Below are 364,453 nucleotides of genomic sequence, written 5' to 3' on the forward strand. Positions count from 1 at the left end.
ATACTGTGTGAGGCTTTCTGATACTTTTTGCCTTGCAGCAGATCCAGAAGAATCCGCCGCCGCATTCCGCATCAAGCGCCCACACTTATCGGCTGTTAGTTTTTAAAGATCGATCCGCCCAACCCGCTGCGCCTGAACCACCACTACCCGGCACCGCTTCGTTTGCGTCGCTGCGTCTGCAGCAGAGAAACGAGATTATGGAGAACTTCCGCCGGATCGTCAACAGGTTTTTATCACCCGCTTAACCTGCCCACGCCGCTGAAGCCCTCGCCATAAAGGCTTCCCGCTTCCCCGCGCTCCGGTATCCGGAGCACGAAAGAGCGGAATTCTAGTCGCCACGGCCAGAACTTGCAAGTGAAATCTAGGGTTTTCCCTTAAGGGGTCTTTCCCACACGGCCCGGATCGTCTATCGCCGGCGTTTTTACTTCTGGCGCCGCCGTCTGCGCGGCGGATGCCCCGATCGTCCAATCATGCAGCACGGTATGAGCGACCGCCAACAACGTTGGGCCGATGAAAACGCCAAGGAAACCAAACGCAAACGCGCCGCCGAGGATGCCAAGCATGACCAGAATCAGGGGCATATCGCTGTTCTTGCCAATCAGGATCGGCTTGATGACGTTGTCGGCCATGCCGACTACCAGCAGACCCCATATAACCAGAAAAATCGCCCATCCAGTCGACCCCCCCTGATAGAGCCAGATCGCTGCCGGCAACCAGACAACGACTGGACCGCCCGGTATCACCGACAGAAAGAACGTCACGAGCCCGAGCAACGCCGGCGCCGGCACGCCCGCCATCCAGAAACCGAATCCCGCGAGAACCCCCTGCACCAGGGCCGTACCAAGAATTCCGTAGACCACACCCTTCACGGTGCTGCCCGCCAGCGCCAGCAGATACTCGGCACGCTCGCCGGCGACTCGACGCATGCCAGCGTTCAGCCACGCGGCCGCACCCTCGCCCCCGGTATAAAAGAAGAACGCAAGCACGATGCTCAACGCGAGGAGCCCCAGCCCATGCGTCACCGCCAGCGCCGCCGCGAGAATCCACTTGCCAGCCGGCGCGGCGAGCGTGCGCAACTGCGCAATCAGCTCAGAATTGCTACTGGTCAAGCGCTCCCAAAAAGCTTCGATGCTCGAACCAACCAGCGGAATCCGCTGCACCCACGGCGGCAGATCGGGCAACCCCGACTCGAACAGTCTTTGCACCAGCGCGACGATCTCGTGAACATGGGTACCGAACGCGAAACCCGCATAGACGAACGGCCCGAGCACCACGACCAGGATGATCAGCACGATCAAGGTCGCGGCCAGCTTGCGCCGGCCCCCAACCACGCCAGTGAGTCGCCGGTAGAGTCCCCAGGAGCTGTAGCTGAGGATGGCGCCCCACAGCAGCGCGGTCGTAAATGGCGCCAGCACCAGCAACGACCCACCTACGAGCACAATTAACGCGAATACCGCGGCTAGTCGCTCGATTAGTTGGTCCGATTTCACGATGGATCTCCTATTGCACCAGACGTGGCGATGAAATGGCACACGCCCGTCAGGCGCCCGCTAAACGCCGTAAGTATAGAAGCGAGTCGGGTATCCGGGGTGTTGAATCCCATCCGGCCAGAGCGTTATCAGTCGCGTGCGTCGTGCCAGTGGCGAACGCATTTTTTGAGACGAAAGAACTCGAATCTGCCTCAAGATTGCCGACCAAGCCATATAGCTGCCTGGAAAAGACTAGAATATAAGGTTCCGTGCCCCCAATTTTTCTGGATTTATGCGCTCGCGAATCGCCAAACGTCTCCCTCCCGACGCCGACAAGCTCGTCGGTCTCTCGCTCGCGCTTTTCGCGTCGGGCAGCCGTACCGAAGATCGCTTCTGGGAAGCGAAGCTCGACGCGCTGCTGGCCAAAATTGTGCGCAACGCCAACCAGACTACGCTGGACGCCGCGCTCGACCATCTGCAGCAAAACCATCCGGATGCCTACGGCGCGCTCGCCGACATGGCGGAAACGCATAGCGAATCGTTCGTCATCGAACACGAAGGCGTGTCGTACGAAGCGCTGCTGATCGCGGCTCCCGTACTCGCCTGGACCCGCTACGTGATCCCGTCCGGCCCGCTCAAGTCGGACGCCGCCGACGCCCTGCGCGCACATCTGCAAGCGCACGTGCTCGCCGCCAACACGCGCGTGGCAATGGCTCCGTTCCTGTACAGCATCGACCAGTTGCCGCGCCATCACGTCGAAACGTGGCGCATCGCTCAGCAACTTGCGCAAGCCGCGGTCAGCGGCGGCAACGCGAAGCTCAATTTCGGAGAACTGCCGGAGACCTCGCCGATTCTGGCGGACCCGCGCTTTCTGCTTGCCGTAGTCGCCGCGCCCGTCGGCGAAGCGACGTTCCGCTGGCAGGAAGAAGAGCACGGCACGCGGATCGAACGCGGCCAATGTCTCGAGCAATGGGCCACGCAAGGCGGCGCGAACCTGTCGGTCGTGCTGCCGGGCTGCGAATTCGAATGTCTGCTGCCCGATGCTTACTACTCGGCCTGCCGCGACGCCGACGAGAGTGTGCGTCCTCACACCGTGCGTACCGCCGTGCGTTATCTTTTCGACACGATTGGCGCGGCGCCGCAGGATCTGCGCGCGGTGGTCGCCGGCTTCGGTGAACGGCGCATCGACGAGTACCGCGTCGGCTTCACCCGCAAGGGCAGCAACGAGGTGATTTATGGTGTCGTGTGGCCGCTCTACGGCCGCGAAAACGGCGAGGCCGGCATCGACGAGGAGCCGGAAGAAGTCACCGGCTCGGACGAGCCGCTCGAAGAAATCGTCGCGCTGCTGAAGGAAACCGGCATCACGGATGTGCGCCGCCACGCAGGCCGCTTCGAGCCGGAATACTGCGACGACTGCGGCGTGCCGCTGTATGCGGACCCGCTCGGCGAAATCGTCCACGCGGAAATGCCCGAGGATGCCGAGCCCGCGCAACCGCATTTCCACTAACCCCGACGTCGACATCCACGCCTTATCGCAAAAAGCCCCGTATAGACGGGGCTTTTTTCGTTGAATGTCCGCTTTTCTTATGCCTTTTGGACAGCCGTCAAAACGGAGGGAATTTGTCATCATAGGCACGGTGACGCATCGCCGTGATCGAGACAGCTTAACGAGTCCCTCAGATGCGTCGCGCCATTTCGCCCGACACATCTGGAGACATGCATGCGCTTCGCGATTCTCAATTCAAATGCAGAACGACGTGATGGACTCAAAGCCTTGCTGCGGCAGATCGACCGGCTGGCACGCTTCACCGAGGCCGACGAATGGCGTCTGCTCGAACGTCCGTTCAAGCGTTATCGGCCCGATCTCGTCGTGATCGACTGGGAGGACTGGATGTCGGTTGCACAAGTTCGCGCGCTGCTCAGCCACTTTCCCGACTTGCGCATCAGCGTGCTCACCGACGGGACCTTGCCAGCGCTCGTGCGTGCGCTAATGGACGAGGGTGTGCTCGGCGTCGTTCCACGCGACACCGATCCCTGCCTGATCGTGCGCGCATTGGAAATGGTGCTGCTCGGCGGTCACTACGTGCCGCCCGGCGCGCTGGCGATCGATCCGCCGCTGCCGACCGACACCACGATCCGTACGTTCGATGAAGAAAGTCCGCCGCCCCGCCGCAACAAACTCTCGAGCGGGCTGTCGCCGCGGCAAGAGCAGATCATGCGCTGCGTGCACATGGGCAGCACCAACAAGATGATCGCACGCACGCTCGGCATTAGCGAAGGCACGGTCAAGATCCACCTGACGAGCATATTCCAGCAACTCGGGGCGCCCAATCGCGCCGCCGCGGTCGCGCTTTACAACGGCTGGCTCACGAATCATTTGCAAGTGCTGCGCAACAACGGCGAGCACAGCGCGCGGCCGGTCATACGCGGGCAGCCCGGCCCGGTTCCGCTCCGGCGACGCCAACGCGCGCGCTTCCAGTATCCGTTGCCCGGCAGCGACGCCAGCGCCGCGCTGCCGATGGCCGCGGAGCCCGCCACGTCGTACAGTGAAACGCCACACGGCTGGCCCGCGCGCAAGTCGGTCAGGCCGGACTCCGCATGACGCGGGTCGCGCCGCGCAAATGGGTTAGAACATCCGCATGCCCGCAGCGGCATGCGCGCAGCGTCGCGGGTGAGCTGGCATGGAATCCGCTCACACCTTTTGTCGTCCAACGAGTAATATGAGACACATGGGTTTCCTCTACACACCGCTTCCGTTCTGGGTCGCTGTCGGTGGCTGGACTGCCACCGCGATGGTGATCGCGCTCGCGCTGTGGAAAAATCCTTTCAAAAGACTTCAGGACGGCACGCTCCAGCATGTCTGGCTCGCGATAATCGTCGCGGTGTCTGTGCTGTGGGCGAGCAACGCCTGGCTGGACGACGGCACCGTGATGCACCTGCTCGGCGCCACACTCGTCGTCACGCTATTCGACTGGGGGCTCGCCCTGATCGCGATGGCACTGGTCACGGGCCTCGCCGCCGTCGTCTTCGATGCACCGTGGCAAGGCATTGCGCTGACGTTCCTCGTGTACGGCGCCCTGCCCGTCGCCGTCTCCACCTTGCTCCAGCGCCTCTGCACCGCGTGGCTCCCGCGCAACCTTTTCATGTTCATCTTCGGCCAGGGCTTCGTTTCGCCCGCCATCGCCGTGTCCTTCACCGCCGCGGCTGCGCTCGGCATCCATATCGCAGTGTCCGGCGGCTCGATGACCGTGGTGCCAGTCGGCTACGCGCTCAGCGTGCTGCTGCTCGCCACCGGCGAAGCATGGTTCACCGGCATGGCGACCGCGCTGATCGCGGTCTACCGTCCGGCGTGGGTTACCACCTACGACGTCCGGCGCTATCGTCTGGGCGGCCCGCGCACCTGAGAATGCGCGCTTTGGCGTCGCGTGCGGCGGATCTGTGATAATCAGCGCCTCTTCGCTGGAGACTTTCCGGGCGCGCCCATCAGGACAAGACAGAATATTTGCTGCAACATTGAACTCAACCCTTGCGCGGGGCATCTTATTTGCCTCATCTCCCATTTGCGTCTAAAGAACTAGATGGATCGCACCAATGTACCGAGCCGGTTGCTGCGGGTGATCGGCCGGGTGGCAGCCTGCGCAGCGAGTCTCTCGCTCATCTGCGCGGCTCCCGCATTCGCTGATCAGCTCGAACAGCACAACGACCTCGTCAAAAGATTTATCACCGAAATGCACGCGGATCCGCTCGTCGCGGACTGCGCCGCCCACGGCGACTTCGTCGCCAGCACATCGACCGCGTTCGACCACGTCGAATTTCCGTCCAGTTCGTTCGACAGCGCGCACTCCTCCGTCACGCCGTGGAACGACTCGTTCGACGAAGGCAAGCAGCGCGTCAAGGTGGACAGCATCGTCACCGTCGAAGGCGTCGGTGTGCGCCAGAACAACTCGGGCGAGCCCGCCGATCTGAAATTCCGCTGCGGCTACGTGGGATCGCAAATGCTCGCGTTCAGCTGGAACGACCCGGTACCGCCGAACCGCGCGCGCAGCGAGGGATCGGGCAAGCACAAAAGCGGCAAAGGCAAGCACGCGGTCGGCGGCAAGACGCCGAAGAAGTCGTCGAAGTCAGGCTCGGGCCAATCGTCGCGCACGACGTCGAGCAAATCGGCAAACAAGAACTCGAAGAAGAAGAGCTAACTGCATCTGGCGCTGATCGAGTCGCGCCACCGTCCGATCAGTCGCCCCAATAAAAAACGAGGCACGCACTTTTCCCGTGCGTGTCTCGTTTTTTTGTCCAGCCGTCCGCTGCTTCAGGCGAACGTCTCCACATGACGCAGAATCGCCTGCAACATTGCGGCGCCAAGCGACGCGCTGCGCTCTCCGTTCCAGCCCACGCGCTCGTCGGGCAGATTCGCGTTGTCCTTGAACGGCATTTCCAACGTCAACGACAGACAGCCGAATTGATTGCCAATGTACTTCGACGCAAGCTTCAACGCATCCTCTCGATACTTGCTCGCCGCATAGCCATACTTGTCCTGAAAATCCGGACTCGCGTGCTTGAACGCCTCGATGAACGCCTTCTGCTCGCGCCCCTGCCGCTCGGTAAAGCCCGGCAGCATTTCGGAGCCCGCGACGAACACATACGGCAAAGCTTCGTCGCCGTGAATATCGAAGAACAGGTCGCAGCCTGCCGCGTGGATCGCGTCGCGCACCACCAGCACCTCGGGACTGCGCGCGGCGTCCGGCTCCATCCATTCGCGATTCAGGTTCGCGCCGGCCGCGTTGGTGCGCAGATTGCCGCGCACGCTGCCGTCCGGATTCATGTTCGGCACGATGTGGAACACCGCGTGATCGTACAGCTTGCGCGCGACCGGGTCGCCCGCCCAGTCTCCCCAGCCCACGAGCCGCTTCACCAACCCCTCGATGAACCACTCGGCCATCGTCTCGCCCGGATGCTGGCGCGCGATCAGCCAGATGTTCTTTTTGGGCACGGCGTTGGCGGCATCGTCCGCGGGCGGCGTGCCGAGCGTGAGCAGCGAAATCGGCCGCCCTTCGACCGTCTTGCCGAGCTCGGTCAGCGACGCGTGCGGCATCTGCTGCACGGCGCCGAGAAACTCGGCATGACGCTCCTCGCTGTACGGTTCGAAGTACGCGTAGTAGATGCTGTCGAATTCGGGCGTATGGTCGATCGTCAGCACGCGGCCGTCGTACGAGGTCGGCACGCGAAACCAGTTCACGCGGTCATAGCTCGCGACTGCCCGATAGTCGCGCCAGCCCTCCGCGAACGCGCACGCGGCGGCGTTCTCGAAGCTCATCACGCAGCGCTCGCCCGCCGCGCCCGACAGGCGGAAATAGAACCACTGCGCGAACTCGGCGTGGCTGTCGGGCCGCACGCGCAGGCGAATATGGCCGGCGTCCTCGCAGGACAGCACATCGATTGCGCCTGCGTCGAAATTGCTCGTAATCGATAAGGTCATCAGAGTCTTCCCTGCCTGATTGCACGCTGTCTTGTTAGCGCAGCGGCATGCTCATTCCGCAACGCGGCGGCGAAATACGAAAGTGGAGTCGTTCGAAGCTTCAGCGCTGAACGCGTAGCCTTCGGTGTCGAAGTCCTTCAGCTGCTCGGGACGATCGACGCGGTTTTCCACCGCGAAGCGCGCCATCAAGCCACGCGCACGTTTTGCATGGAAGCTGATGATCTTGTAGCGGCCGCCCTTCCAGTCTTCGAACACCGGCGTGACCACCGGCGCGTCGAGCAGCTTCGGCTTGACCGATTTGAAGTATTCGCTCGACGCGCAATTGACCAGCACGCGCGAGGTGGCCGCATTCTTCTTCAACTGCGCGTTCAACGCGTGCGTGATCCGCTCGCCCCAGAACGCGTAGAGATCCTTGCCGCGCGGATTGACGAAGCGCGTGCCCATTTCGAGCCGGTAAGGCTGCAGCAGATCAAGCGGACGCAGCAGGCCATAGAGGCCCGACAGCACGCGCACATGATTCTGCGCATAGTCGAGATCGGTCGACGACAACGACTTCGCATCGAAACCTTCATACACGTCGCCATTGAAAGCGAGCACCGCCTGCTTGGCGTTGTGCGTGCCGAATTGCGGCGACCAGTCCGCGTAACGCTGGAAATTGAGGTGCGCGAGCTGATCGGAAATGCTCATCAGCGAAGCGATCTGTTGCGGCGACAAACGGCGCAGGCCGCTGATCAGTTCGGCGGCGTCATCGACGAAATCGGGGATCGTGTGCTTTTTGACGTGCGGCGGGGTGTCGTAGTCGAGCGATTTCGCCGGCGACAGAACGATTATCATAGAGGCTTGCAGGCACGCCGTGCCTGGCGGTCAAAGACGAAAGCCCGATTGTAACGAATGCCCGGTTCCCTCGCCTCAAGCGGCGCGTTGCGCGTCGTACTCGATTCCAATGTGTGGATCGATATTCTCGTATTCGACGACCCGCACACGCGGCCGATCGCCGCCGCGCTCGAAAGCGGCGCGCTTATTGCGCTAATCGACGCGCGTTGCCTCGCCGAGCTCGCCTACGTGCTCGACTATCCGCAGTTCGCGCATCGCAACGTCGACAAAGCGGCTGCGCTCGCGGTCGTCGCGCGGCTGGCGCAACTGGTCGAACCGCCTGAGCCGACCGGGTCCAGCGATAACGCCCGGCCGCTGCCCCAATGCAAGGATCGCGACGACCAGAAGTTTCTCGAGCTCGCGCATGCGGCAGGGGCCGACTGGCTCGTGTCGAAAGACCGCGCGGTGTTGAAGCTCGCGAAACGCATCGCGCGCGATTTCAGCTTCAGGATCGCACAGCCGGCACCGTTCGCCGCGGAAGCCCGCATCGTGCAGAATGCTGGGGGCGAGGCCGTCAGCGCGTGAATCCGGCCGCCCGTAGGTGACACCCGCAGCGCGCACAGCGTGTCGCCATTCCCTACAATCAGGCTTCGCCCTTCGCAACGACAGTTCGAGAATCCCGGACAGATCAGGCCCACCTTATCGCCCCGCTACCTACGACGCCATGAACGCACCGCACGACACGCCCACGAGCCCCACGTTTCCGTCTCGCCTGCCGAACGTCGGCACGACGATTTTCACCGTGATGAGCGCGCTCGCCGCAGAAAAGGGCGCGGTCAACCTGGGTCAGGGCTTTCCCGACTTCGCCTGCGATCCGCGCATCGTCGACGCGGTCGCGAACGCGATGCGCGACGGCCACAACCAATATCCACCGATGGCCGGCGTACTGCCGCTGCGTCAGGCGATTTCGGACAAGATCGCGAATCTGTACGGCCGCCGCTACGACGCGAACAGCGAAATTACCGTGACCGCGGGCGCCACGCAGGCGTTGCTGACCGCGATTCTTTGCACGGTCCATGCGGGCGACGAAGTGATCGTGATCGAACCGACCTACGACAGCTATCTGCCGTCGATCGAACTGGCTGGCGGCAAGCCGGTCTTCGTCACGCTCGACGCACCCGACTACGCGATCCCGTTCGACAAGCTCGCCGCCGCGATCACGCCGAAGACGCGGCTCATCATGATCAACACGCCGCACAATCCGACCGGCACGGTGTGGCGCGAACAGGATATGCGCAAGCTCGAGGAGATCGTGCGCGGCACCAACGTGCTGATTTTGTCCGACGAGGTGTACGAGCACATGGTCTACGACGGCGCGCCGCATGAAAGCGTCGCCCGTTATCCGGAACTCGCGCAGCGCAGCTTCGTCGTGTCGAGCTTCGGCAAGACCTACCACGTGACCGGCTGGAAAGTCGGCTATGTGGCCGCGCCCGCCGCGCTGACCGCCGAGTTCCGCAAGGTGCACCAGTTCAACGTATTCACCGTCAACACGCCGATGCAGATCGGCCTTGCGGATTACATGAAGGACCCGGCGCCGTATGTCGAGCTACCGGCGTTCTATCAGCGCAAGCGCGACTTCTTCCGCGCTGGCCTCACGAATTCGCGCTTCCGGTTGCTGCCGTGCATGGGCACGTATTTTCAGTGCGTCGACTATTCGGCGATCAGTGACCTGCCTGAAGCCGAATTCGCGCAATGGCTGACCGGCGAGATCGGCGTCGCGGCGATTCCGGTCTCGGCGTTCTATCACGAGGCTCACGAGTCGGGCGTCGTGCGCTTCTGCTTCGCCAAGCAGGAAGGCACGCTCGCTACCGCGCTCGAACGGCTCACGCGGCTCTAGGATGTCTTGCGCGATGCCACGAACGAACCTGCGTTCCTTGCCATCGCGCTCTGCGGCATGGGTGTGTCCTTGGCACCCATGCGCGCTTCACGACATCGCGGTCATACCCTCAGGACGCACGCGACGCCGCGACACAGGCCTTGCGATCCTCGCTCACGCGCTGCGCAGCCGGCCGCGCGTTGATCGTCTTCACGTAGCTCTTCCAGTCGATCCCCGCTTCGAGCAGAAAATCGCGGCCGTAAATCGTCCGCGTCGCCATGCCGACGAGCGGCAGGCTCACGTAACCGGCGGTATCCGCGACGCTGAATTGCTCGCCGCACAGATACGGCGCGAACTTCGCGATCCGCCTGAAGCCCGCGATGTGATGCGTGAGCAGCTTCTCGACGCGCCCTTTCGTCGCGTCGCTGACCGTGCCGCCGAAAAATGCTTCCTTGTACAGATTGCGCACCGTCAGTTCGAGATGCACATCGACGAAGAAGATCATTTCGCGCTCCTTGGCGGCCTGCCACGGATCGGCGGAGAAGATTCGCTTGTCGGGAAAACGCGCGGCCAGGTATTCGACGATGCACTGCGACTCGCACAGATCGCCGTGCTCGGTCTGCAGATATGGCACCTTGCCGAGCGGCGAATGCTCCAACAGCGCTTCGTCCTGGCTCGGCTTCACGAGATGCTCCTCGAACTCGATGCCATGCTCGAGCAACACGAACTTGACCTTGTTGTAGTAGTTGGAAAGTGCGAAACCGCACAGTTTGATCATCGGGTGTCTCCTTATGTCATGGTGTGTGAGACCGCGCGTCGAGGTTGAAGCAGCGGCTTTCCATCGAATCATCCAAGAAACTGCACGATCGTGCTATTCTAAAATTACCGTGGAGTCGGGCATCTCAATGAACTCTCGCAATTTCAGCATCGAGACCATCGGCATCGTCGGCACTGGCGCGATGGGCCGCGGGATCGCGCAGATCGCGGCGCTCGCTGGCCTGCGTGTGCGGCTCTACGACACCAACGCGGCCGCCGTCGGCGCCGCGCGCGACTATCTCGCGGAGACTTTCGCCACATTGACGGCCAAAGGCAAGCTCGAGCAGTCGCGCTCGCTCGCCGCGCTCGCCAACGTCAGCGGCGTGCAGGCGGTGAGCGAACTGGTCGGCTGCGATCTGATCGTCGAGGCAATCGTCGAAAAGCTCGAGATGAAGCAGGACCTGTTTCGCGAGCTCGAAACCGTGGTCAGCGGCCGCTGCATCCTCGCGTCGAATACGTCGTCGCTGTCGATCACCGCGATTGCCGCGGGCTGCACCGATCCGTCGCGCGTGGTCGGCTATCACTTCTTCAATCCGGTGCCGCTGATGAAGGTCGTCGAAGTCATCGACGGCCTGCGCAGCGACCCCGAGGCCGGTGACGCGCTGATGGATCTCGCGCGCCGCATGGGCCATACGCCGGTGCGCGCGAAGGACATGCCCGGCTTCATCGTCAATCACGCGGGCCGTGGCATGAATACCGAGGGTTTGCGCGTGGCGAGCGAAGGTGTCGCGAGCTTTGCGGATATCGACCGCATCATGCGCGAGCAGGCCGGCTTTCGCCTCGGACCGTTCGAGCTGCTGGACCTGACCGCGCTCGACGTGTCGCATCCGGTGATGGAGTCGATCTATCACCAGTTCTACGAAGAACCGCGCTATACGCCGTCGCCGATTACGGGCACGCGGCTGTCGGCCGGACTGCTCGGCCGCAAGAGCGGCGAAGGTTTTTATCGCTACGTGGACGGCCAACAACAGGTTCCCGCCGAAGCACCCGCGCCGGCCACGCTGCCGCAAAGCGTGTGGGTCAGCCAGCGCTATCGCGGCGCGTATCAGGCCGTCGTGCAACTGGTCGGCAAAGCGGGCGTGAAGCTCGACGAAGGCGCGACGCCTGCGGCCGGTTCACTGATCGTCGTCACGCCGTTCGGCCACGACGCGACCACGGCCGCGGTCGACGAAGCGCTCGACGCGAGCCGCGTGGTCGCCGTCGACGCGCTGTTCCCGCTCGTCGGCGCGCAACGCCGCACGCTGATGACCACGCCCGCCACGACACGCGCCGCGCGCGATAGCGCGCATGCGCTGTTCGCCGCCGACGGCATCCCCGTCACAGTGATCCGCGATTCGACCGGCTTCGTCGCGCAGCGGGTGGTCGCGACGATCGTCAACATCGGCTGCGACATCGCGCAAAAACAGATTGCAACGCCAGAGGACATCGACCTCGCCGTGATGCTCGGTCTCGGCTATCCGCGCGGACCGCTCGCGCTCGGCGATGCACTCGGCGCCACCACCATTCTCACGATCCTGCGCAACATGCACAGCGTGCTCGGCGAACCGCGCTATCGGCCGTCGCCGTGGCTCGCAAGACGCGCGCAACTCGGCCTCTCGCTCACCCAGCGAGACGCCGCCGACATTCGAACGGAGACCCCATCATGAGCGCCGCCCTGCTCGCTTCACGCCCCGCCAGCAGCGAATCCACGCTGGTCCTCACGCTCTCGAACCCCGGTGCGCGCAACGCGCTGCATCCGGATATGTACGCAGCCGGCATCGAGGCATTCGATACCGTCGAGCGCGATCCGTCGATTCGCGCCGTCGTGATCACCGGCGCCGACGACTTCTTCTGCGCGGGCGGCAACCTGAACCGGCTGCTCGAAAATCGCGCGAAAGATCCGTCCGTGCAGGCCGATAGCATCGACATGCTCGCGCAATGGATTTCGGCGCTGCGGCTGTCGTCGAAGCCGGTGATTGCCGCGGTGGAAGGCGCGGCGGCCGGCGCGGGGTTTTCGCTCGCGCTCGCCTGTGATCTGATCGTCGCCGCGGACAACGCGAAGTTCGCGATGTCCTACGCGCGCGTCGGCTTGACGCCCGACGGCGGCGGCTCGTGGTTCCTCGCGCAGTCGCTGCCGCGTCAGCTGGCCACCGAGGTACTGATCGAAGCCAAGCCGATCGGCGCCACGCGTCTGCACGAACTCGGCGTCGTCAACCGGCTCACCAAAGCCGGCGCCGCGCTCGATAACGCGCTCGCATGGGCCGATGAGCTCGGCGCGATCTCGCCCAATTCGGTCGCGCGCATCAAAGGGCTGATCGCCGCGGCCGGCACGCAGCCGCTCGCGGATCACCTGGTCGCCGAGCGCGATAACTTCGTCGCGTCGCTGCATCATCGCGACGGTCTCGAAGGCATCAGCGCGTTCCTCGAAAAGCGCGCGCCGATTTACAAATAAGCGACGAGAGAGCCGCCCGACATGCCCGACTATCAATTGCCGAAACGGCGCCGCGTTTTCCTGATGCGTCACGGCGACGTCACCTACTTCGACGACTCCGGCCGCGCGATCGATCCCGAAACCGTGCCGCTGAACGCGAACGGCCGCGAGCAGGCGAGCGCGGCCGGCCGTGTGTTCGCCGAGCAGCAGGTGCGCTTCGACCGCGTGATCGTCAGCGGCTTGCCGCGCACGATCGAAACCGCGCGGCGCGTGCTCGCCGAAACGGGTCAGCAGATCGAACCCGAGATCGACCCCGCATTGCAGGAGATTCGCGGCGGGCGGCTCGGCAGCATTCCGCCGAGCGATATCGAGGCGGCGTTTCTCGGCGTGTTCGACGGCATCGTGCCGGAGAGCATGCGCTTTCTCGACGGCGAAACGATCGGCGAGCTGTTCGATCGCGTGCTGCCGGCCATCGCGGCGCTGCGCGAAGACACCTCGTGGGACACCGTGCTGCTGGTGCTGCACGGCGGCGTCAATCGCGCGATCCTGTCGCACGCGCTGACGGCGGGTGGCCGCACCTTCTTCGGCCATCTGTCGCAGGCGACCGGCTGCATCAATGCGCTCGACGTCGGCGCCGCGCCGCGCGACTGGGTGCTGCGCATGCTCAACTATTCACCGCCGTCGCCGCTGCATCGCGACGTTCGCAACACCACGATGGAAATCCTCTACGCACAATTCATCCGATTCCAGCGTAGCTGACACCGAACTGGAGGAGACACATGGCGCAAGCCACGCAGACCGGCGAACCCGCAGGCAAACAGGACTACTCGGCTTTCGAGGGCACCCGCCCGGTCAACGAGCGGCAACGCTTCGACACCGACGCGCTCGCCGCGTGGCTGGCCGGCCATGTCGACGGCTTCGCGGGACCGCTGACGCTCGAGCAATTCGCGGGCGGACAATCCAATCCCACGTTCAAGCTGATCACGCCGTCGCGCTCGTACGTGATGCGCGCGAAGCCCGGACCCACCGCGAAACTGCTGCCATCCGCGCACGCGATAGAACGCGAATATCGCGTGATGCACGCGCTCGCCGCCACCGACGTGCCGGTCGCACGGATGCTCGCGCTGTGCGAAGACGAAACCGTGATCGGCCGCGCGTTCTACGTGATGGAGTTCGTCGACGGCCGCGTGCTGTGGGATCAATCGCTGCCCGGCATGACGCCCAGCGAGCGCGCGGCGATCTACGACGAAATGAATCGCGTGATCGCGGCGTTGCACAGTGTCGACGTCACCGCCGCCGGCCTCGCCGACTACGGCAAGCCAGGCAATTACTTCGCGCGCCAGATCGGCCGCTGGAGCAAGCAGTATCTGGCGTCCGAGACCGAACCGATCGACGCGATGCATCGCCTGATCGAATGGCTGCCGCAGCATATGCCGGCCGAAACGAACGAGCGCGTGTCGGTCGTGCACGGCGACTACCGGCTCGACAACCTGATCTTCGATCGCAACGAGCCGCGCGTGCTCGCGGTGCTCGACTGGGAACTGTCGACGCTCGGCGATCCGCTCGCCGATTTCGCGTATCACTGCATGGCGTGGCATGTCGACCCGACGCAGTTCCGCGGCATCGCGGGACTCGATTGGGCCGCGCTCGGCATCCCCGATGAAGCACGCTACGTGGAGCGTTATTGCCAACGCACCGGCTTCGAGATTCGTGGCGACTGGAATTTCTATCTGGCCTACAACATGTTCCGCATCGCCGCGATCCTGCAAGGAATCATGAAGCGCGCCGTCGACGGTACCGCGTCGAGCGCGCAGGCGCTCGACGCCGGCCGGCGCGCGAAGCCGATGGCCGAACTGGCCTGGCATTACGCGCAGAAGGTTCGCTAGACTCGAGGGCTCGCCCCGCTCCCCCATCATTCGCAGTCCGTTACCCGCGAGGTCCCAGATGAATTTCGATTACACCCCGAAGGTCCAGGCGTTGCGCGAAAAACTGCTCGCCTTTTTCGACGAGCACATTTACCCGAACGAGCAGGCCTTCTATGCGGAGATCGCGCGCAATCGCCAGAACGGCAACGCATGGGTGCCCACCGAACTGATCGAGCAACTGAAGCAGAAGGCGCGCGATGCCGGTCTGTGGAATCTGTTCCTGCCGCAATCGCAGCGCGGCGCCGGCCTGACGAATCTCGAATACGCGCCGCTGTGCGAGATCATGGGCCGCGTGCCTTGGGCGCCTGAAGTGTTCAACTGCAACGCGCCAGACACCGGCAACATGGAGACGATCGAGCGCTACGGCAGCGAAGACAACAAGCGCGAATGGCTCGAACCGCTGCTGCAAGGTCAGATCCGTTCGGCGTTTCTGATGACGGAGCCGGAGGTCGCGTCGTCGGATGCGACGAACATCCAGACCAGCATCGTGCGCGATGGCGACCATTACGTGATCAATGGCCACAAGTGGTGGTCGTCGGGTGCGGGCGACCCACGCTGCGCGATCTATATCGTGATGGGCAAGACCGATCCCGACGCGCCGCGCCATCAGCAGCAGTCGATGATCCTCGTGCCCGCCGACGCCACCGGCATCACCGTGCATCGTCCGCTCACCGTGTTCGGTTACGACGATGCGCCGCACGGCCACATGGAGATCACACTCGACAATGTGCGCGTGCCCGCCACCAACCTGCTGCTCGGCGAAGGCCGCGGCTTCGAAATCGCGCAAGGCCGTCTCGGCCCGGGGCGCATCCATCACTGCATGCGCCTGATCGGTCTCGCCGAACGCGCGCTCGAACTGATGGCGAAGCGCTCGCTGCAACGTGTCGCGTTCGGCAAGCCGGTTGCGTCGCAAGGCGTCACACAGGAGCGTCTCGCCGAAGCGCGCTGCATGATCGAGCAGGCGCGTCTGCTTACGTTGAAGACCGCGTACATGATGGACACCGTCGGCAACAAGGGCGCGCGCGGCGAGATCGCGATGATCAAGGTGGTCGCGCCGAACATGGCGTGTCAGGTGATCGACTGGGCGATTCAGGCGCACGGCGGCGGCGGCGTCAGCGACGATTTCCCGCTCGCGTATGCGTACGCGTCCGCGCGCACGCTGCGTTTCGCCGACGGCCCCGACGAAGTGCACCGCAACGCGATCGCAAAGCTCGAACTCGCGCGTCATATGGATGCGGGCGCGGCGGCTCGCGTGGAGATGCCGGTCACGCGCGTTTGAGTGCTTCGGCCCAAAGCGAGTGCGCCGTTGAGGTCACTGCAAGCAGCATCGCGCGATCTATGCTCTAATTTTCGACAACGGCGGCGCCCTCTTTGCGGCGCCGCTTTGACGAACAAGGAGCCAGGATGATCGATGTCTATAGCTGGGCGACCCCGAACGGCCACAAGGTTCATATCATGCTCGAGGAGACGGGCCTACCCTACAACGTGCATGCCGTGAATATCGGTGCAGGTGACCAGTTCAAGCCCGAATTTCTTGCCATCAGTCCCAACAACAAGATTCCCGCGCTGGTCGATTCCGAAGGTCCGAAAGGCGCCGACGGACGGCCGTTCGCGCTATTCGAATCGGGTGCGATCCTGATTTATCTGGCCGAGAAAACCGGTAAGTTTCTACCGACCGACCCGGCCGCGCGCTACGCGGCACTGCAATGGCTGATGTTCCAGATGGGCGGCCTGGGTCCGATGCTCGGCCAAACGCATCACTTCCGCGTGTATGCACCCGAGCAGATCGAATACGCGGTCAATCGCTACACCAACGAAGCGCGACGCCTGTACGGCGTGATGGACACGCAACTCGGCAAGACGCGTTACCTCGCGGGCAACGACTATACGATCGCGGACATCGCCGCGTTTCCGTGGACCCGCTCGTGGAAAAATCAGGGCGTCGACCTCGATTCGTTGCCGAACGTGAAGCGCTGGCATGAAGAGATCGCCGCGCGGCCGGCAGTAGTGCGCGGCGTCGACGTGCTCGCATCCGCGCGCGTGCCGCTGATGGACGACAAGGCGAAAGAGATTCTGTTTGGCGCGACACAGTACGCGAAACACTAGTTGCAGGCCGTCTGGCTGACGCGGCTGGACGCAACACAAAGCGCGAGCGGCATGTCTGCCGACTCGCGCTTTTTCATTGCATCTGCGAAGGGCAAACGCTAGAAGTAATGCCGTGTGATGAACTCCGCGACGCACACCGGTCGATCGCCGCCCTGACGCTCCAGCGTCACGTTCCACGCGACCTGCACGCCGTTGTTGTCTACGTCGGTCACCGACTCGACGGCGAACTTCGCGCGCAGCGATGACCCCACGAGTACCGGCGACATGAAACGTACGCGGTTCAAGCCGTAGTTGACGCCCATGCGCTGCTCGATTCTCAGGGTCTTACCGAGCAACGCCGGAATTAGCGACAACGTCAGAAACCCATGCGCAATCGGCCCGCCAAACGGCGACTCGCGTATGGCCCGCTCCGGATCGATGTGAATCCACTGATGATCGCCGGTCGCCTCGGCGAAACGGTTGACTCTGTCCTGATCGACGCTCAGCCATTCACTGACGAGCGACTGCGTGCCGACGAGTGCGCGCAGAGCGTCCGCACTGTCGAAGGCGGAGATCGTCGCCGCGCTCACCGTCATGCCGCCGCTCCCGGATTGCGCAGACCGAACATGCCGTTCGAGCGCACCGTGATCACCGTGTCGCCGTGCTGATTGATGCCCTCCCAGCGCGTCGACACGATGCCGCGATCGGGCTTGCTCTGCGACACGCGCTTGTCGACGATGACGTTCATCATCGTGATCGTGTCGCCGACTCGCACCGGCTTCAACCAGCGAATCTCGTCGATCCCGGGCGAACCCATCGACGTCGAATCCGCCAGCACCTTGCGCACGAGCATGCCCATCATCACCGAGCACGTGTGCCAGCCGCTCGCGACGAGGCCGCGGAACGGCGATTCGGCCGCGGCGGCTTCGTCGAGATGAAACGGCTGCGGATCGAACTTCTGCGCGAACTCGACAATCTCCTCGCGCGTGAACGTGTGCTTGCCGATTTCGTGGCTCGCGCCCACTTCCATGTCTTCGAAACTGATTTTCATCAGTGCATCTCCTTTGTTCGATGGAACGCCCCGATCAGACTTCGGCGACTGCAAATCCGGGCAGCGCGGCAAATCGCGCGAGATGATGATCTACGTCGCCGAGCGTGGTCTCGATGATCGCGAGGCGCTTGAACAGATGCGCGGCCGCCACTTCATTCGTGACGCCCATGCCGCCGTGCAACTGCACCGCCTGTTGACCGACGAAACGCGCGGCCTGGCCGACCCGAACCTTGGCCGCGGAGATCGCGCGACGGCGCTCGTTCGCGTCTTCGCTCGCGTAGCGCATCGCTGCGAGATACGTGATCGAGCGCGCCTGCTCCGCGTGGATCAGCATCTCGACCATGCGGTGCTGCAGCGCCTGGAAACGCGCGATCGGCTGACCGAACTGCTGGCGCGTTTTCGTGTATTCGACGGTGGCGTGATTGAGCGCGTCGAGCGCGCCGATCGCTTCCGCGCACAGCAGCAGGGTGCCGTAGTCGGCGATCTGCTCGAGCGTTGCCGCCCCCGCATGTTCGCCGGCGAGCCGGCGCGCGGGCGTGCCGTTGAATTCGAGCGTTGCGGCGCGTTGACCGTCGATCGTGCGGTACTCGGTGAGCGTAACGCCGGCCGCGTCGCGGGCGACGACGAAGAGTGCGATCTCGCCATCGAGGCGCGCCGGCACGATCCAGTGGTCCGCCTGCGCGCCGTGCAGCACGACAGATTTGCTGCCGCTCAGCATGTGCTGCGCGCCCTGCCGGCTCGCGTTCGTCGCGACGTCGAACAGATCGTAGCGGGCATGCGGCTCATGAAACGCCACGGCCAGTTTGCCTTCGCCCCGGGCCGCCCGTTCGAGCAGCGCGGCATCTTCGCCGTCGCCGGTGCCGGCGAGCCGCAGCGCTTCGATGCCGACCGCGGTCGCCCAATACGGCTCGACGACGAGCGCGCGGCCGAGCTCCTGCATGACCATGAGCATGTCGATCGGGCCGCCGCTGAAACCGCCTTGATCTTCCGGCACCGGCAACGCGGTCAGCCCCAACTCGGTGAACGCGGCCCAATGATCGGCCGATACGCCCGCCTCCGAGCGCACGATCGCCTGGCGTGCTTCGAAGCCGTAGTTCTTCTCGAGATAGCGGCGCAGCGCATCGGCAAATTGCTGCTGTTCGTCGTTGAAAGTGAAGTCCATGCGCCGCTCCTCAAAGTCCGAGAATCATCTGCGCGATGATGTTCTTTTGAATTTCGTTCGAGCCGCCGTAAATCGACGTCTTGCGGAAGTTGAAGTAGTACGCGGCAAGCGGCGCGGCATCGTCGTCGCCGGCAAGACTGTGCCCGCGTTCGCCTTCGAGGAACGGCACGTCGAACGGCGCGGCCAGCGGACCGATCGCTTCGAACATCAGTTCGGTGAGTCCCTGTTGCACTTCCGTGCCCTTGATCTTCAGCATCGACGCTTCCGGGCCCGGGCCGCGTCCGCCCGCCTCGTTCGCCACCACGCGTTGCACGGTGACTTCGAGCGCCATCAACTCGATTTCCAGACTCGCGACCTTTGCCGCAAACACCGGATCGTGCAGCAGCGGCTTGCCATTCTTTTTCTGATTCAGCGCGACACGCTTGAGAAACACCATTTCGCGCTTCGACGCACCGACTCGCGCGATACCGGTACGCTCGTGCCCGAGCAGATATTTCGCATAGGTCCAGCCGCGATTTTCTTCGCCGACCAGATTGTCGAGCGGCACTTTGACGTCCTCGAAGAACACTTCATTGACTTCGTGATCTTCGTCGAGCGTGATGATGGGCCGCACCGTGATGCCCGGCGTTTTCATGTCGATCAGCAGGAACGAGATGCCCTCCTGCTTTTTGGCGGCGCTGTCGGTGCGCACGAGGCAGAACATCATGTCGGCGTGCTGGCCGAGCGTGGTCCAGGTCTTCTGACCGTTGACCACGTAATGATCACGGACGCGCTCGGCGCGGGTGCGCAGCGACGCAAGGTCGGAACCCGATCCCGGCTCCGAATAGCCCTGACACCACCAGTCAGTGCCGTCGAGAATGCGCGGCAGATAATGGCGTTTCTGCGCCTCGGTACCGTATTTCATCAGCACTGGCGCAACCATCGACACGCCGAAAGGCAGCACGGTAGGTGCGCCAACACGCGCGCACTCTTCTTCCCAGATATGTCGTTGCGTCGCGTCCCAGCCGGGGCCGCCATATTCGCGCGGCCACGCGACCGCCGACCAGCCTCGCGTGCCGAGCAGCCTGTGCCAGCTTGCGAAGTCTTCGCGGGAAAGACGTTTGTGATTGAGAACCTTGTCGCTCAGCTCGCGAGGCAGATTCGCTTCGAGCCAGGCGCGGATGTCGGCGCGGAACGCGTCTTCAGCGGGGGAATAGTCCAGATTCATGCGTAGTGTCTCCTGGCCGCCACCGCCCAGCCGCCTGGAGCCACCGCGCTACTGCAGTGGTTCCTTCAGCGCAGCCGGGACCGGCAGCGGCATCACTTCGATGCCTTCCTCGACCAAGGCACGCGCATCCTCGGGTGTCGTGACACCGCGAATACTGCGCGCGGGCGCTTCGTTATAGTGAATGCGCCGCGCTTCCTCGGCGAAGCGGTCGCCCACGTTCTCGGTCTTCTCCAGTACCTCGCGCAGCGCGCGGATCATGTGCGCCTGCATTTGCTGCACACCCGCCGGCGCTTTTGAGTCGGTCGCGCCCGACAGATTCAGACGCGGTGCCGACGGCAAACGGCTCACCTCGTGCGCACCGCAGATCGGACATTCGACGAGTTTGCGGGACTGCTGCGACTCGAAGTCATCAGCCGAAGCAAACCAACCTTCGAACCGATGGCCATGCGGACACTGTAAATCGAGGACCTTCATGTGGAATCAGGGCTTGCGTGCCAGTTTAGCGCAAAATGGAAATTTGTGAACGATCGTTCGTAAAACCTTAGGGCCGACGCACAGCCGCCAGCTGCCGAAAGGGAATATCACGTGGGTGCGCGATTTTAACGCTTTACGGCATGTGCTGCCGAAGGCGGCCCGAGCGGTCACCGGTGCCACAATTGCTCCGTTCTCCAGCCCGCTTGAAGCGCACCGCTACACCACGAGATTGCCGAGTTGGCGACTTACGCGCGGTTCAATCTGACGGGCCTCCTTCGCCAGATTGATCTGCTTCGCCAGTTTTGCGACATCCGCGACACCGATCTCAATCTCGTACCCGCCGCGCGCGGTCAGCCATTCGAGCACGTCCGTCAGATGCCACACCGACGCACTGCCTTCGTGGACCGGCGGAGGGAAGTCGATGGCGTTATTCAGCATCAGCTTGCGCATGTTTTGCCGCGACACGCCCGCCATTTCGGCCACGTCTGTCAGCCCCACGAAGTCAGGTCCCGCCTCGACCAGTTGCGCGGACGGCACAGCGCGTTTCACGTCCTTGAGCGCGCTGATGACAGCCTCGAATGCGCTCGCGCCTTCACGGGTGAAAAGCAGCGCGAGGCGGCCTGCTTGCCCGACGCCAATCGTGGCGTCGTCGCACCCCGCTTCGCCCAGCCTCTCGACGATTGCGTCTGCATCGCAATCTTCCGCGGTGAGGCGGTACTTCAAGGTGAATACATATTCCATACGATACTCCTGTCTTTGTTGAGCCCAGGTTATTGCGATTCCTGTTTGCTGCCTACGAACGCACTAGCGCCGTGCCGCGCAGTTGCCGACGATGCGCCGCAGATGTCTGGCGTGATTGCCGGGATTCTTCGGCGTACTCCAGACGCTCGATATACAGAACTCACCGCACCGACATTCGGCGTCTTTGTACGGGCAATAGATTTTTCCCCACGCATGACCTTTTCCGCCTTCCTGAATGCGCCAGCCGTGCTGCTCCGCGTACGCCAATGCAGCCTCGATCTCTTTCTTCTTGTGCCTTCCTCGAACCATCGACACCTCCAATGTAGCCGCTCAATTTCGAGTTGTCAATTGACAACCCAGAGGTTGAGCTGGAATCAGATCGTTCCGATGAGTAGCGTCGGTTATCCCAAACAAAATCGACGACGCACTCGGTGATCGGAGGGTTCATACTAGCCGGCCGGCGGGGCCGCGACGAGCCAGCCAGATGGCATAGGGAACGGCATTTTGTTGAGCCAGAAAGAAACGGCGGAGCCAATGACAAAGCCCCTGCCGGTCATCGACCGACAGGGGCTTGGTTAAATCAGCTATCGGGCTGACGCGAACTTATACCGTCTCGGGCGCCTGCGTCGGCCACGTGCCCGACAGCACTTTCTCGAGCCAGAAAGTACCGATGATCGTCTTCACATCGGTGATCTTGCCCGTGCGCACCCACGCGGACACTTGTTCCACGGTCGCGGTGAACAGTTCGAGAAACTCACCTTCGTCGAGCTTGCGCTCGCCCGCGGTCAAGCCCCGCGCCAGATAGATATCAATGAATTCGGTCGAGTAAGAAATGATCGGGTGGATCCGTGTCAGGTATACGTATTCGCGCGCGGTATAGCCGGTTTCCTCGCGCAGTTCCCGCACCGCGCATGCCAGCGCGCCCTCGTTCGGGTCGAGCTTGCCGGCCGGATATTCGACCATCACCTTGCCCATCGGATAGCGATACTGACTTTCGAGCAGCACGCGACCGTCATCGAACAAGGGGATCACCATGACGGCGCCCGGGTGCTGAACATATTCGCGCGTCGCGTGTTTGCCGTCCGGGAGTCGGACCGTATCGTACTTGACCGTCATGAACGGCCCCTGATGGACCGTCTTGCTGTCGATACAAGTCTCGGTTAGCGCGGCGTCGTGATTGGGAAGTTCAGCCATGTGCGGACCTCAGAACAGCCAGGCGCGCGCGACGGCGGCACGCCGTCAGCGGCGTTTGACGAGATATTGGAAGGTAAAGCCGGGAAAAGCGAACACGACGAACAGAGCGAACGTGATCGCATAGAACTGCCAGCCCTGCTCGAAGCGATTTCCCGCGCGCGCTTCGAGCAGAAAGCCCAGCGCGCCGACCACGAAATACAGCACGATCAATTCGGCAATCCGGAGCCAGGCGCTTTTCTTCGCCGCTTTCAACGGCACCGCGGCGAAGAGGCGCTGATTCAGGAACGGCAGGTTGGCGCCGACCAGCGCCAACAGCACGATAAACCAGCCCGCAGCGGACATCAGAGCAGCAGCGTGTGCTGGATCGCCTGCAGGCAGGCGCGCAACAGCGGATCCGGCACGATACCGAGCGCCAGCACGGCGACGCCGTTCAACGCGAGCAACGCGCGCGTGCTCGTGTCTGCCGCGATCGTCGACTTGTCTTGCGGCTCGTCGAAGTACATCAGCTTGACGATACGCAGGTAGTAGAACGCGCCGAACAGCGACGTGATCACGGCAAGCACGGTGAGCCAGGTCAGGCCAGCGTTCATCGTCGCTTGCAGCACGGCGAGCTTCGCGTAGAAGCCGACTGCCGGCGGAATACCCGCGAGCGAGAACATCATGATCATCATCACGAACGCGAATACCGCGCTGCGCTGATTGAGGCCTTTGAAGTCCTCCAGCGTGTCCGCTTCGAAGTCGCGGCGCGCGAGCAGCATGATGACGCCGAAGGTACCGAGCGTGGTGATCAGGTAGATGATGCTGTAGAACATCGCCGAGCCGTACGCGCTCGCGGCGCCCGTGGTCTTCTGGTCGACCACGCCGGCGAGCAGGCCGAGCAGCACGAAGCCCATGTTCGAGATCGCCGAATACGCGAGCATCCGCTTGACGTTGCGCTGCACGATACCGGTGATGTTGCCGACGATCAGCGACAGCGCCGCCAGAATCACCAGCATCTGTTGCCATTCGACCGCCAGCGGCAGCAGGCCCATCACGAGGAAACGCAAACCCCACGCGAACGCCGCGACCTTCGGGCCGCCACCGACGATGAGCGTCATCGCCGTCGGTGCGCCCTGATACACGTCGGGCACCCACATATGGAACGGCACCGCGCCCATCTTGAACGCCACGCCCGCCACGATGAAGATCACGCCGAACAGCAGCACGGTCGGATCGTAGTGGCTCGTGTTAATCGCCTTGAACACTTCATTCAGGTCCAGCGAGCCGGTCGCGCCATACAGCATCGAAACACCATACAGCAGAAAACCGGAAGCCAGCGCGCCGAGCACGTAGTACTTCATCGCCGCTTCGTTCGACGACGCCACTTCGCGACGCAGCGCGATCACCGCGTACAGCGACAGCGACATCAGTTCCAGACCGAGATACAGCGTCAGGAAGTTGTTGCCCGAGATCATCACGATCTGGCCGAGCAGCGAGAACATGCCGAGCAGGAAGAAGTCACCGCGGAACAGGCTACGGTCTTCGAGGTAGCGACGCGAATAAACGATCGTCACCGCGTAGCCGAGCGACACCACCGCCTTCATCACGTTGGCGAACGGATCGACCACGTACATGTGATCGAAGAAGTAATGCACTTGCGGGTCGAACGCATTCACCGCGAACCAGATCCCGGCGACGAGCGTCGAGAAGAACGCGATGAAATACGTAGTACGGCGACCCTCCGGGCCGACGAACGTGTCGTTGAGCCACGCGATGACAATGGCGAACATCACCAATGCGTCAGGCAACAGAGCAGTCATAGGGGCGTTTTGCATGGTCTTAAATTCCTCCGCTCGTCGTTACTGAGGCAACGGCAGCTTCGATTGCGCAACGTGGGAGAGGAGGTTTTCCACGGATACGTGCATCACATCGGTAAAGGGCTTCGGATACAGGCCCATGAACAGCGTCAGTGCGGCGAGCACTGCCAGCATGAAAAATTCGCGACGGTCGATGTCGACCAGGCTCTTCACGTGGTCGTTCGCGACCGCGCCGAAGTAGACACGCTTGTACATCCACAGTGTGTAGGCCGCGCCGAGAATCAGCGTGACAGCCGCGCCACTCGCGATCCAGAAGTTGTACTGGACGGAAGCCAGAATCACCATGAATTCGCCGACGAAACCGGACGTGCCCGGCAAGCCGCAATTCGCCATCGCGAACAGCATCACGAACGCCGCGAACTTCGGCATCACGTTGACGACGCCGCCGTAATCGGCGATCTGACGCGAGTGCATGCGGTCGTACAGCACGCCGATGCACAGGAACATTGCGCCCGACACGAAGCCGTGCGAGATCATCTGCACGATCGCGCCTTCCGCGCCGAGCTGATTGAAGATAAAGAAGCCGAGCGTGACAAAGCCCATGTGTGCGATCGATGAATACGCGACCAGCTTCTTCATGTCGGCCTGCACCATCGCGACGAGACCGATGTAGATCACAGCGATCAACGACAGCGTGATGATGACCGGTGCAAGGAAATGGCTCGCATCAGGCGTGATCGGCAGCGAGAAGCGCAGGAAACCATACGCGCCGAGCTTCAGCATGATCGCGGCCAGCACGACCGAACCGCCGGTAGGCGCTTCCACGTGCGCGTCCGGCAACCACGTGTGCACCGGCCACATCGGCACCTTCACCGCGAAGGCCAGGAAGAACGCGATAAACAGTAGCACCTGCGGCGTCATCGCGATCTGCGCGTGCTGCCACGTGGCGATATCGAACGAGCCGGTCTCGTTGTACAGATAAATCAGCGCAACCAGCATCAGCAGCGAGCCCGCCAGCGTGTACAGGAAGAACTTGAACGCCGCGTACACGCGGTTCGCCCCACCCCACACGCCGATGATGATGTACATCGGGATCAGCGTCGCTTCGAAGAACACGTAGAACAGCATGCCGTCGGCCGCGCTGAACACGCCGACCATGATGCCCGACAGGATCAGAAAGGCCGCGAGGTACTGGCCGACGTTCTTCGTGATCACTTCCCACCCTGCGATCACGACGATCACCGTGATCAACGCGGTCAACGAGACGAACCACATCGAAATACCGTCCACACCGAGGTGATACATGATGTGGAAGCGCTGGATCCAGTTCGCCTGCTCGACGAACTGCAGGTCGGCGGTGCTCGAATCGAAGCTGGTGATCAGCGGCAGCGTGACGAGGAAGCTCAGGACCGAGCCGATCAGCGAGATCCAGCGCGCGGGAGCGGGGTTCTCGTCGTTGCCGATCGCGAGGACCAGCAGACCGAAGAAGATCGGCAACCAGATCGCGATGCTGAGAATCGGATAAGCGTGCATGAGTGTCCCTCGCCTTATTTGCCGCCGAGCGTTACAAACAGGGTCAGGAGCCCCAGCATGCCGATGATCATGGCGAACGCGTAGTGGTAGATGTAGCCGGATTGGAGGAAGCGGATCACGCTAGCGAACCAGCCGATAAAGCGTGCGCTGCCGTTGACGATGCCGTCGATCACGACCACGTCGCCTTCCTTCCACAAACCACGGCCAATGGCCACCGCGCCTCGCGCAAACACGACTTCGTTGATCTTGTCCATGTAGTACTTGTTATCGAGCAACGTGTAGATCGGGCCGAATGCGCGCTTGATGACAGCGGGCAGATCCGGACGGACCAGATACAGGAACCATGCGACTACCACGCCAGCCAGCGCGAGCCACACCGGCAGGCCCGACACCGAGTGCAGACCCATCGACGCCCAGCCCTGGAACTCTTCGGCCATCTCATGCAGCGCCGGATGGTTCTCGCTGATGTAGATCACCTTGTCGAACGCGACGCCGTGCTGGAAGAAGTCGCCGAACAGCATCGGACCGACGCCGATCGCGCCGATCACGATCGACGGAATCGCCAGCAGCACGAGCGGCACCCACACGACCCACGGCGTTTCGTGCGGTTCGTGAGCGTGGTCGCCGTGACCATGGCCATGGTCATCGCGGCCGTGCGCGCCATGTGCATGCGACGCGGCTTCTGCGCCCATCGGCGATTCAGGGTGCTTCGGATTGCGGAAGCGCTCCTCGCCGTGGAACACCATGAAATACATACGGAACGAATACAACGCGGTCACGAACACGCTTGCGACCACCGCGAAGTACGCGAAACCCGAGCCCGGCAGATGCGACAGCTTCACCGCGTCGATGATCGAGTCTTTCGAGTAGAAGCCCGAGAAGAACGGCGTACCGATCAGCGCGAGCGAACCGATCAGCGACGTGATCCACGTAATCGGCATGTACTTGCGCAGGCCGCCCATGTTGCGCATGTCCTGATCGTGATGCATGCCGATGATCACCGAACCCGCGCCGAGGAACAGCAGCGCCTTGAAGAACGCGTGCGTCATCAGGTGGAACACGGCGACCGAGTACGCCGACGCGCCGAGCGCGACGGTCATGTAACCGAGCTGCGACAGCGTGGAATAAGCGACCACACGCTTGATGTCGTTCTGGACGATGCCGAGAAAGCCCATGAACAGCGCGGTAATCGCACCAATGACCATGACGAACGACAACGCCGTATCCGACAGTTCGAACAGCGGCGACATGCGCGTAACCATGAAGATACCGGCCGTCACCATGGTCGCCGCGTGAATCAGCGCGGAGATCGGCGTCGGACCTTCCATCGAGTCCGGCAGCCACACGTGCAGCGGGAACTGAGCCGACTTACCCATCGCGCCGATGAACAGGCAAATGCAAGCCACCGTCAGCAGGCCCCAGTCGGTACCCGGGAAGTTCAGCGCGGCGAGTTCGGTACGCTTGGCGAAGACTTCGCCGTAGTTCATCGAACCAGCGAACGCGAACAGCAGACCGATGCCGAGCAGGAAACCGAAGTCGCCGACGCGGTTCACGATGAACGCCTTCATGTTCGCGTAAATCGCGCTCTCACGCTTGAAGTAGAAGCCGATCAGCAGGTACGAAACGAGACCCACCGCTTCCCAGCCGAAGAACAGCTGCAGGAAGTTGTTGCTCATCACGAGCATCAACATCGAGAACGTGAACAGCGAGATGTACGAGAAGAAGCGCTGGTAGCCGTCGTCGTCGGCCATGTAGCCGATCGTGTAGATGTGCACCATCAGCGACACGAAGTTGACCACGACGATCATCATCGCGGTCAGCGAGTCGACCAGGAAGCCGACTTCGAGCTGCGTCTTGCCGATCGACATCCATTGATAAACGGTCGCGTTGAAGCTCGCGCCGTCCATCACCTGGAAGAAGACCATCACCGACAGGATGAACGAAATCGCGACGCCGAGGATCGTGACCGAATGCGCACCCGCCCGCCCTATCGCCTTGCCGAACAGCCCTGCAACCAGGGAACCGGCGAGCGGTGCAAGCGGAATTGCCAACAGCAGGTTTTCATTGAGTATCGTGGACATAACCGCTTTTCCTGAAATTAACCTTTGAGCTGATCGAGATCCTCGACATTGATCGTGTCGAGACTACGGAACAGGGTCACCAGAATTGCGAGACCGATCGCCGCTTCGGCTGCCGCGACCGTCAGCACGAAGAAGACGAAAATCTGGCCGTGCACGTCGCCCAGGTAGTGCGAGAACGCGACAAAATTGGTGTTCACCGCGAGCAGCATCAGTTCGATTGCCATCAGGATGATGATGACGTTGCGGCGGTTCAGGAAAATGCCGACGATGCTGATCGCAAACAGGATCGCGCCGAGGACAAGGTAATGGGCAAGGGTCAACATGATTTCTATCTCCTGTCCGCTCAGCTGTTCTTGGCTGCTGCCGAGTCGGCTGCTGCTGCGGCCGCCGCGGCAGCCGCTTGTTCCGCCGCGATGGTCGCCGCGGTTTTCTCCGACGGCATCTTCACGACGCGCACGCGGTCCTGGGCACGCACCTTGACCTGTGCGCTGACGTTCTGACGCTTGCTGTCCTTCTTGTGGCTCGTGGTCAGCGCGATCGCCGCGATGATGGCGACCAGCAGAATCAGGCCGGCGATTTCGAACGCGAAGATGTAGTTGGTGTAGATGACCTTGCCGATCAGGCGCGTGTTCGACCAGTCGCCCATACCGGCAGCGGCCGAGGCCGTGTCGTGCAGCGCGGTGGCGGTCGCGCCGTAGCCGTGCCACAGAATCAGCGCGGTTTCGATCACGATGATTGCGCCCACCGCCGAGGCCATCGGCACGAAGCGTTTGAAGTCCTTGCGCAGCACGTCGAGATTGATGTCCAGCATCATCACGACGAACAGGAACAGCACCATCACCGCGCCGACGTAGACCAGCACCAGCAGGATCGCGAGGAACTCGGCCTCGAGCAGCATCCAGATCGCGGCTGCGTTGAAGAACGCCAGCACCAGAAACAGTGCGCACGCCACCGGGTTGCGCGAGGTGATCACCTTCAGCCCTGAAACCACGAGGAGCAGCGCGAAGATGTAGAACAGTACGGTCGTGAATTCCATGATTACCGGTTCATCGTTAGGCCATCGTCAGGCATTGTTCTTTGGCACGCGTGGTTGGCAAAAGCGGAGCAATCCGCCAGTACCGCCACACAGGTGCGCCGTGCCGCGGCGTTCAGGCCGCAGCGGTCGGCCCGACAGCAGGCCGTGTTACTGCTTTTGCTGCCGCATTTACTGCACCAGCGGGAAAGCGCTTCAACGATACGGTGCGTCGGCTGCCTTGTTGGCGGCGATTTGTGCTTCGTAGCGATCGCCAACGGCCAGCAGCATTTCCTTCGTGAAGTACAGGTCGCCGCGCTTCTCGCCGTGATACTCGAGAATGTGCGTCTCGACGATCGAGTCGACCGGGCAGCTCTCTTCGCAGAAACCGCAGAAGATGCACTTGGTCAGGTCGATGTCGTAGCGCGTCGTGCGGCGCGTGTTGTCCGCGCGCGTTTCCGATTCGATCGTGATCGCGAGCGCAGGGCACACTGCTTCGCACAGCTTGCATGCGATGCAGCGCTCTTCGCCGTTTTCATACCGGCGCAGCGCATGCAGACCGCGGAAACGCGGCGAGATCGGGGTCTTTTCTTCCGGGAACTGCACGGTGACCTTGCGCTGGAACGTGTAGCGTCCGGTCAGCGCGAGGCCTTTCAGCAGTTCCGTGAGGAAGAAAGTCTTGAAGAAGTTTTGGATTGCGGTCATAGGTTCGTCCGCCCTTTATTTCCAGATGTTCAACGGCGACATGATCCAGAAGCCGACCACCACCAGCCACACCACGCAGACCGGAATGAAGACCTTCCAGCCGAGACGCATGATCTGGTCATAGCGGTAGCGCGGGAACGTGGCACGCGCCCAGATGAACACCGACAACAGGAAGAAAACCTTGGCGACGAGCCAGACGATGCCCGGGATGAACGACAGGAACCCGAACGGTGCGCTCCAGCCGCCGAGGAACAGTGTTGCAGCCAATGCCGAGATCACGATCATGTTGATGTACTCGGCAAGGAAGAACAGCGCGAACGCCATACCCGAGTAATCGATCATGTGGCCCGCGACGATTTCCGATTCGCCTTCCACCACGTCGAACGGGTGACGGTTCGTTTCGGCGATGCCCGAGATGAAGTACACGACAAACATCGGCAGCAACGGCAGCCAGTTCCAAGACAGGAAATTCAGGCCGTGCGAGGCGAAGAAGCCCTGCTCCTGCGAGCCGACGATGCCCGACAGGTTCAGCGTACCGGCTGTCATCAGCACGACCACCAGCGCGAAGCCCATCGAGATTTCGTACGAGACCATCTGCGCGGCCGCGCGCATCGCGCCGAGGAACGCGTATTTCGAGTTCGACGCCCAGCCGGCCAGAATCACGCCATACACGCCGATCGACGAAATCGCCATCGCGTACAGCAGACCCGCGTTGATGTCACCGAGCACCGCGCCCGCCTGGAACGGAATCACCGCCCACACAGCGAACGCCGGCACCACCACCATGATCGGCGCGATGATGTAGATCCAGCGGCTCGCCTGGGCGGGCTGGATCACTTCCTTGAGTAGAAGCTTCAGCACGTCGGCGATCGGCTGCAACAGGCCGCCGGGGCCGACGCGGTTCGGACCGAGACGCACGTGCATCCAGCCGATCAGCTTACGCTCCCACAGGATCAGGTAAGCGACGCACAGCAGGATCACGACGGCCACCACCAGGATGCGCACGAGCGCCCACACCGTGGGCCATGCCACACCGAGAAGCTGGGCGCCGCCCGAGTTGATCGTATCGAACAAGCTCATTTACGCCTTCTCCACCACCAGTTCACCGAACAGGCTGCCCAGCGCTGCACCGGCAGGCGTAGCCGCCGATACGCGGACCACCGTCTCCGCAAGATTCGCGTCGCGCACGGCCGGCAACTGCACCGCTTGCTCGCCCTGACGAACGCGCACCGCGTCGCCCTCTTTCAAACCCAGTTTGTCGAACAGCGCAGCCGGCAGGCCGACCGAATTCGCCGTACGGGCCGCCGCGGTCAGATGCAGCGACTCCGCGCGACGCACCAGCGCGTCGGCATGATAGATCGGCACGTTCGCGAGACGCTCGAACTTGCCTTCCGCCGCCTTCACGGCGTGGCCGCGCGTCACCGCGACGCCGGTACGGTTCGACAGCCTCGAACTCAGGTCACCGTCGCCGAGCGCGGCTGTGCGCACTTCCTCGACCGTGTCGTATTCGAAGCCCGGCGCACCGAGCAGGCTGCCCAGCACGCGCAACACCTTCCACGCCGGACGCGTGTCGCCGAGCGGACGCACGACGCCGTTGAAAGCCTGCACCGTGCCTTCCGCGTTGACGAACGAACCGCCCGTTTCGGTGAACGGTGCAATCGGCAGCAGGACGTCGGCATAGTCCGCGCCGGTCTGGAACGGCGACATCACGACGACCATCTCGGCCTGCTTCAGAGCGGCAAGCGCTTGCGCCGGATTGGCCGTGTCGAATTCCGGCTCGAGATTCAACAGCAGATAACCCTTGCGCGGCTGTTCGAACACTTCGCGGGCATTCAGACCGCCTTCGCCCGGCAGCGCGTTCACGAGGTGCGCGCCGACCGTGTTGGCCGCTTCGGTCAGGAAACCGAGCGTAGCGCCGGTTGCCTCGGCAATCCATTGCGCCGCGGCGTGGATCGCCGCGAAGTCCGGATGGCGGACCGCTTCGTTGCCGAGCAGCACGACGCGCAGGGCGCCGTTGGTCAGCGATTTAGCGATCTGCTTGTGCGCGTCCGTCGGCTGCGTGCCCGCAAATGCTTCCGGCAGTGCGACGCCCTTCGCTTCGCCCACCGCGCCGGCGATCCCTGCCAACGCCTCAAGCCATGCCGACGGTGCGGCGACCACACGGTGCGCCTGCGGGATCATCGCGTCGTCGTTGGTGGCCTGGATCAGCGTGAGCGCCGAACCGCCGCGTGCGACCTGGCGCAGACGCGCGGCGAACAGCGGATGATCACGACGCAGATCCGAGCCGATCACGAGCGCCGCATCGACGTTCGACAGATCGGCGATTGTCGTACCGAGCCACGGCGCGCCCGTAACGGGAGCCGAGAAGTCCGACTGGCGCAGACGGAAGTCGACGTTCGGTGTGCCGACCGCTTGCGCAATCTGCTTGAGCAGGAACAGTTCTTCGACTGTGCTGTGCGCGCTCGCCAGCGCCGCAAGCGCGTTCGCGCCGTGGTCGCCCGCGATGCCCTTCAGACCCTTGACCACATAATCGAGCGCGGTTTGCCAGTCGGTTTCGACCCACTGGCCGCCCTGCTTGAGCATCGGTTTGGTCAGACGCTCGGGGCTGTTCAGACCTTCGTACGAGAAGCGGTCCTTGTCCGAAATCCAGCACTCGTTGATCGCTTCGTTTTCGAACGGCAGAACGCGCATCACGCGATTGTTCTTCACCTGCACGATGAGGTTCGCGCCGACGGAATCGTGCGGGCTCACCGACTTGCGGCGCGACAGCTCCCACGTACGGGCGCTGTAGCGGAACGGCTTGCTGGTCAGCGCGCCGACCGGGCACAGGTCGATCATGTTGCCCGACAGTTCCGAGTCGACCGTCTTGCCGACGAACGACGTGATTTCCGAATGCTCGCCGCGGCCCAGCATGCCGAGTTCCATCACGCCGGCGATTTCCTGGCCGAAGCGGACGCAACGCGTGCAGTGAATGCAGCGCGACATCTCTTCCATCGAGATCAGCGGGCCCACGTTCTTGTGGAACACCACGCGCTTTTCTTCGCTATAGCGCGACGACGACTTGCCGTAACCGACGGCCAGATCCTGCAACTGGCATTCGCCGCCCTGGTCGCAGATCGGGCAGTCGAGCGGATGGTTGATCAGCAGGAATTCCATCACAGCTTGCTGGCCCTTCACCGCCTTGTCCGACTTGGTGCGCACGATCATGCCGGCCGACACCGGCGTCGCGCACGCGGGCACGGCCTTCGGCATCTTCTCGACATCGACCAGACACATCCGGCAGTTGGCCGCAATCGACAGCTTCTTGTGATAGCAGAAGTGAGGAATGTAGGTGTCGACCTTATGCGCAGCCTGGATCACCATGCTGCCTTCAGGCACCTCGACTTTCTTGCCGTCTATTTCCAGTTCAACCATGATGGTCAATCTTCCTTAACCTGTTACCGCTCAATCGTTCGCCTGTTCATCGCCCGCTTCGGGCGATGAATCCTGCGGTTGAGGTGTTCGTCTGGTAGTTATTCGTCAGCCAAATCTGTCGGCGCGACTCAGGCTGCCACTGTTTCGGGCGCCGCCGCCGTGCCGGCATGGCCGCCGACGAGGCAATGCTTGTGGGCGACGTGATATTCGAATTCGTCCCAGTAGTGCTTGAGCATGCCCCGAACCGGCATCGCTGCCGCGTCGCCGAGCGCGCAGATCGTGCGGCCCATGATGTTTTCGGCGACGGAGTTCAGCAGATCCAGATCTTCCTGGCGGCCGAGACCATGCTCGATACGATGTACGACGCGATACAGCCAGCCCGTGCCTTCACGGCAAGGCGTGCATTGACCGCACGACTCTTCGTAGTAGAAGTACGACAGGCGCAGCAACGAGCGCACCATGCAGCGCGTCTCGTCCATCACGATCACCGCGCCCGAGCCGAGCATCGAGCCGGCCTTCGCGATCGAGTCGTAATCCATGTCGGTCTGCATCATCATCTCGCCCGGAATCACCGGCGCGGATGAACCTCCAGGAATCACGGCCTTGATCTTCTTGCCGCCGCGCATGCCGCCGGCGAGTTCCATCAGCGTCGCGAACGGCGTGCCGAGCGGAATCTCGTAGTTGCCCGGACGCTCGACGTCGCCCGACACCGAGAAGATCTTCGTGCCGCCGTTGTTCGGCTTGCCGATTTCAAGGTAATTCTGCGGTCCGATCGCGAGCAGGAACGGCACCGCCGCGAAGGTCTCGGTGTTGTTGATCGTGGTGGGCTTGCCGTACACGCCAAAGCTCGCCGGGAACGGCGGTTTGAAGCGCGGTTGGCCCTTCTTGCCCTCGATCGATTCGAGCAGCGCGGTTTCCTCGCCGCAGATATACGCGCCGTAACCATGGTGCGCATGCAGCTGGAACGAGAAGCCCGAGCCCATGATGTTGTCGCCGAGGAACCCGGCGCGGCGAGCTTCTTCCAACGCTTCTTCGAAGCGCTTATAGACTTCCCAGATTTCGCCGTGGATATAGTTGTAGCCGACCGTGATGCCCATCGCGTACGCGCCGATCACCATACCTTCGATCAACGAATGCGGATTGAAGCGCAGAATGTCGCGGTCCTTGAACGTACCCGGCTCGCCCTCGTCCGAATTACAGACGAGGTACTTCTGGCCCGGGAACTGGCGCGGCATGAAGCTCCACTTGAGACCGGTCGGGAAGCCCGCGCCGCCGCGGCCGCGCAGACCCGACGCCTTGACGTCGGCGATCACCTGCTCGGGCGCGATCTTCTCTTCCAGGATGCGGCGCAGCTGGGCGTAACCGCCGCGCGCCACGTAGTCTTCGAGATGCCAGTTGTCGCCGTTCAGTCCGGCGAGAATCAGCGGTTTGATGTGACGATCGTGTAAAGCCGTCATTTCGAAAGTTCCTCGAGCAGCTGGTCGATCTTCTCGCGGCTCATGAAGCTGCACATGCGTTGGTTGTTCACCAGCATCACCGGCGCGTCGCCGCACGAACCCATGCACTCACCCTCTTTCAGCGTGAATTTGCCATCGGGCGTGGTTTCGCCGAAGTCGATGCCGAGCTTCTGCTTCAGGTATTCAGCGGCGCTTTCGGAACCGCCGTCCGGGCCGAGCTGGCACGGCAGGTTCGTGCAGAGCGTGATCTTGAACTTACCGACCGGCGAGGTCTCATACATCGTGTAGAAGGTCGCTACCTCCTGCACGGCGATTGCCGGCATGCCGAGATAATCCGCGACGAACTGCATGAGTTCGGGCGACAGCCAGCCATGCTCGGTTTGAGCAGTGGCCAACGCCGACATCACGGCGGACTGTTTCTGATCGGCGGGGTACTTTGCGACCGCACGATCGATTTCTTTCAGGCCTTCAGCTGAGATCATTTTCAGACACGACTCTTTCAATTCCTACCGAACGAAAACCTGTCGCTCACGTGATACTGCGACAGACCCGGCGTTCCTTTGCTTGACGCGCGTGGCGGTGCAACGACCGCGGACGCGCGTCGATGAATATGTCCTAGCGATCCACTTCGCCGAACACGATGTCCTGGGTGCCGATGATCGTCACGGCATCGGCGATCATGTGGCCGCGCGCCATTTCGTCGAGCGAGGACAGGTGTGCATAGCCCGGCGCGCGGATCTTCAGACGATATGGCTTGTTGGCGCCGTCCGAGATCAGATAGATGCCGAACTCCCCCTTCGGATGTTCGACTGCGGCGTACGCCTCGCCTTCCGGCACGTGGAAGCCCTCGGTGAACAGCTTGAAGTGATGGATCAGATCTTCCATGTTCGACTTCATGCCGACGCGAGACGGCGGCGCCACCTTGTGATTGTCCGTCATCACAGGGCCCGGATTTTTACGCAGCCACTCAATGCACTGTTTCGCGATCCGGCACGATTGACGCATTTCTTCGACGCGTACCAGATAGCGGTCGTAGCAATCGCCATTCACGCCGACCGGAATGTCGAAGTCGAGCTTGTCATAAACTTCATACGGTTGCTTCTTGCGCAGGTCCCACTCGACGCCCGAGCCACGCAGCATCGCGCCGGTCATGCCGAGTTGCAGCGCGCGCTCCGGACTGACCACACCGATGCCGACCAGACGCTGCTTCCATATCCGGTTGTCGGTGAGCAGCGTTTCGTATTCGTCCACGCACTTCGGGAAACGGGTGAAGAAGTCGTCGATGAAGTCGAGCAGCGAACCCTGACGGTTCTCATTCATCTTCGACAACGCCTTCGCATTGCGAATCTTCGACGCCTTGTATTGCGGCATTGCGTCAGGCAAATCGCGGTAGACGCCACCCGGACGGTAGTAGGCCGCGTGCATCCGTGCGCCGGACACCGCTTCGTACACGTCCATCAGGTCTTCGCGCTCGCGGAACGCATACAGGAACACCGCCATCGCACCGACGTCGAGCGCATGCGCGCCGATCCACATCAGGTGATTCAACACGCGCGTGACTTCGTCGAAGAGTACGCGAATGTATTGCGCGCGCAGCGGCACGTCGATGCCGAGTAACTTCTCGATTGCGAGCACGTAGCCGTGCTCGTTGGCCATCATCGACACGTAGTCGAGACGGTCCATGTACGGCACCGACTGGATAAACGTCTTGCTTTCGGCGAGCTTTTCAGTCGCGCGATGCAGTAGACCGATGTGCGGATCGGCGCGCTGAATCACTTCGCCGTCGAGTTCGAGCACGAGACGCAACACACCGTGCGCTGCCGGGTGCTGCGGACCGAAGTTGAGCGTGTAGTTCTTGATCTCTGCCATGACGTTCTCTTAGTGTTTCAGACCGCCATAGCGATCCTCGCGGATCACGCGCGGCGTGATTTCCCGCGGCTCGATCGTCACCGGTTGATAGACGACGCGCTTCTCTTCCGGGTCGTAACGCATCTCGACGTAGCCGGAGACAGGGAAATCCTTGCGGAACGGATGACCGATAAAACCGTAGTCGGTCAAAATGCGGCGCAAGTCCGGATGACCTTCGAAGACGATGCCGTACAGGTCGAACGCTTCGCGCTCGTACCAGTTGACCGAATTCCAGATATCGACGACGGACGGCAGGATCGGCATGTCGTCGTCCGGCGCGAATACGCGCAGACGCAGACGCCAGTTGTTCTGCACCGACAGCAGATGCAGCACTGCTGCAAAACGCGGGCCGTCGTAAGCGCCCTCAGCATAGGTCTGGTAATCGACGCCGCAAAGGTCGACACACTGCTCGAAACCGAGCGAGCGGTCGTCGCGCAGGCGCTTTGCCACGTTGAGGTAGTCGCCAGCCTTGACGACGATCGTCAATTCACCGACCGACTCGGTCACGCTCGTCAGGAGGCCGCCAAAGGCCACCTCGAGGTTCGCTTTCAGGGTCTCGAGTTTGCTTGCCATATTGTGGGGAGGCTTTGGCCTTATTGACGGGCGATGGTGTTGGTGCGGCGAATCTTGGCTTGCAGCTGGATCACGCCGTACACCAGCGCTTCCGCTGTGGGCGGACAACCCGGCACGTACACGTCGACCGGGACGATCCGGTCGCAGCCGCGCACCACCGAGTACGAGTAATGGTAATAGCCGCCGCCGTTCGCGCACGAGCCCATCGAGATCACCCAGCGCGGTTCCGCCATCTGGTCGTAGACCTTCCGCAGAGCGGGCGCCATCTTGTTGCACAGCGTACCGGCGACGATCATCACGTCCGACTGACGCGGACTCGGACGGAACACCACGCCGAAGCGGTCAAGGTCATAACGGGCGGCGCCCGCATGCATCATCTCGACCGCGCAGCATGCGAGACCGAACGTCATCGGCCACAGCGAGCCGGTGCGCGTCCAGTTGATCAGTTTGTCTGCCGTAGTGGTGACAAACCCTTCTTTCAAGACCCCTTCGATACTCATTTGCTTTCCACTCCAGACGGGGCGGCAAGCCTGGCCACCCACGCAAACCGGCGATTAATCCATCATTCCCAGTCGAGGCCGCCCTTCTTCCAGATGTAGGCAAAACCAAGCAGGAACTCGAGCAGGAAAATCATCATTGCCGTGAACCCGGCCCAGCCGATGTCACGCAATGCCACGCCCCACGGGAACAGGAACGCGGTTTCAAGATCGAAAATGATGAAGAGAATGGCGACGAGGTAGTAGCGCACATCGAACTTCATGCGCGCATCTTCGAATGCTTCGAAGCCGCACTCGTACGGTGCGTTTTTTTCGGTGTCGGGTTTGTTGGGACCAAGGAGCTTGCCGATACTGACCAGCGCTACGCCTAAACCGGTGCCCACAATAAGGAACAACAAAACGGGGAAATAGGCTGCGAGGTTCAAGACAATCCTCAATCGGTTGGTTCTGAGTGCCGTCAGGAGCATAGCACCCCTGACGCGAAATCACTTCCTGAACACGCATGACGTAAGCTCATAGCCATACGCCAGAAGTGAAAATGCCAGCCGAAGCGAAGCAAGCGGCTGGCATTTAGATAACATTTGGTGCCGACGGCGAGACTCGAACTCGCACAGCTTTCGCCACTACCCCCTCAAGATAGCGTGTCTACCAATTTCACCACGTCGGCACTATATGCAATCCGGGAAAACAACTTGTAAAACCCGCGAATCGCTTCAAGACTTGAATTGTAACTTGTTTAAACAGATTGTTCAACGCACAAGAGCACGCCTACCGAAAATTTATTTCGGCACACCCGTTGCTGGAACCGACGCAGGCGAAGCCGGCGCTGCGGGCGATGCCGCCACCGGAGCTGAACCTGCAGCCGGTGCGGAAGCAGGTGAAGCCGCGATCGGTGCAGTAGCTGCCGCGCCCAGCACGCCTGACGACGGCTTCACGTGATACGCACCAAGGTAAGTGAGCGCCAAGGTCGTGGCAAAAAACAGCGCTGCGAGCACCGCCGTGGTACGCGACAGGAAGTTCGCCGAACCCGTCGCACCGAACAGGCTACCCGATGCGCCGCTGCCGAAAGCCGCGCCCATGTCGGCCCCTTTGCCGTGCTGCAGCAACACGAGGCCGATGACCCCGAGCGCCGACAACAACTGAACGACGATAATCAATGTTTTCAAATACAGCATCACACTCACCTGAGTCTTTATTTAACCGCGCCGCACACTGTGTGTTGCGCGAAAAGGAGCCATCCTTGTCGAGACGCTCTACTTAACCAGCCACGCTGGTCGCAGCGGCCGCCTTGCAGATTGCCAGGAAATCCTGATCTTTCAACGACGCGCCGCCGATCAGGCCGCCGTCGATATCGTTCTGACGGAACAGTTCTTCCGCGTTGTCCGGCTTCACGCTGCCGCCGTACAGCAACGGCACGTCCGCCGCACCTTTTGCCGCGAGACGTGCGCGCAGGAACGCATGCACGGCCTGCGCCTGTGCCGCCGATGCGCTCTTGCCGGTGCCAATTGCCCACACCGGCTCATACGCGACGACGAGGCGAGCCGCTTCCTGGGCCGACAGCTTCGCGAGCACCTCGTCGAGCTGACCGCCGACGACCTGCTCGGTCGAGCCAGCCTCGCGTTCTTCGAGCGTTTCGCCGACGCACACGATCGGCGTCAACCCTGCCTCAAGCACACGCTGCGTTTTCACCGCGACCAGCTCGGCGCTTTCGCGATGATACGCGCGGCGCTCCGAGTGCCCGACGATCGCAAACGTGGCACCAAAGTCTGTCACCATCGGCGCAGCCACTTCGCCGGTATAGGCGCCATGCGTGAACGCGGACACGTCCTGCACGCCCCACACGACCGGACTGCCTTCGAGCAGCGACTGCGCCTGCGCGATATAGAGGCTCGGCACGCAGACACCGACGCGCACGTCGGCCGGCAATTCATTGGCCCCCTGCACCACTGCCTGCAACAACGCGGCGTTCGCGGCGAGCCGCCCATGCATCTTCCAATTACCGACTACCAGTTTGGCTCGTTGTTGATTCGACATCGTCTCGTATTGTCCTGTCTTGCCAGTCCGACCTGCTCCGGCGCGCGCAAAACGCGCAATTTTACTGCGTGGGGTGGATCGGGTCAAACCGGTGGTGTCAAGCCTCCTGACCCCACGTCAACACGAGCTTGCCAACGTGGGCGCTGCTTTCCATCAGCGTGTGGGCGTCGGCAGCCTGGGTGGCCGGAAACACGCGATGCACGACCGGCTTGATGCGCCCGGCTTCGAGATGCGGCCATACGCGCTCTTTCAGTTGCGCGGCGATCTGTGCCTTGAACTCGATCGGCCGTGGCCGCAGTGTCGAACCGGTAACGGTCAGGCGGCGACGCAGCACTTCGTTCAGGTTCAGCTCCGCCTTCGCGCCGCCGAGCAGCGCAATCAGCACGATGCGGCCACCGTCGGCGAGCGCCGACAGTTCGCGCGGCACGTAGCTGCCCGCGACCATATCGAGGATCACGTCGACCCCACGATCGTTGGTCAGCGACTTGATGACTTCGACAAAATCTTCCGTCTTGTAGTTGATGGCCCGTTCGGCGCCGAGCGCTTCGCACGCGCGGCACTTTTCGTCCGAGCCAGCGGTGGCGAACACACGGAACCCGAGCGCGTGCGCAATCTGGATCGCAGTCACGCCGATGCCGCTCGATCCGCCCTGTACGAGCAGCGTTTCGTTCGCGCCACCCTCACCCTGGCCGAGCTGCGCGCGATTGAATACGTTGCTCCACACCGTGAAGAAAGTCTCGGGCAGCGAAGCCGCTTCGACATCCGACAATCCCGCCGGCACGGGCAGGCATTGCAGAAGCGGCGCCGCCGCATACTCCGCATAGCCGCCGCCCGCGAGCAGCGCGCACACGCGGTCGCCAATCTTCAGACCGAACGGGTTGTTCTTCGCGTCGATCGTGCCGCCGACGATCTCGCCCGCCACCTCCAGCCCCGGCAGATCCGACGCTCCGGGTGGCGGCGCATAACCGCCCTTGCGCTGAAACACGTCCGGACGATTGATGCCGGATGCCGCCACCTTGATCAGCACCTCGCCAGCCTTGGGCTGCGGCGTCGGACGCTCCGCCAGCTTGAGGACTTCCGGGGCACCGAATTCAGTGATTTCGATCGCTTTCATCTGCGTCAACTCCAAGATTGGATTGCGTTGCCTATCCGTTGCTGCCGTTCGCCCTGGCACCCAGCTGCGATTCGAATGCGCAACGCAATCCATCCTGCATGAAAAACGGCCGGCGTGCATGACACGGCCGGCCGTTTGTCCGTTACCGCCTTACTGCGGCGTCGGTTCGCCTTGCGGCGCGTCGTTCAGCAGTGCCTTCGCCGACAGACGCACACGACCCTTCTCGTCCGTCTGGATGACCTTGACCTTCACCTGCTGGCCATCCTTCAGATAGTCGTTGATGTCCTTGATGCGCTCGTTCGCGATCTCGGAGATATGCAGCAGACCGTCCTTACCCGGCAGGATGTTCACGATCGCGCCGAAGTCGAGCAGCTTGAGCACGGTGCCTTCGTACACCTGGCCCACTTCGACTTCCATCGTGATCGCTTCGATACGACGCTTCGCTTCGGCCATGCCTTCGCTGTTCGTGCTCGCGATCGTGACGACGCCATCGTCCGAAATGTCGATCGTGGTGCCGGTTTCTTCGGTCAGCGCGCGGATTACCGAGCCACCCTTGCCGATCACGTCGCGGATCTTTTCCGGGTTGATCTTGATGGTGATCATGCGCGGGGCGAACTCCGACAGCTGGGTGTTCGCGCCCGACACCGCCGAGGTCATCTTGCCGAGGATGTGCATGCGGCCTTCCTTCGCCTGCGCGAGCGCGACCTGCATGATTTCCTTGGTAATACCCTGGATCTTGATGTCCATCTGCAGCGCGGTCACGCCTTGTTCCGTACCCGCGACCTTGAAGTCCATGTCGCCGAGGTGATCTTCGTCGCCGAGGATGTCGGTCAGCACCGCGAAGCGGTTGCCTTCGAGAATCAGGCCCATCGCGATGCCGGCGACGTGCGCCTTCATCGGCACGCCGGCGTCCATCAGCGCGAGGCAGCCGCCGCACACCGAGGCCATCGACGACGAGCCGTTCGACTCCGTGATTTCCGACACGACGCGGATGGAGTAGCCGAATTCGTCGGCGCTCGGCAGGCACGCGACGAGCGCGCGCTTGGCGAGACGGCCGTGACCGATTTCGCGGCGCTTCGGCGAACCGACGCGGCCCGTTTCGCCGGTCGCGAACGGAGGCATGTTGTAGTGGAGCATGAAGCGCTCACGGTATTCGCCTTCGAGCGCGTCGATGCTCTGCTCGTCACCCTTCGTGCCGAGCGTCGCAACCACCAGCGCCTGCGTCTCGCCGCGCGTGAACAGCGCCGAGCCGTGGGTACGCGGCAGCACGCCGGTGCGGATTTCGATCGGGCGCACGGTGCGCGTGTCGCGGCCGTCGATGCGCGGCTCGCCGTTCAGGATCTGGGTACGGACGATCTTCGCTTCGATGTCGAACAGCACGTTGCCGACCGACGCCTTGTCGGCCGCCACGGTACCGTCTGCCGCCGCTTCTTCCTCGAGCTTCGCCGAGGTCGCCGCGTAGACTTCCTTCAGCTTGGTCGAGCGAGCCTGCTTGTCGCGGATCTGGTAAGCCGCGAGCAGATCGGCTTGCGCGAGTTCCGTGACGCGCGCGATCAGCGCTTCGTTCTTCGCGGCCGGCTGCCAGTCCCACTCGGGCTTGCCGCCTTCGCGGACCAGTTCATGGATCGCGTCGATCGCGGTCTGCATCTGCTCATGACCGAACACGACGGCGCCGAGCATTACCTCTTCGCTCAGCTGCTGCGCTTCCGATTCGACCATCAGCACCGCGCGTTCCGTACCGGCGACGACCAGGTCGAGCGCCGATTCCTTCATCTGCGGACGCGTCGGGTTCAGCACGTATTCATTGTTGATGTAGGCCACGCGTGCCGCGCCGACCGGGCCGTTGAACGGCAGACCGGACACCGCGAGCGCCGCCGATGCGCCGATCAGCGCCGGGATGTCGGCGGGGATTTCCGGATTCAGCGACAGCACGTGAATCACGACCTGCACTTCGTTGTAGAAGCCTTCCGGGAAGAGCGGGCGCAGCGGACGGTCGATCAGGCGCGAGATCAGCGTCTCGCCTTCCGACGGACGGCCTTCGCGACGGAAGAAGCCACCCGGGATCTTGCCGGCGGCGTAGGTCTTTTCGATGTAATCGACGGTGAGGGGGAAGAAGTCCTGACCCGGCTTCGCGGTCTTCGCGCCGACCACGGTGGCGAGCACCACGGTGTCTTCGACGTCGACGATTACCGCGCCGCTCGCCTGGCGAGCGATTTCACCGGTTTCGAGGCGAACGTTGTGCTGCCCCCACTTAAACTCTTTGACGATCTTATTGAACATAGTCATTGCTTTTCCTCATCGTAATGCCGCGCAGACCGGAAGCGGCGCGGCAACGCCGGGGCCGGCGCCGCATGGGAAGAGTCGTGCTATGCCATTCCAGAGAGTCACGTGCTGCGAGCGCGCGCGAACCGCTGGAATGACACAAAACTCTGCCCTGAAGCCCGGCCTTGTTTCCTGTTACTGCTTTTCTACTGCTGCTCTGCTACTGCTACTACGCTTGCCCGTGGACGCCGCGCGAACCGGCATACGCCGCGGATCACAGGCGGTGCGCGTTACACGAAGCGCGCCGTGCAAAAACAAAATGCCTGTATCAGCGAAACTGACACAGGCATCTTGCTGAACGACTGGCCGATTACTTACGCAGACCCAGCTTCTCGATCAGGCTGCGGTAACGATCCGCGTCCTTGCCCTTCAGGTAGTCGAGCAGTTTGCGACGGCGGCTCACCATGCGCAGCAGACCGCGGCGGCTGTGGTGATCCTTCGTGTGCTCCTTGAAGTGGGAGGTCAGTTCGTTGATACGGGTCGTGAGCAGCGCGACCTGAACTTCGGGGGAGCCGGTGTCGTTGGCTGCGCGTGCAAATTGCGCGACGACTTCGGACTTCTTGCTTGCTTCAACTGCGGACATGTCAATTTCCTTGATAACTGGACAGGCGGTCACGGAAGAAAGGCCGTGCCGTGGGATACCCGTTTCACAATTTACTGAGCCCCGTTCGTGGCTGAATTAGCTGAATGAGAACCCAGCCCAACAACGGGACGCGTATTGTAGCACAGCCGACTTCGGCCGCGAAGCCCGCGCTAGCAAGGCGGATCGCGCGTCTCTCAGGGGCGTCGCATCCGACAGACTGTCGGCAATATCGTGCGCTCGGCTGGCAGCGCCAGCACCGTGCGAAAGCCATAGCCGGAACCTTCGTTATCGAAATGCACGCCGGGGGTGCCGGCTTTGTCCATCTGCATCACGTAAAGGGGCTGGATCAGCTGATGGTCGTCGGCGCGCATCCACGATGCGTGAAAACCGTTGTCGAAGCGGATGCCCTCGAGCGCTTTCGCGACCGCCGTCGGATCGGCGCTGCCGGCGCGGTTCATCGCGGCGGCGAGTGTGTCGATCAGCAGTGGCATACGCAGCACCGGATAGTCGTCCTGCGCGGCCGGATAGCGCGCGCGGAACGCCGCGTACCATGCATCGGAAGCCGCGCCGCCGACGTTCGGATGCCACTCGGCCACGGCGATCACGTGACCCACACCCGCGTCGCCGAGGGCGGCCGGCGCGCCGAGGCTGTTGCCGTAGAACGTGTAGAACTTCGTGTCGAGGCCCTGCTCGCGCGCCGCCTTCACGAGCAACGTCAGGTCGTTGCCCCAGTTGCCGGTGATCACGGCGTCCGCGCCGCTCGCGCGGATCTTCGCGATGTACGGCGCGAAGTCCTTCACTCGGCCGATCGGGTGGAATTCGTCGCCGACCACCGCGATGTCAGGCCGCTTCACCGCGAGCGTCGAGCGCGCGAGGCTGCTTACGTCGTGGCCGAAGCTATAGTCCTGATTCAGCAGGTAGACCTTTTTCACCGTCCTGTCGCGCTCGATCACCGCGGCGAGCGCGGCCATCCGCATGCCCGCGTGCGCGTCGAAGCGGAAGTGCCAGAAGCTGCAGTTCGTGTTGGTGAGCGCGGGGTCGTCGGCCGAGTAGTTCAGGAACAGTTCGCGGTTGTCCGGCTCGCGGCTGTTGTGCTTGTCGATCGCGCCGATGAGCGCCGCGGCGACCGCCGAGCTATTGCCCTGCAGGATGTAGCCGATATGGCGATCCGCGGCTGCGCGCAATTGCGTCAGCGCTTCCTCTGTGCTGCCTTTGCTGTCGAGCACGACGAGTTCGAACGGATGCGCGCCGTCTGCGAGCTTCACGCCGCCGTGCGCGTTGACCTGTTCGACACCGAAGCGCAGATTGCGCTCGACTGCCGTGCCCGCGTTCGCGAACGGGCCAGACATGCCTTCGATCAGCGCGAGCCGGATCGGGGCGCCCGTGGGTTTGCCGATCGGATTCACCTCCGAACTCGTCGCCCGCGCCACGCCCACGCCAACCGCCGCCATTGAGATCGCCGTCAGCGCAACCGCCGCCGCCCGTTGCCACATCGCCGTCATGGTCGTCCTGCCTGAATCTTCGAAGCGCGGATCATAGAACCACGCGCACGGAATAGGCAAGCCGGCGCATCCGTTCCCTTTGGAGGCGACGCACGTTCGAGCAGCGCCATTCTTTCGCCGTGGCGCGTGTCAAAATAGTGCGTCTCGATGATAAGAACCGCTATTCAAACGCCATCGGAGGAATACATGTCGAACCGCCATCACCGCACGGCGGCCTCTATCACAACCCCGGCCGGCGCGAGTCTGCGGCGCGCCGCGTTCGTTTGCCTGAGCGTGCTCGCGCTCGCCGGCTGCGCCCAGCCGTGGCAGCAGTATCAACAGGGAGCGGATGCATCGACGGTGATCGCGCGGCTCGGACCGCCGCGCGAAACCTACGACCTGCCCGACGGCGGCAAGCGCCTGATGTGGCCGACCCAACCGATGGGCGAAACCACCACCGCCGCCGACATCGACGCGGCCGGCAAGATCGTCAACATGCGCCAGGTGTTGCAACCCAACGAGTTCTACCGCGCCGAGATCGGCAAATGGACGCGCAGCGACGTGCTGGTGAACTTCGGCCGTCCGGTCGAAACGTCGTACTTCCCGATGATGAGGCGCGAAGTGTGGACCTATCGGTATCTCGAGGACAACGTCTGGTACATGCTGTACAGCTTCTACTTCGACGACCAGGGCATCTTGCGCCTCACGCAGAAGACTCCCGACCCGCTGCACGAGCCCGACCGCCGCAGCCTGTTCTGAGTCCAGAGCGCCGTTTTCGAAAGAAGAAGCCCATCTCAAAAAAGCCGCTAGCCATAGGCGGCTTTTTTATTCCTCGAGCATAAAGAAGAATTTTATCCTGCTCGCGTCAACCATTTCGCAAAAGAAAGGTTATCGTAAACACCGTTAGGCACCGGCTCGCGATCGACCGCACAGCCGCGGTTTCGATCCGGTGCCAGGTCAATTGCCTGTGTTACGGAGTTGCTACGATGAACCGCCCCAAACACCTGCTGGTCGCCAACGTCGCGTGGGCCCATGAAACCGCGACGCGCAATCCGGCATTCTTTCGCGACCTCATGCGCGGACAGAATCCGCACATTCTGTGGATAGGCTGCGCGGACAGCCGAGTGCCCGCCGAAACGATCACACATTGCGAGCCCGGCGATCTGTTCGTTCATCGCAACATCGCCAACCTGTTTGATCCCGGCGACGACAACGTCGCGAGCGTCCTCGAATACGCGGTGCGAGTGCTCAAGGTCGGCCATGTGATCGTCTGCGGGCACTATGGCTGCGGCGGCGTGCGCGCCGCGCTGCTGCCGCCCGACCCCGCGCTGCCCCATGTAAACCGGCGTATCGCGCCGCTCTGCGCGCTCGCGCGAACGCATCGCCCGGAACTGGACGGCGCGGCGAGCGAATCGGATCGCGTGAACCGCCTCGCCGAGCTGAATGTGTTCGAACAGGTGCGGCAGCTACGGGCGAGCCCGATCGTGCACGAGGCTGATGCGCCGCCGCTCGTGCACGGCTGGATCTTTGCGCTCGACGACGGGCGCATCAAGGTTCTCACCTCCGGCTATAGCGCCGACGACGCGATGACCTGCCCGACCGCCGCGCACAGCGCGGCCTAGCGAAGCGCGTCGCGCGCCCCATTCAAACCGCGGACGGAGCCGACAGCGGAATCGTCATCGAGCCACCGCTGTTCGTCGCCCGCCACCCTACTCCCGCTTCTGGACTCCATGGATACTCAAACCTCCTTCTCCGCGCTCCAGCGCGACGTGCTCGCCGGAACGGCCGTTTTTCTGGTCGCGCTGCCGCTTTGCCTCGGCATTGCTCATGCATCGGGCGTCGACCCGTTTGCCGGACTGGTGTCGGGCATCATTGGCGGGCTCGTGGTTGCCGCGCTGAGCGGCTCGCGTCTGAGCGTGAGCGGCCCGGCCGCCGGCCTCGTCGTGATCGTCGTCGACGGCATCGCGCGGCTTGGCGGCTTTTCCGCTTTCCTGCTGGCCGTACTGCTGTCGGGCGTCATCCAGTTCGGCTTCGGCATGCTCAGGGCTGGTCGGTTGGCGGCCTACGTGCCGTCGCCAGTGATCAAGGGGATGCTCGCGGCCATCGGCGTGCTGTTGATCCTGAAGCAGTTTCCCGTAGCGCTGGGGTTGTCCGGCACCGCTCACTCCGTCCTCTCGGCGGCGGAGGTCGCAACGCCGCTCGGCCCAATCTCGCTGACCGCCGTGCTGATCACACTGCTGTCGCTCGCAATCCTCGCCGGCTGGGAAACGCGCGCGCTGCGCCGCTTCGCCGTCGTGCGCATCATGCCGGCGCCGCTCGCGGTGGTGCTGCTCGGCATCGGCGCGACCCTCACGCTCGATCTCGTCGCGCCATCGTTGGCACCGCCCGCCGAACGGCGGGTCGCGTTGCCGTCGCTCGAATCGTTCGCGGCACTGCAGGCCGTGCTCGCGTCGGCCGACTTCGGACCGCGGTTCGCCCAGCTCATCAATCCAGACATATGGCGCGTCGCGATCACGATCGCCATCCTCGCAAGTCTCGAAACGCTACTGAGCCTCGAAGCGGTCGAACAGATCGATCCGGAACGCCGCCGCGCACCGCCCGATCGCGAACTGAAGGCGCAGGGCGTAGGCAATCTGATCGCGGGCGCGATCGGCGGACTGCCGATCACCGCAGTGATCGTGCGTAGCTCCGCGAACGTGCATGCCGGCGCAAAAAGCCGGCTCTCGGCGATCGTTCATGGGGTGTTGCTTCTCGTCAGCGTGTTCGCACTCACGAGCGTGATCAACCTGATCCCGCTCGCCTGCCTTGCCGCGATCCTGATCTTCACCGGCTTCAAACTCGCCAAGCCGTCGTTGTTCGCCGGGCTCGCGCGACAGGGATTCGCGCCGTTCGCACCGTTTATCGTCACGGTCGCCGGTGTGCTCGTCACCGATCTGCTGATCGGTATCGTGCTCGGCATCCTGTGCAGCATGCTGTTCGCGCTGTACGCAAACCTGCGCGGCCCGATCGTGCTCGCGCAGCATGGCGATCACTACCTGCTGTCGTTTCGCAAGGACGTGTCGTTTCTCGGCAAGGTGCCGCTCAAGCACTATCTGGAGCAGATTCCGGATGGCGCCACCGTCATCGTCGACGCGACACGCGCCGATTTCGTCGATCACGACGTGCGCGAACTGCTGGACGCGTTCGTCGCGGATGCGCCCCGCCGCGGGATCACCGTCGACCTCAGATATCAGGTCCGCGAGCAGGCGCGCGCAACGAACGGCTGGTCGCTGCGGCGCACGACGGCGGAGTAGTCCCGGCGTATCGGGTCGCCGCGCTTGCGCGATGACCGCGAAAAAAAGCCCCGCGTCCCAGGCATCGCGGGGCTTCTCATCGATTCACAGTCGACATTGCGCGCCACCGGCGCGCAATGTTCGCGTTACTCCGAGCGCTGCGGATTCAATTTGTCCGCATTCGAATAGAGTTTGTTGAGCGCCGAGAAATATGCCTTCGCGGACGCCGCGACGATATCCGGATCGGTGCCGGTGCCGTTGACGATGCGTCCGCTCTTCGACAACCGAACGGTCACTTCGCCCTGCGCCTGGGTGCCGGTCGTGATCGCGTTGACCGAGTACAGCAGCAGCTCGGAGCCGCTGCCCACTTCCGTTTCGATCGCGTTGAGCGTGGCGTCGACCGGGCCATTGCCGCGCGCTTCGCCGGTGATCTCTTTACCCTCTACCGAGAATACGACCTTCGCGTGCGGCTGCTCACCGGTTTCCGAATGCTGCGACATCGACAGGAATTTGTAGTGCTCCTTCTCGTGCGCTTCGGCCGATTCCTCGTTGACGATCGCGATGATGTCTTCGTCGAAAATCTCCGCCTTGCGATCCGCAAGTTCCTTGAAGCGCGCGAACGCGGTGTTCAGTTCGGCTTCGCTGTCGAGCGCGATGCCGAGCTCCTGCAGACGCTGTTTGAACGCATTGCGGCCCGACAGCTTGCCGAGCACGATCTTGTTCGCGGTCCAACCCACGTCTTCCGCACGCATGATTTCGTAGGTGTCGCGCGCCTTCAGCACGCCGTCCTGATGGATGCCCGACGCATGCGCGAATGCGTTCGCGCCGACCACGGCCTTGTTCGGCTGCACGACGAAGCCGGTGATCTGCGACACGAGCTTCGAGGCCGGCACGATTTGAGTCGTATCGAGACCGACGTCGAGTCCGAAGTAATCCTTGCGGGTCTTCACCGCCATCACGATTTCTTCGAGCGACGTGTTGCCCGCGCGCTCGCCGAGACCGTTGATCGTGCATTCGACCTGGCGTGCACCGCCGATCTGCACGCCGGCGAGCGAATTCGCGACCGCCATGCCGAGGTCGTTGTGGCAATGCACGGAGAACACCGCCTTGTGCGAGTTCGGAATGCGCTCGCGCAGCGTCTTCACGAGTTGGCCATAGAGCTCCGGCACACCGTAGCCGACCGTGTCCGCGATGTTGATCGTGGTCGCGCCTTCGGCGATCACCGCTTCGAGCACGCGGCACAGAAAGTCCATATCCGAGCGGCTGCCGTCTTCCGGCGAGAATTCGACGTCGTCGGTAAACTTGCGCGCGAAACGCACCGCGAGCTTGGCCTGCTCGAACACCTGCTCGGGCGTCATGCGCAGCTTCTTTTCCATGTGCAGCGGCGACGTCGCGATGAACGTGTGGATGCGGAAATGATCGGCCGGCTTCAGTGCGTCGGCGGCCTTCTGAATGTCCTTGTCGTTCGCGCGCGCAAGCGAGCAGATCGTGCTGTCCTTCACCAGGCCGGCGATCGTATGGATCGCGTCGAAGTCGCCGTTCGAGCTGGCCGCGAAGCCCGCTTCGATCACGTCGACTTTCATCCGTTCGAGTTGCTTGGCGATGCGGATCTTCTCTTCCTTCGTCATCGACGCGCCGGGCGATTGCTCGCCGTCACGCAGCGTGGTGTCGAAAATGATCAGTTTGTCGGACATGTCGGGCCTCCTCGGGAGTCGTTCAGATGTGTGACCTGGTTTTGGAATAGGACGATGGGTGCGGCCGCTGGCAAGGTAAGGCGATCGCGATGATCGCGGCCGGCGCGGACGGAACGCAAAGACGCATAAGGGCGAGAACCAAGCATGATGGCGCGGCGCAGCGAACGATCTCGCCGACTCGGCAAAATCGGCCACGTCAACGCACTGATCCGACGACTATAGCGGCATTCCAGCCACCACGCAATGCGCTCCGGCGCGGCCTGCCCCGCGCTCCGAAGCGGGCTCGTAACAGCATCAGCCAATGAAAAACGGCAGCGCGTGGGCTGCCGTTTTTCGTATGTCGCTGCGATGCAGCGAAGCTCAATTCGTCACCGGTCGTGCGACATCGAACGCGCCGGATTGGCCCGGCCGCGTATCGCCTGATAGGCCCAGAACACGTAGCCGGACAGACCGTACAGCACGAACAGACCGAACAGCATCAGCGGCGGATCGGACGACACGAGCACGAACGCGACCACGACCAGCAGGATCACGCCGAACGGCACGCGATGCCGCACGTCGAGCGCCTTGCCGCTGTAGAACGGTGCGTTCGACACCATCGTCACGCCCGCATAGATGGTCAGCACGAAGGCGACCCACGGCAGCCAGACGAGCTTCAGCGGCACGCGGTTGTCGGTGGCGAGCCACACGAAACCGGCGATCAGCGCCGCCGCGGCCGGGCTCGGCATGCCCTGGAAAAAACGCTTGTCGACCACGCCGATGTTCGTATTGAAGCGCGCGAGCCGCAGCGCCGCGCCCGAGCAATAGACGAACGCCGCGAGCCAGCCCCACCGGCCGAGGTCTTTCAGTATCCACTCGTACATCACGAGCGCGGGCGCAACACCGAACGACACCATGTCCGACAGGCTGTCGAACTGCTCGCCGAACGCGCTTTGCGTATGCGTCATGCGCGCGACGCGGCCGTCCATGCCATCGAGCACCATCGCGACGAAGATCGCGATCGCCGCGATCTCGAAGCGCACGTTCATCGCCTGCACGACGGCGAAGAAACCGCAGAACAGCGCGGCCGTGGTGAACGCGTTCGGCAGCAGGTAGATGCCGCGTTTTCTGAGGAACTGCTGACGCTGCGCGCGCCGGCTGTCGGCGGCCGGCGACTCCGTGACCACCGGCTTGTTGCGGCGAAACGGACGCGGCAGCGGTCCGCTGCTGCGAGGTCGACGCGGTTTGAATGCGGCCATTCGAACAACCTCCTGTATGCCGCTTTACAGCTCGGCGAGGATCGTGGACGACGCCGACACCTTCTCGCCGATCGATACGCGCGGACGGCTGCCCACCGGCAGATACACGTCGACGCGCGAACCGAAGCGGATGAATCCGTAACGCTGGCCGCGGGTCAGCGGCTCGCCGGCACGGACGTAGCAAAGAATGCGCCGTGCGATCAACCCGGCGATCTGCACCGAGGTGACCGTCTGGCCGCCGGCCATTTCGATCACGACCGCGTTGCGCTCGTTTTCGAGCGAGGCTTTGTCGACCGCGGCGTTCAGATACGCGCCAGGAAAGTATTCGACCTTCGAGATCGCGCCGTCGACCGGCGAGCGCTGCGAGTGCACGTTGAATACGTTCATGAAGACGCTGATCTTCAGCGCTTCACGATTCGCATAAGGGTCATGTGCGGTTTCTACCGCGACGATGCGACCGTCGGCGGGACACAGCACCGCGTTGGCCTGCGTCGGAATCGGACGCGCCGGGTCGCGGAAGAACTGCACGACGAAGATCAGGATCAGCCAGAAGAGCCACGCAAAGCCGAACCCCGCGAAGGCGTGAACCAGTAGTGCAACGACGGCCGCGATGGCGATGAACGGCCAGCCTTCTCGCGCGATGATCGGATGAGGGTAATTCATGGATGGCTTCTGTGTTTTTGTAAAACCGTAGGATAGCAAAAGCCGCCCAGGGTTCAGCACCCTTGGACGGCTTTTTGCATGGTCCGGCCGCCGCGCCGAGGCGCCGCGCCGGACCCCGTTACGTCGAGACGCTTAGTTCTTCGACTGGTCGACGAGCTTGTTCTTCGCGATCCACGGCATCATCGCGCGCAGCTTCGAGCCAACCTGCTCGATCTGGTGCTCGGCCGTCAGACGGCGACGCGATTGCAGCGTCGGTGCGCCAGCCTTGTTCTCGATGATGAAGCTCTTCGCGTATTCGCCGGTCTGGATGTCGGTCAGCACGGCCTTCATCGCCTTCTTCGTTTCGGCGGTCACGATGCGCGGACCCGTCACGTACTCGCCGTACTCGGCGTTGTTCGAGATCGAGTAGTTCATGTTCGCGATGCCGCCTTCGTAGATCAGGTCGACGATCAGCTTCAGTTCGTGCAGGCACTCGAAGTACGCCATTTCCGGCGCGTAACCCGCTTCGACCAGCGTTTCGAAGCCAGCCTTGATCAGGTCGACGGTACCGCCGCAAAGCACGGCCTGCTCGCCGAACAGGTCGGTTTCGGTTTCTTCGCGGAAGTTCGTTTCGATGATGCCGGCACGGCCGCCGCCGTTAGCCGCTGCGTACGACAAAGCGATGTCGCGCGCGGCGCCCGACTTGTCTTGCGCAACCGCGATCAGGTGCGGCACGCCGCCACCTTGCGAGTAGGTGCCGCGAACCGTGTGGCCCGGGGCCTTCGGCGCGATCATGATCACGTCGAGGTCAGCACGCGGGATCACCTGGCCGTAGTGAACGTTGAAGCCGTGCGCGAACGCGAGCGCTGCGCCCTGCTTGATGTTCGCGTGGACTTCCTTCGCGTACACGTCGGCGATCTGCTCGTCCGGCAGCAGCATCATCACGACGTCCGCGCCCTTCACCGCTTCTGCGACTTCCTTGACTTGCAGGCCGGCGTTTTCAGCCTTGCTCCACGATGCGCCGCCCTTACGCAGACCGACCGTGATGTTCACGCCGCTTTCCTTCAGGTTCAGCGCGTGCGCATGGCCTTGCGAGCCATAGCCGATGATGGTGACCTGCTTGCCCTTGATGAGGGAGAGATCGGCGTCCTTGTCGTAGAAAACTTTCATGTCGGTTCCTTGGCTAGATTCGATGATTCAGAGAAATTCAGGTACTGCGAATGTTGTTATTACAGCCGGGCGATGCCGCGTTGCCCGGCCTTTCGATCGGGACGTCAGACCTTCAGAATGCGCTCGCCGCGACCGATGCCCGAGCTGCCCGTGCGGACCGTCTCGAGAATCGCCGTGGAGTCGAGCCCCTCGATGAAGGCGTCGAGCTTGTCGCTCGCCCCCGTCAGTTCGATCGTGTAGGTCTTTTCGGTGACGTCGATGATGCGGCCGCGGAAAATGTCCGACATCCGCTTCATCTCCTCACGTTCCTTGCCGACCGCCCTCACCTTGATCAGCATCAGCTCGCGTTCGATGTGGGCGCCCTCGGTAAGGTCGACCACTTTCACCACCTCGATCAGGCGGTTCAGATGCTTCGTGATCTGTTCGATCACGTCGTCGGAGCCAACGGAGACGATGGTCATGCGCGACAGCGAACGATCTTCGGTCGGAGCCACCGTCAAGGTTTCAATGTTGTAGCCGCGTGCCGAGAACAGACCCACCACGCGCGACAGCGCGCCCGGTTCGTTTTCCAGCAGGACTGAAATGATGTGTCTCATGTTTCGCTTCTTCCAGATGATGTGTCGATGTCTGCGAGCGGAGCGGCGCCGCCTCGTCTGCTCTCGCCTTTTGTGAAGGCGCGCATCACGAAGCCGGCGCTGGATTCAACCAAACGCCCCGTCGTTAAAGATCTTCCGAACCCATGAGCATCTCGGTGATGCCCTTGCCGGCCTGAACCATCGGCCAGACGTTTTCGGTCGGGTCGGTCTGGAAGTCGAGAAACACCGTGCGATCCTTCAGGCGCAGCGCTTCCTTCAGCGCCGGTTCCACATCGGCCGTCCGCTCGATGCGCATGCCCACGTGACCGTACGCTTCGGCGAGCTTCACGAAGTCCGGCAGCGCATCCATGTACGAATGCGAATAGCGCTTGCTGTATTCGATCTGCTGCCACTGGCGCACCATGCCCAGATAGCGGTTATTCAGCGAAATAATCTTGATCGGCAGGTCGTACTGCTTGCAGGTCGACAGCTCCTGGATGCACATCTGGATCGAGCCTTCGCCCGTGATGCACAGCACGTCGTCGTCCGGATGGGCCATCTTCACGCCCATCGCGGCCGGCAAGCCGAAGCCCATCGTGCCGAGGCCACCGGAGTTGATCCAGCGACGCGGCTTGTTGAACTTGTAGAACTGCGCGGCCCACATCTGATGCTGGCCGACGTCGGAGCACACGAACGCGTTGCCGTCGGTCAGTTCCCACGCCTTTTCGACCACGTACTGCGGCTTGATGATGTCGCTCTTGCGGTCGAACTTCAGGCAGTCTTTCGCGCGCCAGCCTTCGATGTCCTTCCACCACTCGGCGAGCGCCGCGGTGTCTGGGCCATGCTCGGCCGTCTGCAACTGCTCGATCAGTTCCTTCAGCACTTCCTTCACGTCGCCGACGATCGGAATGTCGACCTTGACGCGCTTCGAAATGGAAGAAGGATCGATGTCGATATGAATGATCTTGCGCGGCCGCGACGCGAAGTGGTTCGGGTCACCGATCACGCGGTCGTCGAAGCGCGCGCCGATGGCGATCAGCACGTCGCAGTGCTGCATTGCCATGTTGGCTTCGTACGTACCGTGCATGCCGAGCATGCCGAGGAATTTCTTGTCGCTCGAGCGGTAGCCGCCCAGGCCCATCAGCGTATTGGTGACCGGATAGCCGAGCAGATCGGCAAACTGGTTCAGCTCACGCGACGCGTCCGCGAGCACGATGCCGCCGCCGGTGTAGATATAGGGGCGCTTCGCCGACAGCAGCAGCGACACCGCCTTGCGGATCTGACCGGAGTGGCCCTTCGTGACGGGGTTGTATGAGCGCAGCGACACGCTCTTGATCGGCTCGTACTGGCACGGCGCCTTCGACACGTCCTTCGGAATGTCGATCAGCACCGGGCCGGGACGGCCGGTACGGGCGATGTAGAAGGCTTTCTTGACGGTGGCCGCGAGGTCGCGCACGTCCTTCACGAGGAAGTTGTGCTTCACGCAGGGACGCGTGATGCCGACCGTGTCACATTCCTGGAATGCATCCTGACCGATCGCGGCAGTCGGCACCTGGCCGCTGATCACGACCATTGGGATCGAATCCATATAGGCGGTGGCGATGCCGGTCACCGCATTGGTGACGCCGGGGCCGGAGGTCACGAGACACACGCCGACCTTGCCGGTGGAGCGGGCGTAGGCGTCGGCAGCGTGCACGGCAGCCTGCTCGTGGCGCACCAGCACGTGCTGGAACTTGTCCTGCTTGTACAGCTCGTCGTAAATGTAGAGTACCGAGCCGCCGGGATAGCCCCAGATGAATTCGACGTCTTCGTCGGCCAGTGCCTTCATGAGCACGGTGGCGCCGATAGAGTCTGCTTCGTGAGGGGGGGTCGTATCCGACGTGGAGAATTCCGCGCTGGGCATATTCATTGATTCACCTTTCGAATTTTCGGCAAAAAATTGATCGGGTGCTCTCTGCCGGGCTTGTGGCTCGGGTTCAAGCGGCGCGTCCAGTTGACAGGCGGGCTTCTTGGGCCACACCTCAATTGAGACAACTCACTTATGTTGCGAACCAGCGACGATAGCTGTTGGCGCGCTCGCGGTCAAGAAAATATTGCCATTAGTACACGCGCGGGAGCGCGCGATCGGGCGGAATATCGACTGTCATGCAAATGCAAGGTTCAGCAGGTTTCACCCCAATCTGAGCAAAAGTTTGTTAGCATCCGCGGGTTTTACGACATTTTTCGACCGATTACGCGCACGCTTGCTGCGCCGACCCCACACGGATGGCATCAGACAAGGAACTCGCCGATTTTCTGGCGGGCGTCGAAAGGCGCGCGTTCAAGCAGACGGTCTACGCCGTGCGGGACGACGATGCGTCCCTCGACATCGTGCAGGACGCGATGATCAAGCTCGCCGAGAAATACGGCGACCGCCCGGCGGCAGAGCTGCCACTGCTGTTTCAGCGTATTCTGCAGAATGCGACACACGACTACTTCCGTCGTGCCAAAGTACGCAACACCTGGGTTAGTCTGTTCTCGTCGCTCGGCAACGCCGATGACGACGAATTCGATCCGCTGGAAACCTTCGAGGCGGAGGCGGGTTCGACTGGCGCCGAGAGCAACGAACAGAAGCTCGAGCGCGAGCAGGTCCTGCAGTTGATCGACGACGAGATCCAGAAATTACCGGCACGTCAACGGGAGGCGTTTCTCATGCGTTATTGGGAAGATATGGATGTCGCCGAGACTGCCGCCGCAATGGGCTGCTCCGAAGGCAGTGTGAAAACGCACTGCTCCCGGGCCACCCACACGCTTGCGCAAGCGCTCAAGGCGAAAGGAATCACGCTATGAGCTCCCTCGAAAACACAGAACTCGAGTTCGCGCGTCAACTGCGCCGCGCGCTCGACGAAAACACCGCCAGCCTCCCGCCCGCCACCGTCGACCGGCTCGCCGCCGCACGTCGCGCCGCGTTGGCGCGCAAAAAGCCTGAAGCCGTCAGCGCGCCGGTGTTCGTGCCTGCGTTCGCCGGCATGCCGGCGGGGCTGCCGCAGGGAGGCTTCGAGCCGCGCCGCCGCTGGTCGCTGCGCCGCTTCGCGCTCGCGTGGCCGCTCGCCGCGCTGGTGGTGAGCCTGATCGGCATCGCGTACTGGGAAGACCAGCAGCGCACCGCCGAACTCGCCGATATCGATGCCGCCATGCTTAGCGACGATCTGCCGCTCAATGCCTATCTCGACCACGGCTTCAACGCGTATCTTTCACGCGCACACTGAGCGGGAGATTCCTCGGGTGAGTTACAAGCGCGGCCTGGCCGTTGTTTTCGGATGCGCAATCGCGGCTCTGGTGTCCTTCGTCGCGACCTATCCGCGTTTTCATCCGAGCCCGTCCCCAGCGGGCCATCCGTCGCCTGACGTCAACGTCGCCGCGTCCGCGCCCGCCCCCGCACTTTCCGTCGACTTGCCTGGCCTGCCCGGCAGCAACAGCCCGCTCGCGTGGTCGCGTCTAAGCGCCGCTGAGCATATCGCGCTCGCGCCCTTCGCATCGCAGTGGGATTCGTTCAGCGACGAACGCAAGCGAAAGTGGATCAAGATCGCGTCGCGATACGCAAAGATGTCGCCGGATGCGCAAAAGCGTCTGCATGAGCGCATGAGCGAATGGGTGCGCATGACGCCCGATCAGCGCCGCGTCGCGCGCGAGAACTACCAGGTTTCGAAGGAATTGCCGCGCGAAGCGCGCCAGAATGCATGGAAGGCGTACCAACAACTGCCCGAGGAAACGAAGGAGCGGCTCGCCGCCAGTGAGCGCAAGCGCCGCCCCAGCGTCGTGAGCGCGCCGCCGTCGGCTCGCAATGAGATCAAGGGCATCGACCGGTTCGTGAACGCGCGCGAGCACGGCGCGGCCGCCAGCGCTGCCGCGGCGGCGAGCGCCGCGCCGGCCGCCTCCGCACCGGCCGCGGCCTCGCTGCCGGCTACCCCCGCGATTCCGGCGGCGGGCAGCTTCGTGCCGGCGACGCCCGTGCCGGTGTCGCCGGCCGAAGCGCCGGCGATTTTCCACGGCTCCTGATTCCCGACTCGAGCCCATTACGTGTCCCAGCCGCTCGTCACTCCCACCCTGCCCGCCGCCGCGCCCGGCGGCACGGCGCCCACCGTCCGGCGACGGCTGGCGGCGCTGCTCTACGAAGCGGTCATTCTGTTCGGCGTGGTGTTTCTCGCCGGCTATCTGTTCAGCACGCTGACGCAGCAGCGGAACGGGCTCGCGCATCACAACCTGCTCGCCGGCTGGATTGGCCTCGTGGTTGGCGTGTATTTCGTCTGGTTCTGGACGCATGGCGGCCAGACGCTGCCGATGAAAACCTGGCGGTTACGGGTTGTCGGCGCTGATGGCGAGCCGATTTCCATTGGACGGGCGATTGGGCGGTACTTGCTCGCCTGGTTGTGGTTTTTGCCGCCGTTGGCGGTGCATCCGCTTCTTGGGTTGCGGGTGCCGCAGACGCTTGTCGTTGCGGGGGTCTGGTTCGTGGTGTGGGCCACGAGTGGGCGGTTTGATTCGCAGCGGCAGTTTTTTCATGATCGGCTCGCGGGGACGCGGGTGGTCCAGGTTGTGCGCTAGCGCGCGTGCTGAATGCGTTGCCGCCTTTGGCGGGGTTAGGCTTTTTGTCGTTGTTCTGGCTTTTTTGGCCTTTCCTTGCTGACTTGTCGGTCTATTGGCGTTGCCCCTGTGCGGGGCAACGCTAGTAGACCAATAACAAACAAGGAAAGGCCAAAGAAGCCAGAACAACGAAAAAACAGGCCCCGCCAAGGCTGCTCCGTAATAAGAACTTCTCGTGACTGTCATGGCAGAGTCACTCGCGCCTGGCCCAATACGGGCACCGCCACTCGACGCGTGAGCCATGGACCCCAATACGTCCGCGACTTCCCTGTTTCGTCAAACCGGACCGAGCGTCGACCCCGTCGCGTTCCGGCCCGCCCCGGGTTCTACTCATCACGGCTTGCCGCTGCCGGCGACGCCATCGCTCGACGCCCACGCCGATCATTCCGATGACGGCCACGACGATCCGCATCGCTATCGCACGATCTGGCTCTCGGATATCCATCTCGGCTCGAGCGGCTGCCAGGCGGGTTATCTGCTCGACTTCCTGCGCCACAACGAATCGGAGTACCTGTACCTCGTCGGCGACATCATCGACGGCTGGCAGTTGAAGAAAGGCTGGTACTGGCCGCAGGCCCACAACGACGTCGTGCAGAAAGTGCTGCGCAAGGCGCGCAAAGGCACCCAGGTCATCTACGTGCCCGGCAATCACGACGAAGCCGCGCGCCAGTTTTGCGACCTCGCGTTCGGCGACATCCACGTGCGCGGCGAAGCGTTCCACACGACGCTCGCCGGCAAGCGGCTGTGGATCGTGCACGGCGATCTGTTCGACGGCGTGATCCAGCATGCGAAGTGGCTCGCCTATCTCGGCGACACGCTGTACACGATGATCCTCGTGCTGAACCGCTGGTTCAACCGCATTCGCAGCAAGCTCGGCTTCCCGTACTGGTCACTGTCGCAATACCTGAAGCATCAGGTCAAGAACGCGGTCAACTTCATCTCGTCGTTCGAAACCGTGATGACCGACGAAGCGCGTCGCCGCGGCTGTGACGGTGTGGTCTGCGGGCACATCCACAAGGCCGAGATGCGCGAGATCGACGGCGTGCTCTATTGCAACGATGGCGATTGGGTCGAGAGTCTGTCGGCGCTCGTCGAGACCTATGAAGGCGAACTCAAGGTGATCTTCTGGACCGCGCTGCGCGCGCCCCAGGCGCGTGCGCAAAAAGCCCGCGCCACCGCCTGAGCACTTCCACTGTCCACTTCCACAGGGCCCGCAGCGATGAACAACGCGATGAAGATCATGATCGTCACCGACGCATGGGAGCCGCAGGTCAACGGCGTCGTGCGCACGCTGAAGAACACCCGGCGCGAACTGGCCGCGCTCGGCCACCAGGTCGATCTGCTGACACCGCTCGAATTCCGCACCATCCCGTGCCCGACTTATCCGGAGATACGCCTGTCGCTGCTGCCGCGCCGCCGGCTGCGCGAGCGCATCGACCGTTTCGCGCCCGATGCGTTGCACATCGCCACCGAAGGTCCGCTCGGCATGGCCGCGCGCGCGTATGCGCTGGAGCACAAGCTGCCGTTTACGACCGCGTATCACACGCGCTTTCCCGAGTACGTGCAGGCGCGCTTTCGCATCCCGCTCGCGGCGACCTACAAGTTTCTGCACTGGTTCCACAAGCCGTCGCTCGCGGTGATGGCGCCGACGCCCGTCGTCAAGCAGGACCTCGAAAAGTTCGGCTTCACCAACGTCGTGCTGTGGACGCGCGGCGTCGATCTCGAGATCTTCCGTCCGATGGACTCGAAGGTGCTCAACACCGCGCGGCCGATCTTCCTGTACGTGGGACGCGTGGCGGTCGAGAAGAACGTCGAGGCATTCTTGCAGCTCGATTTGCCCGGCTCGAAGTGGGTCGCGGGCGAAGGTCCGGCGCTCGCCGAGCTGAAGTCGCGCTACCCGCAGGTGAACTATCTGGGCGTGCTGTCGCAGGCCGAACTCGCGAAGGTCTACGCGGCCGCCGACGTCTTCGTGTTTCCGAGCCGCACCGACACGTTCGGGCTCGTGCTGCTCGAAGCGCTCGCATGCGGCACGCCGGTGGCCGCGTATCCGGTCACCGGCCCGATCGACGTGCTAGGCGACGGCGGCGCCGGTGCAATGCACGAGGATCTGCGCGAGGCCTGTCTCGAGGCACTGAAGATCGAGCGATCGCATGCGCGCGCGTGGGCCGAGCGCTTTTCGTGGGCAGCGGCGTCCGCACAATTCGCCGCGCATTTGAAGCCACTGCGCGGCACGGCGTATCGTGAGGAAAGCGCCGCTGCGTGATGCGGCGCGCGGAGCTATCCATGCGAAGCAGTCGATCCAGCGCCGAAGGCGCGTCGAACGGCGCACTGCGCGCCGTCGAGTCCAGCCGCGACACCGCGAGCATCGAACCGTTCGATGATGTCCGCGAGCCGGGTGTGAGCGGGCATGCGGACACCGTGCCTCGGGTGAACGGCGCGAGGTCCATGAACGGCGGCCCCAGCGTCTCGGGCGGCGTGCAGCATGACGCCAGCCACGACACAACTCGCGACTCGAGCCACGACGTCCCCAACGAACCGCTCAGTCCCGACGACCCGCTCGCCCCGCTGCCCTTCAACCCCTACAAGGGCAACCGCGGCCTCACGCGCGCATGGCACGCGATGAAAAACTCGCTGGCCGGTTTTCGGGTCGCGATTCGCGAGGAAAGCGCGTTTCGTCAGGAACTCACGCTGGCCGCGATCCTGATTCCGTGCGGCCTCGTGGTGCCCGTCGATCCCGTGTCGCGTGTGCTGCTGCTCGGCTCGGTGCTGCTCGTGCTGATCGTCGAGTTGCTCAATTCGAGCGTCGAAGCAGCCATCGACCGGATCTCGCTCGAACGTCACGAGCTGTCGCGGCGCGCGAAGGATCTCGGCAGCGCGGCCGTGATGGTCGCGCTCGGCATGTGTGTGATGACGTGGGGGGTGATCGTCGGGCCGCTGGTCGTCGGCTGGGTTCGCGCGTGGCTTTGAATCTCGACGCGGGTTGCAGCGCACGCTTGCCCCTGTCCGACATGGTTGAATATCCCCGCAGGCGGTTGGGTATTAGAACGCTCGGTTTATAATCGTTTAACGGTCTCACAGGAAAGGCGCTCGCGCAAACGTATCCGCGCATCGCCTCATCCTGCCCTTTCGGGGGGCCCGCCGCGTGCCGGCGGGTTCGGGAGAGCTCAATATACCAACCGCATCCGGGTGGAACACGCAGCGGCGGCACGCCGCCATGCGCCCAGCCCGGCATAACGAGGGCCGGACGACATGGAAGCCAAACCTCCCCGCCGCACGCGCGAACGGATTCTCGAACTGTCGTTGAAGCTGTTCAACGAAATCGGCGAGCCGAACGTCACGACGACGACGATCGCCGAGGAAATGGAAATCAGCCCAGGCAACCTGTACTACCACTTCCGCAACAAAGACGACATCATCAACAGCATCTTCAGCCAGTTCGAGCAGGAGATCGAGAAGCGTCTGCGTTTCCCCGACGACCATCGCGCGACCATCGACGAAATGTGGTCGTATCTGCAGTACATGGTCGATTTCACGTGGCGCTACCGCTTCCTGTACCGCGACCTGAACGACCTGCTCGCACGCAATCGCACGCTCGAGACGCACTTCAAGCAGATCATCAGCCACAAGGTGCGCTTCGCGAGCCAGTTCTGCGAGCAGCTCGTCGCCGATGGCGAAATGGTCGCGACGCCGCAGGAAATGCAGGTGATTGCGACCAACGTCGGCGTGATCGGCACGTACTGGCTGTCGTATCAGTTCGTGATGAATCCGCGCAAATACAACGAGCAGGAAGCGATCCGCGAGGAACTGCATCAGGTCAGCGTGCAGATCGTCTCGCTGATGGCGCCCTACCTGCGCGGCCGCTCGCGGCAGCTGTTCGACGACCTCGTATCGGGCATCCTGCCCAAGCGCGAGTTCTACGACTACCTGCCGCCGCGTGAAGGCGCCGCGCCTCGCAACGAATCGAAGGAAAGTTGAGTATGAAGTCGGTGTGTGTCTATTGCGGCTCTTCTATGGGAGCCAAACCGCTGTATGCGCAGGCGGCGCGCGCGTTCGGCCGCGCCCTCGTCGAGGCCGATCTCGCGCTCGTCTTTGGCGGCGGCAAAGTGGGACTGATGGGCGTGATCGCCGACACCGTGATGGCCGAAGGCGGCCGCGCGATCGGCGTGATTCCCGAGCTGCTCGTCAGCAAGGAAGTGGGTCATAACGGCCTGACCGAGCTGCACGTGGTGCCCGACATGCATCATCGCAAGAAGATGATGGCCGAGCTGTCCGATGCGTTCGTCGCGATGCCGGGCGGCGCGGGCACACTCGAGGAGCTGTTCGAGGTCTTCACGTGGGCGCAGCTCGGCTATCACGGCAAGCCGGTCGCGCTGCTGAACACGGGCGGCTTCTACGAACCGCTGATCCGCCTGCTCGAGCACACGGTCGACGAAGGCTTCCTGCGTAAGACCTATCTCGACATGCTGCAGATCGACGCCGATCCGCTCGCGTTGATCGGCAAGCTGCAACGTTACGCGCCGCCCGCTCGCGACAAATGGACCGCGGTCCAAAGCGACGCGATCTGAATCCGCGGCACGCCGCACACGCATCACCCCAACGACGAGGTTGCGATGACGAAAGCTGTTCTGATCACCGGCGGCAGCCGCGGCATTGGCCGAGCCACCGCGCGGCTGCTAGGCGCGCGCGGCTGGTATGTCGGCGTGAACTACGTGCGTGACCTCGCCGCCGCCCAGCAGACGGTCGCCGAGGTCGAACACGCGGGCGGCCGCGCGCTCCCGATCGCCGGCGATGTCGCGAACGAAGCCGACGTGACTCGCATGTTCGATATGCTGCAGCAATCCTTCGGCCGCATCGACGCGCTCGTCAACAACGCCGGCATCGTCGCGCCGTCGAGCCAGCTCGCCGATATGGACTTCGCGCGTCTGAAACGCGTGTTCGACGTCAATGTCCTCGGCGCTTATCTGTGCGCGCGCGAAGCGGCGCGGCGCATGTCGACTCAGCGCGGCGGCGCGGGCGGCGCGATCGTCAACGTTTCGTCGGCGGCGGCGCGGCTCGGTTCGCCGAACGAATACGTCGACTACGCCGGGTCGAAAGGCGCAATCGACACGATGACGATCGGCCTCGCAAAAGAACTCGGCCCGCAGGGCGTGCGCGTGAACGCGGTGCGTCCGGGTCTGATCGACACCGAGATCCATGCGAGCGGCGGCAAGCCCGAACGCGCCGCACAACTGGGCGCGACGACACCGCTCGGCCGCCCCGGCCGGGCCGACGAAGTCGCCGAGGCCATCGTATGGCTGCTCAGCGACGCGTCGTCGTACGTGACGGGCGCGCTGTTCGACGTCGCCGGCGGCCGCTGAGCGAACGTCGCGTTCAACGGGACACACAAGCCTCGAACGCATAGCGCGGTCCGCTACGGCCGCGCCTTTTTCCGCGCTCCCTCTCTCGTTCCACGAATCCCCGTCGATTTGTCGTGAAACCGACATAGCCGCGCATCGAATGCGCGCCTTTCTGCACCTGTAATCTTCCGTAATAATGCGGCGCTACAATCGGTCGGATCGAATGCATTCGCAGGCGACGTAAGCAAAACATAAGTACGAGGCCAACGCCGACGCGTACGCTGACCAGAGACTTCCATGCAAGACAAGCAGTCCACGCGCTGGCGCGCGCACAATGCCAGCGCGACGGCCGTGACCTCGGCCGCTCCAGCAGGCCGTGCGCAAGAGGCCGCGCTTAGCGCCAGCACCGCGCACCCGTTCGCCGGCGCGCAGGCCCAGCCCGCAATTGGAGACACCGCGGCTTCGGCGCTCGCGATCCATAGCGTCGACACAGCGCAGACATCGGGCTCAGCCGTTTCCGCCGACCGCGCCGCGCGCGGCCTGCAGCGTTGGCGCGCGCTCGCGGCGATTCGTCCGCTACTGTGGTTCGTCGCGCTGGCGATCCTGTGCGCGTGGCTCGTCCCCGGCATTCTCGGCCACGAGCCATGGAAGCAGGACGAAACCTACACATTCGGCATCGTGCAGCACATGCTCGATACCGGCGACCTCGTCGTGCCGACCAATGCCGGCCAGCCCTTCGTCGAAAAGCCGCCGATCTACGACTGGGTCGCCACCGGCCTCGCGTGGATGTTCGGCCGCTATTTGCCGCTGCACGATGCGGCACGGCTCGCGAGCGCGCTGTTCGCGGGCCTGACGGTGTACTACACCGCGCGCGTCGCGCGTCGCGCGGTCGCTGCGTCGAGCTGGTTCGACCTGCGCGTGATCGGCACGCTCGCGCTGTTCGGCGGCACGCTCGTCGTCGTCAAGCACGTGCACGACATGATGACCGACGTCGCGCTGATGGCCGGCGCCGCGCTCGGCTTTTGCGGACTATTCGAACTCGTGCTGGTGCATCTGCGTGACGACCCGCGCGCGGCCTCTTATTTCCCGCTGCATGCTCAGGCCGCCCGGCAGATCAAACCGCTCGATGCCCGCGCGCGGCGTCACGCGATCCTCAGCGGCGCGACGATGTTCGGCGCGGGCGTCGGCGTGTCGCTGCTCGCCAAGGGGCTGTTCGTGCCGCTCGTGTTCGGCGCCACCACCTGTGCTGCGCTGTTGCTCTATCCGGCTTGCCGCAGCCGCGGCTTCGCGGGCGCGCTGAGCCTGGCCGCGCTTGTCTGCGCGCCCTTCGCGCTGATCTGGCCAATCTGCTTCTACCTGCGCTCCGAGGCACTCTTCAAGGTGTGGCTGTGGGATAACAACGTCGGGCGCTTCTTCGGTTTTTCAGTCGCCGAGCTCGGCTCCGAAAACGAGAGTCACCTGTTCGTGCTGCGCACCGTGCTGAGCGTCGGCTTTCCGGTCGTGCCGCTCGCGCTGACCGCGCTCGCGGGTGGCGCATGGCGGCGCTGGCGCGATCCGCGCGTGGTGTTGCCGATGCTGTTCGCGGGCATAGGTTTCGCGGTGCTGCAAACTTCGGCGACGGTCCGCGAACTCTACATCCTGCCGTTCATCGCACCGCTCGCGCTGGTCGCGATGCAGGGCGTCGAACGCTTGCCGGCGCGCCTGCATACCGGCTGGGATATGACGAGCCGCGTGCTGTTCGGCAGCGCGGCCGCACTCGTGTGGATCGTCTGGTCCACCATGACGAACCCGGCGAGCAACCATGCGTCGCTGCATCTGCTCGGCCGCTGGCTGCCGCTCGACTGGGTGCTGCCGATTTCGCCCGCGCTGATCATCGGTGCACTCGTGCTGACGATCGGCTGGCTGTGGCTGCTGCCGTCGTTCAAGTACGCGGGCAAATGGCGCGGCGCGCTGAGCTGGTGCGCGGGCGCGATGCTCGTCTGGGGGCTCGTCAGCACGCTGCTGCTGCCTTGGCTCGACTACGCGAAAAGCTACCGCTCGGTGTTCCGCGACCTCGGCGCGAAGATGGATATCGAATGGAACGACGGCGACTGCATGGCGAGCTCCGGCCTCGGCGAATCCGAAGCGCCGATGCTCTTCTACTACACGGGCATCGTGCATCAGCCGAGCGAAGATCCGCGCACGACCGCCTGCACGTGGCTGATCGAGGAAAGCCGCCGCGAAAACGCGCGGCCGCCGGCCGGCGAATGGCGGCTGTTCTGGTCCGGCGCGCGGCCGGGTGATTCGGATGAGCTCTTGCGCGTGTTCGTGCGCACGCCGGTGGCGGGCAAGCTACGCGGCGACGAGTAAAGCCGCGCAACACGTCGCGCCGGCCGAGTGCTTCGCGTGCGCGTCCGCGCTGATTCAGAACCTCGAACCGGGCTCGCGGAGAAACGCGATCTCCTCATCGCTCGATTCACGTCCGAGCAACACGTTGCGATGCGGAAAGCGGCCAAACCGCTCGATCACTTTCGCGTGGCGCAGCGCGTGTTGATAGTAGCCGTCACCGCCCGGCTCCTGCGCCAGCTGTTTGAAGAGGCGCAGCGACTCCTGCTGGCTCGCGAGCGATTCAGCGTGCTCGAACGGCAGATACGCGAACGCCCGATGCTGCACGCCTGGCAGCAGCCGATCTGCGCCGCTCGCGATCATTCGTTGCGCGGTTTGCAGCGCCTTGCTGTCGGTCGCGAACGCGCGCGGCGTCCCACGATGGCAGTTGCGGGAAAACTGGTCCAGCACGATCACGAGCGCCAACGCGCCCAACGGCGTGGCCTGCCATGCGTCGAGCTCGCCCGCGTTGGCCGCATCGATCAGGTTGCCGAAACGCTCGCGCAGCATCGCATCCACGGCGTCATTGCGCTTGAACCAGAGCTTGCGCTCGGTGCCGTGCTCCGGCGTGCCCGGCGCGCCGAACCAGCAGTCGAGTATCTCCCGTGCGCGCGGCTCGAGCGCCGCATAGTCGGCTTCGACCGAGTACGGTGCCGAGGCGGCGTGCGGCGGCGTATCAGCCATTGCGGTTGCGCATCCAGTCGGCGGTTTCGAAGAACGAGCCGAGCAGCCGCTCGCGCAGCGGCTCCGGCAAGCCGATGTCCTCCATCGCCCACGCCATGCACCTCAACCACTGGTCGCGCTCGCTCGACGCGATCGCAAACGGCAGATGCCGCGCGCGCAAACGTGGATGGCCAAAGCGGCTGATGTAATGATCGGGACCGCCGAGCCAGCCGCACAAAAACCAGAACAGCTTGTCGCGCGAACCCTCGAGCGATGCCGGATGCAGCGCGCGAATCCCGGCGAAATCCGCCTCGAGATCCATCAGGTCGTAAAACCGGTCGACCAGTTCGCGCACGCGCGCCTCGCCGCCCACCAGTTCGAAGGCCGTCGGCTTGTCCGAGGACACTTCGTCGTTCAAATCGCTCATACCCTGCTCAACAGCAAATAAACATCACAAAGAAAGCTCACGCGTCGCGCAGCGATTGCAGCGCGGGCCGCGCCAACACATGCCGCAGACTCAGCCACCCGCCGACACCAGCACAAGCGATACCCGCGCAAATGCCCGCCGGCAGCAGCCACGGATCGAAGTCCAGATAGAACTCGAACACGTGCGTGGCCAGCAGCGAGCCGATGACCTGCGCGCCGACCGCCGCCATCAGGCCTGCTAGCGCACCGACCGCGACGAACTCGGCCACCTGCACCGCCCGCACCTGACGATGTGATGCGCCCAGCGCACGCAGCAGCGCGGATTCTCGCATACGCTCGTCGCGCGTACCGGCGAGCGCCGCGTACAGCACCAGCACGCCGGCCGCGAGCGTGAACGCGAACAGGAACTGCACCGCGCCGATCACCTGCTGCAACACGCGCTGCACCTGCGCGAGGATCGGGCCGGTGTCGATCGCGGTCAGATTGGGATACGCGGCGATCAGGCCGTCGATCGTCGACTGCTTATCCGCGGGCAGATGGAAGCTCGTGATGAATGTCGCCGGGAAGTCCTGCAACGAGACGGGCGGCATCAGCACGAAGAAATTGACCTTGAACGACCCCCAGTCGAGCTTGCGCACGCTCGTCACCGGCGCCTCGATGGTCAGTCCCGTCACGTCGAAGCGCAGTACGTCGCCGGGCTTCACGTTGATCAGCTTCGCGAGACCCTGCTCGATCGAAATCTGCGGCTTCGTCGTATCGCCGAACCAGCTGCCCGCGGCGATCCGGTTGTCGTCGGGCAGTTGCGTCGTGTACGACAGGTTGAACTCGCGGTCCACCAGACGCCTGGCGTCCGCGCCCTTGAACGAGTCCGGGTTGACTGCCTTGCCGTTGATCGCGACGAGCCGCCCGCGCACCATGGGCGACAACTCCACGCCAGCGATGCCGTGCGCGTCCAGATACTGCGTGACCGCGTCGCGCTGATCAGGCTGGATGTCGATGATGAACTCGTTGGGCGCATCGGGCGGCGTCGATTTGCGCCAGCCCTGCACGAGGTCGTTGCGCGTCATCGCGATCAGCAACAGGCACATCAGGCCGATGCCGAGCGCGGTGATTTGCAGCGCACTGGTGCTGCTGCGCCGCTCCAGCGACGCGAGCGCATAGCGCCAGCCGATGCCCGCATTGACGCGCTCGCTGCGCACCACGCGCGCCGCGCCCCACAGCGCGAGCCGCGCGATGCCTGCGAACACCAGCAAGCCGCCCGCGAATCCACCCGCGACGATGCCGCCGAGCTTCAATTCGCCGGCGGCGAGAATCAGCAACCCCGCGAACAGCACGATGCCGAACGCATAGGCGGCCCACGCGGTGCGCCCCTCCTCGCCCCATTCACGCCGTAGCACGCGCACCGGTGGTACGCGCGTGAGCGGCAACAGCGGCGGCAGCGCGAAGCCGAGCAGCAGCACGAGGCCGGCGGCAATGCCTTCGAACGCGGGCCACAGCGTCGGCTGCGGCAGCACCACGTCGATCAGGCCGCCGAGCCACGTCAGCAGCGCGAGATGCCCCAGATAACCGAGCGCCACGCCGAGCACCCCGCCGAGCAGGCCGAGCCCGACGAATTCGAGCGTGAACAGCGCCCGTAGCGCGGCCTGGCTCGCGCCGAGACAGCGCATCGCCGCGCAGCCGTCGAGATGCCGGCGCATGAAGCGGTGCGCGGCCATCGCGATCGCGACCGCTGCGAGCAGCGCGGTCAACAGCGACACGAGCGTCAGGAAATGGCCCGCGCGATCGAGCGTCTGACGCACCTGCGGCTGGCCGTCCTGCAGAGACTCGAGCGCGACGCCGCGCATCTTGCCGGCGTCGACGTGCTCGTGCGCAAACTGCGCGAAGCGCGCGACCGCGTCGTCGGAGCCGGCGACCAGCAACCGGTACGTGACCCGGCTGCCGTACGTGATCAGGCCGGTCGACTGCACTTCGTCGGCGCGCAGCATCAGGCGCGGCGAAAAGTTGACGAACGAGAAGCCGCGATCGAGCTCGCGCGTGATCAGCGCGCCGACCGTGAAGCTGCGATTGCCGACCTTCACCGCATCGCCGACCTTCAGCTTCAGCGCGTCGAGCAGTTCCTGGTCGACCCAGACGGTGCCCGGCGCCGGAATCGACGTTGCCGGATGATCGGCCGCACCCGGCGCCGCCGCGATGCGCAGCGCGCCGCGCAACGGATAGCCCGGCGACACCGCCTTGACGGCGGCGAGCCGCGACGCCGGCTGCGCGCCGGTCGAGTTGATCATGCTGGGAAAGATCGCCGTGGTGGCGGTGCGCAGGCCCAGGGCGTGCGCCTCGGCCGCGAATTGCGGATCGACTGGATGATCGGCGCGCACGATGAAGTCGGCGGCGATCATGCGCCGCGCATCGCGCTCGAGCCCCTGATGCAGCCGGTCGCCCAGAAACCCGACGCTCGACAACGCCGCGACCGCCAGTACGAGCGCGAGCAGCAACATCGTCAATTCGCCCGCGCGCCAGTCACGCGCCGTCATCCGCATGGCCTGGCGCAACAGATCGATGCCGCCGAGCCGGCGCGCCGGTCTGATGTCGGCGCGCGTTCTTGAACCCGCCTTAGATCCTGGCAGTGCTTCGCTCAATCGTGCCTGCTCCTCGCCAATCGCGACACCATGTGCGTGGCCATGCCGCGAAAACCGCCCTGCACGCCACGCCACAATCGCGGCAACGCCCACGCCGCGAGTAGCAGAAAGCCTACCATCAAGACCAGAAACGCGAGCGGCACGAACAGCGCAAGGAGTACCCCGCCGACCGCGAGGCCGTCCTCGGCGGTCGACGTGACGACGTTCGACACCGGTTCCGGCGACAGATTGATCAGCGCGCGGGTGCCCGCCTTCGCGAGATGCGCAGTGCCGGCGAGCGTGCCGCCCGCGAGCGCGGCGACGGTCAGCATCGTCGGATCGGCGTGGCCGAGCGCGCCGGCGGCCAGCACGGCGCCGGCGGGAATGCGGATGAAGGTGTGGATCGCGTCCCACAGCGAATCGAACGCGGGGATCTTGTCGGCGAGGAATTCGGTGAGCGTCAGCACGGCCGCCGCGCCGATCACCCATGGCGACGACAGCGCGGACAACGTGTCCGGCAAGTGAATCAGGCCAAGACGTTCCAATACGCCGGCCAAAAGGACCGTTAGATAGAGGCGCAGACCGCTGCCCCATGAAAGGCCCGCTGCAAGCGAAAGTGATTCAAGCATGGCCGCCTCCACGCGCTTTGTGCTTGCCTGACGGCTTCGGCGGGAACCAGCGGGGGTTCCGCGCCCAAGCCGTCAGGCTTGCCAAGCCGGCCGCGCCAGCCAGGCCGCGGGCAATCTCAACGTCGTTGCTGTCTCATTATAGCTACGATGATTCGCGGAACGTAGAGCGGCGAGGCCGCGCTGTGGCTTGCAGGCAATGGCGGCCGCGCGCCGGGCGGACGTGGCCGAGGGGTCAGTGCCCCGACGACAGCTTCAGCCCGACGAGGCCGATCACGATCAGCGACGCACTGGCGACGCGCGCGAGCGTCAACGCCTCGCCCATCATCACGACGCCGAAGATGAACGCGCCGACCGCGCCAATTCCTGTCCACACCGCATAGGCCGTGCCGAGCGGCAGTTGCCGCATCGCCAGCGCGAGCAGCGCGAAGCTGCCGAGCGCGGTCACGACCGTGAAGACGGACGGCCAGAAGCGGGTGAAACTTTCGGAAGTTTTGAGACCGGCCGCCCAGGCGACTTCGAGCAAACCGGCGATCAACAGAAGAAACCAGGACATTGAAACAGCTCCATGAAAAATGGGGCCGTCCCCGATGATCGACAGAAGCGTAAGGTCGTCCTTACGTCGGGAGATTATAACGGAGCGGCTTCGCGGACGAACTCACACCGCGCCCACCAGCCGATACCCGACGCCCGTCTCAGTGACGATATGCTCGGGCTGCGCCGGATCGCGCTCGAGCTTGCCGCGCAGATGCGCCATGTAGATGCGCAAATAGTGGTGACTCTCCACATGCGACGGCCCCCACACGTCGCGCAGCAGCTGCCGGTGCGTGAGCACGCGGCCGGCGTGGCGCACGAGCGTCGCGAGCAGCCGGTATTCGATCGGCGTCAAATGGACCGCGGCGCCGTCGCGCGTGACCTGGCGCAGCGCGAGGTCGACGGTGACCGCGCCGAAGCGCACCTGCGGCGATTCGTTCGCGCCGCCGTGATTGCGCCGCCGCAGATGCGCGCGGATGCGCGCGAGCAACTCGGACACGCCGAACGGCTTGGTCAGGTAGTCGTCGGCGCCGGCGTCGAGCGCGGCGACCTTTTCGCTTTCCTGGGTGCGCGCCGACAGCACGATCACCGGCAGTTCGCTCCAGCCGCGCAACTCGCGGATCACGTCGAGGCCGTCGGTGTCGGGCAGGCCCAGATCGACGATCACCAGATCGGGCTTGCGCGTCGCCGCTTCGACGAGCCCTTGCTTGCCGGTCTCGGCGTCGTACACGGCGATGCCCTCGCCTTCTAGCGCCGTGCGCACGAAGCGGCGAATCTGCTTTTCGTCTTCGATCAGAACGACGGTAATGCTCAGGTCACTCATGGGCGGGTCGGGTGAGCGGGTTGAGGTCGGCGGCGGTGTCGTCGGCGGCGCCTTCGTCTTCGAGCGTATCGAACGTTTCAGGAGCATCGGGCGGCGTCTTGACCGGTAGCGTGAACCAGAAGCGCGCGCCCTCGACGTGGCCATCCGCTGCCGTCCGGTTGAGCGCGCCGATTGTACCGCCGTGCGCCTCGACGATCGCGCGGCAGATCGCGAGCCCAAGGCCGATGCCCGGTTTCGCCGATTCCTTCTCGCCGCGCGTGAACTTCTCGAACACCCGCGCTTCCATGCCGGCGGGCAGACCGGGGCCGTTGTCGTCGATCGTCACGCGCACGAACGGCTCGCCGTCCGCGTCGATCTGCTGCGCGCCGATCATGAGCGGCGTGCCCGACGCCGTGTATTTGGCCGCGTTCTCGAACAGGTTCGAGAACAGCCGCTCCATCAGCACCGCGTCGAGATGCAGCAGCGGCAGATCGGCGGGCAGCGTGACCTGCACCGGATGATCGGCGAGCACGCGCTTGCACGCGCGCAGCGCGGCGCCGACCGTCTCCTCGAGCAGCGTCCATTGCTGGTTCAGTTGCAGGCTGCCGGCCTGCAGGCGCGCCATGTCGAGCAGATTCGTGACGATGTCGGTCATGCGCAGCGCTTCTTCGTGGATTGCATCGACGAGTTCGTCGTTGCGACGCGCGGCGGATTGCGGGTCGGTCGGCCCCTGCCCTCGCTGCCCCTGGGCGAGCATCGATGAAAACCCGACGATCGTCGTCAGCGGCGTGCGCAGATCGTGCGATATCGCCGACAGCAGCGAATTGCGAAGTCGTTCCGACTCCATGTTGACGAGCGCATCGCGCGCGATATCGACGTAATGCACGCGTTCGAGCGCGAGGGCGATCTGCGCGGCGAACGCATCGAGCATGCGCCGCTGTTCCGGCACGGTCAGCTCGCGCTCGTCACGCACGACGACCGCGAGCACGCCGCGTGTGCGCATCGGCGCCTTCAGCGGCAGGTACAGCGCCGCGGCGGCCGGCAGCGTGTCGGTGCCGTGGCCGGCCGGCTTCTGCTGATCGTAGACCCACTGGCCGACGTCGAGGTCGAGCGCGTCGCCTTCCAGCGTGATCGCCGGGTCCGGGTCCTCGATCTTCTGTTTGACCTGATCGGCGCTGTCCGGCAGCAGGATCGCGACTCGCGCGCCGAACACTTCGCTCAAGTGCCGGGTGCCGATGCCGACGATCTGCTCGGCCGCAAGCGCCGCGGCGAGCTCGCGCGCCATCTCATACATCGCGCCGGTGCGCTGCTCGCGGCGTCGCGCGACGCTCGCCTCGCGGCGCAGGCTCGAAGTCAGATGGCTAATCACGAGCGATGTCAGCAGCATGCCGAAGAACGTCAGCAGGTACTGCGTATCGGACACCGACAGCGACATGCGCGGCGGCACGAAAAAGAAATCGAACGCGGCGACGCTCGCGAACGACAGCACGACACCCGGCCCGCGTCCGAGCTTCACCGCGGTGAAGATCACGCCGAGCAGGTACAGCATCACGAGGTTGGTCAGATCGATGCGGTCGATCAACTGGCTCGACAGCAGCGTGATCGCCGCGCCGATCGCAAGCGCGCACGCATACGCGCGCGGCGGCGAGCGACGCTCGCGCGCCGCGCTCAACGCTTCGCGCCATGCGTTCGCGGTCGTGTTCAACAGCCGCCGCTGTTCGCCGGCGTCGCGCTCCGACGACACGCGAATCAGCGTGAGATCGAGATCGCCGCTCTTCTCGGCGATGCGCTCACCAAGCGGCCGGCGCAGCCAGCGGCTAATGCCGGTGCGCGACGATGCGCCCGCCACCAGCTTCGATACGTTGCGCGCCTGCGCGTAACCGATCAACGCGTCGAGCGCATCGGCGGCGGCGAGCGTCGCGGTTTCGGCGCCGAGTTCGGCGGCGAGCTTCAGCGCGTTCAGCGTGCGTGCGCGGCGCGCGTCGGGCAGACGCTGCAACGCGGGCGTTTCGACATAGACCGCGAGCCAGTCGGCCTTCAGGCTCGCGGCGAGGCGCGCAGCAGAACGCACCAGCGCCGGCGCCTCGGGACCAGGACCCACGCACACCAGCAGCCGCTCGCGCGCCTGCCAAATGCGCTGGATCGACCGGTCGGCGCGATACTCGCGCATCTGCGCGTCGACGCGATCGGCGGTGCGGCGCAGCGCGAGTTCGCGCAGCGCGATCAGGTTGCCCTTGCGAAAGAAGTTGCGCACCGCGCGCTCGGCCTGCTGCGCCATGTACACCTTGCCGTCGCGCATGCGGTCGAGCAGTTCCTCGGCCGGCAGATCGACGAGCGTGACTTCGTCGGCATGATCGAACACGCGATCGGGCACGGTCTCCCACACGCGGATGCCCGTGATCTGGCCGACCACGTCGTTCAGGCTCTCCAGGTGCTGCACGTTGACGGTCGTATAGACGTCGATGCCGGCGTCGAGCAGTTCGTAGACGTCCTGCCAGCGCTTCAGATGGCGCGCGCCCTGCACGTTCGAATGCGCGAGTTCGTCGACGAGGATCAATTGCGGCTTGCGCGCGAGCGCGGCGTCGAGATCGAACTCGCCGAGCTTGCGGCCGCGATAGTCGATATGCGCGAGCGGCAGCACGTCGAGTCCCGCGAGCAACGCGGCGGTTTCGCCGCGCCCGTGCGTTTCGGCGATGCCGACCAGCACGTCGACACCCTCTTCCTTGCGGCGGCGCGCGGCCTGCAACATCGCATACGTCTTGCCGACACCTGCCGACGCGCCAAAGAAAATTTTCAGCCTGCCGCGCAGACGCTTTTCTTCGTCGCGCTGCAGCTTGTCGAGCAGTTCGTCAGGATCGGGGCGGTTCATGCTCAGTGATTGTCATAGTCGTGCGAGCGGCGGTGCCTGCATGTTGGCACGGCCCGCGCCGGCCCGCAAATGGCGCAGCGGCGCCACGCGGACGCCGCTGTTTTGCCGATGAACCGCAATCGCGGTTGATGATTCGTCGTTTGCGTTTCGGGTCAACCGCGCTTCATTTCATCGAGCGCGAGATTGAGCTTGAGCACGTTCACGCGCGGCTCGCCGAGCACACCGAACTGGCGCGCCGTCGTATAACGCTCGACGAGCACCTGCACGTCGCTCGGCGCGAGGCGGCGCGCCTGCGCGACCCGCTCCACCTGGTACGCGGCCGCGGCCGGACTGATCTCCGGATCGAGCCCGCTGCCCGACGACGTGACCAGATCGACCGGCACCGGCTTCGACATGTCGGTGCCCGCAGCCTTAAGCGCCGCGAGCCGACCCTTGATCTCGTCGAGCAGCGCCGGGTTGTTCGGCCCGAGGTTCGAGCCGCCCGAGCCCTGCGGGTTGTACGGCATCGGGCTCGTCGCCGATAGCCGGCCCCAGAAATACTGGGGCGCGTCGAACTGCTGGCCGATCAGCTGCGAGCCGACCACCTTGCCGTTCTGCTCGATCAGGCTGCCGTTGGCCTTGTCGTGGAACGCCGCCTGGCCGAACGCGGTCATCACCGCGGGATAAGCGAGTCCGGTGACCGCGGTCAGCACCGCGAAGATCACGATCAGCGGACGGAACAGATTTTTCATGATGGGTCTCTTTCCCTTTTCATCAATGCTGGTTACCGCGTAGCGACGCGCTGCGCGCTCAAACCCAGCCGAACACGGCGAGCACCATATCGATCAGCTTGATGCCGATGAACGGCACGATGATCCCGCCGAGGCCGTAGATCAGCAGATTGCGGCGCAGCAGGATCGCAGCTCCTAGCGCGCGATAGCGCACGCCCTTAAGCGCAAGAGGAATCAGCAGCACGATGATCAGCGCGTTGAAGATCACCGCCGACATGATCGCCGAGGTCGGTGTCGCCAGATGCATCACGTTCAGCGCATTCAGCGCCGGATACGTCGACGCGAACGCGGCCGGGATGATCGCGAAGTACTTGGCGACGTCGTTGGCGATCGAGAACGTGGTTAGCGAACCGCGCGTCATCAGCATCTGTTTGCCGATCTCGACGATCTCGATCAGCTTGGTCGGATTCGAATCGAGGTCGACCATGTTGCCGGCCTCTTTCGCCGCCTGCGTGCCGGTGTTCATCGCGACCGCGACGTCGGCCTGCGCGAGCGCGGGCGCGTCGTTGGTGCCGTCGCCGGTCATCGCGACCAGACGCCCTTCGGCCTGGTGCGCGCGGATCGTCGCGAGCTTCGTCTCCGGTGTCGCTTCGGCGAGGAAGTCGTCGACGCCTGCTTCGGCCGCGATCGCGGCGGCGGTCAGACGGTTGTCGCCCGTCACCATCACGGTCTTGATGCCCATCTTGCGCAGCTCGGCGAAGCGCTCCTTGATGCCGCCCTTCACGACGTCCTTCAGCTCGATCACGCCGAGCACGCGCGCGCCCTGCTCGCCCTTCTCGGCGACCACGAGCGGCGTGCTGCCGCGTCGCGCGACCTCGGCGACCGCGTTGCTGACTTCGTTCGGGAAACGGCCGCCGTTCGCTTCGACGTAGTGCTTGACCGCATCGGCCGCGCCCTTGCGGATTTCTCGGCCATGCGTTCCGGCGGGCGTTCCTTGCGGCGACAGATCGACCCCGCTCATGCGGGTCTGCGCGGTGAACGCGAGAAACACCGCGTGCAGCGAGGCCATGTCGCGCTGGCGGATATTGAAACGCTGCTTTGCGAGCACGACGATGCTGCGGCCTTCCGGCGTTTCGTCGGCGAGCGACGACAACTGCGCGGCATCGGCAAGCGCTTCTTCGCTGAGACCCGGCGCGGGCAGGAACTGCGACGCCTGGCGGTTGCCGAGCGTGATCGTGCCGGTCTTGTCGAGCAGCAGCACGTCGACGTCGCCGGCCGCTTCGACCGCGCGGCCCGAGGTCGCGATCACGTTCGCCTGCATCATGCGGCTCATGCCGGCTACGCCGATCGCCGACAACAAGCCGCCGATCGTCGTCGGGATCAGACACACGAGCAGCGCGACGAGCGCGGTGATCGTCACCACGTGGCCCGCCGAATTGGCCAGGTGAGCGGCTTCGACCGAGAAGATCGAGAACGGCAGCAGCGTCGCGGTGGCGAGCAGCATCACGATCGTCAACGCGACGAGCAGGATGGTCAGCGCGATTTCGTTCGGCGTCTTCTGACGCTTCGCGCCTTCGACCATCGCGATCATGCGATCGAGGAACGCCTCGCCCGGGTTCGCCGTGACGCGCACGACGATCCAGTCCGACAGCACGCGCGTGCCGCCCGTCACCGACGAAAAGTCGCCGCCCGACTCGCGGATCACCGGTGCCGATTCGCCGGTGATCGCCGATTCGTCGACCGATGCGACACCGTCGATCACTTCGCCGTCGGCCGGAATTACGTCGCCGGTCTCGACCAGCACGACGTCGCCTTTACGCAGATCGGTCGCGGTCGTGATGCGGATCGGCGACTTCGGATGCGGCTCGTTGAGCTTCTTGGCCATCACGTCTTTCTTCGCGCTGCGCAGCGACGCGGCCTGCGCTTTCGAGCGGCCTTCGGCGAGCGCCTCCGCGAAGTTCGCGAACAGCACCGTGAACCACAGCCATAGCGTGACCGCGAGAATGAAGCCCGCGGGCGCTTCGGCCTGACCGCCGAGCGCGGCGATCCACAGAATGGTCGTCAGAATGCTGCCGACGTACACGCAGAACATCACCGGGTTGCGAAACTGCGTGCGCGGCGTGAGCTTTTTGAAGGAGTCCACGATCGCCGGACGCAGCAGCGCCGGGTCGAACATGGACCGCGTAGCGTTATGTTCAGTCATTGAATCCTCGAATATCCTTGTGCGCTTGCAGGCTTGCCGCGTGCAAGCGCCGGTTCGGTCGTCGGGAGTCGTTGATCGCGGCCCCCGCGTCAACCGTCACTGCACGCCGATCATCATCAGATGCTCGACGCCGGGACCGAGCGCGAGCGCCGGGACGTAGGTCAGCGCGCCGACCAGCAGCACCGTGCCGAGCAGCAGCACGACGAACAGCGGTCCGTGCGTCGGCAGCGTGCCGCCGGTCACGCCGATGCGCTTCTTCGCGGCGAGCGAGCCGGCGATCGCGAGCACCGGCACGATCGTGCCGAAACGGCCGAACCACATCGCGATCGCGGTGAGCCAGTTGTAGAACGGCGTATTCACCGAGAGACCCGCGAACGCGCTGCCGTTGTTGTTCGCGGCCGAGCTGAACGCGTAGAGGATTTCGGAGAAGCCGTGCGCGCCGGGGTTCGCGATGCCCGCCTTGCCGGCGTCGGTCAGCACCGCGATCGAGGTGCCGACGAGCACCAGCAGCGGCGTGAGCAGCACGACGATCGACACCATCTTCATCTCGTACGCCTCGATCTTCTTGCCGACGTATTCAGGAGTGCGCCCGATCATCAGTCCCGCGACGAACACCGCGAGCAGCGCGAACACGAGCATCCCGTACATGCCGGAACCGACGCCGCCGAAGATCACTTCGCCGAGCTGCATCAGCAGCATCGGGTACAGGCCGCCGATCGGCGTCAACGAATCGTGCGTATTGGCGACCGCTCCGCACGAAGCCGCCGTGGTCGCGACCGTGAAGATGCCCGACTGCGCGATACCGAAGCGCGTTTCCTTGCCCTCCGCATTGCCGCCCGCCTGCAGCACGTTCGCCGACTGGTCGACGTTGAGCGCGGTGAACGTGGGATTGCCGCTTTGCTCGGCGCTGATTTCGCCGAACACGCAGACGCCGAACGCGATCGTCATCGCCGCGAGCACGGCCACGCCCTGCCGGCGGTCGCCGATCACGCGGCCGAACACGAGCGCGAGCGCCGCCGGGATGATCAGGATCGAGAAGATCTGCACGAAGTTCGAGAACGGCGTCGGGTTTTCGTACGGATGCGCGGAGTTGCCGTTGAAGAAGCCGCCGCCGTTGGTGCCGAGCATCTTGATCGCTTCCTGCGACGCGACCGGTCCCATCGCGATGGTCTGCGTCTTCACGGGCGTGTCGACCGTTACCGGATTGCCCTTCGCGTCCTTCACCGGATTGCCTTGCGCGTCGAGCTTCGGCGCGGCGTAGATGGTGGTCTGCAGCGTCGGCACGTCCTGATACGCCTTGAAGTTCTGGATCACACCCTGGCTCATCAGCAGTGCCGCGACGATCGCCGCCATCGGCAGCAGCACGTACATCGTCACGCGGGTGATATCGACCCAGAAGTTGCCGATGGTCTGCGCGGTATGCCGCGCGAAGCCGCGAATCAGCGCCATCACGACGACGATGCCGGTCGCCGCCGACAGGAAGTTCTGCACGGTCAGGCCGAGCATCTGCGTCAGATAGCTGACCGTTTGCTCAGGCGTGTAGTCCTGCCAGTTGGTATTCGACACGAAGCTGACCGCGGTGTTGAACGCGCTGTCGACCGACATCGCGCCGAACTGCTGCGGATTGCCGGGCAGCCACCCTTGCACGCGCAGCAGCACGTACAGGAACGCCACGCCGAGCACGTTGAACGCGACCGCGGCGATCGCGTAGTGCTTCCAGCCCATTTCCGCCGCTGGATCGACGCCCGCGATACGGTAAAGCAGCCGTTCGAGCGGCGCGCAGAAGCGCACCACGCGAGAGCTGCCGTCCATCACGGCGCCCAGATAGCTCGCCACCGGCACCGCGGCGGCCAGTAGCACGACGATAAAAAGACTCGCCTGCAGGACATCATTCGTGTTCATTCAATGTCCTCCGCGCGCAGCAGCGCATACACGAGATAAATGAACAGCAGCGCGGTGGACGCGCCGGCCAGCCACAGCATCCAGGTCATCAGCGTGCTCCCTGTCCGCGACGGAACTGCATCAGCTTCTCGCAGCCGCCAATCAGCGCAAAGGTCAGCACGGCAAACAGCGCAAGGCCACCGACATACAACACATCCATTTGTGTTCCCCATTTACGGATTTTGGATAGGTAGAACGGTATGCCGATCCGCCTAAAGGGCTGGTCAAAGATTGCGCGGTGCCCATAAAAATCGCGTAAACGGACAAGGCCGTTTCATCTCGCGATGAAACGGCCCTGGTGGAGATCGGGTAGCGCGGCCGGAGGCCGCGAAGTTTCTTTACGGCAGCAGGATCGTCGAGCCCGTCGTGCGGCGCCCTTCGAGGTCGGCATGCGCCTGCCCGACGTCCGGCAGCGCATAGCGCTGATTGATACTCGTCTTGACCTTGCCCGAGCTCAGCACGTCGAACAACTCGGCCGACATCGCCTCGTAATCGGCGCGTTTCGCGATATAGGTGAAGAGCGTCGGTCGTGTAAAGAACAGCGAACCGCGTCCCGCGAATTCCGACGAATCGATCGGCGGCAGCGGACCCGACGCGTTGCCGAAGCTCACGAAGAGGCCGAGCGGCGCGAGGCAGTCGAGCGACTTTTCAAAGGTGTCCTTGCCGATCGAATCGTAGACGACCGGCACGCCCGCGCCGTTGGTGATCTCGCGTACGCGCTTCGTGAAATTCTCGCGCGTATATACGATCGCGTGATCGCAGCCGTGCGCTTTGGCGATCTCGGCTTTCTCGTCGGAACCGACCGTGCCGATCACCGTCGCGCCGAGCGCCTTCGCCCACTGGCACACGAGCAGGCCGACGCCGCCCGCCGCGGCCTGAATCAGGATCGTGTCGCCGGCCTTCACCCGATACGTGCGGCGCAGCAGATACTGCGCGGTCAAGCCTTGCAGCATCACGGATGCGGCCTGCTCGTTGCTGATCGCGTCGGGCAGCTTGACGACCTGCGCGGCCGGCAGCACGCGCTCCTGCGCATACGCGCCGGGCGGCCGCGCGACATACGCGACGCGGTCGCCCACCTTCAGACCGCTCACGCCCGAGCCGAGCGCGCTGACCTCGCCGGCCGCCTCCATGCCGAGCCCGCCCGGCAGCGGCAGCGGATACAGGCCGGTGCGGAAATACACGTCGATGTAATTGAGGCCGACCGCCGTCTGGCGAATGCGGATCTCGCCCGCACCGGGCTCGCCCACCTCGACGTCGACCCATTTCATTACTTCGGGGCCGCCGGTTTTGTCGAATCGGATTGCCTTGGCCATCATGTCTCCTTGATCTGTAGAAATGTGGGTGCGGCGACGCGCGCGCTCACGCCTCGCCCGACATGCGCAGCGTCAGCACGTCGAGCACCATGCGCGCGGTCGAAATATTCGTCGCGCACGGAATGTTGTGCACGTCGCACGCGCGCACCAGCGCGTTGATGTCCGGCTCGTGCGGCTGCGGCGTCATCGGGTCGCGCAGGAAAATCACCATGTCGACGCGCCCTTCGGCGAGCTGCGCGGCGATCTGCAGATCGCCGCCGTGCGGGCCCGACAACATGCGCTCGACCGTGAGGCCGTGAGCGTCGCTAATGCGTCCGCCGGTCGTGCCGGTCGCCACGATCTCGCAGCGCGCGAGCGTGTCGACGTATTCGCCGGCCAGTTTGACGATGTCGTCTTTCTTGTGATCGTGCGCGATCAGCGCAATGCGGGTGCTCATGACTTAAGACTCCTCAAACCGTTGTGAATATCGTTGTTGTGATGTCATGCGTGCCGTTCGCGCGCGGCGGCTCGGTACGTGCGTGCTCAGTACGTACCGGCTCAGTACGTCCCTGGATAAGCGCCGCCGTCGATCAGCCAGTTCTGCCCGGTGATGTAGCCAGCATGCGTGCTGCACAGGAACGCGCAGGCCCGGCCGAATTCTTCGCGATTGCCGAAGCGTCCGGCGGGGATCGTCTTCATGCGCTGCTTGCGCGCTTCGTCGATGGAAATGTTGTGCGTCTTCGCCTGCGCCTCGAACGTGACCGCGATGCGGTCGGTATCGAACAGACCCGGCAGCAGGTTGTTGATCGTCACGCCGGTCGGCGCGACCTTGCGCGCGAGACCCGCGACGAAACCGGTCAGCCCCGAGCGCGCGCCGTTCGACAGGCCCAGCACGTCGATCGGCGCCTTCACCGCCGAGCTCGTGATGTTGACGATGCGCCCGAAGCCGCGCGCGCTCATCGTGTCGATGGTCTGACGGATCAGCTCGATCGGCGTCAGCATGTTGGCTTCGAGCGCGCGAATCCAGTCGTCGTGCGTGAAGCTCCTAAAATCGCCCGGCGGCGGTCCGCCCGCGTTGTTGACGAGAATGTCCGGCTGCGGGCAGGCCGCGAGCGCGGCGGCGCGCCCTTCGGGCGTGGTGATGTCGCATGCGACTGTCTTCACCTCGACGCCGCTCTGCTTGCGGATCGCCTCGGCGGTCGCTTCGAGCGTTTCGGCGGTGCGCGCGACGATCGTCAGGTTGACGCCCTCGGCGGCGAGCGCTTCCGCGCAGCCGCGTCCCAGACCTTTGCTCGCCGCGCAAACCAGCGCGGTACGTCCTGCGATTCCCAAGTCCATGTGGATGCCCTCATTGCGAAGTTTCCCCAGATTCTAGAAGAATCGGTGCCGGACTGTGCCGCGTCGCTGCAATCTCAGGTATCGCCGGGCGCTACTCTTTCGGTAAACTTGCGCGGTGGCGCACATTTCCACCGTCCGTCCGGGCTTCGCGCGCGGACGGACGCAACGGATGGCCGCGCCGAACCGATCCACCTTGCCGCCGCGCGCGAGCCCGCCATGACCCAGGACAGCCGTTTCCCCAATCTTTTCATCCTCGATCACCCGCTGATCCAGCACAAGCTGTCGCACATGCGCGACCGGGACACGTCGACGCGCACGTTCCGCGAATTGCTGCGCGAAATCACGCTGCTGATGGGCTACGAAATCACCCGCAACCTGCCGATGACGACGCGCCGCATCACCACGCCGCTGGTCGAGATCGACGCGCCGGTGATCGCCGGCAAAAAGCTCGCGATCGTGCCGGTGCTGCGCGCGGGCGTCGGCATGTCGGACGGCCTGCTCGAGCTGGTGCCGTCGGCGCGCGTCGGCCACATCGGCGTGTATCGCGCGGAGGATCATCGGCCGGTCGAATACCTGGTGCGGCTGCCGGATCTCGAAGATCGCGTGTTCATTCTCTGCGATCCGATGGTCGCGACCGGCTACTCGGCCGTGCACGCAGTCGATGTGCTCAAGCGCCGCAACGTGGCCGCCGAGAACATCCTGTTCCTCGCACTCGTCGCCGCGCCGGAAGGCGTCCAGGTATTCCAGGACGCGCACCCGGACGTCAAGCTGTTCGTCGCGTCGCTCGATTCGCATCTGAACGAGCATGCGTACATCGTGCCGGGTCTGGGCGACGCGGGCGACCGGTTGTTCGGCACGAAGAACTGACGCGCAGGGGCCGGCAGGGTGGCCCGGCAGTGCCGCTGCCCTGAGGGCGGACCGCTTTCGACCCCATCCGGCCGTCCGATGGCACATCCGCGCCGCCTTAATTCATTTTCGCTTCGATTTCATTGCATTTGCGGCCGGTTTCGCGCCGCGGCCCCCTCTGCCGCACCCTCGCGGCGTGATAAAATTCGAATCCGCTCGATGAGCGGCTCGACCCGCACGATCACTCGCACCACCGTCTGCAATTTCGACCGGCGCCCCGCGCCTTCATCAGGTCATGCGGCGCCTGGCCGCGCAAGCTGCCCCGCTTCCATCGCGCCGCCGCACTGCGGCCCCGCTTGGGCCGCGGCTCATGTATGAACCGGCTCGAACGCCTACCGGCGGGCAAGCTGGGAACGACGCGCGGGAACGGCCGGGCTGAGATCGGCGGCAGGAGTGGCCGCCGACGGGCGAACATGAGCAACGAGCACGAGCGGCCGGCAGCCTTTCACCTGACGGTTTGGGATCGGGACACGACACGCGAGGCGCAACCCGCGAGGCGCCCGACATCGCAACGACAATTGCACTATGCGTGCGCCCCGCTGGCGCGCGCAACGGAGAAAAGTATGGCGGGTCATTCGAAATGGGCCAACATCAAGCATAAGAAAGCAGCGGCCGATGCCAAGCGCGGCAAGGTCTGGACGCGGCTCATCAAGGAAATCCAGGTTGCGGCCCGTCTGGGCGGCGGCGAAATCGACTCGAACCCGCGTCTGCGGCTCGCGGTCGACAAGGCGTACGACGCCAACATGCCGAAGGACAACATCAACCGCGCGATCCAGCGCGGTGTCGGCGGGGCGGACGGCGCGAACTACGAGGAAATCCGCTACGAAGGCTACGGCATCGGCGGCGCGGCGGTGATCGTCGACACGATGACCGACAACCGCACCCGCACGGTCGCGGAAGTGCGTCACGCGTTCTCGAAGAACGGCGGCAACATGGGCACGGACGGCTCGGTGTCGTTCATGTTCGATCACGTCGGCCAGTTCCTGTTCGCGCCCGGCACCGCCGAAGACGCGCTGATGGAAGCCGCGCTCGAAGCGGGCGCCGACGACGTCCAGACCAACGAGGACGGCAGTATCGAAGTGCTGTGCCCGCCGCACGATTTTTCGAAGGTGAAGGCTGCTCTCGAAGCCGCGGGCTTCAAGGCCGAACTGGCCGAAGTCACGATGAAGCCGCAGACCGAAGTCGAATTCACCGGCGACGACGCCGTGAAAATGCAGAAGCTGCTCGACGCGCTGGAAAATCTGGACGACGTGCAGGAAGTCTATACAAACGCGTCGATCGCCGGCGAGTGATGGCGCGCCGGGCCTTCGCATCGTTTGCCCTTGCTGTTGATGGTTTATTGCACGGCCGAGCACAGCGCTCGGCCGTTTATGGTTTTTAAGTCTCGGGGATTCACATGAAGTTACTCGTCGTCGGTTCCGGCGGTCGCGAACATGCGCTGGCATGGAAGCTCGCGCAATCGCCGCGGGTCCAGCTCGTCTACGTCGCGCCCGGCAACGGCGGCACCGCTCAGGATGAGCGTCTGCTCAACGTCGACATCACCGATCCGGCCGCACTCGCCGATTTCGTCGAAAAAGAACAGATCGCGTTCACGCTGGTCGGGCCGGAAGCGCCGCTCGCGGCAGGCATCGTCAACCTGTTCCGCTCGCGCGGTCTGAAGATCTTCGGGCCGACCAAAGAAGCCGCTCAGCTCGAAAGCTCGAAAGATTTCGCCAAGGCGTTCATGAAGCGCCACGGCATCCCGACGGCCGAGTACGAAACCTTCGCCGACGTCGCCGCCGCGCACGCGTATCTGGACGCCAAGGGCGCGCCCATCGTGATCAAGGCCGACGGCCTCGCCGCGGGCAAGGGCGTGGTGGTCGCGCAAACGCTGGAAGAAGCGCACGCCGCGGTCGACATGATGCTGTCGGACAACAAGCTCGGCGACGCCGGCGCGCGCGTCGTGATCGAGGAGTTCCTCGCCGGCGAGGAAGCGAGCTTCATCGTGATGGTCGACGGCAAGCACGTGCTCGCGCTCGCGTCGAGCCAGGATCACAAGCGTCTGCTCGACGGCGACCAGGGCCCGAACACGGGCGGCATGGGCGCCTACTCGCCCGCGCCGATCGTCACGCCGCAGCTGCATGCGCGTGTGATGCGCGAAATCATCCTGCCGACGGTGCGCGGCATGGAAAAGGAAGGCATCCGCTACACCGGCTTCCTGTACGCGGGCCTGATGATCGACGCACAAGGCAACCCGAAGACGCTCGAATTCAACTGCCGGATGGGCGACCCCGAAACGCAGCCGATCATGGCGCGTCTGAAGGGCGACTTTTCGAAAGTGGTCGAACACGCGATCGCCGGCACCCTCGACACCGTCGAACTCGAATGGGACCGCCGCACCGCGCTCGGCGTCGTGCTCGCCGCGCACAACTATCCGGACACGCCGAGGAAGGGCGACCGCATCAACGGCATTCCCGCCGAAACCGCGGATTCGGTCACGTTCCACGCCGGCACCACGCTGACGGACGGCAAGCTGACCACCTCGGGCGGGCGCGTGCTGTGCGTCGTCGGTCTGGCGGATTCGGTGCGCACCGCGCAGGCGGCCGCGTATCACACGATCAACCAGATCGCGTTCGACGGCATGCAATACCGCCGTGACATCGGCTATCGCGCGCTCAATCGCAAGCACGACGGCAAATAAGCGCTACCGCCGGGCGCCGTGCGAGCGGCGCCCGCGCGCGACAGCGCGCCGCGGGCGCGCGACGCGACGCGCGCTACACTGCATTTTTCGCGCTCGTCGCAACAGACGGACACGGAGCCCGCGGATCGACCGGAGCGGCAAGCCGCCTCGCCCATCCGCCTCCCGGCTTCCGTGCAAGCCGAATGCGCGATCCGGGCGTCCCGGCAGCCAACCCGGCGCGAACGCAGCCGTCGCCCTCTTTCGAAGAACCCGCGGCACGACGAGCGTGCCGCCCTCAGAACCTGCATTCATGAGCAATTCGAGCTACGACGCACAAGCCGTGCGCAGCTGGCTGCAAGGCCTGCAATCGCACATCGCCGACACGCTGGGCGCCTTCGACGGCACCGCTTTCGCGACCGACGCATGGCAGCGCGGCCCCGGCGAAAAGCTGCGCGGCGGCGGCGTCACGCGGATTCTCGAAGGCGGCCAGTTCTTCGAGCGCGCCGGCATCGGCTTCTCGGACGTCGCCGGCGACGCGCTGCCGGGCTCGGCGAGCGCCGCGCGGCCGCAATTGGCCGGGCGCGGTTTCGAGGCGATGGGCGTGTCGCTCGTGCTGCACCCGCTTAATCCGCACTGCCCGACCGTTCACATGAACGTGCGCCTGCTCATTGCGACCAGGGAAGGCGAAGAGCCGGTGTTCTGGTTCGGCGGCGGCATGGATCTGACGCCCTACTACGGCTACGAAGAGGACGCGCGGCATTTCCATCAGGTGTGCCGCGACGCGCTCGCGCCGTATGGCGCAGACCTGTACCCGAGCTTCAAGCGCTGGTGCGACGAGTATTTCTTCCTGAAGCACCGCAACGAGGCGCGCGGCATCGGCGGGATTTTCTTCGACGATTTCTCGGCGCCGGGCTTCGAGCAATCGTTCGCGATGCTCAAAAGCGTCGGCGAAGGCTTTCTCAAGGCGTACCTGCCGATCATCGAGCGGCGCCGCAATACGCCCTACGGCGAAGCCGAACGCGCGTTCCAGGCCTACCGGCGCGGGCGCTACGTCGAGTTCAATCTGGTCTTCGACCGTGGCACACTATTTGGGCTGCAGAGCGGCGGACGCACCGAATCGATCCTGATGTCGATGCCGCCCGTGGTGAACTGGCGCTACAACTGGCACCCCGAGCCGGGCACGCCGGAAGCTCGCTTGTACAGCGATTTCCTCGTGCCGCGCGAGTGGGTGTGACGCGCCACCCGTGTCGCTTACGGTCACGACAAAGGATCCTCACCTGAAGCCGAACGCTCACCCTGTCGCGCTGCCCCGCCGGATTGGTCTTCTGGGCGGCACTTTCGATCCGATCCACGACGGCCATCTCGCGCTCGCGCGGCGGTTCGCCGACGTGCTGCGGCTGACCGAACTGGTGCTGCTGCCGGCCGGCCAGCCGTGGCAGAAAGCCGACGTATCGCCCGCCGAACATCGACTCGCAATGACGCGCGCGGCGGCCGCGTCGCTCGCGATCCCCGGCGTGACGGTGCGCGTCGCGACCGACGAGATCGAGCATGAAGGCGCGACCTACACGGTCGACACGCTGGAACGCTGGCGCGAGCGCGAAGGCGACGACGCATCGATCACGCTGCTGATCGGCGCGGATCAACTGGTTCATCTCGACACGTGGCGCGACTGGCGGCGCCTGTTCGAGCTTGCGCATATCGGCGCGGCCACGCGGCCCGGCTTCGACCTCGCGTCGGTGGCCCCCGCGGTGGCCACGGAAATCGCCGCGCGCCGTGCGAAAGCCGAGGTGCTGCAGGCCACGCCCTGCGGCCATCTGCTGATCGACACGACGCTCGCGTTCAACGTTTCGGCCACCGACATTCGCGCGCATCTGCGCGAGCAGGTCAACCAGCGGCTCGTCCACGCGGGTGCGAGCGACGCCGCCCAGGATCAGGCCACGAGTCACGTCCCCGCCGCGGTGTGGGACTATATTCTTCAACATCATCTGTACCACCGGTAACTCCATGGATATTCGCAAACTGCAGCGCGTAATCGTCGACGCTCTCGAAGACGTCAAGGCGCAAGACATCAAAGTGTTCAACACCAGCCACCTGACCTCGCTGTTCGATCGCGTGATCGTCGCGAGTGGCACGTCGAACCGGCAAACCAAGGCGCTCGCGTCGAGCGTGCGCGAAGGCGTGAAGGAAGCCGGCGGCGAGATCGTCAGCACCGAGGGCGAGGACATCGGCGAATGGGTGCTGGTCGATTGCGGCGACGCGATCGTCCACATCCTGCAGCCGGCGCTGCGCCAGTACTACAACCTCGAGGAAATCTGGGGTGACAAGCCGGTGCGCATCAAGCTGTCTACGCCGAGTCCGTTCGGCGGCGCGCGCGCAAGCGAGCCCGACGACGAGGAAGAAGAGGAAGCGCCCGCCGCGAAGCCAGCGCGCAAGACCACCGCGCGCCGCAAGTAAGCGAACCGTGTCAGGCGCACCGCCACTTTCCTTGCAATGAAACTGCATATCCTCGCCGTCGGCCACAAGATGCCGGACTGGATCGCGACCGGCTTCGACGAATACGCGAAGCGCATGCCGCCCGAGCTGCGCATCGAGCTGCGCGAGATCAAACCGGAGCAGCGCTCGTCGGGCCGTTCCGCCGAAAGCGTGATGGCCGCCGAGCGGCAGAAGATCGAAGCCGCGTTGCCGAAGAACGCGCGCATCGTCGCGCTCGACGAACGCGGCAAGGACTGGACCACGATGCAGCTTGCGGGCGCGTTGCCGGGCTGGCAACAGGACGGCCGCGACGTGGCCTTTCTGATCGGCGGCGCGGACGGTCTCGATCCCGAGCTGAAGGCGCGCGCCGATATGATGCTGCGCGTGTCGAGCCTCACGCTGCCGCACGCGATGGTGCGCGTGCTGCTGGCCGAGCAGCTTTACCGTGCGTGGAGCATCACGCAAAATCACCCGTATCATCGCGCGTGAGGGCTGGAGCCAGCGCGGCGACGCCTGGCAACCGTTCGTTGTTGATGGCACGTCGCCAGTGCTCTGCTCCTACGTTTAAGCGTATTGCCACCACTTCATGCGATGATGCGCCCGACGCGCTGTGCATCTATGCCATGAATGGATTCAGCGCATCGATTGCGTCGCCGAATCTAGCTCGCCCCGCCCACTCTTCCAAGCCATCCGCTTTCACCTCCCGCACGCCATCCGTTTCCGCTCCATCGAGACCCGTTCATGCCCACGCCCTCCGCTTCGCTGCATCCGTTCGTCTACCTCGCCTCGCAAAGTCCGCGCCGCCAGGAGCTGCTGCAACAGCTCGGCGTGCGTTTCGAATTGCTGCTGCCGCGCCCCGACGAAGACGCCGAAGCGCTCGAAGCCGAACGGCCCGGCGAACACGCGCGCGACTACGTGCAGCGCGTATGCGTCGCGAAAGCGCATGCGGCGCGCGCGCGTCTCGTGGCCGCTGGCCACGCGGTGCGGCCGATCCTCGTCGCCGACACCACCGTGACGATCGACGACGCGATTCTCGGCAAGCCCATCGACGCCGACGATGCGGTCGCGATGCTCACGCGCCTCGCGGGCCGCACGCACGAAGTGCTGACCGCGCTCGCCGTCATCGATGCCGACGGCGTGCTGCTGCCCGCGGCGTTGTCGGTGTCGAAGGTGCGTTTTGCTGCAGTGCACGCGGACGCGTTGCGTCGTTATGCGGCGAGCGGTGAGCCGCTCGGCAAGGCAGGAGCGTATGGCGTGCAGGGACGCGCGGCGGAGTTTATCGAGCATATAGACGGGTCCTATTCGGGTATCATGGGTTTGCCGCTCTTTGAAACCGCTGCCCTCCTGCGTGCAGCGCGCATCGACTTCTAGAACAACACCATGAATGAAGAAATCCTGATCAATGTCACGCCGCAGGAAACGCGCGTCGCGCTCGTTCAACAGGGCGCCGTCCAGGAACTTCATGTCGAACGAACGCTGTCGCGCGGGCGCGTCGGCAATGTCTATCTCGGCAAGGTCGTGCGCGTGCTGCCGGGCATGCAATCGGCGTTCATCGACATCGGCCTCGAACGCGCCGCGTTCCTTCACGTCGCCGACATCTGGCATCCGCGCATCGCCGGCGAAGCACAACACCAGGCACCGCATCAGCCGATCGAAAAGATCGTCTTCGAAGGTCAGACGCTGATGGTGCAGGTCGTCAAGGACCCGATCGGCACGAAGGGCGCGCGGCTGTCCACGCAAGTGAGCATCGCCGGGCGCACGCTCGTTTATCTGCCGCAGGAACCGCACATCGGCATTTCGCAGAAGATCGAAAGCGAAGCCGAGCGCGAGGCCGTGCGCGCGCGCCTGACCGCCGTGCTGCCCGCCGACGAGAAAGGCGGCTACATCGTGCGCACGATCGCCGAGGATGCGACGAGCGAAGAACTCGCCGCCGACGTCGCGTATCTGCGCAAGACGTGGGCGACGATTCTGTCGCAGGCGCAGCGCATGCCGCCCACCAGCCTGCTCTACCAGGATCTGAATCTCGCGCAGCGCGTGCTGCGCGATTTCGTCAACGATGAAACGTCGCGCATTCAGGTCGATTCACGCGAAACGCATCAGATGCTCGCCGATTTCGCGACCGAGTTCACGCCGGCGGTATCGTCGAAGCTGCACCACTACACCGGCGAGCGGCCGCTATTCGATCTGTACAACATCGAGGCCGAGATTCAGCGCGCGCTGTCGCGTCGCGTGGACCTGAAGTCGGGCGGCTACCTCGTGATCGACCAGACCGAGGCGATGACGACGATCGATGTGAACACCGGCGGTTACGTCGGCGCGCGCAACTTCGACGACACGATCTTCAAGACCAACCTCGAGGCCGCGCATACGATCGCGCGGCAACTGCGGCTGCGCAACCTGGGCGGCGTGATCATCATCGATTTCATCGATATGGAAAACGTCGAGCATCGCGATCAGGTGCTAGGAGAATTGAAGAAGGCGTTGTCGCGCGATCGCACGCGGGTGACCGTCAACGGCTTCTCGCAGCTCGGGCTCGTCGAGATGACACGCAAGCGTACGCGTGAGTCGCTCGCGCATGTGCTGTGCGAACCGTGCCCGGTTTGCCAGGGCAAGGGGCAAGTGAAGACCGCGCGCACGGTGTGTTATGACGTGTTGCGCGAGATTTTGCGCGAGTCACGGCAGTTCAATCCGCGCGAGTTTCGCGTGGTCGCTTCGCAGCAGGTGATCGATCTGTTTCTCGAGGAAGAATCGCAGCATCTGGCGATGCTGATCGATTTCATCGGCAAGCCGGTGTCGTTGCAGGTGGAGTCGAATTTGAGTCAGGAGCAGTACGATATTGTGCTGATGTAGGTATTGGCCCCGGATCAGGCCGGATCATTAATACCGCGCAAAGAATCAATCTCGACTGTGCCGCCCATCGCGTCGGGCGGCTCGTCATTGTCACCACCGCCGGATAGAATCGAAAGGTGGTCTGGGCGCAGTGCCTGGATCGCCTTCTTGATTTTGTTGTCATATCGATGGTCATTCGGATCGAGGTGGGCAGTACGGCCGGATTTCCTGTTCGCCAGGAGCGCCGCCTGCACCCGAAGCTTGCCGCTTTGACACGACTGCGATCACATCGCCGCTTTCGACGGCGGACTGTAGCGCACGGATCAACTGCTCCGGCGCAGGACCACTCGCAGACCCGCGGCCGCGTACATTTCGCATGAAGCCGGTGAGCTGCGCTAGCTGGCGTGCGTCGCGGGTATACGTAGCAGAAGGCTGGAGACAGCGCGATAGAACCGAAAACAATCGATGACGTTCTTGTTCGCTGGTCGATCACGCGGAACCAATAAAGCGTCGCCATGCGCGCGTCGAAGCGCCCTGGAGTCCAGACAGATTCGGCATGAGCCGGCCCGCCGCTTTTGGAAGAACACCTTGGCGGTTGAGTGCGGAAATGCCTGTTGCAACGAGTCGAACGTATAAACTCAGCGCAACTTCCAGAGGGAGACATCTGATGCAGCTTCTCGATCACGTATCGATCGGCGTTCCCGACATCGACGCAGCCCGCCCTTTCTACGACGCCATCATGACAGCTCTCGGCGCGCGCAAAGTGTTCGACCGTCCCACCGCGTTAGGCTACGGCGAGCGTTGCACGATCGACGAAACCTCATCGACCTATTTGGCCGTGTATCTCGATCCAAATGAAATAACAGAAAACAAACGTCACTGGTGCTTCAAAGCCCCGTCCCGCGCGCACGTCGATGCATTCTTCAAAGCGGGACTCTCGAGTGGCGGCAAATCCGACGGCCAACCTGGCGCGAGGCCCCACTATCACTCCGGCTACTACGCGGCATTTCTGATCGACCCGGCCGGCAATCGCGTTGAGGCCGTATGCCATGCCGCGAAACCCTAATCCCGAACATCTCCAGGCCTAAGCCGCCACCTCACATCCCGCCTGCTCCAACACGGCCTGCGCCCGGTCATGCAGATCACCGCCAGCCAACGACGCATCCGGCGACCTGACCCACGCAGCGATCCTTAACGTCGCGCCGCCATCGGCCGGATAATCCGCAACCGAAACCACCGGCGCAAGCGTCGAACCGCTCAGCACACGCGGCTCGTCGGCCACGAGTTTCTGCAGTTGCCCGATCGCCGCATCCACGTCCTTGCGCTGCGCGAGTTCCACATCGACCTCGATGCGCTGCGTGCCGCCACAACTGTAGTTGATCACCGGATTGCTCCAGATCTGGCTATTCGGCACGAACACGATGTTGCCGTCGCCGCGCTCGATCCGCGTCGTGAAGAGCCCCACCTCGCGCACGATGCCAGCCGCGGCGCCGCTGCCTTCGATCACGTCGCCGACGCGAAACGGTCGCAGCAACAGCAGCATCATGCCGGCCGCGATGTTCTGCAACGTACCTTGCAGCGCGAGGCCGATCGCGAGGCCAGCCGCGCCTAGCACGGCCAATACGCTCGCGGTCGCGATGCCGACTTCGCCGAGCGCCGCAATGAAGGCGAGCACGCGCACGGCCCACGTGCCCATCGCGGCGAGCATCGGCGCGAGGGTCGGGTCCGCGTGCGTGCGTGCGAGCGCCTTCGCGAACATCGCACCGACGCGGTTCGACAACCACCAGCCGACCACGAGGACCAGCACGGCAATCGCGATATGAACGACGTCGTGTGTCAGCGTGACGAGCAGTGACGGCTGAAGATGAAAGAAACGGTAGAGGGAGTCGTTCATCGTCGGCGTGATTCGCTTGATCGATACCGATGCAGGGCAAGCACGACGCGTTCCTGTCCATCCGTCGCAAGATGCGGTACGCGGCTTGCTAACCGCAGGTCGATCTCGCTTCAGTGCTGCGCGTCGCGCTCGGCGCGATTCGCAAACTACACGCCGCGAGGCAGCGCTGCCTCGATGAACACCGCGCACAACGCTTCCATGCCCTTCGCGTCCTCCTCGTCGAAGCACGCGACGACTGGGCTATCGACATCCCACACGCCGATCAGCGTGCCGTCGGGCGCGACCAGCGGCACGACGATTTCCGATTGAGACGCCGAATCGCACGCGATATGACCGGGAAACTCGTGCACGTCGCGCACGACCTGGGTCTGACGGGTTTGCGCGGCCGTACCGCAGACGCCCTTGCCGAGTGCAATGCGTACGCACGCGGGCTTGCCCTGGAACGGGCCGACCACCAGTTCGCGGCCGTCGTGAAAGTAAAAGCCGGCCCAGTTCAGATCGCTCAACGAATGAAAGACGAACGACGCAAAGTTCGCGGCGTTGGCGATCCAGTCCGTTTCGCCGGCCAGGAGCGCGCGCGCCTGCGCAACCAGTTCTTCATATTGCGCGGCTTTCGGCAGATGCGAGGTGGAGGAAACTTCGAACATGACGGTGTCCGTGATCAGAGCGGGATGGTAAACGGCAAAGTTTAAAGCAAGCGCAATCCCCGCGCGCGGATGCCGACCGCGGTGACGCGCGCCTCTCGTCTACGGTCGCGCCCCTTCAGTTCTCAATTTGCCCTTTTTACGTTCTATCTTAATATTATAAATAACTTATTTCGCATTATTTTAATTCAAACTGATTTTTGCGAGTTATATTTTGTTATATTACCCACTCTAGGCAGCAGTTAAAGCCGTGGTAACGCAGTACGAATTGACTCAGGCACAGTTCGATGCTGCCGTGTCTTTTGCTTTTAACTCGTCACGCCAGAACAGACGCGACGCGCTAGGTCCCGCAAATACCGGAGACATAACAGCCGTTGCAGAAAAAATGATGCTCAATGTGATGATTACCCCGCGCGATGGCAATGGCCCAAAGATCGGTCCTGCGAAGAGAAGCCGGGGACTAACGAGCCGCCGCCAACGAGAATCCGCGCCCTTCCGGCAGTCCGCACAATGCCAGGCCACAAGTTTTTTGCATATGTGGCTCTCACACTGACCGCCTCGGTAAGCGTGTGCGCGACGCAAACACCGCACGCGACGATGAATGATTTCGTCGGCAATTGGGTCGTGACCGATGTAGTTGACTACGCCGATATTTCTGGTGGCATCCCCGAAGCAAAACGGATTCTCGGCATGACGATCGCAATTACGCCGCACTCCATGAGCTTCGACAGTGAAACCTGCAAGCCGAACAAAGGTTTTACCGTCAAACGAATCGACACGCTTTCGGCGTTGAAGAATCAGTTCGGGCTTCGCGCGAATGAAACCGGATTGCCCGCTACAACCGTTGTCGTAGATAGCGACAATTGTTTTGCGGTTTTCCGAATGGACGCTCACAGGATCGTTTTTGGATGGGACGGCATCATCGTTCGCGCGCTGCCGGGATCAGTGAGAACTCGCTGAGTACCCGTCCCAGAGGCCCGGGCCTGCTACTGATCGACCCGATAATCACGCTCGACGCCTTGAAAATCGCCGTCGCCGTCTTGCCGCTCGCGAGACCAAGACGCTCGACACTGTCGTTCGTGATGATCGCCGCGATCTGTGCGCCGCCTGCACCGATCGTCACTTCCGAATTGACCGCGCCCTTCGTCACGGCCGCGACGGTCCCTTCGATACAGTTGCGCGCCGACACCTGGTGCTTCGCGACATCGACCATCACTATCACCGACGATGCCTTCACGAGCGAAAACGCCTGCTTGCCCGCCGCGAGCCCGAGCGACTTCGCGCTGCCGTGCGTGATGATCGCGACGATCTCGAGACCGTCCGACGTGCGCAGCGTGACTTCGTCGTTGACGGCGCCGTGCGTGACGTCGGTGATTTCGCCGCTGAACTGATTGCGTGCGCTGGTTTTCATAGCGTGCTCCCTGTTGATTGAAGCGCGTGGCAACGCGCCAGTGGACGGACAAAGCGAGTGTAGCGGATGCCGCGCGCGCCGCCCCGAACATCCGATGCGCCGCGGATATCGCCGACACCGTATCATCGTGGCCTTGCACCTCATACGCCGAATCTTTATGTCAGTCGCCGTTCTCTCCCGTCGTGCCTGCCGCACCGCCATGGTATGCGCCGCCGTCACGATGCTCGTCGCGTGCGGCACGCTAGCACCGCCGCATCGCACGCAAGCGTTCGTCGACAACGTCACGCTGTTTCCACTCGCCAATTACGACCAGAACGTCGATCACTGGCTCGATCCGAACAGCCCCGACTACGACCGGCCGTTTCTCAGCGCTGCCGAGCAGCGCGCACATTTCGACGCGCTGTTCGCGCGCTACTTCGGCACAGGCGAGAACGCGCCGTCGCCATGGAATCCCGCCTGGGTGACCGCACGCGTGTTTCGCGAGCAGGGCGAGGACATTGCCGCACTGCAACAGCGCCGCATCGACAAGTTCGACAACACCGGCAAGCATGGCAGCGTCATCGGTTACGGCGAAAACTTCCGGCCGCACGACAAGGCGTGGATCGAGGCGATCGCGCGCAACATCAACGTCGCGCAGTTCACGCAAGCGCCGGCGTATCAGCCCGAGCGGCGCGCGATCGCGACCGGCAACCTGATGGTGCGCGAGCTGCCGACCACCGATCCGTCGTTCTATGACCGTCACCTGGCCGGCGAAGGCTATCCGTTCGACAACCTGCAGATCTCGGCGGTCCGGCCCGGTACGCCGCTCTATGTGCTCGGCAGCAGCGTCGACGGTGCATGGCATTACGTGCAGACACCCGACGTGCAGGGCTGGGTGCGCAGCGACGGCGTCGCGTTCGCCGACGATCGTTTCATCGATCAATGGCGCGCGGCGGCGGGCAAGTCGCTGGGAGCGGTGATCGTCGCATCGGCGGCGGTCAACGACAGCCGCGGCGTGTTCCGCTTCAACGCGCCGGCCGGGACGATGCTGCCTCTGCTGACGGGCGCCTCGGCATCGCCGGCGGCGAGCAGCACCAACGCGGGCACGCTTCAGTTCCTCGTTCCCGCGCGCGACGTCGACGGCCGCGCGCTGATCCGCACCGCGTCGCTCGACGCCACGCAGATCACGCCGATGCCGCTCGCCGCGACGCCGCGCCATCTCGCGATGCTGTTAAAGGCGCTGATCGGCCGGCCGTACGGCTGGGGCAATAGCGGCTTGTACAACGACTGTTCGTCGGAACTGCAAAGCATCTTCGCCGCGTTCGGCGTGTGGCTGCCGCGCCATTCGTCGACGCAGATGAGCGCCGGCCGCATGGTCGATCTGTCGGACTCGACGCCCGCCGAGCGGCTCGACTATCTGGCGCGGCATGGCGTGCCGCTGCGCACGCTGATCTACATCGGCGGCCACGTGATGCTGTACCTCGGCAACACGACGCGCAACGACGCCACGGTCCCCGTCGTCTATCAGGACGTATGGGGCCTGCGTCCGGCCGACAACAGCCGGCGCGCGGTGATCGGCGGCTCGGTAATCCTGCCGCTCGACGAGCGCATCGCCGAGGACGCGACGCTGCAGTCGCTCGCCGCGACGCGGACCTTCCAGATCAGCATCCTCGGCGCACCGGCCGGCAGCGCGGCGCCCACGTCCGCGCCACCAGCGGACGAGGAGAATCCGGCGGGGTAAATCGCGAGGGCGGGTCGCCCTCGCCCGGGCCCAAAAATATTTTTCCCGGAGTGTCGATCCAACGGTCACAAACTCGTCGTAACGTTGAAGACCCAGCTCACGCAGCCGGTCTTTCCACTGAGGAACCGTTACTTCAAGGAGTCACCGTCATGTCCAGCGCCGCAGTCAAACCGATCCCGGAAGGGATGCACTCGCTCACGCCGTACCTGATCTGCAAGAACGCCGCCGAAGCGATCGCGTTCTACACGAAAGCCTTCAACGCCGTCGAACAGGTCCGTCTGCCGGGCCCCGACGGCAAGGTGATGCACGCGACCCTGAAAATCGGCGACTCGATGCTGATGCTGACCGACGAATGGCCCGAGCACCAAACCTTCGGCCCGAACACGCTGAAGGGCACGCCGGTCACGATTCATCACTACGTACCGGACGTCGACGCGAGTTTCAAACAGGCGGTCGACGCCGGCGCGACCGTCACGATGCCCGTCACCGATATGTTCTGGGGCGACCGCTACGGCCAGGTCAAAGACCCGTTCGGCCACAGCTGGTCGCTCGCGACGCACAAGCGCGACCTGAGCACCGAGGAAATCCAGAAGGCGATGGCCGAGATGGATTGTTCGTCGCAAGAGAAGAAGTGAGCTGAAGGTGGGCGTCGGGCGAACGCACGCCCGGCCCCACCGACACCCGTCCCGAAGGAGCAACGTCATGCAGAAAATCGCGCCGTGCCTGTGGTTCGACGGCAATGCGGAAGAAGCCGCGGAGTTCTACACGTCGGTGTTTCCGGCCTCGCGCATCGCCACTACGCTGCACTCCACGGACGCCGGCCCTGGACCGGCAGGCGAGGTCGTCGCCATCACATTCGAAATCGAAGGCCAGGAGTTCATGGTGCTGAACGGTGGCCCGCAATATAAATTCACGCCGGCCATCTCGCTGATGGTTCACTGCGACTCGCAGGAAGAAATCGACCACTACTGGTCGAAGCTGCTCGACGGCGGCGAGCCGGTGGCGTGCGGCTGGCTGCGGGACCGCTTCGGCGTGTCGTGGCAGATCACACCCAACGTTCTGCTGCGGATGCTGCGCGATCCGGATCGCGCAAAGGCAAGCCGCGTGATGGCGCAGATGATGAAGATGGTCAAGCTCGATATCGCGCCGCTGGAACAGGCGTATCGCGGCGAGTAGGACGGCGTCAGCAGCGAGCGCGCCGCCTTCCCCCGCTTGCGCGATCTTTTGATAGGATCGGTCTCGACCCCAACACGGCGAGACATCCACGGTGCGCGTCAACCATCAGGCGTTCTTCTGCTCGCTGTTCATCGCGCGTCTCGCCGATCAGATCCTGCTCTTTCTGGTGCCGCTCGTCGTCTATCAAACGACGCGCCAGGTCTCGTGGTCCGGCCTCGCGTTCTTTATCGAAACGCTGCCGCGCTACCTCGTGTTCCCATTCTTTGGCGCGCTGTGCGACCGCTTCCCACCGCTACGTCTGATGCGACTGAGCCAGGCAGTGCGCGCGCTCGCGTGCTTCGGCGGTATCGCCGCGTATGCGCTGTTCGGCGGCATCGGCTGGCTGATCGCGCTGTCGGCCGCGTGCGGTGTGCTGACGAGCCAGGGGCTCGTCGCGCGCGAGGTGATGCTGCCGCAGATCTTCAGCACGCAACAGATCCAGAAGGTGCTCGCGTATTCGCAACTGGCCGATCAGCTCGGCTTCGTGCTCGGGCCGATGCTCGCCGCGCTGCTGCTCGGTGTGTGGCGTTGGGAATGGGTGGTCGCCGCGACCGGCGTGCTGTTTCTGTTTGCCGACGCGGCGCTGTTCGTCTGGCAGCGACTGAGCGGTTTTCGCGCGCCCTCGCCCGGGTCCGCTCAATCGCTCGCGCCTGCCGCTCACTGGAGCACGCCGCTGCGCATCGCGCTCAATCACGTGTGGACGCTTCCGGGTTTGAAAAAGGTCATCATGCTCGCGGCCGCGGAGAACCTCGTGATCGGCGTCACGCTCGCGACATCGGCGGCGATGGTGACGGGCTTGCATGCGCAATCCAATCGCTACTACGCAGCTTTGCAAACGGCCGGCGCGGTCGCCACGGTGCTGGTGCTGCTGACGGTGGCGCGCGCCGGCTGGCCCGCGCGCGTGCTCGGTCTCGTCGCGTTCGTGACGATCTGCGCGGGCGGCGTGATCGCGGGCGCGAGCGCATCGCCGTGGGGCTATGCGTTGGGCTTTCTGCTGATCGTCGGCTTCGACAAGATGTTCAACGTCTACATTCGCAGCGCGCGTTTGCAGATCATTCCGCCCGAGGACTACGGCAAGACGATCGGCGTCGCGATTTTGCTGAACAATCTGACGCAGCCGCTCGCTGGCCTGCTGGTCGGCGTGTTCTCCGCTCGTACGCAAACGGGCCCACTGATCGTCGCGCTGTCGCTGACGATGGGCGGCATCGGCGCCGCGGTATCGATCGGCTCGGCGCTGCTGCGGCGCAAGCGCGCGTGGGCGCTCGAAGACTGACAGCGCTTCGACCCACGACGACACACGCGCCAAGTTACCCACAGATTTTGTTGGCAAATCTGTGCATAACTTCCCGGAAAAAGCCGCAAGCCTTTGATACGGCTGTCGTTTTTTCGTCTGCATCGAAGGTGCGGCAGCGCACGGAGTTTTACCGGGGTTCATGGTCGAACGGAAGCCATGATGCGTGACAGGTCGAAACGCAACCGGGAGCGCGCCCGCGCGCTGGACGGCGACGATCCGCGTGACCCAGCGAATAGTTTCAGCCGGCTTCACACACCAGTCAGCTAAACCCGGCACACTGTAATTCATGACGAAAAGGCTACGTTCGCTTGCGGCGCAATTAGCGGTACTTCACGCGAAACATTCATGAGAAAGTAAAGCCACATGCATAGCGTAGTTTTTTTGTATCGGTGACAATGTGTCTACCAGACCTGAAATTACCGAGTGCGCGCGCAATTCCAATGTGAACTCAGGTTCACATTCAATCGAAAATGGTCAATTCAATAGACATAAATTGTCAAATGTGATTTTCAAAATTGAATTGATAAATCACATCTGTCAATTGCGTTCAGAATGAAGCACATTTAATCAAAATGCTTCGCGAGTCGAATACGGAAAGACGAGCCAATCATGAATTGCGGCGCGAAGCCGGCACCGCGCTACGCGAAGACGCGGGGGTTGCCGGCATTTCGACGGGACGGCGACGCGCGCTGAAGGCGCTGTCGTGGCTCGCAATCGCCACGTCCGCTGGCTGGGTCGCGAGCCGCCCGCCGTGGCGCACTTGGACCGCCGACTTCCGCACCGCGACCGGCGAACTGCACGACCTACTGCTCGCGGACGGCTCCCAGATCACGCTGGCCAGCGCGAGCGCGATCGACGTTGCGTTCAAAGCGAACGTTCGGCGCATTCATCTGCTTGAAGGGGAAATCATGGTGCGGCCCGTGAGCGATGTCCGCGGCGCCGCAGGCACGCGGACGACTCATCCGCCTCTACTCGTGCAGACGGCCGAAGGCGTCGTCGAAGCGCGTGGCGCGCAGTTCAGTGTGCAGCAACGGGATGGTTTCACGCGCGTGGCCGCGTTTCGCGGCGACGCGCTGGTGACGCCGGCAGCAACCGCGGCGCTGATGCTGACGCAGGGCCAATGTTGCAGGTTCACGCGCGACGGCATCGCGGCACCGCTCACGCTCGACCCACGCGAGGCGATGTGGACACGTGGCCTGCTCTACGCGAACGACACGCGTATCGCGGACCTCGTCGATGAACTCGCGCGCTATCGCGCCGGCGTATTGCGCTGTACCGACGACGTCGCCGATCTGCGCGTGTCGGGCATTTATCAGCTCACCGATAGCGACGCGACGCTCGCGCTGCTGCAGCGGATCTACCCGATCCATCTGCGCTCGATCACGCCTTACTGGACTCTCGTCGAAGCGCTCGACAGCGCGAGAGTCTGACGCTCAAGCCGCCACGGCCTGCGGCAACGCGAACCCTTGCTCGCCCTGCTCGCCGCCGAGCGCATCGATCAGATCGCGCAGCATGCGGTCGAGTTCGGCCGTCATCAGCGCGACGTCGGAATCGAAGCGTTCGTCGTCGTTCTGCGCGGTCGGGTCGCTCGCTTCCTTGAGCACGTCGAGCGGCGCGATGCGCTTGATCGTCAGCGACGGCGTCAGCACGAACGACACGCGATCGTTCCACGTCATCGCCAGCCGCATGCATTGCTTGCCCGCCTCGATGTGGCGGCGCATGTCTTCGGCGTCGAGCGCGTGTCCGACATAGCGGACCGTCGCGTTGCCTTCGGCGGGCGAACGCAGCTCGGTGTCCTGATCGAGCGTGAAACCCGCCGGCGCGTCGCCGTCGAGCAGCCAGCCGGTCATCGCCGCGACCGGCGACTGCGCGACGCGCACCGTCATCAGCGGCAACTGGTCGATCGACTTGACGAGCAGACCGCGCACATCGTCGGCGAGCGCCTGCGACGCCGCGTCGATCACGAGCCAGCCATTCGTGCAATCGATCCACACGCGCGTATCGCGGCGGATGCTGAACGCGCGCGGGCGCAACTCGTCGGTGACCTGCTCCTTCAGGTCGCGCATCTGCTTGCGGCCCGGCTTGAAGCCCTGCTGCTCCTCGAGCTCGGCCGCGCGCTCGCGCGTGATCTGGGTGACCACCGACGCGGGCAGCAGCTTCTTCTCGGCCCGGAACGTCAGCAGCATCTGACCGTTCATTGCGTAGACGAGCGAGTCGCCGTCGCGCGGCGGCGCCCAGCCCTGGGCCTGCATCTCGACGCTCTGGCCGGGCGCGAACGCGTACGGCGCGAGCCACTTCTGCATCTGTTCAGGGGTGACGGACCACGGAGCGGGCAGACGGTGTAGCTGAAGGTTTTTGAACCACATGAGCGAAGTCGGATTTAGGCAAAGCGCAGCATTTTATCCGACGGGAACCAGCCGGGGCGTTCTGGCAGACGCGAACATGGAGGTGAGGTATTTTCAATTAAAAAATGAGAATCCTTCCATCGACAGGCCAATTATCAAACGCGACCGATGCCAGCAAACTGCGTTTCATCAACTCACTTCCAAGGAGCGCATCATGAGCAACGCTACGATTTCCCGTCTTGCCCGTCAGGCTCTCGTCGCCGTCAGCGTTGCCGGTGCGCTCGGCGCACAGGCTGCGGATTCCGCGCCAAGCGCCAACGACGCCACGCTGCCCACGCCGCACCATCTGGCCGTCGACAGCACTTCCCCGCAAGGCGCCGCAGTCGTGCTCGCTGCGCGCCGCTACGCCGGGTTCTGGAACACGGGCGACGAAGCGTATGCGCGGCTCGCGCTGTCGCCCGAGTTCATCGACCGGACGCTGCCGGACGGCCGCCCGCAGGGCCCGAACGGTCCGCTGGAAGCGTCGAAGGGATTCCGCGCGGCGGTGCCCGACCTGCACGCGGACATCGACGATCTCGTCGTCGCCGGCGACCGCGCGTCGGTGCATCTGCACTTTCGTGGCCACTTCACGGGCGAGTTTCAGAACCGGAAGGGCAACGGCCAGGCCGTCGACTTCCAGGCGTTCGATCTGTATCGCGTGCAGGATGGCCGGATCGTCGAAAACTGGCACCTCGAGGACAATCTGACGGTGCTGAAGCAGCTCGGCGCGATCAAACCGTAGTCCAAGCCGTCACGGTTTGGCCGTAGCCGCGCGCCCCGCGCGTTTTGGCGGCAAATCACCTAGACTTTTGGACAGGACAGACCCAGACGGAGGCGGTCATGGCCGACCAAACCGCAAGTTGGCAGACGGTGCAATACGAGGGCTTCGAGATACACGTGTCGCCCGTCGAGAAGGACCCGCCCGACCCGGCGCACGCCGCCGATTCGGCCGCGCATAAGAGCCGCTACACGTATCTCGGCTACGTCTGCCATCCGGGCGCCAATCCTCAGCTTCCCGGCCATGCGGTGCCGTTTCACGCGGACGGTGAAGAGAGCTTCGCGAGCCTCGACGACGCGCTATACGAAGCGGTGCACGTGGGGCGCAGCATTATCGACGGCACGCATCCGGACCTGACGGTGCTGCCGCTCGTGACAGGCGGCGTTTGACAGGCGTCGTACGTCGAGCATCCGCTGCTTTGCGGTTCGACGCCCGTCAGCCCAACGCGCGCTTGATGCGCGACTTCAGCAGCGCACGACGCAGCCGGCCGGTGCGCTCCGGCTCGCTGACCGCGAGCGCGCCGTCGATGGCGGTGCCGCGGCGCAGGTAATAGCGGTCGAACGTCGCCTGCGTCATTCCCCACTTGTTGAGAAACTGGCGGCGCCCGTCGTTCTTCACGATCTTGCCGGTGCTCTTCTGCTGGAAGTGATAGACGAGACTGTCGCCGACGCCGACGAACACGCGGCAGCCCGCGTCCCACAGCTTCATCGAGAAATCGTTGTCGCTGCTCATGCCGGGGCTCAGCTCGCTGCTGTAGCCGCCCAGCTTGAACCACCAGTCGCGATGCACGAGCGTCGGCGGCCACGTCGCGCCACGCCAGTCGGCACGCACGAGGCTGGGCGCGGCAGCGACCAGCTCGTCAGCGCGAAACACCTGCGCATCGCGGCCGAAGTCGCGCACGACCACGCATGGATTGCCCGAATCGACCGGCTCGATCATCGTGCCCGACAGCATGAATAGCCTGTCGGCCGGCATCTGCGCGAGACGCTTGACGAGCGCTTCATCCCAGCCGGGACAGCAGTACATGTCGTCGTTCATGTAGACGATGTAGTCCTGCGTCGCGCGCGCCGCCGCGATATTGACCGCGTGGCAGATGCCGATATTGCCTGGGGACGCCGTGTGCTCGATGCCCTCGTCGCGCACCCACGCGAGCGTGCCGTCCGAGCCGTCGTTCACGTGCACGATGATCTGGTGCGGATACGTCGAATGACGGCGCAGGCTTTTGATCACGAGGCGCAGATAAGGCAGGTTGTTCCAGGTCGGGATGATGATTGAGAACATCGAGTCGGTCCGTTGAGCTGGGCGCGGGGCGCGGCACGCGCCGCACGCCGGCCATGAATGTCGCGCGATTGTACCGCCCCCCGCCCGCACGCACGACAGGCGCCGCCCGCCGCCGCGCCGCATACCGCGGGCCGACGGAACCTTAGCGCGTGCGGCGGCAAGCATTCCGCAAGGAAGCGCATGGTTATAATCCGGATCGCTCTGCCGTCTTGAAAAACCTCAAATGGTCCGGCGTCCCCTGCAATTTCACCACCGGAACGGTAGTGTGCTCATCGATAACGTAGACCTATGATTTTTGCTTCCAGTCTCGTCTGGCTCACGTCGGTGCTGCTGTTTCTCGCGCCCGCGGTCAATCTCATGTGGCGCGGCGGCACCGGCTACTGCTTTTTCGCACTCGTCGCGCTCGCGCTCGGCGCGGCCATCGTCAACCGGCGCATGCCGGGCTATTTCTCCGCGTTGCGCACCTATCGCTGGTTCACGATCGGCATGCTCGCGTTCGTCGTCGGGATCGGCGCGCAGCAGCTGGTGCTCGGCTACTGGATGCCACGCGAACTCGACTCGGTCGCGCGCTTCGTGTTCGCGCTGCTGGTGTTCCTGCTGCTGCGCCAGTTGCCGTCGCGCAATCTGCGCATGATCGGCTGGGGCTGTGCGGCCGGCGCGCTCGCGGTCGGCGCATGGGCGATCATCAATCAGCCGCCCGGCGGCTGGACCGATGCGAACCGCCTGAACAACTCGTACACGAACGCGATTCCGTTCGGCGATACCGCGCTGCTGCTCGCGTTCCTGTCGGTATTCACGCTCGGCTGGGATAATCCGCGCGACTGGCGCGTGCTCGTGCCACGCGTGCTCGCGCTCGTGTCGGGCGGCTATGCGTCGTTTCTGTCGGGCTCGCGCGGCGGCTGGCTTGCGGTGCCGGTGTTCGTCATGCTGCTCGGCATGCAGTACCACTGGTTCACGCGGAAAAAGCGCCTGCTGGTCGCGACGCTCGTGATCGCGATCGGCGCGGGCGGCCTGTTGTCGACCGAACGGGTTCAGAAGCGCTTCGCCGAAGTGCCGAACGATGTATCGATGATGCACAAGGGCGAGGACGCCACCGCCACCGGTCTGCGCCTGCAACTGTGGAACGCATCGCGGATGATCTTCGCGCGGCATCCGATGTGGGGCATCGGCAAGGGCCATCTGGTCGACGAGCTCGGCGCGATGGCCAGCCGCGGCGAAGTGAAGGCCGAGATCGTCAACGAGCGCGCGCATAGCGATTTTTTCTCGACGCTCGCCGAGATGGGCGCGGTCGGCGTGGTGTGCCTGCTGCTGTTTTACTACGGCATCACGGTGTATTTTTGGCGACACCGGCATGCGAGCGACCCGGTGATTCGCGCCGCATCGTATTCGGGTCTCGCGGTCGCAACGAGTACGGCAATCTTCGGACTCACGATCGACGTGCTGGTGCCGATCATGGTGACGGCACTAATCGCACTGCTGGTGGCGACGCTGCTGGCGGTAATAGACACGCGCAAACGCGAATGGGCGGCATCACAGTCGGCCACCATACGCTCCCCTAGCAGCGACGGCATCACCGCAGAGAGCGCTGCCAAGTTCCCATCTTCGGATTCGGCTACGGTCCAATGCAGCGGCGGCGAATTGGCCCGTCGACCAAGGTTACAGTGATCTGTCTGGAATTGCTCGCACGATTCCCGCTTGATAAACGCATTGCAGGAGCCGTTTCACCGCCCGTTCGTCGTCTCCATGATCATGGAGACGCAAAGTGTTTGAAGCACACAAGCGGAAATAAATAACCGAGGGAGAAGTGAGAGTGCGTTTAGTGTATTTTTGCACATCGCCGAGGGCAAACGAGCATGCTGGCGGGGTTAAAGTCATCTACGACCATTCCAGCCGCCTGAATAGTAGTGGCTTGATTACCTCAGCGATCATGCACGATAGGCGTGGTTATGAGTATCCTTGGGCCGAACACGGTGCCCAACTGACTTCCGACAGAAAGCTGCGTCCGACAGATCATCTGGTGTTGCCAGAGATCAAAGCGGCGCAGCTCGCGCGCATTCTGGTTCCGCGCAGACTGAAGTACTCGATTTTTGTTCAGAACGGCTACTATCTGCGTGACCGCGATAGCGGTTGTACCGATGCCGACGTAGATTACGCATACCAGAATGCGACTGCCATCCTGTCAATCTCCGAAGACACCTCCTCCCTGATTTCGCTTCACTATCCGCATCTGACAGGCCGGATAAGGCGAGTGTTTTGCTCCGTGAATGACAGCGAATTTAGTGCCGGCGGCAAGAAACGCAACCTCATCACGTTTATGCCGCGCAAGAACGGTGCACATGCGGCTGCGGTCGTCTTCGCATTGAAGAAGCGACTCCCTCCGAGTTGGGAAATTCGCGGCATCGACGGTATGAATGAAAGAGAAGTCGCAACCCTGCTTAAGGAATCGCGGATATTCATGTCGTTTTCAGGGTTGGAAGGATTGGGTCTGCCGCCAGTCGAGGCCGCGCTCTGTGGAAACTATGTGATTGGGTACCACGGCGGTGGCGGTCGGGAATACTGGGCATCACCGAACTTCGAAGAAGTCTCCGTTGGCGATCTTGGAGATTTCGTCCGTAGGATCGAGGCACGAGCGCGTTTACTGTCCAATAGCACGGACGATCTCAGTGAGCTTGAGCCTGGGATGGCCAGATTGCGCACGCTTTTTTCCCGAGAGAATGAGCTGGCCGCTCTTGAGCGGTTTGTTGACCAGATTAAGGTAGACGCAGCCCGCGAAGCGACGCGGCCCCCCGCCGTAGGATCCCCGCGAATTCGGCTGCAAAAGCGTATGCGTCTGGGCTGGCGGCTTGCGCTGCGGCGAGTGCGCGCACGAACACGCGCATTAGCATAGAGCAGCGGCGCCTCGAGAACTAAGCCCCGCCGTCATCCTCGCGTGAACACTTCGTAAAGCGCCGCGACATGCGCGTCGACGCTCGGGTCGTACACGAGGCTGTCGCGCGGCACCGCGATGCGCGCGGCGCCGCTCTTCACACGTTCGACCGCCTGCCCGATCGCGCGCTCGAAACTGCCGTCGGACTGCCGCGAAAACTCGATCTTCGCGGCGCCGGTCACGGTCTCCGCCGAGCCGACGTTCTCGGCGATCACGAGCGGCGTGCCGCACATCACCGACTCGACACCGACGAGCCCGAACGGCTCGTACGCCGACGCGACGACGGTGAAATCGGCGGCCGCGAACAGCTTCTCGATCTCTTTGCTGTAACCCGCGTAACGGATTGTGTCGCCGGTTTTCGGCACCGGGCGGCCCGCGACGACGAGGCAGACCGGCAGCGTCGTGCGCGAGAAAAACGCTTCGAGCAACGGATAGCCCTTGCGCTCATGGCTCGTCGACGAGAACACGAACATCACGCGATCGTCGGGCACGCCGAGCTGGCGGCGCATGGCCGCGCGCGCGGCGGCGTCGAGCGGCTTGAAGCGCGCGGTGTCGACGGGCGGATAGAGCACGTCGATGCGCTGAGCCGGCACGTGATAGAAACGCTGCAACTCGCGGCTCATCAGTTGCGAATGCGCGACGATCGCACGCGCCCGCGTATAGACGCGCCGCTCGAGCTCGATCTGCCATTCGTCGCTGCGGCGCGGGGTGCGGCCCGCGGCTTCGAGCGAGCCCGGATGCGTGCCGCCGCACAACGCGACGTCGGCATGCGTCGAGTGATTGATCGAGAACACGCACGCCGGACGGTGCCGCTTCAAACGCTGCTTAAGACGCCAGTCGAACGCGAGGTTGCGCAGCTTGCGCGGCGCCCAGCGCACGTTGAGCGGCTGCGCATCGATCCACGCGGCCTCGGGAAGCGCGCGGTCGATCTCGCGCGCGAACAGCGTCGGGCGCAGACCGAGCCGATGCAGGCCGGCGATCACGTCGCGCGTGTAGCGCTCCGCGCCGCCGCTGTTCTTCAGCGCCTGCGCGGTCAGCGCGATATCGGTGAGGGGCCGGTGGTTCGGGTCGAGGGTCGGCTCTGACAAGGATCGGTCTCGGTGAGGCGCACGCGCGGACGAGGCCGTGGGTGCGCAGTTGCGGGGCAGCGGCAATTGTAAAGGATGGTTTTCGCCCGGTTCAGCACGTGTCGTTCGGGATTGCCGTGTGCGTCGCGCGGCGCGGCGGTCAGCGGCTAAAATCTAGGCCAATCGCCTTCTCCCCGACTCCATGACAGATAGCCTGCCGCACCTCGCAACTCCTGCAACGGCCGACACCAACCGCCCCCTCGTCTCGATGCTCGTGATCGCCTACAACCAGGCAGAGCAGATCGGTGACGCCGTGCGCAGCGCGCTCGCGCAAACCTACGAGCCGCTCGAAATCATCGTCTCCGACGACGCGTCCAGCGACGCGACCTACGCCGCTATCGAAGCGGCAATCGCCGGCTACAGCGGGCCGCATCGCGTGATCGCGCGGCGCAATACGGTAAACCAGGGCATCAGCGCGCACCTGTCGCAACTCGCGCAGTTGGCGCAAGGCGAGTTGCTGTTCGTCGCGGCCGGCGACGACATGTCCGCGCCCGAGCGCTGCAGGCGCGTCGTCGACTGCTGGCTCGCGCACGGACGCCGCCCCGACCTGATCGCCACCGACCTCGCCGACATGGACGAAACAGGTCACGTGCACGAGCGCGTGAGCCCGACCGAGCTCGACCGCTATCGCAGCTTCGACGACTGGCTCGTCGCGCGTCCATGGCTGATCGGCGCCGCGCATACCTGGTCGCGACGCCTGATCGAGCGCTTCGGGCCGATGCTGCCGGGCGCCGCCGCCGAGGATCAGATCATGGTGCTGCGCGCGATCCTGTCGGGCGGCGCGATCAGCCTGCGCGAGCCGCTGGTGCGCTACCGGCGCGGCGGAGTCTCGCGCAAGCGCCGTTATCAGTCGGTCGATGAGCTGATCGCGCGGATGCGGCAGAGCAATCGCTACGGACTCGCGGAGCTCGCGCAGCTGCAGCGCGACGCTGAGATCGCCGGTGTCGGCGAACGCATGCGCGCGGCGATGGCGCCGAAGCTCGCGCGTGAGCAGTTCATCCACGCGATGTTCGAAGCGGGCAGCCTCGGCGAACGCATTGGCCTCGTGACGCGCAGCACCGGCGTGAAGCTCGGGCTGCGGATTCGGATGTTTCTGTACGCGAGTTGCCCGGTGGTTTATGCGCCGGGCATCTGGATCAAGCGGGTCGTGCGGGGCGGAAAGGCCTGAGGACGACGCCCGGGTCTGGGCGGTGCTTTGCGACGCGACCTGGGTCACGAAGCGCTGCGCGATGCGTCCGCAATGTGCCGGATCAAACCGGGCTTTGCTGGAACTGGATGCGATGCAGATGCGCGTACAAGCCGTCGTGTTCGAGCAGCTCGCGATGGCTGCCACGCTCGACGATCCGCCCCGCTTCCATCACGAGGATGCGGTCGGCGCGCTCGATGGTCGACAGACGGTGCGCGATCACGAGCGTCGTGCGGCCCTTCATCAGCGTTTCGAGCGCCGCCTGCACGTGGCGCTCGGACTCGGAATCGAGCGCCGACGTCGCTTCGTCGAGAATCAGGATCGGCGCGTCCTTGTAGATCGCGCGCGCGATCGCGAGACGCTGGCGCTGGCCACCCGACAGCATCATGCCGTTGTCGCCGACGAGCGTCTCTATACCCTGCGGCATCGCCTGCACGGTGTCCCACAGGTTCGCAGCGCGCAGCGCCGCCTTGACCTTCTCAGCATCGACCTCCTGGCCGTACGCGACGTTGTGCGCGATGGTGTCGTTGAACAGCACGACGTCCTGGCTCACCATCGCGATCTGGCTGCGCAGCGCATGCAGGTCGTACTCGGGCAGCGCGACGCCGTCGACCAGAATCGCACCGCCGGTAGGATCGAAGAAGCGCGGCAGCAGGTTCACGAGCGTGGTTTTGCCGCTGCCCGACGGACCCGCAAGCGCAACCATCTCGCCCGGGGCGACCTTGAACGACACCTGGTCGAGCGTGTGACGGTTGTGCGTGGAGCTGGTGCCATAGGTGAACGACACGTCGCGGAACTCGACCTCACCGCGCGCGCGAGCGAGCGGCTTGCCGCCGCCCTTCGGCTCGGCGGGTTCGTCAATCAGACCGAAGATCAGTTCGGCCGCGGTCATACCGCGCTGCAACGGCTGGTTCACGTCCATCAGATGCTTGAGCGGCGAAATGATCAGCAGCATCGACGTGACGAACGCGACGAAGCCGCCGACCGTCGTCTGATCCGACGACGACTGCACCACCGCGATCGTGATCACGACCGCGAGCGCGATCGACGCGAGGAACTGCGTCAACGGCTGCGCGAGGCCGCCGGACACCGTCATGCGCATCGCGTAGCCGCGCAGGCGCCGGCTCATCGAGTTGAAGCGGTCCATCTCGTACTGCTCGCCGTTATGCACCTTGACGACCTTGTAGCCGCCCACCGTCTCCTCGACGATGTACGACAGCTCGTTGGTGAGCAGCTGATGCTCGCGGTTCAGGCGCCGCAGCCGGCGATTGATCTTGCCGACCAACCAACCGATGCCCGGCAGCAGCACCGCGACTATCAACGTCAGCCGCCAGTTCAGATAGAACAGATAGCCGAGCAGGAAGATCACCGTCAGCGAGTCGCGCACGAGCGTGACCATCACGCTCAGCAGCACGTTCAGGATCTGGTTGACCTCGAAGACGATCGCGTTGATCACCGTGCTCGCGGTTTCACGCTGGAAGAACGCGACGCTCGTGTGGATCATGCGGTCGAACATCTTCAGACGCAGTTCGAGCAGGATCTTGTTCGACACGTACGCGAGCAGATAGCCGGATGCGTACTGCGACACGCCGCGAATCAGCGCGAGGCCGATCACCGCGATCGGTACGAGCCACTTGGTCTTGTCGACCGCGTGCGAGCCGAAGCCCTTGTCTAGCAGTGGCTTGAGCAGTGCGGGAATGGCGGCGTCGGTGCCGGCGCTCACCGCCATCGCGACAATCGCGCCGACCACGACCCACAGCAGCGGCTTGATGAATGGCCACAGGCGCCGCAGGACGACGGCCGGCGACGACGCATCGCCTGAACCCATGGGTTTGCTTAACGTTGGCTTCGCGCTCAAGGAATCCTCTGGAAATGCGGAACGGCGAGCACGCGGCGCAGGGTTGGGCGGCCGCGTGGAATATCAAAAAAGAGCATTGTAATCGGTTGCAGATGACGGCCGGCGCCCGGCGCGCGACGGCATGCGCGCAACACCTTGGCGGAAACGCGCTGTGGTGTAGGGCCGGATGGGATGTGTATACTCGCTGCTCGATTGCCGCATCGCGGGGCCCGCTCCGTCACTTCGTCCTCCACGCAACTCAGGTATGCAAGAAACCACTCTTGGCGTTGCCATCATCACCCGGAACGCTGCGGCGCGGCTCGCCGAATGCCTGCAGGCCGTGGCCTTCGCCGACCAGATCGTCGTGATCGACGGCGGCAGCACCGACGGCACCGCCGACATCGCTCGCGCGCACGGCGCACGCGTCATCGAACAAACGGACTGGCCGGGCTTCGGCCCGCAAAAGAACCGTGCGGTCGATGCACTGACCACCAACTGGATCCTGTCGCTCGACGCCGACGAAATCGTCACGCCGGAACTTGCCGCATCGATTCGCGCGGCGCTCGCCGCACCCACCGCCGACGTCTACGCGGTGGACCGTCTGTCGAGCTTCTGCGGCCAATGGGTCCATCACAGCGGCTGGTATCCGGACTGGATTCCGCGCCTTTTCAAACGCGGCGCCGCGCGCTTCTCCGACGATCTCGTGCACGAGCGCCTCGTGTTCGATACGCCCGCGCAACGCCTGACCGGCAAGCTGATGCACTACTCGTACGAGGACTTCGAGGGCGTGCTGCGCAAGCTCGACGCGTATTCGACGGCCGGCGCGCGGCAGCGTTACGAGGCCGGCCAAAAAGGCAGCATTCGTCTTGCTATCGGGCGCGGCCTGTGGGCGTTCGTACGGACTTATCTGCTGCGGCGCGGTTTTCTGGATGGCCGCGCCGGGCTGATGATCGCGCTGTTCAATGCGGAGACGGTGTACTACCGGTTTCTGAAGCTGGCGCGGCTCGAAAAAACCGGCGGGCGATAAGCCGAGCTCAGATTAGCCGGTACCCGCGGCACCGGCCGATCCACACCGCCGACCTCGCTCAATACACGATCTCGATCGAGCTTCCCGCAAACTCGCCGCGCAGCGCGGCGAGCAGTTCGTCGGTCGGCTTCACGCGCCACGCGTCGCCCAGACGCATTTCGCCTTGCGCATGCTCGCTGCGATAAACCACCTGCACCGCGAGCCCATTCGGAATCTGCACCGCCTGACGCTGACGGCCGCCATCGCCGCCGAAGCCGCCACGCCCACCGCCATTGCCGCCGCCGTTGCCACGTGTGGCGGCCGCCGGTGCGGCTTGCTCGTCCTTGCCGGCGGTGTGAGCTTCGAGCACCCGGCGCAATGCCTGCGCGTTAGCGTTGCCGTTCATCTGCACCTTCAGCGAGTCCGCGTAGCGGCAGCGTGCGCGGCCGAGATCCATCACCGTTTCGACGGTGAAGCGGATGCCGCCCGTAAACGCGTCGTTACGCGCCTGGCCCTGCACGATCAGCAGTTCGTCTTCCTTGAACAGCTGCTTGTGTTCTTCGAAGACCTCGTTGAAGACCGTCACTTCGCACTGACCGGTGCCGTCGTCGAGCAGCGCGATCAGCATCTTGCCGCGCTGGGTCATCTGCGTGCGCAGCGACACGATCACGCCCGCAACCAGCTTGTCGCGCCCTTCCTTCAGCTCGCCGATCTTCTGGCGCACGAAACGGCGCACTTCGTCCTTGTAGGCATCGAACAGATGGCCCGACAGGTAGAAACCGAGCGCGGCCTTTTCTTCCTGCAGCTTGCGCTTTTCCGGCCACTCGGGTTCGTCGACGAGTTCGTGGCCTTGCGACGGCGCGTCGCCCATGTCGAACAGACCCGCCTGCAGCGCATTGGCCGCTGCCTGCTCGGCCGCTTCCATCGCCAGCGACACCGAGGCGATCAGCTGCGCGCGGTTCGGATGCAATGTGTCGAACGCGCCGGCGCGAATCAGCGCTTCGATAGTGCGTCGATTGACGATGCGCCGGTCGACGCGATTGCAGAAATCGAAGATGTCGATGAAGCGGCCGTCCCCGCGCGCGCGCAGGATTTCTTCGATCGCGTTCTGGCCGCTCCCCTTGATCGCGCCCAGACCATAGCGGATCGTGCGCGAGCGCTTGCCGTCGGCTTCGGCGACCGGCTCGAAGCGATACGCGGACAGGTTCACGTCCGGCGGCAGCACGGCCATCTTGTTCGCGAGACAGTCTTCGAACAGGATCTTGACCTTGTCCGTGTCGTCCATCGCGAGCGACATGTTGGCCGCCATGAATTCGGCCGGATGGTGCGCCTTCAGCCACGCGGTGTAGTACGCGAGCAGCGCGTAGGCGGCCGCGTGCGACTTGTTGAAGCCGTAGCCCGCGAACTTCTCCATCAGGTCGAAGATTTCGTCGGACTTCTCCCGCGTGAGGCCGTTCCTGGCCGCGCCTTCCGCGAAAATCTCGCGGTGCTGGGCCATCTCCTCGGGCTTTTTCTTACCCATCGCGCGACGCAGCAGGTCGGCGCCGCCCAGCGAGTAGCCGCCAATGATCTGCGCCATCTGCATCACCTGCTCCTGGTAGACCATGATGCCGTAGGTCTCCTTCAGAACAGGTTCGACGCGCGGGTCCGGATATTCCACCACCTCGCGGCCGTGCTTACGCGCGCAGAAGCTCGGGATCAGGTCCATCGGACCCGGGCGGTACAACGCGACGAGCGCGATGATGTCTTCGAAGCGGTCGGGCTGCGCGTCCTTCAGCATGCCCTGCATGCCGCGGCTTTCCAGCTGGAACACGGCGACCGTGTTCGCTTTCTTCAGGATCGAGAACGACGCGGGGTCGTCGAGCGGCACCTGGCCTAGCGACCAGTCCTGCTTCGACGGATCGAGGCGGCGGATATAGCGCTCGGCCCAATCCAGAATGGTCAGCGTGGTCAGGCCCAGAAAGTCGAACTTCACGAGGCCGACCGCCTCGACGTCGTCCTTGTCGTACTGGCTGACGACGCCGCTGTCGTCGCCTTGGGTATAAAGCGGGCAGAAATCGGTCAGCTTGCCGGGCGCGATCAGCACGCCGCCCGCGTGCATACCGACGTTACGCGTCAAGCCCTCTACGCGCTGCGCGAGTTCGAGCAGCTGGTGCACTTCGTCTTCGTTGTCGAAGCGCTCCTGCAATAGCGGCTCTTCCTTCATCGCGTCGGCGATGGTCACGTGCTTGCCCGGCTTGAACGGGATCAGTTTCGCGACGCCGTCCGTGAACATGTAGCCGAGATCGAGCACGCGGCCGATGTCGCGCACCGCCGCCTTCGCCGCCATCGTGCCGAACGTCGCGATCTGCGACACCGCGTTCGCACCGTACTTTTCCTTCACGTACTGGATCACGCGATCGCGGCCGTGCTGGCAGAAGTCGATATCGAAGTCGGGCATCGACACCCGCTCCGGATTCAGGAAACGTTCGAACAGCAGGTTGTAGCGCAGCGGATCGAGATCGGTCACGCCGAGCGCATAGGCGACCAGCGAACCCGCGCCCGAACCGCGGCCAGGACCGACCGGCACGCCGTTGTTCTTCGCCCAGTTGATGAAGTCTGCAACGATCAGGAAGTAGCCCGGAAAGCCCATCTTGATGATCGTGCCGCACTCGAATTCGAGGCGCTGGTAGTACGTCGCGCGCTGCGCGTCGCGCTCGGCCTCGTCCGGGTACAACTGTTCGAGCCGCTTTTCGAGGCCTTCTTTCGACAGCTGCACCAGGTAGTCGTCGAGCGACATGCCGTCGGGCGTCGGAAAGAGCGGCAGCTTCGGCTTGCCGAGTTCGAGCGTCAGATTGCAGCGCCTCGCGATCTGCACTGTGTTCGCGAGCGCCGAAGGAATGTCCGCGAACAGCGTGGCCATTTCCTGTTGCGTGCGGAAGTACTGCTCGGCCGTGAAGCGCTTCTGGCGACGCGGATTCGCAAGAATATCGCCTTCGGAAATACACACGCGCGCTTCGTGCGCGGTGAAGTCGTCCGGCGTCATGAACTGCATCGGGTGCGTCGCGACGACCGGCAGTTTCAGCGATGCCGCGAGCGCGACCGCCTGTTGCACGTACTGCTCGCCGCCAGGCTGACCGTAGCGCTGCAGCTCGATATAAAAGCCGCCCGGGAACACCTTCGCCCAATGCCGTGCATTGCGCTTCGCCGCCTCTTCGTTGCCCGCCGCGAGCGCAAGACCGATGTCGCCCTGCTGTGCGCCCGACAGCGCGAGCAACCCTTCGCCCAACCCGGTTTCGAGCCAGCCGGCTTCGATTTCCGCGCGGCCGCGATACTGGTTCGTCAGCGAGGCCTTGCTGAGCAATTCGCAAAGGTTCAGGTAACCGCGGCGGTCTTTGACCAGCAGCAGCAGACGGGAAGGCTTGTCGCGGTCGTCCGGATTGGTGATCCAGACGTCGCAGCCGGCAATGGGTTTGACCCCTTTGCCACGCGCTTCCTTGTAGAAACGGACGAGGCCGAACGCGTTGCCGAGGTCGGTGAGCGCGAGCGCGCCCTGACCGTCTTTGGCCGCCGCCGCGACGATGTCGTCGAGACGCACGATGCCGTCGGCAATCGAGAATTCGGAGTGAACGCGGAGATGGACGAAGCGGGGATCTGACATGGGCGACATTGTAACCCCACCCTTCCGCAGATTTCAGGTCAAAACGGCGCGTTGGCCATCCGGCCAGGACGAGGTCGGCGAGAGCGTTGTTTGCGCTAGCGCAACCCATTAGCCATTCGGCCAGGCCGGGGAAAATCCCCGGTTGAGGGATAATAGAGGTTTCGCCTGTTTCGGCCTTGCCATTCAACTGGCAAATACGCGGCAAACGCGCGCGAAACCGCGCGCCAAACCCCGGGTCTTATACGGGGGGCGCGACAGCGGCGGCACGGCCCGCCGCCCTTTGCCACGCTGGCCATCTTTACCGCAGAACACACATGAGTATCGTCAACCTCGCCGCGTATCAATTCGCGACCATCGAAGACACCGCCGCCTGGCGCCCATTCGTCACCGAACGCTGCAATGCGCTCGGCCTGCGCGGCACTATCCTGCTCGCGCCGGAAGGCATCAACCTGTTCATCGCCGGCACGCGCGAGAACACCGACGCGTTCATCGACTACATCCGCCACGACGCGCTGTTCGAAGGCAAGTTCGCGAATCTGCAGTTCAAGGAAAGCCTGTCGGACAAGCAGCCGTTTACGCGCATGCTGGTCAAGCTCAAGCGCGAAATCATCACAATGAAAAAGCCGGCGATCCGCCCCGAACTCGGCCGCGCGCCGTTCGTCGACGCGCCCACGCTGAAGACCTGGCTCGACCGCGGTCACGACGACGAAGGCCGTCCGGTCGTGATGCTCGACACGCGCAACGCGTTCGAAGTCGACGTCGGCACGTTCGACAACGCGCTCGACTATCGGATCACGAAGTTCAGCGAATTCCCCGAGGTGATCGAGAATAACCGCGCCGACCTCGAAGGCAAGACGGTCGTGTCGTTCTGCACGGGCGGCATCCGCTGCGAGAAGGCCGCGATCCATATGAAGGACGTCGGCATCGAGAACGTGTACCAGCTCGAAGGCGGCATCCTCAAATACTTCGAGGAAGTGGGCGGCGCGCATTATCACGGCGACTGCTTCGTGTTCGACTATCGCACCGCGCTGAATCCGCAACTCGAACCGACCGCGACCGCGCAATGCTTCGGCTGCCGCGCGGTAGTCACGCCCGAGCAACAGCAATCGCCGATGTACGTCGCGGGCAAGACCTGCCCGGCGTGCCATCCGGACAGCAAGGCCGCGTGCGCCGCGTAATGACAGCCGGGGTGCCTCGCGGCGCGGGCGCCCCGCCTGACGTCCCCACGCCATGACCTATCGCGGACGCTTCGCACCCTCGCCGACCGGCCCGCTGCATTTCGGCTCGCTGGTGAGCGCGCTCGCGAGCTGGCTCGACGCGCGCGCGCAGCGCGGCGCGTGGCTGGTGCGTGTCGAAGATATCGACGGACCGCGCACGGTGCCCGGGGCCGCCGAGGACATCCTCGCGACCCTCGAACGCTTCGGCATGCGCGCCGACGAAACGCCGGTCTGGCAAAGCCAGCGTATCGCGCGCTATCAGCAGGCGCTTGAGCGGTTGAAATCGACCGGTCTCGTCTATCCGTGCGGCTGCACGCGCAAGGAAATCGCCGATTCGCTATTGCACGCGCACGCGCGCAACACCACGCTCGCCTACCCCGGCACCTGCCGCACCGGTCTGCACGGCAAGCCGGCGCGCGCGTGGCGCCTGCGCGTGCCCGACCGCGACTCGGCCGTGATCACGTTCGACGACCGCTGGCAGGGTCCGCAGACGCAAAACCTCGCGACTGAGGTCGGCGATTTCGTGCTGCGCCGCGCGGACGATCAATGGGCGTATCAGCTGGCGGTGGTGGTGGACGATGCGGACGCGGGCATCACGCACATCGTGCGCGGCGCGGATCTGATGGATTCGACGGCGCGGCAGATTTATCTGCAGCGTTGTCTGGGCGTGGCGACGCCCGAATATCTGCATGTGCCGGTCGTCACGAACGAGCACGGCGAGAAGCTGAGCAAACAGAACGGCGCGACCGCGCTCGATAGCGACAAGCCGCTCGAAGCATTAGGCGCGGCGGCACGGCATCTGGGACTGGAGCTGGGAAGCGAGCCGCGTGCGACGCTGGAGCAGTTCTACAGCGCCGCGACCGCGGCCTGGGCAAAACGGATGAACATTAGCGCATCGAGATGATGCTTATGCGTGGAACCTGCTGCGTTCTCCGAAACATCAAAACGCGCGGCCCCACCGATTTTGCGCTCGGGGCGTTGCACCCCGAGCTCTGAATCCGACAGCCCGCCTTACGACGACGAGGGCGTCTTCCTCGGCATTCCGAAGCCACCGAGCAACGCGGCCAGTTGCCGCTTCGGCGCTGCCTTTTGCGGCGCGGCCGTCTCCTCGACCTTGTGCGCCGATGCCGGCGACGGCTCGTACGGCTTCAGGAAGAAATCGTCGATCGGTTGCGCGCGATGATGATGCGGACGGTCATACGAACCCGACGCCCCGCCCGTGCGGCGGCGGCTGCGCTCGTCGCGCGATTCGCTGCGCTCGCGGCGCAGCGAACGATCATCGTGATGATGGCGCACCGGCGCCTCGACGGTCAGGCGCTGCAGGTCGAGCGGGCGCTTGATCAGCTTCTCGATGTCGGCCAGTTGCTTGCGCTCGTTCGGGCTGCACAGCGACAGCGCGTCGCCCGATGCGCCCGCGCGGCCCGTCCGGCCGATCCGGTGCACGTAGTCTTCGGCGTTGAACGGCAGGTCGAAGTTGATCACCGCCGGCAGTTCGGCGATGTCGAGACCGCGCGCGGCGACATCGGTCGCGACCAGCGCCTCGACTTCGCCGCGCTTGAATGCGTCGAGCGCCTGCATGCGCTCGCTTTGCGAGCGGTCGCCGTGAATCGCCGTCGCGACCACTCCATCCCGTTCGAGGCTGCGCGCTAGCCGGCTCGCGCCGATCTTGCTGTTGCAGAACACGATCACCTGCTTCAGGCCGCGCTCGCGGATCAGTTGCACGACCGCGCCGGTCTTGTCGCCCTCGGCGACTTCGTAGACGATCTGCGTGACATTGGTCGCGGTCGAGTTGCTGCGCGCGACTTCGATGGTCTGCGGGTTGCGCAGATAGGTTGCGGCGAGCTTCTTGATTTCGCCCGAGAACGTCGCGGAGAAGAGCAGCGTCTGGCGCTCTTTCGGCAGCAGGTTCAGGATGCGCTGCAGGTCGGGCAGGAAGCCCATGTCGAGCATGCGGTCGGCTTCGTCGAGCACGAGCATCTGCACCTGGCCCAGATTCGCGGTTTTCTGTTGCACGTGATCGAGCAGACGGCCCGGCGTCGCGATCAGGATTTCGACGCCGCGGCGCAGCTGCTCCGACTGCGGATTCATATCGACGCCGCCGAACACGACCGCGCTACGCAGTGCCGTGTGCTTCGCATAGGCCTGCACGTTCGCGGCCACCTGGTCGGCGAGTTCGCGGGTCGGCGTGAGGATCAGCGCACGCACCGGATGGCGTGCCGGCGACGCGCTCGTATTGGCTTGCGGCAGCAGACGCTGGATGATCGGCAGCGAGAAGCTCGCGGTCTTGCCGGTGCCGGTCTGCGCGGCGCCCATCACGTCACGACCCGCCAGCACGACCGGGATCGCCTTCGCCTGGATCGGCGTTGGCGACGTGTAGCCCGATTCCTTGATGGCCTTCAGGATGTCGGGCGCGAGGCCGAATTGATCAAAAGTCTCGGTGCTGGGCGTGACGGCTGTGTCGGACATGGTGGCTTTCGCTAAAAAGGCGCGTGGCGCGGATGCGCGCGGCAGCGGTCGGAGCCGCGGAGGGCATCAGGATGAAGGCGGAGCCACGTCGTTCCGCGCGAGACCCGTCTGAGTTCGGTCAATGCGGCCGGCTCCGGTTGGCGGAAACACCCGCCGAAAGCCCAGTATTGTAGCACTTCAGCAAAAACGCTCGCGAAGGCCGGCCGGCCGCTCGCGGCCGTTGCTCCGGTCGCAGCGTAGTGCGCACAGACGACAGTGGCATGACAGCCGCGCGCCTGGGCGGGCGGCGCGCGGCGTTCGTCAGCCGCCCCCCCCGCCCTGCCCGCGTCAGATCGACCGCTCACCACGTCTCGCGCATCACCATCAGCCGCAGCTCGGTCATATCCTCGATCGCGTAGCGCACGCCTTCGCGCCCAAGACCCGAATCCTTGACGCCGCCATACGGCATGTTGTCGACGCGAAACGACGGCACGTCGTTGATCACGACCCCGCCCACTTCGAGCGCATCCCAGGCGCGATGCGCATGCGCGAGCGAATCGGTGAACACGCCGGCCTGCAGGCCGAAGTCGCTATCGTTCACCTGCGCGAGCGCCGCTTCGAAATCGTTGAAGCGCTCGAGGATAGCGACCGGCCCGAACGCCTCCTTGCGATACAGATCGGTGTCGCGCTTCACGCCTTCGAGCAGCGTCGCTTCAAACATCGCGCCGTCGACCTTGCCGCCCGCGACGATCTGCGCGCCCGCCTGCACCGCCCCCTCCATCCAGCCGGCGAGCCGCTTCGCCTCCGATTCGGAGATCATCGGGCCGACGAAGGTCTTCTCGTTCTTCGGATCGCCCATCACCAGCGACTTCGTCTTCGCGATCAGCTTCTCGCGCAGCGCGTCGTAGACGCTCGCATGCGCGAGAATGCGCTGCACGCCGATGCAGCTCTGCCCCGACTGATAGAACGCGCCGAACGCGAGCCGCTCGACCACGTAGTCGAGCTTGCCGCCCTGATCGCCGTCGACGATCGCCGCCGCGTTGCCGCCCAGCTCCAGAATCACCTTCTTCTTGCCGGCTTTGCGCTTCAGCTCCCAGCCGACCGCCGGCGACCCGGTGAACGACAGCAGCTTGAAGCGCTCGTCGGTCGTAAACAGGTCGGCGCCGTCGCGGTGCGCGGGCAAAATCGAAAAGGCACCCTTCGGCAGATCGGTTTCCGCGAGAATTTCGCCCATGATCAGCGCGCCGACCGGCGTGCGGCTCGCCGGCTTCAGCACGAATGGCACGCCCGCCGCGATCGCCGGCGCGACCTTATGCGCAGTCAGGTTCAACGGAAAATTGAACGGCGAGATGAACGAGCACGGCCCGATCGGCACGCGCTTCACGTACGCGTGGTAACCGTTCGCGCGCGGCGAAATCTGCAGATTGATGATCTCGCCGTCGATGCGCACGCTCTCCTCGGCGGCGACCTTGAACGTATCGATCAGGCGCGTGACTTCGCCCTTCGAATCGTTGATCGGTTTGCCCGCCTCGATGCACAGCGCGAGCGCCAGTTCGTCGTAGCGCTCCCGAAAGCGCTTCACGCAGTGTTCGAGCACTGCCTGGCGCTTGAACGGCGGGTACGTGCGCATTGCGGGCATCGCATCGACCGCGAGGCCGATCGCCTTGTCGATCGCGGCCGCGTCGGCCATCGCGACGCGGGTGGCGACTTCGCCGCTGAATTTGTCGGTGACTTCGAGGTCGGTGTTCGCGGCCACCGGCTCATTCGCGAGGTAGTACGGATAGGTCTTTTGCAACATGTCGCGTTCTCCTTGAATCGAATCAAAGCGTCGATGCACAGAGACTCAAAGCCGCGCGGACAGCCGCTTGATCTCGCGATTGAGCACGCGCTCGTTGTCCGAATAGTCGATCGGCACGTCGATCACGTGCACGCCGGGCGTCACGAAGCACTCGCGCAACAGCGGCGCGAACTGTTCGGCGGCCTCGACCCGATGCCCCTGAGCACCATAGCTCTGCGCGTAGGCGACGAAATCCGGGTTCGCAAGCGTCATGCCGTAGTCCGGGAAGTTCATGTTCTCCTGCTTCCAGCGGATCATGCCGAACGCGTCGTCGCGCAGGATCAGGATCACCAGGTCGAGCTTCATGCGTACCGCCGTTTCGAGCTCCTGCGAGTTCATCATGAAGCCGCCGTCGCCGCACACGGCGATCACCTTGCGCTCCGGATGTACGATCTTGCTCGCGATCGCCGACGGCAGGCCCGCGCCCATCGACGCCAGCGCGTTGTCGAGCAGCAGCGAATTCGGTTCGTGCGCGCGGTAGTAGCGCGCGAACCAGATCTTGTACATACCGTTATCCAGACACACGATGCCGTCGACCGGCGTGGTCTCGTACACGTCGTTGACGATCCGCACCGGGTACATCGGGAAGCGGTCGTCGTGCTGGCCCTTCACCAGATGCGCTTCGAAGTGCTCTTTGATCTCCTTGAAGCGCGTGAAGTCCCAATGTTCCTGACGCGTCTTCAGGCTCTCCTTGAGCTGCCACACCGCATTCGCGATATCGCCGACCACTTCGATCTGCGGGAAATACACCGGATCGACTTCGGCGCCGAGGAAGTTCACGTGGATCACGGTTTTCTCGCCCGCCTCGCCGCTGCGCATGAAAAACGGCGGCTTTTCGATCACGTCGTGACCGACGTTGATGATGCAATCCGCGTGCTCGATCGCGCGATGCACGAAGTCACCGTCGGAGAGCGTCGCGTTGCCGAGCCACATCGGATGCGATTCGTCGATCACACCCTTGCCCATCTGCGTCGTGAAAAACGGAATGCCGATCTGGTCGACGAACTCGCGCAGCATCTTCGTCGTGGTCTTACGGTTGCCGCCCGCGCCGATCATCAGGAGCGGATGTTTCGCGGCGGTGATCGCCTCGACCGCGCGCGCGACCGCCTTCTCCTCGGCGACCGGACGGCGGCTGTAGCTCTTCGGAATCGGCTTGCCGTCGCCCTCCTCGTGCGCGACGTCCTCGGGCAATTCGAGGTGCGCGGCGCCCGGACGCTCCTCCTCGGCGCGGCGCACCGCCTCGCGCACCGCCGCCGGAATATTGCCGATCGACACGATCTGCCGCGTGTACTTGGTGAGCGGCTCCATCATCCGCACCACGTCGACGATCTGGAAGTGCCCCTGCTTGCTCGACTTGATCGGCTTCTGGCCGGTGACCATCAGCATCGGCATGCCGCCCAGTTGCGCGTACGCGGCCGCGGTCACGAAGTTGGTCGCGCCGGGGCCGAGCGTCGCCAGACAAACTCCGGTGCGGCCGGTGAGCCGCCCGTAGGTGGCGGCCATGAAGCCGGCCGCCTGCTCGTGGCGCGTGAGGATCAGACGGATTTTCGAGCGGCGCAGCGACTCGAGCAGATCGAGATTTTCTTCACCGGGGATGCCGAACACATACTCGACACCTTCGGCTTCCAGCGATTTGACGAACAGGTCCGATGCTTTCATTGAGGGTCTCGCTTGATGACTCGTGGGACGGACAATCGAAGACGACGACGGCTGCGCGCGAAACACCGCATCGCGCGCGCGGCATGGCAAACGGCATGGCGAACGCCATGCTGGACAGCTTACTACTCGAACGGAAACGATGCGCGCGACGGACAGGAGGCCGGACGCGGGAAGAAGCAGGCGGAGGCAGAGATCGAAGCCGCCACACGACGTGCAGGTATGCGCCGATCAATGAATCAGCGAATCACCGTGACGCAGTCGGAGAGAATCGGCGGCGCGTTCTCGCCGCTCGTCAGGTCGTATAGATTGGCGCGCGGACCCTTGGTCCACCACGTATAGCTGCCGGCCTGATACTTCACGCCGGACGCCGAGACCGTGCTGACGAACAGCATCGAGGTGCCTTTCACCGGCAGCACGGCGAAGCTCTGGCCGTTCTGCGCGTTCCAGTAGGTGACCTGCAGGATCTTGCCGGTCGCGCACGTGTATTTGCGCGTCTGGTGGTTCTTGCCTTCGATATGCTTGAACTGCAACGGCGCGGCCGAGGCGCCGCCGGAAGATGCCGCCAGCCAGGCCACCATCGATGCTGCCGCCGTGAGGAATGCAACACGCCATGTCTTCATCGAACACCTCGATTGTTGCGGGGGATCAGGCAAGGAAGGCATACCGGCCGCCACGCCGGTCACAGACGGGTTACTGGCGGGTTACAGGGCAGCTCAACGACGTTTCAAGGATCGATTACGTTGGCACACGCATCGGTCGGCGCGGCGGCGACGTGCCCGACTACCGGCACGATCTTCAGTCCCGCCGAAGCGACCCGGCACGGCGCCGCCGCGAGCCCGCAGCCGCTGATACCGGCACACAGCGCGAACGCCACGCCGAGTGCGCCGACCCGGCGAAGCGCGCCACGCCACGGATTGCTGCGCGATTCAAGCGCCATACGATCCTCTGCTCCGATCTCTTTGCTGCGCTAAGCCAGAAACGAATGCGGCCCACGCCGCGCGTCACCGCCTGCCGGTTACTTCGCCGATACCGGCCGAACCGCCGCCGCGGCCTGCTTCGCACGCGAGCGCGCTTCGTCGATATTCTCGCCGGTCGCGAGCGCGACACCCATGCGGCGTTTGACGAAGCTCTCCGGTTTGCCGAACAGGCGCAGGTCCGAGTTGGGTACCGCGAGTGCCGCCGCGACGCCTTCGAACGCGATGCCGGCTTCGTCACGTCCACCGTAGATCACCGCCGACGCACCCGGCGCACGCAACGACGTATCGACCGGCAAGCCGAGAATCGCGCGCGCATGCAGTTCGAACTCCGAGAAGCGCTGCGAGCACAGCGTGACGAGCCCCGTGTCGTGCGGACGCGGGCTGACTTCCGAAAACCATACGTCGTCGCCGCGCACGAAAAGTTCCACGCCAAAGAGGCCGCGGCCGCCGAGCGCCGCCGTCACCTTGTGCGCGATCTCGCGCGAACGCTCGAGCGCGAGCGGGCTCATCGGCTGCGGCTGCCACGATTCGACATAGTCGCCCGCGACCTGCACGTGGCCGATCGGGTCGCAGAAATACGTGCTGACCGCGCCGCTCGCCGGGTCGATCGCGCGCACGGTGAGCTGCGTGATTTCATATTCGAAGTCGATGAAACCCTCGACGATCACGCGCCCGAAATTCACGCGGCCGCCCGCCATCGCGTACTGCCACGCAGGTTCGACGTCGGCGTCGCTGCGCAATACCGACTGCCCCTTGCCCGACGACGACATCACCGGCTTCACGACGCACGGATAGCCGACCTTCGCGATGCCCGCGCGCAGCTCGTCGAGCGAATCGGCGAATGCGTACGGCGAGGTCGCGAGGCCGAGCTCCTCGGCGGCGAGGCGGCGGATGCCTTCGCGGTTCATCGTCAGCTGGGTGGCGCGGGCGGTCGGGATCACCTCGGCGAGCGCCTCGGTTTCGATCGCGGCGAGCTCGTCGGTGGCGATCGCCTCGATTTCAGGGACGATCAGATGCGGGCGCTCCTGCTCGACCAGTGCGCGCAGCGCGGCGCGGTCGGTCATGTCGATCACGTGCGCGCGATGCGCGACCTGATGGCCCGGCGCGTTCGGGTAACGGTCGACGGCGATCACTTCGACGCCCAGCCGTTGCAGCGCGATGATCACTTCCTTGCCGAGCTCGCCGGCGCCGAGCAGCATCACGCGCGTCGCGGATTCAGAAAGGGGGGTGCCGATCCGTTGGCCGATCTGCATGGGAACTCCAGATAAAAAGTCGGGATGAGGGTGGGATTGGATAGACCGCGATGTTAACATGCGGCCCCCTTGCCGCGCGGCGCTCAGGGTGCGTTCAGGGTGCGCTCGGGGCGCCGTTCGCGAGGCCGTGGCGGTCGGGCGCAAGCGTGCCGCCGCGTCGACGCTCTCAGCCGCGGTCGCGTCACCGCGCGCATCGCTCGCGCTCGACAAGCTTAGTACGTTACCCTTACGCCTTCGCCAGTTTGAACAGGAACGACGCCATGCTCATTTGCTCCCGCCCGCGACGTCTTGCGCGCATCACTCCGTGCCTGCGCACGGCCGTCGCCGCGTTGAGCATCGCCGCGCTGCTCGGTGCCTGCGCGATCCCGAAGCATCCGGATTCGTCGGCGCCGCCGCCCGATCCGTTCAACCCCGCCGCCGTGCAACTGCTCGACGACAGCAGCTGGGTGCTGAGCTCGTGGAAGAACGCCGACGGCACGGTGCGCGCGGTGCCGTCGAAGGATCAGGAGCCGCTCACGCTCACGTTGTCGACCGAAGGCGGCCGACGCCATGCGAGCGGCTTTTCGGGCTGCAACCGTTTCATGGGTTCGTACATGCTGAAGGACGGCAAGCTGAGCTTCGGCACCCTCGCCGGCACGCGCAAGGCCTGCGTGTCGCCGGGCGGCGACATCGAAAAGCCGTTCCTCGAAGCGCTCGAGCGCATCGCGCGCACCGGCGTGCAGATGCGCGCGCCACAGCAGATGCAGCTGATCCTCGACAACGGCGACACGCTGATGTTCGATCGCAGCGACAAATGATGCGAGTTTGCGCCGCGTTCGAGACTCGCGCCGGCCTTCGAAGCCGCGCGCTGCGCCGTTTAAACTCGACGGGTTGCGCTTCTCGCGCGCTCCGTCATTCGTAGATGTCTGGTATGCACACGGTAGTTTTCGGCTGGTTCGGCGGGTCGGCCGTCTGGTTCATTCCTCTTTTGTGGCGCCTCGTGAAGTCGATGCTGCCGGGCGGCGCGGGTCTGCGCGGCCGCGGCACGATCCGGCTTTGGCTCGGCTTCGTCTGCGTGCTGATCGCGAGTTGCACGCTCGAGGGCTCGCTGATCGGCATCGCCGGCGTCAACGGTTTCGGTCATGCGCTGGCCGCGGGGCTTGGGCATCTGGTCGGCCATATCGCTACGCCGCTCGCCGCGCTCGCGCTGCTTCTGATCAGCCTGCCATGGCTCATCGACTTCCACTGGAGCGACGTCGCCGCGTGGGCCGACGGCGCGTTCGGCCTTGGTCTGTCGCGCGGACTCGCGAAACGCGACGAGGATGCGCGCCGCCACCGCACCGTCGAAGACAGCGCGTCGTCGCATGTTTCGCCCGCAACCAACACGATGGCGCCGCGCAACAGCAAGGGTCGCTACGCGCGGCCGACGGTGTGGCGTCCGCCCGCGAGCGGGCGCGGCGCGGGCGCCGCCGCTGCGGGCGGTGCCGCGGCTGGCATCGCGGGTAGCAAGGAGGCTGCCGCCCGTGGCGCCGGCGCAAGCTGGCGCGCCGATGCGTCCGCTGGCTCGGCGCGTGGGCCGGCCAGGCAGATTGAGCCGGCGTTGCGCACCGGGTCGAGCGCGCCGCCGCGTCCGGCCGCGTCGATCGCAACGCAGGCGGCGCCGGTGGACAAAGCTCCGGACCGGTCCGCGGCACCATTCGTGCCGACCGAGCCGGTCGCGCCGGCCGGCTGGCTGCGCACGACAGAGCCGCGCGCGGCGACGGCGGCGGCGGGATCGCTGGGTGCATCCACCGCAGCGGGCATGTCGGTTCGTGAGGGCGCTGCGCAGGCCGGCCGGCGCTCGGTCGGCGAACAGCGCGTGGCCGCGCCGTTCGGCTCCAGCGCCGCGCTGGCGGCGACGGCCGCCAATGCGTCCGGCGTGTCGGCGCGAGCGGCACAGGCGATGGCGGGCCGGTCCGCCGCATCGGGCGCTGGGATCGGCATGACGGCGGGATCCATGAATGCTTCGGGCCGCGGCAGCCGTCCGTCGTCGCTGCCACGGCCGGCAGACGGTAGCGCGCCGCTCAATCGCGGCGCGACTCCGCGTCAGCCGTTCCCGGCGGCTCAGCGCGCCAACGGCGTCACATTGCCATCGACCGTGCGCCGCCCTACACCGAACTTCACGCGAACGATGGCGAACGCGTCGACAGTCGCGCCGCCGGCGAGCGTCGAGGAGACGCTGCGCAGCATCGCGGAAAACACCGCGCGCTGGACCGACATGGCCGGCGTGAGCCTCGCGCGCAGCCGTGGCGCCGATGGCGCAAAGGTTGGCGATGTGGAGCGGGTGTCGACGACGTTCGATGTGCCGCCGGCGCCACATGACGTGCTGCCCGTCGAAAACAGCGAGACGGTCTCGCCGGCGCAGTCGCAGCAACAAGCGGCACCTGCGGAGTTGCCGGCTGAACAAGAGGTGGTCGAGTCGGATACGTCGGTCGAGAGCGCCAACGAAGCGGTTGCGCAATGGCCGACCGAACCACCGGTCATTCATCCGCCGCTTACGGCTGCGGCTGTCGAATCCACGATTGCAGAGCCCGTGTCTGTCGCAGAGACGCCGGCCGATCCCGTGTCCGCGGACACTGTTACCGGCATGCCCGCGGTTGTCGAGCCGTCGGCATCCGCTTCGGCTGAGCCTGCCGCCGCGGAACCTGCTGCTAGCGCGCCGCAACATGAGCCGGCGACGGCGACGCCGTTCCAGCGCTTTGCAGCCAGCTTGCAGGACGACGCTACGCACGAAGACGTACCGGCGATCGAAGACGATCCGACACAGACGGCGACAGACAACAGGGTCCCGTCATCGCAGGGTGAAGAATCCGAGCGAACAGTCGAACCTGCGGCCGCCGACTCCGCGACACCGCAGCAAGCCCTGGCGCCTGTCGCCGAAATCGTCATCGACAAAACGCTCGTACCGTGGGAGAGCAAGCTCGGCCCCACCGCGGCTCAACGCGCGGCCGCGCCAGCGGAATCACCGCGGGCCAAGACCGCCGCACCGTCGAGCGCAAGCGTGCCGCCGTGGTCCAGTGCGCCGTCACCGGAGATCGCGAGCGAAGGCGCGCAGCCCGATGAGCCCGCAACGCCGCCGACGCACCCGACGTCGCACGCCCCTGCCCTGCCCGCTGCGACCGAGCCCGCGAACGAGCCGACGAACGACTCGCCGTCGTCGACCTCGACGAGTGCGCCGAACCTCGCAACGCCGGCAATCGCACCAGCCGTCGTCTCGAACGTCGTCCGTTTCCCGGGCTTTGCGGCGCCGGCGACCAGCATCGAGCCTTCGATCGGCGCAAACGCAACGCCTGCCACGAACACACCGGCAGCCGAACCGTCGCCCGCTCCCGCGCCCGCACCGCAACCGCAGGCCCAACCCGCCAGCGAGCCCGCCGCCCGCGCGCCGCTGCGCGGCCATATGCCGGTCAACGGCTTCGAGTTCCATGCGCCGGCCGCCTCGATGGTCGAACTGCCGACGCTCGATCTGCTCGCCCCCGCCGACGCCGACGTCGAACCGATCTCGGACGAAAAGCTCCGCGAAACCGGCCAGCTAATCGAGCAGCGTCTGCAGGAATTCAAGGTGCCGGTGACGGTGGTCGGCGCATCGGCCGGTCCGGTCATCACGCGCTTCGAAGTCGAACCGGCGCTCGGCGTGCGCGGCAGCCAGATCGTCGGTCTGATGAAGGACCTGTCGCGCGGTCTCGGCCTCACGTCGATCCGCGTGGTCGAAACGATTCCCGGCAAGACCTGCATGGGCCTCGAACTGCCGAACGCGAAGCGGCAGACGATCCGGCTCTCCGAGATCCTCGAAGCGAGCGTCTACCAGAACTCGCACTCGCAACTGACGCTCGCGATGGGCAAGGACATCACCGGCCATCCGGTCGTCGCCGATCTCGCGAAGGCGCCGCACATGCTGGTGGCCGGCACGACCGGTTCGGGCAAGTCGGTCGCGATCAACGCGATGATCTGCTCGCTGCTGTTCAAGGCGACGCCCGAGGAAGTGCGCCTGATCATGATCGACCCGAAGATGCTCGAGCTTTCGGTCTACGAAGGGATTCCGCATCTGCTCGCGCCGGTCGTCACCGACATGAAGCTCGCTGCCAATGCGCTGAACTGGTGCGTCGGCGAAATGGAGAAGCGCTACCGGCTGATGTCGGCGGTCGGCGTGCGCAATCTCGCCGGCTTCAACCAGAAGATCCGCGACACCGAGGCGAAGGGCAAGAAGCTCGGCAACCCGTTCTCGCTGACGCCCGATGCACCCGAGCCGCTCGCGCCGCTGCCGCTGATCGTCGTCGTCATCGACGAGCTCGCCGACCTGATGATGGTCGCCGGCAAGAAGATCGAGGAACTGATCGCGCGGCTCGCGCAGAAGGCGCGCGCGGCCGGCATCCACCTGATTCTCGCGACGCAGCGGCCGTCTGTCGACGTGATCACCGGTCTGATCAAGGCGAACATTCCGACGCGCGTCGCGTTCCAGGTGTCGTCGAAGATCGACTCGCGCACGATTCTCGATCAGATGGGCGCCGAGTCGCTGCTCGGCCAGGGCGACATGCTGTTCCTGCCGCCGGGCACGGGCTACCCGCAGCGCGTGCACGGCGCGTTCGTCGCCGACGAGGAGGTGCATGCGATCGTCGAGTATCTGAAGCAGTTCGGCGAGCCGCAATACGAGGAAGGCATTCTCGACGGCCCGGCCACCGATGGCGGCGCGGCCCAGGACCTGTTCGGCGAAGCGCCGGATGCGGAAGCCGATCCGCTGTACGACGAAGCGGTCGCGTTCGTCGTGCGCACGCGGCGCGCGTCGATCTCATCGGTGCAGCGGCAATTGCGCATCGGCTATAACCGCGCGGCGCGGCTCGTCGAGCAGATGGAGACGGCCGGGCTCGTGTCGGCGATGAGCATCAACGGCAGCCGCGAGGTGCTGGCGCCGGGGCCGGCGGAATGAACGCGCGCTGAACCGCAATGAAAAACGGACAGCCTCACGACGTGAGCTGTCCGTTTTTTTCTTTACCCGCGCGTGCCGTGCGTTACGACGGCGACACCAGTTTGAAATCCACCGGCGCGCCGAGCTCGAAATGCTGCTTCGGATTTGGATCGAGCAGCCCCGTCTGCTGATCGCGCTTGAACACGTAGACCGTGTCGCTCAACTGATTGCCGACGATCAGCCAGTTGCCGGTCGGATCGATGGTGAACTCGCGCGGCGATTTGCCGAGGCTCGACTGCCGCCCGATCTGCTTCAGACGCCCATTGGCGGGATCGACCGAGAAGATCACGATCTCGTTCGCGTCGCCGCGATTGGACGCATACACGAAGCGTCCGTCCGGCGACATGTGGATCGCCGCCGCGGCCACCTGCCCCTTGAAGCCGGGCTCGCTCAATGGCAACGTCTGCACGAGCTTCAGTCTGCCGTCGTCGTAGTCGAACGTGCTGACGGTCGCCGCGAGTTCGCTCGTCAGATATGCGTGCCTGCCGTTCGCGCTGAAGATCAGATGGCGTGGACCCGTGCCGGCTTTCTGCTGCGCATAGCCCCAGTCCGTCACGACGAACGGGCCCGCGCCGGCGCTGCTCTGCGGCGCGTAACGGTACGAGTACAGCTTGTCGGCGCCGAGATCCTGCGCGAACAGATAGTGGCCGTCAGGCGAGAACACAGTCGAATGCACGTGCGAGTTGTCCTGCCGCCCTTTCACCGGCCCGCCACCCTCGCGATGCACGGTCTGCACCGAGGTGCCCACCTGGCCGTTCGCCTGCAGCGGAAACACCGCGAAGCTGCCGCCCGGGTCGGGCGCGACGGAATAGTTCGCGGTCAGCAGATATTTGCCGTCCGGCGAGATGCTCAGATAGCACGGGTCATTGCCATCGGACGACACCTTGTTCAGAAACGTCAGCTGGCCGCGCGCGGCATCGAAGCCGAACGCGCTGATGTTGCCGCGCTGCGTGGCCGGGCCATTGTCGCCGGGCAGTTCGTTGACCGAATAGACGAAGCGGCGGTCGCGGCTCACGACCAGGAACGACGGATTGACCGTCTGCGCGACCGACACCTGGGTCGCCGCGCCGGTCTTCGTGTCGAAGCGAAAGACGTAGATGCCCTCGCTCCTGCCGCTGGTGTAAGTGCCGACCAGCATCGTATAGACGCCGTCCGCGGGGACCGGGCCAGAATCTTGCGCATACGCGTGCGAAGCAAGCATCGAAACCATGAGCAGGAAACCTTTTATCATCGAACGGGCGACGCGGTCCGCGCCACGCGGACCCGAACCGCGTACGGCAACACTGGCAAGAACAGAAGTAAAAGCGGAAGTCGGAACTGGGCGCGCGGCAACACACCCGGCGGCACGGCGACGGTGAAGCATGAGACCTCCTCGACATCGGTTGTCTGTACGGGCTCGCGTACGAGCCGGGGTACGAGCGGTTATAACGGTGTCTGGTCTGCCGCGCCGCCAATCGAGCGTCGTTCCGCGTTTTATTGTCGAAGTCAGTATAAGAGCGTTGGGTCGGATCATGCAGTGAATCCACCGCTGACGTGCGGGCTGCGCCAGCGGCTTTGGTCCCGCAAGCCGGGGCGTTTTTCAAGCGTTTTCTCAATCGCGCATCACGCGTGTCAACTACGGAGTCTCCATGAACGTCACTCTCAGCCTGGGCCCGCTCGTTTCGCTGATCGCCGGCATTCTGATTCTGATCATGCCGCGCCTGTTGAACTACATCGTCGCGCTTTACCTGATCATCATCGGCGTCATCGGGATCTTCGGCGTGGGCTCGTCGCATCTGTAAGCGACAGGCGACGCGATACCGGGCGCGGTATTTGCGCCCGGTGTCGGGATCAATTTGCGAAAAAAGAGGGTTCGCGCGGTGCCAGCGGCACTCGCACGCATGAAAGCGCGGCCTACGTCATGCGGTTGACACAGGCGGAAAGCGGGCATCGCGCCACGCGAACAATCGACGTGACGTGGCGCGAAGGTGCGGATACGCGAACAACCCGCGCTACGAACGCCCGGCGCCGCGGCTCAACCGTTCGCCAGCTGTTCGAGGCGCAAGCGCCCCTGCAACGACAGCGCGCCGACCGCATAATGATCGGCATTCTGCTGATAGCGCCGGAAGCAGGCCCGTTCGACCAGGAAGGACGCGGCAGCCAGCATGCCATTGCGGCTCAGGCCGAGCCGCCCATGATCGAGTGGCAGCATGGAGTCGCCGGCAAGCTGGCTGGCGGCCGAGAGAATCGTGATGCAATCGGATTTCGAAGGGTTCAGCATGGCTTTCGTCCTCGGAAACGGCGTCTGCATGCGCCATGAGCAAGGCCGATTCGCAGTCCGGCAGGTCACCGGACATCGGCATGAATTCTGATTTTATGCATGGATTTGACAATTTTCCAACCCGCGTTTTGCCGCACTATGCGGTGAACCAAACACTGCCGATCGTGGTCCGGTAATTAACTCCCACTCGAAGCGCGGCTGCCGTCGCCGTCCGTAATAACGACTCGTTTTTCGACACGCTTTCCATGCCTGCACACCTCGAAGACTACGCACTCATCGGTGACGGCCATACCGCCGCGCTCATCTCCCGCGACGGTTCCGTCGACTGGCTCTGCTGGCCGCGCTTCGACTCGGGCGCCTGCTTCGCCGCGCTGCTCGGCACGCCCGACAACGGCCGCTGGCAGATCGCCCCCGCCACCCAGGGCGAGCACGGCGCGCCGACCATCACGCGGCGCTATCGCGGTGAAACGCTGATCCTCGAAACCGACTTCGAAACACCCGACGGCGCGGTCACGCTGATCGATTTCATGCCGCCCGGCAACGGCTGGTCGGAGCTGATCCGCATCGTCGTCGGCAAGCGCGGCACCGTGCGCATGAAGATGGAACTCGTGCTGCGCTTCGACTACGGCTTCTCGATTCCGTGGGTCGACAAGCTCAAGCACGACAGCGGCATCAAGGCGATCGTCGGCCCCGACAACGCGGTGCTGCGCACGCCGGTCGAACTGCACGGCGAAGATATGAAGACCGTCGCGGAATTCACGGTGACCGAGGGCGAGCGCGTGCCGTTCTCGCTCGCGTATGCGGCGTCGCATCTGCGCATTCCTCCCGCGCGCGACCCGCACACGTCGCTCGCGCGCACCGAGAACCACTGGCTCGAATGGGCGGCGCGCGGCACCGTCGAAGGACGCTGGGCCGAGCCGATCCGCCGTTCGCTGATCACACTGCGCGCGCTCGCCTACGAGCCGACCGGCGGCATCGTCGCGGCGCCTACCACGTCGCTGCCGGAGAAGCTCGGCGGCACGCGCAACTGGGACTATCGATACTGCTGGCTGCGCGACGCGACCATCACGCTGCTCGCGATGATGCGCGGCGGCTACTACGACGAAGCGCGCGCCTGGCGCAGCTGGCTCGGCCGCGTGATGGCGGGCGCGCCGGACCAGTTGCAGATCATGTACGGCATCGCCGGCGAGCGACGCCTGCCCGAATCCGAAATCGACTGGCTGCCCGGCTACGAGGGCGCGAAACCGGTGCGCATCGGCAACAACGCGGTCGGGCAGCGTCAGCTCGACGTTTACGGCGAAGTGATGAACGCGCTGCATCTCGCGCGCGTGGGCGGCCTGCAGGCGGACGTCACCGCGTGGAGCGTGCAGCGCGCGATGCTCGAGCATCTGACCACGATCTGGCGCGAACCCGACGAAGGCATCTGGGAGACTCGCGGCGGCCGCGAGCATTTCACCTTTTCGAAGGTGATGGCGTGGGTCGCGTTCGACCGCGCGATCCGCTCGGCCGAAATGTTCAAGCTCGACGGCCCGCTCGACGAATGGCGCGCGACGCGCGACACGATCCACGCCGAGGTCTGCGAGAAGGCGTGGAATCCGAAGCTGAACGCGTTCTCGCAGTACTACGGCAGCGACCAGCTCGACGCGAGCGTGCTGCTGATGCCGCTGGTCGCCTTCCTGCCGCCGCAGGACCCGCGCATCAAGGGCACCGTCGAGGCAATCGAGCGGGACCTGATGCATGGCGGCTTCGTGATGCGCTACCGCACCAACGAATACGATGACGGCCTGCCGCCCGGAGAAGGCACCTTTCTTGCGTGTTCGTTCTGGATGGTGGATAACCTCGCGCTGCAGGGGCGCGTGCAGGAAGCGATCGAGATGTACGAGCGGCTGCTCGCGCTGTGCAACGACGTCGGCCTGCTGTCCGAGGAGTACGATCCGGCCGAAAAACGTCTGGTCGGCAATTTTCCGCAGGCGTTCTCGCACGTGGCGCTCGTGCACACCGGCCTGAACCTGATGAAGCACGAGCAGGAGATGGCGCAGGCGACCGGCCATCCGGCACATAACGGCATGCGCTCGATGGAGCTTGAGGCTCAGGCAAGCCCTGATAGCGGCGGAGCAGCATCGCCACTAGCATGACGCCGTGACAGCTTGCGTACACTGAATGCGAGAATTGTTGCATTGCACAAGATTGCTTTGTTCGATATTATCGATCCGACTGTCGGCCAACAACAATGTGCCCACAACCACAATGGCCCGCCGCAACGCTTCACGCGTGTTTGCGAAGCCCAATGCGAACCGCTTAAAACGGAGCAAACATGCTCTATCAACTGCACGAATTCAGCCGGGCGATTTTGAGCCCCCTCACCGCCTGGGCCCAGGCCGCATCGAAATCATTTGCGAATCCGGCCAGTCCGTTAGCCTACGTGCCGGGCGCCACGCGCCTGTCCGCCGGCTACGAACTGCTTTACCGGCTCGGCAAGGATTATGAAAAGCCCGAGTTCAACATTCATCAGATCGTTAAAGACGGACATAACATTCCGATCGTCGAGCAGACGATCATCGAAAAGCCGTTCTGCCGTCTGATGCGCTTCAAGCGCTTCGCGGACGACAGCGAAGCCGTCAGCCAGTTGAAAGACGAACCGGTCGTGCTGGTCTGCGCACCGTTGTCAGGACACCACGCCACGCTGCTGCGCGACACCGTGCGCACGTTGCTGCAAGACCACAAGGTCTACATCACCGACTGGATCGACGCGCGCATGGTGCCGCTTGAGGCCGGCTGGTTCGGTCTGAACGACTACATCGCGTATATCCAGGAGTTCATTCGCCATATCGGCGCGAAGAATCTGCACGTGATCTCGGTGTGCCAGCCGACCGTGCCGGTGCTCGCCGCCATTTCGCTGATGGCGAGCCGCGGCGAGGACACGCCGCGCACGATGACGATGATGGGCGGCCCGATCGACGCGCGCAAAAGCCCGACCTCGGTCAATTCGCTCGCCACGCAGCATTCGTACGAATGGTTCGAGAACAACGTGATCTTCACGGTGCCGCCGAACTATCCGGGTACGGGCCGCAAGGTATATCCGGGCTTCCTGCAGCACACCGGCTTCGTCGCGATGAATCCGGAGCGTCACGCGGCATCGCACTGGGATTTCTACCAGAGCCTGCTGCGCGGCGACGAGGACGACGCCGAAGCGCACCGCCGCTTCTACGACGAGTACAACGCGGTGCTCGACATGGATGCCGACTATTACCTCGACACGATCCGCGTCGTGTTCCAGGAATTCCGTCTTGCCGAGGGCACGTGGGTCGTCAACGGCGAACCGGTACGGCCGCAAGACATCACGACGACCGCGCTGTTTACGATCGAAGGCGAACTCGACGACATTTCCGGCGACGGCCAGACCTACGCGGCGCACGACCTGTGCAGCGGCATTGCGGCGAAGAACAAGCGTCACTTCACCGCGGAGAAATGCGGCCACTACGGCATTTTCTCGGGCCGCCGCTGGCGCACGATCATTTACCCGCAATTGCGCGACTTCATTCTCGAGCACAACAAGACCGCAAAAACGGCTAAAGAAAAAGTCGAAGCCTGAGCATTAAACTTGCAACAGCATATAAAAAGCCAACGGTCTCCTTCGAGGCCGTTGGCTTTTTTATCGCGCTTTATTCGTGATACTGATGTTTGGCCGCGGCAATGATCACCGCCGCACGGGCCGTTACTTTCTCAACAGGTACGCGAGCAGCAGTTCGGTATTCATCTGAATCACCTCGCTGCGTTCGGCGGCGCTGCTGAAATCGCGCCCGAGCGTCGCTTCGAGCGTGAAGCGGTTCGACACGATGTAGTAACCCATGCCCGAAAGCGTCACGTAAAAACGCAACGGGTCGACGTTCGTGCGAAACAACCCCGCGCGTTGCCCGCGTTCGAGGATGCCGCCGAGCGTGGCGACGATCGGCGAAATCATTTCGCGTATGCGCGTCGATTTCTGCATGTAGCGTGCTTCATGCAGATTCTCGTTGTTGATGAGCCTCAATAACTCGGGATGATCGCGGTAGTAGTCCCACACGAAATGCGCGAGACGCGTAACCGCCTCGACGGGCGCGACCCCGTTGAGTTCGAGCGTGCGTTCCGCTTCATTGAGTGCGCTGAACGCGTGCTCGAGTACCGCGGTGAATAGCTGCTCCTTGCTACCGAAGTAGTAATAGAGCATTCGTTCATTGGTTTCGGCGCGGCGAGCGATCTGATCGACTCGTGCGCCGAACAGTCCTCCATTTGCAAACTCTTCCGCCGCCGCAAGCAAAATGCGGCGCCTCGTGCCTTCAGGATCTCTTTTGATTTTCGGCTGATTCATGGTGGCATCGTCTTCGTGAGCCGCGTTATCCGGATCGCGCCGCCGGCCTCTCCTCGAGCCTCTTTTTTGGCGGCGTTTAGCGGGCGCGTCGTGGTTGGGAAACACACCCTTTTCTGCGGTCTTTCGAATGAAGCGCTTCGATTATGGCACATGGATTGCGAATGGCAATCCGGGAAATCGGCGATAATGTGCTATTTAGTTCAGGTCGTGCGATCGCACGGCAAACCCCCGCGCCGTAACCGTGACAGACGTCAAAACACTCGCGGATCGCATCGAAGATCTGCTCCCCCAAACGCAATGCACGAAGTGCGGTTATCCCGCATGCCGTCCGTATGCCGAAGCCGTCGCCAGTGGCGAGGCGAACTATAACCAGTGCCCGCCCGGCGGTGCCGAGGGGATCGCGCGCCTCGCCGCGCTGCTCGGCAAGCCGGTGATTCCGCTCAATTCCGCCAATGGCGTCGAACGCCCGCGCCCCTTGGCGGTTATCGACGAACAGGTGTGCATCGGCTGCACGCTATGCATGCAGGCGTGTCCGGTCGACGCGATAGTTGGCGCACCGAAACAGATGCACACCGTGATCGCCGAGCTCTGCACCGGCTGCGACCTGTGCGTGCCGCCCTGCCCGGTCGACTGCATCGCGATGCTGCCCGTGACCGGCCAGGCCACCGGCTGGGATGCATGGAGCCAGAGCGAGGCAGACGCGGCGCGGGCGCGTCATAACCGCCACGAGAGCCGTCTCGCGCGCGAGCGCGACGCCGCCGAAGCGCGTGCTGCGGCGCGGCGAGCCGCGAGTGCGAGCGCGCCGGGGGCGGCCGCGTCGGGCGCGGCTCCAGCGAGCGGCGCGACAACGCCGTCCGAGGCCCCCGCCGCCCCGATCGCGGACGACGCCGAAGCGAAGAAACGCGCGATCATCCAGGCCGCGCTCGAACGCGCGCGCAAGAAGAAAGAAGAAATGGCCGCGAAAGGCCAGGGACCGCTGAACACCGAGAACGTCAGCGCCGACGTGCAGGCGCAGATCGACGCCGCCGAAGCGCGCCGCCGCCGTCTCGGTCTTGCCAGCGGCGACGACACACACGGCTCGGAGCCGTCGTCGAACGAGTCCGATGATTCAAAGCCGCCGTCCGGCTCGCCGCCGAGCGCGCGCTGACCGCCCCCGGCGCAACCTTCCCACCCACACGGACCCGCTCCGCATGAACGCGAACAAACGCCGCGCGATCTACGAAACGCTTCAGAGCCTGAATCCGCACCCGACCACCGAGCTCGAGTACACGACGCCGTTCGAGCTGCTGATCGCGGTGCTGCTGTCGGCACAAGCAACCGACGTGTCGGTCAACAAGGCGATGCGCAGGATGTTCCCGGTCGCGAACACGCCGCAGAAGGTGTTGGAACTCGGTGAGGAAGGTGTCGCGAGCTATATCAAGACGATCGGCCTGTATCGCACGAAGGCGAAGAACGTGATCGCGACCTGCCGCATCCTGCTCGACCAGTACGGCGGCGAGGTGCCCGAGGATCGCGAGGCCCTCGAAGGGCTGCCGGGTGTCGGCCGCAAAACGGCCAACGTGATCCTGAACACCGCGTTCGGCCATCCGACCATCGCGGTCGACACGCACATTTTCCGCGTCGCGAACCGCACCGGCCTCGCGCCCGGCAAGGACGTGCGCGCGGTCGAGGCGGCCCTCGAAAAATTCACGCCCGCCGAATTCAGGAAGGATGCGCACCACTGGCTGATCCTGCATGGACGGTACGTGTGCAAGGCGCGCCGGCCGGAATGCTGGCATTGCGTGATCGAGCCGCTGTGCGAGTTCCGGCCGAAGACTCCGCCGCCCGATCTTTAACGGCGGCCCAGTCGAAACCGCAGACCGCGCAGCGCGCCTGCAGCCCGAACGGCCGCCGCGTAAAATGATGCTTTACACGCGGTGCGCACTGCGTACACACGCCGTCGCGCTCCGCGCACGCCCCACTCCCACGCACCGGTTCCACGATGTTCAATCCCAGCCGCGACGAAGTTCGCCTCTTTTTCACCGACACCTGGCGCAAACAGCGCCAAGGCGAGATTCTGACGCCGCTCGAGGCGATCGCCGCCGATTGGATCGTCGAGCATCCCGAGTATCACGCCGACCTCGCCGACGCCCCCGCTGCCCAGGCGCAGGACTATTCGCCGGAGCGCGGCCAGACCAATCCGTTCCTGCACCTGTCGATGCATCTGGCGATCTCTGAACAACTGTCGATCGACCAGCCGCCCGGCATTCGCGCCGCCCATGAGCGGCTCGCCGCACGCCTCGGCTCGACGCACGAGGCGCAGCACGCGATCATGGACTGCCTCGGCGAAACCATCTGGGAAGCGCAGCGCACCGGCACGCCGCCGGACACGGACGCGTATTTGCAGCGTATCGAACGGCGCGCGACGCGCGACTGAAGCGGCTGGATACCCCGGCTCGATGCCCTCAAAGCAAAACACCCCGCCAAGGCGGGGTGTTTTGCTTTTGAAGCCGCGGCGCGAAACCCGCGCCCTACGCTTACTTCTTCTGCACGAGGTCGCCTTCCAGCGATTCGACGTAAGCGGCGATGTCCTTCATGTCGCCTAGCGACAGGCTCTGCACCTGTGCCTGCATGATCGGGTTGTTGCGGCCGAGGTGCGGATTGCCGGTGCCCATCTGGTACTGACGCAGCGCCCAGTACACATAGTCGGAGTGCTGACCGGCCAGCTTCGGATACTCCGGGCTCACCGGCTTGTTCAGGCCGGGACCGTGGCAGGCCGCGCAGTTATGACTGTCGGCGAGCACCTTGCCGTTGCCCGCGTCAGCCGCGTGCGCGACGTTCGCCATGGCCAGACCGATTACCGCCGCCGCGCCGACGGCCTTGAATACCGTGTGGAGTGCCTGTTGGGGCTTGATCATGAAATCTCCTATCCCGCGAATTGGATGTACTGTGACCGACGCCGATCACTTGTCGGGATTGTTTTTCGAAGCGGCAGTTTGCGCTGCGTAGTAGGCGGCAATGTCGGCAATGTCCTGATCCGACAGCGAGGTCGCGATCGCGTGCATCGTGTCGAAATGGCGGTCGCCCTTCTTGTAGGCGCGCAGCGCGATCTCGAGGTAGGCCTGATTTTGCCCGCCGAGCTTCGGCACGCGGAAAACCTCTGGATAAGCCGTGCGGTATTCAGGGATGCCGTGGCAGCCGATACACATCGCGACCTTGTCCTGGCCCGCCTTGGCGTTGCCTACGACATCCGCTGCCTGCGCACTGACCGCGTACCCCGCGAGCACCGACAGCGCTGCGATCACGACGTGTTTGCCGACGAATTTATTCATAGATGTAACCTGGCTTGAGGGGAAACGGGTGCCCACAAAGGCAGCGGTCCGGCCGTTCTTCTTATAAGGTGGCCACGCAGGCCAAAAAAATCGGGCCCATTGTACCGCGACGCCGCGCCGAACGTCCACAACGCGCGGGAGCCGCGCAACGCCCGTCTGGACGGGCCGCGCGCCCTGCTCGCGGCGGCTTCACGATGACGCCACAGCGGCACCAGCGCGTCTACCCGGCGCGGCTCACACCATACGTGAGCCGGTTTCAGGCCAACAGGCCTTCTGACTTATACTGGGTTTTTTCCCGCACAAGAGCATCTCGCCATGCGTTTCGAAGGCTCATCGCAGTACGTCGCCACCGACGACCTCAAGCTCGCGGTCAACGCCGCGATGACGCTCAAGCGTCCGCTCCTGATCAAGGGCGAGCCCGGCACCGGCAAGACCATGCTCGCCGAGGAAGTCGCCGCCGCGCTCGGCATGCCGCTTTTGCAATGGCACATCAAGTCGACCACCAAGGCCCAGCAGGGCCTGTACGAATACGACGCGGTGTCGCGTCTGCGCGATTCGCAGCTCGGCGACGAACGCGTGAAGGACATCCGCAACTACATTGTCAAGGGCGTGCTGTGGCAGGCGTTCGAATCGGACGAGCAGAGCGTGCTGCTGATCGACGAGATCGACAAGGCCGACATCGAATTCCCGAACGACCTGCTGCGCGAACTCGACCGCATGGAGTTCTACGTGTACGAGACGCGCGAGTTGGTGCGCGCGAAGCATCGCCCGCTCGTGATCATCACGTCGAACAACGAGAAGGAACTGCCCGACGCGTTCCTGCGCCGCTGCTTCTTTCACTACATCAAGTTTCCGGACGCGACGACGATGCAGCAGATCGTCGACGTGCACTACCCCGGCATCAAGAAGGATCTGCTCGCCGCCGCGCTGCAGAGCTTCTTCGAACTGCGCAACGTCGCCGGGCTGAAGAAGAAGCCGTCCACCTCCGAACTGCTCGACTGGCTCAAGCTGCTGCTCGCCGAAGACATTCCGCCCGAAGCGCTGCGCTCGGCCGACCACAAGCAGATCGTGCCGCCGCTGCACGGCGCGCTGCTGAAGAACGAACAGGACGTGGGCCTGTTCGAGCGGCTGCTGTTCATGAACCGCAACAACCGTTGAGCGCCCCCGCGCCGCAGGCCCTAGCATGCTGATCGACTTCTTCTACTCGCTGCGCGCCGCCAAGCTGCCGGTCTCGGTGAAGGAATACCTGACACTGCTCGAAGCGCTAAAGGCCAACGTGATCGCGCCGTCGCTCGACGAGTTCTACTACTTGTCGCGCATCACGCTCGTGAAAGACGAGCAGTACTTCGACAAGTTCGACCAGGCGTTCGGCGCCTTTTTCAACGGTGTCGCGGCGAGCTCGGAGCTCGCGTTCGAGATTCCGCTCGACTGGCTGAAGAAGCAGCTGCAACGCGATCTGTCGCCCGAGGAAAAAGCGCAGATCGAAGCGATGGGCGGCATCGACAAGCTGATGGAGCGTCTGAAGGAACTGTTCGACGAGCAGAAGGAGCGCCACGAGGGCGGCAACAAATGGATCGGCACGGGCGGCACGTCGCCGTTCGGCAACGGCGGCTATAACCCCGAGGGGGTGCGCATCGGCGGCGACGCGGCCGGCAATCGCACCGCCGTCAAGGTCTGGGAAGCGCGCGCGTATCGCGACTACGACGACCAGGTCGAAATCGGCACACGCAACATCAAGGTCGCGCTGCGGCGCTTGCGCCGCTTCGCGCGCGAAGGCGCCGCGGAAGAACTCGATCTGCCCGACACGATCCGCAGCACCGCCGCGAACGCCGGCTGGCTCGATCTGAAGATGGTGCCCGAGCGGCACAACAACGTGAAAGTGCTGATGCTGCTCGACGTCGGCGGCTCGATGGACGATCACGTGAAGCGCACCGAGGAGCTGTTCTCCGCCGCGAAGGCCGAGTTCAAGCACCTCGAGTTCTACTACTTCCACAACTGCGTGTACGACTTCCTGTGGAAGAACAACCGCCGCCGCCACGCCGAGCGCACGCCCACGTGGGACGTGCTGCACAGGTTCACGCCGGACTACAAGCTGATCTTCGTCGGCGACGCGACGATGAGCCCGTACGAAGTGTTGCAGCGGGGCGGCTCGGTCGAGTACAACAACGCCGAGGCCGGCGCCGTATGGCTGCGCCGGCTCGCCGATCACTTCCCGCACTTCGCGTGGCTGAACCCCGAACCGGAAGCACTGTGGCCGTATCGGCAGTCGGTCAGCGCGATACGCGAAGTGCTGGGCCACCGCATGTATCCGCTGACGCTCGCGGGCCTGGAGACGGCCATGCGGGTGCTGAGCAAGTAACGCCCGTCGTTCCGGAACCCGCGTCCCGACGCTTCAACTTCCACAACAACAAAGCCTTCGCATGAGTTCGTCCCCGTCGCCCCAGCTGTCCCCCGCCGCCGCGCCGCAGAGGCGCTTCAATCCGCTCGCCGATACGTCGCTGTCGACGATCGTCGCGGGCTTCGTCGCGGCGATGACCGGCTACACGAGCTCGCTCGTGCTGATGTTCCAGGCGGGCCAGGCCGCGCATCTGAGCGACGCGCAGATTTCGTCGTGGATCTGGGCGCTGTCGATCGGCATGGGCCTCTGTACGATCGGCCTGTCGCTGCGCTTTCGCGCGCCGATCGTGATCGCGTGGTCGACGCCGGGCGCGGCGCTCCTGGTGTCGTCGCTGCCGCATGTCGAGTATGCGCAGGCCATCGGCGCGTTCATCTTCTGCGCGGCGCTGCTGACGCTGGTCGGCGTCACCGGCTGGTTCGACGCGCTGATGAAGCGGATTCCGTCCGGCCTCGCGGCGGCGCTGCTCGCGGGCATCCTGTTCGAAATCGGCATCGAGATTTTCCGCGCCGCGCAGTACCAGACCGCGCTCGTGCTGACGATGTTCTTCACCTACCTGATCGTCAAACGGTTTGCGCCGCGTTACGCGATTCCGAGCACGCTCGTGGTCGGCACGGCAGCCGCCGGCGGCCTCGGGCTGCTCGACTTCAGCCACTTTCACGTCGCGCTCGCGCATCCGGTGCTGACGATGCCGTCGTTTTCGGTGGCGGCGTGCGTGAGCATCGGCATTCCGCTGTTCGTGGTCGCGATGGCCTCGCAGAACGTGCCGGGCATCGCGGTGCTGCGCGCCGACGGCTATACGACCCCGTCCGCGCCGCTGATCGCGACGACCGGCGTCGCGTCGCTGCTGCTCGCGCCGTTCGGCTCGCACGGCATCAATCTTGCGGCGATCACAGCGGCGATCTGCACCGGCCCGGAAGCGCACGAAAACCCCGCGCGCCGCTACACGGCGGCGGTATGGGGCGGCATTTTTTATCTGCTCGCGGGCGTGTTCGGCGCGACGATCGCCGCGCTGTTCGCGGCGTTTCCGAAGGAGCTGGTCGTCTCTGTCGCGGCGCTCGCGCTGTTCGGCTCGATCATGAGCGGCCTCGCCAATGCGATGCACGATACGCGGCAGCGCGAGGCGGCGCTCGTCACGTTCATGGTGACCGCCTCGGGGCTCACGCTGCTGTCGATCGGCTCGGCGTTCTGGGGGCTCGTCGCCGGCGTGATCACGCAAGTCGTGCTGAACGCGCGCCGCGTGTGAACGGAACACCGCGCCCGGCTGTCCGTACCCGGTGTTCATGCCGTCCTCGGCGATCCGCCATAGAATAGATGTATCCGGCAGCGTTTCCCGGCGCCATCGCGGGACGCGCTGCGGCTTGACCCGCGGCCGCCGGCGCCGGCTGATTGCTGTGTTTTGTCCAGCCGGCGCGGTGGCATCCTCATTTCTCCTGAACCACGGCGCACATGCGCCCTGAAGGCCCGAACATGACAACCGCACTCGACCAACTCAAGCAATACACCACCGTGGTGGCCGACACTGGCGACTTCCAGCAGCTCGCGCAGTACAAGCCGCGCGATGCGACCACTAATCCGTCGCTGATTCTGAAGGCCGTGCAGAAAGACGACTACCGGCCGCTGCTCGAAAAGACCGTGAAGGCGCATGCGTCGAAGCCGGTCGGTGCGATCATCGACCAGTTGCTGATCGCGTTCGGCACCGAAATCCTGAAGATCATCCCCGGGCGGGTGTCGACCGAAGTCGACGCGCGCCTGTCGTTCGACATCGAAGGTTCGATCAAGAAAGCCCATGAACTGATCGCGCTGTACAAGGAGCACGGCATCGAACGCGACCGCGTGCTGATCAAGCTCGCATCGACGTGGGAAGGCGTGCGCGCGGCCGAGGTGCTGCAGAAGGAAGGCATCAGCTGCAACATGACGCTGCTGTTCTCGCTCCCGCAGGCTGCCGCCTGCGCGGAAGCCGGCGCGCAGCTGATCTCGCCGTTCGTCGGCCGCATCTACGACTGGTACAAGAAGAGCGCCGGCAGCGCGTGGGACGAAGCGAAAGACGGCGGCCCCAACGATCCGGGCGTCAAGTCGGTGCGCCGCATCTATGCGTACTACAAGAAGTTCGGCTACAAGACCGAGGTGATGGGCGCGAGCTTCCGCACGACCTCGCAGATCCTGGAACTGGCTGGCTGCGATCTGCTGACGATCAGCCCGGACCTGCTGCAAAAACTGCACGACAGCACCGACAAGATCGAGCGCAAGCTGTCGCCGGAGGCATCGCACCAAGCGGACATCGAGCGCGTGCCGGTCGACGAAAAGTCGTTCCGCTTCCTCGTCAACGACGACGCGATGGCGACCGAGAAGCTCGCCGAAGGCATCCGCACGTTCGCCGCGGACGCAATCAAGCTGGAAAAGCTGATCGACACGCTGCGCTGAGGTGCCGCGGGCGACGGACGTGGCTGGCTGAGTGACTTTCACGTTCGCGCTCGCCGCGCTGCGCCCGCTCCGCTCGAAAGCCATCCATGACAGGCGGCGCTGAACCTCACGGCTCAGCGCCGCTCCCCGTTTACGCCGCGACTACAATCGACTGCACGCCCCTCCCCGCCCGAGCTGGCGAGGACCGACGGCGCCCGCCCAACGCCTGACCCAAGGAGACGATCATGTACGTTCAGCCCTACGTGTTCTTCAACGGCCGTTGCCAGGAAGCGCTCGACTACTACACCGACAAACTCGGCGCCCAGGTGACCTTCAAGATGCTGTTCAAGGACGCGCCACCCGATGCGCAAAACCCGCCCCGCCCCGAGCTCGCCGACAAGATCATGCACGCGAACGTGCAGCTGGGCTCGAGCACGTGGATGGCTTCCGACGGCAACTGCGATCCGGCGGCCGGCCCGTTCAATGGCTTCAGCCTGTCGCTGACCGTCGAAGACAGCGCGTCGGCGGAAAAATGCTTCAACGCGCTCGCCGATGGCGGCCAGGTCGTGATGCCGTTCCAGCCAACGTTCTGGAGCAAGGGCTTCGGTATGGTGGTGGATCGCTTCGGCATGATGTGGATGGTCACGCTGCCGCCGCAGGCTTGAGGCTTCGCGGCCGAGCCTTTGGGTTCGACCGCTCGACCACCTACCCGCCACGCGTCGCCCGCTCGTGCCGCTCGATGTTCCAGTTCGGCTCGGTCTCCAGCAATAGCGCACGCAGCCGGTCCACCCGCTCCGCGAGCCGCTGACCGAGCCAGTACGGCCCTTGCCAGTCGGGCGGCAACGCGGTGGTCACGTCGCCATGCCCCTTCGCGAGCGGCGCCGCGGCCGGAATGCCGAAGCGCGACGGACGGCCGAAGCGCAGCCCGCGCGCGGTGGACAACAGGATCGCGCGCACGGCCCGCACCTCGGCGCCGCACTGCGCTGCATAGGCGCTGCGCGCGGCGGCGGCGGCGTTCATCAGCGGCCCGGTGGCCAGCAGCTCGAGCGAGCTGAGCACTGAGCGATGCAGTCGCTGGATCTCCTCGAGCCTCGACTGCGGCACGTCGATTTCCTTTGCGACCGACGGCATCAACGAGCGCAGTTGCACGAGCCGCTTGTTGATCCGCAGAAAGCGCTTGACCTGCTCTTCTTCGGTGATCGTCTCGCCGTCGAGCAGGCGCGCGTAGATGCCAGCGCATTCGCGCAGATTGGCGGCCAGCCCGTAGCGCCACGAATACGTTGCGTGCAGCGGAAACGCGAACGAAAACGCCAGCGCGATCACGATGCCGATCAGCACGTTCAGCGTGCGCCACAGGCCGACATCGATCAGGTTGTCGCCGTGGCCCGCGACGATGCACATCGTGATCGCGGTCAGAAGCCCGATATAGCCGGACGAGCCGATCGCGAACCACGCGCAGATCGACGCGATGATCGCCTCCAGCACATAGGTGAGCGGCAGCGAGCCAATGAAGTTCTGCTGCACGATCAGCAACAGGCCGATCGACGCACCGAGCAGCGTACCGGCCGCGCGTTCGGCCGCCTTCTTGCGGATATTGCCGTGATGCTGCAAGCCGCCGATCACCACCAGCAGCGTCACCGACGACCAGATGCCGTGCGGGATATCGATTCCGGTCGTCGCCAGAATCGACACCAGCATCGCGAGGCCGACGCGCAGGCTATGCAGCACCTTCGCGTGGCGGTACCGGTAATACGGCGACGTGACCGCGCGCACCATCCGGCTCAGCGCCGCGCGGCGGGGGATCACAGTGGGAGTATCGGCAGCAGCCATGGTGGGGCGCGGCAAACGCGTGAAAGGACGGTTCCGCTATCCTGCCCTGGAGTACCCCGCAAACACAAACGCCCGCCGACTCGCGTCGGCGGGCGTTGCGTGTTTCAGACCGTAACGTTGCAGCCGGAATCAGCCTTCGACGACGTCCAGGTAGTCCTCCGGACGGGTGCGGTCCTCGGCGCGCTGCATGCCCACCGCGCGCACGATCAGGCTCACGACCACCGACACCACGAGGTTCACGATCAGCGACCACACCGCCGCATAGCCCGGAATCGCCATGCCGAACAGATGGATCGTGAAGATCGAGCCCGCGAGGTTCAACGAAATCGCCATCCACGTACCGGTCGCGATGCCTGCCGCCCAGCCGAGCAGCAGACCCCGATAGTCGAGCACCCGCGTGTAGAGACCGAGCACGATGGCCGGCAGCGTCTGGATGATCCAGATCCCGCCGAGCAGCTGCAGCTGGATCGCGTAGGTCAGCGGCAGACCCAGAATGAACGCAACCGCGCCGACCTTGACGATCAGCGACACCAGCTTCGCGACATTGGTCTCCTGCTCGTGCGTCATGTTGCGGTTGATGAACTCCTTGTGCACGTTGCGCGTGTACAGGTTCGCCGCCGCGATCGACATGATCGCCGCCGGCACCAGCGCGCCGATACCGATCGCCGCGAACGCGACGCCGACGAACCACGATGGGAAGAAGTGCAGGAACAGCGCCGGCACTGCGAAGTTCGGGCCGAAGGCCTTGAAGTACGGCGCAAACTCGGGCATGTCCTTCACGCCGGCCGCGAGCGCCATGAAGCCGAGCAGCGCGAGCAGGCCCAGCACCAGCGAATACGCCGGCAGCAACGCCATATTGCGGCGGATCGTGTTGCCCGACTTCGACGACAGCACCGCGGTAATCGAGTGCGGGTACAGGAACAGCGCGAGCGCCGAACCCACCGCGAGCGTCGCGTACGCGCTATAGCCGTTCAGGCTCGACACGTCCGGCGACTTCAGCAGCAGCTTGGCCGGTGGCACCGCGCCGAAGATATGGCCGAAGCCGCCCAACTGCGGCGGAATCACGATGATCGCGGCGAAGATCGTCACGTAGATCAGAATGTCCTTGACGACCGCGATCATTGCCGGCGCGCGCAGGCCCGACGTGTACGTGTACGCCGCGAGGATCGCGAACGCGATGATCAGCGGCAGATCGCCGACGAAGCCGGTGGTGTCGAAACCGAGCGCGCCGATCACCACTTCGATACCGACCAGCTGCAGCGCGATGTACGGCATCGTCGCGACGATGCCGGTCACGGCGACCGCGAGCGCCAGCATGCGGCTACCGTAGCGGGCCGACACGAAGTCCGCCGACGTCACGTAGCCGTGGCGCTTCGCGATGCTCCACAGCTTCGGGAACACGACGAACGCGAACGGATAGATCAGGATCGTGTACGGCAGCGCGAAGAAGCCGGTTGCGCCCGCGCCGAACACGAGCGCCGGCACCGCGATGAAGGTGTACGCGGTGTACAGGTCGCCGCCGAGCAGGAACCACGTGACGATCGTGCCGAAGCGCCGGCCGCCGAGACCCCACTCTTCGAGATGCGCGAGATCGCCGCGCCGCCAGTGGGCCGCGACGAAACCGAGAATCGTGACGCCGATGAAAAACAGAACGAAGACGAAAGTTGCAATGGGGTTCATCGTTGTGCGCCCCCGTTCGGGCGACCCGTATAGCGGGACTTGGTCTTCACATAGACGAACGCGGTGATGACCGCGCTGATCAGCACCCACAGCAGCTGGTACCAGTAGAAGAACGGGAAATCGAACAGCTGCGGCTCGATCCGGTTGTAGGACGGCACCCAGATCATCGCGATCCACGGTAGCAGCAATAGCCAGAGCCAGTGCTTGCTGGCTTTCTTCACGTCGGCGTCGTGAGCCATGACGTCTCCTGTTTTTTCCTATTTTGAATTTATCTGCCCGTGGTCGACGGGAGGAGGAACTCAGCGGGTGGTCGTCCCGCGGTCCGCCACGGGCTCCCCGAAAGCCTCGAAAGAGTATAGGAGTGGCGAACGCCCGGTCAAGCCGGGGCGACCCCGAGGCACATTGGCGTCCAACGATGCAGACTGGATGACGCCGCAGCATCGACGTGAAAAAAATACCGGAAGCAAAACGGCCGTGCCGACTGATACGCCGGCACGGCCGTCTGATTCTCCGTTCACGGACGGGAATTCAGCGCTCAGATCGCAAACGATGCGCCCGTTTGCCCCGTCGATTCGCGCAGGCCCTTGATCCACTTGCGCGCCGGCAAGCCGAGCTCGGCTTCGATCAGCTTCGCGCGCGCGTCGAGCGCGGCGAACGGCACGTCGAGCGCGGGGCCCGAGAACGCGATCGCGATGCGGTTGCCGTCGTGCACTTCGGGCAGCGCGACGACGCGGCCGTCGAAGGCTTCGTTCAGGCGCTTCATGTTGCGCACGAAGCTCGGGTGATCGCCGAACAGATTCACCGTGACGATGCCCGCGTCGGTCAGACACGCGCGCGCCGCGCGGTAAAAGCCGACGCTGTCGAGCACCGGGCCGCGCGCGGTCGCGTCGTAGACGTCGATCTGCAGCGCGCCGATGGTGCCGTGGTTCGCGCTCTCGTTGACGAAGTCCCACGCGTCGGTTTCGTGCACGGTCAGGCGCGCATCGTCGGGCGGCAGTTCGAACATCGTGCGCGCGGCCACCACGACCGCCGGATTCAGCTCGACGGCCTCGACCTTCGCGCTCTTCAGGAAGCGATGCGCGAACTTGGTCAGCGCCGCCGCGCCGAGCCCGAGCTGCACGATGCGCTTCGGCGTTTCGAGGAACAGCAGCCAGGCCATCATCTGCTGCGCGTATTCGAGTTCGATGTGATCCGGCTTGCGCAGGCGCATCGCGCCTTGCACCCATTCCGTGCCGAAATGCAGGTAGCGCACGCCGCCCTCTTCGGAGAACGTCACCGGTGCGAAGCGCGGCTTGCGCGGCGCTTCGATTTGCGGCGCGTCGTGAAGCTCATGATCGACGGCGCGGTTCGCGTTGCGCGCGGTTTTTGGCGCCTGTCTGGGCGCCATTTTCTGCTTACCGCCGATGGCTTCGGCGTCCCGGTTACGGAAAGCGCGCGCCTCGGCCGAAGCGCGCTTGATCAGTTTCGTCATGTGTGGATGTCGCGCCGCGGGCGCATGATTTTTGGTCGACCGAGAGCATAGCATTCGCGGCGCGCACGATCGCTCCGAGCCGCCCGCCGGCGGCCCGTGCGCACATCAGCACATCAGCACATCAGCTCACTTCACACCCATCACGTCACTCGACGCGCACCGCCTTGAGCGCCTCGTTCAGCGTGCGGCTCGGCCGCATCACCTCTTCGAGCTTGTTGAAGTCCGGCTTGTAATAGCCGCCGATGTCCGCCGGCGCGCCCTGCACCGACGCGAGCTCCGCCACGATCACCTGCTCGTTGGCGGTCAGCTGTGTCGCGAGCGGCGCGAACTGCGCGGCGAGCGCGGCATCGTCCGTTTGCGCGGCCAGCTCCTGCGCCCAGTACATCGCCAGATAGAACTGGCTGCCGCGATTGTCGAGCTCGCCCGTCTTCGGGCTCGGGCTGCGGTTGTTGTCGAGCAGCTTGCCGGTTGCGGTGTCGAGCGTCTTCGCGAGGATCTTCGCCCGGTTGTTGCCGGTCTTGATGCCCAGCTCTTCGAGCGACACCGCGAGCGCGAGGAATTCGCCGAGCGAGTCCCAGCGCAGATGGTTCTCTTCGACGAGCTGCTTTACGTGCTTCGGCGCCGAACCGCCCGCGCCGGTCTCGTACATGCCGCCGCCCGCCATCAACGGCACGATCGACAGCATCTTTGCGCTCGTGCCCAGCTCCATGATCGGGAACAGGTCGGTCAGATAATCGCGCAGGATGTTGCCGGTGACCGAGATCGTATCGAGCCCGCGCACGACGCGCTCGAGCGTGTAACGCATCGCGCGCACCTGCGACATGATCTGGATGTCGAGGCCGGTGGTGTCGTAATCCTTCAGGTAAGCCTCGACCTTCTTGATCAGCTCGGCTTCGTGCGGACGATACGGATCGAGCCAGAACACGGCAGGCGTGCGCGAATTGCGCACGCGCGTGACCGCGAGCTTGACCCAGTCGCGGATCGCCGCGTCTTTCACTTCGCACATGCGCCAGATGTCGCCCTGCTCGACGTTCTGCGTGAGCAGCACCTCGCCGCTCGCGAGATCGACGATGCGCGCCTCGCCGTCTTCCGGCACTTCGAAGGTCTTGTCGTGCGAGCCGTATTCTTCCGCCTTCTGCGCCATCAGGCCGACGTTCGGCACCGTGCCCATCGTGACCGGATCGAACGCGCCGTTGGTCTTGCAGAAGTTGATGATCTCCTGGTAGATGCGCGCGAAGGTGCTCTCCGGGATCACCGCCTTGGTGTCTTTCGGACGGCCGTCGGCGCCCCACATCTTGCCGCCGGCGCGAATCATCGCCGGCATCGACGCATCGACGATCACGTCGTTCGGCGCGTGCAGGTTCGAGATACCCTTCGCCGAATCGACCATCGCCAGTTCCGGACGATGCTCGTGGCACGCGTGCAGGTCGCGGATCACTTCCTCGCGCTGCGATTCCGGCAGCGTCTCGATCTTCTCGTACAGATTGACGAGGCCGTTGTTGACGTTCACGCCGAGTTCGTCGAACAGCTTGCCGTGCTTCGCGAACGCGTCCTTGTAGAACACCTTCACCGCGTGGCCGAAGACGATCGGATGCGAGATCTTCATCATCGTCGCCTTCACGTGCAGCGACAGCATCATGCCGGTCTTGCGAGCGTCTTCCATCTGGTCTTCATAGAACGCGAGCAGCGCCTTTTTGCTCATGAACATGCTGTCGATGATCTCGCCGTCCTCTAGCGCGACCTTCGGCTTCAGCACGATCGTCTTGCCGTCCTTGGTGACGAGTTCCATCTTCACGTCGCGCGCGCGATCGAGCGTCATCGACTTTTCGCCGTGATAGAAGTCGCCGTGCCGCATGGTGGCGACGTGCGTGCGCGACGCCATGCTCCATTCGGTCATGCTGTGCGGATGCTTGCGCGCGTAGTTCTTCACCGCGGCCGGCGCGCGACGGTCCGAGTTGCCCTCGCGCAGCACCGGGTTGACCGCGCTGCCGAGACACTTCGAGTAGCGTTGACGAATCGCCTTCTCGGCGTCGGTCTTCGGATCTTCCGGATAGTCGGGCACCTTGTAGCCCTTCGCCTGCAGTTCCTTGATCGCGCTCGTCAGTTGCGGCACCGATGCGCTGATGTTGGGCAGCTTGATGATGTTAGTGTCGGGCAACGAGGTCAGGCGACCCAGTTCAGCGAGGTTGTCGGGCACCCGCTGCGCTTCGGTCAGAAACTCGGGGAACTCACCGAGGATGCGGCCCGCGACCGAGATGTCGCTGGTCTCGACCTCGATGCCGGCCGGCCTGGTGAAGGTCCGGATGATCGGCAGGAACGCGGCGGTCGCGAGCAGCGGGGCCTCGTCGGTGAGGGTGTAGATGATGGTCGGTTGCTGGGTCGTCATTGCTAGGCTCTGGGCGGGCGGTTGAGAGGCATCTCGCGCGTGATACCGGCAGGATGCGCAAGCGTCGATCAGGAAAACGACAACACGAGGACACAAACGCTGTGCGCGGCGGATGGCGACGCGGGGCCCTGGAACCCCAAAGCGGAACGATTAAGCGAACACGGCGGACTGCGTCGCGCAGCGGGTCGCACGTCTTGATTCTGCCTCATTTTTGGGCTGACGGAAAAGCGCGCGGACCGGACCTCCCGTGCGTCGCACGTCCACATCGATACAATGAGCTGATGTACGGGGATTCCCGCAGATCTGTCAATCGAAGCCGGAGAGCGTCATCGACGGCGATACCAGCAAAGCCCAATCCGACTGGATTTCCCGTTCGGAAACCAGCGGCGGAGTCGAACGCATCGAAGCCTTTTTCCACGGCAATGCGTACTCGCTGCATCGGCACGACACCTACGCGATCGGCCTGACGCTCGCCGGCGTTCAGTGCTTTCACTACCGGCGCGGCTTGCGCACCAGCCTGCCCGGACAGACGATGGTGCTGCATCCCGACGAAGCGCACGACGGTCAGGCCGGCACGCAGGAGGGATTCCGTTATCAGATGATTTACGTGCAGCCAGCCGCCATCCAGGAGGTCCTCGGCGGCCGGCCGCTGCCATTCGTCGAAGGCGGAGTCACGAACGATCCACGGCTGTTCGAAGCGACGAAGACAGCACTGCGCCAGATGCGCGGCGACGCGGAGCCGCTCGAGCGCGACGACGCGCTCGCCGGTCTCGCGCTCGCGCTGGATAGCGTGTCGGACGCCCGAGCTGCGCGCAGGTCCGCGGATTTCGCGGCAGCGCAGCGGGCACGGGAATATCTTCATGCATCGAGCAGCCGCGTCGTCACGCTGGATGAACTTGCCGCCGTCAGCGGACAGGACCGCTGGAGCCTGTCGCGCGATTTTCGAACCTTTTACGGCACCAGCCCCTATCACTACCTGGTCATGCGCCGGCTCGAAGCGGCGCGCGCGATGATGCTGCGCGGCGTTTCCCTCGTGGACACGGCGGCAGCGGCCGGCTTCGCCGACCAGAGCCACATGACCCGGCATTTTCGTCACGCATACGGGATCCCGCCCGCGCGTTGGCTCGTGATGACGAGCGATCGTCGCGCCGGCTAGCACAAGCTTGCACGATCGTTCAAGACACTCGCCGGCGGCCAGCCTAAGCTCTGTTCCAGATATCCCCCGAATGGAGCCACCATGCACAGCGATTCCCAGCCGAAACCCGAGCAACGCGGCCAGTACAAGACGATCAATCTGCTCGACAAGATCCGTCAGATCGACGATCACTGGCAGCCGCGCGTCGTTGCCGAAATGAACGACTATCAGTTCAAGGTCGTAAAGATAGAGGGTGATTTCGTCTGGCACCGGCATGCCGACACCGACGAGACCTTCATCGTTCTCGAAGGCCGCTTGCGCATCGACTTTCGCGACCGCTCGATCGAACTGCTTGCCGGTGAAATGGCGGTGGTTCCAAAAGGAGTCGAGCACAAGCCGTATGCCGGCTCCGAAGTGAAGCTGCTGCTGATCGAACCGCGTGGCGTCGTGAACACCGGCGATACGACCAACGAAAGAACGGCCGAAAACGACGTATGGATTTGAGAGCCGCCATGCAAACGCCGCCGCCGATCGTTCGCGAAGCCGTTTTCCCCGCCGATACGTGCAAGCTCGTCGCCGTGATCCGCGAGTATGTCCAGTGGCTGGATCTGGATTTGTCGTACCGTGGATTCGATGCCGAAATGGACGCGTTCGAAGCGGTTTACACGTTGCCATCCGGCATGTTCTTCGTCGCCGATGCCGGCGGCGAACTCGCCGGTTGCGCGGGGCTGCTGCGCCATAGTGCCGGGACCGCCGAAATCAAGCGCCTCTTCGTTCGCGACGCATTCAGAGGGATGCGTCTCGGGGAAACGCTGGTGAACTCGGTGATCGGGAAGGCAAAATCGTTGGGCTTCTCGAAGCTGGTCCTCGACTCGGTGCCGAAAACCGCTTTCGCGCAGCGCATCTACGAGCGATTGGGGTTCGTAGAAATCGCGCCCTTCTACGCAAATCCGGTCGAGGGCACGAGGTTTCTTGCACTCGAGCTTTGACGGCGCGGCGCGCGCGGCGCGGCGTCGCTCATCTTGAACCTTCTCACAGCGCGCCTAAGTTGAATATACATCTACTGCTCCAGCGGCCGCTCCGATTCCGCTTTCGAATTTCGCTTAACGCGGAAACGCCCGCTCTTCTTGAATGCGTGTCGCTCGTCCTCAGCAAAAACCCTAGTTCCGCCACCCTCTTCAATTCGCTATCTTGTCTATACAACCAAGCCAATGAAACAGCCTAGTTGAATGTGCTGCGCGACACGGGCTCCTGAAGTCCGCGTGCGGCGCAGGTTCCGCGTTCACGGGCGGCGACCTGAGCGATTCGAAGGGCGCGCTCGGCGTACGGCAGCTGACAGGCAATGGCGTGGAGGATTCTCCGCCCCTACGCCGTCCGGCACATTCACACCATCATGCAAACACAAACCCATCCGTTGATTTCCCCGTCGCTCGGCACCGAGCGGTACCTGACGAGCTTCCACTACGGCCCCACGGGCGGACAGAAGATCTACATCCAGTCGTCGCTGCATGCCGACGAGTTGCCGGGGATGCTGGTCGCGTGGGAACTGCGTAAACGCGTCGCCGCCCTCGAGACGGCGGGCAGATTGCGCGGCGAAATCGTCATCGTGCCGGTACCCAATCCGATCGGCCTCAACCAGCGGGTGCTCGGGCACATGGTTGGCCGCTTCGAAAGCGGCACCGCGGCAAACTTCAATCGCAACTTTCATAATCTGGCCGAGCTCGTGATGCCGCGCATCGAGCCTCACCTGACCGGCGACGCGCAGCAAAATCTGCGCGCCGTGCGCGCCGCCATGCGCGAGGCGCTCGCCGAGCAAACGCCGAGCACCGAGCTCGAGTCGCAGCGCCTCGCGCTGCAGCGCCTGTCATACGATGCCGATGTCGTGCTCGACCTGCACTGCGACTTCGAAGCGGCGATGCATCTGTTCACGAATCCCGACACGTGGCCCGACGTCGAGCCACTCGCGCGCTATCTCGACGCGAAAACTTCGCTGCTCGCGCTCAATTCGATCGGCAATCCGTTCGACGAGATTCACAGCTTCAGCTGGTCGGAGCTGCGTGCGCGCTACGGCGAGCGCTATCCGATTCCGAACGGCTCGATCTCGGTGACGATCGAGCTGCGCGGCCAGGCGGACGTGAGCTACGCGTTCGCCGAGCGCGACGCGAACGCGATCGTCGAATACCTGACGTTGCGCGGCGTCATCGACGGCACACCCGCGCCGTTGCCGGAGCTCGCGTTCGAGGCCACGCCTTTCTCCGGCAGCGAGCCGCACGTCGCACCGATCTCCGGTGTGCTCGTGTTCCGCGCGCCGCTCGGTGTCTGGGTCGAGCCCGGCGAGGCGATCGCCGACATCGTCGATCCGCTGACCGGCCGCGTCGTCACGATCACGAACTCGGTTGCCGGCGTGCTCTATGCGCGGCAACGCACGCGCTTCGCCACCGCGGGGCTGGAGGTTGCGTGTGTCGCTGGAGCCGAGCCTATTCGGAGCGGCTCGCTGCTGCCGAACTGAGCCGGTCGCGTGAAGCGGCCCGGCGCACCGGCGATGCTTGGCCTGCGTCCGGAATGAATGCCGTCAGGAAAGAATCTCCCGCCAACACGAGAGCTTCTGTTCGAATGAAAGCGTCGCATTCGCGGGGCTCGACGACGGCAATACGAGTGTTCGATAGCCTGCCGCACCGATGACCGGCGCGAACCGCCCCGCCGTTTTCCCATTGAAGCAAACCTTATCCAGCAACGGCGCATGCTCGCGCAACGACTCGAAGTCGTTCGGCTGCGCATGGCGGATCGCCGAGTCGAGACTGCCTTGACGGTGGCATGCATCGAGCACATCCCAGATGCCGATCCGATGTGCGAGCACGCGCGCGAGACGCTCGTCATACGGCAACTCGTGCAGCGCGGGTTCGTCGAGCACCGCGCCGAGCAGGCGCCAGAACTGGTTGCGCGGATGCGCGTAATACTGCGCCGCGGCCAGTGACGCTTCACCGGGAAAGCTGCCGAGTATCAGCGTGCGCGTGTCGGCCGCGACGACCGGTGGAAAACCGCGCAACATCAGCGGCTCCGATCGTCCGACGCGCGCGGCGCGGCATGCGCGCGCGACGCGGTGTGATCGAGCGGACGGCCGTGGTCGCGTATCCGCTCGTGCGCGACATGCGCGCCTAAAACGGGCTCGGTTGCAGCGCCGCCCGAGGGCCCCGCCTGCTCCAGCCGGGCCAGATGCTCCCACAGTGCCGGCAACATGCATTCGGTCACCATCAAAGGCGCGCCATGGCGCTCGAACACCGAGCGCCGTGCGACCAGCGCATCCGGCGCATCGACGGCGCCGCCGCCGATCTCACGCGCGGCCAGCCGATACAACGGATGCCGTTGTCCCACCCTGCGGCTCACCAGCGACGAACGCGCGACGCTGCTATCGCTATACAGCAACTCGGCGAGCGGCCGCGTGCGCAGCCGCCGCGTGGCCTGCCAGATGCCGACGCTCGCGGCGCGCGGCGTCACGCTATGCGCGGCGACGAACGCCACACCATCGACCGACAGCACCACTTCGCGCACCCACACGGGCGCGCGCGGCGTGAGTCCGAGCGCGGCGGCTTCGTCGGGCCACGGCAGCGCGACCGCTTCGCGCGTCACGCGCACCGCGACCGCGCCGAGCACGCGCAGATGCGCGGTCAGTGAACCGCCGCGGGTCAGCCAGTCTTTCTGGGCAGCGCTGAAAGTGGGCAAAGGCGCGACGCGCCAGTGGGTGTCTGCGGGATCGAAACGGATAGGCATGGTGTCGGATTATAGCGGCGCGCTCCGACGGCATTTTTCGTGGCAACGCTTGCGCTGATCGCGCGCGCCGCTCCAGACAGAAGCCGGCGCAAACCGACGGCAAAAAAAATGCGCTGCCGAAGCAGCGCATTTCCGAACCACAGAGCGTCAATCCAATAAGAACACCATCAACGCTCCGGGTTCGCCTTCACTGAAACTCAACCCGCGCGCGACAGCAGCAACGCATTGGTCCGCTTCACGAAGCTCGCCGGATCTTCCAGCGCGCCGCCTTCGGCGAGCAGTGCCTGATCGAACAGCAGATGGCACCAGTCGTCGAAATTCGCGCTATCGGCATGCAGACCCTTGACGAGCGCATGCTCCGGATTCACTTCGAGAATCGGATGGAACTCCGGCGCCTGCTGGCCCGCGGCCTTCAGCATGCGCTGCAGGTAGCCGCTCATTTCGCCGTCGTCGGCAACGAGGCACGACGGCGAGTCGGTCAGGCGGAACGTCAGACGCACGTCCTTCGCCTTGTCCTTCAGCGCTTCCTTCATCTTCTCGACGAGCGGCTTGAACTCTTCGCCGATCTTCTCCTGCGCCTGCTTTTCCTCGTCGTTCAGCGCGCCGAGATCAAGGTCGCCGCGCGCGACGCTTTGCAACGGCTTGCCGTCGAATTCGTGGAGGAACGACAGCATCCATTCATCGACGCGATCGGTGAGCAGCAGCACTTCGACGCCCTTCTTGCGGAACACTTCGAGATGCGGGCTGTTCGACGCGGCTTGCCACGTGTCGGCGGTCACGTAGTAGATCTTGGTCTGCTCGGGCTTCATGCGAGCGACGTAGTCGGCCAGCGACACGGTCTGCTCGGCCGTGCCCGCATGCGTCGTCGCAAAGCGCAGGAGCTTCGCGACGCGCTCGCGATTGGCGAAGTCCTCGCCGATGCCTTCCTTCAGCACCTGGCCGAATTCCTTCCAGAAGCTGGCGTACTTTTCCTTGTCGGCGGCTTCATCCGAATTCGCCAGTTCTTCGAGCATCGACAGCGCGCGCTTGGTCACGCCTTCGCGGATCGCCTTCACGTCGCGGCTTTCCTGCAGGATTTCGCGCGACACGTTGAGCGGCAAATCGGCCGAATCGACCACACCCTTCACGAAACGCAGGTACGCGGGCAGCAGTTGCTCGGCGTCGTCCATGATGAACACGCGCTTCACGTACAGCTTCAGCCCGCCGCGCTGCTCGCGGTTCCACAGATCGAACGGTGCGTGCGACGGCACGTACAGCAGTTGCGTGTATTCGCTGCGGCCTTCGACGCGGTTATGCGTCCACGTCAGCGGGTCCTGATGGTCGTGCGAGATATGCTGGTAGAACTGCTTGTATTGATCTTCGGTGATGTCGTTCTTCGAACGCGTCCACAGCGCGCTCGCCTGGTTGACGGTCTCGTCCTCGTCCTTCGTGACCATCTCGCTCTTTTCCGCGTCCCACTCTTCCTTCTGCATCAGGATCGGCAGCGCGACGTGGTCCGAGTATTTCTGAATGATCGACTTCAGCCGATACGACGACAGCAGCTCGTCCTCGTCGGCACGCAGATGCAGCGTGATGGTCGTGCCGCGCGCGGCGCGCTCGATCGTCTCGACCGCGAAATCGCCCTCGCCCGCGCTGACCCAGCGCACGCCTTCCGAGGCCGGCAAACCGGCGCGGCGCGTCTCGACGGTGATCTTGTCGGCGACGATGAAGCCCGAGTAGAAGCCCACGCCAAACTGGCCGATCAGCGCTGCGTCCTTCTGCTGGTCGCCCGACAGCTTGCCGAAAAATTCCTTGGTGCCCGAACGCGCGATCGTGCCGAGGTGCGCGATCGTTTCGTCGCGGCTCATGCCGATGCCGTTGTCGTCGATCGTGACGGTGCGCGCGGCCTTGTCGTACGACACGCGAATCCGCAGGTTCGGATCGTTCTCGTACAGTGCGCTGTTTTCGATCGCCTCGAAGCGCAGCTTGTCGGCCGCGTCGGACGCGTTCGAGATCAGCTCGCGCAGAAAGATTTCCTTGTTGCTGTACAGCGAATGGATCATCAGTTGCAGAAGTTGTTTCACTTCTGCCTGAAAGCTCATGGTTTCTTGTGCCATGGTCGGACTTCCTCTCTGTTGCGAATGGGAGATGGGCGGCGGCCGGGATTCAAACCGCGGTTCGGCCCTGCAGTGCCGGTGCGCCGGACCGCCGGACCGCCGGTGCGCCGGACCGCCAGATCGTCCGCGCAAATGGGGACGCTCCGGCGCGGTTTCAAGAGGCGCGGCGCGCGACGCCGTCGAGATAACGGCTCAGGAACGCCGGCAATTCAGGGTCGCCGCAATTGGCGATGTTGAAGCGCATCCACGTGCTCGGCGACTGCTGCGGCGAAAACAGGCCGCCCGGCGTCAGCAGAAAGCCAGCTTCGTGCCCGGCCGCGGCGAGCGCGCCCGCGTCGACGCCGGTGTCGGCCCACAGGAACATGCCGGCCGTCGGCGTCAGGAAGAGCTTCATGCCGGCCTTCTCGATCATCCGCACGGCCTTCTCGCGCACGCCGTCGAGCCGCGCGCGAATGCGCTCGACGTGCCGCCGGTAGTGGCCCTCGGTCAGGATCTTGTAGATCACGCGCTCGTTGAGTTCGGGGCTCGTCATGCCAACCAGCATCTTCTGATTGCTGACCACCATTGCGACTTCCGGCGCGCACGCGATGAACCCCACGCGCAGATTCGGCGCGAGCGTCTTCGAAAAGCTGCCGAGGTAGATCACGCGCTTCAACTGATCGAGGCTCGCGAGCCGCGTGCCCGGGTAGCCGGGCGGGCACAGGTCGCCGTAGATATCGTCCTCGACGACGATGAAGTCGTACGCCTCGGCAAGCCGCAAGATGCGGAACGCCTGCGCGGCGGTCAGCGAGGTGCCGGTCGGGTTTTGCAGCACCGAGTTGATCACCAGCATTTTGGGGCGCCATTCCTGGACCAGCGCTTCGAGCGCGTCGAGATCGGGACCGTCCGGGGTGTACGGCATGCCGACCAATCGGGCGCCCTGCGACGCGAAGCAGCCGAACATCTGGAACCACGCCGGATCGCCGACGATCACCGCGTCGCCGGGCTTCACATAGATGCGCGAAATCAGGTCGATCGCCTGCGTGATGCCGGACACCATCACGATCTGCTCGGGCGACGCGCCGATTTCCAGCTCCTCGAGCCGCGTCTGCAACTGCTGGCGCAGCGGCAGGAAGCCTTGCGCGGTGCCAATGCCGAGCATCTGCATGCCGCTTTGCCGGCCGAGCGTGCGCAGCGCGTTGGTGATCAGGTCGCCGTCGAGCCAGCGGGCCGGCAGATAGCCGAGCCCCGGACTCCGTTCGGGCCGCGCGCCCGTATGCAGCATGTTGCGCAGCAGCCAGACGACGTCGATATTGGCCGGCGCGGGCAGCGTCTCGGCGCGCGGGCGCAGTTCGGAGACCGTGGCCGCGCCGCCCTGGCGCTCGCGCACATAGAAGCCAGAGCCGCGTCGCGACTCCAGAAAACCCTGCGCGACCAGCCGCTCGTACGCTTCGACCACCGTGAAGCGCGATACGCCCTTGTCGAGCGCGAGCTTGCGGATCGACGGCATGCGCATGCCGGGGCGGAACACGCGCTCCTCGATGCGGCGCCGCGCCCACTGGACGAGCTGTTCGACCAGCGTCAACGACGCGGTATCGTGCGGGGCGGGAATCTGCGCAAGCGGGACGGACATGACGGGCTCCAACTGTACCGAACAGTATCGAGTCGATTGTACCGTTACTGTGCAGGTCACGGCCGTTACATTTGAATCCTGCGAAGGATGGTCACGGCATACGAAACCATCCGCATGGCCCGCCGATCCGGCAAACGGTTATGCTTACGGCCCCGGCAGCGCAGCCTTAAAGCGTGGCGCGCAACTGGCCCTTGTGCAGAACAGCGTTTTCCGTCGATCCGCCATGACAGCCCTGACAGCCCCATCGCTCATCAGTCTCGATCACCTCGTCGTCTCCGCGCGCACGCTGGACGAAGGCGTCCAGTACGTCGCCGATGCGCTCGGCGTCGCGCCGGCCGGCGGCGGCGCGCATCCGCTGATGCGGACCCACAATCGCCTGCTCGGCCTGTGGGGCGGCGTCTATCTGGAAGTGATCGCGATCGATCCGCGCGCCGCAGCCGACGCGACCGATGGCACCGCGCCGCGCCCGCGTCTCTTCGCGCTCGACGACCCCGCGACGCAGGCGCGACTTGAAAACGGGCCGTATCTGTCGCATTGGGTCGCGCGCGTCGAGCGGCCGAAGCATCTGCCGACGTGGCAGGCGCAGTATCCGCAGCGCATCGCGCCGGTCGTGCCGATGACGCGCGGCGATTTCACGTGGGGCCTGACGGTGCCCGAGGACGGCTCGTTCCCCGCCTGGCAAGGCGCTGGCGACGGCGTGCTGCCCTCGCTGATCCAGTGGGACTCGACGCGGCATCCGTCGCAGTCGCTGGCGCCGACCAACCTCGCGCTGACAGCGTTAAAAGCCGTGCATCCGCGGCCGGAGCTGATTGGCGAACAACTGCGCTGGTTCGGCGCGGCGCACCTCCTCGACGTCCAGCCTACCGACGGCGCCGCGGCGCTCGTCGCCGAATTTGAAACACCCGAGGGTCCGCGAACCCTCGGATAAGCAGCGCGTGATTGAGCAAACCCGGGGCAACCCCGGGGGCAGCCCCAGCGGCAATGCTTGCCGAGTCGCGCGATAATTGAAGTTTTGACCGGTTCCAGAAATACCAGCAGAGGAGATCATGGACCAAAGCGACCTGAAAGCCCCGATGTGGCAATTGTCCGAACGCGCGCGCAAGCTCACCAGCTCCGCGATTCGCGAAATCCTGAAGGTCACGGAACGGCCCGAAGTCATCTCCTTCGCCGGCGGCCTGCCCTCGCCGGCCACCTTCCCGGCCGAGCGCATGCGCGAGGCATCCGACCGCATCCTGCGCGACACGCCCGCCGCTGCGCTGCAGTACAGCGCGACCGAAGGCTATCTGCCGCTGCGGGAGTGGGTCGCGCAACGCTATTCGATCAACGGCGCGCAGATCCGCCCGTCGCAGGTGCTGATCACGACCGGCTCGCAACAGGCGCTCGACCTGCTCGGCAAGGTGCTGGTCTGTGTCGATAGCCCGGTGCTGGTCGAAACGCCGACCTACCTCGGCGCGCTGCAATCGTTCTCGATGTACGAGCCGCACTACGTGCAGGTGCCGAGCGACGACCAGGGCCTGATCCCGGAAGGTCTGACGCCGGAACTGATCAAAGGCGCGCGTCTCTTGTACACGCAGCCGAATTTCCAGAATCCGACGGGCCGCCGCCTGCCGGTCGAGCGCCGCCGCGCGCTCGCCGAGTTCGCGAAGAGCGCGCCGTTCCCGGTGATCGAGGACGACCCCTACGGCGCGCTCGATTATGCGGGCGAACCGCTGCCGACCATGCTATCGATGGCGCCCGATCACATCGTCTATCTGGGCTCGTTCTCGAAGGTGCTCGCCCCGGGTCTTCGCGTCGGCTTCATCATCGCGCCCGAGGAACTGATCTTCAAACTCGTGCAGGCCAAGCAGGCCACCGACCTGCACACGCCGAGCTTCACGCAGCGCATCGTGCACGAAGTGGTCAAGGACGGCTTCCTCGACACGCACGTGCCGACGATCCGCGAGCTGTATCGCAACCAGTGCGACGCGATGCTCACCGCGCTGGAACGCTATATGCCCGAAGGCGTCAGCTGGAACCGTCCGGAAGGCGGCATGTTTATCTGGGTCAATCTGCCGGCGGGCATCGACACGATGAAGCTGCTCGAAGAAGCGGTCGCGCAGAACGTCGCATTCGTGCCGGGCGCTCCGTTTTTCGCGAGCGAGGCGCAGCACAATACGCTGCGTCTGTCGTTCGTCACCGTGCCGCCCGCTAAAATCGACGAAGGCGTGGCGCGTCTCGGCGCACTCGTGCGCGCGAAAATTTAAACGGCGTTAGCCGCACTGCCACCGGGGCGAAGTTTGCACGCGCGTTGCGTGCGGACTTCGCCCCGCCTGCATTCATGCAATCTCACCGAAACGAGGACACGACATGGCTCAATCGAATGTGTACGACAAGCTCAAGGAACTCGGCATCGATCTGCCGGCAGCGGGTGCGCCGGCAGCGGCCTATGTGATGAGCGCGCAAAGCGGCAACACGGTGTACCTGTCGGGCCACATCGCGAAGAAGGACGGCAAGGTCTGGGTCGGCAAGCTCGGCGCGACTCTCTCCACCGACGAAGGCAAGGCCGCCGCGCGCTCGATCGCGATCGATCTGCTCGCCACCTTGCATGCGCACGTCGGCGACCTGAATCGCGTCACGCGCATCGTCAAGCTGATGAGCCTCGTGAACTCGACGCTCGAGTTCACCGAGCAGCATGTGGTCACGAACGGCGCGTCCGAGCTGATCGCCGACGTGTTCGGCGAGCGCGGCAAGCACGCGCGCTCGGCGTTCGGCGTTGCGCAGATTCCGCTCGGCGCGTGCGTCGAGATCGAACTGATCGCCGAGGTCGAATAAGCATCGAAACGATATGACGATGCAGGCGATGCCGCGTGAGATTCGCAACTAATTCACGCCGCATCGCGATGCGAACGCGCCGTCCGGTGTCACGCACCGGCGGCGCGTTATTGTTTTATGGCGACGGTGGATCGCTGCCGCGCAGCCGGATAGAATCCGCGAGATCCCTCAACGTCCATTGCGCCGGGGCCTGTCGATGTCTGCTCACACCGTTCGTTTCAAACAGGTCGACGTGTTTTCGTCGACACCGTTCAAGGGCAATCCGCTCGCCGTCGTGTTCGATGCCGACGCGCTCGATACCGCGCAGATGCAGGCCATCGCGCGCTGGACCAATCTGTCCGAAACCACCTTTCTGCTGAAGCCGACCGATGCCGCCGCCGACTATCGCGTGCGCATCTTCACGACGGGCGGCGAGTTGCCGTTCGCCGGTCATCCGACGCTTGGCACCGCGCATGCTTTGCGCGAAAGCGGCTACCAGCCGAAGCAGGCCGGCAAGCTGATTCAGCAATGCGGCGTGGGTCTCGTCGAACTCGAAGCGCTCGATGGCGCCGACACGACGCACGGCGCATGGGCGTTCGCCGCGCCGCCCGCACGCGTGACGCCGCTCGCCGAGCATCGTTACGAGGCGCTGTCTACGGCTTTACGTAGTGAGGCGATCGACTTTACCGCGCCGCCATGCGCGGCGGATAACGGCGCGCCATGGCTCGTCGTGCGGGTCGATTCGGCGCGCGACTGCCTCGCGCTCGAACCCGATGCGGCGGCGCTAGCCGAGCTCGTGCATTCGGTCGACACGCACGGCGTCGCCGTATACGGGCCGCACGATGCCGATGGTCCGGCAACGTTCGAAGTCCGTTGCCTGATGGCGGGCGGCGGCTTCGGCACCGGCGAAGATCCGGTGACCGGCAGCGCCAACGCCGCGCTCGCGGGCCTGCTGAGCCTGCAGCAACGTCGGCCCGGCACACGCTATACGGCGCGTCAGGGCACCGTGCTCGGGCGCGCGGGCGACGTGTCGGTCCACTATGACGATGCACGCGGCAAGATCTGGATCGGCGGGCCTGCGGTGACGATCATCGACGGCACGTGTCGGCTCGCATAAGCGGACCGCGGCCTCGCGCGCAAGGCACCGCGACACGCCGCATGTCGCCGCGTCACACCACAAAAAGCCGCAGCACTATGGCGCCGCCATACCTGGTTGTCCGAATTCATGGCGACTGGATGGCAAAACCCTTGCCAGATACCGGCCATGCAGCACTCATGAACGGCGGGCCCGAGGCGCCCGCAGCGCCCGCGTATACCCCATGCCCGGACGCTTCCTTAATCGAGTCGCATTCAGTAATATCGAACGGTATATAGCGGTCGTATCCGATGACCTGTGGACGGTCAGGCGCGGCGCCACGCCCTCTCCTCCTGCGCAGCAGCTTTGGCACCTTGGTCACCATGCAGCCATCCATCTATTTCGCGCAGTCGATGCCCGTGCGTTTGCAAGCGACGCACCCCCGGCCAAGGGCCACGCGATGACTCAGTCCCGCTTCTCCGACCCGCGCGAAGCCATGCCGCGACGCGATCCGATGATCACGCGCCGGCGCGCGTTGCTCATCATTCCAGCGCTCGGCGTACTCGTATTGATCCTGCTGTGGACCGTGATCTTCGCGCGGCTATCGGTCGAGAAAGACGCGACGTATCGCGAAGCGATGGCGTCTTCCGCCATTCTTTCCTCGGCGCTCGAACAGCACACCATCAAGGCGATTCACCAGGTCGATCAGATCACGCGCTTCGTCAAGTACGAGTTCGAAAAGACGCCGAATCATTTCGATCTCGCGAGCACCGTCGAAAAAGGCGTCGTGCAAAGCGAAACGCTCGTGCAAGTGTCGCTGATCGACGAGCACGGCAGACTGATCGCCAACACGGCTGAACTGAATCCCGCTCACATCGACCTGTCCGACCGCGAACACTTCAAGGTCCACGAGCACGAGAACGACGACCAGCTATACATCAGCAAACCGGTGCTCGGTCGCATCTCAGGTCACTGGACGCTGCAGATGACGCGGCGCCTGAATCATCCTGACGGCTCGTTCGCTGGCGTCGTCGTGGTGTCCGAAGACCCGAGCTATTTCACGTCGGACTTCTACAACAACGCGGCGATCGGCCGAGAAGGCGTGATCGCGGTGATCTCCGACAACGGCACCGTGCTCGCGCGCCGTACGGGCAACGCCAACAAAGCCAGCAGCACGTTCACCGCGAGCGGCACGTATCCGACTTCGGAGCACGTGTCGGGTACCTACGTCGATTCGATCGACAACGTCACGCGCATCGTGTCATACCGGCACATCGACGGCTATCCGCTCGGCGTGCTCGTCGGTCTTTCGCAGGGCGAAGAATTCGCCGACTACAACCACACGCGCAACGTCTATCTGTTGATGGCGGGCTTCATCTCGCTTGCGATGCTGAGCTTCTTCGGCGTCGCGACCGGCCTGATCGGCAAGCTGCTCGGCCGCGAGCGCGAGATGACCCACCTCGTCGAATACGACCTGTTGACCGGGCTGCGCAATCGCTACGCGACGCTGCAGGCGCTGCGCCACGACGTCGCGCAGCCGTTCAATCTCGGCCGCCTCGCGATTCTTTTCATCGACCTCGACAACTTCAAGACCGTCAACGACACGCTCGGCCACAACGCCGGCGACATCGTGCTGCAGATGACGGCCTCGCGCCTCGCGACCGCGATCGGCGACGAAGGCACGCTGAGCCGCATCGGCGGCGACGAGTTCGTCGTCGTGATCAAGGGCGACGATGTCGAGAAGCGCGCGGTCGCGCTCGCCGAAGCCGCCGGGGAAGTGTTCTCGAAGCCGTTCGACGTGCGCGGCAGTTCGTTCGTGCTGCATGCGAGCATCGGCATCGCGCTGTACTCGGTCGCCAACGAAAGCGAGATCGACCTGCTGAAGAAAGCCGACCTCGCGATGTACAGCGCGAAGGACGCCGGCAAGAACTGCTACCAGTTCTATTCGCCGCATCTGTCGCATCGCGCGGACCATTTGATGAAGTGGGAACAGCAGCTGCGCGTCGCGCTGGCCGAAGGGCAACTGTTCCTCGCGTATCAGCCGAAGATCGATCTCGCGCGTCGCTGCATCACCGGCTTCGAAGCGCTCGTGCGCTGGAACCATCCGCAGCACGGGTTGATTCCGGCCAACGAGTTCATCCCCGTGGCCGAGTCGACCGGGCTCATCGTGCCGATCGGCGACTTCGTGATCGAGACCGCATGCCGTCAGCTCGCGCAGTGGCAGCAGCAGGGCTACGACACGCTGTCGCTCGCGGTGAACATTTCGGCGGTGCAGTTCTGGCGCGGCGACCTGTTCGAAACGATCTCGCGCGCGATCGAGGAAACCGGCATCTCCGCGCGCCGCCTCGAACTCGAAATCACCGAAACGACGATGATGGAATTTCCGGAAGTCGTCTCCGAAAAAATCTTCGCGTTGAAGCGTCTCGGCGTACGCATCGCGCTCGACGATTTCGGCACCGGCTATTCATCGCTGTCCTATCTGAACCGCTTCGCCGTCGATACGCTGAAGGTGGACCGCTCGTTCGTCCAGGCGATTCCGGGCGACCGCAGCGTCTGCGTGATGGTCACCGCGATCGTCAACCTCGCGCGCTCGCTCGGACTCACGGTAGTGGTCGAAGGCACGGAGACCGAAGAGCAGATTGCCTGGCTGGCCGCGCTCGGCCATATCGAGGCGCAGGGCTTCCTGTTCTCGCGTCCGGTGCCGGCAGAGGCGATTCCGGCGCTGCTCGAGCGTTTCGGGGTATGCGGCATGAACAGCACCAGCGGCCGCCGCGTCGCGCACGTAGCCGACAGCGCAAGCAGCGTATCCAGCACCAACAATTAAAGGACGGGCGCCCGCACGCCGGGCATCCACAGCGCCGATGCCGACCATCACCAGCGAGGAGGCTGCCCGCCGCGGGCGACGGGAACCGCTATGGACGCTGTTCCGGGTCGTGTGCGGCTTGTCGGCGCTGTCGTGGGGCGGCCTCGCGTTGATGGCGCAGCTCGAGCATCACTACGTCGAACGCGAGGGGCGGCTCTCGCGCGTGGCGTTCTCGGATCTGATCGCGCTCGCGTGGATGGTGCCGGGACCCGTCGGCTGCAACGTCGCCGTGCAGCTCGGGCACGCGCTGCGCGGGCGCGCGGGCGCGTGGGTCGCCGGTGTGGCGAGCGTGCTGCCCTTCTTCACACTGATGACGCTGTTCGCGATCTTCTACCGCACGCCCGTCGTGCATACGATCGCGTCGCAGACACTGTTGCATCACTTCAGCGTCGTGCTCGCGACACTGATTGCGCTCACCTGGTACAAGCAGACGCGCGCGCTGGTGCACGGCAAGCTCGAATGGGCGGCGGCGCTGCTCGGCAGCATCGCGCTGCTCTATGCGCACAGCGCCGCGGCGTATGTGGTGATGCTGGGAGCAGCCTTCGGCACCGGCTGGTTCGCGAGCCCGGAGCGCGACTCGCGGCTGGCAGTGTCGCTCCGGCGCGGCGATTATCGGCTGCTGGCCGCGCTCGGCGTGCTGCTCGTGCTGTTTGCACTGCCGCTGCCGCATCGCTATGACCTCGCGCTGCTGTGGCCGCGCCTCGCGGGTGCCGGCATGACGCTGTTCGGCGGCGGCTTCTCCGCGTTGCCAGTGCTGAAGACGCTGTTCGTCACGCCGGGGGTCGGCGTGTCCGATAACGACTTCACGCTCGCGTTTACGCTGTCGCCGTTGTCCCCTGGTCCGCTGCTGAACGTGGTGCCGTTCTTCGGCTATCTCGTCGATGGCTGGCTCGGCGCGCTGATCGCGACGCTCGCGCTATTCGTGCCGTCTGGCTGCCTCGTCGTGCTCGCGCAGCGGCATCTGCATCAATTGAAGGTGAACCCGCGCTTCGAGCACGGCATGAGAATACTGCGCGCGGTTACGACCGCCTTTCTCGCGGTCGCGGTACTGCGCATTGCCTCGCATGTACCGCTGGAACCGATCTACCTGTTGACCGCGACGTTCTCCGCGATGTGCTTCGCGAAGCTGAAGGTGCCGGTGTACGCCGTGTATGCAACGGTGGCGGTGGCGTGCGGCTTATGGCTCGCGTACGGCGTCACGACGTGACGCGTCGCGGGCCGCACGAAGCCCGTGGTGCCGTTGGCGATCGGCGGATCAGAAACCGCGCGACAGCACCGCGACGCCGATCGTCACGACGCCCAGCACGAGATTGATCAGCACGAGACGGCGGACCGAACCGACCGCCCGCGCGCCGTCGGGCCACTTCTGCGCCTGCACCGCGCGGCGAATGCGCGGATACACGGCGAAGCGGATATGCCCGAAGATCAGCATCATCACGATGCCGAGGCCGGCCATCGCATGCAGCGGCCACGTTGCATGACCGCCGCCGAACTGCATCAGCAGGAAGCCGCCGCTAATCAGAATGACGAGCACCGACACCCCGACCCAGTTGAAGAAGCGGCCAAACACCGACTCCCACAGCGGCAGGCGCAGTTGAGGCGACAGATCGCCGAGCGCCGGACGCAGGCAGAAATGCGCGAACACCATACCGCCGACCCACACCGCCACCCCGAGCAGATGCAGAAAAAGCGCGACTTCGATAGCCTTGTTCATGTAGTTTTCCTCTCCCGACGACGCCACACCGTTTTGGACACTTGATCCCGCTCAGCAGCAACTGAGCGCGTTCGACCATACGTGATACAGGCAGTTCCGGGTATCGACGTCTATTGCATCGTATTTTGTCGTTGTGATCGCGCCACCTTCATCTGGCCGCGACGCCGCCGCACCCCGTTTGCTTCCAACCCTTCGCGCGACGGACTTTTTGTGACAGGCCGCGAGCGCCCCGCATGCTAGCAGGCACCCGTGGCTTTCCAGCGTCAAACTTGGTTAAATCGATTCCACTAAGCCGGCAGCACCGGACGCATGCCGTCGAGCTTCAGCTTGCTGTCAGGCGCGCGACCCTTGCGCGCACGCTTGCCGACATGCGCCGCAAGCTCGGCGCCGGCCAGCTTCTCCTCGTCGACTCGGCCGCCGCGGCGTGTGCCGATCAGCACCAGGCCGGCCTTGTCGATCGCGAGCGCCTGCACCAGCGTCTCGTTGTCGTCGAGCGCCATCAGCGTGACGCCACGACCGCCGCCCGACAGCGTCTTCATCTCGTCGAGGCCGAACACCAGCAGACGCCCGCCCGACGACAGACACGCGACCTGCACCGCATCCGGCAGCATCGGCATCGGCGCGAGCGGTGCGGCGCCGGCGTCGATCGTCATGAACGACTTGCCGGCCTTCACGCGGCTCACCATGTCGCCGACCTTGGCGATAAAGCCGAAGCCGTTGCTCGACGCGAGCAGCAGCGCCTGGTCCGCCGACGCCGCGTAGTAGTGCATCAGATGGCTGCCCGATTCGAGCTCGATCAGCGAAGTGACCGGCACCCCGTCACCACGCCCGCCCGGCAGTTGCGCCACCGCGACTGAATAGACGCGCCCGTTGCTGCCCCACGCGATCAGCGTATCGGGCGTGCGGCACTGGAACGCCGCGTAGAGACCGTCGCCAGCCTTGAAGCTGAAGCCCGCGACATCGAGCCCGTGGCCCTTCAACGCGCGCACCCAGCCCTTCTGCGACACCACCACCGTGACCGGTTCGTCGACCACGCGCGCTTCGAACGTCGCGCGCTTTTCCTGCTGGATCAGCGTGCGGCGCTCGTCGCCGTACTGCTTCGCGTCGGCTTCGATTTCCTTGATCAGCTGGCGCTTCATCGCCGGTTCGCTGCCGAGCAGTTCTTCGAGCTTGGCCTTCTCTTCGCGCAGTTCGGCCAGTTCCTTCTCGATCTTGATCTTCTCGAGACGGGCCAACTGACGCAGCCGGATTTCGAGGATGTCCTCGGCCTGACGGTCCGTGAGGCCGAACGCGGCCATCAGCGCGACCTTCGGCTCGTCCGATTCGCGAATGATGCGGATGACTTCGTCGATATTCAGGAAGACGATCATCCGGCCTTCGAGAATATGGATGCGGTCGTCGACCTTCGACAGGCGATGCCGCGTGCGGCGCGTGACCGTCGCGAAACGGAACGCGATCCACTCGTGCAGGATTTCGCTCAAGCCCTTCTGACGCGGCCGGCCGTCGCCACCGACCATCACCATGTTCAGCGGCGCGTTCGATTCGAGGCTCGTATGCGCGAGCAGCGTATTGACGAACTCGGTCTGATCGATGCGGCTCGACTTCGGCTCGAACACGAGACGCACCGGCGCGTCCTTGCCCGATTCGTCACGCACCGCGTCGACGAGCGCGAGCAGCGTCTGCTTGGTCTGCAACTGCTCGGGCGTCAGCGCCTTCTTGCCGAGCTTGATCTTCGGGTTGGTCTGTTCTTCGATTTCCTCGAGCACCTTCTGCGCGGCCGTGTTCGGCGGCAGTTCGGTGATCACGAGCTGCCACTGGCCGCGTGCGAGGTCTTCGATCTTCCAGCGCGCGCGCACCTTCAGGCTGCCGCGGCCGGTTTCGTACGCGGCGGCGATTTCCGCCTCGCTCGAAATGATCTGGCCGCCGCCCGGGAAGTCCGGACCCGGCACATGCTGCATCAGTTCCGCGTGGGAGAGCTTCGGATGGCGGATCAGCGCGACCGCGGCGCTTGCGACTTCGCGCAGGTTGTGCGACGGAATTTCCGTCGCGAGACCGACCGCGATGCCCGATGCGCCATTGAGCAGCACGAACGGCAGACGCGCCGGCAGCACCTTCGGCTCGTCGAACGAGCCGTCGTAGTTCGGCATGAAGTCGACCGTGCCCTGGTCGATTTCGCTGAGCAGCAGCTTCGCGATCGGCGTCAGACGCGCTTCGGTGTATCGCATCGCCGCCGCGCCGTCGCCATCGCGCGAGCCGAAGTTGCCCTGGCCGTCGATCAGCGGATAGCGCATCGAGAAGTCCTGCGCGAGACGCACGAGTGCGTCGTACGCGGACTGGTCGCCGTGCGGGTGATACTTACCGAGCACGTCGCCGACCACGCGTGCCGATTTGACCGGCTTCGCGTTGTCGCCGAGGCCCATCTCGTTCATCGCGAACAGGATGCGGCGCTGCACCGGCTTCTGGCCGTCGCAAACGTCCGGCAGCGCGCGGCCCTTGACCACGCTGACCGCATACTCGAGATACGCGCGCTCCGCGTAGTTGCCGAGCGTCAGCACGTCGCCGTCCGACGGCGGCTCGTTGAAAAGGTCGAGAGTGTTATCGTCGTCCATCTAGATTCCGTGTCCGTGTTTGGCTTGAAGTGTCGTATGCCGCATCGAGGCGCAAATGCGCTCAGATGTCCGCTTCCACTTCGTTGCCCTTCTCTTCGAGCCAGCTGCGGCGCGACGCCGCTTCGCCCTTGCCCATCAGCATCGTCATGCGCGCGACGGTCGCGTCGTAGTCGAGTTCACCGAGCGCAACCGGTTGCAGGCGGCGCGTGTCGGGATTCATCGTGGTGTCCCACAGCTGCTCGGCGCTCATTTCACCGAGACCCTTGAAGCGGCTGATCGACCACTGGTTGTCGCGCACGCCGTCCTTGCGCAGCTTGTCGAGAATCGCCTCGAGTTCGCCTTCGTCGAGCGCATAGAGCTTCTGCGCGGGCTTCTTGCCGCGCGCGGGTGCATCGACGCGAAACAGCGGCGGCCGCGCGACGCACACATGGCCACGCTCGATCAGCTGCGGGAAGTGCTTGAAGAACAGCGTGAGCAGCAGCACCTGAATGTGGGAGCCGTCGACGTCCGCATCCGACAGAATGCAGATCTTGCCGTAGCGCAGATTCGACAGATCGACCTTGTCGTCCGGATTATGCGGATCGACGCCGATCGCTACCGAAATGTCGTGCACCTCGTTGTTCGCGAACAGACGATCACGCTCGGTTTCCCACGTGTTCAGCACCTTGCCGCGCAGCGGCAGAATGGCCTGGTATTCCTTGTCGCGGCCCATCTTCGCGGAGCCGCCCGCCGAGTCACCCTCGACGAGGAACAGCTCGTTGCGTCCGATTTCCGTCGATTCGCAATCGGTCAGCTTGCCGGGCAGCACCGCGACACCCGAGCTCTTGCGCTTCTCGATTTTCTGGCCCGCGCGCGTGCGCGCCTGGGCCTGTTTGATCACGAGGTCTGCGAGCTTCTTGCCGTGCTCGACGTGCTGGTTCAACCACAGTTCGAGCGCCGGCCGCGCGAATGACGACACCAGCTTGACCGCGTCGCGGCTATTCAGGCGCTCCTTGATCTGCCCTTGAAACTGCGGATCGAGCACCTTCGCCGACAGCACGAACGACACGCGCGCGAACACGTCTTCGGCAAGCAGCTTCACGCCTTTCGGCTGCAGGTTGTGCAACTCGACGAAGCTCTTGACCGCCTGATAAAGACCGTCGCGCAAACCCGACTCATGCGTGCCGCCCGCGGGCGTCGGAATCAGGTTCACGTACGACTCGCGCGTGAGCGGCCCTTCCTCGCTCCACGCGACGACCCACGCTGCGCCCTCGCCTTCGGCGAACGTCTCTTCGCTCGAACGCGAGCTTTCCGCATAGCGCTCGCCCTCGAACAGCGGAATCAGCAGATCGCTGCCGTTCATGCCTTCGAGCAGATAGCCGCGCAGGCCGTCTTCGTATTTCCAGCTTTGCTGCTCGCCGGTCTTTTCGTTGACGAGCGTGACTTCGACGCCCGGCAGCAGCACCGCTTTCGAGCGCAATAGACGCTGCAACTCGCCGAGCGGCAGGTTCGGCGAATCGAAGTACTTCGGATCGGCCCACGCGGTCACCCGCGTGCCGGATTTCTTGTCGGCCTTGGTGGCGGCACGCACCTGGAGCGGCTTCGCGACGTCGCCGTGCGCGAAGCTCAGTTCGGCCACCTTGCCGTCGCGCCACACGGTGACGTCGAGCCGCGTGGACAGCGCGTTCGTGACCGACACGCCGACGCCGTGCAAACCGCCCGAGAACGTATAGGCGCCGCCGGCGGCCTTGTCGAATTTGCCGCCCGCATGCAGGCGCGTGAAAACGATTTCGACGACCGGTACGCCTTCGTCGGGGTGCAGGCCGAACGGAATGCCGCGGCCGTCGTCGTCGACCGAGACCGAATGGTCCGCGTGCAGTGTGACCGTGATTTGCCGGCCGTAGCCGCCGAGGGCTTCGTCCGATGCGTTGTCGATGACTTCCTGGATGATGTGCAGCGGATTCTCGGTGCGGGTGTACATGCCGGGTCGTTGCTTGACCGGCTCAAGACCCTTCAACACCTTGATCGACGCTTCGCTATACGCGGCGTTTGGCTTTTTCGTAGACATGATTGACTCGGTGCGTCGGTTCATCGTTGTCCACAGGTCCTGTGGACAGGGCCGTGGACAATGCGTTGAGTTTTCAAAAAAAGCGAAACGAAACAACAGGGTTAGGCGGAGTGCCCGCAGTGCGGGCAAGCTGTTTTGTTGCGCGGCTTCCGCTGGCGCGCTCAGAGGCCGAGCATCGACGCTCAGCCCGCCGGGGAAGCCTGTTCGCGGGGTATTGTACTGATTTCGATCACGGCGGCAATTGACGTCGCGCTGAATTGGCCGACTGGATAAGGCGCGGCGGGCGCTGGGGGACATGCGCCGGAGGATGGACGTCTCGCGGGACGGCGGCGCAATGGCTATCGGCAGGTAGCGGCGGAACTGCACGGACGTGCGCCCGCTGAACATTCAATGCATGCGCAGCGGCGTTCTCTGTTGTTTTCGTGCCGCCCGCGCATGCTGCATCAGCTCATGCGTGAGGAAGCGCGCCATGCGGCGCGCGCACCGCGTTGCGTCACTTGACGCGGTTTTCCAACTCGTCCCACCGCTCGAGCGCGAGCATCAGTTCTTCGTCGATCTCGGCATAGCGCTCGGTCAGACGCGCGCCTTCGCGTGCATCCTTCGCGAACACCGAGCCGTCTTCGAGCTGCGCGCCGATCGCCTTCTGTTCGGCTTCGAGGTCGGCAATCATTTTCGGCAGCGCCTCCAGTTCGCGCTGCTCCTTGAACGACAGCTTCGCGCTGCGCTGCGCATTGCGGCCCGTGGCGCTTTCCTTCGGCGCCGCTTCTTTCGGTGCTTCCTTGCTCGATTCCTTCTGTGCTTCGAGCGCGAGTTGCTCCGATCGATCGCGCTGCGTCTGCCAGTCCGTAAAGCCGCCGACGTATTCGCGCCACTTGCCGCCGCCTTCCGATGCGATCACCGACGTCACCACGTTATCGAGAAACGCGCGGTCGTGGCTGACGAGCAGCACCGTGCCGTCGTAATCGATCAGCAGTTCTTCGAGCAGTTCGAGCGTCGGAATGTCGAGGTCGTTGGTCGGTTCATCGAGCACCAGCACGTTGGCCGGACGCGCGAACAGACGCGCGAGCAACAGCCGGTTGCGCTCGCCGCCCGACAGCGACTTGACCGGCGAACGCGCGCGCTCCGGCGCGAACAGGAAGTCGCCGAGGTAGCTCATCACGTGCTTCTTCTGGCCGTTGATTTCGACCCACTCGCTGCCCGGGCTGATCGTGTCGGCGAGACTCTTTTCCAGATCGAGCGCAGCGCGCATCTGATCGAAATAGGCGACCTGCAGATTGGTGCCGACGCGCACATTGCCTTCATCTGGCGCGAGTTCGCCGAGGATCAGCTTCAGCAGCGTGGTCTTGCCCGCGCCGTTCGGACCGACGAAGCCGATCTTGTCGCCGCGCATCACCGTAGCCGTGAAGCGGTCCACCACCGTGCGCTCGCCATAGCGCTTCGTCACGTCCGTCAGTTCCGCGACGATCTTGCCGGACTTCTCGCCCTGACCGACGTCGAGCTTCACGTTGCCTTGCACGTTGCGGCGCTCGGCGCGCTCGTTGCGCATCTGCACGAGCCGCGCGATGCGCCCCACGCTGCGCGTGCGGCGTGCCTCGACACCCTTGCGAATCCACACTTCTTCCTGCGCGAGCAGCTTGTCGAACTTCTCGTTCTCGATACGCTCGACTTCGAGCTGCTGCGCCTTGCGCGTCTGGTACGCGGAGAAATTGCCCGGATACGACAGCAGCCGCCCGCGATCGAGTTCGACGATGCGCGTCGCGACGCGGTCGAGAAACGCGCGATCGTGCGTGATGAACAGCAGCCCCGCGCGCAGCGACACCAGCAGGTCTTCGAGCCAGCGGATGCCGTCGAAGTCGAGATGGTTGGTCGGCTCGTCAAGCAGCAGCACGTCGGGCTGCACGACGAGCGCGCGCGCGAGCGCGGCGCGCTTTTGCATGCCGCCCGACAGCGAGCCGACGCGCGCTTCGCCGTTCAGGCCGATCTGCTGCAGCGTGGTCGCGACGCGGGTGCTCCAGTTCCATGCGTCCGCGGCGTCCAGCGACGATTGCAGCGTGTTCATGCGCGCAAGCAGCGCGTCGTGTTCCGCGCCTTCCGGCGTGTCGGCGAGCTGATGCGCGACCGCGTCGTATTCGTCGAGCAGCGCGCGCGCCTCGGTGAGACCGGCGGCGACCGCGTCGAACACGGTGTCGTCGGCGTTGAACTCGGGCTCCTGCGGCACGTACACCGTGCTCAGATGCTGTTGACGCGAGACGAGGCCGTCGTCGGGTTTGGCCAGATCGGCGACGATCTTCAACAGCGACGACTTGCCCGCGCCGTTGCGCCCGATCAGCCCGACGCGCTCGCCCGCTTCGAGCGAGAAATCCGCGTGGTCGAGCAGCGCGACGTGACCGAACGCGAGCTGGGCTCCGGTAATGGTGTAAAGCGACATGGGAATGGGAGAAGACAGCGATGAGTCGGAACTGCTCATTGTACCGGGCGCGGGGCCGGTCGCAGGGATGCCTGGGGGGAGATGCGTGCAAGGCGGCGTGCAACGCAATCGGTGCGGCCGGCGACACCCGCGCGCCGGCCCGGCTTTTCGAACAACGGCTTACTTCACATGCACCGTGATCGTCTTGCTCATCTGCGGCCCATACGAGCGATGCGCGCCGTCGCCGAATTGCAGCGTCAGCGTATGGTCGCCCGGCGGCAGCGTCAGATCGGTTTCGGTCTGGCCTTTGCCGAAGTGCAGCGACTTGTCGGTCGCGGCGATAACCTCGCCTTTCGGCAGCGGCTTGCCGTCGACCAGCAGATGATGATGTCCGGTGCCCTCCGTCATCGTGCCGGCAGGCGCGATCTTCATGCCGTCGAGGCCGAACACGACGTGCACCGGGTTGGTGACGGTCGCCCCGTCCGCCGGTTGCACGAAGGTCACGCCCTCCGCCTGCGCCACGCCCGACACGGCGAGCAGTCCTGCCGCCACGATGCCGACCAACCGTCTGTTTTTAAACATCGTTTTCTCCTTTGGAAGCGAAACTCGTCCACGCGATACCGCCAGCAGCCTGGTCCTGAGACCGATCGTCGCAATCCATGCCAGGCGGGCGCCACATCTGTCGAATCAGATAGCTTGCAGAGCAAAGCGTACACGCTTTGTGTGACGAGACCGGTCGCCGCGAGCCCGGGCCTCGCGGATGCGTTGCGACCGCGGCGCACAGGTCGTCTGCGGCTGAATTGACTAATTCCGGTAATATTGCGGGTCGCCGCGCCGCCCCATAAAGGGGCAGAGCAGCCGGCCATTGCATTGAACGAGAGAGTGTGTCGTGAGTGAAGTAATCGAAGTGACGGAATACAAGAGCTGGGTCTGCCTGATTTGCGGCTGGATCTACAACGAGGAAGACGGCCTGCCCGAAGAAGGCATCGCGCCGGGCACGCGCTTCGCCGACATCCCGGAAGACTGGCGCTGCCCGCTGTGCGACGTGGGCAAGGCGGAGTTCGCGGTAGTCGAGTTTTAATGTTGTCATGACGTCGGGCGATGGGCGCGGTTGGGTGCCCTTCGCCGGATGGTCAGGTGGTTTGCACGGCCCGGCAGGCGATGTCTGCGGGGCCGTTTCTTTTTGAGGTTGTTGGGGCGCGCGGGCCGGTTGCTGGCTTGGCTCTCCTTTTGCCCGCGCCGGTTTGATATACTCTGCGCTCGCCGGTCAGTGTGGACTCACCGAGTCCTCGCCGATCTGTCCGGCCCGGTCCTCTCCCTGTAGTTCAATGGATAGAACAAGTGCCTCCTAAGCGCTAGATACAGGTTCGATTCCTGTCAGGGGGACCAGATAGCTTCCCGGCGTTGCCCGCAAAAGTATTACAACATGGGCTCCCACAGCGCTGACTAATCGCCGCGAATGTGAATCTCCATCGTCCCGCTCAGTTCTTCTGGTAGTTGGTCCTCGTTGCCGTCGCCGGACAGCGGTTCGGAAAGCTCGATTCTGCCCGATGAGCACGCTGTCCAGAAACCAATCGTGGAAATAGCCCCAAGCCTTCAGCATTTCCTCTGTCATCTGCTGGATCGATCGTTCGTGAAACAGCTAAGCGCAAAAAAGAATCTCGACCTTGCGAGTTCGACGACGGTGATCGCGAAACGCGTCTGAGGCGACGCCAGTCCAACGGCCCCGTTATTTTTGCATCGGCCGACGCAGACTTTGCTCGTATATCGAAGGATCGACGACGTTCATGTGATCCTTTGGGCGTTCACCGAATACTCGCTCGAAGTCCTCGGCACCCAGAATGTCGGCGGCGTCGTGGAGAAAAGACGAATAGGCCTGATTGAGCTCCGAGGCCGACGGAGCATCGCTACCCTGCGGGGCGTATTGCAAACGCTCGACCTGCACCATAAATGCGCGGCGATGATTCATCAACGACTTGATCTTCGCTTGCGCGTCGGGACCCTTCAAGGTCGCCTGAAGATGCTCCTGAAAATCGTCGACATCGGATTCCTGATGTGCTGACTTCATGGCGTTACTCCCGCTTGGTGTCGAGCACTGAATCTTTTTGCTCGCCCATGCAGCATGCTGCTTGCCGTACGTTCCGAAGATCGCGTTGCTCAACCAGTAGCCCCTGGACGCGCGCACCGTAGCTGGAGCTGCTCCAGCGCCACCGGTCGCCCAAAGAATCTGGTTCGACAGCTGATGGCATACACCATCGCGACCATAGCTGAAGATCGTTCCACGAGCGGCCGGATCGATGTTCGAGTCCACATCGGGCTTACATAAGCAACTAGCATAAAGCAGATTTGCCGCGCCGGAAGCCAGAAAACCATCCGCACTGACCGGCGTCCCACCTCGGGCGTGGAAGCTGCCCCAGCTGTACCAATAATGCTCGCCCGCGAGCAGGACATCCGCCAGCGCCGGATATATCTTCACGCGGCTGTCGTAAGTCGTGACCCAGGTGTGATCGACCACGGAATCCTGGAAATACGCCGGAACGGACCATGCGAACAATGTAACGGCGCTCATTGCTCCACCTTTTTGTCCGGTCGCATCACGGCGCTGCCGCGCGAAGGCCGCCCGAAAAGCCGCCCGAAAAGCCGGTAAGAACTTTACTCAGCTAAAAAGTTATACGCGCTCAGCGGTACTAATTTCAAGGACACGAAGAACCGCCGAGGCGACGCAGGCCATCAGGCCGGCCGCTGCGGAATATTCAGGCCGCGCGCTACCGCCGGACGCTCGACGAACGCAGCCAGCACGCGCCGCACGTTCGGGAAGTCCTGAATGCCGACCAGCTCTCCGGCCTCATAAAAGCCGACCAGATTGCGCACCCACGGGAAGATCGCGATATCGGCGATCGAATACTGGTCGCCCATCACCCAGGCGCGTCCGTCGAGGCGTTGTTCCAGCACGCCGAGCAGCCGCTTCGATTCGGCGATGTAGCGATCGCGCGGACGCTTATCCTCGTATTCCTTGCCGGCGAATTTGTGGAAGAAACCGACCTGGCCGAACATCGGACCGATGCCGCCCATCTGGAACATCACCCACTGGATCGTCTCGTAGCGCCCAGCGGCGTCCTGTGGGATCAGCTGGCCGCTTTTGTCGGCCAGATAGATCAGGATCGCGCCCGATTCGAACAGCGGCAGCGGTTTGCCGTCGGGACCGTGCGGATCGAGGATCGCCGGAATCTTGTTGTTCGGGTTCAGCGACAGAAACGCCGGCGTCATCTGATCGTTGGTGTCGAAGCGCACCAGATGCGGCTCGTACGGCAAGCCGGTTTCCTCGAGCATGATCGAGATTTTTACGCCATTGGGCGTCGGCAGCGAATAGAGCTGAATCCGGTCCGGATGCTCGGCCGGCCATTTCTTCGTGATCGCGAAAGCGGATAAATCGGTCATGGGTTCGGGTCGCCCTAGGGTCAGAAATTGCAAGACCGCCCAATATAAACCGACTCGCCACAACGCGTGCGAGGCCGCGCGAAGACCTTACAGACGCCGCGGCAACAGCGCCGTTCGCGATCGGCGGATCACCACAAGTCCTTCGTCGCCGTGCCCGCGCGCAGGTTGAAGCCCTCTCGCCACAACGTCGCGCCGACCGTCACCAGCAGCGTCTTCTCGGTGCCGTCGAGCAGTTCCCACGCGGCCGCAAGCCACGTCGCGAAGCTCGCACAGGTCGCTTCGAGATCGGGCGGCGCCTTGCCTTCCAGGTACTGCCGTTCGAACATCGAAAGTATCTTTTCGGGTGTCATTGGCGCGACCTCCTGCTGGGATTTCCGCCAAGTCTAAAGGGCTGGCGGCGCGTGCGGAATGCCCATCATCGTGATCACGGGTTACTCCCAGGCCGGCCGCCGCGCGAGCGTCAGCCGCGACCCAAACAGTGAAATCGGACTGGCGCGCTCCGATCTGCACCGTCCGAAAAACAAAGGCGCCGCGACAGTCGCGACGCCTCGCCGTTACGGCAACCTACGCCGAACGGGGTCAGTGATGACCGCGCTTTGCATTGTCCTTGGCGTCCTCCTTCGCATCGCCATAGGCCTTCTGCACCTTGCCGGCGCCCTGCTGCACATCGCCCTTGAGTTCCTTCGCGGGGTCGTTCGTGGCCTTGCCGACGGCCTCGTTGACCTTGCCCTTGACCTGCTCGCCAACGCCCTTCACTTGATCCTTGTTCATGTTCGGCTCCCATATGCGTAGTCGACAGAGATGCCGGCGCGGTATTCCGCCGGTATGTGGGATTTAGCAACGGCTGTTCCCGGGGGCCGTGCCGCGCGCGGCACGGCGCCATCGTCGAATGCCGATGGGCGATCGGGCAAGTTTTTTATCAAATTAGGCCTAAAGTCTCGCCGCGCACCGCCGTAAATGCGTTCAGGGAGGAGTCATGGACCATACGGACACTACGATTTCGGGATCATCGCAAGCTGCGTTGATCGACCACGATATCGCGCACATCGCACGCGTGATGCACGTATCGCTGCGTGGCGATTTCGGCGGTCCGATCCTGCCCGCCACCTATTGGCGCAAACGGCTGACCGCGCTGGTCGACAGCGGCCAGCTATCTCCCGCCCAATTGGATAAAGTCGACAGCCTGCTGCTGCAGCTCGATCGGCTCGCCTCGACGCCGCTGCCCGAATGGGAACGCTTCGCGCCCGCTCCGACCTCGCGATTCGAACCGGCTCAGCCGGCGAAGAAGGCGAAGTCGGCCTGATCTCGCCAGCCCACACACTGCCTCACCGCTCCTACGCCGCCGACAATCACAGCAACGCGACATATCGCGAAAAAATCCTGATCAATCCGCGCTAAAAATAGGGAAAGGGGACGACCTTAGGTCATAATGTCCGCAAAAATTCCCAGCCAGGACGCCACGTGACCCTCGTCGCCCCATTCGACCTGCTCAAGCAGGCGCGCGCCCGTTTCACCCAACGCGAAATCGCAGCCCATGTCGGCAAGGACATCAAGACGGTGCGTCGCTGGGAAAAAGGTGAAACGCGTTGTCCCGCGATGCTCGAACCCGCGTTGCGCGATCTGCTGCGGCAAGGCGCGCGTGAGGCGCAACAGGCGGGCGACACGGCGCGCTTCCGCTTCATCGATCTGTTCGCGGGTATCGGCGGCATTCGGATGGGCTTCGAGGCGCACGGCGGCGAATGCGTGTTCACCAGCGAGTGGAACGAATTCTCGACGCGGACTTATCGCGAGAACTACGGTCAGAACTACGGCGACAGCGCCGCGAGCGGCAGCGCGCACGCGCTGATCGGCGACATCGTCACGTTTCCCGCCGAGGACGTGCCGAGCCACGACGTGCTGCTCGGCGGCTTTCCGTGCCAGCCGTTTTCGATCGCCGGCGTCAGCAAGAAAAACGCGCTTGGCCGGCCGCACGGTTTCGAATGCACGACCCAAGGCACGCTGTTTTTCGACGTCGCGCGGATCATCGCCGCGAAGCGCCCCGCCGCATTCCTGCTCGAAAACGTGAAAAATCTGCTGTCGCACGACAAGGGCCGCACCTTCGACGTGATCCTGCAAACGCTGCGCGACGAGCTCGGCTACGAAGTGCACTACCGCGTGATCGATGGCCAGCATTTCACGCCGCAGCATCGCGAGCGCATCATCATCGTCGGCTTTCGCGGCAAGACCGCGTTCACGTGGGACGATCTGCGGCTGCCCGACGAGGGTCCGCGGCTCGGCGCGATCCTGCATCGCACGGACGGCACGGAACCCGTGCTGCCGTGGGACCACGACCGCTTCTTCGATCACGCCGCGCGCCGCGTGCAGCCGAAGTACACGCTCACCCCGAAGCTGTGGGCGTATCTGCAGAACTACGCGGCCAAGCATCGCGCGGCGGGCAACGGCTTCGGTTTCGGCATGGCGTATCCGGAGAGCGTGACGCGCACGCTGTCCGCGCGTTATCACAAGGACGGCTCCGAAATACTCGTCTATCAGGGCGAGGCGCTGCGCCCGCGTCGTCTGACGCCGCGCGAATGCGCGCGGCTGATGGGCTTTCCCGACACCTTCAGGATTCCGGTCAGCGATACGCAGGCCTACCGGCAGTTCGGCAACAGCGTCGTGATGCCGGTGATGCGCGAAGTGGCGCGTATCATGCTGCCGCATGTGCAGACCCTGCTCGCCCACCCGACCCGCGATGCGTCGAAACACTCCCTGCCGCTCTACGCCTGAGCGGCCGCGCGACCCGTTGGCCCTCTGACGATGGTCGATATCGTCGATAGCGCGACGCGCAGCCGGATGATGTCCGGCATTCGCGGCCGCAACACCAAGCCGGAGGTGCTGATCCGCAGCCTGCTGCATCGGCGGGGTCTGCGCTTCAGGCTCGACGCGCGCGATCTGCCCGGCCGCCCCGACGTCGTGCTGCCGCGTTATCGCGCCGTGGTGCTCGTGCATGGCTGCTTCTGGCATGGCCACGACTGTCATCTGTTCAAATGGCCGCAGACGCGGCCCGACTTCTGGCGCGACAAGATCGGCCGCAATCGCAGCAACGACGACAAGGTGCGCGCCGCGTTGCTGGCGAGCGGCTGGCGCGTCGCGGTTGTGTGGGAATGCGCTTTGCGGGGTGCGAATCGCGATATCGCGGGTGTGATCGAGCGGCTCGTCGCGTGGATTAGAAGCGACGCGCCGGAGTTCGAGGAACGCGGCTGAAACCACACGCGGGCTGCCTTGTGCGCGAGTCTCCGGCCGCTGGTGCTACACTCGAAAAGCTCACCCGGCATGCTTTCGAGATACCTTCGAGGCACGCTTCGGCGGCGTTTTCCGGGTGCTTTCTTGGCGCTTTCACGGCACGTCCTCACGCGCTCCGGCATGCCCGCGAGATGCGCCTCGCCGCCGGGACATCGCGCACTCCGACGATCCCAGAAGCAATCAACAAGGGAGGCACATCATGGCTGACTTCCGTCTCTGGTCCGACGACTTTCCCAACAACGGCTTCATGCCGAGAGACCACGAGTACAACGACAAGGCGTTCGGCGGCGACGGCGAAAACATCTCGCCGTCACTGCAATGGGAAGCGCCACCCGCGGACACGCAAAGCTTCGCGCTCACCGTTCACGATCCCGACGCGCCGACCGGCAGCGGCTTCTGGCATTGGGTCGTCGTCAACATCCCGGCCGACGCGCGCTCGCTGCCGCGCAACGCCGGCAAGGCCGACGGCTCGCTGCTGCCGCAGGGCGCGATACAGTTGCGCAACGACTATGGGACAGTCGGCTTCGGCGGCGCCGCGCCGCCGCGCGGCGATCGCACGCATCGGTTTATTTTCCGGCTGCATGCGCTGAAGGTGCCGCATCTGCCGGTCAGCGCGGAGACCACCAACGCGGTCGCGCGCTTCATGACGCATCTGAACGAAATCGACTCGACGACCCACACCGGCCTTTACGAACTCAAATGACGCGAGCGCGGCGCCGGCGTGCTGGTAACGCCACCGCCGCGACGACCGGTATGCCCAGAGCGGCCAGCGCGTGAGCCGCGCACAGGCGCGGCAACATCTCCGACAAATCGAACAATCGATGCACGCACCCTCCCCGCGCACGGATGGCCCGACGTCCTCCACTCCCCGCTTCGAAGGCAAGGAACTGGGCCTGCCGGTTCCACAACGCTACTGGGCGATGCTCGTCATCGCGCTGTCGCTGACGCTCGCGGTGCTCGATAGCGCAATCGCCAACGTCGCGCTGCCGACGATCGCGCGCAATCTCAACGCGAGCGCCGCTGCGTCGATCTGGGTCGTCAACGCGTATCAGCTCGCGATCACGATCTCGCTGCTGCCAATGGCGTCGCTCGGCGACCGCATCGGCTATCGGCGCATTTATCTATCCGGTCTGATCCTGTTCACGGTCGCGTCGCTCGGCTGCTCGCTGTCGAACTCGCTCGCGACGCTCGCGCTCGCGCGCGTGGTCCAAGGCTTCGGCGCGGCCGGCATCATGAGCGTGAACACCGCGATCGTCCGCATGATCTATCCGCCGGCGCAGCTCGGGCGCGGCGTCTCCATCAATGCGATCGTGGTGGCGGTGTCGTCGGCGGTCGGACCGACGGTCGCATCTGGCGTGCTCGCGATCGCGACGTGGCCGTGGCTGTTTGCGATCAACGTGCCGATCGGGATCGCGGCGATCGTCGGCGGCTTCAAGGCGCTGCCGATGAACCCCGGCCACGAATCACCGTATGACTATCTGAGCGCGGTGATGAACGCGATCGTGTTCGGCCTGCTGATTTTCGCGGTCGATGGCCTCGGCCACGGCCAGCGCTTCGGCTACGTGACGCTCGAAGCACTCGGTGCTCTGGTGGTCGGCTACTTCTTCGTGCGCCGGCAACTGACGCGGCCCGCGCCGCTGCTGCCGATCGACCTGCTGCGTATTCCGGTGTTCGCGCTGTCGATCGGGACGTCGGTCTGCTCGTTCTGCGCGCAGATGCTCGCGTTCGTGTCGCTACCGTTCCTGCTGCAGGAAACGCTCGGTATGTCGCAGGTCGAAACCGGTCTTTTGATGACGCCGTGGCCCGCGATCATCATCATCGCGGCGCCGATTGCAGGGGTCCTGTCGGACAGGATATCGTCCGGCTGGCTCGGCGGCGTCGGGCTCGCCGCGATGACGGTCGGCCTGCTGCTGCTCGCGACGCTCGGCCCTCATCCCGACGCACTGCAGATTTCGTGGCGCATGGCGCTGTGCGGCGCGGGCTTCGGCATCTTCCAGTCGCCGAACAATCGGACGATGCTGTCGTCCGCGCCGCGCGAACGCAGCGGCGGCGCGAGCGGCATGCTCGGCACCGCGCGCCTGACCGGGCAAACGCTCGGCGCGGCGCTGGTCGCGCTGATCTTCGGCGTCGCGCCGCAAAGCGGGACGGTCATCGCGCTGTATGTGGCCGCGGGGTTCTCGGCGGTCGCGGCGGTCGTCAGCACGATGCGGGTCATGCAGAAGGCGACGCAGCCGGCTTGAGGGTTGTGGCCGCGTTGCGGCTGGGTTTGTGGCCGCTCGACGCGCAACGCACCCACGAAAAAGGGCGCGCATCGCACGACGCGATGCACGCCCTTTTTGCTTCGATCTTCGTTGTCACTTCATTCACGACGTGACCGGCCCCCGCGTCGCCCGCCCACGCGCGGGCCGCGACTGTCCGCTCAGGAGGATGCCGTCACGTCAGCGAGCTTTACCGCTTTGGCCGTCACCGAAGAAGCGGTCGCGACGTGGCGCAGATCGTCCAGGAAGGTATCGCGCCAAACCGACAGATTGTTCTCGCGCATCGGCTCCATCATGTCCGCATGACGCGCCTGACGCTCGGCGAGCGGCATCGACAGCGCGCGTTCGAGCGCTTCGGCCATCTGCGACAGATCGAACGGATTCACGACGAGCGCGCCCGGCAGCTGCTCGGCCGCGCCCGCGAATTGCGATAGCACGAGCACGCCCGGATCGGCCGGGTCCTGCGACGCGACGTACTCCTTGGCCACCAGGTTCATGCCGTCGCGCAGCGGCGTTACATAGCCGACCTGCGACTGGCGGAATAGCGCCATCAGCAGATTGCGCTCGTACTTGCGGTTCAGGTACTGGATCGGCGTCCAGTCGAGTTGCGCGAACCGGCCGTTGATGCGGCCCGCTTCGCCTTCGAGCGTCTGCCGGATGCGCTGATAAGTCTGCACGTCCGCGCGGGTCGGCGGCGCAATCTGCACGAGCGACACGCGGCCGTGCCAGCCCGGCGCGTTCTGCAACAGCCGCTCGAATGCCTGGAAGCGCTCGACCAGCCCCTTCGAATAATCGAGCCGGTCGACGCTCATGATCAGCTTGCGCCCGCGCATGCCGTCACGCAGGCTGCGCACCGCCTTGCGGTCGGTGAACTGCTCGGCGGCCTTCGCGATCGCATCCGGATAGATGCCGATCGGGTACGCGCCGACCTTCAGGAAGCGGTTGTACGCGTGCACCATGCCGTCTTCGCTCGACGTGCCGTGGTGACCGCGCTCGATATAGTCGACGAACGACTGGCGATCCGCCTCGGTTTGAAAACCGATCACGTCGTAGCTGCACATCGCCTTGACGAGCTCTTCGTGCGGCGGAATCGTGCGCAGTACCTCGGGCACCGGAAACGGAATGTGCAGGAAGAAGCCGATCGGGTTCTTCACGCCGAGATCGCGCAGGCAACGCGCGAACGGCAGCAGATGGTAGTCGTGCACCCAGATGATGTCGCTGGGCTTGAGCAGTTCCTTCAACTGCTTCGCGAGCGTCGCGTTGACGCGCTGGTAGCCCGCGTAGTCCTCGCGGTTGTAGCGGGACAGGTCGTTGCGATAGTGGAAGGTCGGCCACAACGTGGTGTTCGAAAAACCGCGGTAGTACTCGTCGTAATCGCGCTTGGTGAGGCCCACCGTCGCGTAGGTGACGTTGCCCTGCTTCTCGATCACGGGCGCGGATGGCTCGCTGACCGTTTCGCCGCTCCAGCCGAACCAGACGCCGCCGGTTTCCTTCAGTGCGTCCAGCACGCCGATCGCGAGCCCGCCCGCTGCCGGACGCGCTTCCTGAATCGGTGCGACACGATTCGATACCACGATCAATCTGCTCATTAGTGCTCCATTGTTTCGTTGTATGCGGAATTGCGCCAAAACGGTGCATGCAAGCAACGTGCCGATATTTGAGATATCGGAAATAAAGTTGTATGGAAATGTGACAAACGAGCTAATCCCCGCAATCATCACTTATTGCGAAGAAAATTTTTCTGTTAAATCTGACCAAAGCGGAGGTCTTCTTACCGGCGTCATAGTCGCCGGAACACTCCGCCCGGGTACTGCGCTGCGTCAGGCGTCCTGTTCCGAGCCGAGATCGCGCTGGTATTCGAGGCCTTCCTGACGCACCCCGCCCTGGTTGTGCTCGCCGTCCGGCGGCGTATGCGGGGCGATCCGGTTCTGCGCGGCCGGGTCCGGCGACTCCGCCGGTTCAGTCTTGACATCGGCCGGCCGTGGTCCGCGCTTGGAGTGCCGGGCGGAACGTCGCAATGCGGGGTGTCTCATGATCGTGCCTCCGGGGGAAGCCTGCCGCTTGTTGCGGCATCCCTACAGTCTAGGGGGCGAAACCGTAAATTGCCGGTAAAACATGCGCCGGCTTTGTAACAAGTACAGCAATGCACTGCAGCGGACCAAGGTCCGCTGCAGTGCGGGGGCGGTTGGATCGAGCGCGCGATAGTACGTCATCGAGGGCCGTATCAGCGTTCCGGTGGTCGCGACCATTGGACGGCGGCCTGAGGCGTTTGTGTCGGCTGCGGCGGCGGATCGCCGATCGGCGGCGTGACCGGTTCCACGGGCTCGATCGGCTCGGGTGTCGGGCCGGGAATCGTGTCGGGTTCGGCCGGGTTCGGCGGCGTGGCGGGAGGCTCGACCGGTTCGGGCCGGTGAGCGCGCAACGGCCCGGACGGCGGGGAAACGGCAGCGGAATGCGGCAGGTGCGGCATGTCGGTGACCTCGTTTTGCGTTCCACTGGAGCGCAGCAAGGCCTGTGCCGTTCGAATGCCCGCCCAGAAGCCCGGGCGGGCGATCGCTGATGATGCAGATGACGCGCGAACGAGCGCGAATCAGGCGTCCGCGTCGCCGAGCGCGCGTGATTCGTCGGTGGGATCGCCGTCGTCGCGCGCATCGTTGCCGTACTCGACGAGCCGGTTGTACAGCGTCTTCAGGCTGATGCCGAGAATTTCCGCGGCGCGCGTCTTCACGCCGCCGCATTGCTCGAGCGTCGCCAGGATCAGCTGACGGTCGGCCTCCGCGAGCGAGGTGCCGAACGGGATCGTGATCGCGGTGCCGGTCGCGGGCTTCGATAGCGTGATCTGCAACGGCACGGTCGCCGTGGTATCCGAATCCGCGCTCGACATGATGTGCGCACGCTGCACGTAGTTTTTCAGCTCGCGCACATTGCCCGGCCACGGATACGACAGCAGCATCTCCTTCACCGCGACCGGGAAATGCTTCTTCGTGCCGTGACGCTCGTTGAGCTCATCGAGGAACGATTGCGCGAGCAGTTCGACGTCCTTGCCGCGATCGCGCAGCGGCGGCAGGCTGATCGGAAACACGTTCAGCCGGTGGTAAAGGTCCAGCCGCAGCTTGCCTTCGAGCACCGCCTGCTCCGGATCGCGATTGGTGGCCGCAATCAGGCGCACATCGGTTTCGATTTCCTTGGTCGTGCCGACACGCATGAACATGCCGGTCTCGAGCACGCGCAGCAGCTTCACCTGCAACTCGATCGGCATCTCGGTGATTTCGTCGAGGAACAGCGTGCCGCCGTTCGCGCGCTCGAAATAGCCCTTGTGCTGCCGGTCAGCGCCGGTGAACGAACCGCGCTCGTGGCCGAACATTTCCGACTCGATCAAGTTCGGGGAAATCGCGCCGCAGTTGACCGCGAGGAACGCGTGCTTGCGGCGCAGGCTCAGCTCGTGCAGGGTCTGCGCGGCGACTTCCTTGCCGGTGCCCGATTCGCCGACCAGCATCACCGAGGCCGCCGTCGGCGCGACGCGGCTGATCTGGTCGTAGACCTCCTGCATCGCCGGCGAATTGCCGAGCATCAGACCAAAGCGGCCCATGCGGCGCAACTCGCCGCGCAGCGTGCCGATCTCGGCCTTCAGGTCGCCGGCGCGCGGCAGACGCGACAGGATCGCCTTCACCCGCTGCATGTTGATCGGTTTCACGAGGTAGTCGGCCGCGCCCATTTTCAGCGCGCTGACCGCCGACTCGACCGTTGCGTGACCGGTGATCACGATCACTTCGACGCCGGAGCGCGGATCGAGATCTTCGAACAGATCGACCCCGCTGCCGTCGGGCAGCTTCAGGTCGGTAAATACGACGTCCGGCATCTGCCGGATCAGTTGAATACGCGCTTCGCGCAGATCGCCCGCGGTGGCGGTGGTCAGCCCGTCTTCCCCAATGATGGCGGAAAGCGCCTCGCGGGTACTTGCGTCGTCATCGACAATCAGTACATGTGGCATCGCGTTTCGAAAGCCTGCAAGCGTGGGTCAGAAAATATGCGGAACATCCCCATGGGCATGCCGCTGGATCGGGTCGGCTGAATGACGCGGATTCGACGTGCGTCCCGCCCCGCCGACCATTTGATGAAAAAGCGCAACAATAAAGGCCAAATTCCGGCCGATTGCTGCGTGATTGTTGTCTATTTGCCTATTATACGGGTTTATCGAACTTCATTTAACAATCCTTCCAGGCGCCGACCGCCGATCTGGCTGCACCGCCGCCCACCCTGGGATTCGAGCGCAGCGCGTTAGCCACGCGGAAACGGCCATGCGCGGTGTTCGCCGTCAGCCTGCCCTGAACCGTTCGTACTCTGGGAGGCGGGCGCGAGCTCCGTCGACAAGGTTGCCGGCGCCGCTACCGCACCGCCCTCGTTTTCCCAGCGGCTGAGCTCTCGGGCCGGGGAAATCTGGCCCGTGCGTTTGTGCTGCACGTAGCGAACCGCCAGAAAGCCGCCGAGTGCCATCAATGCGCCAAAAAAACCAATCGTGGGTCGTGTCATCATGAACTCCTTGGATCGTGATGCGAATGAGTGCGGCTCGTGCCAGACGTCCCCCGCCATCCAGCGAGCCGATGCGAGCGTCGCTCGCCGCGCCGCCTCTAACGAGCAACCAGCACGCCGAGCAGAAATCCGGTGCCCGCCGCGAGCGCGAGCGAACGCCACGGGTTGTGGCGCACATAGTGCTCGGTGCTGACCGCCGCCTCGCGATAGCGTCGATGCACGTTGCGTTGCGCGTCGCCGAGCGTCGATTGCAGCGTTTCCACATGCGTGCCGAGCCGGTCGCGCAACGCATTGACGCCTTCGCCCGGCACGTTGGCGGCGAGCCGCAGCATTTCCTCCGAGTCCCTCAGCAGCACCCGAAGATCCTCGACGATCTTCTGTCCGCCGAGGGCAAGTTGTTGCGTGGTGTCAGTCATCGTTTACTCCTCGTCTGCTTCGGCGTTCGTGGCGTTGCCGCGGAATTGCCGCTTCAAGCGGTGCGATCGTTTGGGCTTAGCCGCGCGATGCGGGTTGACGGGTTGCCGCTTTGCGCTGGTCGGCAGCGCTGCGACGTAGCCGTCAAAAGCTCGCACGACTCGGTCAAACGGTCAATGATGCAATGCATGTGCCCGGTATATTTACCGCTTCAGCGCGCTGAAAAAGGCCAATTTCGAGCACTTTCGACCGATTGCGCGCACCGCTGCCGCCGCGGCTGCCAGTTCGATTGCGGGAAGCCGTGTCGAAGTGGTTAAATCGTCTTTTATGAGATAGTGGCTGTACGGTCTATCGCATTCAAGGCCTGCGCGCCGCATCACGAACTTCATTTGCACAGGACTCCCCTTTTTATGGCGTCAATCGATCTGGACTCGCCCACCGTGTCCGCCGGCGGCAATGCTTCGCCACAAGCGAAGCAGCGCGTCGGGGATGCCGTCGCGGGACTGAAATCGTACGGGCTGCTGTACGGCTCGTCGCCGGTGATGCTCGATCTGTACGAGCAGATCGAACGCGTCGCCGATACCGACGCGACCGCGCTGATCATCGGCGAATCCGGCACCGGCAAGGAGCTGATCGCCCGCACCATCCACGAGCGCAGCGGCCGCAAGGACGGCGCGTTCGTCGCCGTGAACTGCGGCGCGATTCCCGATGAGCTGATCGAAGCCGAGCTGTTCGGCCACGAAAAAGGCAGCTTCACCGGCGCGGTCCAAGGCCGCATCGGCTACTTCGAACATGCGAACGGCGGCACGCTGTTTCTCGACGAAATCACCGAAATGGCGCCGGTGCGCCAGGTCAAGCTGCTGCGCGCGCTCGAAACCGGCACGTTCTATCGGGTCGGCGGCAACGAGCTGATCAGCGGCAACGTGCGCGTGATCGCCGCGACCAATCGCGACCCGGCGGTGGCGGTCAAGGAAAACGGCTTGCGCGAGGATCTGATGTACCGGCTCGCGGTGTTTCCGCTGCGCGCGCCGCCGCTGCGCGAGCGCGAAAACGATCGCGAGTTGCTTGCGCAATACTTCCTCGCGCAATTGAATCAGCAGGAAACCACCAACAAGAGCTTCAGCAAACGCTCGATCGAAACGCTGCGTTCATGGTCGTGGCCGGGCAACGTGCGAGAGTTGAAGAACGCCGTGTATCGCGCGTTCATTCTCGCGGAGAAGACCGTCGAATTGCCGCATCCGCATCTTGCGTCGCGAGTCAAGAAAGCGGTCACGCAAGGCGACGCGATGAGCGTGTGGATCGGCACGCCGCTCGCCGACGCGCAGAAGCAGATCATTCTCGGCACCCTCAAGTACTGCGGCGGCGACAAGCGGCGCGCGGCCAAGGCGCTCGGCGTGAGCCTCAAAACGCTGTACAACCGGCTGAGCGCATACGGCGACGAAAGCGGCGAAGACGAAGCCGACTCATAGGCGCGCTGCAACGTAGGCCGTTCGCCCATGGCGGCGGCCGTTCCCAAATACCTGGCAGAGCCAGGCAAGCCTTCCCGCCCATGCAGCAGAAAACATCGCGGCGCACGATGTTTTGCAATTTCTTGCATTTTTTCGCTGCCAATTACAAAACGCATCCTGCACAATGCGGCAGCGTAATAAACGACGTGTCCTTCGTTTACACGCGCGACGCGTGAACGCAGGCACCTGTACGGGCAGGGACAGGAGAAATGCAAAAGAACATGGTGTGGGCCGACAACGCGAACTCCGTTGTCGCAGGCAAACGCCCCCACGTAGCAGCGCTGATCGCGCTGGCGCTGGCAATATCGTCGGCATTGAGCGGCTGCAGCTCGTTGTACTCGGAAGGCGCGGTCGCGGGCGCCGGTATCGCGGGTGCCGCGGTCGCGGGCAAGGTCACCAGCAATGCGGCGGTCGCGACCGGTATCGGTCTCGGCGCGGTCGCCGCCGCGCGCGCCGGCGTGCAGTATTCGGAGCGCGTGGTCCACACGAATACGCAGAACAGCATCGCGCAGGCGGCCGGTCCGCTCGAGATCGGGGCGGTCGCTCCCTGGAGCATCACCCACTCTTTCCCGATCGAAGACGACGAGCACGGCCGCGTGACCGTCAGCCGCCTGATCAGCACCGGCGCGCTCGACTGCAAGGAAATCGTTTTTTCCGTCGATCAGACCGCAACGCGCGACAAGCCCGCGAGCAGCGCGTTTTACATCGCATCGGTTTGCCGTGACGGTAAGGACTGGCGTTGGGCATCGGCCGAACCCGCCACCGAGCGCTGGGGTGCGCTGCAATGAAATTGCGTTCGCCTGGCGTTCCGTGGGGTGATCGGCTTCGGCTCGTCGCGGCCGGCGCGCTATGCGTCGGCGCGAGCCTGCTGGCGAGCGGCTGCGCGTCGATCGGCGCCGCGAGCGGCGCGGCGGCGGGTGTCGCTTCGGGCATCGTGACCAGCAATCCGGCCGTCGCGCTCGGCGTCGGCGTGGCGGTGCAGGCCGCCACCGACGAAGCGGTCGCGCGCTACATGCGCAGCATGCACAAAGACCAGCAGGATCTGATGGCGGCGCTGGTCGGCACGATGCCGGTCGGCGAAACGAAACCATGGTCGGTCAAGCACACGTTGCCGATCGAGAACGGTCACGGCCAGGTGCGCGTGACGCGCGCGGTTAACTCGGCGCTCGCGCTGTGCAAAGACTTCGTGTTCTCGGTGCAGGACGGCGACGGCCCGAACGCGCCCGAGAGGTGGTTCACGGCCAGCGCGTGCCAGCAGGACAAGGGCTGGAAGTGGGCGACGGCCGAGCCGGCGGTCCCACGCTGGGGCAACCTGCAATAAAAAAGCGGCGAGGTTTTCCTCGCCGCTTTTTTGTCTGAACCGCGATCGTTTCCGCGGCAACCCAGACTCAAGATTCCACGTCTTCCAGACTGAAGATTTCCGTCTGGTCGTTATACGAAAAGATCTCGCCGTAACGGCCCCAGTTGATCACCGCGTCGAGCGTCTCTTCCGCCGCGCTGTCCGACAGGAAGTCTTCCAGCTCCTGCTCGAAGCGCACGCGCGGCGCACGATGCCCCGGCCGCTCGTTCAACACCTTCTTGATCCGCGCCGCGAGCGGCACGTGCCGCAGCAGATGCTCGGCGAACATCATCTTCCGTTCCTGCGTACCGAACTCGGAGAACACGCGCGCCGGCGGCGTCAGGAAAATGTCGCCCTCGCGCACGTCGGCGAAACCGAGGTGCTGCAGCACTTCGGCGATCGGGAACAGATCGTCGACCTCGAGATGCAGAGACCGCGCGATTTCCGGCATGTCCGCGCGGCCGTGATACGGCGCGGCGGCGAGCGTCTCGATCAGACCGGCCATCAGGTTGGTCGACACGTGCGGCAGCCAGCTGCCGAGCTCGAGCCCCTTCTTGGTCTTTTCGTCGGTCTGGCGCGCGGTCATCTTCGCGTAGATCTCGTCGACGAGGCGGCGGAACGCCGGGTCGAGACGATTGCGCGGATGCTTGAACGGCACCTTGATCTCGGCGATCACGCGGCCCGGGTTCGACGACAGCACCAGAATGCGGTCGCACATGAACACCGCTTCCTCGATGTTGTGCGTGACGATCAGCACCGCCTTGATCGGCATGCGCCCTTGCGTCCACAGATCGAGCAGGTCGGTACGCAGCGTTTCCGCGGTCAACACGTCGAGTGCGGAGAACGGCTCGTCCATCAGCAACAGCGTCGGATCGACGACGAGCGCCCGCGCGAAGCCGACGCGCTGGCGCATGCCGCCCGACAGCTCGCGCGGATACGCGTTTTCGAAGCCGTCGAGACCGATCAGGTCGATCGCCGCGAGCGCGCGCGTGCGCCGCTCCGACGCGCCGACACCTTGCGCCTCGAGACCCGCTTCCACGTTCTGCAGCACGGTCAGCCACGGAAACAGCGCGAAGGTCTGGAACACCATCGCGACACCCTTCGCCGGGCCTTCGAGCGGCTTGCCCATGTACGTGACTTCGCCGTCGGTCGGCTCGATCAGGCCGGCGATGATACGCAACAGCGTCGACTTGCCCGAGCCCGAACGGCCGAGCAAACCGACGATCTCGCCTTCGCGCAGCGACAGATTCGCGTCGTCGAGGACGAGCAGTTCACCCTGAGTCTTGTTGAAGCCGCGGCACACGTCCTTGACGCGCAGGATTTCCTCGCCGAGGCGCGGGGGCTTCGGCGGCGTCTGGATCGGCGCGGCGGTCATAGCAGCTTTAGGATTTTGCATCGCGTTAAGCCTTCATTTCTCAATCTAGACGGAGCTTGCCTTCGGCGTAGGCGTACATCGGGCGCCACAGCAGACGGTTGAACAGGGTCACGAACAGGGACATCACGGCGATGCCCACGATGATCTTCGGATAGTCGCCGGCCGCGGTGGTCTGCGCGATATAGGCGCCGAGGCCATGCGCGGCAACCCTGGTATCGCCCCATTGCACGAACTCCGCGACGATGCTCGCGTTCCAAGCGCCTCCCGACGCGGTGATCGCGCCCGTCACGTAGTACGGAAAAATGCCCGGCAGCATCGCCTGACGCCACCACTGCCAGCCGCGGATGTGAAAATTCTTGGCCGCCTCGCGGTAGTCGTTCGGATACGAGCTTGCACCGGCAATCACGTTGAACAGGATATACCACTGCGTGCCGAGCACGATCAGCGGTGACAGCCAGATGTCCGGATTCAGGTGAAAGCGCACGATGACGATCACGAACACCGGGAACAGCAGGTTCGCCGGGAACGCCGCGAGGAACTGCGCGAGCGGCTGCACCTTCTCCGCGAGCGCCGGGCGCAGGCCGATCAGCACGCCGACCGGCACCCAGATCACGGACGCGATCGCGATCAGCACGACCACGCGCAGAAGCGTGATCAGGCCCAGCACGAGCACGTGGCCGATTTCGTCGAGCGTCACGCCGGTACGCACATACAGGAACACGCGGTACACCACGTACACCGTGGCGAGCAGCACGATCGTCGCCCAGATGATGTCACCGAGCTTCGAGTTCTTCTCCCGCTGCGGCATGTGAAAGCGCGGCGCGCTGAACGCGGGCAACTGGAAGCGCACGCGAGCCGCGCGCGCGAACATCCAGCCGAGCGGCACCAGCAGGCGGTGAATCAGCCGCGTGCGGCGGATCAGATCGAGCAGCCACGATTCCGGCGCATCGCCCGAACTCGTGAACTCCATGCGGAACTTGTCGGCCCACGCGACGAGCGGACGGAACAGCAGCTGGTCATACGCGAGGATCACGACCGTCATCGCGAGGATGACCCAGCCGATCGCGTGCAGGTTCTTGTCGCCGATCGCCTGCGCCAGGTAGGCGCCGATGCCCGGCAGCGTAATCGTGTTGTTGCCGACCGTGATCGCTTCGGAAGCGACCACGAAGAACCAGCCGCCCGACATCGACATCATCATGTTCCAGATCAGGCCCGGCATCGAGAACGGCACTTCGAGCTTCCAGAAGCGCTGCCACGAGGTCAGGTGAAAGCCGCGCGACACTTCATCGAGGTCGCGCGGCACCGTGCGCAGCGACTGGTAGAAGCTGAACGTCATGTTCCACGCCTGGCTCGTGAAGATCGCGAAGATCGCGGCGAGCTCGGCGCCGAGCACGCGGCCCGGGAACATCGCGAGGAAGAAGGTGACCGTAAACGAGATGTAGCCGAGCACCGGCACCGACTGCAGGATGTCGAGAATCGGCACCAGCACGAGGCCGGCGCGGCGGCTCTTGGCGGCCAGCGTGCCGTAGACCAGCGTGAAGATCAGCGAGGCGACCATCGCCGCGAGCATGCGCAGCGTGGTGCGCATCGCGTACTCGGGCAGGTTGGCCGGATCGAGCGAGATCGCCTGGGTCTTTAGCGTCGACATCGGCGCGAGCGTCTCGTGAAAGCCGATCGACGCCATCGCGATCAGGCAGATGATCAGCGGGAATGCGACGAAGTCCCAGCGGTTGGGCAACACCCGCCATGCCGACGCATTGGCGGTGCGCTTCAGGTTGAAGCTGAAATCCATCAGATGCCCTCCCTCTTGAAACAGGCATTCGAACGCTCGAAGGAGGCCGCGGCTGCTCCGCGGCGGTCTATGGGTCGGTCCGGAAAGCGGAAATCAGGCATGGCAAAACGCGCGTGCGTGGTAAATCGTTAGCGTTGGAGGCACATGGGCCGGCAATGGACAGCTACGTGGACGCGTCGCCCACGACCACAACCATCACGCCGAACTCCTGTCGCCGCGTGCGCCGCCCGAGGGCTGGCGGGCTTTCCTCGTTTTGGACGGCACGACACTACACCATCCTATGTTTCAGGCACAACCTTTCGCCGCAAATCGCGAGACGACGTCGCAAGGCCGTGGCGTAAGGCTTCAGCAAGCCCCGGCACGCGCCGCCGCGCCGCACTGTACCCTGCTCGCGCGTACGTCAGCGTGACAGGTCGCGGGACTGTCTCGTCGCGTGGTGCGCAAGCTACATCGGCGCGACACCGCGGCCGTCGCCGCTCATTCGCTCCATCCGTCCACACACCTATCAAGAATGCCGCGCGGATGCCGTTAAGAATCTGATCGGCGCGGCATATGCAGACAGCATCCCAGCAATAACGGTGGCAACGTGCTTCGCGACGGTTAAAATCGGGAAACGACGTACCTGTTTATCAGCGGTTCAATCCGGGCATGGCGGCGGCGCAACGCACGTCGCTCGTGACGGAACGAAACCGCAGCTGACGCAGATAACGACACAGCGTTGAGAGCGCGCTGCCCACCAACAAGCAAGTTGCATGTCACAGCCAGACGGATCAGAGGGTCGATGAACAGGACAACCTTGCGCCAGGTAGCCGGGCCGGTCAGTTTCGTGCTGATCGTCCTCGTCTGCTGGTTCGTGGCTGGCATGGTCGCGGACCGGATGGTACAGCAAGAGCTGGACGCGGCGTTGCACACGCAGCGGCAAATGTCCACGTCGATCGTCGACAACATGGCTGAAGTGATTGCCAGCGACCTCGCGATGTCCCGCGCCATCCCCGCAACCATGGCCGAAATGGACGTGGTCCAGCGTGCCCTCGTGCAATCGCAGAATTATGCCGTGAACGGCGAGGCGGCGGAACCCGCCGTGCGCGCCGCATTGCTGAAGGATCCGCAGATGGCCGCGGTCAGCCGATTCCTGCATGAAGCGCAAGGCTTCTCCGGGCTCGATCAGGTCTGGATCGTCAACGCGAACGGCATTTGCGTCGCCTCCAGCAATACGATGTCGAACCCCGAGGGCGCGCAGCAATCGTTCGTCGGCGTGGATATGCGCGCGCGCGGCTATCTGACGAGCGCACTGCTCGGCGCGTTCGCCGAAGCCTACGGCGTCGGTCGCGCGAGCGGCGAGCCGGGCATCTTCATCGCCGCGCCGGTGTACTCGGACGGGCTGCTGGTCGGCGCGGTGGTCGCGAAGGTCGGCATCGCGCGGTTGCGCCACTGGGTCGCGCACGCGGGCACCTTCGTCTCCGACGACAACGGCGTCATCATCATGGCGCACAACAGCGCGCTCGAAGGCCACGCATTGCCGAACTCCCGCGTCACGCAGATGAGCCCCGCCGAGCGGCGCATCATCTACCGCCGTGAGACATTCCCCGATATGCTGATCCGCGAAGACACGCAAGTGCGTGAGCAGGCGCCGTGGGTACCGGCCTCGGTCGCCGCGCAGCTATTCGGCATGATCGAGCAGCCGGCCCCGGCGCTCTATCAGAACCGCGGCGGCCTGAACTCCGGACTTTCCGCGCATCTGGTCGATCCGCTCGCCGCGTGGCCGGAGCTGCTGCGCAACCACAAACGCGACCATCTGCTGGTGTTCCTGACACTGTCCGGCACCGTCGCGCTCGCGTGGGTGATCACCGTGTCCTACGTGCGCGAGCGGCGCCACCACCGCGCGACCCGCGATCTCGCCGAGCAGTTGCAGTCGGCCAATACGCTGCTCTCCGCGGAGGCGCGGCACGATGCGTTGACCGGCGCGCTGTCGCGGCGCTATTTCCTCGACCTGCTGCGCCACGAGATCGATCGCGCGCACGCGGGCCGCGAGCCGCTGTGCATGGCGATCGCCGATCTCGACCACTTCAAGCAGATCAACGACCGCTTCGGGCACGCCGCCGGCGACCGCGCGCTCGAACATTTCGTCGATACGTGTCGCGCCGAGCTGCGCAGCTCCGACGCGATCGGCCGGCTCGGCGGCGAAGAGTTCGGCCTGCTGCTGCCGGCCACCGATCTGGCAGGCGGGCGCGAAGTCGTCGAGCGGCTGCGGCTGCGGCTGAAAGCGATACCCTCGCCGAAGCTGCCGGCCGCGGCGGGGCTGAGTGTGAGCATCGGCATCACCGAGCTGTCGCCCGACGATCTGCCCGAGCGCCTGATGAGCCGTGCCGATACCGCGCTGTACGCGGCGAAGACCGGCGGGCGCGACCGCACCGAAGCGCTGCCGCCCGACGATACCGCGCCGCCTGCGCGCACGGCGGTGAATGCATGGTGAATGCCTGACGCTCGCCGAAATACTCAGCGCGACGGTATCGCCCTCTCCGCATAGCCAACCCACGCCAAGCCCTGCCCGCGCGAAAACGACGCCGAGCTTCCCGCAACGAAGCAGGTATCATCAATCCTGATATCGGAGTGTCACTACCGCTCTAACGGGAGATTCGCATGAAGGGAAATCTGGTGATCGTCTGTCGCGATCAGGACGCTGAGGCATTCGACCATCTGCTCGCCGAATACGGCGCGTTCCAGACGCGTCTGTCGTCGACCGCGTGGTATCTGAAACTGGAGGTCGCGCCGGAACTGATTCAGGAGGAAATACTCGCGCGTCTCGGCAAATATACGACGCACTATATTTTCGAGGCGGAATCGGTGACGTGGAATACCGTCGATAGCGAAACGGCGAATGCGTTGAATACGCTGTTTTCGGACTGACCGCTCGCCGCGCGCGATGCCGACGCCCCCGCGCGCGCATCGCGACTGCAACACCCTGCTCCTACCACGCGTTTTCCGAGGCCGTCGCAACCCGCGGCAGCACTTCGAACGGAAAGCTCATCAACACCCGCAAACCGCGGCCGTCGTGATTGCCGATTTCCCACTCACCGCCCGCGCGCCGCACCAGCCGCTCGACGATCGCAAGACCCAGCCCGCTGTGGCCGTTGCCGCCGCGCGCCGGATCGAGCCGCACGAACGGCCGGCTCGCGCTGATCAGATCCTGGGCGGCGATGCCCTTGCCGTTGTCGCTAACGGATAGCGTAAAGCCCTGCGGTGTGCGCGCAGTCGCCACGACCACCGGCGGCGCCCCATATGCATGCGCGTTGTCGATCAGATTCGACAGGATCCGGTCGAGCGTGGCGGCCGGCAACAGAAACGACGGCCCGGCGTTCAGCTCCGTGTGAACGGTCGGAGCATCGCTGGACACCGCCCGATAGCTGCGCACGACACGCTCGCACTGCGCATCGACTTCCACGGGTTCGCTGCGGTCCGCGCCGTCGTGCGCGAACAGCAGGAACTGCTCGACGATATGCGTCATCGAATCGACGTCGCGCACGACGCCGTCGCGCGTCTTCGCGTCGTCCATCATTTCGGCGCGCAGCCGCAGACGCGCGAGCGGCGTCTTCAGGTCATGCGCGACACCGGCCAGCATCACCGCGCGATCGTTCTCGGTGCGCGCGACTTCCTGCACCATCTGATTGAAGCCGTGCGTGAGTTGCCGCAATTCGCGCGGCCCGCGCTCCGGCACCGGCGGCACCGGCAGCCCGCGGCCGAAGCGCGCGACCGCCTGCGCGAGCAAGCGCAGTGGCCGCTGCAGCGCCCAGGCGGCGAACAGCGCCGCCATCACCGCGAACGAGAAAATAATGACGAGCCACAACACCGTGCGGTCGAGCGAGCGCGGCATGCGCAGCGGCTGAACCGGCACGACGATCCAGTTCCGATCAGTCGCGGCGCGCACCCATAGCGTGGGCGGTCCGCCGGGCGGACCGACGCGCACCTGGGTGTCGGCCGGCATGCGGTCGCGCACGTCCTCGACGAAACGCTCGAGCGGCGGCGGCATGCTCGCGCGGGCTGCCGGCACGTCCGGGCTGGCCGGGTCGACCAGCTTCACTCGCGATGGCAGCGGTTGATCCGGTGTGCGGGCGACGTGCTGACGCACCGCGTCGACGAGGAAGGTCGCTTCCTCGACCGCGTAGCGCGTTTGCAGTTGCGAACGTTCTAGCCGCATCAGCGCGTACCACGCGAAATGAGACAGCATCAGCACCGCGACGACGAGCAGTGCGAGCCGCCCGAACAGCGAATCAATGGGCCGACGCATGCTGCTCGCCGTCCGGCACGAACACGTAACCGCGGCCGCGCACGGTCTGGATGAAGCGCGGTGTGGATGGATCGGTTTCGAGAATGCGACGCAGGCGCCACACCTGCACGTCGATGCCGCGGTCGGTGCCGTCGTACTCGGGACCGTGCAGCAGTTCCAGCAGGCGCTCGCGCGTGAGCGTGCGCATGGGGTGATTGACGAAGATCTTCAGCAGCGCGAACTCGCTGCCCGACAGCGTGAGCGGCTTGTCTTCGAGATGCAGCGTGCGCGATTGGAAATCGAGCGTGAAGCGGCCGAAGCTGAACGGCTCGCGCTGCTCGGGCGCAGCGGCCGACGGCAGCGTGCGGCGGCGGCGCAGCACCGCCTGCACGCGCGCGAGCAGTTCGCGCGGATTGAACGGCTTGCCGAGGTAGTCGTCCGCGCCGAGTTCGAGTCCGACGATACGGTCGACGTCGTCGGCGCGCGCGGTCAGCATGATGACGGGAATATCGTCGCCCGATGCGCGCAGCTTGCGCAGCGCGGTGAGGCCGTCCACGCCGGGCATCATCAGGTCCAGCACGATGAGGTCGGGGCGCTCGCGCTCGAGGCGCCGTTCGAGTGAGCCCGCGTCGTGCAGCACCGAAACTTCGATGCCCTGACGGGCCAGATAGTCGCGCAGCAGATCGCGCAGTTCGACGTCGTCGTCGACGACCAGGATTTGAGTAGCCATGAAATGAAGTTTAACGCGCGGCAGAAAGGGATTTCGTTTTCCAAACGGTCTGAAGGGTTACCGGGTGTTACGGTGAAAGCCGCGCGTAATTGCTGGTAATGGCGGCGTCCTGGCGCGTAACACAGCGGCGCACGCGGTTCTCTACGCTGTGCCTTACCGAGTGCAGGCAGTCCAAAGACCGGTTGCATCGTCGGCTATTCCATTACAAGGAGCCTCATATGTCCACCAAAAAGATGTCGCGCGTTCTCGCCGTTGCCGCCACCGCTCTCGCCATCGGCGCGGGCGCCGCTTACGCCGCTCAACCCGCCGAGCAGGCGCACGGCGGCCCCGGCGGCTGGCACGGCCACTTCATGAAGGAACTGACCCAACTCCACGATCAGCTGAAGCTGAACGCGGATCAGGAAAAGCTGTGGCAAAGCGCGCTCGATACGATGAAGCAGAATCACGAAGCGATGCGCGCGAATCACAAGCAGGCTCACGACCAGTTCAAGGCCGCGCAGCAACAGCCGATCCTCGATCTGAACGCGATGGCCGCGACGCATCAGCAGATCGAGCAGAAGGACGCGCAACTGCATCAGCAAACCACCGACGCATGGCTCAAGTTCTATAACGGCCTGAACGACCAGCAGAAGACCACTGTCAGCACGGCGATCAAGCAGCGCTTCGCGCGGATGGAACAGCGTCACGAGAAGATGCGCGAGGGTTGGGAGCATCACAAGGGCGCGGCGTCGGCGCCGGCCGCTAATCAGTAAGCGGCTCGTTGCATCCGCGAGGCGTGCCAGGGAGGGCGCCTCGCTAATAGAAAAAACGCCACGGAAGAGGTTTTCCGTGGCGTCGTCGTTTTGGTGCTGCTCGCGGCTCGATCCGCGGGCCGCGGGCCGCGCGAATCAACCGCTCGGATCAGCCGTTCAACTGACCGAGATCGAACAGCAGCACTTCCGCGCCGTCGCCCTTTTCGAGCGTGACCGTGTCGACGTCGCTGAGCTTCGCGGCATCGCCCGCTTCGAGCACCGTGCCGTTCACGCTCAGCGTGCCGCGCGCGACGTGCAGATAGGCGAGGCGCCCCGCCGGTATGGCGAACGTCGCGTGTTCGGCGCCGTCGAACAGTCCCGCGTAGATCGACGCGTCCGCATGGATCGTCACCGAGCCGTCGCGGCCGTCGGGCGACGCGATCACGCGCAGACGGCCGCGCTTGCTGTCGGCGTCGAAGCGCTTTTCCTCGTAGCCGGGCTGATCGCCCGCGCGGCGCGGAATGATCCAGATCTGCAGCAGATGCGCGGGTTCGTCGCGCGACGCGTTGAACTCGCTATGCTGCACCCCGGTGCCCGCGCTCATGCGCTGCACGTCGCCGGGACGGATCGTCGAGCCGTTGCCCATGCTGTCGCGATGCGCGAGCGCGCCCTCGAGCACATACGTGACGATCTCCATGTCCCGATGCCCATGCGCGCCGAAACCCTGGCCGCCGGCGATGCGGTCTTCGTTGATCACGCGCAGCGGCCCGAAGTGCACATGCTCGGGGTCGCGGTAATCGGCAAACGAGAAGCTGTGATACGAGTCGAGCCAGCCGTGGTTGGCGTGACCGCGTTCGGCGGAGCGGCGAATCTCGATCATGGAAAGTCTCCCGGTAAGTACTCAATCAGAGCGATGCGTGGAATGTAGGGGCTGCGTGGCCACTAAACAATCGTGCGCGACCGCACTGCAGCGTTCCACCGCTGCATGCAATCGCGCGGACGGCACGGATGCCCGGCGCCCGGCAGCCCGGCACCAGCCCGGCGCCCCCAAAACCGCGCCGGCGTCGCGCACGCACAACGCGCTGCGCGGCGTCTTGCCGCTCGCTGCCGCCCCGCGCTGGCAGCTTGCCGCTCTTCGGGTAAAATACCGCGCTTTTCAAGCCGCGTGGACGTCCAGCGGGGCGTGCAGGCCGCGCCGGCAAGCCTCTCCGGGCCGGCCGCAACCGGCGCGCGACGGGCTCCGACCCGGCGCCACGCCCGCGCGAGGCATGTCCGGCAAACACGGAACGCGCCGGAGCAGCGCGCCGCGTCGCACGAACCGCCCGCGCAAGGAAGACGAGCGCGCGGCGACAATCCCTGCGGCACGGCAATTTTGACCGCCTAGAATAGCGACCGTCGGCCCTCGGCCGGCGCTCGTCGGGTCGAGTCATCACGACGATCAGTTTGGTTCAGGAGAAACATGAAGAAGTTCGCACTGTGCGTGGCTCTGGCAGTCATGGCCACCAGCGCGATGGCGAAAGAATGGAAGACGGTGCGCATCGGGGTCGACGCCAGTTATCCGCCATTCGAATCGAAGGCGCCTAATGGCGACATCCTCGGTTTCGATGCCGACCTGGCCCGCGCGCTGTGCGCGAAGATGAACGTGAAGTGCGTGTGGGTCGCGCAGGATCTGGACGGCCTCATTCCGGCGCTGAAAGCTCGCAAGTTCGACGCGATCATCTCCTCGCTCAGCGTCACCGACAAGCGCCGCGAGCAGATCGACTTCTCCGACAAGATGTTCGACGCGCCCGCCCGCATGATCGCGAAGACCGGTTCTCCGCTTCTGCCCACCCCTGAATCGCTGAAAGGCAAGCGCGTCGGCGTCGAGCAGGGCTCGACGCAGGAACAGTACGCGAAGGTCTGGTGGGAACCGAAGGGTGTGGTCGTCGTGCCGTACCAGAATCAGGACCAGGTGTACGCGGATCTCGCATCAGGCCGTCTCGACGCCGCGCTGCAGGACGAAGTGCAGGCCGACGCCGGCTTTCTGAAGACACCGCGCGGCAAGGGCTTCGGCTGGGCCGGTCCGGAAGTGAAGGACCCGAAGACGATCGGCGAAGGCACCGCGATCGGTCTGCGCAAGAGCGATGCCGAACTGAAGGCGAAGTTCAATCAGACGCTCGCCGAGGTTCATCGGGACGGCACGTTCAAAAAGCTCGAGAAGCAGTACTTCGACTTCGACATTTATCCTGGCCGTTGAGCAAAACAGGCAGGATACTGAGTGGTAGGCCAGCTCGGGCCGGTGGCGATGGCAGTGCAAGTGGCACCGAAGGCGGCAATCGCAGGTAGCAACACAAGGCAGTAGATTCAAAACAATCCGAGACGAAAGTCCCAAAAGCGCGCTGCAGGAGCCACCAACGTTTCTGCGGCATGATTTGCACAGCGGCACGCTGTGCGCCGCGGATCACGGCGAGCCAGGCGCTCGTCCCCGACGCGGCGCAGCGCGGGCCGCGTCTTTCGCGGTGCGCGAGAAACGCATCGTCGAGGACTTCCTATGTTCCTTCAAGGCTACGGCCCGCTACTCCTCAGCGGCACCTGGCAAACCGTCAAGCTGGCGGTGTTCTCGCTCGCGCTCGCGTTCGTGCTCGGCCTGCTCGGCGCAGCGGCGAAACTGTCGAAGAATCGCCTGTCGAACGGCGTCGGCACCGTCTACACGACGCTCGTGCGCGGCGTGCCCGATCTCGTGCTGATGCTGCTGCTGTTCTATAGCATCCAGATCTGGCTGAACAACCTGACCGACGCGATGGGCTGGGACCAGATCGACATCGACCCGTTCGTGGCCGGCGTCGCGGTACTTGGCTTCATCTACGGCGCGTACTTCACCGAGACGTTCCGCGGCGCGTTTCTCGCGGTGCCGCGCGGCCAGCTCGAAGCGGGTGCGGCGTATGGCATGACGAGCTGGCAGGTGTTCTCGCGCGTGATGTTCCCGCAGATGATGCGCTTCGCGCTGCCCGGCATCGGCAACAACTGGCAGGTGATGGTCAAGGCGACCGCGCTCGTGTCGATCATCGGTCTCGCCGACGTCGTCAAGGCCTCGCAGGACGCCGGCAAGGGCACCCTGCGGTTCTTCTTCTTCACCCTGCTCGCGGGGGCGATCTATCTCGTCATCACCACAGTGTCGAACTTCGTGCTGATGTACCTCGAAAAGCGTTACTCGACCGGCGTGCGAAAGGCGGATCTATGATCGAGATCATTCAGCAATACTGGCGCAACTATCTGTTCACCGACGGCTATCGCTTTACCGGTGTCGCCATCACGTTGTGGCTGCTGGTCGTGTCGATCGGCCTGGGCTTCTGTCTGTCGGTGCCGCTCGCGGTCGCGCGCGTGTCGAAGAAGAAATGGCTCGCGGGCCTCGTGTGGCTCTATACCTATATCTTCCGCGGCACGCCGCTCTATGTGCAGCTGCTGCTGTGCTACACGGGCCTCTACAGCCTCGAGATCATCCGCAACAACGAGCTGACCAACGCGTTTTTCCGTGACGGCATGCACTGCACGCTGCTCGCGTTCACGCTGAACACCTGCGCGTACACCACCGAAATCTTCGCGGGCGCGATCAAGGCAACGCCCTATGGCGAAATCGAAGCGGCGCGCGCGTACGGCATGTCGTCGTTCACGCTGTACCGGCGCGTGATTCTGCCGTCGGCGCTGCGCCGCGCACTGCCCTACTACAGCAACGAAGTGATCCTGATGCTGCACGCGACCACGGTCGCGTTCACGGCCACGGTGCCGGACATCCTGAAGATCGCGCGCGACGTGAACTCCGCGACGTATCAGTCGTTCAACGCGTTCGGCATCGCCGCGCTGCTGTATCTGTGTATTTCTTTCGCGCTCGTGTGGCTGTTCCGCCGCGCCGAGCGTCGCTGGCTCGCTTACCTGCGGCCGCAAGGCAAGTAACTGCGCGTCCCTGGACAAGCAAGAAGCGTTAAGGATCCTGATGAACTCCAAGAAGCAGAAGCTCTTCGTCGACGAGCTTCACAAAAAGTATGGCGACAACGAAGTCCTCAAGGGCGTGTCGCTGAAAGCCAATGCCGGCGACGTGATCAGCGTGATCGGTTCGTCCGGTTCGGGCAAGAGCACGATGCTCCGCTGCATCAACTTTCTGGAACAGCCGAACGCGGGGCGCATTTTCGTCGACGGCGAGGAAGTGCGCACGCAGACCGCCAAGGACGGCGCGTTGCGCGTGTCGGACCCGAAGCAGTTGCAGCGCGTGCGCACCAAGCTTTCGATGGTGTTCCAGCACTTCAACCTGTGGTCGCACATGAACGTGCTCGAGAACATCATCGAGGCGCCGGTGCATGTACTCGGTCTGAAGCGCAAAGAAGCCGAGGACCGCGCGCGCGAATATCTGGAGAAGGTCGGTCTCGCGCCGCGTCTCGAGAAGCAATATCCGTCGCATCTGTCGGGCGGCCAGCAGCAGCGCGTGGCGATTGCGCGGGCGCTGGCGATGCACCCGGACGTGATGCTGTTCGACGAACCCACCTCGGCGCTCGACCCGGAGCTCGTCGGCGAAGTGCTGAAGGTGATGCAGAAGCTCGCCGAGGAAGGCCGCACGATGATCGTCGTCACACACGAAATGGGCTTCGCGCGCAACGTGTCGAATCACGTGATGTTCCTGCATCAGGGCCGCGTCGAGGAAGAAGGCCATCCGGACGAAGTGTTCAAAAACACGAAAAGCGAGCGTCTGAAGCAATTCCTGTCGGGCAGTCTCAAGTAATAAAAATTACCCGCGACTTACGATGCGAATAAACATCGAAAATGTAGTCAATGTAGTTTTACAAGGCGCTTACGAGCGCCTTTTTCGTTTTTGCCGCGTCCTTTCCCCTGGCCATCCGAACGACGGAAAAGCGCCGAAAATCCCACAGAACGGGCTGTACAGGCCTGGTTTTCGCCCTAACCTGCCACTTTTGGCTCGTCAATAGTGACAATCCTTAATGCGACCCTTTCCGAGCCGCGCTTCCCTTGCCGGACAAGGCGCTGCGCCATTTTCCGAGGGGTTCCTCCGGGTCCGGGCGCACATTCGTATTGCAATTTGGCGACACCGCCTGTGGGCGGTACTAATTTCTTCTCCCAGTTAAAGTTATTTTTGATAAATTGGTAACCAAAGTAGCAAAACAAAGTTGATTAAAAGTAGTTTCACTTCAAACACAGAGGAGAACCGGTCGGCGTGGGATCGGCATGACGCAAAGATAGCTCGACGCTACATGTCATGACAGGAGCACCCCTATCCACCCGCCACTCTCCCCTGGTACCGCTTCCTGTTCGGTGCTGATCGCGTCCGAACACCACTCGCAGTACTGGGTTTCTTTTTTTGACAGGGTATGGAGGAGAAGATGAAGAAAGCTTTGCTCGTCGCTGCGCTGATGTCGGCCGGCGTTGTTGCACACGCTCAGAGCAGCGTTACGCTGTATGGTCGTTTGGATGCAGGTCTCGAGTACATGTCGGGCGTCCCGACCGGCGCTAACGCCAACGGCGCGGCCAACACCAGCTCGAACCGCTTCAAGGCGGAAAGCGGCGACTGGGGCACCAGCCTGTGGGGCATGAAGGGTGTCGAAGACATCGGCGCCGGCAACAAGATTCTGTTCCAGTTGGAAGGCTCGTTCAACACGATGACGGGCGCAGGTCCTAGCGGTGGCGGTCTCTTCAATCGCTGGGCAACGGTCGGCATCTCGAACGACCAGTACGGTACGTTCACGATGGGCCGCATGCTCTTCATCTCGAACGGCGTGTGGGACTTCGACCCGTTCGGTCAGTCGTCCTGGTCGTCGGCATCGCTGGTGCGTGGCCGCAACTGGCCGCAGTCGAGCAACAACTTCGCGTACCAGTCGCCGAAGATCGCGGGCTTTGACTTCTACGGTCAATACGCGCTGTCGAATGCGACGAGCTGGAACGGTAACGGCACGACGGCGCAAGGTCGCGAAGCTGGCGCGCAGATCACCTACACGACCTCGCTGTTCCAGATCCGCGGTCTGTACGACGAAATCCGCAACAAGAATAACGGCCAGCTGTGGGGTGGCCCGGTCGCCAACAACGGCATCAATACGGATAACACGGCCAACGGCGTCTTCGCAGCATCGCGCGAGTACTCGGCTCTCGTGAACGTGTTCCTCGGCCAGTTCAAGATTCAGGCCGCTTACCAGGCAATCCGTTCGGCAGGTGCGACGGGCGTTGCACCTGGTCAGCCGACTACCCTGGATCACGAATGGGGCGGTGTGACGTGGCAGGCAACGCCGGCTGCAGCGCTGATCGCGGCGGTCTACCACGTGAACGGCAACAACGGCGCGGGCAATGCGACGATCTACACGATCGGCGGTTCGTACAACCTGTCGAAGCGCACGCTGCTCGACCTGCAGGCAGCAACGGTACGCAACAGCCGCAATGCTAACTTCGGTCTGAACGCGAACAATGCGGGCTTCGCCGCTGCAACGGACAACCCGCTGCAAGGCCGCCAGCAAAGCGGCGTGTACGCAGGCATCCAGCACTCGTTCTAATCGAACGGTGCGCCCCGAGGGTCACACCTCGGGGAGTAACACAGGTTTCTTCGAGAGAATCTTTTTCACGCTGCTGCGAGAGGCGCGTATCGGTGCAATATCCGCAAGGGTATTGCACCGTTTTTTCTTCGGCGGCCGAATTTGAGTTCTTGCGCGCACCGGGCCGGTGCGTGCTTGCGCGGCTTCAGACGGCCGCTTCGTTCTCTTCGCCGGTACGGATGCGGATGACGCGCTCGACGTCCGCGACGAAGATCTTGCCGTCGCCGATCTTGCCGGTGCGCGCCGCGCCGATGATCGCGTCGATGACCTGATCGCACTGGTTGTCCGCGACCACGACTTCGATCTTCACTTTCGGCAGAAAGTCGACCACGTACTCCGCACCACGATACAGCTCGGTATGCCCTTTCTGGCGACCGAATCCCTTGACCTCGGTAACGGTCAGGCCGGTGAGGCCGACTTCCGCGAGCGCCTCGCGCACTTCGTCGAGTTTGAACGGTTTGATGACTGCGGTGATGCGCTTCATGGCGACCTCGTCTCTTGATGGGAAGAGTGGAAAGGAAAGGATGATTTTTATTCTACGCCGCGCCGGATGCATTGCGGCATCCGCGCGCGGGTGCCGTCTTTCACTCCACCGGTTCGGTGTAGCGCGACGTGATCGGATAACGCCAGTCGCGGCCGAACGCACGATGCGTGACGCGAATGCCGATCGGCGCCTGACGGCGCTTGTACTCGTTGATCTTGATCAGGCGCGTGACGCGCTTCACGTCGTCGACCCGATAGCCCGCCGCGATGATTTCCGCGAGCGAACGGTCCTCCTCCATGTACATGCGCATGATCGCGTCGAGTACTTCGTATTCGGGCAGGCTGTCCTGGTCGGTCTGGTTCTCGCGCAACTCGGCGGACGGCGCGCGCGTCAGAATCCGCTCCGGAATCACGTCGCGCGTCGCAAACGTGGTGGCCGCGTTGCGATAGCGGCACAGCCGGTACACGAGCGTCTTCGCGATGTCCTTGATCACCGCGAAGCCGCCGGCCATGTCGCCGTACAGCGTGCAGTAGCCGACCGCCATCTCGCTCTTGTTGCCGGTGGTCAGCACGATCGAGCCGAACTTGTTCGACAGCGCCATCAACAGCGTGCCGCGAATGCGCGCCTGAATGTTCTCTTCGGTCGCGTCTTCGGCGCGGCCCGCGAACTCTGCGGCGAGCGAGCCGCGAAACGCATCGAACATCGGGGCGATCGCGATCTCGTCGTAACGCACGCCGACGCGGCGCGCCATCTCGGCGGCGTCGGTCGTGGAAATGTCGGCCGTGTAGCGCGACGGCATCATCACCGCACGCACCTTGTCGGCGCCGAGCGCATCGCACGCAACGGCCAGCACGAGCGCCGAATCGACGCCGCCCGACAAACCGATCAGCGCGCCCGGAAAACCGTTCTTGCCGATGTAGTCGCGCACGCCCATCACGAGCGCCGCGTACACCTGCGCTTCGATCGACTGCTCCGGCGCGATTGCGGCCGGCAGCGGTTTGCCGTCCTCGAACTCGACGATCGCCGTGGCTTCCTCGAACTGCGCGAGCTTCGCGACGAGTGCGCCCTGCGCGTCGAGCACGAACGAGCCGCCATCGAACACGAGTTCGTCCTGCCCGCCGACCATGTTCACGTAGACCATTGGAATACCGGTCTCGCGAATGCGCGCGCGCAGGATGTCGAAGCGCACCGCCTCCTTGTTCAGGTGATACGGCGAGCCGTTCGGAATCAGCAGCACCTGGGCGCCCGCGGCCTTCGCCATCTGCGCGGCCGACGCATGCCATGCGTCTTCGCAGATCACGACGCCGTACTTGAGCCCATCGAGTTCGAACACGAACGGCTGCGGATCGGCTGCGAAGTAGCGCTTCTCGTCGAACACCTCGGTGTTCGGCAGATCCTGCTTGCGATAGGTGCCCTTCACTTCGCCGTCGACGATCAGCGACGCCGCGTTGAACGTGTCGACCGGCGGCACGCCGCGCTCGATCGGCGCGTTTGCATTACCATGGCCGTTCGCCGCGTTGTGCACGAGCTTGTGCGCGAGGTTGTCCGACCCGTCGCGCAGCGGATGGCCGACGATCACATGCAGACCGGTGAACGGCTTCAGTTGCGCGGCGAGATCGGCCAACGCGGCCGCGCTTGCGGTATAAAACGCGGGGCGCAGCAGCAGGTCTTCGGGCGGATAACCCGACAGCGCGAGTTCAGGCGCGACCAGCAGCTTCGCACCATCGCCGTGCGCGGCGCGCGCGGCGGCGACGATCTTCGCGACGTTGCCGGCGAAGTCGCCGACGGTGACATTGATTTGAGCAAGAGCGATTCGGGTCTTCATGGCAGGATCGACAGGCAAGCCTTCACGGCTCGCGGTACCGCGGCTCGATGGCTCGACGGAATTGAACAAACCGGATAAACGAACTCAACGAACGACGTGGCAGCTTCAGCTTCATCGCGCCGCGCCGGTCATTGCAAACAGTCACTCAGATTGAACCAGCAACGTATCGATTATCGCACGGGCATTCTGGCATCGCCCTCCGAGGTAGACGCCGCCGAATGGAACGCCCTCCTCGCCGCGCAGCCGCACCCCACGCCGTTTTTGCGGCATGAGTTTCTGAGCGCGCTCAATGCGACGCAATGCGCGGTTCCCGACACCGGTTGGGCGCCGCAATTCGTCACGCTGACCGACGCGCGCACGGGCAAGCTCGCGGCGGCGGCCCCGGTCTATCTGAAGGGTCACTCGTACGGCGAGTACGTGTTCGACTGGGCCTGGGCCGACGCGTACAAGCGCAACGGCCTGCCCTACTACCCGAAGCTGCTGTGCGCGGTCCCGTTCACGCCGGTGCAGGGCAACCGGCTGCTATCGGCGAACGGGCACGCGTTGCGCCATCTCGCGGCCACCTTGATGGCGTTCGCCGAGCAAGCCGAGGTATCGTCGCTGCATGTGCTGTTTCCGACGCAGAGCGAAGCCGACGCGCTCACCGATATCGGCATGATGCAACGCGAAGGCGTGCAGTTTCACTGGCTCAACGACGGCTATCGCGACTTCGAAGACTTTCTGTCGACGCTCGAACAGAAGAAGCGCAAGAACATTCGCGCCGAACGTCGCAAGGTGCGCGAGGCCGGCATCACGATGCGGCGCATCCGCGGTGAAGACATCAAGGATGCCGACTGGCGCTTCTTCAGCAAGTGCTATCGGCAAACCTATCGCGAGCATTTTTCGAGTCCATATCTGAACCTCGATTTCTTCCGGATGATCGGCGAATCGATGCCGGAGAATCTGCTGCTGGTGATCGCCGAATACGAAGGCAAGCCGATCGCGAGTTCGCTCGTCGTCTATCAGCGCGACGACAAAACCGGCGGCACGTTGTACGGCCGCTACTGGGGCGCGCTCGAACATGTGCCGTGCCTGCACTTCGAAACCGCCTACTATCAGCCGCTCGAATTCTGCATCGAAGAGCAGCTCGGCGCATTCGAAGGCGGCGCGCAGGGTGAACACAAGATGGCGCGCGGCTTTCTGCCGACGGTCACGCGTTCGACGCATTGGCTCGCGCATCCTGCGTTCGCCGATGCGGTCGGCCATTTCCTCGACAACGAAAAGAACAGCATCCACGCATACGTGGACGAGCTGCGCGAACACAATCCGTTCAAAGGCTAGAAGCGCGGTTATGGCGTGGTTTCTCTATCTGCTCGAATGCTCGGACGGCAGCGTCTATACCGGCATCGCGACCGACGTCGCTGCCCGCTTCGACAAACACGTGAGCGGCACGGGCGCGCGCTATACGCGCTCGCGCAAGCCGGTGCGGGTACTCGCGTCGTTCGAGCTGGCGGACCGCTCGAGCGCATCGAGCGCCGAGTATTGGGTCAAACGGCTCACGGCCGCCGACAAGCGGGCGCTGGCGGCCGGGGTGTTCACGCTGCAGTCGGTGTTGCCGGTGGTGGCGGTGAACGACGCGGCCGAAGACGGCGAGAGTACCGAGGGCTGAGTCGCGCTACCCCCTCGCCTCCCGCATCCTCTCAGTCAACAACCGATGCACGCGCGCCAGTTCGCCCACCACATCCGCCTCCAGCGACGTCAACTGCTCGCGCGCGGGTAACCCGAGCCGCACCGGCCGCAACGTGCGGTTTAGCGCGGCCTCGATCGCCGCGCTCATCGCCACGACCCATTCGTCGAGTTCGCTATGCATGTCGCGACGGTTCGCGGTGAGGCGCAACTGCGTCGCGGTGCCGGCCATCCGTCGCAGCAGGCTCAGCACCGTCAGCGTGACCGTATCGGCCATCGAATCTTCGAGCTTTTCGAGCCGCACGCGGCCGATCGCTTCTTCCGCGTTGTTGCTGGTGAGACCCGCCGCGCGGCGCAATTGCTCGATCTCCTTGCCGCTGTGCCGCGGCGCTTCGAGCGACGCGCGCAGATACGCGAGATTCGCGCGCACCGCGTCGCCGAGATAGACGCGCAGGTCGAGCTTCTCGCGCGTCGGCCACAGAAGGAAGGTCGCGAGCAGCGCGAGCACGCAGCCGAGCACGTTGTTGCCGAGCCGGGTCAGCGCGAACGACAGTTCGTTGGCGCCCGGTGTCGCGAAGTCGGCGACGAGCACGAAGGTCGGCGTGAGGAATAGCACAAACAGGCTGTAGCTGACGGGGCGCAGCGCCATCGTCGCCATCACGAGCGGGAACACCGCGAGCGAGATGCCGAGCGGCGAATGAATCGCATAGCCGATCGCCGCCGCGAGCACGCCGCCGACGATACTGCCCGCCGCGCGTTCGATGCTGCGCGGCCAGGTCGCTGCAATCGACGGCTGCAGGATCAGAAGAGTGGCCATCGTCGCCCAATAGCCGAACGGCAGACCGAGGGCGCGAATCACGACGAAGCCCGCGGTCGTCGTCACGCCGACACGCGCCGCATGGCGCAAGCCGACCGACTGCCACGACAGGTTCGCCTTCAGCGTCGACCATGCGCGCGCCGTATAACGCGCGACGCATGCGCTCCACGGCTCAACGTGCACCTCACGCGGCGCGAAATCGACGAGCTCGAAACCGGATTGCAGCTTCACCGGTTCGAGCAACGCGCTTTCGAGCCGATGCGCGAGACGCCGCAGACGCGCCTGCGGCTCCCCGAGACGTTCCCAACGCGCGTCGCCGGTCGCGCTGCCGATGTCGCTGAGCACTTCGCCGATCGCATTGAGCAGGCGCACCGCGCGTTGCGTGCGGCGCGGATCGTCGGGCAATTTCTCGCCCGCGCCCGACACCGCGATCAGATACGCGAACAACGCTTCGCCATCGGTCAGCAAGCCGAGCAGCGTGTCGTAGACGGCCGCGCCGCCTGCTTTCGATGCGGGCACGTTCGCGAGCGCATCGCGCGCGCGTTCGAGCGACGCGCGCGCATCGGCGCGAAAGCGCGCGGCATGCGTGGCCCACTCACGCGGCGCGGCCCGTCCGCCGACGAGCCGCGCGCTATCGAACGCGATATCGGCGAGGCGCAGATACACCGCGCGCAGCGAAGCGCGGCTCGCGCCGAACGGATGGATGCGCCACACGGTCAGGCTCAGCACGATCGCGAACAGACAGCCGGCCAGATACACGCCGAGAAACTCGACACCGGAACGCGCGTCGTGCATCGGCCGATCGACCATCACGACGCAGGCGGTCGCCGCGAGGATGGTCACCTGCGAAGTGGCCGCGCCCCAGATGCGGCCGAACGCGCCGAGCGTCGTGAACGCCAGCACCGCGAGCGCGGCCCACGCGGTGCCCGACGCCGATGCGAACGCGGCGATGCCGCCGCACAGCGTCGACAGCAGCGCGAAGCCCATCATCGACATGAAGCGCGCGCGGTTCGAGCCGGCCGCATCGGCGAGGCAGGTCCAGAACGCGCCGATCGCGGCCCACGCGAACACCGGATCGTGCAGCACGTTGCCGAGCGCGAGCATCGCCGTCGACGCGCACGCCGCCCGCAAACCCTCCGACAGATTCGCCTCGCTAGCCGCGAACGACACCATCCAGACCGGCCGCTTGCGATAGATCGCGGTGACGACCGAATGGAAGCGGGTCGACCAGCGCGGCGATGTCGAGTGGGACTTGCTGCGGTTCATCATCCGGACGGTGGTTGTTGAAGTGATGGAAAGGCGCGTAGATGCGGTGAGTTCGCGCGCAAGCTCGTGCGGCGAATGATAAGGGTTTACACCTAAATATAAAAATGCGTTCCGTTCATCGGAGCGATGCGTTCAGGTTATGCGCGCAATATGAAGCGTGCGGGACGACGCTCGCGGCGCTGGTTGCACGGTAGTCGAGCGCCGCGCAAAGCGCACAAAAAAACCGCGCGGTCCTTGCGGACTCGCGCGGTTTTCGTACTGCATGCAGCGAGCGGATGAACCGCGGCGCGCTTACTTCTTGTAGTTCGCCACGCCTTCGCTGATTTCCTTGTGGGCGGCGTCGACGTCGGCCCAGCCTTCGACCTTGACCCACTTGCCCTTCTCAAGCGCTTTGTATTGCTCGAAGAAGTGCTTGATCTGGTCCTTCAGGTAAGCCGGCACGTCGTCGACCGACTTCAGGTTCGCCGTCATCGGGCAGATCTTGTCGTGCGGCACGGCGATCAGCTTCGCGTCCACGCCCGATTCATCGGTCATCTGCAGCATGCCGAGCGCGCGGGCACGCACGACCGAGCCTGCCAGCAGCGGGAACGGCGTGATCACCAGCACGTCGACCGGGTCGCCGTCGCCCGACAGCGTCTGCGGAATGAAGCCGTAGTTGGCCGGATAGCGCATGCCGGTACCGATGAAACGGTCGACGACGAGCAGGCCCAGCTCCTTGTCGGCTTCGTACTTCACCGGGTCGCTTTGCGCCGGGATTTCGATGATGACGTTGAAATCGTGCGGAAGGTCTTTGCCTGCGGGAACGTGATTGAAGCTCATGAGCGCTCTCTGAAGGGGATGGAAATCGGAAGGCGGCGAACGGCGCGCGGGCTGCGGATGCGGTGCGAACTGCGTGCGAACCGCGAACGCCGGGCCCTGAAACCCTCTCGCCCCGAACGACGGGGCCGCGCACCGGACCGTACGGAATGCGCCATTATAGCCAATCGGCAGGTGGCATCCGCGGTCGGATCGGCGCGATAATCGTCTGGCGAGTCTGGCTTCGCGTCTCTACCGTTTTGTGTCTCCCCTTCGAACCCGCGCCGCCGCACGCCGGCCGCACGTCATCAAGGAGCATGCATGGAAGAAGCACGGCATTTCATTGGCGGCGAGTGGTGCGCCGCTTCCGGCGGCGAGTCGATCGCCGTACTCGATCCATCGGACGGCCAGCCGTTCACGCGCATCGCGCGCGGCACCGAGGCCGATATCGACACCGGCGTGCACGCGGCGCGCCGCGCGTTCGACGGCGCCTGGGGCGCGCTCGCCGCCGCCGAGCGCGGCCGTGTGCTGTATCGGCTGTCGCTGCTGGTGGCCGCGCGCCAGGAAGACCTGGCCCAGCTCGAAGCGCGCGACACCGGCAAGCCGCTCAAGCAGGCGCGCGCCGACGCCGCCGCCCTCACCCGCTACTTCGAGTTCTACGCCGGCGCGGCCGACAAGCTGCACGGCGAGACCCTGCCGTACCAATCCGGCTACACGGTGCTGACGATCCGCGAGCCGCACGGCGTGACCGGCCACATCGTGCCGTGGAATTACCCGATGCAGATCTTCGGGCGCAGCGTCGGCGCGGCTCTGGCGACCGGCAATGCGTGCGTCGTCAAACCGGCCGAGGACGCTTGCCTTTCCGTCCTGCGTGTCGCCGAACTCGCCGCCGAAGCCGGCCTGCCGGCCGGTGCGCTGAACATCGTGACCGGCTACGGACACGAAGCGGGCGCCGCGCTCGCGCGTCATCCGGGCATCGATCACATCTCGTTCACGGGCTCGCCCGAAACCGGCAAGCTCGTCACGCAGATGGCCGCCGAAAACCACGTCCCCGTCACACTCGAACTCGGCGGCAAGTCGCCGCAAATCGTCTTCGCCGACGCCGATCTCGACGCCGCGCTGCCGGTGCTGATCTCCGCGATCGTGCAGAACGCCGGGCAAACCTGCTCGGCGGGCAGTCGCGTGCTGATCGAGCAGGCCATTTACGAGCCGCTGCTCGAGCGGCTCAGCAGCGCTTTTCAGGCGCTGCGCGTCGGGCCGTCGAAGGCCGATCTCGATTGCGGACCGCTGATCAGCGCGAAACAGCAGCAACGCGTGTGGGACTTCCTGTCGGATGCGCAACACGACGGCATCGCGATGGCCGCGCACGGCGAGGTGATTCCCGAAGCGCCCGAAAGCGGCTTCTATCAGGCCCCGACCTTGCTGCGCGACGTCCCCGCGAGCCACCGCCTTGCGCGCGACGAAGTGTTCGGCCCGGTGCTCGCCGCGATGTCGTTCCGCGACGAAGCCGAAGCGCTCGCGCTCGCGAACGGCACGCAGTTCGGGCTCGTTGCCGGGATCTGGACCCGCGATGGCGCGCGCCAGATGCGGCTCGCGCGACGCGTGCGCTCGGGCCAGGTGTTCATCAACAACTATGGCGCGGGCGGCGGCGTCGAGTTGCCGTTCGGCGGCGTCAAGCATTCGGGGCATGGCCGCGAGAAGGGCTTCGAGGCGCTGTACGGCTTTACGGTGCTGAAGACGATCGCGATCCGGCACGGCTAGCGGGTCCGGCAGGGATCGCTCGCGATCAACGCGATCAGCGCGTTACATGCAGCAACGCATCGCTCTATCCATCACAAACAACGGAGACATCATGCGGTTGACAGGTAAAACGGCCATCGTCACGGGCGGCGGTTCGGGTTTCGGCGAAGGCATCGCGAAGGCCTTTGCGCGCGAAGGCGCGAACGTCGTGGTCAACGACCTCAACGGGCCGGCCGCCGAACGCGTCGCGAGTGAGATCGCGATTGCGGGCGGCAAGGCGATCGCGGTGCCCGGCAACGTCGCGCAACGCGACGACTGGCGCACGCTGCGCGAAGCCGCGCTCGAAGACTTCGGCAGCGTGCAGATCGTCGTCAATAACGCGGGCACTACGCATCGCAACAAGCCGGTGCTCGAAGTGACCGAGGCCGAGTTCGATCGCGTCTATGCGGTGAACGTGAAAAGCATCTACTGGAGCGTGCAGGAGTTCGTGCCGTATTTCCGCGAGCAAGGCGGTGGCAGCTTTATCAATATCGCGTCGACGGCGGGCGTGCGGCCGCGGCCGGGGCTCGTCTGGTACAACGGCAGCAAGGGTGCGGTGATCGTCGCCAGCAAGTCGCTCGCCGTCGAACTCGGGCCGGAGCGGATTCGCGTGAACTGCGTGAATCCGGTGATCGGTGAGACCGCGCTGCTGTCCGAGTTCATGGGGGTCGAGGATACCCCGCAGAATCGGCAGAAGTTCCTCGCGGGGATACCGCTCGGACGGTTTTCGACGCCGCAGGATATTGCGAATGCCGCGCTGTATCTGGCTTCGGATGAGGCGGAGTTCATTACCGGCGTTTGCCTCGAAGTGGACGGCGGGCGCTGCGTGTAGTGATGGGTTAGCCGCTGCGCATGCGCTGCGTGCGCAGTCGGTGTTTTCCCCCAATACCGATTCGTCGTGCAAATGGCCTGGCGCGGATAGAATCGATCGGCGGTGGCATTTCAATTCCATAACAAGAGGAGACACAGTCATGGCGAGTCCTGCGGATCCGCTCCACCATCCCGGCGCTGGCGCGCCGCCTTCCACGTTCGAAGAGGCGACTTATCGCAAGGTTACCTGGCGGCTCGCGCCGCTGTTGATGCTGTGCTACATCGTCGCGTATCTGGACCGCGTGAACGTTGGCTTCGCGAAGCTGGGGATGAGCACGGATCTTGGCTTGAGCGATGCGGTGTACGGCTTCGGCGCGGGGATTTTCTTTATCGGCTATTTCATCTTCGAAGTGCCGAGCAACGTGATTCTGCACAAGGTCGGCGCGCGGGTCTGGATCGCGCGGATCATGGTTTCGTGGGGCGTGATATCGATGCTGACGATGTTCGTCACGACGCCGACGATGTTTTATGTGATGCGCTTTTTGCTCGGGCTTGCCGAGGCAGGGTTCTTTCCTGGGATTATTTTGTACCTAACCTACTGGTATCCGGCGCATCGGCGTGGGCGGATGACGACCTGGTTTATGACGGCGATTGCGCTGTCTGGAGTGATCGGCGGGCCGGTGTCTGGGTACATCCTGAAGAACTTTAATGGCGTGAATGGGTGGCACGGGTGGCAGTGGCTGTTTCTGCTCGAAGGGATACCTTCGGTGCTCGTCGGGATCATCGTGTTCGTGGTGCTCGATGATCGGATTTCGAACGCCAAGTGGCTTACTCGGGAAGAGCAGCAGTTGCTCGAGAGTCAGGTGTCGGCCGAGGAAGCGACCAAGCACGATATGCCGATTCGGCAGGTGTTCACGAGCGGACGGGTGTTGATGCTGAGCCTCACCTACTTCTCGTTTGTGATGGGGCTTTATGGGGTGAGTTTCTGGTTGCCGACGATCATCAAATCGACCGGCGTTACCGATGCGTTTTTGATCGGCTTGCTGTCGGCGGTTCCATTTGCGGCGGCTGTGGTGGCAATGGTGTTCGTTGCGCGGAGTGCGGACCGGTCGAGGGAACGGCGGTGGCATATTGCGGTTCCGGCGTTTCTTGGTGCCGTGGGGCTCGTGCTTTCCGTCGTTTGGACGCATAACACCGTGCTCGCTATGACCGGCTTGACGCTGGCCACGATGGGCATCCTCACCACCCTGCCGTTGTTCTGGAGTTTGCCGACGGCGATTCTTGCGGGGACTGGGGCTGCTGCGGGGATTGCGATGATCAATTCGATTGGGAACCTGGCGGGGTTCCTTAGTCCCTATGCGGTGGGGTGGTTGAAAGAGGTTACCGCCGCTAATGACTCGGGGATGTATATGCTCGCGGCGTTCATGGTGCTCGGCGGTTTGCTTGCTATCAGTGTGCCGGCGAGGATCGTTAATAGATAAGACAGACTCGCAGATGAGAAAAGCCCTGGCGATGTTTCTACGCCAGGGCTTTTTTGTTGGCATAGGTGCGAGCATCTAATCATCGAAGGGCCGCTTTTCCGACGTTGTATCGAATGAGCGAGGCAGCAAGGGGCAGAGTCGCGAATGGTTGCCTATCATGTGTGAAGCACCGTTCGTTTTGCAGTTCAGACGACGTGATAGGCAGGAGAAGTATCGATGATCGAATCTGCAGATGTGATCGTCATTGGCTCCGGCGGGTTAGGCGCAGCGACAGCCTTCCACTTGTCGAAGAGAGGCGCTCACCGGGTCGCGATGATCGAGCGGCTCGAAATCGGCTCACAGACGTCACCGCGAGCGGCTGGTATGGTCAGCTGCCTGCGCAAGAGTGACTTGATGATCGACCTGATCAAGCTGGCGGCTGACAGGCTCAGGCAATTCTCTGAGGACACCGGTCAGCCGCTGGATTGGGTGCACTCGGGCAGCCTCAAAGTGGCGCGCAGACCGGCGGATGCGGAAGTCATTCAGGAAGACATCCTGCGTGGCCGGCGTCACGGCCTGGAGGTGGAGGAAGTTTCCGTCGACGCGGCCCACCGGCTCAACCCGTTTCTTCAAACAACGGGAGTTGCCGCGGTGATGCACATCGCCGACGACATGTATTTCAATCCCGCACAGGTGGCCATCGGCTTCGCTCGTGCAGCGCAGGCAAACGGAGCTGTGTTACTGCCGAACACTGCGGTGACGCGCGTCCTGATCGACGACGGCGAGGTGACCGGGGTCGACACCACGTGCGGCCGTATCCACGCACCTGCCGTGGTCGATGCGGCCGGCGCCTGGACGCGACAAGTGGCCGAGGCCAGCGGAATTCGAGTTCCTCTTGTTACAACAGCGCAGCAATTGTTCGTCACCGAGCCCGTGCCGGATGCCCGAGCCGAATTGCCGATGGTCCGAATTATGGATGCCGCGGTGTATATGAGACCTTGCGACGGAGGATTTCTGTGGGGCGTCTACGAGGAAAATCCGAGGTTCTTCGACATGAATGGCTTCGACGCCAACTTCGACGTCAAGGATCTGTCGCTCGATGCCGACGTTCTCTGGCACTACGCGCGGGACGTCGAGGCTCAGCTTCCGGTGCTTCTGAACACCGGGATCCGCGAGCATCGTGGCGGGCTGCCAACGATGACGGCCGATGGCCAGCACGTCGTCGGCCCCGCGCCGGCCATTCGGGGGTTTTACTTCGCGAGCGGTTGCAATGTCGCAGGACTCTCAATCGCCCCGGCACTGGGGGAGATGCTCGCCGCGTGGATCGTCGACGGTGCTCCCCTCATCGATTTATCGCCTCTATCGATTGCCAGATTTGGAACCGGGCCATGGCCGGATGACGAGTTGATCAGGCAGTCCGCGTGGCAGTACCGTCATTTCTACGGGGCAAGATAACTCAGGCATCGACGCGTTCTTCATCGAGCGCTGCGATATCGCGAACTGGATGCAGTGCCGGACTAGTCGTCATCGTCCCGGTGATGACGGTGCTCCCAGCCCCTGTGCCAGCCATGATCATGGCGCCAGTGCCTGTCACGGTCGTCGTTGTATTCGTACCCATAGCCATAGCCGTAGCCATAGGCCGGAGCAGGCACGTAGGTCACCGGCGGCGCCTCGTAGACTACTGGGGGCGGCGCGACATAAACCGGCCCCGGCGCGCCGAGGTAGACACCAAGGTCGACATGAGCCAGCGCAGCGCTGGAAGCGCACGCAGCGCAAAGGCCTGCAGTCCACAAAATGAAGCTGCGCTTCATGTTTCTCTCCCTGTTCGCTGGCATCGGGTGTTGATGCGATTTAGCGATATCGATTGTATGTGTAGCTCTAGTTGGCAAATAAACGCGAAGTGTCAGTCTGGTAACCCTTTGTAAGTCCTTGTGCCCCACGGTTGTCCGTGTGCTTACGAAGCACTCAGCGAATCGCCATAGACATGCACCCGCTCACCGACCTGAACGGTAGGCTGCGTGTCGTAGTTGAAGTTTCGATAACTGCCGTCCTGCATCCTGACTTGCACCTGGTAGGTGGCAACTTTGCGTACCGCATGTTCGATGCCGTTACCGGCAAGGCCGCCGCCAACCGCACCCGCAATCGTCGCCAGAACACGGCCGCGACCTTGACCGACCTGATTGCCCAGCAGGCCGCCTGCCACCGCACCGCCTACTGCACCGAGTCCGGTGGTCGGCTCTTGCGTTTGGACTGCGTTGACCGCCACGACTTCACCTGCATCACGGTCGACGGCAACGGGTCGCGGTGACGGCTGGGTGGTATCACGGTAACTATCGTCGTGCGCGTACCTGGGCGCTGGCGACGACGCATTGCTATGGCGGGGATGAACATGTGATTCGAGCGGCGTGCTGGCTGGCTGCACCGCGACCGCGGCAGTTTGCGACGACGGCGGCGTTACCGCTCGGGATGTCGGAAGCAGGCCGGTCATCGCGGCAATGCCGGTGCCGCTGGCGAGAATCACGGCAACGGCAGCTGCGGCGACCAGAGGATGAATGCGGCTGCGCGGGGATGAATCGGAAGGCAAGTTGGTGTTCATTGCTGGCTCCGTGGTATGTGCCTGCAAGAACGCGGATGCCATCGAGCCGGTGGACCGGGCTATTGTGAGATGTGTAAGCAGTTGTAGATCGCCGGGACACGCTGACATCCAATCGACTTATTGAAAAAACAATGGCCGGTCTCCCGGCCATCGTCGATTGGTGCCGCGAAAACTCCCGCGTCAATCCTTTTCCGCAACCCGCCCCGCTTGGGCCGCTGGCATCCGGCGATAAATGGTGTTCCGCGACACCCCAAGCGCACGCGCCGCCGCCGAAACGTTGCCGCCGTATCGCGCCAGCGTCATCGCGACTACCGATGCGGCGACATCCTGCAGCCGCGAGCCGTCGCGCACCGACGCTTCGCCTGTGGCCAGCGCGTCCGCATTCGCAACGTCCGAGACGGCCGAGACGGCAGAATCGCCTTCACTTGCGTGGCCGCCGCCACAAGCCGTACCACGAACATCATCCAAAAAATCGTCCGGCAAATGCTCCCACCGGATCACCCCATCCTCTTCCACCATCGCCGCAGCAGTCCGCAGCAGATTAGCCAGTTGCCGGCAGTTACCCGGCCACGCATGCCGCCCGAACGCCGCCATCACATCAGCCGCAACGCTAAGCGCCTGCCGCCCCCCGCTTTCCACCGATTCCCACTGCAACATCTTTTGAACGACGACCGCCAGATCGCTCCGCTCACGCAACGCCGGCAACCGAACCGCAAGCCCGTTGATCCGATAATAGAGATCCTCACGAAACTGATTCTGCGCAATCATCTCGCGCAAGTTGCGGTGAGTCGCGCAAATAACGGAGACATCGACAGGAACCGCCCGCGTCGCCCCAAGCGGCGTCACCACCCGCTCCTGCAAAACACGCAGCAACCGCACCTGCAACGAATACGGCATATCCCCGATCTCATCGAGAAACAGCGTGCCTCCATTCGCTTGCATCAGCCTGCCGATCGCCCCTTTACGCCGCGCGCCGGTAAACGCGCCATCTTCATATCCGAATAGCTCGGATTCGATCAGCGACTCCGGAATCGAAGCACAGTTGACCGCCACAAACGGCCCGTCACGTCGCGGCGAATCGTTGTGAATCGCCTGCGCGAGCAGCTCCTTGCCGGTACCGGTCTCGCCGGTGATAAGGATCGGAATATCCTTGCCGAGCACCTTGCGAACCTTCGCAATCAGTGCGGACACACGAGCATCACCGGTATCGAGATCGCTGAGCCGCGACAGTCCCGCAGCCGGTTGACGCGCATTCACACACACCGGTCGCGGCGCGGCTGCACCCTGCACATCGACGGCCCCGCGCTCGAGCCCAAACGACGCCCGCCTGAACTGCCCACGCGCGCATACCACCGCACCGTTGTGCAGATTCAGCATCAGATGCGGCGCAACGCCATGCATCAAACGATCGATCAGTTGCGCATACGAGATCTGAAACAGCGACGACAGCGTATGCGCGCGCAGCGCAGCGAGCGACAAGCCCAACTGAAATTGCGCACTCCGGTTCGCGGACAGAAAGCGGCCATCGTCGGTAAACGCAATGATCCCTTCCATCAGCGTGCCGAGAAACTCCGGCCGTCCGTGAAAAGACACTTGCAGCACGTTGCGAAACGCAGTCGAGAACAGATGGTTTTCGATCATCTGCACCGACATCTTCGCAAGCGCCATCGTGTGCTGGTGATAGCTGCGGTGGTCGCCCGTCACGTCGAGCACGCCGATCAGATCACCATACGGATCGAGAATCGGCACACTCGAACAGGTCAGGAAGCGGTTCGCCGCCAGATAGTGCTGATCGCCATGAACGACCATCGCACACCCCTCGGCGAGCGAGGTACCGATTGCATTGGTGCCCTGACGATCCTCGGCCCAGTTCGCGCCAGGCCGCAGCGCCACTTTTTCCGCGCGATGCAAAAAGTCGTCATCGCCGATCGAATGCAGGATCAAGCCTTCGGCGTTGGTCAACACGATCATGCTTTGCGTATTGACGATCTGCTCGCGCAGCGTCTCCATGACCGGCATCGCATGCGCGCACAGCACCCGGTTCTGTTCGCGCTTCAACGCGAGTCCCGTGTCGGACAGGATGTCGTAATCCGGCCGGAACGATGCGCGCAGGCCGAACGTCTCGGAACGTTCGTGGGCTTTCTGGATCGCCGGTGCAGGCCAACCTTTGGGGCGGTTAGCCGCCGCCACGCTGAGCGGATGAACGTCGTCGCGCATTGTCTCCTCCTGAATGCGCCCGGGTCGTGCCGGACGCTTTGGTGCATGTCGACAGAATACTCCGTTTGACAGTCCGCCCGACGCCCGCCGTGACCCCGCGCGGGCTCGCATCGTTGATCTGTATCAGCGTCGGCCGAATCTGCGGCGTTTCTGAACAACCGCTGCCCGCGCAACTGCTCCGAAACGGAACACTTCCGTTTTATAGCCCGGCCCAATCCCTGAAATTTCGCATGCCGATGCATTGGTATGGTTCCTGCCTGATGTGGTCCCGCGCAGTCACCCGATCACCATCACAAAACGGAGACAAGTGATGAATCCATTTGACCTGAAAGCTCTTGGCATCGACATCGAGTATCCCTATCGCCAGCGTTATGAAAACTACATCGGCGGCAAGTGGGTGCCGCCGGTCGGCGGCGACTATTTCGACAACGTGTCGCCGATCAACGGGCAGCCGTTTTGCCGCGTGCCTCGCTCGAGCGCCGCGGACATCGACCTCGCGATCGACGCCGCGCACGCGGCGCGCCGCAAATGGGCGAAGACGTCGGTGACAGAGCGCGCGAATCTGCTGCTCGCGGTGGCCGAGCGCATGGAAAAGAACCTGAAGCTGCTCGCGGTCGCGGAGACGATCGATAACGGCAAGCCGCTGCGCGAAACCATGGCCGCGGACCTGCCGCTCGCCGTCGATCATTTCCGCTATTTCGCGGGCTGCATCCGCGCGCAGGAAGGCGGCATCTCCGAGATCGACGACAACACGGTCGCTTATCACTTTCACGAGCCGGCTGGCGTGGTGGGTCAGATCATCCCGTGGAATTTCCCGCTGCTGATGGCCGCATGGAAGCTCGCGCCCGCGCTCGCGGCCGGCTGCTGCATCGTGATGAAACCCGCCGAGCAGACGCCGGCTTCGGTACTCGTGCTGATCGAACTGATCGGCGACCTGTTCCCTGCCGGGGTCATCAATATCGTCAACGGCTTCGGCAGGGAAGCGGGCGAAGCGCTCGCCACCAGCAAGCGCATCGCGAAGATCGCGTTCACCGGCTCGACGCCGGTCGGCAGGCGCATCCTGCACGCAGCCGCGGACAACCTGATTCCGTCGACGGTCGAACTCGGCGGCAAGAGCCCGAACATCTTCTTCGCCGACGTGCTCGATCGCGACGACGCGTTCCTCGACAAGGCGCTCGAAGGTCTCGCGATGTTCGCGCTGAATCAGGGCGAAGTGTGCACGTGCCCGTCGCGCGTGCTGGTCCAGGAGTCGATTTACGAGCGCTTCATCGAGAAGGCGATTGCCCGTGTGGAACGCATCAAGGCTGGCCATCCGCTGAACCTCGAAACGATGATCGGCGCGCAGGCCTCGCAGCAGCAGCTCGACAAGATCCTGTCGTATATCGACATCGGCCGGGACGAAGGCGCGCGGTGCCTCGTCGGTGGCGAGCGCGCGACGCCCGGCGCGGGGCTCGGCGAAGGCTTCTACGTGAAGCCGACGATGCTGTTCGGCAACAACGATATGCGCGTGTTCCAGGAGGAAATCTTCGGGCCGGTCGCCTCGGTGATGACGTTCAAGGACGAACAGCAAGCGATCGAACTCGCGAACGACACATACTATGGGTTAGGTGCGGGCGTGTGGACGCGCGACGGTACCCGCGCTTACAAGATGGGACGCGAGATCGAGGCGGGACGCGTGTGGACCAACTGCTATCACCTGTATCCGGCGCATGCGGCATTCGGTGGCTATAAGCAGTCGGGGATCGGGCGGGAAACGCACAAGATGGCGTTGTCGAATTACCAGCAGACGAAGTGTCTGCTGGTCAGCTATCAGGCTGAGGCGCTTGGCTTCTTCTGAGCGGAGGGCGCGCGTCGTTCACTGACGACGCGCGCTCTACCCCGCGCGTGCCACAGAGGTTGTGGTATGCGCGGGAGCCAGCAATTGCGCTGGCATCCCACCCGTCGCTCAGATCACGCCCTGCGCCAGCACGCGTCGGCGACCCGCACAAAGCCGGCGATATTCGCTCCGTTCACATAGCTGACCGAACCGTCGTCGCGACGGCCATGTCGCAGGCAGACCTCATGAATGCTGCGCATGATGTCGTGCAGACGCGCATCGACTTCTTCGCGCGGCCAGGAGATGCGCATAGCGTTCTGACTCATTTCCAGACCCGACGTGGCGACACCACCCGCGTTGCTGGCCTTGCCAGGGGCGTACAGAACGCCGTTGCTTTCGAAGCAGCTGGTAGGAATCGAGCTTGTCCCGGGATGTAGTGCCAAATGAACCGACTCGTGGCATAACGATCGCCGGCAATTGGCAGGAACCCATGATGGCCGTGAGGCATCCGTTCGCCCGACGAATCGAATTTATCGCCCAATCACGCTAAAAATTCATCCAATTCCGATCGCCGCGGGCCATCTCCCTCCCGATACTTGTCGTTCGCACATAACAAGGAACGACGATGACGAACGGCAACGGCCGGCCAATGATCCGGCTCGCAGGCAATAGCACGGGCTGCGGCGCGATTCTGATTGCATCGTGAGCGTGCCAATTGCGAGAACTTGCTCACCTCCGTGAACACATCCTGGGTCTTTCCTGTGACGCACTACCCACATGGGGCAATGCGCCTTTGTTGTTTCCGCTCCGTCTGCGCGGCACCGAAACCTTAGGCAAGCTTTATCGATACACGCTCGATGTCGCGACGATCGAAAGTCCGACGCTCGGAGTGTGGCAAGCACAGGAACTCGTCGTGCCTGATCGCCTGATCGGCAAGGTCATCGACATTTCGATCGCTTTGGACGGCAACGGATTGGTCGGTCGTGACGGGTTGGTACGCGGCGACGCGGCATACGCGAGCGCCGACCGCCGCACGATGTCGGGCCTCATCACAGGCATCAAACAGATGGGCGCCGACGAACGGCGCGCCTATTACCGGCTCGTCGTCCGTCCCTGGCTGTGGCTGGCCACGAAGAATTGCGACAGCAGGATCTTCCAGGACGCCAGCGTGGTGGACATCACTGACCGGGTGCTCAAGGAGCGATATCACTTTCCGGTCGTGATGGAATTCGGCGCACCGGGCCTGCGCAACGGCTACCCGAAGCGGGACTATGTCCGGCAGATGTGGGAATCCGACTTCAATTTCCTCACGCGGATCTGGAGAGAATGGGGAATCTACTACCTGTTCGACGGAATGACCCTGGTACTGTGCGATTCGCCCGGCTCGCACAAACGACACGACAACGCATACGACACACTGCGCTACCACGCGCCGGACAGCAGGCACGTCGACGAGGAGCACGTTCACAAGCTCGAGGCATCGCATCAGATCACGACAGGCAAGGTCAGCCTCATCGATTACGACTACACGCGCCCCGGCGCGCGCTTCGAGGGCGAGTACGAAAGCCACAGCGAGCGGGCCTACGACAACAGCGAGCAATACGGCTGGGGCGACTACTCGCAGCCGCTTGCCGGTGCGACGGGACTGTCAGGTGAGCGAAGCGACTTCCGCGATGAAGCCGGGCACCTCGCGAGCGTGCGTGTCGATGCAATGCGCGGTCATCGTCTGCGGCTGAAGGGTCAAGGGAATCTGCGCGGTCTGACAACGGGGAAAACATTCTGGCTCGACAAGCATCCGCAGCGGGAAGTCAACGCCGAGTATCTGGTCGTATCGACGACCCTCGATATCCGCAACGCACTGCAGAACACGCGGTCACCCGGCGCAGACAGGAACGATGCGCTGCGCCAGTGCGTGACCGATTTCGTGCTCCAACCCGTCAATACGTTCTTCAAGAACCGTCCGAAGAAAAAGCCGCGTTGCGCGGCGGAAACGGCAATCGTGGTCGGCCCCGAGGATCAGCCGATATGGGTCGATGGATATGCACGCGTGAAGGTGCGCTTTGGGTGGGAGCGGCGTGCCCCGAAGAACGACAGCGCCAGTTGCTGGCTGCGGGTGTCGTCGCCGTGGCAAGGCAACGGCTTCGGCGCGATCTATCCGCCGCGCGTCGGTCAAGAGGTCACGGTCAGTTATCACGAAGGCGACCCGGACAAGCCTTACGTGTCGGACCGGATGGTCAACGGCCAGAATCAGCCGCCATGGAAGCTGCCCGACAACCAGGCGCTCTCGGGCGTCCTTAGCAGCGAACTTAAAGCGGGCTGTGCGAGCCAGACCAATCACGTCGTACTGGATGACACGCCGGGCCAACTGCAGGCACAGATCGCCAGCGACCACGCACAGTCGCGCCTCGTGCTGGGCTACAACACGCATGTCGTGCGCGACGCAGGCCGGCAGCAGGCACGCGGTGAAGGCTGGGAACTCGCGACGAACGCATGGGGTGTTGCGCGGGCCAACCGAGGCATGCTGATCACCACCGAGGCGCGTCACGGCGCGAGCGCGCCGGCAAAGGATGCCGGTGAGACCGTGGCGCGCCTCGCTCAGGCGCGCGACACCCACGAGAACCTCGCGAGTCTCGCGCGGCGGCACGAGGCACAGGAACAGCAGACCAGTCAAAGCGAGGTCGCGCAGGCCATCAAGGCGCAGAACGACGCGATTCGCGGCGGCAAGGCAAGCGCGGAGCTTCCCTTTCCGCAACTGACCCAGCCCGAGTTGGTGCTGGCCAGCGCGGCGGGTGTCGGTCTCACGGCAGCGCAAAGCACGCACGTGGCGAGTGCCGAACACATCGCGCTCAGCGCGGGCGGACACGTCAGCGTCGCGGCGGTGAAATCGCTGCTGGCGTCCGCGGTCAACGGCGTGCGGGTGTTTGCGCAACATCTCGGCATCCGGCTCAAGGCCGCATCGGGCAAGGTGCAGATCGACGCACAAAGCGATGACGTCGAGGTCATCGCGCAACGCGTCGTCAGCATCATCAGTAGAACCGATTCGATCAATCTGATGGCCAGCAGGGAAATCGTCTTTCATGCGGGTAACACGAAGGTGGTCATCAATTCGGATGGGTACAAGGTCTATACGGGTGGGGAGCATCGGGTCCATGCGAGCGGTCATCGGACCGAGGGGCCAGCGGCACGGCCTGTCAGTCTGCCCGTCACGCCAGACGATCCCGGCAGGCTGGCGGCGCATCACGTGCTGATCGAACACGATTCCGGCTTCGCGCTACCGAACCAGCCGTATCGGATCACGCTCGACGATGGTCAACTGATTCAAGGTGTGACCAACGCGCTTGGCGAGGCGAGTCTCGTCACCAGCAACATGCTTGCGTTCGCGACGGTCGAACTGCTTGCCGCCAGCGAGCCGGATAAAGTGATTGCGGTTAGCAGAGGCGCGGTGATCAGGGCGGCGAACGAGCCATTCGCTGGCGCGGTACCCAATGCCGAGAAGCGCGGTGCGACGGTCGCAGGAAAGGACGTGACCTCTCCCAACCAGAGCGCGACGACGGAACATAGACCACCCGAATTCGTCTCGTGCGATCCGATGAACTTCGGGCTGCGGTTTTATCACTTCGTCAACGGTGCGGCCGAGAGCGACACGCCAGTAGGTATGTCGATGCGCAAGGGTGTCGAGTACCCGGTGACCAAGGCTTATGCGGCTGCGATTAAGGCCGCGTTGCAGGGGATCGATTGGGGCGGGGTGGCTTGGCCGTTGACTCCCAATTCGATAAGAATGATTCAAAACGCGGTCATGCCGAAATTGGAAGACGCGCTCGGTGCCGGGCCCTTTGGATTGCCGCGAGGCTTTGCTGCTAGCCCGGAAACCAGCGGCGCCATGCCACGGGTTGTGATTGTCGATCCTGAGCGTGCAACGCAGTACAAGCTGCGACAGGATGTTAGCGCCGCATTCATCGGTGGGGATTGGGCGATCGTCGTCAACGAGAGCGAGATTGCGCGCATTGTTGAACTTAGGGACAAACCGGCCGCTCTCGATAACCGGCTCAGAGCATTTGCCGACACGTTGTATCACGAGTCTCGCCACTGCCAGCAGTACTTCTGGATGTTCTCTTTGCTTCAGCACTTTCTAGACGACTACAGGGACCTGCCGAACATTCGGTCGTTGTATTGGACAACGATGCTGAAAAAAGCCTACACAGCGGCTGAAAACACGCCGCTACCCGACGATCACCGCGTTCACATTGGTCTGCACAGGATGCTTGTATTTCACTACTACTGGCTAATTTCCTACCTACAGAACAAGCCGGGCTGGGAATACGTCAAGCGAGATATCCAGCGTGCTGAAAGGCAGGTGTGTGAGCTGCTGAATGTCTCTGCTGAAACAGCTCAAAGAATGGCGCAATTCGAAACTGGGTACAGGAGCCAACTTCACGAAGAAGATGCCTACGCCTGCGCGGAAGTGGTTCAGGCCTACTGGCGCAATTCTGCTGATCCTCTTGTTCGCAATCCCGGTACATGCACGGCTCAGTATGCCGACGCTCTCAGGACCGTCAAGGAGCTGAGATGAGACAGGCTGTGACTGACACCCAGCGCGACATGGCATTCAGAATATTGACCACCGCAATGGCGATCCTGCGGGACGACCAGCCCTTCGATCCCGCGCACACGATATTCGGGCAGATTCTTGCGGCTGATCCTCTGCGTGGTCAAGTAGGTGGTACGGAGTATTCCTTCGTGAATCCGGCTTTCCCGCGGACGCAAATTATTCTATTTGTGGCGCCGGATCCTGCCTCCCCCTCTGCCGACCGCACGAAAGTCACGCAAGTCGTGACCCACTTCACAGTCCGCTTCAGTCCGCTTTTGACAGACATTAACCGCTCGACGCTGGAAGATCTCCTCCAGGTCGATATCGGCTACTGGATCGACGGCAACGGCGAGCGGCGCCCGGGCAATGATATGGGAACGGTGCCGCCGCAGGTTCGTCTGCATCACTATCGCTATCGCGCTTCCACTCTGCCAACGAGCCGGTTCCCAGTGGACGTCGAGTTTGCTTTCGGCGACCCAGACCCAAACGATCCGGCGCCTGACGAACCCAACACGCCGGTCCTGATGGACGTTCACCTTGATCGTGACTATTCCGCGCTGCGCCCGCGACACCATGATTAGAGGCCGTCTTGATGTGACCTGCTAAACGTGCCTGCTCCCACACAAAAAATGGCGAAATTCGAAACCGGCTATAGAGCCAACTTCATGAAGAACATGCCGACGCTTGCGCGGAGGTGGTTAAGACCTACTGTCAGGGTTCTGATGATCCTCTCGTTCGCAACCTCAGTACCTGCACAGCCCAGTACGTCGACGCTCACAGGACCGTCAGCGCCAGAAACTGAGACGAGAGAGACTGTGACCGACGCGCAGCGCGACATTGCCTTCAGCATATCGACCACTGCAATCCTGCGGGACGACCAGCCCTTCGATCCCGCTCGTACGATATTCGGCCGCATTCTTGCGGCGCGGCCTGAGCGCGGTGTGGTGGGTGTTACGGAGTATTCCTTCGTGAATCCGGTCTTGCCGGATACGCAAATCATTGTAGTTGCGATACCCGATCCGCTGCCCCCTCCGCCGACCGCGCAAAAGTGAAGCAAGTCGCGACGCACTTCACGATCCGCTTCAGTCCACTATCGACCGGCATTAACCGCTCGACACTGGAAGATCTCCTCCAGGTCGATATCGGTTACTGGATCGACGGCAATGGCGAGCGGCGGCCCGGCAATGATATGGGCACGGCTCTGTCGCAGATCCGGCTGCATAGCTATCGCTATCGTGCTTCGAATCTGCCGACGAGCCGATTTCCGGTGGACGTCGAATTTGCTTTCGGCGCCCGCGATCCAAAGGATCCAGCGCCGGACGCACCCAAAACGCCCGTCCTGATGGACGTTCTTCTGAATCGCGACTATTCCGCGCTGCGACCGCGACACCGTGAACAGAATCCGTCGTGAACAACTGGTGGCAAAGGGCGTCTATTCCTCCCCAACCGTCTCGACATAGTTATCGACCGCACTACTGACCGTCGGATGAAAGCGCGCATCGCCAATCAGATCGGTCAACTCGAAGCGTTTTAGCTTGTCGCGAACCGGATCTTTCATCTCCGCGAAGTGCAATGCAATCCCGCGCTCGTCGAGCGTGCGCGTCAGCTCCCGCAGCATATCGGCCGAGGTGACGTCCACGCTCGTCACCGGTTCGGCCGCCACCACCACGCGCTTGACCGGTGCCGGCGATTCCGCGACGGCTTCGAGCAGGCGCTCCTGAAACTGCTCGGCATTCGCAAAGAACAGCGGCGCATCCCAGCGAAACAGCACCAGTCCGGGGATTCGCTTCGCGTCCGGATAACGCTCCACGTCGTGATAGCCGCGCAAACCCTCGACGCGGCCGAGCACCGCGTAGTGTGGTCGCCAGCCGTCCCACAGAAACTCGATAACCGCGATCACCACCGCGAAGCCGATGCCCGGAATCGCGCCGAACACCGCGACGCCGGCAAAGCAGGCCATCGACAGCCAGAACTCCCATTGCTGGATGCGAAATATCCGCTTCAGGTCCGTGATCTCGAACAGACCGATCGCCGCCGCGATGACAACCGCGGCAAGCGCGCTGTTGGGCAGGTAGTGCATCAGGTTCGGCGCGACCAGCAGCAGCGCCGCGACCGCCAGCGCGCCGACGACGCCCGTCAGTTGCGTCTTCGCGCCCGCCGCCTCGGCGACCGGCGTGCGCGACGAACTGCTGCTGATCGGGAAACCGTGAAACAGGCCGGCCGCGAGATTGGCCGCGCCGAGCCCGACCATCTCCTGATTAGGGTCGACGCGGCTGCGAAAACGTGCCGCGAAAGTCCGCGACAGCACGCTGGTATCGGCGAACGAAATCAGCGCGACCGCGCAGCCGCCGAGCAGTATCTTCACCAGATCGGCGTCGGTGACCCACGGTAGCGCAAAGGTCGGCAGGCCTTGAGGGATCTTGCCGAGCACTTTCACGCCGACGCTATCGAGGTGCAATGCGGTCACGCACAACGTCGCGACGATCACGGCGATCAGAATGCCCGGCAACTTCTCGAAGCGCTTGAGAAACAGGATCAGCACGAGGCTTCCCGCGCCCACCGCGAAGCTGTACCAGTTGGATTTGCCATCGGCGATGGCCTGCACGAGGCTCACGATGTCCCGCAATGGCCCGCGCTCTTCGATCGAAATGGCAAACAGTTTGGGTAGCTGACTGATCAGCACCGCGAGCGCGATGCCATTCATATAGCCGTATCGAATGGGCTTAGACAGCAATTCAGTGATGAATCCCAGCCGCAGCAAGCCCATCACGATACAGAACACGCCGGACACGATCGCCATCATGCTGGCCGCCGCAATCGCGCGCGACGGGTCGCCCGCCGCGACTTGCACGACCACCGCCAGAATCGGAGCCGCGAGCGCGGAGTCGGGGCCGAGCACGAGAATCCGGCTCGGGCCGAACAGCGCATACGCCAACAAAGGGACGATCGTCGCGTACAGGCCGAACACGCCGGGGACCCCCGATGCCTCCGCGTAAGCGATCCCGACCGGCACCAGCATCGTGGTCAGTACCAGTCCGGCCGTCAGATCGCTCGGCAGCCAGCTCAAGCGGTACGCCTTGAGCACCGTCAGTCCCGGCAGCCAGCGCATCCAGCGGTGCGCGCTGCTTGCAATGGTCTGCTCTTTGTGAGGAACGGGCCTGTCCGCTTCCATTTTTGGAATGTTCGCAGTCGAGGACGCCGCGCCACGGATTGCGGGCGGCACTGTCCTTCGTAGGATAGTCCAGAGCTTTCATCGGCGACAGGGAGGACGCACACCGATTGCGCATCAAGGCCGCCTGCGCCTCAGCAGCCACCCGACGCCCCCAGCCAGCGCCAGCACCGCCGCGCCATACACCGCATTGCGATGGCGGTCGGTAAACAACTCCCAGCAGTACGCGCGCGCTTCATCATCGAAGCGGCCATGCGCGGTGTAGTGGCCGGGCACCGGCTCGTAGAGATTCGCGGGCGCATCGGCGGGCAATGGTTCATCGGTCAGTTGCCCGTCGTAACCCGCCCGCGCGAGATAGTGGTCGAGCAGCGTCGGCGCGATCCGGTTCGCGAGGATCGCCTTGACCGTCGACCACCCGACCCACACCTGCCGCCGCCGATGGGTGGCCGCAAAGTAAATCGCCCGCGCCGCCACCTCGGGCTGAAATACCGGCGCCACCGGCCGCGCCCTGCGCCCCATGCGATTGAGCGCCCAGTCGAATTGCGGGGTATTGACCGCGGGCAGATCGACCATCGTCAGATGGATATCGACTCCGTCGTGCAGCAACTCGGAACGCAATGAATCGGTAAAGCCGCGCACGGCGAACTTCGCGCCGCAATAGATCGACTGCAATGGCACCGACCGGTACCCGAGCGCCGAGCCGACATTGACGATCGTCCCGTGTCCCCGCGCGCGCATCACGGGGAGCGCCGCCAGCATGCCGTTGACCTGCCCCAGATAGGTCACCTGCGTGCCGCGTTCGACATCGCGCGCACTGAGCGCGGACACCGGCGCAAACGCGGTCGCCATCGCGACGTTGACCCACACGTCGATGCCGCCCAACTCGCGATCCACGCGCTGCGCGGCGCGCTCGATCGCATCCGCATCGGCGACGTCGGCGGGCAGCGCGAGTGCGCGCACGCCATAGGTCGCGGCGATCTCCTCGGCGGCACGCGCGAGCCGTCGCGGTTCGCGCGCGATCAGCCCAACGTCATAGCCCTGCCGCGCGAACTCGGACGCGGTGGCGCGCCCCACGCCGGCACTTGCCCCAGTAATGACGACGACGCCCTTGCGCTCGACGTCGCCGCCGCGGGTGTCGGTTTGCACGGTCATAGTGTCGCTGGCCACTTTGAACACCTCCCAGGTTGCGCATCCAGTGAGGTGTGAAGCAAAGCGCAGTCCCGCCGATTCGAGCCGGACAGCGGCGCCGGAAAAACAAATGGCCGCAGCACGAGGCTGCGGCCATCTGGTAGCGGCTAAAGAGACTTAACTCACGTCACGTTCATCGCCAACGCACTCTCGCGATAGTGCTCGCTCGCCTTGTCGGTGTCTCCAAGCTGCTCGTGCAGACGCGCGAGCGCGCGATGCGAGCGGATTTTCAGCGTCTCGTTGTCGGCGAGCTTCAGCGCGCGTTCGAGGAACGACTGCGCCTTGCCCCACAACTGCTGATGCAGGCACAGACGCCCCAGCGCGAACATCAGGTCCGCGTCTTCCGGCCGATCCTTCTGCCACGCCTCGGCCTTCTGAATCAGCGGCAACGCATCGCCGCCGGCCGTGTCCGGATAGCGGCGCAACAGCCGCGCATCCCAGTTCTGTGCAAGCGCTTCCTCGACGATCTTGCGCGCCTCCTGCGGGCGGTTCAGCGCGACCAGCAGTTCGGCGGCGGTATCGGCGAGGCGCGGCGAATGACGCTCGGTCGCCGACAGCGAATTCCACAATTCGAGCAGCGCCTCGGCATTGTGGCGACGGTCGCGCAGCAGATTTTCCGCCGCCAGCTGACGCAGCCGCACCGCGACCGCCGGATGAATCGCCTCGCGCTTCTCGAGCGTCTTCACGAGCTTCAGCACTTCGCCCCAGTTCTTCAATTGCTGCTGCGCTCGCAGCATGATCTGCTGCGCGTGGATGCGCCGCGCGCCTTGCGATTGCATCTCGGTCAGCGCATGGAGCGCGCCGTCGGCGTCGCGGCCGTCGGCGCGCATGTCGGCGGTGGCCATCAGGCGCGCGTCCTGCCACTCGGCTTCGTCGATCTGCGCGAGCCATTCGTCGCGCCGCCCGTATTCATGCATGCGATGCGCGGCTGTCGCCGCGATCAAACCGGCCGCGCCCTTGTTGTCGCCATTCGTGAGCGCGTCCTTGGCGGCCTTTTCCGCGCGCGAGAAACGGCCCGCGTACAGGTTGCCGATCGCGTCGCGCAACGCCGCGTGCGCCTTCGCGACACGCGCGCGGGCGCGGTACGCGGCGACGCGCTGCGGCATGCGCCAGATATTGCGGATGATGCGCAACAGCGCGTAGAGCAGGATGAACAGCACCACCAGCCCGACGATGAACAGATTCAGCGACATGTCGACACGGTACGGCGGATAGATCAGCAGCACCTGCCCCGCGTCGAAGCGCCCACCCACCGCGAGCATGACCGCGACGGCGAACAGTGCCGCGAGCCATAGAAGTCCCCGGATCGCCATGATTAACCCCGGTTCCGGTATTGATTGACGGCCTGCAGGCTCGTATCGAGGTTCGGCAGCTCGACCGCGGCCGAACCGGCGTCCACCTGCTTGACGAGATCGATAACCATCTGCGTGTCTTTCGACGAAGTGTCAAAGTAGCGCGTCAACGCGGACTGCGCCGCCTGCAGATCGGACTTCAGCGTGGTCTGGTTGCGCGACAGCAGCGCGAGGCGCGCCGACAGCAGACGCAGCTTCAGGTTCTGGCGCACGAAGTAGCCTTGATCCGGCGAGACCAGCATCGCGTCGGCGTTATCTATACGGCGCACCTGCACGAGGCTCGACAGCTGTTCGCCGATGCCGTGCGTGACCTCGTCGATCCACACTTCCCAGCGCGGCTTGCCGGTGGCGGCGGCCACCTTCGCGGTGTCGGCCCACGTGGCCGCGTGCGGCGTGGCACGCGGAATCGGTGCTTCACCCGACAGCGGCAGGCCGCTCACGTGATCGATCGCGTTGTCGAGTTTGATCGCGAGGCCGGTCAGATCGGTGGACGGCGCGGCCTTCAGCTTGTCGATGTCTTGCGCGATCGCCTTGCGCACCGCAAGCGCCTGCGGGCTATCGGACGCCGCGAGGCGCGTATCGGCGCTTTGCAATGCGAACAGCGCGAGCTGCGTATTGCCGGTCAACTGCAACTGCTGGCTGGCCGCCGACAGCATCTGCCCGACTTCGGCGAGCGTCCAGTCGTCGCGATTGCGCGCGAGGTCCGCGTACTGCTGTTGCAGCGCCTGCTGCGCGGCCTGCGCATCGGCGAGCTTGCCTTCGAGCTGCGCGACCTGCGAGTCCGATTGATGCACGGTGGCGAGCGCCTGGTCGATCTTGATGCGCAGTTCGTTGGTCTGCGTGTCGTTGGCCTGCTGACGCTGCGCGAGTTCCTGCTCGGTGCGCACCAGCTTGTGGTTCATCGCGAAGCCGCCCACGCCCACCGCGCACGCGATCACCACGATGACAAACCACAGCAGCGGTCCGCTCGTGCTGCTGCGCTTTTGCGCTTCGTACGGCGTGAAAGGTTGGTTCGGCGGCAAGGCGGCGCTTGCCGGCGGCTGAGGTGAGGCGTTCGTGGATGCGTTCGTTTCAGTCATGCGTGGTTGAGCCGGGTTGGACGATACCGGTTGGACGACGGGAGGCACGGCGGCCGCGGCCACGAGGGCGCGGACTATGCGCTCGTCGCCCGCGCCGGACACCGTAATCCTATCAAAACCCAATGCCCGCGCGGTCTGCGCGATGCGGGGATGCGGCGTGACGAGCGGCGCGTGTTTGAGCTGCTCGATCTCGCCAGCGGTCAGATGCTCGTGGGCAAGTTCCTGCAGATTGCGTACGCCCTCGGAGCTGGTCAGAAGCCATGCGTGCGGCGCGCCCGCGAGCAGTTCGTGCACGCGCGCCCAAGCGCCGATCGACGGCTCCGGCACGATGCGCCGGTACGCGGCGACCGTGTCGACTTCGGCGCCGGCTTCGCGCAGGCGCTCGCTCAGCCATTCGCGGCCGCCGTCGCCGCGCACGATCAGCACGCGCTTGCCTTCGAAGCCCGCGGCGCCGAATTGCGCCTCGATCGCGGCAAACAGGCCCTCGGAGTCGAAGCTCGTGGATTCGTCGTCGGCGCCCGCCGCGGGGCTGATCACGCGATGCTCCGGCGCGCTGACACCGTGGCGCGCGAGCGCATGCACGCTGCCCGGGCCGACCACGCCGACCGGCAGCGCGTGCGGCCAGATTTCGTGATGGCGCGCGAACGCGTGATCGACCGCGTTCGGCGACACGAACACGACCAGCGCGTAGCGTTCGAGCGACGCGAGCGCGGCGCACAACGGCGCGTCGTCGATGACGGGTGCGATGTCGATCAGCGGGAAGTCGAGCGACGCGAGGCCGGCTGCTTCGAGCCGTTCGACGAGCTCGCTCGACTGGCCGGCCGGCCGTGTGATCACGACCGTGAACGGCGCCTTCTCGGGCGTACCGGCGGCCATCACTCGCTGGCCGCCGCGCCGGGCGCGGCCGCTGGACCGCTCGCGGTGCTGAGCGCGCGGACGATCTCGAGTGCCCCTTGCTGCGCGAGCGAATGCGCCACTTCCTCGCCGAGCGCGAGCGCGCGTTCGATGGTGGGCGCCGGCGCCGACGCCTGCGCGCTCAACACGCGCTGGCCGTCCGGCGTCGCGACGATGCCGCGCAGATGCAGCGCGCCGTCGCCCCACGTTGCGTAGGCGGCGAGCGGCACCTCGCAGCTGCCGCCGAGCGCGCGCGACACCATCCGCTCCGCTTCGACGGCCGCCGCCGTGTGCTGATGATGCAGCGGCGCAAGCCATGCGGCGAGCTCCGCGCGATCGGCGCGAATCTCGATGCCGAGCGCGCCCTGGCCAGCCGCGGGCAGACTATCTTCCGGATCGAGCAGCGCGCGGATGCGCTCGGCGAGACCGAGACGCTTCAGCCCGGCCGCGGCCAGAATGATCGCCGCGTAGTCGCCGCGATCGAGCTTGGCGAGTCGGGTATCGAGATTGCCGCGCAACGGCCGCACGTCGAGATGCGGATAGCGCATGCGCAGCATCGCTTCACGCCGCAGGCTCGAGGTGCCGACCACCGCACCGGCCGGCAACGCGGCGAGCGAGTCGTACTGATTGGATACGAGCGCATCGCGCGGGTCCTCGCGCTCCATGATGGTGGACAACGCGAAACCGGCGGGCAACTCCATCGGCACGTCTTTCAGCGAATGCACCGCGAGGTCGGCGCGGCCATCGGCGAGCGCGGCTTCGAGCTCTTTCACGAAGAGCCCTTTACCACCAACCTTGGACAGCGTGCGATCGAGAATCTGATCACCACGTGTCGTCATTCCGAGGATTTTTACGTCACAAGATGGATATAATTTGTGCAGCGCACATCGCACGTGCTCGGCTTGCCACATGGCAAGACGGCTCTCTCGCGACGCAATCACAAGCGTGTGGGGTGGCGTGGAAAACGTCTCGGTGTTCATTAGCTTGCTGCTTGATGTCGGGATGGAATAACAATCAATGTTAGCACGCGCCCTTATTTGTGCCCTTGGGTTCCAGAGCACCGCGGGGCGCCGTGCGCAAGCGGTATCGACGGAGGAGACGGGCTTCGCGCCGCGCGCGAAGGCCCCCATTCAGCGTTGTCACGCACGGTCGTTCGCGCGCCGCGCGGCGGCATGCGGGATGATGCAATGCGGCGAACATGCTGCGGCAATGTGTGCCGCGCGTTCAGTCTCTTCGCGGGCTGGCTGCCCGTGGCTCCCTTCTCCCTCGTCGGCGTCGCGCGATCGGCAGCGCTTGCGTCGTTCCTCGCACGCGGTGCGGCACGCGCGGCTCGCTTCGAAGTGGGTCGGCAAGCGCCGTTTGCGGTCGCCGTCTCGACTCTTTGTTGCAGTCGCATTAGCAGTCTGTCTTGTAGTCCGTTGCGCAGTCCCTGTTGCACGCAGTTCACGTTGTACTTGCTGGTTGCAGTTCCGCAGTCGCAGTTCATCAATCAACAGACCCTGGCTTCCCCGAGGAAACTCATCGTGACGTCTTCCGGATCGGCGCGCCCCGCCCGCCGCAACACTGCCTCGCCCACCGCTCGCCCGGCCGACGCCGCGGCGCCCGACGTCCTGTCCAACGCTGCCGCGCAAGCCGCCAAGGCCTCGAAGGCCTCGCAAACCTCTGTGCCCGTCAAGCAGGACAAGGCGCCAAAAGCAAACAAATCCGGCAAGGCCGAAAAGGCCGCGACTTCGGCCACCGCCAGCAAGCCGGCCAAGGTCAAGATCAAGATCGAAGGCGACGCGACACTCCCGCGCGCCGCGAAGACGGCAGAGCTCCAGGGCGTGCCGCAAGCTGAGCCAGCCGCCGCGCCCGCCGTGAAGAACGGCGGCCGCACGCGCGAGGACAAGGACCACCCGCTGTTCCAGGACATCCGCTATCTCGGCCGGCTGCTCGGCGACGTGCTGCGCGAGCAGGAAGGCGACGCCATATTCGACGTCGTCGAAACGATCCGGCAGAACGCGGTGCGCTTCCGTCGCGAGGACGACAGCGCCGCCGCGCAGACGCTCGACAAGAAGCTGCGCTCGCTGACGCCCGAGCAGACCGTCAGCGTCGTGCGCGCGTTCAGCTATTTTTCGCATCTCGCGAACATCGCCGAGGACCGCCACCGCAACCGTCGTCACCGCATTCACGCGCTCGCGGGCTCGGCCTCGCAGCCGGGCACGATCGCGCATGCGCTCGAGCGGCTCGTCGCGGCCGGCGCCGCCGCGACGCCGGTGCTGCAGCGGTTTTTCGACGACGCGCTGATCATGCCGGTGCTGACCGCGCACCCGACCGAGGTGCAGCGCAAGAGCATTCTCGACGCGCAGCACGACATCGCGCGGCTGCTCGCCGAGCGCGACCAGCCGCTCACGAACCGCGAGCGCGCACACAACGAAGCGATGCTGCGCGCGCGCGTCACGTCGCTGTGGCAAACGCGGATGCTGCGCGACGCGCGTCTGACGGTCGCCGATGAAATCGAGAACGCGCTGTCGTACTACCGCAGCACCTTCCTCGAAGAACTGCCGGCGCTGTACGCCGACATCGAGGAGGCGCTGAAGGAGCATGGCCTCGAAGCGCGCCTGCCGCCGTTCTTCCAGATGGGCAGCTGGATCGGCGGCGATCGCGACGGCAATCCGAACGTCACCGCCGACACGCTCGAAAACGCGATCACCCGTCAGGCCGCGGTGATTTTCGAGCACTACCTGGTGCAGGTGCACAAGCTCGGCGAGGAGCTGTCGATGTCGAATGTGCTCGTCGGCGTGAGCGATGCGCTCAATGAGCTCGCGGACATCTCGCCCGACCACTCGCCGCATCGCACCGACGAGCCGTATCGTCGCGCGCTGATCGGCATCTACACGCGGCTCGCGGCGAGCGCGCGCGTGCGTCTCGGCGAAGGCAGCGTGCCGCTGCGCAGCGCCGGCCGCGGCGTCGCGCCGATTCGCGCGACCCCCTACGACGACGCCGCCGACTTCGTGCGCGACCTGCACGTGCTGATCGACTCGCTCGCCGAGCATCACGGCGCGCCGCTCGCCGCGCCGCGTCTCGCACCGCTCGCTCGCGCGGCCGAAGTGTTCGGCTTCCATCTCGCGAGCATCGATCTGCGGCAAAGCTCGGACATCCACGAAGCGGTGATCGCCGAGCTGCTCAAGTGCGCAGGCGTCGAAGACGATTACGCGGCGCTCTCCGAAGCGGACAAGCTGAACGTGCTGCTCGCCGAACTCGCGCAGCCGCGCGCGCTGCGCGTGCCCTACGCCGAGTACTCCGAGCTCGTGAAGAGCGAGCTCGCGGTGCTCGAAGAAGCACGCCTCACGCGCGAGAAATTCGGCGCGCGCGCGGTGCGCAACTACATCATTTCGCACACGGAAACCGTCAGCGATCTGGTCGAGGTGATGCTGCTGCAGAAGGAAACGGGTCTGTTGCGCGGGCGTCTGGGCGACGAGCACGACCCCGCGCGCGCGGGCCTGATGGTGATCCCGCTGTTCGAGACGATCCCCGATCTGCGCAACGCGCCGCACATCATGCGCGATCTCTTCGCGCTGCCGGGCATCAGCACGCTGATCGAACATCAGGGCAACGAGCAGGAAGTGATGCTCGGCTACTCGGACAGCAACAAGGACGGCGGCTTCCTGACGTCGAACTGGGAGCTGTATCGCGCGGAGCTGGCGCTCCTGTCGCTGTTCAACGAACGCGGCGTGACGCTGCGTCTATTCCATGGACGCGGCGGCACCGTCGGCCGCGGCGGCGGCCCGACCTATCAGGCGATCCTGTCGCAGCCGCCTGGCACCGTCGACGGTCAGATCCGTTTGACCGAGCAGGGCGAGGTGATCGCGAGCAAGTTCGCGAATCCGGAAATCGGCCGGCGCAACCTGGAGACCGTCGTGGCAGCGACACTCGAAGCGTCGCTGCTGCCGCACGACCACACGTTGGCCGAGCTGCCGGTGTACGAGGAAACGATGCAGCAGTTGTCCGATACGGCGATGGCCGCGTATCGCGCGCTCGTCTACGAAACGCCGGGCTTCAAGGAATATTTCTTCGAGTCGACGCCGATCGCGGAGATCGCCGAGCTGAACATCGGCAGCCGCCCCGCGTCGCGCAAGCTGCAGGACCCGAAGCAGCGCAAGATCGAGGATCTGCGTGCGATTCCGTGGGGCTTCTCGTGGGGCCAATGCCGGCTGCTGCTGACCGGCTGGTACGGCTTCGGCAGCGCGGTCACCGAGCATCTGGACAGCGCGCCGTCGGACGCCGAGCGCGCGCGCCGTCTCGCGCTGCTGAAGAAGATGCACAAGAGCTGGCCGTTCTTTTCCAACCTGATGTCGAACATGGACATGGTCATCGCGAAGACCGACCTCGCGGTCGCGTCGCGCTATGCCGCGCTCGTGACCGACAAGAAGCTGCGCAAGCACGTGTTCGAGCGCATCGTTGCCGAGTGGGAACGCACGTCGAAGGTGCTGTCGGAGATCACCGGCAAGAGCGAGCGGCTCGCCGAGAACCCGCTGCTCGCGCGTTCGATCAAGAACCGCTTCCCGTACCTCGACCCGCTCAACCACCTGCAGGTCGAACTGCTCAAACGCTATCGCGCGGGCGACACCAATGCGCGCGTGCGGCGCGGCATTCATTTGTGCATCAACGGGATCGCGGCGGGGTTGCGCAATACCGGTTGAGATCGACGCTGAAGCAGGCAGAAGCCGGGTGTGGTCCACACAGGCCACACCCGGCTTTTTTCATTGCGCGTCGAGATGGCGAACAACGCGTTGCGCGAATCCAGCCGCTACAATAGAGCCCGCCGTGTACCAGTACAAGTTCGGCAATTATTCTGGTATCTCTATTACTCCCCTCCACGCGCAGCCGATAGCATGACGACGCCGTCCTCCGCCGATCACCCGCCGCCGCTCGACGCCACGCCGGCGCGCGCGCTCGGCGACTTCATCCGCGCCCATCGCGAGCGGCTGTCGCCGCAGGCGGTCGGTCTGCCGCCGGGGCCGCGCCGCCGCACGCCCGGTCTGCGGCGCGAGGAAGTCGCGCAGTTATGCGGCGTGAGCCCGACCTGGTACACGTGGATCGAGCAGGGCCGGCCGGTGTCCGCTTCCGCCGATGCGCTCGCGCGCATCGCGGTCGCGTTGCAGCTGTCGCGCGCCGAGCGCGCGTATCTGTTCGAGCTGGCCGCGCAGCGCGATCCGGCCGAGCCCGACCCCGCCGCCGCCGATGCGCCCGCCACGCTGCTGCAAACCGTGCAGCTCATCGACACGCCGGCCTATGTGCTCGACCGGCAGTGGAATGCGCTCGCGTGGAACGGGCGCGCGGCCGATCTGTTCGTCGGCTGGCTCGACGGCGCGCACGACCGCAACCTGCTGCGCTACACGTTCACCGAGCCGGCCGCGCGCGCGTTGATCGTCGATTGGGAAACGCGCGCGCGGCGGCTCGCCGCCGAATTCCGCGCCGACTCGATCCGCCATCTGAACGATGCGCCCACGCGCGGGCTGATCGATTCGCTGTCGGCCGCGAGCGACGAGTTCGCGCGCTACTGGGCCTCGCAGGACGTCGGCGGGCGCGAGGGCGGCAGGCGCGAGTTCAACCATCCGCGCGACGGGCGCATCGTTTATGACCAGATCACGTTCAAGCCCGCGCATCGCGAAGATCTGAAGCTGGTGGTGCTGGTGCGCGAATAGGCTCGCGAATGGGTCCGCTAATGGGTCCGCGAGCGGCGGCAGCGCCTTGGCCGCCCTCGCCCGGTGTTAAAATCTCCGTCTTTCTTCGCTGCGGCGGCGCTTCTGCACGACTCGCGCACTCGCGTTGCCAGCCTCCTCACCGCTCGTTCTTACCGCCCAACACCATGACGTCCCAATTGCACAAAAAAGGCGAAGCCTGGTCGGCTCGCTTCTCGGAGCCGATGTCGGAGCTCGTCAAACGCTATACGTCGTCGGTCTTCTTCGACAAGCGTCTGGCGTTCGTCGACATCGAAGGGTCGCTCGCGCACGCGTCGATGCTCGCCGCGCAGAAGATCATTTCCGCCGACGACCTCGCCGCGATCCAGCGCGGCATGGCGCAGATCAAGGGTGAAATCGAGCGCGGCGAGTTCGAATGGCAGCTCGATCTCGAAGACGTGCACCTGAACATCGAAGCGCGCCTGACCGCGCTGATCGGCGATGCCGGCAAGCGCCTCCATACCGGCCGCTCGCGCAACGACCAGGTCGCGACCGACATCCGCCTGTGGCTGCGCGGCGAGATCGACCGCATCGGCGAACTGCTGACCGAACTTCGCGTAGCGCTGCTCGAAATCGCCGAGAAGAACGCCGCGACCATCATGCCGGGCTTCACGCACCTGCAGGTCGCGCAGCCGGTCACGTTCGGCCACCATCTGCTCGCCTACGTCGAGATGTTCTCGCGCGACGCCGAGCGCATGGTCGACTGCCGCAAGCGCGTGAACCGTCTGCCGCTCGGCGCGGCCGCGCTCGCCGGCACCAGCTATCCGATCGACCGTCACGCCGTCGCGAAGACGCTCGGCTTCGACGGCATCTGCGCGAATTCGCTGGATGCGGTTTCCGACCGTGACTTCGCGATCGAATTCACGGCCGCGTCCGCGCTGGTGATGACGCACGTGTCGCGCTTCTCCGAAGAACTGGTGCTGTGGATGAGCCCGCGCGTCGGCTTCATCGATCTGGCCGACCGTTTCTGCACCGGCTCGTCGATCATGCCGCAGAAGAAGAACCCGGATGTGCCCGAACTCGCACGCGGCAAGACCGGCCGCGTGAACGGCCATCTGATGGCGCTGCTCACGCTGATGAAAGGCCAGCCGCTCGCGTACAACAAGGACAACCAGGAAGACAAGGAGCCGCTGTTCGACACCGTCGATACGGTCGCCGACACGCTGCGCATCTTCGCTGAAATGGTCGCCGGCATCACGGTCAAGCCGCAGGCGATGCGCGAGGCCGCGCTGCAAGGCTTCTCGACCGCGACGGACCTCGCCGACTATCTGGTCAAGCGAGGCCTGCCGTTCCGCGACGCGCACGAAGCCGTCGCGCTCGCGGTTCGCGTCTGTGCCGATCGCGGCTGCGATCTCGCCGACCTGACGCTCGACGAAATGCGCAGCGAACTGCCGAACGTCGCGCATCTGATCGGCGACGACGTGTTCTCGTATCTGACGCTCGAGGGCTCGGTGGCGAGCCGCAATCATCCGGGCGGCACCGCGCCCGAGCAGGTGCTGGCCGCGGTGAAGGCGGCGCGTGCGGCTTTGAAGTAATCGATGATCGTGCAGCGCCGTGAGCCTGGCTTGCGGCGCGGCCGGTTGAACCGAGAGCGAAAAGGCGGACCCGTTTGGCGGGTTCGCCTTTTTTGTTGCCGCGTGTAATTGGCGAATCGCAGGTAAAAGAAAGCCCGCGAGAAGCGGGCTGAAAAGACTTCCACCGATGCCTCAGCATGAGGCCGCCAGAGTGTAGGCGGGTTCCGCCCGCCGACCAACGCGTGCATATTTCCGGCCAGTACATCGGAAAGCAAAGCGCGTCGTCGCGGCACGCGCAATGACATTCAGCGGGCGAACGCCAATTGAATCCCGCCGGTTTTTGACTACCATTCAATCAGGTTCTTCTCGCGGTTCGTCGACGATGCTCTCGCGCACTTCTCCCCGTCCTGTTCCCCGTGTGGCCCCGCACTTCTTCACCGCAGCACCCAGGCATCGGCTGTTGCTCGCCGCGCTTGGTGTCGTTGCCGTGGCCGGTTGCACGATCACTCCGCTGACGAAGCACGAAACCGTCAGCACACCGGTCGCCGCGATCAACAGCGCGACGCTCGATCAATATCGCGACGCGGTCGCCCGACGAATCGTCGAGCGTAATCCGTCGTATGTGCTCCAAGGCAGGCCTCAGCCGATGCTGCGCTCGCTGGTGGTGGTGTCGTTCACGGTCGATCGTGATGGACGCATCGTCCAGTCGTCGGTGTATCGCACCAACGGCGACGACGAAGCCGAAAGCACCGCGCTCGCGTCGCTGCGCCGCTCGGCGCCGCTGCCGCTACCGCCCGGCAAGCTGCTGAACGGGCGCGGCCAGCTCGAGCTGTTCGAAGACTGGCTGTTCAACGACAACGGCAAGTTCCAGCTGCGCGAGCTCGCCTCGCCGCAAGCGGAAACGTACGACTGAGCGCGGTTGGCGCGTGCGCCAGCCCGCGCCATCACGCGCATCGCCGCGTTCGAGCAGGCCACACATGACCTGCTCGAGTCATTGCGCATCGCTCTTAACGCACCCCTCGTTGCCGCGCAAGCTTACGCCGCCATTGCTGCGCGACGAGCGCGCTCGCTATAATTTTCGGATTCCCCGCGCCGGAGCCTTCCGGCATGGCTCACGCCGCCCGCACACCCGCCGGCGCGGCGCATGAGCCGACTGCAGTGCCGCGGCGCCACCCGCGTGCGGCGCCCAAACCTATACCTCAACGAGGATGCCGCCGTCGCGCGCCGCCAGTCTGCGAAGCAAGGCTCAGCGCGCCGCGGCCTCACGACAATTGGAGACCCCTGCATGTCCACTTCGCCGATTTCCGCGGCTCAGCCCGCAAGCGGGCAAAACAGTAGCGCGCGGATCATCTTCGCGAGCTTCATCGGCACCGCGATCGAGTTCTACGATTTCTATGTCTACGCGACCGCCGCGGCGCTCGTGATCGGACCGGTGTTCTTCCCGCACGGCTCGGCCACCGCGCAAGCGCTGTCGGCCTTCGTCACGTTCGGCATCGCGTTCGTCGCGCGACCGATCGGCTCGTTCCTGTTCGGCCACTTCGGCGACCGCATCGGCCGTAAGTCGACTTTGGTTGCGTCGCTGCTCGTGATGGGCGTGTCGACCACGCTGATCGGCTTCGTGCCCGGCTACGACGCGATCGGCAGCCTCGCGCCGATCCTGCTGTGCGTGCTGCGTTTCGGCCAGGGTATCGGCCTCGGCGGCGAATGGGGCGGTGCCGCGCTGCTCGCCACCGAAAACGCGCCGGCCGGCAAACGCGGCTGGTTCGGCATGTTCCCGCAGCTTGGACCGTCGATCGGCTTTCTCGCATCCAACGGCCTGTTCTTCGCGCTCGCCATGTCGCTGTCCGACGAGCAGTTCCGCAGCTGGGGCTGGCGCGTGCCGTTCCTCGTCAGCTCGGTGCTGGTCGCGCTCGGCCTGTACGTGCGGCTGAAGATCGCCGAGACGCCCGCGTTCCAGGCAGCGATCGAGCGCAAGGAACGCGTGCGCGTGCCGATCGCGACGCTGTTCTCGCAGCACTGGGTGCCAACCGTGCTCGGCGCGCTCGCGATGGTGGTCTGCTACACGCTGTTCTACAACGCGACGACCTTCTCGCTGTCGTACGGCGTCGGCTCGCTGCATATTCCGCGGCAGACGTTCCTCGGCCTGCTGTGTATCGCGGTCGTGTTCATGGCAATCGCGACGCCGCTGTCGGCCCGCGCGAGCGACCGCTTCGGGCGCAAGCCGGTGCTGATCGTCGGCATCATCGCGGCGATCCTGTCGGGCTTCACGATGGCGCCGCTGCTCGGCAGCGGTGAGCCGCTGCTGGTGCTGCTGTTCCTCGTGATCCAGCTGTTCCTGATGGGCGTGACGTTCGCGCCGATGGGCGCGCTGCTGCCGGAGCTGTTTCCGACCAACGTACGCTATACGGGCGCCGGCGTTGCATACAACCTCGGCGGGATTCTCGGCGCGTCGGTCGCGCCGTATATCGCCCAGGTGCTGGCCGCGCATGGCGGCTTGCCGTGGGTTGGCGCGTACGTCTCGGTCGCGGCGGCCGTGAGCCTCGTCGGCGTGCTGTGCATGCGCGAGACGCGTGACGCGAGTCTGATGAAGTGATGCATTGCGAATCGACGCAACCCCGCTTGCGTCGATTCGCGTTTGGTAAATCCCCCGCCTTGCGCGTCTTTTTGACTTGCCTATACTCCCTGACATAACCCTATAAAAACCAGGGAGACTCGCATGAACGTCCATCTTCACAATGCCGATATCGTGATGATCATCGCGCTGGCCTTGCTCGGCTCGCTGCTGCTCGCGCTGCGCTTTCGTCCGGCGTCGTGGAAATCCATCGTCGTCGAAGCGCTGGCCGCGAACGCCGCGGCTATTGCCGCGGTGGTCGCATTCGAAATGCTGGTCGCCTGAGGCCAGCGGCTCGATGAACTCGAGCGCGGCTTAGCGGTAGTAGCCGTGATGGTAGTAGCCACCGCCGCCGTAGTAGTAGCCCGGCGCCGGCGCGATGACGCAGCCGCCGAGCGCCGACGCCAGCAGTGCGCCGGCCACGAGAGTCAGGATCAGGCGTTTCATGTTGTTCTCCATCGAGTCAGATTGATTCGAGCGCAAACCCCGAATGACCCGATTGGACACGATGCGCGCCCCGGCGAACGTTGCCATTTGTAAGGGAAGATCACTGGGCTGTTACAGGATCGGCGCGTTGGACGGGCGTGTTCGAACGACCTGCCCCGCTCTCACCTGATCGCGCCACCATGGCGAAAAACAGCGCCTATACTCGATTGAGCGCACTGTCGCGATAGAAGCCTTGCTGGCCGCGCCAGCGTCGCCGTAATTGAGCGGTTCGACGCGCGCCGCGCGAGCCTCGATGCACCGCGAGCTGCCAGCTGGCCGCCTTGGCGTGTGCGCATCGGACACTGCGGCGTCCAACGAAAAGCGACAGTTTTAACAGACGTGTAATCGATTCCTCTCCGCCCGCTGTTCCCCGACACGGGCGTTCTTTGAGGCGCGACGATGCAGTCCCCGCCCGCAAGGGTGGACTACGCGTCGCGCCTCTTTTTCTTTTGCGCAAACGATTGCGCGATCTCAGGCGGCGGCCGATCCTTGCTGCATCGCGAGCACCGGCTCCGCCCCGTGAACGTAGTCGATCGCGTCGAGCGCCGCGCTAACGGGCGGTACCGAGCGACCGTCACCGATCGATGTCGAGCGATACGGCGTCTCGACGCCGCAATGCGATGGCGACGTCGCGACGAAGATCATCACGGTGCGCTTCTGCAGCGCATGCGCGAGGTGCACGAAGCCCGTATCGGTACCGACCACGAGCGCGCACGCGTCGATCATCTGCGCGACTTCGGTCACGCTCATTTGCGGCAGCACGGTCGCGCCCGGTACCTGTGCGCAGATCTGCGAGGCTTCGGCAAGCTCGCCGTCCGAGCCCCACGGCAGAACCACACGAAAACCGCGCTCGCTCAACTCGCGCCCGACAGCCACCCAATGCGTGAGCGGCCATTTCTTGTCGGCTTTCGAGGTGGCATGAAAGAGCGCGGCGACAGGCGCGTCCTGTGTCGCGAACGGCTGCGGGACGGCTGCGGGTAGCCGCAGGTCGTAGATGGGCGGGCCTTCCACTTCGTAGCCGAGCGCCTCGCTAGCGCTGATGCGCATGCCGTGCCACGCGCTGCCTTGCGGACGTGGACCGAAACGCCCGGTATAGGCGAACGCGGCGCCCCGCTCGCCAAGATCCTGAGATTGATAGCCGAAGCGCCGCGACGAGCGCGCGAGGAAGGCGATGATCGCGCTCTTGTAGACGCCGTGAATGTCGATGATGTAGTCGTAGTGGTATGCGCGCAGCTCGCCGATCGATGCCAAGATCGCCTTCAGATCGCTCCAGCGACGCGCCTTCTTGAAGCGGCGCAGCGGCGCGCATAGCACGCGGTCGACGCCCTGGCTCCACTGCACGACTTGCGCAAATGCTTCGTCCGCCGCCCAATCCACCTGAACACCAGGAAATGCGCGTTTGATATCGGCGACGACTGGCAACGCCTGCACGATATCGCCTAGTGAAGTGACCTTGACGATTAGGATTCGCTTCATTGAGGGTCTCTTCGTTTTCCGAAGTGGAAACTATTCTAGCCGACGTTTTTACCGCCTCCCTGCCAAATGGGCATCGTGCCCGGTCCTGTTTTCAATACGGCGAATTACAACAAAAGATACCCCTGACGATCCAGCGTAGTTCATTTTTTCAAATGTCTTTCACGCATTCTGGTCGGTCCCGTACGTTTTATACTTGGCCCTTTGCACGAACCCAATTCATGTCCCGGCCCTTCCCCTCCCGTTCACACGCTGTCATGCGTCGCACGAAACGCCTGTGGCGGCAATACGGCATCTTCTGGCTCGGTGCCATCGCCGTCGGCCTGGTCGCGGTGCTCTATGCGCGTCTGATCGACTGGGGCTATGACGCGTTTCTCGATGTCCGGCAGCGGTATCCGTGGGCACCGCTCGTGATCACACCCGCGGTCGCGGCACTCGCGGTCTGGCTCACGCGCAAGTTCTTTCGCGGCTCCGAGGGCAGCGGCATCCCGCAGGTCATCGCAACGCTGCACACGAAGCAGCGCGGGTATGGCGCGAGGCTGCTATCGCTGCGGATTCTGCTCGGCAAGATCGGCGTGTCTTTTATCGCGATTCTCGGCGGCTTGACGATCGGCCGTGAAGGACCGACCGTGCAGGTCGGCGCCGCGCTGATGTTCAATCTGCGCCGCTTCTATCCGCGCTCGAATGCGCAGATCGAACGGCAGCTCGCACTGGCGGGCGCGGCAGCGGGTTTATCCGCGGCGTTCAATACGCCGCTCGCGGGCGTCGTGTTCGCAATCGAGGAATTGACGCGCAGCTTCGAGGCGCGCACGAGCGGTGTGCTGATCACCGCGATCGTCGTTGCGGGTGTCGTCGCGCTCGGCCTGAACGGCAACTACACATATTTCGGCACGATCAGGATCGGCGCGCATTTCCCCGATCTGCTCGCCGTCGCGGTGGTGATCACCGCAATCGTCACGGGAATCGCGGGCGGCATTTTCGGCTGGCTGCTGCTCAATACCGCGCGCTGGATTCCGGCGCCGCTGCGCCAGTTGCACGGCGAGCGGCCGGTCGTGTTCGCCGCGCTGTGCGGCTTCGCGATCGCCGTGGTCGGCGTGATCGCGGGCGGCACGACGTTCGGCAGCGGCTATACCGAAGCGCGTGGCCTGCTGGAGGGACACGGGCAGTTGTCGGTGTTCTATCCGTTCCTGAAGATGATCGCGATGGTGGGCTCGTACCTGCCAGGCATTCCGGGCGGCATCTTCGCGCCGTCGCTGTCGATCGGCGCGGGCTTCGGCAATCTGCTGCACATGGTGTTCGATTCGATGCAGTTGCCGATGCTGATCGCACTCGCGATGGTCGGTTATCTGGCCGCGGTCACGCAGTCGCCGATCACGTCGTTCGTGATCGTGATGGAGATGATCGACGGTCACGCGCTCGTGATTTCGCTGATGGCCACCGCGTTGATCGCGAGCCGCGTGTCGCGCCTGTTCGCGCCGCCGCTCTACGAGTCGCTCGCCCAGCGCTACATGGCACCGCTGCCGCAACCGGCGCCCGCGCCGGTGCCGGAAGTGCCCGAGGCCGAGGTGCCGGAAGCGCAAAGCGTCGACGGCGAGCCGCCCGCCGGTGATGCCGCCGACGACATCACGACGGATACTTCCGGCTCGCCGCGTCAGTAGACGACCACGCGCGGCGCATGCACATATAGCGGCCGCGCCGGCACGACGACGCAGCCGGCCAGCATCACCGCCAGCGCGGCGAGCACGAGCAGGTTCTTTTTCATGCGCATTTCTCCACGGTCAAAGGCGCGTCGCAAGCACGATCGTCGGCCGCATCACGCCCAGTGTCCCGGTACCCAGCGATAGTTCGGGCCATGCTCGATCCAGTGGCCGGGCATCCAGCGATAGCCGACGCGCTCGGCCTGCCAGTGTCCGGCGATCCACACGTAGCGGCCGCGATCCCAGCGCCAGTGACCGTGATCCCACACATAGCCGGCGCGCGCCGTGGGCACCGCTTCGAAGCGTTCGACGGGCGGCGCGGACGGCGCGACGATGACGACTTCCGCGGCCGAAGCCGAGGCCATCGCGGCGGCACCCGCGGCAATCAGAACGGTGTTGGCAAGCAGCAGGCGAAAGGTTCGGTTCATGATTTCCCTCTCAAGTTGAACACCGGATGCGGCGTTACCGGTTTAATGCGCGAGGGCGACACGAGGCTGACGATGTGCGTGTAACGGCACCCGCTGAAGTGCAACGGTTTATTTCGACCGGGAAATGACGAGCGCCGTGGGGGCGCGAAGAGAGGGCTTCAGACAGAAGCCAGAGGAACAGCCGAACGCCGCACGCCATCGCGTCGATCCAACGCGATGCAATGCGGCGTCCTGCACATGAGGCGAGATGGACCGCGGTCCATCGGAAGCTCAGGCCTGCGGTATTTCGATCTTGACTTCGAGCACTTCGAGATCGTCCTGACGCTCGAGACTCACGCGTATGTCGTCATCGGAAATCTTCACATACTTCGAGATCACGGCCACCAGTTCGCGTTGCAACGCAGGCAGATAATCGGCTGGCGCATGGCCGCCGGCGCGCTCGTGCGCGATGATCAACTGCAGGCGTTCCTTCGCTACCGACGCGGACTTCTTTTTCTCGCCCAGCAAAAACGAAAGAATCGACATTACGTGCGCTCCCCTTACTTGGTGCCGAAGAGGCGCTGCAGCAGCCCGGGCTTCTGGTAATCGACAAAGCGAAGCGATTTCTGCTCGCCGAGGAAACGCGACACGACGTCCTTATAGGCTTCGGCCACATCTGTGCCGTCCAGATGCACGGCCGGCAGACCCTGGTTCGACGCGTGCAGCACCGCTTCCGACTCCGGAATCACGCCGATCAGATCGATGCGCAGAATCTCCTGGATGTCGGTCAGCGACAGCATTTCGCCTTCGCTGACGCGCTTCGGGTTGTAGCGGGTAATCAGCAGATGCTCCTTGATCGGCTCCTTGCCTTCGATCGCACGCTTGGTCTTCGACGACAGGATGCCGAGAATGCGATCGGAGTCGCGCACCGACGACACTTCCGGGTTCGTCACGATCAGCGCTTCGTCGGCGAAGTGCATCGCAAGCAGCGCGCCCGACTCGATTCCGGCCGGCGAATCGCAGACGATGTATTCGAAGTCCATCGCGATCAGATCATTGATGACCTTCTCGACGCCTTCCATCGTCAGCGCGTCCTTATCGCGCGTCTGCGAGGCCGGCAGGATGAACAGGTTCTCGCACTTCTTGTCCTTGATCAGCGCCTGGTTCAGATTCGCTTCGCCCTGGATCACGTTGATCAGGTCGTACACGACGCGGCGCTCGCAGCCCATGATGAGGTCGAGGTTGCGCAGGCCGACGTCGAAGTCGATCACGGCGGTCTTGCTGCCGCGCAACGCGAGGGCCGACGCAAAGCTCGCGCTCGTGGTCGTCTTGCCCACGCCACCCTTGCCCGAAGTCACCACAATGATTTTTGCCATTACCCTTACCTTGTGTTCGTCAAATGCGTCAATTGATGCGCGGCGCGCGTCGCCCTGAAACGCCGCATGCCGAAATCGCTCGGGCAGCGCGCGTTTCCCGGCGCATTACGTGAGCCGCAGCGGTTCGATCATCAGTTTTTCGTCTTCGAGCCAGATCTGCACCGGCTTGCCGAGCACGTCGGCCGGCAGCGGGTTCTCGGTCGTTCGATAGATGCCCGCGATCGAGATCAGTTCCGGTTCGAGACACGTACAGAAGATGCGCGCGTCGTGATTGCCCTGCACGCCGGCCAATGCCCGGCCGCGCAGCGGCGCGTAAATATGGATGTTGCCTTCCGCGATCACCTCGGCGCCATAGCTGACGAGACCGAGCACGACCAGATCGCCTTTCGCGTAGATGCGCTGGCCGGAGCGCAGCGGCTTGTCGACCACCATCGTTTGCGGCGACGTGGCGAGGCGCACCGGCTCGACGGCGGAGGTGGGTTCGACGGCGCCGGAAGCGGTGCTGGTGGATGCGCTCGTGCCGGCGGCTGCATCGGGGCCCGCCGCCGCGCTTGCCGCGCTCGCCGTGCCGTCCTCATCGGTCTGTCTGGCCGGCGCGCCGCGTCGGTCGCGCGCTTCGAGCAGCGGCAATCCCGACTCCGTCGCCCACTGTTGCTCCGCATTCGCGACCACGCCGACCGGACGCATGCGCACGCTGTCGAGCAGTTGCGCGATGTCGGCGAGCGGCACGCGTTCGTTGTCGGCGAGACGCCGTACGTCGATCGCGACGACGTCGTTAGCGAAGAATTCGGGCGTCGCCTCGAAGCGTCGCGTCAGTTCGGCACGCATCGCATCGAGGTCGGTCGTTTTGACCACGAACATCAGCGTGTCGACAGAGCCGCTGCGCAGTTCGAAAAAGGGCGATTTCTTGGGCGACATAGCGTTCGGCAAAAAATTTTGCGTATTTTACAGGCGTACGTGCGCGCGGCCACTTTTTTTCCCGGGAGAATCGGTGCTCGCGCGTGGGCGCGACGCGTGTCGTCGATGCGATCGACGCGCGACGGCGCAAAGAAATACTGGCGGGAGAAAAACCGTGATGAACGGACGGCGAAGACGAGCGGCACGCGTGACGCGCCGCTTGGGTGATCACTGTTGAAGCACCTGCGAGGTAGTCGGCACGTGCCGCACCAGCAGACTTTCGACCTGCTCGGGCGCGCGCTCGACGCGCCGGTGCTCGCCGGTCGGGCCAAAGCCGAGCGCCTCGTAGAAGCGCATTGCGTTGCGGTTCGTGTCGGCGACCCACGCGTAGATTTCCGTGGCGCCCGCATTCGCGAGCCAGCTGCTCGCCGTGTCGACGAGCAGTTCGCCGCCGCGCAGATGACGCACGGCCGGCGCCACCCACAATTCGCAGACGAACGCGCGGCGCGCCGCGGTGTCGTCGAAATGCGCCTCGACGAGGCCGGCCGGATGGCCCTCGGTGTAAAGCAGGAACGTGCCGACGGACTGCGAAACCGCGTGATTCGCCGCGGTCGCGTCGAAACTGGCGGCATCGGCCGACAACGCATCCTCGAGCGTCGCGCCAAAGGCATATGGCGCCTCCCGCAGCGAGGCGGTGCGGAGTTCGCGAAATACGGCGCCCTGATCAGCAGTGATGCGGCGAACGGTCAATGACGGACTCATGCAGACGAAAACCCCTGGAAACCCTAACGCGTAGCTTTAACCGAACCGGCCGGCGAGTCAAATTTATTATTGACCAGAATATGCGATCCCGCTCACGGCGCGTCGTAGTTGCCGGTGCCGTCCGGCCACGGCGTCAGCAGCTCATAGCCGTCGTCGGTCACGGCGACCATGTGTTCCCATTGCGCCGACAGCGAGCGGTCCTTCGTGATCACCGTCCAGCCGTCGCGCTGCACCGACGTGCCGGCGCGGCCCGCGTTGATCATCGGCTCGATCGTGAAGACCATGCCCGGCTTCAGCCGCACTCCCTGCCCCGGCTGGCCATAGTGCAGCACCTGCGGGTCCTCGTGATAGATCTTGCCAATGCCGTGCCCGCAGTAGTCGCGCACGATCGAGAAGCCCTCGCGCTGCGCGACCTTCTGGATCGCGTGGCCGACGTCGCCGAGCGTCGCGCCCGGCTTCACCTCGCGGATGCCGGCCACCATTGCCTCGTAGGTCGTGTCGATCAGCGCGCGCGCGACCGTGCTCGGCTGGCCGACGCAGTACATGCGGCTGGTGTCGCCGAAATAACCGTCCTTGATGATCGCGACGTCGATGTTGATGATGTCGCCGTCCTTCAGGATCTCGCCGCGATTCGGAATGCCGTGACACACGACATGGTTGACCGACGTGCAGACGGTCTTCGGAAAGCCCAGGTAGCCGACGTTGGCCGGAATCGCCTTCTGCGTGTGGACGATGTAGTCGTTGCACAGCGCGTCGAGGTCGTCGGTGGAGACGCCTGCCTTGACGTGCTCGCCGATCATTGCCAGCACATCGGCGGCGAGGCGGCCCGCAATGCGCAGTTTCGCGATATCGTCGGGAGTCTTGTAGGTAATGGCCATGAATTCAGTCGATGTGAGTCGCGGGTCAAACGCGAAATGACCCGCCGCGCCCGAAAGCCCGGCGGCCCGCAACCGCCGCTCGATGGGCGATTTCGGGCAATTGTACAGAGGATCGCGGAGGGACCCCGAGCAAACCGGCTGAAGAGATGCTCGGCAGGCGGCGGCGCTGGCGGGGCGATTTCGGGCTCGCGCCCGAATCAGAGTGACCCCGTTCGTGCGTGGTGGGCTTGCCCGGCCTGCGCGCTCACATGGACTTTGGGAAAAAAGCTCGAACGTTCATCGAGCCATGCAACGCCATCGCTCAGTTTCCCGAACTAAATCGCGGACGTCCAGTCAGGCCGACCGCTGCATCCCGCTCTTCGCATATCGTACGGATCACGCGAATTGCGTGTGGCTGCTTCGGGGAAAGCGCGGCGGCGGCCGCGTCGCTCGCGGATGGTGATGAAGGGGTTGCGGGTGGCATGAGGCGCCCACCCCCTCGCCTCGATACGCTGAGGCAAGGGGTCGGGCGCGATTCTTACCGACGCTCAGGGTTGCTTGCGTCGATATCTGGGCTTAGTTGTCGGGATTCGCCGCCGTAAAGCTTTGGAACGCACTGTACGCCGGATTCAACGGTGTGCCGTTTTTCATGATGCCGAACGTCTGGTCGCCGCTGTCGAGCACGTAGTACATGACGCCCTGGATATTGTGCGTCTTGCGATTCTGATAGAACTCGCCGAGCCTCGTCGTGATGTAGTTCCCACGATAGGTCTCGTCTCGTTCCGGTCCGGTGTTCCACTCGGTGATGAGGAACGGCACGCCGTAACGGGCCTTGCAATAGATCGGCAGATCGAAGCCCGGTTGGGCGCCGTCCGCACCGAGGGAGAACACGTCGCCATACACCTCGTAGTTGTGCCACGTGGTGATGTCCCAGCGCACGGTCGGGTGGCCGCTGCTACCATCGGGCTGCATACCGTCCCACAGCGCGTCCGCCGCGCCGACATCGTTCACACAGAAATTGATGCCGCATTTCGCGTTGGACTGAACCGACTTCACACCGTCGATCATGCCGCGCATCACGCCGCGCATCACCGGCCAGTTCGTGTTGTTGAAGTCCGACGCCTTCGTGCCCGCACAGGTGAAGTCCAACACTGTGGCGTTAGTGCGCGTCAACTCGTTGCCGCATTCGTAAATGGTCACGCCATATGGCTTCAGTGCGTTCGCGATGCCTTGGGCGACCGAGTAACCCTGGTTGTAAGCGGCACTCTCGTTGGCGAACAGGTTGCCATTGGAGTCGTAGACGCCCTGATTGACCAGCACGATCAACGTCATGCCCGCCGACTGGAAAGCCTGCGCAAGCCCGATCAGTGCGTTCAGCTGGGTCGAAGTGTTGGTGCAGCCCACGCGATAGCTGGTGCAGCCCATGCCCTTCAGGATCGATACGACCTGTTGAGGCGTGTAGGTGTAGTCGAAGTGGCCGTTCATGCCGTAGAACATGCCCGCGGCCGGTGCGATCGCGGTGCGCGGATCGTTACATGGCAGCCAATGACCGGCGGTTTCGTTGTTCACGTAGAACTGGCCACCCGTGCCGCAATGCCAGATCTTGCCGCCGTACCACAACAGAAGCGAGACGTTGTACGTGTTGCCTACGGTCGCCCCATTGCAGTAAATGACACCGTTGGTCACCGTCCAGATGTTGTTGGACTTGTCGATGATGTACGACGAACCGGGGATCGTGGTGCCATCAGCCGAGGTGCCGCCGAGGCGCGGGTCGAGGCAACCCTTCCAGCCCGAGCCCGTCCATTGATAGAACTGACCACCCGTGCCCTCGTGATAGATCACGCCGGCGTAAAACAGGACCATCTGCACGTTGTAGGTGTTGCTTGCCGGCGAACCGTTGCGGTAGACCGAGCCACCGACACCTCCGGACAGCGTCCAGACGTTGCCGGAGTTGTCCGTGATGGACGAGGCGGGCGGAATGGAGACACTGTTCGGATCGCTCGTCTTCGCGACGGCCGTTTTGGAAGCCGCGGTACCTGAAGCGCCGCTTGCAGCGGCAGCAGCGGCAGTCTTGTCGTCCGCGGTTCCGGATCCGCCGCCACCGCATGCGGCCAAAAGATAACTTGCGCTCAGGGCCGTCAGGCCCCCAATGAATTGACGTCGTTTTATCATCGCGGAGTAATTCCAAATGTCGGGAAAATTCCCGATAAAAAGACCAAAGGTGAATTCGCTGTGATTCGGACGGACAATGCGTAAGGATTCGATGCAAACGAATTTGCATTCCTTAAAAACATTTGTCCCGAGGTGCCGTGGAACGCACGTCTGTGATGTCCGATTGAACCGATGCTCGCGAAGAGGCTCCTCGCGGTGGTCCAGATTGACAATGCTGGTGCGCGTCAGTCCGCAAACGTTTGCCTTGCGAACCTTTTACCGATTACTGCCGCAGCTGTTGTTTTCCAGGAAAATTCTTCCCGTAAAAGCTGCTGACGGCGTAAATCGTACCCTGAATGAATGACCGAGCCCAACCAAAAATCGTATTTATTTGTAAAAAAGGGCAGATCTTGCCGAGATCTGTGGGGTCGGCGAAGATTCGCGCTTTAAGAAGTCGATCGGGGGGCGGGTCGCCCGCAAATTTTCCGACTTCGACCCCTTATAGCGCGCGGCGGCCATGTCCTGAATGCGTCCCCGCATATGATTCAGGGGAGAGCACAGCACGTATCGCTTAAGGGATTTGTACGGAAATGGGAATGAAAAAGACCACGAGCAACGAATAGCTCATGTACAAGAAATTGAAACAATCGATTTCGCCAATAGAAATGATGCTTCAACAATATCGGATTGACTTGACAAAACAATTCGAAAACCAAAAAACAAAAAACCCCTTGATCACGATGATCAAGGGGTTTCAGAATTTGGCGGAAAGGGTGGGATTCGAACCCACGGTACGGGGAAACCGTACGCCTGATTTCGAGTCAGGTACATTCGACCACTCTGCCACCTTTCCGGGTATTCCAACTTGTTGCTGCTTCGTCGGATCCAAGCGGGCCGTTGCTTGGGAGAAAAAGATTATAAAACAGCTCGAATCAGTTTTCCAAGCCCCTCGACGAAAAAACTTCTAAATTTTTTCCGAGAGGCGTGGGTGCCGGCAGCGGCACTGTCAGCCAAGCTGACGATACCGCGTCTACGCACACGCCGGTGACGCTCAGGCCGCCGGCACTTCCAGCCGCTCCACTCCGCCGAGGTATGGCCGCAATGCCGTGGGCACCGTCACCGAGCCATCGGCGTTCTGGAAGTTCTCGAGCACCGCGACGAGCGTGCGGCCCACCGCGAGACCCGAGCCGTTCAGCGTATGCACGAGTTCCGGCTTGCCCTGCGCGTTGCGGAAACGCGCCTGCATGCGTCGCGCCTGGAACGACTCGGTATTCGAACAGCTCGAAATCTCACGATAGGTGTTCTGCGCGGGCAGCCATACTTCGAGGTCATAGGTTTTCGCTGCGGAGAAACCCATGTCGCCGGTGCACAGCGTGATCACGCGATACGGCAGTTCGAGCTTCTGCAGAATCGCCTCGGCATGGCCGACCATCTGCTCGAGCGCGTCGTACGATGCATCAGGAGCGACGATCTGCACCATCTCGACCTTGTCGAACTGATGCTGGCGGATCATGCCGCGCGTGTCGCGGCCGTACGAGCCCGCCTCCGAGCGGAAGCACGGCGAGTGCGCGGTCAGCTTGATCGGCAGTGCGTCCGCTTCGACGATGCTCTCACGCACCGTGTTGGTCAGCGAAATTTCCGAGGTCGAGATGAGGTACTGCGTGACCGTGCTTTCACCGCCGCCCTTCTCGACGCGGAACATATCGTCCGCGAACTTCGGCAGCTGGCCCGTGCCGTACAGGATGTCCGGATTCACGATGTACGGCGTGTAGATCTCGGTATAGCCGTGCTGCTGCGTGTGCGTGTCGATCATGAACTGCGCGAGCGCGCGATGCAGCCGCGCAATCTGGCCGCGCAGCATCGTGAAGCGCGCGCCGGACAGCTTCGCGCCTGTCTCGAAGTCGAGGCCGAGCGGCGTGCCGACGTCGACGTGATCCTTGACCTCGAAGTCGAACTGGCGCGGCGTACCCCACCGGCGCACTTCGACGTTATGGGCTTCGTCGTTGCCGACCGGCACGCTTTCGTGCGCAAGGTTCGGCACGCCGAGCAGCAGGTCCGACAGACGCTTCTGGATGTCTTCGAGCTTGACCGCCGACGCCTTCATCTCGTCGCCGATGCCGCTCACTTCGGCCATTACCGCCGACGTATCTTCGCCACGCCCTTTCATCGCGCCGATCTGCTTCGACAGGCTGTTGCGGCGCGCCTGCAGTTCTTCGGTACGGGTCTGGGTATCGCGGCGTTCCGCTTCGAGCGCGGCGAAGGCCGCGACGTCGAGGGTATAGCCGCGGTCGGCGAGGCGCTTGGCGACGCCGTCGAGGTCTTTGCGCAGCAACTGGATGTCGAGCATGGGATGGGACGGATGTTCGTTGTATGAAAACGCGATTTTAGCGCACCGGCACAGGCGAAACGCCTCAAGCCTTCTTCGGCTTGTTCTCGGCGCGCCACCGCGCATCGAGCTCGCCAAGGCGCGCGAGCTTTTCGCCGATCTTGCCTTCCAGGCCCCGCGGCGTCGGCTCGTACCAATGCGGCTCGCGCATGCCGTCTGGCAGATAGGTCTCGCCGGCCGCGTACGCATCGGGTTCATCGTGCGCATAGCGATAATCGTGGCCGTAGCCGAGTTCCTTCATCAGCTTGGTCGGCGCGTTGCGCAGATGCACCGGCACCGCGCGCGACTGGTCCTTGCCGACGAAGCGCCGCGCCTCGTTGTACGCGTTGTACCCGGCATTCGATTTCGGCGCGACCGCCAGATAGATGATCGCCTGCGCGAGCGCGAGTTCGCCTTCGGGCGAGCCGAGACGCTCGTAGGTCTCGGCGGCGTCGAGCGTGATGCGCGCGGCGCGCGGGTCCGCGAGGCCGATGTCTTCCCACGCCATGCGCACGATGCGCCGCGCCAGATAACGCGGGTCCGCGCCGCCGTCGAGCATGCGGCAGAACCAGTACAGCGCGCCGTCCGGGTTGCTGCCGCGCACCGATTTATGCAGCGCGCTGATCTGGTCGTAGAACGCGTCGCCGCCCTTGTCGAAGCGGCGCAGATTTTCCGCAAGCGCACTGCCCAACAGCGCGCCGTCGATTTCAGTGGTCTTCTGCTGGGCGGCCGCGCGCGCGACGATCTCGAGGTTGTTCAGCAGCTTGCGGCCGTCGCCGTCGGCGGAGCCGATCAGCGCGGCGCGTGCTTCGTCGGTGAACGTGAGGCCGCCGAGCTCCTTCTGCGCGCGTTCGAGCAGCTCGCGCTGTTCGTCGTCGGTCAGGCTCTTCAGCACGTAGACCGCGGCGCGCGACAGCAACGCGCTATTGACCTCGAACGACGGATTCTCGGTCGTCGCGCCAACGAACACGAACAGGCCCGACTCGACGTGCGGCAAGAACGCGTCTTGCTGGCTCTTGTTGAAGCGATGCACTTCGTCGACGAACACCAGCGTCTGATGGCCGTTCGCGCGATGGATCTGCGCGGTCTCGACCGCCTCGCGGATATCCTTCACGCCCGACAGCACCGCGGACAACGCGATGAACTGTGCGTCGAACGCATCGGCCATCAGCCGCGCGAGCGTGGTCTTGCCGACGCCGGGCGGGCCCCACAGGATCATCGAATGGGCCTCGCCCGATTCGAACGCGACCCTGAGCGGCTTGTTCGGCCCGAGCAGATGCGACTGGCCGATCACTTCGTCGATATTGCGTGGCCGCAGGCGTTCGGCAAGCGGAACATTGGCACGGGTTTCTTCAAACATGACGTTTTGGGGATAATCTCGGCTTTCCGGGTACGCGCCGCGTTGAAGCGGCGCCGCGCGGGACAAGCGCAAAGCCCGCGCACGGCCGCAAGCAGACGCAACAACGCGGGCAACGTCCTGCATTATGACAGTGACGGCGGCGGCGCGACGGCCGACCCGGCGCGCCGACAGCGCATAAATTCACAGCACAGAGCTTCACCGCACCACCACGAGGAACACACATCAGATGGCTCAAGATTCTGTCGCCGGCGAGGCCGGCTCCACCTACGCGCCGCTCACGCCGGTGCCCGACGCGCGCCGCGCGTTCCGTACCGGCGACGCGTTCGCGCTGTGGTTCTCACTCGGCATCGGCCTGCTCGTCGCCCAGGCGGGCGCGCTGCTGGTGCCGGGGCTGTCGCTGCCGCACGCGCTCGTCGCAATCGTACTGGGCAGCGTGATCGGCGTCGTGCTGCTCGCGCTCGCGGGCGTGATCGGCACCGACACCGGCCTCGCGGCGATGTCGTCGCTGCGTCCGACGCTCGGCGTGCGCGGCGCGTCGGTGCCGGCCGTGCTGAACATGGTGCAACTGGTCGGCTGGGGCTCGTTCGAAGTGATCGTGATGCGCGATTCCGCCGATGCGCTCGCGAAACAGGCATTCGGCCTGTCGATGCCGCTCGTGTGGACCGTGATCTTCGGCCTGCTCGCAACCTTGCTCGCGATCAGCGGCCCGCTGTCGTTCGTGCGGCGCTTTCTGCGCAAGTGGGGGATCTGGCTGCTACTCGCGGGCGCCGCGTGGCTCACGTGGAACCTGCTCGCGCGCCACAATCTCGCGGACCTGATGCAGCGCCCCGGCACCGGCGAGATGTCGTTCGGCGGCGCGGTCGACCTCGTGGTCGCGATGCCGCTGTCGTGGCTGCCGCTGATCGCCGACTACACGCGCTTCGGCCGTCGCGCTGGCGAGACGTTCCGCGGCACGCTGTACGGCTATGGCATCGCGAACATCTGGTTCTATGCGCTCGGCGCGGTCTATGGCCTCGCGGCCGGCGGCGGCGATGCATTGCTCACCGGTGCGCTCGCGCAAGCAGGCGGCGGGTTTGCGCTGCTGCTGATCCTGATCGACGAAATCGACAATGCGTTCGCCGATATCCATTCGGCCGCGGTGTCGACCGGCACGTTCTGGAGTCGCGCGAGCGTGCCGCTGCTGTCGGCTGCGTTCGGCGCGCTGTGCACGCTGATCGCGCTGCTCGTGCCGATGGCGAAGTACCAGAACTTCCTGCTGTTGATCGGCTCGGTATTCGCGCCGCTGTTCGGCGTCGTGCTGATGGATCACTTCATCGTGCGCAAGCGCCGCATCGATGCCGCGATCCTCGCCGATGTGCGCGGCCGCTACGGCTTCTCGGGCGGTTGGCACCTGAGCGCGTTCGTCGCGTGGGCGATCGGCATCGCGTCGTATCAGGTGATCAATCAATGGCTGCCGAATCTCGGCGCCACGCTGCCGTCGCTCGCGATCGGCGCGGTGTGCTACTACGTGTTCGTATCGGCGCGCAAGACTGCGTATGCATGAGCGCGCCAGTCTGAGCGCGTTGCATTAGACGCGGCCGCCAGAAAATAAAAAGACCTGCGATGCAGTTGCAGGTCTTTTTTATGGCGGTAAAACCGCCTGCCGCCGTTCGCGCCGCCGGCTATTTCTTCGCGGCTTTGCGCCGACGCGATTCGACCTTTCGACACAGGTCCGTGAGCAGCCAACGGGCGACAGTCTCGGGGCGGTTCGGCGCGTACGACGCGAATTTGCTCTCGTTCGAGAAATGGACGACGACGGTGCCCGTCATGATGCGATAGGTTCCGGCATAGTTCACGCCATCCAATTCGACACTGAGCGCGTGGGTGGTTTCGTATTCCGCGAAAGTCAAAGGAAGAGCGATATCTCAAAAACGAGTATCTCTACGATTTTTCGGAAGTCAAAAAGGATATGCAATTCGTTGCATATTGAAATATTACCGACAGGTAATCATTGCGGTTTTTGCCCGACAAACCCAAATAATGTGCACGCTATGTGCATGAAAAATCTCAGAGCTATTGCCGTTCAAGGGAAACCGACGGCGCATCGGCAAAACGTTCAAGCGCGCGATTGCCTTCCCGATGGGCTTCGGCCTCATCGATAAAAGTTTTTTCGCTATATGCAATGACCTTGAAACCACTTCCCGCCGACCGTGGAACCGTGATACCCCAATGCCACCCGCCCTCCTGTTCGAATACATGGAGGGACGGGGACAAGCGTAAATCGTGTGACGTAGACAATCTCATGACATGCCTCACCTTTCCAGACATTCGAAGCGACAACCAGCTTCGACCAGTTTAGGCGTTATTTTGTTGCGTTGCAGCAAAAAATTGTTAGAGACTGCGAGCCCAATTCTGGAAATGATCGGACGCGCTAACTCAGCCCATCAGCGATGCCGGTCTTTACAGTCTCGCACTAAATCATTACGTCTGCCGGTACGACGATTTGATTTTCATCGCGGCACAGAGCGCGCATCTTAAGCAATCCGCGCGCCTCGTGCCAGGCGAAACAAAAAAGCCGCGCTCGACAAGCGCGGCTTCGCCGGCGCGCACCGCGCGATTCATCCGTTGATCACGTCCGCGCCCTTCGGCACCGTGAACTTGAATGCATCGGACGGCAGTTGCGGATTTTTCTGGATGTTCGAGAAAGTCAGCAGGGTGACGTTACCGAACACGTCGTGCAATTCCATCGCTTCGAGATTACCGTCCTTGAAACCGATGCCGACCCGTTCGAACTGCGTGTCCTTCGCCTTCGGCGTCAGTTCAAGCCAGTCGATGCCGGCCTTCACGCCCGCGTCGCGCAGCGTGAAATTCTTGTCCAGATCGTTGCTGCCGAACAGGATCGCCGCCGGGCTCGCGCCGAGCGCGTTGCCGAGCGCGCGCACCGTCACCTGGTTCAGATCCTTGTCATAGACGAACAGCTTGTCGCCATCCGCCTGCAGCAATTGCGAGTAGGGCTTCTCGTATTGCCAGATGAACTTGCCGGGCCGCGCGAACATGAACGTGCCGCTCGACGTGGTCGGCTTGCCCGGATTCGCGGTAGACAGCGCGGCGCTCGCACCCTGCGCCTTGCTCGGCGCGCGCACTTCCTGCTGCACGAAGGTGCCGCGCGCGGAATGGACCTGCGAGACGAAGGCCTTCAGTTGCTCGGTGCCGCTCGCGAACGCGTGCGACGCGACGAGCAGCGACGCACCGATCGCGACACTGCCGGCGGCGCGCGCGATCTTGCGCATGCCGCGGCACACGCGCTCGCCGAGGCGGCCCGCTCGACGCTGTCGGGCATCCTGCTGCGCGATTGCTTGCATAGGTATTTCTCCGTTGAATGAATTCGGTGATGGGCTGCGCCGGTTCGCCGCACTCGCTGAACACAAAGTGACCTGGGCCGGCGTCGAGCCGCGATGGCGCACATGGCGCACATGGCGCACATGGCGCTAGACCCAGCGGCGCTCGCAATAGCTGCAATGGCTTGTTGCGGCTATTCCGCTTCGCGCGCCGGCGCCAGAATCTCGCGATTGCCGTTCGACGACATCGCCGACACCACGCCCGAATTCTCCATCTGTTCGAGCAGACGCGCCGCCCGGTTGTAGCCGATGCGCAGGTGCCGCTGCACCAGCGAAATCGACGCCCGACGATTCTTCAGCACGACGTCGACCGCCTGATCGTATAACGGGTCCGACTCGCCTTCGGTGGACGCGGTTCCCGCCGAGCCTTCGTCGCCCTCGCCGCTCACGCCGCCCTCGAGAATGCCCTCGATATAGTTCGGCTCGCCCTGCTCCTTGAGCTTGTCGACGACGCGATGCACTTCGTCATCCGACACGAACGCGCCGTGCACCCGCACCGGCAAACCAGTGCCCGGCGGCAGATACAGCATGTCGCCCATGCCGAGCAGCGACTCGGCGCCCTGCTGATCGAGGATCGTGCGCGAGTCGATTTTCGACGACACCTGGAACGCCATGCGGGTCGGCACGTTGGCCTTGATCAGGCCGGTGATCACGTCGACCGACGGACGCTGCGTCGCGAGGATCAGATGGATGCCGGCCGCGCGTGCCTTCTGCGCGATTCGCGCGATCAGCTCTTCGACCTTCTTGCCGACGACCATCATCAGGTCGGCCAGTTCGTCGATGACGATCACGATGTTCGGCAAACGCATGAGCGGTTCGGGATCGTCAGGCGTCAGACTGAACGGATTCGGCAGCTTCTCTTCGCGCTTGGCCGCTTCGTCGATCTTGTTGTTGTAGCCGGCGAGGTTGCGCACGCCGACCTTGCTCATCAGCTTGTAGCGGCGCTCCATTTCGGCGACCGCCCAGTTCAGCGCATGGCCCGCCTGACGCATGTCGGTGACGACCGGACACAGCAAATGCGGAATGCCTTCGTAGACGCTCATTTCGAGCATCTTCGGATCGATCAGGATCATGCGCACCTGCTCGGCGCTCGCCTTGTACAACAGCGACAGGATCATCGCGTTGATACCGACCGACTTGCCCGAACCGGTCGTGCCGGCGACGAGCAAATGCGGCATCTTCGCGAGGTCAGCGCACACCGGCTTGCCGCCGATGTCCTTGCCGAGGCCCATCGTGAGCGGCGACGCGGCATCCGCATACACGGTCGAGCCGAGAATTTCGGACAGGCTCACGGTCTGACGGCGCTGGTTCGGCAGCTCCAACGCCATGTAGTTCTTGCCCGGAATCGTTTCGACGACGCGGATCGACACGAGCGACAGCGAACGCGCGAGGTCCTTCGCGAGGTTGACGATCTGACTGCCCTTCACACCGGTGGCCGGCTCGATTTCATAGCGCGTGACGACCGGGCCCGGATACGCGGCGACCACGCTCACTTCGACGCCGAAGTCCTTCAGCTTCTTCTCGATCAGGCGCGAAGTGAATTCGAGCGTGTCCGCGGAAATGGTTTCCTGCGCGGCGGGCGCGGGGTCGAGCAACGAGATGGGCGGCAGCGTGGAGTCGCCTGGCAGATCGGTGAAGAGCGGCACCTGGCGTTCCTTCTCGACACGCTCCGACTTCGCCGGCGCGGCGAGCGGCGGCACGATCACCACGGGCTCGTGCTCCTCGATGCGCACGCGGCCCTTCTCGACCTTGCCTTCGCGCTTCACGGCGGCCGCTTCACCGAGCTTGCGATCGAGCCCGGCCTCGCGGCGCAGCTTCGCGAAGGTCACCGCAGAAATGATCGATTCGCCGACCTTCTCCGCGACCGACAGCCACGAAAAACGGAAGTACAGCGACAGCCCGATGCCGAGACCGAGCAGAAGCGCGAGCGTGCCGCCGGTGAAGCCGAGCGCATGCGAGATGCCGCGCGCGACAGCCTCGCCGATCACGCCGCCAGGCGCACGCGGCAACTGCACTCTCAGCGACCACATGCGCAGCGCCTCCAGGCCGTTGCACGACAGCAGCACGAGCATGAACGCGAACGCGTCCGCGAGCCAGCTGACGCCGCGCGGCGCGTCGTCGTCCTGCGGCTCTTCGTTGCGGGTGATGCGCTTGTAGTTCGCGGAGATGTGGCGGCCGAGCAGCACGATCCACCAGTAGGCGGACAGGCCGAACAGCAGCAGCAGGATGTCTGAAGTCCATGCGCCGACGCGGCCCGCCCAGTTCGAGATATGGTCGACCTGCGCTGCATGGGTCCAGCTCGGGTCGTGCCTGCTGTAGCTGACGAGGGACATCAGCAGGAACACGCCGAGGGCCACCTGCAGAATCCAGCGGATTTCGGTGAGGAGGCGCGACATGCGGTGAGGCAATGCCTGCGCGCTCGCGGTATAGGGAGCTTTTGCCATTGATCCTGTTGCCTGGGGTAGCCGGTTCAGGCTGAAACTGCCGCCGGGAACGCGGCCCGAGCCTCGCCGCGCGCGGCTTCGGGCCCGATCCCGGCTACCGGAAACTTCGATCCGGGCTATTGTAAACGCTGTGTCCCGCGCGAGGCTGTAAATGACGGTAACTTGGCGGTTTGACCACAATGGATGCGCGACGCGCGCTAAATTCGTCGTATCGCGCCGCGTGCTCACCCCGCGCGCCCACGCCGCCACGCTATCGCGGCGATGAGAAAGCTTGATGGCGCAGCCCTACGCCCCGCCCTTTATAATGCCGGTCTGATATCCATCTACAGTTTCAGTTCAAAAACGCACGGCTACGCAATGGCGAGCCGCGCGCCGTACAAGGATTCGATCATGCCCGCAACTGCAACGAAACACGCCAAGGTTCTGATTCTCGGTTCCGGCCCCGCCGGCTATACGGCGGCGGTTTACGCGGCGCGCGCCAACCTCGCGCCGGTACTCGTCACCGGCCTCGCGCAAGGCGGCCAGCTGATGACCACGACCGACGTCGAAAACTGGCCCGCCGACGCCAACGGCGTGCAAGGCCCGGAACTGATGGCGCGCTTCCTCGAGCACGCCGAGCGCTTCAACACAGAAATCATCTTCGACCACATCCACACGGCGAAGCTCGATGAGAAGCCGATTCGCCTGATCGGCGATTCGGGCGAATACACCTGCGACTCGCTGATCATCTCGACGGGTGCATCGGCGCAATATCTCGGCCTGCCGTCGGAAGAGGCGTTCATGGGCAAGGGCGTGTCGGCCTGCGCGACCTGCGACGGCTTCTTCTACAAGCAGCAGCACGTCGCCGTGATCGGCGGCGGCAATACGGCCGTCGAAGAGGCGCTGTACCTCGCCGGCATCGCGAAGAAGGTCACCGTGATCCATCGCCGCGACAAATTCCGCGCCGAGCCGATCCTGATCGACCGTCTGCTCGCGAAGGAGAAGGAAGGCGTCGTCGAGATCAAGTGGAACCATGTGCTCGAAGAAGTGACCGGTGACAATTCCGGCGTGACCGGCCTGCGCATCAAGCACACGCAGACTGGCGAGACCACCGACATCGCGCTGCAGGGCCTGTTCGTCGCGATCGGTCACAAGCCGAACACGGACATCTTCGAAGGCCAGCTCGAGATGAAGAACGGCTACATCATCACCAAGGGCGGCCTGAACGGTTTCGCGACCGCGACCAGCGTGCCGGGTGTGTTCGCCGCCGGCGACGTGCAGGACCATATCTATCGCCAGGCGATCACGAGCGCGGGCACCGGCTGTATGGCCGCACTGGATGCGCAGCGCTATCTCGAGACCATCAACGAGATGGCCGGCGAGCACGCGATGAGCGCGGAAGCGGACCGGTGATCCGCTGATCCACGGCGCGCCGCCATCGGGCGGCGCGAACTCGCGACCACGGTCGCGACAGTAAAATGACGGTAGCGCGCAGCGCAGCCGTCATTGGCTCACGAAGGCCGCGGCTGCAATGCCGGCGGCCTTTGTCGTTTTTGCCGCCTCGGCTTCGCACCACCCACCGACCTTTCCGCCTGTATTGCCGACATGCCGAAGAATCAGCCCCATCCGAACGAACCGAAACGTCCGCAGGCCCCCGCGCGCCCCGCGCCCGCGACGGCTGCACCCGCCGTCGCGCCGAAGCTCGATCGCGCGTCCGGGCTCGCCGGGCTCGGCGCGTTGCGTAACGCGTTGAAGGGTGACGCCGAGCGACGCGAGCGTGAACAGGCTGCGGCGCGAGCGGCGCAGCGCGAAGCGGCCGCCGACGCCGATCTGTTCCGCCGCGAGATCGGCAAAGTCGCGCCGCTCGCGATTCCGCCACGTGCGACGCTCACGCGCAATCCCCCGCCGCCCCTGCCGGTGCAGACGCTGCTCGATGAGGAAGCGGTGCTGCACGAAGCGATCTCCGACGAATTCGACCCCGAAGTGCTGCTGGAAACCGACGAAACGCTGTCGTATTGCCGCCCCGGCGTGAGCCGCGACGTCGTGCGCAAGCTGCGGCGTGGCGACTGGATCGTGCAGGCGCAGATCGACCTGCATGGCATGCGGCGCGAAGAAGCACGCGAGGCGCTCGCGGAATTCATTCGCGAATCGGTCAAGCGCGGCCTGCGCTGCCTGCGCGTGATTCACGGCAAGGGTTTGGGGTCGATCGGCAAGGAGCCGGTGCTGAAAGGCAAGGTGCGCGCGTGGCTCGTGCAGAAAGCCGAAGTGATCGCGTTCTGTCAGGCGCGCCCGCATGACGGCGGCGCCGGCGCGGTGGTCGTGCTGCTGCAGCCGGGGTCGTTGCCGCCGCATGGGGCAAACGTGAAGGTCTGAGGTCGATTTTTTCGGCCGTCGTTCGTCGTGGGGTAAACGGCCAGCCTGGCCGTCGCGCGGTGGCTCTCGCCGCCACCGTGGATTCGTGCTGTGCAACCTTCAAAGGTGATCGCGATGCCCCTGAAGCTTTATGCCCATCCGTTCTCGTCGTACTGCCAGAAGGCCCTGACCGCGTTGTACGAAAACCACACGCCGTTCGAGATGCGCGTGCTCGCATACGACGACCCGCAGATCATGGCCGAATTCGCCGCGCTGTGGCCGATCAAGCGCTTCCCGGTGCTCGTCGACGGCGGGCGCACGGTGGTCGAGGCGACCATCATCATCGAATATCTGGGCCTGCATTATCCGGGGCCTGTCGCGTTGTTGCCGGCCGACCCGCGCGCCGCGCTCGAGGTGCGCATGCTGGACCGCTTCTTCGACAACTACATTTCGACGCCGCAGCAAAAGGTCGTGTTCGATAGCCTGCGCCCCGAAGCCGAGCGCGACGCGCGTGGCGTCGCCGATGCGCGCGCGATGCTCGACACCGCTTACGCCTGGCTCAATCGCCACATGGCCGAGCGCGAATGGGCCGCTGGCGACAGCTTCAGCCTCGCCGACTGCGGCGCCGCCCCGTTCCTGTTCTACGCCGACTGGACGCATCCGATCGACCCCGCGTTCGCGCACGTGCGCGCGTACCGGCAGCGGCTGCTCGCGCGGCCGTCGTTCGCCCGCGCGGTCGACGAGGCGCGGCCGTATCGGCCGCTATTTCCGCTCGGCGCGCCGGACCGGGATTGAGCCGCGAGCGGCGGTGGCTGATTCGCGCGAAAGAGGCGCGGCAGACAACCTGATTTCGTGGCTGTAGACTTCCTGTCGTGTCGCAAACCTGCCCCGCTCTTCTCTTGGCTCACCACCACAAGGCACCCTATGGACCGTTTCGAAGCGATGGAGATCTTCACGCGCGTGGTCGAAGCGAACAGCTTCACCAAGGTTTCGGAATCGCTCGATCTGCCGCGCGCGAAGGTCAGCCGCACGATCCAGGCGCTCGAGGAACACGTCGGCGTGCGGCTCCTGAACCGCTCGACGCGCCAGGTCAGCGTGACCGAAGACGGCGCGTCGTTCTACGAGCGTTGCGTGCGCATTCTCGCCGACGTCGCCGATGCCGAGTCGTCGCTATCGAACAAGCGTGAGAATCCGGCCGGCACGATCCGCGTCGACACGTCCGGCACGCTCGCGCGCTCGCTGCTGCTGCCCGCGCTCGACGACTTCTACGAACAATATCCCGCGATCGACGTACGTCTCGGTCTCGCGGATCGCAACATCGATCTGATTCAGGACGGCGTCGATTGCGTGATCCGCATGGGCACGCTCGAAGAGTCGAGCCTCGTCGCGAAGCGCATCGGGCTTGCGCGCATCGTCACATGCGCGTCTCCCGCGTATCTGCAGAAGTTCGGCACGCCGACCACGCTGGCCGACCTCGGCGAGCATCGCGCGGTCAACTACGTGTCCGCGCGCAGCGGCCGCACCTTCCCGTTCGAATTCGAAGTGGACGGCGAAATCGAGCGCGTCGCGATGGATAGCACGCTCGCCGTCAACGACGGCTCGGTCTACATCACCGCGGGCGTGCTGGGCCACGGCATCATCCAGCCGTCGCGCTTCATGGTCGCCGAGCTGATCGAGCAAGGCGCGCTCACGGAGATTCTCGGCAACTACACGAGCCCCGGCACGCCGCTGTCGATCCTGTATGCGCATCGCCGCAATCTGAGTTCGCGGCTGCGCGCGTTCATCGATTGGGTCGGCGAGCTCGCGCGCAGCAATCCGGATTTGCGTTTGCCCGAGTCGGCATGACGGCTCCAAAAGCAAAAGCCCCATGCGCAACTGAACGCATGGGGCTTTTCTGATGCGACGTCTCTAGCGCGTATGCGACCGCTTACGCAATCCGCTCTTCATTCGACGGATCGAACAACACCGCCTTCGACGTATCGAACAGCAGCGTCGCATTCTTCTCCGGTTGCGGGTTCGACGCCGGGTGCACGCGGCTCACGATGCGCTTGCCGTTGACCTGTGCGAACACCAGCGTGTCCGGACCGGTCGGCTCGATCACGTCGACCTTCACTTCGACCGGCTGCAGCTTCGAGTCGTCGCCGTGCGCGCTGCGCGCATCGGTGATGCGCTCCGGACGCAGACCGAGAATCACGTTGTTGCCGATGTGCGAGCGCACCTTCGCCGAATCGAACGGCAGCACCAGCACCTTGCGCGCGATGCCCGTATCGAGTTCGATGCCGACACCCGAGCCCTGCTCGACCAGCTTGCCTTCGATGAAGTTCATCGGAGGCGCGCCGATGAAGCCCGCGACGAACAGGTTCGACGGCGAGTCGTAGATTTCCTGCGGCGCGCCGAACTGCTGGACGATGCCGTCCTTCATCACCGCGATGCGGTCGCCGAGCGTCATCGCTTCGATCTGGTCGTGCGTCACGTAGACGATCGTCGTGCCGAGGCGCTGATGCAGCAGCTTGATTTCCGAGCGCATCTCGATACGCAGCTTCGCGTCGAGGTTCGACAGCGGCTCGTCGAACAGGAACATCACCGGATCGCGCGCCAGTGCGCGGCCCATCGCGACGCGCTGACGCTGGCCGCCCGACAGCTGACCCGGCTTGCGGTCGAGCAGATGCTTGATCTGCAGCGTGTTCGACACGCGCTCGACGATCTGCGTCTGCTCCTGCTTCGGCACCTTGCGGATGTTCAGCCCGAACGAGATGTTGTCGCGCACCGTCATCGACGGATACAGCGCGTACGACTGGAACACCATCGCGATGTCGCGATCTTTCGGCGACAGGTTGTTGACGGTCTTGCCGTCGATCTGGATCTCGCCCTTGGTCACGGTTTCGAGACCGGCAATCATGTTGAGCAGCGTCGACTTACCGCAGCCCGAGCCGCCGACCAGAATCAGGAACTGGCCGTCTTCGATGTCGATATTGACACCCTTCAGAACCGGCACCCCGTTCGGGTAGGTCTTGTACACGTCACGGATGGAAAGGCTTGCCATGCTGTGAATCCTCTAGTCTCTGGTACTGCTTGAAAACGTCTTGTCAGGTGACGGCGGCACGCATTCGGTGAAACGCCGTCGCTCTACGATGATTTAACCCTTCACCGCGCCCGCGGTCAGGCCGCGCACGAAGTAACGTCCGGCGATGATGTAGACGAGCAGCGTGGGCAGCGCCGCGATGATCGCGCCGGCCATGTCCACGTTGTATTCCTTCACGCCGGTCGAGGTGTTCACGAGATTGTTCAGCGCCACGGTGATCGGCATCGAATCGACGCCGGAGAACACGATACCGAACAGGAAGTCGTTCCAGATCTGCGTGAATTGCCAGATCAGGCACACCATGAAGATCGGCAGCGACACCGGCAGCAGAATCTTCGTGAAGATCGTGAAGAAGCCCGCACCGTCGATACGCGCGGCCTTCACGAGTTCAGCCGGCACGCTCACGTAGAAGTTGCGGAAGAACATCGTCGTGAACGCGATACCGTAGATCACGTGCACGAGCACCAGACCGCTCACCGTGTTCGACAGGCCGAGGATGCCTTCGAGGCGCGCCATCGGCAGCAGGATCGCCTGGAACGGGATGAAGCAGCCGACCAGCAGCATCGTGAAAATCGGATCGGCGCCGCGAAAACGCCAGTGCGTGAGCACGTAGCCGTTGAACGCGCCGATGATCGACGAGATCAGCACGGCCGGAATCACCATGCGCACCGAGTTCATGAAGAACGGCTGCATGCCTTCGCAACGCACCCCCGTACACGCGCCGCTCCACGCCTTGACCCACGGCGCGAAGGTCCAGCTCGTCGGCGGCGTCAGCAGGTTGCCGGTGCGCAGCTGATCGATGTCCTTGAACGATGTCGACAGCATCACGTACAACGGAAACAGGAAGTACAGCGCGAACAGAAGCAGGGCCGCGTAAATGACGGCACGGCTCATCGTCATCTTAGGTTGCATTGCGGGTGCTCCTCGATTCCAGATACATCAGCGGCACGAGCACGGCCACCACGGTGGCGAGCATCATGATCGACGAGGCCGCGCCGACGCCGAGCTGCCCGCGATTGAACGAAAACGTGTACATGAAGATGGCCGGCAGCGACGACGACGTGCCCGGACCGCCGGCGGTCAGCGCGACGACCAGGTCGAACGTCTTGATGGTGATGTGGCAAAGAATCAGCAGCACGGAGAAGAACACCGGCCGCATGCTCGGAATCACGATCTTGCGGTAGATGGTCGGCAGGCCCGCGCCGTCCATCTGCGCGGCCTTGAAGATTTCACTGTCGACGCCGCGCAAACCGGCGAGGAACAGCGCCATCACGAAGCCGGTGGACTGCCAGACCGCGGCGATCACGATACAGAAGATCGCCCGGTCCGGGTCGCCGAGCCAGTTGAACTCGAAGCTCGTCCAGCCCCAGTCGTGAAACACCTTCTCGATGCCAATGCCCGGCGACAGAATCCATTGCCACGCGGTGCCGGTCACGATGAACGACAGCGCCATCGGATACAGGAACACGGCGCGCAGCGCGCCTTCGTTGCGGATCTGCTGATCGAGCAGGATCGCGAGCAACAGACCCAGACCGATGCAGATACCGATGAACGGAATGCCGAACCAGCCGAGGTTCTCGGCCGAAGTCCAGAACACGTCGTTCTGGAACAGCTCGCGATAGCGGTCGAGACCCGCGAATTCCCAACGAGGCATCAGTCGCGAAGTAGACAGCGACAGATAGCCGGTGATTGCGATAAAGCCATATACGAAGATCAGGCTGATCACGACGCTGGGTGCGAGCACCAGCTTCGGAATATAGCGATCGGCAAGGGCCGCCATGGGCGACGTGCGGCGGGCGACGGTGGCCGTTTTCCCGTTCCCGCTGATGGAAGCAGTCACTACTCGACTCCTGCTGAAACTGTACCGCCGGGCTGCCCGTGCGCACATGGCGCGGGACCGCGACGGCCTGGGTGTGACTCCATGAAACCCGGGTAAGCCGCGTCCTGCCGGACTGCGCTGCGAACCGAAGCAGCTCGAGGTCCGACCCGACACGGCCCGAAGGGCGCGCCCGGCGCTTCAGATGCAAGCGGCCGGGCGCAACGCTTCGTACCTACGCTTACTTGGTCTTCGCTGCCTTCGCGAGAGCCTGAACCGCGGTCTTCGAATCTTGCTGCGAGTTCATGAACTTCGTCACGACGTCGGAGATCGCGCCTGCAGCGGCATCCGGCTGAGCCATACCGTGAGCGAGCGACGGCACATAACCGCCGGCCTTGATCGCGATTTGCTCATCCGCGTACGACTTCTTCGCGCAGTCGTCGAACTTGTCCATCGGCACGCCGAGACGCACCGGGATCGAACCCTTGTACAGGCTGAACTGCTCCTGGAACTCCGGCGACATGATCGTCTTGGCGAGCGAGAGCTGGCCCGGCGTCGCCGCCTTCTGGCCCTTCTGCTGGAAGAACACGAACGAGTCGACGTTGAACGTGTACGCCTTGTCCGTTTGCGGCACCACCGCGCAGATGTAGTCCGTGCCCGACTTCTTGCCGGCGTTGGTAAACTCGCCCTTCGCCCAGTCGCCCATGAACTGCATGCCGGCCTTGCCGTTGATGACCATCGCCGTGGCGAGGTTCCAGTCACGGCCCGTGCGGCCCGCGTCGAAGTAGCCCTGGATCTTGCGGACCGTGTCGAACACCTGAACCATCTTCTCCGAGGTCAGCGTCTTCTCGTCGAGGTCGACGAGCGCCTTCTTGTAGAAGTCCGCGCCTTCCGACAGCACGACGTCTTCCCACAGCGTCAGGTCTTGCCACGGCTGGCCGCCCATCGCGATCGGCTGGATGCCCGCGGCCTTCATCTTGTCGGCCACCGCGAAGAACTCAGGCCACGTGGTCGGCACCTTGCCGCCTGCCTTGTCCAGCGCTGCCTTGTTGATGTACAGCCAGTTCACGCGATGCACCGAGAACGGCGCGCCGACATAGTGGCCGTCCGCTTGCATGATCTTGTCGATTTGCGGCGGCAGGTTCTTCTTCCAGTCGCCCGCGACCGAGTCGATCGGCACCAGCACGCCCTGCGAAGCCCAGTCCTGGATCAGCGGACCCTTGATCTGCGCGGCGCTCGGCGCGTTGCCCGAGATCACCTGCGTCTTCAGTGCCGTCATCGCAGCCGCGCCAGCGCCGCCTGCGACCGCGAAGTCCTTCCACGTGTAGCCCTGCTTCGTCATGTCGTCCTTGAGGACGCCGACGGCCTTGGATTCGCCGCCCGAAGTCCACCAGTGCAGCACTTCGATCGACTCGGCGGCCTGCACGGCCGACACGCCACACATCAGACCCGCAGCGCACAGAGCGCCCATGATCGCGCGAAATTTCATTGCTTATCTCCTCCAGACACCTGAACAAAAAAACGAATGGCCCCTGATGTCGCCAGGGTGCTGTGGTTGGTTCTAACAGGCAAAACACCGGGCGATCGAGCACGGTCGGGCGCATGCGCGAGGGCATGTGCCGGCGGACCGATGTCCGGCCGCTGGACGCTCAAGAGGTGAGTGGTTCGGGATGCAACTGACTGTCTCCTCTTTTGATTTTTGCCTGCCCGCATCGCGCGGCAGACTCGAGGTACCTCATACACCAATCCGACGCCAGCCTGACGTCGGCCACGGAAACGATCCGCAGGCCCGTCGACTCCCCGACTTTCCGTAAGGTCCGCCGGCACCCTGCTGGCGCGTACCGGAAAGCGTTGCCCCATTGTCCGTTCGCATGCCGGGGACGCCCGCCGATTCGCAAAAAGCGTGCATTTCGTCTGCACAGCGCACGCTCTTTTTCTTCGAATTAACGCTACCTCTTGATTTGGATTGTAGTTAAACTACAATTCAGTGTCAAAAAATATTTTATTGGACTACGGTCGCTTTTCCGGGTCGCTGCACGTGCAGTGTCCGATCAGCGCGGCGGCCTTTCAGGACATCGACGGAGACTCATGCATACCGACTCAAGCTTCACCTTCGTTCTCTTCGGCGGCACCGGCGATCTGTCGATGCGCAAGATCCTGCCCGCGCTGTTCGAGGCGCACCGCGCGGGCGGCATGCTCGCCGACAACGGCAAGATCGTCGCGGTCGCGCGGCACATCGCGGATCGCGGCGAGTACCTGCAGTGGGTCGAGGGGCACGTCAAGCCGCACGTGTCGAAAAACGGCCTCGACGAAGCCGCGTGGACGAGCTTCCTCGCGCGCATCGAGTTCGTGAAGATCGATCTCGGCAATCCGGATGACTTCGCGCAACTGCGCGACGCGATCCAGGATATGCCCGGCATCCGAGTGTTCTATCTGGCGACCGGTCCGTCGCTGTTCGTGCCGATCTGCCATGCGCTCGCCGCGGTGGGTCTGAATAACAACGCGCGCATCGTGCTCGAGAAGCCGCTCGGCTACGATCTGAAGTCGTCGAATGCGATCAATGACGCGGTCGGCGAAATCTTCGCGGAAGAGCAGATCTACCGGATCGACCATTACCTCGGCAAGGAGCCGGTGCAGAACCTGCTCGCGCTGCGTTTCGGCAATGCGCTGTTCGAACCGCTGTGGCGCCGCGAGTGGGTGGAGAGCATCCAGATCACGATCGCCGAGGAACTCGGTGTCGAAGCGCGCGGCGATTTCTACGACAATACTGGCGCGCTGCGCGACATGGTGCAGAACCACCTGCTGCAACTGCTGTCGATCGTCGCGATGGAGCCGCCCCACTCGATGGACTCCGACTCGGTTCGCGACGAAAAGCTGCGCGTGCTGCGCGCGCTAAAACCGGTCGATTCGCAGGAAATCGGCAAGGTCGCGGTGCGCGGCCAGTATCATTCGGGCGTGATCCGCGGCAACACGGTGCCGGCCTACGCGACCGAGCAAGGCGTGAAGCCGGATAGCTCGACCGAGACCTTCGTCGCGCTGAAGGTCGAGATCGAGAACTGGCGCTGGGCCGGCGTGCCGTTTTTTCTGCGCACCGGCAAGCGGCTCGCCGATCGCGTCGCCGAGATCGTCGTGAATTTCCGTGCGGTGCCGCATTCGGCGCTTGGCGCGTCGGCGCTGCGCGCGGGTGCGAACCGCCTCGTGATCCGGCTGCAGCCGAACGAGACGATCCGTCTGTACTGTCTCGCGAAGCAGCCCGGCGAGGGTATGAACCTCGCGAGCGTATACCTCGATCTCGCGTTCGACCGGTTCTTCCGCGAAGGCCAGATGGAGGCGTATCAACGGCTGCTGCTCGACGTGATTCACGGGCGCCTCGCGCTGTTCGTGCGGCGCGACGAACAGGAAGCCGCGTGGCGTTGGGTCGAGCCGATCCTGAACGAATGGAAGGCCTCCACCAAGCCGCCCAAGCCGTACGCGGCGGGCACGTGGGGACCGGCCGCGGCGAGCGCGATGCTCGCCCAGCACGGCACCTGCTGGCTCGAAGAAGAGAATTGAGTTTGATGAATTGACGGACGGCGCCGCGCGCGATGAACATCTCGGCGCGCGGCGACGGCAACACCACCGACGAACTGAACGGAGTCGCGCCGGTATCGCGTCAGGCGTCTGCGGGCCACCCCGCCATGCAGGCATCGCGCGAGAGCAGTCAGGCTGATTCCGCAGATCCAACAAGAATGCAGCACGGAGGAGAAGTGATCGAGCTTCACGCTTTCGACGACCAGCGCGCCCAATCCGACGCGCTGGCGAAAGCGGTGGGCGATGCGTTACATGCGTCGCTTGCCGCACAGGCAGCCGGCACCGGCACGTCAACCCCGCTCGCGCGCCCGGCCATGCTGGCCGTGTCCGGCGGCAGCAGCCCGCGTCCGTTTCTGCAAACGTTGTCGACGCAGACGTTCGACTGGCCCCGCATCGCGATCACGCTGGTCGACGACCGCTGGGTGCCGGAGACCGATAGCGCGAGCAACGCGCAGCTCGCGCGCGCCACGTTGCTGCAGAACGCCGCGCAACAAGCGACCTTCTGGCCGCTCGTCGACACCAGCCAGGATCTGCACTCGCACGTCGCCGCGCTGAACGCGGACGCGCGCTTTGCCACGGCGCCCGACGTCGCGGTGCTGGGCATGGGCGAAGACGGCCACACCGCGTCGATCTTCGCCGACGCGCCCGAATGGGATCACGCGATCACCACGACCGAGCGTTTCGTCGCCGTGCATCCGGGCGCCGCGCCGCACGCGCGGGTGAGCTGGTCGCTGTCCGCGCTGAAGGACGTGAAGCATCTGTTTCTGCTGATCGCAGGACCGCGCAAGATGGACGTGCTCAACGCCGCATCCGCTGCGCTACAAAAAAATGCCATCTCGCAACTGGCAAACGACAAGGGAGTGAGACTCGATGTCTACTGGTGTGCAAACTAAAGCTGTGCCGGGGGCGGCCCAGCACGCCGATGGACCGAGGCTGCTGGCCGACATCGGCGGTACCAATGCGCGTTTCGCGCTCGAGACGGGCCCTGGCGAAATCGGTTCGGTGCAGGTCTATCCTTGCGCCGAGTATCCGAGCGTCGCCGACGTCATCAAGAAGTATCTGAAGGACACGAAGATCGGCCGCGTCAATCACGCGGCGATCGCAATTGCGAACCCGGTCGACGGCGACCAGGTCAGCATGACCAATCACGACTGGACCTTTTCGATCGAAGCGACGCGCCGCACGCTCGGCTTCGACACGCTGCTCGTCGTCAACGACTTCACCGCGCTCGCGATGGCGCTGCCCGGTCTCACCGACACGCAGCGCGTGCAGGTGGGCGGCGGCCAGCGCCGGCCCAACAGCGTGATCGGCCTGCTCGGCCCCGGCACCGGCATGGGCGTGTCGGGCCTGATCCCCGCCGACGACCGCTGGATCGCGCTCGGCAGCGAAGGCGGCCACGCCACCTTCGCGCCCGCCGACGAACGCGAAGAGATCGTGCTGCACTACGCGCGCAAGAAGTGGTCGCACGTGTCGTTCGAACGGGTGGCCGCGGGTCCGGGCCTCGAGGTGATCTATCGCGCGCTCGCGGGCCGCGACAAGAAACGCGTGCCGGCCAGCGTCAATCCGGCCGAGGTGGTCAAGCGCGCGCACGAAGGCGAGCCGCTCGCGGCCGAATCGGTCGACGTGTTCTGCGGCATTCTCGGCACCTTCGCCGGGAATATCGCGGTGACGCTCGGCGCGCTCGGCGGCATCTATATCGGCGGCGGTGTGGTGCCGCGCCTCGGCGAGTTGTTCGCGCGTTCGTCGTTCCGCAAGCGCTTCGAGGCGAAGGGCCGCTTCGAGGCGTATCTGCAGAACGTGCCGACCTATGTGATCACCGCCGAATACCCAGCGTTTCTCGGCGTATCGGCGATTCTCGCGGAGCAGCTGTCGAACCGCGCGGGCGGCAGCTCGTCGGCGGTGTTCGAGCGGATTCGCCAGATGCGCGACGCGCTGACGCCGGCCGAGCGCCGCGTCGCCGATCTCGCGCTGAACCATCCGCGTTCGATCATCAACGATCCGATCGTCGACATCGCGCGCAAGGCCGACGTCAGTCAGCCGACCGTGATCCGCTTCTGCCGCTCGCTCGGCTGCCAGGGGTTGTCGGATTTCAAGCTGAAGCTCGCGACCGGCTTGACCGGCACGATTCCGGTCAGCCACAGCCAGGTGCATCTCGGCGACACCGCGACCGATTTCGGCGCGAAGGTGCTCGACAACACGGTGTCGGCGATCCTGCAGTTGCGCGAGCATCTGAACTTCGAGCACGTGGAGCGCGCGATCGACCTGCTGAACGGCGCGCGGCGCATCGAGTTCTACGGGCTCGGCAATTCGAACATCGTCGCGCAGGACGCGCACTACAAATTCTTCCGCTTCGGCATTCCGACCATCGCGTATGGTGACCTGTACATGCAGGCGGCCTCGGCCGCGCTGCTCGGCAAGGGCGACGTGATCGTCGCGGTGTCGAAGTCGGGGCGCGCGCCCGAGCTGCTGCGCGTGCTCGACGTCGCGATGCAGGCCGGCGCGCAGGTGATCGCGATCACCTCGAGCAACACGCCGCTCGCGAAGCGCGCGACCGTCGCGCTGGAAACCGATCACATCGAGATTCGCGAGTCGCAACTGTCGATGATCTCGCGCATCCTGCACCTCGTGATGATCGACATTCTGGCGGTCGGCGTGGCGATTCGCCGCGCGGTGCCGAGCGATGAGGTGGCCGAGACGGTCGAGAAAGCGCGCGAAGGCGCCGACGACGACGCAACGGCCGTACTCGACTGGCTGAGCCACGGCGCGGCTTCGTCGGCGCGCGACTGACGCGCGGTTAGCTGCTGTCCCGCTGCGCTTGCGGTGAACGAACCCGCGGCGTGTGCATCGTCTGTGATGCGCACGCCGCGGGTTTTTCTGTTCGGGGGACGCGAAAAGCGATCGATAATAAGCGCTCTATCGCTTCAGACGAACCGCGCGTCCATGATCATTCGCCCGCATCTCCACTGGTTCCGCATGCTGCTCGCGTGGCGCGGCTCGGTGCTGCCGCAGTTGCTGCCGCGGCTTTTCCTGATCTTTGTCATCTCGATCATTGCGCTCGCCGCGCACGATCATCTGCTGCCCGTCAGCCTGAACCTGAACTCGATCGCGCCGTTCTCGCTGGTCGGCATTGCGCTCGCGGTGTTTCTCGGCTTTCGCAACAACGCGAGCTACGACCGCTGGTGGGAAGCGCGCAAGCTGTGGGGACAATTGCTCAATGAGTCGCGCTCGCTGACGCGCCAGGCGCTGACGCTGCCGTCGCGCGAATTGCCCAAAGAGGAAGCCGCCGCGTTTCTGGCGATACTGAGCGCGCTTCCGCATGCGCTGCGTCACCAGTTGCGCAAGACCGAAGCCCGCGACGACCTTGCCGCGCGGCTGCCGGGCGCACTGTTCGAACGTGTAATGGGATCGCGCTACAAGCCGGCCACGCTGATGCTGTGCCTCGGCGAATGGGTGCAGCGCGCGGCGCGCGCGGGCGCACTCGATCCGATCACGGTGCTCGCGTTCGACCGCAATCTGAACGGACTATCGGACGTGATCGGCGGCTGCGAGCGCATCGCTTCGACGCCGTTGCCGTTCGCGTATTCGGTGATGATCCACCGCACCGTGTACTTCTTCTGCGCGTCGCTGCCGTTCGGGCTCGTCAACAGCATCGGCATTTTCACGCCGGTGTTCGCGGTGTTCGTCGCGTACACGTTCATGGCGCACGAAGCGATCGCGTCGCAGCTCGAAGAGCCGTTCGGCACCGACGACAACGACCTCGCGCTCAACACGATGTCCGCGATCATCGAGGATGCGATGCGCGATCTGCGCGGCGAGCCGGCGCTCGCGCCGCCGCAGCCGCGCGCAGACGGTGTTCAATGGGATTGAAGCTGCGGCGGGTCGCGCCGCTCGGCGGCCGTCAGTGGTTGCCGGCCGTTTCGGAGAGCCGTTTGATCGTCGCGACGCGCGCGCCGATGATGTCGATTCGTCCGCGTTCGTCCACGAGCGGCGTCGATGCCGTCAGATACGCATTCCACGCGCGTTGCGCGTGCACCAGCGTGGGCCGCGACTTCGCCGGCATCTTCGATTCGAGCACACGGTAGTAGCGGTTCAGATCAAACATCGCGTGTTCGCAGCGCGCATCGGCGTTGCACGCGCGCGGCCGGCGCGGCGCCGGACCGCTCGCATCGGCGAGCGCGCTGCGCAGCACGAGCGCGCGGTCGCGTACCGGCTGCAGCTGCATGTCGGCTTCGGAAAGCACGTACATCGAGCCCTGGGTCGTCGCGAAGACCGCGGCGAGCAACTGCTTCTCGGCATCGCGCGACGCGAGCCAGCTCGACTGGCTCTTTTCCCACAGCCTGCGCCGCGCGGGCGGCACCTTCGCGAGCAACTGCTGGTACGCGCTATCGACCGCGGCCATCCAGCCGATGCGCGCATTGTCCATGCACTGCACCTGCCCGATCGTCGTCGACATGTCGGCGCGCGCGAGACAGGTGCGCATCGCCGCATCGATCGGATCGGCGGCGGCCACTTCGGCATGCGCCGCCGGACTCGCGATGGCGCCGAGCACCAGCGTGCCGGCCGCGAGCGCGAACGCCAGCACGCCGGCCCCGCGCCGCCAGCGCCCGATGGCGGGCAGGCCCGTCAGCAACTTCACCCACGCCATCGTCAGATGCGCACGCAATCGACGAAATATTCGATGCGCCCGTTGACCATTTCGCCGACGAGCCCGTGGATATCCGTATGGAAGCCCGGGAAGCGCTCGTTGAACTCGCGCGCGAAACGCAGGTAGTTGACGATGGTCTTGTTGAAGCGCTCGCCCGGAATCAGCAGCGGAATGCCCGGCGGATACGGCGTCAACAGGATCGATGTGACGCGGCCTTCGAGTTCGTCGATCGGTACCCGGTCGATCTCGCGGTGCGCGAGCTTCGCGAATGCGTCGGACGGCTTCATCGCCGGCTCCATGCTCGACAGGTACATCTCGGTCGTCAGACGCGCGATGTCGTTCGCGCGATATACGCCGTGGATCTGCTGGCACAGATCGCGCAGGCCGACACGCTCGTACATCGGATGATGCGCGACGAACTCGGGCAGCACGCGCCACAGCGGCTGGTTGGTGTCGTAGTCGTCCTTGAACTGCTGCAACTCGGTCACCATCGAGTTCCAGCGGCCCTTCGTGATGCCGATCGTGAACATGATGAAGAACGAGTACAGGCCCGTCTTCTCGACGATGATGCCGTGCTCGGCCAGGTACTTCGTGACGATCGCCGCGGGAATGCCGGTGTCGTCGAAGCCGCCGTCCATGTTGAGACCCGGCGTGACGATCGTCGCCTTGATCGGGTCGAGCATGTTGAAGCCTTCGGCGAGCGGGCCGAAGCCGTGCCACGCGTCGTCCGGACGCAGCATCCAGTCTTCGCGCGAGCCGATGCCTTCCTCGGCGAACTGGTCCGGGCCCCACACCTTGAAGAACCAGTCGTCGCCGTATTCGGTGTCGACCTTGGTCATCGCGCGGCGGAAGTCGAGCGCTTCGGCGATCGATTCCTCCACGAGCGCGGTGCCGCCCGGCGCTTCCATCATCGCCGCGGCGACGTCGCACGAAGCGATGATCGCGTACTGCGGGCTTGTCGACGTATGCATCAGATAGGCCTCGTTGAAGCGATGCTTGTCGAAGCGGCTGTTCTTTGAATCCTGCACGACGATCTGCGACGCCTGCGAGATGCCGGCGAGCAGCTTGTGCGTGGAGTGCGTCGCGTAGATCATCGCGCCGATGCGCGGACGGCCCGCGCCGATCGCGTGCATGTCCTGATAGAACTCGTGGAATTCCGCGTGCGGCAGCCACGCTTCGTCGAAGTGCAGCGTGTCGAGCCATTCGCCCAACATCTCCTTGATCATCTCGACGTTGTAGACCACGCCGTCGTACGTGCTTTGCGTGATCGTCAGGATGCGCGGCTTCAGGTTCGGGTTCTTCGCGAGCGCTTCGCGCGCGAACGGATTCGCCTCGATCTTCTTGCGGATGTTCTCCGGTTCGAACTCGCTGCGCGGGATCGGGCCGATGATGCCGAAGTTGTTGCGCGTCGGCGTCAGGAACACCGGAATCGCGCCGGTCATCGTGATCGCGTGCAGGATCGACTTGTGGCAGTTGCGGTCGACCAGCACGATGTCGCCCGGCGCAACCGTGCCGTGCCAGACGATCTTGTTCGACGTCGACGTGCCGTTGGTCACGAAGAACACATGGTCGGCGCTGAAGATGCGCGCGGCGTTGCGCTCCGAGGCCGCGACCGGACCGGTGTGGTCGAGCAGCTGGCCGAGTTCGTCGACCGCGTTGCAGACGTCGGCGCGCAGCATGTTCTCGCCGAAGAACTGGTGGAACATCTGGCCGAGCGGGCTCTTCAGGAACGCGACGCCGCCCGAGTGGCCCGGGCAGTGCCACGAGTACGAACCCTCTTCCGCGTACTGCACCAGTTCCTTGAAGAACGGCGGCGCGAGCGAATCCAGGTACACCTTCGCCTCGCGGATGATATGGCGTGCGACGAACTCCGGCGTGTCCTCGAACATGTGGATGAAGCCGTGCAGTTCGCGCAGGATGTCGTTCGGCAGATGGCGCGAGGTGCGCGTCTCGCCGTACAGGAAGATCGGGATGTCGGCGTTGCGGCGGCGCACTTCGGTCACGAACGCGCGCAGCGCGACGATCGCGGCCGCTAGCTCGGGTGTCTCGCCTTCGACGACCACGTTGTCGACGTACGGCAGCAGTTCGTCGTCGTCGATCGACAGGATGAAGCACGACGCGCGGCTCGACTGCTGCGCGAACGAGGTCAGATCGCCGTAGCTCGTCAACCCGAGCACTTCCGCGCCTTCTTTCTCGATGGCTTCGGCCAAAGCCCGGATGCCGGAACCCGAGATGTTCTCGGAGCGGAAATCTTCGTCGATGATGACGACGGGGAAACGGAACTTCATGGGCGATTCTCCAAAAAGAAAACGACCGCTGCGTTATGTAGAAAGCGCAGCGGTCACCCGAATAACTGGTGGGTCGGGACGCTGCCGACGTCAGGTCTTCGGCAACGTGACGCCGTGCTGACCTTGATACTTGCCGCCGCGATCCGCGTACGACGTTTCACAAATCTCATCGCTTTCGAAGAAAAGCACCTGGGCGACGCCTTCGTTCGCGTAGATTTTCGCAGGCAAAGGTGTCGTATTCGAGAATTCGAGCGTGACGTGCCCTTCCCATTCCGGCTCGAACGGCGTCACGTTGACGATGATCCCGCAGCGCGCATACGTCGATTTGCCGAGGCAGACGGTCAGCACGCTACGCGGAATGCGGAAGTACTCGACCGTGCGCGCGAGCGCGAACGAATTCGGCGGGATGATGCAGACGTCGCCCTTGAAATCGACGAACGACTTCTCGTCGAAGTTCTTCGGATCGACGATCGTCGAGTTGATGTTGGTGAAGATCTTGAATTCGTCGGCGCAGCGGATGTCGTAGCCGTAGCTCGAGGTGCCGTAGCTGACAATCTTCCGGCCGTCTTGTGAGACGCGAACCTGATCGGGCGCAAACGGCTCGATCATCTTGTGCGACTCGGCCATGCGCCGGATCCACTTGTCAGATTTGATGGTCATAGGTGAACGCTGCTCGACGTGAATGTCAGGTGTGACGAAAAGATAGATGAAAACTGCCGGCGGCGCTGCGGCGCTCAGCCGGCGAAGGCCGCTTATTTTACGCGATCACGGAATCGCTGCCGCCGATGGCGTCATGTATGCCACCGAGCGGTGGCCTGGCGGCGAAAGCGCGCTCGCCGTTCACTGCTGGCGAATCACGCCGCAGGCGATGGCCGTGCCAGCGCCGTGCTGAGGGTACGCGTAGGGATCGGTCGCGTCGCGGTGCAGCAAAACCGCGCGCTGCAGTACCGAGCGGATGCCGTCGAGCGCGACGTCCGGCGCGACGATGAAGCCGGTGGCCACGCCGTTCGCGTCCGCATGGATGTTGCCGAGATCGCCCTCGACGCGCGCGCCGGCCTTGAGCCGTTCGGCCGCCGGCGAAAACACCGGACCGGCGCTTGAGCCGTCGGCGGCGTTGCAGTCGCCGCGCTCGTGCACCTGCAGCGCGTGGTCGCTATTGGGCGGCAAGCCGGTGAGATTGTAGGTGACCTGCACGCCGTCCGAGCGCTCGATAAAGGTCACGAGGCCGTGTGCCTGATTGCCCACGGTGGGCAGTAACTGCGCGTCGGCGCGCTTTTCCTGTGGTCTCAGGAAGACGCCACAGCCGCTCAACAGCACACAGCCGGCAGTCAGGACGATGAACGCATGTACCGCGTGCCCGTCGATTCGTTTTCCCATGCGATCCTCTTGTCGGCCTGGCGGCCGCCCCTGCGGCCGCCGAGCCGAACCCGTGAAGTCGACATGATACCGCGAGAGCTCATGAAAATAGGGATCGAGATCGCCCCTAATCCCTTGCCCGGACGGCCGCTCAGGTGTTCTGCACGACGATGTTCGGAAACTTCGAGCTCATGTCGCGCGCACGTTCGGCGATATGCACCGCGACCTTGCGCGCGATCGAGCGATAGATCTCCGCGATGCGCCCGTTCGGGTCCGCGGCGACCGTCGGATGGCCCGAGTCGGCCTGCTCGCGGATCGTGATGTCGAGCGGCAGGCTGCCGAGCACGTCGACGCCATACTCCTTGCTCATGCGCTCGGCGCCGCCGGCGCCGAAGATGTGCTCCTCGTGGCCGCAGTTCGAGCAGATGTGCAGACCCATGTTCTCGACGATGCCGAGGATCGGGATGCCGACCTTCTCGAACATCTTGAGGCCCTTCTTCGCGTCGAGCAGCGCGATGTCCTGCGGCGTCGTGACGATCACGGCGCCCGTGACCGGCACGCGCTGCGCGAGCGTCAGCTGGATGTCGCCGGTGCCGGGCGGCATGTCGACGATCAGGTAGTCGAGTTCGTGCCAGTTGGTCTGGCGCAGCAGCTGTTCGAGCGCCGAGGTCGCCATCGGGCCGCGCCATACCATCGGGTTGTCCGCCTCGATCAGGAAGCCGATCGAGTTGGCCTGCACGCCGTGGCCGGTCATCGGGTTCATCGATTTGTCGTCCGGCGATTCAGGGCGGCCCTCGATACCGAGCATGGTAGGCAGCGACGGACCGTAGATGTCGGCGTCGAGAATGCCGACCGACGCGCCCTCGCTCGCCAGCGCGAGCGCGAGATTCACGGCGGTCGTGCTCTTGCCGACGCCGCCCTTGCCCGACGCAACCGCGACGATGTTCTTCACGCCGGGCAGCAGCTTCACGCCGCGCTGCACCGTGTGCGCGGCGATCTGCTGCGAAACCTCGACGTGCACGTTCGCGACGCCGGGCAGCGCGCGCAGCGCGTCGGCGAACTGCTGGCGGATCGCGTCGAACTGGCTTTTCGCCGGATAGCCGAGCGTCACCTGAAGGCTGACCGCGTCGCCCTCCACAACCACGTTGCGGATGCTCTTCGCGGCCGCGTACGGTGCGCCCGTGTTGGGGTCAGTGACGGCCGCGACAGCGGCGTCGACCAAAGCCCGATCGATACTCATTGATACTCCGTGGGGAAGAGGTGCGGCGTGAGGATGGACGAATCGCCCACGCGGCGGAATTGCAAGAAATTGTTATGCGGCATTGCGAAAATCTAACGTGCCGGGCACCCTTCGGGGCACGCGGGACGCCGTAGGGTCGCATCGCTGCGTGTTCAGGCATTATTGTAGTGTCTGACGGCAGACGGTGCCCGAAGACCCTGCTTCGCTGTCGGACCGCGCGAAGCAAGGCGCAGGAATCGTTCCTGAACTTTCTGGGTGGTCGCTGCGTTGCCGTAATGTTCGGTGCATAGACTGACCGCTACCCGCTGGTTTATTCGCACACGAAAGGAAACCAAGATGAATGCAAGAATCATGACTCGCGTGGCCGTACTCGCCGTGGCAGGCTCATTGGTGGCAGGCTGCGCGACCCAACAGGGCACCAACACCGCAGTCGGCACCGGCGTGGGCGCCGGTGCCGGCGCCGCGCTCGGCGCGATCTTCGGCGGTGGCAAGGGCGCGGCGATCGGCGCGGCGACCGGCGCCGCGGTGGGCGGCATCACCGGTTACAACTGGGACAACATCCGCAACCGCATGTCGGGCGCGACCAAGGGCACCGGCACGCAGATCACCGAGCAGCCGGACGGCTCGCTCAAGCTGAACATCCCGAGTTCGGTCACGTTCGACACTAGCAGCTACGCGATCAAGCCGACGTTCGCGCCGGTGCTCGACCAGCTCGCGCAGACGCTGCAGCAGAATCCGGAAGTCGTCGCATCGGTCGTCGGCCATACGGACAACACCGGCTCGCTGCAATACAACCAGACGCTGTCGGTCAACCGCGCGCAGAGCGTGACCGGCTATCTGACGCAACGCGGTATCGCGCCGCAGCGCCTGTCGGCGACCGGCATGGGCCCGAACCAGCCGATCGCCGACAACAACACCGAAGCCGGCCGTGCGGCGAACCGTCGCGTCGAGATCTACCTGCGCGCCACCGCCCAGCACGCGACGCAATAAGCGCAAGTCAACAGGAGAAGGCGCCGCCGGGCCGGCCGGGCGTTGCGGCCAAACGAGCCCGGCTGGCGTCCGGAATGAGCCGCCGGACCGGTTTGTCGGTAAATCGAAAAAAATTTCGAACTCTACGGAAAATCCGCGGTCTGTCTTTACGGTACGTGACTGGCGAAGCCGTCACGTCACCATTCTCCTCTTGTCGTTGTTGCTCCGGGGTTTATCGACCCCGGTTTTTTTTTGCCCGCGCGGTTTTACATCTCGCTCGCGAGGCGTCGCCCCCGGTTGTCCCTCACCGCAGCGCCCATCCCCCTCTGCTCCGCTCGTCCAGCCCGCCGCGCTTGGCCCGCGTGCGGCGTGCGCCCTGCTAAAATCATCGTTTCGTCCCACCGCAGGCACCCCGATCCTTATGTCAGCACCCGCCACCGACCTCCCCGCAGGCGCGCCGTCCGGCCGTCGTCAGATTCTCGTCACGTCGGCCCTTCCGTATGCGAACGGGCAGATTCATATCGGCCATCTGGTCGAATATATCCAGACGGACATCTGGGTCCGGGCGCTGCGAATGCACGGTCATGAGGTCTACTACGTCGGCGCCGACGACACGCACGGCACGCCGGTCATGCTGCGCGCGGAAAAAGAAGGACTGACGCCGAAACAGCTGATCGATCGCGTGTGGCTGGAGCACAAGCGCGACTTCGACAGCTTCGGCATTTCGTTCGACAACTACTACTCGACCGATTCCGACGAAAACCGCGTGCTCAGCGAAAGCGTCTACCTCGCGCTGAAAGAAGCGGGGCTGATCGACGCGCGCGAGATCGAACAGGCATACGACCCGGTCAAGGAAATGTTCCTGCCGGACCGTTTCATCAAGGGCGAGTGCCCGAAATGCGGCGCCAAGGACCAATATGGCGACAGCTGCGAAGTCTGCGGCTCGACCTATCAACCCACCGAGCTCGTCAATCCGTACTCGGTCGTCTCCGGCGCGACGCCGATTCGCAAGACCTCGACGCACTACTTCTTCCGCCTGTCCGATCCGCGTTGCGAGAACTTCCTGCGCGCGTGGGTCGGCGGCCTTGCGCAGCCGGAAGCGACCAACAAGATGCGCGAGTGGCTCGGCGACGCCGGCGAAGCCAAGCTCGCCGACTGGGACATCTCGCGCGACGCGCCGTACTTCGGCTTCGAGATTCCGGGCGCACCCGGCAAATATTTCTACGTGTGGCTGGACGCGCCGGTCGGTTACTACGCGAGCTTCAAGAACCTCGCCGAAAAGCGCGGCCTCGATTTCGACGCGTGGGTCCGCAAGGGCTCGACCGCCGAGCAGTACCACTTCATCGGCAAGGACATCCTGTATTTCCATACGCTGTTCTGGCCCGCGATGCTCGAATTCTCGGGCCATCGCACGCCGACCAACGTGTTCGCGCACGGCTTTCTGACCGTCGACGGCGCGAAGATGTCGAAGTCGCGCGGCACCTTCATCACCGCGCAAAGCGTGATCGACACCGGCCTGAACCCGGAATGGCTGCGCTACTACTTCGCGGCCAAGCTGAACAGCACGATGGAAGACCTCGACCTGAACCTGGACGACTTCCAGGCGCGCGTGAACAGCGATCTGGTCGGCAAGTACGTGAACATCGCGAGCCGCGCGGCCGGCTTCCTGATCAAGCGCTTCGACGGCCGCGTGCAGGACAGCGCGATGCACCATCCGCTGCTGGGCACGCTGCGCGCGGCGCTGCCCCAGATCGCCGCGCACTACGAGGCTCGCGAGTACAGCCGCGCGCTGCGTCAGACCATGGAGCTCGCCGACGCGGTCAACGCCTACGTCGATACCGCGAAGCCCTGGGATCAGGCGAAAGATCTGGCCAACGCGGTCGCGCTGCACGAGACCTGCAGCGTCAGCATCGAGGCGTTCCGTCTGCTGTCGCTCGCGCTGAAGCCGGTGCTGCCGAAGCTCGCCGAAGCGGTCGAGGCGTTCCTCGGCATCGAGCCACTGGTGTGGGCCGACGCCGCCGTGCCGCTCAGCTCGGCGCGCCCGATCAACGCGTACAAGCATCTGATGACGCGCGTCGATCCGAAGCAGATCGAGGCGCTGCTCGCGGCCAATCGCGAGTCGCTGCAGGCCACGCCGGAAGCGGCGGCGGCCGACGCGAAGGCTAAGGCGAAGGCACACGCCAAGGCCGCCGCCGCCGCGAAGGAAGAAGAGTCCGGCATCATCTCTATCGACGACTTCGCGAAAGTCGATCTGCGCATCGCGAAAATCGTCGACTGCAAGGCGGTGGAAGGCTCGGACAAGCTGCTGCAACTGACGCTCGACGTCGGCGAAGAGAAGACCCGCAACGTGTTCTCGGGCATCAAGTCCGCGTATCAGCCGGAGCAGCTGATCGGCAAACTGACCGTGATGGTCGCGAACCTCGCACCGCGCAAGATGAAGTTCGGCATGTCCGAAGGTATGGTGCTGGCGGCCTCGGCCGCGGACGAGAAGGCCGAACCGGGCCTCTACGTGCTCGAGCCGCATAGCGGCGCGAAGCCCGGCATGCGCGTGAAGTAACGCGCGGCGCGCTCGGGCGCCCCACCCCACCTCGCAGCAAGCAGGTATGACGAAAACGGCACGCTTCCAGGCGTGCCGTTTTTTTATGCTGCCCTCATCACCAGGCGATCCGATCGAAGCGCCGTGTGTACAACACGTCGGCGCCATAGAACGTGCCGCCGTAGACGACCAGCGACCAGTACCGCGTCAGATTGATCGTCGCCTTGATCGCATTGCTGGCCGACTGCAGCCCCTGCTCATAGCCGATCACGAGCCACTCGTTGATCGCCTTCGACACCATCACGACTTGCGGATCGGTCAGACCGACGTCGCTGCGGCCGATCGAAAACTCGTCGAGCCCGACGGTCTGCGCGATCCGCGCGCCCGTCGCACTGCCGAGCAGCGCGAGCGCCGTCGTCATCGTGCTCTGCTGGCCGAGGTTGTTGCCCTGGTCGGTGCCGTGGCCGAACAGCAGCCACGACAGCTTTTCGTTGTCCGGCACGCTCGGCTCCGACACGAGCCGCGCGACCGGCGCCTGGAGCGTGCCGGTCACCTGCACGCCGGCCTCGACCTGCTGGTTGCGGCGCATCGCGAGAATGTTGATGCCCGGATTCGTGACCGGCCCGTTGAACGTGAAGAAGCCGTTCTCGATCGCGAGCTTGCGGCCGAATGCGGTGTAGGTCGAACCCGGCGTGACGCGCACATTGCCGACCGCGCGCAGCGGCGTATTCGGCGCGCTCGTCGCGGTGATCGTGCCGGCGAGGCCGAGATCGGCGCCCTTGCCGCGGAAGCGGAAGTCGTTACCGAGGCCGATCTCGATGTTCGCGCGCGGCGCGAACGGGCTGGCCGGCGGCTGACCGCCTTCGGTCGGACGCGGCCGGCCGCCCGAGCGCGTGCCGTCCGGGCGGATGATCACGACGTCGTCGCCGAGGCTCGGCGCGGCCTGCTCGGGCAGATCGAACAGCGCGCTATCGACCACGAACTTGCCGTCGATCACAGGACCGCGCTCCACGCCGCCGTTCGAAATGTTCGCGCTGCCCGACAGCGACAGATGGCGGTCCGGCGACGCGAACACATCGAGCTTGTCCGCGACGATGCTCGCGGTCATGTCGGGCTCCGCGCTGTCGAGGCGCACGCGCCCGGTCGCGCGCAGCGTGCCGCTCGCGCCGTGGAACTCGACCTGCTGGAAGTCCACCGTGTTCTGCGACAGCGCGATGCGCACGACGCCGTCCTTCAGTTGCACGCCCTGGCTCACGACCGTCGCGGACAGACCGTCGCCGGTCAGCGAGCCGGTCACGTTCGGCTTCGCGACCGTGCCGCCGAGCGCGAGTTGCAGCGCGAGACGGCCGTCGAGCAGGTAGCTCGGGCCGAGCAGGCCGCCCGTCGTGCGCAGCGACGGCACGTTCGCGTTGACGTTGCCCGACAGCGCGCTCTGCGGATCGACGGTCAACATGCCGTCGCGCAGCACGAGCGGCGTGTGCGCGTCGGCATCGATCACGCCGATGCGGCTCGCCTGCGCATGCACGGTCGCGTTGAGCCGGTTGCCGCCGGTGAATTCGGCGCGCGCGCGGATCGCGCCAATGCCCATCGACGCTAGACCGCGGCCGATTTCGACCGTCACGTCGCCGCTGCGCCGGCGCAGCTCGAGGTGGCCGCTCGCCGTCGCGCCGAGCGAGAAGTCCCAGTCGCCGTCGAACACGAGGTCGGTGCGCACGGCGGGCGGCTCGCCGGTGATCTGGCGACGCAACTCCTGCAAGTGCGCGAGCGACACGTCGGTCAGGCTGCCGGCCGACTGGATGCGGCCATGATCGAATGCGAACGACTTCAGCGCCAGCGCCGAGCCTTCGATCGTCAGACGCGTCGCGCCGAGCGTCAGGTGGCCCGGCCCGGCACTGACCGCGAGCGGCGATTCGAGATTGAGCGCCGGCGTGCCGCGATTCTGCAGACGCGTGACGGTGCCGTCCCAGCGCGAGCCGTCGCGCGTGTCGGTCAGCTTGCCGTTGGCGGCGAGCGTCAGATCGAGCGGACGGTCCTGCAGCTTGCCGGTCGCGGCGGCTTCGAGCGTGTGATTCGCGCGTGTGCCGGACAGCCGGGCAGTCAGCGTGGCGAGGTCGACGCCGCCCGCGCTGACATTGCGCGCGTCGGTCGTGAACGCGAGTGCGCCGTTCGCGCCGTCGCGCAACTCGGCGTGGCCTTGTGCGTGACCGACACGGTTGCTCGCGAACACGACGCTGTCGGCCTTGTAGTTCAGCGTCACGTTCGGATGCGCGAACGAGCCGGTCACGTCGCCGTCGGCGGCGACCGCGCCCGCGAGGCCGAAGCCGAGCCGATCGAGCTGTGGGGCGTCGATGGCGAAGTGCAGCCGGTCGCCGGCCGCGCCGAAGCTGCCTTGCAGATTGACCTGATTGCCCGCTATGGAAAGATTCGCGCGGCTCGGCAGGATTCGCGAGCCGGCCAACTGGATCATGCCGCCGCCCGTCAGCGGCAGGTCGTTGTAAACGCTCGGGCCGAGCGTGAATTCGGCGCGCGTCGTGAAGACCGGCGCGAGCACGCCGGCCGCGCTGAGCGTGGCGGTCACGCGCGCCTCGATCCTGCGCGCGGGCGTGGCCGGGCGTGGGGCCGCGCGCGCGGCTGCGCGATGCGCGGGCGCCGGCGTCCTGCGCTCGAGCACTTCGGTCTGCACCGCGGCCTGCGCGGTGTTCTTCGCGATGGCCGCGGCCTGATCGCCGGGCGCCGCGCTCTTCGCGCCAGCGGTGCTGCCCGCGAGCGCCGCGGCCTGCGCTTGCCGCTCGCTCCGCGCGCCGCGCGCGGCGGGCGCGGCGGAACTCGTGACCGGCGTGCGCGCCGGCATCTGCGAGGTCAGCGACAGCGGATCGAAATCGGTCAGTTGCGCCTTCAGGTTGTAGGTCGAATTCGCATCGTGTTTGAGCGCGCCCGATAGATCGATGCGGCCGCGGCCCGACGTGACGCGCACGTCGTTGAAGCTGATGCGCGCCGGATCGAACGTGATCTTGCCCTGTGCGCGCAGCGCGGCGGCGGGGTCGGCGAGGTCGAGCGTGAGGCTCTGGATGTCGTCGTTCAGGCGGATGCCGATCGGGCCGGACAGTTGCGTCGGCCGCACGGTCGCCTGCAGCGCGTTCAGGTCGAGCCGCGCGACGTTCAAATCGAGCTGGCCGTGCCGGCCGCTCAGCGTGCCGCCCCCGGTGAGCGTCGCGTTGCGCACGAGCCGCACGTTCAGGTTCGAGATGCTCTGCGTGCGGGCGTCGAGCCGCACGTCGGCGTTCGCGTCGATCAGCGGCAGCAGTTTCTGGTCGATTGCGCCGGGTTTCGCGTTGACGATCGAGATGTGGCCCGCGACGGCGAAACCCGCCGCCGGTTCGGCCGGCGCGTGGTGGCCGCCGAAGAGGTGGTGCGGATGGCTGGCGGCCGACGGTTCGGCCGCGCTGGCCATGCTAGCCGCGCTGGCAGCGCCCGCCGCGCCGGACTCCACCGGCTGCAACTCCGCGCGCACCGCCAGATCGGCCAACGGCGCACCGGGCGCGAAAGCCTGCGGATTCACATGATCGAAGCTCAGCGTCGCGCGCTGCAACGGCACCGCGGCAAACGGCGCCGCCTCGACCCGCGCGTGGCCGGCGAGCTTCATGCCACTCGCATCGAGCTCGGCGACCAGTTGCTCGAGCCTGCCGCTCAGGTGACCGGCCACCTGCACCGCTTCATCGTTGACCTTGCCCGCATAACCGACTTCGCCGGTGAGCGGAAACGGCGGCACGCCATCGAGTTTCGCCGCTGCCGTCAGTGCGCCGAACGGCGTCTCGAGCCGATCGATCGCGGCCTCGTGATGACGCCCGTCGCTGCGTCCGTGAAACGCGAAGCTAGAGAGCTCCGTCGTCGACGCGCCCTGGTGCAGCAGCAGCCGCTCGACCCGCACGTCGCGGATCTCCAGCCGCATCGGCAATTGCAGATCCTGCGGCAGTTTCATCGGCTCGTTGCTGCTCGGCGACGATGGGCCCATGCGCGCCTCGATCGTGCCGACGTGCAGGTAATCGATCGTGAACCGCCACGGCTCGCGCGCGAGCGCCCAGCTACCCGCGACGCGGTCGATCTGGATGTCGGTGCCGTTGCCGTCGAGGCTGCGCCAGCGCACGTCGCGCAGTTGCACGCCGTGCGCGAGCGTGCCGCCGTCGAGCGTGCCGGTGAGCCGGCCGCCCAGCAGCTTCACGGCCGCGTGCCACGCGTACGCGGTGCCGCGCTCGGTCGTCAGCGCGCCGTACAGCAGGCCGACCGCGAGTACGGCCAGCAGCGCCAGCATGATCACCGTGCCCGCGATCGCCTTCAGCAGCAGCCGGCCCCAGCGCCGTTTCGGCGGCGGCGTGTCGGGCGGCTGCTGCCCGTCCGGCGGTCCTGGCGGCGTGGCGCCGGGCGGCTGCGCGGGGGGCGGGTCGGTGACGTCGGTGGTCATGCGTGAATACGGTGGCAAATAAGGTGGCGGGTTGTCGTCAAACGTCAGAACGCGATGCCGAGCGTGATGTACGGCCGCACCCTGTTGTCGCGAATCCCGTAGGCGACATCGAGATTGACCGGGCCGACCGGGCTGCGCCAGCGCGCGCCGACGCCGGCGCCAGGATAGAAGATTTTCTCGCCCCAGGTGTCGGTCGCGGTGCCGATGTCGAAGAACACGGCCGCGCCCCAGTTGTGCGAGAACCAGTGCTGATATTCGGCCGCGCTCGTCACCAGGTATTTGGTCGGCAGGACCGAGCCGGCGACGTTGTTGCCGATGCTCTGGAAGCCGTAGCCGCGCACCGAGTTCGAACCGCCCGCGCGGAACAGCAGCGACGCCGGAACGCCGCTCGAGCTGCCGCTGGTGAATACGCCGCCGAGCTCGGCGCGGATCAGCACGATGTCGTTGTCGCCGATCGGGAAGTACTGCTGGCCGCGCGCGTAGCCGCGGATGAACGACTGGTCGGCGAGCACTCCCTTGACCGCGAAGCCCGCCTCGACGTGGATCAGGTTGCCACGGCGCGGGAACAGCGGGTCATCGGTGTCGCGCCGGGTCCAAGACCACCCCGGCACCAGCGCGTGCGCGCGGGTCGGCGGCGCGGCGTTCTGGTTCAGCTGATCGTTGTAGAACAGCAGCGAATAGCTGTAATCGAGGAACTGCGACGTGCGCGAGCGCTGCACGCCGCCGCGGATGCTGTAGATGCGCGTGTCGGAGACGTCGGTGGTCGTGTACGACGCGAGCACGCTGTTGGTCCAGCCGCGTTGGCCCGGCGGCATCGATAGCTGGACCTGGCCGTATTGCTGCGTCTGGTCGGCGCGGCCTTCGACGGTGAACGGCCACGCCGCGCCGAACGTGTTCAGATACGTGTAGCCGCCTTGCACGAGCGGACCGTTGTCGGTCGAATAGCCGACCCCGCCGCGGAAGCTGTGATACGGAAACTCCGACACCTTCACGTGCACCGGCGTGTCGAGCGGCTTGCTGGGGTCGTTGTCGAGGTCGATCGCCACGCTCGCAAAGTACGGCGTGTTCTGCAGTTGCCGCTGCAGTTCGGCGACGGTGCGCGTGTCGTAGATGTCGCCCGGCGAGATCGGATTGACGTTATGGACGATGCGTTCCGGATAGCGCTTCGTGCCCTGCACGTCGAGTTGGCCCATCGTGAAGGTCGGCCCGCTGTCGTAGATCACCGACAGCTTCGCGGTGTGCGTGCGCGGATCGATCAGCGCCTCCGAGTGGTAGATCTTCGCGGCGAGGTAGCGGCGCGATTGCAGCTCGCGCAGCGACGCGTTCTTCGCGTCGTCCCAGTCGCCCTGCGAGAACGGCTGGCCCTCGTGCAGCGAGAACGCGAAGCGCGTCGCGTTTTCGCGCGACGGGTCTTCGGTCAGCACCGCGCCGCGAAACGACAGATCGACCGACGTGACTTTGGTCTGTGGGCCCGGCTCGACGCGCACGGTGACCTGGCGCATGTTGTCGACGGTGCGCACGTCGGTGCTGACGAGCGGTGAGAAATAGCCCTGCGTCGCGGCGAGATCGCGCGCCTGCTGCGGCGTCGCGGTAATCAGGAACGAGAACTGGTCGTCGCTGACGTCGGGGCGCTTCGCGAAACGCGAGATATCGAGGTGCTGTTGGAGCAGCCGGCGCAGCGCGCGCGGCTCGGCGACCACCTCGACTTTATAGCTGGGCGCCTTGCTCGCCGCGTAGGCCTCGCCTCCGGCGAGCAGCAACATCAGGAGGCCGAAGGCGAACGACACGCGCAGCCAGCACCGCGCGAGCGCCTCGCGCTCGCGCGCGGGCCCTCGCGTCTGGCCGGTCTCGCCGCGCCACACACGCGGCTTGTCGATCGTACCTCCCGCCAAACAGGACCTCCGGCCTCAATGAGTGAATTCTTGCGCCCCGGCCGCGCTGCGCGATCGAGGCATGCTATTTGACCACAATGCGACCCCAATCGACCCGTATCGTGCTCCAGGCGGCGCCCCGCGCTTCATCTCAAAAATAGACGGCTTGTGGCGATTTTCGACCGCGCGCGGCGCATGCGGTAAAATCGCGGATGACGGCGCCCTCCTAGCGGCACCGCGCAGCGGCCAGCGGAGAGCCGCCACCTTACCCACCACGGACGTCGAGCCATGTATCAATCGGACATCACCCAGTTCCTGAACCAGCTCAAGCAACAGAAGCCCAATCTCGAGGCCGAGCAACGCAAAGGCCGCGCACTGCTGTGGGACAAACAGCCGATCGATCTGGAAGAGCGCGCCGAGCAGAAAGCTTCGCGCGTGCAGCAGACGCCTTACTCGTACTACCAGAACTTCTAAGCGCCCCAGTCACGCCGACGATGAGTCACGCTGACGAGGTGCATGGTCCGCTTCACGGCCCAGTTCACGAACCGGTCCACGGCCCGGTTCATGGCCCAGCGCCGGCACCGTCCGACACCGCGCTTTCCACGCCCGCGACCGATTCGACGCCCGATACGGTCGACGGCGTCGCTTTCGCGCGTCTGTACGGCGAGCCGCTGTTCAAGCTGCCGAACGACCTGTACATCCCGCCGGACGCGCTCGAAGTGTTCCTCGAAACCTTCGAGGGGCCGCTCGACCTGCTGCTGTACCTGATCCGCAAGCAGAACTTCAACGTGCTCGACATCCCGATGGCGGATGTCACCGAGCAATATCTCGGCTACGTCGAGCAACTGCGCAAGACCAATCTCGAACTCGCGTCCGAGTATCTGCTGATGGCCGCGATGCTGATCGAGATCAAGTCGCGCATGCTGCTGCCGGTCAAGAAGGCCGACACCGGCGAAGAAGCCGAAGACCCACGCGCCGAACTGGTGCGCCGCCTGCTCGAATACGAGCAGATCAAGCTCGCCGCGCAACGCATCGACCAATTGCCGCAGCTCGGGCGCGACTTTCTGCGCGCCGAGGTCTACATCGAGCAGAGCGTCACGCCGCGGTTCCCGGACGTGAACAGCGACGACCTGCGCGCCGCGTGGGCCGACGTGATCAAGCGCGCGAAGCTGGTCCAGCATCACAAGATTTCGCGCGAGGAACTGTCGGTGCGCGAGCACATGAGCCTGATACTGCGGCAGTTGCAGAACGCGCGCTTCATCGAGTTTTCCGATCTGTTCGACACGAGCCGCGGCGTGCCGGTGGTCGTGGTGAACTTCATCGCCGTGCTCGAACTGTGCCGCGAATCGCTCGTCGAAATCACCCAGGCGGAGCCGTTCGCGCCGATTTACGTGCGACTGGCGTATCTGCCGGCCTGATTGCGAAATAGCGGCCGGATCGCGGGAAAATCGTTAGGAACCGTCGCAGCGAAGACTGGCGGGCCTCAGCGGGAACCGCGCGGCAAGCTCGCGGCGCGCCGCTCCGAGGAGCCGCCGCGATTCGGTGCGCCCGCTGCCCAAATCCACTACAATCCGCGCTCCGAACCCGTCATTTGCCGGCGAGGCGATGACCCGCGCGATTCCGCCAGGTGTCGCGCCAACCGGATCGCGCGCCGCGCGAGCCTTTCCCTGTCCGATCATGAAAGTCATCAGCTCGATCCATGAATTGCGCGACCAGTTGCGCGGCCAGAACCGCACGGCCTTTGTGCCGACGATGGGCAACCTGCACGAGGGCCATCTGTCGCTGATGCGCCTCGCGCGCCAGCATGGCGACCCGGTCGTGGCGAGCATTTTCGTCAATCGCCTGCAGTTCGGCCCGAACGAGGATTTCGACAAATATCCGCGCACGCTCGAAGCCGACATCGAGAAGCTGCAGAAGGAAGGCGTCTACGTGTTGTTCGCGCCGACCGAAAAGGACATGTATCCGGAGCCGCAGGAGTATCGCGTCCATCCGCCGCACGATCTCGGCGACATCCTCGAGGGCGAATTCCGTCCCGGCTTCTTCCACGGCGTCTGTACCGTGGTGATGAAGCTGATGTCGTGCGTGCAGCCGCGCGTCGCGGTGTTCGGCAAGAAGGATTATCAGCAGCTGATGATCGTGCGCCAGATGTGCCACCAATTCGCGCTGCCGACCGACATCGTCGCCGCCGAAACCGTGCGCGACACCGACGGCCTCGCGCTCAGCTCGCGCAACCGCTACCTTTCGGCCGCCGAGCGCGCCGAGGCGCCGATGCTGGCCGCCGAACTCAATCGCGTGCGCGACGCAGTGCTCGCGGGCGAGCGCGACTTCGCGAAGCTCGAGGAGTCGGCCAAAGCGACGCTCGCGGCGCGCGGCTGGAATCCCGATTACATCGCGATCCGCAAGCGCTCGAACCTGATCGCGCCCGGCGCGCAGGACGCCAACGCACCGCTCGTCGTGCTGGCCGCCGCCAAGCTCGGCGCGACCCGGCTCATCGACAACCTCGAAATCTGACGCCGCACCCGCCCGCGCGAACCTGATTACACTGCGCAGTCACACAGGATTGGATTGATCATGCAACGCAATATGCTGAAGTCGAAGATTCACCGCGTCGCGGTCACGCACTGCGAGCTCCACTACGAGGGCTCGTGCGCGATCGACGAAGACCTGCTCGAAGCAGCGAACATCGTCGAAAACGAACGGATCGACATCTGGAACATCAACAACGGCGAGCGCTTCTCGACCTACGCGATCAAGGGTGAGCGCGGCAGCGGGATGATTTCGCTGAACGGCTCGGCCGCGCGTCGCGCGCAGCTCGGCGATCTGGTCATCATCGCGGCGTTCGCGGTGGTCGACGAGGCGGAGCTGAAGGCGGGCTGGAAGCCGGACCTGGTGTTCGTCGATGAAAACAACAAAATCAAGGGCAGCCGCGACCATGTGCCCACCCAGGCCTGGAGCTGAGCGCAGCTCGTGATGCGCGACTGATGGCGGGCAGCCCCCCGCCCTCAGCCCTTCTTCCCCGTGCCGTTCGTCCACTCGACGATCGGCTGCCACTGCTCCAGATCCTTCTCCACGCGGCTTTTCGCGACGTCCCACAGCGTCAGGCCGTGCGCCGCGAGCTGCACGTAGTTCTGCGTGTCGCGCAGAAAGCCGAGCACCGGCAGCTTCAATCCCTCGACGAAACGATGCAGCTGCTCGGCCGAGCGCGTGCGTGCATCGACGCGCATGCCGACCACGCCGATCTCGATCGCGCCCTTCCTGACCGCCTTTTCCTTCGCGAGCCGCTCGAGAAATTCCTGGGTCGCGAGAATATCGAACATCGACGGCTGGAGCGGCACGATCACCTTGTCGGCGAGATCGAGCGCGATGTTCATGCGATTGCCATGCAAGCCGGCCGGCGTGTCGACGACCGCGTGCTCGAGGCCTTTCGGCGGCTTGGCCGGCGTGTCGGGATTGACCTCCCAGGTTTCGATGGCCGGCAGCGTGGAGGGCCGCAATTCGAGCCACGCATGCGCGGAGTGCTGCTTGTCGAGGTCGGCCAGCGCGACCCATTCGCCCTCCGCGGCGAAATAGCCGGCCAGATTGGTCGATAGCGTGCTCTTGCCCACGCCGCCCTTCGGATTCGCCACCACGATCACCGACATGAAATCTCCCGGAAAGAAGGCTGGACCGCTGCCAGCCGGTTTGCCGCGCTATTGCTCCGTACCCGCCGATCCGCTGTGACCGGCGCCGGCGGGCTCCATGATCGCTGCCGTTCGAAGATCGGTCTCCAGGTACGCCCACCGGTTCAGCCGTTGATAATATCGACAAATCCCGCGCGGCCGAAACCCCCGCATCGCGAATCAGCCGCCGCAAACCGCCGTTTTTATCGACAAGGACCTGAAATCTCATGAGCAAACTGCGCCCGGAATACACCGTCGAACGCCTGCAGGAGCGCCAGAAGGGCACGCTGCCGGACTTGCTGGGCCTACGCGTGCTGACCGTGGACCAGGGCACGCTGATCGCCGAACTGACCGTGCGCGACGAGCTGCTCGCGCCGAACGGCTTCCTGCACGCGGCCACCGTGATCGGCCTCGCCGACACCGCCTGCGGCTACGCGTGCATCGCGCATCTGCCCGAAAATTCGCGCAATTTCACGACGGTCGAGCTGAAGAGCAACTTCCTCGGCACCGCCACGCAGGGCACGATCCGCGCGGTCGCGAAGAGTGTGCACCTTGGGCGCAGCACGCAGGTCTGGGACGCGACGGTCATTGGTCCCGATGGTAAGACCATCGCACTGTTTCGTTGCACGCAGATGGTGTTGTACTAAGCGCCCCGCCCGCGCAGCAATGGCTTTCGATCCGATCGAAAGGCCGGCGCAAAGCGTCACCCCAGCGCCGCGAACAGCCCGCGCATATCGACGTGCTCGGCGAGCGTATCGGCCAGCCGCTCCAGCGACGCCTCGCGCAACGCCGGATAGTCCACCGTTTCGGCATCGCTCAACCCCGCCCACGCGAGCAGCGCCGCGCACGCGGCCGGCGTGTCGAACAGGCCATGCACGTAGGTCGTGAGAATCTGGCCGTCGGCGGACAACGCGCCATCGGGACGGCCAAGATCCGCGCCGCCCTCGCGCGGACCAGCACGGTCGAGCCGCAGCGCCGGCGTGTCCAATGCCGGCCCGCGCGTTTCGCCCATGTGAATCTCGTAGCCGGCGACATCCGGTGCGCCGGGCAGCGCGAGGCGCCCAGTCACGTTCTTCAGCGTCTTGTCGCGCGTGAGCACCGTCGCGTAGTCGAGCCAGCCGAAGCCTGCGAAGGTGCCGGGTGCGCCCTCGACACCATGCGGATCGGCGATCTCGCGGCCCAGCATCTGCATGCCGCCGCAAATGCCGATCACGCGGCCGCCATACCGCAGATGCCGCGCGAGCACGTCGCCCCAGCCCTGCGCGCGCAGAAACGCGAGGTCGTCCGGCACGTTCTTCGAGCCCGGCAGGATGATCAGATCGGCGGCCGGCGGCGGCGTGCCCGCGCGCACATAGTGAAAATCGACCTGCGGATGCGCGCGCAGCGCGTCGAAGTCGGTGTGGTTGCTGATGTGCGGCAGCACCGGCACGACCACGCGCAGCAGACGGCGCGCTTCCCCGCTCGCCGCCGCGCGCAGCTCGGGCGGCAGCATGTCCTCGGCGTCGAGCGTCAGGCCGTGCAGATACGGCACGACCCCGAGCACCGGCTTGCCGGTCTTCGCTTCCAGCCAGTCGAGCCCGGGCTTGAGCAGACCGATGTCGCCGCGAAAGCGGTTGATGATGAAGCCGCGCACGCGCGCCTGCTCGCTGTCGGACAGACACGCGAGCGTGCCGGTCAGGTGCGCGAACACGCCGCCGCGATCGATGTCGGCGACCAGCACGACCGGACAATCGACCGCCTCCGCGAAACCCATGTTCGCGATGTCGCGCTCGCGCAGATTGATCTCGGCCGGACTGCCCGCGCCTTCGACAAAAATCGTGTCGTACGACGCGCGCAGCCGCGCATACGACTCCAGCACCGCCTCGAACGCGACCGGCTTGTAGTCGTGATACGCGCGCGCGTCGAGATTGATGCGCGCCTTGCCGTGGGTGATCACCTGCGCACCGCGATCGCTGGTCGGCTTCAACAGCACCGGGTTCAGATCGGTATGCGCGTCGATGCCCGCGGCAAGCGCCTGCAGTGCCTGCGCGCGGCCGATCTCGCCGCCGTCGACGGTGACCGCGCTGTTCAGCGCCATGTTCTGCGGCTTGAACGGCGCGACCCGCGCGCCCGCGCGCCGCGCGAGGCGGCACAGTCCCGCGACCAGCGTGCTCTTGCCCGCATCGGACGTGGTGCCCTGGATCATCAGCGTGCCGCGCGGCACAGGCAGGGTGTCGGGGGAAATGGGCATTCGGGTCACGGCGGTGCAGGTGGAGGGTGGACAGTGGCGTTGTAATGGAATCGAGCGGCATTATCCCATCGCGCCGGTACAATCATAGGATGACTCCCCGCGACCTCACCTTCGTCCTCGGTGGCGCCCGCTCGGGCAAGAGCGCGCATGCCGAGCGGCTCGCCAGCGACAGCGCCCTCCCCGTCACCTACATCGCCACCGCCCGCGTCACCGACGACGCCGAATTCAACGCGCGCATCGCGCATCATCGCGAGCGGCGGCCCGCGCATTGGGGGCTCGTCGAAGCGGACGACGATCTCGCGGGCGCGCTAGCGCAACACGACGCGCCGGGCCAGTGTCTACTGATCGACTGCCTGACGCTGTGGCTCGCCAACCTGCTGTGTCCCGCCGACGGCGCCGCACCGCCGCTGTCGCACTACTACGAGCAGGCCACCGCGTTCGAAGCCGCGCTCGCCGGCGCGCGCGGCAAGATCATCATCGTCAGCAACGAGATCGGGCTCGGCGTCGTGCCGCTCGGCGAAGCCACCCGCCTTTACGTCGACGAACTCGGCCGCCTCAATCAGCGCATCGCCGCATTGAGCAGCGTGGCCACGTTGATGGTGGCGGGACTGCCGCTCGCGCTGAAAAGCGCGAGCCACGCGTGATGCCGCCGCTGACGATGCCGCTGGTCGCGACACTCGCGGTCGCGGGCATCGCCGTCGATCGGTGGTTCGGCGAGCCGAGCCGCCGCCATCCGCTGGTCGGCTTCGGCAACTGGGCCACGCGCATCGAGGCGCGCTTCGATCACGACCGGCGTCTGCGGCTCAAGGGGCTGCTCGCATGGGCGCTCGCGGTGCTGCCGCCGGTGTTGACCGCGTGGTGGCTGGTCGCCGTGCTGCCGTTGTTCGCGGCCTGCGCGCTGCATGTCGCGCTGCTGTGGTTCGCGCTCGGCGCGCGCAGCCTGCGCGACCACATCGCGCCGATCTCGAGGGCGCTGGGCCAACACGATCTCGCCGCCGCACGTGAGCTGACCGCGCGGATCGTGTCGCGCGACACCAGTCAGTCCGACGAAGCCGCGCTCGCGCGCGCCGCGGTCGAATCGGCGCTCGAAAACGGCAACGACGCGATCTTCGGCGCGCTGTTCTGGTTCGCGCTCGCGGGCGGGCCTGGCGCGCTCGGCTTTCGCCTCGCCAATACGCTCGACGCGATGTGGGGTTATCGCACGCCGCGCTATCTGCGCTTCGGCTGGGCCGCCGCGCGCATCGACGACGTGCTGAACTGGATTCCCGCACGGCTGACCGCCACCAGCTACGCGCTGCTCGGCGACACACTGACCGCATGGCGCTGCTGGCGCGAGCAGGCGCCGCGCTGGGACAGCCCGAACGCAGGACCGGTGATGGCGTCCGGCGCCGGCAGCCTGAACGTGCTGATCGGCGGGCCGGCCGTGTATCACGGCACGCTCGAGCATCGGCCGACGCTGGGCTTCGGGCATCGCGCCGAGGCGCGTCATGTGGGCGCCGCGTTGATGCTGGTCGAACGCACGGTGATTCTGTGGCTGGCCGTGCTGATCGTGCTGGCCTTGTTGAGCGTGCCGTTTCATGGCTGAGCGAAACGACACGCGTAGCGATGGGACGAGCGCATGACCGACCGGATACACGCGCGCGAGCAAACCGCAAGCGACACGATCGCACACGGCGGCAACCTGCACGAAGCGGCGACGCGCTACGGCATTCCGTACGCACATTGGCTCGATCTGTCGACCGGCATCAATCCGCACGGCTACCCGGTGCCGCCGCTGCCCGCCGACGCATGGCGCCGTTTGCCCGACGAAGGCGACGGCTTCGCCGAGCGGGCCGCGCGCTACTACGGCGCACCCGATGCCGCGCACGTGCTGCCGGTGGCCGGCAGCCAGGCGGGGATTCGCGCGCTGCCCGCGCTGCTGCCGCGCGCCACGGTCGGCATCGCGCCGCTGACCTACGGCGAGTACGCGCCGGCGTTCGCGCGCGCCGGACACGAGGTCGCGCCGCTCGACGTGCAGCTCGACACGCTGCCCGCCGCGCTCACGCATGTCGTGATCGTCAATCCCGACAATCCGACGGCTACCCATATCGATGCCGCGAGGCTGCTGCACTGGCACGCGCAGCTGCGCGAACGCGGCGGCACGCTGCTGGTCGACGAAGCTTTCGCCGATACGCTGCCGGCCGCGCGCGTCGCGTCGCTGGCGGCGCATACGGGGCGAGACGGGCTCGTCGTATTACGCTCGCCCGGCAAGTTCTTCGGGCTCGCGGGGGTGCGCGCCGGCTTCGTGCTGGGTGCGCCGGCCTTGCTCGCCGCGTTGCGCGACAGTTTGGGCGCGTGGACGGTCAGCGGTCCCGCACGTCATGCGGTGAGCGCCGCGTTCGCCGATGCCGCATGGCAAACGCGGATGCGTGAGCGGCTGACCACCGAAAGCGCGCGGCTTGCCGGGCTGTTGCATGCGCACGGTTTCGCGACACGCGGGACCCCGCTTTTCGCATGGACCGACGATGCGCGCGCCGCCGCATTGCACGAAGCGCTCGCGCGGCGCGGCGTGTGGACGCGTCTTTTTCCGCCATCTCCGCGGATGCCATCGGCCAGCGTACGCTTCGGGCTGCCGGGCGATGAAGCCGAATGGACCCGCTTCGAACAACAGCTGCAACAGGCGGTTGATTCGATCGATACCGCGCGCTCCGGTTAGCGCACCGTCCTTCGCACCGCAGCCGTTCAACGCTTCGTGATCCGCCCTCGCCCGATGACCCGCTTCACTCGCTCCACCCGCTTTGCCGCGCCCGCGCGCCGATCGATCCAGTGGTTCAGCGCCGCGGCGCTCGCTCTATCTGCGCTGAGCGCGCACGCCGCGATCACCGTCACCGACGACAGCGGCGCGACCGTCACGCTCGCCGCGCCCGCGCAACGCGTGATCAGCCTCGCCCCGCACGTGACCGAATTGCTGTACGCCGCGGGCGGCGGCCCAAAGATGGTCGGCGCGGTGTCATACAGCGACTATCCGCCCGAAGCGAAGCAACTGCCGCGCGTCGGCGACAACAAGGCGCTCGACCTCGAACGCATCGTCGCGCTGAAACCGGATTTGATCGTCGTTTGGCGGCATGGCAATGCGCAGCGCCAGCTCGAGCGCTTGCGCGAGCTGCACGTGCCGCTCTTTTTCAGCGAGCCGCGCCGTCTCGACGATATCGCCGTGACGCTGACGAAGCTCGGCCGGCTGCTCGGCACCTCGGCGAGCGCGGACGCGGCGGCGGCCGCCTATCGCGACGACATCGCCCGTCTGCGCGCGCGGTATGCGAATCGCCCGGTAGTCAGCGTGTTCTATCAGGTATGGGACCGGCCGCTGATGACGCTAAACGGCGAGCACATGATCAGCGACGTGATCACGCTATGCGGCGGCCGCAACGTGTTCGCGGACCTGCAGCCGCTCGTGCCGACCGTATCGACCGAAGCGGTGCTCGCGGCGAATCCGCAGGCGATCGTCACGGCCGCGCCCGGCGCGACGCAGCCCGACACGACGCTGCCGCAACTCGACACATGGCGCGCGTGGCCGCGTCTCGCGGCCGTCGCGAACAACAACCTGTTTGCGATCGACGGCGATCTGATCAATCGCCCCGCGCCGCGCATCGCGCAAGGCGCACGGCAACTGTGCGAGGACCTTGAACTGGCGCGCTCGCGCACAAACAAAACCGCGCCATGACGCGCCGCGGGACGCGCAAAAAATACGCTCAGTTCTCCGGATGAGCACGCGGGTCACGCATTCCATCGCACCAGCGACCACTGCAGCGTCTCGTCGTTACGCCGCAACCAGACGATCCCCGCCATATCGAGCGACCACTGCAGGCAACGTGCGAGCGGCACCTCCAGCACCCACGACGCGATCGCGCGCATCACGCCCGCGTGCGTGACCACGTACGCGGGCGACAGCTCGCGCGTCAGCGCGAACGCATCGAACCACGCTCGCACACGAGCGACGAATTGCGCGACGCTCTCGCCGCCATGCGCGCGCGCATGTTCGAAATTGGCGGCCCAGTCGTCGAGCTGGGCGCGATCGATCGTATCCCAGCGCTGCGCTTCCCATTCGCCGAAATCCATCTCCTTCAGACGCTCGTCGTGGCTGACCACGCAGCCGAAGTCGTTGGCGATCTCGTTCGCGAGCGCGGCGCAGCGCGTGAGCGGACTCGTGATCAGCACGCGCGGCGCCGGCACCTGCAAGCTCGCGAGCTTCACCGCCAACGCGTTGGACGTGACCTCGGCGCTTTCCGCCAACGCGACATCACTATGGCCATAACAAACCCCCGCCTCGAGCGCGACAGCGGGATGTCGAATCAGGACGATATCCATGCAAGCCCCACCAGATAGATGCTCAATTCGAAGATCTGCTGCGCGAAGCCGAGACAGTCGCCGGTATAGCCGCCGATGCGTCTGACGAAATAACGGGCCATCGCGAAGCGCAGCGCCAACAGCACGACACACGTGAGCGCGGCGAAACGCCAGTCGGGCGCGCCGGGGCCGTTCGGCCACAGCAGCCACGGCAGCCCGAACAGCGCGGCGCACAGCAGGGCTGGCCCGCTCAGACGCTGCGCGACCGGCTTGGCTTTGCCCGCGGTGCGCACATAGTCGAGCGTGGCCAGATAACTGATCGCGCACGCGCGGCTCGCGCCATGCGCCGCACCCATCAGACTTGCGGCGGAAAGCGGCGGCAACGCGGCGAGCGTTTGCCACTTGATCGCCAACGCGATCACGAGCGCGATGGCACCGAAAGCACCGATGCGCGAGTCGTGCATGATGCGCAACGCATCGTCGCGCGTATAGGCGCCACCGAACGCATCGACGCAATCGGCCAGACCGTCCTCGTGGAACGCGCCCGTCACGAGCAGCGATGCGGCCATCGACAGCAGCACCGCGACGCCCGCCGGAAACACGCGCAGCGCGGCCAGGTAGACGAGCGCGCTGAAGCCGCCGACCAGCACGCCGACGAGTGGAAAATAGCGCGCCGCCGCGTTCAGATAATGCGGCTCGTAGCCGACCCAGCGCGGCACGGGCACGCGCGTGAAGTAACCGAGCGCCGTGAAGAAATAGCGCAATTCCGCGAGCGGGTTCATGGACGTGTCGAGTGCATGTTCGCAGCGATGCGAGCCGGGCTTCGCGTTGCCGCGAAGCGTGGGTTCGAGTGCATCACGGTTCGCGATCCGCGACGCCCGCGGAATCGAAGCTGGCCATCTCATTGATGAAGGCCGCCGCCGCGCGCAGCACCGGCACCGCGAGCGCGGCGCCGGTGCCCTCGCCGAGCCGCATGTCGAGCGACAGCAGCGGCTGCGCGCCGAAATGGTCGAGCATGCGCCGATGCCCGGCCTCGTTCGACGCATGCGCAAACACGCAGTACTCGCGCACGTCGGGCGAGAGCGCATCGGCGACCAGCAGCGCGGAGGTCGCGATGAAACCATCGACGAGGATCGTCATGCGCGCCTCGGCGGCCGCCAGAAACGCGCCTGTCATCATCGCGATTTCGAAGCCGCCGAAGGTCGCGAGCACGTCGAGCGGCGCGCAGGCGTCCGGATGACGCGCGAGCGCCGCCGCGAGCACGTTGCGCTTCTTCGCGAGTCCGGCATTGTCGAGACCGGTGCCGCGGCCGACGCAGTCGTCGATCGGCACGCCGCACAGGCGGCTCATCAGACAGGCGGACGCCGACGTGTTCGCGATGCCCATCTCGCCGAAGCCGATCACGTTGGTGCCGAGCGCCGCGTGATGACGCACGCGCGCGGCGCCTGCCTGCATCGCGGCGAGCGCTTCGGCGTGCGTCATCGCGGCTTCGTGCGCGAAGTTGCGCGTGCCGCGCCCGATCGGAATATCGACGAGTCCGTCGGTGGACGGCAGCGGCGTGGCGATGCCCGCGTTGACCACTTCGAGTTCGAGACCGGCGACGCGGCTGAGCGCATTGATCGCCGCGCCGCCCGCGATGAAGTTCGCGACCATCTGCGCGGTCACCGCTTGCGGGTACGGGCTCACGCCTTCGGCGGCGATGCCGTGATCGCCCGCGAACACGATCATCGCGGGACGCTGCACACTGGGACGCGTACTGCGCTGGATCAGACCCATCTGACGCGCGAGCGTTTCGAGCCGGCCGAGGCTGCCGGGCGGTTTGGTGCGCGTATCGATGATCCGTTGCAGCTCGGCGCGCAGCGTCTGATCGAGCGGCGCGACTTCGGGCAAACCGGCCGGGAGTGGGATGCGAGTCATAGGTGTGATCGAGACAAGGTATGGGGGATGAATAGTCAGCCTGACTGTCCGTCATGACCGGCAGGCGATTCATGACGCGCGCGCGGCGCGGGAATCAGCGCCTCGTGCTCGCCATCGCGAATCAGAATCAGCGGATAGCCGAACGCGCGGCTCGTCAACGCGGGCGTCAGCACGTCGCGCACCGGGCCCGCATACGCGCCGCCCGCGCCGTCGAGCAGCAACGCGTGCGTCGCGAAGCGGCGCGCGAGGTTAAGGTCGTGGCATGAGAACAGCACGCTGCGCGGTATCTTGCGTCCCGGTTCGCTCGTCCATGCGACGAGCGCTTCGAGGCAATCGATCTGATGATGCAGATCGAGATGCGACAACGGTTCGTCGAGCAGCAATAGCGGCGCGTCCTGGCACAGCACTGCCGCGAGCGCGACGCGCTGACGCTCGCCGCCCGATAGCGACAGCACATCGCGCGCCGCAAAGTCCGCAAGGCCGAGCGATTCGAGCGCCGCCTGCGCGGCCGCACGATCTTCATCGCGCTCCCAGCCCCAGCTGCCCAGATGCGGGAAGCGGTTCAGCAGCACGATGTCGAGCACGCTGGCATTGAACGCATCGGCCGCGCTTTGCGGCATCAGCGCGCGGCGCCGCGCGAGCGGCAGCGGCTGCCAGTCGGCCACGCGCACGCCATCGAGTTCGACATGGCCCGCCGCCGGATGCAACAGGCCTGCCAGTGTCGACAGCAAGGTGGTCTTGCCCGCGCCGTTCGGCCCGGCGATACACCAGATTTCTCCCGCATGGAAGGTGTGCGTGAACGCATCGAGCAAGGTGCGCGCGCCGGCGCGCAGCGTCAGGCGTTGCGTGCTCAGCATCGAAGAGGTGGGTCTAGGTTCGGCTTGCATCATCGGCGGCGTTTGAGCAGCATCCACAAAAACACCGGCACGCCGACCAGCGAAGTAATCACGCCGACCGGCAATTGCGCGGGTGCGATCACGGTACGCGCGATCAGATCCGCGCCCATCACCGCGACACCGCCGCCGAGCGCGGCCGCCGGCAGCAGCATGCGCTGGTCGTTGCCGAACGCGAGCCGCAGCATGTGCGGCACGACGAGACCGACGAAGCCGATCGTGCCGGCGGTCGTCACCGCCGCGGCCGCCGCCAGCGAAGCGACCAGGTACACGCGCAAACGCAGCGGCATCACCGCAACGCCCAACGCTTGCGCGGCCGCGTCGCCGCGCAGCAGCAGGTTCAAACGCGGCGCGGCCGGCACGATCGCGAGCAACACGAGCGCGAGCGCGATCAGCGCGGTCCACGGCAGCGCGCCGCCGTTGAGGTCGCCGGTCAGCCAGAACAGCATGCCGCGCAGACGGCTATCGGGCGCGAGATTGAGCAGCAGCGTGATCATCGCGCCCCACCCGGCCGCGATCACCGCCCCGGTCAGCAGCAAACGCGGCGACGTGTCCTGCGGCTCGCCGCGCCACAGTTCGCGACGCGCGAGTCCGAGCACCAGCAGGATCGACACGAACGCACCGGCGAACGCGCTCGCATCGACGATCCACCAGGCGCCGCCCGCGATCATCGCGACCAGCGCGAAGCTGGCAGCGCCGCCCGACACGCCGAGCACGTACGGCTCGGCCAGCGGATTGCGCAGCAGCACCTGCAGCAGCGCGCCGGCGAGCGCCAGCAACGCGCCGCACGCGAAGCCCGCGAGCGCGCGCGGCAATCGCAACGTGCGCACGATTTCGCCGGCGAGATCGTCGCTGCCCGTGGCGCCGAACGTGTGCGTTGGCACGAGCGCCGCAAGCACGCGCGACGGCGCGAGCGGCACGCTGCCGAGCACGAGCGACGCGCCGAGCAGCGCGACGGCGGCGAGCGCGAGTCCGAGCCAGATCGCGGCCGCGCGTTTCGCATTCATCGGGCGTGGCGTTGCCATCGCGGCGGACAGCGAACCGGACGCGCGACTCATCCGCGTGCGCTCACGCATGCGGGCAACCCGGCGCGCGCGTCACTGCTGCTGCCAGCCGAGCGTGACATACGCACCGCGTCGCGGCGAGTTATACGAGTAGGCCGTTTCATAGTCCTTGTTGAACAGATTGTCGATTTGCGCGCTGACGTACCACGCCTTCGTGATGTTGTAGCGCGCCGATAGATTCACGATGCCATAACCGCCGAGGTTGCCGGTGCTGTCTGGACGCGGACCACTGACGATCCACTCGCCGCCGACCCGCCATCCACCGATGCTGCGATTCACCGCGAACGACCCAAAGCGTCGCGCGCGCCGCACGAGGTCGGTACCGCTGTCGAGATCGACCGCGTTCTGCAGCGTCAACGTCGCGCGTACGTCGGTCTTGCCGACATGACCGCTCCACGATCCTTCGAGTCCCTGCACCTTCGCATGGCCGACGTTCTCCGCGAGATAGATGCCGGGGATCGTCTGTACGTAGTTGATCAGATTCGTATAGCGCGTCTGGAATGCGTTCAGACGCATCACGCCGAGCGCATCGGTCGCGTACTGCAAACCGGCTTCGACCGAGTGACTGCGCTCGGGCTGGATCGACGGGTTGCCGCTGATCGGATAGTACAGATCGTCGAAGCTCGGCGCGCGGAAAGCATCCGAATAGCTTGCGGTTACCTTCCAGTGCGACGTGATGTCGAAACCGTAGCCGAGATAGTAACTGTTCGCTCCGCCGAAATCGGAGTACTGATCGCGGCGTACGTTGGCCTGAATCTGGTTGCGGCCGAAGCGCGCGCTGTAGCCGGCGAAGACCGAATCGACGTGACGGTCGGGCGCGGCGAACGTGTCGGAGTCGAGAGTCTGGTCGAGATGCTCGTAGCCGAGCTGCAGCTTCTGGTTCGCGGCGAGCGCGAAATCGTTCTGCCACGTGTACTGGCGATTGTCGGTATCGAAGCGGTCGTCGTAGATGCCATTGGTGTTCGAGACGCTGCGGTCGTCGCCCTCGGCGAGCGTGAAGTGGGTGGTCCACCAGTCGGTCAGCTTGCCGTTCGCGAACACGGACGCCTGGCGAACCTTGCTATAGAGGTTGTTCAGATCGGTCGGCACGCCGTACGCATTGTCGTAGCTGTTGTTGTTGTTCGACTGGAAGTAGCTGACGCCCGCGTCCCACTTGTCGTTGAACTTGTGGCGCAGCGACGCGCTGATGCTCTCGTTCAGATTGCCGTTCGGGTTCGGATTTGCGGCCGGCGCCTCGAGCGGATTGAGCGACGAAAAGCCGTCGCCCTTCGTGCGCGCGAGCGAAATGTTGAAGGTCGTGCGGCCGTCCTGATCGAGCGCGCCGTTCACGCCGGCCGTTTGCGTCTGCGTGTGATAGCTGCCGTAGCCGACAGAAAAATTGAAGCGCGGCGGATGATCGCCGCCGTCTTTCGTGAACACCTGCACGACACCGCCGATCGCGCCCGAACCGTACAACGCCGACACGTTGCCGTTCACGACTTCGACGTGATCGACCTGGTCGAGCGGGATCTGTGCGAGCTGAGCGGAGCCGAGACTCACAGAATCGACGCGCACGCCGTCGATCAGCAGCAGCGATTGTGTCGACGACGCGCCGCGCAGAAAGAGGCTCGTGGTCGAACCGGGGCCACCCGTGCGCGAGATTTGCGCGCCGGGCGCGAGTCGCAGCAAGCCGGGCAGATCGGTCGCGGTCGTGTCGGCGATGTCCTGCTGATCGAACTGCGTGGTCTGCGGGATCGCATCGCGCAACGCTTGCGCGCCGCGCTGCGCGGTCACGACGATCGGCGACAGCACGTTGCCCGACGCATCGGCGGAAGCGGGATTTGACGAATCGGCAACGTTTGCGGCGTTCGCGGTGCTTGCATCCGCAGTGGACGATGAAGACACAGGCTCGGCGCTTTGCGCATGCACGACGAGCGGCAGGCTCGCGAACGCGAGCAGCGTCGCGCGGGCGATGGGGGACAACATGGGATGACATTCCTGTGGATAGCGTGCGCGGCCTGCTTCCCCGCGGGCCGACGCGTCACGAGGCGTCCCCTTGTTTAACGTTTTCGCGGGGGACGTCCCTCTTTTCTGGCCGGTATCCGGGCTACGACACATCGATCCCGCCTTCCCACGCGTGACGCGCAGTGGCACACTCGCAGATTGAACTTCCAACCTTGCGACCAGGACCGACCTGCATGAGCACATCACATGCGGTCGTTTACCGTTGCGGGGGCAGCGCAGGTTCGCGCATCCGGTTTGGCACCGCGCGCGCCCTGCTTCCCGTTTAACTGCGCGCGCCGAAAAGCGCGCGCGGGCACCAGAGTGCGGGAAGTGTAGGAGCGGCTTCGCGGGGCGTCAAGAAACGCCAACCGGAGCGCAATCCGTTCTGTCGAATGCAGGTTATTGTCCGATGGATTGCCGGTCTTTTATCTTATGGTCGACGACACGACTCGCAACGAACCTGCACGAAGCGATGCTGTTACGTCTCGAAACGAGACAATTGTCGGAACCTGTAATATTCCGCGCTAAAATGCGATGTCTTTAGAGGACGCAGCACATGCTCACCGAACTCGAATCACTCTCCCAGAACATCGGCAAGCTGATTGCGATCAGCCAGCGCCACAATGAAGCGCGGATCGCGCTCGAAGAGCAGCTCGCGCAAACGCGTGCGGAAGTACAAGCCACGCACGCAGAACTCGCGCAATTGCGTGCCGAGCGCGACGCACTGCAAGCTGAACGCGACGCGCTGTCCGCCAAGATCGACGACGCTCAGGTGCGCCTGAATGCGATTCTCGAAAAATTGCCGCGCGCACGCGCGAGCAGCGAACCGGATAACCAGCTCGATCTGCTCGAGTCCGCCCAGCCCGAACACGAGGAAGCGGCAAGCGACGTGAGCCGACACGGAGAAAGCGCATGACCACCAAGCAGATCGAAGTATCGATTCTCGAAGTACCCTACCGTCTCGCCTGTTCGCCTGAAACGGAAGGCGCGCTGCTCGAGGCGGTCGCGCGCGTCGACGCCGAGATGAAGAAAATCCGCAGCGGCAGCAATGTGCGCGGCACCGATCGCATCGCGGTGATGGCGGCGCTGTCGCTGGCATCGGAACTGCTTAAGCTGCAAAGCAGCGTGCGACACGGAGAAGCATTTCCTGCTGAAGAAATCCGGCGTACAATGCAGCAAATGAACGAACAATTAGGTACTGTGATTGAGCAGTACAGCATGCAGTAAGCAGTAGTTGACTCAATAGCAGGCCGGTTTCGAACCGGTCACTTGTTCAACGGTTTGTGTTGTAGCTTCATCTGTTTAGCTTCCCTGCCTGGTTCGCCAAGGTCATATATTCCTTGAACCAATGCCATGTGCACGGTTGCGGAAATTTGTAGCACGGGTGTGCGCGTCACTCTGTCTGATGTACCCGAAGTGTTGCTAACTGCGACCAATTCTGAACCCTCGGTTCAGGATGCCGGCCTAGCGGCTAAGGCGGGGACCTTATCTGGAACGGCATCGGACTTCGGTTCGATGCCGTTTTTCTTTGGTCGTCGTTTTTTCGTTTGAGTGCCTGTTTCAGGGGCTTTTCCGCACGCGCCTGTTGTTGGCGCCTCGTTCAATCTCACACGCTCACTCCGATTCATGCGCTACTGGCTGATGAAGTCCGAACCGGACGAAGCAAGCATCGACGACCTCGCCAACGCACCGCATCGCACCTTGCCGTGGACCGGCGTGCGCAACTATCAGGCGCGCAACTTCATGCGAGACGTGATGCAGGTCGGCGACGGCGTGCTCTTCTACCATTCGAGCTGTCCGGAGCCCGGCATCGCGGGCATCGCGGAAGTCTCGTCGACCGCGTATCCGGATCCGACGCAGTTCGATAAAAAGAGTCCATACTACGACGCGAAATCGTCGCCGGAAACGCCGCGCTGGATGCTCGTCGACGTCGTCTTCAAGAAGAAAATCCCATTGATTCCGCTGGCCGCGCTGCGCGAACATGCCGAATTGCAGGACATGCGCGTGCTCGCCAAAGGCAACCGTCTGTCGATCACACCGGTGACCGACGCCGAATGGCGCTTCATCACTAAACAGCTGGTTTAAGGGCAAATGCGCGACGCGGCACGTGTCGTGATCGCGTCCAGGCCATCATTCCCGATGCGGCGGCGAAACACTAATTGGGGAACCAAGCGTCAATAAAACGCGCCTAATCGGTCGACGAAAGCGCGAGCTCGAATCAACCGTTCGACGGCACCCCGATCCATTCGCTAGCGCTTCCGTCAAACCGCGCGCCGCCATCGCGTCATCACTCGGCGCACGCGTCGAACGTGCACAACCTGTTCAAACAAGGATTCCAGCCATGACGACAAAAACCGCACGGGCCCTCGCACTCGCGCTCGCCTTTGGCGCGCCTGTGGCGCTCGCGCTGAACCCTGCGCCCGCTCGCGCGCAGACCATGATGCCGCAGCCTTCGGGCGTGCTGTCGCTGAATGCGCAGGCGAGCGCGGAAGTCCCGCAGGACGAAGTCGAAATCACGCTGTTTTACGAGCAGGAAGCGAGCGAGCCGTCCGCGTTGACGTCGACGCTGAACCAGCGCGCCGACGCCGCATTGCAGAAGGCGCGCGGCGTGGCCGGCGTGACTGCACGCTCGGGTGCGTTCTCGATCTTCCCGTCGACGGACCGCGACGGACGTATCTCGGCGTGGCGCGGCCGCACCGAAGTCGTGCTCGAATCGCGCGACTTCGCCGCGGCCTCGAAGCTCGCCGGACAGATGGCATCGATCATGCAGGTGGGCAACGTGCGTTTCTCGCTGTCGCCGGAAGCGCAACGCGCGGCCGAACAGCGGCTCAGCGGCGAGGCAATCAAATCGTTTCGCGAGCAGGCCGCGGCGTCCTCGCAGGCCTTCGGCTTTAGCGGCTATTCGATCCGCGAGGTCAACGTGAATCACAGCGGCGCGATGCCGCGTCCGATGATGATGATGAGCGCACGCGCGATGGGCGCCGACGCGAAGAGCGCGCCGATGCCGCTCGAAGGCGGTACGTCGACGGTGACGGTCAACGTGTCGGGGTCGGTGCAGATGAAGTGACGCGCACGCGCGAACTTCAGCGCCTCAGTCTGCGCCCCAAAGAGAAACGCCACGGCATCCATCGATGCCGTGGCGTTTTTTCATGCAGCGTTCGCTGCGCTAGCCGGGCGCAGCTCAGTTCGCGCCAACCGCCTGCGCCGGCTCGCGGCGTCCCCGGCGATACGCCCACACCATCAGGCCGATGCCCGCGAGGATCATCGGCAGCGACAGCCATTGACCCATTGACAGACCCATCGCGAGCAGGCCGAGGAAATCGTCCGGCTCGCGCGCGAATTCGACCGTGAAGCGCGCGAGGCCATAGCCGATCAGGAACATCGCGGAAATCGCGCCGAGCGGCTTGGGCTTGCGCGAGAAAAAGATCAACACGAAAAACAGCGCCACGCCTTCGAGCGCGATCTCGTACAGCTCCGACGGATGCCGCGGCAGCATGTGATATTGCGCAAACACTTCGTTCAGATGCCATTGCGCGGCCAGTTGCGGATGCGCGGCGAGCCAGTTGGCGTCGTCGGACGCGGCGCCCGGGAACAGCATCGCCCACGGCGCGGCCGGATCGGTCACGCGGCCCCACAGCTCGCCGTTGATGAAGTTGCCGAGGCGTCCCGCCGCGAGGCCCGTGGGCACCATCGGCGCGACGAAATCGGTGACCTGCAACCACGAGCGCTTGCGCTGATACGCGAACAGCATCATCGCGATGGTGACGCCGAGAAAGCCGCCGTGAAACGACATGCCGCCTTCCCACACCTTGAAGATGTCGAGCGGATGCGCGAAATAGAAGCTCGCCTTGTAGAACAGCACATAGCCGAGCCGGCCGCCGAGGATCGTGCCCAACACGCCGAAGAACAGCATGTCGTCGATGTCCTTCGCGGTCCAGCCTTGCGCGGCGACGTACGGCAGCCGCAGCCGCAGCCGGGCGACCACGATCGCCGCGACGAACGCGACGAGGTACATCAAGCCATACCAGCGCACGGCGAGCGGCCCCAGATGGATGGCGACAGGGTCGAAATTCGGGTGAATGAGCATCGTGTAGTTATGGGCAGTTCAGGTTCGAAAGCAGTTTTACAGGGACCAGAAGCGGGATCTAGACACGCGACGCCACGCTCGCCGCATGGGCGCGCACGATCTCGATGAAGCCCGCCAGCACCGGGCTGACCTCGTCGGTGCGCCAGACGAGTCCCGTTTCGATCGCGGGCACCGACTCGGACAACGGCCGGTAGACGACGCCCGTGCGCCGCAGGTTACGCAACGATTGCGGCACCAGTGCGACGCCCATGCCGGCCGACACGAGACTCACGATGGTCTGCATCTGGATCGCCTCCTGGCCGATCCGCGGCGCGAGGCCCGCGACGCCGTAGCAATCCATAATGATGTCATAAAAGCCTGGCGCGAGACGTCTTGGGAAGATCACGAGCGGCGCGTCGCCGAGATCGCGCAGGCTGACGGGCGTGTCGAGCCATTCGGCGGCGGGGTCTTCTTTTGGCTTGCCCTTGCCGTTTTTGTTCACGCTGCCTTGCAAGCGTTGCGCCATCTCCGTCGACATCGCGATCACCAGCGGCTCACGCGCGATCGGCAGCCACGACAGCTGCGCCGCATGCCGCGACGGCAACGGCGCGATCACCAGACCCGCGTCGATACGCCCGGCTACCAGTTCGTCCACCTGCACGTCGCTGGTCGCCTCGGTCAGCTCGAGCCGCACGCGTGGATGCCGCGCGCCGAAATCGCGCAACAGCAGAGGCAGCAGGCCGTAATCCGCGGTCGACACGAATGCGAGCGACAGCACGCCCGCCTCGCCGCGCGCGAGGCTCTGCGCGAGCGGCCTCAACCCTTCCGCGGCCGCGAGCAGCCGCTGCACCTCGGGCAGCAGATCGGCGCCGACTGCGGTCAGCTCGACCGAACGCTTGGTGCGCGCGAACAGCTCAACGCCGAGCGTCTCCTCCAGCGCGCGGATCGCCTGCGACAGCGGCGGCTGCGTCATCGACAGACGCGCGGCCGCGCGCCCGAAGTGCTTTTCCTCGGCGACGGTGACGAAATAGCGCAACTGGCGCAGATCGGGAATCGTCGGCAGCATGATTAATATATTTTACGACCTAAACAGCCGCGAATAATACACGCGACGCCGGTCACGCAAAACCGCCTGTTTGCACGGTCTGGCGGAACTACACTGAACGGATGCGCGCGCGGACGCCGTCGCGCGCATTCATCAGAACAGCCAGACTTGGAGTTCCCCATGGCCTACAACCGTCGTTCAAAGAACATCACGCAAGGCATCGCGCGTTCCCCGAATCGCTCGATGTACTACGCGCTCGGCTACCAGAAGGAGGATTTCGACAAACCGATGATCGGCGTCGCCAACGGCCACTCGACGATCACGCCATGCAACGCCGGCCTGCAGCGCCTCGCCGACGCGGCCGTCACCGCGATCAAGCGCGCCGACGCGAATCCGCAGACTTTCGGCACGCCGACGATCTCCGACGGCATGTCGATGGGCACCGAAGGCATGAAGTACTCGCTGGTGTCGCGCGAGGTGATTGCCGACTGCATCGAGACTTGCGTGCAGGGGCAATGGATGGACGGCGTGGTCGTGATCGGCGGCTGCGACAAGAACATGCCGGGCGGCATGATCGGCCTCGCGCGCATGAACGTGCCGGGCATCTACGTGTATGGCGGCACGATCCGGCCGGGCAACTGGAAAGGCACCGATCTGACGATCGTGTCGTCGTTCGAGGCGGTCGGCGAATTCACGGCGGGCCGCATGTCGCAGGAGGACTTCGAGGGCATCGAGAAGAACGCGTGTCCGTCGACCGGTTCGTGCGGCGGCATGTACACGGCCAATACGATGAGCTCGTCGTTCGAGGCGCTCGGCATGTCGCTACTGTATTCGTCGACGATGGCGAACCCGGATCAGGAGAAGGTCGATTCGGCCGCCGAATCGGCGCGCGTACTCGTCGAGGCGGTGAAAAAGGATCTGAAGCCGCGCGACATCATCACGAAGAAGTCGATCGAGAACGCGGTCGCGCTGATCATGGCGACCGGCGGCTCGACCAACGCGGTGCTGCACTATCTGGCGATCGCACACGCGGCCGAGGTCGAATGGACGATCGAGGACTTCGAGCGCATGCGCAAGAAAGTGCCGGTGATCTGCAACCTGAAACCGTCGGGCCAGTATGTCGCCACCGATCTGCACAAGGCGGGCGGCATTCCGCAGGTGCTGAAGATTCTGCTCGATGCCGGGCTTCTGCATGGCGATTGCATGACGATCACCGGCAAAACGCTCGCCGAGGAACTGAAGGACGTACCCGGCAAACCGCGCAGCGATCAGCAGGTGATCTTCCCCGTCGACCAGGCGCTGTACGCGGAAGGCCACCTCGCGATCCTGAAGGGCAATCTCGCCGAAGACGGCGCGGTCGCCAAGATCACCGGGCTGAAGAACCCGGTCATCACAGGTCCGGCGCGCGTATTCGACGACGAGCAGAGCGCGCTCGAAGCGATCCTCGCCGACAGGATCGTCGCCGGCGATGTCGTGGTGCTGCGCTATCTGGGCCCGAAGGGCGGCCCCGGTATGCCGGAAATGCTTGCGCCGACCTCGGCGATCATCGGCAAGGGGCTCGGCGAGTCGGTCGGACTGATCACCGACGGCCGCTTCTCGGGGGGCACGTGGGGCATGGTGGTCGGGCACGTCGCGCCGGAGGCGTTCGTCGGCGGCACGATCGCGCTCGTGCAGGAAGGCGATTCGATCACGATCGACGCACACCGGCTGCTGCTGCAATTGAACATCGACGACGCCGAGTTGCAGCGCCGCCGCGCCGCATGGCAGGCGCCGAAGCCGCGCTACACCCGCGGCGTGTTGGCGAAGTATTTCGCGCTCGCGCTACCGGCGAATCGGGGGGCGGTGACGGGTTAATACTACGGGCCGGCGCGCCCGCTTCGCTGGACGAACCCGCCGCCACGCCACGCAAAAGCGCAAGGGGCGCACGAAAATCCGTGCGCCCCTTTGCTCTTATAATGCGTGCACCACGAGCCGGGCATCTGCACTGGCGGAGACCATAATGAAATCGATGTCGTACGCAGCCGTAGCAGCTTCTGTTGCGCTCGCCGCCGCATTGAGCGCCGCCAGTCCCGCAGCCAACGCCGAAGCAGCCGGCCTTGCGCTCGCCCAGCAGAAGAACTGCATGAGCTGCCACTCGGTCAACCGCCCGTTCATGGGGCCGGCGCTGCACGACGTCGCTATCCGGTATGCGGGGCGCGACGACGCCGCGACCTATCTGAAGCACAAGATCCTCGATGGCAGCACCGGTGCATGGGGAACCGTGCCGATGCCCGCGAACACGCAGCTGACGCCCGATCAGGCGGCCACGCTGGCGGCCTGGGTGCTGACGCTCAAATAACGGACCTCTCGTGTCGCCGCGGCCTCAACGCGAGCGCCGCGCGATTTCTTCTTCCACCGCTTCACGTACCCAATCGGTCATCTCGGCTTCGAGCGTCTGCGCGACCTCGCGCGTGATCTGACTCACGAGCAGGCTCGTGTGCTGCTGCACTGCGTCGCGGCAGCGCGCCTCGATGATGCCGCGCCCCTCGCCCGTCAGAAAACGCTGGAAGCGTCCATGCAAACGTTCGGCGAGCGCGTCGGCGTCGAATGGGAGCTGAGCGGGGGCGGCTTCGTGCGCGCCCTCCTCGAGATCCGGCGGCACGGTCGCGCCGGCTTCGAGCGGTATGAAGGGCTCGGTGCGATCGAACACGCCGGCCGACACCTCGGCCACGTCCTCATGCAGGCCTTCATGCAACTCCTCATGCCCATGTCGCGCATGAATGCCGTGATGCGGCCGGGCCTGCTTTCTCGCGTGCGTGTGATCGGCCACGTGCGGCTGATGAAGTTCCGTCTGCGCCGGCTGCGGCGCGAGAACCGGCTCCGGCGAACTCAGTTGCTCGGGTGTGGGCACGGGCTGCGGCGCGAGCACGGGCTCGGGCGCCAGCGTCGGTTCGGCCGGATGTGCGGCCGGCGGCGCGAACGCGGGCTCGGTGCGCAATCCCGGCTCGCGCGCCGCCGGCTGCGCGGCGGCTGGGGCTGCGGGCTTGGTGCCCTGGGGCGCGGGTGCGGCCGCATCGGCCGACGCGTCGCGCGTTTCGCGCGCGCGGCCCGGCACGATGACCTCGTTCAGGATCGGGATCGAATTGTCGTTGGGATCGGACACGTGCGCTCTCCGTGTTTGAGTCGAAGCCAGGGCTGGCGGTCCGCATGCCGCGCTCCTCGCGGCCATGACGCGAGAGCGGAACGAATTAGCCGCCCTGCTTGTAGTTGTTCAAAGCATAGCCGCGATCGCGATAGAAGCGATAGCGCTCGCGGCCCGCAGCGAGTTCCTCGTGTGCGTTACCGACCACTTCGAGCAATCTTTCAAAGCGCGCAAACTGCGCTGGCACCGTTGCGCCCAGATTGAGCAGCACCTGATGATGCGGCACGTCGTCGAGATTCGTGGCCAGCACGACGGGTGTATCGGCGGCAAGCGGCGTGCCCGCCATGCAGTGCGGCACGAAGTCGAGCGGCGAGAAGGTCCACAGCATTTCGTCGAACGCGCGCAGGCGCGCAGGCTCGGCCAGCACGACGAGCGGCTGGCCCGCCAGATATGCCTTGCGCGCGAGGCGGCACGCGTACAGCAGCGAATCGCCGACGTTCGAGTGAAAGTCGATTCTCGTCATCGGCCGCTCCGCCCCGCTTGCCGCGCGCCGTGTGCGCACTTACCGCACTGCGTCATTGGCCGGCGCGGTCGATCAGGAACTGCGCGAGCAGCGGCACCGGACGACCCGTCGCACCCTTCGCCGCGCCGCTCTTCCACGCGGTGCCGGCGATGTCGAGATGCGCCCACGGGTACGAATCGGTGAAGCGCGACAGGAAGCACGCAGCCGTCACGCTGCCCGCCGGACGCCCGCCGATGTTCGCGACGTCGGCGAAATTCGACTTCAGCTGATCCTGGTACTCGTCGTCGAGCGGCAGGCGCCAGGCTGGGTCGGCCGCTTCGCGCGATGCGTCGAGCAGTTCGCCCGCGAGCGCGTCGTCCTTCGAGAACAGGCCGCTGTTGTGATGGCCGAGCGCGATGATGCAGGCGCCCGTCAGCGTCGCGATGTCGATCACCGCGGCCGGCTTGAAGCGCTCCGCGTAGGTGAGCGCGTCACACAGAATCAGGCGGCCCTCGGCGTCGGTGTTCAGCACTTCGATCGTGATGCCCTTCATGCTGGTGACGATGTCGCCCGGCTTGGTGGCCGTGCCCGACGGCATGTTCTCGACGGCCGGGATGATGCCGACCACGTTGATCTTCAGCCCCATTTCGGCGACCGCGCGCAGCGTGCCGAGCACCGAGCCCGCGCCGCACATGTCGTACTTCATCTCGTCCATGCCCTCGCCCGGCTTCAGCGAGATGCCGCCCGTGTCGAACGTGACGCCCTTGCCGACCAGCACGACCGGCGCGGCCTTCGCGGCGCCGCCCTGGTACTGCAGCACGATGAACTGCGCCGGTTCGACCGCGCCCGCGGTAACCGACAGGAACGATCCCATCTTCAGCGCTTCGCACTGCTTCTCGCCGAGCACCTCGACCTTCAGCTTCCAGTCTTTCGCGAGCTTCTTCGCGGTGTTCGCAATGTAGGTCGGCGTGCAGACGTTGCTCGGCAGATTGCCGAGGTCGCGCGTCAGGTCCATGCCGTTCGCAAGCGCGGCGCCCTGCTTGGCGGCCAGCTTGGCGGCCTTCTCGTCGCCGGTGTTGACGCTGATCACGACGCGCTTCAACGCGCGCGGCGTGTTCTCCGCCTTGCTCTTCATCTGCGTGAAGCGGTAGGTCAGCTCGCGCAGCGCGAGGATCGCGGCGCGCACGCACCAGTCGGCCGTGCGTTCGAGCACCGGCAGTTGCGCCAGCGTGAAAGTGACCTGCACGATCTTCGTGCCGAGCAGCGCGCGCCAGGCAGCGCGGACCGCCTCGCCGTAGGCTTTCTGACTGAAAGCATCCTGTTTGCCGAGGCCGACGAGCAGCACGCGCGACGCGCCGATGCCCGACACTTCGTGCAGGAACAGCGTGGTACCCGCCTTGCCGTCCATGTCGCCCGCCTTGATGATGCGCGTGAGCAGGCCCTTGGTGGCCGCGTCGATCTCCAGCGCGGCGCCCGACAGCGTTTGCGACTCGAACACACCGATCACGATGCAATCGGATTTCCCGGTGAGGAAACCGTTCGTCGAGCCTTTGGTCCAATCACAGGCTTTTATGCTAAAGTCCATCGCGCTTGTCCTCGGATAAAATCTGGGCTTAGGATGAAAGCCGCAATTATCCGCTATTTTTCCCGCGGCGGCTGCACCGGAGGCGTGACGGGAACGAACCCCCGCGTCGCCGTGAGCGCCCCCTCTCGTCATCAATAATGATCTTTGAACGCTCCCTCCAGCGCGAGCTCGCGTACACGGCTGGCGCCGTGTTCATGGTTCTCCTCACGCTCGTGCTGACGACGATGATGATCCGCATCGTCGGCTTCGCGGCCTCGGGTGAGATCGATCCGCGCGACGTGCTGGTCCTGATCGGCCTCACCGTGATCGGCTATCTGGCCATCATGCTCGTCGCGACGCTGTTCGTGTCGATCCTGTTCGTGCTCACACGCTGGTACAAGGACTCCGAGATGGTCGTGTGGCTATCTTCGGGCGTCAGTCTCACGCAATTCATCAAGCCGATCGGCATCTTCGCCACGCCGATCATCATCCTGATCATGTTCTTCGTGTTCGTCGGCTGGCCGTGGTCGAACCAGCAGAGCAAGCTGATCCGCGCGCGCTTCCAGCAGCGCGACGAGGTCTCGCTGCTGGCTCCCGGGCAGTTCCGCGAATCCCCGACCACACACCGCGTGTTCTTCATCGAGAAGATGTCGCCCGACCAGGGGCACGTGGAAAACGTGTTCGTGACGAGCACCGAGGGCGGCAAGGTCAACGTCGTGGTGTCGAAGAACGGCCACATCGAGACGCACAAGAACGGCGACCGCTTCGTCGTGCTGGAAAACGGCCGCCGCTACGACGGCGAGCCGGGCCACCCCGATTTCCGCATCATGGAGTTCGAGCGCTACGGCGTGAAGATCCAGAGCCAGCCGGTCGTCAATACACCGACCACCACCGGCTTGCCGACAATGACGCTGCTGCGCAATCCGACCAACGAGAACCTCGCCGAATTTGCGTGGCGCGCGGGTCTGCCGTTGATCGCGATCAACCTGATGCTGCTCGCGATTCCGCTCGCGCACCAGAACCCGCGGCGCAGCCGTACGATCAACCTCGTGATGGCCGTGTTGATCTACCTCACCTATTCGAATTTGCTGAACGTCGTGCAGGCGTGGATCGAGCAGGGCAAGATGTCGTTCGGCATCGGGCTCGTGATCCTGCACGTGATCGTGCTCGGCATCGTCGCGTTCATCTTCTGGATGCGGGTGCGCAACCGGCCGCTGTTCACGCGCGCCATGTTCAGCCGTTCGCAGGGAGCCTGACCGATGCGCATTTATGAAAGGTATTTCGCGCGTCAGATCTATCTCACGTTCGTCTTCATCCTGTTTGCATTTTCAGGTCTGTTCTTCTTTTTCGATCTGATCAACGAACTGAACTCGGTCGGCCACGGCAACTACAAGTTTCAGTACGCGGTGCTGCGCGTCGCGCTGCAAACGCCGTCGCGTTTCTATGAAATCATTCCGGTCGCGGCGCTGATCAGCGCGATCTACGTGTTCGCGCAGATGGCGGCCAACTCCGAGTACACGATCTTCCGCGTGTCCGGTCTCGCCACCAACCGGGCGCTGCGCTCGCTGCTGAAGATCGGCATTCCGCTCGTGATCGTCACCTATCTGATCGGCGAAGTGGTCGGGCCGTACACGGACCAGCTGTCCGAGCGCGTGCGGCTCGAGGCGCTCGGCTCGTCGGTGTCGAGCAACTTCCAGTCGGGCGTGTGGGTCAAGGACACGCTGACCGAGCGCGCCGACGGCGAGCAGGTCACGCGCTTCGTCAACGTCGGCGAACTCAGACCCGACGCGACGATCAGCAACGTGCGCATCTACGAGTTCGATTCGAAGTTCCGTCTGTCGAACATCCGCATCGCGCAGAGCGGCCGGTATCAACCGCCGGGTCACTGGCTGCTGACCGGCGTGACCGACACGCAACTGCTCGACGTGGCCCGAGTTCCCGGCACGCCGGCCGATGCGCTCAATCCGGTGTATCGCGCCAACCAGGTCACGCTGCCCGAGTATTCGCTGCGCTCTGAGCTGACGCCGCAGATTCTGTCGGTGCTGCTGGTGTCGCCGGACCGCATGTCGATGTTCAATCTGTTCCGCTATATCCAGCATCTGACCGAAAACCATCAGGACACGCAGCGCTATGAAATCGCGCTGTGGAAAAAGGTACTGTATCCGTTCGCGGTGTTCGTGATGCTGGTGCTGTCGCTGCCGTTCGCGTATCTGCATACGCGCGCGGGCGTGGTCGGCATGAAGGTGTTCGGCGGCATCATGCTCGGCATGAGCTTCCAGCTGTTCAACACGCTGTTCTCGCACATCGGCACGCTCAATACGTGGCCTGCGCCATTGACTGCGGCGACGCCGGGGCTCATTTACCTGGTGCTCGGGCTCGTCGGGTTGAAGTGGGTCGACCGGCACTAACTCGCAACGCCAGAGGGCGTTGAAGGGCATCGTCAGGAGCTGACGCGATGGCTACGCACGGACTGATTCTGTTTGGCCACGGCGCACGCGATGCGCGCTGGCGCGAGCCGTTCGAGCGGCTCGCCGACAAGCTGCGCACCGCGCGCGCGGCGACGGGCGAAGCGCAGGCGGTTACGCTTGCCTTTCTGGAACTGATGGAACCCAGCCTGCCGACGGCCGTCACACAACTCGTTGCGCAAGGCTGCGCCGCGATCACCGTGGTGCCGGTGTTCTTCGGGCAAGGCGGACATGTGCGCCAGGATTTGCCCGCGCTCGTCGAGCAATGCCGCGCCGCGCATCCCGGTGTCGAGATTCGCTGCGCGGTGGCGGCCGGTGAGGATGATTCGGTGCTGGATGCGCTCGCGCAGTATTGCTTGCGGCAACTCTGATTTTTTCGTTCTGCTTGCTCAGATTCGCCGCTGTCAGGCCGGCCCTGCCGGGGACCTTCAGGCCGCGACCAGCATCCCGTTCGACGAGCGCTTTGCCTCGGTCTGCCGCGCCGCGAATGCCTCGCCGATCATCAACAGACTCGGCTGCGACGCATCGACCCAGCGCTGCGCTTCTCCCGCAGCCAGATCTTCCAGTGTCAGCGTCAGCATGCGTTCGCGCGGCGTGCTGCACGCCTCGACGATCGCCACGGGCGTAGCCGCGGGCTTGCCGGCGTCGATCAGTTGCTGCGCGATCTCAACACCGCTGTCGCGGCCCATGTAGAACACCAGTGAATCGGCGTTGACCTGCTCGCGAATCTCGTCAGAACCGGGTGCGCGGCTGAACGTCGCGAGCGCGACGCTGCGCGACACGCCGCGCAACGTCAGCGAACGCTTCAGCGTGGCCGCGCTCGCCAGTGCGGCGGTAATGCCCGGCACCACTTCATACTCGATGCCCGCGGCTTCCAGCGCGCGCATCTCTTCGTCGGCGCGGCCGAACAGCATCGGATCGCCGCCCTTCAGACGCACGACCACGCCGTGCTCCAATGCCGCATCGACGATCTGCTTGTTGATGAACTGCTGGGCCGTCGATAGCTGGCCGCAGCGCTTGCCGACCGCGATGCGCTTTGCGTGCGCGGGCGCGTAGTCGAGCATCGCCGGCTCGACCAGCGCGTCGTGCAGCACCACATCGGCGGCGCCGAGCAGCCGCGCGCCGCGTACCGTAATCAGGTCCGCGGCACCGGGTCCCGCGCCGATCAGATAAACCTTACCCATTGACCTCAACCTGTTCGTTGGAGCGAACGCAGGCGGCGCGTTGCGCCGCCCGCCTGGCCCTTCCGTTACCTACCGGCCTATCCCGAACTCAGGCGGAAAACGCCCGGATCATGCCGGCCGCGACGGTGTGGTTCGTCGCCTCGTCGATCAGCACGAACGCGCCCGTGCCCTGATGCGCGTCGTATGCGTCGCACACGAGCGGCTTCTGCAAGGTCAGCGCGACACGACCGATGTCGTTCATCGCCAGTTCCTTGCGATCGGTCGCCTGCGACAGCGTATGCACGTCGAGCACTTCCTTGATCGCGCCGATCTTCGCGAACACCGTGTTGGTGGTCTGCTTCAGCAGATACTTGCGTTGCGTCGACAGCGGCGTGTCGTCGAACCAGCACAGGTCCGCTTCGAGCTTCTTTGCCGGCTCCGGCGCCGCTGCGCGCAGCACGAAGGTGTCGCCGCGCGACACGTCGACGTCTTCCGCGAGGCGGATCGTCACCGTCTGACCGGCGAACGCGCGGTCCACCTGCGCGGTGCCGCCGACCACCGGCGCGATGATCTCGGCCACGGTCGCTTCGCGATTGGCCGGCAGCACGACGATCGTGTCACCGAGCTTCACTTCGCCCGATTCGACGCGGCCCATGTAGCCGCGGAAATCGTCGGCCTGGCTGCCGTCCTGGCGCGCGACCCACTGCACCGGAAAGCGCAGCGCCTCGCCGCTCGCGGTTTCGACGGGCAGCGCTTCGAGCACGTCGAGCAGCGGCTGGCCCGCGTACCACGGCATCCGCTCGCTGGCCGTGACGATGTTGTCGCCCTTCAGCGCCGACACCGGCACGAAGCGCACGTCCTCGAGACCGAGGTGACGCGCGAGCTCGACATACGCGTCGCGGATCTCGTTGAAGCGCGCTTCGCTGTAGTCGACGAGGTCCATCTTGTTGATCGCGACGATCACGTGCTGCAGACCGAGCAGCTTGACGATCGCGCTATGACGCTTGGTTTGCGGCAGCAGTTGCGCGACGCCGTTCTCGAACGTCACGCGCGTCGCGTCGACGAGGATGATCGCCGCATGCGCGGTCGAGGCACCCGTCACCATGTTGCGCGTGTACTGCTCGTGCCCCGGCGTATCGGCGATGATGAACTTGCGCCTGGCGGTCGCGAAGTAGCGATACGCGACGTCGATCGTGATGCCCTGCTCGCGCTCGGCTTCGAGGCCGTCGGTCAGGAGCGACAGATCGATCTCGTCGCCGACGGTGCGCTTGTTCTTCGCGCGCGACAGCGCCGAGAGCTGGTCGCTCAATACGGCCTTGCTGTCGTACAGCAGGCGGCCGATCAGCGTGCTCTTGCCATCGTCGACGCTGCCCGCGGTGATGAAACGCAGCACGCCGAGGTCTTCTGGTTGATGAATACTGCTCATGGTTACGTTACCCTCGTCGTGTGCTTAGAAATAACCCTGCTTCTTGCGCTGTTCCATCGCCGCTTCAGAGACCTGATCGTCCATCCGCGTCGCGCCGCGTTCCGTGATTTCCGTAACGGCGGTCTCGGCGATGATCTTCTCGATGTCGTCCGCGTCGCTTTCGACCGGGCACGTGCAGCTGATGTCGCCGACCGTACGGAAACGCACGAGCGCCTGTTCGCTCGTCTCGCCTTCGCGCATCGGCGTGAGCGGCGTGACCGGCACGAGCAGGCCATTGCGGCGCACGATCTCGCGCTGGTGCGCGTAGTAGATCGACGGCAGTTCGAGCTGTTCGCGCGCGATGTACTGCCAAACGTCGAGCTCGGTCCAGTTCGAGATCGGGAACACGCGCATGTGTTCGCCGTTGTGCAGACGCGCGTTGTACAGGCTCCACAGTTCCGGGCGCTGCGCCTTCGGGTCCCACTGGCCGAATTCGTCGCGGAACGAGAAGATGCGCTCTTTCGCGCGGGCCTTTTCTTCGTCGCGGCGCGCGCCGCCGATCATCGCGGTATAGCCGTATTGCTCGATCGTTTCGAGCAGCGTGACCGCCTGCGCGGCATTGCGCGAATCCGTTTCGCGACGCAGACGCACGGTGCCGCGCTTGATCGAATCTTCGACATGGCCGACCACCAGTTCCGCGCCGATCTCCTGCGCGCGACGATCGCGGAAGTCGATCACTTCGTCATAGTTATGACCGGTGTCGATATGCACGAGCGGGAACGGCAGCTGGGTCTTGCGGTTCGCGCCGAGGCCGAACGCCTTCAGTGCGAGCGCGAGCACCACGACGGAATCCTTGCCGCCCGAAAACAGCAGCGCCGGCTTGCTGCACTCGGCGACCAGTTCGCGCAGGATGTGAATCGACTCGGCTTCGAGCCAATCGAGGTGATCCATCCGGTTGACCGTGTTGGCAAGCGGAGCGTTGACAGCGGAATCGAGCGTGGTGCTCATAGCGGGTCCTTCGTTGGTTCGCCCGGCAAGCGCATGCGTGCGGACGGAAGTATTCAGATCGGTTTCGGCGGCGGTCGACCGCAAGCTCGTGCGCGGCGCTCAGGCCGGCGCGTTTTCGTTGCGTTCGACCGCAATCGGGGTAATCGCCGTGATATGCAAGCCGCATTCCTTCGTATCGCGCGACTCCCACCACCAGCGCCCCGCCCGGCTGTCTTCGCCGGGGCGGATCGCACGCGTACACGGCTCGCAGCCGATGCTCGGATAACCGCGCGCATGCAGCGGATTGACCGGCACATCGAACGCCTTCAGATAATCCCAGACTTCGGCTTCGGTCCAGTCCGCGAGCGGGTTGAACTTGGCGATGTTGCGCGCGCCGTCGTGCTCTTCCTCGTGCAGTTCAGCACGCGTGACCGACTGCTCGCGGCGCTGCCCGGTCACCCACGCGCTGACGTCGGCGAGCGCGCGATTGAGCGGCTCGACCTTGCGGATCTCGCAGCAGCGCTTGCGCAGCTCGACGCTTTCGTAAAACGCGTTCAGGCCGTGTTCGCCCACGTACTGCTCGACCGCGGCCGCCTGCGGATGAAACTGCTCGATGTCGTAACCGTAGCGCTCTTTCACGCGATCGAGCATGCCGAGCGTTTCCGCATGCAGACGGCCGGTGTTCAGCGAGAAGATGCCGATCTGCACGCCGCGCGACAGGATTGCGTGCGTGAGCAGCATGTCTTCGGCGGCAAGGCTGCTCGCGAGCTTCACGTTCGCGTGGCGCGCGGCGATCGAGTCGAGCAGCGCGTCGAGTCGCTCGACCTTCGCTGCCAGCTCCGGGCTCAACGATTGGGCGGTGTTCATGCCGGCACCTTGCCGGCGCCAGCCTGGGCGGCACGGCGGCGGAACAGCGGCGACGGGTCATCGACGGCGCCCTGGTACTGCACGGTGAAGTCGTCGAACGCCTTCAGCGCGTCGTTGATGTCCTTGTCCGCGCGCACCGCGAACGCGTCGAAGCCGCAGCGGAACATCAGCCTGACCTGGTCGCGCAGCACGTCGCCAATCGCGCGCAGCTCGCCCTTGTAGCCATAGCGCTCGCGCAGCAGACGGCCGATGCTGTAGCCGCGGCCGTCGCGGAACACCGGGAAGTCCACGGCGATCAGCGCGAGTTTGTCGAAGTCGCCGGCGATGTCCGCCGGTTCGCTATCCGGCGCGAGCCACACGCCGATTTCGGTGGCGCCGCGCGCGGCGATCAGCGCTTCACGCTCGGCCTGCCACAGCACCAGCGGCACGATGACCTTGCCGGCCGGCAGTTCGCTCACCGCCGGCAAAGCGCCGTCTTCCGCGGCACGCACGACGCTCCAGTCGTCGTTGACGATGTCGCGGTTCTTGATGATAGAAGCCATCTGTTCAGTATCCTTTGCGCGGTTACGCGTGAGCCGGTTGACGCGCGGCGTACACGCGCTCCTTGAACGGCGCGATGCCGATGCGGGTGTACGTATCGATGAAACGCTCGCCTTCCTGGCGGTTGTCCACGAACGTATCGATCACCTTCGTTATCACGTCGGGCATTTCCTCGGCCGAGAACGACGGGCCGATCACGCGGCCAAGGTGAGCGCCGGTCGCGCCCGTACCCTGCTCGCCGCCGAGCGTCACCTGGTACCACTCGGAGCCGTCCTTGTCGACGCCCAGAATGCCGATGTTGCCGACGTGGTGGTGACCACACGCGTTGATGCAGCCCGAGATGTTCAGCGACACGTCGCCGAGGTCGTACACGTAGTCCAGATCGTTGAAACGTTCCTGGATCGCGAGCGCGATCGGGATCGACTTCGCATTCGCGAGCGAGCAGAAGTCACCGCCCGGGCACGAGATGATGTCGGTCAACAAGCCGATGTTCGGCGTCGCGAAACCCTGCGCCTTGGCCTTTTCCCACAGCGCGAACAGGTCGCGCTTCTTCACGTCGGCGAGGATCAGGTTCTGTTCGTGCGACACGCGGATCTGGCCGAACGAGTATTCGTCGGCCCAGTCGGCGACCGCTTCCATCTGCGCGTCCGTCGCGTCGCCCGGCGCGACCGTGGTCGGCTTCAGCGACAGCGTGACCGACGCATAGCCCGCGACCTTGTGCGGACGCACGTTGCGCTCGACCCAGCGCGCGAACGCGCGGTTTTCCAGCAGATGCTTTTCGAACGACGCATCGGTATCCGGCAGCTTGTCGTAAGCGGGCGGCGCAAAGTACTGCGACACGCGATCGACTTCGGCTTGCGTCAGCGTCGACGGGCCGTCCTTCAGGTGCTGCCACTCTTCCTCGACCTGCGCGGAGAACTTCTCCGGCGACAGCGCCTTCACCAGGATCTTGATCCGCGCCTTGTACATGTTGTCGCGGCGGCCGTAGCGGTTGTACACACGCAGCACGGCTTCGCTGTAGGTCAGCAGATGCTGCCACGGCAGATCGCGGCGGATGATCGCGCCGACGATCGGCGTACGGCCCAAACCGCCGCCCGCCAGAATGTCGACCACCAGTTCGCCTTGCGCGTTCTTCTTCAGATACACGCCCATGTCGTGGATCTGCACGGCCGCGCGGTCTTCCTTCGAACCGGACACGGCGATCTTGAACTTACGCGGCAGCCACGCGAATTCCGGGTGGAACGTCGACCACTGACGCAGAATTTCGGCCCACGGACGTGGATCGACCACTTCGTCGGGCGCGACGCCGGCGAATTGATCGGCGGTGATATTGCGGATGCAGTTGCCCGAGGTCTGAATGCCGTGCATCTGCACGGCAGCGAGCTTGCGCAGGATTTCCGGCGTTTCTTCGAGCTTGATCCAGTTGTACTGGATGTTCGAGCGGGTCGAGAAATGGCCGTAGCCGCGGTCGTGTTCACGCGCGATCTGGGCGAGCACGCGCAGCTGGTCGCTGCGCAGGTTGCCGTACGGAATCGCGATGCGGTGCATGTACGCGTGGCGCTGGTAGTACAGGCCGTTCTGCAGACGCAGCGGACGGAACTCCTCTTCGCTCAATTCGCCCGACAAGCGGCGGCGAACCTGATCGGCGTACTGCGCGACCCGTTCATCGACGATGGTCTGGTCGTATTGATCGTATTGGTACATTCGGGGACCCCAATTTTTTTCGAAACTTGCGTGACACACGGCAGTCCGGCGGCCGGCGCTCCGGTTCTGCTGCGGCTCGAACATCCGTGTTTGTCAGCTGCCGCAAGCAAGCGTTTAGACCCATCGCTCATTTGCTTATAACAAATACAGATATCCATATTGAAAAAGATGGACAGATCGTAATAAACTCGCCTTATATTTCAAACGACTAAAAAATTCTTTTTATATGCGGCGAGGTTATATATGAACCTGCACCAATTCCGCTTCGTCCGCGAGGCTGTGCGGCAGAACTTCAACCTCACCGAAGCGGCCAAGGCCCTGTTTACGAGTCAGCCGGGGGTCTCGAAGGCGATCATCGAGCTGGAGGACGAACTCGGCGTCGAAATCTTCACCCGCCACGGCAAGCGCGTGCGCTCGCTGACCGAGCCGGGCCGCATCATATTGCAATCGATCGAAAAAATTCTGCAGGAAGTCGAAAGCCTGAAGCGGGTCGGCAAGGACTACGCGGCGCAGGATCAGGGCAACCTGACGATCGCCGCGACCCACACGCAGGCGCGCTACTCGCTGCCGGCGGCGATCGCCGAGTTCAAGAAGCGCTTCCCGAAGGTCCACCTTTCGATTCTGCAAGGCAGCCCGACCCAGGTCGCCGAAATGGTGCTGCACGACCAGGCCGACCTCGCAATCGCGACCGAGGCGATCTCGAACTACAAGGATCTGGTGTCGCTACCTTGCTTCCAGTGGCACCACGTCGCCGTGATGCAGCCGGACCATCCGCTGCTCGACCGCAAGCTGCTGTCGCTCGACGACCTGACCCAGTACCCGCTGATTACGTACGACAACGCGTTCGCCGGCCGCACCAAGATCAACGAGGCGTTCCGCCTGCGCGGGCTGCATCCGGACATCGTGCTCGAGGCGATCGACGCCGACGTGATCAAGACCTACGTTGAGCTGGGCCTCGGCATCGGCATCATGGCCGACATCGCGTTCAACGGCGAGCGCGACCGCCATTTGCGCGCGATGCCGGTCGGCCATCTGTTCGGCAGCAACGTGACGCGCGTCGCGCTGAAACAGGGCGCGTATCTGCGCAGCTACGTGTACACGCTCGTCGAGCTGCTGTCGCCGAGCCTGAACCGCAAGCTGATCGAGCAGGCGCTGAAGGGCGAACACGAGACCTATGAGCTTTGAACCGCTTTCATACCGCTTCCATACCGCTCTCTCGCTACGGAGACACTTCTGATGAAGTTGCACAACAATAAAGTACGCAACACCCTGCGCGGCCTCGGGGCCGCGGCGCTACTCGTCGCCGGCGCGGCGCACGCCGACCTGAAAGTCGGCATCGATCTGTCGAACACGGGGCCGGCCGCCGTGATCGGCATCACCAGCAAGAACGCAATGCTGATGTGGCCGCAGACGATCGCCGGCCAGAAAGCCGACTACATCTTCCTCGACGACGCATCCGACCCCGGCAACGCGGTGCGCAACATCCGCAAGCTGATCAACGAGGACCACGTCGATGTGGTCGTCGGGCCGAACATCACGCCGGCCGCAATGGCCGCGCTCGATCCGGTCGCCGACAGCCAGACGCCGATGATCACGCTGATCGGCTCGGCGAGCGTCGTCGAGCCGCAGGAAGGCAAGAAGGTCTGGGCCTACAAGATGGCGCAGACCGATAGCGCCATGGCCGACGTGATGACGCGCTACATGTCGAATCACAACGTGAAAACGGTCGGCTTCATCGGTTTCGCGGACGGCTACGGCGAAAGCTGGCTCAACGAATTCAGCAAGTTCGCGGCGCTGCGTCATATCCAGCTGGTCGCGACCGAGCGCTACAACCGCACCGACGCGAGCGTCACCGGCCAGATCCTGAAGCTGATGGCCGCGAAGCCCGACGCGATTCTAATCGCCGGCGCGGGCACGCCGACGGTGCTGCCGCAGCGCACGCTGATCGAGCGCGGCTACAAGGGGCCGATCTATCAGACGCATGGCATCGCGACGCCGGAGTTCATCAAGCTCGGCGGCAAGGACGTGGAAGGCACGCTGTTCCCGACGCAGCCGGTCGTCGTCGCGCGCACGCTGCCGGCCGATCATCCGTCGAAGAAGGCGGCGCTCGCGTTCGTCGACGCGTACGAGGCGAAGTACGGTCCCGGCAGCGTCACGCAGTTCGCGGGCGACGCGGCCGGCGTGTACCCGCGCCTGCAGGACGCCGTCGCGCGCGCGTTGAAGACCGCGCAGCCGGGCACGCCGGCGTTTCGCGTCGCGTTGCGCGATGAACTCGAGCACGCGCATGAGCTGGTGGTGCCGAACGGGGTCGTCAATACGAGCCCGAAGGATCACGTCGGTCTCGATCAGCGGGCTAGCGTGATGGGCACCATCAAGAATGGCAAGTTCGTTTATCTGAGCCAGTAATCCGGCAGCGGGGCGTCGATGACGCTCCGCCTTTCGGTAGAACTGCCCGCCCGGCGCCTCCGCACGATCGGCCACACCGCGCCGGCGAACGCCTACACTGCATGGGTTCGCGTCACCGTTGGCGCACGGGAGGCAAGATGGCTACCGCTTCGATCGCAGAGAACGCCAGTACTGGCATCGTCACCGTTCCAAGCGCCCACGCGGGCAGCGCAACGGCCGAGCGTCTGCAAACCCTGATTCTGGAGCGCGGACTGACGGTTTTCGCGTGCATCGATTTCAGCGGCGACGCTGCGCGCGCGGGACTGGCGATGCCGTTCAGCCGGCTCCTGATCTTCGGCAATCCCAAAGCCGGCACACCTTTGATGCAACTCGCGCCGACCGCGGCGCTCGATCTCCCCCTGAAGGTGCTCGTCTGGGAGGACGCGGACGGCCGCGCGTGGCTGTCGTTCAACTCGACGGCCTATCTTCGCGAGCGTCATGGTCTGCCGGACGACGTGATGAAGCCGGTGAGCGGTGTGGCCGCCCTCGTGGATGCGGTCGCGCGGTAAAGCGTCGAACGGTCACGAACAACGCAGCGAAATCAGCGCCGTCACGCGACTCAGGTATGCTGGGCCCTTTGTAACTGCTTCCGTTCAAGGGGAGACCATGCGGCGCGTTGTATTCAATCAGAAAGGTGGCGTAGGCAAATCGACCATTGTCTGCAACCTGGCGGCCATCAGCGCGAGCGAAGGACTGCGCACGCTGGTGATCGACCTCGATGCCCAGGCGAATTCGACCCAGTATCTGCTCGGCCCGCAGGCGAGCGAAGTCCACCCCACTGTCGCAGGCTTCTTCGAAACCGCGCTCGGCTTCAGCTTCAAGCCCGTCGAAGCGACCTCGTACATCCATCCGACGCGCTTCGAGAATCTGGACGTGATGCCCGCCCATCCCGACCTCGACTCGCTGCACGGCAAGCTCGAATCGCGCTACAAGATCTACAAGCTGCGCGACGCGCTGAACGAACTCGACATGTACGACGCGATTTACATCGACACGCCGCCCGCGCTGAACTTCTACACGCGCTCGGCGCTGATTGCCGTCGAGCGTTGTCTGATTCCGTTCGACTGCGACGACTTCTCGCGTCGCGCGCTCTACACGCTGCTCGAAAACGTCAAGGAGATCCAGCAGGATCACAACGACGCGCTGCAGGTGGAAGGCATCGTCATCAACCAGTTCCAGCCGCGCGCGAGCCTGCCGCAGAAGCTCGTCGACGAACTGATCGGCGAAGGCTTGCCGGTGCTGGGGTCGCGCTTGTCATCGTCGGTGAAGATCCGCGAGTCGCATCAGTTGGCGACGCCCGTCATTCATCTCGATCCGGGGCATAAGCTCGCGCAGGAGTATCGGGCGTTGCATCGCGAATTGAGCGAGTAAGCCCGAGCGACGTCATTGCCCCAGCGATCTCAGCAGCCGCGCGAGGTTTTGCGGCTCGATATGAATGATCCCGCCTCGCGGACTGTCGATGTCCGCGATCAGCGTCAGCGACAGCGCAACCGTGACGGGAAGCACGATGATCAGGATGCCTCGTCGAACGCTGCCCCTCGCTCCATAACCTTGCACGACGCACGCAAATAGTCCGATCAGGATCATCAGCGTCCACGCGCCCAGCGGAATCCGGTTCAACAGCGCCGCCTCGGAATAGTCCTGCGAATTGAGGACGTCGTTCATGCCGGTCATCACGACCGCGCCGATCGGCGTCGGCTGGTCCTTCGCGACCTGCGCCGCGAGGCGCCAAAGTACGGCCTGAGACTTCGCTGTGTCTGCCTCGATGCGAGCGATGTCCTGCGCATCTCGGGTTTGAAAATGCGCGAGTCTCAATTGCGCGTAATGCGTCAATTCAGCCTTCATCTGCGCGCCGATGGGCGGCGCGACCACATCGGCCCGGGCGTACTCGGTTCCGATCGCGTTCGCTTCGTTTTCTTCCAGGTTCTTGCGCTGGTCGTAGCGATTGACCGCCATCGACAGATTGAAGCCGATCAGCAGCGCGAGCAACGTCAACGTCGACGTCTCCACGATCGTGAAATCTTCGCGCTCCTCGCTCTTCAGTGCGAAAACGCGTCGCAGCGCCAATGCGCCGAACGTGATCGCGCCGATGAACGCGACCAGCAGTACCACGAACAGCGTGCCAGGACGATCGACGAATGCTTGCATGCCATGCCTCCGTTGCGGACATCTGCGTGAGACGCGGTAACCTGCGGCGGCCGGCTAGCCGGTCGCTCGCGCGCGAAAAATCACCGACGCCGGTTTGCCGGTTCGCGGATGCAACGGCTCTTGCATCTGCTGCAGGGTCAGCCCGCTTGTTGCCAGCAGTTCGACCCACGTTTGCAAGGTCCGAAAGAACCACGGCGGGGCATCGCTGAATGCGTCACCGAAGCCCGCCCACGCACCCGCTCGCCAGCCATTCACGTACGGCAGTTCACCGCATGCGACGAGCGGATGCAGCGTCTGTATGACCAGCGATCCACGGTGTGTGAGCAGCGTCGGCATCGCACGCAGCAGTCCGTCGACCGACTCCTTGCCGAGCAGCGAAAAATTGCAAACGACGACGTCGGCGCGCAGCTCTAGCCCGCCTGCCGCGATCTGTTCATACGACAGCGTTCTCGCGTCAGTCACGCCGGCATCGGTCGCGGCACGCACTAGCTCGGCAATCGCGTCCACCGCCGTCACCCGGATGCCGTGGCGCTGAAGCGCAAGCGCGAGCCAGCCTTCTCCGCAACCCAGGTCGAGGACCGTGGCCGGGTCGCAAGCAAGGACCGCGTCGAGCACGGCCTGATCGGTGACCAGTCGGCGGCTGTCGATCTCACCCGCGCGCACCGCATTCGTCCACGGCGACGCGTTGCGCTGCCAGCTTTCGATGATCTTGTCGTCGCTGAGCGGGTCGAGGTTCATCGCGTGTTTTGATTCGTTGGCGCCAACCGCACACCGTCAGCAAAATTGTTAAAGTAACGCTCTCGACAATCAGCAGCCGCAGTCCCCATCATGCGCACCACCCGAGCCATCCACGCCGTCGAGCGCCTGAAAACGCGCACCGGTAACCCGCGCTTCGCCGCGATCAGCCTGTCCGGCGGCCTGTTCTACCTGGTCGACAAATCGAGCGGGGTCGACAAGAAGGTGTCCGACCCGCTGGCGCTCGACGACTTCGTCAAGTTCGTCGACGCGTACGGCCCGCAGAAACCGCGCAAGGCCAGCAAGCTCGACATCGCATTCGAAGCGCAGATCAAGAAAAGCAAGGGGGGTTGACGCTCCGGCTTCGCCGACCTGGCGCTTCGCTGCAACGCTTTACGCCCCTTCGATCTCCACCCACCGTCCATCCGCCGCACTGCTTCTCAGCACCGCGTCGATAAACCGCAATCCGTCGACGCCATCATCGACCGTCGTCAACAGCAGGCTTTCCGCCGGCGGTGCACGACCTTCGTTCAGTGCATCGATCTGCAACGCCGCATCTTTGTACAACTGCGCGAACGCTTCCAGATAGCCTTCCGGATGCCCGGCCGGCACGCGCGTCGCATGCGCGGCAATCGGACTTTTCACACGGGCGCGGGTCAATCGTTCGGCAGCGCCGCCCAGCGGCGTGAACCACAACGCGTTCGGCTCCTCCTGATCGAACGCAAGGCCCGCCTTGGTGCCATACACCCGCAAGCGCAGCGCGTTCTCCGCGCCGCTCGCCACCTGGCTCGCCCACAACATGCCGCGCGCGCCGTTCGCATAACGCAGCATCGCCTGCACGTGATCGTCGATACGACGCCCCGGCACGAACGTGTGCAGCTCGGCCGACAGCGCGCGCGGCATCATCCCCGTCACGAAGGCGGCCAGCTGATACGCGTGCGTGCCAATATCGCCAAGGCACCCGGCCGGCCCCGCCAACGCCGGATCGGTACGCCAGCCCGCCTGCTTGTTCGCGCCGCCCGTTTCGAGCGGCTCGGCGAGCCAGTCCTGCGCATATTCGACCTGCACGACGCGTATCTCGCCCAGCTCGCCACCTTCGACCAGCTCGCGCGCATGCCGCACCAGCGGGTAGCCCGAATAGGTATGGGTCAGCGCAAAGAGCCGCTTGGTGGACTGCGCGAGCTTCGTGAGCGCTTCGCCTTCGGCGAACGAAACCGCGAGCGGCTTGTCGCAGATCACGTGGATGCCCGCTTCGAGAAACGCCGTCGCGACCGGCGCGTGCAGATGATTCGGCGTGACGATCGCGACCGCGTCGATGCCGTCGTCGCGCGCGGCCTCGGCGCGCGCCATCTCGCGCCAGTCCGCGTAGCTGCGCGCGATGCCCGCTTCGGCGGCGCTCGCCCGCGCACGCTCGGGATCGGACGATAACGCGCCCGCCACCAGTTCGAAACGATCGTCTAGCCGCGCGGCGATCCGATGCACGGCGCCGATGAACGCGCCCTGCCCGCCGCCGACCATGCCCAGCCTGAGCCTTCTTCTCTGCATCGTTTGCGCTCCCATGTCAGATGCCCAGCACGCTCTTCAACTGCGCGGTATCGACACCGCTGCCCGCGAAGTCATCGAATGCATGCTCGGCCACGCGGATGATGTGCCGGCGAATGAACTCCGCGCCTTCGCGCGCGCCGTCGTGCGGATGCTTCAACGCACATTCCCATTCGAGCACGGCCCAGCCCGGAAAATCGAACTGCGCCATCTTCGAGAAGATCGCGCCGAAGTCGATCTGCCCGTCGCCGAGCGAACGAAAGCGCCCCGCGCGTTCGACCCAGCCGCTATACCCGCCGTACACGCCCTGCTTGCCGGTCGGACGGAACTCCGCGTCCTTCACATGAAACGCCTTGATGCGCTCGTGATAGATATCGATGAACGCGAGATAGTCGAGCTGCTGCAGCACGAAATGGCTGGGGTCGTACAAGATGTTCGCGCGCGGATGCTGTTTGACTGCCGCGAGAAAGCGCTCGAACGTAACGCCGTCGTGCAGGTCTTCGCCCGGATGCAGTTCGTAGCAGACGTCGACGCCTGCCGCGTCGAACGCATCGAGAATCGGCGTCCAGCGGCGCGCCAGTTCGTCGAACGCGGTTTCGACGAGGCCGGCCGGCCGCTGCGGCCACGGGTAGATATACGGCCACGCTAGTGCGCCCGAAAACGACACGTGCGTGCTCAGCCCCAAACGGCGCGACGCCTGCGCCGCGAACTTCATCTGTGCGATCGCCCACTCGGTGCGCGCCGCCGGCTTGCCGCGCACGTGCGGTGCGGCGAAGCCGTCGAACAGCGTGTCGTACGCCGGATGCACGGCAACCAGTTGCCCTTGCAGATGCGTCGATAGTTCGGTGATCGCGACGCCCGCGTTGTCGACGGTCTCGCGCAATTCGTCGCAATATGCGTCGCTCACGGCGGCTTTCTCGAGATCGATCAGACGCGGGTCGCACGGCACCTGGATGCCCTTGAAGCCGAGGCCCGCGGCCCATTCGGCGAGATGCGCGAGATTGTCGAACGGCGCGTCGTCGCCCATGAACTGCGCGAGAAAAATCGCCGGCCCTTTGATGGTTTTCATCTTTACGGTTCCTCGAACGTTGCGCGCGGGCCGCACCCGCGCGCGTTAGACGATGCGTGGAGCGCCGCTCAGAACGGCGAGTCGGGGAAATAGAACTGCTGCGCGTTTTCCTTCGTGATCAACACCGACGGGATGATCGTCGTGGCGGGCAGCTTGTCGCCCTTCAGCCGCGCTTCGGCGGTCAGCTTGATCGCGTCATAGATGAATTTCGGCGAGTACGACACGTCGGCCTTGATCATCGGCGCGCCGTCCATCACGTTCTTCACCATGCCCTTCGAGCCCGCGCCGCCGAACACGATCTTGATGTCGTTGCGCTTGGCCTGATCGATCGCCTTCAGCACGCCGACCGCCATGTCGTCGTCGGCGGCCCACACGGCGTCGATGTGCTTGAAGCGCGTCAGGTAGTCCTGCATCACCTTGAACGCGTCGTCGCGATTCCAGTTCGCGTACTTCGCGTCGAGAATCTTGATGTCCGGATAGTTTTTCATCACGCCGGTGAAGGCGGTCCAGCGCTCGTTGTCGAGCGTGGTCGGAATGCCGCGCAGCGCGACGACGTTGCCTTTGCCGTCGAGCGCCTTCGCCAGGTACTCGGCCGGAATCTTGCCGAACGCGGTGTTGTCGCCGGCGACGTACGCATCCTGCGCACTCGTGTTCGTCAGACCGCGATCGACCACCGTCACGTACACGCCTTTGCGCTTCACCTGTTCGACCGGCTGCGTCAGCGTCGCCGATTCGTACGGGAAGATCACGAGCGCATTGATCTTGTTGACGGTCACCAGATCCTGCAACTGGTTCGCCTGCTCGGGCGCGTTGGCCGCCGTTTTCACGATCACTTTCAGATCGGGATGCGCTTTCTCGAGATCCTCCTTCGCCTTGTTCGCCCACCAGACGATGCCGCCGGTGAAGCCGTGATCGGCCGTCGGAATCGCGACGCCCAGCGTGACCTTGTCGTCGGCGCGCGCCGCGCCGCTCGTGCCCAGCATCCCCAACGCCAGCACGCCGGCGCCGATCGCTCGAATGACTTGCTTCATGGTGTGTGTCTCCAATCAAGAGGCGTTCGTTCGCCCCGATTTATCGGACCTGCCGTTGGTTTTACCGCGCCTGCCTTGCTACACCTGCTTGAAACGCCCGCCTACCGCCGCCCACGCTGCACGAACGCGACGAAAATAATCACGACGCCCTGCACCGCCGCGTTCAGATACACACTGATGATGCTGGTCAGGTTCAGGATGTTCGCGATCACCGACAGCAGGATCGCGCCGATCACGGTGCCGATCACGCGTCCCTCGCCGCCCTTGAGCGCCGTGCCGCCGACCACCACCGATGCAATCGCTTCGAGCTCCCACAACAGGCCCGTGGTCGGCGTGGCGGAGCCGAGGCGCGGCACGTAGAGCACGGTGGCCACGCCCACGCAGATCCCGAGCAGCACGTACGTGACGATCTTGACCGTATCGACGCGAATTGCCGCATAACGCGCGACCTGTTCGTTCGAACCGATCGCCTGCACGTGCCGGCCGAACGCGGTGCGATTCAGGATCAGCGCGCCGCCCGCCGCGACCACGAGAAATACCCAGATCGGCACCGGCACACCGAACAGGCTCGCGTAATAGACGGGACCATACAGATTGGAGAGTGAATCATTGAGCGTCAGCGCGCCGCCATCGGCGAGCCATGTCAGCACCGCGCGAAAAATCCCCAGCGTGCCGAGCGTGACGATGAACGGCTCGATGCGCCCTTTGGTGATCAGCAGCCCATGCGCGCAGCCGAACAGCGCGCCGAGCACGAGTGCCGCGACGATGCCGATCGTCACGATCAGCAACGGCGGCAACGCATGACCGGTAGCACCGGCCGCGAGCCCGTTCATCAGCCAGATCATGATGCCGGCGATCAACGCGGCCATCGACCCGACCGACAGATCGATGCCGCCCGAGATGATCACGAAGGTCATGCCGACCGCGATGATGCCGATGAACGACGTGCGCGTGAGCACGTTCATCAGGTTGTCGAGCGTCGCGAAGTCGCGATTGAGCAGCGTGCCGACGATGCACAGCACGATCAGCCCGGCGAGCGGCCCGAGCGTGTAGAGCCGCTGCGCGACGCGCAGCGCGCGCCGTGATTGCACGGCTTCAGTGGGTGCCGGTCGCATGAGCGATCAACTCCTCTTCGGTCAGATGCTCGAGCGTCAGCGTCGCTTGCAGGTGTCCCGCGCGCATTACCGCGACACGATGGCACAAGCCGATCAGCTCGATCAGTTCGGATGAAATGACGATCACCGCGCGGCCCTGCGCGGCGAGACGATGAATCAGGAAGTAAATGTCGCGTTTCGCGCCGACGTCGACGCCGCGTGTCGGCTCGTCGAGCACGATCACGTTCGGGTCGGGCTGCAGGAACTTCGCGAGCGCGAGCTTCTGCTGGTTGCCGCCCGACAGCATGCGCGCGCGGCTCGACAGGTCGCCGGTACGAATGCCGAATTCACCGACGGCCTTCTGCAACGCCGCGCGCCCCGCTTTCAGGTCGAGCAGCGGATGCGCGTAGCGTTCGAGCGTCATCAGCGTGACGTTGTCCTGCAGGCTCATGTTGACGTGCAGGCCTTTGCCTTTGCGGTCCTCGCTCAGATACGTGAGACCGTGGCGCATCGCGTCGCGCGGGTTCTTCAGATCGACTGCCCGGCCGGCGATTTCGATCGTGCCGCCGGTGCGTTTGCGCAAGCCGATGATCGCCTCGAACGCCTCGGTGCGGCCCGCACCGACGAGGCCCGCGAAGCCGAGCACTTCGCCCGCGCGCACGTCGAAGCTCAGATCCTCGACCCAGTCGGGCACCGTCAGGCCGCTCACGCGCAACGCGACCGGCGTGTCGGCAGGCACCGTCTGCTTGTCGGGGAACATGTCGGACACATCGCGCCCGACCATCAGGTTCGCCATCTGCTGACGCGCGAGCCCCGCGGTTTCACCGCGCGCGACGAAGCGGCCGTCGCGCATCACGATCACTTCGTCGGTGATGCGCTCCACTTCATCGAGCTTGTGCGAGATGTAGACGATCGTCACGCCATCGGCCTTCAGCTTCAGCATCAGCGCAAAGAGCCGCTCGGTTTCGGCCGGCGTCAGCGTCGCGGTCGGCTCGTCCATGATCAACAGACGCGCGCGGCGCGACAGCGCCTTCGCGATCTCGACCATCTGCTTTTCCGCGACGATCAGCTCGCGCACTTTGGTGTCCGGCGCGCGCTCGAGCCCGACCTGCGCGAGATAGCGCGCGGCGTCGCTGCGCATCGCGGCATCGTCGACGAACCAGCCGCGGCGCTTCTCGTGGCCGAGGTACATGTTCTGCGCGATCGTCAGATGCTCGGCGAGGTTGAATTCCTGGTGGATCAGCACGATGCCCTGTGCCTCGGCGTCGCGCGAACCGGCGAAGCGCTGCGCGTGACCATCGACCAGCACGCTGCCCGAGGTTGCCGCTTCATAGCCGGCGAGAATTTTCATCAGCGTCGATTTGCCCGCGCCGTTCTCGCCGAGCAGACCGTAGATGCGGCCGGGTGCGAGCTCGAAGCTCACACCGTGCAGTACGCGCACGGGACCGAAGTCCTTGCGGATGTCGTCGAAGCGGATCGCGAGGCTCATGGTTCACGCGCTCCCACGAATCACCAGACGATGCGGCAGCAGCACGCCCGGCACGTTGGCCTGCGGATTCGCGAGGCGTTGCAGCAGCAGACGCGCGGCGGTCTCGCCGAGCTCGCGCATCGGCTGCGCGATCGTCGTGAGCGGCGGATCGATCTGCGCGGCGAGTGAGATGTCGTCGAAGCCGGCCACCGCGACGTCGTCGGGCACGCGCTTGCCGACGCTGCGCAAGCCGTGGATCACGCCGATCGCGAGCGTGTCCGACACCGCGAAGATCGCGCTCGGCGCATCGGACTGCTGCATCAACCCGGCTGCGGCCGACGCGCCCGCCTCGTAATCGAGGCTGTTCAGATTCATGCGCCAGCGCGGATCGGGCGCGATGCCGGCGTCGCTCAACGCGTCGAGGTAGCCCTGCTGACGCTGGCGCGCATACAGATAGTCGACGTCGGAGTTGATCAGGCCGATACGCCGGTGGCCGCGCGCGAGCAGATGGCGCACCGCGTCGCCGGCCGCGCGGTAGTTGTCGATGCCGACGTATGGCACACCCATCTCCGGATCGAACTCGCAGCACGCGACCCACGGCAGCGCCTGCGACGCCTCGCCGAGCGCCTGCTGGATCGTCGCCGGATCGAGGCAGATCGCGCCGTCCGCGCGGCGACGCCGCAGCATGTCGAAGTAGCTGCGCTCGCGGCCCGGGTCCGCGCCGGTGTCGCATAGCAGCATGAAGTAGCCGTGCTGACGCGCGACGCTGTCGATGCCGCGCACGATCTCCGCGTAAAACGGATTGCCGAAGTCCGGCACCATCGTCAGCAGCAGGCGGCTTACGGCCGTGCGCAGATTGCGTGCGAGTTCGTTGACGCGGTAGCCGCTCGCGTCGATCGCGGCGAGCACCTTGTCGCGCGTGGCGGGCCGCACATTGCCGTGGCCGTTCAGCACGCGCGACACCGTCGCCACCGACACGCCCGCCTGCTCGGCCACGCCGGCGATCGACGACCCGTCCTCCGTACGCGGCGAGCGCCTCTGCGGCGGACGTAGCGGTTGACTGCTCGCGCCGGACAGCGTGGCCGGCGACGATCGGGACGGCGTTCGGGACACACGACCTCGCAGCGAAATGTAATCGATTACATTTTGTAGCTATCGCGATGCGAATCGCAAGCTCGGATCGCTAGGGATTAACACGGGGGCGGCCCGGCCGGCACTTGCCCGCGAGCGTCCGGCGCGAGTCCGCCATTTGGTACAATCCCGCAGTTCCCCTGACGCGGCTTGCAAAGCGAACGCCTTTCGGAGGCCTCCGCCGCCGGCAATCCGCCGGGGCCGGGTCAGGAAAAAAGTCAGCGGCAATCGTCGCCCGCTCGCCAAACCAAAACCGCCGAATCCACCATGAACATCGAGCAAGCGCGTTTCAACATGATCGAACAGCAGATCCGCCCCTGGGAAGTGCTCGACCAGGACGTGCTGAATCTGCTGTCGATCGTCAAACGTGAGAAATTCGTCCCCGCCGCTTACCGTGATCTCGCTTTCGCCGACTTCGAAGTGCCGCTGCCGGCCGGCCAGCACATGCTGGCGCCGCGCGTCGAGGCGCGCGTGCTGCAGGAGCTGGCGGTGAAGAAGCACGAAAGCGTGCTCGAAATCGGCGCGGGTTCGGGCTACATGGCGGCGCTGCTCGCGCATCGCGCGCAACACGTGTTGACCGTCGACATCGAGCCGGAACTGGCCGAGCTCGCGAAGAGCAACCTGATCGCCAACGGCGTGCTGAACGTCGAAGTCGCGACCGGCGACGCTTCGCGCGGCTGGAGCGGCGCGGCGCCGTACGACGTGATCTGCGTGTCGGGCGGTCTGCCGGTGCTGCCGCAGGAAATCCTCGAACAGCTGAAAGTCGGCGGCCGTCTCGCGGCATTCGTCGGCAGCGCGCCGGTGATGAAGGCGCAGATCATTACGCGCATCGACGAGAAGCAATACCGCATCTCCGACGTGTTCGAAACCTATGTCGAGCCGCTCGCCAATGCAGTGCAGCCGGCGCGGTTCAGGTTCTAAGCGGCGGTTTTCGCTGCGTTTCGAGTTGTATTGTTGATCCGGACGGGCGGCGAGCAAGCCCACCGTCCCACGAACTGGATGTCCCGCTGATGCAAAACCTGACCGCTCCCGCACTCGCCGAATGGCTCGCCGATACCTCGCGTCCCGCACCCGTGCTGCTCGACGTGCGCGAGCCGTGGGAACTGCAAACCGCGTCAATGGCCGGCGTCGTGTCGATTCCGATGCGCGAGATTCCCGCGCGCAGCGAAGAACTCGATGACGATGCGCAGATCGTCTGCATTTGCCATCACGGCGCGCGCAGTGCGCAAGTCGCGATGTTCCTCGAATCGCGCGGACACACCAATGTGTTCAATCTGCAGGGTGGGATCGACGCGTGGTCGCGTCAGGTCGATCCGTCGGTTCCGACTTATTGAGGTTTGCGCGAAGGTAGTGCGATGATGCGGCGCAAGGGCTGATGGTCCTTGCGCCGTTTTTCTTTTGTGCTGCGCCAGGATGGGTGCAAAGACCCCGCAAGCCATGGTTTTGGCTTGCGGGGTCTTTGTTTTTGCTGACGCGTTATTCAGCCCATCGGATGAGCAAGGACTAACGGTCCGTCGAGGAACTCCTGGCCGTGCCACGACTGGTGTGCACTTAGGAAAGTCGAGGAAATTTGGGCCATCGCCCATGTACATACAACCTGTCGCGAGGTGATTATCTGATCGCTGCCGATCCGAGAAGCGACTTTGCATAGATCTTCGACATACCGAAGTCCCTGTCCGTATTTGAGTCGTTTATTGGACACTATTGCTTCGGATTCCGGCGCTATGTTGAGTTCAACCCTAGGCAGGAGTCGTATGGCTGTTCAAGCACCACCGAAGACTGGCTATGAAAAATGGCAAGAGGGCATCAGCAGCGCTGTGGGCAATGCCAAATGGGACCTCTACGATTGCGCAATCCAGATGACCGTGAACCAGTACAACCGTCATCTGTCGGGGACTGCCGGGTACAGGCCATTGGATTGGCGGCTCATCAAGGCGATGATTTGGGTGGAGACCGGTGCGGAAAGCAAAAAATGGGAATCGAATCCGATTCAAATAGGCAATCCCGGCGATCCAGGACTGCGAGCGCTATCAGCTGGCAATGAAGGAGGTGATTTGATTATTCCCCCAACGTGGAAAAATCGACTCACCCTTGGTAATGCGATAACGAATCCCCCTCACAATATCGCCGCTGGTATTGGCTACTTGCTGATGCGAACGGCGAACTATGCGATCAAAAACGTCCCAGACGCAGACGCCACAATCTACGAAGTCAGGGCACTGGCAGGGGATAGCATCGCCAAGATTACCAAGACAAATGGAAGCACTATTGAAGTGATACAGAAACTGAATCCCTCCTCTCATTTATTGAGAGCGGGTCAAGTACTGAAATATCAGAAAGCTTCGCTAAGGAAAGTCATTGTTAGCTGGAAAATCATTACGACATCAAGCATCGCGAAACACTATAACTCTGGCGATTCACTCTATGCCAAGAAGCTGGATTATGCGCTGAGCCTGATCCACAAGGGGGAGTCTGCATTTTGTGCTCAGTGAAGATTACGGCGATGTGCATCATTCTCTACAGCATATCAAGCATAGCGATTGGCGCCGAAGTCGGTTTTAAAGGGAATTTCGAGGGAACAGGTCGTGCGTGTTCCGGTGCGCTCTATGTGCGAGCCAACACAATTGAATGGAATTCAACATATAGCGTCTGTAAGCCGACACGCTACGAAATCACGGAAAAGAATTTCAGCGATGAGCAAAGACGCATTGTCTTTCACTTGAAAAATCCAAGTCGCCAGTGTCGATTCAGGATTGTGGAAGTTGAGCACGCAAGTGGGCACAACTGGAATGTGAGTGGTTACCAGTCCCCGGAAGGATTTCAAAAAAGGGATTTGCCAGACTGGAATAATTCCCCGCTACCCGAACGGCAAGTTTTGTCGTGTTTAATGGTAGGACCAGACTAAGCTCATTGCGTGGTGTAGTACATCGCTTTCGCGCTCGCGAGCAGCCGCGGCGTGCTCTCTAACTGACGGTTCGCGGTGAAGGGCATTCAGAAAGCGGACTTATCGGGCGGGCTGGCGACGGCGCGTTCGATCATGTCCGGTCTCCCTGATCGGCAGTCAGTATCACTGGTGTTCCGGTGTGGGCAGCGCCCACGCCATGCACAAAAGCGCGGCGTCCCCAAGGCGCCCATGCACCGCCGATGCCCCACCTGCGCCAGCGACGCTTCACTGGCGTCGAAGCACGCTTCGTCGCGGCGCGACGCGCACCCGAACGAGGCGCGGCGCGCGCGACTGCACCAGTTTCGCGCCGCGCCATCGATGGACCGACTCGCCACCTCCGCTCCGATAACCGCGCCACCACAGGCATCGCACACGCATCGCGTCGAATGCATCACATGGCATGTGCCTTGCAGTAGACGAGCGGCAAGCCGTGCGAGCTCAGCCTGCTGGCTGAAATCGACGCTCATAAACAGTGACCATCAATGACAAGGGGAAAGCACATGAAACGTCGCAGTCTGTTGAAGTTCGGCTCCATGTCCGGCGCGCTCGCGCTCGCGGGCCGCGTGCCGTTCGCGCACGCGCAGTCCGATAGCGGTCCGATCAAGGTGGGCATCCTGCATTCGCTGTCCGGCACGATGGCGATCTCCGAGACGTCGCTGAAAGACACCGCGTTGATGACGATCGCCGACATCAACAAGAACGGCGGTGTGATGGGCCGTCAAATCCAGCCGGTGGTCGTCGACCCGGCGTCGAACTGGCCGCTGTTCGCCGAGAAGGCGCGCCAGCTTCTGACGCAGGACAAATGCGCGGTCGTGTTCGGCTGCTGGACCTCGGTGTCGCGCAAGTCGGTGCTGCCGGTGTTCGAGGAACTGAACGGCCTGCTGTTCTATCCGGTGCAGTACGAAGGCGAAGAAATGTCGCGCAACGTGTTCTATACGGGCGCAGCTCCTAACCAGCAGGCGATTCCCGCGACCGAATACCTGATGAGCGCCGAAGGCGGCGGCGCGAAGCGCTTCTTCCTGCTCGGCACCGACTATGTGTATCCGCGCACGACCAACAAGATCCTGCGCGCGTTCCTCAAATCGAAGGGCGTGCAGGAAACCGACATCCAGGAGGTCTATACGCCGTTCGGTCACAGCGACTATCAGACCATCGTCGCCAACATCAAGAGCTTCTCGCAAGGCGGCAAGACCGCGGTGATCTCGACCGTGAACGGCGATTCGAACGTGCCGTTCTACAAGGAACTCGGCAACCAGGGGCTGAAGGCGTCGGATGTGCCGGTCGTCGCGTTCTCGGTCGGCGAAGAGGAACTGCGTGGCATCGATACGAAGCCGCTCGTCGGCAATCTCGCGGCATGGAACTACTTCATGTCGGTGCGCAATCCGTCCAACGAGAAGTTCAAGAAACAATGGGCCACGTGGGTCAAGGACAACAACCTGCCGGGCGGCACGAAGCGCGTGACCAACGACCCGATGGAGGCGACCTTCGTCGGCATCCATATGTGGAAGCAGGCGGTCGAGAAAGCAAAGAGCACTGAGGTCGACAAGGTGCGCGTCGCGATGGTCGGGCAGACCTTCGCGGCACCGTCGGGCTTCACGCTGGAGATGGACGGCAACCACCATCTGCACAAGCCGGTGATGATCGGCGAGGTACGCGCAGATGGCCAGTTCAACGTCGTGTGGCGCACCAAGGGGCCAATCCGCGCGCAACCGTGGAGCCCGTTCATCGCCGGCAATGCGGGCAAGCCGGATGTGGTCAGCTCGATTCCGGCGTTCCTGCGGCGCTCGCGCGTTGCGTGACGTGCCGGCGTGAGCCGCGTCGCGGCACGCGGCGAACCGCCCGTGCCGCGCCGCAACAGCCGCCTGCCGCGACGTGCGGCCTGCGTACCGGCACGCGCGGCGCTCGCGCGGCGGCGTCCCGCTGAAGCGGCAGCGGCACCCTCGCGCGCTGAGCGGCTCACCGATTCAACCCAGTGCAAAAGGCCATCATGGCGTTTTCATTTCCGACTTCCGTACGACGACGCGGCGCGGCGCTCCTGCTGCCGCTCGCGGTTCTTCTCGCCGCCGCGCCGGGCGCCGCATTCGCGCTGACCCAGGCCGACGTCGCGCCGCTCGCCGGCGACGACTTCGAGGCAAAGTCCGCCGCGATCGACAAACTGATCGCCACGCATGACACCGCATCGCGCGCGGTGCTGAAGGCCCTCGCCGACGACAGCGCGCTCGCCACCGACTCAGGCGCGGTACTGCTGCAGGACGGCGACGCCACCCGCGATGCCGTCACCGGCCAGCCGGTCGCAGCGAGCGACGCGCAACCCGTCACGCTGAACAACCTGCTGCGCTCGAAAGTGGCGGGCGCGCTGTCGGGTCTGCAACTCGCGTCGCCCGACCAGGCGACACGCGCAGCCGCCATCGATGCGCTGCTAAAAAACCCCGATCCATCGATCAAACCGCTCGTCGACGCGGCGCGCGCGAAAGAAACCGATCCCGCGCTGAAGAAGCGTCTCGACACGCTGTGGGCGATGAGCGCATTGCACGACCCGGACCCTTCGAAGCGTCTCGAAGCAGTGCAACTGGTCGCCGCGCGTCACGATCTCGATATGAACGAGTTGCTGCGCCCGCTAGTCGCGAAGAAAGCCGACGGCACATTTGCCGAAACCGACGAACGCGTGCGCGCGGCCGCGCAAAGCGGCATCGATGAGCTCGATGCGATCCAGCGCCGCAGCCAGATCGCGGGCACGCTGTTCGCGGGGCTGTCGCTCGGCAGCGTGCTGCTGCTCGCCGCGCTCGGCCTCGCAATCACGTATGGCCTGATCGGCGTGATCAACATGGCGCACGGCGAATTCCTGATGATCGGCGCGTACGCGACCTACGTCGTGCAAAACCTCGTTCAGCGCTTTGCACCCAACGCGTTCGACTGGTATCCGCTCGTCGCGATACCGGCCTCCTTCGTCGCGGCCGCGCTGGCCGGCATCGTGCTCGAGCGGCTCGTGCTGAAGCACCTGTATGGCCGCCCGCTCGAAACGCTGCTGACCACCTTCGGCGTGAGCCTGATCCTGATTCAGGCGACCCGCATGCTGTTCGGCGCGCAGAACGTCCAGGTCGTCAATCCGTCGTGGATGAGCGGCGGCGTGACCGTGCTGCCGAACCTGATCCTGCCGTACAACCGGCTCGCGATTCTCGCGTTCTCGCTGATCGTCGTCGCGATCGCGTGGGCCGTGCTCACGCGCACGCGCCTGGGTCTGTTCGTGCGCGCGGTCACGCAGAACCGCCGCATGGCCGCGTGCGTCGGCGTGAAAACCGCGCGTGTCGATTCGTATGCGTTCGCATTCGGCGCGGGCATCGCGGGGCTCGGCGGCTGCGCGCTGTCGCAGATCGGCAATGTCGGGCCCGATCTAGGCCAGAGCTACATCATCGATTCGTTCATGGCGGTCGTGCTCGGCGGTGTCGGCCAGCTTGCGGGCACCGTGCTCGGCGGCTTCGGCCTCGGGCTCGTCAGCAAGGCGATCGAACCGTTCTGGGGCGCGGTGCTCGCGAAGATCGCGGTGCTCGTGCTGATCGTGCTGTTCATCCAGAAGCGTCCGCAGGGCATGTTCGCCTTGAAGGGCCGTAGCGCGGAGGCATGAGATGACATCGGCTACTTCGTCGTCGAACCCTTCTTCCGCCGCGTCGTCGCGCGCGGGTGCAGGCGCCGCGCGCGAGTTCAACACCGGCTTTGCGCTCGGTCTGCCACCGCGGCCCGCGTTGCTGTCGCGTCGCGCGTGGCTCGCGCTGATCGCGTTGATCATCGCGTTCGGCCTCGGCGTGCCGTTCGCCGCGCTGGTGATTCCGCAGACGAGCGCCTTGCATCTGTCCGCGTATGCGATGACGCTGACCGGCAAGTTCATGTGCTATGCGATCGCCGCGCTCGCGCTCGATCTGGTGTGGGGCTACTGCGGCATCCTGAGTCTGGGCCACGCGTTGTTCTTCGCGCTCGGCGGCTATGCGATCGGTATGTACCTGATGCGCGCGATCGGTCACGACGGCAAGTACGGCAGCGATCTGCCCGACTTCATGGTGTTTCTCGACTGGCACCAGTTGCCGTGGTACTGGCAAGGCACGCAGCATCTCGGCTATGCGCTGCTGCTGGTCGTGCTGGTGCCGGCCGTGGTCGCGTGGGTATTCGGCTTCTTCACGTTCCGTTCGCGCGTGAAGGGCGTGTATCTGTCGATCATCACGCAGGCGATGACCTTCGCCGCGATGCTGCTGTTCTATCGCAACGAAACGGGCTTTGGCGGCAATAACGGCTTTACCGACTTCAAGCGCATCGGCGGTTTTCCGATCACGCATCAGGGCACACGCGCCGCGTTGCTGCTGATCACCTTCGCGGTGCTGATCGCCGCGTTCCTCGGCGCGCGCGCGATCGTCACGTCGAAGCTCGGCCGCGTGGTGACCGCGGTGCGCGACGGCGAAACGCGGCTGATGTTTCTCGGCTACAGCCCGCTCGCGTACAAGCTGTTCGTGTGGACCGTGTCGGCGGTGCTTTGCGGCATCGCGGGCGCGTTGTACGTGCCGCAGGTCGGCATCATCAATCCGGGCGAGATGTCGCCGGGCAACTCGATCGAAATGGCGATCTGGGTCGCGGTCGGCGGACGCGGCACGCTGATCGGGCCGATCATCGGCGCGTTCGCGGTCAACGGCGCAAAGAGCTTCTTCACGGCGAACTTCCCCGAATACTGGCTGTTCTTTCTCGGCCTGATCTTCGTGCTGGTGCCGCTGCTGCTGCCGAACGGCATCATGGGTCTCGCCGATCTGCTGACGCGCAAAAGAAACCGCTGAGGAACCGCTGATGAACGAAAACCCGATGGTTCCCGATCTGGATTTGCCCGAAGCACCGGCGGAACGCTCGCTGAGCGGCGTCGCGAGCATGGGGCACACGGTCGTGCCCGGCGAGATCGACGTATCGCATGGCACGATCCTGTACCTCGAAGACGTGACGGTCAGCTTCGACGGCTTTCGCGCACTCAACGCGTTGTCGCTCGCGATCGACGCGGGCGAACTGCGCTGCATCATCGGCCCGAATGGCGCGGGCAAGACGACGATGATGGACGTGATCACGGGCAAGACCGCGCCCGATCAAGGCAAGGTGTTTCTCGGCCAGTCGATCGATCTGACGCGGATGAACGAACCGGCGATCGCGCGCGCCGGCATCGGCCGCAAGTTCCAGAAGCCGACCGTGTTCGAGCAGCATCCGGTGTGGGAAAACCTCGAACTCGCGATGAAAACCGACAAAGGCTGGTGGGCGTCGCTGCGCGCACGGCTCGATCGAGACGCGCAGGCGCGCATCGAGCAAACGCTCGCGCTGATCGGACTGGAAAGCGAAGCGCGCAGGCTCGCCGGAGAGCTATCGCACGGCCAGAAGCAGCGCCTCGAAATCGGCATGCTGCTCATGCAACGCCCTGCGCTGCTGCTGCTCGACGAACCCGCGGCCGGCATGACCGACGACGAGACGATGCAACTCGCCGAATTGCTCAACCACCTGCGCGGCACCTGCTCGATGATGGTCGTCGAGCACGACATGGAGTTCGTCGCGGCGCTCGCGGGCGATACGGGCAAGGTGACGGTCATGGCCGAAGGACGCGTGCTCGCGCACGGCACGCTCGACGAAGTGAAGCGCGATGAGACCGTGATCGAGTCTTATCTCGGCCGCTGATCGAAGCTCAAGGCGGTACCGCATCGTCAACCCGACAGGATGACTGAAACATGCTCGAAGTAGACCGACTGAACCAGTACTACGGCGGCAGCCATATTCTGCGCGACGTGAAACTCACGGTGCCCGACGGCAAGCTCACGGTGCTGCTCGGGCGCAATGGCGTCGGCAAGACCACGCTGCTGCGTTGCCTGATGGGCGTCGTGCCCGCGAAAAGCGGCGCGATCGCGTGGCGCGGCGAACCGCTGATGAAACTGCCCACGCATGCGCGCGTCGCCCAGGGGCTCGCCTACGTGCCGCAGGGCCGCGATATTTTTCCGCGCTTGACCGTCGAGGAAAACCTGCTGGTGGGCGCCGCCAGCAGAAAGGCGCCGAAGAAAATCCCCGAGCGCATCTACGAGCTGTTCCCGGTGCTGAAGGACATGCGCAACCGCCGCGGCGGCGATCTGTCCGGCGGTCAGCAGCAACAGCTCGCGATCGGCCGCGCGCTGATGAGCGAGCCGCAACTGCTGATCCTCGACGAGCCGACCGAGGGCATCCAGCCGTCGATCATTCAGGACATCGGCCGCACGCTGCGGCAGCTCGTCGAGGACATGGGCATGACGGTGCTGCTCGTCGAGCAGTACTACGACTTCGCCAAAGCGATCGCCGATCGTTACTGGGTGATGAGTCGCGGCGAAATCATCGCGGGCGGCGAAGGGGCGAACATGGATGCCGATGGAGTGCGGGGGTTGATTGCCGTGTAAGCGTTTTTTCAATCTGCGACAGCAGTTAGAAAGCTTGCGGCCCGCGCCGTCGGCCCCGTCTAACGCGACTGAAGCTCACCGCTCAAGTTATCCGCCGCGCAACCGTTACACAGGCTAGGCAGCGCCGCAACGGTTCGACAGGTGGACACCATGGACGACAACAAGCAGGTCAGACGCGAGTTTTACAGAAACCCAGCCTCCTATTGCCGGGTGATGAACGTGGTGTCGGCGGTCACCTTTGGTTTATTCGAGGTGGACAGCGGCGGTACGGTCGGCATGCTGTCGGTGCGCTGGGAGAAGCTCGGCAACGAACTCGCGCCCCAGCTGCACGCGTACTACGACAGCTGGCACGTGCTCGCGTCGTTCCAGGACGTCCTCGCGAGAATGGCTGAGACGACCGGTCCGTCGTGTTCGCCGGAAGCTTTCTGTCAGCTCCTGCTCGACTGCGGATTCATCAATCGCGCGGAACGCGGCGTGGACGATCACGCCGCGCCGAGCCGCGTGCGCTAGACGCTGCCGCTGTAAAACCCGGGTTAGCAACACAACATCGTTAGAGAAGAGAAGGGAGAAAAGCATGTCCGTGACGGTTAACGTCGAGTATCAGTACTGCCGACATGGCAAGAAAGCAATCGAGACAGGCAGCGACTCGTTGACCGTCCAGGAAAACACCCCGCGCGCTATCGTCGCGTTGCTCCGGCTGCTGCATCCGCAGTGGGAGGGCATCAAGGTGCTGTCGGTGACCGAGGCCTCGCCTGAAGACACTGCGTCGTAGTCGCTAGCGCGCGGCTCTCGCGCCGCGACCCGCGTGCTATCCTCGCCGCACGCCGGTTCCCCCTTTCATCCGCATGTCGCTCCACGAAAACCACGCCACGCTCGCCACCGCTCACTCACCGTGGCGCGCGCGACTCGAACTCGGCTTCGTCGGCGGCGACGCTCGCACGACGCTTGCGCACCGGCTGCACGATGGGCCGCTGCGCGTGCAACGGCCACTCTATCCGGAAGGCCCGGCGATCTGTCACGCGGTGATCGTGCATCCGCCCGGCGGCGTCGCGGGTGGCGATCAGCTCGACATCGACATCACCCTCGGCGCGCACACGCATGCGGTGCTGACGACGCCGGGCGCAACCAAGTGGTACAAGTCGAACGGCCGCGCGGCGCGGCAGCGCATTGCGCTGCAGGTCGGCGAACAGGCGAAGCTCGACTGGCTGCCGCAGAACAACATCGTGTTCGATCACGCGAACGCGCAACTCGATTTTTCGCTGACGCTCGGCGCCGGCGCGAGCGCGATCGGCTGGGATGCAACGCAGCTCGGACGCCAGGCGGCCGGCGAACGCTGGTCGGCGGGTAGCTTGCGCGCGGTGTCGCGTATCGTCGGCGCGAATGGCGAGCCGCTGTGGTTCGAACGCGCGACGCTTAGCGCCGACGATCCGCTGCGCGACGCGCCGCAGGGCCTCGCGGGCTTTCCGGCCTACGGCACGCTGTGGGCCGTAGGCGCTGCTTGCGACGACGCGCTCGCCGAGTCGCTCACCGCGCAACTGCCGTTCGACGACACGTTGCGAGCGGCAGCCTCGTGCGTGACCAACGGCGTACTGCTCGTGCGCGCGGTGTCACGCTCGATGGAAACGCTGCAGCACGCGCTCACGCGCTGCTGGCTGCAATTGCGGCCGGTTGTGCATGGTGTCGCGGCGGTGCCGTTGCGGATCTGGTCGACCTGAGCGCGCGGCTTCCCGCTTTCGTCTTCAATGCCCTCCTCACGCACCAAGGCGGCGCACGCGCACGCCCCAAGCATGTGCGCGAACCGGCGCAGCATGCCGCCCAATCGGGGCGATGCACGATGGCACACAGCTTGCATTGGATTCGCCACTTCGCGGCCGGACACGAAGAAGCCAGCCACGACCCGACTCCAACGACACCACCACGCTCACGCCAATGACCCGCACTCTGTCCCGCTCCGCGCGCCGCGCCTTGCTGGCCGCGCTACTCGCCCTACCCATCTTCGCCGACCTCGCGTTTCACGCGGGCGCCGCGCACGCCGACACGCTCGACAACATCGCCAAGGCCGGCGTGCTGAAGGTCGCCGTGCCCGAGGACTATCCGCCGTTCGGCTCGGTCGGTCCCGACATGAAGCCGCAGGGCTACGACATCGACACCGCCGCGCTGCTCGCCAAAGCGATGAACGTGAAGCTCGAACTGGTGCCGGTCAACAGCGCGAATCGCATTCCGTATCTGCAAACGGGCAAGGTCGATCTGGTGATCTCGTCGCTCGGCAAAACGCCTGAGCGCGAGAAGGTGATCGACTTCTCGAGCGCGTACGCGCCGTATTACCAGGGCGTGTTCGGTCCCGCCGATATCAAGGTGAGCGCTCCCGCCGATCTGACAGGCAAGACGGTCGGCGCAACGCGCGGCGCGCTCGAGGAAATCGGTCTCACACAGATGGCGCCGAACGCGACGATCAAACGCTTCGAGGACAACAACGCGACGATCGCCGCGTTCCTGTCCGGCCAGGTGCAGCTGATCGCGGCCGGCAACATCGTCGCGGCCGCGATCCTCGCGAAGAACCCGTCGCGCCGTCCGGAACCGAAGTTCGTGATCAAGAACTCGCCCTGCTTCGTCGGCATGAACAAGAACGAGCCGCGCCTGCAACAGAAGGTCGATGCCGCAATCGCGCAGGCCAAACACGACGGTACGCTCGGTGCGATGTCGAAGAAGTGGTTCGGCGCTCCACTGCCCGCCGACCTGTAATCGTGCAAGCGCGTTTGTAAGCGCGCCGTTAGCCGGGCTTGATACCTTGACCGGCTGATGGCGCGACGAGCACGCCGCCACGACACCTCAACGCCGAGACCCACACCCCGATGAAGCTGACACCTCGCGAGAAGGACAAGCTGCTGATCTTCACCGCCGCGCTGCTCGCCGAACGGCGCCGCGCGCGCGGCCTAAAGCTGAACTATCCGGAGGCGGTCGCCTTCATCACCGCCGCGCTGATGGAAGCCGCGCGCGACGGCAAGAGCGTCGCCGAGGTGATGCACTACGGCACCACGCTGCTCACGCGCGCCGACGTGATGGAGGGGGTGCCCGAAATGATCCCCGACATCCAGGTCGAAGCGACGTTTCCCGACGGCACCAAGCTCGTCACCGTCCATCATCCGATTCCCTGAACTCCTCTTCGTCAAGGCAGGCCCCATGATTCCCGGCGAACTCCTCATCGACGACGGCGAGCACGAACTGAACGCGGGCCGCGCGACGGTCACGGTGGTCGTGTCGAATACCGGCGACCGTCCCGTGCAGATCGGCTCGCATTACCACTTCTACGAAGTGAATGACGCGCTGTCGTTCGATCGCGAAGCGGCGCGCGGCTTTCGCCTGAATATCGCGGCGGGCACCGCGGTGCGCTTCGAGCCCGGCCAGGAGCGCACGGTAGAACTCGTCGCGCTGGCGGGCGAGCGCGTCGTGTACGGCTTCAACGGCAAGGTGATGGGCAAGCTGTGATGCGCTGCCCGCGCCCTCGCGTTTCGACCGCCCTGCTCCGCCTTGCGTTGCTTGTAGCTCGCTTGTAGCTCACTCCGGACCCACACCATGACACTACGCATTGGCCGCCGCGCGTACGCGGAGATGTTCGGCCCCACCACCGGCGACCGCGTGCGCCTCGCCGACACCGAACTGCTGATCGAGATCGAGCGCGACTTTACGACCTACGGCGAAGAGGTCAAGTTCGGCGGCGGCAAGGTGATCCGCGACGGCATGGGCCAGTCGCAGCGCGTGCATGCCGATGTCGTCGATACCGTCGTGACGAACGCGGTGATCCTCGATCACTGGGGCATCGTGAAGGCCGACATCGGCATCAAGGACGGCCGCATCGCGGCGATCGGCAAGGCCGGCAATCCGGACATCCAGCCGAACGTGACGATCGCGATTGGCGCGGCCACCGAAGTGATCGCCGGCGAAGGGCTGATCGTGACCGCGGGCGGCATCGATACGCACATCCACTTCATCAGCCCGCAGCAGATCGAGGAAGCGCTCGCGAGCGGCGTGACGACGATGCTCGGCGGCGGCACCGGCCCCGCGACCGGCACCAATGCGACGACCTGCACGCCAGGGCCGTGGCATCTCGAGCGCATGCTGCAAGCGGCCGACGGCTATCCGATGAACCTCGGCTTTCTCGGCAAGGGCAACGTGAGCCAGCCGGCACCGCTGACCGAGCAGATCGCCGCGGGCGCGATCGGCCTGAAGCTGCACGAGGACTGGGGCACGACGCCCGCGGCGATCGACAACTGTCTTTCCGTCGCCGACGATACCGACACGCAGGTCGCGATCCACACCGATACGCTGAACGAAGCGGGCTTCGTCGAAACGACGGTGGCCGCGTTCAAGGGCCGCACGATCCACACGTATCACACCGAAGGCGCGGGCGGTGGACATGCACCGGACATCATCAAGGTGTGCGGCGAAACGAACGTGCTGCCGTCGTCGACGAATCCGACGCGGCCCTATACGGTCAACACGCTCGACGAGCATCTCGACATGCTGATGGTGTGCCATCACCTCGATCCGTCGATTGCCGAAGACATCGCATTCGCCGAATCGCGGATTCGCCGCGAGACGATCGCGGCCGAGGACATCCTGCACGATCTCGGCGCGCTGTCGATGCTGTCTTCCGATTCGCAGGCGATGGGCCGGGTCGGCGAAGTGATCATCCGCACGTGGCAGACCGCGCACAAGATGAAGGTGCAACGCGGCGCGCTGCCCGAGGACAACGCGCGTCACGACAATTTCCGCGCGAAACGCTACGTCGCGAAGTACACGATCAATCCGGCGATCACGCACGGCATCGCGCACGAGGTCGGCTCGATCGAGCCGGGCAAGTGGGCCGATCTGGTGTTCTGGGAGCCGGCGTTTTTCGGCATCAAGCCGTCGCTGATCCTGAAGGGCGGCATGATCGCGATGGCGCAGATGGGCGACCCGAATGCATCGATTCCGACGCCGCAGCCCGTGCATTATCGCGAGATGTTCGCGACGCGCGGTGGCGCGCTCGGTCGCACGTCGCTGACTTTCGTGTCGCAACTCGCCGCCGATGCGAACGTCGCCGAACGCTATGGTTTGGAAAAGCGCATCGTCGCGGTCAAGAACTGCCGCAACGTGACGAAGGCCGACATGATTCACAACGCGTGGCGCCCGAACATCAGCGTCGATCCGGAAACCTACCAGGTGATCGCCGACGGCCAGTTGCTGAGCTGCGATCCGGCCACCGTGCTGCCGATGGCGCAACGCTATTTCCTGTTCTGATCATGCGTACACTGAACAAACTTCTCGCGCCGCATCTGAAGATCGCGCCCGTACTCGTCAAGCGAGCGCCGACGTTGACGCTCGCGTTCGATGAACGTCGCAAGAGCCGTCTTGCCGCGACGCTCGATAACGGCGAGGAAATTGCATTGCTGTTGCCGCGCGGCACCGTGCTGCGCGATGGCGACATGCTCGTCGCCGATGATGGCGGGCTCGTGCGTGTCGTTGCGGCTGACGAAGCCGTGCTTGTGGTACGCGCTTCGGACGCGTTAACGTTGACGCGCGCCGCGTATCACCTCGGCAATCGTCATACGCCGGTCGAAGTGGGCGCCGATTATCTGAAGCTCGAATACGATCCGGTGCTCGCCGACATGCTCGAGCGCATCGGCGCGACGCTCGAGCGGGTGTCGCTGCCGTTTCAGCCTGAGGCCGGCGCATATGGCGGTGGGCACAAGCACGGGCACGATGAGACTTTCGCCGAGGACTATGCGATCGCACAGCAGGTGTTTGGTGAGCATCATGGGCATGAGCATGCGCGTGAAGGCTCTTCGCACTCGCACTCGCAGGACCACGATCATGACCACGTGCACGACGAATCGTGCGGACATGGGCATCACTCGCATCACCATGCGCATCGCTGAACTGACCGCGCTGCTGCATCTCGCGTCGCCGGCGCTGCCGATCGGCGCGTTCAGCTATTCGCAGGGTCTCGAAGCGGCGATCGAAGCGCAACTCATCACCGACGCCGACTCCGCGCGCACGTGGATCGAACGCGGGCTGACCGACGTGCTCGCGCGCGGCGAGTTGCCATTCCTCGCGCAGCAGATCGAACGCTGGCGCACGCACGACGCGATCGAACTCGCCGACGCCAACGCCGAATTTCTAGCGAGCCGCGAGTCCGCCGAACTGCGCCGCGAAACCGAGCAGATGGGCTGGTCGCTGCGGCAGTTGTGCGTGTCGCTCGAATGGGGCGATGCAGCGAGGCGCGAAACGCTCGCGTCGCTGACGCCGCTCGCGCAGCCGAGCGCGTTCGCATTCGCCGCCTACGCGCATGATGCGTCCACCGATGCCGCGCTCGCCGCCTATGCGTTCAGCTGGGTCGAGAACCAGGCCGCCGCCGCGTTGAAGGCGGTGCCGCTCGGCCAGCTCGCGGGGCAGCGCATCATCGTCGCGCTGCGCGAACCGCTCGATGCGGCCGTCCCGCGCGCGCTCGCCATTTCGCGTGACGATCTCAACACATTCGCGCCGCAGCTCGGCATTCTGTCGGCGCGCCACGAGTCGCAGTATTCGCGGCTCTTCCGCTCGTAACACGATTCCCACGATCCATCATGAACGCACCTCATCATCCGGCTCCCCATACCTCGACCCAGACCCGCACCAAGAAGCTGCCGCCGCTGCGCGTGGGCGTCGGCGGCCCGGTCGGCTCGGGCAAGACCACGCTGCTCGAAATGCTGTGCAAGGCGATGCGCGACCAGTACGACCTCGTCGCGATCACGAACGACATCTATACGAAAGAGGATCAGCGTCTGCTGACGGTCGCGGGTGCGCTGCCGGCCGAACGCATCATGGGCGTCGAGACGGGCGGCTGCCCGCACACGGCGATCCGCGAGGACGCGTCGATCAACCTCGAGGCCGTCGACCGCATGCTCACGCGTTTTCCGGACGCGGACATCGTGTTCATCGAATCGGGTGGTGACAACCTCGCGGCAACCTTCAGTCCGGAGCTGTCGGACCTGACGATCTACGTGATCGATGTCGCGGGCGGCGAGAAGATCCCGCGCAAGGGCGGACCCGGAATCACGAAGTCGGATCTGCTCGTGGTCAACAAGACCGATCTCGCGCCGCTGGTGGGCGCGAACCTCGACGTGATGGCGTCGGATGCGAAGAAGATGCGCGGCGAGCGGCCCTTCGTGATGTGCAATCTGAAGGCGCTCGAAGGGCTCGACGAGGTGGTGAAGTTTATTGAAAAGAAGGGGTTGTTGAAGGTGTGAGGGGAGGATTTTTATTCTCGTCAAAAGAATATCGCTTACGTATAGCCTCCTCGGCCATTCCGGAATCGAGGCAATGCCAATAAAACCTCCGCGTGACTTCGTCGCAATCGCCACCCTGAGTCACCAGTCGAAAGCCATGAGTGAGGATCGCCTTTTGACGGTTTTGGCGCTAGCCATGTGGGACCAAGTGTCGCCCCCAATCTACAGGCCTCACTAGTCGCGACAAACCATGTAAATATGAGACTAACCTATGACAGCGCAATTTTTTCTCTACATTTTGCAATTCAGCGATCCATAAGGTTTGAAGGAGATGTCTGATTCATGGTTGAGCGAATTACTTGCGGGACCGGCCCAAGGTCTTGAATTTCCGCGAATGCAAGAGGCCGGGAAGCGTATGCAAAAACAGGTTGCACAGGCCGCCCAAGAATTAGCAGCATCGCTTTCATTGGCTACCCTCAGTCCGCCACTTTAGAACATACCCTATTCAAGACAAGATCGAATACTGGCATACCTTGAGCTCCGAATTTTCCTTTCCGCCGTAAGCCAGACTGGGCCGTCATGGTGATACGCGTCTGTCATCCAAAAATATCCCTCCCAGTGCCGACCGACGGTCCCAGCGAGCTAGACAGCTGAGTTGAAAATCAAGAGCACCCTAGTGCGCTACTCGCATCGCACTTCAAATGATCAATAACGTTTGAGAGATGATCTACCACTTTAGATTGGCATTTAATCTGCACTTCATCGCCTCCACGACGAGCAACGGCAACTCCATAACGTGGAACCCGAGATTCAGTTGCATCATAGCTCCTAAACACCGAATACTCGTACCCCCCCTTCACGAAAGAAATTCGCGCATAATCAACATCCGCCCGAAAATAATGATTATAAGTAAAGCCATTCTCGCTCGCCTCGTTTGCGGAGTACGCCATCTCTATATTTCCAACCCCTCCAAACAGATATGTCATTATCTTTGTTCGATTATCCACACACAAAGCGATCTTCTTTGATTCTCTAGTTGCACAGGAGAAAATCACTGATTCTTCCGGAGCGCATAGCGAACGGGCAGCAAAAGCATCCCCGCAAGTTGCATTTGCAAAAAAAATCCCAATACAAATCCAGTATCTTATCAATCTCATTTTCCACCTAACTCCCGATAATTTCTCGTGATCGTCGCATCATAGCCCTGCTGGGCGGGCCCGTTATATCGAACTGCAAACGCGTGCCAATCCTCATTGCAAATGGCCTTCGTTAAAATCGGATCCGCCTTTATAAATGAGACAAACGCCCTAAGTTGATTAGATTCCGACTGACTTACCGATGCAACATAGTCTTGCACTCTTTGAAAGCCCGCGGCCTTGAAGTTGCTCCCCAATATCTGAAATCGTCCCCAGGATGCGGAGAGCAATGCCGCGGTTTGGTCAAGTGCGTAAGCTTCCATCATTTCTCATATTGAATTGCCTTGATTCCGTAGCCCCCTTGTGTGGGATTGGAAATGTGAGGATGGCTTTGATCGAATTTGCCATGGGTAGCACGATGAAATAGATGTCGCTCAAAGAGAATGGCTGGCACCAGATCATCCCCTGAAGCCAAATCTTGGCCTGGCTTGAAGTAGGCGCCTGACGAACCGGATTCCGTTTTTGCAACAGCCTTTATTGCGTGCGAGTGACAGCCCAGTTCTGTAGCCGCCTCTGCGTAGTCTCTTTCATTAAGCGACTGACCACTGTATTTCCACAAAAACTGCAGTTCGATTCGTTGACCCTGAATGGTAATGAATGGATGCGCCTCTCTCCGCGCAAAATTCCCCACCAGCCCGATCGGATTGATGTGATACACATCCGATCCGGGGAAGCCAGGGACGCCCGCCGCCACCTCGTCCCACCACACCAGCTTCGCGATGCGCTTCTTCTCCTCCTCATGCTCGGGCCTGTGTCCGGTGCGCTCTTCGATGGCACTGACCAGCGCCTGCCACTTCGCCGGATTGGCCCATTCACTTTCGTGTTTCGCGATGAGGCGCGATGCGCGAAACGCGGCCCACGGAAATCCGGAAC

General features: G+C 64.3%; 330 protein-coding genes, 3 tRNA genes, 1 other RNA gene, 2 pseudogenes and 1 riboswitch. Of the genes and pseudogenes, 165 read left to right on the forward strand and 171 right to left on the reverse strand.

All coding sequences use genetic code 11. The annotated features are described in order from the left end of the window. Window positions 1–374 precede the first annotated feature (374 nt). Window positions 375–1,490 carry an AI-2E family transporter gene (locus VSR82_RS18165; protein WP_368587066.1) on the reverse strand — a complete coding sequence of 372 codons (1,116 nt, stop codon included), beginning with the start codon at window positions 1,488–1,490 and terminating at the stop codon, window positions 375–377. Between the two features lie 271 nt (window positions 1,491–1,761). On the opposite strand from VSR82_RS18165, the gene VSR82_RS18170 reads away from it, so the two are divergent. From VSR82_RS18170 to VSR82_RS18185, 4 genes are all read left to right on the forward strand, one after another. After that, a complete protein-coding gene (locus VSR82_RS18170; RefSeq protein WP_410850505.1) occupies window positions 1,762–2,976 on the forward strand; it encodes a DUF2863 family protein in 1,215 nt (404 codons plus the stop codon). Window positions 2,977–3,189: 213 nt separating this feature from the next. After that, on the forward strand, window positions 3,190–4,071 hold the full coding sequence (locus VSR82_RS18175) for a response regulator transcription factor (protein WP_368587064.1): 882 nt from the start codon (window positions 3,190–3,192) through the stop codon (window positions 4,069–4,071). 127 nt (window positions 4,072–4,198) lie between these two features. Then, window positions 4,199–4,873, forward strand: a complete 675-nt coding sequence (locus VSR82_RS18180) for an energy-coupling factor ABC transporter permease (protein WP_368587067.1) — start codon at window positions 4,199–4,201, stop codon at window positions 4,871–4,873. 174 nt (window positions 4,874–5,047) lie between these two features. Continuing rightward, window positions 5,048–5,662, forward strand: coding sequence for a BspC domain-containing protein (locus VSR82_RS18185; RefSeq protein WP_410850506.1), 615 nt, complete (start codon window positions 5,048–5,050; stop codon window positions 5,660–5,662). 113 nt (window positions 5,663–5,775) lie between these two features. Here the strand turns inward: VSR82_RS18185 and VSR82_RS18190 are convergent, their stop codons facing one another. Together VSR82_RS18190 and yaaA are read right to left on the reverse strand one after the other, a co-directional pair. Then, window positions 5,776–6,942: a M14 family metallopeptidase gene (locus tag VSR82_RS18190; RefSeq protein ID WP_429460362.1), complete on the reverse strand. Its 1,167-nt coding sequence runs from the start codon at window positions 6,940–6,942 to the stop codon at window positions 5,776–5,778. A 51-nt stretch (window positions 6,943–6,993) separates the two neighbouring features. Continuing rightward, on the reverse strand, window positions 6,994–7,776 hold the full coding sequence (gene yaaA / locus VSR82_RS18195) for a peroxide stress protein YaaA (protein ID WP_368587061.1): 783 nt from the start codon (window positions 7,774–7,776) through the stop codon (window positions 6,994–6,996). A gap of 57 nt (window positions 7,777–7,833) precedes the next feature. On the opposite strand from yaaA, the gene VSR82_RS18200 reads away from it, so the two are divergent. Both VSR82_RS18200 and VSR82_RS18205 read left to right on the forward strand, forming a co-directional pair. Continuing rightward, on the forward strand, window positions 7,834–8,340 hold the full coding sequence (locus VSR82_RS18200; protein ID WP_429460364.1) for a putative toxin-antitoxin system toxin component, PIN family: 507 nt from the start codon (window positions 7,834–7,836) through the stop codon (window positions 8,338–8,340). 139 nt (window positions 8,341–8,479) lie between these two features. Beyond that, window positions 8,480–9,652 carry a pyridoxal phosphate-dependent aminotransferase gene (locus VSR82_RS18205; protein WP_498857984.1) on the forward strand — a complete coding sequence of 391 codons (1,173 nt, stop codon included), beginning with the start codon at window positions 8,480–8,482 and terminating at the stop codon, window positions 9,650–9,652. A 109-nt stretch (window positions 9,653–9,761) separates the two neighbouring features. On the opposite strand, the gene VSR82_RS18210 is transcribed toward VSR82_RS18205, so the two are convergent. Beyond that, window positions 9,762–10,409, reverse strand: a complete 648-nt coding sequence (locus VSR82_RS18210) for a glutathione S-transferase family protein (RefSeq protein WP_429460366.1) — start codon at window positions 10,407–10,409, stop codon at window positions 9,762–9,764. Between the two features lie 127 nt (window positions 10,410–10,536). Here VSR82_RS18210 and VSR82_RS18215 point away from each other — a divergent pair, with 127 nt between their 5' ends. The 6 genes from VSR82_RS18215 to VSR82_RS18240 all read left to right on the forward strand — a co-directional run bounded on the left by VSR82_RS18215 (window position 10,537) and on the right by VSR82_RS18240 (window position 16,888). After that, on the forward strand, window positions 10,537–12,093 hold the full coding sequence (locus tag VSR82_RS18215) for a 3-hydroxyacyl-CoA dehydrogenase (RefSeq protein WP_429460368.1): 1,557 nt from the start codon (window positions 10,537–10,539) through the stop codon (window positions 12,091–12,093). Continuing rightward, entirely contained in the window at window positions 12,090–12,878 is a 789-nt protein-coding gene (locus VSR82_RS18220; protein WP_429460370.1) for an oxepin-CoA hydrolase, alternative type, read from the forward strand. The genes VSR82_RS18215 and VSR82_RS18220 overlap by 4 nt, the downstream gene beginning before the upstream one ends. Before the next feature lie 21 nt (window positions 12,879–12,899). Continuing rightward, window positions 12,900–13,616: a histidine phosphatase family protein gene (locus tag VSR82_RS18225; RefSeq protein WP_368587055.1), complete on the forward strand. Its 717-nt coding sequence runs from the start codon at window positions 12,900–12,902 to the stop codon at window positions 13,614–13,616. Window positions 13,617–13,636: 20 nt separating this feature from the next. Then, window positions 13,637–14,743, forward strand: a complete 1,107-nt coding sequence (locus tag VSR82_RS18230; RefSeq protein ID WP_410850515.1) for a phosphotransferase — start codon at window positions 13,637–13,639, stop codon at window positions 14,741–14,743. A gap of 58 nt (window positions 14,744–14,801) precedes the next feature. Beyond that, the gene (locus VSR82_RS18235; protein WP_368587053.1) at window positions 14,802–16,061 is read left to right on the forward strand and encodes an acyl-CoA dehydrogenase family protein; all 1,260 of its coding nucleotides are present in this window, start codon (window positions 14,802–14,804) and stop codon (window positions 16,059–16,061) included. A 125-nt stretch (window positions 16,062–16,186) separates the two neighbouring features. Continuing rightward, window positions 16,187–16,888, forward strand: coding sequence for a glutathione S-transferase N-terminal domain-containing protein (locus VSR82_RS18240; protein WP_429460373.1), 702 nt, complete (start codon window positions 16,187–16,189; stop codon window positions 16,886–16,888). A gap of 98 nt (window positions 16,889–16,986) precedes the next feature. Here VSR82_RS18240 and VSR82_RS18245 read toward each other — a convergent pair whose 3' ends face one another. The 30 genes from VSR82_RS18245 to VSR82_RS18390 form a co-directional block, all read right to left on the reverse strand. Then, entirely contained in the window at window positions 16,987–17,463 is a 477-nt protein-coding gene (locus VSR82_RS18245; protein WP_429460375.1) for a MaoC family dehydratase, read from the reverse strand. Next, entirely contained in the window at window positions 17,460–17,918 is a 459-nt protein-coding gene (locus VSR82_RS18250; RefSeq protein WP_368587050.1) for a MaoC family dehydratase, read from the reverse strand. Before VSR82_RS18250 ends, VSR82_RS18245 begins: the two co-directional genes overlap by 4 nt. Window positions 17,919–17,952: 34 nt before the next feature. Further along, window positions 17,953–19,080 (reverse strand): acyl-CoA dehydrogenase family protein, encoded by a 1,128-nt coding sequence (locus VSR82_RS18255; RefSeq protein ID WP_429460379.1) that lies wholly within the window; start codon window positions 19,078–19,080, stop codon window positions 17,953–17,955. Between the two features lie 10 nt (window positions 19,081–19,090). Further along, a complete protein-coding gene (locus VSR82_RS18260; RefSeq protein ID WP_429460381.1) occupies window positions 19,091–20,287 on the reverse strand; it encodes an acyl-CoA dehydrogenase family protein in 1,197 nt (398 codons plus the stop codon). Window positions 20,288–20,335: 48 nt separating this feature from the next. Continuing rightward, window positions 20,336–20,761, reverse strand: coding sequence for a DUF1178 family protein (locus VSR82_RS18265; RefSeq protein ID WP_368587047.1), 426 nt, complete (start codon window positions 20,759–20,761; stop codon window positions 20,336–20,338). A gap of 216 nt (window positions 20,762–20,977) precedes the next feature. Further along, complete coding sequence (locus VSR82_RS18270; protein WP_368587046.1) at window positions 20,978–21,502, reverse strand: helix-turn-helix transcriptional regulator; 525 nt, start codon at window positions 21,500–21,502, stop codon at window positions 20,978–20,980. Between the two features lie 63 nt (window positions 21,503–21,565). Beyond that, window positions 21,566–21,811 carry a hypothetical protein gene (locus VSR82_RS18275; protein WP_410850520.1) on the reverse strand — a complete coding sequence of 82 codons (246 nt, stop codon included), beginning with the start codon at window positions 21,809–21,811 and terminating at the stop codon, window positions 21,566–21,568. 294 nt (window positions 21,812–22,105) lie between these two features. After that, a complete protein-coding gene (locus VSR82_RS18280) occupies window positions 22,106–22,696 on the reverse strand; it encodes an NUDIX domain-containing protein (protein WP_498857985.1) in 591 nt (196 codons plus the stop codon). Window positions 22,697–22,741: 45 nt separating this feature from the next. After that, window positions 22,742–23,038, reverse strand: coding sequence for a DUF2818 family protein (locus tag VSR82_RS18285; RefSeq protein ID WP_018420024.1), 297 nt, complete (start codon window positions 23,036–23,038; stop codon window positions 22,742–22,744). After that, a complete protein-coding gene (gene nuoN / locus VSR82_RS18290) occupies window positions 23,038–24,510 on the reverse strand; it encodes an NADH-quinone oxidoreductase subunit NuoN (protein WP_368587044.1) in 1,473 nt (490 codons plus the stop codon). Before nuoN ends, VSR82_RS18285 begins: the two co-directional genes overlap by 1 nt. Window positions 24,511–24,534: 24 nt before the next feature. Then, entirely contained in the window at window positions 24,535–26,025 is a 1,491-nt protein-coding gene (locus VSR82_RS18295; protein ID WP_018431493.1) for an NADH-quinone oxidoreductase subunit M, read from the reverse strand. A 14-nt stretch (window positions 26,026–26,039) separates the two neighbouring features. Then, window positions 26,040–28,106: an NADH-quinone oxidoreductase subunit L gene (gene nuoL, locus VSR82_RS18300; protein ID WP_429460385.1), complete on the reverse strand. Its 2,067-nt coding sequence runs from the start codon at window positions 28,104–28,106 to the stop codon at window positions 26,040–26,042. A gap of 17 nt (window positions 28,107–28,123) precedes the next feature. Then, on the reverse strand, window positions 28,124–28,429 hold the full coding sequence (gene nuoK / locus VSR82_RS18305) for an NADH-quinone oxidoreductase subunit NuoK (protein ID WP_006052894.1): 306 nt from the start codon (window positions 28,427–28,429) through the stop codon (window positions 28,124–28,126). A gap of 20 nt (window positions 28,430–28,449) precedes the next feature. Continuing rightward, on the reverse strand, window positions 28,450–29,142 hold the full coding sequence (locus tag VSR82_RS18310) for an NADH-quinone oxidoreductase subunit J (protein ID WP_013088943.1): 693 nt from the start codon (window positions 29,140–29,142) through the stop codon (window positions 28,450–28,452). Window positions 29,143–29,334: 192 nt separating this feature from the next. Continuing rightward, complete coding sequence (nuoI, locus tag VSR82_RS18315; RefSeq protein WP_013088942.1) at window positions 29,335–29,823, reverse strand: NADH-quinone oxidoreductase subunit NuoI; 489 nt, start codon at window positions 29,821–29,823, stop codon at window positions 29,335–29,337. 15 nt (window positions 29,824–29,838) lie between these two features. Beyond that, complete coding sequence (gene nuoH / locus VSR82_RS18320; RefSeq protein WP_368587041.1) at window positions 29,839–30,903, reverse strand: NADH-quinone oxidoreductase subunit NuoH; 1,065 nt, start codon at window positions 30,901–30,903, stop codon at window positions 29,839–29,841. After that, window positions 30,904–33,237, reverse strand: a complete 2,334-nt coding sequence (gene nuoG / locus VSR82_RS18325; RefSeq protein WP_410850524.1) for an NADH-quinone oxidoreductase subunit NuoG — start codon at window positions 33,235–33,237, stop codon at window positions 30,904–30,906. Window positions 33,238–33,365: 128 nt separating this feature from the next. Next, on the reverse strand, window positions 33,366–34,694 hold the full coding sequence (nuoF, locus tag VSR82_RS18330) for an NADH-quinone oxidoreductase subunit NuoF (RefSeq protein ID WP_410850525.1): 1,329 nt from the start codon (window positions 34,692–34,694) through the stop codon (window positions 33,366–33,368). After that, window positions 34,691–35,176 (reverse strand): NADH-quinone oxidoreductase subunit NuoE, encoded by a 486-nt coding sequence (gene nuoE / locus VSR82_RS18335; RefSeq protein ID WP_013088938.1) that lies wholly within the window; start codon window positions 35,174–35,176, stop codon window positions 34,691–34,693. The genes nuoF and nuoE overlap by 4 nt, the downstream gene beginning before the upstream one ends. Window positions 35,177–35,309: 133 nt before the next feature. Beyond that, a complete protein-coding gene (locus VSR82_RS18340; protein WP_013088937.1) occupies window positions 35,310–36,563 on the reverse strand; it encodes an NADH-quinone oxidoreductase subunit D in 1,254 nt (417 codons plus the stop codon). 9 nt (window positions 36,564–36,572) lie between these two features. Next, window positions 36,573–37,175 carry an NADH-quinone oxidoreductase subunit C gene (locus VSR82_RS18345; protein ID WP_368587039.1) on the reverse strand — a complete coding sequence of 201 codons (603 nt, stop codon included), beginning with the start codon at window positions 37,173–37,175 and terminating at the stop codon, window positions 36,573–36,575. Between the two features lie 20 nt (window positions 37,176–37,195). Further along, a complete protein-coding gene (locus VSR82_RS18350) occupies window positions 37,196–37,675 on the reverse strand; it encodes a NuoB/complex I 20 kDa subunit family protein (protein ID WP_006052903.1) in 480 nt (159 codons plus the stop codon). 62 nt (window positions 37,676–37,737) lie between these two features. Continuing rightward, window positions 37,738–38,097 (reverse strand): NADH-quinone oxidoreductase subunit A, encoded by a 360-nt coding sequence (locus VSR82_RS18355; RefSeq protein ID WP_018420012.1) that lies wholly within the window; start codon window positions 38,095–38,097, stop codon window positions 37,738–37,740. Window positions 38,098–38,254: 157 nt separating this feature from the next. Beyond that, window positions 38,255–38,339 (reverse strand) — tRNA-Leu (locus VSR82_RS18360). Between the two features lie 112 nt (window positions 38,340–38,451). Further along, on the reverse strand, window positions 38,452–38,847 hold the full coding sequence (gene secG / locus VSR82_RS18365) for a preprotein translocase subunit SecG (protein ID WP_410850588.1): 396 nt from the start codon (window positions 38,845–38,847) through the stop codon (window positions 38,452–38,454). Between the two features lie 82 nt (window positions 38,848–38,929). After that, window positions 38,930–39,706, reverse strand: a complete 777-nt coding sequence (gene tpiA, locus VSR82_RS18370; RefSeq protein ID WP_368587038.1) for a triose-phosphate isomerase — start codon at window positions 39,704–39,706, stop codon at window positions 38,930–38,932. Window positions 39,707–39,803: 97 nt separating this feature from the next. Continuing rightward, on the reverse strand, window positions 39,804–40,820 hold the full coding sequence (locus VSR82_RS18375; protein WP_429460389.1) for an NAD(P)H-quinone oxidoreductase: 1,017 nt from the start codon (window positions 40,818–40,820) through the stop codon (window positions 39,804–39,806). Between the two features lie 150 nt (window positions 40,821–40,970). Next, complete coding sequence (gene pnp / locus VSR82_RS18380; protein WP_429460391.1) at window positions 40,971–43,106, reverse strand: polyribonucleotide nucleotidyltransferase; 2,136 nt, start codon at window positions 43,104–43,106, stop codon at window positions 40,971–40,973. A gap of 346 nt (window positions 43,107–43,452) precedes the next feature. Then, a complete protein-coding gene (gene rpsO, locus VSR82_RS18385; protein WP_008920609.1) occupies window positions 43,453–43,725 on the reverse strand; it encodes a 30S ribosomal protein S15 in 273 nt (90 codons plus the stop codon). 194 nt (window positions 43,726–43,919) lie between these two features. Then, on the reverse strand, window positions 43,920–45,227 hold the full coding sequence (locus VSR82_RS18390) for a branched-chain amino acid ABC transporter substrate-binding protein (protein WP_429460393.1): 1,308 nt from the start codon (window positions 45,225–45,227) through the stop codon (window positions 43,920–43,922). 186 nt (window positions 45,228–45,413) lie between these two features. Here VSR82_RS18390 and VSR82_RS18395 point away from each other — a divergent pair, with 186 nt between their 5' ends. From VSR82_RS18395 to VSR82_RS18405, 3 genes are all read left to right on the forward strand, one after another. Beyond that, window positions 45,414–45,965, forward strand: coding sequence for a hypothetical protein (locus tag VSR82_RS18395; RefSeq protein WP_176380822.1), 552 nt, complete (start codon window positions 45,414–45,416; stop codon window positions 45,963–45,965). Window positions 45,966–46,192: 227 nt separating this feature from the next. Then, complete coding sequence (locus VSR82_RS18400; protein ID WP_429460395.1) at window positions 46,193–46,828, forward strand: carbonic anhydrase; 636 nt, start codon at window positions 46,193–46,195, stop codon at window positions 46,826–46,828. A gap of 108 nt (window positions 46,829–46,936) precedes the next feature. Then, window positions 46,937–48,499 carry a SulP family inorganic anion transporter gene (locus tag VSR82_RS18405; RefSeq protein WP_429460397.1) on the forward strand — a complete coding sequence of 521 codons (1,563 nt, stop codon included), beginning with the start codon at window positions 46,937–46,939 and terminating at the stop codon, window positions 48,497–48,499. Window positions 48,500–48,624: 125 nt separating this feature from the next. On the opposite strand, the gene VSR82_RS18410 is transcribed toward VSR82_RS18405, so the two are convergent. The 6 genes from VSR82_RS18410 to VSR82_RS18435 all read right to left on the reverse strand — a co-directional run bounded on the left by VSR82_RS18410 (window position 48,625) and on the right by VSR82_RS18435 (window position 55,706). Then, window positions 48,625–50,172: a 2-isopropylmalate synthase gene (locus VSR82_RS18410; RefSeq protein WP_013088926.1), complete on the reverse strand. Its 1,548-nt coding sequence runs from the start codon at window positions 50,170–50,172 to the stop codon at window positions 48,625–48,627. A 368-nt stretch (window positions 50,173–50,540) separates the two neighbouring features. Further along, window positions 50,541–51,410 carry a CDP-diacylglycerol--serine O-phosphatidyltransferase gene (pssA, locus tag VSR82_RS18415; protein ID WP_013088925.1) on the reverse strand — a complete coding sequence of 290 codons (870 nt, stop codon included), beginning with the start codon at window positions 51,408–51,410 and terminating at the stop codon, window positions 50,541–50,543. Window positions 51,411–51,434: 24 nt separating this feature from the next. Continuing rightward, window positions 51,435–52,073 carry a phosphatidylserine decarboxylase gene (locus tag VSR82_RS18420; protein ID WP_115102455.1) on the reverse strand — a complete coding sequence of 213 codons (639 nt, stop codon included), beginning with the start codon at window positions 52,071–52,073 and terminating at the stop codon, window positions 51,435–51,437. Between the two features lie 132 nt (window positions 52,074–52,205). Beyond that, window positions 52,206–53,222, reverse strand: a complete 1,017-nt coding sequence (ilvC, locus tag VSR82_RS18425) for a ketol-acid reductoisomerase (protein WP_008920617.1) — start codon at window positions 53,220–53,222, stop codon at window positions 52,206–52,208. Window positions 53,223–53,326: 104 nt separating this feature from the next. Beyond that, window positions 53,327–53,818, reverse strand: a complete 492-nt coding sequence (gene ilvN / locus VSR82_RS18430) for an acetolactate synthase small subunit (protein ID WP_008920618.1) — start codon at window positions 53,816–53,818, stop codon at window positions 53,327–53,329. 124 nt (window positions 53,819–53,942) lie between these two features. After that, window positions 53,943–55,706 carry an acetolactate synthase 3 catalytic subunit gene (locus tag VSR82_RS18435; protein ID WP_368586177.1) on the reverse strand — a complete coding sequence of 588 codons (1,764 nt, stop codon included), beginning with the start codon at window positions 55,704–55,706 and terminating at the stop codon, window positions 53,943–53,945. 356 nt (window positions 55,707–56,062) lie between these two features. On the opposite strand from VSR82_RS18435, the gene VSR82_RS18440 reads away from it, so the two are divergent. The 11 genes from VSR82_RS18440 to VSR82_RS18490 all read left to right on the forward strand — a co-directional run bounded on the left by VSR82_RS18440 (window position 56,063) and on the right by VSR82_RS18490 (window position 66,105). Continuing rightward, window positions 56,063–56,626 carry an RNA polymerase sigma factor gene (locus tag VSR82_RS18440; protein ID WP_368586178.1) on the forward strand — a complete coding sequence of 188 codons (564 nt, stop codon included), beginning with the start codon at window positions 56,063–56,065 and terminating at the stop codon, window positions 56,624–56,626. Beyond that, a complete protein-coding gene (locus tag VSR82_RS18445; protein WP_368586179.1) occupies window positions 56,623–57,045 on the forward strand; it encodes a DUF3619 family protein in 423 nt (140 codons plus the stop codon). Before VSR82_RS18440 ends, VSR82_RS18445 begins: the two co-directional genes overlap by 4 nt. A gap of 16 nt (window positions 57,046–57,061) precedes the next feature. Next, entirely contained in the window at window positions 57,062–57,835 is a 774-nt protein-coding gene (locus tag VSR82_RS18450) for a DUF3106 domain-containing protein (protein WP_410850532.1), read from the forward strand. A 21-nt stretch (window positions 57,836–57,856) separates the two neighbouring features. Then, on the forward strand, window positions 57,857–58,381 hold the full coding sequence (locus VSR82_RS18455; protein ID WP_429460401.1) for an RDD family protein: 525 nt from the start codon (window positions 57,857–57,859) through the stop codon (window positions 58,379–58,381). Between the two features lie 280 nt (window positions 58,382–58,661). Next, a complete protein-coding gene (locus VSR82_RS18460) occupies window positions 58,662–59,603 on the forward strand; it encodes a UDP-2,3-diacylglucosamine diphosphatase (protein ID WP_368586182.1) in 942 nt (313 codons plus the stop codon). A 48-nt stretch (window positions 59,604–59,651) separates the two neighbouring features. Further along, window positions 59,652–60,683 carry a glycosyltransferase family 4 protein gene (locus VSR82_RS18465; RefSeq protein WP_368586234.1) on the forward strand — a complete coding sequence of 344 codons (1,032 nt, stop codon included), beginning with the start codon at window positions 59,652–59,654 and terminating at the stop codon, window positions 60,681–60,683. A gap of 20 nt (window positions 60,684–60,703) precedes the next feature. Beyond that, on the forward strand, window positions 60,704–61,387 hold the full coding sequence (locus tag VSR82_RS18470; RefSeq protein WP_429460404.1) for a diacylglycerol kinase: 684 nt from the start codon (window positions 60,704–60,706) through the stop codon (window positions 61,385–61,387). Between the two features lie 282 nt (window positions 61,388–61,669). Further along, the gene (locus VSR82_RS18475; protein ID WP_498857986.1) at window positions 61,670–62,395 is read left to right on the forward strand and encodes a TetR/AcrR family transcriptional regulator; all 726 of its coding nucleotides are present in this window, start codon (window positions 61,670–61,672) and stop codon (window positions 62,393–62,395) included. 2 nt (window positions 62,396–62,397) lie between these two features. Further along, complete coding sequence (locus tag VSR82_RS18480; RefSeq protein ID WP_368586185.1) at window positions 62,398–62,985, forward strand: LOG family protein; 588 nt, start codon at window positions 62,398–62,400, stop codon at window positions 62,983–62,985. 45 nt (window positions 62,986–63,030) lie between these two features. Continuing rightward, entirely contained in the window at window positions 63,031–63,777 is a 747-nt protein-coding gene (locus tag VSR82_RS18485) for an SDR family oxidoreductase (RefSeq protein WP_429460408.1), read from the forward strand. A 276-nt stretch (window positions 63,778–64,053) separates the two neighbouring features. Then, window positions 64,054–66,105, forward strand: coding sequence for an ArnT family glycosyltransferase (locus VSR82_RS18490; protein WP_498857987.1), 2,052 nt, complete (start codon window positions 64,054–64,056; stop codon window positions 66,103–66,105). A 54-nt stretch (window positions 66,106–66,159) separates the two neighbouring features. Here the strand turns inward: VSR82_RS18490 and VSR82_RS18495 are convergent, their stop codons facing one another. The 15 genes from VSR82_RS18495 to VSR82_RS18565 form a co-directional block, all read right to left on the reverse strand. Then, window positions 66,160–66,804 carry a DUF924 family protein gene (locus VSR82_RS18495; RefSeq protein WP_368586188.1) on the reverse strand — a complete coding sequence of 215 codons (645 nt, stop codon included), beginning with the start codon at window positions 66,802–66,804 and terminating at the stop codon, window positions 66,160–66,162. Next, window positions 66,797–67,210: a group II truncated hemoglobin gene (locus VSR82_RS18500; protein WP_176109145.1), complete on the reverse strand. Its 414-nt coding sequence runs from the start codon at window positions 67,208–67,210 to the stop codon at window positions 66,797–66,799. The genes VSR82_RS18495 and VSR82_RS18500 overlap by 8 nt, the downstream gene beginning before the upstream one ends. Window positions 67,211–67,247: 37 nt before the next feature. Continuing rightward, window positions 67,248–69,737, reverse strand: coding sequence for an ABC transporter permease (locus VSR82_RS18505; protein ID WP_429461924.1), 2,490 nt, complete (start codon window positions 69,735–69,737; stop codon window positions 67,248–67,250). 101 nt (window positions 69,738–69,838) lie between these two features. Next, on the reverse strand, window positions 69,839–70,450 hold the full coding sequence (locus VSR82_RS18510; protein ID WP_429460413.1) for a DUF4126 domain-containing protein: 612 nt from the start codon (window positions 70,448–70,450) through the stop codon (window positions 69,839–69,841). Window positions 70,451–70,682: 232 nt separating this feature from the next. Further along, complete coding sequence (gene sugE / locus VSR82_RS18515) at window positions 70,683–71,003, reverse strand: quaternary ammonium compound efflux SMR transporter SugE (protein ID WP_176109148.1); 321 nt, start codon at window positions 71,001–71,003, stop codon at window positions 70,683–70,685. Between the two features lie 102 nt (window positions 71,004–71,105). Beyond that, window positions 71,106–71,804, reverse strand: a complete 699-nt coding sequence (gene kdpE, locus VSR82_RS18520) for a two-component system response regulator KdpE (protein WP_176109149.1) — start codon at window positions 71,802–71,804, stop codon at window positions 71,106–71,108. Continuing rightward, window positions 71,797–74,652 (reverse strand): DUF4118 domain-containing protein, encoded by a 2,856-nt coding sequence (locus VSR82_RS18525; RefSeq protein WP_429460415.1) that lies wholly within the window; start codon window positions 74,650–74,652, stop codon window positions 71,797–71,799. Before VSR82_RS18525 ends, kdpE begins: the two co-directional genes overlap by 8 nt. A gap of 152 nt (window positions 74,653–74,804) precedes the next feature. Continuing rightward, window positions 74,805–75,383 carry a potassium-transporting ATPase subunit KdpC gene (kdpC, locus tag VSR82_RS18530; protein ID WP_429460417.1) on the reverse strand — a complete coding sequence of 193 codons (579 nt, stop codon included), beginning with the start codon at window positions 75,381–75,383 and terminating at the stop codon, window positions 74,805–74,807. Window positions 75,384–75,441: 58 nt separating this feature from the next. Next, window positions 75,442–77,565: a potassium-transporting ATPase subunit KdpB gene (kdpB, locus tag VSR82_RS18535; protein WP_429460419.1), complete on the reverse strand. Its 2,124-nt coding sequence runs from the start codon at window positions 77,563–77,565 to the stop codon at window positions 75,442–75,444. Between the two features lie 96 nt (window positions 77,566–77,661). Next, window positions 77,662–79,467 carry a potassium-transporting ATPase subunit KdpA gene (gene kdpA / locus VSR82_RS18540; RefSeq protein ID WP_429460421.1) on the reverse strand — a complete coding sequence of 602 codons (1,806 nt, stop codon included), beginning with the start codon at window positions 79,465–79,467 and terminating at the stop codon, window positions 77,662–77,664. Then, on the reverse strand, window positions 79,464–79,556 hold the full coding sequence (kdpF, locus tag VSR82_RS18545; RefSeq protein ID WP_085484604.1) for a K(+)-transporting ATPase subunit F: 93 nt from the start codon (window positions 79,554–79,556) through the stop codon (window positions 79,464–79,466). The genes kdpA and kdpF overlap by 4 nt, the downstream gene beginning before the upstream one ends. Further along, complete coding sequence (locus VSR82_RS18550; RefSeq protein WP_176121285.1) at window positions 79,556–79,666, reverse strand: potassium ABC transporter ATPase; 111 nt, start codon at window positions 79,664–79,666, stop codon at window positions 79,556–79,558. The genes kdpF and VSR82_RS18550 overlap by 1 nt, the downstream gene beginning before the upstream one ends. A gap of 178 nt (window positions 79,667–79,844) precedes the next feature. After that, window positions 79,845–80,819 carry a quinone oxidoreductase family protein gene (locus tag VSR82_RS18555; RefSeq protein ID WP_368586195.1) on the reverse strand — a complete coding sequence of 325 codons (975 nt, stop codon included), beginning with the start codon at window positions 80,817–80,819 and terminating at the stop codon, window positions 79,845–79,847. A 46-nt stretch (window positions 80,820–80,865) separates the two neighbouring features. Beyond that, window positions 80,866–81,255, reverse strand: coding sequence for a methylglyoxal synthase (locus VSR82_RS18560; RefSeq protein ID WP_429460424.1), 390 nt, complete (start codon window positions 81,253–81,255; stop codon window positions 80,866–80,868). Window positions 81,256–81,356: 101 nt separating this feature from the next. Beyond that, complete coding sequence (locus VSR82_RS18565; RefSeq protein WP_429460426.1) at window positions 81,357–82,136, reverse strand: SDR family oxidoreductase; 780 nt, start codon at window positions 82,134–82,136, stop codon at window positions 81,357–81,359. 216 nt (window positions 82,137–82,352) lie between these two features. On the opposite strand from VSR82_RS18565, the gene upp reads away from it, so the two are divergent. From upp to rng, 9 genes are all read left to right on the forward strand, one after another. Then, window positions 82,353–83,003 (forward strand): uracil phosphoribosyltransferase, encoded by a 651-nt coding sequence (upp, locus tag VSR82_RS18570; RefSeq protein WP_013088896.1) that lies wholly within the window; start codon window positions 82,353–82,355, stop codon window positions 83,001–83,003. A 602-nt stretch (window positions 83,004–83,605) separates the two neighbouring features. Further along, window positions 83,606–84,334 (forward strand): YebC/PmpR family DNA-binding transcriptional regulator, encoded by a 729-nt coding sequence (locus tag VSR82_RS18575; protein WP_368586198.1) that lies wholly within the window; start codon window positions 83,606–83,608, stop codon window positions 84,332–84,334. 104 nt (window positions 84,335–84,438) lie between these two features. Further along, entirely contained in the window at window positions 84,439–85,722 is a 1,284-nt protein-coding gene (purD, locus tag VSR82_RS18580) for a phosphoribosylamine--glycine ligase (protein WP_410850542.1), read from the forward strand. A 289-nt stretch (window positions 85,723–86,011) separates the two neighbouring features. Then, window positions 86,012–86,935: an oxygen-dependent coproporphyrinogen oxidase gene (gene hemF / locus VSR82_RS18585; RefSeq protein ID WP_368586200.1), complete on the forward strand. Its 924-nt coding sequence runs from the start codon at window positions 86,012–86,014 to the stop codon at window positions 86,933–86,935. Between the two features lie 10 nt (window positions 86,936–86,945). Then, window positions 86,946–87,701, forward strand: a complete 756-nt coding sequence (locus VSR82_RS18590; protein ID WP_429460429.1) for a nicotinate-nucleotide adenylyltransferase — start codon at window positions 86,946–86,948, stop codon at window positions 87,699–87,701. Between the two features lie 4 nt (window positions 87,702–87,705). Beyond that, window positions 87,706–88,155, forward strand: a complete 450-nt coding sequence (rsfS, locus tag VSR82_RS18595) for a ribosome silencing factor (RefSeq protein WP_410850543.1) — start codon at window positions 87,706–87,708, stop codon at window positions 88,153–88,155. 36 nt (window positions 88,156–88,191) lie between these two features. Beyond that, complete coding sequence (rlmH, locus tag VSR82_RS18600) at window positions 88,192–88,662, forward strand: 23S rRNA (pseudouridine(1915)-N(3))-methyltransferase RlmH (protein WP_368586202.1); 471 nt, start codon at window positions 88,192–88,194, stop codon at window positions 88,660–88,662. A gap of 252 nt (window positions 88,663–88,914) precedes the next feature. After that, window positions 88,915–89,544, forward strand: a complete 630-nt coding sequence (locus VSR82_RS18605) for a Maf family protein (protein ID WP_429460432.1) — start codon at window positions 88,915–88,917, stop codon at window positions 89,542–89,544. A 9-nt stretch (window positions 89,545–89,553) separates the two neighbouring features. Further along, window positions 89,554–91,023: a ribonuclease G gene (gene rng, locus VSR82_RS18610; protein ID WP_368586204.1), complete on the forward strand. Its 1,470-nt coding sequence runs from the start codon at window positions 89,554–89,556 to the stop codon at window positions 91,021–91,023. A gap of 14 nt (window positions 91,024–91,037) precedes the next feature. Here rng and VSR82_RS18615 read toward each other — a convergent pair whose 3' ends face one another. Continuing rightward, window positions 91,038–91,256: a hypothetical protein gene (locus VSR82_RS18615; RefSeq protein ID WP_429460436.1), complete on the reverse strand. Its 219-nt coding sequence runs from the start codon at window positions 91,254–91,256 to the stop codon at window positions 91,038–91,040. A 413-nt stretch (window positions 91,257–91,669) separates the two neighbouring features. Between VSR82_RS18615 and VSR82_RS18620 the strand changes: the two genes are divergently transcribed. Beyond that, window positions 91,670–92,068 carry a VOC family protein gene (locus VSR82_RS18620; protein WP_429460438.1) on the forward strand — a complete coding sequence of 133 codons (399 nt, stop codon included), beginning with the start codon at window positions 91,670–91,672 and terminating at the stop codon, window positions 92,066–92,068. An 18-nt stretch (window positions 92,069–92,086) separates the two neighbouring features. Here VSR82_RS18620 and VSR82_RS18625 read toward each other — a convergent pair whose 3' ends face one another. Together VSR82_RS18625 and VSR82_RS18630 are read right to left on the reverse strand one after the other, a co-directional pair. Then, window positions 92,087–92,896 carry a mechanosensitive ion channel family protein gene (locus tag VSR82_RS18625; protein WP_429460440.1) on the reverse strand — a complete coding sequence of 270 codons (810 nt, stop codon included), beginning with the start codon at window positions 92,894–92,896 and terminating at the stop codon, window positions 92,087–92,089. 146 nt (window positions 92,897–93,042) lie between these two features. Next, window positions 93,043–93,543 carry a free L-methionine (R)-S-oxide reductase MsrC gene (locus tag VSR82_RS18630; RefSeq protein ID WP_429460442.1) on the reverse strand — a complete coding sequence of 167 codons (501 nt, stop codon included), beginning with the start codon at window positions 93,541–93,543 and terminating at the stop codon, window positions 93,043–93,045. A gap of 247 nt (window positions 93,544–93,790) precedes the next feature. Between VSR82_RS18630 and VSR82_RS18635 the strand changes: the two genes are divergently transcribed. Further along, the gene (locus tag VSR82_RS18635; protein ID WP_429460444.1) at window positions 93,791–94,093 is read left to right on the forward strand and encodes a glycoside hydrolase family protein; all 303 of its coding nucleotides are present in this window, start codon (window positions 93,791–93,793) and stop codon (window positions 94,091–94,093) included. Window positions 94,094–94,137: 44 nt separating this feature from the next. Beyond that, on the forward strand, window positions 94,138–94,500 hold the full coding sequence (locus VSR82_RS18640) for a hypothetical protein (RefSeq protein ID WP_429460446.1): 363 nt from the start codon (window positions 94,138–94,140) through the stop codon (window positions 94,498–94,500). A 37-nt stretch (window positions 94,501–94,537) separates the two neighbouring features. Here VSR82_RS18640 and VSR82_RS18645 read toward each other — a convergent pair. Further along, a pseudogene (locus VSR82_RS18645) lies at window positions 94,538–94,951 on the reverse strand (TOBE domain-containing protein); the annotation flags it as partial. Between the two features lie 157 nt (window positions 94,952–95,108). Between VSR82_RS18645 and VSR82_RS18650 the strand changes: the two are divergent. The 5 genes from VSR82_RS18650 (at window position 95,109) to VSR82_RS18670 (ending at window position 100,610) form a co-directional block, all read left to right on the forward strand. Continuing rightward, window positions 95,109–96,671, forward strand: coding sequence for an SH3 domain-containing protein (locus tag VSR82_RS18650; RefSeq protein ID WP_429460450.1), 1,563 nt, complete (start codon window positions 95,109–95,111; stop codon window positions 96,669–96,671). A gap of 149 nt (window positions 96,672–96,820) precedes the next feature. Then, window positions 96,821–97,306 carry a VOC family protein gene (locus tag VSR82_RS18655; protein ID WP_368586212.1) on the forward strand — a complete coding sequence of 162 codons (486 nt, stop codon included), beginning with the start codon at window positions 96,821–96,823 and terminating at the stop codon, window positions 97,304–97,306. Between the two features lie 67 nt (window positions 97,307–97,373). Then, window positions 97,374–97,847 carry a VOC family protein gene (locus VSR82_RS18660; protein WP_410850549.1) on the forward strand — a complete coding sequence of 158 codons (474 nt, stop codon included), beginning with the start codon at window positions 97,374–97,376 and terminating at the stop codon, window positions 97,845–97,847. 91 nt (window positions 97,848–97,938) lie between these two features. Continuing rightward, window positions 97,939–99,159, forward strand: a complete 1,221-nt coding sequence (locus VSR82_RS18665) for an MFS transporter (RefSeq protein WP_410850550.1) — start codon at window positions 97,939–97,941, stop codon at window positions 99,157–99,159. A 593-nt stretch (window positions 99,160–99,752) separates the two neighbouring features. Then, window positions 99,753–100,610 carry a FecR family protein gene (locus VSR82_RS18670; protein WP_429460453.1) on the forward strand — a complete coding sequence of 286 codons (858 nt, stop codon included), beginning with the start codon at window positions 99,753–99,755 and terminating at the stop codon, window positions 100,608–100,610. A 3-nt stretch (window positions 100,611–100,613) separates the two neighbouring features. Here the strand turns inward: VSR82_RS18670 and VSR82_RS18675 are convergent, their stop codons facing one another. Further along, the gene (locus tag VSR82_RS18675) at window positions 100,614–101,546 is read right to left on the reverse strand and encodes a recombination-associated protein RdgC (protein WP_176366918.1); all 933 of its coding nucleotides are present in this window, start codon (window positions 101,544–101,546) and stop codon (window positions 100,614–100,616) included. Between the two features lie 193 nt (window positions 101,547–101,739). Between VSR82_RS18675 and VSR82_RS18680 the strand changes: the two genes are divergently transcribed. Then, the gene (locus VSR82_RS18680) at window positions 101,740–102,306 is read left to right on the forward strand and encodes an ester cyclase (protein WP_368586216.1); all 567 of its coding nucleotides are present in this window, start codon (window positions 101,740–101,742) and stop codon (window positions 102,304–102,306) included. Window positions 102,307–102,404: 98 nt separating this feature from the next. Further along, window positions 102,405–102,731 (forward strand): hypothetical protein, encoded by a 327-nt coding sequence (locus VSR82_RS18685; RefSeq protein ID WP_368586217.1) that lies wholly within the window; start codon window positions 102,405–102,407, stop codon window positions 102,729–102,731. Window positions 102,732–102,777: 46 nt separating this feature from the next. Here VSR82_RS18685 and VSR82_RS18690 read toward each other — a convergent pair whose 3' ends face one another. Then, window positions 102,778–103,623 carry a glycosyltransferase family 2 protein gene (locus VSR82_RS18690; RefSeq protein ID WP_410850552.1) on the reverse strand — a complete coding sequence of 282 codons (846 nt, stop codon included), beginning with the start codon at window positions 103,621–103,623 and terminating at the stop codon, window positions 102,778–102,780. A gap of 288 nt (window positions 103,624–103,911) precedes the next feature. Between VSR82_RS18690 and VSR82_RS18695 the strand changes: the two genes are divergently transcribed. Together VSR82_RS18695 and VSR82_RS18700 are read left to right on the forward strand one after the other, a co-directional pair. Beyond that, window positions 103,912–105,288, forward strand: coding sequence for an O-antigen ligase family protein (locus VSR82_RS18695; RefSeq protein ID WP_429460456.1), 1,377 nt, complete (start codon window positions 103,912–103,914; stop codon window positions 105,286–105,288). A 145-nt stretch (window positions 105,289–105,433) separates the two neighbouring features. Next, entirely contained in the window at window positions 105,434–106,510 is a 1,077-nt protein-coding gene (locus VSR82_RS18700; RefSeq protein WP_429460458.1) for a glycosyltransferase family protein, read from the forward strand. A gap of 32 nt (window positions 106,511–106,542) precedes the next feature. Here VSR82_RS18700 and VSR82_RS18705 read toward each other — a convergent pair whose 3' ends face one another. Beyond that, entirely contained in the window at window positions 106,543–107,637 is a 1,095-nt protein-coding gene (locus VSR82_RS18705; RefSeq protein WP_498857988.1) for a glycosyltransferase family 4 protein, read from the reverse strand. A 181-nt stretch (window positions 107,638–107,818) separates the two neighbouring features. Here VSR82_RS18705 and VSR82_RS18710 point away from each other — a divergent pair, with 181 nt between their 5' ends. Then, window positions 107,819–108,844: a glycosyltransferase family 2 protein gene (locus tag VSR82_RS18710; RefSeq protein WP_410850556.1), complete on the forward strand. Its 1,026-nt coding sequence runs from the start codon at window positions 107,819–107,821 to the stop codon at window positions 108,842–108,844. A gap of 82 nt (window positions 108,845–108,926) precedes the next feature. Here the strand turns inward: VSR82_RS18710 and msbA are convergent, their stop codons facing one another. Further along, window positions 108,927–110,720 (reverse strand): lipid A export permease/ATP-binding protein MsbA, encoded by a 1,794-nt coding sequence (msbA, locus tag VSR82_RS18715; RefSeq protein WP_368586223.1) that lies wholly within the window; start codon window positions 110,718–110,720, stop codon window positions 108,927–108,929. Window positions 110,721–110,964: 244 nt separating this feature from the next. On the opposite strand from msbA, the gene VSR82_RS18720 reads away from it, so the two are divergent. Next, window positions 110,965–111,726 carry a glycosyltransferase family 2 protein gene (locus VSR82_RS18720; RefSeq protein WP_410850558.1) on the forward strand — a complete coding sequence of 254 codons (762 nt, stop codon included), beginning with the start codon at window positions 110,965–110,967 and terminating at the stop codon, window positions 111,724–111,726. Window positions 111,727–111,784: 58 nt separating this feature from the next. Here the strand turns inward: VSR82_RS18720 and dnaE are convergent, their stop codons facing one another. Next, on the reverse strand, window positions 111,785–115,354 hold the full coding sequence (dnaE, locus tag VSR82_RS18725; protein ID WP_498857989.1) for a DNA polymerase III subunit alpha: 3,570 nt from the start codon (window positions 115,352–115,354) through the stop codon (window positions 111,785–111,787). A gap of 305 nt (window positions 115,355–115,659) precedes the next feature. Here dnaE and VSR82_RS18730 point away from each other — a divergent pair, with 305 nt between their 5' ends. Beyond that, entirely contained in the window at window positions 115,660–116,523 is an 864-nt protein-coding gene (locus VSR82_RS18730) for a sulfurtransferase (protein WP_018431567.1), read from the forward strand. Window positions 116,524–116,575: 52 nt separating this feature from the next. Further along, complete coding sequence (gene gluQRS, locus VSR82_RS18735) at window positions 116,576–117,466, forward strand: tRNA glutamyl-Q(34) synthetase GluQRS (RefSeq protein ID WP_429460463.1); 891 nt, start codon at window positions 116,576–116,578, stop codon at window positions 117,464–117,466. 107 nt (window positions 117,467–117,573) lie between these two features. Here the strand turns inward: gluQRS and VSR82_RS18740 are convergent, their stop codons facing one another. The 6 genes from VSR82_RS18740 to purT form a co-directional block, all read right to left on the reverse strand. After that, on the reverse strand, window positions 117,574–119,028 hold the full coding sequence (locus tag VSR82_RS18740) for a DEAD/DEAH box helicase (protein WP_410850562.1): 1,455 nt from the start codon (window positions 119,026–119,028) through the stop codon (window positions 117,574–117,576). Window positions 119,029–119,368: 340 nt separating this feature from the next. Further along, entirely contained in the window at window positions 119,369–120,805 is a 1,437-nt protein-coding gene (locus tag VSR82_RS18745) for an aldehyde dehydrogenase family protein (protein WP_368586228.1), read from the reverse strand. A gap of 45 nt (window positions 120,806–120,850) precedes the next feature. Further along, window positions 120,851–122,503 (reverse strand): acetolactate synthase large subunit, encoded by a 1,653-nt coding sequence (locus tag VSR82_RS18750; RefSeq protein WP_368586229.1) that lies wholly within the window; start codon window positions 122,501–122,503, stop codon window positions 120,851–120,853. A 236-nt stretch (window positions 122,504–122,739) separates the two neighbouring features. Continuing rightward, the gene (locus VSR82_RS18755) at window positions 122,740–123,123 is read right to left on the reverse strand and encodes an MliC family protein (protein WP_410850564.1); all 384 of its coding nucleotides are present in this window, start codon (window positions 123,121–123,123) and stop codon (window positions 122,740–122,742) included. A gap of 104 nt (window positions 123,124–123,227) precedes the next feature. Beyond that, the gene (locus VSR82_RS18760) at window positions 123,228–123,440 is read right to left on the reverse strand and encodes a DUF6726 family protein (protein ID WP_410850565.1); all 213 of its coding nucleotides are present in this window, start codon (window positions 123,438–123,440) and stop codon (window positions 123,228–123,230) included. 78 nt (window positions 123,441–123,518) lie between these two features. Continuing rightward, the gene (purT, locus tag VSR82_RS18765) at window positions 123,519–124,733 is read right to left on the reverse strand and encodes a formate-dependent phosphoribosylglycinamide formyltransferase (RefSeq protein WP_410850566.1); all 1,215 of its coding nucleotides are present in this window, start codon (window positions 124,731–124,733) and stop codon (window positions 123,519–123,521) included. 260 nt (window positions 124,734–124,993) lie between these two features. Here purT and VSR82_RS18770 point away from each other — a divergent pair, with 260 nt between their 5' ends. Continuing rightward, a complete protein-coding gene (locus tag VSR82_RS18770) occupies window positions 124,994–125,530 on the forward strand; it encodes an META domain-containing protein (protein WP_429460468.1) in 537 nt (178 codons plus the stop codon). A gap of 113 nt (window positions 125,531–125,643) precedes the next feature. Next, complete coding sequence (locus tag VSR82_RS18775) at window positions 125,644–129,675, forward strand: DNA translocase FtsK (protein WP_498857990.1); 4,032 nt, start codon at window positions 125,644–125,646, stop codon at window positions 129,673–129,675. Between the two features lie 82 nt (window positions 129,676–129,757). On the opposite strand, the gene VSR82_RS18780 is transcribed toward VSR82_RS18775, so the two are convergent. Then, complete coding sequence (locus VSR82_RS18780; RefSeq protein WP_429460472.1) at window positions 129,758–131,077, reverse strand: lactonase family protein; 1,320 nt, start codon at window positions 131,075–131,077, stop codon at window positions 129,758–129,760. Window positions 131,078–131,342: 265 nt separating this feature from the next. On the opposite strand from VSR82_RS18780, the gene VSR82_RS18785 reads away from it, so the two are divergent. Then, window positions 131,343–131,495: a DUF3096 domain-containing protein gene (locus VSR82_RS18785; protein WP_075296265.1), complete on the forward strand. Its 153-nt coding sequence runs from the start codon at window positions 131,343–131,345 to the stop codon at window positions 131,493–131,495. A 233-nt stretch (window positions 131,496–131,728) separates the two neighbouring features. Here the strand turns inward: VSR82_RS18785 and VSR82_RS18790 are convergent, their stop codons facing one another. Continuing rightward, complete coding sequence (locus tag VSR82_RS18790) at window positions 131,729–131,974, reverse strand: hypothetical protein (protein ID WP_013088852.1); 246 nt, start codon at window positions 131,972–131,974, stop codon at window positions 131,729–131,731. A gap of 35 nt (window positions 131,975–132,009) precedes the next feature. Between VSR82_RS18790 and VSR82_RS18795 the strand changes: the two genes are divergently transcribed. The 3 genes from VSR82_RS18795 to VSR82_RS18805 all read left to right on the forward strand — a co-directional run bounded on the left by VSR82_RS18795 (window position 132,010) and on the right by VSR82_RS18805 (window position 135,566). Continuing rightward, window positions 132,010–132,150 (forward strand): hypothetical protein, encoded by a 141-nt coding sequence (locus VSR82_RS18795; RefSeq protein WP_429460475.1) that lies wholly within the window; start codon window positions 132,010–132,012, stop codon window positions 132,148–132,150. Window positions 132,151–132,219: 69 nt separating this feature from the next. Beyond that, complete coding sequence (locus VSR82_RS18800) at window positions 132,220–134,109, forward strand: glycoside hydrolase family 15 protein (protein ID WP_429460477.1); 1,890 nt, start codon at window positions 132,220–132,222, stop codon at window positions 134,107–134,109. A gap of 179 nt (window positions 134,110–134,288) precedes the next feature. Beyond that, entirely contained in the window at window positions 134,289–135,566 is a 1,278-nt protein-coding gene (locus VSR82_RS18805; RefSeq protein WP_184227669.1) for a polyhydroxyalkanoate depolymerase, read from the forward strand. A 123-nt stretch (window positions 135,567–135,689) separates the two neighbouring features. On the opposite strand, the gene VSR82_RS18810 is transcribed toward VSR82_RS18805, so the two are convergent. Further along, window positions 135,690–136,322: a TetR/AcrR family transcriptional regulator gene (locus tag VSR82_RS18810; protein WP_042327581.1), complete on the reverse strand. Its 633-nt coding sequence runs from the start codon at window positions 136,320–136,322 to the stop codon at window positions 135,690–135,692. 241 nt (window positions 136,323–136,563) lie between these two features. On the opposite strand from VSR82_RS18810, the gene rsxB reads away from it, so the two are divergent. The 3 genes from rsxB (at window position 136,564) to VSR82_RS18825 (ending at window position 138,738) form a co-directional block, all read left to right on the forward strand. Continuing rightward, window positions 136,564–137,469: an electron transport complex subunit RsxB gene (gene rsxB / locus VSR82_RS18815; protein ID WP_429460479.1), complete on the forward strand. Its 906-nt coding sequence runs from the start codon at window positions 136,564–136,566 to the stop codon at window positions 137,467–137,469. A gap of 43 nt (window positions 137,470–137,512) precedes the next feature. Continuing rightward, entirely contained in the window at window positions 137,513–138,157 is a 645-nt protein-coding gene (nth, locus tag VSR82_RS18820) for an endonuclease III (RefSeq protein ID WP_368587380.1), read from the forward strand. A gap of 146 nt (window positions 138,158–138,303) precedes the next feature. Beyond that, window positions 138,304–138,738, forward strand: a complete 435-nt coding sequence (locus VSR82_RS18825; RefSeq protein WP_013088846.1) for a DUF1841 family protein — start codon at window positions 138,304–138,306, stop codon at window positions 138,736–138,738. A gap of 100 nt (window positions 138,739–138,838) precedes the next feature. Here VSR82_RS18825 and VSR82_RS18830 read toward each other — a convergent pair whose 3' ends face one another. Both VSR82_RS18830 and VSR82_RS18835 read right to left on the reverse strand, forming a co-directional pair. Next, window positions 138,839–139,219, reverse strand: a complete 381-nt coding sequence (locus VSR82_RS18830) for a c-type cytochrome (RefSeq protein ID WP_368587379.1) — start codon at window positions 139,217–139,219, stop codon at window positions 138,839–138,841. 45 nt (window positions 139,220–139,264) lie between these two features. Further along, a complete protein-coding gene (locus VSR82_RS18835) occupies window positions 139,265–139,633 on the reverse strand; it encodes a c-type cytochrome (RefSeq protein WP_013088844.1) in 369 nt (122 codons plus the stop codon). Between the two features lie 315 nt (window positions 139,634–139,948). Here VSR82_RS18835 and VSR82_RS18840 point away from each other — a divergent pair, with 315 nt between their 5' ends. The 5 genes from VSR82_RS18840 to VSR82_RS18860 all read left to right on the forward strand — a co-directional run bounded on the left by VSR82_RS18840 (window position 139,949) and on the right by VSR82_RS18860 (window position 145,096). Further along, window positions 139,949–140,791, forward strand: a complete 843-nt coding sequence (locus VSR82_RS18840; RefSeq protein ID WP_176109203.1) for an AAA family ATPase — start codon at window positions 139,949–139,951, stop codon at window positions 140,789–140,791. Between the two features lie 25 nt (window positions 140,792–140,816). Next, complete coding sequence (locus VSR82_RS18845; protein WP_429460482.1) at window positions 140,817–141,992, forward strand: vWA domain-containing protein; 1,176 nt, start codon at window positions 140,817–140,819, stop codon at window positions 141,990–141,992. Window positions 141,993–142,053: 61 nt separating this feature from the next. After that, on the forward strand, window positions 142,054–143,274 hold the full coding sequence (locus tag VSR82_RS18850; RefSeq protein WP_368587377.1) for a benzoate/H(+) symporter BenE family transporter: 1,221 nt from the start codon (window positions 142,054–142,056) through the stop codon (window positions 143,272–143,274). Window positions 143,275–143,498: 224 nt separating this feature from the next. Next, the gene (gene tal, locus VSR82_RS18855; protein WP_368587376.1) at window positions 143,499–144,452 is read left to right on the forward strand and encodes a transaldolase; all 954 of its coding nucleotides are present in this window, start codon (window positions 143,499–143,501) and stop codon (window positions 144,450–144,452) included. A 224-nt stretch (window positions 144,453–144,676) separates the two neighbouring features. Continuing rightward, the gene (locus tag VSR82_RS18860; protein ID WP_368587375.1) at window positions 144,677–145,096 is read left to right on the forward strand and encodes a VOC family protein; all 420 of its coding nucleotides are present in this window, start codon (window positions 144,677–144,679) and stop codon (window positions 145,094–145,096) included. Window positions 145,097–145,136: 40 nt separating this feature from the next. On the opposite strand, the gene VSR82_RS18865 is transcribed toward VSR82_RS18860, so the two are convergent. The 5 genes from VSR82_RS18865 to VSR82_RS18885 all read right to left on the reverse strand — a co-directional run bounded on the left by VSR82_RS18865 (window position 145,137) and on the right by VSR82_RS18885 (window position 151,798). Continuing rightward, window positions 145,137–146,261 (reverse strand): FUSC family protein, encoded by a 1,125-nt coding sequence (locus VSR82_RS18865; protein WP_429460488.1) that lies wholly within the window; start codon window positions 146,259–146,261, stop codon window positions 145,137–145,139. Between the two features lie 129 nt (window positions 146,262–146,390). After that, window positions 146,391–147,941: a monocarboxylate uptake permease MctP gene (gene mctP, locus VSR82_RS18870; RefSeq protein WP_429460490.1), complete on the reverse strand. Its 1,551-nt coding sequence runs from the start codon at window positions 147,939–147,941 to the stop codon at window positions 146,391–146,393. Further along, window positions 147,938–148,180: a DUF3311 domain-containing protein gene (locus tag VSR82_RS18875; RefSeq protein ID WP_176366947.1), complete on the reverse strand. Its 243-nt coding sequence runs from the start codon at window positions 148,178–148,180 to the stop codon at window positions 147,938–147,940. Before VSR82_RS18875 ends, mctP begins: the two co-directional genes overlap by 4 nt. A 296-nt stretch (window positions 148,181–148,476) precedes the next feature. Continuing rightward, the gene (locus tag VSR82_RS18880) at window positions 148,477–149,412 is read right to left on the reverse strand and encodes a class I SAM-dependent methyltransferase (RefSeq protein WP_368587372.1); all 936 of its coding nucleotides are present in this window, start codon (window positions 149,410–149,412) and stop codon (window positions 148,477–148,479) included. Window positions 149,413–149,557: 145 nt separating this feature from the next. After that, window positions 149,558–151,798 (reverse strand): NADP-dependent isocitrate dehydrogenase, encoded by a 2,241-nt coding sequence (locus tag VSR82_RS18885; protein WP_410850576.1) that lies wholly within the window; start codon window positions 151,796–151,798, stop codon window positions 149,558–149,560. Between the two features lie 364 nt (window positions 151,799–152,162). Here VSR82_RS18885 and VSR82_RS18890 point away from each other — a divergent pair, with 364 nt between their 5' ends. The 4 genes from VSR82_RS18890 to VSR82_RS18905 all read left to right on the forward strand — a co-directional run bounded on the left by VSR82_RS18890 (window position 152,163) and on the right by VSR82_RS18905 (window position 155,442). Then, entirely contained in the window at window positions 152,163–152,954 is a 792-nt protein-coding gene (locus tag VSR82_RS18890; RefSeq protein ID WP_498858002.1) for an AraC family transcriptional regulator, read from the forward strand. Window positions 152,955–153,035: 81 nt separating this feature from the next. Beyond that, on the forward strand, window positions 153,036–153,437 hold the full coding sequence (locus tag VSR82_RS18895) for a cupin domain-containing protein (RefSeq protein ID WP_368587369.1): 402 nt from the start codon (window positions 153,036–153,038) through the stop codon (window positions 153,435–153,437). An 8-nt stretch (window positions 153,438–153,445) separates the two neighbouring features. Then, window positions 153,446–153,922 (forward strand): GNAT family N-acetyltransferase, encoded by a 477-nt coding sequence (locus VSR82_RS18900; protein ID WP_429460495.1) that lies wholly within the window; start codon window positions 153,446–153,448, stop codon window positions 153,920–153,922. Between the two features lie 404 nt (window positions 153,923–154,326). Continuing rightward, window positions 154,327–155,442, forward strand: a complete 1,116-nt coding sequence (locus tag VSR82_RS18905) for a succinylglutamate desuccinylase/aspartoacylase family protein (protein ID WP_429460497.1) — start codon at window positions 154,327–154,329, stop codon at window positions 155,440–155,442. Between the two features lie 63 nt (window positions 155,443–155,505). Here VSR82_RS18905 and VSR82_RS18910 read toward each other — a convergent pair whose 3' ends face one another. The 4 genes from VSR82_RS18910 to VSR82_RS18925 all read right to left on the reverse strand — a co-directional run bounded on the left by VSR82_RS18910 (window position 155,506) and on the right by VSR82_RS18925 (window position 160,409). Continuing rightward, window positions 155,506–155,982 (reverse strand): DNA-deoxyinosine glycosylase, encoded by a 477-nt coding sequence (locus VSR82_RS18910; RefSeq protein WP_410850579.1) that lies wholly within the window; start codon window positions 155,980–155,982, stop codon window positions 155,506–155,508. Beyond that, window positions 155,982–156,701, reverse strand: a complete 720-nt coding sequence (locus VSR82_RS18915; RefSeq protein WP_429460499.1) for a chorismate--pyruvate lyase family protein — start codon at window positions 156,699–156,701, stop codon at window positions 155,982–155,984. The genes VSR82_RS18910 and VSR82_RS18915 overlap by 1 nt, the downstream gene beginning before the upstream one ends. Window positions 156,702–156,898: 197 nt before the next feature. After that, entirely contained in the window at window positions 156,899–158,797 is a 1,899-nt protein-coding gene (gene htpG / locus VSR82_RS18920) for a molecular chaperone HtpG (RefSeq protein ID WP_498857991.1), read from the reverse strand. A 154-nt stretch (window positions 158,798–158,951) separates the two neighbouring features. After that, window positions 158,952–160,409, reverse strand: a complete 1,458-nt coding sequence (locus VSR82_RS18925; RefSeq protein ID WP_429460503.1) for an aminotransferase-like domain-containing protein — start codon at window positions 160,407–160,409, stop codon at window positions 158,952–158,954. 223 nt (window positions 160,410–160,632) lie between these two features. Between VSR82_RS18925 and VSR82_RS18930 the strand changes: the two genes are divergently transcribed. The 6 genes from VSR82_RS18930 to VSR82_RS18955 all read left to right on the forward strand — a co-directional run bounded on the left by VSR82_RS18930 (window position 160,633) and on the right by VSR82_RS18955 (window position 168,344). Further along, a complete protein-coding gene (locus VSR82_RS18930; RefSeq protein ID WP_429460505.1) occupies window positions 160,633–161,337 on the forward strand; it encodes a VOC family protein in 705 nt (234 codons plus the stop codon). A 118-nt stretch (window positions 161,338–161,455) separates the two neighbouring features. Further along, window positions 161,456–162,652: an aminotransferase-like domain-containing protein gene (locus VSR82_RS18935; RefSeq protein WP_429460507.1), complete on the forward strand. Its 1,197-nt coding sequence runs from the start codon at window positions 161,456–161,458 to the stop codon at window positions 162,650–162,652. 103 nt (window positions 162,653–162,755) lie between these two features. Continuing rightward, entirely contained in the window at window positions 162,756–163,220 is a 465-nt protein-coding gene (locus tag VSR82_RS18940) for a RidA family protein (protein WP_368584601.1), read from the forward strand. Between the two features lie 196 nt (window positions 163,221–163,416). Continuing rightward, a complete protein-coding gene (locus tag VSR82_RS18945) occupies window positions 163,417–164,316 on the forward strand; it encodes a PhzF family phenazine biosynthesis protein (protein ID WP_429460509.1) in 900 nt (299 codons plus the stop codon). A gap of 418 nt (window positions 164,317–164,734) precedes the next feature. Continuing rightward, on the forward strand, window positions 164,735–167,098 hold the full coding sequence (locus VSR82_RS18950) for a bifunctional diguanylate cyclase/phosphodiesterase (RefSeq protein ID WP_429460511.1): 2,364 nt from the start codon (window positions 164,735–164,737) through the stop codon (window positions 167,096–167,098). A gap of 37 nt (window positions 167,099–167,135) precedes the next feature. Beyond that, entirely contained in the window at window positions 167,136–168,344 is a 1,209-nt protein-coding gene (locus VSR82_RS18955) for a chromate transporter (protein WP_429460513.1), read from the forward strand. A 48-nt stretch (window positions 168,345–168,392) separates the two neighbouring features. On the opposite strand, the gene VSR82_RS18960 is transcribed toward VSR82_RS18955, so the two are convergent. The 5 genes from VSR82_RS18960 to VSR82_RS18980 form a co-directional block, all read right to left on the reverse strand. Beyond that, the gene (locus tag VSR82_RS18960; RefSeq protein ID WP_429460515.1) at window positions 168,393–168,851 is read right to left on the reverse strand and encodes a CopD family protein; all 459 of its coding nucleotides are present in this window, start codon (window positions 168,849–168,851) and stop codon (window positions 168,393–168,395) included. 287 nt (window positions 168,852–169,138) lie between these two features. After that, entirely contained in the window at window positions 169,139–171,460 is a 2,322-nt protein-coding gene (gene parC / locus VSR82_RS18965; RefSeq protein WP_410849732.1) for a DNA topoisomerase IV subunit A, read from the reverse strand. Between the two features lie 61 nt (window positions 171,461–171,521). Next, window positions 171,522–173,507 carry a DNA topoisomerase IV subunit B gene (locus VSR82_RS18970; RefSeq protein WP_368584596.1) on the reverse strand — a complete coding sequence of 662 codons (1,986 nt, stop codon included), beginning with the start codon at window positions 173,505–173,507 and terminating at the stop codon, window positions 171,522–171,524. A gap of 493 nt (window positions 173,508–174,000) precedes the next feature. Next, window positions 174,001–175,935, reverse strand: coding sequence for an ATP-binding cassette domain-containing protein (locus VSR82_RS18975; protein WP_368584610.1), 1,935 nt, complete (start codon window positions 175,933–175,935; stop codon window positions 174,001–174,003). A 159-nt stretch (window positions 175,936–176,094) separates the two neighbouring features. Further along, on the reverse strand, window positions 176,095–176,496 hold the full coding sequence (locus VSR82_RS18980; protein ID WP_368623457.1) for a DUF4399 domain-containing protein: 402 nt from the start codon (window positions 176,494–176,496) through the stop codon (window positions 176,095–176,097). Between the two features lie 307 nt (window positions 176,497–176,803). On the opposite strand from VSR82_RS18980, the gene VSR82_RS18985 reads away from it, so the two are divergent. Together VSR82_RS18985 and VSR82_RS18990 are read left to right on the forward strand one after the other, a co-directional pair. Beyond that, window positions 176,804–176,995, forward strand: a complete 192-nt coding sequence (locus VSR82_RS18985) for a rubredoxin (protein ID WP_013088815.1) — start codon at window positions 176,804–176,806, stop codon at window positions 176,993–176,995. A gap of 233 nt (window positions 176,996–177,228) precedes the next feature. Continuing rightward, window positions 177,229–177,303 (forward strand) — tRNA-Arg (locus tag VSR82_RS18990). Window positions 177,304–177,643: 340 nt separating this feature from the next. Here the strand turns inward: VSR82_RS18990 and VSR82_RS18995 are convergent. The 4 genes from VSR82_RS18995 to VSR82_RS19010 all read right to left on the reverse strand — a co-directional run bounded on the left by VSR82_RS18995 (window position 177,644) and on the right by VSR82_RS19010 (window position 180,123). Next, the gene (locus tag VSR82_RS18995; protein ID WP_498857992.1) at window positions 177,644–178,483 is read right to left on the reverse strand and encodes a hypothetical protein; all 840 of its coding nucleotides are present in this window, start codon (window positions 178,481–178,483) and stop codon (window positions 177,644–177,646) included. A 161-nt stretch (window positions 178,484–178,644) separates the two neighbouring features. After that, the gene (locus tag VSR82_RS19000; RefSeq protein WP_410849730.1) at window positions 178,645–179,352 is read right to left on the reverse strand and encodes a glutathione S-transferase C-terminal domain-containing protein; all 708 of its coding nucleotides are present in this window, start codon (window positions 179,350–179,352) and stop codon (window positions 178,645–178,647) included. Window positions 179,353–179,480: 128 nt separating this feature from the next. Continuing rightward, the gene (locus VSR82_RS19005) at window positions 179,481–179,702 is read right to left on the reverse strand and encodes a hypothetical protein (protein WP_368584589.1); all 222 of its coding nucleotides are present in this window, start codon (window positions 179,700–179,702) and stop codon (window positions 179,481–179,483) included. A gap of 229 nt (window positions 179,703–179,931) precedes the next feature. Further along, the gene (locus tag VSR82_RS19010; protein ID WP_013088810.1) at window positions 179,932–180,123 is read right to left on the reverse strand and encodes a CsbD family protein; all 192 of its coding nucleotides are present in this window, start codon (window positions 180,121–180,123) and stop codon (window positions 179,932–179,934) included. Window positions 180,124–180,328: 205 nt separating this feature from the next. Here VSR82_RS19010 and VSR82_RS19015 point away from each other — a divergent pair, with 205 nt between their 5' ends. The 5 genes from VSR82_RS19015 (at window position 180,329) to VSR82_RS19035 (ending at window position 184,874) form a co-directional block, all read left to right on the forward strand. Next, on the forward strand, window positions 180,329–180,655 hold the full coding sequence (locus VSR82_RS19015; protein ID WP_368584588.1) for a hypothetical protein: 327 nt from the start codon (window positions 180,329–180,331) through the stop codon (window positions 180,653–180,655). Window positions 180,656–180,813: 158 nt separating this feature from the next. Next, entirely contained in the window at window positions 180,814–182,118 is a 1,305-nt protein-coding gene (gene dcm, locus VSR82_RS19020) for a DNA (cytosine-5-)-methyltransferase (protein WP_429460523.1), read from the forward strand. Between the two features lie 30 nt (window positions 182,119–182,148). Further along, window positions 182,149–182,595, forward strand: coding sequence for a very short patch repair endonuclease (locus tag VSR82_RS19025; RefSeq protein ID WP_429460525.1), 447 nt, complete (start codon window positions 182,149–182,151; stop codon window positions 182,593–182,595). Window positions 182,596–182,833: 238 nt separating this feature from the next. Then, a complete protein-coding gene (locus tag VSR82_RS19030) occupies window positions 182,834–183,337 on the forward strand; it encodes a YbhB/YbcL family Raf kinase inhibitor-like protein (RefSeq protein WP_013088806.1) in 504 nt (167 codons plus the stop codon). Window positions 183,338–183,455: 118 nt separating this feature from the next. Continuing rightward, window positions 183,456–184,874 carry an MFS transporter gene (locus VSR82_RS19035; RefSeq protein ID WP_429460527.1) on the forward strand — a complete coding sequence of 473 codons (1,419 nt, stop codon included), beginning with the start codon at window positions 183,456–183,458 and terminating at the stop codon, window positions 184,872–184,874. A 179-nt stretch (window positions 184,875–185,053) separates the two neighbouring features. Here the strand turns inward: VSR82_RS19035 and otsA are convergent, their stop codons facing one another. The 6 genes from otsA to VSR82_RS19065 all read right to left on the reverse strand — a co-directional run bounded on the left by otsA (window position 185,054) and on the right by VSR82_RS19065 (window position 189,838). Then, complete coding sequence (gene otsA / locus VSR82_RS19040) at window positions 185,054–186,481, reverse strand: alpha,alpha-trehalose-phosphate synthase (UDP-forming) (protein ID WP_368584584.1); 1,428 nt, start codon at window positions 186,479–186,481, stop codon at window positions 185,054–185,056. A 231-nt stretch (window positions 186,482–186,712) separates the two neighbouring features. After that, window positions 186,713–186,925 (reverse strand): hypothetical protein, encoded by a 213-nt coding sequence (locus tag VSR82_RS19045; protein ID WP_013088803.1) that lies wholly within the window; start codon window positions 186,923–186,925, stop codon window positions 186,713–186,715. A 191-nt stretch (window positions 186,926–187,116) separates the two neighbouring features. Continuing rightward, on the reverse strand, window positions 187,117–187,353 hold the full coding sequence (locus VSR82_RS19050; RefSeq protein ID WP_429461926.1) for a hypothetical protein: 237 nt from the start codon (window positions 187,351–187,353) through the stop codon (window positions 187,117–187,119). Between the two features lie 129 nt (window positions 187,354–187,482). Then, window positions 187,483–188,883: a sigma-54-dependent transcriptional regulator gene (locus tag VSR82_RS19055; RefSeq protein ID WP_368584583.1), complete on the reverse strand. Its 1,401-nt coding sequence runs from the start codon at window positions 188,881–188,883 to the stop codon at window positions 187,483–187,485. A 287-nt stretch (window positions 188,884–189,170) separates the two neighbouring features. Continuing rightward, complete coding sequence (locus tag VSR82_RS19060; RefSeq protein ID WP_368584606.1) at window positions 189,171–189,422, reverse strand: hypothetical protein; 252 nt, start codon at window positions 189,420–189,422, stop codon at window positions 189,171–189,173. Between the two features lie 98 nt (window positions 189,423–189,520). After that, window positions 189,521–189,838, reverse strand: coding sequence for an ElaB/YgaM/YqjD family protein (locus VSR82_RS19065; RefSeq protein ID WP_368584582.1), 318 nt, complete (start codon window positions 189,836–189,838; stop codon window positions 189,521–189,523). A 408-nt stretch (window positions 189,839–190,246) separates the two neighbouring features. Between VSR82_RS19065 and VSR82_RS19070 the strand changes: the two genes are divergently transcribed. From VSR82_RS19070 to VSR82_RS19080, 3 genes are all read left to right on the forward strand, one after another. After that, on the forward strand, window positions 190,247–191,305 hold the full coding sequence (locus tag VSR82_RS19070) for a sigma-54 interaction domain-containing protein (protein ID WP_368584581.1): 1,059 nt from the start codon (window positions 190,247–190,249) through the stop codon (window positions 191,303–191,305). A 248-nt stretch (window positions 191,306–191,553) separates the two neighbouring features. Further along, window positions 191,554–192,132 (forward strand): hypothetical protein, encoded by a 579-nt coding sequence (locus VSR82_RS19075; RefSeq protein ID WP_429460531.1) that lies wholly within the window; start codon window positions 191,554–191,556, stop codon window positions 192,130–192,132. Further along, window positions 192,129–192,665, forward strand: a complete 537-nt coding sequence (locus VSR82_RS19080; protein WP_368584579.1) for a hypothetical protein — start codon at window positions 192,129–192,131, stop codon at window positions 192,663–192,665. Before VSR82_RS19075 ends, VSR82_RS19080 begins: the two co-directional genes overlap by 4 nt. 67 nt (window positions 192,666–192,732) lie before the next feature. Here the strand turns inward: VSR82_RS19080 and VSR82_RS19085 are convergent, their stop codons facing one another. Both VSR82_RS19085 and VSR82_RS19090 read right to left on the reverse strand, forming a co-directional pair. Beyond that, window positions 192,733–194,079 (reverse strand): ABC transporter ATP-binding protein, encoded by a 1,347-nt coding sequence (locus VSR82_RS19085; RefSeq protein ID WP_176109243.1) that lies wholly within the window; start codon window positions 194,077–194,079, stop codon window positions 192,733–192,735. Window positions 194,080–194,098: 19 nt separating this feature from the next. Further along, window positions 194,099–195,850, reverse strand: a complete 1,752-nt coding sequence (locus VSR82_RS19090; protein ID WP_410849725.1) for an ABC transporter permease — start codon at window positions 195,848–195,850, stop codon at window positions 194,099–194,101. Window positions 195,851–196,631: 781 nt separating this feature from the next. Between VSR82_RS19090 and VSR82_RS19095 the strand changes: the two genes are divergently transcribed. After that, window positions 196,632–198,323, forward strand: a complete 1,692-nt coding sequence (locus VSR82_RS19095; RefSeq protein WP_429460534.1) for a sensor domain-containing diguanylate cyclase — start codon at window positions 196,632–196,634, stop codon at window positions 198,321–198,323. Between the two features lie 167 nt (window positions 198,324–198,490). Then, a complete protein-coding gene (locus VSR82_RS19100; RefSeq protein WP_013088792.1) occupies window positions 198,491–198,757 on the forward strand; it encodes a hypothetical protein in 267 nt (88 codons plus the stop codon). 61 nt (window positions 198,758–198,818) lie between these two features. Here VSR82_RS19100 and VSR82_RS19105 read toward each other — a convergent pair whose 3' ends face one another. Next, window positions 198,819–200,135, reverse strand: a complete 1,317-nt coding sequence (locus VSR82_RS19105) for an ATP-binding protein (protein ID WP_498857993.1) — start codon at window positions 200,133–200,135, stop codon at window positions 198,819–198,821. Beyond that, window positions 200,119–200,844 (reverse strand): response regulator, encoded by a 726-nt coding sequence (locus VSR82_RS19110; RefSeq protein WP_018419780.1) that lies wholly within the window; start codon window positions 200,842–200,844, stop codon window positions 200,119–200,121. The genes VSR82_RS19105 and VSR82_RS19110 overlap by 17 nt, the downstream gene beginning before the upstream one ends. A 218-nt stretch (window positions 200,845–201,062) precedes the next feature. On the opposite strand from VSR82_RS19110, the gene VSR82_RS19115 reads away from it, so the two are divergent. Continuing rightward, window positions 201,063–201,596, forward strand: coding sequence for a Spy/CpxP family protein refolding chaperone (locus tag VSR82_RS19115; RefSeq protein WP_429460538.1), 534 nt, complete (start codon window positions 201,063–201,065; stop codon window positions 201,594–201,596). Between the two features lie 148 nt (window positions 201,597–201,744). Here VSR82_RS19115 and VSR82_RS19120 read toward each other — a convergent pair whose 3' ends face one another. Further along, a complete protein-coding gene (locus VSR82_RS19120; protein WP_429460540.1) occupies window positions 201,745–202,455 on the reverse strand; it encodes a pirin family protein in 711 nt (236 codons plus the stop codon). 579 nt (window positions 202,456–203,034) lie between these two features. Here VSR82_RS19120 and VSR82_RS19125 point away from each other — a divergent pair. From VSR82_RS19125 to VSR82_RS19145, 5 genes are all read left to right on the forward strand, one after another. Next, window positions 203,035–203,811 carry an ABC transporter substrate-binding protein gene (locus VSR82_RS19125; RefSeq protein WP_429460542.1) on the forward strand — a complete coding sequence of 259 codons (777 nt, stop codon included), beginning with the start codon at window positions 203,035–203,037 and terminating at the stop codon, window positions 203,809–203,811. A 294-nt stretch (window positions 203,812–204,105) separates the two neighbouring features. Then, window positions 204,106–204,795: an ABC transporter permease gene (locus VSR82_RS19130; protein WP_013088786.1), complete on the forward strand. Its 690-nt coding sequence runs from the start codon at window positions 204,106–204,108 to the stop codon at window positions 204,793–204,795. Further along, window positions 204,792–205,505: an ABC transporter permease gene (locus tag VSR82_RS19135; protein ID WP_018419774.1), complete on the forward strand. Its 714-nt coding sequence runs from the start codon at window positions 204,792–204,794 to the stop codon at window positions 205,503–205,505. Before VSR82_RS19130 ends, VSR82_RS19135 begins: the two co-directional genes overlap by 4 nt. 40 nt (window positions 205,506–205,545) lie before the next feature. After that, window positions 205,546–206,325, forward strand: a complete 780-nt coding sequence (locus VSR82_RS19140; RefSeq protein WP_008918159.1) for an ABC transporter ATP-binding protein — start codon at window positions 205,546–205,548, stop codon at window positions 206,323–206,325. 616 nt (window positions 206,326–206,941) lie between these two features. After that, entirely contained in the window at window positions 206,942–208,099 is a 1,158-nt protein-coding gene (locus VSR82_RS19145) for a porin (RefSeq protein WP_368584570.1), read from the forward strand. Between the two features lie 184 nt (window positions 208,100–208,283). On the opposite strand, the gene glnK is transcribed toward VSR82_RS19145, so the two are convergent. Further along, window positions 208,284–208,622 carry a P-II family nitrogen regulator gene (gene glnK / locus VSR82_RS19150; RefSeq protein WP_006048444.1) on the reverse strand — a complete coding sequence of 113 codons (339 nt, stop codon included), beginning with the start codon at window positions 208,620–208,622 and terminating at the stop codon, window positions 208,284–208,286. Between the two features lie 100 nt (window positions 208,623–208,722). After that, window positions 208,723–210,447 carry an NAD+ synthase gene (locus VSR82_RS19155; RefSeq protein WP_368584569.1) on the reverse strand — a complete coding sequence of 575 codons (1,725 nt, stop codon included), beginning with the start codon at window positions 210,445–210,447 and terminating at the stop codon, window positions 208,723–208,725. Window positions 210,448–210,597: 150 nt separating this feature from the next. On the opposite strand from VSR82_RS19155, the gene VSR82_RS19160 reads away from it, so the two are divergent. Both VSR82_RS19160 and VSR82_RS19165 read left to right on the forward strand, forming a co-directional pair. Beyond that, window positions 210,598–211,767, forward strand: coding sequence for a GNAT family N-acetyltransferase (locus VSR82_RS19160; RefSeq protein ID WP_429460546.1), 1,170 nt, complete (start codon window positions 210,598–210,600; stop codon window positions 211,765–211,767). A gap of 10 nt (window positions 211,768–211,777) precedes the next feature. Next, window positions 211,778–212,095, forward strand: coding sequence for a GIY-YIG nuclease family protein (locus VSR82_RS19165; RefSeq protein WP_429460548.1), 318 nt, complete (start codon window positions 211,778–211,780; stop codon window positions 212,093–212,095). Window positions 212,096–212,101: 6 nt separating this feature from the next. Here the strand turns inward: VSR82_RS19165 and VSR82_RS19170 are convergent, their stop codons facing one another. Both VSR82_RS19170 and ppa read right to left on the reverse strand, forming a co-directional pair. Beyond that, entirely contained in the window at window positions 212,102–214,198 is a 2,097-nt protein-coding gene (locus VSR82_RS19170) for an FUSC family protein (protein WP_429460550.1), read from the reverse strand. A gap of 288 nt (window positions 214,199–214,486) precedes the next feature. Further along, window positions 214,487–215,014, reverse strand: coding sequence for an inorganic diphosphatase (gene ppa, locus VSR82_RS19175; RefSeq protein ID WP_013088778.1), 528 nt, complete (start codon window positions 215,012–215,014; stop codon window positions 214,487–214,489). A 297-nt stretch (window positions 215,015–215,311) separates the two neighbouring features. On the opposite strand from ppa, the gene VSR82_RS19180 reads away from it, so the two are divergent. The 4 genes from VSR82_RS19180 (at window position 215,312) to VSR82_RS19195 (ending at window position 220,494) form a co-directional block, all read left to right on the forward strand. Next, entirely contained in the window at window positions 215,312–216,751 is a 1,440-nt protein-coding gene (locus tag VSR82_RS19180) for an aldehyde dehydrogenase family protein (RefSeq protein WP_429460552.1), read from the forward strand. A gap of 91 nt (window positions 216,752–216,842) precedes the next feature. Beyond that, complete coding sequence (locus tag VSR82_RS19185) at window positions 216,843–217,601, forward strand: SDR family oxidoreductase (RefSeq protein ID WP_410849715.1); 759 nt, start codon at window positions 216,843–216,845, stop codon at window positions 217,599–217,601. A gap of 139 nt (window positions 217,602–217,740) precedes the next feature. Then, on the forward strand, window positions 217,741–219,060 hold the full coding sequence (locus VSR82_RS19190) for an MFS transporter (protein WP_368584564.1): 1,320 nt from the start codon (window positions 217,741–217,743) through the stop codon (window positions 219,058–219,060). Between the two features lie 216 nt (window positions 219,061–219,276). Then, window positions 219,277–220,494 carry an NAD(P)/FAD-dependent oxidoreductase gene (locus tag VSR82_RS19195; RefSeq protein ID WP_429460555.1) on the forward strand — a complete coding sequence of 406 codons (1,218 nt, stop codon included), beginning with the start codon at window positions 219,277–219,279 and terminating at the stop codon, window positions 220,492–220,494. Between the two features lie 62 nt (window positions 220,495–220,556). Here VSR82_RS19195 and VSR82_RS19200 read toward each other — a convergent pair whose 3' ends face one another. The 3 genes from VSR82_RS19200 to VSR82_RS19210 all read right to left on the reverse strand — a co-directional run bounded on the left by VSR82_RS19200 (window position 220,557) and on the right by VSR82_RS19210 (window position 223,852). Beyond that, the gene (locus tag VSR82_RS19200; protein WP_368584562.1) at window positions 220,557–220,850 is read right to left on the reverse strand and encodes a hypothetical protein; all 294 of its coding nucleotides are present in this window, start codon (window positions 220,848–220,850) and stop codon (window positions 220,557–220,559) included. Window positions 220,851–220,993: 143 nt separating this feature from the next. Next, complete coding sequence (locus tag VSR82_RS19205; protein ID WP_429460557.1) at window positions 220,994–221,635, reverse strand: glycine zipper 2TM domain-containing protein; 642 nt, start codon at window positions 221,633–221,635, stop codon at window positions 220,994–220,996. 180 nt (window positions 221,636–221,815) lie between these two features. Then, window positions 221,816–223,852, reverse strand: coding sequence for a sigma-54-dependent Fis family transcriptional regulator (locus VSR82_RS19210; protein ID WP_498857994.1), 2,037 nt, complete (start codon window positions 223,850–223,852; stop codon window positions 221,816–221,818). Window positions 223,853–224,162: 310 nt separating this feature from the next. Between VSR82_RS19210 and VSR82_RS19215 the strand changes: the two genes are divergently transcribed. Continuing rightward, complete coding sequence (locus VSR82_RS19215) at window positions 224,163–225,689, forward strand: aldehyde dehydrogenase family protein (protein ID WP_410849711.1); 1,527 nt, start codon at window positions 224,163–224,165, stop codon at window positions 225,687–225,689. A 108-nt stretch (window positions 225,690–225,797) separates the two neighbouring features. Here VSR82_RS19215 and VSR82_RS19220 read toward each other — a convergent pair. After that, a pseudogene (locus VSR82_RS19220) lies at window positions 225,798–226,069 on the reverse strand (NADP-specific glutamate dehydrogenase); the annotation flags it as partial. A 392-nt stretch (window positions 226,070–226,461) separates the two neighbouring features. Between VSR82_RS19220 and VSR82_RS19225 the strand changes: the two are divergent. The 4 genes from VSR82_RS19225 (at window position 226,462) to VSR82_RS19240 (ending at window position 231,667) form a co-directional block, all read left to right on the forward strand. Further along, complete coding sequence (locus tag VSR82_RS19225; RefSeq protein WP_429460561.1) at window positions 226,462–230,238, forward strand: type VI secretion system Vgr family protein; 3,777 nt, start codon at window positions 226,462–226,464, stop codon at window positions 230,236–230,238. Window positions 230,239–230,246: 8 nt separating this feature from the next. Beyond that, window positions 230,247–230,837, forward strand: coding sequence for a hypothetical protein (locus VSR82_RS19230; RefSeq protein ID WP_429460563.1), 591 nt, complete (start codon window positions 230,247–230,249; stop codon window positions 230,835–230,837). A 234-nt stretch (window positions 230,838–231,071) separates the two neighbouring features. Next, window positions 231,072–231,308, forward strand: a complete 237-nt coding sequence (locus VSR82_RS19235) for a hypothetical protein (RefSeq protein ID WP_429460565.1) — start codon at window positions 231,072–231,074, stop codon at window positions 231,306–231,308. Beyond that, window positions 231,305–231,667, forward strand: a complete 363-nt coding sequence (locus VSR82_RS19240) for a hypothetical protein (protein ID WP_410849709.1) — start codon at window positions 231,305–231,307, stop codon at window positions 231,665–231,667. The genes VSR82_RS19235 and VSR82_RS19240 overlap by 4 nt, the downstream gene beginning before the upstream one ends. A 21-nt stretch (window positions 231,668–231,688) precedes the next feature. Here VSR82_RS19240 and VSR82_RS19245 read toward each other — a convergent pair whose 3' ends face one another. The 5 genes from VSR82_RS19245 to hemC all read right to left on the reverse strand — a co-directional run bounded on the left by VSR82_RS19245 (window position 231,689) and on the right by hemC (window position 238,918). Then, window positions 231,689–233,428: a SulP family inorganic anion transporter gene (locus VSR82_RS19245; RefSeq protein WP_368584555.1), complete on the reverse strand. Its 1,740-nt coding sequence runs from the start codon at window positions 233,426–233,428 to the stop codon at window positions 231,689–231,691. Between the two features lie 114 nt (window positions 233,429–233,542). After that, window positions 233,543–234,577 (reverse strand): SDR family oxidoreductase, encoded by a 1,035-nt coding sequence (locus VSR82_RS19250; protein ID WP_429461928.1) that lies wholly within the window; start codon window positions 234,575–234,577, stop codon window positions 233,543–233,545. Window positions 234,578–234,735: 158 nt separating this feature from the next. Next, window positions 234,736–235,926, reverse strand: coding sequence for a heme biosynthesis protein HemY (locus VSR82_RS19255; protein WP_368584554.1), 1,191 nt, complete (start codon window positions 235,924–235,926; stop codon window positions 234,736–234,738). Between the two features lie 2 nt (window positions 235,927–235,928). Continuing rightward, complete coding sequence (hemDX, locus tag VSR82_RS19260; protein ID WP_429460568.1) at window positions 235,929–237,920, reverse strand: fused uroporphyrinogen-III synthase HemD/membrane protein HemX; 1,992 nt, start codon at window positions 237,918–237,920, stop codon at window positions 235,929–235,931. Then, window positions 237,920–238,918 (reverse strand): hydroxymethylbilane synthase, encoded by a 999-nt coding sequence (gene hemC / locus VSR82_RS19265; RefSeq protein WP_498857995.1) that lies wholly within the window; start codon window positions 238,916–238,918, stop codon window positions 237,920–237,922. The genes hemDX and hemC overlap by 1 nt, the downstream gene beginning before the upstream one ends. Window positions 238,919–239,461: 543 nt before the next feature. On the opposite strand from hemC, the gene ppc reads away from it, so the two are divergent. From ppc to VSR82_RS19295, 6 genes are all read left to right on the forward strand, one after another. Beyond that, complete coding sequence (gene ppc, locus VSR82_RS19270) at window positions 239,462–242,620, forward strand: phosphoenolpyruvate carboxylase (protein WP_429460572.1); 3,159 nt, start codon at window positions 239,462–239,464, stop codon at window positions 242,618–242,620. A gap of 192 nt (window positions 242,621–242,812) precedes the next feature. Further along, complete coding sequence (locus tag VSR82_RS19275) at window positions 242,813–243,625, forward strand: helix-turn-helix transcriptional regulator (protein WP_368584550.1); 813 nt, start codon at window positions 242,813–242,815, stop codon at window positions 243,623–243,625. A 164-nt stretch (window positions 243,626–243,789) separates the two neighbouring features. Beyond that, window positions 243,790–245,196 (forward strand): argininosuccinate lyase, encoded by a 1,407-nt coding sequence (argH, locus tag VSR82_RS19280; RefSeq protein WP_368584549.1) that lies wholly within the window; start codon window positions 243,790–243,792, stop codon window positions 245,194–245,196. Window positions 245,197–245,557: 361 nt separating this feature from the next. Next, complete coding sequence (locus tag VSR82_RS19285) at window positions 245,558–246,088, forward strand: energy transducer TonB (protein WP_368584548.1); 531 nt, start codon at window positions 245,558–245,560, stop codon at window positions 246,086–246,088. 372 nt (window positions 246,089–246,460) lie between these two features. Continuing rightward, window positions 246,461–247,768, forward strand: a complete 1,308-nt coding sequence (locus VSR82_RS19290) for an MFS transporter (RefSeq protein WP_368584547.1) — start codon at window positions 246,461–246,463, stop codon at window positions 247,766–247,768. A 123-nt stretch (window positions 247,769–247,891) separates the two neighbouring features. Beyond that, entirely contained in the window at window positions 247,892–248,071 is a 180-nt protein-coding gene (locus VSR82_RS19295) for a hypothetical protein (RefSeq protein ID WP_013088754.1), read from the forward strand. A 30-nt stretch (window positions 248,072–248,101) separates the two neighbouring features. Here VSR82_RS19295 and VSR82_RS19300 read toward each other — a convergent pair whose 3' ends face one another. Next, the gene (locus VSR82_RS19300) at window positions 248,102–248,233 is read right to left on the reverse strand and encodes a hypothetical protein (RefSeq protein WP_013088753.1); all 132 of its coding nucleotides are present in this window, start codon (window positions 248,231–248,233) and stop codon (window positions 248,102–248,104) included. A gap of 510 nt (window positions 248,234–248,743) precedes the next feature. Next, complete coding sequence (waaC, locus tag VSR82_RS19305) at window positions 248,744–249,748, reverse strand: lipopolysaccharide heptosyltransferase I (protein ID WP_429460576.1); 1,005 nt, start codon at window positions 249,746–249,748, stop codon at window positions 248,744–248,746. A gap of 254 nt (window positions 249,749–250,002) precedes the next feature. On the opposite strand from waaC, the gene VSR82_RS19310 reads away from it, so the two are divergent. After that, window positions 250,003–251,403: a chloride channel protein gene (locus VSR82_RS19310; RefSeq protein ID WP_429460578.1), complete on the forward strand. Its 1,401-nt coding sequence runs from the start codon at window positions 250,003–250,005 to the stop codon at window positions 251,401–251,403. Between the two features lie 155 nt (window positions 251,404–251,558). Here the strand turns inward: VSR82_RS19310 and VSR82_RS19315 are convergent, their stop codons facing one another. The 10 genes from VSR82_RS19315 to VSR82_RS19360 form a co-directional block, all read right to left on the reverse strand. Beyond that, on the reverse strand, window positions 251,559–251,870 hold the full coding sequence (locus VSR82_RS19315; protein WP_368584543.1) for a YXWGXW repeat-containing protein: 312 nt from the start codon (window positions 251,868–251,870) through the stop codon (window positions 251,559–251,561). Window positions 251,871–252,140: 270 nt separating this feature from the next. Further along, entirely contained in the window at window positions 252,141–252,395 is a 255-nt protein-coding gene (gene minE / locus VSR82_RS19320; RefSeq protein WP_008922443.1) for a cell division topological specificity factor MinE, read from the reverse strand. 14 nt (window positions 252,396–252,409) lie between these two features. Further along, window positions 252,410–253,225 carry a septum site-determining protein MinD gene (gene minD / locus VSR82_RS19325; protein ID WP_013088749.1) on the reverse strand — a complete coding sequence of 272 codons (816 nt, stop codon included), beginning with the start codon at window positions 253,223–253,225 and terminating at the stop codon, window positions 252,410–252,412. Window positions 253,226–253,330: 105 nt separating this feature from the next. Then, window positions 253,331–254,143 (reverse strand): septum site-determining protein MinC, encoded by an 813-nt coding sequence (gene minC, locus VSR82_RS19330; protein WP_429460580.1) that lies wholly within the window; start codon window positions 254,141–254,143, stop codon window positions 253,331–253,333. A gap of 207 nt (window positions 254,144–254,350) precedes the next feature. Continuing rightward, the gene (locus VSR82_RS19335; RefSeq protein ID WP_026227959.1) at window positions 254,351–254,884 is read right to left on the reverse strand and encodes a GNAT family N-acetyltransferase; all 534 of its coding nucleotides are present in this window, start codon (window positions 254,882–254,884) and stop codon (window positions 254,351–254,353) included. A 92-nt stretch (window positions 254,885–254,976) separates the two neighbouring features. Next, window positions 254,977–255,762: a type I methionyl aminopeptidase gene (gene map / locus VSR82_RS19340; RefSeq protein WP_368584539.1), complete on the reverse strand. Its 786-nt coding sequence runs from the start codon at window positions 255,760–255,762 to the stop codon at window positions 254,977–254,979. Window positions 255,763–256,317: 555 nt separating this feature from the next. Continuing rightward, a complete protein-coding gene (locus VSR82_RS19345) occupies window positions 256,318–257,913 on the reverse strand; it encodes a hypothetical protein (protein WP_410849700.1) in 1,596 nt (531 codons plus the stop codon). Between the two features lie 741 nt (window positions 257,914–258,654). Further along, window positions 258,655–258,745, reverse strand: a tRNA-Ser gene (locus VSR82_RS19350). A 198-nt stretch (window positions 258,746–258,943) separates the two neighbouring features. Further along, a complete protein-coding gene (gene serS / locus VSR82_RS19355) occupies window positions 258,944–260,239 on the reverse strand; it encodes a serine--tRNA ligase (protein WP_368584537.1) in 1,296 nt (431 codons plus the stop codon). A 64-nt stretch (window positions 260,240–260,303) separates the two neighbouring features. Then, window positions 260,304–261,617, reverse strand: a complete 1,314-nt coding sequence (locus tag VSR82_RS19360; protein ID WP_368584536.1) for a replication-associated recombination protein A — start codon at window positions 261,615–261,617, stop codon at window positions 260,304–260,306. A gap of 226 nt (window positions 261,618–261,843) precedes the next feature. On the opposite strand from VSR82_RS19360, the gene cytX reads away from it, so the two are divergent. Continuing rightward, window positions 261,844–263,160, forward strand: a complete 1,317-nt coding sequence (gene cytX, locus VSR82_RS19365; RefSeq protein ID WP_429460583.1) for a putative hydroxymethylpyrimidine transporter CytX — start codon at window positions 261,844–261,846, stop codon at window positions 263,158–263,160. A gap of 1,054 nt (window positions 263,161–264,214) precedes the next feature. Here cytX and lolA read toward each other — a convergent pair. Continuing rightward, window positions 264,215–264,958, reverse strand: coding sequence for an outer membrane lipoprotein chaperone LolA (lolA, locus tag VSR82_RS19370; protein WP_429460587.1), 744 nt, complete (start codon window positions 264,956–264,958; stop codon window positions 264,215–264,217). 170 nt (window positions 264,959–265,128) lie between these two features. Beyond that, window positions 265,129–267,438, reverse strand: a complete 2,310-nt coding sequence (locus tag VSR82_RS19375; protein ID WP_429460589.1) for a DNA translocase FtsK — start codon at window positions 267,436–267,438, stop codon at window positions 265,129–265,131. A 390-nt stretch (window positions 267,439–267,828) separates the two neighbouring features. On the opposite strand from VSR82_RS19375, the gene trxB reads away from it, so the two are divergent. From trxB to VSR82_RS19395, 4 genes are all read left to right on the forward strand, one after another. Beyond that, the gene (trxB, locus tag VSR82_RS19380) at window positions 267,829–268,830 is read left to right on the forward strand and encodes a thioredoxin-disulfide reductase (protein WP_368584530.1); all 1,002 of its coding nucleotides are present in this window, start codon (window positions 267,829–267,831) and stop codon (window positions 268,828–268,830) included. Window positions 268,831–269,022: 192 nt separating this feature from the next. Then, a complete protein-coding gene (locus VSR82_RS19385; RefSeq protein ID WP_498857996.1) occupies window positions 269,023–269,790 on the forward strand; it encodes a Smr/MutS family protein in 768 nt (255 codons plus the stop codon). Between the two features lie 114 nt (window positions 269,791–269,904). Further along, complete coding sequence (locus VSR82_RS19390) at window positions 269,905–270,564, forward strand: glutathione S-transferase family protein (protein WP_429460594.1); 660 nt, start codon at window positions 269,905–269,907, stop codon at window positions 270,562–270,564. Between the two features lie 129 nt (window positions 270,565–270,693). Further along, window positions 270,694–271,614: a LysR family transcriptional regulator gene (locus tag VSR82_RS19395; RefSeq protein WP_368584527.1), complete on the forward strand. Its 921-nt coding sequence runs from the start codon at window positions 270,694–270,696 to the stop codon at window positions 271,612–271,614. A gap of 82 nt (window positions 271,615–271,696) precedes the next feature. Here VSR82_RS19395 and VSR82_RS19400 read toward each other — a convergent pair whose 3' ends face one another. From VSR82_RS19400 to VSR82_RS19415, 4 genes are all read right to left on the reverse strand, one after another. Further along, window positions 271,697–272,812 carry an ABC transporter ATP-binding protein gene (locus VSR82_RS19400; protein WP_368584526.1) on the reverse strand — a complete coding sequence of 372 codons (1,116 nt, stop codon included), beginning with the start codon at window positions 272,810–272,812 and terminating at the stop codon, window positions 271,697–271,699. A gap of 93 nt (window positions 272,813–272,905) precedes the next feature. Further along, complete coding sequence (locus VSR82_RS19405) at window positions 272,906–273,763, reverse strand: carbohydrate ABC transporter permease (RefSeq protein ID WP_368584525.1); 858 nt, start codon at window positions 273,761–273,763, stop codon at window positions 272,906–272,908. Continuing rightward, window positions 273,753–274,691 (reverse strand): carbohydrate ABC transporter permease, encoded by a 939-nt coding sequence (locus VSR82_RS19410; RefSeq protein ID WP_176121165.1) that lies wholly within the window; start codon window positions 274,689–274,691, stop codon window positions 273,753–273,755. Before VSR82_RS19410 ends, VSR82_RS19405 begins: the two co-directional genes overlap by 11 nt. Window positions 274,692–274,908: 217 nt before the next feature. Next, complete coding sequence (locus VSR82_RS19415; protein WP_410849691.1) at window positions 274,909–276,156, reverse strand: ABC transporter substrate-binding protein; 1,248 nt, start codon at window positions 276,154–276,156, stop codon at window positions 274,909–274,911. 599 nt (window positions 276,157–276,755) lie between these two features. Between VSR82_RS19415 and zwf the strand changes: the two genes are divergently transcribed. The 4 genes from zwf (at window position 276,756) to VSR82_RS19435 (ending at window position 282,104) form a co-directional block, all read left to right on the forward strand. Next, window positions 276,756–278,219, forward strand: a complete 1,464-nt coding sequence (gene zwf, locus VSR82_RS19420) for a glucose-6-phosphate dehydrogenase (protein ID WP_368584524.1) — start codon at window positions 276,756–276,758, stop codon at window positions 278,217–278,219. A 194-nt stretch (window positions 278,220–278,413) separates the two neighbouring features. Next, entirely contained in the window at window positions 278,414–279,130 is a 717-nt protein-coding gene (pgl, locus tag VSR82_RS19425) for a 6-phosphogluconolactonase (RefSeq protein WP_368584523.1), read from the forward strand. Next, window positions 279,108–281,024, forward strand: a complete 1,917-nt coding sequence (locus tag VSR82_RS19430) for a bifunctional transcriptional regulator/glucokinase (RefSeq protein WP_368584522.1) — start codon at window positions 279,108–279,110, stop codon at window positions 281,022–281,024. Before pgl ends, VSR82_RS19430 begins: the two co-directional genes overlap by 23 nt. Window positions 281,025–281,177: 153 nt before the next feature. Continuing rightward, on the forward strand, window positions 281,178–282,104 hold the full coding sequence (locus VSR82_RS19435; RefSeq protein WP_368584521.1) for a bestrophin family protein: 927 nt from the start codon (window positions 281,178–281,180) through the stop codon (window positions 282,102–282,104). A 31-nt stretch (window positions 282,105–282,135) separates the two neighbouring features. On the opposite strand, the gene VSR82_RS19440 is transcribed toward VSR82_RS19435, so the two are convergent. The 5 genes from VSR82_RS19440 to apbC form a co-directional block, all read right to left on the reverse strand. Next, entirely contained in the window at window positions 282,136–282,882 is a 747-nt protein-coding gene (locus VSR82_RS19440) for a lysozyme inhibitor LprI family protein (RefSeq protein ID WP_429460600.1), read from the reverse strand. A 2-nt stretch (window positions 282,883–282,884) separates the two neighbouring features. Then, window positions 282,885–285,170 (reverse strand): arginine/lysine/ornithine decarboxylase, encoded by a 2,286-nt coding sequence (locus VSR82_RS19445; RefSeq protein WP_018431685.1) that lies wholly within the window; start codon window positions 285,168–285,170, stop codon window positions 282,885–282,887. A gap of 90 nt (window positions 285,171–285,260) precedes the next feature. Continuing rightward, window positions 285,261–285,830 (reverse strand): dCTP deaminase, encoded by a 570-nt coding sequence (dcd, locus tag VSR82_RS19450; protein WP_013088723.1) that lies wholly within the window; start codon window positions 285,828–285,830, stop codon window positions 285,261–285,263. 180 nt (window positions 285,831–286,010) lie between these two features. Further along, entirely contained in the window at window positions 286,011–286,547 is a 537-nt protein-coding gene (locus VSR82_RS19455; protein ID WP_018431686.1) for a superoxide dismutase family protein, read from the reverse strand. Between the two features lie 130 nt (window positions 286,548–286,677). Further along, window positions 286,678–287,766, reverse strand: a complete 1,089-nt coding sequence (apbC, locus tag VSR82_RS19460; protein WP_429460605.1) for an iron-sulfur cluster carrier protein ApbC — start codon at window positions 287,764–287,766, stop codon at window positions 286,678–286,680. 336 nt (window positions 287,767–288,102) lie between these two features. Here apbC and VSR82_RS19465 point away from each other — a divergent pair, with 336 nt between their 5' ends. Continuing rightward, a complete protein-coding gene (locus VSR82_RS19465; RefSeq protein ID WP_013088720.1) occupies window positions 288,103–288,756 on the forward strand; it encodes a YiaD family glycine zipper/OmpA-like lipoprotein in 654 nt (217 codons plus the stop codon). Window positions 288,757–289,156: 400 nt separating this feature from the next. After that, the gene (gene metG, locus VSR82_RS19470) at window positions 289,157–291,292 is read left to right on the forward strand and encodes a methionine--tRNA ligase (RefSeq protein ID WP_429460608.1); all 2,136 of its coding nucleotides are present in this window, start codon (window positions 289,157–289,159) and stop codon (window positions 291,290–291,292) included. 97 nt (window positions 291,293–291,389) lie between these two features. On the opposite strand, the gene VSR82_RS19475 is transcribed toward metG, so the two are convergent. Together VSR82_RS19475 and VSR82_RS19480 are read right to left on the reverse strand one after the other, a co-directional pair. Further along, a complete protein-coding gene (locus VSR82_RS19475) occupies window positions 291,390–295,730 on the reverse strand; it encodes a translocation/assembly module TamB domain-containing protein (RefSeq protein WP_429460610.1) in 4,341 nt (1,446 codons plus the stop codon). Between the two features lie 44 nt (window positions 295,731–295,774). Further along, window positions 295,775–297,622 carry an autotransporter assembly complex protein TamA gene (locus VSR82_RS19480; protein ID WP_429460612.1) on the reverse strand — a complete coding sequence of 616 codons (1,848 nt, stop codon included), beginning with the start codon at window positions 297,620–297,622 and terminating at the stop codon, window positions 295,775–295,777. 267 nt (window positions 297,623–297,889) lie between these two features. On the opposite strand from VSR82_RS19480, the gene VSR82_RS19485 reads away from it, so the two are divergent. From VSR82_RS19485 to panD, 4 genes are all read left to right on the forward strand, one after another. Then, window positions 297,890–298,075: a DUF3460 family protein gene (locus tag VSR82_RS19485; RefSeq protein ID WP_013088716.1), complete on the forward strand. Its 186-nt coding sequence runs from the start codon at window positions 297,890–297,892 to the stop codon at window positions 298,073–298,075. 20 nt (window positions 298,076–298,095) lie between these two features. Beyond that, entirely contained in the window at window positions 298,096–299,019 is a 924-nt protein-coding gene (locus tag VSR82_RS19490) for a segregation and condensation protein A (RefSeq protein WP_429460614.1), read from the forward strand. A 259-nt stretch (window positions 299,020–299,278) separates the two neighbouring features. Then, the gene (gene panC, locus VSR82_RS19495; protein WP_013088714.1) at window positions 299,279–300,112 is read left to right on the forward strand and encodes a pantoate--beta-alanine ligase; all 834 of its coding nucleotides are present in this window, start codon (window positions 299,279–299,281) and stop codon (window positions 300,110–300,112) included. 60 nt (window positions 300,113–300,172) lie between these two features. Beyond that, window positions 300,173–300,559: an aspartate 1-decarboxylase gene (gene panD / locus VSR82_RS19500; RefSeq protein WP_018431692.1), complete on the forward strand. Its 387-nt coding sequence runs from the start codon at window positions 300,173–300,175 to the stop codon at window positions 300,557–300,559. 44 nt (window positions 300,560–300,603) lie between these two features. On the opposite strand, the gene VSR82_RS19505 is transcribed toward panD, so the two are convergent. Further along, the gene (locus VSR82_RS19505; RefSeq protein ID WP_368586680.1) at window positions 300,604–301,242 is read right to left on the reverse strand and encodes a ParA family protein; all 639 of its coding nucleotides are present in this window, start codon (window positions 301,240–301,242) and stop codon (window positions 300,604–300,606) included. Window positions 301,243–301,487: 245 nt separating this feature from the next. Between VSR82_RS19505 and VSR82_RS19510 the strand changes: the two genes are divergently transcribed. After that, a complete protein-coding gene (locus VSR82_RS19510; protein ID WP_429460617.1) occupies window positions 301,488–301,907 on the forward strand; it encodes a PaaI family thioesterase in 420 nt (139 codons plus the stop codon). Window positions 301,908–301,963: 56 nt separating this feature from the next. Here VSR82_RS19510 and VSR82_RS19515 read toward each other — a convergent pair whose 3' ends face one another. Further along, window positions 301,964–303,490: a cobyric acid synthase gene (locus VSR82_RS19515; protein ID WP_429461932.1), complete on the reverse strand. Its 1,527-nt coding sequence runs from the start codon at window positions 303,488–303,490 to the stop codon at window positions 301,964–301,966. An 89-nt stretch (window positions 303,491–303,579) separates the two neighbouring features. Between VSR82_RS19515 and cobU the strand changes: the two genes are divergently transcribed. From cobU to VSR82_RS19535, 4 genes are read left to right on the forward strand one after another with little or no spacing between them, the layout of a single operon-like run. Further along, on the forward strand, window positions 303,580–304,134 hold the full coding sequence (cobU, locus tag VSR82_RS19520; RefSeq protein ID WP_368586677.1) for a bifunctional adenosylcobinamide kinase/adenosylcobinamide-phosphate guanylyltransferase: 555 nt from the start codon (window positions 303,580–303,582) through the stop codon (window positions 304,132–304,134). Beyond that, window positions 304,134–305,075, forward strand: a complete 942-nt coding sequence (gene cbiB, locus VSR82_RS19525; RefSeq protein WP_429461934.1) for an adenosylcobinamide-phosphate synthase CbiB — start codon at window positions 304,134–304,136, stop codon at window positions 305,073–305,075. Before cobU ends, cbiB begins: the two co-directional genes overlap by 1 nt. Before the next feature lie 33 nt (window positions 305,076–305,108). After that, window positions 305,109–306,185 (forward strand): threonine-phosphate decarboxylase CobD, encoded by a 1,077-nt coding sequence (gene cobD, locus VSR82_RS19530; RefSeq protein ID WP_429460621.1) that lies wholly within the window; start codon window positions 305,109–305,111, stop codon window positions 306,183–306,185. A 54-nt stretch (window positions 306,186–306,239) separates the two neighbouring features. Next, window positions 306,240–307,190, forward strand: a complete 951-nt coding sequence (locus VSR82_RS19535; RefSeq protein ID WP_498857997.1) for a cobalamin-binding protein — start codon at window positions 306,240–306,242, stop codon at window positions 307,188–307,190. A 53-nt stretch (window positions 307,191–307,243) separates the two neighbouring features. Here VSR82_RS19535 and cobC read toward each other — a convergent pair whose 3' ends face one another. The 6 genes from cobC to VSR82_RS19565 all read right to left on the reverse strand — a co-directional run bounded on the left by cobC (window position 307,244) and on the right by VSR82_RS19565 (window position 313,652). After that, window positions 307,244–307,834 (reverse strand): alpha-ribazole phosphatase, encoded by a 591-nt coding sequence (cobC, locus tag VSR82_RS19540; protein ID WP_176121149.1) that lies wholly within the window; start codon window positions 307,832–307,834, stop codon window positions 307,244–307,246. Continuing rightward, the gene (locus VSR82_RS19545; RefSeq protein ID WP_429460625.1) at window positions 307,819–308,595 is read right to left on the reverse strand and encodes an adenosylcobinamide-GDP ribazoletransferase; all 777 of its coding nucleotides are present in this window, start codon (window positions 308,593–308,595) and stop codon (window positions 307,819–307,821) included. Before VSR82_RS19545 ends, cobC begins: the two co-directional genes overlap by 16 nt. A gap of 73 nt (window positions 308,596–308,668) precedes the next feature. Further along, window positions 308,669–309,730 (reverse strand): nicotinate-nucleotide--dimethylbenzimidazole phosphoribosyltransferase, encoded by a 1,062-nt coding sequence (gene cobT, locus VSR82_RS19550; protein ID WP_429460627.1) that lies wholly within the window; start codon window positions 309,728–309,730, stop codon window positions 308,669–308,671. 35 nt (window positions 309,731–309,765) lie between these two features. Then, window positions 309,766–310,617 (reverse strand): ABC transporter ATP-binding protein, encoded by an 852-nt coding sequence (locus VSR82_RS19555; RefSeq protein ID WP_429460630.1) that lies wholly within the window; start codon window positions 310,615–310,617, stop codon window positions 309,766–309,768. Continuing rightward, the gene (locus tag VSR82_RS19560) at window positions 310,617–311,681 is read right to left on the reverse strand and encodes a FecCD family ABC transporter permease (RefSeq protein WP_429460632.1); all 1,065 of its coding nucleotides are present in this window, start codon (window positions 311,679–311,681) and stop codon (window positions 310,617–310,619) included. Before VSR82_RS19560 ends, VSR82_RS19555 begins: the two co-directional genes overlap by 1 nt. Before the next feature lie 39 nt (window positions 311,682–311,720). Further along, on the reverse strand, window positions 311,721–313,652 hold the full coding sequence (locus tag VSR82_RS19565; RefSeq protein WP_498857998.1) for a TonB-dependent receptor domain-containing protein: 1,932 nt from the start codon (window positions 313,650–313,652) through the stop codon (window positions 311,721–311,723). A gap of 90 nt (window positions 313,653–313,742) precedes the next feature. Then, a riboswitch (cobalamin riboswitch) is annotated at window positions 313,743–314,006 on the reverse strand. Window positions 314,007–314,226: 220 nt separating this feature from the next. Here VSR82_RS19565 and VSR82_RS19570 point away from each other — a divergent pair. From VSR82_RS19570 to VSR82_RS19590, 5 genes are all read left to right on the forward strand, one after another. Beyond that, window positions 314,227–314,586 carry an ATPase gene (locus VSR82_RS19570; RefSeq protein WP_368586670.1) on the forward strand — a complete coding sequence of 120 codons (360 nt, stop codon included), beginning with the start codon at window positions 314,227–314,229 and terminating at the stop codon, window positions 314,584–314,586. After that, window positions 314,583–314,897, forward strand: coding sequence for a cell division protein ZapA (locus VSR82_RS19575; RefSeq protein WP_013088698.1), 315 nt, complete (start codon window positions 314,583–314,585; stop codon window positions 314,895–314,897). Before VSR82_RS19570 ends, VSR82_RS19575 begins: the two co-directional genes overlap by 4 nt. 78 nt (window positions 314,898–314,975) lie before the next feature. After that, window positions 314,976–315,157: non-coding RNA, 6S RNA (ssrS, locus tag VSR82_RS19580), on the forward strand. A gap of 139 nt (window positions 315,158–315,296) precedes the next feature. After that, window positions 315,297–315,755, forward strand: a complete 459-nt coding sequence (locus VSR82_RS19585; RefSeq protein WP_176121144.1) for an EVE domain-containing protein — start codon at window positions 315,297–315,299, stop codon at window positions 315,753–315,755. 256 nt (window positions 315,756–316,011) lie between these two features. Continuing rightward, a complete protein-coding gene (locus tag VSR82_RS19590) occupies window positions 316,012–316,737 on the forward strand; it encodes an SIMPL domain-containing protein (protein ID WP_410849671.1) in 726 nt (241 codons plus the stop codon). A gap of 114 nt (window positions 316,738–316,851) precedes the next feature. On the opposite strand, the gene lgt is transcribed toward VSR82_RS19590, so the two are convergent. Then, a complete protein-coding gene (lgt, locus tag VSR82_RS19595; protein ID WP_429460637.1) occupies window positions 316,852–317,757 on the reverse strand; it encodes a prolipoprotein diacylglyceryl transferase in 906 nt (301 codons plus the stop codon). A 58-nt stretch (window positions 317,758–317,815) separates the two neighbouring features. Further along, window positions 317,816–318,802, reverse strand: a complete 987-nt coding sequence (locus VSR82_RS19600; protein ID WP_368586668.1) for a LysR family transcriptional regulator — start codon at window positions 318,800–318,802, stop codon at window positions 317,816–317,818. 159 nt (window positions 318,803–318,961) lie between these two features. Here VSR82_RS19600 and ilvD point away from each other — a divergent pair, with 159 nt between their 5' ends. Then, a complete protein-coding gene (gene ilvD, locus VSR82_RS19605) occupies window positions 318,962–320,635 on the forward strand; it encodes a dihydroxy-acid dehydratase (protein ID WP_368586667.1) in 1,674 nt (557 codons plus the stop codon). 145 nt (window positions 320,636–320,780) lie between these two features. Further along, window positions 320,781–321,119, forward strand: a complete 339-nt coding sequence (locus VSR82_RS19610) for a c-type cytochrome (protein ID WP_429460639.1) — start codon at window positions 320,781–320,783, stop codon at window positions 321,117–321,119. Window positions 321,120–321,143: 24 nt separating this feature from the next. Here the strand turns inward: VSR82_RS19610 and VSR82_RS19615 are convergent, their stop codons facing one another. The 3 genes from VSR82_RS19615 to VSR82_RS19625 all read right to left on the reverse strand — a co-directional run bounded on the left by VSR82_RS19615 (window position 321,144) and on the right by VSR82_RS19625 (window position 323,989). Then, on the reverse strand, window positions 321,144–321,923 hold the full coding sequence (locus VSR82_RS19615; protein ID WP_429460641.1) for a DUF2486 family protein: 780 nt from the start codon (window positions 321,921–321,923) through the stop codon (window positions 321,144–321,146). Window positions 321,924–322,008: 85 nt separating this feature from the next. After that, entirely contained in the window at window positions 322,009–322,425 is a 417-nt protein-coding gene (locus VSR82_RS19620; RefSeq protein ID WP_027196963.1) for a DNA polymerase III subunit chi, read from the reverse strand. Between the two features lie 52 nt (window positions 322,426–322,477). After that, the gene (locus tag VSR82_RS19625) at window positions 322,478–323,989 is read right to left on the reverse strand and encodes a leucyl aminopeptidase (RefSeq protein WP_368586664.1); all 1,512 of its coding nucleotides are present in this window, start codon (window positions 323,987–323,989) and stop codon (window positions 322,478–322,480) included. Window positions 323,990–324,126: 137 nt separating this feature from the next. On the opposite strand from VSR82_RS19625, the gene lptF reads away from it, so the two are divergent. Genes lptF through VSR82_RS19640 form a run of 3 tightly spaced genes read left to right on the forward strand, consistent with a single transcriptional unit; the run spans window position 324,127 to window position 326,804 of the window. After that, entirely contained in the window at window positions 324,127–325,224 is a 1,098-nt protein-coding gene (lptF, locus tag VSR82_RS19630) for an LPS export ABC transporter permease LptF (RefSeq protein ID WP_368586663.1), read from the forward strand. A gap of 3 nt (window positions 325,225–325,227) precedes the next feature. Next, window positions 325,228–326,376 (forward strand): LPS export ABC transporter permease LptG, encoded by a 1,149-nt coding sequence (gene lptG, locus VSR82_RS19635; protein ID WP_368586662.1) that lies wholly within the window; start codon window positions 325,228–325,230, stop codon window positions 326,374–326,376. 47 nt (window positions 326,377–326,423) lie between these two features. Then, window positions 326,424–326,804, forward strand: coding sequence for a sirohydrochlorin chelatase (locus VSR82_RS19640; RefSeq protein ID WP_368586661.1), 381 nt, complete (start codon window positions 326,424–326,426; stop codon window positions 326,802–326,804). Window positions 326,805–326,861: 57 nt separating this feature from the next. Here VSR82_RS19640 and cobA read toward each other — a convergent pair whose 3' ends face one another. The 6 genes from cobA to VSR82_RS19670 all read right to left on the reverse strand — a co-directional run bounded on the left by cobA (window position 326,862) and on the right by VSR82_RS19670 (window position 333,099). Next, on the reverse strand, window positions 326,862–327,617 hold the full coding sequence (gene cobA / locus VSR82_RS19645) for a uroporphyrinogen-III C-methyltransferase (RefSeq protein WP_368586660.1): 756 nt from the start codon (window positions 327,615–327,617) through the stop codon (window positions 326,862–326,864). A gap of 88 nt (window positions 327,618–327,705) precedes the next feature. Continuing rightward, window positions 327,706–329,022 (reverse strand): sulfate adenylyltransferase subunit 1, encoded by a 1,317-nt coding sequence (locus VSR82_RS19650; RefSeq protein ID WP_429460645.1) that lies wholly within the window; start codon window positions 329,020–329,022, stop codon window positions 327,706–327,708. Between the two features lie 24 nt (window positions 329,023–329,046). Then, window positions 329,047–330,009: a sulfate adenylyltransferase subunit CysD gene (gene cysD / locus VSR82_RS19655; protein WP_013088683.1), complete on the reverse strand. Its 963-nt coding sequence runs from the start codon at window positions 330,007–330,009 to the stop codon at window positions 329,047–329,049. A 99-nt stretch (window positions 330,010–330,108) separates the two neighbouring features. Continuing rightward, window positions 330,109–330,855, reverse strand: coding sequence for a phosphoadenylyl-sulfate reductase (locus tag VSR82_RS19660; protein WP_429460648.1), 747 nt, complete (start codon window positions 330,853–330,855; stop codon window positions 330,109–330,111). Further along, on the reverse strand, window positions 330,852–331,397 hold the full coding sequence (locus VSR82_RS19665; protein WP_429460650.1) for a DUF934 domain-containing protein: 546 nt from the start codon (window positions 331,395–331,397) through the stop codon (window positions 330,852–330,854). Before VSR82_RS19665 ends, VSR82_RS19660 begins: the two co-directional genes overlap by 4 nt. Window positions 331,398–331,419: 22 nt before the next feature. Further along, window positions 331,420–333,099: a nitrite/sulfite reductase gene (locus VSR82_RS19670; protein ID WP_429460652.1), complete on the reverse strand. Its 1,680-nt coding sequence runs from the start codon at window positions 333,097–333,099 to the stop codon at window positions 331,420–331,422. 243 nt (window positions 333,100–333,342) lie between these two features. Here VSR82_RS19670 and VSR82_RS19675 point away from each other — a divergent pair, with 243 nt between their 5' ends. The 4 genes from VSR82_RS19675 (at window position 333,343) to VSR82_RS19690 (ending at window position 336,915) form a co-directional block, all read left to right on the forward strand. Next, on the forward strand, window positions 333,343–334,284 hold the full coding sequence (locus tag VSR82_RS19675; RefSeq protein WP_368586656.1) for a CysB family HTH-type transcriptional regulator: 942 nt from the start codon (window positions 333,343–333,345) through the stop codon (window positions 334,282–334,284). A gap of 51 nt (window positions 334,285–334,335) precedes the next feature. Next, the gene (locus VSR82_RS19680) at window positions 334,336–335,505 is read left to right on the forward strand and encodes an ABC transporter substrate-binding protein (protein WP_429460656.1); all 1,170 of its coding nucleotides are present in this window, start codon (window positions 334,336–334,338) and stop codon (window positions 335,503–335,505) included. A 137-nt stretch (window positions 335,506–335,642) separates the two neighbouring features. Beyond that, a complete protein-coding gene (locus VSR82_RS19685; RefSeq protein ID WP_429460658.1) occupies window positions 335,643–336,053 on the forward strand; it encodes a DUF302 domain-containing protein in 411 nt (136 codons plus the stop codon). Between the two features lie 97 nt (window positions 336,054–336,150). Then, window positions 336,151–336,915, forward strand: coding sequence for a ParA family protein (locus VSR82_RS19690; RefSeq protein ID WP_368586653.1), 765 nt, complete (start codon window positions 336,151–336,153; stop codon window positions 336,913–336,915). 12 nt (window positions 336,916–336,927) lie between these two features. On the opposite strand, the gene VSR82_RS19695 is transcribed toward VSR82_RS19690, so the two are convergent. Both VSR82_RS19695 and VSR82_RS19700 read right to left on the reverse strand, forming a co-directional pair. Further along, window positions 336,928–337,692 (reverse strand): bestrophin-like domain, encoded by a 765-nt coding sequence (locus VSR82_RS19695; protein ID WP_410849661.1) that lies wholly within the window; start codon window positions 337,690–337,692, stop codon window positions 336,928–336,930. Between the two features lie 54 nt (window positions 337,693–337,746). After that, window positions 337,747–338,430 carry a class I SAM-dependent methyltransferase gene (locus tag VSR82_RS19700; RefSeq protein WP_429460660.1) on the reverse strand — a complete coding sequence of 228 codons (684 nt, stop codon included), beginning with the start codon at window positions 338,428–338,430 and terminating at the stop codon, window positions 337,747–337,749. A gap of 90 nt (window positions 338,431–338,520) precedes the next feature. On the opposite strand from VSR82_RS19700, the gene VSR82_RS19705 reads away from it, so the two are divergent. Next, on the forward strand, window positions 338,521–338,781 hold the full coding sequence (locus tag VSR82_RS19705) for a hypothetical protein (RefSeq protein WP_368586650.1): 261 nt from the start codon (window positions 338,521–338,523) through the stop codon (window positions 338,779–338,781). A 39-nt stretch (window positions 338,782–338,820) separates the two neighbouring features. Here VSR82_RS19705 and VSR82_RS19710 read toward each other — a convergent pair whose 3' ends face one another. From VSR82_RS19710 to VSR82_RS19735, 6 genes are all read right to left on the reverse strand, one after another. Beyond that, window positions 338,821–339,972 (reverse strand): Gfo/Idh/MocA family protein, encoded by a 1,152-nt coding sequence (locus VSR82_RS19710; RefSeq protein WP_498857999.1) that lies wholly within the window; start codon window positions 339,970–339,972, stop codon window positions 338,821–338,823. A 16-nt stretch (window positions 339,973–339,988) separates the two neighbouring features. Beyond that, window positions 339,989–341,038, reverse strand: coding sequence for a sugar phosphate isomerase/epimerase family protein (locus tag VSR82_RS19715; protein ID WP_410849659.1), 1,050 nt, complete (start codon window positions 341,036–341,038; stop codon window positions 339,989–339,991). A gap of 68 nt (window positions 341,039–341,106) precedes the next feature. After that, entirely contained in the window at window positions 341,107–342,069 is a 963-nt protein-coding gene (locus VSR82_RS19720) for a substrate-binding domain-containing protein (RefSeq protein ID WP_368586647.1), read from the reverse strand. Window positions 342,070–342,170: 101 nt separating this feature from the next. After that, the gene (locus VSR82_RS19725; RefSeq protein WP_368586646.1) at window positions 342,171–343,184 is read right to left on the reverse strand and encodes an ABC transporter permease; all 1,014 of its coding nucleotides are present in this window, start codon (window positions 343,182–343,184) and stop codon (window positions 342,171–342,173) included. Next, window positions 343,165–344,652: a sugar ABC transporter ATP-binding protein gene (locus VSR82_RS19730; RefSeq protein ID WP_429460665.1), complete on the reverse strand. Its 1,488-nt coding sequence runs from the start codon at window positions 344,650–344,652 to the stop codon at window positions 343,165–343,167. The genes VSR82_RS19725 and VSR82_RS19730 overlap by 20 nt, the downstream gene beginning before the upstream one ends. A gap of 3 nt (window positions 344,653–344,655) precedes the next feature. Next, window positions 344,656–345,744: a LacI family DNA-binding transcriptional regulator gene (locus VSR82_RS19735; RefSeq protein WP_368586644.1), complete on the reverse strand. Its 1,089-nt coding sequence runs from the start codon at window positions 345,742–345,744 to the stop codon at window positions 344,656–344,658. A 285-nt stretch (window positions 345,745–346,029) separates the two neighbouring features. Here VSR82_RS19735 and VSR82_RS19740 point away from each other — a divergent pair, with 285 nt between their 5' ends. The 19 genes from VSR82_RS19740 to ureG all read left to right on the forward strand — a co-directional run bounded on the left by VSR82_RS19740 (window position 346,030) and on the right by ureG (window position 362,405). Next, window positions 346,030–346,683: a protein-L-isoaspartate O-methyltransferase family protein gene (locus tag VSR82_RS19740; protein WP_368586643.1), complete on the forward strand. Its 654-nt coding sequence runs from the start codon at window positions 346,030–346,032 to the stop codon at window positions 346,681–346,683. Between the two features lie 89 nt (window positions 346,684–346,772). Further along, window positions 346,773–347,096: a rhodanese-like domain-containing protein gene (locus VSR82_RS19745; protein ID WP_018431735.1), complete on the forward strand. Its 324-nt coding sequence runs from the start codon at window positions 346,773–346,775 to the stop codon at window positions 347,094–347,096. Between the two features lie 420 nt (window positions 347,097–347,516). Further along, the gene (locus VSR82_RS19750; protein ID WP_429460668.1) at window positions 347,517–348,254 is read left to right on the forward strand and encodes a LysM peptidoglycan-binding domain-containing protein; all 738 of its coding nucleotides are present in this window, start codon (window positions 347,517–347,519) and stop codon (window positions 348,252–348,254) included. Window positions 348,255–348,265: 11 nt separating this feature from the next. Further along, window positions 348,266–348,667, forward strand: coding sequence for a hypothetical protein (locus tag VSR82_RS19755; RefSeq protein ID WP_368586641.1), 402 nt, complete (start codon window positions 348,266–348,268; stop codon window positions 348,665–348,667). A 539-nt stretch (window positions 348,668–349,206) separates the two neighbouring features. Continuing rightward, window positions 349,207–350,505, forward strand: a complete 1,299-nt coding sequence (gene urtA, locus VSR82_RS19760) for an urea ABC transporter substrate-binding protein (protein ID WP_368586640.1) — start codon at window positions 349,207–349,209, stop codon at window positions 350,503–350,505. Window positions 350,506–350,693: 188 nt separating this feature from the next. Next, window positions 350,694–352,328, forward strand: coding sequence for an urea ABC transporter permease subunit UrtB (urtB, locus tag VSR82_RS19765; protein WP_429460671.1), 1,635 nt, complete (start codon window positions 350,694–350,696; stop codon window positions 352,326–352,328). Between the two features lies 1 nt (window position 352,329). Further along, the gene (gene urtC, locus VSR82_RS19770) at window positions 352,330–353,520 is read left to right on the forward strand and encodes an urea ABC transporter permease subunit UrtC (RefSeq protein ID WP_429460673.1); all 1,191 of its coding nucleotides are present in this window, start codon (window positions 352,330–352,332) and stop codon (window positions 353,518–353,520) included. A 10-nt stretch (window positions 353,521–353,530) separates the two neighbouring features. Continuing rightward, window positions 353,531–354,394: an urea ABC transporter ATP-binding protein UrtD gene (gene urtD, locus VSR82_RS19775; RefSeq protein WP_368585915.1), complete on the forward strand. Its 864-nt coding sequence runs from the start codon at window positions 353,531–353,533 to the stop codon at window positions 354,392–354,394. Between the two features lie 50 nt (window positions 354,395–354,444). Next, the gene (urtE, locus tag VSR82_RS19780) at window positions 354,445–355,137 is read left to right on the forward strand and encodes an urea ABC transporter ATP-binding subunit UrtE (protein ID WP_368585914.1); all 693 of its coding nucleotides are present in this window, start codon (window positions 354,445–354,447) and stop codon (window positions 355,135–355,137) included. Between the two features lie 150 nt (window positions 355,138–355,287). Further along, window positions 355,288–355,647, forward strand: coding sequence for a hypothetical protein (locus VSR82_RS19785; RefSeq protein ID WP_368585913.1), 360 nt, complete (start codon window positions 355,288–355,290; stop codon window positions 355,645–355,647). A gap of 64 nt (window positions 355,648–355,711) precedes the next feature. After that, the gene (locus tag VSR82_RS19790) at window positions 355,712–355,909 is read left to right on the forward strand and encodes a hypothetical protein (protein WP_368585912.1); all 198 of its coding nucleotides are present in this window, start codon (window positions 355,712–355,714) and stop codon (window positions 355,907–355,909) included. Window positions 355,910–355,982: 73 nt separating this feature from the next. Next, window positions 355,983–356,852: an urease accessory protein UreD gene (locus tag VSR82_RS19795; protein WP_368585911.1), complete on the forward strand. Its 870-nt coding sequence runs from the start codon at window positions 355,983–355,985 to the stop codon at window positions 356,850–356,852. A gap of 214 nt (window positions 356,853–357,066) precedes the next feature. Further along, the gene (locus tag VSR82_RS19800) at window positions 357,067–357,879 is read left to right on the forward strand and encodes a transporter substrate-binding domain-containing protein (RefSeq protein WP_368585910.1); all 813 of its coding nucleotides are present in this window, start codon (window positions 357,067–357,069) and stop codon (window positions 357,877–357,879) included. A 110-nt stretch (window positions 357,880–357,989) separates the two neighbouring features. Further along, a complete protein-coding gene (gene ureA, locus VSR82_RS19805; RefSeq protein ID WP_008923043.1) occupies window positions 357,990–358,292 on the forward strand; it encodes an urease subunit gamma in 303 nt (100 codons plus the stop codon). Window positions 358,293–358,317: 25 nt separating this feature from the next. After that, complete coding sequence (locus VSR82_RS19810) at window positions 358,318–358,623, forward strand: urease subunit beta (RefSeq protein WP_013088655.1); 306 nt, start codon at window positions 358,318–358,320, stop codon at window positions 358,621–358,623. A gap of 87 nt (window positions 358,624–358,710) precedes the next feature. After that, entirely contained in the window at window positions 358,711–360,417 is a 1,707-nt protein-coding gene (ureC, locus tag VSR82_RS19815) for an urease subunit alpha (RefSeq protein WP_429460679.1), read from the forward strand. Window positions 360,418–360,419: 2 nt separating this feature from the next. Further along, window positions 360,420–361,055, forward strand: coding sequence for an urease accessory protein UreE (ureE, locus tag VSR82_RS19820; protein WP_429460681.1), 636 nt, complete (start codon window positions 360,420–360,422; stop codon window positions 361,053–361,055). Then, window positions 361,042–361,722, forward strand: a complete 681-nt coding sequence (locus VSR82_RS19825) for an urease accessory protein UreF (RefSeq protein WP_429461936.1) — start codon at window positions 361,042–361,044, stop codon at window positions 361,720–361,722. The genes ureE and VSR82_RS19825 overlap by 14 nt, the downstream gene beginning before the upstream one ends. Before the next feature lie 20 nt (window positions 361,723–361,742). After that, window positions 361,743–362,405, forward strand: a complete 663-nt coding sequence (gene ureG / locus VSR82_RS19830) for an urease accessory protein UreG (RefSeq protein WP_429460683.1) — start codon at window positions 361,743–361,745, stop codon at window positions 362,403–362,405. A 1,132-nt stretch (window positions 362,406–363,537) separates the two neighbouring features. Here ureG and VSR82_RS19835 read toward each other — a convergent pair. Further along, window positions 363,538–363,843: an N-acetylmuramidase domain-containing protein gene (locus VSR82_RS19835; protein ID WP_498858000.1), complete on the reverse strand. Its 306-nt coding sequence runs from the start codon at window positions 363,841–363,843 to the stop codon at window positions 363,538–363,540. Then, window positions 363,843–364,453: N-acetylmuramidase domain-containing protein (locus tag VSR82_RS19840; RefSeq protein WP_498858001.1), on the reverse strand; the 611-nt coding region annotated here is incomplete at its 5' end. The genes VSR82_RS19835 and VSR82_RS19840, both read right to left, overlap by 1 nt.

The organism is Burkholderia sp. JPY481 (assembly GCF_038900515.1).
In the GTDB taxonomy this organism is placed as follows: domain Bacteria; phylum Pseudomonadota; class Gammaproteobacteria; order Burkholderiales; family Burkholderiaceae; genus Paraburkholderia; species Paraburkholderia youngii.

Coding starts and splice junctions, on each gene's coding strand:
- VSR82_RS18170 (WP_410850505.1), top strand. CDS start 1,762: ATGCGCTCGCGAATCGCCAAACGTCTCCCTCCCGACGCCGACAAGCTC.
- VSR82_RS18175 (WP_368587064.1), top strand. CDS start 3,190: ATGCGCTTCGCGATTCTCAATTCAAATGCAGAACGACGTGATGGACTC.
- VSR82_RS18180 (WP_368587067.1), top strand. CDS start 4,199: ATGGGTTTCCTCTACACACCGCTTCCGTTCTGGGTCGCTGTCGGTGGC.
- VSR82_RS18185 (WP_410850506.1), top strand. CDS start 5,048: ATGGATCGCACCAATGTACCGAGCCGGTTGCTGCGGGTGATCGGCCGG.
- VSR82_RS18190 (WP_429460362.1), bottom strand. CDS start 6,942: ATGACCTTATCGATTACGAGCAATTTCGACGCAGGCGCAATCGATGTG.
- yaaA (WP_368587061.1), bottom strand. CDS start 7,776: ATGATAATCGTTCTGTCGCCGGCGAAATCGCTCGACTACGACACCCCG.
- VSR82_RS18200 (WP_429460364.1), top strand. CDS start 7,834: ATGCCCGGTTCCCTCGCCTCAAGCGGCGCGTTGCGCGTCGTACTCGAT.
- VSR82_RS18205 (WP_498857984.1), top strand. CDS start 8,480: ATGAACGCACCGCACGACACGCCCACGAGCCCCACGTTTCCGTCTCGC.
- VSR82_RS18210 (WP_429460366.1), bottom strand. CDS start 10,409: ATGATCAAACTGTGCGGTTTCGCACTTTCCAACTACTACAACAAGGTC.
- VSR82_RS18215 (WP_429460368.1), top strand. CDS start 10,537: ATGAACTCTCGCAATTTCAGCATCGAGACCATCGGCATCGTCGGCACT.
- VSR82_RS18220 (WP_429460370.1), top strand. CDS start 12,090: ATGAGCGCCGCCCTGCTCGCTTCACGCCCCGCCAGCAGCGAATCCACG.
- VSR82_RS18225 (WP_368587055.1), top strand. CDS start 12,900: ATGCCCGACTATCAATTGCCGAAACGGCGCCGCGTTTTCCTGATGCGT.
- VSR82_RS18230 (WP_410850515.1), top strand. CDS start 13,637: ATGGCGCAAGCCACGCAGACCGGCGAACCCGCAGGCAAACAGGACTAC.
- VSR82_RS18235 (WP_368587053.1), top strand. CDS start 14,802: ATGAATTTCGATTACACCCCGAAGGTCCAGGCGTTGCGCGAAAAACTG.
- VSR82_RS18240 (WP_429460373.1), top strand. CDS start 16,187: ATGATCGATGTCTATAGCTGGGCGACCCCGAACGGCCACAAGGTTCAT.
- VSR82_RS18245 (WP_429460375.1), bottom strand. CDS start 17,463: ATGACGGTGAGCGCGGCGACGATCTCCGCCTTCGACAGTGCGGACGCT.
- VSR82_RS18250 (WP_368587050.1), bottom strand. CDS start 17,918: ATGAAAATCAGTTTCGAAGACATGGAAGTGGGCGCGAGCCACGAAATC.
- VSR82_RS18255 (WP_429460379.1), bottom strand. CDS start 19,080: ATGGACTTCACTTTCAACGACGAACAGCAGCAATTTGCCGATGCGCTG.
- VSR82_RS18260 (WP_429460381.1), bottom strand. CDS start 20,287: ATGAATCTGGACTATTCCCCCGCTGAAGACGCGTTCCGCGCCGACATC.
- VSR82_RS18265 (WP_368587047.1), bottom strand. CDS start 20,761: ATGAAGGTCCTCGATTTACAGTGTCCGCATGGCCATCGGTTCGAAGGT.
- VSR82_RS18270 (WP_368587046.1), bottom strand. CDS start 21,502: ATGGAATATGTATTCACCTTGAAGTACCGCCTCACCGCGGAAGATTGC.
- VSR82_RS18275 (WP_410850520.1), bottom strand. CDS start 21,811: ATGGTTCGAGGAAGGCACAAGAAGAAAGAGATCGAGGCTGCATTGGCG.
- VSR82_RS18280 (WP_498857985.1), bottom strand. CDS start 22,696: ATGGCTGAACTTCCCAATCACGACGCCGCGCTAACCGAGACTTGTATC.
- VSR82_RS18285 (WP_018420024.1), bottom strand. CDS start 23,038: ATGTCCGCTGCGGGCTGGTTTATCGTGCTGTTGGCGCTGGTCGGCGCC.
- nuoN (WP_368587044.1), bottom strand. CDS start 24,510: ATGCAAAACGCCCCTATGACTGCTCTGTTGCCTGACGCATTGGTGATG.
- VSR82_RS18295 (WP_018431493.1), bottom strand. CDS start 26,025: ATGCACGCTTATCCGATTCTCAGCATCGCGATCTGGTTGCCGATCTTC.
- nuoL (WP_429460385.1), bottom strand. CDS start 28,106: ATGTCCACGATACTCAATGAAAACCTGCTGTTGGCAATTCCGCTTGCA.
- nuoK (WP_006052894.1), bottom strand. CDS start 28,429: ATGTTGACCCTTGCCCATTACCTTGTCCTCGGCGCGATCCTGTTTGCG.
- VSR82_RS18310 (WP_013088943.1), bottom strand. CDS start 29,142: ATGGAATTCACGACCGTACTGTTCTACATCTTCGCGCTGCTCCTCGTG.
- nuoI (WP_013088942.1), bottom strand. CDS start 29,823: ATGACCGCAATCCAAAACTTCTTCAAGACTTTCTTCCTCACGGAACTG.
- nuoH (WP_368587041.1), bottom strand. CDS start 30,903: ATGAGCTTGTTCGATACGATCAACTCGGGCGGCGCCCAGCTTCTCGGT.
- nuoG (WP_410850524.1), bottom strand. CDS start 33,237: ATGGTTGAACTGGAAATAGACGGCAAGAAAGTCGAGGTGCCTGAAGGC.
- nuoF (WP_410850525.1), bottom strand. CDS start 34,694: ATGACGGCTTTACACGATCGTCACATCAAACCGCTGATTCTCGCCGGA.
- nuoE (WP_013088938.1), bottom strand. CDS start 35,176: ATGATCTCAGCTGAAGGCCTGAAAGAAATCGATCGTGCGGTCGCAAAG.
- VSR82_RS18340 (WP_013088937.1), bottom strand. CDS start 36,563: ATGGCAGAGATCAAGAACTACACGCTCAACTTCGGTCCGCAGCACCCG.
- VSR82_RS18345 (WP_368587039.1), bottom strand. CDS start 37,175: ATGGCAAGCAAACTCGAGACCCTGAAAGCGAACCTCGAGGTGGCCTTT.
- VSR82_RS18350 (WP_006052903.1), bottom strand. CDS start 37,675: ATGAGTATCGAAGGGGTCTTGAAAGAAGGGTTTGTCACCACTACGGCA.
- secG (WP_410850588.1), bottom strand. CDS start 38,847: ATGCTGTATTTGAAAACATTGATTATCGTCGTTCAGTTGTTGTCGGCG.
- tpiA (WP_368587038.1), bottom strand. CDS start 39,706: ATGTCGAATCAACAACGAGCCAAACTGGTAGTCGGTAATTGGAAGATG.
- VSR82_RS18375 (WP_429460389.1), bottom strand. CDS start 40,820: ATGAAAGCGATCGAAATCACTGAATTCGGTGCCCCGGAAGTCCTCAAG.
- pnp (WP_429460391.1), bottom strand. CDS start 43,106: ATGACTATGTTCAATAAGATCGTCAAAGAGTTTAAGTGGGGGCAGCAC.
- rpsO (WP_008920609.1), bottom strand. CDS start 43,725: ATGTCCGCAGTTGAAGCAAGCAAGAAGTCCGAAGTCGTCGCGCAATTT.
- VSR82_RS18390 (WP_429460393.1), bottom strand. CDS start 45,227: ATGACGGCGATGTGGCAACGGGCGGCGGCGGTTGCGCTGACGGCGATC.
- VSR82_RS18395 (WP_176380822.1), top strand. CDS start 45,414: ATGTCGAACCGCCATCACCGCACGGCGGCCTCTATCACAACCCCGGCC.
- VSR82_RS18400 (WP_429460395.1), top strand. CDS start 46,193: ATGAACCGCCCCAAACACCTGCTGGTCGCCAACGTCGCGTGGGCCCAT.
- VSR82_RS18405 (WP_429460397.1), top strand. CDS start 46,937: ATGGATACTCAAACCTCCTTCTCCGCGCTCCAGCGCGACGTGCTCGCC.
- VSR82_RS18410 (WP_013088926.1), bottom strand. CDS start 50,172: ATGTCCGACAAACTGATCATTTTCGACACCACGCTGCGTGACGGCGAG.
- pssA (WP_013088925.1), bottom strand. CDS start 51,410: ATGGCCGCATTCAAACCGCGTCGACCTCGCAGCAGCGGACCGCTGCCG.
- VSR82_RS18420 (WP_115102455.1), bottom strand. CDS start 52,073: ATGAATTACCCTCATCCGATCATCGCGCGAGAAGGCTGGCCGTTCATC.
- ilvC (WP_008920617.1), bottom strand. CDS start 53,222: ATGAAAGTTTTCTACGACAAGGACGCCGATCTCTCCCTCATCAAGGGC.
- ilvN (WP_008920618.1), bottom strand. CDS start 53,818: ATGAGACACATCATTTCAGTCCTGCTGGAAAACGAACCGGGCGCGCTG.
- VSR82_RS18435 (WP_368586177.1), bottom strand. CDS start 55,706: ATGAATATGCCCAGCGCGGAATTCTCCACGTCGGATACGACCCCCCCT.
- VSR82_RS18440 (WP_368586178.1), top strand. CDS start 56,063: ATGGCATCAGACAAGGAACTCGCCGATTTTCTGGCGGGCGTCGAAAGG.
- VSR82_RS18445 (WP_368586179.1), top strand. CDS start 56,623: ATGAGCTCCCTCGAAAACACAGAACTCGAGTTCGCGCGTCAACTGCGC.
- VSR82_RS18460 (WP_368586182.1), top strand. CDS start 58,662: ATGGACCCCAATACGTCCGCGACTTCCCTGTTTCGTCAAACCGGACCG.
- VSR82_RS18465 (WP_368586234.1), top strand. CDS start 59,652: ATGAAGATCATGATCGTCACCGACGCATGGGAGCCGCAGGTCAACGGC.
- VSR82_RS18470 (WP_429460404.1), top strand. CDS start 60,704: ATGCGAAGCAGTCGATCCAGCGCCGAAGGCGCGTCGAACGGCGCACTG.
- VSR82_RS18475 (WP_498857986.1), top strand. CDS start 61,670: ATGGAAGCCAAACCTCCCCGCCGCACGCGCGAACGGATTCTCGAACTG.
- VSR82_RS18480 (WP_368586185.1), top strand. CDS start 62,398: ATGAAGTCGGTGTGTGTCTATTGCGGCTCTTCTATGGGAGCCAAACCG.
- VSR82_RS18485 (WP_429460408.1), top strand. CDS start 63,031: ATGACGAAAGCTGTTCTGATCACCGGCGGCAGCCGCGGCATTGGCCGA.
- VSR82_RS18490 (WP_498857987.1), top strand. CDS start 64,054: ATGCAAGACAAGCAGTCCACGCGCTGGCGCGCGCACAATGCCAGCGCG.
- VSR82_RS18495 (WP_368586188.1), bottom strand. CDS start 66,804: ATGGCTGATACGCCGCCGCACGCCGCCTCGGCACCGTACTCGGTCGAA.
- VSR82_RS18500 (WP_176109145.1), bottom strand. CDS start 67,210: ATGAGCGATTTGAACGACGAAGTGTCCTCGGACAAGCCGACGGCCTTC.
- VSR82_RS18505 (WP_429461924.1), bottom strand. CDS start 69,737: ATGACGGCGCGTGACTGGCGCGCGGGCGAATTGACGATGTTGCTGCTC.
- VSR82_RS18510 (WP_429460413.1), bottom strand. CDS start 70,450: ATGCTTGAATCACTTTCGCTTGCAGCGGGCCTTTCATGGGGCAGCGGT.
- sugE (WP_176109148.1), bottom strand. CDS start 71,003: ATGTCCTGGTTTCTTCTGTTGATCGCCGGTTTGCTCGAAGTCGCCTGG.
- kdpE (WP_176109149.1), bottom strand. CDS start 71,804: ATGAGTGACCTGAGCATTACCGTCGTTCTGATCGAAGACGAAAAGCAG.
- VSR82_RS18525 (WP_429460415.1), bottom strand. CDS start 74,652: ATGAACCGCCCCGATCCTGACGAACTGCTCGACAAGCTGCAGCGCGAC.
- kdpC (WP_429460417.1), bottom strand. CDS start 75,383: ATGAAAAATCTGTTCCGTCCGCTGATCGTGATCTTCGCGGTGCTGACC.
- kdpB (WP_429460419.1), bottom strand. CDS start 77,565: ATGACTGAACATAACGCTACGCGGTCCATGTTCGACCCGGCGCTGCTG.
- kdpA (WP_429460421.1), bottom strand. CDS start 79,467: ATGAACACGAATGATGTCCTGCAGGCGAGTCTTTTTATCGTCGTGCTA.
- kdpF (WP_085484604.1), bottom strand. CDS start 79,556: ATGACCTGGATGCTGTGGCTGGCCGGCGCGTCCACCGCGCTGCTGTTC.
- VSR82_RS18550 (WP_176121285.1), bottom strand. CDS start 79,666: ATGGATGTGTTGTATGTCGGTGGCCTTGCGCTGTTTGCCGTGCTGACC.
- VSR82_RS18555 (WP_368586195.1), bottom strand. CDS start 80,819: ATGGCCAAGGCAATCCGATTCGACAAAACCGGCGGCCCCGAAGTAATG.
- VSR82_RS18560 (WP_429460424.1), bottom strand. CDS start 81,255: ATGAGCACCCGCATTGCGCTGATCGCGCACGATCACAAGAAAGACGAC.
- VSR82_RS18565 (WP_429460426.1), bottom strand. CDS start 82,136: ATGGACTTGGGAATCGCAGGACGTACCGCGCTGGTTTGCGCGGCGAGC.
- upp (WP_013088896.1), top strand. CDS start 82,353: ATGACCCAGGACAGCCGTTTCCCCAATCTTTTCATCCTCGATCACCCG.
- VSR82_RS18575 (WP_368586198.1), top strand. CDS start 83,606: ATGGCGGGTCATTCGAAATGGGCCAACATCAAGCATAAGAAAGCAGCG.
- purD (WP_410850542.1), top strand. CDS start 84,439: ATGAAGTTACTCGTCGTCGGTTCCGGCGGTCGCGAACATGCGCTGGCA.
- hemF (WP_368586200.1), top strand. CDS start 86,012: ATGAGCAATTCGAGCTACGACGCACAAGCCGTGCGCAGCTGGCTGCAA.
- rsfS (WP_410850543.1), top strand. CDS start 87,706: ATGGATATTCGCAAACTGCAGCGCGTAATCGTCGACGCTCTCGAAGAC.
- rlmH (WP_368586202.1), top strand. CDS start 88,192: ATGAAACTGCATATCCTCGCCGTCGGCCACAAGATGCCGGACTGGATC.
- VSR82_RS18605 (WP_429460432.1), top strand. CDS start 88,915: ATGCCCACGCCCTCCGCTTCGCTGCATCCGTTCGTCTACCTCGCCTCG.
- rng (WP_368586204.1), top strand. CDS start 89,554: ATGAATGAAGAAATCCTGATCAATGTCACGCCGCAGGAAACGCGCGTC.
- VSR82_RS18620 (WP_429460438.1), top strand. CDS start 91,670: ATGCAGCTTCTCGATCACGTATCGATCGGCGTTCCCGACATCGACGCA.
- VSR82_RS18625 (WP_429460440.1), bottom strand. CDS start 92,896: ATGAACGACTCCCTCTACCGTTTCTTTCATCTTCAGCCGTCACTGCTC.
- VSR82_RS18630 (WP_429460442.1), bottom strand. CDS start 93,543: ATGTTCGAAGTTTCCTCCACCTCGCATCTGCCGAAAGCCGCGCAATAT.
- VSR82_RS18640 (WP_429460446.1), top strand. CDS start 94,138: ATGAATGATTTCGTCGGCAATTGGGTCGTGACCGATGTAGTTGACTAC.
- VSR82_RS18650 (WP_429460450.1), top strand. CDS start 95,109: ATGTCAGTCGCCGTTCTCTCCCGTCGTGCCTGCCGCACCGCCATGGTA.
- VSR82_RS18655 (WP_368586212.1), top strand. CDS start 96,821: ATGTCCAGCGCCGCAGTCAAACCGATCCCGGAAGGGATGCACTCGCTC.
- VSR82_RS18660 (WP_410850549.1), top strand. CDS start 97,374: ATGCAGAAAATCGCGCCGTGCCTGTGGTTCGACGGCAATGCGGAAGAA.
- VSR82_RS18670 (WP_429460453.1), top strand. CDS start 99,753: ATGCTTCGCGAGTCGAATACGGAAAGACGAGCCAATCATGAATTGCGG.
- VSR82_RS18675 (WP_176366918.1), bottom strand. CDS start 101,546: ATGTGGTTCAAAAACCTTCAGCTACACCGTCTGCCCGCTCCGTGGTCC.
- VSR82_RS18680 (WP_368586216.1), top strand. CDS start 101,740: ATGAGCAACGCTACGATTTCCCGTCTTGCCCGTCAGGCTCTCGTCGCC.
- VSR82_RS18685 (WP_368586217.1), top strand. CDS start 102,405: ATGGCCGACCAAACCGCAAGTTGGCAGACGGTGCAATACGAGGGCTTC.
- VSR82_RS18690 (WP_410850552.1), bottom strand. CDS start 103,623: ATGTTCTCAATCATCATCCCGACCTGGAACAACCTGCCTTATCTGCGC.
- VSR82_RS18695 (WP_429460456.1), top strand. CDS start 103,912: ATGATTTTTGCTTCCAGTCTCGTCTGGCTCACGTCGGTGCTGCTGTTT.
- VSR82_RS18710 (WP_410850556.1), top strand. CDS start 107,819: ATGACAGATAGCCTGCCGCACCTCGCAACTCCTGCAACGGCCGACACC.
- VSR82_RS18720 (WP_410850558.1), top strand. CDS start 110,965: ATGCAAGAAACCACTCTTGGCGTTGCCATCATCACCCGGAACGCTGCG.
- dnaE (WP_498857989.1), bottom strand. CDS start 115,354: ATGTCGCCCATGTCAGATCCCCGCTTCGTCCATCTCCGCGTTCACTCC.
- VSR82_RS18730 (WP_018431567.1), top strand. CDS start 115,660: ATGAGTATCGTCAACCTCGCCGCGTATCAATTCGCGACCATCGAAGAC.
- gluQRS (WP_429460463.1), top strand. CDS start 116,576: ATGACCTATCGCGGACGCTTCGCACCCTCGCCGACCGGCCCGCTGCAT.
- VSR82_RS18740 (WP_410850562.1), bottom strand. CDS start 119,028: ATGTCCGACACAGCCGTCACGCCCAGCACCGAGACTTTTGATCAATTC.
- VSR82_RS18745 (WP_368586228.1), bottom strand. CDS start 120,805: ATGTTGCAAAAGACCTATCCGTACTACCTCGCGAATGAGCCGGTGGCC.
- VSR82_RS18750 (WP_368586229.1), bottom strand. CDS start 122,503: ATGAAAGCATCGGACCTGTTCGTCAAATCGCTGGAAGCCGAAGGTGTC.
- VSR82_RS18755 (WP_410850564.1), bottom strand. CDS start 123,123: ATGAAGACATGGCGTGTTGCATTCCTCACGGCGGCAGCATCGATGGTG.
- VSR82_RS18760 (WP_410850565.1), bottom strand. CDS start 123,440: ATGGCGCTTGAATCGCGCAGCAATCCGTGGCGTGGCGCGCTTCGCCGG.
- purT (WP_410850566.1), bottom strand. CDS start 124,733: ATGCAGATCGGCCAACGGATCGGCACCCCCCTTTCTGAATCCGCGACG.
- VSR82_RS18770 (WP_429460468.1), top strand. CDS start 124,994: ATGCTCATTTGCTCCCGCCCGCGACGTCTTGCGCGCATCACTCCGTGC.
- VSR82_RS18775 (WP_498857990.1), top strand. CDS start 125,644: ATGCACACGGTAGTTTTCGGCTGGTTCGGCGGGTCGGCCGTCTGGTTC.
- VSR82_RS18780 (WP_429460472.1), bottom strand. CDS start 131,077: ATGCTTCACCGTCGCCGTGCCGCCGGGTGTGTTGCCGCGCGCCCAGTT.
- VSR82_RS18785 (WP_075296265.1), top strand. CDS start 131,343: ATGAACGTCACTCTCAGCCTGGGCCCGCTCGTTTCGCTGATCGCCGGC.
- VSR82_RS18790 (WP_013088852.1), bottom strand. CDS start 131,974: ATGCTGAACCCTTCGAAATCCGATTGCATCACGATTCTCTCGGCCGCC.
- VSR82_RS18795 (WP_429460475.1), top strand. CDS start 132,010: ATGAGCAAGGCCGATTCGCAGTCCGGCAGGTCACCGGACATCGGCATG.
- VSR82_RS18800 (WP_429460477.1), top strand. CDS start 132,220: ATGCCTGCACACCTCGAAGACTACGCACTCATCGGTGACGGCCATACC.
- VSR82_RS18805 (WP_184227669.1), top strand. CDS start 134,289: ATGCTCTATCAACTGCACGAATTCAGCCGGGCGATTTTGAGCCCCCTC.
- VSR82_RS18810 (WP_042327581.1), bottom strand. CDS start 136,322: ATGAATCAGCCGAAAATCAAAAGAGATCCTGAAGGCACGAGGCGCCGC.
- nth (WP_368587380.1), top strand. CDS start 137,513: ATGAACGCGAACAAACGCCGCGCGATCTACGAAACGCTTCAGAGCCTG.
- VSR82_RS18825 (WP_013088846.1), top strand. CDS start 138,304: ATGTTCAATCCCAGCCGCGACGAAGTTCGCCTCTTTTTCACCGACACC.
- VSR82_RS18830 (WP_368587379.1), bottom strand. CDS start 139,219: ATGATCAAGCCCCAACAGGCACTCCACACGGTATTCAAGGCCGTCGGC.
- VSR82_RS18835 (WP_013088844.1), bottom strand. CDS start 139,633: ATGAATAAATTCGTCGGCAAACACGTCGTGATCGCAGCGCTGTCGGTG.
- VSR82_RS18840 (WP_176109203.1), top strand. CDS start 139,949: ATGCGTTTCGAAGGCTCATCGCAGTACGTCGCCACCGACGACCTCAAG.
- VSR82_RS18845 (WP_429460482.1), top strand. CDS start 140,817: ATGCTGATCGACTTCTTCTACTCGCTGCGCGCCGCCAAGCTGCCGGTC.
- VSR82_RS18850 (WP_368587377.1), top strand. CDS start 142,054: ATGAGTTCGTCCCCGTCGCCCCAGCTGTCCCCCGCCGCCGCGCCGCAG.
- tal (WP_368587376.1), top strand. CDS start 143,499: ATGACAACCGCACTCGACCAACTCAAGCAATACACCACCGTGGTGGCC.
- VSR82_RS18860 (WP_368587375.1), top strand. CDS start 144,677: ATGTACGTTCAGCCCTACGTGTTCTTCAACGGCCGTTGCCAGGAAGCG.
- VSR82_RS18865 (WP_429460488.1), bottom strand. CDS start 146,261: ATGGCTGCTGCCGATACTCCCACTGTGATCCCCCGCCGCGCGGCGCTG.
- mctP (WP_429460490.1), bottom strand. CDS start 147,941: ATGAACCCCATTGCAACTTTCGTCTTCGTTCTGTTTTTCATCGGCGTC.
- VSR82_RS18875 (WP_176366947.1), bottom strand. CDS start 148,180: ATGGCTCACGACGCCGACGTGAAGAAAGCCAGCAAGCACTGGCTCTGG.
- VSR82_RS18880 (WP_368587372.1), bottom strand. CDS start 149,412: ATGACGAAACTGATCAAGCGCGCTTCGGCCGAGGCGCGCGCTTTCCGT.
- VSR82_RS18885 (WP_410850576.1), bottom strand. CDS start 151,798: ATGACGACCCAGCAACCGACCATCATCTACACCCTCACCGACGAGGCC.
- VSR82_RS18895 (WP_368587369.1), top strand. CDS start 153,036: ATGCACAGCGATTCCCAGCCGAAACCCGAGCAACGCGGCCAGTACAAG.
- VSR82_RS18900 (WP_429460495.1), top strand. CDS start 153,446: ATGCAAACGCCGCCGCCGATCGTTCGCGAAGCCGTTTTCCCCGCCGAT.
- VSR82_RS18905 (WP_429460497.1), top strand. CDS start 154,327: ATGCAAACACAAACCCATCCGTTGATTTCCCCGTCGCTCGGCACCGAG.
- VSR82_RS18910 (WP_410850579.1), bottom strand. CDS start 155,982: ATGTTGCGCGGTTTTCCACCGGTCGTCGCGGCCGACACGCGCACGCTG.
- VSR82_RS18915 (WP_429460499.1), bottom strand. CDS start 156,701: ATGCCTATCCGTTTCGATCCCGCAGACACCCACTGGCGCGTCGCGCCT.
- htpG (WP_498857991.1), bottom strand. CDS start 158,797: ATGGCACAAGAAACCATGAGCTTTCAGGCAGAAGTGAAACAACTTCTG.
- VSR82_RS18925 (WP_429460503.1), bottom strand. CDS start 160,409: ATGTCCGTCCCGCTTGCGCAGATTCCCGCCCCGCACGATACCGCGTCG.
- VSR82_RS18930 (WP_429460505.1), top strand. CDS start 160,633: ATGACAGCCCTGACAGCCCCATCGCTCATCAGTCTCGATCACCTCGTC.
- VSR82_RS18935 (WP_429460507.1), top strand. CDS start 161,456: ATGGACCAAAGCGACCTGAAAGCCCCGATGTGGCAATTGTCCGAACGC.
- VSR82_RS18940 (WP_368584601.1), top strand. CDS start 162,756: ATGGCTCAATCGAATGTGTACGACAAGCTCAAGGAACTCGGCATCGAT.
- VSR82_RS18945 (WP_429460509.1), top strand. CDS start 163,417: ATGTCTGCTCACACCGTTCGTTTCAAACAGGTCGACGTGTTTTCGTCG.
- VSR82_RS18950 (WP_429460511.1), top strand. CDS start 164,735: ATGACTCAGTCCCGCTTCTCCGACCCGCGCGAAGCCATGCCGCGACGC.
- VSR82_RS18955 (WP_429460513.1), top strand. CDS start 167,136: ATGCCGACCATCACCAGCGAGGAGGCTGCCCGCCGCGGGCGACGGGAA.
- VSR82_RS18960 (WP_429460515.1), bottom strand. CDS start 168,851: ATGAACAAGGCTATCGAAGTCGCGCTTTTTCTGCATCTGCTCGGGGTG.
- parC (WP_410849732.1), bottom strand. CDS start 171,460: ATGGACGACGATAACACTCTCGACCTTTTCAACGAGCCGCCGTCGGAC.
- VSR82_RS18970 (WP_368584596.1), bottom strand. CDS start 173,507: ATGTCTACGAAAAAGCCAAACGCCGCGTATAGCGAAGCGTCGATCAAG.
- VSR82_RS18975 (WP_368584610.1), bottom strand. CDS start 175,935: ATGTCGCTTTACACCATTACCGGAGCCCAGCTCGCGTTCGGTCACGTC.
- VSR82_RS18980 (WP_368623457.1), bottom strand. CDS start 176,496: ATGTTTAAAAACAGACGGTTGGTCGGCATCGTGGCGGCAGGACTGCTC.
- VSR82_RS18995 (WP_498857992.1), bottom strand. CDS start 178,483: ATGAGCGCCGTTACATTGTTCGCATGGTCCGTTCCGGCGTATTTCCAG.
- VSR82_RS19000 (WP_410849730.1), bottom strand. CDS start 179,352: ATGACCGATTTATCCGCTTTCGCGATCACGAAGAAATGGCCGGCCGAG.
- VSR82_RS19005 (WP_368584589.1), bottom strand. CDS start 179,702: ATGACACCCGAAAAGATACTTTCGATGTTCGAACGGCAGTACCTGGAA.
- VSR82_RS19010 (WP_013088810.1), bottom strand. CDS start 180,123: ATGAACAAGGATCAAGTGAAGGGCGTTGGCGAGCAGGTCAAGGGCAAG.
- VSR82_RS19015 (WP_368584588.1), top strand. CDS start 180,329: ATGGACCATACGGACACTACGATTTCGGGATCATCGCAAGCTGCGTTG.
- VSR82_RS19025 (WP_429460525.1), top strand. CDS start 182,149: ATGGTCGATATCGTCGATAGCGCGACGCGCAGCCGGATGATGTCCGGC.
- VSR82_RS19030 (WP_013088806.1), top strand. CDS start 182,834: ATGGCTGACTTCCGTCTCTGGTCCGACGACTTTCCCAACAACGGCTTC.
- VSR82_RS19035 (WP_429460527.1), top strand. CDS start 183,456: ATGCACGCACCCTCCCCGCGCACGGATGGCCCGACGTCCTCCACTCCC.
- otsA (WP_368584584.1), bottom strand. CDS start 186,481: ATGAGCAGATTGATCGTGGTATCGAATCGTGTCGCACCGATTCAGGAA.
- VSR82_RS19045 (WP_013088803.1), bottom strand. CDS start 186,925: ATGAGACACCCCGCATTGCGACGTTCCGCCCGGCACTCCAAGCGCGGA.
- VSR82_RS19055 (WP_368584583.1), bottom strand. CDS start 188,883: ATGCCACATGTACTGATTGTCGATGACGACGCAAGTACCCGCGAGGCG.
- VSR82_RS19060 (WP_368584606.1), bottom strand. CDS start 189,422: ATGACACGACCCACGATTGGTTTTTTTGGCGCATTGATGGCACTCGGC.
- VSR82_RS19065 (WP_368584582.1), bottom strand. CDS start 189,838: ATGACTGACACCACGCAACAACTTGCCCTCGGCGGACAGAAGATCGTC.
- VSR82_RS19070 (WP_368584581.1), top strand. CDS start 190,247: ATGGCGTCAATCGATCTGGACTCGCCCACCGTGTCCGCCGGCGGCAAT.
- VSR82_RS19075 (WP_429460531.1), top strand. CDS start 191,554: ATGCAAAAGAACATGGTGTGGGCCGACAACGCGAACTCCGTTGTCGCA.
- VSR82_RS19080 (WP_368584579.1), top strand. CDS start 192,129: ATGAAATTGCGTTCGCCTGGCGTTCCGTGGGGTGATCGGCTTCGGCTC.
- VSR82_RS19085 (WP_176109243.1), bottom strand. CDS start 194,079: ATGCAAAATCCTAAAGCTGCTATGACCGCCGCGCCGATCCAGACGCCG.
- VSR82_RS19090 (WP_410849725.1), bottom strand. CDS start 195,850: ATGGATTTCAGCTTCAACCTGAAGCGCACCGCCAATGCGTCGGCATGG.
- VSR82_RS19095 (WP_429460534.1), top strand. CDS start 196,632: ATGAACAGGACAACCTTGCGCCAGGTAGCCGGGCCGGTCAGTTTCGTG.
- VSR82_RS19100 (WP_013088792.1), top strand. CDS start 198,491: ATGAAGGGAAATCTGGTGATCGTCTGTCGCGATCAGGACGCTGAGGCA.
- VSR82_RS19105 (WP_498857993.1), bottom strand. CDS start 200,135: ATGCGTCGGCCCATTGATTCGCTGTTCGGGCGGCTCGCACTGCTCGTC.
- VSR82_RS19110 (WP_018419780.1), bottom strand. CDS start 200,844: ATGGCTACTCAAATCCTGGTCGTCGACGACGACGTCGAACTGCGCGAT.
- VSR82_RS19115 (WP_429460538.1), top strand. CDS start 201,063: ATGTCCACCAAAAAGATGTCGCGCGTTCTCGCCGTTGCCGCCACCGCT.
- VSR82_RS19120 (WP_429460540.1), bottom strand. CDS start 202,455: ATGATCGAGATTCGCCGCTCCGCCGAACGCGGTCACGCCAACCACGGC.
- VSR82_RS19125 (WP_429460542.1), top strand. CDS start 203,035: ATGAAGAAGTTCGCACTGTGCGTGGCTCTGGCAGTCATGGCCACCAGC.
- VSR82_RS19130 (WP_013088786.1), top strand. CDS start 204,106: ATGTTCCTTCAAGGCTACGGCCCGCTACTCCTCAGCGGCACCTGGCAA.
- VSR82_RS19135 (WP_018419774.1), top strand. CDS start 204,792: ATGATCGAGATCATTCAGCAATACTGGCGCAACTATCTGTTCACCGAC.
- VSR82_RS19140 (WP_008918159.1), top strand. CDS start 205,546: ATGAACTCCAAGAAGCAGAAGCTCTTCGTCGACGAGCTTCACAAAAAG.
- VSR82_RS19145 (WP_368584570.1), top strand. CDS start 206,942: ATGAAGAAAGCTTTGCTCGTCGCTGCGCTGATGTCGGCCGGCGTTGTT.
- glnK (WP_006048444.1), bottom strand. CDS start 208,622: ATGAAGCGCATCACCGCAGTCATCAAACCGTTCAAACTCGACGAAGTG.
- VSR82_RS19155 (WP_368584569.1), bottom strand. CDS start 210,447: ATGAAGACCCGAATCGCTCTTGCTCAAATCAATGTCACCGTCGGCGAC.
- VSR82_RS19165 (WP_429460548.1), top strand. CDS start 211,778: ATGGCGTGGTTTCTCTATCTGCTCGAATGCTCGGACGGCAGCGTCTAT.
- VSR82_RS19170 (WP_429460550.1), bottom strand. CDS start 214,198: ATGATGAACCGCAGCAAGTCCCACTCGACATCGCCGCGCTGGTCGACC.
- ppa (WP_013088778.1), bottom strand. CDS start 215,014: ATGAGCTTCAATCACGTTCCCGCAGGCAAAGACCTTCCGCACGATTTC.
- VSR82_RS19180 (WP_429460552.1), top strand. CDS start 215,312: ATGGAAGAAGCACGGCATTTCATTGGCGGCGAGTGGTGCGCCGCTTCC.
- VSR82_RS19185 (WP_410849715.1), top strand. CDS start 216,843: ATGCGGTTGACAGGTAAAACGGCCATCGTCACGGGCGGCGGTTCGGGT.
- VSR82_RS19190 (WP_368584564.1), top strand. CDS start 217,741: ATGGCGAGTCCTGCGGATCCGCTCCACCATCCCGGCGCTGGCGCGCCG.
- VSR82_RS19195 (WP_429460555.1), top strand. CDS start 219,277: ATGATCGAATCTGCAGATGTGATCGTCATTGGCTCCGGCGGGTTAGGC.
- VSR82_RS19200 (WP_368584562.1), bottom strand. CDS start 220,850: ATGAAGCGCAGCTTCATTTTGTGGACTGCAGGCCTTTGCGCTGCGTGC.
- VSR82_RS19205 (WP_429460557.1), bottom strand. CDS start 221,635: ATGAACACCAACTTGCCTTCCGATTCATCCCCGCGCAGCCGCATTCAT.
- VSR82_RS19210 (WP_498857994.1), bottom strand. CDS start 223,852: ATGCGCGACGACGTTCATCCGCTCAGCGTGGCGGCGGCTAACCGCCCC.
- VSR82_RS19215 (WP_410849711.1), top strand. CDS start 224,163: ATGAATCCATTTGACCTGAAAGCTCTTGGCATCGACATCGAGTATCCC.
- VSR82_RS19245 (WP_368584555.1), bottom strand. CDS start 233,428: ATGGAAGCGGACAGGCCCGTTCCTCACAAAGAGCAGACCATTGCAAGC.
- VSR82_RS19250 (WP_429461928.1), bottom strand. CDS start 234,577: ATGACCGTGCAAACCGACACCCGCGGCGGCGACGTCGAGCGCAAGGGC.
- VSR82_RS19255 (WP_368584554.1), bottom strand. CDS start 235,926: ATGGCGATCCGGGGACTTCTATGGCTCGCGGCACTGTTCGCCGTCGCG.
- hemDX (WP_429460568.1), bottom strand. CDS start 237,920: ATGGCCGCCGGTACGCCCGAGAAGGCGCCGTTCACGGTCGTGATCACA.
- hemC (WP_498857995.1), bottom strand. CDS start 238,918: ATGAACACCGAGACGTTTTCCACGCCACCCCACACGCTTGTGATTGCG.
- VSR82_RS19275 (WP_368584550.1), top strand. CDS start 242,813: ATGACGACGCCGTCCTCCGCCGATCACCCGCCGCCGCTCGACGCCACG.
- argH (WP_368584549.1), top strand. CDS start 243,790: ATGACGTCCCAATTGCACAAAAAAGGCGAAGCCTGGTCGGCTCGCTTC.
- VSR82_RS19285 (WP_368584548.1), top strand. CDS start 245,558: ATGCTCTCGCGCACTTCTCCCCGTCCTGTTCCCCGTGTGGCCCCGCAC.
- VSR82_RS19290 (WP_368584547.1), top strand. CDS start 246,461: ATGTCCACTTCGCCGATTTCCGCGGCTCAGCCCGCAAGCGGGCAAAAC.
- VSR82_RS19295 (WP_013088754.1), top strand. CDS start 247,892: ATGAACGTCCATCTTCACAATGCCGATATCGTGATGATCATCGCGCTG.
- VSR82_RS19300 (WP_013088753.1), bottom strand. CDS start 248,233: ATGAAACGCCTGATCCTGACTCTCGTGGCCGGCGCACTGCTGGCGTCG.
- waaC (WP_429460576.1), bottom strand. CDS start 249,748: ATGAAGCGAATCCTAATCGTCAAGGTCACTTCACTAGGCGATATCGTG.
- VSR82_RS19310 (WP_429460578.1), top strand. CDS start 250,003: ATGCGTCGCACGAAACGCCTGTGGCGGCAATACGGCATCTTCTGGCTC.
- VSR82_RS19315 (WP_368584543.1), bottom strand. CDS start 251,870: ATGAACCGAACCTTTCGCCTGCTGCTTGCCAACACCGTTCTGATTGCC.
- minE (WP_008922443.1), bottom strand. CDS start 252,395: ATGTCGATTCTTTCGTTTTTGCTGGGCGAGAAAAAGAAGTCCGCGTCG.
- minD (WP_013088749.1), bottom strand. CDS start 253,225: ATGGCAAAAATCATTGTGGTGACTTCGGGCAAGGGTGGCGTGGGCAAG.
- minC (WP_429460580.1), bottom strand. CDS start 254,143: ATGTCGCCCAAGAAATCGCCCTTTTTCGAACTGCGCAGCGGCTCTGTC.
- VSR82_RS19335 (WP_026227959.1), bottom strand. CDS start 254,884: ATGAGTCCGTCATTGACCGTTCGCCGCATCACTGCTGATCAGGGCGCC.
- map (WP_368584539.1), bottom strand. CDS start 255,762: ATGGCCATTACCTACAAGACTCCCGACGATATCGCGAAACTGCGCATT.
- VSR82_RS19345 (WP_410849700.1), bottom strand. CDS start 257,913: ATGATAAAACGACGTCAATTCATTGGGGGCCTGACGGCCCTGAGCGCA.
- serS (WP_368584537.1), bottom strand. CDS start 260,239: ATGCTCGACATCCAGTTGCTGCGCAAAGACCTCGACGGCGTCGCCAAG.
- VSR82_RS19360 (WP_368584536.1), bottom strand. CDS start 261,617: ATGTTTGAAGAAACCCGTGCCAATGTTCCGCTTGCCGAACGCCTGCGG.
- cytX (WP_429460583.1), top strand. CDS start 261,844: ATGGCTCAAGATTCTGTCGCCGGCGAGGCCGGCTCCACCTACGCGCCG.
- lolA (WP_429460587.1), bottom strand. CDS start 264,958: ATGCAAGCAATCGCGCAGCAGGATGCCCGACAGCGTCGAGCGGGCCGC.
- VSR82_RS19375 (WP_429460589.1), bottom strand. CDS start 267,438: ATGGCAAAAGCTCCCTATACCGCGAGCGCGCAGGCATTGCCTCACCGC.
- trxB (WP_368584530.1), top strand. CDS start 267,829: ATGCCCGCAACTGCAACGAAACACGCCAAGGTTCTGATTCTCGGTTCC.
- VSR82_RS19385 (WP_498857996.1), top strand. CDS start 269,023: ATGCCGAAGAATCAGCCCCATCCGAACGAACCGAAACGTCCGCAGGCC.
- VSR82_RS19390 (WP_429460594.1), top strand. CDS start 269,905: ATGCCCCTGAAGCTTTATGCCCATCCGTTCTCGTCGTACTGCCAGAAG.
- VSR82_RS19395 (WP_368584527.1), top strand. CDS start 270,694: ATGGACCGTTTCGAAGCGATGGAGATCTTCACGCGCGTGGTCGAAGCG.
- VSR82_RS19400 (WP_368584526.1), bottom strand. CDS start 272,812: ATGGCAAGCCTTTCCATCCGTGACGTGTACAAGACCTACCCGAACGGG.
- VSR82_RS19405 (WP_368584525.1), bottom strand. CDS start 273,763: ATGCAACCTAAGATGACGATGAGCCGTGCCGTCATTTACGCGGCCCTG.
- VSR82_RS19415 (WP_410849691.1), bottom strand. CDS start 276,156: ATGAAATTTCGCGCGATCATGGGCGCTCTGTGCGCTGCGGGTCTGATG.
- zwf (WP_368584524.1), top strand. CDS start 276,756: ATGCATACCGACTCAAGCTTCACCTTCGTTCTCTTCGGCGGCACCGGC.
- VSR82_RS19430 (WP_368584522.1), top strand. CDS start 279,108: ATGTCTACTGGTGTGCAAACTAAAGCTGTGCCGGGGGCGGCCCAGCAC.
- VSR82_RS19435 (WP_368584521.1), top strand. CDS start 281,178: ATGATCATTCGCCCGCATCTCCACTGGTTCCGCATGCTGCTCGCGTGG.
- VSR82_RS19440 (WP_429460600.1), bottom strand. CDS start 282,882: ATGGCGTGGGTGAAGTTGCTGACGGGCCTGCCCGCCATCGGGCGCTGG.
- VSR82_RS19445 (WP_018431685.1), bottom strand. CDS start 285,170: ATGAAGTTCCGTTTCCCCGTCGTCATCATCGACGAAGATTTCCGCTCC.
- dcd (WP_013088723.1), bottom strand. CDS start 285,830: ATGACCATCAAATCTGACAAGTGGATCCGGCGCATGGCCGAGTCGCAC.
- VSR82_RS19455 (WP_018431686.1), bottom strand. CDS start 286,547: ATGGGAAAACGAATCGACGGGCACGCGGTACATGCGTTCATCGTCCTG.
- apbC (WP_429460605.1), bottom strand. CDS start 287,766: ATGAGTATCGATCGGGCTTTGGTCGACGCCGCTGTCGCGGCCGTCACT.
- VSR82_RS19465 (WP_013088720.1), top strand. CDS start 288,103: ATGAATGCAAGAATCATGACTCGCGTGGCCGTACTCGCCGTGGCAGGC.
- metG (WP_429460608.1), top strand. CDS start 289,157: ATGTCAGCACCCGCCACCGACCTCCCCGCAGGCGCGCCGTCCGGCCGT.
- VSR82_RS19475 (WP_429460610.1), bottom strand. CDS start 295,730: ATGACCACCGACGTCACCGACCCGCCCCCCGCGCAGCCGCCCGGCGCC.
- VSR82_RS19485 (WP_013088716.1), top strand. CDS start 297,890: ATGTATCAATCGGACATCACCCAGTTCCTGAACCAGCTCAAGCAACAG.
- VSR82_RS19490 (WP_429460614.1), top strand. CDS start 298,096: ATGAGTCACGCTGACGAGGTGCATGGTCCGCTTCACGGCCCAGTTCAC.
- panC (WP_013088714.1), top strand. CDS start 299,279: ATGAAAGTCATCAGCTCGATCCATGAATTGCGCGACCAGTTGCGCGGC.
- panD (WP_018431692.1), top strand. CDS start 300,173: ATGCAACGCAATATGCTGAAGTCGAAGATTCACCGCGTCGCGGTCACG.
- VSR82_RS19505 (WP_368586680.1), bottom strand. CDS start 301,242: ATGTCGGTGATCGTGGTGGCGAATCCGAAGGGCGGCGTGGGCAAGAGC.
- VSR82_RS19510 (WP_429460617.1), top strand. CDS start 301,488: ATGAGCAAACTGCGCCCGGAATACACCGTCGAACGCCTGCAGGAGCGC.
- VSR82_RS19515 (WP_429461932.1), bottom strand. CDS start 303,490: ATGCCCATTTCCCCCGACACCCTGCCTGTGCCGCGCGGCACGCTGATG.
- cobU (WP_368586677.1), top strand. CDS start 303,580: ATGACTCCCCGCGACCTCACCTTCGTCCTCGGTGGCGCCCGCTCGGGC.
- cbiB (WP_429461934.1), top strand. CDS start 304,134: ATGCCGCCGCTGACGATGCCGCTGGTCGCGACACTCGCGGTCGCGGGC.
- cobD (WP_429460621.1), top strand. CDS start 305,109: ATGACCGACCGGATACACGCGCGCGAGCAAACCGCAAGCGACACGATC.
- VSR82_RS19535 (WP_498857997.1), top strand. CDS start 306,240: ATGACCCGCTTCACTCGCTCCACCCGCTTTGCCGCGCCCGCGCGCCGA.
- cobC (WP_176121149.1), bottom strand. CDS start 307,834: ATGGATATCGTCCTGATTCGACATCCCGCTGTCGCGCTCGAGGCGGGG.
- VSR82_RS19545 (WP_429460625.1), bottom strand. CDS start 308,595: ATGAACCCGCTCGCGGAATTGCGCTATTTCTTCACGGCGCTCGGTTAC.
- cobT (WP_429460627.1), bottom strand. CDS start 309,730: ATGACTCGCATCCCACTCCCGGCCGGTTTGCCCGAAGTCGCGCCGCTC.
- VSR82_RS19555 (WP_429460630.1), bottom strand. CDS start 310,617: ATGCAAGCCGAACCTAGACCCACCTCTTCGATGCTGAGCACGCAACGC.
- VSR82_RS19560 (WP_429460632.1), bottom strand. CDS start 311,681: ATGAGTCGCGCGTCCGGTTCGCTGTCCGCCGCGATGGCAACGCCACGC.
- VSR82_RS19565 (WP_498857998.1), bottom strand. CDS start 313,652: ATGTTGTCCCCCATCGCCCGCGCGACGCTGCTCGCGTTCGCGAGCCTG.
- VSR82_RS19570 (WP_368586670.1), top strand. CDS start 314,227: ATGCTCACCGAACTCGAATCACTCTCCCAGAACATCGGCAAGCTGATT.
- VSR82_RS19575 (WP_013088698.1), top strand. CDS start 314,583: ATGACCACCAAGCAGATCGAAGTATCGATTCTCGAAGTACCCTACCGT.
- VSR82_RS19585 (WP_176121144.1), top strand. CDS start 315,297: ATGCGCTACTGGCTGATGAAGTCCGAACCGGACGAAGCAAGCATCGAC.
- VSR82_RS19590 (WP_410849671.1), top strand. CDS start 316,012: ATGACGACAAAAACCGCACGGGCCCTCGCACTCGCGCTCGCCTTTGGC.
- lgt (WP_429460637.1), bottom strand. CDS start 317,757: ATGCTCATTCACCCGAATTTCGACCCTGTCGCCATCCATCTGGGGCCG.
- VSR82_RS19600 (WP_368586668.1), bottom strand. CDS start 318,802: ATGCTGCCGACGATTCCCGATCTGCGCCAGTTGCGCTATTTCGTCACC.
- ilvD (WP_368586667.1), top strand. CDS start 318,962: ATGGCCTACAACCGTCGTTCAAAGAACATCACGCAAGGCATCGCGCGT.
- VSR82_RS19610 (WP_429460639.1), top strand. CDS start 320,781: ATGAAATCGATGTCGTACGCAGCCGTAGCAGCTTCTGTTGCGCTCGCC.
- VSR82_RS19620 (WP_027196963.1), bottom strand. CDS start 322,425: ATGACGAGAATCGACTTTCACTCGAACGTCGGCGATTCGCTGCTGTAC.
- VSR82_RS19625 (WP_368586664.1), bottom strand. CDS start 323,989: ATGGACTTTAGCATAAAAGCCTGTGATTGGACCAAAGGCTCGACGAAC.
- lptF (WP_368586663.1), top strand. CDS start 324,127: ATGATCTTTGAACGCTCCCTCCAGCGCGAGCTCGCGTACACGGCTGGC.
- lptG (WP_368586662.1), top strand. CDS start 325,228: ATGCGCATTTATGAAAGGTATTTCGCGCGTCAGATCTATCTCACGTTC.
- VSR82_RS19640 (WP_368586661.1), top strand. CDS start 326,424: ATGGCTACGCACGGACTGATTCTGTTTGGCCACGGCGCACGCGATGCG.
- cobA (WP_368586660.1), bottom strand. CDS start 327,617: ATGGGTAAGGTTTATCTGATCGGCGCGGGACCCGGTGCCGCGGACCTG.
- VSR82_RS19650 (WP_429460645.1), bottom strand. CDS start 329,022: ATGAGCAGTATTCATCAACCAGAAGACCTCGGCGTGCTGCGTTTCATC.
- cysD (WP_013088683.1), bottom strand. CDS start 330,009: ATGAGCACCACGCTCGATTCCGCTGTCAACGCTCCGCTTGCCAACACG.
- VSR82_RS19660 (WP_429460648.1), bottom strand. CDS start 330,855: ATGAACACCGCCCAATCGTTGAGCCCGGAGCTGGCAGCGAAGGTCGAG.
- VSR82_RS19665 (WP_429460650.1), bottom strand. CDS start 331,397: ATGGCTTCTATCATCAAGAACCGCGACATCGTCAACGACGACTGGAGC.
- VSR82_RS19670 (WP_429460652.1), bottom strand. CDS start 333,099: ATGTACCAATACGATCAATACGACCAGACCATCGTCGATGAACGGGTC.
- VSR82_RS19675 (WP_368586656.1), top strand. CDS start 333,343: ATGAACCTGCACCAATTCCGCTTCGTCCGCGAGGCTGTGCGGCAGAAC.
- VSR82_RS19680 (WP_429460656.1), top strand. CDS start 334,336: ATGAAGTTGCACAACAATAAAGTACGCAACACCCTGCGCGGCCTCGGG.
- VSR82_RS19685 (WP_429460658.1), top strand. CDS start 335,643: ATGGCTACCGCTTCGATCGCAGAGAACGCCAGTACTGGCATCGTCACC.
- VSR82_RS19690 (WP_368586653.1), top strand. CDS start 336,151: ATGCGGCGCGTTGTATTCAATCAGAAAGGTGGCGTAGGCAAATCGACC.
- VSR82_RS19695 (WP_410849661.1), bottom strand. CDS start 337,692: ATGCAAGCATTCGTCGATCGTCCTGGCACGCTGTTCGTGGTACTGCTG.
- VSR82_RS19700 (WP_429460660.1), bottom strand. CDS start 338,430: ATGAACCTCGACCCGCTCAGCGACGACAAGATCATCGAAAGCTGGCAG.
- VSR82_RS19705 (WP_368586650.1), top strand. CDS start 338,521: ATGCGCACCACCCGAGCCATCCACGCCGTCGAGCGCCTGAAAACGCGC.
- VSR82_RS19710 (WP_498857999.1), bottom strand. CDS start 339,972: ATGCAGAGAAGAAGGCTCAGGCTGGGCATGGTCGGCGGCGGGCAGGGC.
- VSR82_RS19715 (WP_410849659.1), bottom strand. CDS start 341,038: ATGAAAACCATCAAAGGGCCGGCGATTTTTCTCGCGCAGTTCATGGGC.
- VSR82_RS19720 (WP_368586647.1), bottom strand. CDS start 342,069: ATGAAGCAAGTCATTCGAGCGATCGGCGCCGGCGTGCTGGCGTTGGGG.
- VSR82_RS19725 (WP_368586646.1), bottom strand. CDS start 343,184: ATGCGACCGGCACCCACTGAAGCCGTGCAATCACGGCGCGCGCTGCGC.
- VSR82_RS19730 (WP_429460665.1), bottom strand. CDS start 344,652: ATGAGCCTCGCGATCCGCTTCGACGACATCCGCAAGGACTTCGGTCCC.
- VSR82_RS19740 (WP_368586643.1), top strand. CDS start 346,030: ATGAACATCGAGCAAGCGCGTTTCAACATGATCGAACAGCAGATCCGC.
- VSR82_RS19745 (WP_018431735.1), top strand. CDS start 346,773: ATGCAAAACCTGACCGCTCCCGCACTCGCCGAATGGCTCGCCGATACC.
- VSR82_RS19750 (WP_429460668.1), top strand. CDS start 347,517: ATGGCTGTTCAAGCACCACCGAAGACTGGCTATGAAAAATGGCAAGAG.
- VSR82_RS19755 (WP_368586641.1), top strand. CDS start 348,266: ATGTGCATCATTCTCTACAGCATATCAAGCATAGCGATTGGCGCCGAA.
- urtA (WP_368586640.1), top strand. CDS start 349,207: ATGAAACGTCGCAGTCTGTTGAAGTTCGGCTCCATGTCCGGCGCGCTC.
- urtB (WP_429460671.1), top strand. CDS start 350,694: ATGGCGTTTTCATTTCCGACTTCCGTACGACGACGCGGCGCGGCGCTC.
- urtC (WP_429460673.1), top strand. CDS start 352,330: ATGACATCGGCTACTTCGTCGTCGAACCCTTCTTCCGCCGCGTCGTCG.
- urtD (WP_368585915.1), top strand. CDS start 353,531: ATGAACGAAAACCCGATGGTTCCCGATCTGGATTTGCCCGAAGCACCG.
- urtE (WP_368585914.1), top strand. CDS start 354,445: ATGCTCGAAGTAGACCGACTGAACCAGTACTACGGCGGCAGCCATATT.
- VSR82_RS19785 (WP_368585913.1), top strand. CDS start 355,288: ATGGACGACAACAAGCAGGTCAGACGCGAGTTTTACAGAAACCCAGCC.
- VSR82_RS19790 (WP_368585912.1), top strand. CDS start 355,712: ATGTCCGTGACGGTTAACGTCGAGTATCAGTACTGCCGACATGGCAAG.
- VSR82_RS19795 (WP_368585911.1), top strand. CDS start 355,983: ATGTCGCTCCACGAAAACCACGCCACGCTCGCCACCGCTCACTCACCG.
- VSR82_RS19800 (WP_368585910.1), top strand. CDS start 357,067: ATGACCCGCACTCTGTCCCGCTCCGCGCGCCGCGCCTTGCTGGCCGCG.
- ureA (WP_008923043.1), top strand. CDS start 357,990: ATGAAGCTGACACCTCGCGAGAAGGACAAGCTGCTGATCTTCACCGCC.
- VSR82_RS19810 (WP_013088655.1), top strand. CDS start 358,318: ATGATTCCCGGCGAACTCCTCATCGACGACGGCGAGCACGAACTGAAC.
- ureC (WP_429460679.1), top strand. CDS start 358,711: ATGACACTACGCATTGGCCGCCGCGCGTACGCGGAGATGTTCGGCCCC.
- ureE (WP_429460681.1), top strand. CDS start 360,420: ATGCGTACACTGAACAAACTTCTCGCGCCGCATCTGAAGATCGCGCCC.
- VSR82_RS19825 (WP_429461936.1), top strand. CDS start 361,042: ATGCGCATCGCTGAACTGACCGCGCTGCTGCATCTCGCGTCGCCGGCG.
- ureG (WP_429460683.1), top strand. CDS start 361,743: ATGAACGCACCTCATCATCCGGCTCCCCATACCTCGACCCAGACCCGC.
- VSR82_RS19835 (WP_498858000.1), bottom strand. CDS start 363,843: ATGGAAGCTTACGCACTTGACCAAACCGCGGCATTGCTCTCCGCATCC.